This is a genomic window from Hyphomicrobiales bacterium (genome assembly GCA_016710435.1).
In the GTDB taxonomy this organism is placed as follows: domain Bacteria; phylum Pseudomonadota; class Alphaproteobacteria; order Rhizobiales; family Aestuariivirgaceae; genus Aestuariivirga.
In genome coordinates this window covers 2,432,635-2,878,452 of the sequence record JADJVV010000001.1, presented here as the reverse complement: position 1 = coordinate 2,878,452, position 445,818 = coordinate 2,432,635, and the positions used below count along the sequence as shown (strand labels likewise).

General features: G+C 62.9%; 455 protein-coding genes, 6 tRNA genes, 1 pseudogene and 2 riboswitches (2 of these 464 cut by a window edge). Of the genes and pseudogenes, 189 read left to right on the top strand and 273 right to left on the bottom strand.

Going from position 1 to position 445,818, the window contains the following annotated elements; all coding sequences use genetic code 11:
* The 11 genes from IPM06_14040 to IPM06_13990 all read right to left on the bottom strand — a co-directional run.
* A protein-coding gene (locus IPM06_14040) for an outer membrane protein transport protein (GenBank protein MBK8771544.1) crosses the window boundary here: on the bottom strand, positions 1-1,178 show its 5' portion. Its footprint begins 94 nt before the window's first position; the window shows 1,178 of its 1,272 coding nt (coding positions 1-1,178); it begins with the start codon at positions 1,176-1,178; its stop codon lies beyond the left edge, outside the window.
* A 167-nt stretch (positions 1,179-1,345) separates the two neighbouring features.
* Positions 1,346-2,878: an acyl-CoA carboxylase subunit beta gene (locus tag IPM06_14035; protein ID MBK8771543.1), complete on the bottom strand. Its 1,533-nt coding sequence runs from the start codon at positions 2,876-2,878 to the stop codon at positions 1,346-1,348.
* Positions 2,879-2,932: 54 nt separating this feature from the next.
* Complete coding sequence (locus IPM06_14030; GenBank protein MBK8771542.1) at positions 2,933-3,313, bottom strand: nitrile hydratase accessory protein; 381 nt, start codon at positions 3,311-3,313, stop codon at positions 2,933-2,935.
* Complete coding sequence (nthB, locus tag IPM06_14025) at positions 3,267-3,920, bottom strand: nitrile hydratase subunit beta (GenBank protein MBK8771541.1); 654 nt, start codon at positions 3,918-3,920, stop codon at positions 3,267-3,269. Before nthB ends, IPM06_14030 begins: the two co-directional genes overlap by 47 nt.
* Positions 3,917-4,537, bottom strand: coding sequence for a nitrile hydratase subunit alpha (nthA, locus tag IPM06_14020; GenBank protein ID MBK8771540.1), 621 nt, complete (start codon positions 4,535-4,537; stop codon positions 3,917-3,919). Before nthA ends, nthB begins: the two co-directional genes overlap by 4 nt.
* Positions 4,538-4,613: 76 nt before the next feature.
* Complete coding sequence (locus IPM06_14015; protein ID MBK8771539.1) at positions 4,614-4,934, bottom strand: hypothetical protein; 321 nt, start codon at positions 4,932-4,934, stop codon at positions 4,614-4,616.
* A 101-nt stretch (positions 4,935-5,035) separates the two neighbouring features.
* A complete protein-coding gene (locus tag IPM06_14010) occupies positions 5,036-5,791 on the bottom strand; it encodes an ATPase (protein ID MBK8771538.1) in 756 nt (251 codons plus the stop codon).
* The gene (locus IPM06_14005; protein MBK8771537.1) at positions 5,781-6,767 is read right to left on the bottom strand and encodes an RluA family pseudouridine synthase; all 987 of its coding nucleotides are present in this window, start codon (positions 6,765-6,767) and stop codon (positions 5,781-5,783) included. Before IPM06_14005 ends, IPM06_14010 begins: the two co-directional genes overlap by 11 nt.
* Positions 6,767-7,147: a fluoride efflux transporter CrcB gene (gene crcB / locus IPM06_14000; protein MBK8771536.1), complete on the bottom strand. Its 381-nt coding sequence runs from the start codon at positions 7,145-7,147 to the stop codon at positions 6,767-6,769. The genes IPM06_14005 and crcB overlap by 1 nt, the downstream gene beginning before the upstream one ends.
* On the bottom strand, positions 7,147-8,160 hold the full coding sequence (locus IPM06_13995) for a magnesium transporter CorA family protein (protein MBK8771535.1): 1,014 nt from the start codon (positions 8,158-8,160) through the stop codon (positions 7,147-7,149). The genes crcB and IPM06_13995 overlap by 1 nt, the downstream gene beginning before the upstream one ends.
* Positions 8,161-8,248: 88 nt before the next feature.
* Complete coding sequence (locus IPM06_13990; protein MBK8771534.1) at positions 8,249-9,475, bottom strand: hypothetical protein; 1,227 nt, start codon at positions 9,473-9,475, stop codon at positions 8,249-8,251.
* A 141-nt stretch (positions 9,476-9,616) separates the two neighbouring features.
* Between IPM06_13990 and trmFO the strand changes: the two genes are divergently transcribed.
* Together trmFO and IPM06_13980 are read left to right on the top strand one after the other, a co-directional pair.
* On the top strand, positions 9,617-11,002 hold the full coding sequence (gene trmFO, locus IPM06_13985) for a methylenetetrahydrofolate--tRNA-(uracil(54)-C(5))-methyltransferase (FADH(2)-oxidizing) TrmFO (protein ID MBK8771533.1): 1,386 nt from the start codon (positions 9,617-9,619) through the stop codon (positions 11,000-11,002).
* Complete coding sequence (locus tag IPM06_13980) at positions 10,999-11,418, top strand: HIT family protein (GenBank protein MBK8771532.1); 420 nt, start codon at positions 10,999-11,001, stop codon at positions 11,416-11,418. The genes trmFO and IPM06_13980 overlap by 4 nt, the downstream gene beginning before the upstream one ends.
* A gap of 9 nt (positions 11,419-11,427) precedes the next feature.
* Here IPM06_13980 and IPM06_13975 read toward each other — a convergent pair whose 3' ends face one another.
* The 3 genes from IPM06_13975 to IPM06_13965 are packed head-to-tail and all read right to left on the bottom strand — an operon-like array spanning position 11,428 to position 14,611.
* The gene (locus IPM06_13975) at positions 11,428-12,735 is read right to left on the bottom strand and encodes a replication-associated recombination protein A (protein MBK8771531.1); all 1,308 of its coding nucleotides are present in this window, start codon (positions 12,733-12,735) and stop codon (positions 11,428-11,430) included.
* Positions 12,735-14,132: a DegQ family serine endoprotease gene (locus tag IPM06_13970; protein ID MBK8771530.1), complete on the bottom strand. Its 1,398-nt coding sequence runs from the start codon at positions 14,130-14,132 to the stop codon at positions 12,735-12,737. The genes IPM06_13975 and IPM06_13970 overlap by 1 nt, the downstream gene beginning before the upstream one ends.
* Before the next feature lie 50 nt (positions 14,133-14,182).
* Complete coding sequence (locus tag IPM06_13965) at positions 14,183-14,611, bottom strand: Lrp/AsnC family transcriptional regulator (GenBank protein ID MBK8771529.1); 429 nt, start codon at positions 14,609-14,611, stop codon at positions 14,183-14,185.
* 119 nt (positions 14,612-14,730) lie between these two features.
* On the opposite strand from IPM06_13965, the gene IPM06_13960 reads away from it, so the two are divergent.
* Positions 14,731-15,921, top strand: coding sequence for a type III PLP-dependent enzyme (locus IPM06_13960; protein ID MBK8771528.1), 1,191 nt, complete (start codon positions 14,731-14,733; stop codon positions 15,919-15,921).
* A 127-nt stretch (positions 15,922-16,048) separates the two neighbouring features.
* Here IPM06_13960 and rplQ read toward each other — a convergent pair whose 3' ends face one another.
* From rplQ to rpsL, 31 genes are all read right to left on the bottom strand, one after another.
* Entirely contained in the window at positions 16,049-16,477 is a 429-nt protein-coding gene (gene rplQ, locus IPM06_13955) for a 50S ribosomal protein L17 (GenBank protein ID MBK8771527.1), read from the bottom strand.
* 52 nt (positions 16,478-16,529) lie between these two features.
* Complete coding sequence (locus IPM06_13950) at positions 16,530-17,558, bottom strand: DNA-directed RNA polymerase subunit alpha (protein ID MBK8771526.1); 1,029 nt, start codon at positions 17,556-17,558, stop codon at positions 16,530-16,532.
* Positions 17,559-17,653: 95 nt separating this feature from the next.
* Entirely contained in the window at positions 17,654-18,049 is a 396-nt protein-coding gene (rpsK, locus tag IPM06_13945) for a 30S ribosomal protein S11 (protein ID MBK8771525.1), read from the bottom strand.
* A 12-nt stretch (positions 18,050-18,061) separates the two neighbouring features.
* Complete coding sequence (gene rpsM / locus IPM06_13940) at positions 18,062-18,430, bottom strand: 30S ribosomal protein S13 (GenBank protein ID MBK8771524.1); 369 nt, start codon at positions 18,428-18,430, stop codon at positions 18,062-18,064.
* A 208-nt stretch (positions 18,431-18,638) separates the two neighbouring features.
* Positions 18,639-19,295 (bottom strand): adenylate kinase, encoded by a 657-nt coding sequence (locus IPM06_13935; protein ID MBK8771523.1) that lies wholly within the window; start codon positions 19,293-19,295, stop codon positions 18,639-18,641.
* On the bottom strand, positions 19,292-20,623 hold the full coding sequence (gene secY / locus IPM06_13930) for a preprotein translocase subunit SecY (GenBank protein MBK8771522.1): 1,332 nt from the start codon (positions 20,621-20,623) through the stop codon (positions 19,292-19,294). Before secY ends, IPM06_13935 begins: the two co-directional genes overlap by 4 nt.
* A 59-nt stretch (positions 20,624-20,682) precedes the next feature.
* Positions 20,683-21,168: a 50S ribosomal protein L15 gene (locus tag IPM06_13925; protein ID MBK8771521.1), complete on the bottom strand. Its 486-nt coding sequence runs from the start codon at positions 21,166-21,168 to the stop codon at positions 20,683-20,685.
* Between the two features lie 12 nt (positions 21,169-21,180).
* Complete coding sequence (rpmD, locus tag IPM06_13920) at positions 21,181-21,375, bottom strand: 50S ribosomal protein L30 (protein MBK8771520.1); 195 nt, start codon at positions 21,373-21,375, stop codon at positions 21,181-21,183.
* Between the two features lie 17 nt (positions 21,376-21,392).
* Positions 21,393-21,965, bottom strand: coding sequence for a 30S ribosomal protein S5 (rpsE, locus tag IPM06_13915; protein ID MBK8771519.1), 573 nt, complete (start codon positions 21,963-21,965; stop codon positions 21,393-21,395).
* 16 nt (positions 21,966-21,981) lie between these two features.
* Positions 21,982-22,341, bottom strand: a complete 360-nt coding sequence (gene rplR / locus IPM06_13910; protein MBK8771518.1) for a 50S ribosomal protein L18 — start codon at positions 22,339-22,341, stop codon at positions 21,982-21,984.
* A gap of 12 nt (positions 22,342-22,353) precedes the next feature.
* Positions 22,354-22,887 carry a 50S ribosomal protein L6 gene (gene rplF, locus IPM06_13905; protein ID MBK8771517.1) on the bottom strand — a complete coding sequence of 178 codons (534 nt, stop codon included), beginning with the start codon at positions 22,885-22,887 and terminating at the stop codon, positions 22,354-22,356.
* Between the two features lie 11 nt (positions 22,888-22,898).
* A complete protein-coding gene (rpsH, locus tag IPM06_13900) occupies positions 22,899-23,294 on the bottom strand; it encodes a 30S ribosomal protein S8 (GenBank protein ID MBK8771516.1) in 396 nt (131 codons plus the stop codon).
* Between the two features lie 21 nt (positions 23,295-23,315).
* Positions 23,316-23,621: a 30S ribosomal protein S14 gene (rpsN, locus tag IPM06_13895; GenBank protein MBK8771515.1), complete on the bottom strand. Its 306-nt coding sequence runs from the start codon at positions 23,619-23,621 to the stop codon at positions 23,316-23,318.
* Positions 23,622-23,637: 16 nt separating this feature from the next.
* Positions 23,638-24,195 carry a 50S ribosomal protein L5 gene (gene rplE, locus IPM06_13890; protein MBK8771514.1) on the bottom strand — a complete coding sequence of 186 codons (558 nt, stop codon included), beginning with the start codon at positions 24,193-24,195 and terminating at the stop codon, positions 23,638-23,640.
* A 127-nt stretch (positions 24,196-24,322) separates the two neighbouring features.
* Positions 24,323-24,634, bottom strand: coding sequence for a 50S ribosomal protein L24 (gene rplX, locus IPM06_13885; GenBank protein MBK8771513.1), 312 nt, complete (start codon positions 24,632-24,634; stop codon positions 24,323-24,325).
* A gap of 13 nt (positions 24,635-24,647) precedes the next feature.
* Entirely contained in the window at positions 24,648-25,016 is a 369-nt protein-coding gene (gene rplN / locus IPM06_13880) for a 50S ribosomal protein L14 (GenBank protein MBK8771512.1), read from the bottom strand.
* Positions 25,017-25,033: 17 nt separating this feature from the next.
* On the bottom strand, positions 25,034-25,282 hold the full coding sequence (rpsQ, locus tag IPM06_13875; protein MBK8771511.1) for a 30S ribosomal protein S17: 249 nt from the start codon (positions 25,280-25,282) through the stop codon (positions 25,034-25,036).
* Positions 25,283-25,297: 15 nt separating this feature from the next.
* A complete protein-coding gene (gene rpmC, locus IPM06_13870) occupies positions 25,298-25,492 on the bottom strand; it encodes a 50S ribosomal protein L29 (protein ID MBK8771510.1) in 195 nt (64 codons plus the stop codon).
* A gap of 14 nt (positions 25,493-25,506) precedes the next feature.
* The gene (gene rplP, locus IPM06_13865; protein MBK8771509.1) at positions 25,507-25,920 is read right to left on the bottom strand and encodes a 50S ribosomal protein L16; all 414 of its coding nucleotides are present in this window, start codon (positions 25,918-25,920) and stop codon (positions 25,507-25,509) included.
* A gap of 15 nt (positions 25,921-25,935) precedes the next feature.
* A complete protein-coding gene (gene rpsC / locus IPM06_13860) occupies positions 25,936-26,649 on the bottom strand; it encodes a 30S ribosomal protein S3 (GenBank protein MBK8771508.1) in 714 nt (237 codons plus the stop codon).
* Positions 26,649-27,041, bottom strand: a complete 393-nt coding sequence (rplV, locus tag IPM06_13855) for a 50S ribosomal protein L22 (GenBank protein MBK8771507.1) — start codon at positions 27,039-27,041, stop codon at positions 26,649-26,651. The genes rpsC and rplV overlap by 1 nt, the downstream gene beginning before the upstream one ends.
* Positions 27,042-27,047: 6 nt before the next feature.
* Positions 27,048-27,326 carry a 30S ribosomal protein S19 gene (gene rpsS, locus IPM06_13850; protein ID MBK8771506.1) on the bottom strand — a complete coding sequence of 93 codons (279 nt, stop codon included), beginning with the start codon at positions 27,324-27,326 and terminating at the stop codon, positions 27,048-27,050.
* A 13-nt stretch (positions 27,327-27,339) separates the two neighbouring features.
* The gene (rplB, locus tag IPM06_13845; protein ID MBK8771505.1) at positions 27,340-28,167 is read right to left on the bottom strand and encodes a 50S ribosomal protein L2; all 828 of its coding nucleotides are present in this window, start codon (positions 28,165-28,167) and stop codon (positions 27,340-27,342) included.
* A 12-nt stretch (positions 28,168-28,179) separates the two neighbouring features.
* Positions 28,180-28,473, bottom strand: a complete 294-nt coding sequence (locus tag IPM06_13840; protein MBK8771504.1) for a 50S ribosomal protein L23 — start codon at positions 28,471-28,473, stop codon at positions 28,180-28,182.
* Positions 28,470-29,090, bottom strand: a complete 621-nt coding sequence (gene rplD / locus IPM06_13835; protein ID MBK8771503.1) for a 50S ribosomal protein L4 — start codon at positions 29,088-29,090, stop codon at positions 28,470-28,472. The genes IPM06_13840 and rplD overlap by 4 nt, the downstream gene beginning before the upstream one ends.
* A gap of 16 nt (positions 29,091-29,106) precedes the next feature.
* Complete coding sequence (gene rplC / locus IPM06_13830) at positions 29,107-29,799, bottom strand: 50S ribosomal protein L3 (protein ID MBK8771502.1); 693 nt, start codon at positions 29,797-29,799, stop codon at positions 29,107-29,109.
* A gap of 26 nt (positions 29,800-29,825) precedes the next feature.
* The gene (rpsJ, locus tag IPM06_13825) at positions 29,826-30,134 is read right to left on the bottom strand and encodes a 30S ribosomal protein S10 (protein ID MBK8771501.1); all 309 of its coding nucleotides are present in this window, start codon (positions 30,132-30,134) and stop codon (positions 29,826-29,828) included.
* 14 nt (positions 30,135-30,148) lie between these two features.
* Positions 30,149-31,339 carry an elongation factor Tu gene (gene tuf, locus IPM06_13820; protein ID MBK8771500.1) on the bottom strand — a complete coding sequence of 397 codons (1,191 nt, stop codon included), beginning with the start codon at positions 31,337-31,339 and terminating at the stop codon, positions 30,149-30,151.
* A gap of 25 nt (positions 31,340-31,364) precedes the next feature.
* Positions 31,365-33,437, bottom strand: a complete 2,073-nt coding sequence (gene fusA, locus IPM06_13815) for an elongation factor G (GenBank protein ID MBK8771499.1) — start codon at positions 33,435-33,437, stop codon at positions 31,365-31,367.
* Positions 33,438-33,446: 9 nt separating this feature from the next.
* Positions 33,447-33,917, bottom strand: a complete 471-nt coding sequence (gene rpsG / locus IPM06_13810; GenBank protein ID MBK8771498.1) for a 30S ribosomal protein S7 — start codon at positions 33,915-33,917, stop codon at positions 33,447-33,449.
* A gap of 12 nt (positions 33,918-33,929) precedes the next feature.
* Entirely contained in the window at positions 33,930-34,301 is a 372-nt protein-coding gene (gene rpsL, locus IPM06_13805; GenBank protein ID MBK8771497.1) for a 30S ribosomal protein S12, read from the bottom strand.
* Positions 34,302-34,741: 440 nt separating this feature from the next.
* Between rpsL and IPM06_13800 the strand changes: the two genes are divergently transcribed.
* The gene (locus IPM06_13800; protein ID MBK8771496.1) at positions 34,742-35,746 is read left to right on the top strand and encodes a phosphatase PAP2 family protein; all 1,005 of its coding nucleotides are present in this window, start codon (positions 34,742-34,744) and stop codon (positions 35,744-35,746) included.
* Here the strand turns inward: IPM06_13800 and IPM06_13795 are convergent.
* Positions 35,743-36,357 (bottom strand): hypothetical protein, encoded by a 615-nt coding sequence (locus IPM06_13795; GenBank protein ID MBK8771495.1) that lies wholly within the window; start codon positions 36,355-36,357, stop codon positions 35,743-35,745. The two genes, IPM06_13800 and IPM06_13795, sit on opposite strands and share 4 nt — an antisense overlap.
* A 3-nt stretch (positions 36,358-36,360) precedes the next feature.
* Entirely contained in the window at positions 36,361-37,176 is an 816-nt protein-coding gene (locus tag IPM06_13790; GenBank protein ID MBK8771494.1) for a hypothetical protein, read from the bottom strand.
* A gap of 191 nt (positions 37,177-37,367) precedes the next feature.
* On the opposite strand from IPM06_13790, the gene IPM06_13785 reads away from it, so the two are divergent.
* Together IPM06_13785 and IPM06_13780 are read left to right on the top strand one after the other, a co-directional pair.
* Positions 37,368-37,769: a VOC family protein gene (locus IPM06_13785; protein ID MBK8771493.1), complete on the top strand. Its 402-nt coding sequence runs from the start codon at positions 37,368-37,370 to the stop codon at positions 37,767-37,769.
* A gap of 144 nt (positions 37,770-37,913) precedes the next feature.
* The gene (locus IPM06_13780; protein MBK8771492.1) at positions 37,914-38,660 is read left to right on the top strand and encodes a sulfite exporter TauE/SafE family protein; all 747 of its coding nucleotides are present in this window, start codon (positions 37,914-37,916) and stop codon (positions 38,658-38,660) included.
* Positions 38,661-38,714: 54 nt separating this feature from the next.
* Here the strand turns inward: IPM06_13780 and rpoC are convergent, their stop codons facing one another.
* From rpoC to IPM06_13735, 9 genes are all read right to left on the bottom strand, one after another.
* The gene (rpoC, locus tag IPM06_13775; protein MBK8771491.1) at positions 38,715-42,884 is read right to left on the bottom strand and encodes a DNA-directed RNA polymerase subunit beta'; all 4,170 of its coding nucleotides are present in this window, start codon (positions 42,882-42,884) and stop codon (positions 38,715-38,717) included.
* Between the two features lie 73 nt (positions 42,885-42,957).
* Entirely contained in the window at positions 42,958-47,085 is a 4,128-nt protein-coding gene (rpoB, locus tag IPM06_13770) for a DNA-directed RNA polymerase subunit beta (protein MBK8771490.1), read from the bottom strand.
* 155 nt (positions 47,086-47,240) lie between these two features.
* Complete coding sequence (gene rplL, locus IPM06_13765) at positions 47,241-47,615, bottom strand: 50S ribosomal protein L7/L12 (protein MBK8771489.1); 375 nt, start codon at positions 47,613-47,615, stop codon at positions 47,241-47,243.
* A gap of 53 nt (positions 47,616-47,668) precedes the next feature.
* The gene (gene rplJ, locus IPM06_13760; protein MBK8771488.1) at positions 47,669-48,178 is read right to left on the bottom strand and encodes a 50S ribosomal protein L10; all 510 of its coding nucleotides are present in this window, start codon (positions 48,176-48,178) and stop codon (positions 47,669-47,671) included.
* A 313-nt stretch (positions 48,179-48,491) separates the two neighbouring features.
* Positions 48,492-49,190 carry a 50S ribosomal protein L1 gene (gene rplA, locus IPM06_13755; GenBank protein ID MBK8771487.1) on the bottom strand — a complete coding sequence of 233 codons (699 nt, stop codon included), beginning with the start codon at positions 49,188-49,190 and terminating at the stop codon, positions 48,492-48,494.
* A 3-nt stretch (positions 49,191-49,193) separates the two neighbouring features.
* Positions 49,194-49,625 carry a 50S ribosomal protein L11 gene (gene rplK / locus IPM06_13750; GenBank protein ID MBK8771486.1) on the bottom strand — a complete coding sequence of 144 codons (432 nt, stop codon included), beginning with the start codon at positions 49,623-49,625 and terminating at the stop codon, positions 49,194-49,196.
* Positions 49,626-49,776: 151 nt separating this feature from the next.
* On the bottom strand, positions 49,777-50,310 hold the full coding sequence (gene nusG, locus IPM06_13745; protein ID MBK8771485.1) for a transcription termination/antitermination protein NusG: 534 nt from the start codon (positions 50,308-50,310) through the stop codon (positions 49,777-49,779).
* Positions 50,311-50,328: 18 nt separating this feature from the next.
* On the bottom strand, positions 50,329-50,529 hold the full coding sequence (secE, locus tag IPM06_13740; protein MBK8771484.1) for a preprotein translocase subunit SecE: 201 nt from the start codon (positions 50,527-50,529) through the stop codon (positions 50,329-50,331).
* 75 nt (positions 50,530-50,604) lie between these two features.
* Positions 50,605-50,680: transfer RNA gene (locus IPM06_13735), tRNA-Trp, on the bottom strand.
* A gap of 170 nt (positions 50,681-50,850) precedes the next feature.
* Here IPM06_13735 and IPM06_13730 point away from each other — a divergent pair.
* The gene (locus IPM06_13730; GenBank protein MBK8771483.1) at positions 50,851-51,054 is read left to right on the top strand and encodes a type II toxin-antitoxin system prevent-host-death family antitoxin; all 204 of its coding nucleotides are present in this window, start codon (positions 50,851-50,853) and stop codon (positions 51,052-51,054) included.
* 5 nt (positions 51,055-51,059) lie between these two features.
* Here IPM06_13730 and IPM06_13725 read toward each other — a convergent pair whose 3' ends face one another.
* The 6 genes from IPM06_13725 to IPM06_13700 all read right to left on the bottom strand — a co-directional run bounded on the left by IPM06_13725 (position 51,060) and on the right by IPM06_13700 (position 55,481).
* The gene (locus tag IPM06_13725) at positions 51,060-51,830 is read right to left on the bottom strand and encodes a glucose 1-dehydrogenase (GenBank protein ID MBK8771482.1); all 771 of its coding nucleotides are present in this window, start codon (positions 51,828-51,830) and stop codon (positions 51,060-51,062) included.
* A gap of 79 nt (positions 51,831-51,909) precedes the next feature.
* Complete coding sequence (locus tag IPM06_13720) at positions 51,910-52,545, bottom strand: FMN-binding negative transcriptional regulator (protein MBK8771481.1); 636 nt, start codon at positions 52,543-52,545, stop codon at positions 51,910-51,912.
* Positions 52,546-52,693: 148 nt separating this feature from the next.
* On the bottom strand, positions 52,694-53,884 hold the full coding sequence (gene tuf / locus IPM06_13715; protein ID MBK8771480.1) for an elongation factor Tu: 1,191 nt from the start codon (positions 53,882-53,884) through the stop codon (positions 52,694-52,696).
* A gap of 140 nt (positions 53,885-54,024) precedes the next feature.
* A tRNA-Gly gene (locus tag IPM06_13710) sits at positions 54,025-54,098 on the bottom strand.
* Between the two features lie 46 nt (positions 54,099-54,144).
* Positions 54,145-54,230: transfer RNA gene (locus IPM06_13705), tRNA-Tyr, on the bottom strand.
* Positions 54,231-54,350: 120 nt separating this feature from the next.
* Positions 54,351-55,481 carry a transporter substrate-binding domain-containing protein gene (locus tag IPM06_13700; GenBank protein ID MBK8771479.1) on the bottom strand — a complete coding sequence of 377 codons (1,131 nt, stop codon included), beginning with the start codon at positions 55,479-55,481 and terminating at the stop codon, positions 54,351-54,353.
* Positions 55,482-55,579: 98 nt separating this feature from the next.
* Here IPM06_13700 and rlmB point away from each other — a divergent pair, with 98 nt between their 5' ends.
* Positions 55,580-56,401: a 23S rRNA (guanosine(2251)-2'-O)-methyltransferase RlmB gene (gene rlmB / locus IPM06_13695; protein MBK8771478.1), complete on the top strand. Its 822-nt coding sequence runs from the start codon at positions 55,580-55,582 to the stop codon at positions 56,399-56,401.
* An 85-nt stretch (positions 56,402-56,486) separates the two neighbouring features.
* On the opposite strand, the gene IPM06_13690 is transcribed toward rlmB, so the two are convergent.
* Positions 56,487-57,917, bottom strand: a complete 1,431-nt coding sequence (locus IPM06_13690; GenBank protein MBK8771477.1) for a hypothetical protein — start codon at positions 57,915-57,917, stop codon at positions 56,487-56,489.
* 231 nt (positions 57,918-58,148) lie between these two features.
* Here IPM06_13690 and IPM06_13685 point away from each other — a divergent pair.
* A tRNA-Thr gene (locus IPM06_13685) sits at positions 58,149-58,224 on the top strand.
* A 9-nt stretch (positions 58,225-58,233) separates the two neighbouring features.
* Here IPM06_13685 and surE read toward each other — a convergent pair.
* The 8 genes from surE to IPM06_13645 form a co-directional block, all read right to left on the bottom strand.
* Positions 58,234-58,989, bottom strand: coding sequence for a 5'/3'-nucleotidase SurE (surE, locus tag IPM06_13680; protein ID MBK8771476.1), 756 nt, complete (start codon positions 58,987-58,989; stop codon positions 58,234-58,236).
* Positions 58,989-60,266: a serine--tRNA ligase gene (gene serS, locus IPM06_13675; GenBank protein MBK8771475.1), complete on the bottom strand. Its 1,278-nt coding sequence runs from the start codon at positions 60,264-60,266 to the stop codon at positions 58,989-58,991. Before serS ends, surE begins: the two co-directional genes overlap by 1 nt.
* Before the next feature lie 63 nt (positions 60,267-60,329).
* The gene (tatC, locus tag IPM06_13670) at positions 60,330-61,142 is read right to left on the bottom strand and encodes a twin-arginine translocase subunit TatC (protein MBK8771474.1); all 813 of its coding nucleotides are present in this window, start codon (positions 61,140-61,142) and stop codon (positions 60,330-60,332) included.
* The gene (tatB, locus tag IPM06_13665) at positions 61,139-61,522 is read right to left on the bottom strand and encodes a twin-arginine translocase subunit TatB (GenBank protein ID MBK8771473.1); all 384 of its coding nucleotides are present in this window, start codon (positions 61,520-61,522) and stop codon (positions 61,139-61,141) included. The genes tatC and tatB overlap by 4 nt, the downstream gene beginning before the upstream one ends.
* A 47-nt stretch (positions 61,523-61,569) precedes the next feature.
* Positions 61,570-61,797: a twin-arginine translocase TatA/TatE family subunit gene (locus tag IPM06_13660; protein MBK8771472.1), complete on the bottom strand. Its 228-nt coding sequence runs from the start codon at positions 61,795-61,797 to the stop codon at positions 61,570-61,572.
* Positions 61,798-61,904: 107 nt separating this feature from the next.
* Positions 61,905-63,020, bottom strand: a complete 1,116-nt coding sequence (locus IPM06_13655) for an ABC transporter ATP-binding protein (GenBank protein MBK8771471.1) — start codon at positions 63,018-63,020, stop codon at positions 61,905-61,907.
* 40 nt (positions 63,021-63,060) lie between these two features.
* A complete protein-coding gene (locus tag IPM06_13650) occupies positions 63,061-64,434 on the bottom strand; it encodes a PleD family two-component system response regulator (GenBank protein MBK8771470.1) in 1,374 nt (457 codons plus the stop codon).
* Positions 64,431-64,805, bottom strand: a complete 375-nt coding sequence (locus IPM06_13645; protein ID MBK8771469.1) for a response regulator — start codon at positions 64,803-64,805, stop codon at positions 64,431-64,433. The genes IPM06_13650 and IPM06_13645 overlap by 4 nt, the downstream gene beginning before the upstream one ends.
* 264 nt (positions 64,806-65,069) lie before the next feature.
* Here IPM06_13645 and IPM06_13640 point away from each other — a divergent pair, with 264 nt between their 5' ends.
* Genes IPM06_13640 through IPM06_13630 form a run of 3 tightly spaced genes read left to right on the top strand, consistent with a single transcriptional unit; the run spans position 65,070 to position 67,268 of the window.
* Positions 65,070-65,297, top strand: a complete 228-nt coding sequence (locus tag IPM06_13640) for a DUF3572 domain-containing protein (GenBank protein ID MBK8771468.1) — start codon at positions 65,070-65,072, stop codon at positions 65,295-65,297.
* On the top strand, positions 65,294-65,947 hold the full coding sequence (locus IPM06_13635; protein ID MBK8771467.1) for a hypothetical protein: 654 nt from the start codon (positions 65,294-65,296) through the stop codon (positions 65,945-65,947). The genes IPM06_13640 and IPM06_13635 overlap by 4 nt, the downstream gene beginning before the upstream one ends.
* 40 nt (positions 65,948-65,987) lie before the next feature.
* Positions 65,988-67,268, top strand: a complete 1,281-nt coding sequence (locus tag IPM06_13630) for a DNA polymerase IV (protein MBK8771466.1) — start codon at positions 65,988-65,990, stop codon at positions 67,266-67,268.
* On the opposite strand, the gene IPM06_13625 is transcribed toward IPM06_13630, so the two are convergent.
* Together IPM06_13625 and putA are read right to left on the bottom strand one after the other, a co-directional pair.
* On the bottom strand, positions 67,265-67,486 hold the full coding sequence (locus tag IPM06_13625; protein ID MBK8771465.1) for an alkylphosphonate utilization protein: 222 nt from the start codon (positions 67,484-67,486) through the stop codon (positions 67,265-67,267). The genes IPM06_13630 and IPM06_13625 overlap by 4 nt on opposite strands.
* Before the next feature lie 51 nt (positions 67,487-67,537).
* Complete coding sequence (putA, locus tag IPM06_13620; GenBank protein ID MBK8771464.1) at positions 67,538-70,666, bottom strand: bifunctional proline dehydrogenase/L-glutamate gamma-semialdehyde dehydrogenase PutA; 3,129 nt, start codon at positions 70,664-70,666, stop codon at positions 67,538-67,540.
* 132 nt (positions 70,667-70,798) lie between these two features.
* Here putA and IPM06_13615 point away from each other — a divergent pair, with 132 nt between their 5' ends.
* Entirely contained in the window at positions 70,799-71,281 is a 483-nt protein-coding gene (locus tag IPM06_13615) for an Lrp/AsnC ligand binding domain-containing protein (GenBank protein ID MBK8771463.1), read from the top strand.
* The gene (locus IPM06_13610) at positions 71,278-72,120 is read left to right on the top strand and encodes a pantoate--beta-alanine ligase (GenBank protein MBK8771462.1); all 843 of its coding nucleotides are present in this window, start codon (positions 71,278-71,280) and stop codon (positions 72,118-72,120) included. The genes IPM06_13615 and IPM06_13610 overlap by 4 nt, the downstream gene beginning before the upstream one ends.
* 17 nt (positions 72,121-72,137) lie before the next feature.
* Here IPM06_13610 and IPM06_13605 read toward each other — a convergent pair whose 3' ends face one another.
* On the bottom strand, positions 72,138-72,554 hold the full coding sequence (locus tag IPM06_13605) for a DUF1489 domain-containing protein (protein MBK8771461.1): 417 nt from the start codon (positions 72,552-72,554) through the stop codon (positions 72,138-72,140).
* A gap of 88 nt (positions 72,555-72,642) precedes the next feature.
* On the opposite strand from IPM06_13605, the gene IPM06_13600 reads away from it, so the two are divergent.
* On the top strand, positions 72,643-72,849 hold the full coding sequence (locus tag IPM06_13600; GenBank protein MBK8771460.1) for a dodecin domain-containing protein: 207 nt from the start codon (positions 72,643-72,645) through the stop codon (positions 72,847-72,849).
* 7 nt (positions 72,850-72,856) lie between these two features.
* Here the strand turns inward: IPM06_13600 and IPM06_13595 are convergent, their stop codons facing one another.
* From IPM06_13595 to IPM06_13580, 4 genes are all read right to left on the bottom strand, one after another.
* Positions 72,857-73,504, bottom strand: coding sequence for a restriction endonuclease (locus IPM06_13595; protein MBK8771459.1), 648 nt, complete (start codon positions 73,502-73,504; stop codon positions 72,857-72,859).
* Positions 73,505-73,655: 151 nt separating this feature from the next.
* A complete protein-coding gene (locus tag IPM06_13590) occupies positions 73,656-74,990 on the bottom strand; it encodes an SPOR domain-containing protein (protein MBK8771458.1) in 1,335 nt (444 codons plus the stop codon).
* A gap of 84 nt (positions 74,991-75,074) precedes the next feature.
* Positions 75,075-76,367, bottom strand: coding sequence for an HlyD family type I secretion periplasmic adaptor subunit (locus IPM06_13585; protein ID MBK8771457.1), 1,293 nt, complete (start codon positions 76,365-76,367; stop codon positions 75,075-75,077).
* Positions 76,368-76,372: 5 nt separating this feature from the next.
* Positions 76,373-78,136, bottom strand: coding sequence for a type I secretion system permease/ATPase (locus tag IPM06_13580; GenBank protein ID MBK8771456.1), 1,764 nt, complete (start codon positions 78,134-78,136; stop codon positions 76,373-76,375).
* A 131-nt stretch (positions 78,137-78,267) separates the two neighbouring features.
* Positions 78,268-78,485, top strand: a riboswitch (cobalamin riboswitch).
* A 35-nt stretch (positions 78,486-78,520) separates the two neighbouring features.
* On the opposite strand from IPM06_13580, the gene IPM06_13575 reads away from it, so the two are divergent.
* The 11 genes from IPM06_13575 (at position 78,521) to cobM (ending at position 91,083) form a co-directional block, all read left to right on the top strand.
* Positions 78,521-78,694 (top strand): CbtB-domain containing protein, encoded by a 174-nt coding sequence (locus IPM06_13575; GenBank protein MBK8771455.1) that lies wholly within the window; start codon positions 78,521-78,523, stop codon positions 78,692-78,694.
* An 18-nt stretch (positions 78,695-78,712) separates the two neighbouring features.
* Positions 78,713-79,507 carry a CbtA family protein gene (locus IPM06_13570; GenBank protein ID MBK8771454.1) on the top strand — a complete coding sequence of 265 codons (795 nt, stop codon included), beginning with the start codon at positions 78,713-78,715 and terminating at the stop codon, positions 79,505-79,507.
* Positions 79,504-80,538 (top strand): cobalamin biosynthesis protein CobW, encoded by a 1,035-nt coding sequence (gene cobW / locus IPM06_13565; GenBank protein MBK8771453.1) that lies wholly within the window; start codon positions 79,504-79,506, stop codon positions 80,536-80,538. The genes IPM06_13570 and cobW overlap by 4 nt, the downstream gene beginning before the upstream one ends.
* Before the next feature lie 9 nt (positions 80,539-80,547).
* The gene (gene cobN, locus IPM06_13560) at positions 80,548-84,210 is read left to right on the top strand and encodes a cobaltochelatase subunit CobN (GenBank protein MBK8771452.1); all 3,663 of its coding nucleotides are present in this window, start codon (positions 80,548-80,550) and stop codon (positions 84,208-84,210) included.
* The gene (cobO, locus tag IPM06_13555; GenBank protein ID MBK8771451.1) at positions 84,207-84,833 is read left to right on the top strand and encodes a cob(I)yrinic acid a,c-diamide adenosyltransferase; all 627 of its coding nucleotides are present in this window, start codon (positions 84,207-84,209) and stop codon (positions 84,831-84,833) included. Before cobN ends, cobO begins: the two co-directional genes overlap by 4 nt.
* Before the next feature lie 202 nt (positions 84,834-85,035).
* Complete coding sequence (locus IPM06_13550) at positions 85,036-86,100, top strand: sirohydrochlorin chelatase (GenBank protein MBK8771450.1); 1,065 nt, start codon at positions 85,036-85,038, stop codon at positions 86,098-86,100.
* Positions 86,097-86,723, top strand: coding sequence for a precorrin-8X methylmutase (locus tag IPM06_13545; GenBank protein MBK8771449.1), 627 nt, complete (start codon positions 86,097-86,099; stop codon positions 86,721-86,723). The genes IPM06_13550 and IPM06_13545 overlap by 4 nt, the downstream gene beginning before the upstream one ends.
* A complete protein-coding gene (gene cbiE, locus IPM06_13540) occupies positions 86,720-87,925 on the top strand; it encodes a precorrin-6y C5,15-methyltransferase (decarboxylating) subunit CbiE (GenBank protein ID MBK8771448.1) in 1,206 nt (401 codons plus the stop codon). Before IPM06_13545 ends, cbiE begins: the two co-directional genes overlap by 4 nt.
* Positions 87,922-88,608, top strand: coding sequence for a precorrin-2 C(20)-methyltransferase (gene cobI, locus IPM06_13535; protein ID MBK8771447.1), 687 nt, complete (start codon positions 87,922-87,924; stop codon positions 88,606-88,608). Before cbiE ends, cobI begins: the two co-directional genes overlap by 4 nt.
* A 1-nt stretch (position 88,609) precedes the next feature.
* Positions 88,610-90,316: a precorrin-3B C(17)-methyltransferase gene (gene cobJ / locus IPM06_13530; protein MBK8771446.1), complete on the top strand. Its 1,707-nt coding sequence runs from the start codon at positions 88,610-88,612 to the stop codon at positions 90,314-90,316.
* On the top strand, positions 90,313-91,083 hold the full coding sequence (gene cobM, locus IPM06_13525; GenBank protein ID MBK8771445.1) for a precorrin-4 C(11)-methyltransferase: 771 nt from the start codon (positions 90,313-90,315) through the stop codon (positions 91,081-91,083). Before cobJ ends, cobM begins: the two co-directional genes overlap by 4 nt.
* A 53-nt stretch (positions 91,084-91,136) precedes the next feature.
* On the opposite strand, the gene IPM06_13520 is transcribed toward cobM, so the two are convergent.
* The 4 genes from IPM06_13520 to IPM06_13505 form a co-directional block, all read right to left on the bottom strand.
* A complete protein-coding gene (locus IPM06_13520) occupies positions 91,137-91,475 on the bottom strand; it encodes a hypothetical protein (protein ID MBK8771444.1) in 339 nt (112 codons plus the stop codon).
* Between the two features lie 90 nt (positions 91,476-91,565).
* Positions 91,566-92,690, bottom strand: coding sequence for a TIGR03862 family flavoprotein (locus IPM06_13515; protein ID MBK8771443.1), 1,125 nt, complete (start codon positions 92,688-92,690; stop codon positions 91,566-91,568).
* Positions 92,691-92,729: 39 nt separating this feature from the next.
* Complete coding sequence (locus IPM06_13510; GenBank protein MBK8771442.1) at positions 92,730-93,362, bottom strand: BA14K family protein; 633 nt, start codon at positions 93,360-93,362, stop codon at positions 92,730-92,732.
* A gap of 50 nt (positions 93,363-93,412) precedes the next feature.
* A complete protein-coding gene (locus IPM06_13505; protein ID MBK8771441.1) occupies positions 93,413-94,030 on the bottom strand; it encodes a GNAT family N-acetyltransferase in 618 nt (205 codons plus the stop codon).
* A gap of 105 nt (positions 94,031-94,135) precedes the next feature.
* On the opposite strand from IPM06_13505, the gene IPM06_13500 reads away from it, so the two are divergent.
* Entirely contained in the window at positions 94,136-94,750 is a 615-nt protein-coding gene (locus tag IPM06_13500; protein ID MBK8771440.1) for a porin family protein, read from the top strand.
* Here the strand turns inward: IPM06_13500 and IPM06_13495 are convergent, their stop codons facing one another.
* On the bottom strand, positions 94,751-95,923 hold the full coding sequence (locus IPM06_13495) for a hypothetical protein (protein ID MBK8771439.1): 1,173 nt from the start codon (positions 95,921-95,923) through the stop codon (positions 94,751-94,753).
* Positions 95,924-96,398: 475 nt separating this feature from the next.
* On the opposite strand from IPM06_13495, the gene IPM06_13490 reads away from it, so the two are divergent.
* Both IPM06_13490 and IPM06_13485 read left to right on the top strand, forming a co-directional pair.
* Positions 96,399-97,886, top strand: a complete 1,488-nt coding sequence (locus IPM06_13490) for a DEAD/DEAH box helicase (protein MBK8771438.1) — start codon at positions 96,399-96,401, stop codon at positions 97,884-97,886.
* Between the two features lie 75 nt (positions 97,887-97,961).
* Positions 97,962-98,303 carry a PilZ domain-containing protein gene (locus IPM06_13485; protein MBK8771437.1) on the top strand — a complete coding sequence of 114 codons (342 nt, stop codon included), beginning with the start codon at positions 97,962-97,964 and terminating at the stop codon, positions 98,301-98,303.
* A gap of 6 nt (positions 98,304-98,309) precedes the next feature.
* On the opposite strand, the gene IPM06_13480 is transcribed toward IPM06_13485, so the two are convergent.
* From IPM06_13480 to IPM06_13440, 9 genes are read right to left on the bottom strand one after another with little or no spacing between them, the layout of a single operon-like run.
* On the bottom strand, positions 98,310-98,672 hold the full coding sequence (locus IPM06_13480) for an iron-sulfur cluster assembly accessory protein (GenBank protein MBK8771436.1): 363 nt from the start codon (positions 98,670-98,672) through the stop codon (positions 98,310-98,312).
* An 8-nt stretch (positions 98,673-98,680) separates the two neighbouring features.
* A complete protein-coding gene (locus tag IPM06_13475) occupies positions 98,681-99,073 on the bottom strand; it encodes an SUF system Fe-S cluster assembly protein (GenBank protein ID MBK8771435.1) in 393 nt (130 codons plus the stop codon).
* On the bottom strand, positions 99,070-100,287 hold the full coding sequence (locus IPM06_13470; protein MBK8771434.1) for a cysteine desulfurase: 1,218 nt from the start codon (positions 100,285-100,287) through the stop codon (positions 99,070-99,072). Before IPM06_13470 ends, IPM06_13475 begins: the two co-directional genes overlap by 4 nt.
* Positions 100,287-101,447, bottom strand: coding sequence for a Fe-S cluster assembly protein SufD (gene sufD / locus IPM06_13465; GenBank protein MBK8771433.1), 1,161 nt, complete (start codon positions 101,445-101,447; stop codon positions 100,287-100,289). Before sufD ends, IPM06_13470 begins: the two co-directional genes overlap by 1 nt.
* Complete coding sequence (gene sufC / locus IPM06_13460) at positions 101,444-102,199, bottom strand: Fe-S cluster assembly ATPase SufC (GenBank protein ID MBK8771432.1); 756 nt, start codon at positions 102,197-102,199, stop codon at positions 101,444-101,446. The genes sufD and sufC overlap by 4 nt, the downstream gene beginning before the upstream one ends.
* 14 nt (positions 102,200-102,213) lie before the next feature.
* Positions 102,214-102,402 (bottom strand): hypothetical protein, encoded by a 189-nt coding sequence (locus IPM06_13455; GenBank protein ID MBK8771431.1) that lies wholly within the window; start codon positions 102,400-102,402, stop codon positions 102,214-102,216.
* The gene (sufB, locus tag IPM06_13450; protein ID MBK8771430.1) at positions 102,399-103,916 is read right to left on the bottom strand and encodes a Fe-S cluster assembly protein SufB; all 1,518 of its coding nucleotides are present in this window, start codon (positions 103,914-103,916) and stop codon (positions 102,399-102,401) included. Before sufB ends, IPM06_13455 begins: the two co-directional genes overlap by 4 nt.
* Positions 103,917-103,925: 9 nt before the next feature.
* Positions 103,926-105,011, bottom strand: a complete 1,086-nt coding sequence (locus IPM06_13445; protein ID MBK8771429.1) for a cysteine desulfurase — start codon at positions 105,009-105,011, stop codon at positions 103,926-103,928.
* On the bottom strand, positions 105,008-105,493 hold the full coding sequence (locus IPM06_13440) for an Rrf2 family transcriptional regulator (GenBank protein ID MBK8771428.1): 486 nt from the start codon (positions 105,491-105,493) through the stop codon (positions 105,008-105,010). Before IPM06_13440 ends, IPM06_13445 begins: the two co-directional genes overlap by 4 nt.
* 160 nt (positions 105,494-105,653) lie before the next feature.
* Between IPM06_13440 and IPM06_13435 the strand changes: the two genes are divergently transcribed.
* Both IPM06_13435 and IPM06_13430 read left to right on the top strand, forming a co-directional pair.
* Positions 105,654-106,343, top strand: coding sequence for an alpha/beta hydrolase (locus IPM06_13435; protein MBK8771427.1), 690 nt, complete (start codon positions 105,654-105,656; stop codon positions 106,341-106,343).
* A gap of 87 nt (positions 106,344-106,430) precedes the next feature.
* Complete coding sequence (locus IPM06_13430; GenBank protein ID MBK8771426.1) at positions 106,431-107,354, top strand: DMT family transporter; 924 nt, start codon at positions 106,431-106,433, stop codon at positions 107,352-107,354.
* Here the strand turns inward: IPM06_13430 and IPM06_13425 are convergent.
* Positions 107,326-108,423 (bottom strand): anhydro-N-acetylmuramic acid kinase, encoded by a 1,098-nt coding sequence (locus IPM06_13425; GenBank protein ID MBK8771425.1) that lies wholly within the window; start codon positions 108,421-108,423, stop codon positions 107,326-107,328. The two genes, IPM06_13430 and IPM06_13425, sit on opposite strands and share 29 nt — an antisense overlap.
* A 48-nt stretch (positions 108,424-108,471) precedes the next feature.
* Here IPM06_13425 and IPM06_13420 point away from each other — a divergent pair, with 48 nt between their 5' ends.
* Positions 108,472-109,713: a tyrosine--tRNA ligase gene (locus IPM06_13420; protein MBK8771424.1), complete on the top strand. Its 1,242-nt coding sequence runs from the start codon at positions 108,472-108,474 to the stop codon at positions 109,711-109,713.
* A 6-nt stretch (positions 109,714-109,719) separates the two neighbouring features.
* On the opposite strand, the gene IPM06_13415 is transcribed toward IPM06_13420, so the two are convergent.
* A complete protein-coding gene (locus tag IPM06_13415; GenBank protein MBK8771423.1) occupies positions 109,720-113,178 on the bottom strand; it encodes a hypothetical protein in 3,459 nt (1,152 codons plus the stop codon).
* A 351-nt stretch (positions 113,179-113,529) separates the two neighbouring features.
* Here IPM06_13415 and IPM06_13410 point away from each other — a divergent pair, with 351 nt between their 5' ends.
* Positions 113,530-114,057, top strand: a complete 528-nt coding sequence (locus IPM06_13410) for a polymer-forming cytoskeletal protein (GenBank protein MBK8771422.1) — start codon at positions 113,530-113,532, stop codon at positions 114,055-114,057.
* A 52-nt stretch (positions 114,058-114,109) separates the two neighbouring features.
* On the opposite strand, the gene prfB is transcribed toward IPM06_13410, so the two are convergent.
* The 3 genes from prfB to IPM06_13395 form a co-directional block, all read right to left on the bottom strand.
* Positions 114,110-115,241, bottom strand: a protein-coding gene (gene prfB, locus IPM06_13405; protein ID MBK8771421.1) for a peptide chain release factor 2 whose coding sequence is annotated in 2 segments (ribosomal slippage) — positions 114,110-115,171 and positions 115,173-115,241 — 1,131 coding nt in all. Because the reading frame shifts where the segments join, the coding sequence is not laid out codon by codon here.
* A 41-nt stretch (positions 115,242-115,282) separates the two neighbouring features.
* Positions 115,283-117,829, bottom strand: a complete 2,547-nt coding sequence (locus IPM06_13400) for a penicillin-binding protein 1A (protein ID MBK8771420.1) — start codon at positions 117,827-117,829, stop codon at positions 115,283-115,285.
* A gap of 130 nt (positions 117,830-117,959) precedes the next feature.
* Positions 117,960-119,363 carry an N-acetylmuramoyl-L-alanine amidase gene (locus tag IPM06_13395; protein ID MBK8771419.1) on the bottom strand — a complete coding sequence of 468 codons (1,404 nt, stop codon included), beginning with the start codon at positions 119,361-119,363 and terminating at the stop codon, positions 117,960-117,962.
* A 516-nt stretch (positions 119,364-119,879) separates the two neighbouring features.
* Between IPM06_13395 and IPM06_13390 the strand changes: the two genes are divergently transcribed.
* The 6 genes from IPM06_13390 (at position 119,880) to IPM06_13365 (ending at position 127,698) form a co-directional block, all read left to right on the top strand.
* Complete coding sequence (locus IPM06_13390) at positions 119,880-122,735, top strand: ribonuclease E/G (GenBank protein MBK8771418.1); 2,856 nt, start codon at positions 119,880-119,882, stop codon at positions 122,733-122,735.
* Positions 122,736-122,836: 101 nt separating this feature from the next.
* Positions 122,837-124,216 (top strand): M48 family metalloprotease, encoded by a 1,380-nt coding sequence (locus IPM06_13385; GenBank protein ID MBK8771417.1) that lies wholly within the window; start codon positions 122,837-122,839, stop codon positions 124,214-124,216.
* A 71-nt stretch (positions 124,217-124,287) separates the two neighbouring features.
* Positions 124,288-125,046: a thioredoxin domain-containing protein gene (locus tag IPM06_13380; protein ID MBK8771416.1), complete on the top strand. Its 759-nt coding sequence runs from the start codon at positions 124,288-124,290 to the stop codon at positions 125,044-125,046.
* Between the two features lie 128 nt (positions 125,047-125,174).
* Positions 125,175-125,672 carry an acetyl-CoA carboxylase biotin carboxyl carrier protein gene (accB, locus tag IPM06_13375; GenBank protein ID MBK8771415.1) on the top strand — a complete coding sequence of 166 codons (498 nt, stop codon included), beginning with the start codon at positions 125,175-125,177 and terminating at the stop codon, positions 125,670-125,672.
* Positions 125,673-125,675: 3 nt separating this feature from the next.
* A complete protein-coding gene (accC, locus tag IPM06_13370; GenBank protein MBK8771414.1) occupies positions 125,676-127,022 on the top strand; it encodes an acetyl-CoA carboxylase biotin carboxylase subunit in 1,347 nt (448 codons plus the stop codon).
* A gap of 28 nt (positions 127,023-127,050) precedes the next feature.
* The gene (locus IPM06_13365; GenBank protein ID MBK8771413.1) at positions 127,051-127,698 is read left to right on the top strand and encodes a leucyl/phenylalanyl-tRNA--protein transferase; all 648 of its coding nucleotides are present in this window, start codon (positions 127,051-127,053) and stop codon (positions 127,696-127,698) included.
* Here IPM06_13365 and IPM06_13360 read toward each other — a convergent pair.
* From IPM06_13360 to IPM06_13345, 4 genes are all read right to left on the bottom strand, one after another.
* The gene (locus IPM06_13360; GenBank protein MBK8771412.1) at positions 127,695-128,156 is read right to left on the bottom strand and encodes a DUF2155 domain-containing protein; all 462 of its coding nucleotides are present in this window, start codon (positions 128,154-128,156) and stop codon (positions 127,695-127,697) included. The genes IPM06_13365 and IPM06_13360 overlap by 4 nt on opposite strands.
* 2 nt (positions 128,157-128,158) lie before the next feature.
* A complete protein-coding gene (gene mlaD / locus IPM06_13355; GenBank protein ID MBK8771411.1) occupies positions 128,159-128,689 on the bottom strand; it encodes an outer membrane lipid asymmetry maintenance protein MlaD in 531 nt (176 codons plus the stop codon).
* Between the two features lie 21 nt (positions 128,690-128,710).
* Complete coding sequence (locus tag IPM06_13350; GenBank protein ID MBK8771410.1) at positions 128,711-129,109, bottom strand: NADH:ubiquinone oxidoreductase subunit NDUFA12; 399 nt, start codon at positions 129,107-129,109, stop codon at positions 128,711-128,713.
* A gap of 122 nt (positions 129,110-129,231) precedes the next feature.
* The gene (locus IPM06_13345; protein MBK8771409.1) at positions 129,232-131,241 is read right to left on the bottom strand and encodes a phosphatase PAP2 family protein; all 2,010 of its coding nucleotides are present in this window, start codon (positions 131,239-131,241) and stop codon (positions 129,232-129,234) included.
* Positions 131,242-131,294: 53 nt separating this feature from the next.
* On the opposite strand from IPM06_13345, the gene IPM06_13340 reads away from it, so the two are divergent.
* Entirely contained in the window at positions 131,295-132,056 is a 762-nt protein-coding gene (locus tag IPM06_13340; protein ID MBK8771408.1) for a sulfite exporter TauE/SafE family protein, read from the top strand.
* 1 nt (position 132,057) lies between these two features.
* Here the strand turns inward: IPM06_13340 and IPM06_13335 are convergent, their stop codons facing one another.
* The 3 genes from IPM06_13335 to IPM06_13325 are packed head-to-tail and all read right to left on the bottom strand — an operon-like array spanning position 132,058 to position 136,959.
* Entirely contained in the window at positions 132,058-133,929 is a 1,872-nt protein-coding gene (locus IPM06_13335) for an alpha-amylase (GenBank protein ID MBK8771407.1), read from the bottom strand.
* Between the two features lie 44 nt (positions 133,930-133,973).
* Positions 133,974-136,646 carry a calcium-binding protein gene (locus IPM06_13330; GenBank protein MBK8771406.1) on the bottom strand — a complete coding sequence of 891 codons (2,673 nt, stop codon included), beginning with the start codon at positions 136,644-136,646 and terminating at the stop codon, positions 133,974-133,976.
* Between the two features lie 7 nt (positions 136,647-136,653).
* Complete coding sequence (locus tag IPM06_13325; protein MBK8771405.1) at positions 136,654-136,959, bottom strand: hypothetical protein; 306 nt, start codon at positions 136,957-136,959, stop codon at positions 136,654-136,656.
* Here IPM06_13325 and IPM06_13320 point away from each other — a divergent pair.
* The 3 genes and pseudogenes from IPM06_13320 to IPM06_13310 all read left to right on the top strand — a co-directional run bounded on the left by IPM06_13320 (position 136,896) and on the right by IPM06_13310 (position 144,384).
* A pseudogene (locus tag IPM06_13320) lies at positions 136,896-138,480 on the top strand (DHA2 family efflux MFS transporter permease subunit). The gene IPM06_13325 and the pseudogene IPM06_13320 overlap by 64 nt on opposite strands.
* 77 nt (positions 138,481-138,557) lie before the next feature.
* Positions 138,558-140,132 carry a trimethylamine methyltransferase family protein gene (locus tag IPM06_13315; GenBank protein MBK8771404.1) on the top strand — a complete coding sequence of 525 codons (1,575 nt, stop codon included), beginning with the start codon at positions 138,558-138,560 and terminating at the stop codon, positions 140,130-140,132.
* A gap of 574 nt (positions 140,133-140,706) precedes the next feature.
* On the top strand, positions 140,707-144,384 hold the full coding sequence (locus IPM06_13310) for a vitamin B12-dependent ribonucleotide reductase (protein MBK8771403.1): 3,678 nt from the start codon (positions 140,707-140,709) through the stop codon (positions 144,382-144,384).
* An 869-nt stretch (positions 144,385-145,253) separates the two neighbouring features.
* Here IPM06_13310 and IPM06_13305 read toward each other — a convergent pair.
* Positions 145,254-145,844 (bottom strand): L,D-transpeptidase, encoded by a 591-nt coding sequence (locus tag IPM06_13305; protein MBK8771402.1) that lies wholly within the window; start codon positions 145,842-145,844, stop codon positions 145,254-145,256.
* 381 nt (positions 145,845-146,225) lie between these two features.
* Positions 146,226-148,007 carry an aspartate--tRNA ligase gene (aspS, locus tag IPM06_13300; GenBank protein MBK8771401.1) on the bottom strand — a complete coding sequence of 594 codons (1,782 nt, stop codon included), beginning with the start codon at positions 148,005-148,007 and terminating at the stop codon, positions 146,226-146,228.
* 116 nt (positions 148,008-148,123) lie between these two features.
* Between aspS and IPM06_13295 the strand changes: the two genes are divergently transcribed.
* Positions 148,124-148,417 (top strand): DUF1330 domain-containing protein, encoded by a 294-nt coding sequence (locus IPM06_13295; protein MBK8771400.1) that lies wholly within the window; start codon positions 148,124-148,126, stop codon positions 148,415-148,417.
* A 10-nt stretch (positions 148,418-148,427) separates the two neighbouring features.
* Here the strand turns inward: IPM06_13295 and IPM06_13290 are convergent, their stop codons facing one another.
* Positions 148,428-149,042 carry a L,D-transpeptidase gene (locus IPM06_13290; GenBank protein ID MBK8771399.1) on the bottom strand — a complete coding sequence of 205 codons (615 nt, stop codon included), beginning with the start codon at positions 149,040-149,042 and terminating at the stop codon, positions 148,428-148,430.
* Positions 149,043-149,221: 179 nt separating this feature from the next.
* On the opposite strand from IPM06_13290, the gene IPM06_13285 reads away from it, so the two are divergent.
* Both IPM06_13285 and IPM06_13280 read left to right on the top strand, forming a co-directional pair.
* Positions 149,222-150,538: an FAD-binding oxidoreductase gene (locus tag IPM06_13285; GenBank protein ID MBK8771398.1), complete on the top strand. Its 1,317-nt coding sequence runs from the start codon at positions 149,222-149,224 to the stop codon at positions 150,536-150,538.
* A 66-nt stretch (positions 150,539-150,604) separates the two neighbouring features.
* On the top strand, positions 150,605-151,315 hold the full coding sequence (locus tag IPM06_13280) for a cyclic nucleotide-binding domain-containing protein (GenBank protein MBK8771397.1): 711 nt from the start codon (positions 150,605-150,607) through the stop codon (positions 151,313-151,315).
* Positions 151,316-151,318: 3 nt separating this feature from the next.
* Here IPM06_13280 and IPM06_13275 read toward each other — a convergent pair whose 3' ends face one another.
* From IPM06_13275 to IPM06_13245, 7 genes are all read right to left on the bottom strand, one after another.
* Positions 151,319-152,056, bottom strand: coding sequence for a glycosyl hydrolase (locus IPM06_13275; protein MBK8771396.1), 738 nt, complete (start codon positions 152,054-152,056; stop codon positions 151,319-151,321).
* Positions 152,057-152,109: 53 nt separating this feature from the next.
* Entirely contained in the window at positions 152,110-152,769 is a 660-nt protein-coding gene (locus IPM06_13270) for a 5'-nucleotidase C-terminal domain-containing protein (protein MBK8771395.1), read from the bottom strand.
* Between the two features lie 137 nt (positions 152,770-152,906).
* The gene (locus tag IPM06_13265; protein MBK8771394.1) at positions 152,907-153,398 is read right to left on the bottom strand and encodes a dehydratase; all 492 of its coding nucleotides are present in this window, start codon (positions 153,396-153,398) and stop codon (positions 152,907-152,909) included.
* On the bottom strand, positions 153,395-153,838 hold the full coding sequence (locus IPM06_13260; GenBank protein ID MBK8771393.1) for a MaoC family dehydratase: 444 nt from the start codon (positions 153,836-153,838) through the stop codon (positions 153,395-153,397). The genes IPM06_13265 and IPM06_13260 overlap by 4 nt, the downstream gene beginning before the upstream one ends.
* 5 nt (positions 153,839-153,843) lie before the next feature.
* On the bottom strand, positions 153,844-154,941 hold the full coding sequence (gene ychF, locus IPM06_13255) for a redox-regulated ATPase YchF (GenBank protein MBK8771392.1): 1,098 nt from the start codon (positions 154,939-154,941) through the stop codon (positions 153,844-153,846).
* A gap of 89 nt (positions 154,942-155,030) precedes the next feature.
* On the bottom strand, positions 155,031-155,630 hold the full coding sequence (locus IPM06_13250; GenBank protein ID MBK8771391.1) for an aminoacyl-tRNA hydrolase: 600 nt from the start codon (positions 155,628-155,630) through the stop codon (positions 155,031-155,033).
* Positions 155,631-155,657: 27 nt separating this feature from the next.
* A complete protein-coding gene (locus IPM06_13245) occupies positions 155,658-156,401 on the bottom strand; it encodes a 50S ribosomal protein L25/general stress protein Ctc (GenBank protein ID MBK8771390.1) in 744 nt (247 codons plus the stop codon).
* 323 nt (positions 156,402-156,724) lie between these two features.
* On the opposite strand from IPM06_13245, the gene IPM06_13240 reads away from it, so the two are divergent.
* A complete protein-coding gene (locus IPM06_13240) occupies positions 156,725-157,657 on the top strand; it encodes a DMT family transporter (GenBank protein ID MBK8771389.1) in 933 nt (310 codons plus the stop codon).
* Positions 157,658-157,673: 16 nt separating this feature from the next.
* On the opposite strand, the gene IPM06_13235 is transcribed toward IPM06_13240, so the two are convergent.
* From IPM06_13235 to IPM06_13215, 5 genes are all read right to left on the bottom strand, one after another.
* Complete coding sequence (locus tag IPM06_13235) at positions 157,674-159,488, bottom strand: ATP-binding cassette domain-containing protein (protein MBK8771388.1); 1,815 nt, start codon at positions 159,486-159,488, stop codon at positions 157,674-157,676.
* Positions 159,489-159,550: 62 nt separating this feature from the next.
* Positions 159,551-160,312, bottom strand: coding sequence for an ABC transporter permease (locus IPM06_13230; GenBank protein ID MBK8771387.1), 762 nt, complete (start codon positions 160,310-160,312; stop codon positions 159,551-159,553).
* Complete coding sequence (locus IPM06_13225) at positions 160,309-161,232, bottom strand: ABC transporter ATP-binding protein (protein MBK8771386.1); 924 nt, start codon at positions 161,230-161,232, stop codon at positions 160,309-160,311. Before IPM06_13225 ends, IPM06_13230 begins: the two co-directional genes overlap by 4 nt.
* Positions 161,233-161,259: 27 nt before the next feature.
* Positions 161,260-162,192: a ribose-phosphate pyrophosphokinase gene (locus IPM06_13220; protein MBK8771385.1), complete on the bottom strand. Its 933-nt coding sequence runs from the start codon at positions 162,190-162,192 to the stop codon at positions 161,260-161,262.
* Positions 162,193-162,384: 192 nt separating this feature from the next.
* The gene (locus IPM06_13215) at positions 162,385-162,825 is read right to left on the bottom strand and encodes a tail fiber domain-containing protein (GenBank protein MBK8771384.1); all 441 of its coding nucleotides are present in this window, start codon (positions 162,823-162,825) and stop codon (positions 162,385-162,387) included.
* A gap of 156 nt (positions 162,826-162,981) precedes the next feature.
* Between IPM06_13215 and IPM06_13210 the strand changes: the two genes are divergently transcribed.
* Both IPM06_13210 and IPM06_13205 read left to right on the top strand, forming a co-directional pair.
* Positions 162,982-163,245 carry a DUF3297 family protein gene (locus tag IPM06_13210; protein MBK8771383.1) on the top strand — a complete coding sequence of 88 codons (264 nt, stop codon included), beginning with the start codon at positions 162,982-162,984 and terminating at the stop codon, positions 163,243-163,245.
* A gap of 240 nt (positions 163,246-163,485) precedes the next feature.
* Entirely contained in the window at positions 163,486-164,601 is a 1,116-nt protein-coding gene (locus IPM06_13205; GenBank protein MBK8771382.1) for an ABC transporter substrate-binding protein, read from the top strand.
* Positions 164,602-164,887: 286 nt separating this feature from the next.
* On the opposite strand, the gene IPM06_13200 is transcribed toward IPM06_13205, so the two are convergent.
* The 6 genes from IPM06_13200 to IPM06_13175 form a co-directional block, all read right to left on the bottom strand.
* Positions 164,888-165,511 (bottom strand): urea carboxylase-associated family protein, encoded by a 624-nt coding sequence (locus IPM06_13200; GenBank protein ID MBK8771381.1) that lies wholly within the window; start codon positions 165,509-165,511, stop codon positions 164,888-164,890.
* Positions 165,512-165,589: 78 nt separating this feature from the next.
* Positions 165,590-166,663, bottom strand: a complete 1,074-nt coding sequence (locus tag IPM06_13195) for a hypothetical protein (protein MBK8771380.1) — start codon at positions 166,661-166,663, stop codon at positions 165,590-165,592.
* Positions 166,660-167,811, bottom strand: a complete 1,152-nt coding sequence (locus IPM06_13190) for an aminopeptidase P family protein (GenBank protein ID MBK8771379.1) — start codon at positions 167,809-167,811, stop codon at positions 166,660-166,662. Before IPM06_13190 ends, IPM06_13195 begins: the two co-directional genes overlap by 4 nt.
* A 3-nt stretch (positions 167,812-167,814) precedes the next feature.
* Positions 167,815-168,576 carry a peptidoglycan editing factor PgeF gene (gene pgeF / locus IPM06_13185; protein ID MBK8771378.1) on the bottom strand — a complete coding sequence of 254 codons (762 nt, stop codon included), beginning with the start codon at positions 168,574-168,576 and terminating at the stop codon, positions 167,815-167,817.
* The gene (locus IPM06_13180; GenBank protein ID MBK8771377.1) at positions 168,573-169,622 is read right to left on the bottom strand and encodes an SAM-dependent methyltransferase; all 1,050 of its coding nucleotides are present in this window, start codon (positions 169,620-169,622) and stop codon (positions 168,573-168,575) included. Before IPM06_13180 ends, pgeF begins: the two co-directional genes overlap by 4 nt.
* Positions 169,619-170,428, bottom strand: a complete 810-nt coding sequence (locus tag IPM06_13175; protein ID MBK8771376.1) for a prolipoprotein diacylglyceryl transferase — start codon at positions 170,426-170,428, stop codon at positions 169,619-169,621. The genes IPM06_13180 and IPM06_13175 overlap by 4 nt, the downstream gene beginning before the upstream one ends.
* A gap of 116 nt (positions 170,429-170,544) precedes the next feature.
* Here IPM06_13175 and IPM06_13170 point away from each other — a divergent pair, with 116 nt between their 5' ends.
* The 4 genes from IPM06_13170 to IPM06_13155 all read left to right on the top strand — a co-directional run bounded on the left by IPM06_13170 (position 170,545) and on the right by IPM06_13155 (position 172,580).
* On the top strand, positions 170,545-170,808 hold the full coding sequence (locus tag IPM06_13170; GenBank protein MBK8771375.1) for an accessory factor UbiK family protein: 264 nt from the start codon (positions 170,545-170,547) through the stop codon (positions 170,806-170,808).
* Positions 170,809-170,926: 118 nt separating this feature from the next.
* Positions 170,927-171,427: a YbjN domain-containing protein gene (locus tag IPM06_13165; protein ID MBK8771374.1), complete on the top strand. Its 501-nt coding sequence runs from the start codon at positions 170,927-170,929 to the stop codon at positions 171,425-171,427.
* A complete protein-coding gene (locus IPM06_13160) occupies positions 171,424-172,245 on the top strand; it encodes a pyrroline-5-carboxylate reductase (protein ID MBK8771373.1) in 822 nt (273 codons plus the stop codon). The genes IPM06_13165 and IPM06_13160 overlap by 4 nt, the downstream gene beginning before the upstream one ends.
* Complete coding sequence (locus IPM06_13155) at positions 172,245-172,580, top strand: tRNA-binding protein (protein ID MBK8771372.1); 336 nt, start codon at positions 172,245-172,247, stop codon at positions 172,578-172,580. Before IPM06_13160 ends, IPM06_13155 begins: the two co-directional genes overlap by 1 nt.
* Here the strand turns inward: IPM06_13155 and IPM06_13150 are convergent.
* From IPM06_13150 to IPM06_13140, 3 genes are read right to left on the bottom strand one after another with little or no spacing between them, the layout of a single operon-like run.
* Positions 172,577-173,914, bottom strand: coding sequence for a two-component sensor histidine kinase (locus IPM06_13150; GenBank protein ID MBK8771371.1), 1,338 nt, complete (start codon positions 173,912-173,914; stop codon positions 172,577-172,579). The two genes, IPM06_13155 and IPM06_13150, sit on opposite strands and share 4 nt — an antisense overlap.
* Positions 173,915-173,935: 21 nt before the next feature.
* Positions 173,936-174,673 carry a response regulator transcription factor gene (locus tag IPM06_13145; protein MBK8771370.1) on the bottom strand — a complete coding sequence of 246 codons (738 nt, stop codon included), beginning with the start codon at positions 174,671-174,673 and terminating at the stop codon, positions 173,936-173,938.
* Entirely contained in the window at positions 174,633-175,133 is a 501-nt protein-coding gene (locus tag IPM06_13140; protein ID MBK8771369.1) for a MarR family transcriptional regulator, read from the bottom strand. The genes IPM06_13145 and IPM06_13140 overlap by 41 nt, the downstream gene beginning before the upstream one ends.
* A 124-nt stretch (positions 175,134-175,257) precedes the next feature.
* Here IPM06_13140 and IPM06_13135 point away from each other — a divergent pair, with 124 nt between their 5' ends.
* From IPM06_13135 to IPM06_13125, 3 genes are read left to right on the top strand one after another with little or no spacing between them, the layout of a single operon-like run.
* On the top strand, positions 175,258-176,130 hold the full coding sequence (locus tag IPM06_13135; GenBank protein MBK8771368.1) for a branched-chain amino acid aminotransferase: 873 nt from the start codon (positions 175,258-175,260) through the stop codon (positions 176,128-176,130).
* A 56-nt stretch (positions 176,131-176,186) separates the two neighbouring features.
* Positions 176,187-176,783, top strand: a complete 597-nt coding sequence (locus IPM06_13130; protein ID MBK8771367.1) for a L,D-transpeptidase — start codon at positions 176,187-176,189, stop codon at positions 176,781-176,783.
* A gap of 35 nt (positions 176,784-176,818) precedes the next feature.
* Positions 176,819-177,472 carry a hypothetical protein gene (locus IPM06_13125; GenBank protein MBK8771366.1) on the top strand — a complete coding sequence of 218 codons (654 nt, stop codon included), beginning with the start codon at positions 176,819-176,821 and terminating at the stop codon, positions 177,470-177,472.
* Here the strand turns inward: IPM06_13125 and IPM06_13120 are convergent.
* The 5 genes from IPM06_13120 to uvrC form a co-directional block, all read right to left on the bottom strand.
* Positions 177,448-177,906 (bottom strand): HPP family protein, encoded by a 459-nt coding sequence (locus IPM06_13120; GenBank protein MBK8771365.1) that lies wholly within the window; start codon positions 177,904-177,906, stop codon positions 177,448-177,450. The two genes, IPM06_13125 and IPM06_13120, sit on opposite strands and share 25 nt — an antisense overlap.
* Positions 177,907-177,935: 29 nt before the next feature.
* On the bottom strand, positions 177,936-178,700 hold the full coding sequence (locus IPM06_13115) for an rRNA pseudouridine synthase (protein ID MBK8771364.1): 765 nt from the start codon (positions 178,698-178,700) through the stop codon (positions 177,936-177,938).
* Between the two features lie 157 nt (positions 178,701-178,857).
* Positions 178,858-179,109 (bottom strand): molybdopterin converting factor subunit 1, encoded by a 252-nt coding sequence (gene moaD / locus IPM06_13110; protein MBK8771363.1) that lies wholly within the window; start codon positions 179,107-179,109, stop codon positions 178,858-178,860.
* Positions 179,106-179,735 (bottom strand): CDP-diacylglycerol--glycerol-3-phosphate 3-phosphatidyltransferase, encoded by a 630-nt coding sequence (gene pgsA / locus IPM06_13105; GenBank protein MBK8771362.1) that lies wholly within the window; start codon positions 179,733-179,735, stop codon positions 179,106-179,108. Before pgsA ends, moaD begins: the two co-directional genes overlap by 4 nt.
* A gap of 26 nt (positions 179,736-179,761) precedes the next feature.
* Positions 179,762-181,645, bottom strand: a complete 1,884-nt coding sequence (gene uvrC / locus IPM06_13100) for an excinuclease ABC subunit UvrC (protein ID MBK8771361.1) — start codon at positions 181,643-181,645, stop codon at positions 179,762-179,764.
* A 154-nt stretch (positions 181,646-181,799) separates the two neighbouring features.
* Between uvrC and IPM06_13095 the strand changes: the two genes are divergently transcribed.
* The 4 genes from IPM06_13095 to IPM06_13080 all read left to right on the top strand — a co-directional run bounded on the left by IPM06_13095 (position 181,800) and on the right by IPM06_13080 (position 185,966).
* Positions 181,800-182,843, top strand: coding sequence for a spermidine/putrescine ABC transporter substrate-binding protein (locus tag IPM06_13095; GenBank protein ID MBK8771360.1), 1,044 nt, complete (start codon positions 181,800-181,802; stop codon positions 182,841-182,843).
* A 127-nt stretch (positions 182,844-182,970) separates the two neighbouring features.
* On the top strand, positions 182,971-183,786 hold the full coding sequence (locus IPM06_13090; protein MBK8771359.1) for an ABC transporter permease: 816 nt from the start codon (positions 182,971-182,973) through the stop codon (positions 183,784-183,786).
* Positions 183,783-184,556 (top strand): ABC transporter permease, encoded by a 774-nt coding sequence (locus tag IPM06_13085; GenBank protein MBK8771358.1) that lies wholly within the window; start codon positions 183,783-183,785, stop codon positions 184,554-184,556. The genes IPM06_13090 and IPM06_13085 overlap by 4 nt, the downstream gene beginning before the upstream one ends.
* A gap of 27 nt (positions 184,557-184,583) precedes the next feature.
* Positions 184,584-185,966, top strand: a complete 1,383-nt coding sequence (locus tag IPM06_13080; GenBank protein MBK8771357.1) for a glycosyltransferase — start codon at positions 184,584-184,586, stop codon at positions 185,964-185,966.
* 60 nt (positions 185,967-186,026) lie between these two features.
* Here IPM06_13080 and IPM06_13075 read toward each other — a convergent pair whose 3' ends face one another.
* From IPM06_13075 to IPM06_13065, 3 genes are all read right to left on the bottom strand, one after another.
* Positions 186,027-186,176, bottom strand: coding sequence for a TRASH domain-containing protein (locus IPM06_13075; GenBank protein MBK8771356.1), 150 nt, complete (start codon positions 186,174-186,176; stop codon positions 186,027-186,029).
* Between the two features lie 66 nt (positions 186,177-186,242).
* Complete coding sequence (locus tag IPM06_13070) at positions 186,243-187,076, bottom strand: helix-turn-helix transcriptional regulator (GenBank protein MBK8771355.1); 834 nt, start codon at positions 187,074-187,076, stop codon at positions 186,243-186,245.
* A gap of 6 nt (positions 187,077-187,082) precedes the next feature.
* Positions 187,083-187,280 carry a DUF1127 domain-containing protein gene (locus IPM06_13065; protein ID MBK8771354.1) on the bottom strand — a complete coding sequence of 66 codons (198 nt, stop codon included), beginning with the start codon at positions 187,278-187,280 and terminating at the stop codon, positions 187,083-187,085.
* A 138-nt stretch (positions 187,281-187,418) separates the two neighbouring features.
* Here IPM06_13065 and IPM06_13060 point away from each other — a divergent pair, with 138 nt between their 5' ends.
* Both IPM06_13060 and IPM06_13055 read left to right on the top strand, forming a co-directional pair.
* Positions 187,419-187,784: a cupin domain-containing protein gene (locus tag IPM06_13060; GenBank protein ID MBK8771353.1), complete on the top strand. Its 366-nt coding sequence runs from the start codon at positions 187,419-187,421 to the stop codon at positions 187,782-187,784.
* Between the two features lie 3 nt (positions 187,785-187,787).
* Positions 187,788-188,153 (top strand): cupin domain-containing protein, encoded by a 366-nt coding sequence (locus IPM06_13055; protein ID MBK8771352.1) that lies wholly within the window; start codon positions 187,788-187,790, stop codon positions 188,151-188,153.
* A gap of 1 nt (position 188,154) precedes the next feature.
* Here IPM06_13055 and folB read toward each other — a convergent pair whose 3' ends face one another.
* The 6 genes from folB to IPM06_13025 all read right to left on the bottom strand — a co-directional run bounded on the left by folB (position 188,155) and on the right by IPM06_13025 (position 192,168).
* Complete coding sequence (folB, locus tag IPM06_13050) at positions 188,155-188,550, bottom strand: dihydroneopterin aldolase (protein MBK8771351.1); 396 nt, start codon at positions 188,548-188,550, stop codon at positions 188,155-188,157.
* Between the two features lie 4 nt (positions 188,551-188,554).
* Positions 188,555-189,310, bottom strand: a complete 756-nt coding sequence (locus IPM06_13045) for an SDR family oxidoreductase (GenBank protein MBK8771350.1) — start codon at positions 189,308-189,310, stop codon at positions 188,555-188,557.
* Positions 189,311-189,386: 76 nt separating this feature from the next.
* Positions 189,387-189,761 carry a cupin domain-containing protein gene (locus tag IPM06_13040; GenBank protein MBK8771349.1) on the bottom strand — a complete coding sequence of 125 codons (375 nt, stop codon included), beginning with the start codon at positions 189,759-189,761 and terminating at the stop codon, positions 189,387-189,389.
* A gap of 13 nt (positions 189,762-189,774) precedes the next feature.
* Positions 189,775-190,977, bottom strand: a complete 1,203-nt coding sequence (locus IPM06_13035; protein ID MBK8771348.1) for a CCA tRNA nucleotidyltransferase — start codon at positions 190,975-190,977, stop codon at positions 189,775-189,777.
* The gene (locus IPM06_13030) at positions 190,952-191,593 is read right to left on the bottom strand and encodes a CoA pyrophosphatase (GenBank protein ID MBK8771347.1); all 642 of its coding nucleotides are present in this window, start codon (positions 191,591-191,593) and stop codon (positions 190,952-190,954) included. Before IPM06_13030 ends, IPM06_13035 begins: the two co-directional genes overlap by 26 nt.
* Complete coding sequence (locus IPM06_13025) at positions 191,590-192,168, bottom strand: DUF1285 domain-containing protein (GenBank protein MBK8771346.1); 579 nt, start codon at positions 192,166-192,168, stop codon at positions 191,590-191,592. Before IPM06_13025 ends, IPM06_13030 begins: the two co-directional genes overlap by 4 nt.
* A 132-nt stretch (positions 192,169-192,300) precedes the next feature.
* Here IPM06_13025 and IPM06_13020 point away from each other — a divergent pair, with 132 nt between their 5' ends.
* Genes IPM06_13020 through IPM06_13005 form a run of 4 tightly spaced genes read left to right on the top strand, consistent with a single transcriptional unit; the run spans position 192,301 to position 199,011 of the window.
* Positions 192,301-193,299: a MoxR family ATPase gene (locus tag IPM06_13020; protein MBK8771345.1), complete on the top strand. Its 999-nt coding sequence runs from the start codon at positions 192,301-192,303 to the stop codon at positions 193,297-193,299.
* Positions 193,299-194,204, top strand: coding sequence for a DUF58 domain-containing protein (locus tag IPM06_13015; protein ID MBK8771344.1), 906 nt, complete (start codon positions 193,299-193,301; stop codon positions 194,202-194,204). Before IPM06_13020 ends, IPM06_13015 begins: the two co-directional genes overlap by 1 nt.
* The gene (locus tag IPM06_13010) at positions 194,201-196,939 is read left to right on the top strand and encodes a DUF4159 domain-containing protein (GenBank protein ID MBK8771343.1); all 2,739 of its coding nucleotides are present in this window, start codon (positions 194,201-194,203) and stop codon (positions 196,937-196,939) included. Before IPM06_13015 ends, IPM06_13010 begins: the two co-directional genes overlap by 4 nt.
* Positions 196,936-199,011 (top strand): hypothetical protein, encoded by a 2,076-nt coding sequence (locus IPM06_13005; GenBank protein ID MBK8771342.1) that lies wholly within the window; start codon positions 196,936-196,938, stop codon positions 199,009-199,011. Before IPM06_13010 ends, IPM06_13005 begins: the two co-directional genes overlap by 4 nt.
* Here IPM06_13005 and IPM06_13000 read toward each other — a convergent pair.
* Positions 199,008-199,526: an N-acetyltransferase gene (locus IPM06_13000; GenBank protein ID MBK8771341.1), complete on the bottom strand. Its 519-nt coding sequence runs from the start codon at positions 199,524-199,526 to the stop codon at positions 199,008-199,010. The genes IPM06_13005 and IPM06_13000 overlap by 4 nt on opposite strands.
* 178 nt (positions 199,527-199,704) lie before the next feature.
* Positions 199,705-200,178 carry an NUDIX domain-containing protein gene (locus tag IPM06_12995; GenBank protein MBK8771340.1) on the bottom strand — a complete coding sequence of 158 codons (474 nt, stop codon included), beginning with the start codon at positions 200,176-200,178 and terminating at the stop codon, positions 199,705-199,707.
* A gap of 70 nt (positions 200,179-200,248) precedes the next feature.
* Between IPM06_12995 and IPM06_12990 the strand changes: the two genes are divergently transcribed.
* From IPM06_12990 to IPM06_12980, 3 genes are read left to right on the top strand one after another with little or no spacing between them, the layout of a single operon-like run.
* On the top strand, positions 200,249-202,000 hold the full coding sequence (locus IPM06_12990) for an ABC transporter ATP-binding protein (GenBank protein ID MBK8771339.1): 1,752 nt from the start codon (positions 200,249-200,251) through the stop codon (positions 201,998-202,000).
* Positions 201,997-203,133 carry a hypothetical protein gene (locus IPM06_12985; protein ID MBK8771338.1) on the top strand — a complete coding sequence of 379 codons (1,137 nt, stop codon included), beginning with the start codon at positions 201,997-201,999 and terminating at the stop codon, positions 203,131-203,133. Before IPM06_12990 ends, IPM06_12985 begins: the two co-directional genes overlap by 4 nt.
* Before the next feature lie 59 nt (positions 203,134-203,192).
* Positions 203,193-203,924: an NTP transferase domain-containing protein gene (locus IPM06_12980; protein ID MBK8771337.1), complete on the top strand. Its 732-nt coding sequence runs from the start codon at positions 203,193-203,195 to the stop codon at positions 203,922-203,924.
* Here the strand turns inward: IPM06_12980 and IPM06_12975 are convergent.
* Positions 203,915-204,652, bottom strand: a complete 738-nt coding sequence (locus IPM06_12975) for a phosphocholine cytidylyltransferase family protein (protein MBK8771336.1) — start codon at positions 204,650-204,652, stop codon at positions 203,915-203,917. The genes IPM06_12980 and IPM06_12975 overlap by 10 nt on opposite strands.
* An 89-nt stretch (positions 204,653-204,741) precedes the next feature.
* On the opposite strand from IPM06_12975, the gene IPM06_12970 reads away from it, so the two are divergent.
* The 7 genes from IPM06_12970 to IPM06_12940 are packed head-to-tail and all read left to right on the top strand — an operon-like array spanning position 204,742 to position 211,397.
* Positions 204,742-205,647, top strand: a complete 906-nt coding sequence (locus IPM06_12970) for a metallophosphoesterase (protein MBK8771335.1) — start codon at positions 204,742-204,744, stop codon at positions 205,645-205,647.
* A 2-nt stretch (positions 205,648-205,649) separates the two neighbouring features.
* A complete protein-coding gene (locus IPM06_12965) occupies positions 205,650-206,087 on the top strand; it encodes an HIT family protein (GenBank protein MBK8771334.1) in 438 nt (145 codons plus the stop codon).
* Positions 206,088-206,108: 21 nt separating this feature from the next.
* A complete protein-coding gene (locus tag IPM06_12960) occupies positions 206,109-207,329 on the top strand; it encodes an LptF/LptG family permease (protein MBK8771333.1) in 1,221 nt (406 codons plus the stop codon).
* Complete coding sequence (locus IPM06_12955; protein MBK8771332.1) at positions 207,326-208,402, top strand: LptF/LptG family permease; 1,077 nt, start codon at positions 207,326-207,328, stop codon at positions 208,400-208,402. Before IPM06_12960 ends, IPM06_12955 begins: the two co-directional genes overlap by 4 nt.
* A gap of 15 nt (positions 208,403-208,417) precedes the next feature.
* Entirely contained in the window at positions 208,418-209,596 is a 1,179-nt protein-coding gene (locus tag IPM06_12950; GenBank protein MBK8771331.1) for a CDP-alcohol phosphatidyltransferase family protein, read from the top strand.
* Positions 209,593-210,546, top strand: a complete 954-nt coding sequence (locus IPM06_12945; GenBank protein MBK8771330.1) for a hypothetical protein — start codon at positions 209,593-209,595, stop codon at positions 210,544-210,546. The genes IPM06_12950 and IPM06_12945 overlap by 4 nt, the downstream gene beginning before the upstream one ends.
* Complete coding sequence (locus tag IPM06_12940) at positions 210,546-211,397, top strand: hypothetical protein (protein ID MBK8771329.1); 852 nt, start codon at positions 210,546-210,548, stop codon at positions 211,395-211,397. The genes IPM06_12945 and IPM06_12940 overlap by 1 nt, the downstream gene beginning before the upstream one ends.
* 1 nt (position 211,398) lies before the next feature.
* On the opposite strand, the gene IPM06_12935 is transcribed toward IPM06_12940, so the two are convergent.
* Both IPM06_12935 and IPM06_12930 read right to left on the bottom strand, forming a co-directional pair.
* Positions 211,399-212,649 (bottom strand): class I SAM-dependent methyltransferase, encoded by a 1,251-nt coding sequence (locus IPM06_12935; protein MBK8771328.1) that lies wholly within the window; start codon positions 212,647-212,649, stop codon positions 211,399-211,401.
* A 132-nt stretch (positions 212,650-212,781) separates the two neighbouring features.
* Positions 212,782-213,153, bottom strand: a complete 372-nt coding sequence (locus IPM06_12930) for a hypothetical protein (GenBank protein ID MBK8771327.1) — start codon at positions 213,151-213,153, stop codon at positions 212,782-212,784.
* A 63-nt stretch (positions 213,154-213,216) separates the two neighbouring features.
* On the opposite strand from IPM06_12930, the gene IPM06_12925 reads away from it, so the two are divergent.
* Complete coding sequence (locus tag IPM06_12925; GenBank protein MBK8771326.1) at positions 213,217-214,440, top strand: pyridoxal phosphate-dependent aminotransferase; 1,224 nt, start codon at positions 213,217-213,219, stop codon at positions 214,438-214,440.
* Positions 214,441-214,463: 23 nt separating this feature from the next.
* Here IPM06_12925 and IPM06_12920 read toward each other — a convergent pair whose 3' ends face one another.
* Genes IPM06_12920 through IPM06_12910 form a run of 3 tightly spaced genes read right to left on the bottom strand, consistent with a single transcriptional unit; the run spans position 214,464 to position 219,428 of the window.
* The gene (locus IPM06_12920; GenBank protein ID MBK8771325.1) at positions 214,464-217,700 is read right to left on the bottom strand and encodes an efflux RND transporter permease subunit; all 3,237 of its coding nucleotides are present in this window, start codon (positions 217,698-217,700) and stop codon (positions 214,464-214,466) included.
* Positions 217,701-217,714: 14 nt separating this feature from the next.
* Positions 217,715-218,857: an efflux RND transporter periplasmic adaptor subunit gene (locus IPM06_12915; protein ID MBK8771324.1), complete on the bottom strand. Its 1,143-nt coding sequence runs from the start codon at positions 218,855-218,857 to the stop codon at positions 217,715-217,717.
* Positions 218,858-218,876: 19 nt separating this feature from the next.
* Positions 218,877-219,428 carry a PadR family transcriptional regulator gene (locus IPM06_12910; protein ID MBK8771323.1) on the bottom strand — a complete coding sequence of 184 codons (552 nt, stop codon included), beginning with the start codon at positions 219,426-219,428 and terminating at the stop codon, positions 218,877-218,879.
* Positions 219,429-219,734: 306 nt separating this feature from the next.
* Between IPM06_12910 and IPM06_12905 the strand changes: the two genes are divergently transcribed.
* The 9 genes from IPM06_12905 to IPM06_12865 all read left to right on the top strand — a co-directional run bounded on the left by IPM06_12905 (position 219,735) and on the right by IPM06_12865 (position 227,720).
* A complete protein-coding gene (locus IPM06_12905) occupies positions 219,735-220,640 on the top strand; it encodes a branched-chain amino acid ABC transporter permease LivH (GenBank protein ID MBK8771322.1) in 906 nt (301 codons plus the stop codon).
* Positions 220,641-220,647: 7 nt separating this feature from the next.
* Positions 220,648-222,027, top strand: coding sequence for a high-affinity branched-chain amino acid ABC transporter permease LivM (livM, locus tag IPM06_12900; GenBank protein ID MBK8771321.1), 1,380 nt, complete (start codon positions 220,648-220,650; stop codon positions 222,025-222,027).
* Position 222,028: 1 nt separating this feature from the next.
* Positions 222,029-223,159, top strand: coding sequence for an ABC transporter ATP-binding protein (locus tag IPM06_12895; GenBank protein ID MBK8771320.1), 1,131 nt, complete (start codon positions 222,029-222,031; stop codon positions 223,157-223,159).
* A complete protein-coding gene (locus tag IPM06_12890; protein MBK8771319.1) occupies positions 223,156-223,878 on the top strand; it encodes an ABC transporter ATP-binding protein in 723 nt (240 codons plus the stop codon). Before IPM06_12895 ends, IPM06_12890 begins: the two co-directional genes overlap by 4 nt.
* A gap of 62 nt (positions 223,879-223,940) precedes the next feature.
* Positions 223,941-224,237, top strand: a complete 297-nt coding sequence (locus tag IPM06_12885) for a hypothetical protein (GenBank protein ID MBK8771318.1) — start codon at positions 223,941-223,943, stop codon at positions 224,235-224,237.
* 157 nt (positions 224,238-224,394) lie between these two features.
* On the top strand, positions 224,395-225,516 hold the full coding sequence (locus tag IPM06_12880) for a branched-chain amino acid ABC transporter substrate-binding protein (GenBank protein ID MBK8771317.1): 1,122 nt from the start codon (positions 224,395-224,397) through the stop codon (positions 225,514-225,516).
* Positions 225,517-225,621: 105 nt separating this feature from the next.
* Entirely contained in the window at positions 225,622-226,719 is a 1,098-nt protein-coding gene (locus IPM06_12875; GenBank protein ID MBK8771316.1) for a branched-chain amino acid ABC transporter substrate-binding protein, read from the top strand.
* Positions 226,720-226,728: 9 nt separating this feature from the next.
* Entirely contained in the window at positions 226,729-226,965 is a 237-nt protein-coding gene (locus IPM06_12870; protein MBK8771315.1) for an Lrp/AsnC ligand binding domain-containing protein, read from the top strand.
* A complete protein-coding gene (locus IPM06_12865; GenBank protein MBK8771314.1) occupies positions 226,965-227,720 on the top strand; it encodes a DUF2259 domain-containing protein in 756 nt (251 codons plus the stop codon). Before IPM06_12870 ends, IPM06_12865 begins: the two co-directional genes overlap by 1 nt.
* Positions 227,721-227,787: 67 nt before the next feature.
* Here IPM06_12865 and IPM06_12860 read toward each other — a convergent pair whose 3' ends face one another.
* The 3 genes from IPM06_12860 to IPM06_12850 all read right to left on the bottom strand — a co-directional run bounded on the left by IPM06_12860 (position 227,788) and on the right by IPM06_12850 (position 230,053).
* Entirely contained in the window at positions 227,788-228,264 is a 477-nt protein-coding gene (locus IPM06_12860) for a DUF992 domain-containing protein (protein MBK8771313.1), read from the bottom strand.
* 74 nt (positions 228,265-228,338) lie between these two features.
* Positions 228,339-228,839 carry a DUF1993 domain-containing protein gene (locus tag IPM06_12855; GenBank protein ID MBK8771312.1) on the bottom strand — a complete coding sequence of 167 codons (501 nt, stop codon included), beginning with the start codon at positions 228,837-228,839 and terminating at the stop codon, positions 228,339-228,341.
* A gap of 11 nt (positions 228,840-228,850) precedes the next feature.
* Positions 228,851-230,053, bottom strand: a complete 1,203-nt coding sequence (locus tag IPM06_12850; GenBank protein MBK8771311.1) for a pyridoxal phosphate-dependent aminotransferase — start codon at positions 230,051-230,053, stop codon at positions 228,851-228,853.
* A 104-nt stretch (positions 230,054-230,157) separates the two neighbouring features.
* On the opposite strand from IPM06_12850, the gene IPM06_12845 reads away from it, so the two are divergent.
* Positions 230,158-231,279: an FAD-dependent monooxygenase gene (locus IPM06_12845; GenBank protein MBK8771310.1), complete on the top strand. Its 1,122-nt coding sequence runs from the start codon at positions 230,158-230,160 to the stop codon at positions 231,277-231,279.
* A gap of 46 nt (positions 231,280-231,325) precedes the next feature.
* On the opposite strand, the gene IPM06_12840 is transcribed toward IPM06_12845, so the two are convergent.
* A complete protein-coding gene (locus IPM06_12840) occupies positions 231,326-231,661 on the bottom strand; it encodes a hypothetical protein (GenBank protein MBK8771309.1) in 336 nt (111 codons plus the stop codon).
* Positions 231,662-231,899: 238 nt separating this feature from the next.
* Between IPM06_12840 and IPM06_12835 the strand changes: the two genes are divergently transcribed.
* Positions 231,900-232,478: a tetratricopeptide repeat protein gene (locus IPM06_12835; GenBank protein MBK8771308.1), complete on the top strand. Its 579-nt coding sequence runs from the start codon at positions 231,900-231,902 to the stop codon at positions 232,476-232,478.
* An 8-nt stretch (positions 232,479-232,486) separates the two neighbouring features.
* Here IPM06_12835 and IPM06_12830 read toward each other — a convergent pair whose 3' ends face one another.
* The gene (locus tag IPM06_12830; protein ID MBK8771307.1) at positions 232,487-233,338 is read right to left on the bottom strand and encodes a 23S rRNA (adenine(2030)-N(6))-methyltransferase RlmJ; all 852 of its coding nucleotides are present in this window, start codon (positions 233,336-233,338) and stop codon (positions 232,487-232,489) included.
* On the bottom strand, positions 233,335-233,688 hold the full coding sequence (locus IPM06_12825; GenBank protein MBK8771306.1) for a DMT family protein: 354 nt from the start codon (positions 233,686-233,688) through the stop codon (positions 233,335-233,337). Before IPM06_12825 ends, IPM06_12830 begins: the two co-directional genes overlap by 4 nt.
* Positions 233,689-233,816: 128 nt before the next feature.
* Here IPM06_12825 and IPM06_12820 point away from each other — a divergent pair, with 128 nt between their 5' ends.
* From IPM06_12820 to rnd, 6 genes are all read left to right on the top strand, one after another.
* The gene (locus IPM06_12820) at positions 233,817-234,068 is read left to right on the top strand and encodes a hypothetical protein (GenBank protein ID MBK8771305.1); all 252 of its coding nucleotides are present in this window, start codon (positions 233,817-233,819) and stop codon (positions 234,066-234,068) included.
* Positions 234,069-234,116: 48 nt separating this feature from the next.
* Positions 234,117-234,545, top strand: a complete 429-nt coding sequence (locus IPM06_12815; GenBank protein ID MBK8771304.1) for a DUF995 domain-containing protein — start codon at positions 234,117-234,119, stop codon at positions 234,543-234,545.
* Positions 234,546-234,646: 101 nt separating this feature from the next.
* The gene (locus tag IPM06_12810) at positions 234,647-235,327 is read left to right on the top strand and encodes a L,D-transpeptidase (protein ID MBK8771303.1); all 681 of its coding nucleotides are present in this window, start codon (positions 234,647-234,649) and stop codon (positions 235,325-235,327) included.
* Between the two features lie 126 nt (positions 235,328-235,453).
* Positions 235,454-235,819: a hypothetical protein gene (locus tag IPM06_12805; GenBank protein MBK8771302.1), complete on the top strand. Its 366-nt coding sequence runs from the start codon at positions 235,454-235,456 to the stop codon at positions 235,817-235,819.
* Positions 235,820-235,928: 109 nt separating this feature from the next.
* Positions 235,929-237,236, top strand: coding sequence for an adenylosuccinate lyase (locus IPM06_12800; protein ID MBK8771301.1), 1,308 nt, complete (start codon positions 235,929-235,931; stop codon positions 237,234-237,236).
* A gap of 19 nt (positions 237,237-237,255) precedes the next feature.
* A complete protein-coding gene (gene rnd / locus IPM06_12795; protein ID MBK8771300.1) occupies positions 237,256-238,407 on the top strand; it encodes a ribonuclease D in 1,152 nt (383 codons plus the stop codon).
* A gap of 97 nt (positions 238,408-238,504) precedes the next feature.
* On the opposite strand, the gene ppx is transcribed toward rnd, so the two are convergent.
* The 6 genes from ppx to IPM06_12765 form a co-directional block, all read right to left on the bottom strand.
* The gene (gene ppx / locus IPM06_12790) at positions 238,505-240,013 is read right to left on the bottom strand and encodes an exopolyphosphatase (protein MBK8771299.1); all 1,509 of its coding nucleotides are present in this window, start codon (positions 240,011-240,013) and stop codon (positions 238,505-238,507) included.
* Complete coding sequence (locus tag IPM06_12785) at positions 240,010-242,178, bottom strand: RNA degradosome polyphosphate kinase (GenBank protein MBK8771298.1); 2,169 nt, start codon at positions 242,176-242,178, stop codon at positions 240,010-240,012. The genes ppx and IPM06_12785 overlap by 4 nt, the downstream gene beginning before the upstream one ends.
* Before the next feature lie 69 nt (positions 242,179-242,247).
* Positions 242,248-242,946 carry a hypothetical protein gene (locus IPM06_12780; GenBank protein MBK8771297.1) on the bottom strand — a complete coding sequence of 233 codons (699 nt, stop codon included), beginning with the start codon at positions 242,944-242,946 and terminating at the stop codon, positions 242,248-242,250.
* An 8-nt stretch (positions 242,947-242,954) separates the two neighbouring features.
* Entirely contained in the window at positions 242,955-244,091 is a 1,137-nt protein-coding gene (locus tag IPM06_12775) for an AI-2E family transporter (protein MBK8771296.1), read from the bottom strand.
* Positions 244,088-244,645 carry a CDP-alcohol phosphatidyltransferase family protein gene (locus IPM06_12770; protein MBK8771295.1) on the bottom strand — a complete coding sequence of 186 codons (558 nt, stop codon included), beginning with the start codon at positions 244,643-244,645 and terminating at the stop codon, positions 244,088-244,090. The genes IPM06_12775 and IPM06_12770 overlap by 4 nt, the downstream gene beginning before the upstream one ends.
* A gap of 10 nt (positions 244,646-244,655) precedes the next feature.
* The gene (locus tag IPM06_12765) at positions 244,656-245,759 is read right to left on the bottom strand and encodes a DUF2066 domain-containing protein (GenBank protein MBK8771294.1); all 1,104 of its coding nucleotides are present in this window, start codon (positions 245,757-245,759) and stop codon (positions 244,656-244,658) included.
* Positions 245,760-245,861: 102 nt separating this feature from the next.
* On the opposite strand from IPM06_12765, the gene IPM06_12760 reads away from it, so the two are divergent.
* Together IPM06_12760 and IPM06_12755 are read left to right on the top strand one after the other, a co-directional pair.
* The gene (locus IPM06_12760; protein MBK8771293.1) at positions 245,862-246,953 is read left to right on the top strand and encodes a phosphoribosylformylglycinamidine cyclo-ligase; all 1,092 of its coding nucleotides are present in this window, start codon (positions 245,862-245,864) and stop codon (positions 246,951-246,953) included.
* Positions 246,950-247,528, top strand: coding sequence for a phosphoribosylglycinamide formyltransferase (locus tag IPM06_12755; protein ID MBK8771292.1), 579 nt, complete (start codon positions 246,950-246,952; stop codon positions 247,526-247,528). The genes IPM06_12760 and IPM06_12755 overlap by 4 nt, the downstream gene beginning before the upstream one ends.
* Here IPM06_12755 and IPM06_12750 read toward each other — a convergent pair.
* A complete protein-coding gene (locus tag IPM06_12750; GenBank protein ID MBK8771291.1) occupies positions 247,517-248,206 on the bottom strand; it encodes a YafY family transcriptional regulator in 690 nt (229 codons plus the stop codon). The genes IPM06_12755 and IPM06_12750 overlap by 12 nt on opposite strands.
* 129 nt (positions 248,207-248,335) lie before the next feature.
* Here IPM06_12750 and IPM06_12745 point away from each other — a divergent pair, with 129 nt between their 5' ends.
* The gene (locus IPM06_12745) at positions 248,336-249,277 is read left to right on the top strand and encodes a nucleoside hydrolase (protein MBK8771290.1); all 942 of its coding nucleotides are present in this window, start codon (positions 248,336-248,338) and stop codon (positions 249,275-249,277) included.
* On the opposite strand, the gene IPM06_12740 is transcribed toward IPM06_12745, so the two are convergent.
* On the bottom strand, positions 249,274-249,477 hold the full coding sequence (locus IPM06_12740; GenBank protein MBK8771289.1) for a hypothetical protein: 204 nt from the start codon (positions 249,475-249,477) through the stop codon (positions 249,274-249,276). The genes IPM06_12745 and IPM06_12740 overlap by 4 nt on opposite strands.
* 232 nt (positions 249,478-249,709) lie before the next feature.
* Positions 249,710-251,809 (bottom strand): molybdopterin-dependent oxidoreductase, encoded by a 2,100-nt coding sequence (locus IPM06_12735; GenBank protein ID MBK8771288.1) that lies wholly within the window; start codon positions 251,807-251,809, stop codon positions 249,710-249,712.
* A gap of 48 nt (positions 251,810-251,857) precedes the next feature.
* On the opposite strand from IPM06_12735, the gene IPM06_12730 reads away from it, so the two are divergent.
* The 3 genes from IPM06_12730 (at position 251,858) to IPM06_12720 (ending at position 256,026) form a co-directional block, all read left to right on the top strand.
* Complete coding sequence (locus tag IPM06_12730; GenBank protein MBK8771287.1) at positions 251,858-252,592, top strand: RNA methyltransferase; 735 nt, start codon at positions 251,858-251,860, stop codon at positions 252,590-252,592.
* A 94-nt stretch (positions 252,593-252,686) separates the two neighbouring features.
* Complete coding sequence (locus IPM06_12725; protein ID MBK8771286.1) at positions 252,687-255,110, top strand: GcvT family protein; 2,424 nt, start codon at positions 252,687-252,689, stop codon at positions 255,108-255,110.
* 10 nt (positions 255,111-255,120) lie between these two features.
* Positions 255,121-256,026, top strand: coding sequence for a DMT family transporter (locus IPM06_12720; protein ID MBK8771285.1), 906 nt, complete (start codon positions 255,121-255,123; stop codon positions 256,024-256,026).
* A 54-nt stretch (positions 256,027-256,080) separates the two neighbouring features.
* Here IPM06_12720 and IPM06_12715 read toward each other — a convergent pair whose 3' ends face one another.
* The 6 genes from IPM06_12715 to IPM06_12690 all read right to left on the bottom strand — a co-directional run bounded on the left by IPM06_12715 (position 256,081) and on the right by IPM06_12690 (position 262,074).
* Positions 256,081-256,617 (bottom strand): hypothetical protein, encoded by a 537-nt coding sequence (locus IPM06_12715; protein ID MBK8771284.1) that lies wholly within the window; start codon positions 256,615-256,617, stop codon positions 256,081-256,083.
* The gene (ndk, locus tag IPM06_12710; protein MBK8771283.1) at positions 256,617-257,039 is read right to left on the bottom strand and encodes a nucleoside-diphosphate kinase; all 423 of its coding nucleotides are present in this window, start codon (positions 257,037-257,039) and stop codon (positions 256,617-256,619) included. The genes IPM06_12715 and ndk overlap by 1 nt, the downstream gene beginning before the upstream one ends.
* A gap of 86 nt (positions 257,040-257,125) precedes the next feature.
* Positions 257,126-259,066 (bottom strand): OmpA family protein, encoded by a 1,941-nt coding sequence (locus IPM06_12705; GenBank protein MBK8771282.1) that lies wholly within the window; start codon positions 259,064-259,066, stop codon positions 257,126-257,128.
* A gap of 156 nt (positions 259,067-259,222) precedes the next feature.
* The gene (locus tag IPM06_12700) at positions 259,223-259,966 is read right to left on the bottom strand and encodes an amino acid ABC transporter ATP-binding protein (protein ID MBK8771281.1); all 744 of its coding nucleotides are present in this window, start codon (positions 259,964-259,966) and stop codon (positions 259,223-259,225) included.
* A gap of 1 nt (position 259,967) precedes the next feature.
* A complete protein-coding gene (locus IPM06_12695) occupies positions 259,968-260,879 on the bottom strand; it encodes an amino acid ABC transporter permease (GenBank protein MBK8771280.1) in 912 nt (303 codons plus the stop codon).
* Between the two features lie 352 nt (positions 260,880-261,231).
* Entirely contained in the window at positions 261,232-262,074 is an 843-nt protein-coding gene (locus IPM06_12690; GenBank protein MBK8771279.1) for an amino acid ABC transporter substrate-binding protein, read from the bottom strand.
* A 96-nt stretch (positions 262,075-262,170) separates the two neighbouring features.
* On the opposite strand from IPM06_12690, the gene IPM06_12685 reads away from it, so the two are divergent.
* Together IPM06_12685 and IPM06_12680 are read left to right on the top strand one after the other, a co-directional pair.
* Positions 262,171-263,085 carry a rhodanese-related sulfurtransferase gene (locus IPM06_12685; protein ID MBK8771278.1) on the top strand — a complete coding sequence of 305 codons (915 nt, stop codon included), beginning with the start codon at positions 262,171-262,173 and terminating at the stop codon, positions 263,083-263,085.
* Positions 263,086-263,087: 2 nt separating this feature from the next.
* Complete coding sequence (locus IPM06_12680; GenBank protein ID MBK8771277.1) at positions 263,088-263,483, top strand: VOC family protein; 396 nt, start codon at positions 263,088-263,090, stop codon at positions 263,481-263,483.
* Positions 263,484-263,510: 27 nt separating this feature from the next.
* Here the strand turns inward: IPM06_12680 and IPM06_12675 are convergent, their stop codons facing one another.
* The 3 genes from IPM06_12675 to IPM06_12665 all read right to left on the bottom strand — a co-directional run bounded on the left by IPM06_12675 (position 263,511) and on the right by IPM06_12665 (position 267,371).
* Positions 263,511-264,194: a hypothetical protein gene (locus tag IPM06_12675; GenBank protein MBK8771276.1), complete on the bottom strand. Its 684-nt coding sequence runs from the start codon at positions 264,192-264,194 to the stop codon at positions 263,511-263,513.
* A gap of 129 nt (positions 264,195-264,323) precedes the next feature.
* A complete protein-coding gene (locus IPM06_12670; protein MBK8771275.1) occupies positions 264,324-267,041 on the bottom strand; it encodes a phosphoenolpyruvate carboxylase in 2,718 nt (905 codons plus the stop codon).
* Positions 267,042-267,131: 90 nt separating this feature from the next.
* Positions 267,132-267,371, bottom strand: a complete 240-nt coding sequence (locus IPM06_12665; GenBank protein ID MBK8771274.1) for a hypothetical protein — start codon at positions 267,369-267,371, stop codon at positions 267,132-267,134.
* 115 nt (positions 267,372-267,486) lie between these two features.
* Between IPM06_12665 and IPM06_12660 the strand changes: the two genes are divergently transcribed.
* The 4 genes from IPM06_12660 to nhaA are packed head-to-tail and all read left to right on the top strand — an operon-like array spanning position 267,487 to position 273,389.
* A complete protein-coding gene (locus tag IPM06_12660) occupies positions 267,487-269,031 on the top strand; it encodes a winged helix-turn-helix domain-containing protein (protein MBK8771273.1) in 1,545 nt (514 codons plus the stop codon).
* A gap of 42 nt (positions 269,032-269,073) precedes the next feature.
* On the top strand, positions 269,074-270,924 hold the full coding sequence (locus IPM06_12655; protein MBK8771272.1) for an ABC-F family ATP-binding cassette domain-containing protein: 1,851 nt from the start codon (positions 269,074-269,076) through the stop codon (positions 270,922-270,924).
* The gene (nhaD, locus tag IPM06_12650; GenBank protein MBK8771271.1) at positions 270,917-272,233 is read left to right on the top strand and encodes a sodium:proton antiporter NhaD; all 1,317 of its coding nucleotides are present in this window, start codon (positions 270,917-270,919) and stop codon (positions 272,231-272,233) included. Before IPM06_12655 ends, nhaD begins: the two co-directional genes overlap by 8 nt.
* On the top strand, positions 272,217-273,389 hold the full coding sequence (gene nhaA, locus IPM06_12645) for a Na+/H+ antiporter NhaA (GenBank protein ID MBK8771270.1): 1,173 nt from the start codon (positions 272,217-272,219) through the stop codon (positions 273,387-273,389). Before nhaD ends, nhaA begins: the two co-directional genes overlap by 17 nt.
* A gap of 3 nt (positions 273,390-273,392) precedes the next feature.
* On the opposite strand, the gene IPM06_12640 is transcribed toward nhaA, so the two are convergent.
* On the bottom strand, positions 273,393-273,845 hold the full coding sequence (locus IPM06_12640) for a DNA polymerase III subunit chi (GenBank protein ID MBK8771269.1): 453 nt from the start codon (positions 273,843-273,845) through the stop codon (positions 273,393-273,395).
* Positions 273,845-275,338: a leucyl aminopeptidase gene (locus IPM06_12635; GenBank protein ID MBK8771268.1), complete on the bottom strand. Its 1,494-nt coding sequence runs from the start codon at positions 275,336-275,338 to the stop codon at positions 273,845-273,847. The genes IPM06_12640 and IPM06_12635 overlap by 1 nt, the downstream gene beginning before the upstream one ends.
* Positions 275,339-276,156: 818 nt before the next feature.
* Between IPM06_12635 and IPM06_12630 the strand changes: the two genes are divergently transcribed.
* The 4 genes from IPM06_12630 to rsmA are packed head-to-tail and all read left to right on the top strand — an operon-like array spanning position 276,157 to position 280,658.
* Positions 276,157-277,830, top strand: a complete 1,674-nt coding sequence (locus tag IPM06_12630) for an LPS-assembly protein LptD (GenBank protein ID MBK8771267.1) — start codon at positions 276,157-276,159, stop codon at positions 277,828-277,830.
* A gap of 20 nt (positions 277,831-277,850) precedes the next feature.
* Positions 277,851-278,828, top strand: a complete 978-nt coding sequence (locus tag IPM06_12625) for a hypothetical protein (GenBank protein ID MBK8771266.1) — start codon at positions 277,851-277,853, stop codon at positions 278,826-278,828.
* Positions 278,818-279,831, top strand: a complete 1,014-nt coding sequence (gene pdxA / locus IPM06_12620) for a 4-hydroxythreonine-4-phosphate dehydrogenase PdxA (GenBank protein ID MBK8771265.1) — start codon at positions 278,818-278,820, stop codon at positions 279,829-279,831. The genes IPM06_12625 and pdxA overlap by 11 nt, the downstream gene beginning before the upstream one ends.
* Positions 279,828-280,658, top strand: coding sequence for a 16S rRNA (adenine(1518)-N(6)/adenine(1519)-N(6))-dimethyltransferase RsmA (gene rsmA / locus IPM06_12615; GenBank protein MBK8771264.1), 831 nt, complete (start codon positions 279,828-279,830; stop codon positions 280,656-280,658). Before pdxA ends, rsmA begins: the two co-directional genes overlap by 4 nt.
* A 62-nt stretch (positions 280,659-280,720) precedes the next feature.
* Here rsmA and gmk read toward each other — a convergent pair whose 3' ends face one another.
* The 8 genes from gmk to IPM06_12575 all read right to left on the bottom strand — a co-directional run bounded on the left by gmk (position 280,721) and on the right by IPM06_12575 (position 289,677).
* Complete coding sequence (gene gmk, locus IPM06_12610) at positions 280,721-281,362, bottom strand: guanylate kinase (GenBank protein MBK8771263.1); 642 nt, start codon at positions 281,360-281,362, stop codon at positions 280,721-280,723.
* A gap of 4 nt (positions 281,363-281,366) precedes the next feature.
* Complete coding sequence (locus IPM06_12605; GenBank protein MBK8771262.1) at positions 281,367-282,254, bottom strand: YicC family protein; 888 nt, start codon at positions 282,252-282,254, stop codon at positions 281,367-281,369.
* Between the two features lie 99 nt (positions 282,255-282,353).
* Entirely contained in the window at positions 282,354-283,736 is a 1,383-nt protein-coding gene (gene mltG / locus IPM06_12600; GenBank protein ID MBK8771261.1) for an endolytic transglycosylase MltG, read from the bottom strand.
* A gap of 25 nt (positions 283,737-283,761) precedes the next feature.
* On the bottom strand, positions 283,762-285,027 hold the full coding sequence (gene fabF / locus IPM06_12595) for a beta-ketoacyl-ACP synthase II (protein MBK8771260.1): 1,266 nt from the start codon (positions 285,025-285,027) through the stop codon (positions 283,762-283,764).
* A gap of 133 nt (positions 285,028-285,160) precedes the next feature.
* Positions 285,161-285,397: an acyl carrier protein gene (locus IPM06_12590; protein ID MBK8771259.1), complete on the bottom strand. Its 237-nt coding sequence runs from the start codon at positions 285,395-285,397 to the stop codon at positions 285,161-285,163.
* Positions 285,398-285,569: 172 nt separating this feature from the next.
* Positions 285,570-286,775, bottom strand: a complete 1,206-nt coding sequence (locus IPM06_12585) for an MFS transporter (GenBank protein MBK8771258.1) — start codon at positions 286,773-286,775, stop codon at positions 285,570-285,572.
* A complete protein-coding gene (locus IPM06_12580) occupies positions 286,772-288,409 on the bottom strand; it encodes a CRTAC1 family protein (protein MBK8771257.1) in 1,638 nt (545 codons plus the stop codon). The genes IPM06_12585 and IPM06_12580 overlap by 4 nt, the downstream gene beginning before the upstream one ends.
* Positions 288,364-289,677: a vanadium-dependent haloperoxidase gene (locus IPM06_12575; GenBank protein MBK8771256.1), complete on the bottom strand. Its 1,314-nt coding sequence runs from the start codon at positions 289,675-289,677 to the stop codon at positions 288,364-288,366. The genes IPM06_12580 and IPM06_12575 overlap by 46 nt, the downstream gene beginning before the upstream one ends.
* 136 nt (positions 289,678-289,813) lie before the next feature.
* Between IPM06_12575 and recQ the strand changes: the two genes are divergently transcribed.
* Positions 289,814-291,658, top strand: coding sequence for a DNA helicase RecQ (recQ, locus tag IPM06_12570; protein ID MBK8771255.1), 1,845 nt, complete (start codon positions 289,814-289,816; stop codon positions 291,656-291,658).
* Here the strand turns inward: recQ and fabG are convergent.
* Together fabG and fabD are read right to left on the bottom strand one after the other, a co-directional pair.
* Positions 291,655-292,395, bottom strand: a complete 741-nt coding sequence (gene fabG / locus IPM06_12565; GenBank protein ID MBK8771254.1) for a 3-oxoacyl-[acyl-carrier-protein] reductase — start codon at positions 292,393-292,395, stop codon at positions 291,655-291,657. The genes recQ and fabG overlap by 4 nt on opposite strands.
* A gap of 6 nt (positions 292,396-292,401) precedes the next feature.
* Positions 292,402-293,349: an ACP S-malonyltransferase gene (gene fabD / locus IPM06_12560; GenBank protein ID MBK8771253.1), complete on the bottom strand. Its 948-nt coding sequence runs from the start codon at positions 293,347-293,349 to the stop codon at positions 292,402-292,404.
* A gap of 150 nt (positions 293,350-293,499) precedes the next feature.
* Between fabD and IPM06_12555 the strand changes: the two genes are divergently transcribed.
* The gene (locus tag IPM06_12555) at positions 293,500-295,467 is read left to right on the top strand and encodes a HAMP domain-containing histidine kinase (GenBank protein MBK8771252.1); all 1,968 of its coding nucleotides are present in this window, start codon (positions 293,500-293,502) and stop codon (positions 295,465-295,467) included.
* On the opposite strand, the gene IPM06_12550 is transcribed toward IPM06_12555, so the two are convergent.
* The 3 genes from IPM06_12550 to IPM06_12540 are packed head-to-tail and all read right to left on the bottom strand — an operon-like array spanning position 295,464 to position 297,858.
* On the bottom strand, positions 295,464-296,357 hold the full coding sequence (locus IPM06_12550) for an NAD(P)-dependent oxidoreductase (protein ID MBK8771251.1): 894 nt from the start codon (positions 296,355-296,357) through the stop codon (positions 295,464-295,466). The genes IPM06_12555 and IPM06_12550 overlap by 4 nt on opposite strands.
* Positions 296,354-296,830 (bottom strand): GNAT family N-acetyltransferase, encoded by a 477-nt coding sequence (locus tag IPM06_12545; protein MBK8771250.1) that lies wholly within the window; start codon positions 296,828-296,830, stop codon positions 296,354-296,356. Before IPM06_12545 ends, IPM06_12550 begins: the two co-directional genes overlap by 4 nt.
* A complete protein-coding gene (locus IPM06_12540; GenBank protein MBK8771249.1) occupies positions 296,827-297,858 on the bottom strand; it encodes a histone deacetylase family protein in 1,032 nt (343 codons plus the stop codon). Before IPM06_12540 ends, IPM06_12545 begins: the two co-directional genes overlap by 4 nt.
* Before the next feature lie 63 nt (positions 297,859-297,921).
* On the opposite strand from IPM06_12540, the gene IPM06_12535 reads away from it, so the two are divergent.
* Positions 297,922-299,268, top strand: coding sequence for an aspartate aminotransferase family protein (locus IPM06_12535; protein MBK8771248.1), 1,347 nt, complete (start codon positions 297,922-297,924; stop codon positions 299,266-299,268).
* Between the two features lie 124 nt (positions 299,269-299,392).
* Positions 299,393-300,310 carry a M48 family metallopeptidase gene (locus tag IPM06_12530; GenBank protein ID MBK8771247.1) on the top strand — a complete coding sequence of 306 codons (918 nt, stop codon included), beginning with the start codon at positions 299,393-299,395 and terminating at the stop codon, positions 300,308-300,310.
* Between the two features lies 1 nt (position 300,311).
* Here the strand turns inward: IPM06_12530 and genX are convergent, their stop codons facing one another.
* On the bottom strand, positions 300,312-301,364 hold the full coding sequence (gene genX, locus IPM06_12525) for an EF-P lysine aminoacylase GenX (protein MBK8771246.1): 1,053 nt from the start codon (positions 301,362-301,364) through the stop codon (positions 300,312-300,314).
* On the opposite strand from genX, the gene efp reads away from it, so the two are divergent.
* Positions 301,305-302,033: an elongation factor P gene (gene efp / locus IPM06_12520; GenBank protein ID MBK8771245.1), complete on the top strand. Its 729-nt coding sequence runs from the start codon at positions 301,305-301,307 to the stop codon at positions 302,031-302,033. The two genes, genX and efp, sit on opposite strands and share 60 nt — an antisense overlap.
* 6 nt (positions 302,034-302,039) lie before the next feature.
* Here efp and IPM06_12515 read toward each other — a convergent pair whose 3' ends face one another.
* Both IPM06_12515 and IPM06_12510 read right to left on the bottom strand, forming a co-directional pair.
* A complete protein-coding gene (locus IPM06_12515) occupies positions 302,040-303,245 on the bottom strand; it encodes a class I SAM-dependent RNA methyltransferase (protein MBK8771244.1) in 1,206 nt (401 codons plus the stop codon).
* Positions 303,242-303,871 carry a thiamine diphosphokinase gene (locus IPM06_12510; GenBank protein MBK8771243.1) on the bottom strand — a complete coding sequence of 210 codons (630 nt, stop codon included), beginning with the start codon at positions 303,869-303,871 and terminating at the stop codon, positions 303,242-303,244. Before IPM06_12510 ends, IPM06_12515 begins: the two co-directional genes overlap by 4 nt.
* Positions 303,872-303,948: 77 nt before the next feature.
* Positions 303,949-304,060: riboswitch (TPP riboswitch) on the top strand.
* Positions 304,061-304,106: 46 nt separating this feature from the next.
* Here IPM06_12510 and IPM06_12505 point away from each other — a divergent pair.
* From IPM06_12505 to IPM06_12495, 3 genes are read left to right on the top strand one after another with little or no spacing between them, the layout of a single operon-like run.
* Positions 304,107-305,102, top strand: a complete 996-nt coding sequence (locus IPM06_12505; protein MBK8771242.1) for a thiamine ABC transporter substrate binding subunit — start codon at positions 304,107-304,109, stop codon at positions 305,100-305,102.
* A gap of 1 nt (position 305,103) precedes the next feature.
* Entirely contained in the window at positions 305,104-306,609 is a 1,506-nt protein-coding gene (locus tag IPM06_12500; protein MBK8771241.1) for an ABC transporter permease subunit, read from the top strand.
* Positions 306,606-307,310, top strand: coding sequence for an ATP-binding cassette domain-containing protein (locus tag IPM06_12495; GenBank protein MBK8771240.1), 705 nt, complete (start codon positions 306,606-306,608; stop codon positions 307,308-307,310). Before IPM06_12500 ends, IPM06_12495 begins: the two co-directional genes overlap by 4 nt.
* Positions 307,311-307,312: 2 nt before the next feature.
* Here the strand turns inward: IPM06_12495 and IPM06_12490 are convergent, their stop codons facing one another.
* Positions 307,313-309,214 carry a DUF2207 domain-containing protein gene (locus IPM06_12490; protein MBK8771239.1) on the bottom strand — a complete coding sequence of 634 codons (1,902 nt, stop codon included), beginning with the start codon at positions 309,212-309,214 and terminating at the stop codon, positions 307,313-307,315.
* 5 nt (positions 309,215-309,219) lie between these two features.
* Positions 309,220-309,783: a LemA family protein gene (locus tag IPM06_12485; GenBank protein MBK8771238.1), complete on the bottom strand. Its 564-nt coding sequence runs from the start codon at positions 309,781-309,783 to the stop codon at positions 309,220-309,222.
* A 137-nt stretch (positions 309,784-309,920) separates the two neighbouring features.
* Between IPM06_12485 and IPM06_12480 the strand changes: the two genes are divergently transcribed.
* From IPM06_12480 to IPM06_12470, 3 genes are read left to right on the top strand one after another with little or no spacing between them, the layout of a single operon-like run.
* Positions 309,921-311,093: a 2-aminoethylphosphonate--pyruvate transaminase gene (locus IPM06_12480; protein ID MBK8771237.1), complete on the top strand. Its 1,173-nt coding sequence runs from the start codon at positions 309,921-309,923 to the stop codon at positions 311,091-311,093.
* 8 nt (positions 311,094-311,101) lie between these two features.
* Positions 311,102-311,566: a hypothetical protein gene (locus IPM06_12475; GenBank protein ID MBK8771236.1), complete on the top strand. Its 465-nt coding sequence runs from the start codon at positions 311,102-311,104 to the stop codon at positions 311,564-311,566.
* 18 nt (positions 311,567-311,584) lie between these two features.
* On the top strand, positions 311,585-312,808 hold the full coding sequence (locus IPM06_12470) for a CoA transferase (GenBank protein MBK8771235.1): 1,224 nt from the start codon (positions 311,585-311,587) through the stop codon (positions 312,806-312,808).
* A 3-nt stretch (positions 312,809-312,811) separates the two neighbouring features.
* Here IPM06_12470 and IPM06_12465 read toward each other — a convergent pair whose 3' ends face one another.
* Positions 312,812-313,477: an MBL fold metallo-hydrolase gene (locus IPM06_12465; GenBank protein ID MBK8771234.1), complete on the bottom strand. Its 666-nt coding sequence runs from the start codon at positions 313,475-313,477 to the stop codon at positions 312,812-312,814.
* Between the two features lie 87 nt (positions 313,478-313,564).
* Between IPM06_12465 and IPM06_12460 the strand changes: the two genes are divergently transcribed.
* From IPM06_12460 to prmB, 3 genes are all read left to right on the top strand, one after another.
* On the top strand, positions 313,565-314,611 hold the full coding sequence (locus tag IPM06_12460; GenBank protein MBK8771233.1) for an MFS transporter: 1,047 nt from the start codon (positions 313,565-313,567) through the stop codon (positions 314,609-314,611).
* A 111-nt stretch (positions 314,612-314,722) separates the two neighbouring features.
* Positions 314,723-315,868 (top strand): MFS transporter, encoded by a 1,146-nt coding sequence (locus IPM06_12455; GenBank protein ID MBK8771232.1) that lies wholly within the window; start codon positions 314,723-314,725, stop codon positions 315,866-315,868.
* An 8-nt stretch (positions 315,869-315,876) separates the two neighbouring features.
* Complete coding sequence (gene prmB / locus IPM06_12450) at positions 315,877-316,776, top strand: 50S ribosomal protein L3 N(5)-glutamine methyltransferase (protein MBK8771231.1); 900 nt, start codon at positions 315,877-315,879, stop codon at positions 316,774-316,776.
* 2 nt (positions 316,777-316,778) lie between these two features.
* On the opposite strand, the gene IPM06_12445 is transcribed toward prmB, so the two are convergent.
* From IPM06_12445 to IPM06_12435, 3 genes are read right to left on the bottom strand one after another with little or no spacing between them, the layout of a single operon-like run.
* Positions 316,779-317,504, bottom strand: a complete 726-nt coding sequence (locus tag IPM06_12445; GenBank protein ID MBK8771230.1) for a type 1 glutamine amidotransferase — start codon at positions 317,502-317,504, stop codon at positions 316,779-316,781.
* A gap of 6 nt (positions 317,505-317,510) precedes the next feature.
* The gene (locus tag IPM06_12440) at positions 317,511-318,161 is read right to left on the bottom strand and encodes a ribonuclease T2 (protein ID MBK8771229.1); all 651 of its coding nucleotides are present in this window, start codon (positions 318,159-318,161) and stop codon (positions 317,511-317,513) included.
* A gap of 2 nt (positions 318,162-318,163) precedes the next feature.
* Positions 318,164-318,376, bottom strand: coding sequence for a cold-shock protein (locus IPM06_12435; protein ID MBK8771228.1), 213 nt, complete (start codon positions 318,374-318,376; stop codon positions 318,164-318,166).
* 88 nt (positions 318,377-318,464) lie between these two features.
* Here IPM06_12435 and IPM06_12430 point away from each other — a divergent pair, with 88 nt between their 5' ends.
* Entirely contained in the window at positions 318,465-319,064 is a 600-nt protein-coding gene (locus IPM06_12430) for a DUF922 domain-containing protein (protein ID MBK8771227.1), read from the top strand.
* Here IPM06_12430 and IPM06_12425 read toward each other — a convergent pair.
* From IPM06_12425 to petA, 4 genes are all read right to left on the bottom strand, one after another.
* On the bottom strand, positions 319,061-319,939 hold the full coding sequence (locus tag IPM06_12425; GenBank protein ID MBK8771226.1) for an S-methyl-5'-thioadenosine phosphorylase: 879 nt from the start codon (positions 319,937-319,939) through the stop codon (positions 319,061-319,063). The genes IPM06_12430 and IPM06_12425 overlap by 4 nt on opposite strands.
* A 100-nt stretch (positions 319,940-320,039) precedes the next feature.
* Positions 320,040-320,849 (bottom strand): cytochrome c1, encoded by an 810-nt coding sequence (locus IPM06_12420; GenBank protein ID MBK8771225.1) that lies wholly within the window; start codon positions 320,847-320,849, stop codon positions 320,040-320,042.
* 14 nt (positions 320,850-320,863) lie between these two features.
* Complete coding sequence (locus tag IPM06_12415; protein MBK8771224.1) at positions 320,864-322,111, bottom strand: cytochrome b/b6; 1,248 nt, start codon at positions 322,109-322,111, stop codon at positions 320,864-320,866.
* 12 nt (positions 322,112-322,123) lie between these two features.
* Positions 322,124-322,795 carry a ubiquinol-cytochrome c reductase iron-sulfur subunit gene (gene petA / locus IPM06_12410; protein ID MBK8771223.1) on the bottom strand — a complete coding sequence of 224 codons (672 nt, stop codon included), beginning with the start codon at positions 322,793-322,795 and terminating at the stop codon, positions 322,124-322,126.
* Positions 322,796-322,880: 85 nt separating this feature from the next.
* Here petA and IPM06_12405 point away from each other — a divergent pair, with 85 nt between their 5' ends.
* Positions 322,881-323,354, top strand: coding sequence for a tRNA (cytidine(34)-2'-O)-methyltransferase (locus tag IPM06_12405; GenBank protein ID MBK8771222.1), 474 nt, complete (start codon positions 322,881-322,883; stop codon positions 323,352-323,354).
* On the opposite strand, the gene IPM06_12400 is transcribed toward IPM06_12405, so the two are convergent.
* On the bottom strand, positions 323,329-324,744 hold the full coding sequence (locus tag IPM06_12400) for a TadE/TadG family protein (GenBank protein ID MBK8771221.1): 1,416 nt from the start codon (positions 324,742-324,744) through the stop codon (positions 323,329-323,331). The genes IPM06_12405 and IPM06_12400 overlap by 26 nt on opposite strands.
* Positions 324,745-324,990: 246 nt before the next feature.
* On the opposite strand from IPM06_12400, the gene hemF reads away from it, so the two are divergent.
* A complete protein-coding gene (gene hemF / locus IPM06_12395; protein MBK8771220.1) occupies positions 324,991-325,824 on the top strand; it encodes an oxygen-dependent coproporphyrinogen oxidase in 834 nt (277 codons plus the stop codon).
* Between the two features lie 23 nt (positions 325,825-325,847).
* Positions 325,848-326,393, top strand: a complete 546-nt coding sequence (locus IPM06_12390; GenBank protein ID MBK8771219.1) for an adenine phosphoribosyltransferase — start codon at positions 325,848-325,850, stop codon at positions 326,391-326,393.
* On the opposite strand, the gene IPM06_12385 is transcribed toward IPM06_12390, so the two are convergent.
* From IPM06_12385 to mnmA, 15 genes are all read right to left on the bottom strand, one after another.
* Complete coding sequence (locus IPM06_12385) at positions 326,390-327,583, bottom strand: aminotransferase class I/II-fold pyridoxal phosphate-dependent enzyme (GenBank protein ID MBK8771218.1); 1,194 nt, start codon at positions 327,581-327,583, stop codon at positions 326,390-326,392. The two genes, IPM06_12390 and IPM06_12385, sit on opposite strands and share 4 nt — an antisense overlap.
* Positions 327,584-327,585: 2 nt before the next feature.
* The gene (locus tag IPM06_12380; GenBank protein ID MBK8771217.1) at positions 327,586-327,834 is read right to left on the bottom strand and encodes an acyl carrier protein; all 249 of its coding nucleotides are present in this window, start codon (positions 327,832-327,834) and stop codon (positions 327,586-327,588) included.
* Complete coding sequence (locus IPM06_12375; GenBank protein ID MBK8771216.1) at positions 327,831-328,775, bottom strand: NAD-dependent epimerase/dehydratase family protein; 945 nt, start codon at positions 328,773-328,775, stop codon at positions 327,831-327,833. Before IPM06_12375 ends, IPM06_12380 begins: the two co-directional genes overlap by 4 nt.
* Before the next feature lie 8 nt (positions 328,776-328,783).
* Positions 328,784-330,559, bottom strand: coding sequence for a fatty acyl-AMP ligase (locus tag IPM06_12370; GenBank protein MBK8771215.1), 1,776 nt, complete (start codon positions 330,557-330,559; stop codon positions 328,784-328,786).
* 109 nt (positions 330,560-330,668) lie between these two features.
* Complete coding sequence (locus IPM06_12365) at positions 330,669-331,190, bottom strand: hypothetical protein (GenBank protein MBK8771214.1); 522 nt, start codon at positions 331,188-331,190, stop codon at positions 330,669-330,671.
* Between the two features lie 80 nt (positions 331,191-331,270).
* Complete coding sequence (locus IPM06_12360; protein ID MBK8771213.1) at positions 331,271-331,960, bottom strand: hypothetical protein; 690 nt, start codon at positions 331,958-331,960, stop codon at positions 331,271-331,273.
* An 81-nt stretch (positions 331,961-332,041) separates the two neighbouring features.
* Positions 332,042-332,815: a sterol desaturase family protein gene (locus tag IPM06_12355; protein MBK8771212.1), complete on the bottom strand. Its 774-nt coding sequence runs from the start codon at positions 332,813-332,815 to the stop codon at positions 332,042-332,044.
* 43 nt (positions 332,816-332,858) lie between these two features.
* Positions 332,859-333,383 (bottom strand): GNAT family N-acetyltransferase, encoded by a 525-nt coding sequence (locus IPM06_12350; protein ID MBK8771211.1) that lies wholly within the window; start codon positions 333,381-333,383, stop codon positions 332,859-332,861.
* Positions 333,384-334,086: 703 nt separating this feature from the next.
* Positions 334,087-334,884 (bottom strand): HAD-IIB family hydrolase, encoded by a 798-nt coding sequence (locus IPM06_12345; GenBank protein MBK8771210.1) that lies wholly within the window; start codon positions 334,882-334,884, stop codon positions 334,087-334,089.
* Positions 334,881-335,960, bottom strand: coding sequence for an FAD-binding oxidoreductase (locus IPM06_12340; GenBank protein ID MBK8771209.1), 1,080 nt, complete (start codon positions 335,958-335,960; stop codon positions 334,881-334,883). The genes IPM06_12345 and IPM06_12340 overlap by 4 nt, the downstream gene beginning before the upstream one ends.
* Positions 335,961-336,045: 85 nt before the next feature.
* Complete coding sequence (locus tag IPM06_12335; GenBank protein MBK8771208.1) at positions 336,046-337,047, bottom strand: substrate-binding domain-containing protein; 1,002 nt, start codon at positions 337,045-337,047, stop codon at positions 336,046-336,048.
* 53 nt (positions 337,048-337,100) lie between these two features.
* A tRNA-Met gene (locus IPM06_12330) sits at positions 337,101-337,177 on the bottom strand.
* 37 nt (positions 337,178-337,214) lie between these two features.
* The gene (locus IPM06_12325) at positions 337,215-337,997 is read right to left on the bottom strand and encodes a CDP-alcohol phosphatidyltransferase family protein (protein MBK8771207.1); all 783 of its coding nucleotides are present in this window, start codon (positions 337,995-337,997) and stop codon (positions 337,215-337,217) included.
* A gap of 123 nt (positions 337,998-338,120) precedes the next feature.
* Positions 338,121-338,762 carry a methyltransferase domain-containing protein gene (locus tag IPM06_12320; protein MBK8771206.1) on the bottom strand — a complete coding sequence of 214 codons (642 nt, stop codon included), beginning with the start codon at positions 338,760-338,762 and terminating at the stop codon, positions 338,121-338,123.
* A 51-nt stretch (positions 338,763-338,813) separates the two neighbouring features.
* Positions 338,814-339,968 carry a tRNA 2-thiouridine(34) synthase MnmA gene (mnmA, locus tag IPM06_12315; protein MBK8771205.1) on the bottom strand — a complete coding sequence of 385 codons (1,155 nt, stop codon included), beginning with the start codon at positions 339,966-339,968 and terminating at the stop codon, positions 338,814-338,816.
* Between the two features lie 247 nt (positions 339,969-340,215).
* On the opposite strand from mnmA, the gene IPM06_12310 reads away from it, so the two are divergent.
* The 4 genes from IPM06_12310 (at position 340,216) to IPM06_12295 (ending at position 345,619) form a co-directional block, all read left to right on the top strand.
* Positions 340,216-340,491, top strand: a complete 276-nt coding sequence (locus tag IPM06_12310; protein MBK8771204.1) for a DUF1153 domain-containing protein — start codon at positions 340,216-340,218, stop codon at positions 340,489-340,491.
* 124 nt (positions 340,492-340,615) lie between these two features.
* Positions 340,616-343,141: a cation-translocating P-type ATPase gene (locus tag IPM06_12305; GenBank protein ID MBK8771203.1), complete on the top strand. Its 2,526-nt coding sequence runs from the start codon at positions 340,616-340,618 to the stop codon at positions 343,139-343,141.
* A 16-nt stretch (positions 343,142-343,157) separates the two neighbouring features.
* Positions 343,158-343,760: an NAD(P)H-dependent oxidoreductase gene (locus IPM06_12300; GenBank protein MBK8771202.1), complete on the top strand. Its 603-nt coding sequence runs from the start codon at positions 343,158-343,160 to the stop codon at positions 343,758-343,760.
* The gene (locus tag IPM06_12295; GenBank protein MBK8771201.1) at positions 343,757-345,619 is read left to right on the top strand and encodes a cation:proton antiporter; all 1,863 of its coding nucleotides are present in this window, start codon (positions 343,757-343,759) and stop codon (positions 345,617-345,619) included. The genes IPM06_12300 and IPM06_12295 overlap by 4 nt, the downstream gene beginning before the upstream one ends.
* Here the strand turns inward: IPM06_12295 and IPM06_12290 are convergent.
* Positions 345,616-346,512 carry a DMT family transporter gene (locus IPM06_12290; GenBank protein MBK8771200.1) on the bottom strand — a complete coding sequence of 299 codons (897 nt, stop codon included), beginning with the start codon at positions 346,510-346,512 and terminating at the stop codon, positions 345,616-345,618. The two genes, IPM06_12295 and IPM06_12290, sit on opposite strands and share 4 nt — an antisense overlap.
* Positions 346,513-346,905: 393 nt before the next feature.
* Here IPM06_12290 and IPM06_12285 point away from each other — a divergent pair, with 393 nt between their 5' ends.
* The 3 genes from IPM06_12285 to IPM06_12275 are packed head-to-tail and all read left to right on the top strand — an operon-like array spanning position 346,906 to position 349,180.
* Positions 346,906-347,856, top strand: a complete 951-nt coding sequence (locus IPM06_12285) for an aminotransferase class IV (protein ID MBK8771199.1) — start codon at positions 346,906-346,908, stop codon at positions 347,854-347,856.
* Complete coding sequence (locus IPM06_12280) at positions 347,856-348,461, top strand: LysE family translocator (protein ID MBK8771198.1); 606 nt, start codon at positions 347,856-347,858, stop codon at positions 348,459-348,461. The genes IPM06_12285 and IPM06_12280 overlap by 1 nt, the downstream gene beginning before the upstream one ends.
* 11 nt (positions 348,462-348,472) lie before the next feature.
* A complete protein-coding gene (locus IPM06_12275) occupies positions 348,473-349,180 on the top strand; it encodes an HAD family hydrolase (protein ID MBK8771197.1) in 708 nt (235 codons plus the stop codon).
* Between the two features lie 75 nt (positions 349,181-349,255).
* Here IPM06_12275 and IPM06_12270 read toward each other — a convergent pair whose 3' ends face one another.
* Positions 349,256-349,654 carry a flagellar export protein FliJ gene (locus IPM06_12270; protein MBK8771196.1) on the bottom strand — a complete coding sequence of 133 codons (399 nt, stop codon included), beginning with the start codon at positions 349,652-349,654 and terminating at the stop codon, positions 349,256-349,258.
* 417 nt (positions 349,655-350,071) lie between these two features.
* Between IPM06_12270 and IPM06_12265 the strand changes: the two genes are divergently transcribed.
* The 3 genes from IPM06_12265 to IPM06_12255 all read left to right on the top strand — a co-directional run bounded on the left by IPM06_12265 (position 350,072) and on the right by IPM06_12255 (position 351,637).
* A complete protein-coding gene (locus IPM06_12265; GenBank protein MBK8771195.1) occupies positions 350,072-350,788 on the top strand; it encodes a response regulator transcription factor in 717 nt (238 codons plus the stop codon).
* 115 nt (positions 350,789-350,903) lie between these two features.
* Entirely contained in the window at positions 350,904-351,371 is a 468-nt protein-coding gene (locus IPM06_12260; protein ID MBK8771194.1) for a DUF1772 domain-containing protein, read from the top strand.
* Between the two features lie 74 nt (positions 351,372-351,445).
* Positions 351,446-351,637, top strand: a complete 192-nt coding sequence (locus IPM06_12255; GenBank protein ID MBK8771193.1) for a hypothetical protein — start codon at positions 351,446-351,448, stop codon at positions 351,635-351,637.
* An 84-nt stretch (positions 351,638-351,721) separates the two neighbouring features.
* Here IPM06_12255 and IPM06_12250 read toward each other — a convergent pair whose 3' ends face one another.
* From IPM06_12250 to IPM06_12230, 5 genes are all read right to left on the bottom strand, one after another.
* Positions 351,722-353,521 carry a hypothetical protein gene (locus tag IPM06_12250; protein MBK8771192.1) on the bottom strand — a complete coding sequence of 600 codons (1,800 nt, stop codon included), beginning with the start codon at positions 353,519-353,521 and terminating at the stop codon, positions 351,722-351,724.
* Between the two features lie 267 nt (positions 353,522-353,788).
* On the bottom strand, positions 353,789-354,469 hold the full coding sequence (locus tag IPM06_12245; protein MBK8771191.1) for a GNAT family N-acetyltransferase: 681 nt from the start codon (positions 354,467-354,469) through the stop codon (positions 353,789-353,791).
* Positions 354,466-354,951: a MarR family transcriptional regulator gene (locus tag IPM06_12240; GenBank protein ID MBK8771190.1), complete on the bottom strand. Its 486-nt coding sequence runs from the start codon at positions 354,949-354,951 to the stop codon at positions 354,466-354,468. Before IPM06_12240 ends, IPM06_12245 begins: the two co-directional genes overlap by 4 nt.
* Before the next feature lie 140 nt (positions 354,952-355,091).
* On the bottom strand, positions 355,092-357,833 hold the full coding sequence (locus IPM06_12235) for a hypothetical protein (protein MBK8771189.1): 2,742 nt from the start codon (positions 357,831-357,833) through the stop codon (positions 355,092-355,094).
* 139 nt (positions 357,834-357,972) lie between these two features.
* Positions 357,973-358,608: a histidine phosphotransferase gene (locus tag IPM06_12230; protein ID MBK8771188.1), complete on the bottom strand. Its 636-nt coding sequence runs from the start codon at positions 358,606-358,608 to the stop codon at positions 357,973-357,975.
* Positions 358,609-358,740: 132 nt separating this feature from the next.
* On the opposite strand from IPM06_12230, the gene cysQ reads away from it, so the two are divergent.
* From cysQ to IPM06_12215, 3 genes are all read left to right on the top strand, one after another.
* A complete protein-coding gene (cysQ, locus tag IPM06_12225; GenBank protein MBK8771187.1) occupies positions 358,741-359,529 on the top strand; it encodes a 3'(2'),5'-bisphosphate nucleotidase CysQ in 789 nt (262 codons plus the stop codon).
* Positions 359,530-359,675: 146 nt separating this feature from the next.
* On the top strand, positions 359,676-360,275 hold the full coding sequence (locus tag IPM06_12220; GenBank protein MBK8771186.1) for a DUF1134 domain-containing protein: 600 nt from the start codon (positions 359,676-359,678) through the stop codon (positions 360,273-360,275).
* Positions 360,276-360,353: 78 nt separating this feature from the next.
* The gene (locus IPM06_12215; GenBank protein MBK8771185.1) at positions 360,354-361,217 is read left to right on the top strand and encodes a hypothetical protein; all 864 of its coding nucleotides are present in this window, start codon (positions 360,354-360,356) and stop codon (positions 361,215-361,217) included.
* A 16-nt stretch (positions 361,218-361,233) separates the two neighbouring features.
* Here IPM06_12215 and IPM06_12210 read toward each other — a convergent pair whose 3' ends face one another.
* Complete coding sequence (locus IPM06_12210; protein MBK8771184.1) at positions 361,234-362,019, bottom strand: GntR family transcriptional regulator; 786 nt, start codon at positions 362,017-362,019, stop codon at positions 361,234-361,236.
* 102 nt (positions 362,020-362,121) lie between these two features.
* Here IPM06_12210 and dapA point away from each other — a divergent pair, with 102 nt between their 5' ends.
* The 5 genes from dapA to IPM06_12185 are packed head-to-tail and all read left to right on the top strand — an operon-like array spanning position 362,122 to position 366,793.
* Positions 362,122-363,003: a 4-hydroxy-tetrahydrodipicolinate synthase gene (gene dapA / locus IPM06_12205; protein ID MBK8771183.1), complete on the top strand. Its 882-nt coding sequence runs from the start codon at positions 362,122-362,124 to the stop codon at positions 363,001-363,003.
* A 4-nt stretch (positions 363,004-363,007) separates the two neighbouring features.
* Positions 363,008-364,240 (top strand): FAD-binding oxidoreductase, encoded by a 1,233-nt coding sequence (locus tag IPM06_12200; GenBank protein MBK8771182.1) that lies wholly within the window; start codon positions 363,008-363,010, stop codon positions 364,238-364,240.
* A 9-nt stretch (positions 364,241-364,249) separates the two neighbouring features.
* On the top strand, positions 364,250-365,281 hold the full coding sequence (locus IPM06_12195) for a proline racemase family protein (protein ID MBK8771181.1): 1,032 nt from the start codon (positions 364,250-364,252) through the stop codon (positions 365,279-365,281).
* 1 nt (position 365,282) lies between these two features.
* The gene (locus IPM06_12190; GenBank protein ID MBK8771180.1) at positions 365,283-366,032 is read left to right on the top strand and encodes an SDR family oxidoreductase; all 750 of its coding nucleotides are present in this window, start codon (positions 365,283-365,285) and stop codon (positions 366,030-366,032) included.
* Positions 366,033-366,040: 8 nt separating this feature from the next.
* A complete protein-coding gene (locus IPM06_12185; protein ID MBK8771179.1) occupies positions 366,041-366,793 on the top strand; it encodes an SDR family oxidoreductase in 753 nt (250 codons plus the stop codon).
* Positions 366,794-366,799: 6 nt separating this feature from the next.
* Here IPM06_12185 and IPM06_12180 read toward each other — a convergent pair.
* The 3 genes from IPM06_12180 to IPM06_12170 all read right to left on the bottom strand — a co-directional run bounded on the left by IPM06_12180 (position 366,800) and on the right by IPM06_12170 (position 367,923).
* A tRNA-Glu gene (locus tag IPM06_12180) sits at positions 366,800-366,874 on the bottom strand.
* Positions 366,875-366,917: 43 nt separating this feature from the next.
* Positions 366,918-367,235, bottom strand: coding sequence for a hypothetical protein (locus tag IPM06_12175; protein ID MBK8771178.1), 318 nt, complete (start codon positions 367,233-367,235; stop codon positions 366,918-366,920).
* A 10-nt stretch (positions 367,236-367,245) separates the two neighbouring features.
* A complete protein-coding gene (locus IPM06_12170; protein MBK8771177.1) occupies positions 367,246-367,923 on the bottom strand; it encodes a DUF2306 domain-containing protein in 678 nt (225 codons plus the stop codon).
* On the opposite strand from IPM06_12170, the gene IPM06_12165 reads away from it, so the two are divergent.
* From IPM06_12165 to IPM06_12150, 4 genes are all read left to right on the top strand, one after another.
* Positions 367,906-368,376 (top strand): hypothetical protein, encoded by a 471-nt coding sequence (locus IPM06_12165; GenBank protein ID MBK8771176.1) that lies wholly within the window; start codon positions 367,906-367,908, stop codon positions 368,374-368,376. The genes IPM06_12170 and IPM06_12165 overlap by 18 nt on opposite strands.
* Positions 368,361-369,389, top strand: a complete 1,029-nt coding sequence (locus IPM06_12160) for an RluA family pseudouridine synthase (protein MBK8771175.1) — start codon at positions 368,361-368,363, stop codon at positions 369,387-369,389. Before IPM06_12165 ends, IPM06_12160 begins: the two co-directional genes overlap by 16 nt.
* Before the next feature lie 103 nt (positions 369,390-369,492).
* Positions 369,493-370,407 carry an RNA polymerase sigma factor RpoH gene (gene rpoH, locus IPM06_12155; protein ID MBK8771174.1) on the top strand — a complete coding sequence of 305 codons (915 nt, stop codon included), beginning with the start codon at positions 369,493-369,495 and terminating at the stop codon, positions 370,405-370,407.
* A 70-nt stretch (positions 370,408-370,477) separates the two neighbouring features.
* Positions 370,478-371,047 (top strand): HutD family protein, encoded by a 570-nt coding sequence (locus IPM06_12150; protein ID MBK8771173.1) that lies wholly within the window; start codon positions 370,478-370,480, stop codon positions 371,045-371,047.
* Between the two features lie 115 nt (positions 371,048-371,162).
* Here the strand turns inward: IPM06_12150 and rplI are convergent, their stop codons facing one another.
* From rplI to rpsF, 3 genes are read right to left on the bottom strand one after another with little or no spacing between them, the layout of a single operon-like run.
* Positions 371,163-371,744 (bottom strand): 50S ribosomal protein L9, encoded by a 582-nt coding sequence (gene rplI, locus IPM06_12145; GenBank protein ID MBK8771172.1) that lies wholly within the window; start codon positions 371,742-371,744, stop codon positions 371,163-371,165.
* A 12-nt stretch (positions 371,745-371,756) separates the two neighbouring features.
* Complete coding sequence (locus tag IPM06_12140) at positions 371,757-371,996, bottom strand: 30S ribosomal protein S18 (GenBank protein MBK8771171.1); 240 nt, start codon at positions 371,994-371,996, stop codon at positions 371,757-371,759.
* On the bottom strand, positions 371,996-372,364 hold the full coding sequence (gene rpsF / locus IPM06_12135; GenBank protein MBK8771170.1) for a 30S ribosomal protein S6: 369 nt from the start codon (positions 372,362-372,364) through the stop codon (positions 371,996-371,998). Before rpsF ends, IPM06_12140 begins: the two co-directional genes overlap by 1 nt.
* Before the next feature lie 288 nt (positions 372,365-372,652).
* Between rpsF and IPM06_12130 the strand changes: the two genes are divergently transcribed.
* The 4 genes from IPM06_12130 to IPM06_12115 all read left to right on the top strand — a co-directional run bounded on the left by IPM06_12130 (position 372,653) and on the right by IPM06_12115 (position 375,603).
* Complete coding sequence (locus tag IPM06_12130; protein MBK8771169.1) at positions 372,653-373,051, top strand: hypothetical protein; 399 nt, start codon at positions 372,653-372,655, stop codon at positions 373,049-373,051.
* An 82-nt stretch (positions 373,052-373,133) separates the two neighbouring features.
* Positions 373,134-374,513 carry a PepSY domain-containing protein gene (locus IPM06_12125; GenBank protein MBK8771168.1) on the top strand — a complete coding sequence of 460 codons (1,380 nt, stop codon included), beginning with the start codon at positions 373,134-373,136 and terminating at the stop codon, positions 374,511-374,513.
* Between the two features lie 26 nt (positions 374,514-374,539).
* Positions 374,540-375,016 carry a copper chaperone PCu(A)C gene (locus IPM06_12120; GenBank protein MBK8771167.1) on the top strand — a complete coding sequence of 159 codons (477 nt, stop codon included), beginning with the start codon at positions 374,540-374,542 and terminating at the stop codon, positions 375,014-375,016.
* Positions 375,013-375,603 carry an SCO family protein gene (locus IPM06_12115; protein MBK8771166.1) on the top strand — a complete coding sequence of 197 codons (591 nt, stop codon included), beginning with the start codon at positions 375,013-375,015 and terminating at the stop codon, positions 375,601-375,603. Before IPM06_12120 ends, IPM06_12115 begins: the two co-directional genes overlap by 4 nt.
* Before the next feature lie 9 nt (positions 375,604-375,612).
* Here IPM06_12115 and IPM06_12110 read toward each other — a convergent pair whose 3' ends face one another.
* Both IPM06_12110 and IPM06_12105 read right to left on the bottom strand, forming a co-directional pair.
* A complete protein-coding gene (locus tag IPM06_12110; protein MBK8771165.1) occupies positions 375,613-377,112 on the bottom strand; it encodes a replicative DNA helicase in 1,500 nt (499 codons plus the stop codon).
* 174 nt (positions 377,113-377,286) lie between these two features.
* Positions 377,287-377,973: a CAP domain-containing protein gene (locus tag IPM06_12105; GenBank protein ID MBK8771164.1), complete on the bottom strand. Its 687-nt coding sequence runs from the start codon at positions 377,971-377,973 to the stop codon at positions 377,287-377,289.
* Between the two features lie 89 nt (positions 377,974-378,062).
* Between IPM06_12105 and IPM06_12100 the strand changes: the two genes are divergently transcribed.
* Positions 378,063-379,487 (top strand): GGDEF domain-containing protein, encoded by a 1,425-nt coding sequence (locus IPM06_12100; protein ID MBK8771163.1) that lies wholly within the window; start codon positions 378,063-378,065, stop codon positions 379,485-379,487.
* A 10-nt stretch (positions 379,488-379,497) separates the two neighbouring features.
* Here the strand turns inward: IPM06_12100 and IPM06_12095 are convergent, their stop codons facing one another.
* Positions 379,498-380,790, bottom strand: coding sequence for an adenylosuccinate synthase (locus tag IPM06_12095; GenBank protein MBK8771162.1), 1,293 nt, complete (start codon positions 380,788-380,790; stop codon positions 379,498-379,500).
* Between the two features lie 314 nt (positions 380,791-381,104).
* Between IPM06_12095 and IPM06_12090 the strand changes: the two genes are divergently transcribed.
* Positions 381,105-381,986 (top strand): helix-turn-helix transcriptional regulator, encoded by an 882-nt coding sequence (locus IPM06_12090; protein MBK8771161.1) that lies wholly within the window; start codon positions 381,105-381,107, stop codon positions 381,984-381,986.
* A gap of 6 nt (positions 381,987-381,992) precedes the next feature.
* Here the strand turns inward: IPM06_12090 and IPM06_12085 are convergent, their stop codons facing one another.
* Positions 381,993-382,262: a hypothetical protein gene (locus IPM06_12085; GenBank protein ID MBK8771160.1), complete on the bottom strand. Its 270-nt coding sequence runs from the start codon at positions 382,260-382,262 to the stop codon at positions 381,993-381,995.
* Between the two features lie 302 nt (positions 382,263-382,564).
* Here IPM06_12085 and IPM06_12080 point away from each other — a divergent pair, with 302 nt between their 5' ends.
* Positions 382,565-383,581 carry a hypothetical protein gene (locus IPM06_12080; GenBank protein ID MBK8771159.1) on the top strand — a complete coding sequence of 339 codons (1,017 nt, stop codon included), beginning with the start codon at positions 382,565-382,567 and terminating at the stop codon, positions 383,579-383,581.
* A gap of 7 nt (positions 383,582-383,588) precedes the next feature.
* Positions 383,589-383,852 (top strand): GlsB/YeaQ/YmgE family stress response membrane protein, encoded by a 264-nt coding sequence (locus tag IPM06_12075; protein ID MBK8771158.1) that lies wholly within the window; start codon positions 383,589-383,591, stop codon positions 383,850-383,852.
* A gap of 48 nt (positions 383,853-383,900) precedes the next feature.
* On the opposite strand, the gene IPM06_12070 is transcribed toward IPM06_12075, so the two are convergent.
* A complete protein-coding gene (locus IPM06_12070; protein ID MBK8771157.1) occupies positions 383,901-384,281 on the bottom strand; it encodes a YidB family protein in 381 nt (126 codons plus the stop codon).
* A gap of 123 nt (positions 384,282-384,404) precedes the next feature.
* Here IPM06_12070 and IPM06_12065 point away from each other — a divergent pair, with 123 nt between their 5' ends.
* From IPM06_12065 to IPM06_12055, 3 genes are all read left to right on the top strand, one after another.
* Entirely contained in the window at positions 384,405-384,659 is a 255-nt protein-coding gene (locus IPM06_12065) for a GlsB/YeaQ/YmgE family stress response membrane protein (protein MBK8771156.1), read from the top strand.
* 125 nt (positions 384,660-384,784) lie between these two features.
* Positions 384,785-385,087 carry a virulence factor gene (locus IPM06_12060; protein ID MBK8771155.1) on the top strand — a complete coding sequence of 101 codons (303 nt, stop codon included), beginning with the start codon at positions 384,785-384,787 and terminating at the stop codon, positions 385,085-385,087.
* A complete protein-coding gene (locus IPM06_12055) occupies positions 385,084-386,043 on the top strand; it encodes a methyltetrahydrofolate cobalamin methyltransferase (GenBank protein MBK8771154.1) in 960 nt (319 codons plus the stop codon). The genes IPM06_12060 and IPM06_12055 overlap by 4 nt, the downstream gene beginning before the upstream one ends.
* Positions 386,044-386,276: 233 nt before the next feature.
* On the opposite strand, the gene IPM06_12050 is transcribed toward IPM06_12055, so the two are convergent.
* Positions 386,277-386,867: a hypothetical protein gene (locus IPM06_12050; protein MBK8771153.1), complete on the bottom strand. Its 591-nt coding sequence runs from the start codon at positions 386,865-386,867 to the stop codon at positions 386,277-386,279.
* A gap of 21 nt (positions 386,868-386,888) precedes the next feature.
* Entirely contained in the window at positions 386,889-387,548 is a 660-nt protein-coding gene (locus tag IPM06_12045; GenBank protein ID MBK8771152.1) for a hypothetical protein, read from the bottom strand.
* A 42-nt stretch (positions 387,549-387,590) separates the two neighbouring features.
* Between IPM06_12045 and IPM06_12040 the strand changes: the two genes are divergently transcribed.
* Entirely contained in the window at positions 387,591-389,630 is a 2,040-nt protein-coding gene (locus tag IPM06_12040; GenBank protein MBK8771151.1) for a DUF4445 domain-containing protein, read from the top strand.
* A 344-nt stretch (positions 389,631-389,974) separates the two neighbouring features.
* Here IPM06_12040 and IPM06_12035 read toward each other — a convergent pair whose 3' ends face one another.
* The 3 genes from IPM06_12035 to IPM06_12025 all read right to left on the bottom strand — a co-directional run bounded on the left by IPM06_12035 (position 389,975) and on the right by IPM06_12025 (position 391,496).
* Positions 389,975-390,355: a type II toxin-antitoxin system VapC family toxin gene (locus IPM06_12035; protein ID MBK8771150.1), complete on the bottom strand. Its 381-nt coding sequence runs from the start codon at positions 390,353-390,355 to the stop codon at positions 389,975-389,977.
* Entirely contained in the window at positions 390,355-390,774 is a 420-nt protein-coding gene (locus IPM06_12030) for a hypothetical protein (protein ID MBK8771149.1), read from the bottom strand. The genes IPM06_12035 and IPM06_12030 overlap by 1 nt, the downstream gene beginning before the upstream one ends.
* A gap of 182 nt (positions 390,775-390,956) precedes the next feature.
* Positions 390,957-391,496, bottom strand: a complete 540-nt coding sequence (locus tag IPM06_12025) for a hypothetical protein (GenBank protein MBK8771148.1) — start codon at positions 391,494-391,496, stop codon at positions 390,957-390,959.
* Positions 391,497-391,747: 251 nt separating this feature from the next.
* On the opposite strand from IPM06_12025, the gene IPM06_12020 reads away from it, so the two are divergent.
* Positions 391,748-392,086 carry a hypothetical protein gene (locus tag IPM06_12020; GenBank protein ID MBK8771147.1) on the top strand — a complete coding sequence of 113 codons (339 nt, stop codon included), beginning with the start codon at positions 391,748-391,750 and terminating at the stop codon, positions 392,084-392,086.
* A gap of 55 nt (positions 392,087-392,141) precedes the next feature.
* Here the strand turns inward: IPM06_12020 and IPM06_12015 are convergent, their stop codons facing one another.
* Complete coding sequence (locus tag IPM06_12015; GenBank protein ID MBK8771146.1) at positions 392,142-392,915, bottom strand: DUF2189 domain-containing protein; 774 nt, start codon at positions 392,913-392,915, stop codon at positions 392,142-392,144.
* A gap of 60 nt (positions 392,916-392,975) precedes the next feature.
* Entirely contained in the window at positions 392,976-393,902 is a 927-nt protein-coding gene (locus IPM06_12010) for an EamA family transporter (GenBank protein ID MBK8771145.1), read from the bottom strand.
* 123 nt (positions 393,903-394,025) lie between these two features.
* Here IPM06_12010 and IPM06_12005 point away from each other — a divergent pair, with 123 nt between their 5' ends.
* Positions 394,026-395,129 (top strand): aminopeptidase P family protein, encoded by a 1,104-nt coding sequence (locus IPM06_12005; GenBank protein ID MBK8771144.1) that lies wholly within the window; start codon positions 394,026-394,028, stop codon positions 395,127-395,129.
* On the opposite strand, the gene IPM06_12000 is transcribed toward IPM06_12005, so the two are convergent.
* From IPM06_12000 to gcvA, 4 genes are read right to left on the bottom strand one after another with little or no spacing between them, the layout of a single operon-like run.
* Positions 395,126-396,034, bottom strand: a complete 909-nt coding sequence (locus IPM06_12000) for a pseudouridine-5'-phosphate glycosidase (GenBank protein ID MBK8771143.1) — start codon at positions 396,032-396,034, stop codon at positions 395,126-395,128. The two genes, IPM06_12005 and IPM06_12000, sit on opposite strands and share 4 nt — an antisense overlap.
* Positions 396,035-396,038: 4 nt before the next feature.
* The gene (locus tag IPM06_11995) at positions 396,039-396,902 is read right to left on the bottom strand and encodes a carbohydrate kinase family protein (protein ID MBK8771142.1); all 864 of its coding nucleotides are present in this window, start codon (positions 396,900-396,902) and stop codon (positions 396,039-396,041) included.
* Between the two features lie 2 nt (positions 396,903-396,904).
* Positions 396,905-398,470 carry a trimethylamine methyltransferase family protein gene (locus tag IPM06_11990; GenBank protein ID MBK8771141.1) on the bottom strand — a complete coding sequence of 522 codons (1,566 nt, stop codon included), beginning with the start codon at positions 398,468-398,470 and terminating at the stop codon, positions 396,905-396,907.
* Positions 398,467-399,399 carry a transcriptional regulator GcvA gene (gcvA, locus tag IPM06_11985; protein ID MBK8771140.1) on the bottom strand — a complete coding sequence of 311 codons (933 nt, stop codon included), beginning with the start codon at positions 399,397-399,399 and terminating at the stop codon, positions 398,467-398,469. The genes IPM06_11990 and gcvA overlap by 4 nt, the downstream gene beginning before the upstream one ends.
* 182 nt (positions 399,400-399,581) lie before the next feature.
* Here gcvA and IPM06_11980 point away from each other — a divergent pair, with 182 nt between their 5' ends.
* The 4 genes from IPM06_11980 to IPM06_11965 are packed head-to-tail and all read left to right on the top strand — an operon-like array spanning position 399,582 to position 403,117.
* Positions 399,582-401,162, top strand: a complete 1,581-nt coding sequence (locus IPM06_11980; protein MBK8771139.1) for a trimethylamine methyltransferase family protein — start codon at positions 399,582-399,584, stop codon at positions 401,160-401,162.
* Between the two features lies 1 nt (position 401,163).
* Positions 401,164-401,826 (top strand): hypothetical protein, encoded by a 663-nt coding sequence (locus IPM06_11975; protein MBK8771138.1) that lies wholly within the window; start codon positions 401,164-401,166, stop codon positions 401,824-401,826.
* Positions 401,823-402,737: a homocysteine S-methyltransferase family protein gene (locus IPM06_11970; protein ID MBK8771137.1), complete on the top strand. Its 915-nt coding sequence runs from the start codon at positions 401,823-401,825 to the stop codon at positions 402,735-402,737. The genes IPM06_11975 and IPM06_11970 overlap by 4 nt, the downstream gene beginning before the upstream one ends.
* Complete coding sequence (locus IPM06_11965) at positions 402,734-403,117, top strand: GFA family protein (GenBank protein ID MBK8771136.1); 384 nt, start codon at positions 402,734-402,736, stop codon at positions 403,115-403,117. The genes IPM06_11970 and IPM06_11965 overlap by 4 nt, the downstream gene beginning before the upstream one ends.
* A gap of 12 nt (positions 403,118-403,129) precedes the next feature.
* On the opposite strand, the gene IPM06_11960 is transcribed toward IPM06_11965, so the two are convergent.
* Positions 403,130-403,732: a DUF1638 domain-containing protein gene (locus tag IPM06_11960; protein ID MBK8771135.1), complete on the bottom strand. Its 603-nt coding sequence runs from the start codon at positions 403,730-403,732 to the stop codon at positions 403,130-403,132.
* A gap of 283 nt (positions 403,733-404,015) precedes the next feature.
* Here IPM06_11960 and IPM06_11955 point away from each other — a divergent pair, with 283 nt between their 5' ends.
* The 3 genes from IPM06_11955 (at position 404,016) to IPM06_11945 (ending at position 405,091) form a co-directional block, all read left to right on the top strand.
* The gene (locus IPM06_11955) at positions 404,016-404,189 is read left to right on the top strand and encodes a Flp family type IVb pilin (protein MBK8771134.1); all 174 of its coding nucleotides are present in this window, start codon (positions 404,016-404,018) and stop codon (positions 404,187-404,189) included.
* Between the two features lie 272 nt (positions 404,190-404,461).
* Entirely contained in the window at positions 404,462-404,635 is a 174-nt protein-coding gene (locus tag IPM06_11950; GenBank protein MBK8771133.1) for a Flp family type IVb pilin, read from the top strand.
* A gap of 294 nt (positions 404,636-404,929) precedes the next feature.
* A complete protein-coding gene (locus IPM06_11945; protein MBK8771132.1) occupies positions 404,930-405,091 on the top strand; it encodes a Flp family type IVb pilin in 162 nt (53 codons plus the stop codon).
* Between the two features lie 97 nt (positions 405,092-405,188).
* Here the strand turns inward: IPM06_11945 and IPM06_11940 are convergent, their stop codons facing one another.
* Entirely contained in the window at positions 405,189-405,884 is a 696-nt protein-coding gene (locus tag IPM06_11940; GenBank protein MBK8771131.1) for a B12-binding domain-containing protein, read from the bottom strand.
* Between the two features lie 140 nt (positions 405,885-406,024).
* Here IPM06_11940 and IPM06_11935 point away from each other — a divergent pair, with 140 nt between their 5' ends.
* Both IPM06_11935 and IPM06_11930 read left to right on the top strand, forming a co-directional pair.
* Positions 406,025-407,260: a cysteine desulfurase-like protein gene (locus IPM06_11935; protein ID MBK8771130.1), complete on the top strand. Its 1,236-nt coding sequence runs from the start codon at positions 406,025-406,027 to the stop codon at positions 407,258-407,260.
* Between the two features lie 7 nt (positions 407,261-407,267).
* Positions 407,268-408,194, top strand: coding sequence for a Gfo/Idh/MocA family oxidoreductase (locus tag IPM06_11930; protein ID MBK8771129.1), 927 nt, complete (start codon positions 407,268-407,270; stop codon positions 408,192-408,194).
* Between the two features lie 36 nt (positions 408,195-408,230).
* On the opposite strand, the gene bmt is transcribed toward IPM06_11930, so the two are convergent.
* The 8 genes from bmt to IPM06_11890 form a co-directional block, all read right to left on the bottom strand.
* Positions 408,231-409,244: a betaine--homocysteine S-methyltransferase gene (gene bmt / locus IPM06_11925; GenBank protein MBK8771128.1), complete on the bottom strand. Its 1,014-nt coding sequence runs from the start codon at positions 409,242-409,244 to the stop codon at positions 408,231-408,233.
* A 33-nt stretch (positions 409,245-409,277) separates the two neighbouring features.
* Positions 409,278-410,117: an MBL fold metallo-hydrolase gene (locus tag IPM06_11920; protein ID MBK8771127.1), complete on the bottom strand. Its 840-nt coding sequence runs from the start codon at positions 410,115-410,117 to the stop codon at positions 409,278-409,280.
* Positions 410,118-410,174: 57 nt separating this feature from the next.
* Positions 410,175-410,432 (bottom strand): cell division topological specificity factor MinE, encoded by a 258-nt coding sequence (gene minE, locus IPM06_11915; protein MBK8771126.1) that lies wholly within the window; start codon positions 410,430-410,432, stop codon positions 410,175-410,177.
* Positions 410,429-411,244, bottom strand: a complete 816-nt coding sequence (minD, locus tag IPM06_11910) for a septum site-determining protein MinD (protein MBK8771125.1) — start codon at positions 411,242-411,244, stop codon at positions 410,429-410,431. Before minD ends, minE begins: the two co-directional genes overlap by 4 nt.
* Before the next feature lie 21 nt (positions 411,245-411,265).
* Entirely contained in the window at positions 411,266-411,976 is a 711-nt protein-coding gene (gene minC, locus IPM06_11905; protein ID MBK8771124.1) for a septum site-determining protein MinC, read from the bottom strand.
* Between the two features lie 130 nt (positions 411,977-412,106).
* Entirely contained in the window at positions 412,107-413,033 is a 927-nt protein-coding gene (locus IPM06_11900) for a dimethyl sulfoxide reductase anchor subunit (protein ID MBK8771123.1), read from the bottom strand.
* Positions 413,034-413,039: 6 nt separating this feature from the next.
* Positions 413,040-413,831, bottom strand: coding sequence for a 4Fe-4S dicluster domain-containing protein (locus IPM06_11895; GenBank protein ID MBK8771122.1), 792 nt, complete (start codon positions 413,829-413,831; stop codon positions 413,040-413,042).
* Complete coding sequence (locus IPM06_11890) at positions 413,828-416,635, bottom strand: molybdopterin oxidoreductase family protein (protein MBK8771121.1); 2,808 nt, start codon at positions 416,633-416,635, stop codon at positions 413,828-413,830. Before IPM06_11890 ends, IPM06_11895 begins: the two co-directional genes overlap by 4 nt.
* Before the next feature lie 132 nt (positions 416,636-416,767).
* Between IPM06_11890 and IPM06_11885 the strand changes: the two genes are divergently transcribed.
* The 3 genes from IPM06_11885 (at position 416,768) to IPM06_11875 (ending at position 420,681) form a co-directional block, all read left to right on the top strand.
* Complete coding sequence (locus IPM06_11885) at positions 416,768-418,240, top strand: PLP-dependent aminotransferase family protein (protein MBK8771120.1); 1,473 nt, start codon at positions 416,768-416,770, stop codon at positions 418,238-418,240.
* Between the two features lie 33 nt (positions 418,241-418,273).
* Positions 418,274-419,218 carry a DMT family transporter gene (locus tag IPM06_11880; protein MBK8771119.1) on the top strand — a complete coding sequence of 315 codons (945 nt, stop codon included), beginning with the start codon at positions 418,274-418,276 and terminating at the stop codon, positions 419,216-419,218.
* A 140-nt stretch (positions 419,219-419,358) separates the two neighbouring features.
* Positions 419,359-420,681, top strand: coding sequence for an outer membrane beta-barrel protein (locus IPM06_11875; GenBank protein ID MBK8771118.1), 1,323 nt, complete (start codon positions 419,359-419,361; stop codon positions 420,679-420,681).
* A gap of 43 nt (positions 420,682-420,724) precedes the next feature.
* Here IPM06_11875 and IPM06_11870 read toward each other — a convergent pair whose 3' ends face one another.
* Positions 420,725-421,195: an Lrp/AsnC family transcriptional regulator gene (locus IPM06_11870; GenBank protein ID MBK8771117.1), complete on the bottom strand. Its 471-nt coding sequence runs from the start codon at positions 421,193-421,195 to the stop codon at positions 420,725-420,727.
* A gap of 124 nt (positions 421,196-421,319) precedes the next feature.
* Between IPM06_11870 and ald the strand changes: the two genes are divergently transcribed.
* Positions 421,320-422,435, top strand: coding sequence for an alanine dehydrogenase (gene ald, locus IPM06_11865; GenBank protein MBK8771116.1), 1,116 nt, complete (start codon positions 421,320-421,322; stop codon positions 422,433-422,435).
* Between the two features lie 90 nt (positions 422,436-422,525).
* Here ald and IPM06_11860 read toward each other — a convergent pair whose 3' ends face one another.
* The 4 genes from IPM06_11860 to mtgA all read right to left on the bottom strand — a co-directional run bounded on the left by IPM06_11860 (position 422,526) and on the right by mtgA (position 425,723).
* Positions 422,526-423,455 carry a cupin-like domain-containing protein gene (locus tag IPM06_11860; protein MBK8771115.1) on the bottom strand — a complete coding sequence of 310 codons (930 nt, stop codon included), beginning with the start codon at positions 423,453-423,455 and terminating at the stop codon, positions 422,526-422,528.
* Positions 423,452-424,468 (bottom strand): GNAT family N-acetyltransferase, encoded by a 1,017-nt coding sequence (locus tag IPM06_11855; protein MBK8771114.1) that lies wholly within the window; start codon positions 424,466-424,468, stop codon positions 423,452-423,454. The genes IPM06_11860 and IPM06_11855 overlap by 4 nt, the downstream gene beginning before the upstream one ends.
* A gap of 132 nt (positions 424,469-424,600) precedes the next feature.
* On the bottom strand, positions 424,601-424,786 hold the full coding sequence (locus IPM06_11850) for a 50S ribosomal protein L32 (protein MBK8771113.1): 186 nt from the start codon (positions 424,784-424,786) through the stop codon (positions 424,601-424,603).
* A 67-nt stretch (positions 424,787-424,853) separates the two neighbouring features.
* Positions 424,854-425,723 (bottom strand): monofunctional biosynthetic peptidoglycan transglycosylase, encoded by an 870-nt coding sequence (mtgA, locus tag IPM06_11845; protein ID MBK8771112.1) that lies wholly within the window; start codon positions 425,721-425,723, stop codon positions 424,854-424,856.
* On the opposite strand from mtgA, the gene IPM06_11840 reads away from it, so the two are divergent.
* The gene (locus IPM06_11840) at positions 425,669-426,649 is read left to right on the top strand and encodes a polyprenyl synthetase family protein (protein ID MBK8771111.1); all 981 of its coding nucleotides are present in this window, start codon (positions 425,669-425,671) and stop codon (positions 426,647-426,649) included. The genes mtgA and IPM06_11840 overlap by 55 nt on opposite strands.
* Here IPM06_11840 and IPM06_11835 read toward each other — a convergent pair.
* Both IPM06_11835 and IPM06_11830 read right to left on the bottom strand, forming a co-directional pair.
* Entirely contained in the window at positions 426,630-427,625 is a 996-nt protein-coding gene (locus tag IPM06_11835) for a hypothetical protein (protein MBK8771110.1), read from the bottom strand. The genes IPM06_11840 and IPM06_11835 overlap by 20 nt on opposite strands.
* Positions 427,564-428,406, bottom strand: a complete 843-nt coding sequence (locus IPM06_11830; GenBank protein MBK8771109.1) for a winged helix-turn-helix domain-containing protein — start codon at positions 428,404-428,406, stop codon at positions 427,564-427,566. The genes IPM06_11835 and IPM06_11830 overlap by 62 nt, the downstream gene beginning before the upstream one ends.
* 128 nt (positions 428,407-428,534) lie before the next feature.
* Here IPM06_11830 and IPM06_11825 point away from each other — a divergent pair, with 128 nt between their 5' ends.
* Positions 428,535-428,831, top strand: a complete 297-nt coding sequence (locus tag IPM06_11825) for a DUF4242 domain-containing protein (GenBank protein MBK8771108.1) — start codon at positions 428,535-428,537, stop codon at positions 428,829-428,831.
* Between the two features lie 47 nt (positions 428,832-428,878).
* Here the strand turns inward: IPM06_11825 and IPM06_11820 are convergent, their stop codons facing one another.
* Genes IPM06_11820 through IPM06_11800 form a run of 5 tightly spaced genes read right to left on the bottom strand, consistent with a single transcriptional unit; the run spans position 428,879 to position 432,934 of the window.
* Complete coding sequence (locus IPM06_11820) at positions 428,879-429,625, bottom strand: hypothetical protein (protein MBK8771107.1); 747 nt, start codon at positions 429,623-429,625, stop codon at positions 428,879-428,881.
* The gene (gene ispG, locus IPM06_11815) at positions 429,618-430,868 is read right to left on the bottom strand and encodes a flavodoxin-dependent (E)-4-hydroxy-3-methylbut-2-enyl-diphosphate synthase (GenBank protein ID MBK8771106.1); all 1,251 of its coding nucleotides are present in this window, start codon (positions 430,866-430,868) and stop codon (positions 429,618-429,620) included. The genes IPM06_11820 and ispG overlap by 8 nt, the downstream gene beginning before the upstream one ends.
* Positions 430,869-430,887: 19 nt before the next feature.
* Entirely contained in the window at positions 430,888-431,688 is an 801-nt protein-coding gene (locus IPM06_11810) for a metal ABC transporter permease (protein MBK8771105.1), read from the bottom strand.
* Positions 431,688-432,461, bottom strand: coding sequence for an ATP-binding cassette domain-containing protein (locus IPM06_11805; protein MBK8771104.1), 774 nt, complete (start codon positions 432,459-432,461; stop codon positions 431,688-431,690). The genes IPM06_11810 and IPM06_11805 overlap by 1 nt, the downstream gene beginning before the upstream one ends.
* A complete protein-coding gene (locus IPM06_11800) occupies positions 432,461-432,934 on the bottom strand; it encodes a transcriptional repressor (protein ID MBK8771103.1) in 474 nt (157 codons plus the stop codon). Before IPM06_11800 ends, IPM06_11805 begins: the two co-directional genes overlap by 1 nt.
* Before the next feature lie 128 nt (positions 432,935-433,062).
* Here IPM06_11800 and IPM06_11795 point away from each other — a divergent pair, with 128 nt between their 5' ends.
* The gene (locus IPM06_11795) at positions 433,063-433,473 is read left to right on the top strand and encodes a hypothetical protein (protein ID MBK8771102.1); all 411 of its coding nucleotides are present in this window, start codon (positions 433,063-433,065) and stop codon (positions 433,471-433,473) included.
* Between the two features lie 43 nt (positions 433,474-433,516).
* Positions 433,517-434,623, top strand: coding sequence for an acetate kinase (locus tag IPM06_11790; protein MBK8771101.1), 1,107 nt, complete (start codon positions 433,517-433,519; stop codon positions 434,621-434,623).
* Here the strand turns inward: IPM06_11790 and IPM06_11785 are convergent, their stop codons facing one another.
* A complete protein-coding gene (locus tag IPM06_11785; GenBank protein MBK8771100.1) occupies positions 434,624-435,469 on the bottom strand; it encodes a phosphate acetyltransferase in 846 nt (281 codons plus the stop codon).
* An 80-nt stretch (positions 435,470-435,549) separates the two neighbouring features.
* Here IPM06_11785 and IPM06_11780 point away from each other — a divergent pair, with 80 nt between their 5' ends.
* The 6 genes from IPM06_11780 (at position 435,550) to IPM06_11755 (ending at position 443,032) form a co-directional block, all read left to right on the top strand.
* Positions 435,550-436,692 (top strand): citrate (Si)-synthase, encoded by a 1,143-nt coding sequence (locus tag IPM06_11780; GenBank protein ID MBK8771099.1) that lies wholly within the window; start codon positions 435,550-435,552, stop codon positions 436,690-436,692.
* Between the two features lie 110 nt (positions 436,693-436,802).
* Entirely contained in the window at positions 436,803-437,786 is a 984-nt protein-coding gene (locus tag IPM06_11775; protein ID MBK8771098.1) for a hypothetical protein, read from the top strand.
* Positions 437,783-439,234 carry a hypothetical protein gene (locus IPM06_11770; GenBank protein ID MBK8771097.1) on the top strand — a complete coding sequence of 484 codons (1,452 nt, stop codon included), beginning with the start codon at positions 437,783-437,785 and terminating at the stop codon, positions 439,232-439,234. The genes IPM06_11775 and IPM06_11770 overlap by 4 nt, the downstream gene beginning before the upstream one ends.
* A 71-nt stretch (positions 439,235-439,305) precedes the next feature.
* Complete coding sequence (locus IPM06_11765; GenBank protein MBK8771096.1) at positions 439,306-440,943, top strand: acetolactate synthase; 1,638 nt, start codon at positions 439,306-439,308, stop codon at positions 440,941-440,943.
* Positions 440,940-442,193, top strand: a complete 1,254-nt coding sequence (gene purD, locus IPM06_11760) for a phosphoribosylamine--glycine ligase (GenBank protein ID MBK8771095.1) — start codon at positions 440,940-440,942, stop codon at positions 442,191-442,193. Before IPM06_11765 ends, purD begins: the two co-directional genes overlap by 4 nt.
* Positions 442,190-443,032: a patatin-like phospholipase family protein gene (locus IPM06_11755; GenBank protein ID MBK8771094.1), complete on the top strand. Its 843-nt coding sequence runs from the start codon at positions 442,190-442,192 to the stop codon at positions 443,030-443,032. Before purD ends, IPM06_11755 begins: the two co-directional genes overlap by 4 nt.
* Here IPM06_11755 and IPM06_11750 read toward each other — a convergent pair.
* Positions 443,013-443,447 (bottom strand): nucleoside deaminase, encoded by a 435-nt coding sequence (locus IPM06_11750; protein MBK8771093.1) that lies wholly within the window; start codon positions 443,445-443,447, stop codon positions 443,013-443,015. The two genes, IPM06_11755 and IPM06_11750, sit on opposite strands and share 20 nt — an antisense overlap.
* Before the next feature lie 82 nt (positions 443,448-443,529).
* Between IPM06_11750 and rsmD the strand changes: the two genes are divergently transcribed.
* Together rsmD and IPM06_11740 are read left to right on the top strand one after the other, a co-directional pair.
* Positions 443,530-444,129, top strand: coding sequence for a 16S rRNA (guanine(966)-N(2))-methyltransferase RsmD (rsmD, locus tag IPM06_11745; protein ID MBK8771092.1), 600 nt, complete (start codon positions 443,530-443,532; stop codon positions 444,127-444,129).
* Positions 444,126-444,773, top strand: a complete 648-nt coding sequence (locus IPM06_11740) for a Pr6Pr family membrane protein (GenBank protein ID MBK8771091.1) — start codon at positions 444,126-444,128, stop codon at positions 444,771-444,773. Before rsmD ends, IPM06_11740 begins: the two co-directional genes overlap by 4 nt.
* Here IPM06_11740 and mutL read toward each other — a convergent pair.
* Positions 444,756-445,818 carry the 3' portion of a DNA mismatch repair endonuclease MutL gene (gene mutL, locus IPM06_11735; GenBank protein MBK8771090.1) on the bottom strand. The gene runs 689 nt beyond the window's last position, so the window shows 1,063 of its 1,752 coding nt (coding positions 690-1,752); its start codon lies beyond the right edge, outside the window — the gene reads right to left on this strand; its stop codon occupies positions 444,756-444,758. The genes IPM06_11740 and mutL overlap by 18 nt on opposite strands.

Genomic DNA, 445,818 nt, shown 5'->3' with positions numbered 1-445,818 from the left:
CCCTCCTTGAAGAAGATGTGAGTGTAGGCAAGGTTGGCCTTCATCTTCTCGGTGATCTGCAGGCTCGCACCGGCGCTCAGCCACAGGCGATCCGAGTCCGGTACGCGCAATGAGCGCTCGTCGGGGGCCTGGACAGGGGAAATTTCGTAAGCCAGGCCGCCCCGGATCGTGAGTGTGTCGGAGAGATCATGCTCCAGACCGGCGGAGAAGAAATATCCGTCATGCCAGCCGAATTCGAGAGACTTGAGGACCGCTCCCGGCGGACGCAACCCGCACAGCGCCAGATTGGTGCCGCCACCACTGCAGACGATATCCAACTGCTTCAACCTGCTCCAGTTGGTCCACTCCGCAGAGGCCAGGAGGCGCGTCTCATCCGAAATGTCCTGACGGATGCTGAGGGTCGCGCTTTCCGGCAGCGTGACATCGGCGGAGATGGGATCGAAGCCCGGAACGGCGGGGTTTGTGCCACGCAGGGAATCCTCGCCCTTGAGCGTGTGTTTCACGGCAGAGCGGAAACCAAAGCCAAGTTGTGTGCCGTCCATCGGGCGCCAAACAACACCACCACTGAAACCGAAGCCGATATCGTCACCCTGCACCACAACACTGGAACTGGTTGGCGCGACACCGCCCGCCGACCGCAGGTCCGCGGTCATGTATTCCATGATGACGCCGCCACCGATGGTGATGTCGGGCGAAACGTTGTAGGCCAGTGCCAATTGTCCGTTGTAGGTCTTGACCTGGGACTTGCGATTGAAGGTCTGGCCAACCCAGGCAAAGTCCGTCTTGTTGCCAAGGCCGAACGGCGAATTCAAGGAAAGGCCGGCGACCAGATCATCGGTCAGCTGGTAGCTCATGTAGCTTGCCGGCACGAGCGCGAGGTTGCCCATGTTGCCGCTGGATCCGGTGCCGAGCACGTCCGTTCCCGTGATCTTCGCATAGGGAGCGATCAGCGTGTAGTTCGAGTCGGTCTGGAAGCCTTCGAATTCGCCCAGCACGGCGGGGTTCCAGAACATGCCGGAGAGCCCGCCTCCGCCCGCCGCGTTGCCGGCGAAAGACATGCCCTGGTATTCGACCGATTGTTCACGGACGGCAAACCCACCGGCCAGTGCCGAGGTTGCCATGGCGACGGCGGCGATGCCGGAAGCCATAAATGCTTTGAAAGCGCGTGTGCGAGTCATTGGACAGTCCCCCCGTTGCCGCCCACACCGTCCGACTCTGGGCGAAAATCAGGCTCAGAGTCTAAGTTGGTTGCAATGCGCCGTCAAATGCCCGCAGCGCGTGATGACCCGCCCGATTGTGACAAAATCGTGGCTGTGTCATTTATGCAACAACGAGCGGATTTCGCTCACAGCGGAATGTTGTCGTGCTTCTTCCAGGGGTTGTCGAGTTTCTTGCCCTTCAGCATGTCCAATGCCCGGGCCACCCGCCGGCGGGTGGAATGGGGCATGATCACATCGTCGAGGAAGCCCCGCTCCGCCGCCACGAAGGGATTGGCGAACCGGTCTTCGTAGTCCTTGACGCGGGCGGCGATCTTTTCCTTGTCGCCCAGTTCAGCGCGGTAGATGATTTCCGCGGCGCCCTTGGAGCCCATGACGGCGATTTCGGCTGTGGGCCAGGCATAGTTGATGTCGCCACGCAGGTGCTTGGAGGCCATCACGACGTAGGCTCCCCCATAGGCCTTGCGGGTGATGACGGTGATCTTCGGCACAGTTGCTTCGGCGTAGGCGAAGAGCAGCTTGGCGCCGTGCTTGATCAGGCCGCCATATTCCTGTGCCGTGCCCGGCAGAAAACCCGGCACGTCCACGAAGCTGATGACCGGGATGTTGAAGCAATCGCAGAAGCGCACGAAGCGTGCGCTCTTACGGCCTGCATCCGAATCCAGCACGCCCGCCAGCACCATGGGCTGGTTCGCAACGATCCCCACTGTACGGCCCTTGATGCGCGCAAATCCGGTGATGATGTTGCGGGCATGGGCTTCCTGGATCTCGAAGAAGTCACCCTCGTCCACCGTCTTGAGGATCAGCTCCTTCATGTCATAGGGCTGGTTGGGATTGGCCGGAATGAGCGTGTCGAGGCTCGGCACCAATTCCTCTGCGCTGTCCAGCTGCGGCAATTCCGGCAAGTCTGCCGTGTTGGATGAGGGCAGGAAATCGATGAGGCGGCGCATCTGCAACAGCGCTTCCACGTCGTTGTCGAAGGCGCGGTCGGCAATCGATGACCTTGTGGTGTGGACCGAGGCGCCGCCCAGTTCTTCCGCCGTCACCGTTTCGTTGGTCACGGTCTTCACCACGTCGGGGCCGGTCACGAACATGTAGCTCGTATCGCGGACCATGAAGATGAAGTCGGTCATCGCGGGGGAATACACATCGCCGCCTGCGCACGGCCCCATGATGACGGAGATCTGCGGAATGACGCCGGAGGATAGCACGTTGCGCTGGAAAACCTCGCCATAACCTGCAAGCGCGTCCACCCCTTCCTGGATGCGCGCGCCACCGGCGTCGAACAGGCCGATGATGGGTGCTCGGTTGCGCAGTGCCATGTCCTGCAGTTTGGTAATCTTGCGGGCATGGGTTTCCGAGAGCGAGCCCCCGAAGACGGTGAAGTCCTTGGCGAATACGTAGACGACGCGACCGTTCACCGTGCCCCATCCCGTCACCACGCCGTCGCCCGGAATGCGTGTTTCCGCCATGCCGAATTCGGTGGCGCGATGTTCGACGTAGATGTCGAACTCCTCGAACGAGTTCTGGTCGAGGAGCAGTTCGATGCGCTCGCGGGCCGTCAGCTTGCCGCGGGCGTGCTGGGCGTCAGTCCGCTTCTGTCCGCCGCCGGCGCGGGCATTGGCACGGCGCGCCTCCAGCTTTTCAAGGATCTCATGCATTCATCCGCTCCACACAATCTCAGGCAATTGCTCTAGGCGGGAGGCTGGTCCCGGTCAAACTGGCGAAAAGTCAAAGGACGGGCCGTCCGCGCCTGCCCCGTTTTCCAGACGTATGGGCTGGCCGTGGGGCGTTGCCTTCGCGGCCCTGTCCCAAGCGGCAATGCGGGCCAGGCGTTCAGGTTCGCTCATCACTCCGTAGCCCTGGACGATCTTCTCCAGTGCGGCGAGCCATGACTCATAATACGGCCGCTCCGGCATGGCGTGGAGTTCGGCACCGAGCACATGCGTCCACTCGCTCCACGTGAAGACCCCGCGTTCGTGCAGCTTCACCGTCAAGGCAAAGACCTGCGCCTCCCACGGTGCGGCGAAGGGCGTCTCGGGCTGGCGCTCAGGCGCGGACAAGATAGGGCTCCCAAAGATCAAGACAGACGGAATCCGGCGATGGTTCTCCCCAGAGTTCCTGCGCCGTGAACTTCACGGTGTAGAGCCAGCGCGGGTCTTCGCCCTGCCCCATGCCGTTTGAATCCGGATAGACGTGGACGCCGCGCACGGCGACGACCACTCCGTTTCTTTCCATGGCATAGGCCGGAAGGCGCGTGTGTCCCGGCGTTTCGTTGCGGATGGTCCGGACGGCATCACCGGCGCCGAAGACGGCGGGCGCTTTCGCCTCGCGCATGTAGGGAAAGCCGCGGTTCAGCGTTGCTGCCACGGCATCGCCCTTCAGGACGCGTGGCGGCGGCTTGGGCGGATCGACCGCGTGGCCTGCGGCCAGGTCGCGCTCCGTCACCATGCCGCGCTCCGTCAGGTTCTGGGTGAGCGCCGTCAGCCAGATGTCGTAGTAGTTGGCGGACCAATAGAAGTCCTGCGGCAGCTGCTCGCGCTTGTGGCGGTTCTGGTCTCCTGTCCAGGCCCCGCCTGCCCCCATGGCGACGGTGAAGCCCAGCACACGGCGCTCCCAGGCCGCATGAAAGAGCGGCTCGTTCTTTTCCGGATTGATGGGGCCGAAGCCATCGCGGCCGCCGAGATCCTGGGCGCCGATCATGCGGACACCGTGACGATTGCAGTGCCGATCATCGAATCCCGCGAGACGATGGCGGCGAGTTGCTCCTCGCTCCAGCCTTCCGTGCCGGCGGGACGTTCGGGGATCACGAGGTAGCGCATCTCGGCGGTCGAATCCCACACGCGAACTTCCTTGCCGTCCGGCAAAGCCACACCGAATTCGGAAAGAACGGCGCGCGGTTCCTTCACGGCGCGGGCACGATAGGGCGGTGACTTGTACCAGACCGGCGGCAGGCCCAGCACCGGCCACGGGTAGCAGGAGCACAAGGTGCAGACGACCATGTTGTGCTGGTCAGGTGTGTTGAAGAGGGCCACCATGTGTTCGCCCTGCCGCCCGGTGTAGCCCAGCGATGCGATGGCGGCGCTGGCGTCGTCCTTCAGCCATGCGGCAAAGGCGGGATCGCTCCAGGCCTTCGCTACAACACGGGCGCCGCGGTGGGGACCGATCTCCGTTTCGTAAGTCTGGATGATGGCTTCAACTGCGGCGGGATCGACGTAACCTTTCTCGACCAGAATCGATTCCAGCGCGCGGACGCGCAACTCGATGGGCGAGAGTTCACTGTTGTGGGGATGGTCGTCGTCGTGGTGATCGTGTGCCATGCCGGGAGGCTAGCGTAATCCGGCACCGGTGGAAACTGCGGGATGGCGAATCAGACGTCGCCGCCACTCCCCGCGATCACTTGGCGGCGGCGATGGTCTTGTCGATCTCGCCTGCGGCGCTGCCGCAGAAGCCCGCTGCATCCGCATCATGGGCGGCTTGCGTGTCAGACCAGAGCGCATCGAGTTGATCCTGGGCCAGCCCGCTCTTCTGTTCGACGCGCTGCACGGCATCGCCCAAGGCGCTTTCCTTGGCGGCATCGAGCCCCAAATCGCATTTGGCCGCGGCGACCCCCGCCTTGTAGGCCGAGACAAGATCCGCTGGGGCGGACTGGGCCATGACAGCGCCTGCAGTGAGGAGCGTGGCGAGGGAAAGGGCGGCGATGAGCTTGAAGTTCATGATGGGGTCCCGTCTTGGTTGCAGGGCTTATCAAAGGCGATCGTGACGGAGATAAGGCGGTGGAAGGCCGGCGTACAAGTGCGGCGGCGTTTGGGCGCAGCTCAGTCCAGGCGGTTCAGGATGTCCATGAGGGCATCGAAATCGAGACGGCGGCCGGCGCGGCGGGCCATGGCCTCGTCGTCGGCGCCCCATTCCGAAATCTGGTAGTCCTCGTCCACATGGGCCGCGTTCCACCCCTTCTCGGCACTGGCACGCCCACCCACAAGCATCAGGGACAACAGTGCCGAACCCGTGAGCGTCGTGAGATTGTACAGCACCGTCAATCGGAACGGATCGAGTGCCGCCGCCGCTGACCGTGCTGCTGAAATTGAGGCCTCATCCTGCGCCACATGCACGATGCCCAGTACCGGCTTAAACGCCGCCCCCAGCGTTACCCGTGCATCTTCGAGCACGGGATTCCAATGCCGGGATTGCAGGTCCGCCAGTTCGCGTGGCTTTTCGGCGCGGTAGCAGACCAGGTCCGAGCCCGCGTAGCTTGCGAAATCATCCAGCACGGATTGACGTTCCGAGACGGCGCGGTCGATTGCCGTGTTGGCATATTTGGTCACGGGCATGACGCCGGGGTTGACGACCTTGTCCTGCGCCTCCCACTCAGCGGCGACAGCTTCCGCCAGCGCCCGGGTCGGCAAAACCAGCGGGGCCTTCATCGGCGTCTTCACGGCGCGACCATCGAGCAGGATTTCGTTGCGGGGGCCGATCGCCACCGTCTTGTAAAAGCGCCTGGGCAAGGGCCGTTCATAACGGTCCTTCATCAGGCGGCGCATGCGGGCGTCGTCGGATTCGTCGTCACTCGTCATCGCGGTCAAACCGTTTGGGATCGAAGCCGAAGAGCGTGAAGGTCTCCAGCATGTGTTGCGGCAATGGAGCCGTCACATCCACCGTTCCGCCGCGCGGATGGGGGAAGACGAGGCGGCGGGCGTGGAGATGAAGCCGGTTCTCAACACCGTCCGGCAAGTCGCTGTCTCCATTGTATTTATTGTCGCCGAGGATGGGCGTTCCAAGATGGTCCATATGGGCGCGAAGCTGGTGCTGGCGGCCGGTCTGCGGACGGAGCGACATCCACGCGGCGATCTTCGCGGCATGGTCCAGCACGGCGTATTGGGTGACGGCGTGTTGCTCGTCCTCCTCCTCGCCCTCGCGGGAGGCGCGCATGCGGTCGCCATCTTCGCTCCTGGCCTTCACCAGCGCCACGTCGATGCGGCCTTGCATGGGATGAGGCACACCCTTCACAACGGCCCAGTAGGTCTTCTTGACCGTGCGCGTGGCGAAGAGCTTGCCCAGCGCCGCCGCAATAGCGCGGCGCTTGGCGACGACAATCACACCTGAGGTATCACGGTCGAGGCGGTGCACCAGCAGCGGGCGCTCGCCCGTCTCCACGCCCAAGCCCATCAGCAGGCCGTCCAGATGATGATGGGTCTTGCTGCCACCCTGCACGGCAAAGCCCGAGGGCTTGTTGAGGACATAGATATCCCTGTCCTCGTGGATCACCATCGAGTCGAAGAAACGGCGCTCTTCCTTGGAAAGCGGCTTCACGTCGCCCTTGGGCGCGTCGGCTGGGCGCGTATCGAATGCAAGTGGCGGCACGCGGATTTCCTGACCCTGCACGAGACGGACATTGGTCTTGCAGCGCCCCGGCCCTATCCGCACCTGTCCGGTGCGCGTCAGCTTGTTGAGATAGGCAAATGTCACCTGCGGGAAATGCACCTTGAACCATCGGTCCAGACGCATGCCGTCCTCTTCCGCCGCGACGACGTGGCGCTTCACTTCAGCCATCAGGCGATGCTCCGCACCATCAGGGCGTAGCCTGCAAAGACGGCAATGAGCGAGAGGATGACCGAGCCCAACACATAGGTGATCGCGCTGCCGTTCTCACCGCGCTGCATGAGGTTGAACACATCGAGGGAGAAAGCCGAGAAAGTTGTGAAGCCGCCAAGGAAACCCGGCAGCAGGAAGACCCGCACAGCATCCGCGTCGGCGAATTTGCGGGCGATGAGTGCCGCCAGAAGCCCCATCAGGAAACTGCCAACCACGTTGACGGTCAGCGTGCCCCAGGGCTGGCCTTCGCCGAAGATGCCGGCAAGACCCCTGATGCTGGCGTAGCGCGTGACGGAGCCCAGTGCACCGCCCAGGGCGACCCAGGCGACGGAGCCCATCACAGCCAGCCCTTTCGCTTGAAATACCAGAACGGCAGAAGGGCTGAGAGGATCATGAGGAAGACTGCCCAGGGATAACCAAACTCCCAGTCCAGCTCGGGCATGTACTTGAAGTTCATGCCGTAGACGGACGCCACCAGCGTGGGCGGCAGGAACACGACCGCGGCCACCGAGAAGATCTTGATGATGCCGTTCTGCTCGATCGAGATCATGCCCAGCACGGCATCCAGCAGGAAGCTGATCTTGCCCGAGAGGAAGCTGGAGTGGTCGGCAAGAGAGAGAATATCGCGCTGCAGAATCTTGATGCGAGCGCGGTTCTCTTTCATGTCCTTGGACTGCTTCATCTGGTCGATGATGGCCTGCATGTAGGCCACCATTCGCCCAATGGAGACGAGGCTTTCGCGCATCTTGGAAGTGAAGTCGCCCTCCTCGCCCACCTTGCCCAGAAGTTCTTCGAGGTTCTTGGGCTTCTTGCGGCGGCGCTGGCCCTTGCGGGCGGGACGCTGGATGAAAGAGGTGTCGAACACCTGCTTGGATGTATCGTCAACGATGGCGCCCACGCGCTCCAGATGGTCGGCGGCGCGGTCAACCACGGCTTCCAGCAGGCTGATCAGGATGCCCCAGCCCGTCATGGCGGTGGCCTGCGGCTTCATGGCCTGCTTGATGTAGACCGGGAAAGCCTGCGGGTGATGATAGCGGATGGTGATAAGCTGGTTGCCCTTGATGATGAATGTCACCGGGCTTGATTCCGGGCGGTCGTCCTCGCCGCGCCGGATCAGGTTGGCGGTCATAAAGGCCGCGCCGTCTTCCTGATAGAGGCGGCTGGAGGCCTCGATTTCTTCGAGTTCACCGCGCGTCGGGATGTCGATGCCGAGGGCGGCTTCCACGTCCTTTTCCTCTTCGGCCGTCGGTTCCACCATGTCCAGCCAGACGGCAACGGACAGCAAGGCCGCATCCCCTGACCGGGAATGTTCGACCAGGCAGCCCTTGTCTGTGCCGTATACCGAAAGCATGTGCCCTGCCTACACTCTGGATTTAAAAAGGCAAGAGCACGCGGGGCGCCTGGCGGCCCTCCCCTGGGGGAAGGCCTGTCCGAGGGGTTTATTGTGTCAGGCGTACGTCGGAATTGAAGGCTTTCGCCAGCATGTCGGCGAAGGCCGCCTGCAACTGGGTCTTGTCCGTGGCGTTGTGGAAGAAGCCGTCGCTGGCGCAGCCCTGCATGTTGGGCAGGATCTTGTTCTCATAGCCCGTGAGCACGCCCTCGTAGCCGGCAGGCACGATGTAGTTGATGTAGAGAACGCCGACGATCACGCCCTTGTCCTTCATATCCTGGCAGAAGGACGGGTCCAGCGTGCCAAGCTGATGGTCAGCCCACCAGTAATAGTCGACGTTGGGTTCCGGCACGGTGGTGTCGTGGATGCCGTCGGTGACAATGAAGACAACCTTGCGAGGTTTAGATGCGGAACTGCCATCGCCCGCCGTTCCGATCTTGCTGGTCAGCTCTTCCATGGCAGCGCGGTAGTTCGTGTTGCCGAGTGAGGCATTCATGTAGGCCACCTGGATATCGTGGTTCTTCACGTCGTTGAGGTTGGCCGTCTCGTTCACGAGGTCGGTGATGCCGGTGGTGATTCCGTAAAGCGCGGCCTTGGGCGTGATCGAGGGCTTGCCCTTGATGATGTCGATGGTGTTGTCCACCGCCTCGTCGACCACGTCGAGGCGGAGTTTGTAGCCTGCGATGCGGGCCTGGTGCACGGTATCGGCATTGGTGGCGCTATTATGGCAGGCAAACATGCAGCCAATGTTCGGGTCCGCCACCATGGCGTCCATGTCGGCCTGGGTGGCGCCGATGCCCATGGATGATGATGTGTCGATGGCGAAATTGAACTGCCAGTGCGTCTGGTTCTGGCCCACCGCCGAGACGGCTTCCCCGCGTAGCGGCACGGACGTCACGCCCGTGACCGCGAGCAGCGACGTCGGCATCGTGCCGGCGTAGGAGACGCGGACGGTCCATTCCATGCCGGAGTGGACGATTTTCACATCGGGCGTTTTGAGCTGGTCATAGAGCGATGGCGTGAGATTTGCCTTCCAGCTTTTCAACGCCTCGGCCTTTGCATCCGTCTTGATCTTGCCGGCGGACCAATCCGTATGCTCACGGATCAAAGCGGCACCCGCAAGAGCCGCCGCATCGGCGGCCGCCGAATAGGCCGTATCCTCGTCGTTCTGCCGTACGAAATCCACCGCCACGCCGGCGGCGCCCAGCAGTGCCGTTGCGCAAAGAGCCGTGATCACGGCCATGTTGCCTGAAGTGTTCTTGAGAAACCCGCCCACGCCAATTCCCTCTTGGTCTTGCCTCTCGCTATCACGGTTTCGTAAATCCTTCGTCGCCGTCCGTGGTTAATGCGGAAGGACTGGAATTGAACGGGATTGAAGAGTAGTCGAAGCGCCTTGGTCAACGGGACAGCGAGTGTGATGCAGGACGTTTACGTCATCGGCGGCGGCATGGCAGGATCTGAGGCAGCCTGGGCATTGGCGCAGGCTGGCGTGCCTGTGGTGCTGCACGAGATGCGGCCTGTGGTTGCCACCGATGCCCACAAGACGGATGGCCTCGCCGAACTCGTCTGTTCGAATTCCTTCCGCAGCGACGACAAGGACCAGAATGCCGTGGGTCTGCTGCATGAGGAAATGCGCATGGCGGGTTCCTTGCTCATGCAGGTGGCGGCACTGCATCAGGTTCCCGCAGGTGGCGCGCTCGCCGTGGACCGCGACGGTTTTTCGGCTGAGGTGACGCGGCGCATCGAGGCGCATCCGCTGATCCGGATCGCGCGCGGCGAAGTGGCGGGTCTGCCGCCTTCCGAATGGGACAAGGTCATCATCGCCACGGGGCCCCTCACCTCTCCTGCCCTGGCCGAGGCCGTGCGCGGACTGACGGGCGAAGCCGACCTTGCCTTCTTCGATGCCATCGCTCCCATCATCCACCGCGAGTCGATCAACATGGATGTGGCCTGGTTCCAGTCCCGCTACGACAAGGTGGGGCCCGGCGGCACGGGCAAAGACTACATCAACTGCCCCATGGACAAGGCGCAGTACGAGGCCTTCATCACGGCCTTGAACGAGGGTGACAAGGGAGACTTCAAGGAATGGGAGAAGACCACGCCCTACTTCGACGGGTGCCTCCCGATCGAGGTCATGGCGGAGCGCGGACCTGAGACGCTGCGCTTCGGGCCGATGAAGCCCATGGGCCTCACCAATGCCCACAACCCCACGGTCAAGGCCTATGCGGTGGTGCAGCTCCGCCAGGACAATGCACTGGGCACTCTCTACAACATGGTGGGTTTCCAGACGAAACTGAAATACGCCGAACAGGTGCGCGTGTTCCGGACGATCCCTGGGCTGGAGAATGCGGAGTTTGCGCGTCTGGGCGGCCTGCACCGCAACACCTTCCTCAATTCGCCGAAGGTGCTGGATGGCTTCATGCGGCTCAAAGCTGATCCGCGCCTGCGTTTTGCCGGTCAGATCACGGGCGTCGAAGGCTATGTGGAAAGTGCGGCCATGGGCATCATGGCTGGCCGCATGGCGGCGGCCGAACGCCTGGGCAAGGCTTTCACGGTTCCGCCCGCCACCACGGCCCATGGTGCGCTCATCAACCACATCACAGGCGGCCACCTCGTCACGACGGATGGTGCGAAATCTTCGTTCCAACCGATGAACGTGAACTTCGGGCTGTTTCCTCCGCCTACGGATTATCTGGCGAAGGGCATGAAGCACACCGAGAAGGGCGTGGCGCGCAAGCGGGCCTATACGGCGCGCGCGCTCAGGGATTTTGCCGACTGGCTTGCACACGGGAGCACCGCATGACCGCCTATGATCCCAACAACATCTTTGCCAAGATCCTGAAGGGCGAGATTCCCTCCCACAAGATCCACGAAGACGACCACACCTATGCCTTCATGGATGTGATGCCGATGGTTGAAGGCCATTGCCTCGTCATTCCGAAGCAGGGTTCACGCAATTTGCTGGATGCCGATCCTGCGGTGTTGGGTCACGTCATGGCCACGGTTCAAAAGGTGGCGCGCGCCGCCATGAAGGCTTTCCGCGCTGATGGTTGCCAGGTGCGCCAGTACAATGAACAGGCAGCCGGGCAGACGGTGTTCCACCTGCATTTCCACGTGCTGCCGCTGAAGACGGGTGACACCGTGAAGCCGCATGTGGGCGGCATGGCGGATCAGGCTACGTTGGCAAAACAGGCGGAGATGATCCGCGCGGCAATGTGAGTTCTTCGGTCAGCCCCGCTCCTTGCGGAGCTTGGCCCAGTAGTCCAGCCGCTTCTTCAACTCACGCTCAAACCCGCGTTCCACCGGATCGTAGAAGCGCTGCCGGGGAATGGCGTCGGGGAAATAGTTCTGGCCGGAGAAGGCCTCGGGCTCGTCGTGGTCGTAGCGGTAGCCTGCGCCGTATTCCTGCTGCTTCATCATCTTCGTCGGCGCATTGAGAATCGTTTTCGGCGGCATCAGGGAGCCCGTCTCTCGGGCCTTCGCCATCGCCTGCTTGAAGGCCGTGTAGAGCGCGTTCGATTTCGGCGCGGCCGCGATGTAGACGCAGGCCTGCGCGAGGGCCAGTTCGCCTTCCGGCGAACCCAGGAACTCGTAGGTATCCTTGGCGGCAAGCGCCTGAGTCACGGCTTCGGGGTCCGCCAGCCCCACGTCTTCGTTCGCCATGCGCACCAGGCGGCGGGCGATGAACAGCGGGTCCTCGCCCGCTGTCAGCATGCGCGCAAGATAATAGAGTGCTGCATCAGGGTCCGAGCCACGCACCGACTTGTGCAGGGCGGAAATGAGATTGTAGTGGCCATCGGCCGCCTTGTCGTAGAGCGGCAGGCGCTTGGCGACGATCTTGCCCAGCTGTTCGGGCGCGAGTGCGGCCCCGCCTTCGGGCACGCCTGCAAACACCTCTTCCACCAGGTTCAGGAAATAGCGGCCGTCGCCATCGGCCATGGCGATGAGGGCCGAGCGCGATTCCGGCGTGAGCGGCAGGCTACGGCGCTCGAACACTTCGGCGCGGCGGACAAGGGCATCGAGGGCTTCGTCGTCGAGCCGGTTCAGCACCAGCACCTGGCAGCGGGACAGGAGCGCGCCGTTCAACTCGAACGACGGGTTCTCGGTGGTGGCGCCCACCAATGTGATGGTGCCATCCTCAACAAAGGGCAGGAAGGAATCCTGCTGTGATTTGTTGAAGCGGTGAATCTCATCCACGAACAGCAGCGTGGAGCGGCCCTGCTCCCGACGCATGCGGGCCTGCTCGAATGCCTTCTTCAGGTCTGCAACGCCGGAGAAGATGGCCGACATCTGCTCGAAGACCAGACCTGTTTCGCCCGCCAGCAAGCGGGCCATGGTGGTCTTGCCCGTACCGGGCGGACCCCAGAGGATGATCGAGGGAATACGGCCTGCCGCGAGCATGCGCGTGAGCGTGCCCTCCTCACCCACCAGATGATCCTGGCCCACCACATCCGAGAGGCGTTGGGGACGCAGGCGGTCGGCGAGCGGCCGGGGCCCCTCGCGCGTTACGCCGCCCGCGTCGAAGAGGTTGCTCATCAGCGGAAGCGGACAGCGATCTGCTTGCCACCGCGTTCGATGGCGATGGACCAGCGGCCCTGGTCGTCGGCCAGCGCGTCACGAAGGTCCTTCACCGTGTCGATTTCCTTGCGGTTCACGAGAAGCAGAAGATCACCCTTCTTGAAGAAGCGCTGGGCGGTGCCGGAATCGACCGCAGTCACCACCACGCCGGTGGCATCCGCCGCCATGCCGACATCCTCCGCCACCGATGGCGAAAGATTCGCCACCGTCATGCCCTGGAAGGGAGAGTCGCCCGTGATTTTCCATTCATCGCGGGGCGTTGATTCCGGGGCGGCCACCATGTGAAGGCGTGTTTCGAAATCCTCGTTGTTGCGGCGGTATTCGACGATGCGCGTTTCACCGATCTTTGCCGTGCCAACGCGGAAGCCAAATTCCTGCGCACTGTCGATGGCGCGGCCTTCAAAGCCGATGATGACATCGCCGCGCTTCAGCCCCGCCGCGGCGAGCGGGCTGTCGGGATGCAGCTTGGCGATCAACGCACCTTCCGGCCGTGCCAGACCCAGGCTGTCCGCCAGGTCAGGCGTCACGTCCTGCAACTGCACGCCAAGCCAGGGGCGACGGATCTTCGTATCGCCGGACTCGGCGCTGTCCACCACCGTCTGCACCATGTTGGAGGGAATGGAGAAGCCGATGCCGATGGAGCCACCCGACTTCGAGAAGATGGCCGTGTTGATGCCGACGAGTTCGCCCTTCATGTTGACGAGCGCGCCACCGGAGTTTCCGGGATTGATGGCCGCATCGGTCTGGATGAAGAACTGGTAGTCGGTGACGCCCACGCGGGTGCGCGCGAGTGCCGAAACGATTCCGCTGGTCACGGTCTGGCCCACGCCGAAGGGATTGCCGATGGCGAGAACGAGATCACCCACTTCGAGATCATCGGAATTGGACAGCGGCAGGGCTGGCAGTTCTTCATCCTTCAGATCGATCTTGAGGACGGCAAGGTCGGTGCGATCGTCCGTCAGCAGCACCTTGGCCTCGAACTCGCGCTTGTCGGCGAGGACCACACGCAGTTCCGTGGCGCCGGCCACCACATGATTGTTGGTGACGATGACGCCCGAACCATCGACCACCACGCCGGAGCCGAGGGAATTCTTCACCCGTTCGCGCGGCCGCCCGAAGGTTCCGTTCTCGCCGAAGAAGCGGCGGAAGAACGGGTCTGCCTGCAGGTCGGGCTGGCGCTCGGCCACCAGTGTCTTGGCGTAGACGTTCACCACTGCTGGTGCTGCACGCTTCACCACGGGGGCGAAGGAAAGCGAAACCTCCGCGCGGGTTTGCGGCACCTGTCTTGCGGTCTGGGCAAGCGCCCCCTGCCCCAGCACAATGCACAGGAGGAAAAGCGAGAGAACTCGAAGCATGGATGTCCGTCCTTGTTGCGCGCCGGCAAATCGCCCTTCGCGTCGTAGTGTTATCTGCGATCCAGTTTTGTTGACAAAATGACTGAGGTTTCCACGTCGATCACGCCCGGCAACTGCGTCATCTGGTCAATCAGGCGGTCGATCTCCTCCGCCGTGCCTGCCCGCACCAGCGCCACATAGTCGAATTTGCCACTCACCGCATAGAGCGTTTCCACCTGTGGAATGCGTGAGACGGCGCGGGAGACCTCGATCTGTTTCTTGGGCTCGGCCCCCAGCGAAATCATGGCGGCGAGGCCCGCGGCGCGGGTGTCCGCCCCCAACTTCACGGCATAACCGGCGATGACGCCGCTCTCTTCCAACCGGCGGAGGCGGTCCTGGACCGTGGTGCGGGACAGGCCGAGTTTGCGGGCGAGCGAGGCCACGGGTTCGCGCGCGTTGAGTCGCAACAGGCCGAGCAGTTCATCGTCCTTGGCCGTCATTATGCATCCTGACGTAAATACCGTCATTATGACGGTCTTTTCGGCGATTGGCAACAGAATGCCGTCTTTCAGCCGTCACGTGTCAGCGTCATGTTTCCCGCTCACCTTGGGAGGGAATCATGTCCGCAGCCACCGTCATCACGCCGCAGTTCGCTCCACGCAACATCTACGAAAATGCCGGCCAGGTGGCCGCCGCGCAGCAGCCGGATGAGCCGCTGTTCTGCTTTTCCGCCGCCGAACTCAAGTCACGGGCGCAGCAGTTCCTGTCGCTCTTTCCCGGCCTCGTCACCTATGCGGTGAAATGCAATCCCTCGCGGGACGTGCTGGCGACGCTGGCCGAAGCCGGTATCTCGTCCTGGGACGTGGCGAGCGTGCATGAAATGGCGGCGGTGCATGCCGTGCAGCCCAAGGCGCATTTCCATTACCACAACCCGGTGAAATCGCGCCGCGAGATCGAGTCCGCGTATCGGAGCTATCACTGCCGCCGCTTCGTGGTGGATTGCCGCGAGGAACTGCAGAAGATTCACGAAGTATTGGGTGCCGACGCGACGGTGGAGATTGCCGTCCGTCTGGTGCTGCCGCGCGACCGCGGTTCCTCGGCCCATGATTTCTCCACGAAGTTCGGCGCACCGGAACACACCTGCGTGGAATTGCTTCAGCAGGTGGTGGCGCTGGGTTATCAGCCCGTGCTCACCTTCCATCCGGGTTCGCAATCGAAGGAGCCGCAAGTCTACGTGCGCCACATCGAAGCTGCGGCGCGCATTGCCACGCAGGCCGGAGTGTCGGTCGGCGTTTTGAATGTGGGCGGCGGATTCCCGGCCAACTATGAACTGTCCACGGCGCCGGAACCTGAGGTGTTCTTCCGTGCCATCGAGAATGCCGTGGTGCGCACCTTTGGCGCACAGCACCCCAGGCTCGAATGCGAGCCCGGCCGCGGCATGGTGGCGACGTGCATGTCGCTGCTCACCAGGGTGAAGCTGGTGTGCTCGGATGGCGATGACATCTTCATCAATGACGGCGTCTATGGCGGGCTCATGGAATACATGCAGGCACCCGACCTGCGCCCGCCCTTCCGCGTGTGGCGGGACGGCAAGGAAATCGAAGGCCACGCCAAGTCGTGGAAGGTCTTCGGCCCCACCTGCGATCCGCTGGACGTGCTGCCGCACCGCCTCGACATCCTGGAAGGGTTGCGGGAGGGCGACTACATCGAATTCGGCACCCTCGGCGCCTACGGCCTCGCCACGGCCACGCGCTTCAACGGCTACGGCGAACACCAGATCGTCGCCGTCGATCATGTGCTGGAGATGTGAGGGACGGCCCTGCGGAGCGTTCCGCCTTTCAGCCGGCAGTCCACAGCGGACGATGCCACAATGGCGAGAGCTTCAACAAAAAGGGCCCCATGCGGGGCCCTTTTCAATTCGTTGCTGAAGCGTCGGCTTATGCCGCGGCTTCGGCGGGGGCTTCTTCCTTGACCTGCTTGGGGCCGGAGTCCTTGCCCTTTTCGTTGACGTCGCGGTCGACGAATTCAATGACGGCCACCGGGGCATTGTCGCCGTAGCGGAAGCCCGCCTTCATGATGCGGAGATAGCCGCCCTTGCGGTCCTTGTAGCGGGCTGCCAGCACGTCAAACAGCTTGCGGACCTGTGCTTCGTCCTTGATCTGGGAGATGGCCTGACGGCGTGCATGGAGCCCGCCCTTCTTGGCCAGCGTCACCAGCTTCTCGACGATGGGACGCAGGTCCTTCGCCTTGGGCAGCGTGGTCACGATCTGCTCGTGCTTGATGAGCGACGCCGACATGTTGGCGAACATGGCGTTGCGGTGCTCGGACGTACGGTTAAAGCGGCGGCCGCTAAATCCATGACGCATGTTACTTCTCCTTCAACTCAACGGCGGGGCGCAATGCGCGCTGCCTCAAAAATCAGTAATGGGTCTCAAGCTTCTTGGCGAGCTCTTCAATGTTCTCCGGCGGCCAGTTGGCCACTTCCATGCCAAGATGGAGGCCCATCTGGGCCAGGACTTCCTTGATCTCGTTCAGCGACTTGCGGCCGAAGTTCGGCGTGCGCAGCATCTCTGCCTCGGTCTTCTGGATGAGATCGCCGATGTAGACGATGTTGTCGTTCTTCAGGCAGTTGGCGGAACGGACGGAGAGCTCCAGCTCGTCCACCTTCTTCAGGAGTGCCGCGTTGAACGGCAGTTCCGAACGCTGCTCCTCGACCACGTGCTGCACGGGTTCCGAGAAGTTGATGAAGACCGAGATCTGGTCCTGCAGAATGCGGGCGGCGTAGGCCACGGCGTCTTCCGGCGAGACCGAGCCGTTGGTTTCAACGGTCATGATCAGCTTGTCGTAGTCCAGCACCTGGCCTTCGCGCGTGGCTTCCACGCGGTAGGACACCTTGCGGACCGGCGAGTAGATCGAATCCACCGGGATGAGGCCGATGGGGGCATCTTCGGGGCGGTTCTTTTCGGCGGGCACATAGCCCTTGCCGTTGTTGACCGTGAATTCCATGCGCAGTTCCGCGCCCTGGTCGAGGGTGCAGATCACGTGCTCGGGGTTCAGGATGGCGATGTCCGAGGTCTGCTGGATGTCGCCGGCGCGGACCACGCCCGGGCCTTCCTTGCGCAGCGAAATGCGCTTGGGGCCTTCGGCATGCATCGCAAAAGCGATTTCCTTGATGTTCAGGACGATGTCCGTCACGTCCTCACGGACGCCGGCGATCGAGGAGAACTCGTGCAGAACGCCGTCGATGTGCACGCTCGTCACGGCAGCGCCCTGCAGCGACGACAGGAGGATGCGGCGCAGGGCGTTGCCGAGCGTCGTTCCAAAACCCCGCTCCAGCGGCTCGGCAACGATGGTCGCCACGCGGCGCTTGTCCTTGCCGGACTGAATGTCGATCTTGCTGGGGCGGATGAGTTCCTGCCAGTTCTTCTGATTGACCTGCATGTTCATGTTCCCAAGAGCCTCCGGCAGGCGCGCATTCGCCTGCCACTTCAATTCCGTCGAAGGCCGGGGAAGACCCCGGCCAATGTCACTTCAGCAGGCCGTTAGACGCGGCGGCGCTTCGGCGGGCGGCAACCATTGTGCGGGATCGGCGTCACGTCGCGAATCGACGTCACCTGCAGGCCGGCGGCCTGAAGGGCGCGGAGAGCCGACTCACGGCCCGAACCCGGGCCGCAGACTTCCACTTCGACCGTGCGCATGCCGTGTTCCATGGCGGCGCGGGCCACCTGCTCGCCGGCAACCTGGGCTGCATACGGCGTGGACTTGCGCGAACCCTTGAAACCGAGCTTGCCAGCCGAGGCCCAGGCAATGGTGTTGCCCTGCACGTCGGTGATGGTGATCATGGTGTTGTTGAACGACGAGTTCACATGCACCACGCCGGAGGAGACGTTCTTGCGTTCCTTGCGCTTGCCGCCACGGGCTGCTGCTTCCTTAGCCATTGATCAGATGCCTCACTTCTTCTTGCCCTGGATGGGCTTGGCCGGACCCTTGCGGGTGCGGGCGTTTGTATGGGTGCGCTGGCCACGGACCGGCAGACCCTTGCGGTGGCGCATGCCACGATAGGTGCCGAGATCGGTGAGGCGCTTGATGTTGATCGACACTTCGCGGCGAAGATCGCCTTCCACCGTGTAGTCGCGATCGATGATTTCGCGGATCGCCAGCACTTCGGCGTCAGACAGTTCGTTGACGCGCTTGGAGGCCGGAATCTTGACCTCGGTGCAGATGATCTTGGCATTGACCGGGCCAATGCCGTGAATGTAACGCAGCGCGATTTCAACGCGCTTGTTGGTCGGAATATTGACGCCTGCAATACGGGCCACTGGTAGTCTCCCAATCAATTCAAGGGCTTAAAGGCCCAAACTGGTGTCATCGGGTTACCGTGCGGCGGGTTGTTTCCGCGCGATTTTCCCAAACGTGTGAGGCCGCGTCCGGAAGAAGAATCTCCCAAACGAGCCCCTATAAAGCTGGAATTGGGTGGTCCATAGGGGTGAATCGCCAAGGCGTCAACCCCAATAGACGGCCCTCTTTTCAGCCCCTTACCTTCTCCAGCACCGAGCCGATCGCCCCCGTTACACGGGTGATATCGGCCATGCCGTCGATCACATGCAGGTTGCCCTTGGCGGCGTAGTACGCCACCAGCGGAGCAGTCTGCTTGTTGTAAACCTGAAGACGGTCACGGACCGTCTTTTCGTTGTCGTCGGGACGGCGGGTGAACTCGGTTCCCCCACACACGTCGCAGACGCCCGGCGTCTTGGCCGGAGCAAATTTCTCGTGGTAGCCCTGCCCGCACTTGGCGCAGGTGTAACGGCCGGAGATGCGCTCCACCAGCGCCTCGTCGTCGACCTTCATCTCGATCACGGCGTCCAGCTTCTGTTTCCGGCCCGCCAGCATCTTGTCCAGGGCTTCTGCCTGGGCCGGGGTGCGGGGGAAACCGTCGAAGGTGACGCCTGCGGTGATGTCGGGCTTGTCCATGCGCTCGGAGACGATGCCGATGATGACGTCGTCGGAGACCAGATCGCCGCGGTCCATGATGGCCTTGGCCTTCTTGCCCACGTCCGTCCCGGCGGCAATCGCCGCGCGCAGCATGTCTCCGGTGGAGAGCTGCTTCAGGCCGTGCTTTTCTTCAAGGATCTTTGCCTGGGTGCCCTTCCCCGCTCCGGGCGGCCCCAACAAGATGATGTTCATTTCTTCTTGCTCCGAAGAGAAGCCTTCTCAAGGAGCTTGCCATACTGCTGCGCCAGCATGTGGCCCTGCAACTGGGCAACAGTATCCAGCGTGACACTGACAACGATCAGCAGCGAGGTGCCGCCGAAGTAGAAGGGAATGCCCGAATAGCCGACCAGGAATTCCGGAATGAGACAGATAAAGACGAGATATGCAGCACCGATGACGGTGAGGCGCGTGAGAATCCAGTCTAGATATTCCGCAGTCTTCTCGCCCGGACGGATGCCAAGGATAAAGCCGCCGGACTTCTTCAGGTTATCCGCCGTCTCCTTCGGGTTGAACATGATGGAGGTCTGGAAGAAGCTGAAGAAGACGATGAGTGCTGCGAACAGCAGGAGATAGAGCGGGCGGCCGTGGCCGAGCAAGGCGGTGACCTGGTTCAGCCATTCCGGACCCTTGCCGGCGGAGAAGTTGGCAACCGTGATGGGCAGCAGCAGCAACGACGAGGCGAAGATCGGCGGAATGACGCCGGCCGTGTTGATCTTGATGGGCAGGTGCGAGGATTCGGCCTGCGTCATCTTCATGCCAACCTGGCGCTTCGGATACTGGATCAAGAGGCGGCGCTGGGCGCGCTCCACCAGCACGATGAAGGCAATGACGGCGAAGGCCATCACAATGATCGCAAGGATCAGGAAGAACGACATCTGGCCTGTGCGGCCCAACTCCAGCAACGCCGCAACACCCGATGGCAGGTTGGCCACGATGCCAGAGAAGATGATCAGCGACACACCGTTGCCGATGCCGCGCGAGGTGATCTGTTCGCCGAGCCACATCAGGAAGAGCGTGCCACCGGTCAGCGTGATGACCGTGGAGGCGCGGAAGAAGATTCCGGGATCGGTGACGATACCGCTCTGCCCTTCGAGACCGACAGCGATTCCGTAAGCCTGCAATGCGGCGAGCAGCACGGTGAAATAGCGGGTGTACTGGTTGATCTTCTTGCGGCCCGACTCACCCTCTTTCTTGAGGGCTTCCAGCGTGGGCGACACGCTGGTCATGAGCTGCATGATGATCGATGCCGAGATGTACGGCATCACGTTGAGGGCGAAGATGGCCATGCGGCCGAGCGCGCCACCGGCGAGGCTGTTCATCCAGCCCAGGATGCCGGCGGAATTCTGCGTGGCAAACTGCTCGAGTGCGAGCGAATCGATACCCGGAATCGGAATGTAGGAGCCGAGGCGATAAACGATCAGTGCGCCCAGGGTGAACCAGATGCGATTCTTCAGCTCCTGCGAATTCGCAAGAGCGCTGAAGCTCATATTCGCAGCCAGCTGTTCTGCCATCGATGCCATGGGTCGTGCTCCAATATCCGCCGGGGAAACCCGTTATGTGGGTTTCCCGGCGGAGGCTATCAAGCCTGCTTGGCTTCCGGCGCGGGGCGCAGGATCTTCACGCTGCCGCCTGCCTTTTCAACGGCAGCGACGGCGCCCTTCGTGGCGTAGAACACTTCGAAAGCGAGCTTCGCGGTGAACTTCTCCTTGCCGATCAGGCGGACACCGCCCTTTTCCAGCTTGGAGATCACACCGGCAGCAAGGAGTGCCGCAGCGGTGATGGGAGACTTGCCGTCGAGCTTCTTCGAATCGATGGCGGTCTGCACACGGGCGAGGTTGACCTCGTTGTATTCAACCGGGTTCGGCTTGTTGAAGCCGCGCTTCGGCAGACGGCGGTAGATTGGCATCTGGCCGCCTTCAAAGCCGGCCTTGGCGCCGCCCTTGCGGGCCGTCTGGCCCTTGCCGCCGCGTCCTGCGGTCTTGCCGAGGCCGGAGCCGATGCCGCGGCCCACACGGGTGCGGGTCTTGCGGGCACCCTTGTTGTCGCTGATCTGGTTGAGCTTCATCGCAACTGTTCCTTATTCCACGACGCGCACGAGATGCGCGACCTTGGCGATCATGCCGCGCACCGCAGGCGTGTCCTGCAGGGTCGAGGTGCTGCGGATCTTGTTGAGGCCGAGGCCGATCAACGTCTGCTGCTGGATGCCGGGCTTGCGGTTCGCGCTCGCCATCTGCTGCACGGTGATCGTCTTGCCAGCGTCTTTCTTGGCCATGGTTTTCACGTCCTGTCTTATTCGGCCACGGCAGCGGCGTCACCGCCACGGCGCAGCACGTCAGAGACCTTCTTGCCACGGCGGTTGGCCACCATGCGCGGAGATGTCTGCTTCTTGAGCGCGTCGATCGTGGCGCGCACCATGTTGTAGGGGTTCGAGGAACCGGTGGACTTGGCGACAACGTCGGCCATGCCCAGGCTTTCGAAGACAGCGCGCATCGGGCCGCCGGCGATGATGCCGGTACCTGCCGGCGCCGTGCGCAGCGTGACCTTGCCCGCACCCCAGCGTCCGTTGACGTCATGATGCAGCGTGCGGCCTTCGCGCAGCGGCACCCGGATGAGCGCGCGCTTGGCACCTTCGGTGGCCTTGCGCACAGCTTCCGGCACTTCACGCGCCTTGCCGTGGCCGAAGCCGACGCGGCCCTTCTGGTCGCCGACGACGACGAGAGCAGCGAAACCAAAGCGCTTGCCGCCCTTCACCACCTTTGCGACGCGGTTGATGTGGACCAGCTTGTCAATGAACTCGCTGTCCTTCTCGTCGCGATCGCCGCGGTCTTTGCGCTCACCGCGTTCGGCACGTTCCTTAGCCATGTGTGCTCCGCTATCCTTAGAAATTCAGTCCGCCAGAACGGGCGGCGTCGGCGAGCGCCTTGATGCGCCCATGATAGATGTAACCGCCGCGGTCGAAGACGACGTCCTTGATTCCGGCCTTGATGGCGCGCTCGGCAACGAGCTTGCCGATGGCTTCGGCGGCCGCCTTGTCGGCGCCCGTCTTCTTGCCGGCCTTGAAATCCTTTTCCATGGTCGAGGCAAAGGCGACAGTCACGCCCTTCGCATCATCAATGACCTGGGCATAGATGTTCTTGGACGACCGGTGCACCGAAAGGCGCGGGCGGCCGTTGAGGCGCTCGGCAAGCGCCTTGCGGACGCGGGCCTTGCGCAAATTGAGGGGAGTGACTTTCGCCATGATGCGTGTCCCTTACTTCTTCTTCCCTTCCTTGCGGAAGATGTGTTCGCCGGCGTACTTGATGCCCTTGCCCTTGTAGGGTTCCGGGCCGCGCCATTCGCGGATTTCGGCGGCGACCTGGCCAACCTGCTGCTTGTCGATGCCGGAGATCACGATTTCCGTGGGCTTCGGCGTCTTGATCTCGATCCCTGCGGGGATCGGGTAGTTGACGTCGTGGCTGTAGCCGAGGTTGAGCTGAAGGCTCTTGCCGGCGACAGCGGCGCGGTAACCCACGCCGTTGATTTCCAGCGACTTGGTGTAGCCATCCGTCACACCCTTCACCATGTTGGCGACGAGCGTGCGCGACATGCCCCAGGCGGAGCGTGCCAGCTTGGATTCATTGATCGGGTCCACCTTGACGCCGCCCTGCTCCATCTTCACGAGAACCTGCTCGTTGAGGATTTCCTTGAGCTCGCCCTTCGGGCCCTTCACCGATACCGTCTGGCCCGACACGTTGACCGTGACGCCTGCCGGAACCGGGACTGCTTTCTTGCCGATACGTGACATCGTTCGCTTCCTTAGAAGACCGTGCAGAGCACTTCGCCGCCGACGTTCTGGGCGCGGGCATCGGCATCCGACATCACGCCCTTCGGCGTGGAGAGGATGGAGATGCCGAGACCATTGTAAACGGACGGCAGAGTGGACACAGAGGCGTAGACCCGGCGGCCGGGCTTCGACACACGGTGGATTTCCTTGATGACGGGAGCGCCATCAAAATACTTCAGTTCAACCTCGATCTCGGACTTGCCGTCCTTCTCGATGGTGGTGAAACCGCGGATATAGCCTTCCCGGTGCAGCACTTCGAGCACACGCTCGCGCAGGCGGGACGGCGGCACGGCCACCTTGTTCTTGCCACGCTCCTGAGCGTTGCGGATGCGCGCCAGCATATCACCGACGGGATCACTGATGTTCATGGACATATTCCTGATCCTCTCTTACCAGCTCGACTTGACCATGCCGGGGATGAGACCCTGGTTGGCCAGATCGCGCAGCGCGATACGCGACATCTTGAGTTTGCGGTAATAGGCGCGCGAACGGCCTGTCACTTCGCAGCGGTTGTGGATGCGCACCTTGGCGGAGTTGCGCGGCATTTCCGCCAGCCTCAGGACAGCGGCGAAACGCTCTTCCATCGGGGTGGTCTTGTTGCGGATCAGGGCCTTCAGCCGCTTGCGCTTGCCTTCGGCAGACTTCGCCATCTTGCGGCGCTTGTCGTTGCGGTTGATCGAGCTTGTCTTTGCCATGAAATAAACTCTCTCCTTAAGCCGCTTTGCGCTGGCTCTTGCGGAAGGGGAAGTTGAAGGCGGCGAGAAGCGCGCGGGCTTCCTCGTCGGTCTTCGCGGACGTGCAGACGATCACGTCCATGCCCCACACCCGGTCAATCTTGTCGTAGTCGATTTCCGGGAAAACGATGTGTTCCTTGATGCCCATGGCGTAGTTGCCACGGCCGTCGAAGGAACGGTCCGTCAGGCCGCGGAAGTCACGCACGCGCGGCAGGGCCACGGTGATGAGGCGGTCCATGAACTCGTACATGCGGGTCTTGCGCAACGTCACCTTGGTGCCGATCGCCAGGTTCTCGCGGATCTTGAACTGCGCGATCGCCTTGCGGGACTTGGTGATCACGGGCTTCTGGCCGGCGATCTTTTCCAGTTCCGAAGCGGCGACGTTCACCAACTTGGAGTCCTGCGTGGCTTCACCGACGCCCATGTTCAGGACGATTTTGGTGATCTTCGGCACTTCCATGACGTTCTTGTAGCCGAACTGCTTGATCATGTCGGGCTTCACGGTTTCGTCGTAGAACTTGCGAAGGCGCGGCACATAGTTTTCCGGCAGGCCGGCATTGGCATCAGCCACGCCAGACTTCTCGGCAGCCTTCTTGGCGCCCTTCTCAGCCTTGGCGGCGGGCTTGTCAGCCTTGGCGGCCGCCGGCTTGGCTTTCTTTTCCTCAGCCATTGATCGTCTCTCCTGAACGCTTGGCAACGCGGACTTTCTTGCCGTCGGCGAGGGTCTTGAAGCCCACGCGGGTCGGCTTGCCGTCCTTCGGGTCGCGCAGCGCGATGTTCGAAATGTGGATCGGCATGCTCTGCTGAACGATGCCGCCTTCCTGGGTCGGCGTCTGCTTGGTGTGACGCTTGGCAACGTTCACACCCGAGACGACGGCGCGGTTTTCCGTGGGGATGACACGCAGGACTTCGCCCTGCTTGCCCTTGTCCTTGCCGGCGATGACAACAACCTTGTCACCCTTCTTGATTTTCAGCTTCGCAGCCATGTTAGAGGACCTCCGGTGCGAGCGAGATGATCTTCATCTGGTTCTTGGAACGCAGTTCACGCGGAACCGGTCCGAAGATACGCGTGCCCACGGGCTCGCCCTGGGCATTGATGAGGACCGCGGCGTTGCGGTCGAAGCGGATCGCCGAACCATCCGCACGGCGGATGTCCTTGGCGGTGCGCACGACGATCGCCTTCATGACGGCGCCCTTCTTCACGCGACCGCGCGGAATGGCATCCTTCACCGACACGACGATGATGTCGCCCACGCCAGCGTAACGGCGCTTGGAGCCGCCGAGCACCTTGATGCACTGAACGCGGCGGGCACCGGAATTGTCGGCAACGTCGAGATTTGTCTCTTGTTGGATCATGGTTTCACCTGTTCAGTTCAAGCCTTGGCCGCGTCGACCTTCTCGACCAGTGTCCAGCGCTTCTGCTTGGACAGAGGCCGGGCCTCCTGGATGCGGACGATCTCGCCAACCTTGGCTTCATTCTTTTCGTCATGGGCGTGATACTTCTTCGACACACGCACGGTCTTCTTGAACACCGGATGGCGGAGGCGGCGTTCCACCTTCACCACGATGGTCTTGTCGTTCTTGTCGCTGACGACCACACCTTGCAGGATGCGCTTGGGCATGTTCTTGCGTCTCTCTTACTTGGCCTTGGCCGACACGGTCGCCTGCGTCTTGAGACGGGCGATGTCGCGGCGGATCTGGCGGATGCGGTTGGTCTTTTCCAGCTGGCCTGAGGCGCGCTGGAAACGCAGGTTCAGCTGCTCCTTGCGGAGCTTCAGGATTTCGTCCTTGATCTGGTCGCTGCTGAGGGCGCGAACGTCACTCATCTTCATGATGCTCTCTCCCCTTATTCACCGAGGCGCGCAACAAAGCGCGTCTTGATGGGCAACTTGGCGGCGGCAAGGCTGAGGGATTCCTCAGCGACATTGCGCGGAACGCCGTCGATTTCGAACAGCACGCGGCCCGGCTTCACGCGGGCGGCCCAGTATTCCGTGGAACCCTTGCCGGAGCCCATGCGGACTTCGGCTGGCTTCTTGGAGACCGGAACGTCCGGGAAGACACGGATCCAGATGCGGCCGGCGCGCTTCATGCCACGGGCAAGAGCGCGGCGGGCCGCTTCGATCTGGCGGGCCGTCAGGCGCTCCGGCTCAAGAGCCTTGAGACCGAAGTTGCCGAAGTCGAGCGTATTGCAGCTCGTGGCATTGCCATGGATGCGGCCCTTGTGGGCCTTGCGGTACTTTGTTTTCTTTGGTTGCAGCATGATCTACTCGCTGTCTCAATTCCGCTCTTCGCGGCGCGGCGGACGGCTTCCGCCGCCTTCCTGCTGTTCCGCAAAGCGCTTGTCGGTGGCCATCGGGTCGTGCTCGAGGATTTCACCCTTGAAGATCCAGACCTTCACGCCGTTGGTGCCGTAGGCCGTGTGGGCTGTGGCGACACCGTAATCGACGTCGGCGCGCAGCGTGTGCAGCGGCACGCGGCCTTCACGGTACCATTCGGTGCGGGCGATTTCGGCGCCGCCCAGACGGCCGGCGCAGGTGATCTTGATGCCGAGGGCGCCCATGCGCTGAGCCGACTGCACGGCACGCTTCATCGCACGGCGGAAGGCCACGCGGCGTTCGAGCTGCTGGGCAATGTTGTCGGCGACCAGGGTGGCGTCGATCTCGGGCTTGCGCACTTCAACGATGTTGAGGTGCACTTCCGAGCCCGTCATTTCGGCCACGCGCTTGCGCAGCTTTTCAATGTCGGCGCCCTTCTTGCCGATCACCACGCCCGGACGGGCCGAGTAGATCGTGACGCGGCACTTCTTGTGCGGACGCTCGATGATGACCTTCGAGACACCAGCCTGCTTCAGCTCGGCCTTGAGGTATTCGCGGATCGCCATGTCCTCGTGGAGGAGCTTGCCGTATTCGCGGCTGTTGGCGAACCAGCGGGAATCCCACGTGCGGATTACGCCCAGGCGCATGCCAATGGGATTGACTTTCTGACCCATTATGCGGCCTCCTTCGCTTCGGGAGTCACTTCCCGGACGACGATCGTCAGTTCAGAAAAGAATTTGTGGATGTGGCCGACCCGGCCGCGTGCATCCGGGAACCAGCGCTTCATCACCAGGTTCTTGCCGGTCCAGGCCTCGGCAACAATCAGGTTGTTGATGTCGAGGTCGTGGTTGTTCTCGGCGTTGGCGATGGCGCTTTCCAGCGTCTTCTTCACGTCCTTGGCGATGCGGCGCGGCGAGAACTGCAGGTGGGCGAGCGCCCTCTGCACCTTCATGCCGCGGATTTCCGCCGCCACATCATTCAGCTTGCGCGTGTTGATGCGGATCGAACGGGTGGTCGCCTTGGCCTCGGTGGCTGGCAGCGCGCGCTTTGTCTTGGGCTTGCTCATGGCTCGTTACTTTCCGGCCGCGGCCTTCTTGTCCGAACCGCCATGGGCCTTGAAGGTCCGGGTCGGTGCGAACTCGCCGAGCTTGTGACCGACCATTTCTTCGGTCACGTGCACGGGGATGAACTTGTTGCCATTGTGAACCTGAAAGGTCAGGCCCACAAAGTTCGGCAGGATCGTGGAGCGGCGGCTCCACGTCTTGATCGCCTGGCGCGAGCCGCGGGCGGCGTCGGCCTTTTTCAGCAGATACCCGTCAACGAACGGGCCTTTCCATACGGAGCGTGTCATGTCGCGCTACCCCTTAAGACTTCTTGCGGTCGTGGCGGCTGCGCACGATCATCTTGGTCGTACGCTTGTTGGTGCGTGTCTTCTTGCCCTTGGTCGGCTTGCCCCACGGCGTTGCCCAGTGCTTACCACCGTTGGTACGGCCACCGTTCGGATGGTCGACCGGGTTGCGGGCAATACCGCGCGAGATCGGGCGCCAGCCCTTCCAGCGGGTGCGGCCGGCCTTGCCGACCACTTCGTTGAGGTGGTCCGGGTTCGACACGGCGCCGATGGAGGCCATGCCGATGGCCGGCACCATGCGGGTTTCACCGGACTTGAGCTTGATGATGACGTTGGCGCCATCGCGGCCTGCGACCATCACGTAGGTGCCAGCGGCGCGGGCGAGCGAACCGCCGGAGCCGGGCTTCGTTTCCACGTTGTGCACGATCGTGCCCACGGGAACGGCGCCAATCGGCATCGCGTTGCCGGGCTTCACGTCGACGCTCGGACCCGAGATGACCTGATCGCCCACGGCCAGGCGCTGCGGCGCCAGGATGTAGGAGAGCGTGCCATCGGCGTACTTGATCAGCGCGATGAACGAGGTGCGGTTCGGATCGTATTCAAGACGCTCGACCGTGGCAGGCATGCCATGCTTCGTGCGCTTGAAGTCGATCAGGCGGTAAGCCTGCTTGTGGCCGCCGCCCTGGCCGCGGGTGGTGACGCGGCCGGTGTTGCCACGGCCGCCGTTGTTCTTCTGGCCCGTCACCAGGCTCTTCACGGGCTTGCCCTTGAAGAGGTCGGAACGATCCACCTGGATCAGGTGGCGGCGTCCGGCTGAGGTGGGGTTGAATGTCTTGAGTGCCATTGTTCTTGACCCTTACAGACCGGTCGTCACGTCGAGGCGTTCGCCCTCGGCGAGCGTGACGTAAGCCTTCTTCTTGTCGCCCAGCAGGGACTTGCGTCCGCGGAACGTCCGGAGCTTGCCCTTGCGGACGAGCGTGTTGACGGCCTTCACCTTCACACCGAAAAGACCTTCGATGGCCTTCTTGATCTCCGTCTTCGTGGCGTCGCGGGCGACGTTGAAGACGATCTGGTTGGAAGCCGAAACCATCGTGCCCTTTTCGGTGATCGATGGGGACAGGATGATGCTGTAGTAGTGTTCCTTGCTCATTTGAAGCGAGCCTCCAGAGCTTCGACAGCCGCCTTCGTCAGAACCAGGTTCTTGCGACGGAGAATGTCGTAGACGTTGATGCCCTGGATGGGCAGCACGTCAATGTTCGGAATGTTGCGGGCTGCCTTGGCGAAGCCCTCGTTCAGCACCGCGCCGTCGATGATCAGCGCGTTGACGAGGCCGAGCTTCTCGAAGACCGCCTTGACCGACTTGGTCTTGGCTTCCGCGAGTTCCGCCTTGTCCACGATGATCAGCTCGGAAGCCTTCACCTTGGTCGAGAGGGCGTGCTTGAGGCCAAGCGCGCGGACCTTCTTGTTCAGCGCCGTTTCATGGCTGCGGAAGCGCGGGCCAAAGGCCTTGCCGCCGCCCACGAACAGACCGGGCTTGCGCGAACCGTGACGGGCGCCACCGGTGCCCTTCTGGCGGTACATCTTTTTGGTGGTGCGATCCACCTCGGCGCGTGTCTTCGCCTGGTGGGTGCCCTGCTGACGCTTGTTCAGCTGCCACTGCACGACGCGATGAAGGATGTCGTGGCGCGGATCGAGACCAAAGATGGCCTCGGACAGCTCAACCGAACCGGCTGATGTTGCTTCGAGTGTCTTGACGTCGAGTTTCATGATTTCAGCGCCTCACTTAACCTTGCGCTTCCGAAGCAGCCTTGAAGGCACCCGGCTTCGGGGCACCTTCCGGCAGCTTGCGCTTGACCGCATCGCGGAGGCTGACCCAGCCGCCACGCGCGCCCGGAACCGAGCCCTTGAGCAGGATGAGACCGCGGTCGGCGTCGGTCTTGACGACTTCGACGTTCTGCGTGGTCACGGTTTCGACGCCGAGGTGACCCGGCATCTTCTTGTTCTTGAACACCTTGCCCGGATCCTGACGGTTACCCGTGGAACCGATGGAGCGGTGGCTGACGGACACGCCGTGCGTGGCACGCAGACCGCCGAAGTTCCAGCGCTTCATACCGCCGGCAAAACCCTTGCCCTTGGTGGTGCCGGTCACGTCGACGAACTGGCCGGCGACGAAATGGTCGGCGGTCACTTCGGCGCCGACTGGCATAGCCATGTCGGGGGCGACGCGGAATTCCTGCAGCTTGCGCTTCGGCTCCACCTTCGCCTTGGCGAAGTGGCCGCGCTCAGCCTTGGTCAGGCGCTTGATCTTGGGTGTACCTGAGCCGAGCTGAATGGCCGAATAGCCATCCTTCTCAGCAGTCCTGTGGGCGACCACGTGGACAGTGTCCACCTTCAACACGGTCACGGGCACTTGCGCGCCCTCTTCCGTGTAGATCCGGGTCATTCCCAGCTTTCTGGCGATAAGGCCTGAACGCATTTTTCTCTCCAGAGGCTCTTTGAAACTCAGAGCTTGATTTCAACGTCAACGCCAGCGGCGAGGTCGAGCTTCATCAGCGCGTCCACGGTCTGCGGCGTCGGATCCACGATATCAAGCAGGCGGCGATGCGTACGCATCTCGAACTGCTCGCGGCTTTTCTTGTCCACGTGGGGCGAACGGTTCACAGTGAACTTCTCGATGCGCGTGGGAAGCGGCACAGGTCCACGGACCTGTGCGCCGGTGCGCTTCGCGGTGTTCACGATCTCGCGGGTCGAGTTATCGAGAATGCGATAATCGAACGCTTTGAGACGGATCCGGATATTCTGGCGTTGCATGGTTTGCCCTGCCCTTAGTCAGTGATCTTGGCGACGACGCCGGCGCCGACGGTGCGGCCGCCTTCACGGATGGCGAAGCGGAGCTTCTCTTCCATGGCGATCGGCGTGATCAGTTCGACGTCGAACGAGATGTTGTCGCCAGGCATCACCATTTCCGTGCCTTCCGGCAGCGTCACGACACCCGTCACGTCCGTCGTGCGGAAGTAGAACTGCGGACGGTAGTTGGCAAAGAACGGCGTGTGACGGCCACCCTCTTCCTTCGTCAGGATGTAGGCTTCCGCCTTGAACTTCTTGTGCGGCTTCACGGAACCCGGCTTGCACAGAACCTGGCCGCGCTCAACGCCTTCACGGTCGATGCCGCGCAGCAGCGCGCCGATGTTGTCGCCAGCTTCACCCGAGTCGAGCAGCTTGCGGAACATTTCAACGCCCGTCACCGTCGACTTGATGGTGTCGCGGATGCCGACGATCTCGACTTCCTCGCCAACCTTCACGATGCCACGCTCGACGCGGCCGGTCACAACCGTGCCACGGCCCGAGATCGAGAACACGTCTTCGATCGGCATCAGGAACGGCTGGTCCTTCGGACGCTCAGGCTGCGGAATGTAGGTGTCAACCGCTTCCATCAGCTTCAGGATGGCGTCACGGCCGATCTCCGGCGTCTTGCCTTCCAGAGCCGCAAGCGCCGAACCCCGGATGATCGGGATCGTGTCGCCCGGGAACTGGTACGACGACAGAAGCTCGCGCACTTCCATCTCCACGAGATCCAGAAGTTCCGGATCGTCGACCATGTCGACCTTGTTCATGAACACAACCAGCGCCGGAACGCCAACCTGACGGGCGAGCAGGATGTGCTCGCGGGTCTGCGGCATCGGGCCGTCGGCAGCCGACACAACCAGGATGGCGCCATCCATCTGGGCCGCACCCGTGATCATGTTCTTCACATAGTCAGCGTGGCCGGGGCAATCGACGTGGGCATAGTGGCGGGCCTTCGTCTGATACTCGACGTGGGCCGTGTTGATCGTGATGCCGCGGGCGCGCTCTTCCGGCGCCTTGTCGATCTGGTCATAGGCCGTGAACGTGGCGCCGCCCGTTTCAGCAAGGATCTTCGTGATCGCTGCCGTCAAAGACGTCTTGCCATGGTCAACGTGACCAATCGTGCCGATGTTGCAATGCGGCTTGTCGCGGTTGAATTTCTCTTTGGCCATCGGAGGTCTCCGTTCTCAAAACTGATTAGGCGTATTTCTTTTTGACTTCTTCGGCCACGGCGCCCGGAACCTGGGCATAGTGGTCGAACTGCATCGTGTAGGACGCGCGGCCCTGGCTCATGGAGCGCAGGTTGTTGATGTAACCGAACATGTTGGCGAGCGGCACAAGCGCGTTGATGATGTTGGCGTTGCCGCGCATCGAGGTGCCGACAATCTGGCCGCGGCGGGAGTTCAGGTCACCGATCACGGAGCCAACGAACTCTTCCGGCGATGTCACTTCCACCTTCATCATCGGCTCGAGCAGCACTGCGCCAGCCGTGTCGAAAGCTTCGCGCATCGCGGCGCGGGTTGCGATTTCGAAGGCGATCGCGGATGAGTCGACTTCGTGGTAGGCACCGTCGATCAGCGTCACCTTCATGTCCACCACCGGGAAGCCGATGAGCGGACCAGACGACAGAACCGAGTTCAGGCCCTTTTCGACGCCGGGGATGTATTCCTTCGGCACCGTGCCGCCGACGATCTTGGATTCGAAGGCATTGCCTGCGCCCTTTTCGTTCGGCTCGATCTCGAGGATGACGCGGGCGAACTGGCCCGTACCACCGGTCTGCTTCTTGTGGGTGTAGTCCTTCGTCACCTTGCGGGTGATGGCTTCACGATAGGCGACCTGCGGGGCACCCACCTGCACTTCCACCTTGTGGGTGCGCTTGAGGATGTCGACCTTGATGTCGAGGTGAAGTTCGCCCATGCCCTTGATGATCGTTTCGCCGGACTCGGAGTCGGTCGAAACGCGGAAGGACGGATCTTCGGCAGCGAGCTTGTAAAGAGCAACCGCCATCTTTTCCTGGTCGGCCTTCGTCTTCGGCTCGACCTTCATTTCGATGACGGGATCCGGGAATTCCATCTTTTCGAGAATGACGGGCTTGGCGGGGTCGCACAGCGTGTCGCCGGTGCGGCTTTCCTTCAAGCCCACGAGGGCAACGATGTCGCCGGCATGTGCCTCGGCAATTTCCTCGCGGTTGTTGGCGTGCATGAGAACCATGCGGCCTACACGTTCGGTCTTGCCGCGGGTGGAATTCAGCAGCGAAGTACCCTTGGCGAGCACGCCCGAGTAGATGCGGCAGAAGGTCAGCACGCCGTACTGGTCGTCCATCAGCTTGAAGGCGAGGAGAGACAGCGGTTCGGTGTCGGACGACTTGCGCGTCGTTTCCGAGTCATCCTTGGGATCGATGCCCTTGATGGCCGGACGGTCGAGCGGCGACGGCAGGTAATCCACGACGGCGTCGAGGAGAGGCTGCACGCCCTTGTTCTTGAAGGCCGAGCCACAGAGAACCGGGAAGAAGGCGCCGGTGAGGACCGCCTTGCGGATCAGCCGCTTGATGGTCTCGTTCGTCAGTTCCTTGCCGTTGAGATAATCGTCCATCGCCTGGTCGTCGAGTTCGGCGCAGGCTTCGACCATTTCGGCACGGGCAGCAATCGCGGCGTCCTTCAGGTCGGCCGGAATTTCAATGTCGTGGAACTTGGCGCCGAGCGCTTCGTCTTCCCAGACAACGCCGACCATGCGGACGAGGTCGATGAGGCCCTTGAAGTCGGCTTCAGCGCCGATGGGCAGCTGGATCGGAACCGGCTTGGCGCCGAGACGTTCCTTGATGTCCTTGATGCACTGCTCGAAGGAAGCGCCCGTCTTGTCCATCTTGTTACAGAAGACAATGCGCGGAACGCTGTACTTGTCGCCCTGGCGCCACACGGTCTCCGTCTGGGGCTCAACGCCCTGGTTGGAGTCGAGAACGCAGACAGCGCCGTCGAGCACGCGGAGCGAACGTTCGACTTCAATCGTGAAGTCCACGTGTCCGGGCGTGTCGATGATGTTCATGCGCTTGCCAGCCCAGATGGCTGTCGTGGCAGCAGACGTGATGGTGATGCCGCGCTCCTGCTCCTGCTCCATGAAATCCATGGTGGCAGCGCCGTCGTGCACTTCGCCAATCTTGTGGCTCTTGCCCGTGTAATACAGGATGCGTTCGGTCGTCGTCGTCTTGCCGGCATCAATGTGGGCCATGATGCCGAAGTTGCGATAGTCTTCGAGAGCGTATTGGCGGGCCATGATCTTCTCTTACCAGCGGTAGTGGCTGAAGGCGCGGTTGGCTTCGGCCATCTTGTGGGTGTCTTCGCGCTTCTTCACAGCGGTGCCGCGGTTGTTGGCGGCATCCAGCAATTCGCCGGAGAGACGTTCAACCATGGTCTTTTCGTTGCGGTTGCGGGCAGCGGTGATGATCCAGCGGATAGCGAGGGCCTGGCGGCGCTCGGTGCGGACTTCGACCGGAACCTGATACGTGGCGCCACCGACGCGGCGCGAGCGCACTTCGATCGCAGGGGCCACGTTGTCGAGGGCCTGATGGAACATCTGGACCGGATCGGCCTTGGCCTTGTTCTGGATGGCTTCGAGAGCGCCGTAAACGATGGTTTCGGCGACCGACTTCTTGCCCTGCTCCATGAGGTTGTTCATGAACTTGGACACGATCAGATCACCGAACTTCGGATCCGGGTTGATCAGACGCTTTTCTGCGCGATGGCGACGGGACATTTCTGACCTCTCTTACTTCGGACGCTTGGCGCCGTATTTGGAACGGCGCTGGCGGCGCTTCGGCAGGCCCTGTGTATCGAGCACGCCGCGGATGATGTGATAACGAACGCCGGGAAGATCCTTCACACGGCCGCCGCGGATCATGACCACGGAGTGTTCCTGAAGGTTATGGCCTTCGCCCGGAATGTAGCTCACCACTTCAAAACCATTGGTGAGGCGAACCTTGGCCACCTTGCGGAGAGCAGAGTTCGGCTTCTTCGGGGTCGTGGTGTAAACACGGGTGCAAACACCGCGCTTCTGGGGGCAAGCCTGCATCGCCGGCACCTTGTTGCGATAGGTGGGCTTCGTGCGGGCTTTGCGCAGCAACTGGTTGATCGTCGGCATTGTGCCTTATCTCTACCTTGGCAAAATTCTGCGAACCGGGGTTCAAACACGACAAAAAGCACGTGGATGGTCCGGTCCGGAACCTTCCAGTGCTCAAAACCAGAGGCCCTGCAAACCGGCCAGGTCTGGAGGGCGTGTTCTTGAATGTCTTTTCTTTCCTTCCGTGTCAGCGTTTCGTGAGCGCAAAGCTCCGACGGCCTGCAGTCTCGGAAGTTGGGGCGCTTCTACTGTCTGGCCACGCCGCCGTCAACAGTTTTGATTGCGCACGGATTTCTGCCAAAAAGGCATGACTTTCAGCCACTTATTGGCTCGAATACGACATCGTGCGTCGTTTTTGCGCCGCGCCATGATTGCTGCACTGCAGAATCGGCATGGTTTACAAATTGCTTACGCCTCCCCGGCTAGAACCATGGCAGTGAGTGCCGGGAACTGAGTCACGGATGGAACAGGTCAAGCAATGGGTGGACATGCCGAGCATGTCGCAGAAGGTCGCGGCTTTCTGCCTGCTCTACAGTGCCATGGCCTTCATCCTGTTTCCCAACACCTTCCTGGAGGTGCTGGGTGCCTATCCGATCCTGCGCTTCTATTTCCTCCTGCCGGTGCTGCTGCTGCTGGGGCTCGTGGGGGCGGCCATGTACCACGCCCCTGCACATCCGCTCTCGTTCCTGCGCTGGAAGCTCCGCACACGCGGTACGGGTGCCTTGGCGATCATGGCCGTGCTGGTGATCTCCGCCAGCGCCTTTACCACCCTGAAGCACGAATACTCCTTCATCGTTCCTTTCCATGCCGACGAGGTGCTGGCCGACATGGATGCGGCAATCCATTTCACCGACCCGTGGCGAATCACCCGGGCAATTTTCCCGGAGTCGCTCGATTCCATTCTTTTCGCTCTCTATTCGCAGCTCTGGTTCGTGGAGATTGCCGGCGTTCTGGTCTATGCGGCCTTCATTTCCGACAAGGACAGCCGTGACCGCTATTTCGTCTCCTTCGCTCTCAGCGTCATCCTGCTCAGTTCGCTGGTGCGGATCGCGGGCTCCTCGGCCGGGCCGGTATTCTACGACCGAATGATGGGCGGCGACCGTTTCGCCGACCTGATCGCGGCCTTGAAGGCCAGTCCTGCCGGGCCCAAGACGTTGGGGCTCACGGACTATCTCTATTCCGCTTACACCTCGCAGCACACGGTGCTGGGCACCGGCATTTCAGCCATGCCAAGCCTGCACGTGGCGCTCGCCTTCCTCAACGCCCTGTTCCTCGCCAGCCGCCACCGCATCGCCGGGCGTATCGCCTGGGCTTATGCCGGCATCATCCTGTTCGGGTCCGTTTACTTCGGCTGGCACTATGCGCTGGATGGCTACATCTCGATCCTCAGTGTGCTGATGATCTGGACCATCGCCGAAAGCGATGCCGAGGATTCGGAAGAAGAAGAACAGCAGGCGCCGGTCTAGGCTGCGGGCTGCTTGCAGGCGGGCGTCACCTTCAGGTCATCGGTGAAGGCTTCCGTCACCCAATCCGGCGCGCGCCAGCCAAAATCGTTTGCTTCCACATAGCCCTTCGCCGCCAGCCTGCTCACCATGCGGGTGAGATCGGTATCGATAAGGGTGCGCATGTTGACGGCCTTGATAAATTTGTCATCGTTCTTCAGCTTCAGGGCCTGCTCACCTTGCACACGATTGAGCCTGGCGAGTGTGTCTTCGCGCCGGCCAGCGGAATCCGTCTTGCCGGGTTTTGCCATGCCGAACTGGACACCGATCAGATAGCCCCACAGCTTGGCATCGTACTGGCGGCGAGATTGTTCATAGCGCGAGATGAAATAGACAAGATGCGCCTTCTCGCCCTCCCGGCACAGCCGATCGGTCTGGGAGGCAAGATAACATTCGAGCGCCAGATCATTACGCGCCTCATCCAGCCAGAGGCGTTCGCATTTCGAGGCGAGGACGGATTGCGGTGCTTCCTGCCATGGGAACAGGGGTGACGGCCCGAGACCCGGCAAATAGAATGTTCCGAACAGCGCAAAGCTGAGTGTGCTGGCGAGAAGGCGGAACTGGCCGAAGGTCATGGATCAATCCCTGTTGGGACAGGCGATCGTCTTCACCTTGCCAGCGCGTTTCAGCGCCGACGTGAGGAACTCCGGCTTGCCGCGGCTCATGTCCTTGGCAGTGATGTAACCGGCCTTGACGAGAGAGAAAGCCGCCGTCTCCAACTGGTATTCCGGCACCTTGCCGGCGCGCTGGGCCAGCATGTCATCAGTTGGCTTCATGATGTTGCCTGCAACGCCGAGTACCTTGTTCATCTGTTCGACCTGTTTCTTGTCCGAACCTTTCATGTGGTCGAGCTTGGCCGCTTCCATGCCCAACTGCATGCCTTGCGTCTGCAACTTGCCGATGGTCTTGAACGTGGCCATCATGAACTTGCGGTGCCAGACCTTGTAGTCCTGGTCGTAGCGCTTCATCGTGGCAAGCAGCGCATCGAACTCGCCCTTGTCACAGAGCCGGTAGACCTGACGCGTCATGTAGCAATACATCTGGTCGGTGTTCGGAAGATCGGCCTTCCAGTCTTTCCCGCAAACGGGATCAAGCACGGACCCGGAGAGAGCGACGCCCTCCTCCGTCTTGGCACCCAAGCCCCAGTTGAAGCCGAGGTCCGGCGTTTCGCCACCGATGAAAAAGAACGTGCCCATGCCCACGGTGAGACTTGCCGCAACGATGGTGGCGATGAACCCGGCATTGAGCGTCGTGCCCTCTTCCGCAGCGGTTTCATCTTCATGCATGTGGGGAATGGCGTAGCCGTATTCATCGTACTGGGTCTGGCGCGACTTGTTCATCGGACCGAGACGCTGCTGGATCTGGTCCAGCCGAATTTCATTCCGCGACATCATTGACCCCGCACCGCGACACACACATCTGGCACCACCTTAGATGGAGACGGTTAACTTCCGCTTAACGGTTTGAATTGTGGCAATCCACCGGGCGCGCTTGCCACAATGCAGCCCTTCTCCCGCCCCACGGCGCAGACAGTTTTCCGCCACGGCGACATGAATCAGAGTTTCTGAGCGAGGGAGAACACAAGATGACCATGCCGCAACGCCACTGGTGGCACGAACTCAACACCTGGGAGCCGGAAGCCGCGCTGGCCTTCTATGGCCGCACCCTCGGTTGGGAGTTCGAGCCCACAAGCCTGCCCGATGGATCCGGCTATTGGATTGCCCGCAAGGACGGGAAGCCCGTAGGCGGCGTTTTCGAACTGACCGCGCCGGATTATGAAGGCATCCCCTCTCACTGGATGACCTATCTCTCCGTCGACGACATCAACAAGGCGGAGGAAGACACCTCAAACTCCGGCGGCGAAGTGATGCGCCCACCCGTGGCCGTGCCCGGTGTGGGCAAACTCGCGGTCGTGACCGATGCGACGGGCGCCATGATCGGCCTCATCGAGCCAGACAGCGCGCATGCGCTGAGCGTGGTGCACTAGTTCCACTTTGTTTGTTGCGGTGTTGCGTACTGGCCCGGAGTGATCCGGGCCTTTTTGCTGCTGGTGCCAGAGCTGAGTCGCCGCTGGTGCAGCGCCTTCGCTGAATTCAGGATAGCGTCGCGCCGAACAGGAACGGGGCCGCGCATGCAACTGGATCTCTGGCTGGCCGTTGCCCTCGCCATCATCTTCCTAGCCGCCGTGGTGCGGGGATTTTCAGGCTTCGGTTTTTCGCTGCTGGCGATTTCAGCGCTTTCCCTCATCTATCCGCCGGCGCAAATATTCCCGTCAATCTTCCTCATGGAGATTGCGGCGAGCCTGCACCTGCTGCCCTCGGTGTGGCGTGACATACACTGGCGGTCCATCGTGCCGCTGCTTGCGGGGGCCGTGATCGGAACGCCTGCGGGTGTTTATCTGCTCAGCTCTGTTCCTGCGGCGCCCATGCAGATTGCATTGGCAATCTTTGTACTGGCTTCCGTCGCCTTGATGGGACGGGGTTACAGTTTCCGGGGCATGCCGGGGCATGGCTTGTCGCTGGTGGCCGGCGCTGCATCGGGAATCGCCAACGGTGCCTTCGGCATCGGCGGCCCGCCGGTGATCCTGTTCTATTTCGCCACGCCCGCAGGTACAGCGGCGGGCCGCGCCTCGCTCATCCTCTTCTTCCTGGCGCTGGATATGATTGGCCTCGTCTTCATGCAGGGCATGGCGGACCTGGTGACAGGCGAGACGATCATCCGTGCCGTGCTTTTTCTCCCGGCCCTGCTCGCGGGCATCTGGCTCGGCGGTCATGCGTTCAGGAGCGTGGATGAGGCGAAATTCCGCCGCATCATCCTGATGCTGCTGGCGGTGCTGGCGTTGCTCATCTTCACCAAGGCCATGACCGAACTCCTCTGACAACAAAAAAGGCCCGGATTGCTCCGGGCCTTTGATTTGATCTGTGTACGGACCTTATTCCGCAGCGGCCGGCGGCAGCTGTGTCTTGGTCTGCTCTTCGAGGATGAGCTTGTCGCGCTTGTCCGCCACCTGGCGGAGGCGCGAGAGCATGCCACCGGTGCCCGCCGGAATGAGGCGGCCCACGATGACGTTTTCCTTGAGGCCGTCCAGGGTATCGATCTTGCCCTGCACCGCAGCATCGGTGAGAACACGGGTCGTTTCCTGGAACGAGGCAGCCGAGATGAAGGAGCGCGTCTGCAACGAGGCCTTGGTGATGCCGAGGAGAACCGGCTGGCCGCTTGCAGGGCGAAGGCCCTCGGCTTCCAGCTTGACGTTCTCGCGGTCCAGTTCCTCGCGGTCGACCTGCTCGCCGACCAGAAGGGTCGACTCGCCGGCGTCGGTGATCTCGACCTTCTGCAGCATCTGGCGAACGATCACCTCGATGTGCTTGTCGTTGATGCTCACGCCCTGCAGACGGTAGACTTCCTGGATTTCATTGACGAGGTAGGAGGCCAGCTCCTCGACGCCCTTGATGGCGAGGATGTCATGCGGCGCGGGATTGCCGTCCATGATGTACTCGCCCTTCTCGATGAAGTCGCCTTCCTGCACCGGCAGATGCTTGCCCTTCGGAATGAGGTACTCGACAGCGTCGCGTCCCTCCTCCTGCGGCACGATCTTGATGCGGCGCTTGTTCTTGTAGTCGCGGCCGAACTCGATCTTGCCCGAGATTTCGGCGATGACGGCGGCGTCCTTCGGACGGCGGGCTTCGAACAGTTCGGCCACGCGCGGCAGACCACCGGTGATGTCACGCGTCTTGGCGCTTTCCAGCGGGTTACGGGCCAGCACGTCGCCGGCACCCACCTTCGAGCCCGGATCAACCGAGAGAACGGCATCCACCGACAGCAGGTAACGGGCATCGCCACCACGTGACAGCTTCTTCACTTCGCCCTTCTCGTCCTTGATGACGATGGCAGGCTTCAGCGAGGAACCACGCTGGTTGGAGCGCCAGTCGATGATGACGCGGTTGGTGATGCCGGTGGCTTCGTCAACCACTTCGTTCACCGACACGCCGTCCACCACGTCCTCGAAGGCCACGATGCCGTCCACTTCCGTGAGCGCGGGGCGCGTGTAGGCGTCCCACTCGGCGATGCGCATGCCGCGCTTCACCGCGTCACCCTGGTCGACGAAGAGGCGCGAACCGTAGCCGACCTTGTGGGTGGCGCGTTCGTTGCCCTTGGCGTCCTTGATGACCAGAGCCACGTTGCGGCCCATGACGACGAGCTTGCCGCTCGTATCCTTGGCCACGGCGCGGTTCTTGATCTCGATCGTGCCGTCCACGTTGGCCTCGACGTAGGAATCGTCAAGCACCTGGGCTGCACCACCGATGTGGAAGGTACGCATGGTGAGCTGCGTGCCCGGCTCGCCGATGGACTGGGCGGCGATGACGCCCACGGCTTCGCCCATGTTCACGGGCGTGCCGCGCGCGAGATCGCGGCCATAGCACTTGGCGCAGACGCCGAACTTGGTTTCGCAGGTCAGCACCGAGCGGATGCGGACTTCCGGAATGCCGGCCTTCTCGATCTTCTCGACATCGGGTTCCATGATCTCGTTGCCGTTCTCGACGAGAACGTCACCAGTCGTCGGGTCGGTCACGTCCTGCGCCGCGGTGCGGCCCAGAATGCGGGTACCGAGCGAGACGATCACTTCACCGGCGTCGATGATCGGACGCGTGGTGATGTAATGCTGCGAGCCGCAATCCTCTTCCGAGATGATGGCATCCTGCGCCACGTCCACGAGACGGCGGGTGAGATAACCCGAGTTTGCCGTCTTGAGGGCGGTGTCGGCGAGACCCTTGCGGGCGCCGTGCGTCGAGTTGAAGTACTCGAGCACCGAGAGGCCTTCCTTGAAGTTGGAGATGATCGGCGTTTCGATGATCTCGCCCGACGGCTTGGCCATGAGGCCGCGCATGCCGGCAAGCTGCTTCATCTGGGCAGGCGAACCGCGCGCACCAGAGTGGCTCATCATGTAGATCGAGTTGATCTGCTTCTCGCGCTTGGTCACCTCGTCCACCTTGACCGAGGAAATCTCGGCCATCATGGCTTCGGCGACGCTGTCGGTGCACTTGGCCCAGGCGTCAACGACCTTGTTGTACTTTTCACCCTGGGTGATGAGGCCGTCGATGTACTGCTGCTCGAACTCCTTGGCGGCTTCACGCGTCTGCGCGACGAGCTGTTCCTTCTTCTTGGGGATGACCATGTCATCCTTGCCGAAGGAGATGCCCGCCTTGTAGGCGTTGAAGAAGCCGAGCGCCATGATGCGGTCGGCGAAGATCACCGCTTCCTTCTGGCCGCAATGACGGTAGACCGAGTCGATCATGCGCGAGATTTCGCGCTTGGTCATGAGCTTGTTGCAGAGATCATAGGTGATGTTCTGCGCCAGCGGCAGGAGTTCGCCAATGCGCAGACGGCCCGGCGTCGTTTCCACGATGCGGTTGCGCACCTTGCCGTCCGCCGCGGTGTCCTTCACGCGTGCCTTGATCTTGGCATGCAGTGTCACGACGCCATTGGCGAGAGCATGCTCGACTTCCGAGAGCGATGCGAAGGTCTTGCCCTCGCCCGGCTCGTTGTTGTGCATGATCGACAGATAGTAGAGGCCGAGCACGATGTCCTGCGACGGCACGATGATGGGCTGGCCGTTCGCCGGGTGGAGAACGTTGTTGGTCGCCATCATCAGCACGCGGGCTTCCAGCTGGGCTTCCAGCGACAGCGGCACGTGCACGGCCATCTGGTCGCCGTCGAAGTCGGCATTGAAGGCGGTGCAGACGAGCGGATGCAGCTGGATGGCCTTGCCTTCGATCAGCACGGGCTCGAAGGCCTGGATGCCGAGGCGGTGAAGCGTCGGCGCGCGGTTGAGGAGGATCGGATGTTCGCGGATGACCTCGTCGAGGATATCCCAGACTTCCGGCTTTTCCTTTTCCACGAGCTTCTTGGCCTGCTTCACCGTGGTGGAGAGACCCTTGGCTTCGAGGCGCGAATAGATGAACGGCTTGAACAGTTCGAGCGCCATCTTCTTCGGCAGGCCGCACTGGTGCAGCTTCATCTCGGGACCAACGACGATCACCGAGCGGCCGGAGTAGTCGACGCGCTTGCCGAGCAGGTTCTGGCGGAAACGGCCCTGCTTGCCCTTGAGCATGTCGGACAGCGACTTCAGCGGACGCTTGTTGGCGCCGGTGATGACGCGGCCACGGCGGCCGTTGTCGAAGAGTGCGTCAACAGCTTCCTGCAGCATGCGCTTTTCGTTGCGCACGATGATGTCAGGCGCCTTCAGCTCCATCAGGCGCTTCAGGCGGTTGTTGCGGTTGATGACGCGGCGATAGAGGTCGTTCAGGTCGGAGGTGGCGAAACGGCCACCATCGAGCGGCACGAGCGGACGCAGTTCCGGCGGGATCACCGGAACAACGGTGAGGATCATCCATTCCGGACGATTTCCCGATTCCATGAAGTGCTCGACGAGCTTCAGGCGCTTGGCGATCTTCTTGGGCTTCAGGTCGCCGGTGGCAACGCGCAGGTCTTCGCGCAGCTGTTCCTTCAGCTGTTCGAGGTTGATCGACATCAGCATGTCGCGCACGGCTTCGGCGCCGATGGCAGCGGTGAAGCTGTCCTCGCCGTAGTCTTCCTGGGCCTTGAGGTATTCGTTCTCGCTCAGCAGCATGTGCTGCTTGAGTGGCGTCAGGCCCGGCTCAACGACAATGTAGTTCTCGAAGTAGAGGATGCGTTCCACATCCTTCAGCGTCATGTCGAGCAGCGTCGCGATGCGGCTCGGCACGGACTTCAGGAACCAGATGTGGGCAACGGGGGCCGCAAGCTCGATGTGGCCCATGCGCTCGCGCCGGACCTTCGAAAGAGTGACTTCCACGCCGCACTTTTCGCAGATGATGCCCTTGTACTTCATGCGCTTGTACTTGCCGCACAGGCACTCGTAGTCCTTCACGGGGCCGAAGATGCGCGCGCAGAAAAGGCCATCCCGCTCCGGCTTGAAGGTGCGGTAGTTGATGGTCTCGGGCTTCTTGATCTCGCCGAAGGACCAGGAGAGGATCTTCTCCGGGCTGGCGATCGAAATGCGGATCTGGTCGAAGACCTGAACCGGGACTGCAGGGTTGAAGACGTTCATGACCTCTTGGTTCATGTGTCCTGTTCTCCTCTTTGGCGGCAGTGCCGCCCTTTAAACGTGTGGGCTCGAAACGCGTGGTGTGAAAGTCTTACTCGGCTGCTTGAGCGGGTGGTCCGCCTTGCGCACCCTGCCCGCTCTGCAGCTCGACGTTCAGGCCGAGTGAGCGCATTTCCTTCACAAGAACGTTGAAGCTCTCCGGAATGCCCGTTTCGAAGGCGTCGTCGCCACGTACGATGGCTTCATAGACCTTCGTGCGGCCGGCAACGTCGTCCGACTTGACGGTGAGCATTTCCTGCAGCGTGTAGGCCGCGCCGTAGGCTTCAAGCGCCCAGACTTCCATTTCGCCGAAGCGCTGGCCACCGAACTGCGCCTTGCCGCCCAGCGGCTGCTGGGTGACGAGCGAGTACGGGCCAATGGAGCGGGCGTGGATCTTGTCGTCCACGAGATGGTGCAGCTTCAGCATGTAGATGTAACCCACGGTGACCTTGCGGTCGAACTTCTCGCCGGTCTTGCCGTCGTAGAGTTCGATCTGACCCGAGGTCGAGAGGCCGGCATCGGTCAACATCTTGGCGATGTCTTCCTCGCGGGCGCCATCGAAGACCGGCGTGGCAATCGGCACGCCCTTCTTCACGTTCTGGGCGTATTCCACGATCTGCGAGTCATCCATCGCCTCGATCTCGGCATTCTTGCCGTAGATGTCGACGAGGCCGTCACGCAGCGGCTTCACCTTCTCCGTCTCGCGATAGACTTCCAGCATCTCGCCGACCTTGCGGCCCATGCCTGCGCAAGCCCAACCAAGGTGGGTCTCGAGAATCTGGCCGACGTTCATGCGCGAAGGCACGCCCAGCGGGTTCAGAACGATGTCCACCGGCGTACCGTCGGCAAGATAAGGCATGTCTTCCTGCGGAACGATGCGGGAGACGACACCCTTGTTGCCGTGACGGCCGGCCATCTTGTCGCCCGGCTGGATCTTGCGCTTCACGGCGACGAAGACCTTGACCATCTTCATCACGCCGGGCGGAAGTTCGTCACCGCGCTGCAGCTTTTCGACCTTGTCCATGAAGCGCGTTTCGAGCGCCTTCTTGGAGTCGTCGTACTGCACCTTCATGGCTTCGAGTTCGGCCATGGCCTTGTCGTTGCCAAGGGCGATGTTCCACCACTGCGAGCGCGGAATGTCGTCCAGCTGCGCGTTGCTGATCTTGCCGTCCAGCTTGTGGCCGCGCGGTCCTGACGTTGCGATCTTGCCGGACAGGAAGTCCTTGAGACGGCCGTAGGAGTTGCGGTCGAGGATGTTCATTTCGTCGTCGCGATCCTTGGCGAGACGCTCGATTTCCTCGCGCTCGATCGACAGCGCACGTTCGTCCTTGTCGACGCCATGGCGGTTGAAGACGCGCACTTCGACGATGGTGCCGGACACGCCGGGCGGCAGGCGCAGCGACGTGTCGCGCACGTCGGAGGCCTTTTCGCCGAAGATGGCGCGCAGCAGCTTCTCTTCCGGCGTCATCGGGCTCTCGCCCTTCGGCGTGATCTTGCCGACGAGGATGTCGCCCGGCTTCACTTCGGCGCCGATGTAGACGATGCCCGCTTCGTCGAGATTGCGGAGGGATTCTTCACCGACGTTCGGAATGTCGCGGGTGATTTCTTCCGGGCCAAGCTTCGTGTCGCGCGCCATCACATCGAATTCCTCGATGTGGATGGAGGTGAACACGTCGTCCTTCACGATGCGTTCCGAGAGGAGGATCGAATCTTCGAAATTGTAGCCATTCCAGGGCATGAACGCGACGAGCACGTTCTGGCCGAGGGCGAGATCGCCAAGCTCCGTGGACGGACCATCGGCGATGATGTCGGCAGCCCCGATCGCGTCACCCACGCGCACCAGCGGACGCTGGTTGATGCAGGTGGACTGGTTGGAGCGCTGGAACTTCGACAGCGTGTAGATGTCGACGCCGGGCTTGGACGGATCGGTCTCTTCCGTGGCACGGATGACGATGCGCTTGGCGTCCACCTGGTCCACCACACCGGCGCGGCGCGCCGTGATGGCGGCGCCCGAGTCGCGGGCGACCACGGCTTCCATGCCCGTGCCCACGAAGGGCGCGGAGGAACGCACGAGCGGCACGGCCTGGCGCTGCATGTTCGAACCCATGAGGGCGCGGTTGGCGTCGTCGTTCTCAAGGAACGGGATCAAGGCCGCGGCGACAGAGACAATCTGCTTCGGAGACACGTCGATGAAATCGACGCGGTCGGCCGGCATCGGCAGCACGTCGCCGTGATGGCGCACGATCACCAGTTCATCAGCGAACCTGTTGTCCTTGGTGAGGGCAACGTTGGCCTGTCCGATGTAGTACTTCGACTCTTCGATGGCCGAGAGGTACTTCACCTCGTTGGTCACCTTGCCACCCACCACCTTGCGGTAGGGCGTCTCGATGAAACCGTACTTGTTCACGCGGGCATAGGTGGCCAGCGAGTTGATGAGGCCGATGTTCGGGCCTTCCGGCGTTTCGATCGGGCAGATGCGGCCGTAGTGCGTGGTGTGCACGTCGCGGACTTCGAAGCCGGCACGCTCACGCGTCAGACCACCCGGGCCAAGGGCCGAGAGGCGGCGCTTGTGGGTGATTTCCGAGAGCGGGTTGGTCTGGTCCATGAACTGCGAAAGCTGCGAAGACCCGAAGAACTCGCGCACGGCGGCGGCCGCCGGCTTGGCGTTGATCAGGTCATGCGGCATCACGGTGTCGATATCGACGGACGACAGGCGTTCCTTGATGGCGCGCTCCATGCGGACGAGGCCCAGGCGGTACTGGTTCTCCATGAGTTCGCCCACCGAACGCACACGGCGGTTGCCGAGGTGATCGATGTCGTCCACGTCGCCCTTCGAGTCGCGCAGGTTGTGAAGAACCTTGATGACTTCGAGGATGTCGTCCTTGCGCAGCACGCGGATCGTGTCCGGCACGTCCACTTCGAGGCGCATGTTCATCTTCACGCGGCCCACGGCCGAGAGGTCGTAGCGCTCCTGGTCGAAGAACAGGCCGTTCCACAGGGCTTCCGCACCTTCGCGCGTCGGCGGTTCGCCGGGGCGCATGACGCGATAGACTTCCACGAGCGCCTGCTCGTAGGTTTCCACCTTGTCGGCCTTCAGCGTGTTGCGGATGTAGGCGCCGGTGTTGATGTGGTCGATGTCGAGCAGGTTCAGGGTCTTGAAGCCCCGGTCCTTGAGACCGTTCAGCGACTTTTCGGTCAGTTCGTCACCGGCTTCACCGTAGATTTCGCCCGTTTCCGGGTTCACCAGTTCGTCGGCGAGATAGTGGCCGTAGAGGTCTTCGTCGCGCAGCAACAATTCCTTGGTGCCGTCTTCCGCGATCTTGCGGGCGAGGCGCGGCGTGATCTTCTTGCCGGCCTCGACAACGACCTGGCCGGTCTTGGCGTCGATGAGGTCAACGGCGGGCTTGATGCCCTTGAAGCGGTCGGGATTGAAGGGCGTCTTCCAGCCTTCCTTGCCCATGGTGTAGGGCACGGACTTGTAGAAGGTGTGGAGAATTTCCTCGGCGTGCATGCCGAGCGCATAAAGCAGCGTCGTCACCGGCAGCTTGCGGCGGCGGTCGATGCGGGCGTGGATGATGTCCTTGGCGTCGAACTCGAAGTCCAGCCACGAGCCGCGATAGGGAATGACGCGGGCGGCGAACAGGATCTTGCCGGAGGAGTGGCTCTTGCCCTTGTCATTGTCGAAGAACACGCCGGGCGAACGGTGCATCTGGGAAACGATGACGCGCTCGGTGCCGTTGACGACGAAGGTGCCGTTCTTGGTCATGAGCGGAATGTCGCCCATGTAGACGTCCTGCTCCTTGATGTCTTTGACCGACTTGGCCTGGGTATCGGGATCGACTTCGAACACGATGAGGCGCAGCGTCACCTTGAGGGGTGCCGCGAAGGTCATGCCGCGCTGCTGGCATTCATCGACGTCGAACTTCGGCGCTTCGAATTCATAGCGCACGAACTCGAGCACCGCCTGGCCGGCGAAATCCGAAATCGGAAACACCGACTTGAACACCGACTGCAGGCCTTCGTTCAGGCGTCCGCCGGCCGGTTCCTTCACCTGAAGGAACTGGTCGTAGGATTCGCGCTGCACCTCGATGAGGTTCGGCATCTCGGCAACTTCGATGCCTTTGCCAAACACTTTGCGGATGCGCTTGCGGCTTGCTGCAGTCGTACGGGTATCGGCCATCTTGTCTTCCCTGTCACAACGATTTCAAATAAGCGCGCCTGAGACGCGCCAAACGGCTTGTTCGAAAACCCGGCGCCGGACCTTCAAACAAACCGTCGTCATTCACTGGCCGCCACCGGCATCCGGAATGATCCGGATGCCGGCAGCGAAAAGCGTTACTTCAGCTCGACCTTGGCGCCAGCCGCTTCGAGCTTCTTCTTCATGTCTTCGGCGTCCTTCTTGTTGACGCCTTCCTTCACGGGCTTCGGAGCGCCTTCGACGAGGTCCTTGGCTTCCTTGAGGCCGAGGCCGGTGATGGCACGGACTTCCTTGATCACTTCGATCTTCTTGTCGCCAGCGGCGGCGAGAACGACCGTGAATTCGGTCTTCTCTTCCACCGGAGCAGCGGCAGCACCGCCGCCAGCGGCAGCAACGGCCACCGGAGCAGCAGCGGAAACGCCCCACTTCTCTTCGAGCATCTTGGACAGCTCAGCAGCTTCCAGGACGGTCAGGGCGGACAGGTCTTCAACGATTTTGGCGAGATCAGCCATTTTGTATACTCTCTTGTTTCAGTCGGTTTCGGTTCAGTTCAACAAGCTGTGCATCAGCTCTTCGTGGCGTAGGCATTGAACACGCGGGCCAGTTGGCCAGCGGGCGCCTGCAGGACACCAGCGATCTTCGTCGCCGGGGCCTGGATGAGCCCGATGATCTTGCCGCGCAGTTGATCAAGCGACGGCAGTTCCGCGAGTGCCTTGACGCCGCTGGCATCGAGGGTGGTCTTGCCGAGGGCACCGCCGAGGACCACGAACTTCTCGTGGGCCTTGGCGAAGTCGGCAGCCACCTTCGGGGCCGAAACCGGGTCAGCGCCATAGGCCACCATGGTGGGGCCGATGAACAGCTTGGCGATTCCGGCAGCGTCGGTGCCTTCGAGAGCGCGCACAGCGAGGCGGTTCTTCACGACCTTTACGGTCGCGCCCGCCTTGGCCATCTTGTTCCGCAGGTCGAGGACCTGGTTCGCAGTCAAGCCTTTGTTGTGGGCCACGACGAGCACACCAGTGGACTTGGCCACGGTGTTGAACGTTGCGACGAGCTCTTTCTTTTCAGCTCTTTCCACTTGCTCTCTCCGTTGTGGCGGGATGTTTCCATCCCACCGGTTGGACCTGTTGCAGGGAAATCCCTGCAACGCTCTTGGCCTGTCCCCAATGCATTCCACCGGAGTGGCACGCACAGGTTCTGAGGTCGCAACCGACTGAACGATCCACCGGGGTGGACAATTCGAATTCCGTCTTGACCCATCTCATGCTGGCTTGTGGATTAAGCGGTGCTTTCACACCGCGCCGGCAATCTCGGACAGGAGTGCCTCGGGCCTTGAGGGCCTTTGGCGCCCATGCCGCGGAGTTTGATTTCCGCGGCACGGGTATTCTTGATTACGCCGTACCCGTGGAAGCGGCGTCGATCTTGACGCCGGGACCCATGGTGGACGAGATCGAAATCTTCTTCACGTAGGTGCCCTTGGCACCGGTGGGCTTCGCCTTGTTCACGGCGTCCACGAAGGCGCGCACGTTCTGGGCGATCTGTTCGGCGGAGAACGATGCCTTGCCGATACCGGCCTGCACGATGCCGGCCTTCTCCACGCGGAACTCGACAGCGCCACCCTTGGCGGCCTTGACCGCAGCGGTGACATCCATCGTCACGGTGCCGACCTTGGGGTTCGGCATCATGTTGCGCGGGCCCAGCACCTTGCCGAGACGGCCGACGAGGCCCATCATGTCCGGCGTGGCGATGCAGCGGTCGAAGTCGATCGTGCCCTTGTTGACGATCTCGAAGAGATCTTCGGCGCCAACAACGTCGGCACCGGCCTTCTTGGCTTCTTCAGCCTTCGGGCCCTTGGCGAACACGCCGACGCGGACCTTGCGGCCCGAACCGTTCGGCAGGTTGCACACGCCGCGGACCATCTGGTCAGCATGGCGCGGATCGACGCCGAGGTTCATCGACACTTCGATAGTCTCGTCGAACTTGGCGATGGCGCGTTCCTTGACGAGCTTCACGGCTTCATCGAGGCCGAAGGACTTGTTGGCGTCGATGCCAGCGTGGCTCTTCTGCATGCGCTTGGGGAGCTTTGCCATGTCTTATTCTCCCACCACTTCGAGGCCCATTGAACGGGCGGAACCGGCGATCTCGCGCGCGCCTGCTTCGAGGTCACGGGAGTTCATGCCGTTGAGCTTGGCTTCGGCGATTTCACGACACTGGGCCATGGTCACCTGGCCGACGAGATTCTTGCCCGGCTCCTTGGAACCGGCGTTGATCTTGGCAGCCTTCTTCAGGAAGAAGGACGCTGGCGGCGACTTCATCTCGAAGGTGAAGGACTTGTCCTGATAGGCGGTGATGACCACCGGGACCGGCGAACCCGGTTCCATCTTCTGCGTGGCGGCATTGAAGGCCTTGCAGAATTCCATGATGTTGAGGCCACGCTGACCGAGAGCCGGTCCGATCGGCGGTGACGGGTTGGCTTGTCCTGCAGGAACCTGCAGCTTGACATAGCCGACGACTTTCTTCGCCATTCTATGTATCCCTTTTCAAAGGTTAGTGGTGCGGCTTGTGAGGGCCTCCCACGGGGTTTCACGTCGATGAGGGGCATCTTCCGGGCCCTCACCTCCCACGCCGCTTGCGCGCCGCGGGTCCCTCCCCTCCCGCAAGCGGGAGAGGCGAAACTTACTTCATCTTCTCGACCTGGCCGTATTCCAGTTCGACGGGTGTCGGACGGCCGAAGATGGACACGGCCACCTTGAGGCGCGAACGTTCTTCGTCCACTTCCTCGACCTGGCCGTTGAACGAGGCAAACGGGCCATCGGCCACGCGCACCTGCTCGCCGATCTCGAAGTGGATCGTGGTCTTGGGCTTGTCGACGCCTTCGGCCACCTGGTTGAGAATGCGGGCGGCTTCCGCATCGCTGATCGGAACCGGCTTGAGGCCCGAGCCCAGGAAGCCCGTGACCTTCGGCGTGTTCTTGATCAGGTGGAAGGCTTCGTCGGTCAGGTCAACCTTCACCAGCACGTAGCCGGGGAAGAAGCGGCGCTCGGTCTTGAACTTGCGGCCACGGCGGATCTCGACCACCTCTTCGGTGGGAACGATCACCTGTTCGAAGAGTTCATCCAGCTTCTTCTGGATGACCTGCTTCTTGATGTCTTCCATCACCTTCTTTTCGAAGTTCGAATAGGTGTGAACGATGTACCAGCGTTTCGCCATGGTCCGGATAGGCCTCGTTTAACGTGAGAAACCGAAAAGCACGCTGTCCACGACCCATTTGAGAATCGCATCAACGCCGAGGAAGAACAGCGAGGCCGCCACCACCATGATAAGAACCATGACGGTGGAGATGCCGAGTTCACGGCGTGTGGGCCAGGTGATTTTCCTGCCCTCTTCGCGAACTTCCCGCAGGAATTCCACCGGATTGCTTTTGGCCATCGTTTTTCCTTTGCTTACAAGGCATTGAGTCGCGTCATATGGGGCCGCATCCCCGGCGTTTCAACGTCTTGCAAATGGCAGGGGCAGTAGGGCTTGAACCCACGACCTGCGGTTTTGGAGACCGCCGCTCTACCAACTGAGCTATACCCCTAGTACAAGGTCCAGCAGCGCCGGAGGGCGCGGGCTGGACCGTGCTTTATGTGTGAGATGGGCGGGCTTTAGAGGGTTCGGTATCATCCGTCAACAGACGAAATCTTAACCCTTGACATACAACAAATGCAGCACTTGCAGCATATACAGCAATGCTGTATTTCATCAGGTATGCGCTATTCCACCTCCGACCTTTCCCGCAAATCCGGGGACATCATTGCCCGGGCGTTGCAAGGCCCCGTCACCATCACCCAGCGGGGCAAGCCCCGGCTCATCCTGATGAGTGTCGAGGAGTATAACCGGCTCCGGCTCAAGGGTGAGCGGAAAGCCGACCGGCCGGGCGGTGCCCTGCCCCCGACAGAGGCTGAAGCCTGAAACGGCTATTGCGCCGTAAAACCTCCGTCGATGAGGATTGTCTGGCCATTGATCAGGTCAGATGCTGACGAGGCGAGGAAAAGCACGAGATCGGCAACTTCGGTCGTCCGGCCAAAGCGGGCAGCGGGAATCTTCGCTTTCATGGGGTCACCCTTGGCCGGGTCGCCCCAGACCATCTCGCCCATCGGCGTCAGGATGACCGTGGGACAAACGCTGTTGCACTGGATGTTGTGCTTGGCCCACTCCACGGTCATCACCTTGGTGAACATGTTGAGGCCGCCCTTGGACGCCCCGTAAGCGCCATGGTCGTCGAGCGCCACAACCCCGGACTGGGACGAGATGTTGATAACCTTGCCACGTTGCTGCCTGATCATGGCAGGCACCAGTTCCTGGGCGAGGAGATAGGGCGCACGCAGGTTGACGTTGTTCACCCATTCCCAATCCTCGACGGGGGTATCGATGATCGATTTGACGGTGGTGACGCCCGCATTGTTGACCAGAATGTCGATGGTGCCGAAAGCCTTGAGCGCCTCCCGTGCAGCGGATCGAGGTCCATCCACGGTGGCGAGATCGGATTCGATGGCGACGCACCTGCGGCCTTTCTTTTCCACCTCGGCCCTGACGCTGGCGAGGCCTTCCTTGTCACGGGCCACTGCGGCAATATCCGCGCCCGCATCCGCCAGCACCCGGCAAATCTCAAAGCCGATGCCCTTGCTCGCGCCCGTCACCAAGGCCGTGCGGCCCGCCAAGGTGAACCGGTCCTGCCACTCCGTCATGACCTGCTCCCGTGAATTCCAGTGACACTCCAGCAGAGCAGGCAGCCGCCGTCCACCGTTTCCGGCACACCAGACTCCGTCATCCAAGGTGACGACGCACAAGACCTGCCATGCGCGTGTTCTGTTCACCGCCGGACGCCTCAAGCCCGGCCGCCACACCGGCCCGGTCCGGCACTGGACGGTTCTGGCTGGTCTTCAGTTTGCCCGTCAATTGCGTGACGTCAATCTCGATGCCCACGATGCCCTTGATCTGGGACTGGATGAAATCGTCCGGTGCATCGCTGACCTTCCAAGACGCGCCCTGCCCCACGTTTGCCTCGTGGTGATCGGTCAGACGGTTCACCTGGGCCAGCAACCAGTCACGATCATCGATCAGGCGCGCGGTCCCGCGCACCTGAATGACCGCATAGTTCCACGTCGGCACGACCTTGCCATGCTCGCGCTTGCTTTCATACCACTGGGGCGTGACGTAGGTGTTTGCCCCCTGAAACACCACGAGCACGTTCTGCCCCGCGAGGTCCCGCCATTGCGGGTTCGACTTGGCGAGATGGGCTGTGAGGACGGTCTTTCCGTCTGCCTTCGTCACTTCAAAGGGAATTGGATTGGCGAGTACGCCCTCGCCATCACGGGAAATCATCAGGCCCAATGGATGCGCCTTCACGATACCCCACAACACATCTGGGTCTTTCTCTTCGAAGGCGGGCGGCATGTACATGGGATTGTCTCCTAAATATCCCAGATAGGTCAGCCCTCAATGGCGCAAAAGTCCAATCGGCCATGGGGACAGCGGTCCACTTCTTGCCGCAATGAAAAAGGCCGCCGGACTGCTCCGGCGGCCTGTCATTCGTCTGTGGACGGATGGATCAATCCGTGATCTTGGCGACGACGCCGGCGCCGACGGTGCGGCCGCCTTCACGGATGGCGAAGCGGAGCTTCTCTTCCATGGCGATCGGCGTGATCAGTTCGACGTCGAACGAGATGTTGTCGCCAGGCATCACCATTTCCGTGCCTTCCGGCAGCGTCACGACACCCGTCACGTCCGTCGTGCGGAAGTAGAACTGCGGACGGTAGTTGGCAAAGAACGGCGTGTGACGGCCACCCTCTTCCTTCGTCAGGATGTAGGCTTCCGCCTTGAACTTCTTGTGCGGCTTCACGGAACCCGGCTTGCACAGAACCTGGCCGCGCTCAACGCCTTCACGGTCGATGCCGCGCAGCAGCGCGCCGATGTTGTCGCCAGCTTCACCCGAGTCGAGCAGCTTGCGGAACATTTCAACGCCCGTCACCGTCGACTTGATGGTGTCGCGGATGCCGACGATCTCGACTTCCTCGCCAACCTTCACGATGCCACGCTCGACGCGGCCGGTCACAACCGTGCCACGGCCCGAGATCGAGAACACGTCTTCGATCGGCATCAGGAACGGCTGGTCCTTCGGACGCTCAGGCTGCGGAATGTAGGTGTCAACCGCTTCCATCAGCTTCAGGATGGCGTCACGGCCGATCTCCGGCGTCTTGCCTTCCAGAGCCGCAAGCGCCGAACCCCGGATGATCGGGATCGTGTCGCCCGGGAACTGGTACGACGACAGAAGCTCGCGCACTTCCATCTCCACGAGATCCAGAAGTTCCGGATCGTCGACCATGTCGACCTTGTTCATGAACACAACCAGCGCCGGAACGCCAACCTGACGGGCGAGCAGGATGTGCTCGCGGGTCTGCGGCATCGGGCCGTCGGCAGCCGACACAACCAGGATGGCGCCATCCATCTGGGCCGCACCCGTGATCATGTTCTTCACATAGTCAGCGTGGCCGGGGCAATCGACGTGGGCATAGTGGCGGGCCTTCGTCTGATACTCGACGTGGGCCGTGTTGATCGTGATGCCGCGGGCGCGCTCTTCCGGCGCCTTGTCGATCTGGTCATAGGCCGTGAACGTGGCGCCGCCCGTTTCAGCAAGGATCTTCGTGATCGCTGCCGTCAAAGACGTCTTGCCATGGTCAACGTGACCAATCGTGCCGATGTTGCAATGCGGCTTGTCGCGGTTGAATTTCTCTTTGGCCATGTGACCCTCCACTGTTCGAAAGTTGGCGGCTCAATAGAAAAAAACCTGCCGCGCTGCAAGAGGCGGCGCGACTGTGCGAAGGGAATGTGTTGTGCAGATGGCCAAGCCTCGCCCTGCGCGCCCCGGAGGCTACGCGGGGATGGAGCGGGTGAAGGGAATCGAACCCTCGTATTCAGCTTGGAAGGCTGCTGCTCTACCATTGAGCTACACCCGCATCCCGCAGCCACTGTAAACCAGCTTTCGATCCGCCACCAGAACGATGGTGGGAGAAGTAGGACTCGAACCTACGAAGCCGTAAAGCAGGGGATTTACAGTCCCCCCCCTTTGCCACTCGGGACATTCTCCCGAATCGAACATTGGTTACAGACAGCAATCAGGCCCGTGTCTTTTTCACGGGCCCGGTCGCGGCGCGGTGTATGCCGCCGCCGCGCAAAGGTGTCAAGCGGAAGCGCTGGCGCGTGACGCGCTAGCGTTGTTCCTCGAACCAGCGCTTGTAGAGACGGTCATAGGTGCCGTCCTCGCGCATCCTCAGCAACGCCTCGTTGACCTGCTTGCGGAGGTCGAGGCGCCGGGCACCGCCAGAGCGCGGCGGGAACACGATTCCGTAATTCTCCTTCTTGAAGATGGGGCCAACGACCCGCACCTTTCCGCGGCCTGCGCCAGCGCTGTAGTAGAGCAATACGGGCGCGTCATAGACCACGGCATCAAGCTGGTTCTTTTCCAGTGCTGTAAAGGCCTGCCCGATTTTTTCGAACTCCGTCACCTTGACGCCATGCTGGCCCGCCCACTGGCTGGAGGTCGATCCCGTCATGGTGCCCACGCGCTTGCCGGGCAGGTCGTCCGGCCCCTGGATGCCGCCCTGCAACTGCTGCACCGTGAAGGACGACGTGAGTTCAGCCTGCCAATAGGTGAGGAACAGTAGACTCACAAACACCGCCGCGATTGAGGTGATGCGGCCAAGGCGGGAACGCGGGCTGTCATTCTGCTGGCCTGCCGCCGCCGAAAGCGCCCAGCCCATGGCATGGAAGATACCGGGGAAATAGCGGCGGGCGAAGGGCGACATGTCATGTCCGCGCTCAGCGAACCAGACGATGTGACCGGGAATGAGCACCAGCAGGGCGAGGATGCCCATAAGATACGGCATCGCTCCGCTGGTGAAATAGCCCAGGATGGTTGCGAGCGAAAAGCCGCTCTCGGCCTCTTGCGGCACCATCACCTGCAATCCCGCTTCGAACATCGGCTGGGAGAAATCGAACTTCTGTTCACGCTCGGAGGTGATGGAGATCGCGGCAATGCCGACATCGGCAGATCCATCGCCCACCGCACCGAGGATCTCGCCCACATTCTTCTTCTCCAGCCAGGTGAAGCTGGTCTGCGTCCGCTGGGACAGTTCCTGCCAGAGTTCGGCGGAGAAGCCGGTATAGGCATCGCCCTCGTGGATGATGAAAGGTGGAATTTCTCGTGTTGCAACCACCACAGTGCGCAAGCCCGTAGTGGTTGGAGCTGGCGGCTCTGCCGGTTGCTCCTGGGCCTGCACCGCGCCTGCGGTGAAGAGAGCCAGTGCAACGGTGAGTGCACGCATGGAAGCCTTGGTCATTATGGGTTGTCCTCGCCACCGCCCCAAATCACACCTGCTCTCGCGCTTCAAGCGAAACATGACTTTCCAGCGCAACCGCTGCGGCCTATAGCAGCGCCATGCGTAAACCTTTCACGAACAAGCCCGGCCGGCCGCCGCAGCGTCCGCACCGTGCGGAGAAGCCCCTGGCCGCCACCCTCAAGACGGATCGTCCCAAGGCGCTCAGCCACACGCCCGATTCCGCCAATGACCTGATCTACGGCATTCACGCCTGCGCTGCGGCCATCAGCAATCCGCAACGCAAGATCAAGAAATTGTGGGCGACCGAAAACGGCCTGGCGCGGCTCAAGGAAGACGGTGCTGTTGCGTCCGTCACCCCCGAGATCGTGCACCCGCGCATTCTCGATCACCTGCTCACCGGGCAGGATGCGGTGCATCAGGGCGTGGTGCTGGAAGCCCTGCCCTTGAAGCAGCCGCGCCTTGACCAGGTGGCGCGCGATGGCTTGATCGTTTTGCTCGATCAGGTCACGGACCCGCACAATGTCGGTGCCATCCTGCGCTCCTGCGCGGCCTTCGGCGTCAAGGCGCTGGTGACGACGGCGCGTCATGCACCGCATGAAACGGGCGTATTTTTCAAGGCCGCATCCGGTGCCTACGAGCATGTGCCAGTCACGCGCGTCACCAATCTTTCCGCTGCCATGGAAGAGTTGCGCGGCTATGGCATCCGCCTCGTCGGCCTCGACAGTGAAGCCGCGTCTTCGCTGGGAGAGGTCGAGAAGACGCTTCCGCTTGCCCTTGTTCTGGGTGCGGAAGGAAAAGGCCTGCGGGAAAAGACTCGCGCGACCTGCGATGTGGTGGCGCGCCTCGACATGCCCGGCGCAATCAAGAGTCTCAACGTTTCGATTGCCACCGCGATCTCGCTCTACGCCCTCACCCACTGAGCCGAAACAGAAGAAGCCGGATGGCATTGCTGCCACCCGGCTCCTGTCGCCGTCCCGAGAATTCGATTCGCGGGATATCCTGCTTCTAGTAGCCTCCGCTGTAGGTCACAACGGGGCCGTAATGAATGACCACGCCGGGATCATAGTGTGGAAACTGAACTGGTCCAGCACCATATGCGCCGTAGCGCTTCTTCCGATTGTGTTTGCGCGGTTTCACAACCACATCGGTGCCGCAGGTGCAGCCGCCCGTTCCATAGCCGTAACCACCGGTCATGCCGTAGCCACCTCCGTAGCTGTAGCCGCCGGTCATGCCGAAGCCGTAGCCAAGGCCTGACGCAGCGCCGCTCGCGGCCGCCTTGCGCGCCCGGCGCTCCATCTGCATGGCAGCCGCGCGGCTTGTGGGAACATAGCGGATGATGCGCTGCTGGCCGTAGTGGCCGTATCCGCCATAGCCGGGCGCAAATCCTCCCGTTGCGCCGTAGCCGGAACCGGAACCGGAGCTGTAGGCAGCACCACGACGGGCTTCAACGCCCATGCCACCCCGGACATGGACGCCGCGATGCTTGTGCACTTTCCGCGCGCCATAGTTGGCATAGCCATAGCCGCCGCGCTTCAGCGAACCACCGAGATAATAGCACTCCTCCTTGCGTCCCACGGTGATCCAGGCCCTGCCGCGGTAGCAGCGGACCGCCAAGGACGGATCACCGCCACCGCCGTCCGAAAAGTGTCGAATCGTGCCGCCCGTGTCGCCGCCCGTGTCGCCGCCCGTGTCACCGCCTGTGTCACCGCCTGTGTCGCCACCCGTATCGCCGTCATCGGGGGGCGTTGTGCCTCCGCCGCCATGATGATGACCGTGATGCCCATGGCCGCCCGAATTTCCGCCGTTGCCCTCGTTGCCTTGGTTGCCGCTACCACCGCCCCAGCTTCCGCCGTTGCCTTCATTGTCGCCGTTGCCAGCGTGATGATGATGGCTGCCGCCGTTGTTCCCCTCACCGCCCTCGTTGCCACCCCAACTTCCACCGTGGCCGCCATTGCCGCCCCAGCTTCCGCCGTTGCCACCATTGCCGCTCTCGTTGTCGCCATTGCCGCCCCAGCTTCCACCGTTGCCACCATTGCCGCTCTCGTTGTCGCCATTGCCGCCCCAGTTTCCGCCGTTGCCACCATTGCCGCTCTCGTTGCCGCCATTGCCGCCCCAGCTTCCGCCGTTGCCAGCATTGCCGCTCTCGTTGCCGCCATTGCTGCCCCAGTTTCCGCCGTTACCGGCCTCGTTGCTGCCACTGCCGCAACAATTTCCATTGTCGCCGCTTGCGTTACCACCCCAAGCGCCACCGTTGCCGCCTTGATCGCCGCCAGGATGGGTGCCGCCAAAATCACCGCCGCCGCTTTCCGCGGAAGCGCTCTCGCCTTGCCCTCCGTGAACACCACCCTTGCGATGTGTGCCGGCTTCACTGGCTCCGGCAACGAACAGTCCCAGCGCCAGAACGGCAGGCAGGACAGCGACAGACTTGAACTTCATGGCTCACCCCTTTGTTAACGCCTCGCTGACGGACTGTGCCATTGCGGCACAGAAACGCCCGTGTTCGGCGGTCTGACGCTGGGGTTGCAGGAGACTTGCCAATTCCCGGGAAGGATGCGCCGTCTGGCAGTCACAATCGCGGGGGAGGCGCCCGGCCGCACCGTTTGCAAGCGCTGGCGCAGCAGGCTATGAGGCCCACCAGCGCGCGGCTGAATCAGCCGCGCGCCGCAAGCCGGCTTAGCTCAGTTGGTAGAGCACCTGATTTGTAATCAGGGGGTCAGGGGTTCGAGTCCTGTAGCCGGCACCATTTTTCCGTTCATGGGAAGACGCCGCGGAGTGCGTCCATGGCTTCGACCTGGGTCAGGTTCATGTGCAGTGGCGTGATCGAGATGCGCTTGCTGAAGACGGCGGCGATGTCGGTTCCGGCTGGCGGTGTTCCACGTTCCCTGGCCGAGCCAATCCAGTAGTAATGACGGCCGCGGGCGTCCACGCGCTCGTCCACGAACAGAAAGCTCTGGTCGCGCTTGCCCTGGCGGGTGATCTCGATTCCCTGCATTTCGTCCACGCGGCAGTCCGGGAAGTTCACGTTGATCAGCACGCCCGGGCCGAAGGACATGGCCGCCAGCTTCTTCACCACGGCCGCGCCGTGGGCCTTGGCCACGGCGAAACTTTCACCATTGTCGTAGATGCCCGTCACCTGTGACAGGGCGATCGACTTGAGTCCGAGAGCCGTGCCCTCCATGGCGGCGGCGATTGTGCCGGAATAGGTCACATCATCGGCGATGTTGGAGCCGCGGTTCACGCCGGAGAGCACGAGGTCTGGCAGCGCCGGCAAAATCTTGCGGGCGGCCATGATCACGCAGTCGGTCGGCGTTCCTGCTACCTCGAAGCGCTTGTCGCCGAGTTTGCGGAAGCGCAGCGGATCGGCAATCGTCAGCGAGTGCCCTGCCCCCGAGCGTTCAGCATCGGGTGCGACGACCCAGACGTCATCGGAGAGCGTGTGGGCGATGGCTTCCAGGACTTCCAGCCCTGGGCCGTGAATGCCATCATCATTGGTGACGAGAATGCGCATCAGGCCGTGATCCTTTCCTTGCCGCCCATGTAGGGCCGCAGTGCTTCGGGGATGGTGATGCTGCAATCGGGGTTCTGGTAGTTTTCCAGAACCGCAACGAGCGTGCGGCCAACCGCGAGGCCGGAGCCGTTCAGGGTGTGCACGAAGCGCGTGCCCTTGCCATCTGCGGGCTTGAAGCGGGCATCCATGCGGCGCGCCTGGAAATCACCGCAGACGGAGCAGGATGAAATCTCTCGGAAGGCATTTTGTCCCGGCAGCCACACTTCCAGATCGTAGGTCATGCGCGAGCCGAAGCCCATGTCGCCGGTGCACAGGCGCATCACCCGATAGTGCAGGCCGAGGGCCTGCAAGATCGACTCAGCGCAACCCGTCATGCGCTCCAGTTCGTCGCGCGATTGTTCCGGCGTGGTGATCGAGACAAGTTCCACCTTCGAAAACTGGTGCTGGCGGATCATGCCGCGGGTATCGCGGCCCGCCGCACCGGCCTCGGCGCGGAAGCACGGTGTGTAGGCGGTGAGCCGCATCGGCAGCGATGTTTCATCGAGGATGGTTTCGCGCACCGTGTTGGTGAGCGAGACTTCCGCCGTGGGAATGAGCCAGCGCCCATCGGTGGTGCGGAACAGGTCTTCGCCAAACTTCGGCAATTGGCCGGTGCCATACATGGCCGCATCATTCACCATGAAAGGCACGTAGTGTTCGGTGTAGCCGTTCTTGTCGGTTTGCAGGTCGAGCATGAACTGGGCAAGGGCGCGTTCCAGCCGGGCCAGTTGCTTCTTCATGACGACGAAGCGGGCGCCGGACATGCGGGCCGCCACTTCAAAATCCATCTGGGCGAGTTTCTCGCCCAGTTCGAAATGCTGCTTGGCCTCGTAGTTGAAGGACGGCTTCTGGCCCCAGCGCCGCACTTCCACATTGCCATGCTCGTCCGTGCCATCGGGCACATCGTCCAGCGGCAGGTTGGGAATGACGGCGAGTGCATCGTTCACCTTCTGCGTGAGGGTGCGGTCGGATTCCTCACCCTTCGTGATCGTGTCCTTGAGTGCCGCAACATCGGCCTTGATGGCTTCGGCCTTGGCTTTGTCGCCCGCCTTCATGGCCTCGCCGACCTGCTTCGACAGATCGTTGCGGCGGCTCTGGGCTTCCTGCAGCGATTGCAGCAGCGTGCGCCGCTCCTCGTCGATGGCGAGGATGGCGGTGGATTGGGGGGCGAGCCCGCGCCGCTTCAACCCCGCGTCGAAGGCAGCAGGGTTTTCGCGGATGGCCTTGATGTCATGCATCGGAATCAGAACCCGGAATAAGGGATGGGACGGGCCTCTCCATAGCGAGGCCGGGCCTTCACCTCAAACGGGTTTTATGTCGGTGCCGGAGGACTCTTTTGCCGCAGCGGAGGCGCGGCGCCTTTCCAGCATCGTGACGGCAAACACCGCCATTTCGTAGAGAAGGCCCAGGGGCACCGCCATGGAGAGCATGGAAATGGGATCGGGCGGCGTGATCACGGCGGCGACCGCGCAGACGCCGACAATGGCAAAGCGGCGGCCGCTCTTCAGCTGCTGTGCTGTCACCACACCCATCTGGCCCAGCAACGTCAACACAACGGGAAGCTGGAAAGCAAGACCGAAGGCGAGGATGAGCATCATGACAAAATCGAGATAGGCCTCGACGTCGGGCATGAGTTCCACAAGGTTCTTGGTGCCGCCCTCCACCGTGCCGACGCTTCCGGCGAGGGTGTAGAAGAAGTGGATCGCCACCGGCAGCAAGAAGAAATAGACGAGGCAGGCGCCAAGCATGAAGAAGATGGGCGTGGCAACGAGATAGGGCGCCAGCGCCTGGCGCTCATGCTTGTAGAGTCCCGGTGCCATGAAGCGGTAGACTTGCGTGGCGATCAGCGGGAAGGCGATGAACATGCCTGTGAACATCGCGATCTTCAGCTTCACCAGGAAGAAGCCGAGGAGCTTGGTGGAGATGAGGCCGACGTTGGCGCCTGTGCCCCATTCGAAGGGCTTCACCAGCCAATGAAAAATATCTGACGAAAAATAGAAGCCGAGGATGAACGCCACGGCAAAGCCCGCCACGGATTTCACCAGGCGGGAGCGCAGCTCCAGCAGGTGATCCATCAGCGGGGCTTCGGAGGCGTCGATGTCTTCCTGGCTCATGCGGAGGGAGCCCCCTCCTCGACGCGCTCACCGGCAACGCGGGTTTCGCCTGACTGCGGTGTGGCGCCGAAGTACGTCTCGAAGCTCTTGTCGGACGGATTGTAGTTTGGCGAGATCACCGGCGGGATGATGTTGGGTGTGTTCATCACCTTGCTCACCGCGCCCTTGGCCTGGTCGAATTCCTTGCGCAGGTCAGCGGCGCCCGTGTCTTTCATCGCGGCATCGACGTGGCCCTGGAATTCGCTGGCCAGGCGGCGGGCCTTGTTCATGAACTGGCCGAAGGTGCGCAGCACGCGCGGCAAATCCTTGGGGCCGATGACGATGACCGCCACCAGCGCCAAGACAAAAAGTTCGGAATAACCGACGCCGAAATCAAACATGCCCAGTTCCCTGCGCGCAGGTTCTCACCCGCGCGGCTCAGGCGAGATCAGCTCTTGAGCTTTTCTGCGGCCTTGGCACCTTCGCCAGCCTGTTCGCCGATCGACTTCGGATCTGCGGCGGCCGTATCGTTGGGCTCGTCGGCGAGACCCTTCTTGAAGCTCTTGATGCCCTTGGCGACGTCACCCATCAGGTCAGACACCTTGCCCTTGCCACCGAACAGCACGAGCACAACCACCAACACGATGACCCAGTGCCACCACGAAAAAGAACCCATAACGTCAACTCCTCAAATCCTGCAGGCGCGGTTGCCCGTCCTGATGTTCAGGCGCGCTTATCGCAATTCCGCCGCGCCGCTGCAAGGAAAACGGACATGGCCATGTTTCACGGCTTTTTGAAGATGTGGACGCCGCTCTGGTCCATCACGAATTTGTGGGCGCCGCCGGTGGCGACGAGGGCCGAACGGTCGAGCAGCGCCGTCACCGGGTCTTCCTGCCCGGCAAAGGTGAGTGTCACGCGCTGATAATCGCCAAGAAACCGCGATTCCCTCACATAGGCTTCAACGCCATCGTGCCCCGGCGCCAGCGCGATGGCGCGGGGCCGCACCAGCACGTCCACCTTCGTTCCCTCCGGCAAATGCGCGGCAGCCACTGCACCCAAGGGTGTTGCCACCTGCTCGTTCCGCACCGCGCCCGGGAAGACGTTGTAGGATGAGAAGAATTGCGCCGCCGCACTGTCCACGGGGGCCGCATGCAGTTCCTCCGGCGTGCCCTGCTGGACGATCCGGCCCTGCCGCATGAGATAGATGTGATCAGCGAATTCAATCGCCTCCATGGGATCATGGGTGACGAGCACGGCAGTGGAGCGGGTTTCGCGCACCACGGCGAGCGTATCGGCACGCACGCGGTCACGCAGGCGAAGGTCGAGCCCCGAGAAGGGTTCGTCCATCAGGATTACCTGCGGACGGGGCACGATGGCCCGGGCCAGCGCCACGCGCTGCTGTTCGCCGCCGGAAAGACGGTTGGGAAAACGGTCCGCCATGTCGCCGAGGCCGACGCGGTCGAGGGCCGTCAGGGCGGCCTTGCGCGCATCTTCGGCGCCCAGCGCATAGAGGCCGTAGGTCACGTTCTGCAACACGGTGAGATGGGGGAAGAGCGCGTAGTCCTGGAACATGAGGCCGACGTTGCGCTGTTCGGGGGGTACGAAAATGCCGGGACCTGCCACCGCCCTGCCCTCCAGCAGGATTTCGCCGGAACTCGGCCGTGCCACGCCGGCGGCGAGGCGGAGCACCGTGGTCTTGCCGCAGCCCGAGGGGCCAAGCAGGCAGGTGATGCGGCCAGCGGCGAAGGTGAGCGAGATGCCGTGCAGGATGTCGGCCCGCGGCGTGCGGAAAGAGACATTGCGGAATTCGATTTCGCCCGCGAAGGAGGCACCGGCGCGGCCATGGCTCCGGCCCGGTTCGGCGGTTCGGTCTTGGATCTGGTCGGCATCGGGAGGCATTTCGGGTTGCGCATACACCGCCCGCGCGGTGCCAGCAATGTCAGGCGACGAGGCTCTCTTTGACCACCCGGTTCCGTCCCTCGCGCTTGGCGCGGTAGAGGGCGCTGTCGGCGCGCTTCAGAAGTTTTTCGAGCGAGTCATCCATACCCGAGAGAGATGCAAGGCCGGCCGAGATCGTCACCGGCACAAGCGATGGCGCGCCCACCATGAAGGACTTGGATGCCACCGAGCGGCGCAGACGTTCGGCGATCTTCTCCGCCGTGAAAGCGTCCGTGTTTGGCAGCACGATGATGAATTCCTCGCCACCGATGCGGCAGCAGAGGTCGATGCTGCGGGTATGATCGCGCAGGCGTTGGGCCAGTTCCTGCAGGACCTTGTCGCCCGCATCATGACCGTGGGTGTCGTTGATGGCCTTGAAGAAGTCCACGTCCACCGCCAGCACCGAGAGAACCTTGCCGCGGTTCACATAGTGATCAATCATGTGGCTGAGATGGGTCTCGAGGTAGCGCCGGTTGTAGAGGCCCGTCAGCGCATCCGTGATGGCCATCTCGATCGAGGCCTTCACGCTGTTGCGCAGTTGTTCGGTGTAGCGCCAGCGGCGGACCTGGGTGGCGGCACGCGCCAGCACCTCCTGGCGGTCCACGGGGCGCATCAGATAGTCGTTCACGCCCATGTCGAGGGCGCGCAGGAGAAGCTGCTGTTCGTCAGGGTTGACGATGATCATCAGCGGCGTCTGGCGTGTGGCGTCGCCGGAGCGCAATTGCGAGCAGAGGCGCAATCCGTCAAACTGCGACTGATCGAAGCTGACGATCACGAGTTCGAAGGGCCTGTCCTGTTCGGCGATCCGCTCCATGGCCTCGGCCGGCGTGGCCGCGACGGTGACGCGGCACTTCTCGGCGAGCGAGGCAATCATGCGTTCGGACGACGCAGGCTGGCCATCGACCAGAAGCACGTGGCCGGGCTTCTGCAACAGCTTGTCCTCGGACGGCATGCCGCCCGCGCCATCGGCCGCAGGCGAGCGCACGCGCAGTTCGTCGGTGAGCATTTTCAGACGCACAAGGCTCTTGATGCGGCAGAAGAGTGAAATGTCGTTGACTGGCTTGGTCAGGAAATCGTCGGCCCCGGCCTCAAGGCCGCGCACGCGGTCTTCCGGCTGGTCGAGGGCCGTTACCATGACCACCGGAATATGCTGCGTCTCGGGATTGGACTTGATGCGCTTGCAGACCTCGATGCCGTCGATCCCCGGCATCATGATGTCGAGGAGGATGATGTCGGGCCGCGATTTCTGGACGGCATCGAGCGCGTCCAGTCCGTTCATCGCCGTGATGACCTCAAAATACTCCGCCGACAGCTTCGCTTCGAGAAGCCGTACGTTGGCAATGATGTCATCTACGACGAGGACGCGGGCGGTCATGAGCGCTTTTTAAGGAACCCATCGATTGTCTGGAGGAAGCTCACGACGGAGATGGGCTTCGAGATATAGGCCTCGCAGCCGCCTTCACGGATCTTCTGTTCGTCGCCCTTCATGGCGAAGGCCGTGACGGCGATCACCGGAATGGCGCGCAGTTCGTCATCTTCCTTCAGCCATTTGGTGACTTCGATGCCGGAGACTTCCGGCAACTGAATGTCCATCAGAATGAGGTCGGGCATGTGCTTGCGTGCCATGTCGAGCGCCGACAGGCCATCGCGTGTCTGTACCACCTTGTAGCCATGGGCTTCGAGCAGGTCGTTGAACAGCTTCATGTTGAGCTCATTGTCTTCAACGACAAGAACCGTCTTCTGCATTTGCGGCATCACTCCCACGGGCCTCTGCCCGGCTTGAGGTGTGCTCTGCTGGTGTTCCATATCTGCTCCTGCGTCCGCCTTGCGCTCGCCCCCGAGCGGTGACGGAATCTCCCCTTTGTTCAGCCCCCTGTTTTGGCCTAGGACCGTAACCAACTGCTTAACCGCTGCCGTCAGTCCCGGCAGGCTGGTTAACTAACGGAGAATGTATTGTTAAGAACATCACAACCAAAAGCTGAAGATGCGGGAGAAATTGCACTGAAACTGTTGAGCTTTCTCGCCGGTGACGCGGATCAGCTCGGGCGCTTCATGGCGCTCTCGGGGCTGTCGCCGCAGGATGTGCGGCAGAATCTCCAGGAGCCCCAATTCCAGGCGGGCCTGCTGGATTTTGCGCTTTCGGATGAGTCGCTGCTCCTTGCCTTCGCCGCCAATGAGGGGTTGGACCCCGCATCCGTGATGCGGGCCCGGAGCCGCCTGCCGGGATTTTCGGGATGATCTCAGAGTTCACCATCCGCCAGCTCGCCGACCTCAGCGTCGCTGCGCACCGTCCGCTCGTCATCTGTGACGTTGACGAAGTGGTCGTGCATTTCACCCGCGCTTTCGAAGATTACCTGGCGCGGCGCCACCTGCGCCTGGACACGACCAGCTTTGCGCTCAACGGCAACATCCGCAAACGGGACACCGATGAGCCCGTCGAGGCCGCACACGTCTCGGAGATGATCGACGACTTCTTTCACCAGCATACGGCCGAGCTGGATGCCATCGATGGCGCCATCGCGGCGCTGCATGACCTCGCCAACGACAGTTCGGTCGTCATGCTCACCAACCTGCCCCACCATGCCCGCGACAAGCGCATCGACAACCTGCGCAAGCATGGGCTGGATTTCCCCGTGGTGACGAACTCGGGACCGAAAGGCCCCGCCATCCGCCACCTCGCCGACCAGACGCGTGAAGCCGTGGTGTTCGTGGACGACAGCCCCGGCTTTATCGCCTCGGCGCGGCAGCATGCGCCGGCGGTTCATCTCATCCACTTCCTGCATGACGACCGGTTTGCGCGGCACATCGAACCATTCGACTACGTGTCGTTGCGCACCGCCAGCTGGGACGAGGCACTACCGCACATCAAGCGGCTGATCGGGTTGTAGCGCCCTCGCCAGCGGCGCAAATCCGTTCTATCTTGGTTCCATGGCGGACTCGTCTTCCCACTCCCCCGGATTTTGCCGCGACTGCCTCGCCGACACGGTGGCGGACGAGCGGCGGTGCCATGCCTGCCACTCGCCGCGCCTGGTGCGGCACAGCGAAATCAATGGACTTTCGGTCGCCCATATCGACTGCGACGCCTTCTATGCGGCCGTCGAGAAGCGTGATGACCCGACGCTTGCCGACAAACCGGTGATCGTGGGCGGTGGCACACGGGGCGTTGTTTCCACCTGCTGCTACATCGCGCGCATCCGGGGCGTACGGTCGGCCATGCCGATGTTCAAGGCCCTGAAGCTGGCGCCGGATGCGGTGGTCATCAGGCCCAGCATGGAGAAATATGCGGCAGTCGGCCATGAGGTACGCACGCTCATGCTTCAGGCCACGCCGCTCGTCGAACCGCTCTCCATTGACGAGGCCTTTCTCGATCTCACCGGCACCGCGCGCCTGCATGGCCGGACGCCGGCGAAGACGCTGGCCGTGCTGATCCGTGACATCGAGAACAAGATCGGCATCACCGCCTCGGTGGGGCTCGCGCCCAACAAGTATCTCGCAAAGGTGGCCTCGGACCTCGAGAAGCCGCGGGGCTATTCGGTGATCGGCAAGGCCGAGGCGCTGACATTCCTTGCAGGCAAGCCCGTCAGTCTCATCTGGGGCGTGGGCAAGGCCATGCAGGATACGCTTGCGCAGGATGGCATCCGGCTCATCGGGCAATTGCAGAAGATGGAGAAGAACGATCTCATGCGCCGCTACGGCAGCATGGGGGCGCGGCTCTATCACCTCTCACGTGGCGAGGACATGCGCGTTGTCTCAACCGACGACTCATCGAAGAGCATCGGTGCGGAAACCACATTGAATCACGACGTCGCGGACCGGGAGGAACTGGAGGCCCTGCTCTGGGCCATGGCGCAGAAGGTGTCGCGGCGTGCCAAGGAACAGGGCTACGGCGGTCACACCGTCACGCTGAAGCTCAAGACGTCCGATTTCAAACTGCGCACCCGCGCGGTCACGCTGGAAGACGCGACACAGCTTGCCCACCGCATGTATGATGCGGTGCGCCCCCTGCTGCACAGGGAAACGACCGGCACGAAGTTCAGGCTGATCGGCGTCGCTCTCTCGCATCTTGTCGAGATGGCCGGTGGCGAGGAAGCCACGCTTGATCCCCGGCTGGAAGCGAGCACGAGGGCCGAGAAAGCCATCGACCGGATCCGCGCCAAGTTCGGCAAGGATGCGGTGGACCGGGGCTTGTCGCTGAAGGCGAAAGACTAGGCCTTCTTCAGGAACTCGGTGCGCAGCACCAGGCCCTTCACCTTTTCGTGGCGGCAATCCACTTCCTCCGGGTTTCCGGTGAGGCGGATGCCCTTGATCATGGTGCCCCGCTTGAGGGTGACGTTGGCGCCCTTCACCTTGAGGTCCTTGATCAGGGTGACGTTGTCGCCGTCCTTCAGTTCATTGCCGTTGCTGTCGCGCACGATGTCCATGGGAATCTCCGTTGTGGGCGCGGGCTTTGCGCCACACACCGGCAAATTGCAACGCGGCTATTCGCCTGCGTTGCCTTCCATGCTCATGAGTGCCGCATTGCCACCAGATGCCGTCGTGTCCCAGCTCATCACGCGCTCCACGGCGAAGCGGTTGAGATAGTGCGGGCCGCCGGCCTTGGGACCGGTGCCGGACAGGCCTTCGCCGCCGAACGGCTGCGCCCCCACCACCGCGCCGATCTGGTTGCGGTTCACATAGAGATTGCCGACGCGGGCGGTGGCGCGCACCTGCTCGATCACATCCTCGATGCGGGTGTGCAGGCCGAGCGTCAGGCCGTAGCCGGTGTTGTTCACGGCATCGATCACCTTGTCGAGGCGCTTGCCATCATAGCGGACCACATGCAGCACGGGTCCGAACACTTCTTCAGTGAGGGGCGCAATGGAGGAGAGTTCATAGGCCGCTGGGGCCACGAACGTGCCGTTCTTCGTCGCCGCATCGAGCGGACACTCGAAGATACGCTTGCCTTCCCTTGCCATGCGGGCCTTGTGGGCTTCGAGTTTCTGGCGGGCTTCCTCGTCGATGACGGGGCCTACGTCAGTGACGTAGTCCAGCGGATCGCCGACGTTGAGTTCGGCCATGGCGCCCGCGAGCATGTTGATGACCTTGCCCGCCACATCATCCTGCACGAAGAGGATGCGCGCGGCGGAACAGCGTTGTCCGGCGCTGTCGAAGGCCGAGGCCACGACGTCGCGGACCGCCTGTTCGGGGAGCGCGGAGGAATCCATGATCATGGCGTTCATGCCGCCCGTTTCGGCGATGAGCGTGGCAATGGGGCCCGGCCGTGCCGCCAGCGCGCGGGCGATGATCCCCGCGGTCTCGTTGGATCCCGTGAAGGCAACGCCCGTGAGCTGCCGTTCCGCCAGCAGCACCTTGCCGATCGCCGCACCATCGCCGGGGAGGAAGTGCAGGATGTCGCCGGGAACACCCGCCGCATGCAGCAGCTTCACGGCCTCGAAAGCCACAAGCGGAGTCTGTTCGGCTGGCTTGGCAATGGCGGCATTGCCAGACGCCAGTGCCGCCGCCACTTGACCCGTGAAGATCGCCAACGGGAAGTTCCATGGCGCGATGCAGGCGAAGACGCCGCGGCCATGGAGCGAGAGTTCGTTTCTTTCGCCCGTGGGGCCAGGCATGGCCACGGGGCCATTGAAATCGGCGCGGGCCCGCTCGGCATAGTAGCGCAGGAAGTCCACTGCCTCGCGCAAATCGGCAAGGGCATTGTCGAGTGATTTGCCGGCCTCGCGGATCAGCAGTCCGAGCAGCCGCGCCCGGTTTTTTTCGTAAAGGTCTGCGGCCTTCTCCAGGATGCGGGCGCGCGAGGCACCTCCCGACTTGTCCCAGGCGTGCTGTGCGCGTGTGCTTGCGGTGAGCGCCGCCATCACATCGCGCGGATCGGTTTCAGTCACCTGCCCCACGCGGACGCTGCGGTCATGCGGCGACGTGATGGGGCGGACGGCTCCCGCAACGGTCTTGCCATTGATCACGGGCGCCGCCGCCGTCTCCTGCTTCAATGCTGATTTGATCTCGGCCAGCAACGGCTCGCGCAGCGGATTGTGCCAGGTGGGAAGACCGGCGGAATTCTCACGCGCGCCGAAGAGGCGGGCCGGCGGAGCAATGCGGGGGTGCGCGATGGCGGGGAGTTTCGCCACCTCTTCCACCGGATCGGCGATGATGTCGGCAATGGGAGCGTCGTCATCGGCCAGGCGGTTGACGAAGGATGTGTTGGCCCCATTCTCCAGCAGGCGGCGGACGAGGTAGGCCAGCAGGTCCTCATGGCTGCCCACGGGTGCATAGATGCGGCATGGCTGGTTGATGAGACCGCCCTTCACCACCTGATCATAAAGCGAGTGCCCCATGCCGTGCAGGCGCTGGAATTCGAAGCGCTTGTCGTCGCCAGCCATGACGGCGATCGAGGCCACGGTCTGCGCGTTGTGGGTTGCGAATTGCGGGAAGAACACGTCGCGGCGCGACAGCATGTAGCGGGCGCAGGCGAGATAGCTCACGTCGGTCGAAACCTTGCGCGTGAAGACGGGGAAGGATTCGAGTCCGAACTCCTGGGCGCGCTTGATCTCGGTGTCCCAATAGGCGCCCTTGACGAGGCGGACGGGCAGGATGCGGCCAGTCTTCTGTGCAAGAGCCGCCAACCATTCCAGTGCAGGTTTGGCGCGGCGCCCATAGGCCTGCACGGCAAGGCCGAGGCCGTTCCATCCCTGCAATTCCGGCGCAGCGGCGAGTTGCCCGAACAATTCCAGCGAAATGTCGAGGCGTGCTGCCTCCTCCGCATCAATGGTGAGGCCGATGTTGCGCTTCTTCGCAGCGACAGCGAGGTCGAGGATGCGCGCATAGAGAGTTGGCAGGCAGCGGGCCTTGGTCTTTTCCTCATAGCGCGGATGCAGCGCCGACAGCTTGACCGAAACAGAGGGGGCCGCGAAAACATCCGCGCCCTTTGAGGATGCGCCGACGGCTTCCACGGCCTTCATGTAGGACGTTTGGTAACGCTCGGCATCGGGCTCCGTCATGGCACTCTCGCCCAGCATGTCGAAGGAGAAGCGCCAGCCATCCTTGGCGAGTGGCTCTGCAGTTTCCAGCGCTTCCTTGATCGTCCGCCCAAGGACGAACTGCTTGCCCATGATGCGCATGGCCTGGCGCATGGCGGTGCGGATGATGGGTTCACCGGAGCGCGACACGAGCTTCTTCAGCGAGGCGAGTCCCCTGGCGCCGGGTGATTTGCCGAGCTCCACAAGGCGGCCGGTGAGCATGAGTCCCCAGGCAGAGGCGTTGACGAAGAGCGAGTCCGATTGTCCGAGATGGGCCTCCCAATCCTTCTCGCCGATCTTGTCCGCGATCAGCTTGTCGGCGGTGTCGGCATCGGGAATTCGCAGGAGGGATTCAGCCAAGCACATCAGCACCACGCCCTCCTCCGACGACAATGAGAACTGCTGCATGAAACTGTCGATCGAGCCTTGGGCGCGGCGGTTGGCGCGAACATTGGCCACCAGTGTCCGGGCGATACGCTCCACTTCGGCGCGCTGGGCGGGAGACAACTGCGCTTCACGGGCCAGCGTCTGGACAAGGGTGGTTTCGTCGGCAAAAAGTCGGTCGGCGACGGCGCTGCGGCTCTGTTGTTCCATGGTTTCCTCCTGGTCAGGACCATCCGTAGCAGAAAGCGGCAAGTGATTTCCGCCAAGTTTATGTCCCGCTCTGTTCAGTCATCCCGCGTCGTGGTATAGTTTTAGGGAAATTCCATAGGAATTGGACCGGACATGGCGGAACTCGATAGCATCGACTTGAACATCCTTTCGCAACTCCAGCAGGATGCGCGTCTCTCCATTACCGACATGTCGCGACGGGTGAATCTTTCCGCCACGCCCTGCACCCTTCGCATGCGGCGGCTGGAGCGGGAGCGCATCATTCTGGGATATCACGCGCGGCTCTCGCCAACAGCGTTGCAGACCGCCCTGCTGGTGTTTGTCACCGTCAAGCTGAAGGCCACCGACGAGGCGACGCTTGCGGCCTTCAACACGGCGGTGAGACCGGTGAAACAGATCATGGAATGCCACATGACGGGTGGCGGCTTTGACTACCTCCTGAAGATCCGTGTACGGGACATGGCCGAGTATCGCGAAATCCTCGGTGGCGTGATCGGCCAGCTGCCGATGGTAGAAGGTACGAACTCGTATTTCGTCATGGAAGAAGTGAAGGAGACGTCAATGCTGCCCATTCCCGTACGGGGGCGAGAGGCATGAGCATGATCGTGGCACGTTCGCTTGCCGATTTGCGGGACGTGGTGACGGCCTGGCGCCACGAGGGGCTGAGCATCGCCGTCGTGCCGACGATGGGGGCGCTGCATGAGGGACATCTCACGCTTGTGAAAAAGGCGCGCGCCAAGGCGGACCGGGTGATCACCTCGATCTTCGTCAACCCGAAGCAGTTTGCGGCGAATGAGGACCTGTCGCGTTATCCCCGCGATGAGGATGGCGACCTGGCTCTGCTGAGTGGCGCGGGCTGCCATCTCGTTTATCTGCCCGATCCGAATGAAATCTATCCGCCGGAATTCGTGACCACGATCACCCTTGCCGGCCCCGCGAAGGCCGGGCTTGAAGACAAGTTCCGCCCGCATTTCTTTGATGGCGTGGCCACAGTCGTCGCCAAGTTGTTCATCCACACGGCCGCCGATTGTGCCTTCTTCGGCGAGAAGGATTACCAGCAGCTTCTGGTGGTGACGCAGATGGCGCGCGATCTGGACCTGGGGACCGAAGTCGTTGGCGTACCCACCATCCGCGAGGACGACGGCCTCGCGAAATCTTCGCGCAACCGCTACCTCACCAAGCATGAACGGCACCAGGCCACATCGATCATCCGGGCGCTGGAACAGGCGGCGGAGAAGATTCGCGGCGGCGGCGATCCGCAGTCGGCCACCAAGGCTGCGGCGCGTTCGCTCACCACGCTGGGCTTCGAAGTGGATTATGTGACCGCCCGCAACGCCGAGACCCTGGGCGTGCCCGCAGGCAACGGCGAACCGCTGCGCCTCCTTGCGGCGGCCCGGCTGGGCAAGACGCGGCTCATCGACAACATTGCGGTGTAACAGGCAGCACCGGCCGGCTAGAGCAATCCCAGTTCGGACAATTCGCGGCGCATTTTTTCCGACAGGCCCTTTGCGCCGTCGCGCTTGGGCATGTCGGGGGGCGCGTCGGCCTCATCGAGATAGCGCCAGCCCTGGAAGGCGCGCTTGGGCGTGGGACGGACCAGCACGATACGCGGCTTGAAGACGATGCGGCAGCGGCCGATGCCGTCGGCACCCGTCACTTCCTCGAGATCGGCAATGGGCTGCCGGCAGAGCACCATGCCACGGATCACCCAATAAAGAGACCCGCCGGGCAGGATCTCCTCCTTGCGGCGCGGAAACATGCGGGTGGTGTGGTCAAGCGTGTCTTGCCCTGCCTTGCACGCGGCAATCCAGGTATCGAGGTCGTCGACGCTTTCGACGCCAACGCAAAGTTTGATCAGGTTCAGCGGCATGGCATAGTGTTTCCAGCCCGGGTTTAGCCTTGACCGCTCAGCCGGAAAAGCGCCCTGTCCGGGATGTGCATAACCAGGGAGACTTGCCATGAATGCCGTTGCGAAAGTGATCGAACTGACATCCTCTTCGCCCAAGTCCATCGAAGACGCCGTGGAACAGGGAATCGCGCGGGCGGATACCACACTCGACAACGTGGAAGGGGCCTGGGTTCAGGACATCAAATGCGTCGTCAAGAACGGCAAGGTTGCCGAGTGGCGCGTCAACATGAAGGTGACGTTCCTCCTCAAGGACTGACGCGCGCTCACAGGGGCGCTTGCCGGAAATAGCCCTGCTCCAGTTCTTTGAACTGGTAGGTTTCACGCACACTCACGCCGATGTTGTGGCGGATCATGATGTCGGCGAGATGCGTGCCGTTGACAAGCACGACACGCCGCGACACGGCGGCAACGAATTCATGCGCCGCCGGTGAAAAATGCCCGGTGGTGACAAAGATGCCCTTGGTTGCGCGCCGCGCCTCCAGGCTGCCGGCGAAATCGCGGACATGCGAAATGGGAACCGTGGTTCCAGGCCGCAGACGCTTGGCCTGCACAAGGATGACATCAAGTCCCAATTCATCGAGCACGATCATGCCGTCAATGCCGCCATCGCCAGTCCGGCCCATGTGACGCGTGAGATCGCGGCGGCGGCCCGCGTAGCCCATGCGCAACAACACATCGATGATGAGTTTCTCGAAAAAGGTGTGGGAGTTGACGTAAACGCGCGCGAGAATATCGGAGCGCAACTGGGTTGTTTCCAGCATGTGGGCGATCACCACGGCACTCACGGGCTGGCGTGCGCATTCCAACGGCTCACAGCAGGACTCCTGCGTGAATGTCTCGCTTTCGGAAACGGGCTGGGAGAACCGCTCATACGCCGGCTTCATCACATCCCACTCTCTATCGTTCTGCATTGCCTCATCCTTGAGGCAGTAATATTACCCTGTGCAATTTAAAGCTGCATGAGAAGTGGCAGCGGCATTTGAATGTGGTTGTTAGGCATTCGCTTACGCAATGAAAAAGGGCCCACGCGGGGCCCTTCATCACAATGGATGGGCTTGAAGGTCAGGTCTTCGAGACGAAGCAGCTGATACCCTTGGACTTCAGCTTGCTGCAGGCCGACTTGGCGCCGTTCTGGTCGTCGAAGCCGTGGAGGCGTACGCGGTAGAAGACGCCCTTGGTGCCGAGGTCGGCCTTGACGACGATGGGCTTCAGGTCCTGCAGCGCCTTGTTGCGCTTCTGCATCTTCTTCCAGGTGGACCAGGCCGCATCCTCGCTGGCGGCGGACGCAATCTGCACCATATAGCCAGACGGCTGCGCTTCGGCCGATGCCGTTTCATCGGCCGGATCGGCTGCGGGCTCGGCTGCTGCGGTACCCGCCGTGGCGGCGGGGTCTTCAGCAGCAGGAGCTTCAGCGGCAGCTTCGGCAGGTGCCGCGGCCTTCGGCGCGGGGATGGCCGGCACTTCCTCAAGGGTCACGCCCTTGGCAGTGTCCAGCTTGGCCACCGGTGTTTCGGCGGTGTAGCTTGCATTCTCCACCATTGGAACGCGATCGGTGATCTTCTTGGCCCTCTTCGGCGTTGCTGCTGCGGTGGATTGCATATCAGCCGGTACATCAACCGCCTTGGGAGCCATGGCTTTCTTGACCGAGGTTCCGCCCGCGATGGCGGCAATCGAGCCGGTCAGGATCGGATCGGCCTCCTGCTCTTCAATCTGGGCATTGTCGGAGGTGTTGAGCTTCGCCATCTCGGCGAGCGCGCCTTCATGGCCCGGATTTTCCGAGAGCACCGCAGCCAGGGCCTTGCGCGCGTCGGAAGGACGGCGGAGTGCGATGTAGGTGACGGCGAGGCCGTAGTTCACCTTCGCCGCGTCGGGGTGATGATGGCTCAGCGCACGCTCGTAGTCCGACAGTGCAAAAAGCAACTGGCCGCTTTCGCGCAGCGCAGTGGCACGGCCATAATAGGCGTGGGCGAACTCGGGATTGAGCAACAGGGCCGCGGTGAAGTCTTCCACGGCGGCGGGAAGATTATTCAGTCGCTGGCGCGAGAGTCCGCGATTGTACAAGGCCGTTGCGCGCAAGTTGGGCGACATCGAGTCGAGCGCGAGGGCCTGCGTATAGTCAGCGACAGCCTGCTCATCGGCGGACTTCTGCTGATAGGCCAGCGCGCGGTTGAGAAGCGCATTGGCAAGCACTTCCTTTTCGAGCTGGCGGGAGTTGATGGCCTGCGTATAGGAGGCAATCGCCGCATCGGCGTCGCCCGCCTGCAATGCCTGGTAGGCGTCACGCGTCAGGCTCACCTGTGCGGACGAGGAATTGGCGAGAGCAGGACTGCCATTCGTGGCAAACGCGGCAAGAAACGCAGCACTGACAAACGCAAACGATACGCGACGAACTTTCATGCCGCGATCATGGATTGTTAGGGTTAAAAGAGCGTTGCCCGATCTGCTGATTTTCGTGAAGAAAGACTTAAGCGTTGTGCCAAATCAGGTCTCGCGCCAAACATGCGCCACCTGGTCCCACAACGGCTTGACGAGATAGGTGAGCGGCGAGCGCGCTTCCGTCTGAATGAAGGCTTCCGCCGACATGCCGGGCTTCAGCTTCTGGTTGCCGAGACGCTCCAGCTCCTTCGCAGGAATGGTGAGGCGCACGGAATAGAACGGCGGCGAATTCGCGTCGATACGGGTGACGTCGGCTGCAACCTGGGTCACCTCTGCCCCGACTTCCGGGGTGAGGCGGGCATTGAAGCCCGGGAAACGCACCTGCGCCGGCTGCCCCGCCACGACCTGGTCGATGTCGTTGGGCGAGACTTTTGCCTCAAGCACGAGATCGTCCCCTTCCGGCACGATCAGCATGAGCGTGTCACCGCGCGCAATGACGCCGCCTTCGGTGTGTACGGCGAGTTGGTAGATGGTGCCGGTGATCGGCGCCTTGATGCTGGTACGCGAAAGTCGGGCTGAAGAGGCGACGCGCTTCTCCTGCAACTCGGCGATCTTGGCTTCGGTGTCGCGCAGATCTCCCAGCGATTGGGTGCGGCGGTCCTCGTCGATCTGGAGGATGCGCAATTTCACTTCGCCGATATGCGATTGCGATGACGCTCGGTTCGATACGAGTTCCGCCTTCACGCCCTTGAGGCGCGCGGCCTCGCGCTCGGTCGAGAGCACGCGGCTGTTGGGCACGAGGCCTTGCGCCTGCAACTGGCGGAGACCCGACAATTCCTCATCGATCAGCTTCGATTGCGTGGATTGCGAGGTGATCTGCGCGTTGATGCCGCCGATCTGTTCGGTCAGCTGCTGCACCTGCTGGTGCAACTGGTCCACCTTGGCCTTGTCGGACTCGGCCGACGAGGCGAGCAGCTTCTGCTGGCCTGCGAGGATGGACGCCAAGGCGGGTTCAGAGGCGCGCGGTACGAGAGATTCCGGCAACACGACGTCGGCTGACCCATCGCGCTGGGCTTCGAGCCGCGCCTTCTTGATCAGCATCTCATCGAGCATGCCCTGGATGATGTCGAGTTCGGCCTTGGTCTCCGTCGTGTCCAGCAGCAGAAGGTCCTGACCCGCGGTGACGCGGTCGCCATCCTTGACGAGGATGTTCTTGACGATGCCGCCTTCGTTATGTTGCACGCGCTTGGAATAGCTTTCGACCACCAGCGTTGCCGGGGCGATGACCGCGCCGTTGATGCGCGCCGTGTAGGCCCAGCCACCGAAGAGGCCGATCATCACGGCGATGGAGACATGACCTGCGATCAGGAGATTGCGGGTGGAGCGGTTCGTGTCCATGGCGATCAGTTCCGCGTTTCTGGCACGACGAGCATGGGCGTGGCCGAGACCCGTTGCGGGCCATCGGAACTCGCGACCGAGCGTTGGCGCGTCACCTGTTTCAGCACGTCCTCGCGGCGGCCATAGGCAGCCTGCTTGCCTTCGGAGAGCACCAGCACGTCACGCACCGCCTGCAAGGCGCTCGGACGATGGGCCACGATGACAATGGCCGCGCCACGCTGCAGGGACGAGCGGATGGCGGCGTCGAGGGCGGCTTCGCCTTCGGCATCGAGATTCGAATTGGGTTCGTCCATGACGATGAGCGCCGGATCCAGATACAACGCGCGGGCGAGCGCGAGGCGCTGGCGTTGCCCGGCGGAAAGGCGCGCACCCTGCTCACCCAGCGTGGTGTCATATCCCTGCGGCAATCGCATGATCATGTTGTGGACGTTGGCGAGCTGGGCGGCGGCAACGACCGCCTTGGCGTCTGGTTCCTTGGCGAAGCGCGAGATGTTCTGGGCGACGGTGCCATCGAAGAGTTGCACATCCTGCGGCAGGTAGCCGACATAGCGGCCACGGTCGTCTTCACTGCGCTGATCGAGGGTCGCTCCATCAAGGCGGACGCTGCCGCGCGCCGGTTCGACGACGCCGACCAGCACGCGCGACAGGGTGGATTTTCCGGCCCCCGTGGGACCGATCACGCCGAGGCCCGTTCCCGGCGGCACGGTGAAGTTCAGGCCTTGCAGCAGCGGCTTCTCGTTGCCTTGCACCATCACGGTGAGGTTTTCGACTTCAAGCAGGCTCTTGGGTGGCGGCAGCGCCATGGGCGTCTTGGCGGGCTGCACGTTGGCCAGTACGGCATCCAGCCTCGAGAGTGCCTTGCGGAACGACAGGAACTGCTGCCAGTTGCCGACAGCCTGCTCGATGGGGGCAAGACCGCGCGACATGATGATGGACGAGGCGATGATGGTGCCGGGGGTGATCTCGTGCTTGAGGGCGAGATAGGCGCCGAGCGCCAGCATGCCCGACTGCACGATAAGGCGGAAAACGCGCGAGGATGTTCCGAAGATGCCGCCGCGGTCTCCGGCCAGCGTGCTGGCATCGAGGGCGATCTGCTGTTTCGCGGCCCAGCGTTCGCGCAGCATGGTCTTCATGCCAAGGGCGTGCATGGCCTCGGTATTGCGGCGCGCCTCTTCGTTCATGGCCGCGGCGGCGATGGCGGCGGTGGTCGCTTCCACGACCGGGCGGCGGGTGGCGCGTTCGGTCAGGAGGGCCAGGGTGAAAATGGTGACGGCGGCAGCGATGCCCGCAACACCCAGCATCGGATGGAGGGCGAAGACGACGCCGAGGTATATGATGACCCAGGGCATGTCCAGGTAGGCTAGCGGCCCCTGCCCAGACAGGAACTGGCGGACGGTCGCCATGTCCTGCACCGGCTGGCCGCCGGTGGACGGGCTCTTGCGCAGCGCGAGGATCGAAACCACGTCGAAGATCCGGCCGCGCAGGTTTTCCTCGAAACTGCGGCCAATGCGCAGCAGGAGCCGGGTGCGGACGGCTTCAAGGAAGCCGTAATAGGCGTAGACCACCAGTACGATCGCCGAAAGGGCGATGAGGGTGGGCACGCTGCCGGAGGTCAGGACGCGGTCATAGACCTGCATCATGAAGATCGAGCCGGTGAGCATCAAGATATTGACGATGCAGGAGAAAGCGAAGATCGAAAGCCAGACGCGCTTGTGCGACCACAGTTGGCGCGTGACTTCATTTCCCGCTTTTGCGGCTTGCCCTGACATATTACCCACCGGTTCAAAACTGCGTTTCACCGCCTGTTTTGCCATGACGCGCGTATAGGTGGAGTTAATATTTGTGTGTCGCTTCCCGCTGACCGGTGTCGGGAAACGTGTTGACGGCTCCGGCCCACTCGGGCATTTCTCCGGTGTCTGGTGCTTCGCATGGTCCTCTAGGACCGAAGCAGAATAGGGAACACGGTGAGGATGACCCAATCGGGGCCGATGCCGTGACTGCCCCCGCAACTGTAAGCGGCGAGGATGTGGCACATGTCACTGGTGTTCAGGCACCGGGAAGACGCCAGATCCGCCCGAGCCGCGAGTCAGGAGACCTGCCGGACAACGAACCGGGCTTCGGCCCACCGAATATCTGGTCGCACGGAGGGTGACATGACCACCGCAGTTCAAAGCCGTACTCTTTCCATTTCGCAGCGCATTGCCATCGGCATGTCGGCGCTGTTCCTTGGCTCGTTCGTGGTTTTCGGCACAGGCCTTGCGCAAGATGCGCGCCTGCACAACGCCGCTCACGACACGCGCCACGCCACTGGCTTTCCCTGCCACTAAGCCACCGGCTTTCACAACATGATCGGGCGAGTTCTGCTCGCTGCAATCCTGGCAGGGATTGCGGCGGGCCTTGTCACGGGCGTGATCCAGCATGTGCGGGTCACTCCCCTCATTCTTGCCGCTGAGCAGTACGAAGGCATGCAGGCCGCGCCGCATGACCATGCGGATGCGCCGGCGACCGGAGACACTGCGTCAGTGGCCACGGACCCCGTTGCCGCAGCCCCTGCTGCGGCTGGGCATGACCATTCCAAGATGACGGGCGATGCAGCCGCTGCCGCCGGCCACGAACACGACGCCAATGCCTGGATGCCACAAGAAGGGTTCGAGCGAACCTTCTACAGTATCCTGACGCGTACCCTTTCGGCTGTGGGCTTTGCCCTCATGCTGGCGGGCTTGTCCTACCTGGCGAATATTCCGATCACGCGCGGCAACGGGCTGATCTGGGGCGTGTGCGGTTTCATTGCGGTGTCGCTGGCCCCGGCCATCGGTCTTCCGCCGGTGCTGCCGGGTGTACCTGAAGCCGATATCACGATGCGACAACTCTGGTGGGGCGGCACCATCCTGTGCACTGGCCTTGCCATCTGGCTGGTCGTAAGCCAGTCGCAGTGGCAGCGCTACCTCATCGCGGCAGCCTTCGCGATTGCGCCGCATGTGTTCGGTGCACCGCACATTCCGCCGGGCAATTCGCCGCTCCCTGCGGCCCTGGCGAGCGAGTTTGCCACCATCAGCCTCGGCCTCAGCCTTGTGATGTGGCTGCTGATCGGGCTGTTCCTCGCGTTCACCCTCAACGCTTCCAAGGAGAATGCCGCGTGAGCGAGAAAATTCCAGCGACGGTCATCACCGGCTTCCTCGGTGCGGGCAAGACGACGATGATCCGCCACATGCTGAGCAATGCCGGAGGCCGCCGCATTGCGCTCATCATCAACGAGTTCGGCGACGTGGGCGTGGATGGCGAAATCCTCAAGTCCTGCGGCAGCGATGCCTGTGGCGAGGACGACATCATCGAACTGGCCAACGGCTGTATCTGCTGCACCGTAGCCGATGACTTCGTGCCGACCATGACGAAGCTGCTCTCGCGGGGCGTGAAGCCCGATCACATCATCATCGAGACGTCGGGGCTTGCCCTGCCGCAGCCGCTGGTACGGGCCTTCAACTGGCCCGAGATCAAGGCACAGGTGACGGTCGATGGCGTGCTGACGGTCGTCGATGGCAAGGCGCTGGCCGAGGGCCGTTTCGCCGACAATGAAGAGGCACTCGCGGCGCAACGCAGCGCCGATCCGAACCTTGAACATGAAAACCCGATCGAGGAACTGTTCGAAGACCAGCTCAACGCCGCCGACATGGTGATCCTCAACAAGTCGGACCTGATGAGCGACGCCGAACGCAAGGCCACGGCGGATGAATTGAGAGGCAAGCTGCGCCCGGCCACGCGCCTGGTTCCGGCGCAAAACGGCGTTGTCGATCTCGCGGTCCTGCTGGGTGTGAAAGGCAAGGCGGAAGACGACATGCAGAACCGCCCGTCTCATCACGAGATGGAAGGCGAGGAACAGCACGACCACGACGACTTCGTGACCTTCATCGTGGAACTGCCCGCAGGCCAGGACCGCGCCCGCCTGTTGAAGACCATCGAGAAGACGATCTCCGCCCACGACATCCTGCGCATCAAGGGATTTGCCGATGTGGCGGGATCGGACTCGCGCTTCCTCGTGCAGGCCGTAGGCCCGCGGCTCAACGGTTATTTCGACCGGCCATGGCAGGCGCAGGACAGGCGCGGCACGCGGCTTGTGGTGATCGGCGAGAAGAACATGGACCGCCCGGCCATCGAGGCTTCGCTGAGAGGCTGACGCACAGCAATGCATCTCCTCGCCACCACATCGGGAGTGATCGACGGGGCGGCGGAGGCCATCGACCTCAAGCAATCGCCAGGCGACATCGCCATTCTCTCGGCGGCGGACAGCGAGTTGTCCAATCTCGCCCGCGCGCTGGATGCGACAGGCGATGATTTTCCAACGGTGCGCCTCGCCAACCTGCTTCTCCTGCAGCACAACTATTCCGTCGATCTCTACTGTGAGCAGACGCTGGCGCAGGCGAAGCTCGTGGTCGTGCGCCTGCTGGGCGGCGAGTCCTACTGGTCGTATGGTGTTGCGTCCTTGCGGGCGCTTGCGGAGGAGCGCGGCATCAAGCTCGCCATCATGCCGGGCGGCGGCGAACCTGATCCGGCCACGCTGGCGTTGTCCACCACTGCACCGGAAGATGCCGAAAGGCTGCGCCAGTATTTCGCCCACGGCGGGGCCGACAATGCAGTGGCCGCACTTCAATTCTGTGCAAGCCTCATCGGCCATGGCACCTCCGCGCCCCTGCCCGTTCCCTTCCCGGCCGCAGCGCCGTATCGTGTCGGCAACGGCAGTGCATCGGGACGTGCTGGCATCGTATTCTACCGCTCCCTGATCGAAGGCGGACAGACGGCGCCCATCGACGCGCTGTGCGAGGCGCTGTCATCGCAAGGCATCGCCGTCTCGGCGCTTTACGTGGCGAGCCTCAAGGACAAGACCAGCCGGGCGCTGATTGCCGAGGCGTGGCGGGATGAACCGCCTGACGCGATCATCAACGCCACCGCCTTTGCGGTGGGAGACGCGGCACAGGACCCGCTCGCAGCATTCGATTGCCCGGTGTTGCAGGTCACGCTTGCAGGTTCGGGCGAAGAGGATTGGCGGCAGTCGGCGCGGGGGCTGGGGGCCAAGGACCTAGCCATGTCGGTGGTGCTGCCGGAACTCGATGGCCGCATCGCCACGCGCGCTGTGTCGTTCAAGGCTGATCACCTGTGGCATGGACGCAGCGAGTGCCGCATCGTCACCTACAAGCCGGTGGCGGATCGCATCCATTACGTCGCAGCGCTCGCCGCCAACTGGGTACGCCTGCGCCACACGCCTGCGGCCGCGCGCAAGACCGCCATCCTGCTTGCGAATTATCCCAACAAGGACGGGCGCATTGCCAATGGCGTCGGTTACGATACGCCCGCCAGCACCATCGCCATCCTGCGGGCGATGGAACAGGCCGGACATACCCTTCGCAACATTCCCGAAACAGGGAATGCGCTGATCGAGGCGCTCCAGGCTGGCGTGACAAATGCGCGGAGTGACAAGACATCGGACATCACGCTTTCACTCGCGGATTACCTGAGTCACTTCAACAGCTTGCCGCTTGCGGTTCGCGCGGCACTGGAGGAACGCTGGGGACCGCCGGAGCGGGACCCGTTCATGCGCGGCGGCGCTTACCACCTGCCCTTGCTGCGCTTCGGCAACGCCGTCGTGGGGGTGCAGCCGGCACGGGGCTACAACATCGATCCCAAATCCACCTACCATGATCAGGCCTTGGTGCCGCCGCACGGATACCTCGCCACCTATGTTTGGCTGCGCCAGAACTTCGGCGTGCAGGCGATCATCCACAACGGAAAGCATGGCAACCTGGAATGGCTCCCGGGCAAGGCGACGGCCCTGTCGGAATCTTGTTGGCCGGAGATTGCGCTGGGGCCTGTACCGCAGCTTTATCCGTTCATCGTCAACGATCCGGGCGAAGGCACGCAGGCGAAGCGGCGCACGTCCGCCGTCATCATCGACCACCTCACGCCGCCTCTCACGCGCGCCGAGTCCTACGGTCCAATGAAAGACCTTGAGGCGCTGGTGGATGAGTACTACCTCGCCTCTGGACTGGATCAGCGGCGGCTCTCCGCTTTGCGCGAAAATATCCTCGACCTCACCCGCCAGCACCGCCTCGACAGGGACGCCGGATTCACCGGCGATGCCGATGGAGATTTGCAGCGGCTGGATGCCTATCTCTGCGACCTGAAGGAAGCGCAAATCCGTGATGGATTGCACATCCTCGGAGCAGCCCCCACGGGAGAACAGGAAACGTCTCTGCTCGTGGCACTGACCCGCGTGGCACGCGGTACGGGTGCGGGCGGTGATGCATCGCTGGTGCGGGCGCTGGCGGCCGACATGCATCTTGGCTTCGATCCCCTGGCCTGTGAATTCAGTGCGGCGTGGGCGGGACCTCGGCCCGACGTACTGCAAGCTCTCTCCGCCGCTCCCTGGCGCACGCAGGGCGACACGGTGGAGCGGTTGGAGTTGCTGGCGGAACGGTGTGTTGCCGGAGCAGCACGGCCGCCGGGAGACGCTTCGGCGCAGGTGATTGCCATGGTCAATGCCACGCTTCGCCCTGCCCTTGCGGCGTCGGCGACGAATGAGATTGACGGCGTGTTGCGCGGCCTTGCGGGAGCGCGCGTGGCGCCTGGCCCATCCGGTGCACCCACACGGGGACGCCTCGACGTGCTGCCCACGGGGCGCAATTTCTTCTCCATCGACAACCGCACGCTGCCCACTCCGGCGGCGTGGTCGCTGGGCAGAAGGTCGGCAGACGCGCTGCTCACGCGGCACTTCCAGGAGACAGGGCAACACCTTGTATCCGCTGCCCTTTCCGCCTGGGGTACATCCAACATGCGGACCGGCGGGGATGACATCGCACAGGCGCTTGCCCTCATCGGAGCGAAGCCACTGTGGGACCCGGCAAGCTGGCGCGTGACCGGATTCGAGACCATTCCGCTCGCCGTGCTGGGCCGGCCGCGGGTGGATGTGACGCTCCGCATTTCCGGATTCTTCCGCGACGCATTTCCGGCACAGATCGAATTGCTCGACAAGGCCATCATCAGCATCGGGGCGCTGGATGAGCCGGAGACCGACAACCCCATCGCGGCCCGCATGCGGCGAGAGGCGGCGACGCTCGTTCATTCCGGAGTCACTGCCGACGAGGCCCGGCGGCTTGCCGCACGACGCATCTTCGGCGCCAAACCGGGGGCCTATGGGGCAGGCCTGCAGGCCCTGATCGATGAAGGCATCTGGCAGACGCGCGCCGACCTTGCCGCCGCCTTCGTCACCTGGGGCGCCTTCGCCTATGGCGCAAAGGCGGACGGCGTACCCTCCGAGGATGCGTTCCGGCGGCGCCTTGCAGCCGTGGAGGCGGTGATCCACAACCAGGACAACCGTGAGCATGACCTTCTCGACTCCGACGATTACTACCAGTTCGAAGGCGGTCTCAGTGCGGCCGTGGAAACCGCTTCCGGCAAGAAGCCGGCGACCTACCACAACGACCACTCGCGCCCGGAGCGGCCCGTGGTGCGCACGCTGGACGAGGAAGTGGCCCGCGTGGTTCGTTCCCGTGTCGCCAATCCCAAATGGATCACGGGCGTGAAGCGGCACGGCTACAAGGGAGCCTTCGAGATCGCCGCGACCGTGGATTACATGTTTGCCTTTGCGGCCACGGCAGATGCCGTGAAATCGCATCACTTCGACCTTGCCTACGAGGCCTATCTCGTGGACGATGACACGCGGATGTTCCTGGCCGAGAACAATCCGCATGCGCTGAAGGACATCGCCGCGCGCCTTGCCGAAGCCATTTCCCGCGGTCTCTGGCAGCCGCGGCTCAATTCAACCTACAACCACCTGAAAGAGTTGCAGACATGAGCGACGAACCCGAGAACGGCGACGACCACGACCTTGCACGGCATCACGAAAAGATGGCGAAGAAGAAGGCGGCGCGCGCCAAGATCATGGCGGGCAAGACCATCGAACGCGGCCTCCTCATCGTTCACACCGGCAAGGGCAAGGGCAAATCCACCGCCGCCTTCGGCATGGTGTTCCGCTGCATCGGCCACGGCATGCGCTCCGGCGTCATCCAGTTCATCAAGGGCGCCTGGGATACGGGCGAGCGTACGGTGCTGGAAAATTATCCAGACCTCGTCACCATCAAGGCCGCAGGCGAAGGCTTCACCTGGGAAACGCAGGACCGCGCCCGCGACGTGGCCCATGCCCGCGACGGCTGGGAGCAGGCCAAGAAGATGATCGCCGACCCCTCCTACAAGATGGTGCTGTTGGACGAACTCAACATCGTGTTGCGCTACGACTACCTGCCCATGGAGGAGGTGCTGGAGGTTCTGCGCTCCCGCCCCGCCGACAAGCACATCGTCATCACCGGGCGCAATGCGCGCGACGAGTTGATCGAAATTGCCGACCTGGTGACGGAAATGGAACAGGTGAAGCATCCCTTCCGCTCCGGCGTGAAGGCGCAGGCGGGGGTGGAGTTCTAGCCGCGGCGGCTCCCGGAATGTCGCAATCCGCCTTGCCCGGCGGCAGCGCGGCGCTATAAGGGCGCCAGCAGTTCTCCCCCATACGGCTTTGCCCCGAGGGAGATGAAAGACATTCCGGTGCGGCGGACCCTGAGTGGCGCCAAGACGGAGCTGCCTTCCACCCGGCGAGCTGTGCCGGCTGCAAACTGATGGAAGGCAGGACATGAGCGAGAAACTGGGTGTGATGTTATGCGGCCATGGCAGCCGCGATGCCAATGCCGTGAAGGAATTCGCGGTGCTTGCGGAACATCTCAAGAAGCGCCTTCCGCAATATCCCGTGGAATTCGGCTATCTGGAATTTGCCACGCCCATCATCCGCGAGGGGCTGGACAAGCTGCGCGCCACAGGTGCCAACCGCATCCTCGCCGTGCCCGGCATGCTGTTCGCCGCGGGCCATGCCAAGAACGACATTCCCTCCGTGCTGAACACCTATGCGGCGCAGAATGGCGTCACCATCAACTACGGCAAGGAACTGGGCATCGACCCCAAGATGCTGCGGGCGGCGGGCGACCGTATCCAGCAGGCGCTGGACGCCGCCGGCGATCACATCTCCCGGCACGAAACCATGCTGGTGGTGGTGGGGCGCGGCGCATCTGATCCGGATGCCAACTCGAACGTCTCCAAGGTCATGCGCATGCTGTGGGAAGGCTTCGGTTTCGGCTGGGGCGAGGTTGCCTATTCGGGCGTCACCTTCCCGCTGGTGGAACCGGCGCTCGACCACTGCGTGCGGCTCGGCTTCAAGCGCATCATCGTCTTTCCCTATTTCCTCTTCACCGGCATTCTGGTGGACCGCATCTATGATGCGACGGATGTGGTTGCTGCGCGTCATCCCGGCATCGAATTCGTCAAGGCGCCCTACCTCAACGATCATCCCGCCGTGATCGACACCTTCGTGGAACGGCTGGAACAGATTCTCTCCGGCGACATTTCCATGAATTGCCAGCTGTGCAAGTACCGCACGCAGGTGCTGGGCTTCGAGGCGGACGTGGGCGCGGTGCAGGAAAGTCATCACCACCATGTGGAAGGCATCGGCACGGGAACCGCGCCGGAGGGGCCCTTCGCTCTGGCCTCGCGGCCGGAAGCGGCGCATGGTCACGGACATCACCATCACGGACACGATCATGGTCACGGGCATGACCACGATCATGACCATGGTCACACGCATGCACCCTACCCTCACGCGGACCATCCGCTGGGACCACGCACGCTGAAGCCCGGCAGGACATGAGCGAGTATTTGAAAGATCCCGAAGCCATCTACTCGCTGTCGTTCTCGACGATCGACGCGGAGGCCGACTTTTCGCTGTTGCCGTCCAACGCCCGTGCGGTGGCGCGGCGGATCATCCATGCCTGCGGCATGACCGACATTGCCAGGAACCTGGTGATCGACTCCAATTTCGTGCCGAACGCCCAATTGGCCTTGCTGGCCGGTGGAAAAGTCCTGGTGGATGCGGAGATGGTGCGCCATGGCATCATCACCACGCTGTTGCCGGAGCGGGAACGGATCATCTGTACGCTGAATGATCCACGCACCCGCGAGGTGGCGCAGGAAATCGGCAACACGCGGTCCGCTGCCTCCGTCGAACTCTGGCGGCCCCACCTTGCGGGGTCCATTGCCGTGATCGGCAATGCGCCCACGGCACTGTTCCACCTGCTCGACATGATCGATGCGGGCGCGCCACGGCCCGCGGCCATCGTGGGCCTGCCGGTCGGGTTTGTTGGTGCGGCCGAGAGCAAGGACCAACTGATCTCGAATCCGCGTGGCATTCCCTTCATCGCACTGCGCGGCCGTCAGGGCGGCTCTGCCATGGCGGCGGCGGTGATCAATGCGCTCCTGGGAGACTCGGCATGAGCATCTGGCTGACCATCATCGGCATCGGCGAAGACGGATATGCGGGGCTGGGCGCAAGAGCGCGCGAGGCCTTGCAGCAGGCTACGCATATCGTGGGGTCGGAACGCACGCTCGCCATGATGCCTGCGCTGCCCGGTGTTCACCACGTCTGGCCGCAACCATTCTCCGCCGTGGTGGAGCAGATCAACGCGTTGCGCGGGCAACCCACGGTGATCCTCGCCACGGGCGATCCCATGAACTTCGGCGTGGCCCGCAAGATCCTCACCTTCATTGCCAAGAGCGAGACCGAGATCATCCCGCATCTCTCGGCGTTTTCGCTGGCGGCGGCACGGCTGGGCTGGTCGCTGCCGGATTGTGATTGCTTTACGATCCATGGGCGGCCTGCGGCGAATGTCGAGGGCTTCATTCAGCCGGAGGCGCGGCTTCTCATCCTGACCGAGGATGGTTCCTCTGTCGCCGAGGTTTGCCGCCGCCTGACGGCGCGCGGTTTCGGCAAGAGCGGCGTGACGGTGCTTGAGAACATGGGCGGTGAACAAGAGCGTGTGTCACACTTCGCCGCCGATGCCGCACCTGCACAGGATTGGTCGCCACTCAACACGATGGCCGTGCACTGCGTGGCCGGTGAAGGTGCCAAGATCTGGCCGCGCATGGCGGGATTGCCGGACGAGGCGTTTCGCCATGACGGAAAGATCACCAAGCGCGAAGTGCGGGCGGCAACGCTGGCGGCCCTTGCCCCTGCGCCCGACCAGTTGCTCTGGGACGTGGGCGCGGGTTCTGGCTCCGTCGGCATCGAATGGATGCGGTCGGCGCGCGGGTGCGAGGCCATTGCCATCGAGCCCGATGCGGAGCGCCGCGCCATGATTGCGCAAAACGCTGACCAGTTGGGAACACCGCGCCTGCGGATCATTCCGCTGGCGGCACCACTTGCCTACGATGCACTGCCCGCGCCTCATGCCGTATTCATCGGCGGCGGCATTTCCGAACCAGGAACCTTCGAAGCCGCCTGGGAGCGATTGCGGCCCGGGGGGCGCATGGTGGCCAATGTGGTGACCCTGGAAGGTGAGATGCATCTCTACGATCTCCAGGAAAAGCACGGCGGTGAACTGGTGCGCATGGAAATTTCACACCTGACGCGGATCGGGCACTTGCGCGCCATGCGGCCGCGCATGGGCGTGACACAATGGCGGGCGACGAAGGCATGAGCGGAACTCTTTACGGCGTGGGCGTCGGTCCCGGCGATCCGGAACTGATGACGGTGAAGGCGTGGCGACTTATCTCCACGGCCAAGGTCGTGGCCTATCTCGCCGCCAATGGCAGCGACTCCACGGCGCGTGGCATCGCAGCCCCCTTCCTCTCCGACGAGGTCCAGGAAATTGCAATCGACATGCCGATGCGTACCGAGCGCGCGCCTGCGCAGGCCGCATACGACACAGGTGCGGCTGAGATCGCCACGCACCTCGCCCGCGGCGAAGACGTTGTGATGCTGTGTGAAGGCGACCCCTTCTTCTATGGCAGCTTCATGTATGTTCATGAGCGGCTGTCGGCACAGTTCTCCTGCGTCGTGGTGCCGGGTGTGACGTCACCCGTGGCCTGCGCCGCGGTGATGGGCCGGCCGCTGTGCAAGCGCGACGACGTGCTGAAGGTCCTGCCGGCCACGCTGGACGCGGACCGCCTGCGCGAGGAACTTCTCACCTGCCAGTCCGCGGCCATCATCAAGGTGGGGCGGCACTTCGCCAAGGTGAAGAACGTCCTCTCCGCCCTTGACCTGATCACGCGCGCTACCGCCGTGACCAAGGCAACGCAGGACGACGAGGTGATCCAGCCTGTTGACGAGATCGCGGATGATGCCCTGCCCTATTTCACAACCATCATCGTGAGGACCTGAGATGGCAAAACGCCAGATTGCCATTTTTGTGTTGGGGCCATCCGCCATGCCCACGGCCCGCAAGATCAAGGACAGCGTGGGTGGCCTCATTCACGGGCCGGAAGGGCTTGAAGGCGCGGATGTTCATTTCGCGAAGGCGACGCAGGCCATGGCGCGCGCCTTCATTTTCGCGAAGGCCGTGGTGGGCGTATGTGCCGCCGGAATCCTGATCCGCGCTGTTGCCCCGCGCCTCAAGGACAAGTCCCGCGAAGCTCCTGTCGTTGCGGTGGCGGAAGATGGCTCCAGCGTTGTTCCGCTCACCGGCGGTCATTCCGGTGCAAATGACCTGGCGCGCAGGATTGCAGCAGCAACCGGCGGCCATGCGGCTGTCACGACGGCCAGCGACGTGGTGTTCGGCGAGGCCCTTGATGCGCCCTCCGGTGCGGTGCTCGCCAACACGGATGACCACAAGGCCGCCGCCGCCGCGCGCCTGCGGGGAGAAGACATCCGGCAGGACGTCACCATTCACCGCACGGCGGGCGGGCCGCGGCACCTCGTTTATCATCCCTTTGTGCTGACGGTGGGGATCGGCTGCGAACGCGGCACGGACCCGGCGGAGGTCAAGAAACTTCTCGATGATACACTGGCGCAGCACAACATCGCGCCGCAGTCCATTCATCAATACGGCTCCATTGATCTCAAGGAAGACGAGCCTGCCATCAACCAGTTCGAGAATGTCTATTTCTTCACGGCAGAGCAGCTGAAAGCGGAAGCGCCACGCCTTGTCACGCCATCGGCTGTGGTGGAGCAGGAAGTGGGCGTGCCCGGTGTGGCTGAGGCCGCAGCACTCGCGCTTGCTGGTCCGAAGGGGAAGCTCATCGTCTCCAAGGTGAAGAGCAAGCGGGCCACCATCGCCATTGCGCAGGCAGCCTCGCACGACGATCTGACCGACCCGCAGGGGCGGCAACGCGGTTCCGTGGCGATTGTCGGCATCGGTCCCGGTGACAGCGCGCTGATGACGCCGCAGGTCGATCACGAATTGTGGTCGGCAACGGAATGGGTGGGCTATTCGCTCTACCTTGACCTTATCGAACATCTGCGCAACGGCCAGACGCGCCACGACTTTCCGCTTGGCGACGAAGAGAAGCGCTGCCGCCATGCCATCGACCTCGCCAGGCAGGGCAAGCGCGTGGCGCTGGTGTGCTCTGGGGATCCGGCCATTTTCGCCATGGCGGCACTCGTCTACGAGCTGATCGACCGCGAACCCTGCCGCATCGCCGTCGAGGTGCATCCCGGCGTCTCGGCCTTCCAGCTGGGCAGCGCCCGCGCAGGCGCGCTCATCGGCCATGACTTTTGCTGCATCTCGCTCTCGGACCTGCTGACGCCGTGGGAAACCATCGTGCAGCGCGTGACTTCGGCGGCGGAGGGCGACTTCGTGATTTCCTTCTACAATCCGCGCTCACTCAAGCGCACGGACCAGATCGTCAAGGCCTTCGACATGCTGCGCCCGCACCGTCGGCCAGACACGCCAGTGGTGCTGGCCTCCAACCTTGGCCGCCCCGAAGAAAAGGTGCGGATCATCCGCTTCGATCAATTCCGCGCCGAAGACGTCGACATGCTCACGCTGGTGATGGTCGGCTCCTCGCAATCGAAGGCCATCGTGCGGGGCGACGGCCAGACCTATGCCTACACGCCGCGTGGATACGCGAAGAAAATGGAACCGCTATGACCGTTCATTTCATCGGCGCCGGACCGGGCGCACCCGATCTCATCACGGTGCGGGGGCTGAAGCTGATCCAATCCTGCCCTGTCTGCCTCTATGCGGGTTCGCTTGTGCCGGAAGAGATCGTGAAGGCGGCGCCCGCCGGTGCCGTGGTGCGGGACACCGCGCCCATGCATCTCGACGAGATCATCGGCCACATCAAGGCTGCCCATGAAGCGGGCCAAGATGTCGCGCGGGTTCATTCCGGTGACCCCTCGCTTTATGGCGCAATTGCCGAACAGATGCGGCGGCTCGATGCGTTGGGCATCGACTACGACGTGACGCCGGGCGTGCCCGCCTTCGCGGCCGCCGCCGCGGCGCTCAAGACCGAGTTCACCTTGCCGGAGGTGGCGCAGACGGTGATTCTCACGCGCACGTCCATGCAATCCTCGGCGATGCCGCCGGGCGAGGAACTGGAAAAGCTGGGCGCCTCGAAGGCAACGCTTGCAATCCACCTCTCCGTGCGCAACCTGCCGCACATCCAGCGTTCGCTCATTCCGCACTATGGCGAGGAATGCCCGGTGGTGGTGGCCTTCCGCGTGGGCTGGCCGGACCAGCAGTTCATCCACGGCACACTGGGCGACATCGCGAAGAAGGTACGGGCGGAGAAGTTGACGCGCACGGCGCTCGTGCTGGTGGGCCACGTTCTGGGCCACCGGACCTTCAAGGACTCGGCGCTGTACGACGCGGAGCACGAACACATCCTGCGCAACCGCAAGACGGCCAAGGGCTGAAATACAAAAGGCCGGACGCATTGTCCGGCCTTCGGTGCAATCGCGGTGGATGTCTAGTCTTCCATGTCGTCCATGCAGGATTCGTAGGCGTTCTCGTAGTAGGCATCCCAGTTGCTGGCGCCGTCCATCATGCCGAGTGCCGCGCCGCCTGCGGCGAAGCCCACGGTCGTCTTCTTGCCGCCCAGCGCATTGCCCAACAGGCCACCCATCACGCCACCAGCGACCATGTGCGTGAAGACCTTCTTGTCGGTCTTCTTGTTGGCGTACTTGGTGGCAACCTTCTGGCAATACTTGTGGGCCGACATGGCGCTGGCTTCGGTGGTGAGAGTCCCGGGCAGGATCACGCTGATGGCGAGCGTGGCGGCGGCGAGTGACTTGACGATGGTCTTCATGGCGTTCTCCGTTTCCCCTTGGAGCCTCTTGCTCCGGTTGATGGAGACTGTTCTAGCGACCTGTGGCTGAACCCACGCCGAAGCCAACGTTCATCTGGCAGACAGGTTGAGATGGTTGAGGCAGTCCGCCGCCGCAAAGCGCGCGGTCGCAAGACACGCCTGCAACAGGTAGCCACCTGTGGGCGCATCCCAATCCAGCATTTCGCCAACCACCCAGGTGTTCGGCTTCTTCAGAAGCCGGAAATGACCGTCGATCTCGTCGCGCGCCACACCGCCAGCGGAAGAGATGGCGCGCCGGAGTTCGACGGGACCGTGCGTAGTGAGTGCAACTGCCTTGGGTGTGTCGCTTCCCGCCTCCCGCATCAGGGCAATGGCGGCAGGTGGAAGGTTCAGTGCCTTGCGCAGGAATGTGCTGCGCGAATCCTTGCCACGCGGGCGGGCCAGCCGTTCTGCCACCTGCTGCGCCGAGAGGTCGGGCTTCAGGTCGATGGTCAACGTCGCGCCGGCAATTCGCAGATGGGGCGACAGCGCGTAGATGGCGCCACCCTCGATCCCGTCCTTCATCAGCATGATCTCGCCCCGCACCGTGTGGCCGCCCGCCGTGACAGCGACGTTCTTCAGTGGCGTGCCGGCAAATCGCAGCATGTGATCGCTCCACGCGATCTTCTGCCTGCTGTTGGAGGCGACGAGTGGCGTGACGGCAATCCCCGCGTCCTGAAACTTCGAAACCCATGCGGCATTGGAACCGAGTTCCGGCCAACTGGCGCCGCCCATGGCGAGCACTGTGAGGACATCGTCAAAGCCCGCCCACGCAGAGGGTGAGGTGCGCTTCACGCCCAAGGACTGCAGGCGCCGCAACCAGGCGCGCAACATGGGCGAGGCCTTCAGCCCATCCGGGAAGACACGCCCCGATGAACCGACGAACGTCTCGATGCCAAGCTCGGCGCACCAGCGGCGCAGGGCGTCCGGCGGAAAGGCGCGAATGCAAGGCTCCAGCAGCGGCCGGGCTTCTCCGTAGCGTTGCAACAATTGTTCCAGTGGTTCGGCATGGGTGAGGTTGAGGCCCCCACGGCCCGCGAGGAGAAATTTGCGGGCCGGCATGCGGTGATGGTCAATGATCTCGACCCGCGCACCACCAGCGGCGAGAACCTCCGCCGCCATCAGCCCCGCCGGACCCGAACCGACCACGCGCACGTCTCTGCCATCTGCCGCCATGCGAGCCCGCATAGAGGTTTCAGTGTGCGGAAGCCAGTCTCAGTCGGTCACGAGGCATTTGCGCTCGATGCCCTTGTAGGATTTGTAGGTGCCAGTCTCGCGATTGAACGAGGCGTATTTCCGGTCGCAATAATCAAGCCAGGCAGAGGTGCCGGGCGCCGGCTTTCCGGCCTTGCCCACGGGTGCGGCGTCCGGAACATCGGGGTCCTTTTTCGAGAACAGCTTGGCGAGCAATGTCTTCGACCGCGCCACCTGTGCTGGCTGCTTTGCACCCTTGGAGGATGGCGGCGGTTCGATATCGGGGGCCACAATCACGGCGGGGTCGGGCAGCGGTTCGGCCATATCCTGCTCCGGCGCGGGTGCAACCTTCCGCTTCACCTTCTGCGGAGCCGGGGCCTTGGCCACCTTCTTCACAATTTTAGGCGGCGGCGGTGCCTGCTCGTCGGGCGCTGCATTGGCAGGCTGGAACTGCAACAGACAATCCGCCATGGCGTTGTCGCGGTGCACATTCCACAGTTTCTCGTCCTTCGGTCCGCGATCGGCAAAATCGCGGGCATAGGCTTCACAATAATCCTTGGGGGTGGCCCAGGCTGCGCCGCTTGCCACGAGTGACAACCCCAGAGCAGCAAACGCCAAACGCATGGCCATGACTGTCTCCGAACGTTTCGACATGCCCGTCTCTTCAACCGGGAATGCGGCGTTCCCTAGGCGTTCAGCGGGAATCAATAAGGCAGGTCGAAATAGGTATCGTTGCCGATGCGATAGATGGCGACACGTTCGAAACGGCCCTGCCCCACCGGATAATCGGCCTGCGTGCCCTGCTCACCCATGCCGATGCGGCGCGCAACCGTGAGCGATGCTCCATTCGGCACCATGATCTTGCACCAGACGGACTTGGCCTTGAGGTGCTCGAAGGCGATGGCAAGCAGCGCGCGGCCGATTTCCGTTCCCAGCCCCATGGACCACATGGCGGGGTGTACGCCCCAGCCCACTTCGTAATCGCCACCGCCGTGGGTGATGATGAAACCTTCGCCCACGACATCGCCGCTCAGTTTCTCCTCGGCGGCGAGGTGGAAGATCTGACGGCGGCGATCTCCCTGCACGGCCACCTGGCGGCGCACGAAATCGGCCACGGCAGCGTCATCCCGGAGGCGGTGGGCAATGTGGCGCTGGTAGCGCGGCTGCGTCATGAAAGCGGCCAGTTGGGCCACGTCACGCGTCCGGATTTCGCGCAACAGGAGCGTTGGCGTTTCCAGGACTGGCAGGGCGACAATGGCGGTCATGGCGAGACAATAGCCGGGGCCGTGGCGATTTGAAAAGCGCGCTGCGATGATTTTCACCCCACGTCATTAAGCAAACGGGAAGCCGGCCAACCCCCGCATTCACAGGTTGCAACAACCGATCTTTCACGGTACACGTGGGTGGGGCTCTAAGGATCCGATTCCATGACTCGCTTCGCTTTGCTGGCGACGGCTGCCACGTCAGCCCTGCTCGTCTTTGCCCCAATCTCGCAGGCGCAGGACGCCATGTGGGACCAATTCTACGCTGGTGTCTATGCTGACTACTCGGCTGTGGACTCCAAATGGACCCCAGGCAACAGCTATGTGTTCAATGTCGACGGTTTCTCCGGCGGCGTCATGCTGGGAGCGGACCGCCAGTTCAACACGCTCGTCGTTGGTCTTGAGCTGGACGCCGGTTTTGGCAGCCTCAATGACACGGCACAGCCCGACAACTGGAAAGTGGACATGGGTGGGGTCAATCTCGCTGCCCGGGCACGGGCAGGCCTCGCGCTCGACAATGTGCTGCTCTACGGCACGGCGGGTATCGCCATGGTGCCGATGCACGTGAAGTATGACTCGTCACCCAATGTGGTTGATGACAATGACGTCGGCTTCCAGGGCGGCATCGGCATCGAATATGCCGTGAGCGACGAGTGGCATGTGCGGGGCGAGTATCTGCACACAGAGTTGGGCAAGTCGGAGCCCTTCTCGGTTGCGCCGGCCATCAGTATGGACACCCGCTTCGATACGTTCAGGGTCGCCGTCAGCCACACGTTCTGATCAGGCCGTCCTCGACAGCGCGCAAACAGCTTCTGTGATCTGATCCAGCGGTCTGCTCCGCAGGATGTCCTGACACTGCCTCGCCAGTTCGAGAGCGGCTTTGCGATAGCGTGGCTGCTCCGCCACGTTTCGCAACGCGCTTGCAACATCGGCGGATTGGAGTTGCCGCGCGTAGAGAACAATCCCTGCGCCTGCCTCTGCAATACGCGCGCCCAACAAGCGCTTCTCATCGTCAGCGGCAATGATGACCTGGGGAATGCCCGCGGCGACGGCTGCGGCAAGCGTTTGCGCGCCGCCGTGACTCACCATGACGCGCGCGCGCGGCAGGGTTTCGACCAGATTCACGGGCACGCGGGAGAACGCGACGGGAGATCCCAGCAGCGCTCCCGCCGGCATGTGCCGCATCTTCGAAATGACAATCCTGCCCTTGAGGCCACTGGCCAGAAGTCCGTTGATGATCCTCGGGTTGTCTTCCGTGCAGGGCGGGAAATAGCCGAAGAGTGTTTCCCCTTGCGCCTCTGCGATTTCAGGCATGGGGCCAAGGGGGCCAATGGCCGGAATTTTCCGGCAGCTCGCATAGACGTCCAGCGCGGGAAAATTCGTGACAAAGGTAAGATCGGCAGACTGGACTTGCGGCAAGTATTTCAGGGCCGGCAATTCTCTCTGGTGCAAGACTGCATTGACCTTTGCCTGCACGGCGCGCTCGTCGTGCTCGGCGGCTTTCCGGAAGAAGGCGGGAAATTCAGGCAGGTCGGCGGGTGGAACATAATAGCTGTCGCCGATGTTGACGCTTGCCACGCGTCCGCGCGCTGCCAGCAAGGCACCCGGTGCATAGTCAGCCACCACGACGGAGGGTTTGACGGCTTTCAACACAACATCCCACGCGTTGATGTGAGAGGCGATCCCATCTGCATCCGTGAACACCAACTCAGCCAGAATGTCGCCAAAACTTGCGGCTGCGATTACCTTTGTGCGGTGAGAGGCAACGCGCGGCCATTGGGCGACACGGTGGATCGGCAGCGATTTCTCAATCTCTTCCGGGATGGGAAGGTCTTCGGAGATGGCCGCCTGGACATCGAGTCCCCGGGCCCGGAATTCACGGGCCAGCAGGCTGAGGCGGCGAATGTGGCCCTGCCCGCTGCCAAGTTCCCAACACAGTAGAACGCGCGTCATTGCGCTAGGTTGCGCGTCAAGGTCCCGAAATCAAGTTGTGAATGCCAAACATGATGAAGCCCCGGGGTGGCGTGCCGCGCGGGGCTTCTGGATGACCGTCTGGTCACATTGGGATGATCGAATGAAATCCAAACTGCGCGACACCGCAATTGCGGCATGGCGCTGTGTTGTTCTGATTCTAGCGTTCACTGACGTGTTCAGGGGGTGTCATTTTCTGAGACCTCTCTCGCTATGGTTTGAAAATAGCCTTCTCCGCCGGGATGGCAAATCAACTTTCATGGCAATTCTCCAGACCTATCGCCGCGCGAGGCCGCCCCGGGCCTCGGCCCAAGGCGGCCACCGAGGGGGTGTGACAGCAGGCTGTTTGACTTTTGCGCGCGAAATCCCTATTTGCGGCCCAAAGTCAGGCGCTTTGGTCCGGCGAGCCGCCCCGCCCTGTTTTATTCTTTCCCTCGCCCAGGTATTTTCACAGAACATGAGTTTTTCCACGCTCGGACTGAGCCCTAAAGTGATCGAAGCCGTTGCGGCGGCCGGTTATACGACGCCGACCGCCATTCAGGCGGAAGCCATTCCCCACGCCCTTGCCCGCCGCGACGTGTTGGGCCTCGCCCAGACGGGCTCCGGCAAGACGGCGGCCTTCGTGCTGCCCATGCTGACACTCCTCGAAAAGGGCCGCGCCCGCGCCCGCATGCCACGCACGCTCATCCTTGAGCCCACGCGCGAATTGGCGATGCAGGTTCAGGAAGCCTTCGAGTCGCTGGGACGGATGCACAGCCTTTCGGTCGCCACCTTGATTGGCGGCGTGGCCTTCGAACCGCAGGCTGCCAAGATCGACCGCGGTGCCGACGTGGTGATTGCCACCCCTGGCCGTTTGCTCGACCATTTCGAGCGCGGCAAGCTGCTGCTCACGGGCGTCGAACTGCTGGTGATCGACGAAGCTGACCGCATGCTCGACATGGGCTTCATTCCGGACATCGAGCGCATCTGCAAGCTCCTGCCCTTCACCCGCCAGACGCTGTTCTTCTCGGCCACCATGCCGCCGGAAATCCAACGTTTGACCGCGCAGTTCCTGCACAACCCGGTGCAAGTGGAAACGGCCGCCGTGTCGTCCACCGCCTCCACCATTTCGCAGTTTGCGGTGAAGTGCCCGTCCGATCCGAAGGACAAGCGCGATGCACTGCGCACGCTCATCCGCTCGCAGGGCGACATCAAGAACGCCATCGTCTTCGCCAACCGCAAGACCACCGTGGCGTTGCTGGAGAAGTCGCTGCGGCGGCATGGCTTCAACGCGTCGGCGCTTCATGGCGACATGGACCAGACGTCGCGCCTGCGCACGCTTGCCGCTTTCCGCGCCCAGGAAGTCACATTCCTCATTGCCTCCGACGTGGCGGCGCGCGGCCTCGACATTCCCGAAGTGAGCCACGTGTTCAACTTCGATGTGCCCATCCACTCGGAAGACTACGTGCACCGCATCGGCCGTACCGGCCGGGCTGGCCGCGAAGGCCACGCCTACATGCTGGTCACCAGCCATGACACCAAGCACTTCAAGGCCATCGAAGACCTGATCAAGAAGACCATCGAGTGGTTCGATATCGGCGTGTCCGCCGGAAGCAGCGACAGCGATGCAGCGCCCGAGGAAAACCGCTCGCGCGGGCGCGGTTCGCGTGGCCGGCGTGGCGAAGGCCATGACCGTAGCGAGCGCCGTCCGCGCCGCAGCGAAGCACCGGCGGAAGTCGCTGCCGAGAGCACAAATGCAAAACAGGATGAACAGCCCGTAAAGGCGGAACGTCCTGCGCGCGCACGCCAAGAGCCCCGTTCAACCCAGCATCCCCGTCCGCAGCAGGCTGAGCAGCCGCAGCAGCGCCGCGAAAATCGCCGTGAAAAGGGCGATGATGGCCCGGATTTCCGGGGTTTTGATCAAGGCAACATGCCGGCATTCCTGACCCGGACGACACGCGCCTGACCTTAATCTGTCCGGCAAAACGCCGGACGGATTGATTCCGCAGACCTTAACGATTGAGCGTTAAGGTTACGCGTCATGACTGAGGCGCACACCAGCATTCCGGCTGTCCCTCCACCCGCATCAAGCCATGATGAGCAGCGGGTGGCACGGCGGATGCGTGTGCTCAAGTCGGCGAAAATCGTATTCGACGACTGGCGTGCCATCGACTGCACCATCCGGGACCTTTCGGAAACGGGTGCCAAGATCCAGGTGGGCGGGGTCCACACCCTGCCACACAAATTCCGCCTGCTGATGATTTCGGACAATACAATCCGCCCGGTGCAGATCGCCTGGAAGCTCAACGACGTGGTTGGCGTGGCTTTCCGCGGGCCACCCGAAAAAGCGCCCGTCCGCAAGTTCTCGACGGGAATGAGCTGAGGGCGCTCACTCGGCGGCCTTGGCCGGCTGAAGCTGTACGCTCTCTCCGCAGCCACAAGCTGATGTCTGGTTGGGATTGTTGAACACAAAGCCCGACTTCAGCACGCCCGTCTGGTAGTCCATTTCGGTGCCGAGCAGGAACATGAGTGCCTTGCTGTCGATCAGCACGCGGGCACCGCGGTCTTCCACCACTTCATCGAAGGGCTTCGCATCGCGGGCCCATTCCATGGTGTATTCCATGCCGGCGCAGCCGCCGTTCTTCACGCCGATGCGCAGCCCCACGCCCTCGCCCTTCGCCATGAGATCGCGGATGCGCATTGCAGCGGCATCGGTCAGTTTCATCACCTGCGGTCTTGCAGCCTGTGCCATATCCAACCTCACCACATGTTCAGCGCCATGCGGGCTTCTTCGCTCATGCGCGAATGATCCCACGGCGGATCAAAGACAATCTTCGCCTTGACGGCCTGCACGCCGGCGACGGAGCCAACCGCATTCTCGACCCACCCCGGCATGTCACCCGCGACCGGGCAACCTGGCGCTGTCAGCGTCATGTCGATGGCGACGTTACGGTCATCATCGATGTCGACCTTGTAGATCAATCCCAGTTCATAAATATCAACCGGGATCTCCGGATCGTAGACGGTCTTCAGGGCCGTGACGATGTCGTCGGTCAGGCGCGCCAATTCATCCGGCGGAATGGCCGATGGGTTTGGCGCATTCGCAGGTGCCGGAGCGGAAACATCCGTTGATGTCGATGCAGAGTCCATCATCCAAATATCCTCTGGGCAGAGATAAGGGCGTCGGCGAGTTTATCAACCTCGTCGCGGGTGTTGTACATTGCAAAGGACGCACGGCAGGTGGCCGTCACACCAAAACGCTGCAACAGAGGTTGCGTGCAATGAGTGCCTGCACGCACCGCGACGCCTTGCCTGTCGATCACGGTTGCAACGTCATGGGCGTGGGCACCGTTCATGGTGAACGAGATGATCGGGCCTTTGTCGCGGGCGCGCCCATAGATGCGCAGGCTGTTGATGGCCGAGAGGCGCTCCATGGCATAGTCGTGCAGACTCTTTTCGTGGGCAGCGATGTGTTCGACGCCCACACTTGCCATGTAGTCGAGAGCGGCGCCGAGGCCGATCGCTTCCACGATCGCCGGCGTTCCGGCTTCGAAACGGTGAGGCGGATCGTTGTAGGTGATGCCGTCGGTTGTCACTTCCGAGATCATCTCGCCGCCCCCCTGATAGGGCGGCATTCTCTTCAAGAGATCGGCCTTGCCATAGAGTACGCCGATGCCGGTGGGCCCGTAGGTCTTGTGGCCGGTGAAGACAAGGAAGTCGGCATCAAGGGCCTGCACGTCGACATGCCCGTGAACGGCGCCCTGGCTCGCATCCACCAGCACGGGAATGCCCTTCGCGTGGGCGAGGCGAATGATTTCGTCAACCGGTGTCACCGTGCCGAGAGCGTTCGACATCATGGTGATGGCCACCATCCGGGTGCGGGGGCCGAGCAGCCTGGCATACTCCTCCAGCAGGAAATTGCCGTCATCATCGACTGGCGCCCACTTCAGCACGGCTCCCTTGCGCTCGCGGTGGAAATGCCAGGGAACGATGTTGGAGTGATGCTCGAGGATGGAGAGCACGATTTCATCGCCCTCCCCGATCACCAGGCCGCCGTAGCTTTGTGCCACAAGGTTGATGGCCTCCGTGGCGTTGCGGGTGAAGATGATCTGGTCCTTGGATGGCGCGTTCAAAAACCGCCGGACACTTTCCCGTGCATCTTCAAATGCTTGCGTCGCTGCGTTCGAGAGATAGTGGAGGCCGCGGTGGACGTTGGCATACTCCTCCATCATGCTCTTCGTCATGGCGGCGATAACGGCGCGCGGCTTCTGGGCGGAGGCAGCATTGTCGAGATAGACAAGCGGCTTGCCATAGACCTCGCGGGCGAGGATGGGGAAATCGGAGCGGATTTTCGAAACGTCAAACATCAGCGGCGTGCGAGCCAGCCCTCCGCATAGTGGGTGAGTGCCTCGCGCACGCCTTCATGTTCCACGGTCTCGAAGGCTTCGCCCACAAATGCGGCGATGAGCAGCGACTTCGCTTCCGCCTCGGGAATGCCGCGCGACTTGAGGTAAAAGAGATGATCGTGGTTGATGTCTCCGGCGGTGGCGCCATGGCCGCAGACAACGTCATCCGCATAGATTTCCAGTTCCGGCTTGGCATCGAATTCCGCCGTCTCCGAGAGGAGCAGCGCATGAGAGGACTGCTTGCCGTCGGTCTTCTGTGCGTCCGGGCGCACGATGACCTTGCCCTGGAAGATGCCGCGGGCCGTGTCGTCCATCACGCACTGGAACAATTCACGCGAGGTACAGTGCGGAACGGCATGGTCGACGACGAGACGCGAGTCCGCATGCTGGCTGCCGTTGAGCAGATAGGCCCCTGCGATGCGCGCGTCGGCATTCTCGCCGAGGAAGGTGTAGGTGCCGTTCTGCCGGTTCAAGGCGGCGCCGGAGGTGAGGGTGAAACCGCGCAACACGGCATCGGCCGCCAGTGTCACGATGGCGTGGGAGAGATGCGTGGACTTGCCTGACTCTCGTTCGATCTTGATGTGGTCCAGCCGTGCGCCCTTGCCAACCGCGATTTCGATGACGGCGTTGGAGAGATAGTCGCCCTCGCCCAGATAGGTCTCGATCAGCGTGGCGGTGGCACCGTCGGCCACGGTGATGCTGTGGCGGAGGCCGATGGCGCGCTGCGGGCCATCGGTTGCCACATGCAGGATCTCGATGGGCAGATCGGCATTGCCGTTCAGCGTGAGAGCAGCGCCCTGCGCCTGCAACCGAGATCCCATGGCGACGATCACGTCGTCGGGGAACGGAACAGGCGCGCTGACGCTGCCCTGCGGCAGTTGCGAGCGGGTGGCGTCAAAGGTGCCGTTGACGAACACGATGCGCTTCGCCTTCACGGCGGCCAGGGGCGCGGCGGCGACGAGACGGTCGATCTCAGCATCGCGGGCGGCGACGGCCTGCCTGCGATAGGGCGCGGAGATGAGGCGGCGCAAATCCGTCCACTTCCACTCTTCGCTGCGGCGGTTGGGCAGGCTCATGCCCAATGCGGTTTCCGCCGGTGTGCTGGGGACGATGGCGTTCATGCCGCCTTCCCCGTGAAGCCGGCATAGCCCTTCTCTTCCAGTTCCAGCGCCAGCTCCTTGCCGCCCGTCTTCACGATGCGGCCATCCGAAAGCACGTGCACCTTGTCGGGCACGATATAGTCCAGCAGGCGTTGGTAGTGGGTGATGACGATCATGGCGCGGTCCGGCGAACGCAAGGCATTCACGCCTTCTGCCACCACGCGAAGCGCATCGATGTCGAGGCCGGAGTCTGTTTCGTCCAGCACGCACAGAGACGGTTCCAGCACGGCCATCTGGAGGATTTCAGCGCGCTTCTTTTCGCCGCCGGAGAAACCGACGTTGACGGGCCGCCTGAGCATCTCCTGCGAGACGTTGAGCTTGGCGGCGCGGTCCTTGACCATGCGCATGAAATCAGGCGCGGACATTTCCTTCTGGCCGCGTGCCTTGCGCTGCGCGTTGAGCGCCACCTTCAGGAACTGCATGGTGGCGACGCCGGGAATTTCGATGGGGTACTGGAAGGCGAGGAACACGCCCTTGGCGGCGCGGTCATTCGGCTCCATGGCCAGCAGGTCCTCACCCTTGAAGGTCACGGACCCTTCCGTCACCTCGTAGCCTTCGCGACCCGAAAGAACGTAGGACAGGGTGGACTTGCCGGAGCCGTTCGGACCCATGATGGCATGCACTTCGCCTGGCTTCACCGACAGCGTCAGGCCCTTGAGGATTTCGCGCGGCTCGTCTTCGAGCTTGACGTGGAGATTGTTGATTTCGAGCATGATGGTGTCCGGTCTCAGGTGTGCGTGAAATATTTGTAGGCAAAGGTGATGACGGCGATGCCGGCCATGCCCTTCAGGGCATCCAGGGCGGCGCGGGGTGCGGCGTCCTCCAGCAATGCACGCCGGTAGGCAGCGAAGCGGAAGGCGCCAAACACGATGCCAAGGCCGATGGGCATGGCAATGTCGAGAGCGGTCAGCGTCATCCCACGCTCCCTTCCAGCGAGATGCCGATGAGCTTCTGGGTTTCCGCCATGAATTCCATGGGCAATTGCTGCAACACGTCGCGCACGAAGCCGTTGACGATGAGGGCCACGGCTTCCTCCTGCGAGAGGCCCCGCGACATGCAATAGAACATCTGGTCGTCACTGATCTTCGACGTCGTGGCCTCGTGCTCGAACTGCGCGGTGGAGGTCTTGCTCTCGATGTAGGGCACGGTATGGGCGCCGCATTTGTCACCGATCAGCAGCGAGTCACACTGGGTGAAGTTGCGAGCGTTGAGAGCCTTGCGATGGGCCGAAACGAGTCCGCGATAGGTGTTGTCGCTGCGGCCTGCGGCAATGCCCTTGGAGATGATGCGGCTCGATGTGTTCTTGCCGAGGTGGATCATCTTGGTGCCGGAGTCGACCTGCTGGCGGCCGTTCGAAATTGCAATCGAGTAGAACTCGCCGCGGGAATGATCGCCGCGCAGGATGCAGCTCGGATATTTCCAGGTGATGGCGGAGCCCGTTTCCACCTGCGTCCACGAAATCTTGGCATGGGTTCCACGGCAATCGCCGCGCTTGGTGACGAAGTTGTAGACGCCGCCCTTGCCCTCGGCGTCGCCCGGATACCAGTTCTGCACCGTCGAATATTTGATCTCGGCATCATCCAGCGCCACAAGTTCAACGACCGCGGCGTGAAGCTGGCTTTCATCGCGCGTGGGCGCGGTGCAGCCTTCGAGGTAGGACACGTAGGAGCCCTTGTCCGCGATGATGAGCGTGCGCTCGAACTGGCCGGTGTTCTTGGCGTTCATGCGGAAATAGGTGGAAAGCTCCATGGGGCAGCGCACGCCGGGCGGCACATAGACAAACGAGCCGTCCGAGAACACCGCCGCATTGAGCGCGGCATAATAGTTGTCGCCCTGCGGCACGACGGAGCCGAGATACTGTTTCACCAGATCGCCGTGCTCGCGCAGCGCTTCCGACATGGAACAGAAGATGACGCCGTGCTTGGCGAGTTCATCCTTGAAGGTGGTGACGACGGAAACGGAGTCGAATACCGCGTCCACGGCCACCTTGCCGCTGGCGTATTCACCGCCGGACTCACCATCGAGTTCGCTCTTCTCGCCCTGCTTGCGCACGCCCGCGAGGATTTCCTGCTCCTTCAGCGGAATGCCGAGCTTGGCATAGGTTTCAAGAAGTTTGGGATCGACCTCATCCAGCGACTTGGGCACGGGCGAGGTTTTCGGCGCGGCGTAGTAGTAGATGTCCTGGAAGTCGATCTTGGGATAGGACACCTTGGCCCAGGTGGGTTCTTCCATCTGCAGCCAGCGACGGTAGGCATCGAGGCGCCATTCCAGCATCCAGGCCGGCTCGTTCTTCTTGTTCGAAATGAAACGGACGGTATCTTCGCTCAGGCCCTTGGGCGCGAGTTCGGATTCGATGTCGGTCTCGAAGCCGTATTTGTACTTCTCGACGCCGATGTCCTTGACGAGTTCGATTGTTTCAAGATCTGCCATTGTATTTCCTCAAGCAGCCTGCCGCGCCTTGTGGCGCTGGGCGAGTTGCTTCCAAACCGTGATGAAGTGCTGCACGTCCGCAGCCGTGGAGTTCCACCCCAGGCTTACGCGAATGGCCGCGGATGAGATTTCACCTGGCACGCCCATGGCCTCCAGCACATGAGAGCGCCCGACCTTTCCGGATGAACACGCCGATCCCGACGACACGGCCACACCGGCCAAATCCAGGTTCATCAGAAGCGTTTCGGCGCGGGTGCCCCGCAGGGCGAGGCAGGTGGTGTTCGGCAGGCGGGTTGCGCCCTGTCCGAGCATCACCACATCTTCAAGTGATGATTCCAATAGATGCTGCAAGTCCTTGGTATCAATGCGATCTTCGCGCGCCACGGCAGCAAAACCAGCAATGGCGGCGAGGTTTTCAGTTCCGGCCCGGCGGCGCAGTTCCTGGCCGCCGCCCACCAGCAGAGGCTCGACCACCAACCCATCGCGCACCACCAAAGCACCAGCGCCCACAGGGCCACCGACCTTGTGCGCGGCGACCGTCATCAGGTCACAACCGAGGAGTCCGAAATTGACGGGCAGCTTTCCGAAGCCCTGCACGGCATCGACATGCACCAGCGCGCCTGCCTTGCGGGCGAGCGCCACGACGTCCGCGATGGGTTCGATCACGCCCGTCTCATTGTTGGCGAGCATCACGCTGACAAGCAGATTGGGCCCGTGCAGCATGGCCTCCAGCCTTGCGAGATCAACGCGGCCTTCGCCATCGACGGGGATCACATCAACGGCCTTACCGCTGGCGCGGGCGGCGGCAAGCACGCTGGGGTGTTCGATCGCGGACACGAGGATCCGCTCTGCCCCCACGCCGCGCAAGGCCATGTTGTTGGCTTCCGTGCCCGAGGCCGTAAAGACGATCATCTGGGGCAGGCAACCGAGGGCAAAGGCCAGGGTCTCGCGCGCATCATCCAGCAACTTGCGCGCCGCGCGGCCTTCGGCGTGGACGGATGAGGCGTTGCCGCCCCCATCCAGTGCCGCCAACATCGCGGCTCGCACCGAAGGGCGCAGTGGCGAGGTTGCGTTATGGTCGAGATAGGTTCTCACCGGATAGTGCCTACTGCGGGAGAGCGGTCCTTGGCCTGCTTGATGGAAGCGGCGAGTGCCAGGTTCCGCTTCTCGATCACATCCTCAAGGGTCACGCTTTCAAGAAAATACATCATCTGGCGGCCGAGCGACGACCACAGGTCGTGGGCGCAGCAGCGGTCCCCCTTCACGCAGCCTTCCACGGCATCGCCGTCGCAGCGGGTGACGCGAAGCGGCTCATCCACGGCCAAGATCACGTCTGCCATGGCGATGTCGCCGGGTCGCCTCGCCAGCGCATAGCCACCGGCGGCGCCGCGGGAACTCACGACCAGGCCTGCACGGCGCAATTTCCCGAAGAGCTGTTCCAGGTATTCCTGGCTGATGTCCTGACGTTCGGCGATTTCCGCCAGGGAAACGGGCCGTGTCTCGCCAGAATCGGCACCATGTTGGCCGATGTCGATCATGGCCATGACGGCGTAGCGGCCCTTTGTGCTCATTTTCATTCGGTTTTTCCTTCAGCCGTCACGAAAAACTTGCCTCTCGCCCCCGCCGCCGTGCTAAAGCGCGCACCGCGAACAGAGTCATGAGACGCGGTTTTCCGCCTTCCCTTGGAATTGTTCTAAGGCATTTAAATATTCCGACTACGGGAGTCAAGTTTCGGCGATGCCGGACGACGTCCTTTTGCCGGACCAGACAAGGTGTTCCATGCCGGAAGTGATTTTCAACGGCCCCGCAGGCCGAATCGAAGGCCGTTACCATCAGGCCAAGGCCACCGGCGCGCCGATTGCCATCCTGCTGCATCCGCATCCCACCTTTGGTGGCACGATGAACAACCCCATCGTCCACAGCCTCTACGGGCTGTTCCAGAGCCGCGGCTTTTCGGTGTTGCGCTTCAATTTCCGCGGAGTCGGCCGCAGCCAGGGGCTTTTCGACAACGGTGCTGGCGAACTCTCTGACGCGGCATCGGCGCTGGACTGGCTGCAATCGTTCAACCGTGAAGCGAAGATCTGCTGGATCGCCGGCATTTCCTTCGGCGCGTGGATTTCCATGCAGTTGCTGATGCGCCGGCCGGAAATTTCCGGCTTCATTTCCGTGGCCCCGCTGGCCAAGCACTATGACTTCTCGTTCCTTGCGCCCTGCCCGGCCTCCGGCCTGTTCGTGAATGGCGAGAAGGACACCGTGACGGCTCCGGAAGCCGTGCACAGCCTCGTCTCCAAGTTGAAGACGCAGAAGGGTATCGCCATCGAGCACAAGGTGATTCCCGGTGCCAACCACTTCTTTCAGGACAAGATCGAGGATCTCACCAAGATCTGTGCTGACTATCTGGACCGGCGCCTGACTCGCGAAGCATAACTGCCCTGCCGCAAGCGCGGGCGCTTTTCGGGTGGCGGCCTTGCCGTCTCCCGCCTATCCCTTGCGCCTTCATGCAGGGAGACCGCCATGGGCGAGACCAAGATCGACGCACAATCCTGGATTCTTCTTCTCGTCCTGTCGCTGATCTGGGGCGGTTCGTTCCTGTTCATCGCCATTGCCGTGAAGGAACTTCCGGCGTTGCTCATCGTGCTGGCGCGGGTTGGCATCGCTGCGGCGATCCTCATTCCGGTGCACCTGCTCGTGCTGGGCAAGCTGCCAACCGACCTGAAGACATGGATTGCCTGCGGTGGCATGTCGGTCATGAACAACGTCATTCCCTTCACCGCGATTTCCTGGGGGCAGCACCACATCACCGGCGGGCTTGCCTCCGTCATCAATGCAACGACGCCGATGTTCGCCGCCATCTTCATGGCGATGGCAGGGCTTGAAGGCATTACCGCTCGCAAGGCCATTGCCCTTGGACTGGGCCTTGCCGGTGTCCTCATTCTCAAGGGCGGCGGCTTTGGCGACCTCGGCGCGCAGACGCTCGGCATTCTCGCGGTGGTGCTGGCATCGGCCTGCTACGGCCTGTCGGCACCATGGTCGAAGACGCGGCTCACGGGCATTCCGCCGCTCACCACGGCGACGTGCCAGTTGACGCTCTCCACGCTGATGATGGCCGTGATCGTGGGGCTGTTCGGCGACGTGCAGGGCTATTGGGCGGCCTCAAGCGGAACGTGGGTGTCCCTCATCCTGTTGGCGGCGCTTTCCACCTCGGTAGCCTACCTCCTGTTCTTCCGCATCATCGCGCGCGCAGGGCCATCGTTCGTGTCGCTGGTGACGATGATCATTCCTGTCTCCGCCATCCTGCTGGGTTATGCGGTGATCGGCGAAAAGCTCACGCTGCACGAAGTCGTGGGCGCCCTGGTGATCGGGCTGGCGCTGGTGATCATCGATGGCCGGGCGTTGAAATTCGTGGGGCTTATCCCTGCACAATCACCCCGCCCGTGAGGGGGCGTGGGACGCCTGTTGTTCCGGGCCAGGTGAGGGCGAGACCGCGGCTGGCCCGCACGGCGAGATAGGCCCAGGCTTCGGCTTCCATGCTGTCACCGTTGAAGCCGCAGGCTTCCGCTGGCTTCACGTTGGGGAGGAGTGCCGCAAGCGCCTGCATGATGGCGCGGTTGTGCCGTCCGCCACCACAGATGATCCAGGTGCGGGGTGGCGATGGCATGTGGGCGCGCGCGGCGGCGATGGAGCGTGCCGTCACGGCCACCAATGTTGCCGCGCCATCGGCGGGGCTGAGGCCCTTGAGCGAGATTCCGGCGAAGCTGTTGCGGTCGAGTGATTTCGGGCCCGGCCTTTCAAAGAACGCATCACCGAGAAACTGTGCCGATGTGGCTTCATCCACCCGTCCGCTGCGGGCCAGGGCACCGCCTTCATCGCGGGACGCACCGGTGTGGGCTTTCATCCAGTCATCAATGAGGGCATTGCCGGGGCCGGTATCGAAGGCGACGAGGCTTTCATCCGCGCCGACCCAGGTGACGTTTGCCACCCCGCCAATATTCACAAAGGCCACGGGCCGTTCCGGCAACGCGGCTGCAAGCGCACCGTGATAGGCCGGCACCAACGGCGCGCCCTGCCCGCCGGCGGCCACGTCTGCCGCGCGCAAATCGAAAGCCACGGGCCGGCCCAACGTCCGGGCCAGCTTCGCGCCGTCGCCCAATTGCACGGTAAGGCGCCGCTCGGGCCGATGGATCACCGTCTGGCCGTGAAACCCGATGAGGCCGATCTCCTCAAGCGCCGTTCCTGTGTCCTCGCAGAAGTCCCGCACGGCACCGGCATGCCAGCCGGTGAGCGCTGCCTCTGCCTCGCCCAATATCCCGCTGCGGTCCATACGGTCCGTGAGGCTGGCGGCGGCGGCGAGCGCCCGCCGCAGCAAGTGGCGCTGCTCTTCCGTGTAGGCGTAGGTGCGCGATTGTCCGCGTTCCACACGGGCCTCGCCGTCGGTCTTGACGAGGGCGACGTCGATCCCGTCCAGCGATGTGCCGGACATCAGGCCCAGGGCGGTGACAAGGGCAATTTCAGGCGGTTTTGACACGTCCGCTTCCTATGTTATGAGCGCGCCACCATGAGCACCTACACATCCGATTTCCTCAACATCCTGTCGTCACGCGGCTTTATCCACCAATGTTCGGACGCGAAAGAACTGGATGCGCTTGCTGCCAAGGGCGAAGTGACAGCCTATATCGGATTCGATTGCACCGCACCCTCCCTTCATGTGGGTTCGCTGGTGCAGATCATGCTGCTGCACTGGCTGCAGCAGACCGGCAACAAGCCCATCGTGCTGATGGGTGGTGGCACGACGATGGTCGGCGATCCGTCCGGCCGTGACGAGAGCCGCAAGCTCCTGAGCCTCGCGGATATCGAGAACAACAAGGACGGCATCAAGCAGGTCTTCGCCAAGTTCCTCTCATTCGGCGGCGGCAAGACCGATGCCATGATGGTGGACAATGCGGAGTGGCTGACCAAGCTCAACTACATCGAGATGCTGCGCGATGTGGGCAAGCACTTCAGCGTCAACCGCATGCTGGCGATGGACTCGGTGAAGCTGCGGCTTGAGCGCGAGCACGAGTTGTCGTTCATCGAGTTCAACTACATGATCCTGCAGGCCTACGACTTCGCCGAACTGAGCAAGCGCTACGGCTGCAACCTGCAAATGGGTGGTTCGGACCAGTGGGGCAACATCGTCAACGGCATCGACCTTGGCCGGCGCATGGGCACGCAGCAACTGTTTGCGCTCACCTCGCCGCTGATCACGCTGTCGTCGGGCGCCAAGATGGGCAAGACTGCTTCGGGTGCGGTGTGGCTCAACGCCGACATGCGCAGCCCCTATGAATACTGGCAGTTCTGGCGCAACACGGAAGACGCCGATGTGGGCCGTTTCCTGAGGCTGTTCACGACGCTGCCGCTGGACGAAGTCAAGCGGCTGGAGTCGCTGCAGGGCTCGGACATCAACGAGGCCAAGAAGGTGCTCGCCAATGCCGCGACCACCCTGCTCCACGGTTCCGCTGCCGCGGACGATGCTGCCGAAACCGCGCGCAAGACCTTCGAGGAAGGTGCGAGCGCGGAGGGCCTGCCCACCGTCACGATCGATCTTTCCGCGGGCGTCGGCATTCTCGCGGCCTCAGTCGCTGCCGGACTGGCGGCCTCCAATGGTGAAGCGCGCCGCGCGATCCAGGGTGGCGGCATCCGCGTCAACGACGAGATCGTGAAAGACGACAAGCTGGTGCTGACCGCCGCCATGGCGAAGGACGGAGCCATCAAGCTCTCGCACGGCAAGAAGAAGCACGTGCTGCTCAAGCAGGGCTGACCGGCGTCAGTTGCTCGTGCTTTCCCTTGATGAGGGTTTGATGTTGCTGCGGCGCGGTGCACAGGTGCCCTTGTAGGCGAACATCTCGCGCATGATGCCGGGGGCAAAGACCGACAGCGGGTTCACCTGGGTGCGCGGCTTCGAGATTGTGCCGCCCATGGCAAAGGTGACGCCGAAGATGCCGCCGCCTTTCCCGCCCGTCAGGATCTGGCCAAACAGTGGAACATCATCGAGGAAGCCGTTGATGCCCTGCGCCGGAACCATCGTGCCCGTGATGTCGATTGCGCCATCCGCCTTGCGCACGAGGCCCTCTGCCACGCCGCCAAGATCGGCACCTTCGAGCGTCACATTGCACATGCGCACGAATTGCGCGTCCGTTGAGAACGGCAGGCTGAGCTTCTTGAAGGTCACGCCATCGGCACGCGGACCCGACTTCTTCGGCCTGCCACGGCGGTCAAGCTCGGCCAGTGCGGCTTCGTTGCGCACCTCGAATTTCTTCAGGATGAGCTGACCGTTGCGGATCGGTGAACCCGGCGCATTGGAAATCAGTGCATAGAAGCTCAACGCACCTCCGGCGATCTTGGAGTAGAAATTGGTGGCGCGGAGTGTCGATCCACCGTCATTGCTGGTGACGCGCAGTTCGCGCCCGCCATCGACGGGAACCACGCGCACGTTGAGCGGAAGTCCGTTGGCGAATGTGCCGTCCACGTTGGCGGAGGTGATGGTCCCGCGCTGGGTGACGAATGTCGCCTTCACGTCGCGGATGACTTCGCCCCTGTGCGCGGTGACATTGTCGAATTGCGCATCGACGATGAAGTTCTGGCCCTTGGGTGCTGCCGCCGCGGCGGATTCAGCCGTCTTTGCCGGAGAGATGAGATTCTTGATGTAGGGCCGCGCATCGAAGCTCGGTCCGGTGACGGAGAGGTTCATGGTTTCATCGCCGGGAACGAGTTTCACCGTGAAGACGTCATCCTCCTCAAGTCGGATTTCGGAGAGGCGGGCGGCACGGAGGCCGCCACCCTTGTTCACCTCAAGGTCGCCCCGCACATGGAGGCCAGGGCCGTCGAGCTTCAGGTTTTCCACCGTGCGCACCCCGTTTTCGCCATCGGCCAGAATAAAGGTGGCGTTGGTGCCCTTGGTCTTCGGCCTGCTCCAGCGCGCGGCGGCGATCTTCATGGAGACGTCGTCGAGATCGGCGGCCACCTCGATGGTGCGCCCGGTTTCCGGTGTTCCCTTCACCTTGATCTTCACTGGAATGCTGCCGGACAGGTAGTCCTCGACATGCATGCCCAGCTTTTCGCGCATCTTGGCATCCACAACCGTCTCGACGGCAATGACGGGCGAACCCTTGCCGCGCGGCTTCTGCCAATCCAGCTTGGAGGTGATGCCATTCAGCTTTGCCGGACCGGAAAGCTCGATCTGCTCCGGGTTCATGGCAATCTTGAATTCGCCACCGGTGATGTCGATGCCCGGCATGGCGTCCGTCATGCTGGCATCCGAGATGGACACCTCGGTCGTGACCTTCACGCGGTCTTTCGGCACGTTCTTGATCAGAGGCAGGGAGAGCCCGATCAATGCCCGGCCATCGCCCTTCATGCGCCTGGCTTCTTCCACATCCTTGGTGATGATGTTGAGGTCGGGATGCTTGGCGAAGGCCAGCATGTTTTCGAGCGGGCCGCGCACATCGAACTTGAACTCGCCCGGCACTTCCTTGGCGAGGAGATCATTGGCCTCGAAGCGCCCCTTCGCGAGCGACAGGGTTTCGCCCGTGTCGAGCGCCGCCTTGCCCGCGGTGATGTCGAGGACGAAGTTGCTGTCCTTCAGTTGCGCGCTGCCGGCCGCGCCCGTGATCACGGGGAGGTTCTTGAAGTAGTGTGTCGTCACGTCCTGCATCGTAAAGGACACATCAACAACGTTTGGCGGCAGAACCCTCTCCCGCAAAGCCTTGGCCAGCGAGTTCACGGGAAAGTTCACCTGGAAGGTGCCTTCGGTGATCTTTCCATTGACCACGTTCTCGTTGATCCAGGCGCGCGTGCGGGGCGTCATGACGGGCGGCCAGAGTTTCTTCAGCAATTCGGCAGACACATCGCGCAGGCGCCCTGCCACCTGGATGCCGGGCGAATCGTCACCGCCCATGATGATGCCGCGCAGGCGAACACCGGTGTTTCCCGCCATCACGACAAGATCGGTGATGTCGACGCGCTGGTCCTCCATGGAGGCCTCGCCCTTGAACTCGATCTTGTCCACCGCCACCGGGTCCTTGATCGTGCCCTGGGCATCGACGCTGACGTTCTGGGCCAGCAGGTTGATGCCGATCGCCGTCAGCTTGCCGCCCGTGCGGCGGGGAATGAGATCGCCAGACAATTCGGCGCGCGACCCGCCGACGAGAATGGACGAGTCGACAATGCGCACGACATCTTCATCGTATTTGTAGGACAGCCGAAGCGAGCCCTCATCCACGAGGATCGGCTTGGCGAAATAATCCGGCAGGTTGATTTCACCTGCTGCGGCGAAAAGTTCGCCGTCGGCGCGATTGAGCCTGCCGGACGAGGACATCTCTACTTCAAAATGCCCTGAGAACGGCATGCGCAGCTTGGCGAATTGCGAAAGGGCATAAACTTCATCGGCGACGTTGGCAGGCACGAGGTCCGCCACAGTTGCCGTGATGGCGAAGGTCTCGGTCTCGGCCTTGAAACTAGCCGAGAGTTCAGCGTGCCACGGCTGGCCGCCGCTGGCCACTTCCGCCTTGGATACAACGACGAAGCCGTAGGGCGTGCGGCGGAAGGTCATGTCGGTGCGGGGCGAGAACCACGTCGCGTCGTTGCCTTCGTCGTAAAAACTCACTTCGGCGCGGGTGATCTTGATATCTTCGAGATTGGCCAGCGCACCGCCGTTGCCGCGCGCGCCCAGCAAATCGAGGATATGCGCGCCACCCGTTGCGGGCTCAGGCTGTACTTCCACGGAGGACTTCGGCGCGGGGGCGTCGGTGCCATCCGTCTGGAAGTCGTTGCCGTTGACCACGGTCACTTCGTCGGCACCGGCGGCGGTGGCGACGATGCCGAGCCGCACGCTGCCATCAAGGTTGCGGCGGGCATTGACCCGGGGACCGATCAGTTCAAGTGACGTGACAGCGACCTTGCCCGTGAGAAGGCCCGTGCCGTCGAGCGTGACGCCGGCTTTCGGCGCGCTGGCCAGCACGGTGCCGTCAGTATCGGTGAGGACAAGGTTCCGGGCGCGGACCCGGGGCACCATGCTCTCCTGGTCCAGTTCCAGCACCGTATCCGCAAGCGAAATGGTGAGGCCCGAGAGCTGCTTGTTGATGCCGGTTTCAATGCGGTCCTGCAGGAATGCCAGCGACACGGGGCCCTGCGACAAACGCCAAAACACTCCCGCCCCGGCAATGACCAGCACCGCCAGAACAACGAGAGTGATGATCGTCAGCCTGCGGAGTGTTTTGCCGCGCAACGCTAGCCCTTTCCCGTCCTGCTCCCCACACCAGAATCCCAACCCCGGCGAGCAGGCCGGATGATAGTATGGGCCGCAGGGGAAATCAGCCGCAAACGTGGGTTTCTCACAAGCCAAGCATGTCAAAATCGTGGCCTCGCGAAACACCCTGCCCGGCCTGCCATTTCCACACCTTCGTCGCATGTTTACCGCGCCGCAATTCCGCCATGACAGGCAGACACGAACGGGCTATGGTCTTGGGTACTGCCGTCATCGCGGCAGGCATCGGAGGGGGCACTCCGGTTTCCGGGACTGTAACGGGACGAACAGCGTGGGCCATTCATGTGGCAAACGCACAAGCAGGGGTTAGCGATGTTCTTCAAGAAGGCCAAACCACGAGCACAGGCGCCAGGCATGCCGGTGCAACAGAGCGAGGCAAGCGAGCCGTCCTATATCGGGCGCGACACGGCGCTCGAAGGCCAGATCAATTGTGAAGGCGAATTGCACATCGACGGCACGTTCCGGGGAACGGTACGGGCGCGGGTCTGCGTCGTCGACCTGCATGGCGTCATCCATGGCGACCTCTCGGGCGAAGTGATCCACGTACGCGGACGCGTTATCGGCCCCATCCAGGGGTCCAAGGTCTACATCCACGCCGGAGCCCATGTGGAGGGCGACATTTTCCAGGACAGCGTCTCGATCGAGAACGGCGCCTATGTCTACGGCACCATCCGCCACAATGCGGGTTCGCCCACCGCTTCACAGACCTTCCCGCCGCATGGCGTTCCCATGCCGGCGCCCATGGCAGAACCCATGGGGGAAGCGGGCAAGTCCGAGTTGACGCTGGAGCCGATCAAGACCGACCTTCAGAACCTGCGCATGGTGCATTCGCGCGATTGATTCTTGAAGCAGCCGAATAAAGAAAGGCCCGCAACTGCGGGCCTTTTTGTTTTTACTCAATGTCCTCGACGGGCGCTGCATCCCCGCCGTAGACACGGTGGGCCAGCGACGCCTGGATGAAGTCATCCAGATCGCCATCCAGCACGGCCGAGGGATTGGTGCTGGTGTGCCCGGTGCGCAGATCCTTGATCAACTGGTAGGGTTGCAGCACGTAGGAGCGGATCTGGTGGCCCCAGCCGATCTCCGTCTTTTTGGCATTTGCCGCGTCGATCTTTTCCTGCTTCTTCTGCAGTTCCAGTTCATAGAGGCGCGCTTTCAGCATCTTCAATGCGGTGGCGCGGTTCTTGTGCTGCGACCGCTCGGCCTGGCAGGCGACGATGATGCCCGTGGGGACGTGGGTGATGCGAACTGCCGAATCGGTGGTGTTCACGTGCTGTCCACCGGCACCCGAGGCGCGGTAGGTATCGATCTTCAAATCGCTTTCCACGATCTCGATGTCGATGTTGTCGTCGATCACGGGATAGGCCCAGGCCGAACAGAAGGACGTGTGGCGGCGGGCGTTCGAGTCATAGGGTGAGATGCGCACGAGGCGGTGCACGCCGCTCTCCGTCTTCAGCTTGCCATAGGCATTGTGGCCCTTGATCTGGAGCGTGCAGGATTTGATGCCCGCTTCTTCGCCCGGATGCTCGTCCAGTACCTCGACCTTGTATTTGTTCTGGTTGGCCCAGCGCACATACATGCGCATGAGCATGGAGGCCCAGTCCTGACTTTCGGTACCACCGGCACCGGCGTTGATCTGGAGGTAGCTGTCGTTCGAGTCTGCTTCCCCGGAGAGAAGCGTATCCAGCTCCACCTTGGCAATGTCGGCCTTCAGCGCCGCAATGGCCTTTTCGGCATCCCGCACGATGCCGGCGTCGCCTTCGGCCTCGCCCATCTCGATCAGTTCGGAATTGTCGGAAATCGCCTGCTCGACCTTCAGGATGCCGTTGATGCGAGTCTCCAGGTCCTGGCGGCGGCGCATGACGTCTTGCGCCTTCTGGGGATCATCCCAGAGTTTCGGGTCTTCAGCCCTTGCATTCAGTTCGGCTAGATCTCGCTGGGACTTGTCCCAGTCAAAGATGCCTCCTCAGCAGTGCGAGCGACTGCTTGATTTCATCGATGAGCTTGGCGGTTTCGGCGCGCATGGCGGTGCTTGATTCCCGTGGTTTTCAATTGTGTTGCGGCGTCAATAGAGGCCGTCGCCGCCATCCGTCAACCCGCCACCCCCGGCGGCAGGCTGGCTGCCGCCCTGGTAGACGCCTGGATCGCCGCCCTGATCACCACCCTGGCCGGGCTGGGGCGGCACGAGCACAAGGCCCCCGCCCTCTTCCGCACTGGCGGTCTTCTTGGTGGTACCGATGACGCTCGTCGATTGTGGGGGCTCGTCGCCAGGCTTGAAAGCCTCGAGGATCGTACCGTCTTCGCCGAAGATCGAGCGGCGGCCGTTGGCGGCGTTGATCGGGATGAGTTCGATTGCGCGCGGCACACGGAAGGGTGCTGCGGGCTTGTTGCGCAGCGCCATCTTCATGAAGTCGAGCACGAAGGGCGCGGCCAATTCACCACCGGTGCGCTTCTTGCCCATGGGCTTGGGATTGTCGTAGCCGACATAGACACCGACCGCGAGGTCGGGTGTGTAGCCGATGAACCAGGCATCGCGTTCGTCGTTGGATGTGCCGGTCTTGCCGGCCACCGGCTTGCCCAGCGCCTGCATCTTGTGTCCGGTGCCGCGTTCCACCACGCCTTCCAGCATCGAGGTGATCTGGTAGGCGGTATAGGGGCTCATCACCTGCTCGCGCACATCCAGCAGTTCGGGTTCCGGCATGTCGGGCGAATATTCGGCCTGGACGCAGGCGGTGCAGTCGCGCTTGTCGTGGCGCCAGATGGTGCGGCCACGGCGGTCCTGGATGCGGTCGATGAGGGTTGCTTCCACCTTCTTGCCGCCATTGGCGAAGATGGAATACGCCGTGGTCATGCGCAGCAGCGTCGTTTCCGCCGAGCCGAGCGCGTTGGCCAGATGGCGGGGCATCTGGTCATAGATGCCGAGGCGTTGCGCGAGGTCGGCGATCTTGGTCATGCCGAGGTCGTCGGCGAGGCGCACCGTCATGGCGTTGCGCGATTGTTCGATGCCACGGCGCAGCGTGGACGGCCCGTAGAATTTGTCGGTGTAGTTCTTCGGCCGCCAGATCTTGCCGTTCGAAAGGTGGAATTCCACCGGCGCGTCCAGCACCACGGAGGCGGGCGTGTAGCCGTTGTCGAGGGCCGCCGCATAAACGATCGGCTTGAAGGATGAACCGGGCTGGCGCATGGCCTGCGTGGCGCGGTTGAACTGGCTGCTGGAATAGGAGAAACCGCCGACCATGGCGAGAACGCGGCCCGTATGCGGGTCCATGGCCACCATGGCGGCTTCGACATCCGGCGTCTGGACGAGGTGCCACTGCCCTTTTTCCCTTGCCGGAGCGACGTAGACGACATCACCGGGTGCGAGCACCTGCCCGGCCTTCTTGATCTCCTTGCCGAGCTTGCTGCCGTCCACATACTCGCGCGCCCACGTCATGAAATTGAGTGGGATGGTTCCGGTCTCGCGCACCTCGGTGATCTTGCCATCGGGTCCGCGCGGCGGCTGGAGGCCGATGGTTGCAGCGTCATCCGCCACTTCGAGGACGACGGAAATCTGCCACGGCGCCACATCTGCCGGCACCTTGAAATCGGCGAGGGTCTGGGCCCAGTCGCCGCCCGTCAGTTCCACCTTCTTCACCGGGCCGCGATAACCGCGCTTGCGGTCGAAGCCGATGAGGCCACGGGCCACGGCCTGACGTGCCATGATCTGCAGCTTCGGATCGATCGTGGTGCGTACCGAATAGCCGCCCTTGCTCACGCCCTCCTGGCCGTACATCACGGTGAGATCGCGGCGGACCTCTTCGGCAAAGCCTTCGGCAGCGAACAACTGGGCACCGAAGGGACGCGGATTGACGTTGAGGGGCCTGGCCTGGGCCGTCTTCAATTCGGCTTCGGTGATATAGCCGTTCTCGAACATCTGCAGCAGCACCCAATTGCGGCGCTCGACGGCGCGCTGGGCGTGGCGGAAAGGATGATAGTTGTTGGGGCCCTTCGGCAGTGCCGCGAGATAGGCCATCTCGTCGATCGACAATTCATCCAGCGACTTGCCGAAATAGTTGAGCGCCGCCGCGGCGATGCCGTAGGAGTTCATGCCGAGGAAGATTTCGTTGAGATAGAGTTCGAGAATCTGGTCCTTGCTGAAAGATGACTCGATGCGCTGCACGATCAGCGCTTCCTTGAGCTTGCGCGAAATCGTCTGCTCGCTGGAGAGCAGGAAGTTCTTGGCCACCTGCTGGGTGATGGTGGAGGCGCCGACGATCTGGCCACGGCCCGTCACCTTCACCTGCACATAGCGCACGGCGGCGGCGAAGATGCCGCGATAGTCGAGGCCGGAGTGGGTGTAGAACGTCTTGTCCTCGGCGGCGAGATAAGCCTGGATCAACTTCTTCGGCACGTTCTCGATGGGAACGAAGAGGCGGCGCTGTTCGGCGTATTCGGCGAGCAGAGAACCATCGGCGGCATGCATGCGCGTCATCACCGGCGGCTCATAGGCGGCCAGTTGCTTGTAGTCCGGCAGGTCTTTCGAGACGTCAATGATGATGTAGAGGGCGGCCGCGGCGACGCCGATCACGATCATGAAGCCCGCAGCAAAGAGCCAGCCCAGAAATTTCAACATTCAGTTCGCCACCCGCGTCAATTCTGCCGCTGCAAATAGCATAATTCGGCCCTCGCCAAAGCCCCAAATAAAGCATGGGCCTAGGCGTGGATTATGGCGGTGGGGTGGCGCCTCTGATCACATATGGCTGTCAGGGATTCTGGGCGACGGCAGGCGCGAAGTGGGTGTCGATGGCACTTGCCAGCGCCTTGGCCATGGTCTTGCGCCAAGCGGCCGACCGGAGGCGCTCTTCATCCTTGGGATTGGAGAGGAAGCCGAGTTCGATGAGCAGCGAGGGAATTTCCGGCGACTTGAGCACGGTGAAGCCGGCGGAGCGGATGGGCTTGCCGGTCATCTTCGTCACGGTCTTGAGTTGCGCCAGGGCCTGACGCGAGAACAGCGACGCCTTGTTGCGCGAGTCGCGCTGGGCGAGATCGATGAGGATGCCTGCCACTTCCTCGCTCTGTCCCGAGAGGTTCACACCGGAAATGGCATCGGCGCGGTTTTCGCGCTGGGCGAGTTCTTCCGATTCCGCGTCGGAGGCTTTTTCGGACAGTGTGTAAAGCGTGGTGCCCGTCACAGTCTGGCCGCGCAGCGTATCGGCGTGGATGGCGATGAAGAGGTCGGCACCATGCTTGCGGGCAAAGGCCACGCGGTCCTTCAATGAGATAAATCGGTCGTCTTCGCGGGTCAGTTCGACATGGTGGCGGCCATCGCTTTCGAGCAGCGCGCGGAGGTCCTTTGCAAAGGAAAGGACGACGTCCTTCTCCAGGGTCTTGCCGGGTGACAATGCGCCGGGATCGATTCCACCGTGGCCGGGATCAATGACGATGACCTTCTTGCCATCGGGACGTTCGGTGGAGACAGCCTGTGCTGCCTCAGGCTTCCCCGGTTTCAGCGTCGGCTTGATGACGGGGATATCGGCGACAATTTCTTCGGCTGGCGTGACGGAGCCCACGATGTCGCCCTGCTCCGTCGCGGCCGCTTCTTCGACGTCAGTCGCGGCCTGTTCGGTTGCGACGGCGGGCGTGCTCTCTGCGGTCTCGCTTTCCGGCGCGCTGCGGTCGATGGCGAAAGCTGCGTCAAACACGTCTTTCGAGATCGACGTGAGCTCGATCGTGATGCGTGCGGGCTTCTTGCCCGACTTGGGAACAAGGACGGACCTGGTGATCAGCACGGGCCCTGTCGTATCGATGACGATCCGCGATTTCCCCTCCTCGACCACGCCGTAGCGGATCGCCTTCACCAGTCCCCTGGGCTTGCGGCCTGCGCCGGGCGGGAGATCGAAGGCGACGTTGGCCATGTCGATCAGCACCCGGTACGGGTCGGGAAGGACTGAGGCCGTGTAGCCGCTGTCATCACTCAGCACGGCGGAGAATTGCGTTGTTGTTTCGTCGCCTGTGAGATCGAAACGGGAGGCAACGGTGTCGCCTGCCAGCGCGCACTGGCCTGCAAGCGAGAGGAAAAAGACCAATCCGGCCATGAGGGTGGCGAGACGCCGGGCCGAAGCGCGCAGCGGTTGCTCAAGCCTGCCCATGTAACCCGTTGAAACCACGTTAGAAACCCCTACTCGACCCGACCGGAACGCAGAGGTTAGGGTGGCTTGGTTAACTCCGCGTTGCCTTTGGGGTGCAAAGGCTGCTTGCACTTGCCGGTGATGATCCCTAGAAAGGTCCAGTCCTGTCAGCCGGACTCGCTTCTCATGAACGCAAAGGTTGTACGGGCAACAGTTTCGCAACGGGTGGGCGTCCGGTCCGCTTTGGCAAGCAGCCAGCCCAATGCGTTTGGCAGGGCCCGTGTTAGGCCCTCACACCACGGGGATGGACGGAACCATCCGGTGGGCCGAAAAGAGTTCAAACCGCCCACAGGCAGAGCTGGGGGTAACAGTCAACGAGGGTCATGTTCAACCTCCCGCACACAACAGCCGAAATGACAGCCCCGAGGGCTTCGGCAGCCGTGCAGTTGAATAGACCCCTATGCGCCAGCAAGTTCGCGGTGGCCCACTCCTTCTCTCGTCCGGACAGAGTCCTGGATACAGGCCGCAGCCTTGCCGCAGCAAGGAACACAGATCATGGGCAGCAAAATGCTCATCGACGCCAGCCATCCCGAGGAAACCCGGGTTGTGGTGGCGCGAGGAAACCGCATTGAAGAATTCGACTTCGAAAGTGCCTCCCGCAAGCCCCTCAAGGGCAACATCTATCTCGCCAAGGTAACACGGGTCGAACCGTCGCTGCAGGCAGCATTCGTGGAGTATGGCGGCAACCGCCATGGCTTCCTTGCCTTCGCGGAAATCCATCCCGACTATTATCAGATTCCCGTCGCGGACCGCCTCGCCCTGTTGAAAGAACAGGAAGAGGATGACGCCGAGGAATCGGACGATGATCTCGACAACGGCCACCACAATGGCAACGGCGAGGAAGCCGGTGCCGAGGACGACACGGCGATGGATGCCGGTGCCGACGACGATGGCGATGCCGAGGATGACCACGGTGCCGACGACCACGCCGGCGCAGACGACGAAAACCCCGAAGCTGCCGAACTGTTGGACGAAGCGGAAGTGCCGTCTGCCCTTCCCCTCGCTGCGGAAGCAAGCGACAGCATCTCTTCCGACATTGTCGAAACGTCAGAGGCTGCGGCTGAAGGCGACGTGAGCGAAACGGCTCCGGAAAAGCAATCGGCCAACGGCGATCTCGTGACCATCGAGGAGGACGCCGAAAGCCAGAAGGTGGAATCGATCGGCGCGGAAGACGCGCTGGAAGAGGTTCCGCAGCGCCGCGCCCGCCGCCAGCCGCGCCGCCGCCAGTACAAGATCCAGGAAGTCATCAAGCGCCGCCAGATCCTGCTGGTGCAGGTGGTGAAGGAAGAGCGCGGCAACAAGGGCGCCGCCCTCACGACCTACCTGTCCCTGGCCGGACGCTATTGCGTGCTCATGCCCAACACCGCGCGCGGTGGTGGCATCTCCCGCAAGATCACCGATGCCGGCGACCGCCGCCGCCTGAAGGAAGTGGCCCGTGATGTGGAGGTGCCGCAAGGCATGGGCCTCATCGTGCGCACTGCCGGTGCCCAGCGCACGCGGCCTGAAATCAAGCGCGATTTCGACTACCTCATCCGCCTGTGGGAAAGCGTGCGAGACCTGACGCTGCAATCGCAGGCTCCGAGCCTCGTCTATGAGGAAGGCAGCCTGATCAAGCGCTCCATCCGCGACCTCTACACGAAGGACGTGGATGAAGTGGTGGTGGAAGGCGACGATGCCTACCGCGAGGCCAAGGACTTCATGAAAATGCTCATGCCGTCCCACGCCAAGAACGTGAAGCAGTACCGCGACACGCGGCCGCTGTTTTCGCGCTACGGCGTCGAGACGCATCTGGATGGCCTGCTGTCACCGACCGTGACGCTGCCGTCGGGGGGCTATCTCGTCATCAACCAGGCGGAAGCGCTGGTTGCGATCGACATCAACTCTGGCAAGGCGACGCGCGAGCACTCGATCGAGGACACCGCCCTCAAGACAAACCTAGAAGCCTCCGACGAAATTGCCCGCCAACTGCGCCTGCGCGACTTGGCCGGCCTCATCGTCATCGACTTCATCGACATGGAGGAGAACCGCAACAACCGTGCGGTGGAGCGGCGCCTCAAGGAAGCCCTGAAGAACGACCGCGCCCGCATCCAGGTGGGCCGGATCAGCCATTTCGGCCTGCTCGAAATGTCGCGCCAGCGCCTGCGCCCCGGCATCATGGAAGGCACCTTCCGCCCCTGCCCGCATTGCGAAGGCAAAGGCATCGTGCGCTCCGTTTCCAGCTGTGGCCTCGGCGTGCTGCGTACGATCGAGGACTATCTGCTGAAGCGTCCCGAAAACCTGACGGTGCGCTGTTCGCGCGACGTGGCTTTCTACCTGCTCAACGAAAAGCGCGACAGCGTGCTGGCACTCGAGCAGGCGCATGGCATCACGGTCTTCGTGATCCCGGGCGGCGAAGAGTTGAAGGGGGCGCAAGCCATCATTGAAAAGGCCCATGACCGCGACATCGCTCCGCGCCGCCTGCCGGCGGCTGCACCGGTGCGCATGGATTCGGCCTACGAGGAAGAACCGGTGACGGAAGCGGTGGAAGCCGCTGACGAGGCCGAGGAACAGGAAGCCTCGGACGAAGCCGGTGAATCAGCGAGCTCCGGCGAAGAAGGCCGCGAGGACCGTTCGCGTGAGGGCGGCCGCCGCCGCCGCCGCCGTGGCCGCCGTGGTGGCCGCCGTGGCGACCAGGAATTGCCGGGCGAACGCAACGGTGAAACGAAAGCTTCCGACGAGTCGGGCGAACAGTCCGAATCCGCAGAGGAGGACGAAGCCGAGGACGATCGCGAGACCGCTCAGGTCTCTTCTTCCGCTGAGGCAAACGACGACGCTGCCGCTCCGTCTTCGGACGAGGACGGTGAAGAAGGCGTACCGGCTTCCGGCGGGCAAGAACGTAGCGAGCGTACCGGCAACGGAGACCGGGGCGAACGTGGCGGCCGCCGTGGACGCCGGGGTCGCTTTGGCCGTGGCCGTGATCGTGACCGCAGCGACAGCCCCCGCGCCAGCACCGAGCCCAGCGAGGGCGAGGGCGAACGCAGCGAAGGCGAGGAGCCTGTGGCGCAAGAAGCCGGTGGTGAAGACGCGCCCGCCCGTGAACGCAGCGACCGGGGCGGCAGGGGTGAGCGTGGAGACCGGGGCGAACGGCGTGAGCGCCGCGACCGCAACGAGTCCCGTGGCCGCCGCGATGAGCGTCCGCGCCGCGAATCGTCTGGTCCGGAACTGGTGGCTCCGCCCCCTGCTCCCAAGATCGAAATCCCCGAGTTCATTCCTGAACCGGAGCCGCGCAAGTGGCAGCCGCCGCAGTCCACGGTGAACACCGAAGCGGCGCCGCGCAAGAGCGGCTGGTGGAGCAAGCGGACGCCCGAGTAACGGGCCGGCTGCTCTGCGGCAAATCACACACGATCTGACACAGGGGCGGGCCTCAAACCCGCCCCATTTGCCAGCGAAATGCCGATCTCCGGAGTTTCCTGATGCGATTGTTCCAGCGCGCCGCAGCCCTTCTGGCCGCCGCCAGCCTTGTTCTCACCTCCCCCTCGGCATGGGCCGCGGGCAAGAATCCCAATGCCGGTCCGTCCATCATCCGCGACGCCGAGATCGAGGGCCTGCTGCGTAACATGTCGCGGCCCATCTTCAAGGCGGCGGGCATCAACGCAGGCGCGGTCAAGGTCTATGTGATCGCCGACGACAACATCAACGCCTTCGTGGCGGGCGGACAGCGCATCTTCATCCACACCGGACTTCTCACCAAGGCGCACACACCGGGCGAAGTGATCGGCGTGCTGGCGCATGAGTCCGGCCATATCGCTGGCGGCCATCTGGCGCGCCTCAACAACGAATTGGCGCAGGCCAGCACGGAACGCATCATCGGCATGCTGATCGGTGCCGCCGCCATGGTGGGTGGTGCGGCAGCGGGCGTGCAAGGGGCATCCAAGGCGGGCAGCGGCATCATGGCGGGTTCGCAGGGCATCGCCCAGCGTAACCTCCTCGCCTACCAGCGCTCCATGGAGGCCGCCGCCGACCAGGCCGCCCTCAAATATCTCGCGGCCACGAAAGAAAGCCCGGCGGGCATGCTCTCGCTGTTCGAGCAACTGGCTAACAACAGCCTCGCTTCACTCGACCGCGCCGACCCTTACCTGCAATCGCACCCGATGCCCTTCGACCGCATCCAGACGCTGCAGCAGGAGGCGAAGAAATCGCCCTATTATGAAAAAGCTGATGATCCGGGCCTCGTGCTGCGGCTCAGCCTGGCCAAGGCGAAACTGGCGGGTTTCATGGAGCCGCCGCAGAAGGTGTTCCAGCGCTATCCCTCTTCCGACAATTCCCTGCCGGCGCGCTATGCCCGTTCCATTGCCATGTTCCGGCGCGGCGACATCAAGAACGCCATGCCGATCATCGACAGCCTCACGCGGGACCTGCCGGAAAGTCCCTATTTCTGGGAATTGAAGGCGCAGGCCTACATGGAGAACGGCCAGGCGGCGAAGGGCATTCCGGCAATCCGCAAGGCGCGTCAACTGCTGCCGAACAATGGATTGCTGACGCACCTCCATGCCGCAATCCTGCTCGCGACAGAAGACCCGTCGCAGGCCGACGAGGCTCTCTCGCTTCTTCGCCTCGCCAAGAAGACGGAAGCCGACATGCCCGTGATCTACAAGGACATGGCGCGGGCCTATGGCATGAAGGGCGATGCGGCGCGGGCCGATCTTGCAGCGGCTGAGTTCGCCTGGGCCTCGGGCGACCGCGACCTTGCACTGAAAAAGGCCAAGCTGGCGCAGGACCGCTTCAAGCGCGGCACCCCGGAATGGCTGCGGGCCAACGATCTCGTCACTTTCGCGTCGTCTGCCAAAGGCTGACAACTTCACGGAAAAGTCGTTTGAAGATCGCGGCCAAATCGGCCAAAACCGGACCATCAACGAGGATATCCATGCGCAAAATCATTCCGCTTCTCGCCGCTGTTTCTGCCGCTGCCCTGCTGTTCTCCGCGCCCGCGCGCCCCGCTTCGCTGGATGACCAGCAGAAGAAGGAAATCGAGCAGCTGGTGCGCGACTACCTGTTGCAGAATCCGGAAATCCTGCGGGAGATGAGCGAGAACCTGCAGGCCAAGGAGCGCGTTGCCGAAGAACAGGCACGTGGCGCCACGCTGAAGGACAATGCCGAGGCGATCTTCAAGTCTGCCGCCGATCCTGTCGCGGGAAATCCGAAGGGCGACGTGACCGTGATCGAGTTCATGGACTACAATTGCGGCTGGTGCAAAAAGGCCGTGGGCGAAGTGGCGGGCATCGTCGAGAGCGACAAGAACGTGAAGGTGGTGTTCAAGGAATTCCCCATCTTCGGACCGGGGTCGGAGTTTGCCGCACGCGCCGCCATTGCCGCCAGCAAGCAGGGCAAATACTGGGACCTGCACCAGGCGCTGTTCAAGCATGATGGCCCCGTCAACGAAGAGGTGACGCGCCAATTGGCTCAGGATGTGGGCGTGGACATGGCCAAGCTGGAGACGGACATGCAGGACAAGTCCGTGGTGGAAACCATTGCCGCAAACCAGGCGCTGGCGCAGGCGATGGCCATCAACGGCACGCCGGCCTTCATCGTCGATGACAAGGTATTCCCGGGCTTCGTGCAATCAGAAGAACTGGTGAAGGCGATTGCCGACGTGCGCGCCAACGGCGGATGCAAATACTGCTGATCCCGGCCATCCGCTTTTCCACCGTGACCTGACCGACACCGTTTACAAAGGCGGCCGTTTCGTCCAATTGTGGAACCATGACCGGGGCGCAGACGCCCCCCTGCGCAAACCTGAACAAAGAGCTTACCATGCCCCCCAAGAAGCCGAGCAAAACCAGCGCATCTTCCGCTCCGCAGTCAGCTGAACTGTCCCTCATCTCCAGCCTTGCCGACATACTGAACAACACCGGCCTCACCGAGATCGAGCTTGAGCAGAAGGGTGTGCGCGTGCGTGTTTCCAAGGGCTTCGCCGGAGTGGCCCAGACTTATGCGCATGCAGCGCCGATGGCACATGCCACCGCGCCTGTTGCTGCGGTGGCCGCACCTGTGGCTGCTGCAGCCGCCGGTGATTCACCCGGTGCCGTAAAGTCGCCGATGGTTGGCACCACCTATCTCGCGGCCGCGCCGGGTTCCGCGCCCTTCGTCACTGTGGGTGCCCAGGTCAAGCAGGGCCAGACGGTGCTGATCATCGAAGCGATGAAGACGATGAACCAGATTCCAGCGCCGAAGTCCGGCACGGTCACGAGCATCCTCGTGGAGAACGGCCAGCCGGTGGAATTCGGTGAAGCGCTGATGGTGATCGAGTAATCCATGTTTGACAAGATCCTCATCGCCAACCGGGGTGAAATCGCGTTGCGGGTGCTGCGCGCCTGCCGTGAGCTTGGCATTCATACGGTGGCAGTGCATTCGACGGCGGATGCCGACGCCATGCATGTGAAGCTGGCCGATGAAAGCGTCTGCATCGGACCGCCGGCAGCGAAGGACAGCTATCTCAATATTCCCGCCATCGTCTCGGCCTGCGAGATCACAGGTGCGGAGGCGGTACACCCCGGCTACGGCTTCCTCTCCGAGAATGCCCGCTTTGCCGAAATCCTGACCGAGCACAACATCAAGTTCATTGGCCCGTCGGCGGAAAACATCCGCACCATGGGTGACAAGATCGAGGCCAAGCGCACGGCCAAATCTCTGGGCATTCCCGTTGTGCCGGGCTCGGAGGGTGGCGTGGCCACGTTCGAGGACGCCCGCAAGGTGGCGCGCGACATCGGCTACCCCGTCATCATCAAGGCGACTGCCGGTGGCGGCGGGCGCGGCATGAAGGTGGCGCGCGACGAGTCCGATCTCGAAGTCGCCGTTTCAACCGCGCAGACGGAAGCCAAGGCCGCTTTCGGCAATGGCGAAGTCTACATCGAGAAATACCTGGAGAAGCCGCGCCACATCGAGATCCAGGTTCTGGGCGACGGCAAGGGCAATGCGGTGCATCTGGGTGAGCGCGATTGCTCATTGCAGCGCCGCCATCAGAAGGTCTGGGAAGAGGCGCATTCCCCTGCCCTCAATGCGCGGCAGCGTGACGACATCGGCGGCCGCGTGGCCAAGGCCATGGCGAACCTCGGCTATGAAGGCGTGGGCACCATCGAGTTCCTCTATGAAAACGGCGAGTTCTATTTCATCGAGATGAACACGCGCCTGCAGGTGGAACATCCGGTGACGGAAATGATCACGGGCCTCGACCTGGTGCAGGAGCAGATTCGCGTGGCTTCGGGTGCAACCCTGTCGCTGACGCAGGACGACATACAGTTCGCGGGTCACGCCATCGAATGCCGCATCAATGCGGAAAACGCGCAGACCTTCACGCCGTCTCCGGGCCGGGTGGATGCCGTGCATTTCCCCGGCGGACTGGGCGTGCGCATCGACAGCGCGCTCTACTCCGGCTACCGCATCCCGCCTTATTACGACAGCCTCATCGGCAAGCTGATCGTGTTCGGCAAAACGCGCACGGAATGCATGATGCGCCTGAAGCGCGCGCTTTCGGAATTCGTGGTGGAAGGCGTGGAGACAACCATTCCGCTGTTCCAGCGCCTGCTGGCGGAAAACGACATCATCGACGGAAACTACGATATCCATTGGCTTGAGAAATTCCTGGCGCGCACCGCGTCTTGAGTTTCCGGCAAAAGGCGCTGGCCCGGCCGTGAGTCCGATCACTCCCCTCGTGTTGCTGAAAGCCTATGCGGCGGGTGTCTTTCCCATGGCGGAGAGCGCCGACGATCCGGCACTCTATTGGGTCGAACCGGATGAGCGTGGCCTCATTCCGCTGGACGGCCTCGTCATCTCACGCTCCCTGCGCAAGGCGGTGAAGCAGCGCCGCTTTGATATCCGTATAGATACAGCTTTCGAAGAGGTGATGCGCCGCTGCGCCGAGCGCACCACCGACCGCAAGGAAACGTGGATCAACCAGCGCATTCTCAAACTCTATGCGGATCTGTTCCGCATGGGTCACTGCCACTCGGTCGAAAGCTGGCAGGATGGAAAGCTGGTGGGCGGGCTTTATGGGGTGCGGCTTGGTGCCGTGTTTTTTGGTGAAAGCATGTTCAGCCGCGTCACCGACGCCAGCAAGGTCGCACTGGTGCATCTCGTCGCGCGGCTCAATGCGGGTGGATTCCGGCTTCTCGATGCGCAATTCATGAATCCGCACCTCGCCACCCTGGGCGCGATTTCCATGAACAAGGCGGACTATCTGGCGCTGCTCGGTCCTGCGGTGGCGGCGGATGCGGATTTCCAGCGCTTCAAGGGCGACAATGATCCGCAACTGGTGCTGGACTGGGCCTCGCCGCGTTAGTCTTCCGGCGCTGCCCCGTCGTCCTCGCCGTTCTGGTCTTCTTCCGGCGGCTTCGGTGGTTCTTCCACCGGCGGCGGCGGCGCATTGGGGTCGCGGCAACCGGTCAGCCACACGTCGAAAGTCGGATGTTCCACGGCGTTGAGGCCGGGGCTTTCGGCAAACATCCATCCAGAAAAGACACGCTTGCGCTTGCCCGATGGTTCCGTCTCATCCACCTCGACGAAACTGGTGGTTTTCGGCTCTTCCGTCACGGGCCGCGTGTAGCAGATGAACGGCTTCACGATCAGGCCGCCAAAGGCGTGCTCTTCGCCGATCTTCGCCTCGAAACTGGTGGTGACGCCGGTGATCTTGTCCAGCCCGCTGAACAGGGCAATCGGGTTGCTGATGCGGTCTGCGGCGGCAGGTGCTGCGGACAGCATGACTGCGATGCCGACGGCACCAACGCGAAACACTGTCATGCTCAGGGCTGCTCCGGCGCAGGGGCCGTTTCAGGTGTCGCGGGAGCGGGAGCGGGCGCGGGCGCCGGCTCCGGTGCAGACCTCGAACCGGACATGGCCTGACCGATCAGCGCCCACAGATCAACTGAGCCTTGGGTGTAACTGAACTGCCCGCCGGCGGCGAGCTTGGTATCCGAACCGCCCGGTTCCAGGGCGATGAACTTGCCGCCCAGCAGACCTTCGCTTGTCACCTTGGCGGCGGAGTCGTCGGCGAGCGAGACTGATTTGTCGACAGTCATCTCGATGCGCGCCTGATAGCTTTCAGTGTTGAGCGATTGCGCGGTGACGCTGCCAATCTTGATGCCTGCAAGACGCACATCCGTGCCGACATTGATGCCTTCGGCGTTGTCGAATTCCGCAATCAGCGTGTAGCCGCTGGCACCTGCGCCGCCGCCCACGCCCGCCGTCTTATAGGCATAGGCGAAGAAAGCCACAGCCAGCGCAACGACGGCTGCGCCGACGGCGGTTTCAAGCGTGGTGGATCCTGCGGACACGGCGTGCGCCCCCTCGTCTGCTTATTCCGGACGCCAGGCCTGGTAGTCAGGCGCCTGGGTGCGGGGCTTGCCGCCGACGGCGATGGAGCCGGGCGGATGATAGGCGTTCACGGAGCCGGTGTAATTTTCGTGATGCGGCTTTTCCCATTCGCGCGGCATGTAGTCGCCGTCCTGCGGGGGCGTGTCAGTGCGGTGATGCATCCAGCCGTGCCAGCCGGGCGGCACTTGCGAGGCTTCCGAATAATTGGCGTAGATCACCCAGCGGCGTTCGGGGATCGAGTCCGGGATGGCCGACTTGGCCCGGTAATAGCGGTTGCCGAGCTGATCGGTGCCCACGTGCTCACCCTTGCGCCAGGTGTAGAAGCGCGTGTTCCAGGTGGCACCATTCCACCAGGTGAAAAACTGTTTCACGATTCGCATTGCGGGTGTTTCCAATCGGTCTCGAAATCGCGGCGGAATATGGCGGAAGGCACTCGCAAAATCCAGTTGGAATTTGCCCTTTTCGAGGCCGTTCCCGGCGGTGCGGGGAGCGGCCAAACAGCTCAGGGCGCGGCGAGGATCACGGGTCCGGCATTGGTTCCGGTGGGCACCCCTGCGACGACGGTTCCGGGCAATCCCGCGAGAAGCCGGACTGTAGCCCCGTCCGGCGCAGGCCCCGAGCGTGGCAGCGTGAACAGCTTGAAGCGAGGTGCATTGACCTCCTCCAGAAGACTCAGTGCGAAGACCGGTTCTTCATGCCCCTGCAGGGTTACGGCGCTGCCGGTCTTGAAGACGCGCAGCACAAGACGACCATCGGGCAGTGCGGGATCTTTCTTCACCGCCGTCAATCTGGCCTGCAGGCCTTCATGCAAGAGGGGCCGTGGGGGCACGGCGTCGAACGGCGCATGGGGATCGGAGTAGGCCAGCGCGGCAGTCCACGTCCATGGCGGAAGGATCTCGAAGCCTTGCGTTGTCAGATTCTGTTCCAGCCTATCCAGCGGTCCAACCCACTGGGCGACGAAGGGATCGCCAGACTTGCCCGAGAGATCAACACGGCGGGTGGGCACATGCGTCCACGCCGCAGTTGTCCACTCGGTTACGTTATAGGTTTGTGTTGCCAGGGGCGGCGCATAGGAGGCTTCACGGGCGTTGCCATTCATCTCGATGTTCATGCCTGCCGCCAGGAGCCAGGCGAAGAGCGAAACACCGATCATGCCGAGGGGACGGATGCGGCGGGCGGGCCAGGCTTCGAGGGCAACGCCAAACACCGTGGTGATGACGCCTGCGAGGGCCACACCGGCCAGCACATCGCCCAGCCAGTGAACGCCGAGGTAGAGACGGGAAAAGGCGATGAGGAACACCACCATGCCGGCCAGCGAATATACCACCGCCTTGCTCCAGCGGCCCATGGCATGGCCCGCCACCACGGCCAGAAGTCCGAAGGACAGCATGGACAGCGCAGCGTGGCTGCTCGGAAAGCTGAGGGGCGATTCGATTGCTTCCGGCGGCAGCAGCATGGGACGCGGCCGGGCGAAATAGACCTTCATCGACAGGACGAGGGCCTGCTCCACAGCCACGGCCAGCACAATGCCAAGCGCGGTGCGCCAGGCGCGATGGGCGAACAACCACAGCGCCATGGCGGCGCAGAGCATCAAAAGCACCGGTGATTCACCCATCATCGAGATGCGCGTCATCAGCATGTCGCCGGGCGCGTTGCGAAGTTCCGCAAGGAGGCCATGGACCGACTGGTCGAGATTGGAGGCGGCGTCCAGCGTGCCGGCGCGGATGATGAGATAGAGCACGATCGCCGCTGCAACGAGCAAAGTCAGGCCCAACGCCACGATCCGCACCGCCTTGGGATGATCGGGCGAGAGCTTGCGGCCCAGCCTGTAGAAGGGCCGGGAATTCTGCGACTTGGCGCGGCGCGAGAGCCCCGACAGGGCGCGGCGTATCCATGGCGTGAACAATCCCGCGGAAAGAAGGCGGATCACCCAGCCCAGCACGCCGAGCGCCACGAGCAGCAGTACGAGAAGGAACGTGAGGCGTCCGCTGAATTCGCCCGCAAGCGCCAGCCCCTGCCCGATCAGTACGCCGGGAAAGACGTGGGCCGCGGCCCAGAACACGCCGCTCGTCACATTCACGAAAATGAAGAAGGGCTGGCTCATGCCCAACATGCCGACGATGCCCGGGACCACAGCCTTCACGCCGGGGACGAAACGGCCAATGGCAATCGACTTGCCGCCATGATTGCGGACAAAGTCTTCGCCTTTGGCGACCAGTGCCGGATAGCGGCTCAGAGGCCAGAAGGTCTTGAGGCGGTCGCCGTAGAGCCTGCCGGCCCAATAGGAGACCTGATCGCCGGCAATGGCGCCGAGAATCGTCGCCAGGAAAACCTGCCAGAAATCGAGATGGCCCGTACCCACCAGCGTGCCTGCGCCCACCAGCACAACGGTCGATGGCACGAACAGGCCGATGATCAGCAACGCCTCGCCGAATGCGATCAGGAAGATGATGACAATGGCCCAACCAGGGTTGGCAGAAAAATAGTCGAGGTAAGGCTGGATATGGTCCATGGTCAGGGGTTACATGACATGAATTGATTAAACAAATCAAAGACGGCTTTCGAATGACCTGGGACATCATGTTGTTGCTTTTCGCAGTGGGCGTGATGGGCGGCGCCATCAATGCCGTGGCGGGAGGCGCAACACTTTTCACCTTCCCGGCGATGATGGCGGCGGGCCTTTCTCCCGTGGTTGCCAATGCCTCCAGTTCCGTGGCGCTGACGCCCGGAAACCTCACCGGAGTGCTCTCTGAACGGAGTCAGCTTCCGGTCTTCGATGGGGCACTTTGGCTTCACATCGCGATTGCGGCGATTGGCGGTGCTGCCGGAGCGCTGCTGCTGCTGTGGACTCCGGACCGGGTGTTCACCGCACTCGTACCCCTGCTCATCGGCGTGGCGACGCTGATCTTCGCCTTCTCGAAACAAATCCAGGCGGCGGTGCGCCGCACCGATTCTGCGCACCACGACACGCCGCTGGCGCGGCAGGTGGCGTTGCTGCCCACCACGATCTACGGCGGCTATTTCGGTGCTGGCATGGGCGTGATGCTGATGGCGCTGTTCAGCATGACAAGTGCCTGGGCCGTGCGCACCGCAAACGCGGTGAAGAACATGCTGGGTGCGGCCGCAAACTGGGCGGCCATCGTGATCTTTGTCGCACAAGGTGTGATCGCCTGGCCGCAGACCCTGGTGATGCTGCTTGGCGCGCTCATCGGGGGGTTTCTCGGCGGCAAGCTGCTGGCGATCGTGCCAGTGATCTGGCTGCGTCGCTTCGTCATCGCCATGGGAACGCTGATGACGGCGGTTTATGTTTATCGCTACTGGCTTTGAGTCAGACCAGCCACAGGCGGCCGTAAGGGGCCACGGCAATCGCGTCGGCATGGAGCGGCACGTCACCTTCGCCCAGAACATCGCGGAAGGTTGTGATGCCGAGACTGCGCAACCGTTCGCCGGACAGACTCACCCAGTTTTCCGTGAAGTTGAAGACGCCGAGCAGCGTCCCCTCATCGGACAGGCGGAGGAAGCCGAAGAGTGCATCATTGCCGAGACTGACGATGCGGGTGGGTGCATCTGCGGCGAGGTGCGGCACGGCTTTGCGGCGGCGGATGATATGCTTCACGCCGGCGAAGAGGCGCGCCTCCGGGCCTGTGCCTGACCGCGCTGCCGCAACAGCGGCCCAGTCCATGCGCGGGCGATGGAGCCAGCGGTTGTCGTGGGCATGCTCGGGGACTTCCGCATAGCCCAAATCGTTCAGCAGGCCGACCTCGTCGCCCATGTAGAGCAAGGGCAATCCACCGAAGGAACAGATCAGGGCGTGGCCCATGAGCATGCGTTGCACGGCCATGTCCATCTCGTCCGCGTTGCCGGACTCGCGCGCTGCTTCCAACCCTGCGAGGCTGGCGAAGGTGCCGCTGTTCCGCCGGTCGCCCGTCGCCGCGTTTTCCTGGAAGATGGCGCCGCGTGCAAAGGTACCCGGAAATTTTCCGGCATAGAAGTCCGCGAGGAAGTTGCGGTGGCCGGGACCGGAAACACCGGGAATGGCGCCGCCATCCTCCTCGGTGATGGCCCAGCCGATGTCGTCGTGGCAGCGGATATAGGTGGCCCAGCAAGCGTGGCGGAAGCTCTCCGGAAAATGCGTGGCCAACACATGGGTCATCAGCGTGGTGTTGCGGCTGGCGAGAGACGACCAGAACTGCACCATGAGATTGTTGTGATAGGCGAGATTGGCCTCGCGGCCTGCGTGGCGGCCCTGGCCCAGATACGGCACCAGATCACGTGGCGCGACGATGGCCTCCGCCTTGTGGATCAGTGCTGGCGCTGCAATGCGGGTGGCGGCGCGGAGAGCCTGCAGAATGTCGTGCACCTCGGGCTGGTTCTGGCAATTGGTGCCGAGGCGCTTCCACATGAAGGCCACGGCATCGAGACGGAGCGCCTCCACGCCACGGTTCGCGAGCGTGAGCATCACATCCACAATCTCGACGAAGACATCCGGGTTGGACCAGTTCAGATCCCACTGATGCTCGTTAAACGTGGTCCAGACCCATTTGCCGACGTCGGGATAGAAGGTGAAATTGCCGGGCGCGTCGGCGGGAAAGATTTCGACGAGCGACTCCTCGTAGGCCGCAGGCTCGACCCCGGTGTCGAACATCCAGTAGTAGGCCTGGTATCTCGGATCGCCCTTGCGGGCCTTCTCGGCCCAGGCATGTTCCTTGGCGGTGTGATTGAGGACAAGGTCGATGCAGAGGCTCATGCCACGTGCCCGCATGGCCGTGGCCACGTCTTCGAGGTCCTGCATGGTGCCGAGACGCGGGTCGATGGCGCGGTAGTCCATCACCGAATAGCCACCGTCGTTGGGCGCGGGCCGGGGCTTGAGGCAGGGCATGAAATGGACGTAGGTCGCGCCCATTTCCTCAAGGTAATCAAGTTTTTGCGCGACGCCCTTCAAGGTTTCAGCGAAGCGGTCGACATACAAGACGTAGCCAATGTTCTTCGCGGAGAGAAACCAGTCCGGCGTGATGTCGCGGGCAAGGTCGAGGGCCTTCAGCGGCGCAGGCCGTTCTTGCCAGCGCTGGTGCAGCAAGTCTCTGAGGCGTTCCGCCAGGGCTGGGACATCATCATAGAGGCCGCTCAGGGCCGACAGGAGATCGCGTTCACTGCGCGCCCAGCGGAGGTCGAAGAGGGTCTGATCCTGGGAAGCGGGCATGGTCAGGGCTCAAAGCAAATTGCCGAGCGCGGTGCAAGCGGCTCTCACGGCAGTTCGATCGCGTCGTCGTTGATCGCGGCAGCCGTGATCGCCTGTAACACCAGCTTCCCGCCCGCCGGAAAAACAAGCACGGTATCAGGCCCCTTTTGCACCAGGGCAGCGCGGACTTCGACTCGCGACTTGAAACCAGTGGAGGGCATGATGCGGAGCTTGTCTCCCACGGTAAAATCAAGAATGACATCGTCACCCTCGCTGCCGTTGACGATGAAGACATCGTTGCCGCTGCCGCCTGAAAGAATGTCGTTGCCGGGACCGCCGTCCAGCGTATCGCGGCTGGGACCGCCGTTCAGCAAATCATCGCCGCCTTCGCCCCGCAAGCTGTTACGGTTGTTGTTGCCCGCGATTTCATTGGCGAGCACGTTGCCCGTGGCATCGAGCGGCTTCCAGCTGTCAAGCAGCACGTCCTCCACCTGGTCGGGCAGCCTCGCGATGCTCACGCGCGCGACGATGCGGTCGTGTCCGCCCTGCACGGTTTCGGTCACCGTGTCGTCCGGCGCATCCACCACATAAGTGTCGTTGCCATTGCCGCCCGTCATTCTGTCCGCGCCCCGGCCGCCGGAGATCAGGTCGTCGCCCGGTGTGCCCTTCAAATCATCGCCCGCCGACGTGCCCTCGATCGTGTGATCCGGGGTCAGGCCGAAGGCCACGGTGCGATCTGACTGGAGGATGTGGAAGTTGAGCGGCGTCAGCGCGGCGCGCTTCACGCCCCTGAGCAGGATGGTGGCGCCATTGTCGGCATAGGTGAGGCGCAAGCCTGCATCCGTGTCTACGGCAAGATGAGGGTAAAGCGCACTGCTGAAAAGGTCGGCCATGCGATAGCCACCCGTGATCAGCAACCGGTCCTCCCCCGGATTGAAATCGGTGATCGTGTCGTGTCCTGCGAAGCCGCTGCCTGATGTTCCGTATGCCGCGAAGACGAAGTGATCCGCCCCCTTTCCGCCCGTGAGCGTGTCATCGCCTGCATCGCCCTTCAGCTTGTCGGCGCCACTTCCGCCGGAGAGCGTGTCGTTGCCAGGGCCGCCGTAGAGGCGGTCGTATCCGTCGCCGCCTGCCAGATCATCATTGCCGGGGCCACCGAAGGCGATGTCGTCGCCGGCGCCGGCGTCGAAGTGGTCGGCGCCTTCGCGCAACAGCACGAGCTCGTTGGCCGCGGACTCACGTTTCGCCTCATCGAATGCCCCTTGCGGTCCTTGGGCAGCGATGTGGAGGTCAACGCCGCGGTTGCCTTCACCGCCCAAAATGTCAACGCGGTGAAACTCGCTGCCGGAGAGATAGGCCGCATAGGCGAGGCCAGCCGGCTTCCAGTCGGGTTGCCCCGTGGCCGTGAGCCCACGCGCCAATCCGAACTCGCCTTCGTATTCGCCTGCCTTCTGGTCAAACATTTCGTAGACGGTGGCGGTATCGACGGCATCCCAGCTTTCGAGCAGGCCCAGCATCTGCAAAACGGATTCGGCCTGGAGATTTTCCGCCACCGGTTGCGGCAGCACACTTCCTGCTGTGATGACCCCGTACTTGTACGGGTCCGCGAAGGCTGTATCCCACAGGGACTCCGCCCCTCCAGCGGCACTGCCGCGATAGGTGGGGTTGCCCCATTCGGTGAAATGGAAGCGCGCGGCCCCGTAGCCATTCTGCGCCAGTTGCGCCATCGTCTGATCAATGCCCTGCTCGCTGTTGCGGTCGAACCAGGCCTCGGCCGGGTTGGCGGCATCGGCAAAGAACGACAGACCCAGCGCCTTGCTTTGTGCAACATCGCGCGTGACCAGCGACTGCCACGTGAGGCGGTCGTCAGTGGGGCGCAGGAGGCGGTGATAGATGCCGTTGGACTTGGTGGCATCCCCCAATTCCTCGTCCGTGACGGGATCGAGCCATGGCTCCACACGCGCGCCATAGGGATGAAGGGCCACGGCCTCCATCGCCAGCCCTCCCTCCACATTCGCTGCGGCCTTGTCTGTCACCGGGTAGTCAAACATCGCATCGAAGAAGAGTGGATCGTGAGCGCCACCGAGCGACGGCATGATGACGGGTGGAGGTGCAGCAGCGGCAGCATTCTTCCAATCCACCGCGGCATAGGCATCATGCACCAGCGCCAGCGTGCGTTCGCCGATGCGAAAATAATCGTCGCGGGGCAGTTGTTCCGGCCGTTCACCGTAGACGCCGCCCACTTCGTTGAACATCTGCCAGCCCGCCACGTTGGCAATGGCCTTCAATCCGTCTGGCTGACGTGTGGCATAGACAATGAAGTCGTGGAGGAATTCGCCTGGGGATGCTGGATCAGCAATCGCACTCTCCCATTGGCGCTGGCCTGCCGGCGTTTGCGGAAAGTCCGCGCGGGGCCGCATCGCCCAATCGCGGATGATGCCGAAATTGAAGACGGGCCGAACTCCGTCCCGTTCCGCCGCGCGCAAGCCATCGAGCGGCGGACGCAGGTTTTCGCCCGCCGAGCCGTAGCCCCGCCGCATCAGATAGTCGCGGAAGCGCCCATCGGACAGGCCAACCGCGGCGCTGTTGAAGGATGCGGGCTGTGGCGGGGCCTGATAGTCGCTCCAGTTCGTGTCGAGGCGCGCCGCATTGCCACCCATCAGGTGCAGCCACATCAGCAGCGTGCTGACGCTAATGTCGCCAGGGGCGGAATGGAGGTGGAAGCCGAGAAGGGTCACGGTTGCGTCAGCTTCCGGTCTTCGGTGACGCCTTGCGGCAGTTCACGCCGGGCAAGGGAATCTGTTCGTAGCGGTTCTCCTCGTAGGCAGACTGGCGGGCGTCGCAGTCCGGCAGCGGCTTCACCTTGGGCGGCGGCACACCTTCAAAGAACTCATGAAAGGGTGCGTTGTCGAGAAACCAGTCGTCGTGCCCTTCCCAGTTCAGGGCTTGCGCCTTTTCAACAGCCAGCAAAAGCGCTGGCAGGATCAATGCGGCGCAGCCAATGTGCCGGCCATGCCGTCCGAATCTCTTGCTGTCAGCACGTATCACCATCTGCCTCACGTCCGCCGCTGGGTGGGATTCATTGCCTTGTGTGTTGGCATGTTCATGGCGATCCTGGACATTCAGGTGGTCGTCACCTCACTCAAGACCATCGAGGAAGCGCTGGATATTGGCGCCGACCGGATGAGCTGGGTGCAGACATCGTATCTCATCGCAGAGGTCATCGCCATCCCGATCATCGGTCTCCTCATGCGTGTGTTCGGCATGCAGCGGCTCTTCGTGGGGGCGCTTGGCGTGTTCACGCTTGCCTCCATCGGCTGTGCGGCAAGCCTCGGCTTCTGGGACCTCATGGGCTGGCGCGTCATTCAGGGTTTCGCGGGCGGCGTGCTGATCCCCATCGTGTTCTCCGCCATCTTCCTGCTGTTCCCGCGCAGCCTCGAACAGACATTGGCCACGACAGCAGCCGGTTTTCTCGCTGTGCTCGCGCCCACGCTCGGGCCGGTCACGGGTGGCTGGCTGACCGAACACTATTCGTGGCACTGGCTGTTCCTGATCAACGTGGTGCCGGGAGCACTTGCAGCCGCGGCGGGCTTCCTGGCGCTGCCGGGTCACACCACGCGGGGCCGCCTGCTGCGCGAGCTGGATTGGCTCTCCCTCATCGCCTTCGGCCTGGCACTGGGCTTCCTCATCGTCGGGCTGAAACAGGCACCGCGCGATGGCTGGCTCTCGCTGCTGGTGATCTCGCTCTTTGCCGCGTCGGCGATCATGCTGGTGCTGTCGGTGCGGCGTACTTCCCCCGCCATCATGTTTCACCTCTTGAGGGACCGCAGCCTCACCTTCGGCTGCATGCTGAGCTTCATCCTGGGCTTCATCCTGTTTGCCTCCGTCTATATTCTTCCTGTGTTCTTCGCCTTCGTCGGCGGCATGACGCCGCTCGCCATCGGCCTCATCACAATCACCATGGGCTTCACGCAGATCATTGCCGCGCCAGTGAGCGTGTGGTTGGACCGGCGGTTCGATGCGCGGCTTCTCACGGCGGCGGGCTTCATCCTGTTTGCGCTGGGCCTTGCACTCAATGCCCGGCTCACGGTGGCATCGGGCGAGGCGGACGTGTGGTGGGCACAGGTGGTGCGCGGAGCGGCGGTGGCGCTGTGCATCCTTCCACCGATCCGCATGGCGCTGGCACTGCAACCGATCGCGGTGGTCAGCGATGCCTCGGGGCTGTTCAATGTGGTGCGCAATATTGGCGGCGCCATCGGTATCGCCATCATGGACACGGTGATGTTCACGCGCGGTCCAAGTCACGCGGACGTACTGATGGCGGAGATGACATCGAACCCAGCCGCGGCGGCGCAGCACCTCGGCATCCCGCTGGAGACGCTGCCCTCGCCCGATGATGCAATGAGCATGATGGGTATCATGGACCTGATCCAGAACGCCAGTCTCACTGACGCAATCAACGATTGCTGGTGGCTGCTCACGGCGGCGTCGCTGCTGGCGCTGCCTGTTCTGTGGGCGCTGGGGCCGGTGGAGAGCGCACGGCCGGTAAAAGGAAGGCAACCTCCACACTGAGCCCTGCCATCTCCGCCCTTGCCGCTGGTCATTCCACCTGATACGCTGACTGAACAGTCAATCAAAGATATAAGACCATGGCAGATCAACACCTTGGGAATGTCCTTCGGGCTGGAGGCCGGGCGGCGCGCGTGGCGGCACGGCGGGCTACGGGGCGAGAGTCGCAGGCCGTGTGGCCCGGCCTGTCCGGAGGTCAATACAAGGCGCTTTCCGAACACGACATGGAGCGCATCCACACCACGGCGCTTGAGGTGCTGTCGCGGATCGGCATGGCAGACCCTATCCCCGCAACACGCGCCCGCGCGCTGGAGGCAGGATGCACGCTTTCTCCCGAGGGACGGCTGCGCATTCCATCTTCACTGGTGGAGGACGCAGTTGCCGCAGCACCCCGCCGCATTCCCCTCTTCGCCCGCGATCCACGCCACGACCGGGAGATCGGTGGCGATGCGGTACATTTCGCCACCGCCGGAGAAGCCGTGCGCGTCATCGACTTCGAGACGGGCGAGCACCGCCCGTCCACCATCACCGACCTCTACGACTTCTACCGCCTCGCCGACGCGTTGGAACACATTCACCACTGCGGTCAGACGGTCGTTGCCACCGACATCGATGACATCACTTCGCATGATCTCTCCATCGCCTATGCGGGATTGGCGGGCACCAGCAAGTCGTTCGGCTTCTCCATCGCGACGGCGCGGCATCTCGACAACCTCGTGCGGTTGTTCGATGCGGCCCTCGGTGGCGATGGCGCGTTTCTCAGGCGGCCCATCTGCACGATCGGCCACTGCCCTGTCGTCTCACCGCTCCGCTTTGGCCACGACACCAGCGAGGTGCAGGTGCGCTGTGCAGAATTGGGGCTCACCTCCGACATGTGTGTGGCTCCGCAAGCCGGGGCCACCGCACCTGCGGCACTGGCAGGCGCGCTGGTGCAATCGGTGGCGGAAACGCTGGCGGCGCTGGTGCAGGTTCATCTCACCCGCAAGGGTGCCCGCATGATGTTCGGGAACTGGGTGTTCGTGTCGGATCTTCGCACGGGCGCCTTCTCGGGTGGTTCCGGCGAGGAAGCTCTGCTCATGGCCGGTGCGGCACAGCTTGCCCGCTTCTACGACCTGCCGGGGTCCGTGGCGGCGGGCATGACCGACTCCAAAGCACTCGACTACCAGGCCGGCATGGAAAAGGGTCTGACGCTTGCGCTCGCCGGCCTTTCGGGAGGCAACATGATCTACGAGGCGGCGGGCATGATGTCGTCGCTGATGGCCACGAGCTTCGAGGCCATGGTGATGGACAACGAAATCCTCGGCGCCACGCAACGTACGCTGCGCGGCATTGAGGTCACGGACGAGACTTTGTCCTACGAGGTCATGGAAGACGTGTGCCTGCGTGGCCCCAATCACTACCTCGGCCACACGCAGACGCTGCAACGGATGGAAAGCGAGTTCCTCTATCCCCAGGTGGCAGATCGGCAATCGCTCAGCGACTGGCATGCGGCGGGAAAGCCCGGCATCCGCGATCACGCGCGGCGCAAGGTAACGGAGATCCTCCGCCAGCATTTTCCACAGGTGGAGCGGGAGACGTTGCTGCGCGAACGCTTCCCCCTCGCCCTCCCCGCCTCCGCGATGCGGGCTGAGACATGCCGGTGGGCTGCGCGGTGAGAATCAGTCCCTGCTTCACGCAGGATCAAGGCAGACAGGTTCGGATCGCGATTCCTTCCTGCGATTGCATTTGAACCGAATTGAGGTCCGTTTACGCGCGCGGGTTGAGATAGGCTGGAGGTGACCAGAACTGGCCGACGGTCAACAGCCCGACATTATTTTGACCTCCGCCCCTTGACGGCTGTCAAGGTTAACCCAGCGTTAATCCACTGCGCCATTCCGCCCTGTGGCTTATATCCTTATGGCGCTTGAGGTTCGGGGCAGAATCGGATGATCTTGCGGATGTCCACAGGGCGCTGGGGCCCGGGGACACAATATCTGGTATTAACCTTTCGTTAACACACTAGGTATTGACGGGTTTCTGCGGGCGGCATACTATCAGCATCCAAGATCACGAGGCCAAAAGGTGAGTTACCGAGTGGGTCTGCGGCGTTGTCCGTGGTGTCCTGCGTCGTGATGTTGGGGGCGTAACAATCGCCAAAACAGGTCAGGTGTTGAACGCGGGTTGGGACATATCCGTGGGCGCTTTTGCGTGTCCGCGGGTCAAAAGATTGCGAATTAGAGGGCGAAGAAGATGAAAATTGAGCGGCGCTTCACGACGGCTGGACGGGATGCTTATGACGGGATCGATTTCCGCAAGGCCGTGAGTGAAATCAAGAATCCGGATGGGAGCATCGTCTTCCGCCTGGAGGGCATCGAAGTGCCCGCCGCCTGGTCGCAGGTCGCGACCGACATTCTCGCCCAGAAGTATTTCCGCAAGGCGGGCGTTCCCAAGTCTCTCAAGCGCATCGAAGAAGAAACCGTGCCGTCATGGCTGTGGCGTTCGGCTGCCGACGAGACGGCGCTGGAAGGTGTGCCCGAGAAGGACCGCGTGACGGGCGAACGTTCGGCCAAGCAGGTGTTCAACCGCCTGGCCGGTACTTGGACCTATTGGGGCTGGAAGGGCGGCTATTTCGATTCGGAAGACGATGCACGCGCCTTCTACGACGAACATTGCGCCATGCTGGCCCGCCAGATCTGCGCGCCGAATTCGCCGCAGTGGTTCAACACCGGCCTGCATTGGGCCTATGGCATCGATGGTCCGTCGCAGGGTCATTATTATGTCGATCACGAAACGGGCAAGCTCACCCGCTCCAAGACGGCCTATGAGCATCCGCAGCCGCATGCCTGCTTCATCCAGTCGATCGCCGACGACCTCGTGAACGAGGGCGGCATCATGGACCTGTGGGTGCGCGAGGCGCGCCTGTTCAAGTATGGCTCCGGCACCGGCTCCAATTTCTCCTACCTCCGCGGCGAAGGCGAAAAGCTGGCCGGTGGCGGCAAGTCCTCCGGCCTCATGAGCTTCCTCAAGATCGGCGACCGTGCGGCGGGCGCCATCAAGTCGGGCGGCACGACGCGCCGCGCCGCCAAGATGGTGGTCGTTGACGTCGATCATCCGGATATTGAGCAGTACGTCGATTGGAAGGTGAAGGAGGAGGAGAAGGTTGCCTCCCTGGTCACCGGGTCCAAGATCGTCAAGAGGCACCTCGCGGCCATCATGAAGGCTTGCGTGAATTGCGACGGTCCGGGCGCCGACTGCTTCGAAATCGAGAAGAACCCGGCCCTCAAGCGCGCCGTCAGGGACGCGCGCCGCAACATGGTGCCGGACAACTACATCAAGCGCGTCATACAGTTTGCGCGCCAGGGCTACACCGAACTGCAGTTCGACACCTATGACACGGATTGGGACGGCGAGGCCTATCGCACCGTGTCCGGCCAGAACTCCAACAACTCGGTCCGCGTGACCGACGACTTCCTGCGCGCTGTCGAAACGGATGGTGACTGGGCGCTCAAGGCCCGCATTACCGGCAAGACGATGAAGACCATGAAGGCGCGCGCCCTTTGGGACAAGATCGGCTATGCCGCATGGGCCTCGGCCGATCCGGGCATCCAGTTCCACACCACCATCAACGACTGGCATACCTGCAAGGCGAGCGGCGACATCCGTGCCTCGAACCCCTGCTCGGAATACATGTTCCTGGACGACACGGCGTGCAACCTCGCCTCGCTGAACCTCATCCAGTTCAAGAAAGCCGATGGTTCCTTCGACATCGCGGCCTACGAACATGCCACGCGCCTGTGGACCGTTGTGCTGGAAATCTCGGTGTTGATGGCGCAGTTCCCCTCCAAGGAAATCGCCCGGCTCTCCTACGACTACCGCACCCTGGGCCTGGGCTTTGCCAACATCGGCGGCCTGCTGATGACGGCGGGCATCCCCTATGACAGCCACGAAGGCCGCGCCATCTGTGCCGCCATTTCGGCCATCATGACCGGTATTGCCTATGCGACTTCGGCCGAGATGGCCAAGGAGCGCGGCACGTTTGCGGGCTTCGCCAAGAACCGCGAGCACATGCTGCGGGTGATGCGCAACCACCGCCGCGCGGCTTACGGCGCAGCCGTGGGCTACGAGGGCGTGAATGTCGCTCCGGTGCCGTTGGACGAGAACGACCTTCCGGACAAGTCGCTGGCCGCAGCCGCGCGCCGCGCCTGGGATCTCGCCGTGGATCTGGGTGAGAAGCATGGCTACCGCAATGCGCAGGCCACCGTTGTTGCCCCCACGGGCACGATCGGCCTCGTCATGGACTGCGATACCACGGGCATCGAACCCGACTTCGCGCTGGTGAAATTCAAGAAGCTCGCCGGTGGCGGCTACTTCAAGATCATCAACCAGGCGGTGCCGGAAGCGCTCCGAACGCTCGGATATGCCCAGGAACAGATCGAAAGAATCATCGGCTATGCCGTGGGCCACGGCACGCTGGCGGACAGCCCTGCCCTGAACCACGCGCAGCTTCGCGCCAGGGGCTTCGGCGATGCGCAGATACAAAAGATCGAGGCGGGCCTCGCTTCGGCCTTCGACATCAAGTTCGTGTTCAACAAGTGGACGCTGGGCGAAGACTTCTGCAAGTCGGAACTGAAGCTCACGGATGCGCAGCTGAACGACTTTGCCTTCGACATGCTGGCCCACGTCGGCTTCTCCAAGTCCGACATCGACAAGGCCAACATCCATGTCTGTGGCGCCATGACGCTGGAAGGCGCACCTGGCCTCAAGGACGAGCACCTGCCGGTGTTCGATTGCGCCAATCCGTGCGGGCGCATCGGCAAGCGCTTCCTCTCGGTCGACAGCCATATCCGCATGATGGCAGCCTCGCAGCCCTTCATCTCGGGGGCCATCTCCAAGACGATCAACATGCCGAATGATGCGGCGGTTGAGGATTGCGCGGCAGCCTACATGCTGTCGTGGAAGCTCGGCATCAAGGCCAACGCACTCTACCGCGATGGTTCCAAGCTGTCGCAACCGCTCTCGGCCCAGCTGATCGCGGACGAGGACGACATGGCTGATGACGTGGCGGATGCCCTGGTGGCGAAGTCGCTGCCGGCGCGAGTCGAGACGGTTGTTGAGCGCATCGTCGAGCGGGTGATGATCCGCGAGCGCGAGAAGCTACCCTCCCGGCGCAAGGGCTATACCCAGAAGGCCGTCGTGGGTGGTCACAAGGTCTATCTCCGTACAGGTGAATATGATGACGGCCGCCTGGGCGAGCTGTTCATCGACATGCACAAGGAAGGTGCGGCCCTGCGCGCGATGATGAACAACTTCGCCATCGCCGTCTCGGTCGGCCTGCAGTACGGCGTACCGCTGGAAGAATACGTGGATGCCTTCACCTTCACGAAGTTCGAACCGGCCGGCATGGTGCAGGGCAATGACTCGATCAAGAACGCCACGTCGATCCTGGACTACGTGTTCCGCGAACTGGCCGTGTCCTACCTGGGCCGCAACGACCTCGCCCATGTGGAGCCTTCGGAATTCGGCTTCGACTCGCTGGGCAAGGGCGAGAACAGCGGCACGGACGTGCGCAGCCCCACCTCGGTTCCGGCGCAGCGCTTCCTTTCCACCGGCTTCGTGCGAAAGACCAACCTCTCCAACGTGGTGGTGATGCCACAGGGCATGCAGGTTGCAGCCCCGACATCGCCTGCCCATGCGCTGCAGATGCGCGCGGGCGAAACCGTGGGGGCGCTGGCTCTTGCCGCCGAGATCGTGGAAGCGAAGGTGACACTGTCCGAACCGGTGCAAGTCGCCGTCATGGACCGCCGCACCGAGGCCCGCCTCAAGGGTTACGAAGGCGACTGCTGTTCGGAATGCGGCAACTACACCATGGTCCGCAACGGCACTTGCATGAAGTGCGACACCTGCGGATCGACGAGCGGCTGCTCGTAATCAACCGTCACTCGTGACGCGAAGGGCCGGCGCGGCAAGCTCCGGCCCTTTTTTTGATGGAGACTCATCTCATTGAGCAGCTCGAAGCGCATCGCAGAGCCCCTTCAACACACGTCATCGATGCCGATCCGCGAATGCTCTGACAAAATATTTGTGGATAAGCGTTCGAACGCAACGGATGGACAAGAAATTCAGCAGCCTTTCTGGCGAAAATCCGGCCATTGATCCGCCTACGGAGCATCCCTACAAAACAACGGTTTTCCAGCCTGCACCGCCTCCATTTTATTTCCTCCGTACACGGAGAAAACATTGAAGCACCTGAATTTTTACCAGTTGTTAGGCACTTCCGTGAGACACACAAGATGTGGTCGGCATATTGCCGAATCACACAAACGGGTTCAGTAAGTGTTCAGTGACAAGCGCGTGAAAGGCATGAATGCCATGCAACAGCTTGGATCACTTACTGTAGAGCCTGCGTTGTGGGGCATTAACAACCAAATCTCTAGGAGATGACTATGGCTGCGAAGAAAGCAAAGAAGGCCGCTAAGAAGGCCGTGAAGAAGGCGCCCAAGAAGGCGAAGAAGGCCAAGAAGGCCGCCAAGAAGTAATTCTTCTTCGACAAGAGCTTTCTCTTCAATCGGCTCCGGTCGGCATTGCCACCGGAGCCGATTTGTTTTTGAAGTTGGCGTGTTGCGATGATCGCTTTCACAGCGATTGCTGAGTGAACAGTTAGATACCCGCCACATGGTTGCCAAACCAGCCGTTGGGAAAAGAACTGGCGCGGAACAGATTGGAAGGCGTGGTTCGCCCCGGCTCCAAACAAAAAGGCCACCCGGAGGTGGCCTTTTGCATTCGGGGAGTCTTGCCCCTTACTGATAGACGTAGATCTTCGAGCCGATCTTGACGCGTTCGTAAAGGTCGATCACGTCGGCGTTCATCATGCGAATGCAGCCGGACGAGACGGCACCGCCGATCGAGGCTTCGTTGTTGGTGCCGTGCACGCGGTACATGGAGCCACCGATATACATGGCGCGGGCACCGAGCGGATTGCCGGGGCCGCCTTCCATGAAGTCGGGAATGTAGTGGCCCTTGGCCGCTTCACGCTCGATCATCACCTGGGGCGGCGTCCACGACGGCCACTCCTGCTTGCGCACGATGGTGGAGTTACCGCTCCACTGCATGCCTTCCTTGCCCACGCCGACGGAATAGCGGATCGCTTCACCATCGCCGAGAACGTAGTAGAGGGCGCGTTCCGGCGTCTTCACCACGAGAGACCCGGCCGGATACTTGCTCTCGGTCCAGTTCACGGTTTCATGGGTGGTCTTGTTGGAAAGGCCGGCATTGGCGGCGAAGGACGCCGTCTGCAGTCTGGGATTGCGGGTGACGCGCACGTTGCGCTTGCCGAACAGGCAATCCATGAAGCCGGTGCAATCGCGCTTGCCGGTGACGCGGCGATCCATCGCCGGTTCAATGCGCAGTGTCTTGCGCTTGGCCTTGCTCTTGAGATCGGCCTGCTTCTCAGCGACCACAGGCTTCCTGCGCGCGAAGATGCTGGGCTGCTTGGCCTTGGCCTTCTTCAGCTGCGCTGCTTCGGCATCGGCTTCCTTGAGCGCCTTTTCAGCGGCCAGCTTGGCGGCCAATGCCTTCTTCTTCTTGAGAAGAATGGCCTGCTCCTGGCTGGTTGCCGGGGCAGACAGGGCCGGTGCCGCCACCGGCAGGGTAACGGCAAGGCTCAGGGCCGCCGCGAACAGAATCCGCTTCATTCAAGACCTCTTTGTGAAAGCCCCCGCTTCCTATCCCAACACGGCAGATTCAGACAAGCGGGTTAACGCACCGTTACCTCACGCTTCCGGCAAATTCAGGCGGATGTGGAGTTCGCGCAACTGTTTGGGCGTGGCATCCGAAGGCGCCCCCATCAGCAGGTCCTGGGCCTGCTGGTTCATGGGGAACAGCGTGATCTCGCGGAGGTTGGTGGCCCCCACCAGCAGCATCACGATCCGGTCCACGCCGAAGGCCATGCCGCCGTGGGGCGGTGCGCCATACTGGAAGGCGCGGTACATGCCACCGAACTTCTCCTCCACCACGGCCTTGTTCATGCCCGCGATCTCGAAGGCCTTGACCATGGTTTCGGGGGAATGGTTGCGGATCGATCCGCTCGCGATCTCGAAGCCGTTGCACACCATATCGTACTGGAAGGCCTTGATGGTGAGCGGGTCCTGCGTCTGCAACGCCTCCATCCCGCCTTGCGGCATGGAGAAGGGATTGTGGCAGAAGGCCACCTGCTTTTCCTCTTCGTCGTACTCATAGAATGGGAAATCGACGATCCAGGCGAGGGCAAATTCGTTCTCGTTGGTGAGCGCCAGCTCCTTGCCCACGCGGGTGCGGGCGTCGCCGGCGAACTTCACGAACTTCTCGGGCCGCCCCGCCACGAAGAAAACGGCATCACCCACGCCGAGGCCAAGTTGCGTGCGGATCGCGTCCGTGCGTTCCGGCCCGATGTTCTTGGCGATGGGGCCGGCACCGCCCTCCTCGCCTTCGCGCCAGAAGACATAGCCAAGACCCGGCTGTCCTTCGCCTTGCGCCCAGGAGTTCATGCGGTCACAGAAGGCGCGGCTGCCGCCCTTTGGTGCTGGAACGGCCCAGACTTCCACCTTCGGGTCGTTGGCGATCATGCCCGCGAAGACCTTGAAGCCTGAACCTGCAAAGTGCTGCGTCACCGCCTGCATCTCGACGGGGTTGCGGAGGTCCGGCTTGTCAGTGCCGTACTTGCGCATGGAGACGTCGTAGGGAATGCGCGGCACGTCCTTGCGCACGGTCTTGCCGTTGGCGAAGGCAGCGAAGGTATCGAGTATCACCGGCTCCATGGTGGCGAAGAGGTCGTCCTGGGTGACGAAGCTCATTTCCAGGTCGAGCTGGTAGAATTCGCCCGGCAGGCGGTCGGCCCGCGGGTCTTCATCGCGGAAGCACGGCGCAATCTGGAAGTAGCGGTCGAAGCCAGCCACCATCAGGAGCTGCTTGTACTGCTGCGGCGCCTGCGGCAGCGCGAAGAACTTGCCGGGGTGAATGCGGCTCGGCACGAGGAAGTCGCGCGCGCCCTCGGGCGACGAGGCGGTGAGGATCGGCGTCGAGAATTCGTTGAAGCCGATCTCGTTCATGCGGTTGCGCAGGCCGGCCACGACGCGGGTGCGCGTCATGATGTTCCTGTGCAGCGTCTCGCGGCGGAGATCGAGGAAGCGGTACTTGAGGCGCGTGTCCTCGGGATAGTCGGGTTCGCCGAAGACGGGCAGCGGCAATTCCGCGGCCTGGCTCAGCACTTCGATTTCGGTGGCGTAGACTTCGACGAGGCCCGTGGGCATGTCCTTGTTTTCGGTGCCCGCGGGGCGCGGACGGACCTTGCCATCGACGCGGATCACCCATTCCGAACGCACCCGCTCGGCCGTCTTGAAGGCCGGTGAATCCGGGTCTGCCACCACCTGCGTCATGCCGTAATGGTCGCGCAGGTCGATGAAGAGCACGCCGCCATGATCGCGCACGCGGTGCACCCAGCCAGACAGGCGGGTTTCGCCACCAGCGTGTTCGGCGCGCAGTGCGCCGCAGGTGTGGCTGCGGTAACGGTGAGTCATTGAAAACCTCGGGAAAACCTTAAAATTCACGCGCTAAAGCGCATGGAGGCCCCGATTTGTCAAGTTTGCGGCGGCGTGGCTATTGTGGCCGCCGACGCCGACGCATGGAGACAGCAATGAGCAAGGCCTATTGGGTTGCGACCTATCGCGAAATCAGGAATCCGGAGAAAATGGCCGCCTATGCTGCGGTTGCAGCACCCGCGATCAAGGCAGCGGGCGGGCGCGTCCTCGCCCGCGGCCTTCCGGCCCACGCCTATGAGAACGGCATCTTGCAGCGGGTGGTGTTGATTGAGTTCGACAGCGTTGCGGCAGCAGTCGCGGCCCATGACAGCCCGGCCTATCAGGAGGCACTCGTTGCCCTGGGCGATGCCGCGGATCGCGACATCCGAATCGTCGAAGCCGTGGCCTGACCGGAAGGCGTCAGCCTTCCGTCGAACCAAACAGTGTGAAGGGCTTCTTGCAGGTCTTCTTGCCGTCCTTCACGGTGCACTTCAAGGCGACCTTCTTGGGCTTCTTCTTGGTGTCCTTGCCCTTGATGGTCTTTTCCATGTCGTTGCCGATCTGGGAGAAGCTGCGCTGGGGCTTGTTGCCCGAGAGCCACCAGGCCTTGCGCGGCGTGGTGGAGGCCGTGCGGGTGCCGAAATCGAACAGGCCGCCACGCAGCACCACGGAGGTGTTGGACATGCCGTTCTTCTTCACGAGGTCAAACAGGATCGCCGCGTTGTCGGGGTGAAGCCGCACGCAACCATGCGAGGCACGGCGGCCGAGGCTCTTCACATGGAAGCTGCCATGGATGGCGTGGCCCTGACCGGTGAAGAAGATCGAGTGCGGCATGGGTGCATCGTCCCATTCCTTGGAGAAGTGCTCGGCCTCCATGCGGAAGGGCTTGTAGGTGCCGCCGGGCGTTTCATAGCCGGGAGCGCCAGTGGAGACGGGCCAGACATATTCGGTGTCACCATCCACCTTCACGGTCATCTTCTGCGAGACCTTGTTGATGATGATTTCGACTTTGGCGGCAAGGGCGAGGTCCGCCATTGCGGACAGGCCGATGAAGCTGACGAAAAGGGCGATGAGGAGCTGGCGAAGCCGCATGATGATGTTCCCGACGGACTGGAAGGGTTGCAAGATAGGCGAAGCGGGGTTGCCCGTCGAGGGGGTTCCGCTCACTTGCGCGTGTAAGTCTCCTCCCCCTATCCTGATTTCATTCCGGAGTGTTGTTCATGTCACAGGCCCTGTTCCATCCCAGCTTCAAGGCAAAACCCTATTGGTGGGAGGCACATGAGCCGAAGGCACTGCCCGAGGTGGACCTGCCGCGGAACGTGGCCGTGGCCATCGTCGGGGGCGGCTATGCCGGCATGAGTGCGGCGCTGGAACTGGCGCGGAACGGCATCGAATCAATCGTGCTGGATGCCGCCGAACCAGGCTTCGGCGGGTCCACGCGGAGCGGTGGTCTGGTCTCGGCCGGCGTGAATGTCGGCAAGCGCATGGTCAACAAGGCCATGACACCGGAGGAAGCGAAGCCATTCCTCAACGATGCCGTTGACGCTTTCACCAACATCGAGGACCTGATCCGCGACAACGCCATCGATTGCGGCTGGACCAAGACGGGCTATTTCCTCGGGGCGTGGTGCCAGTCGCATTATGACGCGATGAAGAAGAAAGTGGACCTGCTCAACGCCGAGGCGCAGTCCGATGCGGTGCTGGTGCCGCGCGAACGGCAGCGCGAGGAAATCGGGTCGGACTATTATTTCGGCGGCATGCTGGTGGGACGGGCGGCGCACCTGCACCCTGCCCTCTATTACAAGGGCCTGCTCGATCTGGTGCAGAAGGCAGGCGTGCCAATCGCCTCGCGCACGCCGGTGAATGGACTGACGCAAGAAGCGGGCGGCACCTGGGCGGTGAAGACGCCACGCGGCACGATTCGCGCCGGTCATGTGATCATCGCCACCAATGGCTACACCGGCGATGTGACGCCCCAGTTCAAGCGCCGGGTGGTGCCGGTCGGCTCCTACATCATCGCGACGGAAGAACTTTCGCCGGAGCTTGCAGCCTCGCTCAGTCCGAAGAACCGCAGCTTCGCCGATACGCGGCGCGTGCTGACCTATTACCGCCTCTCCCCCGACGGCAAGCGGATGATCTTCGGCGGGCGCGCCAAGTTCGGCTTCACGGATCCTGTGGAGACGGCACCACTTCTGCACCGCTTCATGCTGGACCGCTTCCCGCAGCTGAAGGGAACGAAGATCACCCATGCCTGGACGGGAAATGTTGCCTTCACCATGGATGAACTGCCCCACATGGGCAAATTCGACGGCCTGCATTTCGCCCTGGGCTGCAACGGTTCGGGCGTGGCGATGATGAGCTTCCTCGGGCGCGAGACGGCGCGGAAGATCGTGGGCAAGTCCAACCGCACCATCGCCTTCGACCAACCGGAATTTCTGACGAGCCCCCTCTATCACGGCAACCCGTGGTTCCTGCCGCTGGTCGGCGCCTGGTTCCGCACGGCCGACTGGATGGACCGCCGGTTCCATTGAGCGGTCGCCATTGACAGGGCGACCGTCCCTCGCAATTGTCTTTGCGGGGGTTTGTGAGAGACTGTTTTGGACCTGAGCATTCCCATTTTCGGCAGCATCTTCGTGCTGCTCTTCCACTTTTCCAACCTGATGGCGTTTCTCGCCTTCCTGTTGCGTGATCAATTGCAGCTGCGCCTGCTCATGGGTGTGAGCCTGTTCCTGCAAGGCCTCTACTATTATTCCGTGCCGGGTGGGCCCCTGTTCGATCCGCTGTTCTGGAAGGTGGTGTCGTTCCTCGCCAACATCGTCATGATCGCGCTCGTCTTCGGCGGGCGGCTGGATTTCGGCATCGCGGAAGACCTGCGCCCGCTGTTTGACCGCATTGCCGTGCTCACGCCCGGCCAATTCCGCAAACTCACGGCGCGCACGGTGCGTGTTCCCGGCGGTGGTGCAGCCATTCTCACCGAAGGCATGAAGCCGGACCGGCTCTACTACCTGCTCAAGGGTGAGGCGCAGATCATCAAGAACCGGCAGACGACAACCCTGCAATCGGGCGCGTTCCTTGGCGAGATCGCTTTCCTCAGCGACCTGCCGGCCTCCGCCACCGTGGTGCTGAAAGAGGGAGCAGAGTGCATTGCCTGGAACCGCGCGGCGCTGTTGCAGATGATGAAGAAGGACGCGGCCATCGACATTGCCATGCGCGGCTTCTTCAATCACGATCTTGCCTACAAGGTAGCGCGTAGCGTTCCCATCGCCGCACCGCCGGAAATGCCCAAGCGCATGTCCGTGGGGCAGTGATCGTCAGCGCTTGCGCAGGGCGTTGAAGGCCTGTCCGTCTCCGCAATAGGCGTTGAGATCAACAGGGCCGGTGATGCCGTCAATGAGGCCCTGCCCCGCATATTGCCAGAATGTCCAACCGTTGCAGCCGTCGTGGGCGGGTTCACCGTAGATGTTACGCAGCCACAGGAGGTGCGCGGGATAGGCGCCTTCCTGTCCCGCCAAGTAGGCGCTGAAGAATTCCGGCGTGACATAGAAGACGGGCGCGCGGTCGTCACGGTCGCGCAGGAGAGAGACGAAATCTTCCAGTTCGGTGGCGAGCTCCTCCACCGTCGGTCGCCGGTTGCAGTTGCCGCCAAATTCCAGGTCGATGGCCACCGGCAGCGTGCCCGGCTCCAGCGGCATGACGCTGAGCAGGTTTTCGGCCTGCTCGCGGCCGGGACGGCAGAAGGTGAAAAAGTGATAGGCGCCGCGGGCAATCCGTGTCGTCTTCAGCGCTGCCCAGTTCTGGGCGAATTGCCTGTCCCTGTGGTCGCCGCCCTCGGTGGCCTTGAGGTAGGCGAAGGAGATGCGGGGGTCGACCTCCACTCTCTGCCAGTCGATGAGCCCCTGATGGTGGCTCACGTCCACGCCCTGTACGGGGAAACGTTCAAGCGACGGGTTGTTCATGCGCCACCAGCCCCACAAATAAGTTTCATATGCTCCGAATGCAGCCAAGCCTGCGACGGCAAGCGCGGCGACCGCAGCGGCGATCCATTTCATGCAGGTGTTCTCCCGGTCCGTCAGACCGGGTTGAGCCAATCAATGTGGCGGGATTAGCGTGTGAACTTGATGCGGCCCAGAACCTTGATATCGCGAACGCCCACCGCCTGAAGGTGCGTGGCGACACCGGCGCCGAGAGCCGAGGGCTGTCCTTCCACCTTCTTCGCTCCGGCGAGGGATGCGAAGGCCTTGGCGGCATCTTCGGTGATCGCCACGCGGTAGGTTCGGGTGAAGTCGAGTGCCGCGCCATTGGAAGTGAGTTTCACGATGCGCTGGCCTGCGGGCTTTGTGAGATTCACTTCCATGCGAATGCCGGCGACTTGCAGGAAGGTGTTTGAAGAGGCGGGCGCGGAGGAAAGCGCCTGCTCCAGCGTCTCCAGCAACTGCTGTCCGCTGACCTCGATCTGCACCACCTGTGCCGCCGGCGCGATTTCGGCGGAGGCTGCGGTGGCATCGAAACTTTCGCCCTTGGCATGGCTGCGATTGCCGCTGATGGCCGTGCAGGGAATGAGCGCCACGTCCGAGGCGTGGATCTTGCGGGCGGCATCGGCCACCAGGTTGCCAAAGGCCGTCTCGCCCGTGCAGTTGGACTCGCTCCGCGTGTCGAGGTCGCGGCGCAGGGTGAAATCCGCAACAGCCCAGGCGGGCGCGGAAAGGACCGAGAGCACGCCAGCGCATGCGAAGGCCCGGAAGAGCTTGGAGGAAACCGTCATGATGTGTCCCGTCTCGTGCCGTCAGTCTGCCGGCATGCCACGAGACCCCCGCAACCAAAGATTGTTGCCGTCGCATGCCCAGTTTCAGCGCCATACCAGCATGTCCCCGGACAATAAAGGGCAGAAGAGACGCAGGCTTAAGCCGGTGTTGCGCCCCTGGCCTGCACCAGAACCCGGCCTTCGAAGCTCATCACCAACGCGCCCGCCGGATTGTGGCCCTCGGCGCGGAATGTCACCATGCCCCATCCGGGCCTCGATGTGAGCGCGCGCGTGGCGATGATGGTGGAGCGGTACACAATCCCGTCGCCAGCATGCACCGGGCGCGGCCAGCGGATATTGGATATGCCCGGTGACGGACCGATGTCGGGGAGCGCCATGCCTGCTGCCTGAGCGGCATCGCGTGCTTTTGCGTTCGTTGCGACGAAGCGCGCCATCCAGGCCGAACAGGTATGGAAGCCCGCTGCCGCCGTCTTGCCGAACAGACCTTGCGCCGCTTCGCCTGCATTCATGTGGAAGCCCACCGGCGCGAAGGCCGTGGAGTAGGCGCGGATGTTTTCGTCCGTGAAAGCGTAGGTGCCCTGCGCAATGACGGTGCCGATCTTCATGTCTTCCAGGAAAAGCCCGATCATGCGGCCCTCCTCCGCACGAAGAACATGCCGGTCATCTCGACCTTCGCCATGCCGTCGCTTCCGGCGAGGCGCGAGGTGAAGTTCACGATGCCAATGCCGGGGCGCGAGGCCGAGGTGCGGGTGGCCGTGATCTCGAACGTGCCGGAGAGGACATCTCCCGCCAGCACGGGTGCAAGCCACTTCACCTCGTCCATGCCGCTGGAACCGAGGATGGACGAACGCGAGAGGCAGGCATCGCACATCAGGCGCATGAGCATGGCAGTGGAATGCCAGCCGCTGGCCGCGAGGCCGCCGAGGAGTGAATGCCGGGCTGCCTCCGCATCGAGATGAAACGGCTGCGGATCGAATTCACGCGCAAAGGAGATGATCGCCTCCTCGGTAATCCGGTGCGGTCCTAGCGGAAATGTCTGCCCCTCGCGAAAATCCTCGAAGTGCAGCATGGCGCTCACGTATTGAAGCGGAAGTGCATCACGTCGCCGTCGGCCACCACGTATTCCTTGCCTTCGAGGCGGAACTTGCCCGCTGTCTTGGCGCCGGATTCGCCGTTGTTGGCGATGTAGTCGTCGTAGGCGATGGTTTCAGAGCGGATAAAGCCCTTTTCGAAATCGGTGTGAATGACGCCAGCCGCCGCGGGGGCCTTGGTGCCCTTGGTGATCGTCCAGGCGCGCGCTTCCTTGGGGCCAACGGTGAAATAGGTGAGGAGGCCAAGCAGTGCATAGCCTTCGCGGATCACGCGGTTGAGGCCCGGTTCATGCAGGCCCACGGCGTCGAGGTAGTCCTTCTGGTCCGCCAGCGGCAGGATGGCGATCTCGCTTTCGATCTTGGCGGAAACGACGACCGACTTGTTGCCTTCCTTTTCGGCGAAGGCCTTCACCTTGTCGGAGAAGTCATTGCCCTTGTCTGCGCTGCCCTCTTCCACGTTGCAGACATAGAGCACGGGCTTCGACGACAGGAGGCCGAGGCCGCGGAACATCACCTCTTCCTCGTGCGAGCGTTCGACGAGGCGGGCGGGCTTGCCCTCGCGCAGCAGTACGAGGGCGCGGTGCATCAGGTCCGCGAGTTCCTTCGCTTCCTTGTCGCCCTGCTTGGCCTTCTTCTCGGTGTTGACGTAACGCTTCTCAAGCGAGTCCAGGTCCGCCAGCATCAGTTCCGTCTCGATGACCTCGATGTCGGACACCGGATCGATGCGGCCCGAGACGTGGGTGATGTCGCCGTCCTCGAAGCAGCGTACCACATGGGCGATGGCATCGGTCTCGCGGATGTTGGCAAGGAACTGGTTGCCGAGGCCTTCGCCCTTGGAGGCGCCCTTCACGAGGCCTGCGATATCGACGAAGGTGAGGCGGGTGGGGATGATCTGGCCCGAGCCGGCGATGGCCGCGAGTTTCTCCAGACGTTCATCGGGAACGCCGACGTCGCCGACGTTCGGCTCAATGGTGCAGAACGGATAGTTGGCGGCCTGCGCGGCGGAGGTCTGCGTCAGCGCATTGAACAGCGTGGACTTGCCCACATTCGGCAGGCCCACAATGCCACATTTGAAACCCATGGTTCTCGAAATCCTTGATTCAATCGGTCAGTCAGTTGCCGGGGTTCCTGCTACGGCAGGGCGGCAGAAGCAAGGGAGAAATGGCCGCCCTATTCCGGCTTGCGCGGAGCATTGGGCCGGGGCGGATAAACCGCGAGGTGGACCTTGCTCTGGTATTTCTCGTCCTGCCCTTCGGCCAGCATGCCTGCATTGTCGGCAACCGACTCAAGCAGCAGCTTCAGCCACTCACGGTCCTGCTTGGCGAAATCGCCGAGCACGTGGGGCTGTACCAGTTCCTTGACGCCGGGATGGCCGATGCCGAGACGGACGCGCTTGTAGTCCGGGCCGATGTGGGCGGAGATCGAGCGGATGCCGTTGTGGCCCGCAGCACCGCCGCCTGTTTTCACGCGCAGCTTGCCTGGATCGAGGTCAAGCTCGTCGTAGAAGACGTAGACCTGCGACAGGGGAATATTGTGGAAACGCACAGCTTCGCCCACGGCGCGGCCGGACTCGTTCATGTAGGTCTGCGGCTTCAGCACCAGCACCTTTTCACCGGCAAGCGTTCCTTCCGACATCTCGGACTGGAATTTCTTGCGCCAGGGCGAAAAGGAATGGCGGCGGACAATCTCGTCCACCGCCATGAAACCAATGTTGTGCCGGTTGTGGGCGTATTTCGCACCGGGATTGCCAAGACCTGCGAACAGGAACATCGGGGCCTCCCGGCGCGTTCGCCGGCGTTACTTCTTCTTCGGCGCGGCGGCGGCAGCGGCCGGGGCAGCGCCCTTGGCCGGAGCAGCACCCTTAGCCGGAGCGGCACCCTTGGCAGGCGCAGCGGCAGCACCAGGCGCTGCAACCGGAGCCTTCTGGGCCGACGCCGGAACTTCGGCCGAAATGGCTTCCACCGGAGCTTCCTCTTCCTTGGCCTTGGACGACAGCGTGACGAGGGTCACGTTCTCGCGCACGGCGGAGGTCACGCGGTCGGGCAGCTTGATGTCCGAAAGGTGGATGTTCTGGCCGATCTGCATGCCGGTCAGGTCGACCATGATGTCATCGGGAATGAAGTCGGCCGGGCAATAGAGGTTGACCGAGTGCGACACGATGTTGAGCGTGCCACCGGCCTTGAGGCCCGGGGCTGCTTCCTGGTTCCTGAAGTGAACCGGAATTTCAACGACGATGCGGGCGTCCTTGCCGAGACGCAGGAAGTCCACATGGATGATGCGGTCCTTGACCGGCTCGAACTGCACGTCGCGCGGAATGGCGCGGATGGTCTTGCCATCGATGTCCAGGTCAACGAGGGTGGACAGGAAACGGCCGGTTTCGACGTGCGGGTGCACGGCCTTGTAGGTCAGCGAAATCAGCTGCGGGTCCTGCTTGTCACCATACACCACGCCCGGAATGTCTCCGGTACGGCGGACGGAACGAGAGGCCCCCTTACCTGCCTTGCTGCGCGCGGCAGCTTTGATCGTCACGATTTTCGACATAAGTCTTCTCCAAACAACAAAAGGCCCGGCCTTCCTCCAGGGGTGAACGACGCCGGGCGAACGGGCGGGGCTATAAGCGAATTGCTGGGAGAGCGCAAGTTTCGGCGGTTTCAGGCGGGTCGCACGCGAAAAAGGGATATTTTCCCTTATTGGCGAATTGCTCAATTCAGAGGCAAATTCTGCGTGCTCCCTTGACATATCCTTTAAATAAGGTTGTCTAGAGGAGAGGCGACTCTACTTAAAATAGTTGCTCGTCTGCCTGCCCCTACAAACGGGAGAGTGCCAGCATTCTCCCAAACCGAAAGCTTGGTGACACGTCGATCATGACCTTACCCGCTTCACGGTCTCTCCTGAAATTTGGATTTCTGATCACCACCATCGGCGGATTGCTGTTCACCCTGGACCTGCCGCTGTTGCGGCTGGCAGGAGCGGAGAAGTGGGCGATGGTCGCGGGGCGTGGGCTTCTGCTGTTCTTTTCCATCACGGTCAGCTGGCTCATCGTCCGCATCATTCGCGGCCCCAATGGCCCCTTCATTGCCGGACGCGCGGGGCTTGCCGTCATCCTCACCAACACCATCGCCAACATCGCCTTCATTGGCGCGTCGGTGGAAACGGATATCGCCAACGTGGTGTTCATCCTGGCGCTGGTGCCCATTCTGACGGCCATCTTCTCGCGCATCTTCCTCGGTGAGGCGGTGCATGCCTTCACCTGGGTGTCGTCGCTACTCGCGTTCCTGGGTGTCTTCATCATCATCCGCGACGGTCTTCACAGCAGCAAGTTGGTGGGCGACCTGATGGCCCTCACCTGCGCCTGCTGCACGGCGGCTGCCTTCACCATCATTCGCGGCAGCGGCAAGAATGTCGCCACCAGCCTCGGTCTGGGGAGTCTCGCCTCTGCTTTCGTGGCCCTGGTTTTCTTTCATGCCGACCTGTCGACACTCTTCCATCCCGCAGGTTTTGGCGCACCGGCCTGGCTGTGGCTCGTCCTGAACGGCCTGTTCATCATCCCGCTGTCGTCCACGCTGATCGCCAACGGGCCGCGTTATCTGCCATCGGTCGACGTGAGCATGTTCTTTCTTCTGGAAACCGTGCTCACGCCCATCTGGATCTGGATGCTGTTCGGCGAAGTGCCAAGCCCCGCCGTGCTCTGGGGCGGCCTGATCATTGTCACTACCCTGTTGGCGCACAGCGCCTGGCGCCTGCGCTCGGGCATGGTCAAGACGCCCTATATCGAAAAGGTCTACGCCGACAGGTGAGCCGCGTCCGGGCGCCTCAGGCGCCTTCCAGTTCTTCCCGCAACAGTTCCAGTTCAAGCCACTGTTCCTCGGAAGCGGCCTTCTCGGCCGCCGCATCTGCATGGCGGGAGGTTGCCGCCGCGAAAGCCTTGGGATCACGGGTGAACAGCGAGGCGTCCGCCAATTTCTGTTCCAGCTTCACAAGTTCATCCGCAAGCGATGCGATGCGCGCGGGAAGGGTTTCCAGCGCGTGCTTCTCCTTGAAGCTGAGCTTGCGCTTGGCCGTGGGAGCAGAAGCCGGCTGCACCTCGCGCGTGGGTGCGGACGGCTTTGCTGCCTCGCGTGTCTTGCGGGCAGTGACGCCTTCGCCTCGCTGGGCAACCATGTCAGCATAGCCGCCAGCATACTCCACCCACTTGCCTTCGCCCTCATGCATCAGCACCGAGGTTGCGATGCGATCGACAAAGTCGCGGTCGTGGCTGACCAGCAGCAATGTGCCGGTGTAGTCCGCCAGCAATTCCTGCAACAGGTCCAGGGTTTCCAGGTCGAGGTCGTTTGTCGGCTCGTCGAGGATGAGGAAATTGGAGGGCCGGGCCAATTCGCGCGCGAGGATCAGCCGCGCCCGCTCGCCGCCGGATAGCACCGACACCGGCGTGCGGGCCTGTTCGGGGCGGAAAAGGAAGTCCTGCATGTAAGTCATCACATGCTTGGTTTCGCCATTGATGGTGACGGACGATCCCCTGCCCCCGGTGATCACGTCGGCAAGGGTGTCAGTGGGGTTGAGGCTCTGGCGGCTCTGGTCCAACGCCACGATCTGCAGGTTGGTGCCGCGCTTGATGGTCCCCGAATCCGGTTCGAGCGCCCCTGTGATCAACTTGATCAAGGTGGTCTTGCCCGCGCCGTTGGGTCCGACAATCGCCAGACGGTCGCCGCGCAACATCAGGAGGTCCAGGTTCTGGACAATCTTGCGCTCGCCGAATGACTTCGAAATCTTGACGGCTTCCACCACCAACTTGCCCGACATGTCGCCCGAGGAGGCCTGCAGCGTAACGGTGCCGAGGCGGCCCACGTGCTCCTTCCTCTCCTTGCGCAGGTTCGCCAGCAGCGCCACGCGGCGCATGTTGCGCTTGCGGCGCGCGGTGACGCCGTAGCGCATCCAATGCTCTTCTGTGGCAATGCGCTGGGCCAGGCGCGCCTGCTCCTTTTCCTCGGCGTCGATCACCTCGTCGCGCCATTGTTCGAAATGGGCAAAGCCGCGATCCATCCGGCGAGAGACACCCCGGTCCAGCCAGATCACGCTATTGGAGAGGTTTTCGAGAAAGCGGCGATCATGGCTGATGAGGATCATCGCGGCGCGTGCGTTGCGGAGCGTGTCTTCCAGCCATTCGATGGCGGGGAGATCGAGATGGTTGGTGGGCTCATCGAGCAACAACACATCGGGATCGGGTGCCAGCGTGCGGGCGAGTGCAGCGCGGCGGGCTTCGCCGCCCGACAAGCGCTGCGGGTCTTCATGGCCCTCAAGGCCGAGATCGTTCAACACCTGGCGGGCGCGGTAGGGGTTGTCGGTGGGACCGAGACCCGCTTCCACATAGTCGAGCACCGTGGCGTGGCCACTGAAATCCGGTTCCTGCGGGAGATAGCGCACCGTCGTGCCGGGCTGGAAGAAGCGGCTTCCGCCATCCTGTTCGATCTGTCCGGCGGCGATCTTGAGCAGCGTGGATTTGCCGGTGCCGTTCCGTCCCACGAGGGCGATGCGCTCGCCCTCCGCCAGCATGAGGTCCACCCCATCCAGCACGGGCTTGCCGCCGAAGGTGAGGTGAATGTCCTGCAAGTTGATGAGAAGTCGCGCCATGGTGGCGCGGGGTCTAGCCCATCAGGCGCGGCATGGAAACCGCCGTGATGCGTCAATCCCGGTCAGTTCTTCAGCCGGTAGCCCGTGCGGAAGATCCATGCGACCGCGCCCAGACAGACAGACATGAAGACCAGCGTCATGGCGAGACTCACCCAGACTGAAACGTCCGACACCTCGTTGAAGCTCCAGCGGAAGCCACTGACGAGATAAACCACCGGATTGAACAGCGATACGGCATGCCAGAACGGCGGCAGGATGCTGATGGGATAGAAGCTGCCCCCCAGGAAGGTGAGCGGCGTGATGACGAGCAGCGGAATGATCTGGAGCTTTTCAAAGCCATCCGCCCAGAGGCCGATCAGGAATCCGAACAGGCTGAAAGTGAGCGCCGTGAGCAGCAGGAAGACCACCATCCAAAGCGGATGGGCAATATGCAGCGGCACGAAGAAGGCCGAGGTCACAAGGATGATGAGGCCGATCAGCAGCGACTTGGCCGCCGCCGCGCCGACAAAGCCGAGCACCATCTCCATGGTAGAAATGGGCGCGGACAGATACTCATAAATCGTTCCGGTAAAACGCGGGAAATAGATGCCAAAGGAGGCGTTGCTCACCGATTGCGTGAGCAGCGACAACATGACGAGCCCCGGCACGATGAACGCACCGTAGCTCACGCCATCCACATTCTGGATGCGCGAACCGATCGCTGCACCGAAGACCACGAAATACAGGACTGTGGAGATTACGGGCGAGATCAGGCTCTGCCCCAGCGTGCGGAAGAAGCGCGCCATCTCATATTGAAAGATCGCCCAGACACCGCGCCAGTTCATCGTTGCACCAGCCCCATGAAGATGTCCTCGAGCGAACTTTGTTCCGTATGCAGGTCGCCGAACCGGAGCTTGGCGGCCGTCACCGCCGCCAGCACCTCGGCGATGGAATGTTTCGGACTGCGCATATCGTATTTGTAAAGCAACTCATGGCCATCTCGGCGCAGTTCCAGGCCAAGGTCCGCGAGCTTCTTGGGCAGCTTCGTGAGCGGAGTGGACAAGTCCAGCATCAGCTGCTTCTGCCCCATCTTCTTCATGAGCACCTTCTTCTCCTCCACGAGGATCAGTTCACCCTTGGAGATGACGCCAACGCGGTCCGCGAGGTCTTCCGCCTCCTCGATGTAGTGCGTTGTGAGAATGATGGTGACACCGGTGTCGCGCAATTCGCGCACGACTTGCCACATGTCCTGCCGCAACTCCACATCAACGCCGGCCGTGGGTTCATCGAGGAAGAGGATGCGCGGTTCGTTGGCGAGGGCTTTGGCGATCAGCACGCGGCGCTTCATGCCGCCGGAGAGCGCCATGATCTTGGAGTCGCGCTTGTCCCACAGGGAAAGCTGGCGCAAAACCTTTTCGAGATAGGCATCGTTGCGCGGCTTGCCGAAGAGCGTGCGGGAAAAGCTGATGGTGTTCCACACCGTTTCGAAAATGCTGAGATGCAGTTCCTGCGGCACAAGGCCGATGAGGCTGCGGGCGGCGCGATAATCGGTGATGTTGTCGTGACCATTCACCAGCACGGTGCCGCCGGATTTCATCACGATGCCGCAGATGATGTTGATGAGCGTCGTCTTGCCCGCGCCATTGGGGCCAAGCAGCGCGAAAATCTCGCCGGGCTCGATGTCGAGGTTGACCGCCTTGAGAGCCGTGAGGCCCGTGGCATATGTCTTGGAAACGCCGCGGACGGCGATGGCGGGTTGCTGCATCGCGCCTATGTAGGGCGATTTGCCCGCTTATTCAAACAGGCTGGAGACGCTTTCTTCGCGGCTGGTGCGGCCGATGGCTTCACCAATCAGCGAGGCGATGGAGATCACGCGGATGTTGCGGGCCACCCGCACTGCTTCCGTGGGTTGAATCGAGTCGGTGATGACGAGATTCTTCAGCTTCGAAGAAGTGATGCGCGCTACGGCACCGCCCGACAGCACGCCGTGGGTGATGTAGGCAGAGACATCCTTGGCGCCCTGCTCCAGCAAGGCTTCGGCGGCGTTGCACAGCGTGCCGCCCGAGTCGACGATGTCATCGATCAGGATGCAGGACTTGCCCTTCACCTCGCCGATGATGTTCATCACTTCGGATTCACCGGCGCGCTCGCGGCGCTTGTCGACGATGGCCAGCGGGCAATCAAGGCGCTTGGCCAGCGCCCGGGCACGCACCACGCCGCCCACGTCCGGCGAGACGACGACGGTGTTGGCCACATCATTGTGCTGCTTGATGTCGCGCACGAAGACGGGGCCGGCAAACAGGTTGTCCGTGGGAATGTCGAAGAAGCCCTGGATCTGGCCTGCGTGCAAATCCATCGTCAGCACGCGGTCAGCGCCCGCATGGGTGATGAGGTTGGCAACCAGTTTTGCCGAGATCGGCGTGCGGGGCCCGGGTTTGCGGTCCTGCCGGGCGTAGCCGAAATAGGGGATCACGGCGGTGATGCGCTTGGCCGAGGCGCGGCGCAGCGCGTCGGTGATGATCAGCAGTTCCATCAGGTGATCGTTGGCGGGGAAACTTGTGGACTGCACCACGAACATGTCCTGGCCGCGGACGTTCTCCTGGATCTCAACGAAGACTTCCATGTCGTTGAAGCGGCGGACAACCGCCTTGGTGATGGGCATGTGGAGGTAGGAACAGATCGCCTCGGCGAGCGGCTTGTTGCTGTTGCCGGTAATGATCTTCATCATGCCTGGAGGTTCCCGTCTCGCGCCCTGTGTGACGGTCCTATAACCGCGCAACAGCCGGGAAAAAAGGGCCTCCGTGCCGCAGTGCACAAGTTTGGTGACCACCGCCTCAACGGGCTGCGACGGGTGTCCGTTGCCGGAAATCCGTGCGCCGGTTGGGCCACCGCTTCAGCTTGAGGACCAGGGCCTTGGCTAATCCAGCCGGATCATCCTGATGCCGAGCAGCCCGTAGTTTACGCGGTAATATCCATCCGACCCCACCGACACCGCCTCCGGCTTCACTTTCAGGACATCCTGCGCCAGCACACCTTCAAAGGTTCCGGGCCGGAAAGTATACTGAAAGGTGTAGAGGGGAAGGCCATAAACCGTCGTGCCGGCACGATGGAGATGGATCTTCAGGCGCATGTCAGATGTCGCCATCCCGCCGCCGCGGCCTCCGCCACCTTCGCCACTGCTCTCATGGACCTGGACAGGCGGCTTCTTCAGGGCCTTCAGGCATGCGGTCTTCTTGGCGGGAGAAAGGTTGAGGCACTTGCGGGACGTTGCGGCACCAGCCGGGTCCGCAATGGGCAGAAACAGCAGGCCACTCACCGCAGCGGCTGCGGCAATCAACAAAGCACGATGGGGATTCATGACTCACTCCAGAATGAACTGAGCCCCTCGCCGTCAGGATATTCCGATACCGCAAACCGTCAAGCCGCTTCTGCCTTCGCGGGATGTTGAAAGAGAGGGTTCTTTGCGTCATCGCGCCTTTCGCCTACAAGGCGGGAAATCGAGAAGGATTCCCGCGTGTCTGATACCTCCCCAACCCCCAAACCTGCCCTGCCCGACCATCTGAGCACCGACCCGCGCAGCCCGCATTTCAACAAGGCGGTGCTGGAGCATGCCATCGGCATCCGCTTCAACGGGGCGGTGAAGACCAATGTCGAGGAATATTGCGTGTCCGAGGGCTGGGTGCGCATTCCCACGGGCGGCAAGACCAAGGATCGCTACGGCAACCCCATGACGGTGCGGGTTTCGGGCAAGGTGGAACCCTTCTACGTCGAGGATTAACGCAAGCCCCGCCGTGCTACATCATGTCGCCGCATGGCACAGGCCCGATTGATTGCGGGCCGCACGTGCCTGTGATTGGATACGATCCGCAGATTCCCTCGCGTTTCTCCGCCGGCGTTTGACCGGGCCCGGCAGATCACGCTTCCCAGCCTCCCGACGGACAGGTGAAACGGACGGAAGACTGGCGTTCCCCCTGGAGCGCCTGCCGCAGCATTGCGGCATTTGACATGGAGCAGAAAGATGAAACGCAGTTTACTCCTCGGTGTGGCCATGGGCCTCCTGATGGCAACGGCCGCACGGGCCGAAGACATTACCTTTGCGGTGGCGGGTCCGCTCACCGGGCCGCTGGCCTCGATCGGTGACCAGTTCAAGCAGGGCGCGCAGGCCGCCGCCGATGCCATCAACGCCAAGGGTGGCGTGCTCGGCCGTCAGGTCAAGCTGCAGTTCGAGGACGACCAGTGCGATCCCAAGCAGGCCGTGTCGGTTGCCAACCGCATCATTGCCTCGGGCGTCCGTTTCGTGGATGGCCACGCCTGTTCCGGTTCTTCCATTCCCGCTTCGGAAGTCTATGCCGACAACGGCGTGATGATGATGAGCCCCGCGTCCTCCAACCCGGTGATGACCGATGCGGCGGCGGAAAAGGGCTGGAGCACCATCATGCGCCTCTACACCCGTGACGACGCACAGGGCGCCTTCATCGGTCCGTGGATCGCCAAGACCTATGCCGGCAAGAACGTGGCGCTGCTGAACGACAAGACCGCCTACGGCAAGGGCGTTGCCGACGCGGTGAAGGCATCGATGAACGCCAACGGCATGACCGAAGTTTTCAACGAGGCGATCAACGCTGGTGAGAAGGACTACAACGCCGTTGTCACCAAGCTGAAGGAAGCCAAGGCCGATGTTCTGTATTTCGGCGGCTATCATCCGGAAGCCGGCCTCCTCCTGCGCCAGGCGGCGGAACAGGGCGTGAAGCTGCAACTGATCATGCCGGACTCCATTGCAACGAACGAGTTCTGGCAGGTTGCCGGCCCTGCGGCCGAGGGCACGCTGTTTGCCTTCCCGTCCGACCCGCAGGCCCGCCCCGAGGCGAAGGACGCCGTGGCCAAGATCGTGGCCGGCGGCTTCAAGCCGGATGGCTTCACGCTGTTCTCCTATGCCGTGATCCAGGCCTTCGCGCAGGGCATCGAAAAGGCAGGCTCGGATGATCCGGCCAAGGTCGCCGAAGTGCTGAAGGATGGCACGGCCATCAGCACGGTCGTCGGCCCCGTCACCTTCGACGCCAAGGGTGACCTGAAGGATGCCAAGTACGACATCAACCGCTGGAGCAACGGCGCCTACGCCGCCATTCCGCAGTAAGCCGGACACGACTCACTGAACCCACGGGGCGGCCGCAGACATGCGCCGCCCCGTCTTGATTGGAACACCGGAGACGCCGCGCCTTGTTGTGACGATTTTGCCAATGAGGTGCGCGCCAAACTGACGACGGCGCCGGAAAACTACGTGCGCTACAGCCGGGACTACCTGGGCTGGGGCGTGTTCGCGCTGATGGAGAGGTGAGAAGTGCGTCACCCTCGTTGCGATGACGTGCCGCTGCACGGGACCTACTTGATCTTCTCCATTTCGATGCCGAGCATCTGGTAAATCAGCCGGTTGCAGCCATGGCTGCAACCTGGACCACGAAATCCTGGGGGCTGCCGTCGCCACCGTTGGTGGGATAGCAATCATCCGGACACGCGGACACGACAATAGTGGCATCGACACGCATCTTCAGTACCACCCGGCCATCCGGTTTGAACGGCGGGCGCGCGTAGATGATGGTACCGTCAGGACTCACTGCTGCACGCATGAACAGATTCCACGGAGACGGCACAAAGGGAAAGACTATCCCTGCTTCGGCTATGGCGGCCCAGAAATTGCCGGTGCAGCTCGGACTGCTCTCGGGGCGGCCGAACCGGCGATACATTTCCGGGTTACAGGGGGCAATCAGCGTATCGTGCAAGCCGCCAGCCGTATCTTCGACGTAATCAAAGACCGCCTCGTAGCGATCTGAAACCAGTACGTCGCCGGGTGCAAAGTAGATTTTGCCCAGCACCTCTCTGCAATGCTCAAGAGACAGGTATTGCTGCGGTGATGATTTGGGAAAGCACCAGAAATCGACGACCTGCGTGCCGCTCACATTGATGATAGTAACCATATCACCGGCATGAACAGGAATCTGCGCTCCCCTTCCCGCCTTTACGGTGACCTTTTCCTGATTCACCTTCATCCCCTCCGCTGCCAAGTCCCATCCCTTGTTACACCGACACTGCCAAATCGCTGTGACACGGCTTCCATGGATCAGGCCTCACCGATACTTCTGGATCAGCTTGAATATCCCCTCCGCCGCGGCATCGGCTGCGTACTGCGCGTTCTCGCCCCAGCTTTGATCGAGTGAGCCGGCGGGGATGGCGTTGTCTTGTTTCAGGTTGCCGAGGCTCTTGCCATCGGGGGTGAGCACGTCCCAGACGATCTTCACGCTTTGCGTGGCGCCGTGGGGCGTTCCGAGGGTGACGCGGCCTTGAACGGTCAGCGCATCCTTGCGGGCGCCCTCCAGCACGGGCCAGCCTGCTTGCGTGAGGGCGTTGCGCATGGCGCGCGTCAGTTCGCCGTTGCCCTTGCCCTTGGCCCCCTTCACCACAGGCACGGCCACGGCATTGATGGCGACGCCGGAGGTCTCGGGTTGGGTGGTCTTCTCCGGCTTGGCGGGTGTGGGTGCGGCCTCCTCTGGCACAGGCTCGTCCGGCGGTGGTTCGGCCAGCTGTTCTCCGGCCTGCTGGGCGGCCAGTTGCCGTTCCGCGATGGTCTGCTGCGCCGCCTTCTCCGCCTGCTCGGCATCCTCCTTTGCCTGCATGTCCGCCGGGATGTGGCCGGGGCCATAAAGCGTCTCGAGGTCGAGTTCCCTGTGGGCGTTGGGGCCTGCCTCCATGAACACTTCCCAGGGCGGGCGGGCCAGCGGGTTCTCAACCACGATGGGATCCTGAATCTGGTCGTAGGCGCCGGGCGGTTCCACTGGCGCTGCCTGTTTCTTCACGCCCAGGGCATCGAACAGCGTCGGCTTCTTGCGCGCCGTTTCAGCGACGGCGATCCCTTGCGCCGGTGCGGACTGTGCCTGCGGCGGTGATGGCGGTGGTGCGTCGGTGACGGCCGCCGGGTTCGCCATGTCAGGTGGAGGTGCGGGTTCTGGTGTTGGTGTTGGTGTTGGTGCGGGGTCGACGGCCGCTGTCGTGGCGGGTGGCGTTTCCGGCGTGCCCGTTCGGGGCTTGCCCAATTGGTTCGGCAAGTCGGCCATGCGCTTGAAGTCCTGCTGCAGCAACAGCTGGTCAGAGGCGGTGCAACCCGCCAGCAGCAGCGCAAGCGCTATGGCCGCGCGGCCTTTCACCTCTCGATCATCCCCAACGGAAATGTCGATACCGGTTCAGGCTTGCCTTTGGTGAGTATGTAGGTGCGGCCGAGGCAATAGGCGTTGGCCGATTTCGAATCCATCAGGATCATGTGGGCGAAGAAGACCATGCCTGCTCCCAGTTCGGCATCATTGCCAGTGTAGAACATGGGGCTATCCATCCAGCTTGGCGTGAATTTGGCGCCGAGCGAATAGCCGCAGGCATTGAGGCGGTGATCCTTCATGCCGTGCTCGTCCATGACGCGGGCATGGGCGGCGAAGACATCGCCCGCCGTGTTGCCGGGGCGCAATTTCTCTTCCACTGCCGCAAGCGCGGCCTGGCAGGCGGTGTCCATGGCCTCGTGATGCTTCGTGGCCTTGCCGATGATGAGCGTGCGCATGAAGGCGGCGTGATAGTGGCGGTAGACCCCTGCCCACTCCAGCGTGAGCTGATCGCGCTTGCCCAGTTTGCGGCGGCCCGCCTTGTAGCGGCAGAGAAGCGCGTCGCGTCCCGAGCCGATGATGAATTCGTTGGCGGGATAGTCACCGCCGCCTGCGAAGATGGCAGCCTGCTGTGCGGCGAGGATATCGCCTTCATCCGCGCCGGCCTTGGTCTTGCGGATGGCGGCCTTGAGTGCTGCGTCGCCCAGTTCGCCGGCCTTGCGCACGTATTTCAGTTCGGCAGGCGACTTCACGAGGCGCAGGCGGTCGAAGAGGTCGGTTGCTTCCTTGAGAATGCAGAAGCCGTCAAGCGCTGTATCCACCGCCTTGCCGTTGAAGTGGGTGAGGCCATAGGACTTGGTTTCGATGCCAAGCGTGTGGCCGCGGCAGCCGAGGCTTTCCAGCATGTCCTTCAGTTGCCCGGCGGGCTGTGCGCCCGCGGCATCGGTCCAAATGCGGATGTCGTCGATGATGGAGGTGTGCTGGGCCTGCCGCAGATCGGCGGAGCGGGTGAGCAAAGCCATCTTTCCATCAGCACCCACATAGAGGCACTGGAAGAAGCAGAAGCCGAAGGTGTCGTAGCCGGTCAGCCAGTACATGCTCTCCTGCTGGAAGAGCAGCATGCCATCGAGGCCGCGCGCCGCCATGGCGGCGGTTGCCTTTTCCATGCGGGCCTTGAATTCGTCACGGGTAAAATGGATCGCCATCGGTCACACCACTGCAATGACCGAAATCAGGCGGCCATAGTCCTGTTCGCCGCGGTGCGTGGCGCGGCGGTAACTGTAGAAACGGGCTTCGTCGGAATAGGTATCGAGGCCGAGGCTGGACACGGTGCCGACCCCTTCCCGCTTCAGGCGATCCACCAAATAGCGTGGCAGATCAAACATGTGGTGGCCGTCCTTCAGGCTTGGCCTGAAGTATCGGGCGTGCTCTTTATCCTGCTCCAGGAAGGGCTTGGGAAAGTCGGGCCCCACTTCGTAGGCCTCGCCGCCGATCGTCGGTCCCAGCACGGCGGAGGTGCGGGCGCGGACGGCGCCGAGTTTTTCCATGGCAACGAGGGTTGCTTCCGTCACGCCCGTCAGCGCGCCTTTCCAGCCGGCGTGGCAGGCGCCGACGACCCCCGCCTCCGCGTCGGCGAACAGCACCGGACCGCAATCCGCCGTGAGGACGCCGAGGCCGATGCCTTTCGTCTTGCTCACGAGTCCATCGACTTTGGGCCGGTCTTCCACGGTCCAGGGCGACACAACCTCAATCGCGTCCGCGCTGTGCACCTGATGGGCGGTGACGACGTTGGAGGCAAAGAGGCCGAGCGTGCGGGCCACGGTCTCGCGGTTCTTGCGCACGAGATCGGGATCGTCACCCGAGCCCCAGCCCGAATTGAGGGACGCAAATATACCGGTGGAGTGGCCGCCGCCACGGGTGAAGAACCCATGCACGATGCCGGGTTTGCGGAGGGCCTCGCTTTCAATCATTGCTCACCAAATGGATAAGGCGGGGGCACCCCCGCGGATGTGACCGCCATCACCTTGAAAAGGTGGCCCATCTGGCCGGGATGTGCAAGCCGTTCCGATGCCGCGATGAGTTGCGCACGCGTGTCGCCCTCAACCGTGCGGGAGAGAACGTCGGTACGGGCCTCCAGTCCCATTGCATTGAGGAAGTCGCCCTGTGGCATGAGGCCCGTGACCCGCAGGCCCGCAGCGGCGCAGGCGCGGCCGAGGGATTCGAAATCGACATGCGAAGTGATGTCGGCCTCTCCGGGGCTTTCGGTGATCGGCACGGACTTGTGCTTGCGCAGCGCCTGCAAGGTGTCCCCCAAGAATGTGCGGATGTGTCCGTAGTCGATCACGAGGGCTGCACCTGTGACCGACGCGAGATGGTCCGCCATCTGGGTGGCGAGGGCATCACGGAGGGATGAGTCCTCGATCACCCCTTCGCCCCGCATCCGCACCGGCACCGGCGAGGGCACGAGACCCATGCTGAGGGCGTTGCCCTCCAATCCGATCACGCGCTCGAAGACCTGACCGTTGCGGCGCTCGAACTGGCGGATGGGCAGCGCATCGAAGAACTCGTTGGCGATGATGATGGTGGGCCGCGAGGGCAAGGAGGAGATCGTGTGATGCCATGTCGCCTGCGGCACGCGGGCCGCCTGTGCCGCGCGCAAGGCCGGGCTCGTTTCAACGAAATGGATCTCGACCGCTTTTGCGGCATGTTCCACCTTGGCCAGCACGCGCAGCATGTCGGCCATCAGGGTGCCGCGGCCCGGGCCCAACTCCACCAGCGCCCAATGGCGGGGACTGCCCATCGCCTGCCAGGCCTGCGCCACCCAGACGCCGACCAGCTCGCCAAAGACCTGCGAGATTTCAGGCGCGGTGGTGAAGTCTCCCGCGTTGCCGAAGGGATCGCGGGTGATGTAGTAGCCGTGTTCGGGATGGCCGAGGCACAGCGCCATGTAACGGTCCAGGGTCATGGGACCATCATCACGGATCATGCCGCGGATAATCTCGGCCAGCGCGGTCATCCCGTGTGCCGCGAGCGGATGAGGAGCCAGACGCCGACGGCGGCGAGCGGCAGCGAAAGGATCATTCCCATGGTGAAGATGCCGCCGATGTAGCCGATGTGGGCATCGGGTTCGCGGAAGAATTCAACGATGATGCGCGACAGGGCATAGCCCAGCGCAAAGATTCCGGAGGCGCAGCCCGGATGCTTGAGTGCGCCGTAGTGGTGCGTGGCGATGCGCACTGCGAGGAACAGCAAGACACCTTCCAGAAGGGCTTCATAAAGTTGGCTGGGATGGCGGGCGAAGGTCTCGCCGGGGAAGATGACGGCCCAGGGCATGTCGCTGGGGCGGCCCCAGAGTTCGGCATTGATGAAGTTGGCGAGCCGTCCGAGGCCCAGGCCCACGGGAACCGATGCCGCCCCCAGGTCCAGCATGCGGTCCAGCGTCTTGCCGGTCATGCGGCCATAGATCAGGCAGGCGATCACAACGCCTAGGAAGCCGCCATGGAAGGACATGCCGCCATCCCAAGTCTTGAAGATGTCGAGCGGGTGCTGGAGATAGAAGAGCGGCTTGTAGAACAGTACATAGCCCAACCGGCCACCGAGGACGACGCCGAGCAGCGCGAAGATGAAGAAGTCGTCCGCCTCCTGTGCCGTCAGCGTGGGCGGGTTCGCACCCCACAGGCGGGGCTGGCGTGACAGGTATTTCATGTACCAGACGGCGAACAGGAGACCTGCCACATAGGCCAGCGCATACCAGTGGATGGCGAGCGGGCCGAGGTGGAGGGCCACGGGGTCAATTCCGGGATGGGTGATGACGGCAAGCATGCCCTGCTCTTATGCGCGAATCCCCGCTTCGCCAAGCCTGTGGGGTGCGGCCTGCACGCACTTGAATCACATGGGTAGAATGCCTAGGTGTTGCGCCAACACAGGAGCTTCCGCCCATGGTCACGACCAATTCCAAGTTCTTCGATGAACTCGCCAAGCTGATGGGCAATGCGGCCTCCGCCGCCCAGGGCGTGCGCAAGGAGGTGGATACACTTGTGCAGAGCCAGGTGGAGCGGGTGCTCAACAACCTCAACGTGGTGAAGCGCGAGGAATTCGAGGTCGTCAAGGAAATGGCCGAGAAGGCGCGCACCGAGAACGACTCGCTGGCCCAGCGAATCGCCGCGCTCGAGTCGAGGCTCGGCAAGACGGAATCCAACTGATCAATCATCGTCAGAAATAGATGTGGAGGAATCGGCGGCGTTCTTGTCGCGACTCATCCATCACATCATGTTGCCTCCAGCCAACGGCTTCTGATTCTTCCGTTGGCGGAGGATTTTGATGGGCCTTGCGGCAACACTCGACCCGATACATTCAAACCCGCTCGACCGGGTGGAGCGGCTTGCCGAGCGCCGCGACTGGACGCTTGACCGCCCGAGCAATGATGAACTGCTCATGGCCGTGGAGGGCGGATGGTGCGCGCTGTCGCTGTCGCTGTCATGGCGTGACGATCTTGAGTCCCTGCTGGTGGCTTGCGTCTTCGAACTGAAGGTGCCGGAGAAGCGCCGTGAGGAAATGGCGCGCCTCGTCGCCTCCATGAACACGCAACTCGTGCATGGTCACTTCGAGTTCTGGGAGAAGGACGCTTCGGTCGTCTTCCGCAATAGCCTGTTGTTGGCGGGCGGTGCCGAGGCGAACGACGCGCAGTGCGAAGAGCTGATCCGCCTCGCCGTCGATTGCTGCCAGCGCTATTATCCCGCCGTGCAGTTCGTGATCTGGGCCGGGCATACAGCCGCGCAGGCGCTTGACAGCGCACTTCTCGAAACGCACGGTGAGGCATGACCATATCACTCAAGGGAACGCTGGTGCTGATTGGCGCCGGCAAAATGGGCGGTGCCATGCTGGAAGGCTGGCTGAAGGCGGGCGTCGATCCGAAGCAGGTCGTGGCGCTGGACCCTTCGCCCCCGGCTGAAGTGGCGAACCTGTTGCAGGCGCGCGGCATCCGTCACAATCCGCCCATTTCCAGCATCAGCAATGCCGAAGTGTTGCTCGCCGCGGTCAAGCCGCAGGTGATGGACGAGGTGTTGACGCCGCTGCACGGGCTGGGTGCCGCGAAGCCCCTCATCCTTTCAATTGCAGCAGGCAAGACGATCGCCTCTTTCGAACGGCACTTCGGGGCTGACGCCGCGGTGATCCGCACCATACCCAACACGCCTGCTGCCGTGGGCCGCGGCATCACGGCCATGGCGTCCAACCGCAATGTGACCGCGCAACAGATGGACCTGGCGGAACAGCTGCTGTCGTCCATCGGCGAAGTTGTGCGCGTGGAGGACGAGGCCCTGATCGATGCGGCCACGGCCGTGTCGGGCTCCGGGCCTGCTTACGTGTTCTATCTGACGGAGTGCCTTGCCGCCGCCGCCGAAGCCGCCGGCCTGCCGCCTGATGTGGCGGTGAAGCTGGCGCGCGCCACGGTGTCGGGTTCGGGCGAACTGATGCGCTCGTCCGGCATCGATGCAGCGACGCTGCGGCAAAACGTGACCTCGCCCAAGGGCACGACCTACGAGGCCCTGCACGTGCTGATGGCCGACAACGGAATGAAGCCGCTGATGATCGAGGCCGTGAAGGCTGCGGCGCGGCGATCACGCGAGTTGGCAAGCTGATGACCATTGCATTTTCTGATTTCGAGAAGATCGACATCCGTGTCGGCACGATCATCGGTGTCGAGGCTTTTCCGGAGGCGCGGAAACCGGCGTTCAAGTTGCGGATCGACTTCGGGCCGGAGATTGGCGTGAAGCGCTCCTCGGCGCAGATCACCAAGCATTACGTGATCGAGACGCTGCTTGGCCGTCAGGTGGCCGCCGTTGTGAATTTCCCACCGCGGCAGATCGGCCCGTTCATCTCTGAAGTGCTGACACTCGGTTTCCCGGACCCCGACGGTGGCGTGGTGCTGGTGGGCCCGGACCAGGACGTGCCGAACGGCGGCAAGCTGTTCTAAACGGGCAGCCGCACCACGGCACGAAGGCCGCCCAGCGGGCCATCCTCCAAGATGATCTCTCCGCCGTGAGCGTGGGCGATGTCCTGCGCGATGGCAAGGCCAAGGCCTGTTCCGGTTTCATCGAGATTGCGCGCATTGTCGAGGCGGACGAAGGGCCGGAAGGCTTCTTCGCGCTGGCTCACGGGAATGCCGGGGCCGTTGTCATCGACATAGATCCACAGCCGGTGATCCTTCACTTCGCCTGAAATCTGCACTTGATGGCCGTAACGCACGGCGTTGCTGAGGAGATTGGCGATGAGCCGGCGGAAGGCATTGGCCTTCAGGCGCACCGTCGCTTCCGGGAGCGACTTCACCAGCACTGTTGAATCCGAATCCGGGCGGTCGCGCTCCACGTTCTCGACGCTGAGGCGAATTGCATCGGGCACGTTGACGTCACTCGCCTGCTCGCCGCCATCGCCTTTCACGAAGGCCATGTAGTCTTCCAGCATGTGCTGCATTTCATCCACGTCCTCCTTCAGTGGGTGGACCTTGGGGTTGTCGCCCAGCACGGCGAGTTCCAGCTTGAAGCGGGTGAGGATTGTGCGGAGGTCGTGGGAGACACCTGCCAGCATGTCGGTGCGCTGCTCGACGTGACGGGCGATGCGGCGGCGCATGTCGAGGAAGGCGTTGCCCGCCTCACGGATTTCGTCGGCACCACGGGGATGATAGGCCGGCGTCGCACGCCCCATGCCGAAATTCTTGGCGGCATCGGCCAGTTCGAGGATCGGCATCACCTGCTTGCGCAGGAACACCATGGCAATGCCGAGGAGCACGCCTGACGATGCCAGCATGAGGGCCAGCAATGCGCCGGTTCCGCTGGCCTGGGCCCGTTCCGTTTCGGTGCGGATGCGGAAGATCGTGCCCTTGTCCACTTCCACCTGCACTTCCACCTGGCCGCCCTGACTGTTCACCCAGAAGGCGCGGCCTGTGTCGCGGGTCAGGTATTTCTGCATCTTGCGTTCGAACAGCGCATAGAACGGCGGTTCCACCGGCGGCGGCAGATCGGCATTGTGTATGACATCCATGTCGAGGCGCAGGCGCTCGCGGGCCCGTTCCTCGATTGCGGCAATTGCTTCCGCGGATTTGCCGGAGCGCTGGAAATCATCGACCAGCATGCCGATCTCCATGGAGAGCGAGCGGCCCAAGGCTTTCGTCACATTGTCCCAGTGACGGTCGAGGATGATCACCGCCATGAGGGTCTGCAGCAGCACCACAGGTGCAATGAGAATGATCAGGGCGCGCTGGTACAGGCCGCCCGGCAGATGGCGTTCGAGGAAGCGATTGAAGCTGTTCATTGGTCCTGGCGTATGGGGCATTTATTCCACGCTTTCCACATAGAGCACGTATCCTTCGCCGCGCACGGTTTGCAGCAGCGCCGGATTGGCTGGGTCTTTTTCAATCTTCTGGCGCAGCCGGTTGATCTGCACATCGACGGCGCGGGCGGCATCGTCCTGCCCTTCTGCCCTGAGCGACATGCGGGAGACGGGTCTGCCGCCGCCTTGCACGAGATGGCGCAGCAAGTCCTTCTCGCGCCCCGTGAGGTGCACAACCTCCCCTGTCCGCCACAACTCGCCCTTCACCATGTCGAAGATGCAATCGCCGAATTGCGCCTCCCTGATGGCGGGCGCGGCGGTGCCAGAGCGGCGCAGGAGGCCGCGCACGCGCAGCAGCAGTTCCTCCGGTTCGAACGGCTTCGTCAGATAGTCGTCGCTGCCGGCAGCGAGGCCCCTGATACGATCAGCGCTGTCGGCGCGGGCGGAGAGCATGAGGATCGGGAGGTGCTGCCGCCCCGCGCGCAGGCTTTCAGCGAAGCTCACGCCGGTTTCGCCCGGCATCATCACATCAAGAATGATGAGATCGAAGATCATGCCCCGCATGCGCTCGCGCGCTTCGGCGGCATTGGCCGCGGCAGTGACGCGAAAGCCGTTTGTCGCCAGATAAGTCTCCAGCAGCGCGCGGATGCGGCGGTCGTCATCGACGACGAGTATGTGGGCAGCGTCCGTCACGGGAGGCCTATTGCGACTTGGAGCGCGGCCTGCTGATCCAGGCTTCAGCGGCCTCGCGGTTCTCGGGATTGATCAGTTGCAGCAGCAGGGCGCGATAATGTTCGGGGCCGCTCTCCTCCAGTCCGGTGAGTGCACGGCGGAAGCGGCGCATCTGCGGTGCCGCGAGTTCGCGCCACAGGGCCTCGCCCTTTTCCGTGAGATACAGAAGGCGCTGGCGGCGGTCTTCCTCACCGGCCTTCTGATAGACATATCCCTTCTCGATCAGGTCCTTCAGGACGCGGCTGAGCGATTGCTTGGTGATGCGCAGGATGTCGAGCAATTGCGCCACGGTCATGCCCGGATCGCGGCCTACAAAATGCAGCACGCGATGGTGTGCCCGGCCAAATCCCAACCCGTCCAGGATCGAGTCCGGGTCGGCGACGAAATCGCGGTAGGCGAAAAACAGGAGTTCCACCAGGGCAACCGCATCCTCCTCCGGCAGGGGTGCGTCTGATATTATGTCAGCCATATTGACATATTTTCCATATCTGATAACGTCTGCCCGAAATCCGAGCAACACGGCCCGAATGCGAGTCATTTCCCGCACTATGGCATGTGCTTGCTGCAACGCAAAATCTTTGGAGACCAAGGCCATGGCACTTATCCCATTCGACGACCGCGACGGCGTGATCTGGTTCAATGGCAAGATCATCCCCTGGCGCGAGGCGAAGGTTCACGTGCTGACCCATGGCCTGCACTACGGTTCTTCCGTGTTCGAGGGCGAGCGCGCCTACAACGGCAAGATCTTCAAGTCGAAGGAGCACACAGAGCGCTTCCGCAAATCGGCGAACATCCTCGATTTCGACCTGCCCTTCAGCAACGACGAGATCAACAAGGCCAAGGATGAAGTGGTGGCCAAGAGCGGTGGCGGCGACCAATACGTGCGGCCTGTTGCCTTCCGCGGTTCCGAGATGATGGCGGTGTCGGCCCAGAACAACAAGATCCACGTGGCCATCGCGACGTGGGCGTGGCCCTCCATGTTCGATCCCGAGACCAAGATGAAGGGCATCCGCCTCGACATCGCCGACTATGCGCGCCCCGATCCCAAGTGTGCGCCCGTGCATGCGAAGGCGGCCGGTCTTTACATGATCTGCACCATCTCCAAGCACAAGGCGGAGAAGAAAGGTTATGCCGACGCCATGATGCTGGACTGGCAGGGCCGCGTGGCGGAATGCACCGGCGCCAACATCTTCTTCACCCGCGATGGCGCGCTGCACACGCCCATCGCCGATTGCTTCCTCAACGGCATCACGCGCCAGTCGGTGATTGCGCTGGCGAAGGACCAGGGCATCGAGGTGATCGAGCGCCGCATCATGCCGGAGGAGCTGAAAACCTTCAACGAGTGCTTCATCGTGGGTTCCGCAGCGGAAGTCACTCCGGTTGCCGAGATCGGTCCCTACACGTTCAAGCCGGGCAATATCAGCCGGACGATGATGGACGTCTATAGCAACAGCGTTCGCGGCTGACGCCTTTCAACCTTGTGAATTGATTGCAACGGCGGGGATGGATAATCTCCGCCGTCATGCATTTGAACCGACGCTCCCTCCTGTTGTCCGCCATCTCCGGCCTTGTGACCGCGCCCACGCGCGCGGCCGAGCCGTTCCACATTCCGGTGTATGAAGAGCAAAAGGTGGAATTCAAATTCCGCCAGCAGGACGTGAAGTTCAAGACTGACGAGCCACCGGGCACAATCGTGGTGGACATGCGCAAGCGCTTCCTGTTCTACGTGCTACCCGGCGGAAAGGCGATCCGCTACGGTATCGGCGTGGGCAGCAGCGCCACGCGCTGGAGCGGCAACGCTACCGTCGCGCGCATGGCCAAGTGGCCGAAATGGACGCCCACCGAAGAGATGATGTCCAAGCACGAGCACTACGACCAATGGAAGGACGGCATGCCGGGCGGTCTCGACAATCCGCTGGGGGCGCGCGCGCTCTATCTCCTGAATGAGGGCGGCGTGGACAAGCAATACCGCATCCACGGCACGCCCGCCCCCTACACCATCGGACAGGCCACCACGTCCGGCTGTTTCCGCATGCTGAACACCTCGGTCATCGACCTCTACAATCGCGTCAAAGTCGGCACCCGCGTCGTGGTGCTGCCCTACAAGCGGGGACTGTGAGGAAGCCCTCACGCGAATCGCCTAACATAGCCGGCATGGCCGAGACTGATCTTTATCTTCCCGTGAAGCGTCACCTGGAGGCGCAGGGTTATGTGGTGAAGGCGGAGGTGCGGGGCTGCGATGTGATGGCGGTGCGCGGTGATGAGGGACCTGTCATCGTGGAACTGAAGGCGGCGCTGACCCTGAAGCTTCTGTACCAGGCGATGGAGCGCCTCACGGTTTCTGATCATGTCTACATTGCCGTGGCGCGGCCGAAGCGGGGCATCGGTGTTTCAGCGCTGAAGTTGTGCCGGCGGCTGGGCGTGGGACTCATCGTGGTCACATCAGCGGGATCGCTGGAGGTCCTGGCTGATCCGGTTCCCTACGCGCCGCGCGCCAACAGCAAGAAGCGGGGCCTGTTGCTCAAGGAGTTTAACGCTCGCAGTGGCGATCCCAATACAGGCGGCAGCACGCGGAAGCCGCTGATGACGGCATACCGTCAGGACGCCTTGCGCTGCGCAGGCCATCTCGCGGTGCAGGGACCGGCGCGCATCCGCGACGTAAAGGCGGCGACAGCGGTTGATCGCGCTGCCGGCATCTTTCGCGACAATGTCTATGGCTGGTTTGAAAAGGTGGAGCGGGGAACTTATGGGCTGTCGCCGGCCGGGCGGGCCGCCGTCACGCACTATGGCGGCGCGGCAAGCGGATAGTTTCCGCCGACCATGCGGTGCCAGGCCCAGGCGATGGCCACGATCAGCACGCTTCCGGCAAGCACCGGCACGAAGAAGAACGTCCACGGCGCATGGGTGAGATAAGCCACCAGAGCCGTGGCACCGGCGGGCGGATGGACGATGCGGAACAGCACCATGGCGGAGATCGTCAGACCCGCTGCGGCTGCGGCCAGCCACATGTGACCGGGCGCGAGGGCGACGAGCACCAATGAAATCAAGGCTGCCACCACATGTCCGCCGACAACGTTCGCAGGCTGCGACAGCACGGCGGTGGGGGCTGCAAACAGGAGAACAGAGGACGCGCCGAACGGGGCCATCAGCCACAGGCCGCCGGTCCACAGGCCAAGCGCGCCCAAGGCCAGAAGCGCAACGGATGCACCTGCCCCCGCCAGCAGCGCGGACTGCACATGCATCGGCGGCTGGTGGCGGAAGAAGAAGTCCTTCACGCCTTGATCCTCACCGGGGCTGCGGCCAGTTCCTTCATGAAGCGCTTCACTTCCGTACCCGGCACTTCGGTGATTTGCCCGCGCTCCAGCTTGCCCAGATGGAAGGGGCCGTACTGCACGCGGATGAGGCGGTTCACCACGCAATTGAAATGCTCGAAGAGGCGGCGGATTTCGCGGTTCTTGCCTTCGGTCAGGACCACCCGGTACCAGGTGTTGGTGCGGCCGGTGTGGCCGGTTTCCTCGGTGACATCGACGCTGCGGTAGCGTTCGCCTTCCACGGTGACGCCGCGGCGGAACAATTCCACCTGCCGCTCGGTGAGCCGGCCGTGGACGCGCACACGGTAGACACGCGGCAAGGCGGTGGCAGGCGACATCATGGTCTGCGCCAGCGGTCCATCGGAGGAAAGCACCAGAAGGCCCTCGGAGTTCACGTCGAGGCGGCCCACGTAGATGACCCGGGGCTTGGACTTGTCCCAGGACGGCGGCTTGAGGGCAGGAAGATCGTAGATTGTCGGGCGACCTTCCTTGTCGAAGGCGGTCACAAGCACGTCCAGCGGCTTGTAGAGCAGGAACAGACGCGGCAGTCCACGGGTGGCGGGCGACAGCACCTTGCCGTCCAGTTCCACGCGGTCACCCTCTTCCACTGGAACTGTGGGGACTGCGACCTTGCCGTTCACCTTCACGCGGCCCTGCTCGACCATGCGTTCGGCTTCCCGGCGCGAACCCACGCCCGCCTGCTGGAGATAGACGTTCAGGCGCATGGGAAAACCTGGTTTGCGCAATCGCCAGGAACAGGCGTCATGCCGACGACAGGACGCATCCAGCCCTTCAACGCGTTCGGCAGCGGAAAATCTGAACCCCTCCTGACGCCGGGGTGACGCAAGGATATTGCAGCATCGAAACCGACTGCCATGCGCATCAGCCCCCCGTCACCGGCGGGAAGAAGGCCACTTCATGGGCTCCTGCGATGGGGTGGTCCATTTTCACATGCGACTGGTCCACGGCGGCGCGGACGATCTTCTCATCGGTGAAGGCGGCGGCACAGCCGTTGTCGGTGCGGACCAGATAGGCCAGCAGGTCGCCCACCGTCTTTACGTCCGCGGGCGGAGAAACGTCGTCAGATCCGCGCCCCACGAGTTGCCGGAAACGGGCAAAATAGAGAACCTTCATTCGTTGTCCACGACGTGCCGCAGACCGGCACGGAAATAGTCATAACCGGTGTAAAGCGTGAGGGCCGCCGCGATCCACAGGCCGGCAATGCCGACCACCGTGACGCCGGGGATGATTTCATCTCCGGCGGGACCGGCGATCAGGAAGCCGATGGCGACCAGCTGCACCGTGGTTTTCCACTTGGCAATCTGGGTGACGGGGACGGATACCGAAAGCTGCCCCAGATATTCCCGCAGGCCCGAAACGAGCACTTCGCGGGCCAGGATAATGATCGCGGCCCAGACATGGCCGCCACGGAGAATCTGGTCGCCGCAGAGGACGAGCAGGATGACGGCTACCAGAACCTTGTCGGCGATGGGATCGAGCATGCGGCCCAGCGAGGATTGTTGCTGCCAGCGGCGCGCCAGATAGCCGTCGAAGAAATCGGTGATGGCGGCGACGACGTAAATGCCAAGGGCAATCCAGCGGGCGCTCATGACGCCAAGTCCGGTGATCGCCTCCGCCCTGTCGTTCCACAGAAGCAGGGCTGCCACCAGGGGCACGGCCACGATGCGGCCATAGGTCAGGACATTGGGAACATTCCAGACCTTTGACACCGCGGGACCCTGATTTGCCTTCACGTTCATTGCTGCTCCGCTCATGGGCTGCCTCCCTATTTGGAGTCCGGATGGAAGTGGTCGAAGATTGCCTGGGCCAGCTGCCTGCTCACCCCGTCCACTGCCGCCAAATCAGCCACATTTGCCTTACCAACTGCTTTCGCCGATCCAAAGCCTTGGAGCAAGGCCTTCTTGCGCGTGGGACCAATGCCCGGAATTTCATCCAGCGGATTGATGCCGATGGCGCGGGAGCGCCTGGCGCGGTGCGTTCCGATGGCAAAACGGTGGGCTTCGTCGCGCAGACGTTGCACGTAGTAGAGCACCGGGTCGCGGGCCTCGAGCATAAAGCTTGCTTTACCCTCCTGGTAGAAATGTTCCCGGCCGGCATCCCGGTCCGGCCCCTTGGCGATGCCGGCGAGCGGCACGTTGTGGATGCCAAGCTCCTCCAGCACGGCGCGGGCTGCGGAAAGCTGACCCTGGCCGCCGTCGATCAGCACCAGATCGGGCCAGAGCGGCGTCTCGCTTTCGGGCGCCTCCACACCCTCGCCCGTCTCGCGCAGCAGGCGGGAGAAGCGGCGCGTCAGGACCTCGCGCATCATGCCGAAATCGTCTCCGGCCACCTCCGGCTGCTTGATGTTGAACTTGCGGTATTGCGATTTCATGAAGCCATCCGTGCCGGCAACGATCATGCCGCCCACGGCTTCCGCACCCTGGATGTGGGAGTTGTCGTAGACCTCGATGCGGCGTGGCGGCGCTTCCAGCCCGAAGGCGGCGGCCACGCCCGCCAGCAGCTTTGCCTGCGAGGATGTCTCCGCCAACTTCCGGCCATTGGCCTCGCGGGCATTGGTGACGGCGTGATCCACCAACATTTTCTTCTCGCCGCGCTGGGGCACGAGAATTTCCACCTTGTGTCCGGCGTGGGTGCAGAAGGCCTCTTCCAGCAGTTCGCGCTCCTCAACGTCGTGGGACAGCAGAATGAGCGGCGGCAGCGGCTTGTCGTCGTAAAACTGGCCGAGGAAGGCGGCGAGAATCTCGCTCTCACTGGCATATCTGTCGGTGCGCGGAAAATAGGCCCGGTTGCCCCAGTTCTGGCCGGAGCGGAAGAAGAACACCTGCACACACGTCTGCCCGCCTTCCTGGGCGAGGGCGAAGACGTCTGCCTCGTCAACCCCTTGCGGATTGATGCCCTGGCTCTGGGTGACGAAGCTCATGGCCTGGATGCGGTCGCGGTAGCGCGCGGCAGTTTCGAAATCGAGGAGGCTGGAGGCCTCTTCCATCTTCTGCGCAAGTTCCGCCTTCACCGGCCCGCCGCCCCTGGAGAGAAACGTCTCAGCCTGCGCAACAAGTCCGGCGTAATCCTCCGGCGTGACGAAGTTCACGCATGGCGCGGAGCAGCGCTTGATCTGGTAGAGCAGGCAGGGCCGCGTGCGGTTCTCGTAGGTCGCATCCGAACAGGTACGGATGAGGAAGGCCTTTTGCAGGGTGTTGATCGCCTGGTTCACCGCATTGGCCGAGGCGAAGGGGCCGAAATAGCTGCCCTTGCGGTTGCGCGCACCCCGGTGCTTCGCCAGTTGCGGCACGGGATGGTCCTTGGCGATGAGGATGTAGGGGAAGCTCTTGTCGTCGCGCAGGATGACGTTGAAGCGCGGCTTCAGCTTCTTGATCAGGTTTGACTCGAGCAGCAGCGCCTCGGCCTCGCTCGCCGTGGTCACGAACTCCATGTGCGCCGTGAGCGAGATCATCAGGGCGATGCGGTTGTTGTGACCGACGCCACGGGCATAGTTCGACACACGGTTTTTCAGGTTCCGCGCCTTGCCGACGTAGAGCACGTTCCCCTTGGCGTCATACATCCGGTAGACGCCGGGCTTGCCCGGCAGGCGGGTGCAGAAATCCCGGATCAGTTCCGCGCCTTCCAATTGTGGGGATTCAGATTCGGTCATGGTGCAAATCTAGGGCTTTTGCGGTGCGGGACAATGGCAGGAACGTCATTGGGAACACCAGCCGGATCGCCGGCTGCAGCCCCCTTCCCGCCTCCCCCCAAAGCCTGTTAGGCTTCGCCCAACCAAGAAAACCACAGGGAGAGACGACATGACCATGTCCAAGATCGTGAAAGCCGTTGCTGCTGCTGCATTGCTCGCCGTATCGGCGACGGCCGCCTGGGCTGACAAGATCGTGGTGTCCAACTGGGACGGCTACATGCCCAAGGATATCGCGGAAAAGTTCAAGGCGGCGACCGGCATCGACCTTGAGGTGTCGGTGCATGCCACCAACGAGGAAATCATGGGCAAGGTCACAGCCTCCGGCGGCCAGGGCTATGATGTGCTGTTCGTCTCATCACCCTTCGCCGAGGCGCTGAACAAGATGGGGCTGCTGGCGCCCATCGACCCGGCCAAGATTCCCAACCTCAAGAACCTCTACCCGGAAGCGACACAGTTGAAGCATGACCCGGGCAACACGTTCTCGGTGCCCTACACCTGGGGCACGACCGGCCTGTGCTACCGCTCCGACGTGGTGAAGGAAGCTCCTGACAGCTGGGCAGACCTATTGACGCCCGCCGATGACGTGAAGGGCAAGACCACTATGCTGGCGACCGACCGTTGGCTGATGGCGCCCGCCTTCCTGCTGGCGGGGAAATCCGTGAACAGCACCGATCAGGCGAGCCTTGATGCCGCGCGCGACCAATTGGTCGCCACGAAGAAGACGCTGCTGGCCTACGACGACACCACTTTCTACTCGAAGCTCGTCTCCGGCGAGGCCTCTCTCGTCGAGGCCTGGGATGGCTGGTGCAACTATGGCATCGCCGAAAAGCCGGAGATCAAGTACGTGGTGCCGAAGGAAGGCTCTGACCTGTGGGTGGACACCATGGTGATCACCAAGTCCGCGCAGAACCCGGAAGGTGCGGCGAAGTTCATCGACTTCATCATGTCGGCGGACAACGGCAAGTGGATGGTCGAGAACATCATGTACAAATCGCCCAACAAGGCTGCCATGGATGCGATCGACCCCGCCATGCTGAAGCAATATCCCAACATGGCCATCGCGCCTGCAGATTTGCTGAAGTATGAGCAATTGCGCGACCTGGGAGAAGGCATGAAGGCCTTCTCCAAGACGGTGTCTGAAATCATGGCGGCGAAATAAACGGCTTACCCCTCACGCTGAGGTGCGAGCAAAGCGAGCCTCGAAGCTCTCCTTCGAGGCCTTGCTGCGCACGACACCTCAGGGTGAGGGATTTGCGATGTCCCCCTCCCGCGCCAACCGCTTGCTGATGCTGCCCGGCCTAGTGTGGCTGGTGGCGTTGATGGTTGTGCCGTGCCTGCTGATCTTCGCGCTGATGTTCTTCGAGCGCGGCATCTATGGCGGCATCGACTGGTCGGCGGTGACAGCGGAGAACATCACGCGCGCCTTCGATCCGCTCTATGCGACGATCCTGTGGGATTCGTTCCGCATCGCGGGGACGGCGACGGCGTTTGCGCTGTTGATCGGATACCCCGCGGCCTATGCGATTTCCAAGTCACCGGAGAGGGCGCAGACGGCGCTCCTCTTCCTCGCCATTCTGCCGTTCTGGACCAACTACCTCATCCGCACCTATGCGTGGATCGTGCTGCTCAATCCGGCGGGGCTGGTGAACGCGGGGCTGGCGGCCGTCGGCCTCGGGCCTTGGCCGTTGCTGTACAACGAATTCGCCGTGGTGCTGGGGCTTACCTACAACTACACGCCATTCGTGATCCTCGCGATCTTCGCGGCGCTGCAACGGCTCGATCCATCCTATGCGGAGGCCTCGCGCGATCTCGGTGCCACGGCCGCCACCACCTTCTGGCGGGTCACGCTGCCGCTGACGGCCCCCGGCGTGGCGGCAGGGGCGGTATTCGTCTTCGTGCTCTCCATCGGCAACTTCATCACGCCCGACCTGCTGGGCGGTGGCAAGATGCAGATGGCGGGCAACCTGATCTACGACCAGTTCCTGACGGCGCGGGACTGGCCCTTCGGCGCCACGCTTTCGGCCATCCTCATCGGCATCATGCTCGTCCTCCTGTTCGCCCAGGCGCTGATCTCGCGCCGGGTGCTGGGGGAAAGATCATGAGCCGCTGGCACCGGGTCCATCTCGGCGTGACCTACGCCTTCCTCTACCTGCCGATCCTGGTGCTGATGGTGCTGTCCTTCAACAAGGCAGGACTGCCGACAGCATGGAGCGGCTTTTCGGTGGAGTGGTACGGCAAGCTCTTTGCGAATCCCAAAATCCAGCAGGCGGCGTTCAACTCGCTGGTGGTGGCGCTGGTTTCCACCCTCATTTCCACGGCCCTTGGCACGGCCCTGGCGTTGGGCGTGGAACGGTCCCGGCCTTCGGCCGTGCGGGAGGCGCTGATGTTTGCCCCGATGATCATCCCGGACATCGTGCTCGCAATCGCGCTCCTCTCCTTTTACACGCTGCTGAGGTTTTCGCTTGGCCTGCACTCGATCATCATGGCCCATGTGGTGTTCAACATCGCCTTCGTGACCGCCGTTGTGCGGGCGCGCCTCAAGGGCTTCGACTGGTCGCTCACTGAAGTTTCACGCGATCTGGGCGCAGGTGCCTTCGCCACCTTCCGCCACATCACCTTCCCGCTCATCCTGCCATCAGTGATTGCCGCAGCACTTCTCGCCTTCACCCTTTCGGTTGATGAGTTCATCATCGCCTATTTCACCGCAGGCGCCGGGCCGTCCTCCACCACGCTGCCCATGCAGATCTACGCGATGATCCGCTTTGGGGTGACGCCGGAAATCAATGCCATGGCGACGATCGTCATGGCCGTCGCCTTCATCGCCCTGTTCACGGCGCAACGCTTGAACAAGGGCCATGTTCCGGGCATGTAAATCCACAAGGATCACGAGGAGGCAATGATGGCGAAGGCTGCTGCGAAGACGAAGACGGCGAAGAAAGCCGCTGCGAAAGAAGCCGTGAGGAAGAAACCGGCGGCAAAGAAGCAGAAGAAGGTCGTGGCGCTGTTTCCCGAAGCGGCGTTCGGGCCGGCACTCAATTCGGTCGGCATTGGCCAGGCGCTGGAGAGGTTGGGCCACAAGGTGGTGTTCCTGTCCGACCCCGGCTTCCTCGATGTGTACAAAGGCTACGGTTTCGAGGCGCATGCCGTCAACCTGTCCGAGCCCCTGCCGCCAGAAGAGATGGCGAAGTTCTGGGTGGACTTCATCAACGGCCACATCCCCAACTTCCGCAAGAGCCCCTATGATCAGGTGGACAACTACGTGAAGGGTTGCTGGGAGATGATCGTGGAGACGGCAAAGTGGGCGGAAAAAGACCTGCCCGGCGTGCTGGCTGCGGTGAAGCCCGATGTCGTCTGCGTCGACAACGTGATCCTCTTTCCCGCCATCAAGCGCTACGCCAAGCAGAACAGGAAGCCATGGGTGCGGGTGATCTCGTGCTCAGAAAACGAGATCGAGGATCCCGACATTCCCCCTCACCTTTCCGGCTGCGGCGAGAAGGACAAGAAGTGTCATGCGGCCTATCGCAAGCACTTCAACGCGGTGATCAAGCCGATCCACGACAATTTCAACGCCTTCCTGACCTCCGTGGGCGAGAAGCGCTATCCCATCGGGCAGTTCTTCGAGGCGAGCCCGCACATGAACATCCTGCTCTATCCGAGTGCCGTGAAGTTCAAGCGCAAGCACAAGCTTTCGCCAAAGCAGTTCCAGTATCTCGAAGGATGCGTGCGCAAGGATGCGCCTTACACGGTGCCAACCTTCAAGGCCAACGACGACAAGCCCCTGCTCTACGTGAGCTTCGGTTCGCTGGGCTCGGGTGATACAGACCTCCTGAAGCGCCTCATTGCCGCCATCGGCAATATGCCCGTGCGGGCACTGGTGAACGTCGGTGACTATATCGATCAGTACACGGATATTCCTGACAATGTGATCATCGACAAGTGGTTCCCGCAGCCGTCGGTCATTCCGAAAGTTGATGCGGTGATCCATCACGGCGGCAACAACAGCTTCACGGAATGCCTCTACTTCGGCAAGCCCGCGATCATCATGCCCTATGTCTGGGACGGGCACGACAATGCCACGCGCGTGCAGGAGACGGGCCACGGCTTCAAGATGGACCGTTACGCGTGGAGCGATGCCGAGATGCAGGACAAGATCATGGCCATGCTGACCGACAAGAAGATGAAGGCGAAGCTGAAGAAGACCTCGAAATCCATGCGCGCCAAGCACGGCCCCACGAAGGCGGCGAAGGTGATCGACGGCCTGCTGAAACGCAAGATCGCCTGATCAATCCCGTGCAGGCGGTGCGCCAAGGGGGCTTGCACACTGCCTGCACGGGCCGTGGTCTCACCGGGCTGCGGACTTCGATTTCTCGGCCTCGCGCAGCGCCTGGGCACAGGCTTCGCAGCAGACTTCAACCGTCTTCTGGCCGATCGTCACCATGATGGGCTTGTCGCCCACATCGTCGTCGCAGGCTGCACAGGTCTTCGTGGTCATGTCATCCTCCATTGCCCTGCATGGGCGAGGTCACATCACCATTGCTGTTGAGCCGGCGCTGTCAGATTATTTCGTGAGATGGACGCTGCGGCGGAATTCGGCCGGAGACATGCCGTAAGCCTTGCGGAAAGCAAAGGTGAAGTGGCTGTGGCTTGAGAAGCCAAGATCAAGCGCCAGAAATGTCAGATCCTCGTAGCGCGGAAGGATGTCGAGGGCGCGGGCCAGGCGCAGGTTCATCTGGTAGCGGTAGAGCGGCATGCCTTCGACCTGGCGGAAGACCTGCGTAAGATACACGGGGGAAACCCCGACCTCCTTTGCCACCTCAGCCAGTGTCCAGCGGCGCGCCAGATCGGACGACAGCGCAAGCTTGGCGCGGTCTGCCAGTTTCTGCAGGCCCCAGCTTCCGCGCGAAGCATGCGAGGTACGTTCCCCGAGCGCGCGGCGTACCAGCGTGAGTGCCAGCGTCTCGCCCTCCAGTGCATCGGCAACGCCTTCGCGCAGTCCGTGCCGCAGCATGGCGACGAGCGCCTGTGTGCGCGGATCTATGCGGCGGCGCTGCTTCTGAAAGCCCAGTTGCCCTTCCCTCTTCATCTCCGAGGGCCGGGCCAGTTCCGCGAGAACATCTTCTGCCACGTGCAGAGACAGGCTTGAATCACCGCCGTCGACCGGGTGGCTCACCTGGTATTCCTCACCGCCGTTGAAGAAGAGCACCTGATTTGCCTCCGCCACTGACTCGGTCTTACCCACATGGCGAACGTAGAGGCCGCTGTAGGGGAAGACGAGATGGGTGCGCGTGCCGCATTCCGTGGCGCTGCGGTGACGCGCACCACAGGTGCAAACGACATCGTCCAGACTCACCATGTCTGTTGAGAGAAGCTGCCGCTGGTGGAATTGCTCCATGTTCCTCTATTTCCAGCGGTCACGACGGACCGCCCGATCAATGTCGGACCGCGCAAGGCCGATGTCCTTGAGCTGGGAATCGCTCATGCGCTCCAGCATGTGAATCTCCTGGCGTTCCCGCAGCCAGCGCGTGACGCGGGCAATGTAGAAGCCAGCGCCGGGGCGCTGCCGGGGCGCGGACAGGCTCTTTGAAGCATGTGCCATGGTATCATCCTCCTCATGGAATGAGGCAGAGATAAGCATGGGCCCATGTCCACTGCTGTCAGCATCTTTAGGATAGCGAAGCCTTGCGCCCCATTCTATACAGGCGCGGTCATTTCAACTTGTGCTCGCAGCCAGCCCATGCCCACCAAATTCGATTCCTCCGCGCCGCATCTGGAAGGCCCGGCCACCTATGCCGGTCCGCTCAAGGACTGGGGCCACCAGCCCAATCCGATTGCGGGCAACTCCAAGTCGGATGGCGTGCTGCTGTACAAGGGGCCTGACAACCAGCCGGAATGCGGCTTGTGGCAGGTGACGCCTGGCACATGGCCGCTGCACATTCCACGCGATGAGCTGTGCCACTTCGTTTCCGGCCGCGCCACCTACACGCACGAAAGTGGTGAGGTGATCGAAATCATTCCCGGCACGGTGGTGTTGTTCAAGGCCGGATGGAAAGGCACCTGCACGGTGCACGACACATTGCGCAACGTTTACATGCTGAGCTGACCCATGACCCTGAAACTCGAATCCTCCGCGCCCCATCTCGTTCATCCGGAAAGCTACGCTGGTCCGTTCAAGGACTGGGGCGTCATTCCCACCATGATCGAGGGCGAGAGCCACACGTCCGGGCTCGTGCTGCACAAGGGGCCGAACGGCGAAAGCGAAACGGGCATCTGGATCTGCACGCCCGGATATTGGAACTGCCACGTCACCCGCGACGAGTTCTGCCATTTCCTGCTGGGCCGCTGCACCTATACCCATGAGAGCGGCGAAGTGATCGAGATCGTGCCCGGCACGGCGGCCTTCTTCCCGCAGGACTGGAAAGGCACCTGCCGCGTGCACGAGACGATCCGCAAGGTCTACATGATCCGCTGACTCAGCGGACGCGCTCGATCTCCACGCCCACGCTGCGGGCGTTGGGAATGATGTCGGGTTTTTCCACGCGCACACGGGCAGCCATGACGCGGGCGTCCTTCAGGCAGCTTTCGGCGATTTTCTCGCACAGTGTTTCCACGAGGTTGGTGTGACCGGCGGCGACGATCGCCTCCACCTTCTTCACCACCACCTCGTAGGACACGACGTGGCTGATGTCGTCATCGCCCGAGCCTTCCTTGACGGAGAGGTCGATGTTGACGATGACCTTCTGCGACTTCACCTTTTCCTGTTCGTAGATGCCGATGTAGGCGTTGATTTCGAGGTCGCGCACGAAGACATGGCGCAGGCGCTGGGCGGCGCTGGCCACGTGGTGCGAGATCATGGGCTTCCTGGCCATGGTGCTATTCCTGAACATCTACCACATCGGGGGTTTGCCAGACGAGGTGCTGGCCGCCGTCCAGCGCAATCATCTGCCCGGTGAGGGCCGGCTGTGACAGTATGAATTTCGCCGCCTCGGAGATTTCCCGGGGCGACGTGCCACGCCCCAGAAGCGTCAGGCGGGCCTGTTTGTCGAACTCCGCCTGGTCCATGCGGGCGCTGGGCAAGGCCGGTCCCGGACCGATGGCATTCACGCGGATGCGCGGTGCCAGCGCCTGGGCCAGCGTGCGCGTTGCCGTCCACAGGCCGGTCTTCGACATGGTGTAGGAGAAGAAGCGCGGATTGAGCTTCCACACGCGCTGGTCGATGATGTTGATGATGTTGCCGTTGCGGCCGCGGGGCAATTGCCGGGCGAAGGCCTGTGCAAGCATCACGGGCGCACGCAGGTTGGTGTCGAGATGTTCGGTCCAGCTATCGACGGTGATTTCACCGACGTTGTCCGGCTCGAAGACCGAGGCATTGTTGATGAGGACGGTAAGAGAGCCCAGTCCCCGAGCGGCCTCGGCGATGAGCCGTTCCGGCACGTCGGGCTGGGCGAGGTCGCCTTGCACGATGACCGCCTTGCGGCCCATGGCGTTAATGCCGTCAGCCACTTCGGCGGCGGCGTCGCGCGAGGTGTTGCAATGGATGGCGATGTCGTGGCCCGCCGCTGCAAGATCGAGCGCAAGCTGGCGGCCGATGCGTTTCGCGGCGCCGGTGATGAGGATCGATTCCGTCATGGCCCCCACCCAGCGTTCCGCCCCACTTTGCTGGGGGAGATGGCCAAAGACCGGAGGGAATTTCGCCGGCGGTTGATCATTCCTTCCCCTTCGGCATCAGGATCACATAGTGTTTCCTGACCTTCTTCACGGTCTCCCAGGTGCCCTTGAAGCCCGGCGGGATGATGAAGCCATCGCCTTTCTTGAAGCGGTGGCCCTTGCGCTTGCCCTCTTCCGTGAGGATCACTTCGCCGGAGATGATGTGGCAGAATTCCCATTCGCTGTATTCGCACGTCACCTTGCCGGGCGAAGACTCCCAGATGCCGCAATAGAGGCGGTCATCCTCGCCGGTCCAATGGTTCCACGTCTGGGTGAGGTACTTGCCCGTGATGAGCTTGGCCGGATCGGGCTTGCCCTTCTCCACCTTGGGGGCGCCCCTGCCCTTGGTTGTCATCAGGAATGGTGCAGGCATGAAAGTCTCCGTCTCACTGTTTGGCGCGCGCCAGCAATTCCTCGCGCGTCGGTTTGAAGTCGCTGGCGATCCACCAGTCCTCGAGCGAGCGCAATGTCTGGCCCATGGCGGGACCGGGCGCAAGGCCGGCGGCCTGAAGGTCGCGGCCAGACACGGGGAATGTGGGCATGGGCCAGCGGTCCGGTACCATGAGCAACTCCCGCCAGGCCGGATGATCCAGTGGCGCGCGCGACTGGGCGAGGCTCATGTGCACGGCATCCCGCCAGGCCTCTGCGCCGAGGGCGTAGAGGATGCGGTGACGTTCATGTGCGTGCAGCTCAGGCGTGAGCGTCGGTGCTTCGGCGATTTGCTGGAGCCTTCGTGCTTCCTCGTTCGAGAGGCGGAGGCGGTCGCGGAGTCCCGCACTGTGTCGGGCGAGTGCACTGAGGCGCAACACGGAATCAGCGGGAAGGCGCGCAATCATCCTCCACGCTGGGACATGGTCCAGGACTCTTTCGAGAATGTGGGACGCTGCCATCACTTTCAGCGTCTCGACGGCGCGCGGCGCCACGAGAATTTTCAAGAGCTCCTGGCGGATGCGCTCGGCAGAGAGGTTTTCGATGCCCTTGCGCAGGCGGGTACAGGCGGCGAGACCCGCTGCATCCGGCGCGCCCTTGCCGTAGGTGGCGTGAAAGCGGAAGAAACGCAGAATGCGCAGGTAGTCCTCGCGGATACGCCGCGATGGGGTGCCGACGAACTTTACCTTCCGGTGCAGGACATCCTTGTAACCATCGGAATAATCATAAACATTTCCGGCTGCGTCGCAGTACATCGCGTTCATGGTGAAATCGCGGCGGCCAGCGTCTTCGGCCCAGTCGCCGGTGAAGGCTACGGTGGCGCGGCGGCCATCGGTGGAGACGTCGCGGCGAAGCGTTGTCACCTCGAAGGGCATGTGCTGGACCACCACCGTCACCGTGCCATGTTCGATCCCGGTGGGATGCACCGCGAACTGCCGCGACTGGCAGCGGCGCTTCACCTCCTGCGGCGACAGCGTCGTGGCGATGTCGATGTCGGCGACGGGAACGCCCAGCAAGGCGTTCCGCACGGCACCACCGGCGACGCGGGCCTCCCCGCCTTCCGCATTCAGCAGCGCCAGGATCGCCTGCACGCGGGTGTCGGCCAGCCATGGGGCTCCGGCCAACGAAGGCTGCTCACGTGTTTGCCGGCGCGTCGCCATAAAGCCTGTCCCCGAGGTTCTTGATCATGCCTGCCGTAGCGCCCCAGATATAGCGCTCGCCGTAGGGGTAGGCATAGTAGCGGCGCGTCAGGCCCTGCCATTCGCGGCTGTGCGTCTCGCGGTTGGCAGCCGTCAACAGGAAGCGCAGCGGCACATCGAAAATGTCGGCGACCTCGTGGTCATGCGGGGCCAGCGTGTAACCGTCGCTCAACAGGGCCACGACGGGATTGACGAGATAGCCCGTCACCGTGAGATAGCCATCGAGATAGCCGAGGGGCTTGATGAAACGGCCGGCGATGCCCGTCTCCTCGAAGGTCTCACGCAAGGCGGCCTGCAGCGGTGTCTCGCCCTCGTCCAGCCGCCCTCCGGGAAAAGCGATCTGGCCCGCATGTTGCGACAGATGCGCGGTGCGTTGGGTGAGCAGCACATGGAGGTCGTCACCCCGGCAGATCAGTGGCACGAGCACGGCGGCGTGTTTCGGGGCAATGCCATCGGGGATCATGCGGGCCTTGACGTTCATGTCGTCGTCACTCGCATCCCACGACGGAGGCGGCTCGCGCAGCAGGCGGGTTGAGGCGCGCTCCAGCACGTCGCTCATGCAGAAGGGCGAGGTCATGGCACGAACCCGATCTCGCTGGCGCGCTGCATGGGGAAGAAGCTGCCGCCGGACCAGACGCCGAACCACTCTCCTTCCTGGGTGCCCCTCGCCACCAGATCATAAAAAAGCGCGCGCACCACGAGGGCGTCCAGATTGGCCCGCACCAGCACATATGGCTTCAGGCCGCCGGTGCCGGCTTCCGTGGCAAAGCGCAGGGGGTGGGCGGCGTCCACCGTCACCTCGTCATCGCAATTGGTCTCGAAGACAATTGTTTGTGAACGCCCCTCGCCCATGACCGCCATGCGGATGGCGGTGAAGGGAGCGTCGTCGACGGTGATGCCGCATTTTTCCACTGGCGTGACGAGGAAATAGTCGTCGCCGTCCTTGCGCAGCACGCGGGAAAACAGGGTGTAGAGCGGCTTCCGGCCGATGGGCGAATTGAGGTAATACCACGTGCCGTCAGCCGCGATGCGCATGCCGATATCGCCGCAAAATGGCGGATTCCACAGATGCACCGGCGGCAGCTTGGTACCGGCCGCCTGAACATCTTTTAACCCTGCCAAGGGATTGCTTGCATCACGGCTTGCGGCCATCATTCACCCGGATCATCAGAATCGCTTTTCGTCGGTTCCAGACTGCCTCTTTTGCGCCATCCTGTGACAGGAAAGACAAATCCAAGGCAGGCGGACCGCCGAAAAAAGCTCACACCAGAGATAGTGGAAGACATGGCCAGCATCAACGACGCCGGAAGGCAGGCAATCCAGAACCTTGAAGGGGCCAGCGCCCAACTGGGCAAGGCGCGCGCAGCGCTGAAGCAGGTCATCTTCGGTCAGGACGAGGTGATCGACCTGTGCCTGACGACCATCATCGCGGGCGGACACGGCTTGATCGTGGGCGCGCCGGGTCTTGCCAAGACGAAACTCGCATCGGCGCTGGGCCGCGTGCTGGGGCTTGATGAAAAGCGCGTGCAGTTCACGCCCGACCTGATGCCCGCCGACATCCTGGGCTCCGAGGTGTTGGAGGAAAACGAGCGCGGCCAGAAGTCGTTCCGCTTCGTTCCCGGCCCGGTATTCTGTCAACTGCTGATGGCGGACGAAATCAACCGCGCCTCGCCCCGCACCCAGTCGGCGCTGTTGCAGGCGATGCAGGAGCATCACGTCACGGTCGCGGGCGTGCGCCACGACCTGCCGCAACCGTTCCATGTGCTCGCCACGCAAAACCCCATTGAACAGGAAGGCACCTATCCGCTGCCAGAAGCGCAGCTCGACCGCTTCATCATGCAGATCGACATCTCCTATCCGCCGCTGGAGGCGGAGCGGCGCATGCTGTTCTCGACGACCGGCATCGAAGAGGCAGCACCCGTCAATGCCATGTCCGCGAACGAACTCATGCAGGCGCAGCGTGTTGCACGCACCATCCCCGTTGGCGAACAGGTGGCTGATGCCATCCTCCGCGTGGTGCGGGGCGCCCGGCCCGGCCCGGATGCAAGCCAGATGGTGAATGAGTCCGTGGCCTGGGGGCCATCGCCCCGCGCCAGTCAGGCGCTCATGCTTGGGGCGCGTGCCAAGGCGCTCATCGATGGCCGCCTGTCACCCTCCATCGAAGATGTGGCGGAGCTGCTGGAACCCGTGTTCAAGCACCGCATGGCGCTCAACTTCAGTGCCCGCGCCGATGGCAAGACCGTTGGTGACGTGATCGCGCACCTGAAGGGGCTCCTCGCCTGATGGCGCAAGCCTCGCCCGCGACGCACCGGCTGGCCCAGGCAGGGGAAGGCGCAAGTCTCGCCCTTCCGCCCATGCTGGTGCGCGCCGAAAAGATTGCCGCCACCGTGATCCTCGGGGTACATGGCCGCCGCGCGGCTGGGCCCGGCGAAACCTTCTGGCAGTACCGGCCCTATGGCTTTGGCGACTCGACGCAGCGCATCGACTGGCACAAGTCGGCACAGGCCGACCGGGTATTCATCCGCGAGAACGAATGGGAAAGTGCCAACACGCTCTGGGTCTGGTGCAACACAGGACCGCGCATGGCCTTCCGCTCGCACCTCGCGCCCGAGGCGAAACTCGACAGGGCGCGATTGCTGGCGTTGGCGCTGGCCAGCCTTGCCGCACGGGCGCACGAGCGTATCGGCGCCCTGGGTTCGCCGCGTCCACCGGGTTATGGCCGTCTGGCCCTTCTGCGCGTCGGAGAATGGCTGGGGCAGCGCCACGACGAAGGTCTTCCCGCCGCAGGGGCGCAACAGCGCCGCGCCGCCGCCGTGCTGATTTCAGATTTTCTGGAACCTCTGGATGAGGTGCGGGCGCGGCTCAGCGCCATTGCCGCCGCCGGTGTCTCCGGACACATCGTTCAGATCGCCGATCCGGCCGAAGAGACCCTGCCCTATGACGGGCGTGTGGAATTCCTGGGATTAGGCAGTCCGCTCAAATACTTGGCGAAGAAATCTGAAGCACTTCGAGAGGATTACATCAAGGCCTACGGGGCCCATCGGGAGGGTCTGAAGCAGCTTGCACGCGGGCTGGGCTGGACCTTCACACTGCACCGCACCGACGAAGCGCCAGCCACGGCCCTTCTGCCGCTTCACATGCGCGTGAGCGGCGCCGACCAGCGCCATGGTGTCCGGGGCGTTTCATGAACAACTTTCTGCAGGCCTTGGGATTTGGCACGCCACTGGCAATTTATGGATTGCTGGCGCTGCCGGTGATCTGGTGGCTGCTGCGCTTCACGCCGCCACGGCCGCGTCCGCAGGCCTTCCCGCCGGTCCGCATCCTGCTCGACCTGCCACGGCAGGATGAGACGCCGGACAAGACGCCGTGGTGGCTCCTGCTGTTGCGCCTGCTGCTGGCCGCACTGGTGATCTTCGTGGTGGCGCAACCGTTCCTGCAGCCGCCCGGCCCCGGCGGATTGCCACGCGGGCAACGGCTGATCATCGTCGACGATGGCTGGGCGGGTGCACAGAACTGGACCGAGACGCGCCGCGTGCTGGGCGAAGTGCTTGATGATGCGCAGGCCAATGGTGAAAGCGTAGTGCTCACGGGAACAGCGCCGCGTGCCGAGGCCGCTGATTTGACGCCCCAGGCGGCGCGGGCCGTTCAGGACCGTGTGCGTGTCATGGCACCCTCGCCTCTTTCCACCGACCGCATGGCCCTGCTGGAAAAACTGCGCGGCGCGCAGTTGCGGGAAACGAAAAGTGTGCTGTGGCTTTCGGATGGGCTGGATGCGAGCAGCGGCGAGGCATTCGCGGCGGGCCTGCAACAACTTCTTCCCGGCGCCGCCCTCAAGGTCATTGCGCCGGGGGCCAAGACGCTGCCGCTTGCGCTCGGCCCGGCACGGCTGGAGAAGAGCGAGATCAGCATCGCCGCCCTGTCGGCGGCGGGAACCGTTGCCGCGCCCGTTTCGCTTTCCATCAAGGCCAACAACGGCCGGGTGCTGTTGGATGTGCCGGTGACGCTGGTTCCGGGTGGTGCGGCCACGGCGCGCTTCAGCCTGCCCACGGCGCTTCGCAACGACATTCAATCCATCACCATCGCAGGCCAGGCCCACGCCGGCGCCCGGCAATTGCTGGATGACCGCTGGCGGCGGCGCACCATCGCCCTCGTCGCATCCGAATCCCGTGAGCAGGCACAGCCTTTGCTGTCGCCGCTGCATTATGTCTCGCGCGGGCTTGAGCCCTATGCGGAGTTGTTCACGCCGGAAACACCAGGCGATATTGCCGACCTGATTGATGCGGGCCTCTCCATGCTGGTGCTGGCGGACGTTGGCACGATACCGAATGAAATCCAGGGCAAGGTTTCGGACTGGATCGAGAAGGGCGGCATCCTCATGCGCTTCGCAGGTCCGCGCCTTGCGGCCGGGCATGATTCACTCGTGCCGGTGCGCCTGCGCGAAGGCGACCGCACGCTGGGCAGCGCGCTCTCCTGGGAGACGCCACAGACCCTGCAGGACTTTCCGCGCAATTCGCCCTTCGCGGGCCTTGTCATTGATCCGAAGATCACAGTCACCCGTCAGGTGCTGGCGGAGCCCGACAGTGAACTCGCTGGCAAGACCTGGGCGAGCCTTGCCGATGGCACGCCGCTGGTGACAGCGGAAAACAGGGGCAAGGGCATGGTCGTGCTCTTCCACGTCACCGCCAATGCCAACTGGTCGAACCTGCCGCTCTCCGGACTTTTCGTGGAGATGATGAGCCGCGTCGCCGGGCTTGATCCCGCACAGGCGGCCTCGTCCACGGCGGCAGATGCGCCCGCAACTTTCGCCCCGCGCCTGGTGATGACGGGCGAAGGCGACCTCGTTTCGCCGGACGGCACGGCCCAGGCCATTGCGCTGGCCGATTTCGAAACGGCGAAGGTGTCGGCCATCCACCCGCCCGGGCTTTACGTTCGCGGTGGCCGGGAGCAGGCGCTGAACCATGTGCTGGCCGCTGCCGATCTCAAGGCGCTGGGTCCCTCGCTGGCCGGAGTTGCGGTGTCTGGCTATGAGCCGCAGGTCCGCACCTCGCTGGTGCCGCCCCTTGCCCTCGGCGCGCTGCTGCTGTTCCTCCTCGATTGCCTCGCCACCATCTGGATCGGCGGGGGCCTGTCGCGTTTCAAGGCAGCACCCGTTGTGATGGCATTGGCATTGCTCGCCACGCCTCACGGCGATGCGCGGGCGCAGGAAGATGCCATCAAGGCGGCGCTGGACCCACGCCTCGCCTATGTGAAGACCGGTGACAGCGAGGTTGACCGCATCAGCAACGAGGGCCTGAAGGGCCTGACGCTCATCCTGTCTGACCGCACCTCTGCACAATTGGCAGAGCCGCAGGCTGTTGACGTGGGTGCGGATGAACTCAGCGTCTATCCCCTGCTTTATTGGCCGGTGCTCGACTCTGCGCAGGAACTGCCCGATGCAGCGCGCGACAAGGTTGCTTCCTACATGAAGAACGGCGGCACCATCTTCTTCGACCTGCGCGATGGCGGCCTTGATACGGGCACGAGCAGCGCGGCACTCCGCCGCCTGCTCAGCAACCTCGATGTGCCACCGCTTGAACCCGTTCCGGAAAAGCATGTGCTGACCCGCAGCTTCTATCTGCTCAGCACCTTCCCGGGCCGCTATGAGGGCGGGCCTCTGTGGGTGGAATCGGCGCTGGGCGAGGCCTCCACTGATCCCGGCACGGCGGACGGTGTTTCGGCCGTCATCATCGGCTCGAACGACTATGCGGCCGCATGGGCACTGGATGACAACGGCGACCCGCTCTACGCGGTCGTGCCCGGTTCAGACCGCCAGCGCGAATTCGCCTTCCGCACCGGCATCAACATCGTGATGTATGCTCTTACCGGCAACTACAAGGCCGATCAGGTGCACGTGCCCGCGTTGCTCGAAAGGCTCGGTCAATGAGCCTGCAACTGGGAAGCTGGACGCTTACCTTCCTGCCCCACGTGGCGTGGCCCGTGTTCCTCGTGCTGTGCGCGGTGGGCGTCGTTGCTGTTGCGGCAATGCTGGTTGCGCGCATGCGGGGCGCGCTGATGCGGGCCGCGGGGCTGCTGCTGCTGCTTGCCGCCATCGCCAACCCGCAACTCGCCCAGGATGAGCGCGAACAGCTCAGCGACATCGTTGCCGTCGTGGTTGACGAGAGCGACAGCCAGTCTTTCGGCCAACGCCAGGCGCAGACGGACCAAGCTCTCGCCCAAGTGCGCAAGCAGGTCGCGGCGTTGGGGAACACCGAAATTCGCCTCGGTCGCACCGTGACGGGCACCACCCCCGACACTGACGGCACGCGTGTCTTCGCGGCGCTCTCCCGCATCACGGCTGACATTCCGCCCGACCGTTACGCGGGCGCCATCATCATCAGCGACGGACAGGTGCATGACGTGCCGCCCGCTGCCGACATGGGCAAGCTGAAGGGGCCGGTGCACACGCTTCTCTCGGGCAGCAGAAAAGAAATCGACCGCCGCGTTGTGATCGAACAGGCACCGCGCTTCGCCATTGCCGGGCAGTCCCACGAAATCCGCTATCATGTGAGTGAAACACCCGCCGGCACGGAGCCTGTCGCGGTGACCATCCGCCTGCCCAATGGCGAGACGCAGAGTGTGACGCTTGCTCCCAACACCACGGGTCAGATCGTCGTGCCCATCGATCGCGCGGGGCAGAACGTGGTGGAGATCGCGGCAGCCGAGCGGCCCGGTGAAATCACGCTCGTCAACAATCGCGCGCTGGCGGTGATCGATGGCATTCGCGACCGGCTGCGCGTGTTGCTGATTTCCGGCGAACCGCATCCAGGAGAGCGCACCTGGCGCAACATGCTGAAGGCCGATGCCTCCGTTGACCTCGTGCACTTCACCATTCTCCGCCCGCCGGAGAAGCAGGACGGCACGCCGACGCGCGAACTCTCGCTCATTGCCTTTCCCACCCGCGAACTGTTCCTGGAGAAGCTGGACCAGTTCGACCTCGTGATCTTCGACCGCTATCAGCGCCAGTCCATCCTGCCGGATGCCTATCTGGCCAACGTCGCCGACTACGTGCGGAACGGTGGTGCGGTGCTCGTGTCTTCCGGGCCTGATTTTGCCAGCGCGGATGGCCTGTCATCAACGCCGCTGGCCGACATTCTCGCTGCCCTTCCCACGGGCGAGGTGACACAGGAAGGCTTCAAGCCGCGCGTGACCGTGACCGGGCAGCGCCATCCGGTGAGCCGTGGCCTGCCCGGCGACTCGCCGACGGAGCCAAGCTGGGGCCGCTGGTTCCGGCTGATCGACACATCGCCGCAGAACGAGGCGCAGGACCTGATGTCAGGTCCCGGCGGCAAGCCGCTGCTCGCGCTGGCCCACATCGAGAAGGGCCGCGTGGCGCAGTTCCTGTCGGATCAGGGCTGGCTGTGGGCGCGAGGCTTCGAGGGCGGCGGCCCACAGGTGGAACTGCTGCGCCGCATCTCCCACTGGCTGATGAAGGAGCCGGACCTTGAGGAGGAAGCCCTGCGGGCGCGGCAGGAGGGCCGCAACCTCATCGTGGAACGGCAGACGCTGGCCGACACGGCTCGCGACATTGAACTGACAGCGCCCTCCGGCAAGACATCGAAAGTGCCGCTGCAACGCGGGCGGCCCGGCGTGTTCACCGGCAGCGTGCTCTTGGCCGAGACCGGCCTCTATGCGCTCCGCGACGGCGATCTCACGGCCTTTGCCATCACCGGCAATGCCGACCAGAAGGAGTTCGCCGACGTGCGCGCCACGGGCGACGTGATGGCGCCCGTTGCTGCTGCAAGCGGCGGTGGCGTGTACTGGATCGAGGACGGCCTGCCGCGCTTCAGCAAGGCAAGCCCAAGCGGTTTGAAATCCGGTTCCGGCTGGCTCGCCCTCACCGACAACGAACAATTCCGGGTGCTGGCCGTGCGCGAGACGCCACTCTTCGCCACGCTGGCCAGCCTTGCCGTGTTGCTGATCGTGCTTTCGATGATGTGGTATCGCGAAGGACGCTAGGCCTCGAAGCGGTTTTCCGGCAATACCAGTCCATGTGCCGCCGAGAGTGCGCCAGCGCGGAGTTCCAGGAAGAGCAGCCGTTGCGGATCGACCGGGCCGGGCAGCAGGAGCTGGCCATCGGGCACCTTCATGAAACCGACGCGCGCATAATAGGGGGCGTCCCCGACGAGGATGACCAGCGCATGGCCCTGTTCAGCCGCCTTGGCGAGGCTCACGCGCATCAGGGCCAGACCGATGCCGCGATTTTGCCGCTGCGGATGAATGGCGATCGGCCCCAGCAGCAGCGCCTTCGTACCGGAAGTTCCGATGCGGAGGGGCCAATAGCTGATGGTGCCGACGATCCCGAGCCCCGCCTCGCGCACCACAAGCGACAGGCCTTCCGTAGCGGTGTTGCCTTCACGCAGGCGGTAGCTTGTCTTGGTCCGCCGCGAGAGGCCGAAGGCCTCGTCCAGCAAGGTTTCAATGGCGGGTTCGTCGGCGGGCGTTGCCGCTTCGGGAAGGTAGGGAGAGGTCATGGCAGATACCGGGAGCAAGGGGACAGGGACAGGAAAGCCCGCCCCGGCAGTACGGCGGCAGGCGTCAGCGGACGGCGCGGAGGATCAGTGATCCTCGTCGCAGGCTTCGTTCCATGGTCCGGCGCAGTGTCATGGTTGGCGCGCATAGCGGCGCAGGCGGGTCGCGTCAAGCGATCCGCTACCACTCCAGCGACATGGGGGACTTGCCGAGTATCTCGTCGATGCGGCGGCGCGTGGACTGCATCGTGTCGGCGGGAAGCTGTTCGGGCGCGAAGAACTCCGCCGAGACGATCTCACTGGTCGGCGTGAAGCCGTTCCAGGAGAATTCGCGCAGGGTGTAGACCACCAGATGATCGCCGGGGAATTTGGAATGATTGGAGAATACCCCGTGAAGCTGGAGCGGCCCGGTGGGCTGCACTTCCGCCTCCTCGTGCAGCTCGCGCAAGGCCGCCTCCTCGCAGGTTTCTCCGAACTCAACGCCGCCACCCGGAAACAGCCAGCCCGGTGCATAGCTTTGCTTGACCAACAGAAAACGGCCATCGCCATCAATCACGGCGACGCGCGCGCCAAGCGTCAGGCTGCGTTTCCAGCGCAGAATCTTCTGCCCAAGACTGCGTTGAAAAATCCCGAAAATGACGTGCCGTGCATTCATGTTGAGTCTCGCTTGCTCCGGCCTTATGGGAGAGCCCACACGAAACGTCCAGACCGGAACCCACCGCCTCATGCGGCAAGTCTTTCAGATTTTCTTCCGCGCCGAAGACACCCGACCGATTCTCGTGCTGCTCTGCCTGCTCATCGGCGGAACCATGGAGGCCGTCGGCGTGGGCACACTCCTGCCCGCCATCGGCACGCTGCTCAAGGCGCCGGGCGATAACCCGACGGCGTTCGAGGCCTATCTGCGGAGCGTCATGGCATGGTTTGGACTCACTGTTGATTTCACGACACTGCTCGTGATTGCCGTCGGGCTGCTGGTGCTGCGGGCTGTGCTGCTGTTCCTTGCATCCACCTATGCCGGCATCATGGGCGCCCGGGTGGCCAACAACTTGCGCCGCCGCCTGATCAAGGCCGTGTTCGACGCGCGCTGGAGCTATTACGCCGACCAGAGCAGCGGGCGCATCGCCAGCGTGATCAGCAACGATGCGACGCGGGCCGGGGATGCTTACAATCTCGCCGCCATCGCCGCCACCAACAGCGTGCAGATCGTGGCCTACACGCTGATCGCGCTGCTCATCAACTGGCGTGTTGCGGTGGTCGCCATACTTGGCGGGCTGGTCATTGCCGCTGCCTCGCACAAGCTCATCATGATTTCGCGGCGCTCCAGCTACAAGCAATCAGACCGCACTGCGACGCTCACGTCCGACATGGTGGACCTGGTGCAGAACATGAAATCGCTGAAGGCGATGCACCGCTATGACCCGATGATCGAGGGATTGTCGGCGCTGGTGAAGCGGCTGCGGCGCACATTGTATGTGCAGAACATCGCGCGCTTCGGCCTGGTCTACGGCAACGACCTGATGATGGTCACGATCCTCGCCGCCGCCTCCTGGGCCGCCGTCACCTGGGCGGGCGTTCCCGTGGAGCAGTTGCTGGTCATCGGCATCCTGTTCTTCCAGGTCATGTCCTACATGTCGAAGTTCCTCAAGCAGGTGCAGAGCGCCAGCCAGGTGGAGGCCTCCTACATGCGCACGCAGGAGATGATTGCCGAGGCGGAGGCGCAGAAGGAAATCCGGCGGGGAACGCTGCCGCCGCCGGAGAAGCAGGATTTCACCTTCGACAAGGTGAGCTTCGCCCACGGCAACACACCTGTGCTCATGGATGTGTCCGTCACCATTCCGGCCAACAGGATCACGGTGCTGCAGGGGCCATCGGGCGCGGGCAAGACAACGCTCATCGATCTGCTCATCGGCCTGCACCAGCCGCAATCCGGCAGCGTGAGGATCGGCAGTCAGGCGCTGTCCGAGACGGACATCACCGCCTTCCGCCGCAAGATCGGCTACGTGCCGCAGGAACTGGCGCTGTTCCATGACACGATCCGCGAGAACATCTCGCTCTCGGAATCCGGCATCAGCGATGATGACATTCTCGAAGCCTTGCGGCTGGCGGGCGCGAACGGGTTCATCTCTTCCCTGCCGCTTGGCCTCGATACGGATGTGGGCGAGTTCGGCGGCAAGCTCTCAGGCGGCCAACGCCAGCGCATCTCGCTGGCCCGCGCGCTGGTGCGCAAACCTGAAGTTCTGATCCTCGATGAAGTGACGAGTGCGCTCGACCCGGAGACGGAAATGGCGATCGTGGACAACATTGCAGGTCTGCGCGGCCGTTACACCATCATCGCCATCACACACCGCCCGGCGTGGACGCGCATCGCCGACGTGCAATACACATTCCTCGGCGGGCGCGTGACGCCTGCCTCACGGCTTGCGGCCAAGGACCTTCCGAAACCGAAACCGGCTCTGAAAAGGGGTGCCCGCACATGAGTGAACTGACCGTCAGGCCCGTCAGCGACAAGGCAGGGATCCGCGCATTTCTCGACGTGCCCTTTCCCCTCTACAGGAATGACCCGAACTGGGTTGCGCCCCTTTATCTGGAGCGGCTTGATCACCTGAACCCCAAGAAGAACCCCTATTTCCAGCACGCGGATGTGCAGCTTTTCGTGGCCTATCGTGATGGCAAGCCGGTGGGCCGCATCTCGGCGCAGCACGACCGCCTGCGGCTTGAACACCACAAGGACAACACCGGACAATTTGGTTTCTTCGAAAGCGTCGACGACGTGAACGTCGCCCGGGCGCTACTCGATACGGCCGGCGGCTGGCTAAAGGCGCGGGGCCTCTCGCGCGTGCAGGGGCCGTTCAACTTCTCCATCAATGATGAACTTGGCCTGCTGGTGCGCGGCTTCGAGCACAAGCCCAACATGATGATGGGACATGCCCTACCCTATTACCAGGGACTGATGGAAGCCAACGGTCTGCGCAAGGCCAAGGACCTGATTGCCTACTACGTTGATGACCTTGGACCGTTGCCGCCACTGTTGATGCGCGTGACGAAACGGGCGCTGGCGACGGGTGACATCGTCATTCGTCCGCTCGACAAGAAACAGATCAAGCGCGACATCGGCATCGTGATGGACATCTTCAACGATGCCTGGTCGCACAACTGGGGTTTCGTGCCGTTCACGTCAGCGGAACTGGAGAAACTCGCCAACGACATGAAGATGCTGGTGCATGGCGAATACGTGACGATTGTCACCTACAAGGGCGAGTACGCCGCCATGTCCGTGACGCTGCCCAACCTCAACGACTGGATCGATGGTTTTGGCGGCAAGTTGCTGCCCTTCAATTGGCTGAAGCTCGCGAAGTCCGTCATGGCCAAGCGGCCCCCCTCCATTCGCATGCCGCTCCTCGGTGTGCGCAAGAAGTTCCAGGACGGCGTCCTCGGTTCCGCCCTGGCGGTCGCGGCCATCGATCACGTGCGCAACTATCACATCTCGCGCGGCACAAAATCGTGTGAAATGTCGTGGATCCTCGAAGACAACATGCGTATCCGCCACATCATCGAAGAACTGGGAAGCGTCGCCTACAAGACGTACCGCATCTACGAGAAGGACCTGTGATCCTGGGGCCGAAATGGTCTGCCGTGGTGCTCGCCGCGGGGCGCGGACCGGATGACCCCATGGCGAAGGCGTTTGGTGTTGCCCACAAATGCGGGATCGCTGTTGCGGGTGTCCCCATGCTGCAGCGGGTGCTCGGCGCGCTGACCGGTGCCGAGGTGGGCTTGCCCATCCTGGTCTCAATCGACAATGCGGATGCAGGTGTGCACGCCGCGGGCGCGTTGTCCGCGCAGGCGAGAATGCTGGCAGCGGCCAATTCGGCGCCCTCCTCCGCCAAGGCTGCCGTTCTCGCGGCCGGCACGTTTCCGGTGCTCGTCACCACCGGTGATCATGCGTTGCTCACTGCGGAAATGGTGACGGATTTCTGCGCCCGTGCGCTCAGCAGCAAGGCGGACTTCTGCGTCGGCCTTGCCACGGCGGAGACAATCCTTGCCGCCTATCCCGAAACGAAGCGCACATTCTTCCGCCTGGGACGCGACCGGGTGTCGGGCTGCAATCTCTTTGCCGTCACTTCACCCGCAGGACTCAGGCTGTTCGATGTCTGGCATGACATGGAGCGCAACCGCAAGAAGCCGTGGAAGCTGGTGGCCGCCTTCGGATTGCGCCCGCTGCTCGCCTTCGCATTGGGAAAGCTGACGTTGCAAAAGGCCTTCGACGAGATGTCGCGCCGTCTCGGGTTTCGCATTGCGCCGGTGTTGCTGCCCTTCGCGGAGGCCGCCATTGACGTGGACAAGCCCAGCGACCATGCGCTGGCAGAGCAGATCATCCGTCAACGGATGAAATCTCAGGGCTGATCCCAACCGGCCACCAGTTGGCGTGCGTGGGTGAGATCGGCGGGGAAATCCACCTCCGCCCAGCGCAGGCCGGTGATCTCGATCGTCGAGACGGGTACCTTCTTGGCGAGTGAGCCGACGGCGGACGGGAACCAGCGCTTCAGGCCTTGCGGGTCGCGCATCGCCAGGTCCAGTTCATCGCGGTAGGCCTTCACGCCCGTTCCCCGGAAGACATAGAAGCCGATGGCCTCGGCATTCACGGTGTCGACGGGCAGCGTCTTGCCCACTTCGGTGAGGCGGCCGCGGTCCATCATCACCTTCATGTCATCGGCATCGTAGCCCGACTTCACGTTGATGGCGACGCTGACGGGGTCTTTCGGCGCGGCGAGGAGACGCTCCACGAGGTCGCTGCGGAAAACGTTGTCGCCGTTCACCTGGATGAAGTCGCCGGTCATTTCGCTGCGGGCCAGCCAGCAGCTGGCCAAGTTGTCGGCCACCGCATAGAACGGGTTGTAGACGCACGTCACCTTCGCGCCGTAGCGCGCGGCGATGGCCTGCAGGGCCTCTTCCATGCGTCCGCAGGCGTAACCCGTGACGACCACCACGTCCTTCACGTTGCAGGCAGCGAAGGCTTCAATCTGACGCTCGATCAACGGCTTGCCGCCAATGTCGAGAAGCGCCTTCGGAACTTCCGCCGTCAGCGGCAGCAGCCGCTTGCCCTGCCCTGCGGCCAGAATGATCACTCGCACGAGACTTGAACCCTTTGGTTTGAAAGGAATAAGGAGGAGGCTCAATCGCACCCGATTCAGGGGAAGTCAACGGACGCCATTCCAAGCCCATGAACTTCACGCTTGCCCATTTTTCCGACGTGCACCTGGGTCCGGTGGGCATGGGGGATGTGTTCAATGACTTCCGGCTGAAGCGGATCATCGGCGGCCTGTCTTGGCGGTTCCGGCGCCGGGGCCTGCACATCAACAGCCACGCGGACGACCTGCGCGCCGATATCCTCGCGCAGAAGCCGGATCATATCTGCTTCACGGGCGATCTCGTGAACATTGCCTCGAAGGCGGAGTTCCGGCGGGGCCTGACCTGGCTCAACAGTTTCGGTGCGCCAGCGAATGTCACCATGGTGCCGGGCAACCACGACGCCTATGTGAAGGCTGCGCATGAAACGGGACTCGGACTGTTCAATGCCTTCATGCAGGGCGACGGATCGGCGAGCGACCACGCCTTTCCTTTCGTGCGCCTGCGCCGCAACGTGGCGATCATCGGACTCAACAGTGCTGTTCCGCAATCGCTCCGCAAGGCAGGCGGCACGTTGGGGCCGCAGCAACGGGTGGCGCTGGAGCAGCGGCTCAAGGACCTGGGAACCCGCGGATTCTACCGGGTCGTCATGATCCACCATCCGCCGCTCCCCGGTCTCGCCCGGCCGCGCAAGGCACTCACCGACGCGCCAGAACTCGCTGACATTCTCAAATCCGGCGGGGCGGAACTGGTGATCCACGGCCACAACCACAAGACCATGGTGCACCCGCTGGAAACAGCCTCCGGCACCGCCTTCGTGGTGGGCGTTCCCTCCGCCAGCATGGTGGACCGCGACGGCCACGAAAGCGCCCAATGGAACGAATACAGCGTGAGCCGCGCGCGCGGACAATGGTTCACGCGCCTCACCATCCGCCGGCTCGACGGCGGGACCGGGCGTTTCACGGATGGCCGTTCCGGCGTCCTGGGCGAGGATTTCTGAGAATGCATGCAACGCTGCTGAAGTTCGGCTATCCCGGCACGGTGGTGCACGAGAGTGCTTTCTGGTGCGTGCTGCGGCGCCCCCAACAGGTGACACTGGGTGCGCTGGTACTGTGCGCCAAGAGCGAGGCACCAACATTCTCGCAACTGCCGGCGGCGGCCTTTGCCGAACTCGCCGATCTCACCCACCGGATCGAGCGGGCGCTGAAGCATTTCCGCGACTACGACAAGATCAATTACCTGGCGCTGATGATGGTGGACCCGCACGTGCATTTTCATGTGCTGCCCCGTTATGCCGTCTCCCAGGACTTTGAGGGCGTGGCCTTCCCTGATCCGGGCTGGCCCGGCGTTCCCGACCTGAAATCCGCTCCTGTTCTGACGGAATTCCAGAAATCCAGCCTTCATGGCGCGCTGCTGGACGCCTTCCGGTTGTCCGGCTAAACCCCCCGGCCAGGACACATCGTGCTCACCATTATCGACAGATACGTTTTGCGGCAGGTCTTGGCGCCGCTGGGTGCCAGCCTCGCCATCGGGCTGCTCATGCTTCTGGCTGAGCGGCTGGTGCGGCTGCTCGACACCACGCTGGGCAAGAACAACTCCTTCGGCGCCGTGTTTGAACTGCTGGCCTATCTCGTGCCGCACTACCTTGGCACGGCCGTGCCGGCGGCCCTGTTCATCGGGCTGCTGTTCGGGTTCAGCAAGCTCTCCAAGAGCAACGAACTGGATGCCATGCTGGCGGCTGGCGTGGGACTGCACCGCCTCGCCTGGCCGGTCTTCCTGCTGGCAATTGTCTTCATGGCGGCGTCGGTGGTGATCTTCGGCTGGCTGCAGCCGACGACACGGTACGCCTATCGCTCGGTGATCTTCGACATCACCAATGTCGATGCCTTCTACCTGGCGGAGGAAGGCGTGTTCATGCAGTCGGGCTCGCGCACCTTCATCCTTGACCAGCTGGACCGCAGCAACAGCACCTTCAAGCGCATCTTCCTCTTCGACTACAACGGGCCGAACGGAGCAGAGACATTGACGGCCTCCAACGGCGTGCTCATCCCTGTGCCGGGACAGACGCGGCCTGTGTTGCGCCTGAACAATGGGCACCGCCTGCAGGTGGAGCGTTGGCCGACGCTCTCCAAGGGCGTGGAGCCCATTCCCGCCGGTGTCGCCGAGTTCGCCACAACGGATACGCCACTGGGCAAGGTCTCCAAGGACATCTTCCGTCCGCGCGGCGAAGACGAGCAGGAACTGTTCTTCAATGAACTGGTGAAGGGAGACACCAAGACCTTCAACAAGGTGAGCGCGGATGCGTTCCGTTCCGAGCTGCATCGCCGCATCGTGAGCGTGCTGTCCATCCTGCTGTTGCCGTTCCTGGCGCTGCCCTTCGCCATCGGCCGGGCGCGCAGCCCGCGGGCCTATCGGATCGTCGTGGCGTTGGGCCTGCTGGTGGCCTACTACGAGATCATCCAGCAGGGCGCACTTGCGTCGCGCTCCAGCGGTATTTCTCCGTGGCTCACGCAGTGGCTGCCGCTGGCGCTGCTCGCTGCCTTCGCCTTCTGGCGCTTCTATGCCGCGAGCTTCCGCCTGGGCGGCGACGGATTGGACCGCGTGCTGATGCCGCTGCAGGATTTCACCTCGCGCGTGACGGCCCGCGTGTTGTGGCTGTTCGGCATCCGGAGGGATGCATGAGAATCATCGCGCTCATGATCAGCCGCATGGTGCTGATGCGCTTCGTTGCCATCCTCGTCGGGCTCACGCTTTTTGTGCTGACACTCGAAGTGGTGGCCTACTCGAAGGACATCCTCGCCCTCCACGAAAGCAGCGCGCTGGCATCGGCGGCGACCTATGTGCTTCACCGCATGCCCCTGACCATGGCCACGTTCCTGCCCATGAGCCTGCTGATGGCGCTGCTGCTCACGCTCACCGAACTCAGCTACCGAAACGAACTCGTGGCCGTGTGGGCGGCAGGTATATCACCGGCGCGGCTGGTGATGATGCTGGCGCCACTGGCGCTGCTGGTGGGGACGCTGCATTTCGTCCTGCTCGACCGGGCCGTACCAGCGGCAGCGCCGGCGCTCCGCGACTGGGGCATCGGCGACTACGGCAAGGAGCGGCTGAAGATCGGCGAGAAGGATCCTATCTGGCTGCGCTCCGGCAATGACATTCTCCGCGCCGCCAGTGCCAGCCGCGATTCACGCAAGCTGGAAGACGTCGTGATCTTCAAGCGCGATGCCGATGGCTTGCTGCTGGAACAGATTTTCGCCGAGCATGCCGAGCGGAAGGGCGAGGTGTGGGACCTCACCAACGCAACGACCTATTTCCGTGGCAACAAGCCCCCGGAGAAATCCGCCCGCATGCAGTATTCCGGGCAGATGCGCCCTGCCGCAGCGGGGTCACGCTCGGGCGATCCCGAGGAAATGACCTTCTCCGACCTCAATTATTTCATTGCGAACGATGGCTTCGGAATCCGGCCCGCTTATGTCTACCAGACCTGGCGTCACAAGCGGCTGACGCCGTTCCTCATCGCGGTGGTTATGGTGGCGCTGTGTGTGCCACTGGCGGCCCGCTTCCGGCGCGGTGGCGGCCTTGGTATCCTGTTTGCGCTGGGCGTGGGGCTGGGCTTTGCCTTCTTCGTGCTCGACGGCATTTCGCTGTCGGTGGGTGAACTGGGCTTCGTCTCGCCCTGGCTTGGAGCGTGGATGCCTGTGCTGGTGTTTGCGGCCATCGCCGCCTATTTGACCTTGCAGACGGAACAAGTCTGACGGCGGCTGATGCACATGAACCCATCGAATACCTCCCCTTCCGGCACGGCGTACGACGCGTCGCTGGCGCTCTGCATCCTGGGCGACAGCGACTTGCGCCTGTTCGGCAAACGCTTGCCGGAGCGGATCGCGGTGCAGTTCGCGCGTGCCGGACTTGCACAGCGGATCAGTGCCGATGAGGCGCGCAATCACACCGGACCCGTCATTGCCGTGCGCGCCGATGCGGTGCTGGACCAGCCGCTTGTCACCGGCCTGATGCAGACGCCGAACCTGTTGCTGCTGGCGAGCGAGGGCGATGTGCCGGTGGCCGCCCACGTGACGGCGGATCAGCTTCCGGCCGTGCAGGCCTCAATGCTGGGCGGAAACCTTCCCAACCTTCCAGGCGTGATGGCGCGCAAACCTTCTCAGCTCGACGTGTCGTTCTGGAAGGCGCTGCGCAAGCGCGAGACGCCCTATGCGCTTGTGGTGACACCTGCTACCGCCGAGGCAATTGCCTGGCGTGTGTTCATGGGCACCTACAAGGGCGCTACCGATCTTGTGACCAAGCACGTGTGGCCGCGTCCCGCTTTCGTGGTGACTCAGTTCCTCGCGGCGCGAGCGATTACGCCCAACATGGTGACGAGCGTCGCCGCCGTCGCCACGGTCGCTGCCTTCTTCCTGTTCCTGCAAGGCCAGTTCGGCTGGGGTCTTCTTGCGGCGTGGCTGATGACCTTCCTCGACACGGTGGATGGCAAACTTGCGCGAACCACGCTCACCTCAAGCAAATGGGGCGATGTCTTCGACCACGGCATCGATCTTGTGCATCCGCCGTTCTGGTACATCGCCTGGGCGGTCGGCCTCTCGGCCTGGGGCCTCGGGCTTGATGCCTCGCTCTTCTGGTGGCTGACGGGCATCATCCTCGGCGGCTACGTGCTGCAGCGTGTGATGGAAGGCATCAGCATCAAGTGGTTGGGACTCGAAATTCACATCTGGCGGCGCATCGACACGTTCTTCCGTCAAATCACGGCGCGGCGAAACCCGAACCTCATTCTCCTCTCCATCGGCTGGCTCGTGGGCCGGCCGGATTGGGGACTGGTGGCCGTGGCTGCCTGGACCGCCATTTGCCTCGTGCTGCACGGCCTGCAACTGGCGCAAGGCCTTGCCGCCAAGCGCAAGGCCGGGGGCAAGCTGTCCTCGTGGATGGCGCAGGCATGACGGCCGGCGTCCTGATCAATCCCAAGGCGGGGCGCGGCAATGGCCGGGGCACCGCACTCGCCACCGCGCTGGAGAAGACACCGCATGTGCAGGTTCATCTGCTGACGCAATTCGGCGCGCTGGAACAGGCGCTCCGGGATTTCGCCAAGGCCGGCGTAACGGACCTGTTCATCTCGTCGGGCGATGGCACGGTGCAGGCGATCCAGACTCTGCTGGTGGAGAAGAACATCTTTCCCGCCCTGCCCCGCCTCTGCCTGCTGCCGCACGGCACAACAAACATGACGGCGGCCGACATCGGTTATCGCACGAAAAGTATCGCGGCGCAGGCGGCCTTCATTGCGGCGCCCAAACCGCAGGAAACGCGCGGACGCCCGACGCTCCGCGCCGTCAATCCGCGCGATGGCGTGCCGCGGCACGGCATGTTCCTCGGCACGGGTGCGGTAAGTGCGGCGACGCGCTACACGCAGGTCTCGCTGAACGACAAGGGCGTCAAAGGCAATCTCGCCACCTTTACGGCGCTGGCTGGAGCTGTGGGCAAGAGCGTGTTCAGCGCTCCCAACCCGCATGATGAAAGCCGGTTCGACCGTCCCTTCCCGCTGACGGTGAAGGCTGGCGACGTGACGCTTGCAACCGGCACGCATCTGCTGGTTCTGGCGACGACGCTCGACAAACTCATCCTTGGCACGCGGCCGTTCTGGGGTGGCAAGACAGGACCGATCCGCCTGACGGTGTTCCCCTATCCGGTGCCAAGCATTCCCCGCTGGTTTCTCTCAGCCATCATGGGGGGCGAGAACCGCCGGCCGCTGCCAGGCGCCGTGAGCCGCGCTGTTCACGCCTGCAGCATCGACACGCCGGCGGAGTATGTGATCGATGGGGAGTTTTTCTTCGGACCATCGCATGAGCCGTTGCGCATTGAGAGCGGTCCTGAATTCACCTACATCATCCGCTGATGGACGACCTCTCGGACTATCTTGGCACGATCACGCAGCGCCCGGTTCACGGGCAGATCACGGCATTTGCGACCGCACTTGCGCAATCCCATCCGGGTACGGTGGCGGTGCTGGCCTATGGATCGGCACTTCGGGATTCCTCGCCTGCCGAAACGCTGATTGATTTCTATGTTCTGGTGGATGAGCCTGCGCATCTCTCGGGCAACGCGCTGATCCGTTTTCTGGGTGATCGCATTCCTCCCAATGTCCATTACGCCGAGCGCGATTTTGACGGTGTCACGTTGCGCAGCAAATATGCCGTCATCACGGCAGCACGCTTTGCGAGGCTCGCGTCGGCGGACACGCGAAATCCTTACATCTGGGCGCGCTTTGCGCAACCGAGCCGCATCGTCTGGACGACATCCGAGTTGGCGCGGGGCGATGTGTTGGAGTCACTCGCAACAGCGGTGCGTACCGCTTACCGGCACGGCCTCTATCTGTCGCCGCAGCAGCCCTGGCAAGGATTGTTTGAAAATACCTACCGCACAGAGTTGCGCCCCGAAGGCCGATCACGGGCGGCGCTGATCGTGGCCGCCGATGCGGACTACTATGCCGACCTCGGCCGCCTGCTTGCGGCCAGCGCGCCGCTGGTCTCGTCGTGGCGCGCCAAGCGGGTCCTCGGCAAGCTGTGGTCGTTGGCACGGCTTGCAAAAGCGGCGTTCACGTTTCAGGGCGGCGCTGATTATGCAGCCTGGAAAATCGAGCGCCACGCGGGCGTGAAGATCACTGTCACGCCATGGCAACGCCGCCATCCCTTCCTGGCCGGGGTGCTGCTGCTGCCGAAATTGCTCAGCCGCAAGGGGCTGAAGTAACTCAACCCACCTTGCGCAGGCGCGGCGTCTTGCGCTCGATCTTGCGCAGGCGGTCTTCCTCGCCCTGGATGTAATCCCGCGTCATGGGAAGGATGTGCTGGTTCAAACCGAACTGGATCTGGAAGTTGTTCATGCCGCCGAAGCGGAAGGCGCATTCGGAACCGGCGAGATAGAACTCCCACATACGGCAGAAGCGTTCATCGTACAGAGCCTTGGCGCGCTCGCGGTTGCCGGCAAAGCGGCGGGCCCAGTGGCGTAGTGTTTCCGCATAGTGCAGGCGCAGGATTTCGATGTCGGTGACGTAGAGCCCCTGCTGTTCCAGATGAGGAATCACTTCCGAAAGAGCCGGAATATACCCGCCGGGAAAGATGTAGCGGTTGATCCAGGCGCTGGTGACGCCGGGGCCATCTGAACGGTTGATGGAATGGAGCACCGCCACGCCATCGGGTTTGAGCAGCGTCGCAGCCTTGGCGAAGAATTCCGGATAGTGCCCGATGCCGACATGCTCGAACATGCCGACTGAGACAATGCGGTCATATTTCTCTTCAAGGTGGCGGTAGTCTTTCAGCAGGAATTGCACGCGGTCCGAAATGCCCCGCTGGCTGGCGCGTTCGGAGGAGAGCTTGTGCTGTTCTTCCGACAGGGTGACGCCAGTCACCTCCGCCCCGCAGACTTCCGCCAGGTAGAGCCCGAGGCCACCCCATCCGGAACCGATATCCAGCACCCTCATGCCAGGCTTGATGTTGAGCTTGGCGGCAAGATGGCGCTTCTTGGCAAGCTGCGCATCCTCCAAAGTCGCGTTGGAACTTTCGAAATAGGCGCAGGAATATTGCCGGTCGACATCGAGGAAGAGGTCGTAGAGTGCGCCAGAGAGGTCATAGTGGCGGGCCACGTTCTCCTTCGCCTTGCCGACGGGATTGTGCTGGGCAATGCGGCGCGTGGCGAGGCGGCCCTTCAACACCACATTGTGAATCCAGTGGGCACGGCCCTGTCGCTCCATATTCCGCATCGACAGCGCCAGAAAATCATAGATCGTGCCCGAGATCAGCGTCAGGCCACCGTTCATGTAGGATTCGCCGAGATTGAGATCCGGATCGAGCGCGATCTTGCGCGCTGCTGCGGCGGAGGTAATCCTCACGTGGACATGCGGTGGAGACTCGTCGCCGTAGCGCGTTTCCGCTCCGGTCCAGTCGGTCAGGCGCAGGTCGCCCTTCCGGATCAGCCGTTTGAGAACTGTATCCAACAGCAACATCGAACACTCCCGCCACTCGCTCACGCAAGGGGACGGCAGCCAGAAGCCAGAGGACCACAGGCTGCGGACCCTTCAACTCAATGCAAAACTAAGCAGATTGGTTCCTGTCTCGCAAGACAGGCCCGGTTGCGATCAGCCGCAGCGGGCCTGCAACTTCCACGCGCCGCCATCATACGCGGGCTTGTTGGTGAGCTTGCCCGTCTTGCCTTCGGGACAGGCGAAGTAGCGGAGCGACGAGGTGGCTACCGCCACGGCATCCTTCTCCTGCTTGGCATTCATGCCGCCCACGGCCATGTCGAAAGCACCACCTGTACCGGGAGCGAAATCGAGATGATAGGTCTTGCCGTTGTAGAAGATGGGCTCGGACCGCGGCTTCAGGACGACTGCCGCCGGGGCAACCTTCTTCTTTTCCGTGCTGATGCGCACGCCATTGGCTTCGTTGTTGCAGGCGGTGAGCGGCAGCGCGAGGGCCAGGATGGCGAGGGAGGCAAGGATTGATTTCATGGGCCGCATGTAGCCGCCCGCCCTCGACGGAGCAAGGAGAAGCTGGCATAGCACGCCCCCATCATGACCAGCGCAAACCCGGCCTTCGACCCCGCCCTGCAACTTTCCTCCCGCGCCAATGCCGCCGATGAAGGTGCCATCATCCGAATGGCGCAGAAATCGCGGGAACTGCGCGCCAAGGGCCGCGACGTGGTGGCATTGACGGTGGGGGAACCCGACTTCGACACGCCGCTCAACATCCGTGATGCGGCCAAGGCGGCGCTGGACCAGGGTTTCACCCATTATGCGCCGGTGGCGGGCATTCCCGAACTGCGGGAAGCCATCGCCACTAAATTGAAGACGGAAAACAACCTGCCCTACCCCGCGTCGGGAATCGTTCTTGCCAACGGCACGAAGCAGGCCATTGCCAATGCCGTGCTTTCGGTGATCGGTCCCGGCGACGAGGTAATCATCCTTGCGCCCTATTGGGTGTCCTATGAGGCCACGGTGCGTCTCGCGGGTGGAACGCCCGTGGTGCTCTCTTCCAGCGTGGACGAGAATTACAAGGTGCCGGCCCAGCGCATCGCCGCGGCGGTGACGGCGAAGACGAAGCTCATCATTCTCAACTCGCCTTGCAACCCCACCGGCGCGGTGTGGACCCGGGCCGAGCTTGAAGCGATTGCGGCGATTGTCGACGCGCACCCCAACCTGATGGTGCTGTCCGACGAGATCTACGAATACATCATGTTCGACGGCGAGATGGTGTCGTTCGGCTCCCTGCCGGGCATGCTGGCGCGCACGATCACGCTCAACGGCTTCGCCAAGGGCTTTGCCATGACCGGCTGGCGGCTTGGCTATGCGGCGGCGGCCGAGCCAATCGCCAAGGCCATGGGCCGCATGCAGAGCATCGTCTCGGCCGGTGCCAACTCATTCGTACAGCGCGCCGCCATCGCGGCGTTGACAGGCCCCCGCGACGAAGTCGCTGCCATGCGCGAGGCGTACCGCCAGCGCCGCGACCTTGTGATCGCGGGGCTGCGCGCCATTCCGGGCCTGCGCATCGGTGATATTCCCGGCACCTTCTATGCCTTCCCGGATGTGTCTGCGGTTTTGGGAAAGGCCGCGGGCAATACACGCATCACCACGCCGGACGAGTTGTGCGACTGGCTGCTGGAAGAGCATGGCGTTGCCACGGTGCCCGGCACGGCCTTCGGTGCGCCCACGTCCATTCGGCTGTCCTTTGCCGCCAGCGAAGACGACATCAAAAAAGCCCTGACGCGCATTGCATCAGGGCTCTCTCAACTCAGCTGAGTGATGTTTTGAAGGCGGCGGATTTACTCCGCCGCTTCCGCGAGGTCGGAACGCTTCTTCCGTCCCTTCTTGTCCTGGTCATTGGCGGGTGCGGACACGACCTTCGGGGCGTGGCCTGTCTCGCCATGGATCACGTTGTCGGCGGCCATTTCATCCTCGTGCTGGTGGGCATCCGCGATGAAGCGGCGGCGGTCACGGGCGACGTAGGAGTACACGGCAGGCGTGATGAAGAGCGTGAACATGGTGCCGATTGCCATGCCAGCGGCGATGATCACGCCGATGTCGAAGCGGCTCTTGGCACCCGCGCCGTTGGCGATGAGCAGCGGAACAACGCCGATCACCATGGCGGCGGTGGTCATCAGGATCGGACGCAGGCGGATGGCCGCGGCTTCCTTGATGGCGGTGTGCTTGTCCAATCCTTCTGTTTCCTGGAGCTTGTTGGCAAACTCCACCATCAGGATGCCGTGCTTGGCAATGAGGCCGATCAGCGTCACCAGACCGATCTGGGTGTAGATGTTGATCGTGCCTGAACCCAGGTTGATGGGCGGGTTGTTCTGCATCATGCCATTGACCTCGCCCAGGATGAACAGCACGAAGAGTGCGCCGAACACCGTGGCCGGCAGGCCGATGAGGATGACGAAGGGATCGCGGAAGCTTTCGAACTGTGCGGCAAGCACAAGGTAGATGAGCAGCAAGGCGACCGCGAAGGTGATCGCCAGCGTGTTTCCTTCGTTCACGAACTGGCGGCTTTCACCCTTGAAGTCGTAGGCCATGCCGCGCGGGAACAGCTCGTCCGCTTTGCTCTTGAGGAAGGCAATGCCTTCACCAATTGTACGGCCCGGGAAGGGCACGCCGGAGAGCGTGGCCGAGTTCAACTGCTGGAACGTCTGCAGTCCGTTGGGTTGCACCGACTTGCTCAGCGTCACAAAGGAGGAAAGCGGCACCATGCTGCCGTCCGTGGCGCGCACGCGGTACTTCAGGATGTTCTCAGCCGTCTCACGCTCGGCGCGGGGCACCTGCGGGATCACCTGGTAGGAACGGCCCTGCACTGTGAAGCGGTTGACGTTGTTGCCGCCCAGCAGTGTGGCCAGGGTGGCACCGACGTCGCGCATGGTCACGCCAAGCTTGTTGGCACGGTCCTTGTCGACGACCAGTTCCAACTGCGGGGTTGAGAAGCGGAGGTCGGCGTTGGTGAAGATGAAGAGGCCGCTTTTCATGGCTTCCGCGTTCAGCTTCTCCAGCACGTCGGCAAGCTCGGTGTATTCGCCTGGATAGGTGATCACGAACTCGATGGGCAATTCACCGGCGCCCACGGGAATGGCCGATGGCGCGGTGGCGAAAATCTGCACGCCCGCCACGTTGCCGAACTTGGGCTGCAATTCTCCCATGACCGAAAGGTCGGACCGCTCACGCTCACCCCACGGCTTCAGGATGAGGCCGAGGAAGGCGGACTGGGCGCTGGGGAAGCCGGTGATGGAGAACAGGTTCTGCCGTTCCGGCAACTTGAGCAGCTCTTCCGACAGAGGGTCGGTGTAGCTGGTGAGATAGTCGAGGTTGGTGTGGTCCGGCGCGTTGACGAAGGCGAAGAGCACGCCCTGGTCTTCCGCCGGCGCAAGCTGGCGGTTGATGGCGTTATAGAGAACGCCGGACAGGACAATCGTCAACACGGCAATCCAGGCGAAGACCGCGCGCTGCCGGATGGTGCCGTCGAGGCGGCGGCGGTAGAAGCGCTGCAAGGCACCGAAGACGCGCTCCACCAGACGGCTGAACCAGCTCTGGTGGGCATGCGACTTCAGGAGTTTCGACGTCATCATGGGTGACAGCGTCAAGGCGATGACTCCGGACACGATCACGGCGCCCGCCAGCGTGAAGGCAAATTCGCGGAACAAGGCACCAGTCAGCCCGGAGGTGAACCCGATCGGCGCATAAACAGCGGCGAGCGTGATGGTCATGGCGATGACGGGCCCGGTGATTTCGCGCGCACCCTTGAGGGCGGCGACGAAGGGCGTCATCCCCTCCTCGATGTGGCGATGGATATTTTCAACGACGACGATGGCGTCGTCCACCACAAGGCCGATGGCGAGCACGAGCGCCAGCAAGGTCAGCAGGTTGATGGAGTAGCCGAGCGCAATGAGCACGACCGCAACACCAATCAGCGACAGCGGAATGGTAACGACAGGAATGAGCGTCGAGCGCAGGTTGCCGAGGAAGAGGAAGATCACGAGGATCACGATGATCGAGGCTTCGGCGAGCGTCTTGCCCACTTCCCAGATGGACTCGTTGATGAACTCGGTCGCGTCGTAGGCGATCTTCACCTCAAGGCCGGTTGGCAACTGCTTGGCGATTTCCGGAATGGCATCGCGCACATTTGCAATGACGGTGAGCGGGTTCGAATCCGGCGTGGTTTCGATGCCCATGAACACGGCCTTCACGCCATCGAAGGTCGAGGCGCTGCCGAAGCTCTGGGGACCGAGGTTGACCTGGGCGATCTGGCCGAGGCGGATGATGGTGCCGCCACGGTTGGCCACGACGAGTTGGCCGAACTGCTCCGGCGTCTCCAGCGAGGTTTGGGCGTTGATGTTCTGTTGCGTGAACAGGCCCTTCACTTCGCCGGCGGCGGTGGTGAAGTTGTTGGACTGCAGGGCTTGCGACACATCAAGCGGTGTAATGCCGAAGGAGGCCATCTTGTCCGGGTCGAGCCAGACGCGCATGGCGAAGGTCGAGCCGCCGAGAATTTCAGCCGCGGCAACGCCGTTGATCGCCTGCAGTTTCGGCTTCACAACGCGGTCGAGGTAGTCGCTCACCTGCGGCGGCGTCATCTCGGTGCTCTTGAAGCTGATATACATGAGCGCGAAGCCAGCACCCGTGGTGCGCTTCACCACCGGATCGTTGGCTTGCTCCGGCAGAACGCCCTTCACTTCGTTCACCTTGGACAGCACGTCGGCCAGCGCGCGGTCAGCGTCGGCATCAAGGCGCAGCTTCAGCGTGATGGTGGAGACATTCTGGGCCGAACGCGAGGTCAAGGTTTCCACGCCTTCCGTGGAGGCCACGGCCTGCTGCAAGGGCGTGGTGATGAAGCCCTTGATCTGGTCGGCGTTGGCACCGGGATAGGCCGTCGTGATTTCGATCTTGGTATCGGAAACTTCGGGGAACTGCCGGATAGGCAGCTTGAGCACGGCCTGCGCGCCAGCGAGCAGGATAAGCAGGCTCACCACCGTGGCAAGGACGGGGCGCTTGACGAAGATGTCGGTGAAATGCATGGGGTTGATGTCCTTTATTGCACCGTCGTCGGGTCAAATTCCTTGAGCGCGATGTCGTTGTTCACGACCACCTTCGCGCCCTGCTCCACCTTGTTCTGCCCAGCTGTCACAACCTTGTCGCCGACAGTCACGCCCTTGATGATGGCGATGCGTCCGTTGCGGACACCTTCCGTCTTCACGAAGCGGCGTTCGGCGGCGAGTTCGCCATCCTTGGCCTTGGGGTCGAGCTGCTTGGCGGGCACAACGGCGTACACCGTGTCACCGTAGAGCGAGAACGTCACGGCCGTCTGCGGAATGGTCACGACCTCCATCGGTTCGCCTGCTTCCACTTCCACATTGGCGTACATGCCGGGCAGCAACTTGCCATCCGCGTTGGCGATCTTGGCGCGCACCGTGATGGTGCGGCTTTCGTCGGACACGCGGGCGTCTGCCGTCACCACTTCGCCGTCATAAACCTGGTCAGGCCAGCTGGCGAAACGGGCGTGGACCTTCTGTCCCACCTTGATCCTGCCAAAATCGGTTTCCGTCACCGCGAAGTCAGCGAAGATATCGTCGGTCTTCTGCAGCCAGGTGATCTTCTGCCCCGGTGCCACGAAGCTGCCGACCGAAATCGAACGGAGGCCGACGCGGCCGTCCCACGGTGCCACGACCGTCTTCAACTTCATCTGCGCTTCCACGCGTTCCTTGTTGGCGGCAAGCTGGTCGCGGAGGGCCTGGGCCGCATCAAGCGAGGCGCGGGCGGCGTAGCCCTTTTCGAACACCTTGCTCTTGCGGGCGAGGTCCGCCTCGGCGTTGACAAGCTGGGCTTCCAGGCTGCGCAGATCGGCTTCGTCGGTCGCCGTATCGAGCTGCACGAGGATGTCACCCTTCTTCACCAGCACGCCAGAATCGAAATTGATCTTCTGCACCGTGCCGCTCACCTGCGGGGTGATGTCGATGCCCTCGGTTGCCTGCAAGGTGCCGATGCCGGCGATAAGAGGCTGCCACGTTTCCGTCTTGGCATCCTCGGCGGCGATGGTCACGGGTGGCCGTGGCGCGCTGGTGATGATCTGGGCGATCATCTTGGGTTTGAAGTCAAAGGCGTAGAAGGCAATGAGGCCGGCAAGGCCGCCAAAGACAATCGTTGCCAAAAGCAAATAGATGATACGGCGGATCATTCGCACGTCTCCAAAAAAATTATTCTGCGGCCACGGACGGTGCTTGCGGCACGCCCAACTCGACCAGTTTTGCCTCAAGATACCTGACAGCCGCTGTCAGTACTGCTTCGCCATAACCCAGAACGAAGTCTGGCCCCCCGGCGATCACTGCGGGATCTACACATTTTTCCCGGCAGTGCCTGATATTTTTCAAGTCCGTCCGCAGATGCGCGAGCTGCGTTTCGGCAGCCGTGACGACATGCTGCGGCGTTAGATAGTGCTGCAGGAACATTTCGAACAGGAACTCAGACTTGTATTTGTCCCGGGCCGGAACAACCGCAAGCCACTTCGACAGCACGCTTCTGCCCGATTCCGTGATGGCGTACACCTTTTTGTCGGGTTTGCCCGCCTGTTCCTCTTCCCGGACCGTGACGAGACCCTGCGCGGCAAGCTGGTTCAGGGCCGGATAGATCGACCCATAGCTCGCCTCGATGAAATGGCTGAAGAAACCCTCCTCGAATTCCTTCTTGATCTCGTATCCCGTGGCTTCCTTCGTGGTCAGGAAACCCAGGCACAGTGTCTTCACGTTCAATGCATCACTCCGATATATGCCGAACAGATATATATCGGGAATTGCCCGAGTTCGCCCGGGGGGTCAACATCCGGCTGGGAACGTCGTGAATCCCGGTGAGGCATTACAATTTGGAATGGAACCGGGGTTTTCCACTACCCTAACACCCTCCAAATCCGATTTCCTCCAAACCGCCCGATTTCCACAGTGAAACCTGCTGATTGCTACACTTGTATTTATGGATTCGCTCACTTAAAACCGCCAGCAACCGGGGTCGCACATGAGCCTTGGGCATACGAGACACGCGTCAATTACATAGGGGGGCACATGGAGTATTTTCTCCAGCAGCTCATTAACGGACTTACACTCGGGTCCATCTACGGCCTGATCGCCATCGGATACACGATGGTGTACGGCATCATCGGCATGATCAACTTCGCTCACGGTGACATCTTCACCGTCGGCGCCTTCATGGCCCTCATCGTTTACCTGCTCGTCACCTCGATGTTTGCAGGCATTCCCTCAGCCATCGCACTTCTCGTCATGATGGTGGTGGCGCTGGTGCTCACCAGCTTGTGGAACTGGACCATCGAGCGCGTAGCCTACAAGCCGCTGCGCGGGTCTTTCCGCCTTGCGCCGCTGATCACCGCCATCGGCATGTCGATCGTGCTGTCGAACTTCTTGCAGGTCTCGCAAGGGCCGCGCAACAAGCCCATCCCCGCTCTCGTTTCCGGCGGCTTCCGCCTGACTGAAAACGTCACCGTGTCGTGGAAGCAGGTACTGATCGTCGTCGTCACGGTGGCCCTGCTCACGGCCTTCTGGTACATCGTGCACCGCACGCCGCTCGGCCGCGCCCAGCGCGCCTGCGAGCAGGACCGCAAGATGGCCGCCCTCCTCGGCATCGACGTAGACAAGACCATCTCGATCACCTTCATCATGGGTGCCGCCCTCGCAGCCGTCGCGGGCACGCTCTACCTCACTTATTATGGCGTCATCGTTTTCTCCGACGGCTTCGTGCCTGGTGTGAAGGCCTTCACCGCCGCGGTGCTGGGTGGCATCGGCTCACTGCCGGGTGCCGTGCTCGGTGGCCTGCTGATCGGCCTGATTGAAGCGCTGTGGTCGGCCTACTTCTCCATCGACTACAAGGACGTGGCCGCCTTCAGCATCCTTGCCATCGTGCTCATCTTCATGCCTTCCGGCATTCTCGGCCGGCCCGAAGTGGAAAAGGTCTAAGCACATCATGACTGCTCAACCGAAAGCGCAGGGAAACCTGTTCCAGAACGCACTTCGCGATGCCGCCTACGCCGGCATCGTGGTCTTCGGCCTCTTCATCCTGCTGATCGGCTTCCGCACCGACCAGAACATCAAGAACGAGTTGATCCTCAACCAGCGCTGGGGCCTGCTGTTCAGCATGGTCGGCGCCGCGATGGTCGTCCGCTTCGTGATGACAGCGTTTATCCAGCCGGCGCGGGAAGCACGCCGTGCCGCCAAGGCCGCTGCCACGCCGGTTGAAAAACATGGCTGGCTGCGCGACCACCGGTTCAAGATCGCCCTGGTCTTCCTGTTGATCTACCCGATGCTGATGCTGGCGCTGTTCGGTGTGAGCGGCTCGCTCAAGTGGGTGGACAATTTCGGCATTCAGATCCTGATCTACGTGATGCTGGCCTGGGGGCTCAACATCGTGGTGGGCCTCGCGGGGTTGCTCGATCTCGGTTACGTGGCCTTCTATGCGGTGGGTGCCTACACCTACGCGCTTGTCTCGATGCATTTCCCCGGCGCTTCCTTCTGGGTCCTGCTGCCGCTCGCCGGCATACTCGCGGCGTTCTGGGGCATGATCCTGGGCTTCCCGGTGTTGCGCCTGCGCGGCGACTATCTCGCCATCGTGACGCTGGCCTTCGGTGAAATCATCCGTCTCGTCCTGATCAACTGGACAGCCGTGACCAAGGGCACGTTCGGCGTCTCGGGCGTCGCCAAGGCCACGCTGTTCGGCCTCTACGAATTCAACGCCAAGCCCGACGGCTTTGCCGCGAGCTTCGGCCTGCCCATGTCGTCGGTCTGGTACAAGATATTCCTGTACTATCTCATCCTCGGCCTGTGCATGCTCACGGCTCTCGTGACGATCCGCCTGCGCCGCCTGCCCATCGGGCGCGCGTGGGAAGCGTTGCGCGAAGATGAAATCGCCTGCCGTTCGCTCGGCATCAACACCACGACGACGAAACTCACCGCCTTCTCCATGGGCGCGATGTTCGGCGGTTTCGCCGGTGCCTTCTTCGCCGTGCGCCAGGGCTTCGTCTCGCCGGAGAGTTTCGTGTTCCTCGAGTCCGCCGTGATCCTCGCCATCGTCGTGCTCGGCGGCATGGGTTCGCTGGGCGGCATCGCCGTTGCGGCCATCGCCATGATCGGCGGCACGGAACTGCTGCGCCAGATGGATTTCCTGAAGATCATCTTCGGTCCGGACTTCACGCCGGAACTCTACCGCATGCTGATCTTCGGTCTCGCGATGGTGCTGGTGATGCTCTACAAGCCGCGCGGCTTCGTGGGCACACGCGAGCCATCCGACTACCTGCATGCCGAACGCAAGGCCATCTCTGGCGAATTCACCAAGGAAGGCCACGGCTGACATGACCAGCAAAGACACGATCCTTTCCGTCGAACACCTGTCGATGATCTTCGGCGGACTCGTTGCCGTGAACGACCTGTCGTTCGAGGCGCGGCGCGGCGAGATCACCGCGCTCATCGGCCCGAACGGTGCAGGCAAGACGACGGTGTTCAACTGCATCACCGGCTTCTACAAGCCGACGCAGGGCATGATGAAGCTCACGCGCCGGGGCGGCGAGGAATACCTTCTCGAGCGCCTGCCGGACTTCCGGGTGAACCGCGAAGCAAAGGTGGCCCGCACTTTCCAGAACCTCCGCCTGTTCTCAGGTCTGACACTCCTGGAGAATCTCCTGGTGGCGCAGCACAACACGCTGAACCGTGCCTCCTATTACACGTTCGGCGGCATCCTCGGCCTGTCGCACTACAAGACCTCCGCCGCAGAGGCGAAGGACCGGGCGCGCTACTGGCTGGACCGCATCGGCCTCACGGCGCGCGCCGATGATCCTGCTGGCGACCTGCCCTATGGTGCACAACGGCGGCTTGAGATCGCACGCGCCATGTGCACCAATCCGGAACTGCTCTGCCTCGACGAACCGGCCGCCGGTCTCAACCCGCGCGAGTCGGAGGAACTCAACAGGCTGCTCCGCTCGATCCGCGACGAGCACAACATGGCGATCCTCCTCATTGAGCACGACATGAGCGTGGTCATGGGTATTTCTGATCATGTGGTGGTGCTCGACTACGGCAAGAAGATCTCCGATGGCACCCCCGACACGGTGCGCAACGATCCGGCGGTGATCCGCGCCTATCTCGGTGTGGAAGACGTGGAAGAGGAACTGAACGCGCTTGCCGCCGCACCTGCCGCCACGGCAGCGCCGGCGCCCGCCGCGCAAAAGCCGCTTCCCAAGATCGCCTCGGAATTCAAGACCGAGCGTGTGGGTGTTCCGCCGCCGCCAGTGCTGGTCCTGCCTGAAGGCGTGGCCCCCGCCCGCGCGAAGTCTGCGCCGGTTGCCGCAGCGCCGCGCGCCGCCAAGGCTCCGGCCAAGAAGGCTGCGAAGAAGGCCGCAAAGCCCGCCGCGCCCGTGAAGGCGGCGGCCAAGTCATCCGTCAAAGCGGCGAAGAAGACCGCGAAGAAGAAGGGAGGCCGGTCATGAGCGAGGCTCTACTCACCGGCAAGGGCGTTGAAACCTTCTACGGCAACATCCAGGCGCTCAAGGGCATCGATTTCGAAGTGCGCAAGGGCGAGATCGCCACGCTGATCGGTTCCAACGGTGCCGGCAAGTCGACGCTGATGATGACCATCTTCGGCACGCCAAGGGCGCGCAGCGGCACCATCACCTTCGATGGCCAGGACATCACCAACCTTCCCACCCACGAGATCGCCCGGCTCGGCATTGCGCAATCGCCAGAAGGCCGACGCATCTTCCCGCGCATGTCGGTGCTCGAAAACCTCCAGATGGGTGCCAACCTCAACGGGTTGAAGCATTTCGACGAAGACTCGCAGGACGTGTTCAAGCTCTTCCCGCGCCTCAAGGAACGCATCTCGCAGCGTGCCGGTACATTGTCGGGTGGCGAACAGCAGATGCTGGCCATCGGCCGCGCGCTGATGGCACGTCCCAAGCTCTTGCTGCTGGACGAGCCGTCACTTGGCCTTGCGCCGATCATCGTGCAGCAGATTTTTGATGCGATCCGCATGCTCAACCGCGAGAAGGGCCTCACCGTCTTCCTCGTCGAGCAGAACGCCTTCGGCGCCCTCAAGCTCGCCAACCGGGCCTATGTCATGGTGAATGGACACATCACCATGTCGGGAACGGGCCGCGAATTGCTGGCGAACCCGGAAGTGCGCGCCGCCTATCTCGAAACCGGACACTGAGGAGAACTGCTGTGCTTCTGGATATCTTCGCGGGCGAAGCCTTTTTTGGCGAAGGGGTCTTCATGCTCCTCTGCGTGGGAGCGGCCTGGATGACGGGACGCTCCGTTGCCAGCGACTGGCGCCCGGGGTGGCACGTCGCCGTCCTCTCGCTGCTCCTCGGACTGGGAGCGCGCTTCCTGCACTTCGCGCTCTATCAGGCCACCTTCGTCAGCCCCAGCCGCTACCTGGTGGATACGGCGGTTCTCATGGCAGTGGCCTATCTGGGCTGGCGCTACACCCGCACCAGCCAGATGACACGTCAGTATCACTGGCTTTATGAAAAATCGTCGCCCTTCGGCTGGCGCAACAAAACCAATTAACGACTTTGCCTGAACAGCCGGAAGGCACTGTTTTTCCGGTTTGAATCAGCGTGACATTTGTCCGGAAATGGGCAAATCTTGGCTCCAAGCGGTGCCTTCGGGACACTGCGAAAGGGACAAGAACCAAGACCCAAAATCACACACAGGGAGTTGTGAAATGAAGAAAATCCTTATGTCTGGCTTCGCGCTTGCAGCGATGGTCGCTGTGTCCAGCGCGGCATGGGCAGACATCCTGGTCGGCGTTGCCGGCCCGCTGACGGGCCCGAACGCGGCCTTCGGCGCACAGCTTCAGAAGGGCGCTCAAGCCGCCGCTGAAGCCATCAATGCCGCTGGCGGCATCAACGGCGAGCAGATCAAGCTCTCCTTCGGCGACGACGTTTCGGACCCCAAGCAGGGCGTCTCGGTTGCGCAGAAGTTCGTTGCTGACGGCGTCAAGTACGTCATCGGCCACTTCAACTCGGGCGTCACCATTCCGGCGTCGGACGTGTATGCCGAAAACGGCGTGCTCGTGATCTCGCCCTCGGCCACCAACCCGCAGGTTACCGAGCGCGGTCTGTGGAACACGTTCCGCACCTGCGGCCGTGACGACCAGCAGGGTGCCGTTGCCGGTGCCTACATCGTGAAGAACTTCAAGGACGGCAAGATCGCCGTGCTGCACGACAAGACGCCGTACGGCCAGGGCCTTGCTGACGAAACCAAGAAGGCGATGAATGGCGGCGGCGTGACCGAAGCCATGTATGAAGGCCTCAACATCGGCGACAAGGACTTCTCGTCCCTCATCACCAAGATGAAGGAAGCGGGCGTCAACTTCGTCTACTGGGGCGGCCTCCACACGGAGTTCGGCCTGTTGAAGCGCCAGGCTGCTGACGCTGGCCTCAATGCCACGTTCATGTCTGGCGACGGCATCGTGTCGAACGAACTCGCTTCCATCGCCGGCCCTGCCGTCGAAGGTACGCTGATGACGTTCGCTCCGGATCCGCGCAAGCGTCCGGAAGCCAAGGACATCGTCGAGAAGTTCCGCGCTGCCGGCTTCGAACCCGAAGCCTACACGCTGTACTCCTACGCTGCCATGCAGGTGATCGCCGGTGCCGCCACCAAGGTTGGCAAGAACGACGACGCGCAGGCTGTTGCCGACTCGATCAAGAAGAACGGCCCGTGGGCGACTGCCATCGGTGAACTGAGCTACGATGCCAAGGGCGACATCACGCGTCCTGACTACGTGCTCTACACCTGGAAGAAGCAGGATGACGGTTCGTTCACCTACGTCGAAAACGAATAAGCATCTCTTCAGCTTCGGCTGAGGAAACCGCCCGGGCGAACCCCGGGCGGTTTTTCTTTGGCGCTTGCGGTCCAGCCTTGCGCGCAATAGCCTTGATGCAATCCCATGGCGGAGTCGCGCACCTTGCGTTTCAGTCTTTCGATGCTTGTCTTGGCCGCGCTCGGCTCCCCTGCCCTTGCAGATATTCTGGTGGGCGTGGCGGGGCCCATGAGCGGGCCCAACGGCGTGTTCGGCAAGCAGATGCAGGCGGGCGTGGAGGCGGCCATCACGGCGGTGAATGCGGGCGGCGGCATCAATGGCGAGCCCCTGCGCAGCGTTGTTGCCGATGACGCCTGCGATACCCGCCGCGCCTTCGACGCGGCACAGGACCTTGCGCGCCAGGACGTGCGCGTGGTCGTGGGACATTTCTGTTCGGGCGCCATGATCGCGGCGGGAAAAGTCTATCTCGACGCTGGCATCGTCGCCATTACGCCTGCCGCCACGCTCCCCGCCGTGACCGAGCAGCCGGGCTGGAACATCCTGCGGCTGGCATCGCGTGATGATGCACAGGCGGATGCCGCGGCAACGCGCATTCTTGGTGATGATGCGAATGCCAAGGTCGCCATCATCAGTGACGGACAGCCGGTGATGCGCAGCCTCGTCGAACGGCTCAAGGGCAAGATTTCAAGCGGCACGGAACATGTGGTGAAGCCCGGCACCTCGAACCTCACGGACCTGGTGACAGCGGTGCAGGCGGCAACACCCACCGTCGTCTATCTCGCCCTCTCGGCCTCTGATGCCGGCAATGTTGCAAAGGCGTTGAAGGAAGCAAACATCGCGGCGCGGCTCTATGGGCCGGACCTGCTGCTGAACGAAGTCTTTTGGGAACGCGCAGGCGACGCCGGAGAAGGCACGCGCGTGACCTTTGCCGTCGATCCCCTGACGCTGGCCAACCGCTTCCGGGTGGAGCAGGCCTTGCCCGGCGAAGGCGGCAGTGAAGGTGCAACGCTCCCCTCCTATGCCGCCGTGGAAGTGTTTGCCGCCGCGGCAAAGGCGGCTGGCGTCAACAATGGCCGCGCCATGGCCGACTGGCTGAAGGGCGGCAGCACCGTATCCACCATTCTCGGCAACGTGCAGTTTGACGCGCGTGGCGATCTCGTGACCCAGCGCTTCACATGGTACCGCTGGAGCGGGGGCCAGTTCGCCGAGGACCCGCAACAGTAAGGACCTCTCATGCGTGCCTATTTCGTGCAGATCAAATGTGACCTCGGAAAATCCTACGAGGTGGCGTCGTCCATCGCGGATTCGGAAGTCGCGTCGGAGATCTATTCCACCGCTGGAGGTTTCGACCTTTTGGTGAAACTGTATCTCGAAGAAGATCAGGATGTGGGCCGGTTCATTGCCGACAAGATCCAGTCCGTACCGGGCGTGCGGGACACATATACGCTCGTCACCTTCAAGGCCTTCTGATGCGTTGGCTACTGGCGCTGCCCCTGCTCGGCGTGCTGGATGGTCCGGGGCTTGCGGCAGACGGAGCGCAATCACGCGCCATCGGTTTCTCGCCTGATGGCAAATATTTCGCCTTCGAGCAGTACGGCATGCAGGATGGTTCCGGGTTTGAATACGCCGACATCTTCGTCATCGATCTTGCGGCCGACACCTGGGTGAAGGGCACGCCTGTGAAGGTGATGGACAAGGACGAAGGTGACGACGAAGTGCAGCTCGACGCCACGCGGGCAAAGGCGCTGGCGCAGGCACAGCCGGTACTGGACAAGCTGAACATCACGGGCAGCGTCGAAACGCTGGTGCACATGCCTTTTACGCAGCTGGATATCGCGGACCGCCGCACGGCGCGGTTCGGACGCTACTATGCTTCCTCGGCCAATCCCGCTGACTACGAGGCGCTGGGCGCCTACGACATCACCGTCAGGGACGTGAAGCTGCCGGCGCCGGGCAATTGTTTCGATCTCGATATTGCGACACCCGTCGGCATGGAAGTGACCGTCAGGAACCTCAAGTCGGGCAAAGCCGCGACGGCTGCCAAGGACACGGCGATTCCCACGTCACGTTCTTGCCCGCATGCCTATGACATCGAAGCGGTGTTCGCCTCCATGCGCTACACGCAGGGGCCGGACCCACTGGTGGCGCTGATCGGCGTTTATTCGCGGGGCTTCGAAGGCTCGGACCGCCGCTTTGTCGCGGTACCGTTTACCCTGCCGGAATAGCAGCAGACCAAAATAGAAAGAGGCGCCCCGCCGTGCGGAACGCCCTCAATGTGCTGTGGTATGGAATTCAGCGCAGGTGCAGGCTGGCGATGCCGGCGGCCACGTTGAGGCCTTCCTGGGCCTGCAGGCTGATGGGCTGCAAGTTGATGCCCTTCTTGAAGCCACCAATGAGTACGTTGGCGCCGAGGCCGATACCGATCGTCGCTTCAGCATTGGCGCCGGTGTAGCTGCCCTTCAGGGCGCCACGGCCGACCTTGCCGGGTGCAAACACGATCCAGCCCAGCTCCGTGCGGGTGGTGACGCCCACGTCAACGCCGAGCTTGCCGATGGAGCCGTGGTAGTGTTCGCGGCCACCGCCCGAACGCTTGAACACGCAATCGACATCCTTGGACGAACCGATGATGAAGCCGACGCCGCCATCAATGTGGCAGCGCAAGACGCCCACCTTCACGCCGTGGCCATTTCCGGCTGAGGCAGGCATGGCGGAAACGGAGGTGAAAGCCGTTGCAGCGGCAAAGGCAAGGGCGGCAAACTTCAAGTTCATTATCTTCTCCTTCAAATCTATGCAGAGGCAATCGGCGTCAATCCTGTCAGGATTGAGGCAATTCGTGGCGACGTTCAGAGGTTGCGGCCGAGAAAATCGCCCTTGCCCAATTCCACGCCATTGTGACGGAGAATGTTGTAAGCCGTTGTCATGTGGAAATAAAAGTTCGGAAGTGCGTAACGGTTAAAATACTCGGCACCCGGCATGTCCTTTTCAACATCGCGCGACAACCGCACCTTCACCAAGTGGGTGGCTGCGCCGTCGAAAGACTTCTGGTCCAGCGTTTCGAGGAAGGCAATGGTCTTGGCGATGCGCGCCTGCAATTCCGTGAAAGTCTTTTCCTCGTCAGCATAGCTGGGATTGGCCGTGGCGGACAGGCGGGCGCCGACACCCTTGGCAAAGTCGGAGGCCAGTTGCACCTGCGACGACAGGGGCAGCATGTCCGGGAATAACCGGAAACCGACCAGCACTTCCGGCTTGATCTTGCGCGCTTCACAATGCGCTTCAGCTTTCTTCAAGACGGCAGCGAGCGACTTCAAGCCGTGGATGATGGGCGGGATGGCAAAATCATACATGTGATGTCCTTTCAACGCAGTGAGGCACAGAAGCGCTGGACGCGCTGGCAAGCATCTTCCAAGGTTTTGGTCGCGGTGGCGTAGGAGATGCGGAAGAACGGTGACGTGCCAAAGGCAGCGCCGTGCACGGCCGCCACGCCTTCCGATGCCAGCAGTTCAGTCACGAACACTTCATCGTTGCTGATGACATTGCCGGAGGGAGCCGTCTTGCCGATCACGCCAGCGCAGGAGGGATAGACATAGAAGGCCCCTTCCGGCGTGGCGCAGCGCAGGCCCTTGGCCTGGTTCAGCATCGAGACCACAAGGTCGCGGCGTTCCTTGAACACCATGTTGTTGCGGGCGATGAAATCCTGCGGGCCATTCAGAGCCTCGACGGCGGCCCACTGGGCAATGGAGGACGGGTTGGAAGTGGACTGCGATTGCAGCTTGGCCATGGCCTTGATCAACACTTCCGGGCCCGCGCCATAACCGATGCGCCAGCCGGTCATGCAGTAGGACTTGGAGACGCCGTTCATGGTGAGTGTGCGATCGTAGAGCTTCGGCTCGACCTGCGCGATGGTGGTGAAGGCGAACGCGTCATAGACCAGATGTTCGTACATGTCGTCGGTCAGCACCCAGACCTGCGCGTGCTGCAGCAACACATCCGCCAGCGCCCTCAACTCGTCGCGGGTATAGGCAGCGCCCGATGGGTTGGATGGCGAATTGAGGATCAGCCACTTGGTCTTGGGCGTGATGGCCTTGGCGAGATCGGCGGCTTGCAGCTTGAAGCCCTTTTCCGCGGGGCCCTGGACGATGACCGGCGTCCCCCCGGCCAGCATCACGATGTCGGGATAGCTGACCCAGTAAGGTGCCGGCACGATGACTTCATCTCCCGGATTCACGGTTGCCATCAAAGCATTGAAAAGAACCTGCTTTCCGCCGGTGCCGACGGAGACTTGCGAGGTCTTGTAGTCCAGCCCGTTCTCGCGCTTGAACTTGGCGACGACGGCCTTCTTCAATTCAGCGATGCCGTCCACGGCGGTGTATTTGGTCTTGCCGGCCTTGATCGCCGCGATCGCGGCGTCCTTGATGTTGTCGGGCGTATCGAAATCCGGTTCACCCGCCGCAAGGCCGATCACGTCCTTGCCTTCGGCCTGCATGGCCTGCGCCTTGTTGGAAATGGCAATGGTGGCGGAAGGCTGGATGCGGTTCAATGCGTCGGAAATAAAGCCCATGGCGGTCCTCTTGCTTTCGGCTGCGGCATAGGACCTCTGCGGACCCCCCGCAAGCATCAATCCGCCGCATGAAATTCCATCCGCGCCGTGGCAGAATGGTTGTCATGAGCCAGCCTCCCCTTCTCATCGCCGGCGGCGGAATCGCCGGCATTGCCGCCGCCCTCGCCGCCGCCTCGGCGGGGCGCGATGCCGCCGTGTTCGAACGCGCCGCCGCCTTCGAGGAGGTGGGAGCAGGATTGCAATTGGGGCCCAATGCGGTGAAGGCCCTGCAACGCATCGGCGCCTGGGACGACGTCTCGGAGATCGCCACTTCGCCACCCGCCATTGTCATGCGCGATGCCATGTCGGGCGCGGTGGTGCGGCGCGTTCCATTGGCAGGACATTTCGAGCGGATGTTCGGCGCGCCGTATCGCGTGGCGCACCGGGCCGACCTGCACGGCGCGTTGCTGGCAGCGGCGGCACGGCAGTCCCGAATCAGCGTCAGCGGCGGCCATGCGGTGACAGAGGTTGCCCCTTCCGCGCAGGAGGTGCTCATCACGCTGCAAACCGGTGAAACCCGGAGGGGTGACGCTCTCGTGGTGGCCGATGGCATGCGCTCCGGCTTGCGGCAGAAGATGTGGCCGGGCAGCGCCTCGGTGTTTGCGGGGCAGATCATTCACCGCGCCCTCATTCCAATGCCTGCGGCCCTGCCAGATGGAGACTGCGTGAACCTGTGGATGGGGCACGGCTTCCATGCCGTGCATTATCCGGTGGGGCACCAGGGTCGTTTCAACATCGTGCTTGTCGCCCACGAGGGGCAGTCGCCGGAGGACATCGCGTATTGCTGTTGTCTCCCCCTGCAGGACGTGATTGCGCAGGTGCCGTCATGGTTGCCGTGGGAGGCGCGACATGTTCCGGTGCTCGATACCTGGGTGAAGGGCCGCGTGCTGCTGCTGGGCGATGCGGCGCACGGCACCGTTCCCTATTTCGCGCAAGGCTCCGCGATGGCGCTGGAAGATGCGGCACTGCTCGCCGATATCCTGCAGGACGCCGGCGGACAGGTTCCGAATTTCGCGCGCTTCAACGAACGCATGGCGCGTGTTCTTGCGGTGCATCAGGCCAGTGTGCGGCAGGGCCGCATCTACAGTGCCTCGGGCGTGATGGCGGTGGGCCGGAACGCGGCGCTGCGGTTGATGCCGGAACAGCGCTTTCTCGCGCAACTGGGCTGGATATACAAACACGGCTGAGGCCGGCGCACCGCGCCAGCCTCCTGATCACGTGTGCAGGCAAGTATCAGTTGATCGAGCGGCCCTTCTCAGGCTTCGGCTCGTCGTTCTTCTCGATGCGGATGACTTCAATCTTGACGTAGCACTGGTTCTTGCCGCCGACATAGGCCTTGCAGGTGGTGGCGCGGTTGCAGTTGCCGTATTCCGTCATCCAGTCGGGCATGCCGTGCTGGCGCACCAGCTGATCGCAACAGCGCACGACCTTGGCCTTGTTGCTGCCCGTGCAGTTGCCGAAGGACAGGCGTTCCGTCGATGCGTTGGCGTTGCCGGACAGCGCGAGGGCGAGAAGCGTGGCGGAACCGGCAGCGGCGAGAAGCGAGCGAGAGTTGATGAGGGCGTTCATGTTCGTCTCCGTTTGTTTGACGATCCATTGCGATCGTTGGAGCCATATGAGCGCAGCACGCCTGAGCCTTCACTGAACGGCAGGTTCATTCCGCATTCATGCACGCGGAGGGGTTTTTCCCCCGCGATTCAGGAACGGAAAGCCGCACACGGAAACGTGACGGCTGCTCACGCGCTCGGCAATGGCCGGGGACTGGCGAGGGTGTATCTTGCGCAGCCTCACAGCGGAGTACCACCCCATGCGTCCCATCAATCTCGTTTCAGGCACGATCCTTCTGGCGGCGAGCCTTGCACTTCTTCCCGCCACTTCCATTGCTGCTTCCAGCGGCGGCGGTGGCGGATCCTCCAACTCCATGCCCACCCCATCTCCGAAGAAGATGAAGTGCAAGAAGGGCGAGGTCGTGCGCACCGTCACCATGAACGGCATGAAGAAGAAGAAATGCGTGAAGGCCACTGCGGGAATCATCCCGGCTGACGAAATGTACGAACAGGGCAATGCACTGGCGCTGGGCGGCGACTATGACTGGGCGCTCGAAGTGCTTGCATTCGCAGACCAGAATGATCCGCGCGTGCTCAACATGCAGGGCTACAGCCACCGCAAGTCGGGCCGGCTCGATGTGGCCGTGAGCTACTACAAGCAGGCGCTTGCGATGAATCCTGATTTCGTGCGGGCCCGCGAATATCTTGGCGAAGGCTATGCCCAGGCCGGCCAGCTTGACCTTGCCAAGGCACAGCTTGCCGAAATCGGCAAACGCTGCGGCATGACCTGCGAGGAATACACGGACCTCTCGAAGGCCATCTCGGCCGCCAGCAATTGACGTGATGGTCAGCGGGGCGGCGTGAGTTCGCGCACGCTGCCCTGCCCCCAGGTCCCGACGCCCATGCGCTGTGCCAGCACCGGCAGCAGCGTCTCCATTTCCGCCTTCAGGGTGTGGGGCGGATTGAGAACGAGAACGCCGGATCCAGCCAGTCCCCCTGCATCGAAGGCTTCCCGTACGCGCAATTCGATCGCCAGCGTGCCCGCGCAGGGCAATGCAGCGGCGGCGGACAGGAGTGGCGCCTCTGCATCCGGCGTCTTCAGCGGATACCAGACCAGCACTGTTGCATTCTGCATGCGGGCGATGATGTGGCCAAGCATGCGGGCGGCCTTCTCGATTTCCCCCTGCTCTTCGAAGGCCGGATCGATCAGCACAAGGCCGCGCCGTTCCGTGAAGGGAAGTGCCGCCTTGACTGCCACGCCCGCATCCTGCCGCGTCACGCGGATACGCTTGTCGGCGGCGTAGCGGGCGGACAGGGTGTCGGCATCCTGCGGGTGCAGTTCATTGAGGATGATGCGATCGGTGCGCCTCGCAAGCCGCGCGATAATCTCGGGCGAGCCTGGATAGTGCCGGATCGTGCCGTCCGGATTGAGATCGCGGATCATGTTGAGGTAGGTCGCGAGCAGCATGCGCTCGCCTTCCGCCAGAGGCTCCGCGAGAAAACGGCCGATGCCGTCTTTCCACTCTCCGGTCTTGTAGGCTTCCGCGCCCTTCAGGTCGTAGCGGCCGATGCCGGCATGGGCATCGAGCACAGCCAAAGGCTTGTCCTTGCGCAACATGTAATCCAGCACGCGTACCAGCACGATGTGCTTGAGCACGTCGGCGTGGTTTCCCGCATGAAAGGCGTGGCGATAGTTCATGCCCGGAACACGATGGCAGCACCCGCAATGATGACGGCAAAGCCGATGAGATGTTGCAGCGTGATCGCTTCCCCCAACCAGAAGACAGAGAAGACGATGAAGACCACGAAGGTGATGACCTCCTGGATCGTCTTCAGTTCCGCGGCACTGTAGACGTTGTGACCGATGCGGTTGGCGGGAACGGCGAGCCAGTATTCGAAGAACGCGATGGCCCAACTTGCAAGGACCACAATCCACAGGGCCTTCTGCTTGAAGGCGAGGTGCCCGTACCAGGCGAAAGTCATGAACACGTTGGAAGCAATCAGCATCAGGACCGGCAGCACATGCGCATTGGTGATCGAGTTCATGATGAGTCCACTTGTTCCAGTCTGCCTTTGCGGGGCGAATCGCGCTCCGGTCAAGGCGCATTAAGAGTCCGGTAACCATAAAGGGGCGACAATGCCGGGCATATGTGTGCGCAGCGTCGCGGAGAAGTCTGATGCGTTATGTGTTTCTGATGTTGGCCGTTCTTGTTTCCCCCGCAGCAGCGGAAGATGTTTCCCCGTGGTTTGGTTCCACGGATCAGGTTCCCTTCCAGTTGACGGCAGATGGCCGCCGCGTTGAAGCAGATATGACATCCGATAATCTCACGACCGCTTCCGTCACGCCCGCAGCCCCGTGCTCAATCACGGGTTGTTCGGTGGCGGAAGGTTCTGCTAAAGTTCTGGGCGCTGGCCATGTTTCACCCTAATCCTGACACAGGTTCTGGGTACCCGGCTGGTGTTTTGGGGGTTTTGAAATGAAGAAGTCGCTTATTGTCCTGGCAACGGTCAGCCTCGTGGGTCTCACGGGATGCACCAACATGAACATTTTCAAGGACAATCCAAGTCCGGCGCCAGCCGAGCCGCAGGTTGACCTTGCGCCGGAACCGATGTCGCCCACGGGCATGAGTGCGGGTGAAATCAAGCGCGTGCTTTCGGGCAAGAGCTGGAAATGGGCGAGCCCCAAGAACAGCGGCGTGACGCTCTATGCCGACGATGGCAGCTCTCTGGTGGAAGTGACCGGCAAGGGAACAACCACCGGAAAATGGACCGTGAAGGACGGTCAGCTGTGCGAGAGCTTCTCGCCCGCGCCGTTCCTGCCCAAGGGTGTTCCGATGACCTGCCAGCCGTTCAGCGGCTCTGGCAGCACCTACAAGGTGGGTCAGGCCACGTTCACTCTCGCCTGAGGCGAACGTTTCACAAACTTGCCGTATTGCCACCATGGCAACGCCGTGGCGCGTACCTACATACAGGGAATCGATCCCCTGCAACTGGATCACGGCAACACATGAAGACTTACTCACGGCGTTCTTTCACGACTGGCATGCTGGCGTTCGGCGCACTCGCGGCGTCGCGCTGGCCTGCTATTGCACAGCAACACCCGCTCTATGGCGGCGAAGAAGGCGAAATGCTGGGACGCGACCCCTCGCTGTTTCCGCCGCCTGAATCGCCCACCGATTTTCCCATTGATCCGGCCGACCTCAGCAAGATCCCTGAAAAGTTCCACCGTCAGGTGGTGAGCTACGATGGCATGGAAACACCGGGCACGATCATCATCGATCCGGCCCAGCGCTTTCTCTTTCTCGTCCTCGAAAACGGCTCGGCCTTGCGCTACGGCGTCGGCGTGGGGCGTCAGGGTTTTGCCTGGTCGGGCGAGGCCGTGGTGCAGATGAAGCGCCGCTGGCCGCGCTGGATTCCGCCGGAGGAAATGACCTACCGCGATGCCAAGGCGGCGGAATGGAGCAATGGCATGCCGGGTGGCCCGTCCAATCCGCTGGGGGCGCGCGCGCTCTACCTGTTCTCGAATGGCGTTGACACGCTCTACCGCATCCACGGCACCAACGAGCCGCACTCCATCGGCAAGGCCATGTCGTCCGGCTGCATCCGCATGTTGAATGAAGATGTGGCTGATCTGTTCGACCGCGTACCGAAGGGCGCAAAGGTGATCGTGCTCGGGGCGGAAATCTAGCCCATGCAACGGGGCGGCGCGGGACTTGCGGTCCACGCGCCATTCTGGCACATGGCGCGTCAGGGGTGATTGGTGGAACGGATCGGGATGCGTTGTTCGTCTGCAATTCTGTATGCACTGGCCGCCATGCTTCTTGCAGCATGCGCAACTGGCCCCAAGGGTGTTCGTGTCGTCAACGAAGGTTCGTCAGCCGTGCCGCAAAAGGAAGGCGCGACCATCCGCAATTTTTCCGACAGTGAAATCCGCGGTGCCATCGTGGGCAAGACGTTCCAATACACGCGGCCCGACGGCAACGGCATGATCTCCTACAGCGGCGATGGATCGTTTGAATTCCAGGACGACTCGAAGGGCGCTGGATCGGGGCGCTGGACGGCCTCGGGCGAACAGTTCTGCGAAAGCTATGGCAACAAGCCCATGGAATGCGGCGTGTTCAAATATACCGGCGACGCCTATTTCGCGGCCAATTCCCGCCTCGTGGAAATGAAGATCTGAGCCGGGTTTGGCCCGTTCCAGCGTTTTTCCACCGTCCTTCCCCACCTGAGTTCCGGCTGGCACCCGCCCCTCACATTTGTTAAGGGCGGACGAAAGCACAAGGACTCCAATGATCCCCCGTTATTCCCGCAAGGACATGGCCCAGATCTGGGCACCTGAGACCCGCTACAGGATCTGGTTTGAAATCGAGGCCCATGCGGCGGATCGCATGGCGGAACTGGGAATCGTTCCCAAGGAGGCCGCTGCGGCCATCTGGGCCAAGGGCAAGGACGCCATCTTCAACGCCGACCGTATCGACGAAATCGAGTCCGTCACCAAGCATGACGTGATTGCCTTTCTCACCCACCTCTCGGAGATCGTCGGGCCGGAGGCGCGCTTCGTGCACCAGGGCATGACGTCTTCCGACGTGCTGGATACCTGCTTCAACATCCAGCTCAGCCGTGCCGCCGACCTGCTGCTCAAAGACATCGACGAGGTGCTGGCCGCACTGGAGCGCCGCGCCTTCGAGCACAAGATGACGCCGTGTATCGGCCGCAGCCATGGCATCCATGCCGAACCGATCACTTTCGGGTTGAAACTTGCCTTCGCCCATGCCGAATTCCAGCGCGCCCGCGTGCGCCTGGAGTTTGCGCGCAAGGACATCGCCACCTGTGCCATCTCGGGCGCGGTCGGCACCTTCGCCAACATCGATCCGTCGGTTGAGGAACACGTGGCCCGCAAGCTGGGCCTTGCAGTGGAACCTGTCTCCACACAGGTGATCCCCCGCGACCGCCATGCCATGTTCTTCTCGGTGCTGGGCGTCATCGCCAGTTCCATCGAAAGGCTGGCGACGGAGATCCGCCACCTGCAACGGACGGAAGTGCTGGAGGCGGAAGAGTTCTTCTCGCCCGGCCAGAAGGGGTCTTCCGCCATGCCGCACAAGCGCAATCCGGTGCTCACCGAAAACCTGACCGGGCTGGCGCGGCTTGTGCGCTCGGCCGTGACGCCTGCCCTTGAAAACGTGGCGCTGTGGCACGAGCGTGACATTTCGCACTCTTCGGTGGAACGCGGCATCGGCCCCGATGCGACGGTGCATCTCGACTTCGCGCTGAAGCGGCTTGCCGGCGTGATCGACAAGCTGCTGGTTTATCCTGAGAACATGCAGCGCAACCTCGATCGGCTGGGCGGGCTGGTGCATTCGCAGCGCGTGTTGCTGGCCCTGACGCAGAAGGGCATGAGCCGCGAGGCGTCCTATGCCGCCGTGCAGCGCAACGCCATGCCCGTGTGGCGGGGTGAGGGACAGTTTCTCGACCTGCTGAAAGCGGATGCGGAAATTGCAGCGCATCTTTCGCCGCAGGACCTCGAGAGCCTGTTCGATCTTGGCTACCATACCAAGCATGTGGATACGATCTTCGCACGGGTGTTCGGACATGCCTGACCGCGCGCCCCAGAAAGACATTCCCGCCATCACCACCACGGCCGAACTCGCCGCCTTCTGCGAGAGCCTGCGTGATGAGAGTTACATCACCGTGGACACCGAGTTCCTGCGGGAGACCACCTATTATCCCAAGCTGTGCCTGATCCAGATCGCGGGCAGCAAGGCGGCGGCACTGATTGATCCCTTGTCCAAGGAGATCGACCTTGCGCCCTTCTTCGCGCTGATGGCCGATACGCGCGTTCTGAAGGTGTTCCATGCCGCGCGGCAGGACGTTGAGATCATGATCAACCTCGCCGATGCGGTGCCGACGCCTATTTTCGACACGCAGATTGCCGCCATGGTCTGCGGCTTCGGCGACCAGGTTGGTTACGAAGCGATCGTGCGCAAACTTGCCGGTGCGCAGATCGACAAGTCGTCCCAGTTTACGGATTGGTCACGCCGGCCGCTCACCCAGAAACAGATGGCCTATGCCCTCTCGGACGTGACGCATCTCCGCACCGTCTACGAAAAACTGACCGCACAGATCGCGCGCGAGAGCCGCAACGACTGGCTGGAGGGTGAGTTGGGCGATCTCGCCAATCCCGCCTCCTACCGCGTAGACCCCGAGCAGTCATGGCGGCGCATCAAGGCCCGCATCCAGAACAAGAAGCAGCAGGCCGCACTCATGGCCGTGGCCGCGTGGCGCGAACGGCAGGCGCAGGAAAAGGACGTGCCGCGTGGCCGCATCCTCAAGGATGAAGCCGTCGCGGAAATCGCCATTCAGCTTCCGCAATCCCGTGATGCGCTGTTGCAGCTTCGCCTGCTGCCGCGCGGATCGGCGGATTCGGTGATCGGCAAAGGCATTCTGGAAGCGGTCGGGCAAGCGCTCTCCCGCGATCCTGCCAGCATTCCCGCCCCCAAGGGCCGGGGTGACGAGATGTCGTCGTCGCAGGAAGCGGCTGCGGAAATCCTGAAGCTGGCATTGAAGATCGTCAGCGAGAACGAGGGCATCGCGCCCAAGCTCATCGCCTCCAGCGCCGACATCGATGCCATCGCCATGGACGACAATGCCGCCGTCCCCGCGCTCGAAGGCTGGCGCCGCGACATTTTCGGCAGCGTGGCGCTCGACCTGAAACACGGCCGCGCCGCCATCACAATGGAAAAGGGCCGCGTGGAGATCGTCAGGCGGTAAGAGCGGCGGGCGGCAAGGCATTCACGCCGCACTTTGAAACATCGTCATGCCACGACGGGGGATGGCGGATGCAAAGGCAAATGGAATTGCTTGTCCCCTACCCGATCACGACCTTCGGCGTGCGGCCGATTTCGAAGGCGAGGCTGGCGAGGCGTTTTTCGACGCGTTCGCCCATGAGGTCTCCAAGCTTCTTCGGCAGGGTGAGCACCAGGTCCTTGCTGCCTGACAACTTGAGGCCGATGCGCGGCAACATGCCGGGCATGGCGGCCGAGAGAATGTAGGCCAGGCGGAAGATGGAACTGAGAAGGTGGGCGCGCTCCATCTGCCGTTCATCCAGCAGGCGCGTCAGGTCATCTTTCATCACTTCGCCCTCGTAGCGGTAGAACACCGTGAGGGCGAGGAAGACGCGGCCGGGATGATCCACGCCGACGAAAGCCGCTTGCGAAATCATGCCCAACGAACGGTCTGCCCGATAGTCCGGGTGGGCGCGCCAGCCAATATCCGCGAGCAGGCAGGCGGCATAACGCAGGCGCTGTTCTTCCTCTGATTCCGTGAAGCCCTTTGCGCCGAACACCTGGTCCGTCCAGTCGCACAATTCCAGTTCATGTTCCGGCGAGCGGGCATAGCGCCGGGCGAAATCCCAGCATGACGAGAGCAGCGCATCCGAGCGCATCTTCTTGCGCGGCAGGCGGGCATAGAGAAAGCCCTCGCGCACACCATAGACCGAGCAGACGACAGTCCGCGCCTGCGAGTGGTGCAGAAGACGTTCCAGCACCATGGCGCCGTAGGGCAGTGTTTCCGAGCGCGACTTGGAAACGTCCTTCACGTCCTTCAGAGCCGTCACGGAAAGACCAGCCACGAGTTCAGAAATGGCGGCAGCCTGCGAGCGCGTCATGTTGTATTGATGCAGCACATGCAGCGGATAATGCGCGTGGGCCATATGCATGCGGGCGAGGTTTCGCCACGCGCCACCCACGGCATAGAAGCTGCGACCCTTCAGCTTGTCGAGGATGGTGGTCTTGCCGAGATAATCGTCGACGATGCCCCGGGCGCGGTCCATGTCGTCCCCGGACATGTCCATGAGGCGCAAGGGTCCGAGCGGAAGTGTCACGCCATCGTTGAGACGGCCATCCTTGATGTCGATGAGTTCCAGCGATCCGCCGCCCAGGTCGCCCGCGATTCCGTCCGCATCAGGAATGCCGGCGATGACGCCAAGAGCGGCAAAACGCGCCTCCTCCTTGCCGGAGAGGACAAGGATGCCGGCGCCCAGGGCCTTTTCGGCCTTATCCACGAATTGCTCGCCGTTGGTGGCTTCGCGCGCCGCAGCGGTGGCGACGGCGAAGACTTCCTTGCAGCCGATCTGCTTGGCCAGTGCCCGGAAGCGCCGGAGGGCCGAGAGGGCGCGCACGATGGCCGCCTCGTTCAGCTTGCCGGTGATGGCGACGCCCTTGCCGAGGCCGCAGAGAATCTTCTCGTTGAAGACCGGTGTGGGCGAGCGGCGCAGTCCGTCATAGACAACAAGACGCACCGAGTTCGAGCCGATGTCCACCACCGCCACAGGGCGGTAGGTCGGTGGTTCCGTCCGAAATCCGGTGTGCCAGGTCACTTGTGCTTCGCCGCTTTCTTTTTGCGTGGAATGGGTGCGGGGACACTTGCGGCAAGAGAGCGCCCGCGTCCAGAGAGCGATGGATTGTTCATGAAATAATTGTGGGCATTGAAGGCTTCCTCCGGGGTCGGCGGCGAGAGGCGTCGCGAGGTTCCATCCGGCTGAAGATCCCAGCTCTGTTCGTTGTCCTGCATGTTGGCCACCATGATCTGATCGAGGATCTGATCGTGCACGGTGGGGTTCTCGATGGGGATGAGGGTTTCCACGCGGCGGTGCAGGTTGCGCGGCATCCAGTCGGCGCTGCCGATGTAGACCTTGGCCTTTTCGTGCGGCAGAGCCTGGCCCGCGCCGAAGCAGACGATACGCGAATGTTCGAGGAAACGGCCGATGATGCTCTTGACGCGGATATTGTCGGACAAGCCGGGAACGCCCGGACGCAGGCAGGAGATGCCGCGCACCACAAGGTCGATCTGCACGCCTGCCTGACTGGCGCGGTAGAGGGCGTCGATGATGCCGGGATCGACCAGCGAATTCATCTTTGCCCAGATTTGCGCCGGGCGGCCCGCCTTGGCGTGCGCGATCTCTTCGTCGATGTGCTGCAGCAGGCGCGGCTTCAGGTTGATGGGCGAAAGCGAGATGCGTTCCAGGTCTTCCGGCTGGGCGTAGCCGGAGATGAAATTGAACAGCCGTGCTGCATCACGCGCCAGCGCGGGGTCGCAGGTGAAGAAGGACAGGTCGGTGTAAATCTTGGCGGTGATGGGATGATAGTTGCCCGTGCCGAAATGCACGTAGGTGCGCATGCCCCCCTGCTCACGGCGCACCACCATGGAGACCTTGGCGTGGGTTTTCAATTCGATGAAGCCGAAGACAACCTGCACGCCGGCGCGCTCAAGGTCGCGGGCCCACTGGATGTTGGCTTCTTCATCGAAACGAGCCTTGAGTTCGACGAGCGCCATCACCGTCTTGCCGGCCTCCGCCGCCTTGGCGAGTGCGGCAACAACGGGCGAGTTCCGCGAGGTGCGGTAAAGCGTCTGCTTGATCGCCACCACGTCCGGGTCGGCGGCGGCCTGGCGGATGAACTGCACCACCACATCGAAGGACTCGTAAGGGTGATGAACGACGAAATCCTTCTGGCGGATAGCCGCGAAGATGTCGCCGCCATGGTCGCGCACACGCTCGGGAAAACGGGCCACATAGGGCTTGAACTTGAGGTCGGGCCGTTCATCCAGAATGAGCTGGGAGGTATCACTGTAGCCCACAAGGCCATCGCTCAGCACCACGGCATCATCGGGAACTTCGAGTTCGGCGGCGATGAAGGCGGTGAGGTTGCGCGGGCTGGTGCTGTCCACCTCCATGCGGATCACCGAGCCACGGCGGCGGCGCTTCAGCGCGGTTTCAAACACGCGCACCAGGTCTTCCGCCTCTTCCTCGATTTCGATGTCGCTGTCGCGGATGATGCGGAACAGGCCCCGGCCTGTGACTTCGTAGCCGGGGAAGAGACGCGGCAGGAACAGGCCGAGCATCGTCTCGATCGATATGAAGCGCACAGCCTCGCCTGGCAGGCGGATGAAACGTTCCAGCTGCGGCGGAATGGGCAGGAGTGCGCGCATGATATTGCTGTCGCTCTTGCGCCGCAGCTCCACGGCGATGACGAAGCCGCGGTTGAGGATGAACGGAAACGGGTGGGCGGGATCAATGGCGATGGGCGTCACCACGGGCAGGATCTGCTCAAGGAAGCGCTGGTTGAGGAAGTCCATGTCGGTGGCGGCGATTTCGCCTTCGTCGACGATGGCAATGCCGTTTTCGTGCAATTCCTGACGGAGCTGCCGCCAGCGCAGGTCCTGCTCGAACATCAGGGCCTGGGCCTGCTCGCGAATGAGCACCAGTTGCTCTTGCGGGGTCAGGCCGTCCTGGCTGATTTCCAACACCTGTTCGCGCACTTGCCCCACAAGGCCGGCCACACGCACCATGAAGAATTCATCAAGGTTGTTGCCGGAAATGGAGAGAAAGCGCAGCCGTTCCAGCAGGGGATGGTTGGGGTTGCGCGCTTCTTCCAAAACCCGCGAATTGAAGCCCAGCCACGACAGTTCGCGATTGAAGAAGCGCTTGGGATCGTCGAGCGTGACGGCGTCAACGGGAGCGGGCGCGAGGTGCGGTGCATTCATGGCGGTGGCCCTTGGACGGGGTTACTTCGTGGGCGCGATTATTGCAGATATGTGACGGTTGCGTGAAGCCTATGACTCGTCTTGGTGAAAGAGGCCCGGTGCGGCATATTCGGTCAGAACGCGGGCAACGAAGGGCCGGGTGATCTCGGCCTTTTCCGCCAAGGCGCGGGCGTCGATCTGGCCGACAATATCGCGCAGGGCTTCCATGGAGCGGGGCATGCGCAGGAGGATGTAGCCCACGATGGCCTCCGAGACGGCGATCTGGCGGTCGGCGAAATGTTTCACCAGGACGCCGCGCAACAGGGCGTCGTCAGGTGGCAGGATGGCTGCTTCCGGCAGGGCACGGAGGCGCGAGACGAGGTCTGGCAGGCGGAGCGGCCAGGCTGCCACGGGTCTCACAGCCGTAAGCAGCAGGAAGCCTCCCTGCTGGCGCGCCAGATTCAGCGCATGAAACAAGGCCCGCTCGTCCAACCCTTCCGAGCCTCCATCCTCCACCACGAGGCAGTCCTGCGCCATGTGGTCGGCAACGTTTTCCGGCGTGAGTGCTGACGCAGCACAAAGGCTTGCGCCGGTCCGCTTCTGCCACACCGAGGCGAGGTGGCTCTTGCCGCTGCCGGGCGGGCCCACGATCACCGCGCCGTGGGTCGGCCAGTTGGGCCATTGGTCCACCAATGCAAAAGCGGCGGCATTGGAGGGCGAGACCAGGAAATCCTCCCGGCCCAGGGCGGGACTGTGGGCAAGGTCGAGCGTCAGTTGCTGGACGGCCATGGCGGTCATCAGGCCTTGCGCTTGGCCAGGGGCCGCGCGGGCCGAGCCGCAGCCTTTTCCACGGGAAGCGGCACTGGTGTTGGCGCGGGACTGCCGGTGTAGAGGCGCGACCTCAGGTATCGTGACAGGCCGTAGCGCACCAGCACGCCGGCGCCCGCCGCCATGGGCACCGCCAGCAGCAGGCCGACAAAGCCGAAGACATAGCTGAATGCAAAGAGCGCAAACATCAGCCAGACCGGATGCAGCCCGATTGATCCGCCAACCAGCTTGGGCGAAAGGAAATTGCCCTCAATGAATTGGCCCGCCGCGAAAATCGCAATGATGATCAGCACGCTGCTCCAGTCCGGCCAGAACTGCACCAGTCCCACGCCGATGGCCATCACGCCGCCCGTCAGGGCACCGATATAGGGAATGAAGCTGAGAAGCCCTGCCCCCAGCCCGATGGCGAGGCCGAACTTGAGCCCCGCGAGGGTCAGTCCCACGGCGTAGAATACGCCGAGTAGCAGGCACACCGTGCCCTGGCCACGGATAAATCCTGCCAACGCCGTATCGATGTCGCGGGCGATGGCGCGCACTTCGTCCACATGGTCACGCGGCAGCCAGCCGTCCACCTTGGCGACGATGTTGTCCCAATCGGCCAGCAGGTAGAACGCCACGATCGGCGTGACGATCAGCAGCGAGAAGATATTCACCAGCGCCATGCCGCCAGACCAGATCGATGAGATCACCGCCGCGATCCACACGGCGGCGCGGCTGGCGATGTCACCCACCGACCCCTGGATATCCGTGCCGCTGCGGGCGATCATGTCTTTGATCGTCTGTGGCGCCCAGGCATCGAACTTCGCCAGCAGTGCTTTGAGGAGGGACGGCAGGTCCTGCGCAAGCTTGAGTGCCTGGTCGCCCAGGATCGGCACAACGAGGAGGACGATGAACACCACCACCAGCACTGCCGCCACCAGGATCAACATCGTGGCAAGTACCCGATTGAGGCCCCTCCGCTCCAGCCAATCCGCCACGGGATCGAGGAAGTAGGCGAGCACAAACCCGGCGATGAAGGGCAGGAGAATATCCTGGAAGGCCCAGAGGAACAGCACGAACACAGCGAGCGCCGCCAGCCAGAACTTGAGTTGCTTCTGAAATGTCATGGCTGCTCCTTGCTCCGGGGCGCGCTCATGTGGCGCACCCAGTTGCGCATGTAGAAAGCGCCCGAGGCAAGAGTCAGCGCCGCCACCAGGAATGCGCCCGCCATCAAGAGCGAATCCAGATGCAAGTCGAATGAGAGGGCGAGCAGTACGGCACCCGCGAAGACGATCTGCGCCACGGTGTTGAGCTTGCTGATCTGAAGCGGCTTCATCTCCAGCGGACGGCCCATGAGCAATGCGAGCAACACGGCACCGACGATCAGCACGTCGCGCGTCACCACGATGATGGCGAGCCAGGTGGGCAGCACTTCAAGAATGGCGAGCGAGACGTAGATCGAAACCAGCAGCGCCTTGTCCGCAATCGGATCGAGATATCCACCGAGTTCGGAGATGAGGTTGAAGCGGCGGGCGATGAAGCCATCGATCGCATCACTGATTCCGGCCGCGAGAAAGGCCAGCAGCGCCAGCAGGTATTGATGGTTGATGATGAGCCACACCGTCACCGGCACCAACAGGATGCGGGCGATGGTGATGAGGTTGGGGAGGCTTACGGGCATGGCCGTGGCCTCACAGCGGCTGGATGACCCATGACTCCCCACTCCGGAAGAGTTGCAGGCCACTGGTGCGGAAACGGCCTTCAATCGAGTCCATGTCGCCCATCACGGTCAACTTGACGACAGCACCATCGCCACCGAGCGATGCCACGTCCAAACCGACGACACCAGGTGTGGACAGGATCTGCGAGCGCAGGCGATTCCACTCCGAAGGGCCGCCGAAGGGCACGGCCACCTGCAACGACTGGCGGCGGGCAGCAACGCCGTCCCCCGATGCCTGACGGCTGGAATCCGAGCGGAATTTCTCGATCATCACCTGATGGAAGCGCTTCGTGGCAAGCTCCGCGGATTCGCGCAGGTCGCCGCTGTCGGCGCGATAGACCTTGTCGAAGGTGATCTTGCCGAGGGGCGTGTTGCCGTTCATCGTGGCCTTGATGCCACCGTCGTCGGTGGGCTCGGCGAAGGCAATCAGCACGGCCTTCACGTCATAGCGGCGGCGCATGGCTTCAAGCTTCACCTCGTCGCCGGAAAGCACATCCTGCGCCGACATGATCTCGCTGTCATCCAGATCGCCCAGAGGCACAATGATCGGAACCTGGGATTGTTCGGCGCGCAGGTTGATCCACGCCTGACGCCAGGGATTGTCCTCCCACAGTTGCGGGCCGTTGGCGGATTTCCACATGGGCAGCACAAGGAAGGCCGGTCCCTGCTGCGACGACACGCGGATGCCGTGGTTCGAATAGAAGGCCTTGATCTTCTCCGGCAGGAAACGGACCGTCAGCTTGCCCTGGTAGCGGCCGGGGCTGATGCTTTCCTCCTCGATCGACAAGGAGCGCAGGTATGGGAGGATGGATTTCGTCTCCATGCCTTCGACCTCGGCCACGATTTCAGCATTGCCCAGGCGTTCGGCCAGGGTGCGGAATGCCTTCACCTGCACCTCCACGAGCGCCTTGTTCTTGGCGGTGGCGGCATCGGTGTCGGTCACGTCGACGGCAACGCCCTGCACGGCAAAAATGCTGGTCTCCACAGGCCCCGCGGCCTGGGCAGGCAGTTGAGCGAGAAGCCAGAGCAGCCCTGCGAGGAGCAGCAGAACCGGTCGTTTGAGAGTTGTCCCCATATCGTCCATTCGGGCTTTATTCGCCCGGTCATTTCGGGCTATTTGGCCCCGTCAATTTCCTTGGCAAATCACCAAGCACAAGAATTGGGGCAAACTAGCGGCATGAGCGGCAGCAAACAAGCGTTTCCAAAGGCAAAAACCAATGGTTTGACCTATGCCGATGCGGGTGTGGATATCACCGCCGGCAACGACCTGGTGAGTGCCATCAAGCCACTCGCGAAGTCCACGCGGCGCAAGGGTGCCAACGCGGCACTGGGCGGCTTCGGCGGATTGTTCGACCTCAAGGCCTGCGGCTACCGCGACCCCGTGCTGGTAGCAGCCAATGACGGCGTGGGCACCAAGCTGAAACTTGCGATCGATTCCGGCATTCACCGCGGCGTGGGCATCGACCTCGTCGCCATGTCGGTGAACGACCTCGTGGTGCAGGGCGCGGAGCCGCTGTTCTTTCTCGACTACTATGCCACGGGCAAGCTCGACGTGGCGGCGGCGCGCGAGGTGATCGCGGGGATTGCCGACGGTTGCAGGCAAGCGGGCTGCGCGTTGATCGGCGGAGAAACCGCCGAGATGCCCGGCATGTATCACGGCGGCGACTATGACCTCGCTGGCTTTGCCGTGGGTGCGGTGGAACGCAAGAAAATCCTTCCCGCCGCAACCGTGAAGGCGGGCGACGTTATCCTCGGCCTTGCATCCAGCGGGCCGCACTCCAATGGCTATTCCCTCATCCGCCGCATCGTGGAGCAGAGCGGGCTTGCGCTGACGAGCAAGGCTCCCTTCGCCAATGCCACGCTGGCCGGGGCGTTGCTCACGCCCACGCGCATCTATGTGAAGGCGCTCCTCAAGGTGTTGAAGAAGGGCACGGCGATCAAGGCGCTGGCCCACATCACCGGCGGTGGCTTCACCGAGAACATTCCCCGCGTGCTGCCGAAGAACACGGTGGCGGCCATTGATCTCTCGGCGGTGCCCTATCCTTCCGTCTTCCGCTGGCTGGCGGAAACGGGCGGCGTGGCGGAGCGCGAGATGCTGCGCACCTTCAATTGCGGCGTCGGCATGATTGTCGTCGTTGCGGCGAAAGACGCAAAGGCTGTAACAACGCAATTGAAGCGGGCTGGCGAAACGGTGGTGCCACTCGGCACCATCCGCAGCCGCAAGGGCAAGGAAGAGCAAGTCTCCTATTCCGGTACCCTCGGCGCATGAGACGCAAGCGCACCGGCGTCCTCATCTCCGGGCGCGGGTCCAACATGAAGGCGCTGGTGGAAGCGGCGCGCGCGCCGGATTATCCGGCGGAGATCGTTCATGTGGTTTCCAATATCGCCGATGCACCGGGCCTCGGCTTCGCGCAATCACAGGGCATTTCCACCCACGTCGTGAACCACCGGGACTACCCCAGCCGCGAGGCCTATGACGCGGCGCTGAGTGCCCATCTCACGTCGCAGGACCTGGACATCATCTGCTGTGCCGGTTTCATGCGCATTCTCACGCCCGCTTTCATCCATGATTGGGAGGGGCGCATTCTCAACATCCATCCCTCGCTGCTTCCCGCATACAAGGGCCTGCACACCCATGAGCGCGCCCTTGCCGACGGCGCGACGGAGCACGGTGCCACCGTTCATCTTGTCACGGCGGAACTTGATGGCGGCCCCATCGTGGCACAGGCGAAGGTGCCCGTGCTTCCCGGCGACACGGCGGACTCTCTCGCTGCGCGCGTACTTGCCGTGGAGCATCCGCTCTACGTGAAGGCGCTGGCGCAATTGGCGCGCTCACTCGGCTGAGACGCCCTGCTCTTCCGACCAGCGCTTCAGCAGCACGGCGCGCCGCTCGCGGTATTTGTCGGCGAGGACTTCAGCTTCCACCATGCGATCGGTGCGGAAAGTGCGGAAGGCGCCGCGCAATTCGCACCAGCTCACAATCAGGCGCTGTGCATCGAAATAGGAGATGGCGAAGGGCCAGATCACCCGTTCGCTGGCGATGCCGGACTCGTTGCTGTAACTGATCCGCACCTTGCGCTGCTCGCGAATGGCGCGGCGCAACGGGGCCACGTCGACCGTGTCCTCGATCATGCGCCACGAGGGTGGCACGATGAGAGAGGCATCGGAAAAGACCGGACGCAATTCCTCCGGCAGGACCGTGGCAACCTTGGCGACGGCGTCCTGCGCGGCGCGCACCAGGTCAGGGTCGCCGCGCCGCATCACCCAGCGCAGGCCCAGCATTACCGCTTCCACCTCGTCGGTGGTGAACATGAGCGGCGGCAGGTCGTAACCCTGGCCCAGCACATAGCCGATGCCGGCCTCGCCACGGATGGGAACGCCATCCGCCACCAGGTCGGCAATGTCGCGATAAAGGGTACGGAGCGAGACCTCCAGTTCCTCGGACATGCTTTGCCCCCGCACCGGGCGGCGGTGCCGGCGGAGAATCTGGATGATGCGGAGCAATCGGTCAGCGCGTCTCATGGCTGGCCCATAGCCTAGCGCTGCTGACAGCATGTTGTCAGCAGCTGTCAGCAAAGGCGGATTTCCATCTGGCCCTATGCCGCGGCTTGCCCGGCGGCTACAAGGCTGCAAACACAGATCGAGGACAGCATGCCGAAACTTCCCATCATCATCGACACGGACCCCGGCCAGGACGATGCACTTGCCATCATGCTGGCGCTGGCCTCGCCGGAACTCGATGTCATCGGCATCACCGCCGTCGCCGGAAACGTGCCGCTGGCACTCACCGAAAAGAACGCCCGCAAGATTTGTGAGCTCTCAGGCAAGCCCGGGACCAAGGTGTTCGCTGGCGCCATCCGGCCCATGGTGCAGAGCCTCGTCACCGCCGAACATGTGCATGGCCGCACGGGGCTGGATGGCCCGGTCCTGCCCGAGCCCGCCATGCCGCTGCAACCGCAACATGGTGTGGACTTCATCATCGAAACGCTGATGACGCGCCCTGCCGGCACGGTGACACTGTGCACGCTCGGGCCGCTGACCAACGTGGCGCTGGCGCTGGTGAAGGAGCCACGCATCGCCTCCCGCATCAAGCGCATCGTCGCCATGGGCGGCGGCTTCTTCGAAGGCGGCAACGTGACGCCAGCGGCAGAGTTCAACATCTACGTGGACCCACATGCGGCGCGCATCTGCCTCTCGTCCGACATTCCCTTTACGCTCATTCCGCTGGATTGCACCCATCAGGCGCTCACCACGGCCAAGCGCGTGGCGCGGTTCCGCGCCATGAAGAACAAGTCGGGGCCCGCTTGCGCTGATCTGCTGGAGTTCTTCGAGCGCTTCGACGAACAGAAATACGGCACCGATGGTGGCCCGCTGCATGACCCTTGCGTGATCGCATGGCTGTTGCAGCCCGGCCTTTTCACCTCGCGGGATGTGAATGTCGTGGTGGAATGCGAGAGCAGTCTCACCATGGGTATGACGGTGATCGACTGGTGGCGGGTGACGGACCGGAAGGCCAATGCCACGGTCTGCCGCGGCATCAATGCCGACGGGTTCTTCAACCTGTTGTCGGAGCGGATCGAGACGCTGGCTTAGCCAGCGAGAACGGCCACGGGGGCAAGGGTGGCTGCGGCAATCGCCAGTGCCATGAGCAGCAGAAGCAGCCGGGCACGGCGGCGGCCACGTTCCTTGTGATCGAGCTCTTCCGTGAAGCTGTTCGACATGCGGCGAGGTGTGAACCGATTCTGGTTCACCGGAAAATGATTCTTTTCAAGGAGTTGTGCGCCGCCGTACATCTTAACAATCCGTAAACGCGGCCGAAGTCCCGCCGCCTGATTCCACCGTATACGGAGCATTTCGGCCAGCCAAATGGCCGGAATGCGCCAAAATCATGAACTTGGGGATGTTTTATCAGGGTACGGATGAGTGCGGGCTGAAGCCCGCGTTCAGATTCGATTCATCGGGCATTCGCCGCAAAGACTCCTGGTGACGCGCCAGAAGCGCATCATGAGGGCCCGTATGACCCCGCTATCTCCGCTTCACCCACACGGCGATGTCGTGGAAGGCGCCGCCGCCGGCGGGCGCGGGCTGGTCGGCACCCGTGAGGCTGTTGATGCCGCAGCCCGACTCGTGATCCTCGTTCTTCCAGATGCCTTCCGCGATCAGCACGCCGCGTTGCTGGCCAGTGCTGGCGCGCGCCTGCAATATGACCTCGCCACGCGCGTTGCCCACGCGCAGCATGTCGCCATCCCCTGCCCCAGTGCTCGCGAGGTCGTCCGGATGAATCTGCAACGAGGGTCCGCCCTCGCGCTTGCGGGAGCCTGGCGTTTCGTTGAACGAGGAATTGAGGAAGGTGCGGGCCGGGCTGGTGGTCATGCGGAACGGTGTCTCCGGGGACACAGGATCCGTCACCGCCCAATGGTCCGGGAAAACCGGCATGTCGTGCCACGGCCCGAGCGCGCCCATGGTTGAGACGATGCTTGCGGCCTTCTTCCAGTCGGCGCGGAAGTGATACTTGCCGTCGGCGTGGGCAAAGCCCTTGAGGAAGTGCGACGTCTCGAAATCGGTCTGCACATCGAACCAGTTCTCGGCGTCGAGATCGTCAAAGCCGCGCCGGCCCGAATCCTTCAAGGTCCGGTCGATCAATTCGCGCGGCGTCATGGCGAAGCCGTCGTGGCGGGCGCCGACGCGCCGGGCAAGATCGCCCAGCACCTCGTGATTGCTGCGGCATTCGCCCGGTGCGTTCACCAGCTTGCGGCCGAACATGATGTGGCTGTGGCCGCCGCCCTGGTAGATGTCATCGTGTTCCAGGAACATCGTGGCGGGCAGCACGATGTCGGCGTAGCGGGCGGTTTCCGTGAGGAACTGCTCGTGCACCACCGTGAACAGGTCGTCGCGCGCGAAGCCCTGCTTCACCCGCGTCTGGTCTGGCGCCACGGAGACCGGGTTGGTGTTCTGGATGAAGATCGCCTTCACCGGCGGTCCGCCTTGCAGGTCCTGCGGATTGCCGCACAGCACCTCGCCCACGCGGCACTGGTCCATGGTGCGGATGCCGGGCCTGGCCTCCGCCTTGGCGGTGAGGAACGATTTGTTCCACTTGTACATGCCGCTGTTGGAATGGAGTGCGCCGCCGCCCTCATGCTGCCATGCGCCGGTGACGGCTGGAATGGAGGTGACGGCGTGCATGTTGGCCGAGCCGTTGCGCGAGCGGGAGAAGCCGTAGCCGATGCGGAAGAAGCTGCGCTTGGTCGTGCCGATGAGGTGCGCCAGCTCCTCGATCTTCTCCACGCTCAGACCCGTGATGCCGGCGGCCCATGCGGGCGTTCGGGTGTGCAGGTGCGCCTGCAGGCCTTCGGGATCGTCGGTGTAACGGCGGAGATAGTCCCAGTCCGCATGGCCGTCGCGGAACAGCACATGCATCACGGCGCAGGCCAGCGCGCCATCGGTGCCGGGGCGGAGGATGTAGCCGTAGTCGGCCTGCTTCATGGTGCCGGTTTCGTAAACGTCGATCACCGCCAGCCTGGCGCCGCGCTGCTTGCGGGCGATGCCGACGTGGGTCATCACGTTCACCTGCGTGTTCACTGGGTTTCCGCCCCACACGACAATGAGATCGGACTTCTGCATCTCGCGTGCATCAACGCCGCGGATGGCGCCCACGCCTGCGGCAAAGCCCGGCCAGCTGAGCGCGATGCAGAAGGTGCCATACATGCGGGAATAGTTCTTCACGTGCGTCAGGCGTTCGATGCCGTCGCGCATGACGAAGCCCATGGTTCCCGCATACCAATAGGGCCAGATCGCCTCGCTGCCGTGATCGGATTCGATTGCCAGGAAGCGGCGGGCGATTTCGTCCATCGCCTCGTCCCAGGTGATGCGGGCGAAACTACCCGATCCCTTGGGGCCGACGCGCTTCAAGGGATGCAGCAGTCGTTCGGGATGGTGGATGCGTTCGGAATAGCGCGCCACCTTCTCGCAGACGACGCCGAGGGTGTAGCTGTTCTCCTTGGCGCCCCGCACACGGCCGATGGTGTTCTCGTCCAGCACTTCCACCTCCAGCGCGCAGGCGCTCGGGCAATCATGCGGACAAACGGAAATTCCGGTCTTGATGTTCGGCTTGGCGTGGATGTTCATCTGCGGTTGCTCATGGCGGCTTGTTTCCTGCCCTGCTAATAGCACGCCATGCAGCCGATTTCCTCCCTCCAGAATCCAACCATCAAGCTGGTCCGTTCCCTCTCCGACAAGAAGGGGCGGCGCGAGTCCGGCCTGTTCATGGCGGAAGGCCGCGCCATGCTGGAACGGGCCATGGACCAGGGTTGGGTGCCCGAGCATGTGATCGCCACCAAGCCGCCCCACCTGTGGGACGAGGTGCGGCCGCTCATCGTCACCGACAAACTGATGGGCGAACTTTCCGGCCAGAACAACCCGCATGACGTGCTGGCCGCGTTCAGGACCAAGGTGCAGCCGCACCCCGCCAAGAACGGGCGCTGGCTGGCGCTGGAGGAAATCCGCGACCCCGGCAATCTCGGCACCATCATCCGCACGGCGGATGCGGCGGGCGCGTCGGGCATCATCCTCATCGGCGATTGCTGCGATCCCTTTGCGCCGGAATGCGTGCGCGCCACCACGGGTTCAATCTTCGCGGTGCCTCTGGTGAAGATGAAGGTGGACGGCTTTGCCGACTTCGCCAGGGCCTTCACGGGCGATGTAGTTGGCACGGCGATGACCGCAAAGACTGATTTCCGACGTCCCTACAGTGGCGACTGCCTGGTGGTTTTGGGCTCCGAATCGCGCGGTCTTTCACAGCCGATATCAAAGGCTTGCAAGACCCTGGTGAGAATTCCCATGAAGGCCGGCGTGGAGAGCCTCAACGTCGCCACGGCGGCGGCGCTGATGGTCTATCAGGCGATGGGTTGAGAGCCGCCAGTCTGGCTCACCTACGGCGTGCCTTTTGAGCCTTGCCGCCCTGCCACGCGGCGCTCAAACTGCCCGCAAGGAACGGGAGTCTTTCATGAAATCGCATGCGCGGGTGGTCATTGTCGGGGGCGGCATCATGGGCGTGGGGTTGCTGTATCACCTCGCGCTGGAGGGCTGGACTGACATCGTGCTGATCGAGAAGGGCGAGCTGACGTCGGGTTCCACCTGGCACGCGGCGGGGCAATGTCCGCACTTCAACGGTTCGCTGAACATGACGAAGGTGCATCTCTATGGCACGCAGCTCTACCCGCAGTTGGAGAAGCTCACCGGGCAGGCTGTGTCCTGGCATGGCTGCGGCGGCCTGAGGCTGGCCACCACGGACGAAGAGCTGAACTGGCTGAAATACGTCTATGGCATCTCGAAGCTCGCCGGATACGAAGGCGAGATCATCGGACCCTCGGAGATCAAGCAGTATCACCCCTATCTCGAAACCTTCGGGGTCAAGGCCGCCTTCCGCACGGTGACCGACGGCCACGTGGCGCCCGCCGATGTCACCAATGCCATGGCGACGGGCGCGCGCAACCTCGGCGCCACCATCTACCGGCGCACGCAGGTGACCGACATCAAGCACCTGCCCAATGGCGAATGGCGCGTATTCACCGACCAGGGCACCATCGATTGCGAGCATGTCGTGAACAGCGCCGGTTCCTATTGCGACGTGGTGGCCTCGTGGACAGGCCATCTCGCCCCCATCGCCAACATGCTGCACCAGTACATCCTCACCGAGCCCTTGCAGGAACTCGTGGACCTGAAGATGGAATTGCCGGTGGTGCGCGACCCCTACTCCCACGCCTATCTGCGCGAGGAAACCAACGGCGTTCTGGTCGGCCCTTATGAAACGGCGACGGCCCACACCTGTTGGGACGGCCGGCCGCCGCGCTGGGATTATGAAAGCGAGCTCGAACCCAATGAGCTCGACCGCATCATGCCGTGGCTGGAGAAGGCGACGGAACGCCTGCCGCTGTTCGGCAAGTCCGGCATCAAGTCCATCATCTCCGGCGCCATCACGCACACGCCGGACGGTGTCTACCTCTCCGGCCCCGCCCATGGAGCGAAGAACTACTGGATGCACTGCGGCGCATCGATCGGCATCTGCCAGGGAGGCGGTGCGGGCAAGTATCTGGCGCAGTGGATGGTGCACGGCCAGGCCGAGATCAACATGCGCGAATTCGATCCGCGCCGCTTCGGGCCGTGGGCGACGAAGGACTACACGGCGGAGGTTTCCGTCACCGACTATCATCACATGTATTACTGCTACAAGCCGGCGGAGCAGCATGCGGTGGGCCGCAACCTCCGCACCTCGGCCTTGCACGACACGCTGGCCCGGCATGGCGCGCAGTTCGCGCAGATCTTCGGCTGGGAACGGGCCCGCTGGTATGACCGCTCCGGTGAGGGCGAACGCTATTCCTTCCGCCGCTCCAACTGGTGGAACGCCGTGAAGGACGAGGCCATGGCGGTGCGCGAGCGTGTGGGCCTCATGGACCTCTCGACCTTCGCCAAGTTCGAGGTGAAGGGCCGCGATGCCTTCGCCTTCCTCAACCGCATCTGCGCCAACAAGGTGCCCGAAAAGGATGGCGGCATCATCCTTACGCATCTCCTCAACGCGAATGGATTCATCGAGAGCGAACTTACCATCACGCGATTGGCGGCGGACCATTTCTATGTTCTGTCGGCGGCCGCGGCGCAATTGTACGACATGGACCAGTTGACCTGGCGCATGTCGGACGCGGACGATGTCAGCATTACGGACGTGACGGATGACTACGGCGTTCTGATCCTCGCGGGTCCGAAATCGCGTGATGTGCTCAAGACCGTCACCGACACTGATCTTTCCTCGCCGTCCTTCCGCTGGCTCACCGCCAAGACGCGGACCGTGGCGGGTGTGGATGGCGTTCGTCTGCTGCGCATGACCTATGTGGGCGAACTGGGCTGGGAACTGCACGTGCCCCGCGCCGGCATGCAGGCGGTGTTCGATGCCCTCATGAAGGCGGGTGCGCCGCACGGCCTCAGCCTGTTTGGCACTTATGCGATGAACTCGCTCCGCATGGAGAAGGGTTATCGCGGCTGGGGCTCGGAACTCACGGCCGAGATCGACATGTTCGAAGCGTCGATGGAGCGCTTCATTCGTCTCGACAAACCGGACTTCACCGGCAAGACGGCCAGCCTGTCGCGCCGGCAGAAGGGCCCGCGCATGAAGCTCGTCTACATGAGCGTGGACAACACCGATTCAGACTGCGTGGGCAACGAGCCCGTCTACCGGGATGGCAAGGTGGTGGGCGTCACAACCTCCGGCGCCTTCGGCCACGCGACGGGAAAGTCGCTCGCCTTCGCCTATGTGCCGCCCGACGCCACGGCGGAAGGAACCGCGTTCGATATCATGATGTTTGGAGAGATGCGGAAGGCACGCATCATCTCCGAAAGCATCTGGGATCCGGACAACGCCCGCATCCGGGTCTGAAAGGCATGGTTTGAAACCGCAACACAATACGCTCAAGGCCATTGCGCTGATCCTGACGGCCATGGCCGTGCTGCCGTTCATTGACGTCTGCGCGAAATACCTTGGCCAGCTCGGCATTCCGGTGGCACAGATGGTGTGGGCGCGGTTCTTCTTCGGCTCACTGTTCACGCTGCCGCTGGTTTTGCGTGCCGCGGGCACTGATGCGTTGAAGCCCGTGAACCCGTTGTTCAACAGCCTGCGCGCCCTCTTCCTCATCTTGGGCACGGCCTTCTTCTTCACGGCTCTGAAGTTCCTGCCCATTGCCGATACGGTGGCGATTTATTTCGTGCAGCCGTTGCTGATTACCGCGCTTTCTCCACTGGTGCTGAAAGAGAAGGTGGGTGTGCGGCGCTGGAGCATGGTGATGGTTGGTTTCCTGGGCGTGATGATCATCATCCGCCCCGGGCTGCAGGCCTTCAACTGGGGCGTGGTGTTTGCCCTGCTCTCCGGCCTGTGTTCAGCCTGCTACTATCTCATGACGCGCTTCCTGGCCGGGCGGGCGCCTGCCATTGTCACCACTTTCCAGACGAGCGTGATCGGCGCCATTCCGCTAAGCCTCATGATGCTGTGGCAGTGGGAGCCCTCGAACGCCCATGTGTGGATGCTGATGCTCGTGCTTGCGGCGGCGGCCATCACCGGCCACGCCTTGATCACCCGGGCCTATGATTTCGCCGAGGCGTCGCTGCTCTCGCCGTTCAACTACACCGAGATGATCATGGCGGTAATCGTGGGCTGGTATTTCTTCAACGATTTCCCGGACGTGTGGACATTCGTGGGAGTTGCCATCCTGATCAGCTGCGCGTTCTACATCTCACTCCGGGAACGCGCCAAGGGCGTCGCTGCAAGGACTGCCGAAGGTCAGGCTGTTATCGGATGACGCGGGCGCGCGCGTTCGCCACGGCCCTCCTCACGGGGGCCGTGCCGAACCTGTTCACGCCGCCACGGAACGTTCGGTGTTTCCCACGCGAAGGCGCAGGAGGTACCAGACGATGGCGACGCCCACAGCTTTGCTGGCCACTTCGGTCACGAAGGCCGCAGGCGTGAGGTATCCGGCGAGGTGCTGGAAGGCCAGTGTGTCGACCGGCACGGAGAGGATGCTCGACAGCAGGATGCGGTCCTGCAGTGGGCGTTTGGTGAAGGAGTAGACGCCCCAGTCGGTCATCTCCGAGAGCGCGAAGGCCGTGAGGCTGGCGATGGCGAGGCCGGGGCCTGCAAACCACCACACGGGCAGGCCAGCAAGTGCTGTTGCCAGCAAGACCTTGTGGCCGATTTCGCGCTGCGCGTAGTCGCGCAGCACGAAGACGAAGCCCACGATCACGTTGGCCAGATAGAGCGTGCCCATCCAGCTGTTGGTGGACCACTGCGTCACGCCCTCGATCAGGTTCTCGGGAATGAACAGCCAGTTCACCACCACGATGAAGGCCACGTAGGCCCCCACCGCGAGTGTGATGCGTGCGGCGCGGCTCATCAGCCGACGATTTCGAAACCGGCGAAGTTTTGGCCGATTTCAATCTTGGCGTTGTCGACGCTGTCCGAGCCGTGAACCGAATTGGCTTCGATGGATTCGGCGAATTCCTTGCGGATGGTGCCGGCGGCGGCATTGGCCGGGTTGGTGGCGCCCATCACTTCGCGATACCTGGCGACGGCGTTTTCACCTTCCAGAACCTGCACCACGATCGGGCCCGAGGTCATGAACGACACGAGGTCCTTGAAGAAGGGGCGTTCCTTGTGCACGCCGTAGAAGGCTTCCGCCTGGGCGTTGCCCCACTGCACGCGCTTCTGCGCCACGACGCGCAGACCGGCCTTTTCGATGACGGCGTTGATGGCGCCCGTCAGGTTGCGGCGGGTGGCGTCGGGCTTGATGATGGAAAACGTCCGTTCGATAGCCATGATGGTCCTCAGTTGAAATGGATCGGGGCGCCGTCTAGCAGCGCCCCGCCCTGCCCGCAAGTGCGGGCATTTTCCGGTCGTGAACCTCAGTCCGTCAATTCGCCCACCAGGGGGGTGGCACGGCTGATGGAAACGCGGCGGTTTTCCTGCTCGGCCTCAGCCGTCGGGATCTTCAGGTAGCGTTCACCAAGGCCGACCGTCTGGAGATTTCGGGGCGAAATCACGTAGTAGGTCGAAAGCGCCTTCTTTACGGCTTCGGCGCGGGCGCGCGAAAGCTTGAGGTTATAAGCGTCCGAACCAACGGCATCGGTGTGGCCCTCGATCAGGAACACCTCGCGGGGGTTCTTGCGCAGCACGCGCTCGATGATGGCTGCGATGCGGTCGAGGTTACCCACTTCCTCCTCGCGGACGAAGGCTTCGTTGAAGCCGAAGCGGATGGTGTCGATCTCGATCCGCGGCATGGCATCGCGCAGGTCCTCGCGGTCGGCGATGTCTTCCACGGTGTAGCGCTGGCGCACCTTCTTTTTGGGCGGAGCCACGAGCACGTCCTCAAGCTCCTGGTCGTCGGCTTCCGCTTCAAACACGTTGCGCGGCGGCCGGCGGCCCGGATCGTAGGTGTCCTCCACATCCAGTTCCTCGTCATCGCCGCCCATGGCGAGTTCTTCTTCACGGACGCGGCGTTCGTCGGCCATGCGGCGGCGCAGCACTTCACGGTCGCGGCGCATGGATTCCCGCCAGAACATCCGATCCTGCTCGTCGAAATCCTGCCAGTCGTCGCGGGCCTGGGCATCGCGGAACACCCGCACACGGCGGCGCAGTTCGCTGTCAGCCAGATCTTCCGAACGGCGGCGATCACGCAGCACGTCCTGCACCGGCGTGTTGATGGTGATCTGCGGCACAATGACGATGCGCGGACGCTTGTCCCTCTTGGGCGCTGTGCCCTGCGCGGCAGCCTGTTCGTCGGCCTTCTTCTGGTCAGCGGCGGCCTTTTCAGCCTCCTTCTTCAGCCTTTCCTGCTCGGTAGCCGCTTCCTTGGCGGCGATGCGGGCGCGCAGGATGTCGCGTTCGGCCTGCAACTTCTTGCGCAGCGCACGCTCGCTCTTCTGCGACAAATCATTGTCGGCCATCAGGTCGCGCATGCCGTCAAGGCGGGCCTTGAGGTCTTCATCGGAGAGGCTGTCGGCGGGCGTCGTGTCTTCGAGATAGGCGCGGGCTTTCTTCTCGGCTTCGGGATTGCCGGCATTGGCATCCAGTTCCTGCACTTCCTTCTTGTCCACGGCAGGGGCCTGCACGGGTGCGGCCTGTTCCTGGCCCGCGGCCGGCGGCTGCTCAATGGGGGCGGCCTGTTCCTGACCTGCTGCGGGCGGCTGCTCAACGGGAGCGGCCTGCTCGACGGGCTGCTGGACCGGCTGGTCCACGGTGGCCTGTTCCGGGGTTGCCTGCTCTTCAGGCTGTTGAACCGGGGCCTGGTCGGTGGTCTTCTTGCGCTTCTTTTTCACCACCGGCTGGGTTTCACCGGCCGGTGCCTGCTCGCCAACGGCGGGCTGGTCGGTCGGTTGCTCGGTCACAACAGGCGCCTGTTCGACGGGGGCCTGATCAGCCGCAGCGGGGGGTGCATCCGCCGGTGCCGGCGGCTGTTCGGTCGAGGCGGCAGGTGGCGTCTCCTGCTGCTGCTGGGCAGCGGCACGGGTATCCAGTTCAGCGCGAGCTTCCTGGGCGATCTGCTGCAGGCGGCCACGCACGTCATCCGGTAGGCCCTGCTGCTTGCTGAAATTGCGGGCCGCGCGGGCGCGGTTGCGCAACTCGTTGATTTCCATCTCCGCCACCGGACGTGTGTCGTCCAGAAGCGCCTGCACTTCGGCCGGAATGGCAACAACGGCAGGCGATTCCGCCGCCGGGGCCTCGGTGGCCGGTTGCTCCACGGGTGCCGCCGTTTCGCCTGGGGCGGGTTCGCCCTCTTGTGCATAGGCTGCACCTGCATAAAGGCTCAAGGCCAAGAGGCTTGCCGCCCCCATTCTGATCAACATGCCATCCTCCGGCTCAGTGTGACGATGCCCTCATGGCACCCCCAACGTTGGGCGCACCTATGACGGCGAGATTGGGCAGATTTAAGAAGGGATTGTGGGTACGCCCGCCACAAGCCTGAACCGGAGATGAACGATTCAGCGCGGCAAAAGTTCCACCTAAAGCCGCCCCGCGTCGATGATGCGCTTGAGGAAGGCGCGGGTGCGCTCTTCCTGCGGATTGCCGAAAATCTGCTCGGGCGGGCCTTCCTCGTGCACCACGCCCTGATGCAGGAAGCAGACCTTGGAGGCGACTTCCCGGGCAAAGCCCATCTCGTGGGTCGCCAGCAGCATGGTCATGCCCTGGTTGGCGAGATCGCGCACGATATTGAGCACCTCGGACACGAGCTCAGGGTCGAGTGCGGACGTGATCTCGTCGAGCAGCATCAGCCGCGGCTCCATGGCCAGCGCGCGCACGATGGCGACGCGCTGCTGCTGGCCGCCCGAGAGCCGGTCCGGATATTCCCGCGCCTTGTGATCCATGCCGATGCGGGTGAGCAGTGCCATGGCCTTTTCTTCGGCCTCGGCACGGTCCTGCCTCAGCACCTTGGTGGGTGCGAGGGTCACGTTCTCCAGCACAGACATGTGCGGGAACAGATTGAAGCTCTGGAAGACGATGCCAACCTTCTGGCGCAACAGATTGACGTCAACGCCGGGACCAGACACGCGGTCGCCCTCCAGGCGTATTTCTCCGCCCTGGATCGGCTCCAGCTGATTGATGCAGCGGAGCAGCGTGGACTTGCCGCAACCGGAAGGTCCGATCAGGCAGACCACCTGGTGATATTGCACATCGAGGTTGATACCGCGCAGCACCTGAACGGGGCCGAAATTCTTCTCGACGTTCTTCATTTCGAGGAACGCCATCTCAACCTCCCGCCTTCATGCGCTGGTTGTCGCGTTCGACCAGATGATCGACGACGCGCGCTTGCGGGATTGTCACGAGGACGAAGAGTATGGCCACGATGGTCACTGCCGAGAGGTTGAAGGCATTGGCGGCAATGCCGCGCGAATTGTTGAAGGCATCGACGAGCCCCAAAATCTGAACGAGGGCCGTATCCTTCTGCAGGCCGATGAAGTCGTTCAGCAGCGGCGCCACCACGCGGCGCACCGCCTGCGGCACCACCACGTAACGCATGGTCTGAAGATAGCTGAGGCCGAGGGAACGGGCGGCGGAGACCTGGCTCCAGTGGATGCTCTCGATGCCGGCACGATAGACTTCCGCCACATAGGCGCCGTAGGTCAGGGTCAGCGCGAGGATGCACCACCACACGACGTCGATGCGCGAGAGATCACGAAGCTGTTGGACACTCATGCCGCTCGTATCGGCGAAGAGGCCGTAGACCCAAGGGATGATGATCTCGGGCAGGCCGCTGGTGGGGATGCCGAAGCCGATAAGATAAAGCGTGACGATTGCGGGAAGTCCGCGGAAAATGTCGCAGTAGAGCGTGGCAAGGGCGCGGATGGGGCGTCCCGCCGGGCCTGGCATCATGCGGGCCAGCGCCACGACAAGGCCCCAAACCAGCACCAGGATTTCCGCCACCACGAAGACGAAGATGTTGACGAAGACGAAGCGCTGCAACACTTGCAGGAACTTGTCGTGGATGAGCGGCAGCAGGAAGAAGGTGCGGCCCACGGCGCTGTCGTTCATGAAGATGAAGGCGATGAAGCCCATGACCAGCAGGGCAAAGGCGCCCCAGCCGAAGGTCAGTGAAAGGGACTCGCGCGCCGCGGCGGTGTCGATCCGCATGGCGACGATGTCGCTTGATTTCTTCGCCATGGCCGCCTTCAGCGCCAGGCGGACACCGTTGAGGGCGGGCCAGAAGAGCAGCGCCGTCATGGCCACGGCTCCCCAGAAGAAGTATTCGTGCGTCGGGCGCGCGGCGCCGAGATCGGCAACGGAAGCGCGGACAAGCCGGACCGTCATGATTGCAGCCATCACGCAGAGGGCAGCGAAGAGCATTGCCGCAATGGCGAGGCCAGTTGCGGGCTTGGGAAGGTGAGTTTCAGCGGATTTCATTCGAGGTGCCACTCCGGTGCACGGTTTTGTCCGTACACTGAACTTATAGACAGTTTCATGCGGACAGATGCAGGCAGGGGACCGCGCGCGATCGCGGCCCCTGCCCTGTCACTCAGGGGTTGAAGTACGGGATCGTGGCCGGATCCTTGCCCCAGCCGGCGGCCAGGTACTTCGCACCCAGCTTGGCCAGCGTGCCGTCATCGATCATCGACTGGATGATTTTGCTGACGGTTTCGTTGTTGGGATTGCCCTTCTGCATGATGCCACCATAGACCTCACCGGTCTTGTACTGGCCCATGACCTTGGATTTGCCTTCGGTCGCCTTTTCCTCGGCGAGGGTGATCGACGTGTCGGTGATCGCCGCATCAACCTGTCCGGCGCGCAGGGCGGCAAACATTTCCGGCTGGTCCGCGAAAATCTGCGGGTCCTTGATGCCGAGCGTTTCCTGGGCGAACTTCGCGCCCGTGGTGCCCTGCTGGATGCCGACCTTCACGGTCTTGATGGACTTTTCGTCCACCGGCGCATCAGCCTTGGCGATCACGCCCATGTCGGAGTTGAAGTATGGCGTGGTGAAATCGAAGACCTTCTTGCGCTCTTCCGTGATGGACGTTTGGGCAAAGCCCACGTCGTAACCCTGGGCCTGGTTGCCGATGAAGGCTTCCCACGAGGTGTTGACCACTTCCATCTTGTCGTAGCCTGCACGCCAGGCGATCTCGGCGGCCATGCAATATTCCATGCCATCCTTGGTGTTTTCAACTGCATCGCCATTCCACCAGATCGGTGCGGGAAGCGAGGTGAGGACCGTGAACTGGCCGGCCTTCGCGGGGTTGGCAAGGGGAATCGAACCCTTTTCGCCCGTCACTTCGCAGTTGCCGATCATGTTGGCAGCCATTGCGGGGGCCGTCAGCGCCAGAGCGGCCACTGCGGCAAGAAGCAGCCTTTTTGTCAATGCCATGATGAAGTTTTCTCCCGGAGTTATTTTGTTGGCCCCCTACTAGAGCCAATTTGCGGAGCCGTTGCAAGAGAGGGGTGGCGGGACTATCACCCGCCCATGTCCTACACTGCTGCAGCATTCTACCGTTTCCACCCCCTGCCCACGTACCGCTCCCTCCAGGCACCACTCTTGCAGGCGCTGAAGGACTTGGGTGCAAGGGGCTCCGTTCTGCTGGCGGAAGAAGGTGTGAATGGTACCATTGCGGCTGAGGACAGCCTGATCAAAGACGCCGTGGCAGCCATTGCGCGGCTCACGGGTGTTCCAGAACTCCCGGTCAAGTATTCGCCTGCGCGCGACATGCCGTTCAAGCGCATGAAAGTGCGGCTGAAGAAGGAAATCGTCACCATCGGCGATGTTCCGGCAAATCCCAATGAGCTGGTGGGCGAATATGTCGCGCCCGCAGACTGGAATGCGCTCATCGCCGATCCGGACGTGGTCGTGCTCGATACGCGCAACGACTACGAATTCCGTGTCGGCACGTTCCGGCGGGCCATCGACCCCGGCATCGCCAGCTTCAGCGCCTTTCCAAAATGGGTGGAGGCGCACCTGCACAACATGAAGGGCAAGAAGATCGCCACCTTCTGCACCGGCGGCATCCGCTGTGAGAAAGCCACGAGCTTCATGCGCCATGCGGGCTTCGAGCATGTCTATCATCTCAAGGGCGGCATCCTGAAATATCTTGAGGAGATTGCGCCGGCTGAAAGTCTGTGGGATGGCGCGTGCTATGTGTTCGATGAACGCGTGGCCGTGGGGCATGGCCTGGTGCAGGCGGACTTCACCACCTGCCATGGTTGCCTCATGCCCGTTTCGATCGAAGAGCGACTTTCGCCCCAATATGAGGAAGGTGTTTGCTGTCCTCAGTGTGCGGATCAATTGTCCGAGGTGCAGAAGGCCTCCAACCGCGAGCGGCAGCGCCAGTTCATGCTGGCACAGCAGCGCGGCACACGGCACCTCGGGCCGGTGGAGGGGTGAGCGTGTTTCTTTACATCACGCTTGGCACGAACGATGTGGCCAAGGCCAGGCTCTTCTACGATCCGGTGCTGGCCACGCTCGGCATGGTGTGCTCGGCGGCGGATGAAAACGAGATCGGATATGGCCCCGCTTCTCCCAAGGACGGCGAGCGGGCCCGCAGCTTCTATCTCACCAAGCCATTCCTGAAATATCCGGCAACCTGGGGCAATGGCACGCTCGTTGCCTTCAAGGCGGCGTCGCGCCGGCAAGTGGATGCATTCCACTCCGCTGCCCTCGCCCACGGCGGTCAGGATGATGGCGCGCCGGGCCTGCGGCCCTACCACGCCCATTTCTATTCCTGTTACGTGCGCGATCCCGACGGCAACAAACTGAGTGCCGTTTGCGAAGAAGCTGGCTGAGACGCCCGCTCCATCCTTGTTCAAATCCTATTGGGCCGTGCTGTCGGAGACCACAATCTTGCCGTCCAGCATCTTGTTCAGGGCGTCACGCACATCCTGAGTCACGGGCTTGTTCGCAGCCTTTTCCAGCAGACTGTCCGCCGTGGCATCAAGGGCTGCGGCTTCTTTCCGCGCGGCTGTAAGATCGAGATTGGCCTGATCAAGCTGGGCCTGGAGTTCTTCCGTCGACGTTCCGGCGGCGGTGGCGTCGGCAATCGCCGTCTCGAGCGCCTTCACCTTATCCTCGAGGGCCGTGACCTTTGAGTCGGCCGCGTTGGCCGCCTGTTCAGCCACGTAGAACGCCTTGATCTTGCCGATGCGCGAATTTGCGCTGGCATTGGCGAAAGCCTGTGCCGAGGCGTTGGCCGCGTTCAAGGCGCCCAGTTTCGCGTGAAGGGATTGTTTGGCTGCACCTTGCGACTTGGTGCTGGTTGAGGATTTCGCGCCGGAATTCCCGCCAGCATTCCCGCCGGCGTTTCCGCCAGCATTGCCACCGCCATTGCCACCGCCATTGCCACCGCCGTTACCGCCGCCATTGCCGCCGCCGTTGCCGCCACCCTTTCCGGCAGCCTCGGCGACCGCTGCGGTGAACACCGATGCAGCTTCCAGCACGGGCACCGCAACCAATAGTGTCGAAAGCGTCAGAGCAAAATATTTCCCGCCACGCGTCATGTTTCTCGATCCCTGAATAAATGCCGTCCTGCCGTCCACCATGCGACTCGCATCGCAAATCACTGGTTAGGATTTCAGGGCAAATACGGTTTAATTTTGCAGGGTGCGGGCGCCTTCCCGCGCCGACGCCTATCCCGTCCAGCCCAGGCCTGCGGCCACGCAATTCATGGTCATGAGCAGCGGCATGTTGAGGGCATCCTTGCCCTTTTCCTCGCGGGTCTGACGCAGCAATTGTACCTGCCAAAGGTTCGCCTGGTCGACCATGGGCCGGATGCGTTCGAAGCGGCGGCGGAAATTCTGGAAGCGTTCGCAGAGCATTTTGCCGCCAGTCAGTTCCAGTACCACCTTCGAGGTGCGCCGGTGTTCGTGGCGGATGAGAGCGAAGAGCCGTTCCGCGTCGTTGCGCGTCGGCACCAGTCCGGCATAGCGCTCGGCCACGCCCATGTCGGCGAGGAAGAGGGACTTCTCCACCTCCTCCACCGCGAGGCGGAAGCCGGTCGATTTGGCGAACATCTGGCGCAGCAGCTTCAGCCCGGCATCACCCCGCGCCGAGAGGAAATCATCGAGCGCGTAGCCCAGTCCATACCAACCCGTGAGCAGGTGGCGATTCTGGCTCCAGGCGAAGACCCAGGGAATGGCGCGGAGATCGGAGATGCCACGGGCGCCAAAGCGGCGCGACGGACGCGAACCGATCTTGAGAAGCGCCAGTTCTTCCACGGGGCTCGCCGACTGGAAATAGGTAATAAGAGCCGGGTCTTCCGCGAGCTTGCGGTAAGCCTTGAACGAGAGCCGCGCGATCTCCTCCACCGCCGCCTGCTGCTCCGGGATCACGCGGAATTCGGGCGCATCCGCGGACTTCAGCGTATGCAACAGGACGCTGGAGGTGAGGACTTCGAGGTTGTTGAGCGCCGTGCCGCGATTGGCGAACTTGGAGGACACGACTTCGCCCTGCTCGGTCACGCGCATGTGCCCGCCGATCGAGCCTGCGGGCTGCGCGGCGATGGCGCGACCCGTGGGGGCGCCGCCGCGCGACACCGATCCGCCGCGGCCATGGAAGAAGCTGAGGGGAATGCCCTGCTCGCGGCCGATGGCGATGAGGCTGCGCTGAGCCTCAAACAGTTCGAAACTCGCGGCAAAGAAGCCGCCGTCCTTGTTCGAGTCGGAATAGCCCAGCATGATTTCCTGCGTGCCGCCGTTTGCGGCAACGGAGGAGCGCACCAGGGGCTGCGAGAGGAGTTCGCGCATGATTGCCGGTGCGGCGCGGAGGTCTTCGATGGTTTCAAACAGCGGTACCACGCGGATGCGGCAAATCTCGCGCGCCGTGGGATCAGAAAACAGGCCGCAATATTTCGCGAGCAGATAGAGTCCGAGGACGTCGTCCGCGGTCTGCGTCATGGACAGGATGAACGTACCGATGGAGGCGGGATCAGGACCATCGAGCGTTTCGCGAACCAGTGTCAGAAGCACCAGCAGTTCGGTCGCTTCTTCCGAGGTGTTCATGAATTGCGGGAGGAAACCCAGCGGTTTCTCCAGTTCGCTGGCAATCCATGCACTCCACGCGCGCGTTCCGGGCGTTGGCGCTTCCTTGGCCAGCGGGTTGAGCTTCAGCCAGATCTCACCCAGCACGCGATTGATCACGGTGGTGTTCTGGCGGAGGTCGAGGCTTGCCGTGCGGAAGCCAAAAATCTCCGCTTCCCAGCGCAGTGGCCGCAACAGGCCGGTGGCAAGGCCCGGCGCTTTCATGGCGATCAGTGCTTCATCGCAGGCGGCAAGCAGGGCGCGGAATTCCGCCACGTCGGCGAAGGGCGTGGCCGTCCCTCCTCCATTGACGGTGGCAGCGAGGCGCAGGCGCATTGCGCTGAAGAACTGCCGGAAGGGTTCGGTCGGGTTACGGCCCACAATGGCGGATTTTTCGCCGGAGGCTTCCAGCTGCGTATCGATGATGGACTGAAAGCCGGAGGGCAAGGCGATCTCATAAGCACTGATGGAAATCAGGCGCGCCAGTTCCTGAAGCCGCGCATCGAGTCGATGGACTGCGGCGAGCCGGTTCTCGCGGAGCGCCGCGCGCGTTGTGGAGACGGTGACAAACGGGTTGCCATCGCGGTCTCCGCCGATCCACGAGGAGTAGCGGAGCGGTGCCTTCACGCCATCGCGGGGCAACTCCGGATAGTGGCGATTGATCGCATTCTGCAAGAGTTCGCAAATCACCGGCGTGCGGTCGAACAGCGCTTCACGGAAGAAGTGCAAGCCCCACGAGACCTCGCTCTCGACTGTCGGCTTCTCGATGCGGATTTCGCCGGTGAGCCACAGCAGGTCGATTTCGTTCTTGAGGGCGGCGAGAAGGTTGTCGCGCTCGCGCGGAGTCCAGCGCGGACTCTCCAGTTCGTAGAGCTTGAGATAAATGCGGCGATGGATTTCGAGAACGGTGACGCGCTTGGCCTCTGTCGGGTGCGCGGTGATGGTGGGGCCGACCGTGAGATTGGAAAGAACCCGCGCCACGGTTTCGGGAGCCACGCCTGCCGCCGCCACCTGGGCCACAGCATGAGAAAATGAGCCGATCACCTCATCCGGCCCGCCCTGCTTTTCGATGTCGCGGCGGTTGCGGATGCTGGCGTTTTCTTCGGCGATGTTCATCAGTTGCAGCCAGATGCCGATGGCCTGCAGGGCGTGCTCCACCAGCCGGTCAGGAATGGCGGCGGCTGCGTCCGGATTGTCGAGGATCGGCAACACCTCCGGTTCGCGCGTTTTGATCACTTGACGGAGAAGGTCACGGAGAGTCGCCGTGATTTCGATAATGTATGTGGCGTCCTCTGCGGCGGCGGCAGGGGGCGGGGAGCGGCGGTCTATCACGTGCGGATTCCTGATGGGCGTACCTCAGGCTTGTGCAACGCAACATGAATTGAGTCAATGCACGTTCCGCGCCTCCTGTGCTGCCATTCAGATGCGGCGGAGGAGTTGCCGCTCGAAGGCCTGTTGTTCTGGTGAGCGACGCGCGGAGTCGCCACGCAACGGGGATTCGTCACGCAGGCCGGCATCATGTTGCAAGTGGGCATTGAGGTGGTGCGCCCCGGTGCTCCGGAAATTTTCGAAGGTGCGCAGCACGTCGGTGCCAACCTTCCGCGTTGCAACCAGCAGGGACAGAGGGGCGTGGCGGGCCTGTGAAAGATTGATGAACACGGGCGTTCTCCTGTGAAGCTGTTGCGATGCCTGGAGATTGACGCGGTGAGCCCGGCAAGTATCGAGGCCCGCCCGAAGAGTTCCGAAAACTTCCGAAATCCGTTATGGACCTCTGATGGCAGACCAGGACCTCCGCTTCGGACGTTTCGCCGTGGATGCAGAGCGCAAGCTGTTGCTGGAGAACGGCAAGCCCGTGGCAGTGGGGGCAAGAGGCGTGGCCTTGCTGGAAGGCCTGCTCCGCGCCGAGGGCAAGCCGGTCAGCAAATCCGAACTCATGGACATCGCCTGGCCCGGACAGACGGTAGAGGAAAGCAATCTCTCCGTGCAGATTGCAGGCCTGCGAAAGGTGCTCGGAGTCAATCCCGGCGGAGAGGACTGGATCGCCACCATCGCGCGCGTTGGCTATCGCTTTCAGGCAGACGCCGGAGCGAGCAAGAGTGATGCGGAGTCGGGGAGGCCGGCAACCAGCGACATGACGAAGCCGTCGCTCGCCGTCATGGCTTTCACCAATCTTTCGTCGGACCCCGAACAGGCCTTCTTCGCAGATGGCATGACCGAGGACATCATCGGAGCACTGTCCCGTATCGGGGAGTTGTTCGTTGTCTCGCGCAGTTCCAGCTTTGCCCTGAAAGGCCAGGCCATGCCGCCCCGGGAAGCAGCCGCTCAACTCGGCGTCCGCTATGTGCTGGAAGGGAGTGTGCGCCCCTCTACCAAGCGCGTGCGGGTGACGGCGCAACTCACCGATTGCCGCTCCGGTGCCACCATCTGGGCAGACCGCTACGAGAGTGCTGCCGAAGACATCTTCGACATGCAGGACACGATCACCCATGATATCGCACAGGCGCTGCATGTGACGCTCTCCATGGGGGAAGCGGGCCGCTTGTGGGAAGGGCAGACGAAGAGCTTGCGGGCCTGGGAGAAAGCCATTCTCGGCAGCCAGGCCTTTCACCGCTACTCCAAGGCCGATGCCGATGATGCACGCCGCCTGCTGGAGGAAGCCGTCGCTATCGATCCCACGTTCTACGGAGCGATCGGCTTTCTTGGCATCGTGCACTATTGGGAAGCGCGCTACATCATGTCGATCGAACGAGCCTACGCGATTGCCCACGCGCAAGCCTGTGCCGACAAAATGGAAGCGGCCGATCCGTCGCTCAGCCAGTTGTTCACGCTCAAGTCCTGCATCGCCTTCCTGCACGGGCAGCATGACGAGGCGATCCGCCTGGGCGCCATGTCAGTGAGCCGGTCTCCGAGTGACTCGCGGGCCAATGGTTTTCTCGGCATGTTCCAGATGTATGCAGGCGACTTGCTCGCCGCGCAGGTCTCCATGCAACTGGCGTCACGTCATTCGCCGATCCGGCCGACCTATCTCTATTACTATCCCGCGCTCATTCACATGTGGCTGGGGCATCACGACAAGGCGCTGGAACTGGCTCTCGAAAACAGCAGGCTTCAGTTGAGTGAGGCCTATACGCAAGCCTGCCTCGCGGCAGTGCACATGTTCCGGGGCGAGACCGGCGATGCAAAGCGCGCTGTTGCAAGCCTCCTCGATACAACGCCGGCCTTCAGCTGCGCCAATATCCGCTATTCGGAACTCTACCGCGACCCGTCGCAGTTGGACCGGCTTGTCGCGGCGCTCAGGGCCGCCGGATTGCCGGATTAGAACCATTTGCCGTTGCCCCTTCTCCTCGCGTAAAGGGGCGCCATGTTGAATGTTCAGGGCATCACCTATCGCATCGCCGGGCGCTTGCTCCTGGACGATGCGGGCGTCGCCATTCCCACAGGGCACCGGGTCGGGCTTGTGGGCCGCAACGGCACAGGCAAGTCCACGCTGTTCCGCATCATCCTGGGCGAACTGTCTCCGGAAACAGGGCATGTCAGCACGCTCCGCAATGCCCGCATCGGGACCGTGGCACAGGAAGCGCCGGGCGGAGAGGAGTCACTGATCGACGTGGTGCTGGCTGGCGACAGCGAACGCGCCGAGTTGCTGGCCCGGGCCGATCACGAAACGGATCCCCACACCATCGCCGAGATCCAGGCGCGGCTCATGGACATCGGTGCCCATTCCGCTCCGGCGCGTGCAGCTGCCATTCTCTCGGGCCTCGGCTTTTCGGACGATGCGATGCAGGGCCCCTGCTCCGCGCTCTCCGGCGGCTGGCGCATGCGCGTGGCGCTGGCTGCCGCGCTCTTTGGCCAGCCAGACGTGCTGCTGCTCGACGAGCCCACCAACTATCTCGATTTCGAAGGCACGGTGTGGCTCACCACCTTCCTCAAGTCCTATCCCTCCACGGTGCTGATGATCAGCCACGACCGCGATGTGCTGAACCAGGTCGTCGATGGCATCGTGCATCTCGATCAGGGCAAGCTCACGCTTTACCAGGGCAGTTATGACAGCTTCGACCGGCAGCGGCGCGAGCAGCAGGCTCTGAGCCAGAAGTTGCGCAAGAAGCAGGAAGCCCATCGCGCCCACATGCAGGCCTACGTGGACCGCTTCCGCTACAAGGCATCCAAGGCGCGGCAGGCGCAGAGCCGTTTGAAGGCGCTGGCGAAGCTCGAACCGATTGCGGAAGTGATCGAAAATCGCGTGGCGGAGTTCCACTTTCCAAATCCGGAAAAGGAGTTGGCCCCGCCGCTCGTGGCCATGGACAAGGCGGCCGTGGGTTATGAACCGGGCAAGGCCATCCTGCGCAATCTCACGCTGCGCATTGATCCGGATGACCGCATCGCGCTTTTGGGATCAAACGGCAACGGCAAGTCCACTTTCGCCAAGCTGCTCACCGGAAAGCTGAAGGCGAGCCAGGGCAGCATCGTGACGGCGCCCCGCATGAGCGTCGGCTACTTCGCGCAACACCAGATGGACGAGTTGGCGGATGGCCGCACGCCCTACGACTACATCACCGACCTGATGCCCGAGGCCTCCGTCGCCGACCGGCGCGCGCGGCTGGGTGCGGCGGGGTTCGGCGCGGCGCTGGCACAGAGCAAGTGCTTAACGCTTTCGGGCGGCGAGAAGGCACGGCTGCTGTTTCTGCTCGCCACATTCCATGCGCCGCACGTGCTGATCCTGGACGAACCGACGAACCATCTGGACATGGACAGCCGCGAAAGCCTGATCCTCGCGATCAACGATTATGCTGGCGCGGTGATCCTGATCGCGCATGACCGTCATATCGTGGAAACATGCGCCGATACGTTGTGGCTGGTGGAAAAGGGCTCTGTGAGGGTGTTCGATGGCGATCTCCAGCAATATGCCGATCAGGTGCTGAGTCAGCGCAAGGTTCTGACGCGGAGCGCGCCGCCGCCGCCCCCTGCCGCCGCGAAGCCCGCAGCGCGGCCGCAGAAATCGTTGCAGAAGCAATTGCGCGATGTTGAAGAGCGCATGGAAGCGTTGCGCGGCAAGATCACCGTGCTGGATCACGCGCTGGCGGACCACACCATCTATAAGGATGAGCCCAGGAAGGCGGCGGATTTCGCGCGGTTGCGGACCAAGCTCGCCACCGATCTCGACACGCTTGAAACGGAATGGCTGGCGCTTCACGACGAGACCGCCGATGCCTGACGCCGCGCCGGCCCTGGACCTGACACAGACGTGGGTTGGCGTGACGGCACTGGCGATCTTCGGAGTCGCCTATCTGCTGGTGATCCTTGAAGAAGCCACGCAGTTGCGCAAATCCAAGCCCGTGCTTGTGGCCGCGGGCCTCATCTGGGCGCTGATCGGCATGGCCTACACGGCCGCGGGCCAACCGGATGCCGCGCGCGCGCAAGCCGAACATACCATCTTCGAATACGGTGAACTCTTTCTCTTCTTGCTGGTCGCCATCACCTACGTGAACACGCTGGAAGAGCGGCGGGTGTTCGAGGTGGTGCGGGCGCGCCTCACCGCACGGAGCCTCAGCTACCGGCAATTGTTCTGGATCACGGGGGCGTTGGCGTTCGCGCTGTCCGGTGTGCTGGACAACCTCACGACCGCGCTGGTGATGGGATCCGTCGTGCTGGCAGTCGGCACGGCATCGCCCCGTTTCGTCACGCTGGCCTGCATCAGCGTCGTCGTCGCGGCCAATGCGGGCGGCGCCTTCACGCCTTTCGGCGACATCACCACGCTCATGGTGTGGCAGAAGGGCAAGGTCTCATTCTTCGAATTCTTCGCGCTGTTCGGTCCCGCCCTCGTGAACTGGCTGGTGCCGGCTGTCGCCCTCCATTTCGCCCTGCCCGCCGACAAGCCGCCGCCCGCGCGCGAGCTTGTGGCGATGAAACCCGGTGCCCGTGGCGTGATCGTGCTCTTCGCACTCACCATCGCCACGGCCGTGGCCTTCCGCAACTTCCTCGGGCTGCAACCGGCGCTGGGCATGATGCTGGGGCTCGGCTACCTGCAAATCTGGTCCTACATCCTGCAACAGCGCGGCAAGCGGTCCGAGAATACCGACATGGTGTTGAACTCCTTCCGCCAGATCGAGCGCATCGAATGGGACACGCTGCTCTTCTTCTTCGGCATCATCTTTGCCGTAGGTGGCCTTGGCGTGATGGGCTATCTCGCGCTCATCAACGAGCATCTTTACGGCGCATGGGGCAACACGGCGGCCAATGTGACCGTGGGGCTGCTGTCATCGGTGCTCGACAACATTCCGATCATGTTCGCGGTGCTCACCATGGACCCGCAGATGAGTCACGGTCAGTGGCTTCTGGTGACGCTGACCGCAGGTGTGGGGGGAAGCCTCCTGTCCATCGGTTCGGCCGCAGGCGTGGCCCTGATGGGGTTGGCGCAGGGGAACTACACCTTCTCCCACCACCTCCGGTGGACTTGGGCGATTGCGCTTGGCTATGCTGCCAGCATTGTTGCCCATTTGGTGATCAATGCCGCGAAGTTCTGAAAACGTCTCCCGTATCCGCCAGTTCATCGAACACGAGGCGACAGGAGGCATCATCCTGGCCTGTGCCGCACTGGTGGCGATCCTGCTCGTCAATTTCGGACTGAATGACGCCTACCATCACCTGCTGGAAGAGCGCGTGCGAATCGGCATCGGCAGCCTGACGCTCGACAAGTCGCTGCACCATTTCATCAACGACGGCCTGATGGCGGTGTTCTTTTTCCTCGTGGGACTGGAGATCAAGCGTGAAGTGCTTGAGGGCAACCTCTCATCGCCCTCGCAGATTGTCCTTCCTGCCGTGGCCGCACTCGGCGGCATTGCTGTTCCATCCGGACTTTATGCCTTCATCAACTGGGGCAACGCCGCCACCATTGGTGGCTGGGCCATTCCAGCAGCGACCGACATTGCCTTCGCCCTTGGCGCGCTGGCCCTGCTTGGCGTGCGTGCGCCACTCTCGCTCAAGATATTCCTGCTCACGCTGGCAACCTTCGACGACCTGGCAGCCATCATCATCATCGCCCTGTTTTACACGAGCCAACTCTCCATCGTCGCACTTGCCGGCGCGCTGGCCGTTCTGGCGGCGCTCTTCGCCTACAACCGGATGGGTGGCGGACGCACCGGCATCTTCATCCTGGGCGGCATCCTCATGTGGCTGTTCGTGCTGAAATCGGGCGTGCATGCCACGCTTGCAGGGGTGGCGCTGGGGCTGCTCATTCCACTGAAGCGCGGGGATGGCACGTCGCCGTTGCACGAGCTTGAACACGGCCTACACCCATATGTGAAATTCGCCATCCTGCCGCTGTTTGCCTTTGCCAATGCGGGACTTCCGCTCGATGGATTCTCGCTCGCAAACCTGGCGCAGCCGCTGCCGTTCGGCATCATTGCCGGGCTGACGCTCGGCAAGCCGGTGGGCATCATGCTGGCGGTGCTGCTCCTCGTCGGCACGAAACTTGCGAAGCTGCCGGAGGGCGTAAACTGGCGCTACATGCTGGGCGTCTCGTGCCTTGCCGGAATCGGTTTCACCATGAGCCTGTTCATCGGCTCCCTCGCCTTCGCCGATGCCGGCCTCAACGCTGAAGTGCGCGTCGGAGTCGTCGCCGCCTCCCTCCTCTCCATGGCCTTGGGCCTCGGCATCATGTGGCCGGGGAAGGTGCGCTGAGGTTTAGCCCGCCTGGTTCTGCCAGCGGCCGGTGTCGTCCTGCTTCCAGTAGCTGATGGTGTGGCCGTCAGCTTTCAGGCGGCGCCACAGGGTGCGGGCCCGATCGATTGAACCTGCGTCGTTGCCATCGAAGAGGATGCTGGCACGGGCGAGGCCGTCCATGTTTTCGGGTTCGCTGCCGCCGATGAAGAAGCGATAGCCCGCGTTGCCGGGATTTTCCGGGCCGGTCGCGAGATAGATTGGCTGGTGCTGCGGCATGGGTGTGTTGCTGTCGCCATGGGCGAGAAAGGTCACATCCTCGAAGGCCCAGAGTTTTTCGGAGATCAGCTTGAGCATCCCGGCATCGCCTGATTGCACCGCGAGGCGAAGCCCGCGCTGCAGGCCGCGCGCCAGCAGGCCCGGCAGCACGTTCTCCACCGGCTCACGTTCGAGATGATAGAACCAGACCTCCGCCATCAGCCTTCGTAGTGCCGTGCGACGAGATCGTTCAACAAACGGACGCCCCAGCCCGACGACCAGCCCTGGCTCAGCGGCGTCTTGGTGGAATCCATGGCCGTGCCTGCCACATCCAAATGCGCCCACGGCACATTGTTCACGAAGCGCTGGAGGAATTGCGCCGCCGTGATGGCGCCGCCAAAACGCCCGCCGATATTCTTCATGTCGGCCACATCGTGCTCGATCAGCTTGTCGTATTCCGGGGCGAGCGGCATGCGCCACACCTTTTCGCCCGTCGCCGCGCCGCTGGCGAAGAGGCGCGCCGCCAGTTCGTCATTGTTGCAGAACATGCCGGCAAATTCCTTGCCCAGCGCCACCATCATGGCGCCGGTGAGCGTTGCAAGGTTCACCATAAACTTCGGCTTGAAGCGGTCCTGGATGTACCAGAGCACATCAGCGAGGACGAGGCGTCCTTCGGCATCGGTGTTGAGCACGGCGATGGTCTGGCCCGACATGGACTTGACGATGTCGCCCGGACGCTGCGCCTTGCCGTCGATGGCGTTCTCCACCAGGCCGATGGCGCCCACAACGTTGCACTTCGCCTTGCGCCGCGCCAGCGCGAGCATGAGGCCCGTGACGGCGGCGGCACCCGCCATGTCACCCTTCATGTCTTCCATGCCGGCCGCAGGCTTGATGGAGACGCCGCCCGTATCAAAGGTTACGCCCTTGCCGATGAAGGCGAGTGGCGCGTCTGTCTTCTTGCCGCCGTTCCAGCGCATGACGACGAGCCGCGCCTCATGGTCGGATCCTTGCGCCACGCCGAGAAGGGCATGCATGCCGAGCTTCTTCATCTGGGCGGGCGTTAGCACCTCGACCTCAAGTCCCGCTTTTGCGAGAGCCTTGGCACGCGCGGCGAACTCCACCGGGAAAAGCACGTTGGCGGGTTCGTTGACGAGGTCGCGGGCGAGATGATTGCCCTCGCGGATCGCCGCGAAAGGGGCAAATGCCTTGCGGGCCGCCGCCGCATCCGGGCACATCACCGAGAGTGCACTGAGTGTCGTGGACTTGCCATTGCCCTTCGTCTTGTACGCGGTGAAGCCATAGCAGCGGAGCGCCGCACCCGAAGCCAGATGAGCCGCCGATGCCGCTGAGGTGACCGCCGTCACATCATGCAGAGGGGCGACGGTGGCCGACTTTGCCTTGATGGCCTGCAGGGTGCCGGCGATTGCGCCGCCCAGGAGTTCCAGTTCCCGCGCCGTCAGCGCTTCGGGTTTGCCCAGTCCCATGAGAATCAGCCGGTCAATACCTGCCCCCGGCGCCACCAGGTCGAGCACCTGTTCCTTCTTGCCCTCGAAGCCCGCCGCCTTCATGGCGCGGGTGACGTGGCCGTGGGCTGCCTTGTCCAGCTGCGCGGCCATGGGGCCAAGGGCAGCGCCTTCGCCCGCAAATGCCACAAGGATGCCCGCCTTGGGCAGGGCTGGACGGTCGAAGGAAAGTTTCAGAGTTGAATTCATGGGGGATTTTCCAGTGTCGGAGGATTCTGTTGTCCCCTCCGGCTTAGCGGGGCCGGGGGCGAACGGCAACCGAGCCGGCTTGCAGGGGTGGGTGGCAAAGGGTTAACCACGTTTGCGCGCTGCCCCAATCGGGCCATGACGCCGCCCCATGCCCACGTTATCCCACCACAATTCCGCGCTTCCCCACGGGGGGGAAATCCGTTAATACTTTGTAACTGTTCGTGAATGGCTGGGAACTCGGTGTTGCGCAAATCTTTGGCCCCTCAGGTTGACCTGACGGACCTCCGGGCTCTTCTGCTCCGGGGCGCGGCCAGCGCATGTGTGGTTCTTGCAACCACGTTTCTCACGACCCCTGCGCAGGCCATCGAAGAGTTGCCTTTCATCAAGCCGGTGACGCAGGAACCGGCCGCTGGCACACCCGCGGACTTCTCTGCCTCCCGCGTGACCTACGATCCCCGCACCAAGATTGCGACGGCGGAAGGCAGTGTACGGATCATTTACGGACCCTACGTCCTCAACGCCAGCAAGGTGATCTTCAACGAGAAAACCGGGGCCTTCAAGGCAAACGGGTCCGTGGAATTGCGCGAGCCGAACGGCAACGTGATGACGGCGGCCACCCTTGAGTTGCGTAACCGATTCAAGGAAGCCTTCGCCGCACATGTGAAGGCGCTCCTCACCAACAACGTCACCATCACCGCGCGCTATGCGCGCCGCAGGCTGACGGCATCTCGATCTTCGAGGATGCGAGCTACACCGCCTGTTACGATTGCCACACGAAGAACGGTGAACCGCTGTGGGAACTGCGCTCGGATGAAACGGTGCATGACAGCAAGGAACACATGCTGCATCACACGAACCCGCGCCTGCGCATTGCTGGCCACACGGTTGTGCAGGTGCCGCACTGGTCGCACCCGGATCCTTCCGTCAAGCGCAAGACGGGCTTCCTTGCACCGAAATTCGTGCATGGCCATGCCTACGGCCTTGGCGTGGAGACGCCCTATTTCATCGTGACGGCGCCCAACAGCGATATCACGCTGCGTCCCCGTCTCACCACCAAGCAGGGTCCGGTGGCCGATGTGGAGTGGCGGCACCGTCTCGCTTCCGGTCAATACAATATTCGCGGTTATGGCGTTTATCAGTTGAGCCCCGGCGAGACCTCCGACAAGTCCGATTGGCGTGGCGCAGTGCGTTCGCGCGGCGAGTTTGCGCTGAACGACCGCTGGTCCTGGGGCTGGGATGGCACGGCCACCAGCGACAAGGAATTCCTCGACGAATATGATTTCGACGACCGTGACATTGCCCAGAGCGATGTGCATGTGCGCGGACTGTGGGACCGCACCTACGTCAACGCGCAGGTCATGAACTTCCAGTCGTTGTCCGACGAGATCAGCCAGGATACGCTCCCCTCGCTGCCTTATGTTTCAGGCGAAACATTCTTCGGCGACCAGATCCTGGGAGGCGAGTTGAGCTTCAAGTGGAGCAGCTACGCACTCTGGCGCAATGATGCGAACACGCCCTTCACCGATGTGGACCACGGTACGCAGCAAACCCGCGCAGTGGGCGAAATGCGCTGGCAGCGCCAGATGATCAGCGATGCGGGTCTGGTGATGACGCCCTTCGGGCGTGTCCGCAGCGACGTGACCTTCAACGAGAATGTGCCCGGTGCCGATGACAGCGACGAGACTGTGGCCCGGGTGCTGCCTTCGGCTGGTTTCGACATGCGCTATCCGTTCATGGCGAATTATGCCTACGGCCAGAGCATCTTCTCGCCTGTCTTCCAGATCGTTGCGGCGACGGATGAAACGGACACGGCGAGCATCGGCAACGAAGATGCCATCACGCTGAACTTCGATCATACCAGCCTGTTCCTGGAAGACCGCTTCACCGGGCTTGACCGCTATGAGGGCGGCACGCGGGCCAATGCGGGCATCACCTATTCGTTCCTCGGGGCCAATGGCGGCTTCGTGCGGGCCAGCGCCGGCGAATCTTTCCACATCGCGGGAGAAAACAGCTTCGTCACGGGCTCGGGCCTCGAAGGTAGCCAATCCGATCTCGTGGGCGCCCTCACCTTCCAACCCTGGGATGAACTCAACCTGAGCTATGAAATCCGGGCCGAGGAAGATCTTTCGCGCATCAACCGCCAGGAGGCACTGGCCAGCCTCACTTTGGACGATTTTTCAGCCGACATCGCCTATGCCTTCATCAACCAGGAACCGGCCTATGGCCGTTTGCTGGATGAACAGTGGGTTCAGGCCAACGCCCGTATCGGCCTGAAAGACGGCTGGTATCTCTTCGGCGGCGCGCGCTACGACATCGAAACGTCGGATGTGGACTGGCGCACGATTGGCCTGGAGTTCGATTGCCAGTGCATGAACTTCAAGGTTGCCTACACGGGCAAGGATGATGACACGACCAATCAAACGGATCACCGCATCATGATGTCGATTGATCTCGCCACACTTGGCGGCACCAGTGTGTCGGCAGGTTTCTGAACTCCCTTCCGGACCCGCTGATGAGCCGCACCCTTCGCATGCTTCTGATGACCTTTGCCCTGTGCCTGACGGCGGCAGCCGCCGTTGCGCAGGACCAGAAGGTTCTCGTCACCGTCAACGACCAGCCGATCACCAGCTTCGACGTGGATGCGCGCATCAACATGTGGAAGCTGATGGCGGGCGGCGCGAAGCTGTCGCGCAAGCAGGCACTCAACGCCATCATCAACGACATCGCCAAGATCGAAGAAGCGAAGAAGTACAAGGCCGACGCAAGCGACAAGGATGTCGACGAGCGGTTGGACAAGGTGGCACAGGGTCTGAAGACCGACGCGGCCGGCCTCAAGGGCAAACTCAAGGCGCAAGGCGTCTCCATGAGCGTGCTGCGCCAATATCTCTCGGCTCAGATTGCCTTCGGCCGCCTGCTCAACGGCAAGTACAAGGAACGTGTGCAGGTCAGCGAAGAAGACGTGGATGCCAAGATGGCGACCATCAAGTCGGACGTGAACAGGCAACTGGCAAAGATCAAGGCTGATCCGCGCATGCAGCCCGTGACCGTGATGGAAATTCTCGAAATCAATTTCCCTGTGGACAGCCCCGACCTGTTGCAGGCGCGCGCGGCAGACGTTGCGCTCTATGCCTCGCGCTTCAAGGGCTGCGCCTCGGCGCGCTCTGCTGCCTCCGGAATCTTCAACGTGAAGGTGGGCAAGAAAATCGAGGCGGATGGCCGTCGCGTGCCGCCGCAGTTGAAGAAGGAATTCGCCAAGGCTGGTCCGGGCAAGGCCATCGGCCCCTTCCGCTCGCCCAAGGGCCTGCAGCTCTGGGGCTATTGTGGCTCGCGCAAGATCACGCCGCCCATGCCCAAGGCGCAGATGCCGACACGCGACCAGATCAAGGCCGCGCTGGTGAACGAGAAATATGATGGCATCGAAGCCAAATACAGCGCGCTGATGCGCAAGGGTCTGCTGATCGAATACCGCGATCCGTCGTATGCCGAATAAGCCGCTTGTCCTGACCCCGGGTGAGCCCGGCGGTGTTGGGCCTGAAATCACCGCGAAGGCCTGGGCGGCTCTCCGCCACGATGCCACCCTTGCCTTCTGCCTGATTGGCGATGCGGACCTGCTGCAAGAGCGTTGTGTGGCAGCCCATCTTCCTGTTGCCCTGCGCACAATTTCGTCGTTGGCGGAAGCACCCTCCTGCTTTTCTGACGCTCTTCCCATCCTGCACCGGCCACTGACGGCACAACCGGTGTGCGGCGCATTTCGCCCGGAGACGGCGCCGTGGGTGATCGCGGCCATCGATGAAGCGGTGGAGGCCTGCATGTCCGGCGCTGCGTCAGGCATGGTCACGTGCCCGATCCAGAAGGAAGCGCTATACGCTGCCGGCTTCACGCACCAGGGCCACACGGACTATCTCGCCCATCTGGCTCAGCAACGCGGGCATGTGGTGCATGAAGTAATGATGCTGGTGGGCGGCGGACTGCGCGCCGTCCCGGTGACGGTGCACATCGCGCTCAAGGATGTGCCACTGCACCTCAGCGGTGATGCCATCATGGCGCAGGCGCGCGTCGTACATGACGCATTGAAGACGCAGTTCGGCATCGCCGCGCCGCGGATCGCCGTCACGGGCCTCAATCCCCATGCGGGCGAGAACGGCGCCATGGGGCGAGAGGAGATCGACACCATCATTCCCGCCATCGCGCGTCTGAAGCAGGACGGACTGGACGTGCGGGGACCGCTCCCCGCCGACACCGCCTTTTTCCCCCAGGAGAGGGCGCGCTATGACGCCATTCTCTGCATGTATCACGACCAGGCGTTGATCCCCGTGAAGACACTGGATTTCCACGGCGGCGTGAACGTGACGCTGGGCCTGCCCTTCATCCGTACCTCGCCGGACCACGGAACGGCGCTGGGGCTTGCGGGCACAGGCACCGCCCATGCCGAAAGCCTGATCGCCGCCCTTACGCTGGCTCGCGACATGGCGCGGCACAGCCAGCAGCCATGACGACCGACGACGGCCTGCCGCCGCTCCGCGAGGTGATCGAGGCCCATGGACTCGCCGCCAAGAAATCACTCGGCCAGAATTTCCTGTTCGACCTGAACCTCACGCGCCGCATTGCGCGGACGGCGGCACCCTTCGAGGGTTTCACGATCGTCGAAATCGGGCCGGGGCCTGGTGGCCTTACACGTGCGCTCCTGATGGAGGGCGCGAAGCAGGTGATCGCGGTGGAGCGGGACCAGCGTGCCCTCGCCGCGCTTGCGGAGATCGAGGCGGCCTATCCAGGGCGCCTCACGGTGATCGCGGGTGATGCGCTGGCAGTGAACTGGGCGTCCACCGTGCATGGTCCTGCCAAGATCGTCGCCAATTTGCCCTACAATATCGGGACGCCGCTGTTGACCGGGTGGCTGACGGAAGGACCGTGGCCGCCGTGGTTCTCCTCCCTGACGCTGATGTTCCAGAAGGAAGTGGCGGACCGCATTGCCGCGGCGCCGGGTTCCGAGCATTATGGGAGGTTGACCGTGCTGTGCCAGTGGCGTTGCACGGTGCACAAGATGTTCGACGTGCACCGCAGCGCCTTCACGCCGCCGCCCAAGGTGACCTCATCGATCGTGCAACTCCTGCCCATTGTCCCGGCCATTGCCTGCAACGTGAAAACATTGGAACGGGTGACGGCGGCGGCTTTCGGCCAACGGCGGAAGATGCTGCGGCAAAGTCTGAAATCTGTGTTCGACGTTCCCGAAGCCGTGCTGGAGCCGCTGGGCATAGCACCGACGGCGCGGGCGGAAGAATTGACCGTGGCCGATTTTGCACGGCTTGCCCTGCAGGTCTGACAGGCAGGGAGCGCTCCACCTTGCCAAGCGTCATGGCCCGCCTCAGGTGGGCAACCCAAGCGTCAAAGTTTTTTCGTCAGTCCACGGACGAATTCGCTCAATCCCAGTTGGCGGTGGCGGCGGAGGCGTTCGGCGGTCAGGATGGCCACCACCATGCGGTGGCTCTCTTCCACCTCGTCGTTGACGATGATGTAGTCGTATTCGGGCCAGTGACTGATCTCATGGCTTGCCTCGGCCATGCGCTTGGCGATGACGGTGGATGAATCCTGCGCCCGCTTGATCAGGCGCTCGCGCAGTGTATCCGCCGTGGGCGGCAGGATGAACAAGCGGACAAGGTCGTCCTTCATGTTCTCGGCGAGTTGCTGGGTGCCCTGCCAGTCGATGTCGAACAGCACATCACGTCCAGCCCTCAGCGCCTCTTCCACCGGCGCGCGGGGCGTGCCGTAGGAATTGCCGAAGACGTTGGCCCACTCCAGCAGTTCCTTCTTCTCCACCATGCCGGTGAAGCGCTCCTGCGAGATGAAGCTGTAATCCTTGCCTTCCACTTCACCGGGACGGGGTTTGCGGGTTGTCACCGAGACCGACATGGTGATGTTGCTGTCGGCTGCCAGCAGCTTGCGCGACAGCGTGGTCTTGCCCGCGCCGGAGGGCGACGACATCACGAGAAGTAGACCGCGGCGGGGAATTTGCGTCAGGGTTGCCATGCCGTCACTCAATGTTCTGAACCTGTTCGCGCATCTGGTCGATCACGGTCTTGAGGTCAAGGCCAATCGCGGTCAGGCTCTTGTCGATCGCCTTGGAACACAGCGTGTTGGCCTCGCGGTTGAATTCCTGCGCGAGGAAATCAAACTTGCGGCCCACCGGTTCACCCGCCGCCAATAGCACGCCCGCTGCTTCCACATGGGAAAACAGCCGGTCCAGTTCCTCCTGGATGTCGCTGCGGGTCGCCACCATCATGGCTTCCTGGTGCAGACGCTGCTCATCGAAGCTGGCGCCCGTCTCCATCAGGCGTGCCACCTGATCGCGCAGACGCCTGCGGATGGCATCGGGTGCGCGGGCGGGATTGTCACGCGCCGCCACGGCGAGCGCTGCGACCTTCTGCAATTGTTCCTTCAACACGGCGAGAAGCCGCTTGCCTTCCTCGGCACGTGCCGCCTGCAAGGCGATGAGGGCACGTTCAAAACTTTCCATCAGCGCCCTGTCACGCGCCGCTGCTTCCTCCTCCGAGACTTCGCTGCGCACCGGTTCCAGCACGCCACGCAAAGCCAGCAGGGATTCAGCCTGCAGGGGTGGGGCATTTATTTCGGCACGCAAGCGCCCGGCGATGGCCGTGAGTTCTGCCAGCAAGGGCTGGTTCACCGTCACCGTTTCGCGCGTGTTGCTGTTGCTCAGATTGAGGCCAACCTGAAGGTTGCCGCGCTTCATGACTTTCTGGATGCGCTGGCGCACCTCGGCATCCAGGTGTTCGAGGCCTGGCGGCAGGCGCAGGCGCACGTCCAGTGCCTTGCCGTTCACGCTCTTCAATTCCCACTGCCACGACCAATCGCCAAGGCTGCCGGAGTCACGGGCAAAGCCAGTCATGGAGGTAATCGTCATGTGGGTGTGCCCTGAATCGTTGCTCCCCCAGACTGGTAGCGCATCAGGACGTGCAAGGGAAACGCGGCACAACGCGCCCACGGCGGAGCCTGGGCGGCGTCAGGGCTTCTTCTTCTTGAGGGCGGGAATGGGCACCAGCGTATCGCCCACCTTCACAAGCGTTCCGGGTTTCAGTGCGGGCTTGGCGTCCGCAGCCGCCGCGGCGGGGTCCGGTGTTGCGGCAACGGCGGGAGCGGCCGCAGCGGTTTCACCCGCGGGAGCCGGGACAGGATCGACCGTCTTCTGGTTGGCGACGGCAGTGGCCGCTTCTTCCTCGCCCACATTCGGCAGGGCCGCCTGCTGGGCGTCCGGCTGAGCGGGTGCAGGATCGACTGCCGCGTCCGTCTCGGGTGCGGCGGGCGCAGGTGCCGGCGCGGGCGTTTGAGGCGTTCCGGCGGCGGGCTGACTTGCTTCGATGGCGCGCCATTTCTTCACGTTGGCATTGTGCTCTTCCAAGGTCGCCGCGAAGACATGCCCACCCGTGCCATCTGCCACGAAATAGAGGTCGTTGACCGGAGCGGGATTGATGACAGCTTCCATCGCATCCTTGCCGGGCGATGCAATAGGCCCGGGCGGCAGTCCGTTGATGCGGTAAGTGTTGTAGGGCGTCTCGGCCTCGATGTCGGCCTGGGTGATTGGCCGGTCCAGCCTGCCCTTGCCGGCGGCGATGCCATAGATGATGGTCGGATCGGATTGCAGGCGCATGCCCGACTTCAGGCGGTTGATGAACACCGCTGCCACGCGCGGACGTTCCTCGGGCTTGGCCGTTTCCTTTTCGACGATGGAGGCAAGCGTCACCATCTCTTCCTTCGACTTGAGAATCGAATCGGCGGGCTTGCGGGCCCACACTTCGTCGATGAGCTTGCGTTGCGCTGCGATCATCTCGTCCAGCAGTTCCTGCCGGGATTTGCCACGCGCATAAAGATAGGTGTTGGCGATGACGGCACCTTCCGGCGGAACGGCGGTCACATCGCCCGTCATCGGCTCCTGTTCGCGCAGGCGGGAGATGGCCATTTCGCTGGTCCAGCCTTCCGGCACTGTCATCTTGTAGGTGACGACCCGGCCCGAGGCCATGATGTTGAACACGTCAGCCATGGAGGCTCCGGCGGGGAACTCATATTCGCCCGCCTTCATCGAGGCACCACGATAGCCCTGCACAATCGAGGCCAGTCCCATGGTCATGGCATCGGAGACGACGCCTTTCTCCTTGAGCAGATGCGCCACCTTCATGCGGTCAAGCTGCTTGGGAACATCGACGATGGCTGATTGCGTGAGCGGACCGGGGGCGGTGTAGTTGGCGTAGAGCCAGGAACCGGCGGCCCCTGCTGCAACAGCCGTGAAGACGCCGAGCAGGATCAGCCAGCCCAGCACACGTGCGACTGCCGAGCGGCGGCGCTTTCGCTTGTCTGTATCCGGCAGTCTGATCGGTTGATCACTGGTCAATCGCGGGGCCCTCTCGACCCCATTCTTACGCCGTGGCGCGGCGGAAAATCAATGAGGCGTTCGTGCCACCAAAACCAAAGGAATTGGACAGAACTGTGTTGATTTCCTTCTTCTTGGCCGTGTGCGGCACAAGATCCATCGCCGTTTCCACCGACGGATTGTCGAGGTTCAACGTGGGCGGGCAAATGTTGTCGCGCATGGCCAGAAGCGAAAACACAGCTTCCACGGCACCCGCAGCACCGAGCAGATGGCCGACGGCGGACTTGGTTGACGACATGGCGACGCGCGCGGCGTTGTTGCCGATGAGGCGTTCGACGGCGCGCAATTCGATCTCGTCGCCGAGCGGCGTCGAGGTGCCGTGAGCGTTGATGTAGTCAATTTCGCCAGCAGGAATGCCGGCGCGCTTCAGGGCCGCCTGCATGCAGCGGAAGGCGCCATCACCATCTTCCGATGGTGCGGTGATGTGGTAGGCGTCGCCCGACATGCCGTAGCCGATCAGTTCGCCGTAGATCTTCGCGCCACGCGCCTTGGCATGTTCGTATTCCTCAAGAACCAGAATGCCTGCGCCTTCACCCATGACGAAGCCGTCCCGGTCCTTGTCGTAAGGACGCGAGCCCTTTTCCGGCGCGTCGTTGAAGGCGGAGGACAGCGCCTTGCAGGCAATGAAGCCCGCGATGCCGATACGGCAGATCGCTGATTCGGCGCCGCCAGCGACCATCACGTCGGCATCGCCCACGGCGATGATGCGCGCAGCATCGCCAATCGCATGGGTGCCCGTGGCGCAGGCCGTGACAACGGCGTGGTTCGGTCCCTTGAGGCCGAAGTTGATGGAGATGAGGCCGCCGGCAAGATTGATGAGCGAGCCCGGAATGAAGAAGGGCGAGACGCGGCGCGGGCCCTTCTCGGCCATGAGGAGCGTCGTGTCCTGGATGTTGGTGAGGCCGCCGATGCCGGAGCCCACGAGAACGCCGGCGCGGTAGCGCTCGTCCTCGGTCTTCAGTTCAAGGCCCGAATCCGCCATGGCCTGCTTGGCCGCGATGAGGGCGAACTGGATGAAGTCGTCGTAGCGACGCTGATCCTTGGAATCGACCCAGTCGTCGCGATTGAGGGTGCCGTTGCTGCCGTCGCCTTCCTTCACTTCAAAGGCGATGCGGCTTGGCAGATCAGAGGCATCAAACCGCGTGATGGGGCCTGCGCCAGACTTGCCCGCCAGCATGTTAGACCACGTGGCTTCAACGCCCGTGCCCAGTGGCGAAACGATTCCCATACCAGTGACGACCACACGCCGCATGTCATTCCCTCTTCATGGAAGTGCAACAAAACCATAAATTCACAGGAAAACGCGGGGCCACAGGATTTTCAAGCCCTGCCCCCGCGTTTCCGCGAATTCAAATCAGCCCGGCATTCTCTGCCAGGCGCACCGCTCAGGCCTGGGCCTTTTCGATGAACTTCACGGCGTCGCCGACCGTCTGGATGGTTTCAGCGGCGTCGTCCGGGATTTCGATGCCGAACTCTTCCTCGAAGGCCATCACGAGTTCAACGGTGTCCAAGCTGTCGGCACCGAGATCGTCGATGAAGCTGGCTTCAGCCTTCACCTTGTCGCCGTCCACGCTCAGGTGCTCGACAACGATCTTCTTAACCCGTTCAGCGATATCGCTCATGTGCAATTGTCCTAATTACTTTTCTCACGCCCTGGCGGTCCGGACACCTTGCATGGGGTCCCCCTCAAGCCGCGGGGCGTAAGTAGCACAGTTCTGGCAGGCGTCAAAAGGGGTAAAAATGCGGTTGCATTCCAGCATCTTGCAACGTGATCGCGGGGTCTGCGGGGGGGCCTCATGGAGCATGCGGCTGGAGATAACGGCTCACCTGCCACAGGGCTCCGACCCCAAGGAGCCCCATGGCGGCGAATCCGACCGCGGCAATGGGCGCCGATGTCATTCCGCTCACCAGTGAAAAAGCAAAGGGCGCAATGGCGCCGGACGCGTAGCGGAAACCGGCCATCACACCGAGGCGCGAACCATAGCCCTTTGGGCCAAACAGGATGAGGGGCACTGTTCCCTGCACGATGCTCTTCAGGCCCGAGCTGAGGCCGACCAGCACGACGAACACGACTGCGGCGGCAAATGCTGGTGCGCCCAAGGCAGCGATCACCAATCCAAGCGGCAAGAGGGCCAGCGCGAAAATACCGACGATGATGGGGTGGCGTTGTCCCGGAAAAATCAGGTTGCCAAAACGCACGGCCACTTGCGCAGGGCCGAACAGGGTCGATACGGCGAGCGATCCGCTGCCAAATCCCAGCGCCTGCAAGAGCGGAACCATCTGGGAGAGCACGGCGGAAAGGGCAAGGCTCGACAGCGCGAAGCCGGCCGTCACCAGCCACATGGCAGCGGCGAGGTGTTGCTCCGGCACCTTGGCATAGACCTGCACCGGTTCTGGCGCTGCGGCCGGCGGCGGCGCACTGACCATGGCGCGGGTCCAGCGCGCCACAGCGAGATGGGCCGGAAAACAGATGGCAAGATTGGCCATGGCATAGACGGCAAGCGTCAACCGCCAGCCGAGGAAGTGATCGATCCAGCTCGTCAGCGGCCAGAACAGCGACGAGGCAAACCCTGCGATGAGCGTGAGCTGGATGATGCGTCGGCGGCCATTGCCCGGCGTCATCTGCACGAGAGCCGGAAAGGCCGCGTCATAGAGCACGAAGCAGGACACAACCTGCATCAGCATGAGGGCAAACGTGAAGGTGACGGGGCCGGGCGCGAGCGCCGTCGCCGACAGCATGAATGAACTCAGGATCGTGCCGAAGCTCATCATCCGGGCAGCGCCGAACCGGTCGAGGGCGCGGCCCACGAAGGGCGCCACCACGGCACCCGACAGCAAGGCCAGCGAAAAGACGCCGAAGAAGCCGGCCTTGGTCCAGTTGAAGGAGGCGGCAATATCGTCAGCGAGGATCGAGAAGCTGTAATACAGCGACCCGTATCCGAAGATCTGCGTGAATCCGAGAAGCCAGGTGGCGAGGACAGGGCGCGAGAATTCTCTCAAGGTGCTTTCGCAGGACTCCAGTGAAGGGCGGGCTTGCCCCGCTCCAGCACATAGAAGGCATCCGTGTCCAGCGTGGCCCAGGGGCCCTCTTCGCCGTCGGGCCAGATCACGCGCACCTCCGCGCGGGCGAGATCGCCCACGCCGAACTGCCACCAGTCGAGCGCGCCGGAGACATGGCCGCCGCCAGAATACAATTCGCGGCGCATCACCTTGCCGTCGCCGCGCTTCACTTCAATCCAGGCGTTGACGGCGTCGCGGTTTGGCCCGTCCTGGCGCAAGCGGAAGCTCAGGAAGTGGCCGAGGCCGGTGGAGGTGTTCTTCCAGATTTCCGCGTTCACCCAACGGTTTACGACCACGATATCAAGCTTGCCATCAAGATTGAAATCGGCCACGAGGGCCCCGCGCGCCGTGTTGGTGGAGGCCACGCCTGCCTTGTCGGCCATCTCGATGAACTTGCCATCGGACTGCTGGATCAGGAGGTTGTTCGGATCCTTCTGGGCGAAGTCCGGCATCTCCGCCACGTTGCCCTTGGCGATGAAGAGATCGACGCGGCCATCATTGTTGACGTCTTCGAATTGCGAATGCCAGGCCGTCGATGGACGCACGTCTCCGCCCGTGAACGGCTGGTGCGCGGTGAGGCCAAGCGAGAAGGCGATTTCCTTGTAGGAGGGTTTGGGCTTCCCCTGCTCGGGGATGGCCGCCAGCGACTGCAGGCGATTGTCGGCCATGCTGGTGAGGAAATACTCCGGGTACTGATCAAAATTCAGATCGTAGCTCGTCATGCCCATGCCCCAGATGCGCACGTACTTCCAACCTTCCTTGTCGGAATAGAGTTGCGGCGGCTGCCCCGCCGCCATACGCCACATCTGCTCCTGCCCGCCTTCATAATATTGCCGGTCATTGGAGACGCGAAGGTCCGGCGTGCCGCGGCGCGACCAGTCCGTGAACATGATCGACAGAGGGCAAAAACTTGGCTTGAGCGGCAGAGGTGCCGCGAAGTGCCGGGCGGTTCCGTCGGGGCGGTGCAGCCAGTTGTCGGTGCAGGACCCCCAGGGCGAGATTTCCTCAAAGCGGTCGACGTAGTTGCCGATGGCGATGGTGGGCCAGTTGGCACCGTTCTCCCATGTTGCCGCAAAGGCAGTGGACCAGGCATTTCCGCCCGCGAAGCCCCACTCCTCGTTGGCGCGGGTGAACTGGCAATTGCCGAGGCCCTTCATCACCACGTTTTCGCCGGAGCGCAGGATCACCACATCCATGTTGCCGTCGGCATTGATGTCGATGGGATAGCCGCCGAGGACGCGCGTCAATTCCAGCCCGGATTCGATGGCGGCGAAGCGGAGGTCTCCGCCCTGCGTGCTGTTGTTCTGGAACAGCGTGGCGCGGTTCTCGCCGCCCGCCAGCAACAGTTCGGAGAAGCCGTCACCATTGCAGTCAAAACTGGTCGCGCCGCCACCCACGGTGAAGTCGTAGTCGCCAGCATAAACGGAGACGAGTCCGGAGGATTTGGTCTGGTCCTCGAAGGTCAGGACGGATTCCGCCGCCTGTGCCGGACCCGCCAGCACCAGCAATGCAAACGCGGCCGCACGCCTCACGCTTTTCTTGTCTTCAACATATTGACGAAATTGCCGACGCATTTGCCCTGCTCCAACCCCTGGTCAATGGCCGCACGGTAGTGAATGCCTCCGTAGAGGCGCGAAATCGCTGCTTCTTCTGCCGCTGCCCAGAAGGTCTTGAAATTACGCGGTGCCAGTCCATCGCGCGCGTGTGTTGCATCGGTGAAGGCGAAGTTGTCGCCGAAGTCCTTGGCCAGAACCACGGCTGCAGCACCGGACTGGGTGGAGTGTCCGCTCGGATATTCCGGGAAGGGCGGCGTGATCAGCAGCGGCTCCCACGTCTTGTCAATGATGCGCTTGATATATGTGACCGGGCGCACCAGGTCGTATTCGAACTTGCTCTTCCAGCAGGCGATGAAACCATCGCTGATGGCGATGCCGACGCGGGCCAGCACTTCCACCGATTTTTCGAGATCGGTGTTTTCTTTCTCGAAAATCTGCAAGGCGATCCACATCCAGTGCCCGGGCGGCGTGGGCGAGAGCATGGGATCATCCGACCAGAAGCGCGCAATGGCCTTCTGCTCCAGCGTCAGGGTCTTGCCGGTCTCGCAAACCTCAACGGCCTGCTTGTAGAATTCGGAATTGGCATCCTCGCTGTAGGCGGGCGGCGGCGGCAGGGGGCACGCGCCGTTCTCCGGCATGGCAATGGGCAGGCACTCGCCCCAGTGCGGCAGCAGCGGCTTCTGTTGCAGGGCAAGCGTGTTGGTCGGCACCCAATGGGCGGGGCCTTTCGTCAGGGTCCATTCCCCGGGGAAGCCGAGGTTTTCCACCACCGCGCCGCCATCGCCCATGGACCAGGCGTGAATGTGTTCAGCGACCTGTTTGCCGTAAGCGGCACTTTCTTCCCAGACGCTGTTGTCGAGGCCTTGCGCGGCTTCCTTGTGCAGCCTCTTTTCAAGCGCCTTCATGGCCCTCAAACCCGAAGGACCGGTGTTGCCGAAATAGGTTTGCGCGGCATAGGCCATGGCCGCATGCACGATCACCGCATTGTCGTACGTGGCACCCGCCTTGCGTTGCGGCACATCGGCCAGCTTGCGCGCCTGCCCGGCCAGTGACTGCAGCACTGTCGAACCGCTGGCCACGGCTTCAAACGTGGTGATACCGAGATAGGCGAAGGCGCGCGCGGCCACGGGCGGAGAATATGTGGGGGTCTGGCGCACCAGTTCCAGGATCAGCGAATACCACGAACGCAGGACGTGGCCCGGTTCAGCGGCGCGGGCGGGCGCAACAGACATGGCGACAGCCGTGGCGGCAAGACCCGCACCGAAGGCGCGGCGAGACAGGCGCATGGACGTTCTCCCTGGGGTGTGGCCGATTTATTTCAGCTCTCGAATAATGAGGTTTAAGCATGACATTGCCACGCGGTGCAAGCCGCACGGCCGCCACTGTTTCCTCGCGCACTGGTCGTGGCTTGGATAGACAGGCCTGCACAGAAATCGCGATTCGCCCTTGTCCGGTCCTCATCACATTCTCCGCAGCGTCTTTGGCTACGACAGTTTCCGCCCCGGTCAGGAAGAGATCGTGGCGCAGCTTGCGTCGGGCAATCATGCGCTGGCGGTGATGCCGACGGGCGCGGGAAAATCCCTGTGCTACCAGGTGCCGGCCCTGGTGCGGACCGGCCTTGGCATCGTGGTCTCGCCGCTTGTGGCGCTGATGCAGGACCAGGTCGCCGCCCTCAAACTTGCCGGTGTCGCCGCCGAGACAATCAACTCCTCCGCAGGCCGCGACGACAACGTGGCGGTCTGGAAGCGGGTGGCGTCGGGCGAGGTGCGCCTGCTCTATCTCTCGCCCGAGCGATTGATGACCGAGCGCATGATTGCGGCCCTGCGCCGGTTGGAGATCGGCCTCATCGCCGTCGATGAGGTGCATTGCATGTCGCAGTGGGGTGCCTCCTTCCGCCCGGAATACGATGCGCTGAAAACCTTGCGCGGTGCATTTCCGGGCGTCCCCATCGGTGCCTTCACCGCCACGGCGGATGAAGTGACGCGGCGTGACATCGTGGCGAAGCTGTTCGGCGGCAGCGTGAAGGAGTTCGTGTCCGGCTTCGACCGTCCCAACATCCGGCTCACAGTCCGCCCCAAGAACAGCACGCGGCAGCAACTGCTCTCCTTCCTCGAAGAACGCCGCGGCGAGAGCGGCATTGTCTATGCCCTGTCGCGCCGCAGCGTGGAGGAATGGGCGCAGGTGCTTGCCGCCAGCGGGCACCGGGCCGTGGCCTATCACGCGGGGCTTTCGGCGGATGAACGGGCCAACGCGCAGAACCTGTTCATGACCGAGAAAGGCATCATCGTGTGTGCCACGATTGCCTTCGGCATGGGCATCGACAAGCCAGATGTACGCTTCGTCTTCCATGCCGACCTGCCGCAGAATCTCGATTCCTATTATCAGGAAATCGGGCGCGCGGGCCGCGACGGTACGCCGGCGGATGCGCACATGGTCTTCGGGCTTCAGGACATCCAGATGCGGCGGCGTTTCATTGATGATGAAGGGGCTGGTGCCGAGCGGGCGCGACGCGAACACAAGCGGCTCGATGCACTGGTCGCCTATTGCGAAGCACCGGATTGCCGCCGGCAGTCCCTGCTCGGCTACTTCGGGGAATATTCAGAGCCTTGCGGAAACTGCGACGTCTGTCTCGACCCCGTGGAGCGTGTGGATGGCACGGTGGAAGCGCGGCTTGTGTGTTCCGCCATGCAGGCGAGCGGTGAACGCTATGGCGCCGCGCACATCGCCGACATCCTGCTCGGCAAGTCGAGCGACAAGGTGATGAATGCCGGACATGCGGCGCTTCCCATGTTCGGTGCCGGAAAGGCCCACAGCCGCAGCCACTGGCAATCCTTCATCCGGCAACTTGTGGGCGGCGGCATGCTGACGCTCGACGTGGCAGGCTTCGGCGGGTTGTCGCTGTCAGCCAAGGGGCGGCGCCTGCTCGATGGCGAACTGCCGTTCCAGTATCGCCCCGACATGGTGCGCCAGACCCGCAAGGACAAGCGGGTGGACTCAGGTTCCGCTGGCGCGCCACTCGACTCGCAGGCGGATGAATTGCTGGCGCGGCTCAAGGCGCTTCGCCTCAAGCTCGCCAAGCAGCGCGGCGTTGCCGCCTACATCATCTTCTCCGACCGCAGCCTGATCGACATGGCGCAGAAGAAACCCCTGACGAAATGGGATTTCGCCGAGGTGAATGGCGTGGGCGCCAGCAAACTGGAACAGCTGGGCGAGATCTTCCTGCAGGAGATCCGCGACTTCGCCGCCGAAACGGCGAAGCCCCGCTAGATCATCGCCATGCCGCCGTTGACGTGCAGCGTCTGGCCCGTGACGTAACCCGCCTCTTCCGAAGCGAGATAGAGCACGGCGGCAGCAATATCATCCGATGAGCCCATGCGGCCCGCCGGGATGCGGCCCAGGATCGCTTCCTTCTGCTTGTCGTTCAGCGCTTCCGTCATGGCGGTGGCGATGAAGCCGGGCGCGACGCAGTTCACGGTGACGTTGCGGCTGGCCAGTTCCTGCGCCAGCGACTTCGACAGGCCGATGAGGCCCGCCTTGCTGGCAACGTAGTTCGCCTGCCCCGGATTGCCGGTGACGCCCACCACGGAGGTCACCGAAACGATGCGGCCCCAGCGCTTCTTCATCATCAGCTTCATGGCAGCACGGGCAAGGCGGAACGAGGACGTGAGGTTTACGTCCAGCACCGCCTGCCAGTCGTCATCCTTCATGCGCATGGCAAGGCCATCGCGGGTGATGCCGGCATTGTTGACGAGAATATCGAGGCCACCCATCGCCGCCTCGGCAGATGGCACGAGCTTTTCCACATCTTCCGCACTGGAAAGATTGCACGGCACCACATGCACGCGCTCGCCGCCCAGCGCGGCCTTCAACTCTTCCAGCACATTGGCGCGCGTGCCCGAGATGGTGATGGTGGCGCCTGCCGCGTGCAGCGCCTTGGCCACGGCCGCACCAATCCCGCCCGATGCGCCGGTAATGAGAGCTGTCTTGCCTGCGAGAGAAAACATCTTGGTTCAACCTTTCAAGAGGGGAAGAGCAGTGTTGAAATCATCCGCCGTGCCGATCGCGATCGCCTGGGCGGCGGGGGCATTCTTTTTCGCAAGCCCGGTGAGCACCTTGCCCGAGCCCAGTTCCACGAAGAGGGTAACACCCTGCGCGGCCATGTGCGCCACGCATTCGCGCCAGCGCACCGTGCCGGTGACCTGGGCCACAAGCGAGTCGCGGATGGCCGCCGGATCGGTGAGCGGACCCGCCTTCACGTTGGCAATGACCGGCACCACGGGCGCATTCATCTTCACCTTCGAAAGCGCCTCGGCCATGGCATCCGCAGCGGGTTGCATGAGGGCGCAATGGAAAGGTGCGGAGACGGGCAGCATCACGGCGCGCTTGGCACCTTTCGCCTTGGCGATTTCAGCAGCGCGTTCCACCGCCGCCTTGTGGCCGGAGATCACCACCTGCCCATCGCTGTTGTCGTTGGCGGCCTGGCACACCTCACCCTGTGCGCCTTCCGCTGCTGCTGCCGCGGCGGTGGCGAAATCGAGGCCGAGCAGAGCGGCCATCGCTCCCGTACCGACCGGCGTCGCGGCCTGCATGGCCTTGCCGCGGATTTTGAGGAGGCGCGCTGTATCGGCGACCGAGAATGTGCCTGCTGCAGCGAGGGCCGAATATTCGCCAAGCGAGTGACCAGCAACGCAAGCCGCGGTGTTCGCCACCGTGATCCCCTGCTCTGCCTCCAACACGCGCACCACGGCCATGCTGACGGCCATCAGGGCCGGCTGGGCGTTTTCCGTGAGGGTCAGCTCGGCTTCGGGGCCGTCCCACATGAGGTGCGAGAGGTTCTGCGACAGTGCCTCATCCACTTCGGCGAAGACCGCACGGGCGGCGGCAAAGTTGTCGGACAGTGCCTTGCCCATGCCAACAGCCTGGCTGCCCTGCCCTGGAAATACGAATGCAATGGTCATCTGATCCCCTGATTCAACAGTGTTTGCTCCTCGAAACACGCCCGGTGAACGGTGTCAACAGCAGGACGGGCGTGCCGTCCCGGGGCAATCCGGTAAAAACCTGTTAACCAAGTTTGGCCAGAACACCAAAGTGGGGGGAAATGGGCCGACATGTTGAAACTGCGCATCGCGGGCCTCGCGGGCATTGTGGGATTGACGGCGTTGATTGCCGTCGGCATTCACCTGCAATGGCAGTCGGCCCGCAGCCTGGCGCAAGAAGGCTTTGTGCGCGATGCCCGCTCGGAAACCCGCACGGCAGCAGTCGTGCTGGAGCGGCCATTCCGCTCCATCTATGAGAACCTGAGAACGCTGTCATCGCTGCCAGGCGTGCGGGCGCTCAATCGCCATGGCGAGAACCTCACGCCGGAGACCCGCGTCACCATCCAGCAGATGTACAACAACCTCGCCGCCAGCGTGTCTGTGTCCGAGGTCTATTTCACCCCCATCGCATTCGATGCGGGCCGCTTTGATCCCATCACGGGCCGAAACGAAGAGCCCATCATCATGTTCGATGAGCTCATCTTCAATGCCGGCCTGAACATGTCTTCCGCCGAACGCTTCAATGCGCCCGAGAAGGTGAAGTCGGCGGAAAGCACCGGGCCGGAAGAGATCGAGAAATTCGAATACGCGCAGTTGATGGATCATGCCGCGTGGTTCAAGGCGCACCGGCCGGCGCTGGGCAGCGGGGGCACGCTCGATGTCCCGATCATCGCGGGACCGGAGGTCGTCACCTGCGACAACACCCTGTTCATTTCCTCGCGCGCAGATGCCGACCGTTCCGGCGTCATCTTTTCAGTTCCCTTCTACGGAGTCGATGGAAAGATCCGGGGCCTTGTCTCAGCCATCATCCTGACGCGCGCCATCCAGGGGCTGATCCATGACAGCAAGTATGCCCTGGTGAACACCGGCAATGGCTATGTGGTCGCGGCGGCGGCGAGTACAATTCCGCAACAGTCCCTGCAACACGTGGCGGAAGGAAAGCCGGACCCCACGCTGATCTATTCCGAGGCGCTCACCTTCGGTGTGAAGGATGCGCGCAGTCCGTGGATGCTGTGGGCCGGCGTTCCCAACAGCAGTTTCAAATCCAGCAAGAATGTGGAATTGGCAGACAAGACACGTCGCACCAACTACCTTCTCCTCGGCCTTCTCTCCGCTGCGGCGGTGGCGGGCCTGCTCCTGTCCGACCGTCTGATCCGCCAGAGCCGCGCCCTGGCTGACGCGGCGCGCATCCGGGAAAGCGAAGCGCAGGACACCGCCAGCCACCTGCAGGGATTGAACGACGACATCTCGCGCCTCAACATGGAGCTGTCCGACAAGATCAGGCAACTGGGCACGGCGCAGACGGAGATCATCAACAAGGGCCGGATGGCGCAGCTCGGCCAGGTCGTCGCCACGGTCGCGCACGAAATCCGCAATCCGCTGGGCGGCGTCCGCACCTCAACCTTTCTTCTCCGCCGCAAGCTGCAGCCCCAGCAGTTCGAGTTCGACACGATCCTCGACCGCATCGACGCCGGCATCAGGCGTTGCGACAGCATCATCACGCAGCTTCTCGACTTCTCCCGTACCAGCAAGCCCGTGGTTGAACAGATCGACCTTGATGATTGGCTGGCCAACGCCATGAACGAGGAAGCGACAGCGCTGCCCGATACCGTCACGATCACCTGCAATCTGGGGCTGGGCGGGCAGAAGATCGCTTTTGATCCCGACCGCCTGCGCCGCGCCGTTGCAAATCTGGTCTCCAATGCCTGCGAGGCCATGATGGATTCCAACAGGGTGCTGGTGAAGTTTGCCGGCAGCGTGCCTCACATCACGCTCACGACGCGGCTCACTCAGCGTGGTGCGGAGATCGATGTGGAGGACAACGGCCCGGGCATTCCCTCCGACGTGATGGCGCATATTCGCGAGCCGCTGTTCACGACGAAATCCTTCGGCACGGGCCTCGGCGTTCCCGCGGTTGAAAAGATCGCGGAACTGCATGGCGGCGGGCTGGAGATTGTTTCCCAGCCTGGCCGCGGCTCGCGCTTTACCCTGTGGTTGCCGCTGACCCAGAAGGCAGGTCCGGACGCCTCCGCCGCTTAAGCCTTGCCGCCACTGTTCTTCACCATCATGTCGATGAGGCGCGGCACGAAGCGTTCGCCATAGCCCAGCGTGTCGGCCAGAACGAAGGTCTGGTGGATTGCCTCGGCGATGGGCGAAGCGACCGGCATGTTCTCCGTCATGTTGGTATAGTAGCGCAGGTCCTTGCGGGCGTTGCGGATGGCGAACTTCGCGTGGCTGTCGTCGTCGCTGAGCGGCACATTGATAAGCCGTCCGAACATCACCGAAGCAGCGCCGCCGCCCATGACGATGTCGCGCAGCGAAGTCATGTCAACGCCCGCCTTGGCCGCGACACTGATGGCCTCCGCGGCAATGGCGGCATGGCCGAGCGACAGGAAGTTGTTGATGAGCTTCACCTGATGCGCCGTTCCCACCTCGCCCGTGTGGATGATGAGATCGGAAAAGGTTTCGAGAACGGGCCGGATCTTCTCCAGCACGGCCTTGTCGCCGCCCACCATCAGACCCAGTTTTCCGGCCTCGGCTTCGCGGGGCGTGCGGGTCATGGGCGTGTCGATGAAGGTCATGCCCTTGGCGGCACAATCGGCGGCGATCTTCTTGGTCGATTCCGGAATCGCGGTGGAGCAATCGGCAATGATCAGCCCCTTCTTGCCGGAGGCGAGAATGCCGTTCGGGCCATAGACCGTGTCTTCCACCTGTGGCGTGTCCGTCACCACAGTGATGACGAGGTCGCTGGCCGCGGCGATTTCGGCGGGAGTCTTGAGCTCCCTGGCGCCGCGCTTGATGAGGTCCTCCACCGGCGCGCGGTTGCGGCGCGCCATGGTGACGAGCGCGAAGCCCTTCTCCACGATGTTCTTGCCAATGCCATGGCCCATGAGGCCTGCGCCGATCAGTCCGACGGTCTTGATGGTCATGTCCATTTCCTTTCGATGAAAGACTTGAAGGAGTCCGGTTCGAGTATGAAGAGTTCGTCCTCACGGTGCTTGCCGAAGCCGACGCGGCTGTAGAAGCGCTGTCCACCCGTGTTCGTTTCATCCACTTCGAGCTTGATGAAGTCCGCGCCCGCCGCGGCTGCTTCGCGGCCTGCGGATTGGAGGAGCCGTTCCCCCACCTTCTTGCCGCGGGCGTGTTCCATGACGAAGAGGTCGACGACATACATGCCTTTGCAGCCCCGCCAGGTGGAGAAGGTGAAGAGCCACAGGCAGGCGCCCAGCAGCAGGCCGGAGTCTTCCGCTACCGTGACATGCACGAGGCCCTTCGCCTTGCGCAACGCTTCACCGGTGAGCTTCGGCGCGACGGGCAAGCCCAGGTCCTTCGGCAATTGCCGCACCATGGCCGCCACGCCATCCTCCTGCCCGTCACGCATGGGACGGAAGCCGACGCTCATGCACCAAGACCCTTGAGCAGTGACGCCAGGTTGTCGCCCAGGCTTTCGGATGGATAGCCACCCTCCTGCACCACCAGCGTGGGCAGCCGCATCTCGGCGATGCGGGCGCCGATCTGCGCGAAGTCCTCGGTGCGGATGGAGAAAGCCTTGAAGGGATCGTCAATGGCAATGTCGAGACCCGAGGCCAACACGAGGCGTGTCGGCGCGAAATCGGAGATGCGCTGCAAGGCCAGCTCCAGTGCCGCGAGATAGACCGTGATGTCCGCGCCACGTTCCAGCGGCAGGTTGAGGTTGAAGCCCTCGCCCGCGCCCCGGCCCTGCTCGCCGGCATAACCCCAGAAGAAGGGGTAGAATCGCCGGGGATGGCAATGGATCGAGACGGTGAGCACATCGGCGCGGTCATAGAAAATCGCTTCCGTGCCATTGCCGTGGTGCACGTCGATGTCGAGGATGGCGGTGCGGTGCCCGGCCCGCGTCAGCACTTCCGCCGCCAGCGCGGAATTGTTGAAGAAGCAGAAGCCTCCCGCGAGGTCCGATGCCGCGTGATGTCCCGGCGGGCGGCACAGGGCATAGACAAGGCGCTCGCCTGTGCCGATGCGGCGTGCTCCTTCCACGGCACAGGCCGCACTGGCCTTGGCGGCGGCAAGCGTGTCTGCTGTCACCGGGCATGCGCCATCGCCCAGGTGATAGCCGGCCTGCCCCACCACCGCTTCCGGATAGCCGATGGGCGGCAGGGTGCTGCGCTGGATCGCGTAGACATTCGGCAATGGAATATCGCTCGACTCCGGCACGTGACCCCAGCGCTCACGCAGGGTTTCGAGGAAGCTGAGATAGCGCTGGTCGTGCACCATCGCGAGGATGTCGTTGCCGATGGGAGGTGGCACCTCCACCTGGCTTCCGACAAAGCGCACGCCCCGCATGAGCATGTCGATGCGGACCGGCTTTTCAGGAATGGGTTGCGGGCGTCCCGCCACAAGGAAGGTTTCGGGCGCGTGGCTGCGTTGAATGTCGTCGTAAAGTGTGATCATGGATTTTCTGCTTTTGCCATGCCAGTCTAGCAGCAGATTCACACGAAGGAACAGCCTGCCATCATGAATTCACCGCCCAATCTTCCGCCCAGCCTCCTGCCCACGGGCCAATTGCCGAAAGTCGTTTGGGCCAAGGGCTGTTACCTGCATGATGTGGACGGCAAGGTTTACATCGACGGGTCCGGCGGACCGGCGGTTTATTGCATCGGGCATGCCAATACGGAAGTGAACGAAGCCATCCGCGTGCAGCTGGACCGCATTGCCCACGGTTACCGCTACAACTTCACCACCGATGCGCTGGACGAGTTGACGGAAATCATCCGCCAGCGCTGCGGCGGCACGCTCAACCACATGGTCTTTGTCACGGGCGGATCGGAGGCGGTGGAGAGCGCGCTGAAGATTGCCTTGCAGTATCAAACAGCGATCGGACAGAAATCGCGGCGCAAGTTCATTGCGCGGGAACGCAGTTGGCACGGCAACACGCTGGGTGCGCTCGGCGTGTCCGGGTTCAAGGAACGTCGCACCGTGTTCGAAGGCGGGTTCATTGATGCCGTGCGGATTTCGCCCGCCAATGTCTATCGCCCCATCACGGGCGCAACGGCCGAAAGCGCCGGCGAAGCCTGCGCGCGCGAGTTGGAAGAGGCCATCCTGCGCGAGGGCCCGGAGACGATTGCGGCCTTCATCTTCGAGCCAGTGGTCGGCGCTGCCGGCGGTTGTGTGCCTCCGCCCGCTGGCTACGCCAGGCGCGTGCGCGAGATCTGCGACCGGCATGGCGTGCTGATGATTGCCGATGAGGTGATGTGCGGCGCGGGGCGGACGGGCACATGGCGGGCGCTGGAGCAGGATGGCACCGAGCCCGACATCATGCCCATGGCCAAGGGCCTTGCCGCAGGCTACCTGCCCCTGGGTGCAACGGTGTATACCGACAAGGTCTCGGATGCGCTGATGGCAGCGCATGGCACAGTGATGACGGGCCACACCTTCACCGGTCACACCGCCTGCTGTGCGGCGGGCGTGGCCGTGCAGAAAATCGTGGCGCGCGAGAAGCTGGTGGAGCGCGTTGCCGCCAATGAAGCGAAGCTGAAGGGCATGATCGCCGATGCGCTGTCCGGTGTTGAGGCCGTGGGCGACATCCGTGGCCGCGGCTATTTCATCGCAACGGAACTTGTGGCCGACCGGACGGCGAAGACGCCCTTCGATGCCGCGCACAAGCTCAACGTCAAGATCCGGCAACAGGCCCTGGCCAACGGACTCATCTGTTATCCTGTCGGCGGCAATGTCGATGGAGTGAACGGCGACGTCGTGATTCTGGCACCGCCCTACAACGCCAGCGACAGTGAGTTGGCCGAAATTGTGGACAAGATGGCGATGAGCATCCGGCAGGTGCTCAAGCGCGAGGGATTTGCCTAATGAAACTGGTCACTTGCGAATACGGCAACTGATTGCTTGCAGGCGTGGGCAAATCACGGCAAATTCCGGGCGGCGGCGACGATAACTTCCGATGCATGGGGCGAAAATGCAGAGGCGATGGCGCTTGATTTCAGGACCCGTAGTTTCTCTCACCATGGCACTCGTGGCCGTGGGGCTGAGCGGCTGCACCTCCGGTAACTCGGTCAGCTACCTTCTGCAACAGGAGAAGGCGCACTTCCGCAATTCCATGGCCAAGCAGATCGGGGCCTCGCCGCAGGAAATGCAGCGCGCCTTCGACACCACGCCGGATGCAGAACGGCGCCACGCCGAAGAACTGACAAACATGTGGGTGAAGAAGCTGGGCCGCTCCAGCGATACGGCCATGCAGAAGCACCTTCAAGGGGTCGTGGACCGTCTGGTGGCACCGCTCAACACCCAAGGCACGGACTACAAGGTAGTACTGGTGAAGGACCAGCAGATCAACGCCTTCACGCCGGGCGGCGGCATCATCGTGGTGCAGGAAGGCCTGCTCATGTATTGCGATACGGAAGCGCAGACCGCAGCGGTCCTGGCCCATGAAATCGCCCATGTGTTGCGCCACCATCCGATCCGCCAGCGGCAGATTGGCATTGTCCGCAAGGCAGGCCGCAGCCTCACCAAGGCAATCACGCCCGAGTCCATGGAACAAAGCCTCGGCAACCTGCTGCGCATCAGCGGCGGCGCCACCGTGAATGCCGCCATCCGCGCGCAGGAACGCGAGGCCGACAGCATCGCCATCGATATCCTTGTCGCTGCCGGATATGATCCGCAGGAAATGGTGGCCGTGCAACGCATCTTCCGGCAGTACGCGCCGCAGGGTTCGCGGCTGGCCAACATGATCTATGGCAGTCATCCCCTCTCCAAGGATCGCGAGGAAGCGGCGATCAAGAAGATCGAGGCCAGTTATCCTGGCATCGGCGGCGACGTGACGACGGCGAAGTTCGAGAAGCTGATCGCCGCCTATCACGAACGGCGCATGAAGAAGCTCACCTCAAAGATGTAGTTCAGGGGACGGGTGCCCACTGCACCTGGTCAATCCTTGTGGCACCCGCTGCCAGCATGATCACGCGGTCCATCCCCAGGGCCACACCTGCGGCAGGCGGCATCAGTGCGAGTGCCGCCAGCAACTCCTCATCAATCGGATAGCGCTCGCCATAGATGCGCTCCTTGATGTCCATCTCTTCCACGAAGCGGCGGCGCTGTTCCACGGGGTCGGTGAGTTCGCCGAAGCCGTTCGCCAGTTCAACGCCGCAGGCATAGATTTCAAATCGTTCCGCCACCCGCGCATCATGGCCGCAGGTGCGGGCCAGTGCGGCCTCGCAAGCGGGATATTCGTAGAGCACGGTCACATGATGGTTGCCGAGGTGCGGCTCCACCTTCTCCACCAGGATGCGGCTGAAAATGTCGGACCAGCTCTCTCCCTCGGCGAAGGCCACGGGTGAGACACGCGCCAGCGCATCCCTGTCCGGTCTGCCATCGGCATCAAGGGTCGCCAGCAGATCCACGCCGGCATGGTGCAGGAAGGCGTCGTTCACCGTCAGCCATTCTGCTTCCGTGTGGACTTCACATGCCCGGTCCCGCCAGTGCCAGAGGCTGTGGCCTGAGGTTTCCGCGGCAAGGCGCAGCAGCGCCAGCGTGTCGCCGATGACGGCGCGATACTCGGCGTTGGCGCGATACCATTCCAGCATGGTGAATTCAGGCGCATGGGTGGCGGTGCGCTCACGGTTGCGATAGACATGGCCCATCGAAAAGATGCGCGTCTCGCCAGCCGCCAGCAGCTTCTTGCAGGCAAATTCCGGCGAGGTGTGGAGATAACGGCGGTGGTGGCTGCCATCGTTGGCGATCAGGTCTGTGGCGAAGGCATGGAGGTGGGCCTCATTGCCGGGGGACACAGCCAGCGCGGGCACATCCACCTCAAGGAATCGGCGGCGGGCGAACCAGGTCCGGGTGGCGGCGAGGATGCGGTTCCGCGCCAGCAGGAAGGGCCGCCGGTCCTGATGGCGGTCCGGCGTGAACCAGGGCGATGCTGCGGGCTGATCCTGTGGCAAAATGGTAATATCCTTGTCCTGAGGCCCGGGGGTTGGCTTTCAGCATGCCCCCTGCTAAGAGCCGCCCAACTTTCATACACAATCGCAAATCAAGAGAGAATAACCGTGGTCAAAGTCATCGCCAGCGGCGTGCGCAAAGGTAACGTGATCGAGCACGAGGACGGCAAGCTCTATGTCGTTCTCAAGGCCGAAAGCATGCACCCGGGCAAGGGCACGCCCACCACCACCATCGACATGCGCCGCATCTCGGACGGCGTGAAGACCGTGGTGCGCTACAAGACCACGGACCCGCTGGAACGCGCCTTCGTCGAAACCATCACCCACACCTATCTCTACCAGGATGGCGACAACTACGTGTTCATGAACCCGTCCAACTATGAGCAGATCAACGTGCCGGCGGACATGCTGGGCGACTCCGCGCCCTTCCTGCAGGAAGGCATGGAATGCCAGGTGGCGCTGTTCAACGATGCGCCCATCTCCATCGAAATCCAGCAGCGCGTGACGCTGGAGATCACCGACACGGAACCGGCAATCAAGAACCAGACGGCCTCCTCGTCGTTCAAGCCGGCCGTTCTCTCCAATGGCGTGCGCACCATGGTGCCGCCGCACATCACGTCGGGCACGCGCATCGTCGTGGATACGTCGGACGGCTCATACGTGGAACGCGCCAAGGACTGAGGCAGGTCACTTCCTGCTGAAGACGCCCACCAGTTCGACGTGGGCCGTCCATTTGAACTGATCGACAGCCGTCACGGAACGCAGGGAGAAACCTCCCTGCGTTAATGTTTTGGCGTCACGCGCAAAGGTCTGGGCATCGCACGAGACATAGGTGACGTGGCCGACGGACGACGCCGCGAGGGTGCGGCACTGGGCTTCTGCGCCTGCCCGCGGCGGGTCGAGCACAGCCCAGGGGTACTCGCGCAATTCCACAGTGGTGAGCGGCGCGTTGAAGAGATTGCGCGTGCCGGCGGTGACTGGCTTCAGTCCCTTCGTCATGCGTGTGGCCTTCACCAGTGCATCGATGGCGGCACGGTCGGAGTCGAAGGCGGCCACGGGCATGGACTCGGCAAGGCGCAATGCGAATGTGCCCATGCCGGCGAAAAGATCGACCACGTTCCGCGCCCGCTTGGGCCGCGAGTCCAGGACAAGCCGCGCCAGTTCCGCCTCGCCCTTCTCCGTCGCCTGCAGGAAGGGCTGCACAGGCAGCGGCACCATGGCATTGCCGACGGCGACCACGGGTGGTGCGGCCATGGCAAAGACCTCGCCATTGACCGAGAGACGCAAAAGGTTGCGCGCATTGAACAGCGCGGAGAGTGCGGCACTGCGTTTGTCGGTGGCCTTGCGCTCGGCCTTCACGGCCACGTCGATGCCGTTGGCGGCGGCGGTCAGCGCCACATCGCAAGGGCCCAGCAGCTTGCCGAATTCCGCCGCGAGGGCGGGACTGTCGCGCAATGCCGGCACCAGCACCGGGCATTGGTTCAGGGGCGCGAGGTCGTGGGACTTCTGCTCCATGAAACCCGCGCACCACACGCCATCGATTTCGCGCACGTGCAGGCTGATGCGGCGACGGCCTTGGCCATGGGCATCGAGCAGAGGTGGCAGATCCACCGCGAGGTTCTGGCTTGCGAATTGCTGGCGCACCATTTCCAGCTTCCAGGCGCGGTAGGCATCCTCCTGCCAGTGCTGGAACTTGCAGCCGCCGCAGGTTGCGTAGTGCGGGCAGAACGGTTCGACGCGGTCTGGTGACGGGGTGATCACGCGCAGAAGACGTGAGCCCGCCAGGTCAACCGTTTCGCCCGCCAGCACTTTCGGCACGTGGCGCACGCCATCGGCCGTTTCCACAATGCCGTCGCCACGCTGGCCGAGACGGCTCACCACATGCTGCGTCATGACGGATACAACACCACCAGCGCCTCGCCTTCGGCGAGGCCGATTGCGGCCCGCCCGCCAAGGCATTCGTTGGAGAGGGTGAGGGTGGAACCGCGCGGCACGGCGCGCTCCTTCAGCGGCCAGCGCACGCCGGTCATGGTGAGGCCCTTGATCTCGGTGAGGGGAATCACCGACAGGCGCGTGCCTGCCGCGAGATCGACAAAGAGCAGCAGTTGCAGAAGCGCGTGTGCCTCTTCGTTGCCGCTGGTCAGCACGGCCTGGATGCCGCGCCTGGCCAACGCCATCAGCAACATGGCATGAGCGAGAACGTGATCGAACTGGCCGCCAAATCCGCCCACGAGAACGAGGTCGGTTGCTCCCTGCTTCAACGCCTCGCTGATGGCGATTTCACCGTCGGTTGAATCCTTGGCGGCGGGGAAGACGTGGCGCGGCACATGGGCGAACATGCGTTCGAGATCGCTGCCGGCGGAGTCGAAATCACCGACCCACAGTTCCGGCGAAAGGCCAAGTGCCGGGGCGTGGGCGATGCCGCTGTCGGCGGCAATCACGCGACTGCCCGCCACCTGCTTGCGCAGGCGGTCGGTCGGCGTCACATCGCCGCCCAGGAGAATTGTAAACTTGCTCATGTCTTCATGCGTTCCTTGCAGGCGTGCCTCTATCAGGTCCGGCTTGCCAGCGCGAGGGCTGTGCCCTAAACCTCGTCCCGCTCTCAACGGGGTGCTTGGTCCGCAAGGCCAGGCTGAGAGGCGGCCCGCCGCCAACCCGCTGAACCTGATCTGGATCATGCCAGCGTAGGGATTGCGAGCGGGTTGGCATCATGCCCCCTCCTCCAAGTCTCGATCTCTGGCGAATGGAGGACACATGAAGAAGATCATCCTTTCACTCGCCGCGTCGCTTCTCCTTGCAGCACCTGCATGGGCAAAGGACACGCTCACCATCTACACCTACGAGAGCTTCGTCTCCGAATGGGGACCGGGCACGGCCATCAAGGCCAACTTCGAAAAGACCTGCGACTGCTCGGTGGAATGGGTAGCGCTGGCCGATGGCGTGGCCATGCTCAACCGCCTGAAGCTGGAGGGCAAGGACACCAGGGCCGATGTGGTGCTGGGCCTCGATACAAACCTCACCGACGAGGCGCGGGGCCTGGGGCTGTTCGCTCCCCATGGCGTTGCCAATGTGCAGACCAATGTTCCGGGCGGCTGGACGGATGCAGATTTTCTGCCGTTCGACTACGGGCACTTCGCCATCGTCTACGACAGCGAAAAGATGAAATTGCCGCCCACCTCGCTTGACGAACTCGTCAACGGCGATCCGGCGCAGAAGATCGTGCTGGAAGACCCGCGGTCGTCCACGCCCGGCCTCGGCTTTCTGTTGTGGATGAAGTCGGTCTACGGCGACAAGGCGGCGGAGGCTTGGAAGAAGCTGAAGCCCCGTATCCTCACCACCACGCCCGGCTGGTCGGAGGCTTACGGGCTTTTCACCAAGGGCGAGGCGCCGATGGTGTTCTCCTACGTGACGTCGCCTGCCTATCATATCGAAGTTGAAAAGACGGAACGCTACAAGGCGGCGGCCTTCAAGGAGGGCCACTACCTGCAGGTGGAGGTGGCGGGGGCCATTGCATCCTCGCCGGAACTGCCGCTGGCGCGGAGGTTCCTCGCCTTCATGCTGACGCCTGCCTTCCAGAACGAAATTCCCGCCACCAACTGGATGCTGCCCGCAGGCACTACCGACAAGCCGCTCCCTGCGGCCTTCGGCAAGATCATCGCGCCGGAGAAGACGCTGCAATTCACACCCGCCGAGGTGAACGCCAACCGCCGCACGTGGATCGACGAGTGGCTGAACGCGATCAGCGGATAGCATGACGCCATCGCCCCGCCTTGCATGGTTCGCTCCTGCCGTGGTGATCGCCGCGGCAGCGGCGGGTTTTGTGCCGCTGCTTTCATTCGCGCTGATGCAGGGCGGGCAGTTCGCGCTCGACGCCTATGTCTGGCGCATTCTCGGATTCACCTTGCTGCAGGCGGGTCTGTCAACGCTGCTCTCGCTGTTGTTGGCGCTGCCGGCGGCGCGCGCGCTGGCTTTCCGGAATTTTCCGGGGCGTATCCTGATCCTCGCACTCCTTGCCGTGCCGCAGGCACTGCCGTCGATCGTCGTGGTGCTGGCGCTGGTGGAACTCTACGGCACCTCCGGCCGGCTGGGCGGCTGGTTCAACCTCTATGGACTCGGCGGCATTCTGCTGGCGCATGTGTTCTTCAACCTGCCGCTGGCCCTGCGCTTCTGCCTTGAGGCGCTGGAGGGCGTGACGCCGGAGAACCTGCGGCTGGCGGACCAGTTGGGATTCACCTCAGCCGCGCGCTGGCGTCATGTGGAGTGGCCGGCGCTGCGGCCCCTGTTGCCCCGCCTCGCGGCGCTGATCTTTCTGCTCTGCGCGGCGAGCTTCGTCGTGGTGCTGACCTTCGGCGGTCCGGCGGCCACAACCCTGGAAGTCGCCATCTACCAATCGCTGCGCATGGATTTCGATGTGTCACGGGCCGTGACGCTTGCGCTCGTGCAAGTCGTGCTCTGCCTGGTGCTTGTGCTGCTGGCAGGGCAACTTGCGTCACCTGTTCCCGCCGAGGCGCGGCTGCGCACCGTTGCGCCGCCGCGCGCGCGCATGGGTGTGGTGGGCATGGCGAGCGTCGTGCTGGCCGTGCTGCTGGTGCTGCCGCCGCTCGCCGCACTGACGGAGTCGGGCATCACCGCCTTCCACCTGCGGGCCACGCTGGTGCAGGCCTTTGGCACCAGTGTTCTGGTGGCCACGCTCAGTGCTGCGCTCAGTCTCGCACTGGCGTGGGCGATTGCCTTGTTGCAGGTGCGCCGGGCCGCGTGGCGCGGGTTCCTCAGTGCCGTGAGCCTGATCGGCCTTATCCTGCCGCCTGCGGTGCTGGCGACGGGATGGTTCCTGCTGCTGCGCGGACTCATCACTGGTCCTGCTTCAAGCATCATCTTGATATCGTGCCTCAACGCCTTGATGGCATTACCTTTTTGTGTGACGCTGCTGACAGGCGCCATCTCCGCGCAGATGTTGCCATTGGACCGGCTTTGCGCGCAGGTCGGCCTCTCCGGCTGGCAACGCTTCCGCCTGATTGACGGGCCAGACCTGATGCGGCCCCTGGCACAGGCCTTCCTCATGGCCTTCGTGCTGTCCTTCGGCGACCTCACGGCCATTCTGCTTCTGGGATCGCAGGGCGTGATCACGCTGCCCTCGCTCATTGCCTCCGAGATGGGGCAGTATCGGGCCGCGTCGGCACAAGGCACGGCTTTGCTGCTGGCGGCACTCTGCATGGCGGGCGCCCTGGTTGCCAACCGGTTGGGACGAAGGACATGATGATCCGCATCGACAAGAGCCTCTACCGCCACGGCAGCTTTGCGCTGGCGATCGACCTGCGCATCCCGCGCGGTGCTCTCGCGGCGGTCCTGGGGCCGAGCGGGTCGGGCAAGTCCACGCTGCTGAATGTGATCGCAGGATTCGAGCCGTTGGCCACGGGCAGCGTGTTCCTTGACGGCAGGGACATGACGCTCTCCCCTCCGGCGGAGCGGCCTGTCACCGCCGTGTTCCAGGATCACAACACCTTCGCGCATCTGGACGCGTGGCAGAACGTGGCGCTTGGACTCTCGCCCGTGCTGTCGCTGGACAGCGGGCAGCGCGCCGCCGTGGACCGGGCGCTTGATCTCGTTGGCCTTGCCAGCATGGCGAAGCGCCTGCCGGGCGACATGTCGGGAGGTGAACGCCAGCGCATCGCCATTGCCCGCGTGCTGGTGCGCAAGCGCCCGATCCTGCTGCTGGACGAGGCGTTTGCGGCGCTTGGCCCCGGCCTTCGCCGCGAAATGCTGCGGCTTGTGAAGGCCCTGCACCGGAGCGAGGGGCTGACCACGCTCATGGTGACGCATCAGCCTGAAGACGCGCGGCACATGGCGGACAGCGTCGTCTTCGTGGATGCGGGCGTGGCCCGTGCGCCGGTCGACACGGCGAAATTCTTTGCCTCGCACGATGCTCAGGTGAAAACCTATCTCGGTGCGTGGACGTGACGTTACCAGCCTGAGCCGCCGCCACCGCCGCCGCCACCACCGGAGAATCCTCCGCCGCTTGATCCCGAAGAGGACCCCGGCGCCACGGACGCCGACGAGATCGAAGAGGCCAGGCCGGAACTCAAATCACGGCTGAAGCCGCCGCTGCTCCAGTTGCTGCCGTGATACCAGGAGGGGCTGGCGCCCACCGCAGCGCCTGCCGCCGCGGCCGCCGCCAGAACCGCCGCGAACTTGGCGTTCCATTCGTTCTCGCAATCCAGTGCCATGGCGTAGGGCAAGTAGCGCTCGAACAATTCCGGCGTCTTTTCGGGCGGGTTGAGAATCTTCAGGCGTTCCTCCTCCGCTGTCGTCATGTACATGCGGAAGCCTTCGATCTGATCGAGCACGGCGCGGCCCCTGGGCGTGGGGGCTTTCAGCAGCCAGTAGAAAATCAGGTTGAACAGCGCGAGGCAGACCGCGCCGATGATGAAGAAGATTACGGGCCAGGACGTGCCCATGCCTGCGAAGGCGGCCGTCGGCACGGCCACGCCGCCCACCACGAAGGGCAGCAGGAAGATTGCGCCCATCACGGCCTTCAGCTTGGAGAAGAATCCCTTGCCGCCGAACCCGGACAGCATGGACCACCCCACAGTGATCACCACACCCCACCAGATCGCTGAGAAGATGGCCGCAAAGGCCACAACAGCGCCTTCGCCGGACGGCATCATGAAACCGGAAATCATCAAGCCGACGCCAGAAAGCACAGCGCCGATCATGAACCAGCGGAAATTCCGGAGGAACATGGTGCCGTCATACTCGTCGTTGAGGGCACCCTGGATGGCGCTGCGGGCGGTATTGACGGCGATGTGATTGCCGCGCTTGAGGTTGAGCGTGCCCGAAGGCAGCGCCTGCAACAGGTGCTTCTCCGTCACGGTCAAGGGCTCATTGCCACCACCGCCGCGGGTGATGCTGTAGTCGCCGTCGTCGTCGGTGATGACGAGGCGCTTCTTCACGGCCAGGCCGACGAGTGCCGACGCAAAGCCCTCGTTGTCGAAGCGCTGTTTCCAGATGTAGCGGGTGCCGGCGGGTCCGAGGCCTTGCGGAGGAAAGAAGAGCGGAACGATGGTTCCACCCGGCGGATCGCGCCCGACCTTGTTCCAGGCATAGAAGTAATAGGCACCGACGCCGAGGACGGTCAGACCCAGCAGGAAGTAGCCGAGATTGTCCATGATCCACCACCAGCGCTTCTGCGACGCGGTGGGGGGGGCAACGATGCCTTTCTGCCAGGACACAGCGGCGGTGAAGCCTTCCTTCGGCTCAAGACGCCGGGTGGTTTCCGCCACGAAGACATTGCCGCCGGAATTGGTGACGCGCGCATCCTTGCCGTTGTCGCCATAGCCGCCGGTATAGAGCGCATACTGCCCCGTTTGCGCGCCCGCGGGAAGGCGGATCAGGACCTGCGCGTGTTCGATGGGAAACGTCCAGCCGTTGCCGGTGACGTTCCAGTAAAGTTCGTCAAACTTGTCGAAGAAACCGATCTGCCGCGTGGTGTGATAGGTGATCTTGTAGGTGTGCTGGCCGTCGTCGAGGAAGACGTCCTTGTTGCCGATCTTGATGGAAACCCCGTTCGAGACATAACTCGTGCTCCACGTCTCGCCATTGCCATCGCGGGAGATGCCGGTAACAGAGAAGCCCACTTCGACGCGCTGTCCGTAGCGGTCGGTGTAGGTCGTGGGGAAATCGCGGATGATGCCGTGGCGGATCTGGTTGCCTTCCACCTGCACGGCAATTGTTTCCCGCACATCGAGAGAGCCGTCGGCATTCACCGTCACATCGGAGACGAAATTCCGGATCGCTTCCTCGGCCGTGGCGGAAGACGCCAGGCCGAGGACGGCAATCAGCAGCGCTCCGAGCCACCTCAGCATGGCGGTCAGCGCGTCTTGAAATCGACCTTCGGCGTCTCGCGCTGGGCCGGATCGCCGATCTCGAAGAACTCCGCCTTGGCGAAGTGGAAGACGTTGGCAATGATGTTGGACGGGAATGACTCGATCATGGTGTTGAGGTTCCGCACCGCGCCATTGTAGTAGCGGCGCGACATCTGAATTTCATCCTCGACGCCCGACAGCTTGTCCTGCAAGTCGCGGAAATTCGCGTCCGCTTTCAGTTCCGGATAGGCCTCGGCAATGGCGAAGAGGCGGCCCAGGGCGGCCGACATGGCCTGCCCCACCGCCGACTGGTCGGCCACGCTGCCGCCTGCGATCGACTTGGCGCGCAGTTCGGCGAGATCGCGGAAGATCTTGTCCTCATGGCTGGCGTAACCTTTCACCGTTTCCACGAGGTTGGGGATGAGATCGGCGCGGCGCTTCAACTGCACATCGATGCCGCTCCAGCCTTCGGCTACGAGGTTCTTGTTCGAGACGAGCGCGTTGTATCCGTAGACAAGATAACCGGCGGCAACCACAAGCAGCGCCAGAACAATGTAACCAAACGTCATGAAAGAGCCTCCCGCAAAGCAGGTGGTATTATGGGCTTGTCCAGCTTGCAGGCAAGAGGCGCATTTGAGGCTTTCATTTGCCGCTTGACTTGAGCAAAAGGGAGGTCTTCCGGCACAGCCGGAAGCGGGAGTGATTCATGAACCACGTCTATTTTGTGCCGCCCCGTTTCAAGGGGCCGCCGGGGCAGGAAGACATGCCGTACCTGCTCACCGCAGGTCCGGTCACGACTTCGCGCGCGGCCAAGATCGCGATGCTCGCAGACCATGGCCCGGACGACGGCGAATTCCGCGGCCTCATCTCTGACATCCGGCGCGACCTGAAGCGGCTCTCGGGCGCAGGTTCTTCGCATGAAGTCCTGCTCGTGCCTGGCCCCGGCCTCCTCGCGGTGGAGGCGGCGCTCACCTCCCTTGCACCGGCCAAGCGCAAAAAGACCCTCGTCATCTCCAATGGCCGCGATGCGGATGCGGCGACCGCCATTCTGGTCAAGATGGATCGGCCGGTGGTGAAGCTGGACAAGGCTGAAAATGCCACGCCAACGGTTGCGGAGGTTGCGGCACTTCTCGATGCGGATCACGACATCAGCCATGTCTGGATGAGCCATTGCGACAGCACGTCGGGACTGGTCAATCCGGTGGGTGATATCGGCAAGCTCGTGAAGGAGCGCAACAAGACCTTCATGGTGGATGCATCGCTGAGCTTCGGCGCCATGCCGCTCGATGTGATCGGCGACCAGCTGGACGTGATGGTGGCCGTTCCCGAAACGTGTCTCGAAAGCGTGCCGGGGTTCGCCATTGTCGCGGTGCGGCGCGATCTGCTCCTCTCCGCCGCCGGCAAGTGTCCCTCGCAGGCGATGGACCTGCACGCGCTGTGGGAGACGCAGGAAGGTGCAGGGCATTTCCGCATGACGCCCCCGACACAGGCCTTCGCCGCATTCCGGCAGGCCTTGCGGGAATTGGAAACGGAGGGCGGCATCGGCATGCGGCGCGCGCGTTACCAGCGCAATGCCCAGGAACTGATCACGCGCATGCGGGCCATGGGTTTCACCCCGCTCCTGGCGGAAGGCGATGCAGGTCCGCTGGTGCAATGCTTCCTCGCACCCCGCGACAAGAAATTCGACTTCGCGCTGTTCCAGGAGGGCCTGCGCCAACGCGGCTACCTGATCGCGCCGGGACAGCTCGGCAAGCGCGCCAGTTTCCGCGTGGGCGGCATGGGACAGGTGGACCACAAGGTCATCAAGGGATTTGCCGGCGCCGTGGAAGCCGTACTGAAGGACCTCGACGTGCAGGAATTCACGCCGCAGGACGCTTGACCCCGCCCATGAACCGCAGCCTCAGTGAGATCGAAGCCCATGCCCGCGCCGCCCTTGCGCGCCACGGCCATGGCGACGTTGCAGACTTCGCAGGCCCCGCCTGCGCCTTTCTGGAAGGCGTTGGCTATGCCGGCCTGAAACTGCTGGCTGAAGCGCTGAATGACAGCGTGACAACGGCCACGCTGGAAAAGGACCTGATGGGCCTCGACCTGCATTCCGTGTCCTGCGTCTTCAGTGGCGCTGATGTGGAACGTCTGCAGCGGGAACATGGCCGTCTGTTCCTCCGCAACGTGCGCCACGGGCTCTATCTTCTGCCCGGCAGCGTGCAGGGCAATTATGCCATCGGCTGCCCGGTTGATCCCGGCTTTGCGCTGGGAGGCGAGCGCACGAAAAATCCGTACACGGAGAAACTCGGCCTCGCGGCGCAGAACGGCGTCGCGGTGGATGATTCACTCTGGCAATCCCTCGCTTGACGATACGCAGGACACATCATGGCAGGCCCCCTTTCCGGCATTCGCGTTCTTGACCTCACCCGGGTGCTGGCCGGGCCATGGGCCACGCAGATGCTCGCCGATTTCGGTGCCGAGGTGGTGAAGATCGAGAAGCCCGGCGAGGGCGATGACACGCGGGGTTGGGGCCCGCCCTTTCTCACCAATCCGGATGGATCTCGCGGGGATGCCGCCTATTTCCAGTCCGCCAACCGCGGCAAGTGGTCAGTCTGCATCGACATGGCACAGGCCGAGGGCCAGAAGCTCATTCGCGCGCTGGCGGCGCAGGCGGACGTGGTGATCGAAAACTTCAAGGTGGGCGGGCTCAAGAAATACGGGCTCGACTACGAGAGCCTGAAGGCGGTCAATCCGCGCCTCATCTATTGTTCGATCACGGGTTTTGGCCAGAACGGGCCCTATGCGCAGCGTGCAGGCTATGACTTCATGATCCAGGGCATCGGCGGCATCATGTCGGTGACGGGCCAGCCGGATGGCGCCTCCGGTGCCGAACCCATGAAAGTGGGCGTGGCCTTCGCGGATATCTTCACCGGCCTTCATGCCGTCATCGGTATCGAGGCCGCCCTGTTCCACCGCGAACGCAGCGGCGAAGGGCAGTATCTCGATCTTGCGCTGCTCGACTCGCAGGTGGCGGTGCTGGCAAACCAGGCTCTGAATTATCTGGTGGGCGGCAAGGCCCCCACGCGGCTGGGCAATGCCCACCCCAACATCGTGCCCTACCAGACCTTCGAGACGGCCAACGGCTACATCATCATGGCGGTTGGCACGGATCGTCAGTATGCGGAATACTGCACCATCATCGGTGCGCCGCATCTCGCGGAGGACGAGCGCTTCAAGACCAACCGTGGCCGGGTCGAACACCGCGCCGCGCTCATCCCCCTGCTTCGCCCCTTCATGCTGGCGCGCACGACGGGAGAATGGGTGGAAGCCTTCGAAGCCGCCGCCGTGCCCTGCGGCCCCATCAACAGCATCGATCAGGTCTTCGCCAATCCGCAGGTGATCGCCCGCGGATTGCAAGTGGGCCTCACGCGCGACGACGGCGTGCAGGTGCCGGGTGTGGCCAACCCCATCGTATTTTCAGAAACACCCGTCTCCTACGACAAACCTCCGCCACGGCTGGGTGACGGCACGGAAAAGGTGCTGCGCGAACGGCTCGGCCTCGATGCCGCAGCCATCACCGAACTGCGCGGCAAGGGCGTCGTCGGGTGAGCGCTAAGCCTGTCCCGTGAGGAACGGGTTGCTGGTGCGTTCGTCGCCGATGCGGCTGGCGGGGCCGTGACCGGGTAGGAAGACCACGTCGTCGCCCAGCGGCAGCACCTTCTCGCGGATGGACGACAGCAGCGTCTCGTGGCTGCCGCCCGGCAGGTCGGTGCGGCCGATGGAGCCCTGGAACAGCACGTCACCCATGAGAGCGAAATGGTTGGCGGCGTTGAAGAACACCACCGACCCCGGCGAGTGGCCCGGCGCATGCACAATTGCGAAGGAGAAGCCCGCTGCTTCCACCGTGTCGCCATCCTTCAGCCAGCGGTCCGGCGTCACCTCGCGGGCGTTCGCCATGCCATAGCGCGCGCCCGATTGGGGCAGATTGTCGAGCAGGAACTTGTCGCCCTCATGGGGGCCTTCGATCCTGACCTTGAGCTTCTCGCGCAATTCCGCCGCACCACCGGCGTGATCGATGTGGCCATGGGTGAGCAGGATCTTCTCGATGGTGAGGCCCATCTTGGCGATGGCCTCCATGATCATGTCGACATCGCCGCCGGGATCGACGACCGCGCCCCGCTTTGAATCGTTGTCATAGATGATGGAACAGTTCTGCTGGAAGCCCGTGACCGGCACGACGGCGACGCGGAAGGGTGTTGGTGTGTTCTGCTGTGACATGGCAAAGGCGCATAGCCGCCCTCCCCTGCAAGCGCAACTGGAGCGGTCGCCCTTGCCACCCGCAACGGCCACAGCTACCACCCATGGATGATTTTCACCGATACGCGCATCGTTACAGGAACACTGGTCGCCGCCCTTGCGACGGTGGGCGTGTGCGATGTGGCCTTCGGCCTGACACTGCAATTGCAGCCGCTGATCATGGATGCGCGCGGCATTCCCGCCTGGCTGATCGGCGTCAACACCGCGGCCGGCGCCATCGGCGTGCTGACGGCAGGCCCGGTTCTTCCGCGCCTTATTGCGGCATGGGGGGCGCGGCGCGTGGCCTTCATCTCCATCCTGGTGATTGTCGGGTGTCTCGCGGCCATGGCGCTGCTGCCGCCACCCTGGTGGTGGTTCGGCTTCCGCTTCTTCCTCGGTGCCTCCATCGGGTCGCTGTTCACCGTGAGCGAGACCTGGGTGCTGACAGTGGCGACCGACGCCAACCGGGGGCGGCTGATGGGCATTTATACCTCCATGCTTTCGGTCACGTTCGCGGTAGGTCCAACGATCCTGCCCTTCACCGGAATCGAAGGCCTGCTGCCGTGGCTGATCTGTATCACCTTCGTGGCGGCCGGGCTTGTGCCGCTGGCGCTTGTTTCGATTCAGGATGCGAGTGGCGAGGGTGAACATGGCAGCATCATGAATGTGCTGCGGCGCGCTCCCGTGCTGTTTGCCTGCATTGCCGCCGCCACGATTTTCGACAGCGTCATCATCTCGTTCTTCTCCATCTTTGCGCAACGGAACGGCATCCCCCTCGCCTCGGCCAGCAGCATGCTGGCGGCGGGCATTGTTTCAGGCGTGGTGTTCTTCTACCCGCTCGGCATGTGGGCCGACCGCTGGAGCAAGAACGGCGTGGTGCTGCTCTGCGCGCTGACAACCGTGCTGTCCTGCCTGCTGCTGCCCGTCGCCATCACCTCGCCGTTCATCTGGCCGCTGGTGGTGGTGATCTTCAACGGAGCCTTCGGTGTCTATGTCGTGGCGCTCGCCATCATCGGCGATGTGTTCAAGGGCAAGGACATGGTGGCGGCCTCGGCCACCGTCGCGGCCATGTGGGGCTGGGCGGCATCATCGGCCCTCCCATCGCTGGCACCGTGATCGACAATTTCAGCATCAATGCCTTCCCGCTTGTGCTCGCTGGATTCTACGCCTTGCTGCTGCTGGGCCTTCTGGCGCAGGGCGGCCGCGTGGCAAGAACGGCCTGACACCATGAACGGCCAGCGCCTCATCAATCTCATTGCCGCGATTTCGGCAGTCACGGTCTTCGGCTTCACGCTGGGGCTGATGTTCCCGCTGCTGGCGCTCATCATGGAATCGCGCGGACTCAGCCCGGACGTGATCGGCTACAATGCCGCCATGCAGCCGCTCGGTATTACGCTTTCGCTGTTCTTCATCCCGGTGGCGGTGCATTACTTCGGAACGAAACGTACCGTCATCGGCGCGGCGGTCATGACGGCCGTCGTGATCTGCATGTATCCCTTCGCGCCGATCTTCTGGGCCTGGTTCGGCCTGCGCATCCTGCACGGATTCTTCGTGTCCACATTGTTCGCCATCAGCGAGGCGTGGATCGTGAAGTTTGCGGAAGGGCCGTGGCGGTCGCGCATCGTGGCGCTCTACACCAGCGTCATGGCGCTCAGCTTCGGCGGCGGACCGTCGCTCATCTCCATCACCGGCATCGAGGGGGCGCTGCCGTTCCTCATCGGCGCCCTTGTGCTGGTTTCCGCCACCATTCCCATCCTGTTCGTGAAGGACGAAGAGGTGGACGAGGAGGACGAGCGGGCGCTCAGTGTCATCGGCTTCGTGCGCAAGGCACCGATCCTTATTCTTGCCGTCGGCGCCTTTGCGGTGGCGGATGCGGCGTTCCTCAGCTTCCTGCCCGTGTTCGGGGTGAAGAAGGGCATGACGCAGGAAACCGCGGCGCTGGCACTCACCTTCTTCATCCTCGGCAATACCGTGTTGCAGTTCCCCATCGGCTGGCTTGCGGACCACATGAACAAGCGTGTGGTGATCGCCGTCTGCGCCGCCGTAACGGCGCTTTGCACCGCCCTCTTTCCTGCCACCTTCGGCACTGTGCCATTCTGGATTTTGCTGCTGGTGGGCGGCGCAGCTTCGGCCGGCATGTACACGGTGGCACTCGCTGAACTGGGAGACCGGTTCTCCGGTCACGAACTCACCACCGGAACCGCCTGTTTCTCAACCATGTGGGGCGTAGGAGCACTTCTCGGGGCGCTCGGAACGGGTGTGGTGTTCAACCGCTTCGGGCCGGACGGCATGCCCTATGGCCTCGCGTTGGTGCTGGCCGCGTTCTTTTGCATCATGCTTCTGAACTTGCGGAGCCCGCCCAAGGCCGCGTAAGTGGGCCCATGAGCGCCACCGAACTTGTCACCATCCGCGATTTTCTCCGCCATGCCGTCAGCAGTTTCCGGGCGGCCGGCCTGGTGCATGGCCACGGCACCAGCAGCGTCATCGACGAAGCGGCTTTCATCATCCTGGAAACGCTGCACCTGCCGGTGGACAACATCAATCCCTGGCTCGATGCGCGTCTGACCAAGGCGGAACGCACAGCCCTCGCCCGCATCATCGCCACGCGCGTGAAGACGCGGAAGCCCGCCGCCTATCTGCTCAAGAAGACCTACATGCACGGCGTTCCCTTCTTCGTGGACGAGCGGGTGATCGTGCCGCGCTCCTACATCGGCGAACTGCTGATGAACGGGACGCTGGGGCCGGACGGCATCGGCCTCTACGAGACGCCGGCAGCGATCGGCAGCGTGCTCGACCTCTGCACGGGTTCGGGTTGCCTCGCGGTACTGGCGGCGATGACCTTCGAGGATGCCACCATCGATGCCGTTGACCTGTCGAAGGATGCGCTGGCGGTGGCCAAGGTGAATGTGAAGGACCACGATCTCGTGGACCGCATCAGCCTGCACCGGGGCGACCTGTTCGCGCCGCTGAATGACCGCCGCTATGACCTCATCATCACCAACCCGCCCTACGTGGCGCGGGCCGAGGTGAAGGCCTTTCCGGCGGAATACAAGCACGAGCCGGTGATGGCCCATCTTGGCGGCGATGACGGCTTCGACCTTGTGCGCCGCATTCTGGCCGATGCGCCGAAGCATCTCACGGCAGATGGTGTGCTGGTGTGCGAGATCGGCACGGGCCGCGACCTTCTCGAAGCAGACTTCCCGCAATTGCCCTTCATCTGGGTAGACAGCGAGGAGAGCGAGGGCGAAGTCTTCGCGCTGCGGGCGCGTGACCTCGCCTGAACCTACTTCACAAGGCCTGAAACGCTCTTGAAATTGTCCCACATGCGCCGCGTGGCCTTCTGCATGCCGGGCATCAGCGGATAACTTTCGTGCAGCAGGCGCTGATAGGCGCCGGGGCCGTTGAGCTTCTCCAGCATTTCGATATAGCCGGGCAGCGATGACCATCCCGCCACGGTCTGCGGGCTGAACTCGCAATGGAACTGGGTGGAGAGGGCGTGATCGCCGATGGCCAGCGCCTGCACGCCGGTGCGGGCGGATTGCGCCAGCACGCGGCCGCTCTGGGGCACACGCTTCACTTCGGCATGGTGCCACTGCATCACCTTCTGGGTCTCGGGCATGCCGGACATGAGAGGTGATGACTTGCCGTCCTCCGTCAACGCCACGTCGAAAACGCCGACTTCGCCTTCATCCGCCGGGGCCACTTCGCCGCCCAACCCGGTGGCCAGCAACTGGTGGCCGAGGCATACGCCGAAATACGGCTTGGCGCGGTCCCACACCCATTCGCGGATCGCTTCCTTCTCGGCCTTGAGGTAGGGGTAGTCCTCCTCCTGCCAGGTGTCCTGCGCGCCCCCCAGCACGAACATGAAATCAAATCCGGCAAGCGGCGGGATCTCCTGTCCTTCAAACATGCGGACAGGAACGGGTACGAGGCCGTCCTCGGCGAACCAGTCGAGGAAGCGGCCGGGGTGGTCGTGATTCATGTGTTGCAGGATGAGGGCTTTTTTCATGGTCTCTCAGCGGACATGGGGCATGACAAGTGTTCTGGCACGGCAGGCGCGCTGTTCGTTGGTGCCACAGGCGGCAAAATTGCCACGCCTGTCCAGGCACACGCGAAGTTCCGACAGGCGCGCCTCGTCACGGGCGTTGCCGCATTGCACCGACAGCATGGATGCCGTCAGGTCGCGGTTGGTCTTGACGAAATCGGTGACGAGTTGGTCCGGCGTGGTGGTCACATCTGCGGTGGGTGAAAGATAGCGCGCCGGAATGCGGATCTTCTCGAACAGCAGGCGCACGGCGCGGAAGTAATCCGCTTGGCTCACACCCGCACAGGTGCCGTGCTTCTTCCATTCGTGGATGATCAGCTTTCGCGACGGCATGATCTTCATCATGCTGTCGATGGTGCCCTCCTCCACCCAGCCTTCGCGAGTCTCGCAGTTTTCGGGCCAGCCCTTGGTGTATTGCGGCCACAGGCCGTGGACCACGAAGGCGAAGCGGCGGCCTGGCGCACACTGGCTGTTGTCGTTCTCGCCGGCGGGGCTGGCGCAATAGGTGGGCGACCACGACAGCGAGAGCACGAAATAATCAAAGACGCCGCTCTGGGGCCCGCGCGCTCCGGCGGGACAGGCGAACATCAGGAGCATCAGGAGAGCGGTGAAGAAACGCATGTCTATTCCAGTTGCAGGTTCACGGCCTGGGGGCCACGGCCCTTGGCATCGTCCTGGGTGATGAAGGTGAGGCGCATGCCGTCTTCCAGCCAGGGTACGCCGGCACGCTGCACGGTGGAAACATGGACGAAAATGTCACGGCCGCCATCATCCGGCGAAATGAAGCCGAATCCCTTTTCCCGGTTGAAGAATTTCACAATGCCAGCGCGGCGCATGCAGCGGCTCCCCAAACCCTTATGGGGAAAGGCGCTTTGCCGTGCAAGGCGGTTGACAATCGGGGCTCTCGCCCGCCAATCGGAGGATATGAAAACGTTCGTATCAGCCCTGCTCCTCATCGCGCTCGGCACTCCCGCCCTTGGCGCTTCCGGCGAAAGTTCCGCCGTGGTGCCCTATCCGGTGAAGGGCCGCACGGCGCGGGAAATCTATGACGACATCAAGCTCAATGCGCCGCGCATCGCCCCAAATGCCACCTTTGCCTTCACCGCCATGGCCACCAAGACTGTGAAGGCCCACAAGGTGGATGGCGCGGGCTGTCACTACAAGGGCTTCACCACCTCGGTCATCTACAACTTCTTCATTCCGCAATTGGCCGGGGGCAGCACTCTGAAGGCGGGCGTGGCAAAGAAGTGGACCGACTTCACAGCCTATCTGCAAACCCACGAGGAAGGCCACCGGGACATCTGGCGGGCGTGCTTCAAGCAGTATGATGCCCAGGCCGTGAAACTCACCGGGTCCGACTGCAAGGACCTCGACGTGCAACGCGAGGCCCTGTTCACCGGCATCAAGCAAGCCTGCGTGCAGAAGGATGAAGATTACGACGTCATCTTCCGCAAGGCCGTGGTGAACCACCCCTTCATGCGCGAGGCGCTGAAGCCTGGCGGTGACAACGGGCGGAAGGACTAGGCACGCGCGCCCAGCACACGGCCCGCCACGGCATCCAGTTTCTTCACGAGGTTCGCATCGCGCTTTTCCGGCGCGGTCATGATGGCGAAATCGAGGGCGCGGTCGGAGCCGAGGGGGCACGGCGGATGTTCACGCGGGAAGTCCGCCGCAAGACGCAACACGAAGCGCTTCGCCAGCGCGCTGTTGCCCTTCATCGTCTGCACCACCTGCGCCACGTCGACGGCATCGTGGGTGGGGTGCCAGGCATCGAAATCCGTCACCATGGCGATCGTGGCGTAGCAAAGCTCGGCTTCGCGGGCGAGCTTGGCTTCGGGCATGTTGGTCATGCCGATCACGGAAGCACCCCAGGCGCGGTGCAGGTTCGATTCCGCCAGCGTGGAAAACTGCGGTCCTTCCATGACCACATAGGTGCCGTTGGTGGCATGTGGAATATTTTCTGATTTCAATGACTTGATCGCCAATGCTGCCAAACCGGGCGAAACCGGATGGGCGAAGGGCACATGCGCGACACAGCCCGTTCCGAAGAAGGAACTGGCGCGCAGATGGGTGCGGTCGATGAACTGGTCGACGACGACAAAGGTGCCGGGCGTGAGTTCTTCCTTCAGTGACCCCACGGCGGAGAGCGAGATCACATCCGTCACACCGGCGCGCTTCAGCACGTCGATGTTGGCGCGGTAGTTGATGCTGGAGGGGGAGTAGACATGGCCCCGTCCGTGACGCGGCAGGAAAACCACCGGGAGGCCGCTGATTTCGCCGCAGCGCAATTGGTCTGACGGTTCGCCCCACGGGCTCGTCACCGTCTCCCAGCGGGCATTGTCCATGGGCACGTCATAGACGCCAGAGCCACCAATGATGCCGAGGACGGATTGAGACATGGGGGGCTCCGGGTTTGTGGGTGGCGGACGCTAGATGAAAATGAAAAGGGGCTGCCGAAGCAACCCCTATTCTCTATTTGCGATTTGCTGCCCGCCCTGCTCAGTGCGCGTCGGCCCAGATCTTCTTCTTGACCAGATAGAGCATGGCCGTGAGGGCGGCGAGATAGAGGAGGACCATGAAGCCGGTTTGCTTGCGGTCTTCCATCTTGGGTTCGGCGGTCCACGTCAAGAACGCCGAGACGTCCCTGGCCATGGCGTCGACCGTGTTGGGGGCGCCGTCATCGAACGTCACCTGGCCGTCTGCCAGCGGAGGCGGCATGCCGATCCAGTGGCCCGCGCCGAAGTACGGGTTGTAGTATTTGCCTTCCGGCTGCTCGGCGGCGAGTTCACCTTCCGGTGTCTCGTAGCCCGTGAGCACGGAGTAGACATACTGCGGACCACCGATGCCGTTCCACAGCTGGTTGAACGTGCCAAACCAGCCGGGACGCGACTTGGTGAGGAGCGACAGGTCGGGCGGAGCCGCGCCACCGTTGGCCGACTTCGCCGCTTCCGCATTGGGGAACGGCGATGGGAAGGCATCGGACGGCAGGCCGGGGCGGTCGAACATTTCGCCGCTGGCGTCAGGGCCATCCTTCACGGTGTACGTCGCCGCGAGCGCCTTCACCTGCTCTTCGTTGAAGATGCCGCCTTCAGAGAGATTGCGGAACTTCACGAAGCGCGCGGAATGGCAGTTGGCGCAGACTTCCTTGTAGACCTTGTAGCCGCGCTGCAGCTGCTGGCGGTCAAAGGTGCCGAAGGGACCTTCGAAGGAGAAGCTGATCCCCTTCGCCGTCTTCTGGCCTTCAGCGGCGATGGCGGAGCCGCTGGCGAGCAGCAATCCGGCAAGGGCGAGTGATGCAAGTTTCTTCATGTCTCTTCTCCGGATCACTCAGCAGGCGCCAGCTTGGACTTCGACTTCGACAGCACATCATCGGAGATGGAAGCCGGCAGCGGCTTGGGGCTTTCAAGAAGTCCGAGCAGCGGCAGGATGATGATGAAGTGGGCGAAGTAGTAGGCCGTCAGGATGCGGGCCCACATCACGTAGATGCCGTCGGCGGGCTTCGAGCCGAGATAACCCAGCGCGACGCAGACGATGGCGAAGATCCAGAAGAAGCCCTTGAAGATCGGGCGGTACGAGCCCGAGCGCACGCGCGAGGTGTCGAGCCACGGCAGCAGGAACAGGATCAGGATCGAGCCGAACATGGCGATGACACCGCCAAGTTTGGACGGGATGGCGCGCAGGATCGCGTAGAACGGCAGGTAATACCATTCCGGCACGATATGCGCGGGCGTCACCAGCGGATTGGCGGGCTCGTAGTTGATGGCGTGGCCGAGGTAGTTCGGGCCGTAGAAAAGCCAGGCCGCGAAGAACATCAGGAACACGGCAATCGCGAAGGCATCCTTCATCGTGTAGTAGGGATGGAAGGGCAGCGTGTCCTGTCCGCTCTTCACTTCAACGCCGGTGGGGTTGGCATTGCCCGGCACGTGCAGCGCCCAGATATGCAGGCCGACAACGGCAGCGAGCACGAAGGGCAGCAGGTAGTGCAGTGAGAAGAAGCGGTTCAGCGTCGGGTTATCAATTGAATATCCGCCCCACAGCCAGGTCGTGATCGAGTCGCCGAACAGCGGAATGGCCGAGAACAAGTTGGTGATGACCTTGGCACCCCAGAAGCTCATCTGGCCCCAGGGCAGCACGTAGCCCATGAAGGCTGTTGCCATCATGATCAGGTAGATGACAACGCCGATCATCCAGAGCACTTCACGCGGCGCCTTGTAGGAGCCGTAGTACATGCCGCGGAACATGTGGATGTAGACGGCAATGAAGAACATGGAAGCGCCGTTGGCGTGCATGTAGCGCAAGAGCCAGCCGTAGTTCACGTCGCGCATGATGTGCTCGACGGAGTCGAAGGCCATGGAGGTGTGCGGCGTGTAGTGCATCACCAGCACGATGCCGCTGATGATCTGCACGACCAGCATGACGGCAAGGATGCCGCCGAAGGTCCACCAGTAATTCAGGTTCTTGGGCGTCGGGAAGTCCAGTGCCTGGGCCTTCACGAGCGCGTAGATCGGCAAGCGATCGTTCATCCACTTTCCGAAAGCGGTGGTGGGGGTATAGGTTGAATGTCCGGCCATTGTTGTGGTTCCTCAGCCGATCTTGATCTTGGTGTCGGATACGTATGAATAGACCGGCACGTGGAGGTTCTCCGGTGCGGGGCCTTTGCGGATGCGGCCGGCAGTGTCGTAGTGCGAGCCGTGGCAGGGGCAGAACCAGCCGCCCAGCTTCTGCGAACCTTCGACGACGGCGAATTCCTTGGCGGGGTTGTCACCCTGCGGCACGCAGCCGAGGTGGGTGCAAACGCCCATCATGACGAGGAACTGCTCGTGGCCCTTGAGCACACGGTTCTCGTCGGTGGCGGGATCGCCGTCCTTGCCGTTGTCGTTGCGGGCGACCGGGTCCTTCAGGTCTTCCATCTTCACGGCCTTGGCCGCTTCGATTTCCTTGGGGCCGCGGTGGCGGACGATGACGGGGTTGCCGCGCCACTTGATGGTCACTTCCTGGCCTTCCGCCAGCGGTGCCAGGTCGAACTCGATGGAGGCAAGGGCCTTCACCGAAGCGTCCGGGTTCATCTGGTGGATGAAGGGCCAGGCGACCAGCGCCGTGCCGACTGCGCCCAGGGCGCCCGTTGCAATATAAAGAAAGTCACGCCGTGTGACGTCCGCATGTTCTGCTGTGGCCACGTCCCTGTTCCCTCGTGTTACAAGACAAGCCGCGCGGGAGGCCCCCCGAACGGTTTCAAATCGGGGGCGTTTTGACATTGGTCATGCGGGAAGTCCAGCCAAAGGTTGTCGCAGTGAACAGGCTGCTCCCCTGCTCTGCCGGAATGGTCTAAGCTCGTGGAACATGATCGAAATCGCGCTTTTCCAGCCGGATATCGCCGGCAATGCGGGCACCATCGCCCGGTTGGCCGCATGCTTCGGGCTGTCTGTCACCATCATTGAACCTGCAGGCTTCGCCTGGAGCGATTCTGCCCTGCGGCGGGCGGGGATGGACTATCTCGACACCGTAGCCCTGCGCCGGGCGGCATCCTGGCAGGATTTCCGGGAGGGGCTGGCGGGCAAGCGCCTCGTGCTGCTCACCACCCGTTCATCCCTTGGTTACCTGGATTTCCGCTTTGCGGCAGGCGACGTGCTGCTGCTGGGTCGGGAAAGCGCCGGCGTTCCGGACGAGGTTCACGCCGCGGCGGATGCGCGCATCACAATCCCCATGAAGGCGGGCCTGCGCTCACTCAACGTGGCGCTGGCCTGCGCCATGGTCACGGGCGAGGCCTTGCGGCAGCTTCAGCCCGGCCTCACTTCGACAGCCGTGTCGCCATGAGGGCATTGGCAATGTCGCGGAAGGCCGTGTTGAGAGCGGTCGCGTCATTCGCGGTGAAGGCCTTGGAGGGATCACTCGCGCAATTCGCCAGAAGTGTTTTCGCGCTGGCGTCCGTCACCATGAAGGACACGGTATAGACCGTGATCCCGTCCTTCTTCGCATTTTCGCAGACGTCGGCGGTGTTCTTGTTGGCGAGGGTGACATCCGAGCCATCATGCCGGATATAGTCGACATTGAGCGGCGACAGGGTGTTGGCACCGTCGGTCATCAGGACGAGCGCCTTCGTACCCCCGTTGTCCTTCATCCAGGACTTGGTCTTGGCGCCGACGATGGGCTCCGATGAATCGAGCATATTCCATCCCCACAGCACTCCCGGCTCGACATAGGTGTTGCCGACGCCCACCATTGCATCAATGGCGGTGTTGAGGTCCGTCTTGTTGTCGGTAAGGGGCGTCAGTTCGCTGGCGCAGGATACGTTGTAGCCCCAATAGTCCTTGATGATTCCGGTGTACTTGTTGGCGAGGCCGTTGATCTTGATGTCGTTCGGCGCTGTGCGCGACCCGACGCAACCTTTCCAGTTGTAGTTGATCGTGTAGGTACCGTTGCAAGTCGTGACCGGAGTTCCATAGTTCCAGTCACAGACCTCCGTTGTGTAAGTGTTGGGAACGCCATCGTTGTAACCCGTGTAGGTCTCCATGTGGCAGTTCGTCTTGGTGGCATCCGGATAGCTGCTGCTGCAATTGGGTGCCGTTGCCGAAGTATCGGCGGGCACGTCGATCCAGCTCTTGCTGCGGTTGGCGAGGCCGACGTTGACGTAGTTGGAGAACGGAACAATGCCGATCTTCACATAGGCTCCGGAGGTCGAGCCTGCGTCCAGAACAGAATCGACAAGGGATTTTGCAGCGGTCTTGAGGGCCGGCAGACGCCCCTGGTAATTCATGGACTCGGTGTTGTCCAAGGCCAGCACCACCTCAAGGCCGTTGCCGCCTGTCTTCACTTCGGCCGTTGCGCTGATGTCGAGTTCCGTGATGCCGGCAAGGAACATGAAGTTGGTCTTCAATTTACCGTCGATGGTCACGGTGAAGGTGCGCTTGGACTTGTCCAGCTTCTGTTTCATCGACTTCACCGATGAGAGCGCATTTTCCGCGTCGTTTGCGTCGAGAAAATCGCGCACCAGGGTGTTCAGCTCCGCATCACTGGTCTTTTTCGAAGACGCACCGGCGATTGCCGCAGCATCGGCGGCGGCTTGCAGCACCGTACGCGTCTGGTTCACGCGCACCATGTCAACAGCGGCACCTGCTCCCAGCAGCAGCGGCACGGCTGCCAGCGAGAACATGATGGCCGTGTTGCCGGTCCGATCACGGAAGAAGCGCCCCAGAACGCTTTTCATGTTGATACTACTCCTCAACGATTTCGCCGTCAGGTTGCGCACTAACCTATAAGGTTGGGTTGTTTGCCGTGGTTGACGAGATCGTAACGGCGCAACCACCGTTTTGGCCTGACACGTTGTTCGGTCCATGCAAGCACATGTATTCGCGCGGTTTTGCCGCGCCCTGCAGGCGACCGTGGCAAAGCGCGCAAGAATGCCTTAACCACGGCCCCGAAAACAAATCTGAACATTTCAGAAAGGCCGGGCATGAAAGAGGTGGCGCAAGCGTGGTTCGAGGGATTGCAGGACCGCATCACTGCCGACCTTGAGCGGCTGGAGGACGAGGCCGAAGGCCCTGCTCCCGGCGGGCGTTTCGTGCGTACGTCATGGCTGCGGGGCGAGAACCAGGGCGGCGGCACCATGGCGCTGTTGCACGGGCGGCTTTTCGAGAAGGCCGGGGTGCATGTCTCCACCGTCCACGGCGAATTCTCACCCGAGTTCCGCAAGCAGATCCCCGGTGCGGATGTGGATCCTCGTTTCTGGGCGTCAGGCATTTCCCTCATTATTCATCCGCGCAATCCGAATATTCCCGCCGTTCACATGAACACCCGCCACGTGGTGACGACGAAGGCGTGGTTTGGCGGCGGTGCCGATCTCACGCCTGTATTGATGCGCAGGCGAACGCAGGACGATCCGGATTCAGTCGCTTTCCATGCAGCCATGAAAGCCCCCTGCACGGCCCATGCCATCGCCGACTATGAGCGCTACAAGGCGTGGTGCGACGAGTATTTTTACCTGCCTCACCGCAAGGAACCGCGCGGCATCGGCGGCATATTTTTCGACTACCTTGATGCGGGCGATGCTGCCTTCGCCTTCGTGAAGGACGTGGGCGAGGCCTTCCGCTCGGTCTACCCCGCGCTCGTGCGCCGAAACATGCAGACGCCGTGGACGGCGGAAGACCGTGAAGAACAGTTGATCCGCCGCGGGCGCTACGTGGAGTTCAACCTGCTCTACGACCGTGGCACGATTTTCGGCCTCAAGACCGGCGGCAATGTTGACAGCATCCTCTCGTCAATGCCACCTGAAGTGAAATGGCCCTGACACGGAAACTGGGGGAAACGGACATGGACCTACGCAACGGCTTCGACATCAAGCGCTACATCCGCACCATTCCCGATTATCCCAAGCCGGGGATCATGTTCCGCGACATCACCACGCTGCTCTCAAACCTGCATGGGTTCCGGGCAGCGGTGGATGAACTGGCATGGCCGTTTCTGAAGGCGGAGATCGACTACGTCGCGGGGATCGAGGCGCGGGGCTTCATTCTCGGCGGCGCGGTGGCGCACACGCTGGGGCGCGGCTTCATTCCCATCCGCAAGAAGGGCAAGCTCCCCTCCAAAGTGATCGGGCAGGAATACGCGCTGGAATATGGCGTGGATACGATCGAGATGCACGCCGACGCGATTGCCGAAGGCGACCGCGTGCTGCTGGTGGATGATCTCATCGCCACGGGTGGAACGGCGGGTGCTGCCATCGACCTCATCCGCAAATCAGGCGGACAGGTGGTCTCCGCCGCCTTCGTGATCGATCTGCCCGAGCTGGGAGGCGCCACGAAACTGCGGGACAAGGGCGTGAAAGTGCACACGCTGGTCGGGTTCGAAGGGCACTAAGCCTGGTTCCCCGCGACCACCGTCCCAAATGCCGCGATCACCTGGTCGATTTCCGCATCCGTGTGTGCGGCCGAGACGGAGCAGCGCAACAGGCAGATGCGGTTGGGCGTGCCGGGCGGGAGCGCGATGTTGACGTAGACGCCCGCATTGAGCAGCGCATTCCACATCATGATGGTGGAGGGCTCGTCCTTGCACTTCACTGCGATCACCGGGCTCACCTCTTCGCAGCCCATTTCAAGGCCGAGCGAACGGAAACCGTTGAACAGGCGCTCCGAGTTGCGGCGCAACGCATCGCGGCGTTCGGGTTCGCGGGCGAGTGTCTTCACCGCGGCAATCGAGGTGGCAATGGTGGCGGGCGATGAGGACGCCGTGAACATGTAGGGCCGCATGGCATAGCGCAGCGTTTCGAACAGCGGATGATCGCCCGCGCCAAAGCCGCCGATGGAGCCGATGCTCTTGGAGAAGGTACCCACAACGAAATCCGCTTCCGCCTCGAGGCCTGCTTCATCGGCAAGGCCACGTCCGTGGGGCCCGAGCACGCCGAAGGAATGGGCCTCGTCCACAAGAAGCTGGAAATTGTGTTTCTTCTTCAGTTCCACGAAATCCTTCAAGGGCGCGCGGTCGCCCAGCATCGAGTAGATGCCTTCCAGAACAACCAGCTTGCCGCCCTCTTCGCCTTCCGAACGGGAGAGACGCTTGTCGAGGTCGGCGGCATCGTTGTGGCGGAAGCGCACGAGCTTGGCACCGGAGAGCGTGCAGCCGTCATAGATGGAGGAGTGCGAGTCGGCGTCGAGGTAGACCGTGTCGCGGGCGCCAGCGAGTCCGGAAATCATGCCGAGGTTCGCCTGGTAGCCCGTGGTGAAGACGATGCAGTGCTTGCGGTTCAGGAACTTCGCCAGTTCCCGCTCCAGTTCCTTGTGCATGGCGTAGGAGCCGTTGGCGATGCGCGAGCCTGTGGTGCCCGTGCCGAAATCGTCCAATGCCTTCTTGCCCGCGGCGATGGCCGAGGGTTCGAAGGTGATGCCCATGTAGTTGTTGGTGCCCGCGAGGATCGTCTCGCGGCCCTGGATCAGGGCGCACGTGGGCGAGAGCAGCTTGTCGTTGGTGATGCCCACGGCATTCACGCCCAGTTCCATCATGCGCTGGAAGCGCTCGGCGATGGGCCGGTGCTTGTCGAACAGATCAGTCATGCTCAGCCTTTCCTGATGCGTGCTTCGACGACTTTCACGAGGTCGCCGATGGTATGCGTCTCGGCGACAACGTTCATGGGGATCTCGATGTCGAAGGTGTCTTCCACCTCCATGATGAAATCGAGAACGCCGACGGAGTCGATGTTCAGTTCGCGCGGAATGTCGGTTGCCGCGGAAAGTGCGATGCCCTTGGGATTGTGCGGGGCCAGCAGGCGGCAGATTTCATCGATGATGGGCTTGTCGGTGGTCATGATGTGGCGCTTCTATCGGTGAGCGGGAGTTGCGGCAACAGGCGTTGCGCCATGGCCCAGGCGAGCGTGCGGCGCATGCCCTGTTCGAGCGGGACGGGATTTTCGCGCGGCCATCCCGGGGGGCGGGAGACCCAGTCGCCATGGTAGAGTTCGCGCATCTTGCCTGCCGAGATCATGCCCGGTGTTCTGGTGAGAACGGACAATCCGTCGGCGGCGTGACCTACAGTCATCGCAAGGAGGCGTGGGAGGAAGATCACCTGCCCCGGCCTGCCGCTCACAGCTCGCAATGTCTGGGCGACCTCGGGCCAAGTGTAGGCCCCGTGACCATCGTCGACTTCGCGCACGTCTTCCACCGGACTTGCAAGGGCGGCGACGCAGATGCGCGCCAGGTCTTCGGCATGGATGAGCGAGAAGCGCGCCGCGGCTGATCCGGGCAGCATGGCCGTGCGGGAGGTGAGCGCCTTGAGCAAGGGAATGGTCGCCGTGTCACCTTCGCCGTAGACGGCGGGCGGGCGGATGATGAGTGTCGATATTCCGCGTGCCGCTGCCTTCACCGCCGACTCGCCTTCGGCCTTGCTGCGGCCATAGGGCGAAATCCCCGGCTCGCGCGCGGCGAGGGACGAGAGATGCACGACGCGCATCACCCCTGCCTTGTCGGCGGCGCGGAGCAGCGCCCTGGTGCCCTCGGCGTTGACGCGCATCATCTGCGCCGGCGTGCCGCTGATGGCGCCTGCAATGTGCAGCACGCGGTCCACGCCTTCGCACAGGCGGGCCAGCGCATCAGGATCGGCAAGATCACCCGCAACGGATGTGATGCTGGCGTGTTGCGGCAGGTTTGCGGGTGTGCGGGCCAGGGCGCGAACCGGGTGGCCGGAAACTGCAAGCTGGTTCAGCACATGGCGGCCAACAAATCCTGTTCCACCCGTGACGGCAATGACCATGCTTGTGATCAGGCCCGGCCTTGGTCGGGCGCAATCTCGGCAATTTCCCCGGCGAGATAACGGTCGCGGGCACCGGCGCGGGAGAGCTTGCCCGAGGAGGTAAAGGGCAGGCTGCGCGGCGGCGCGAGGATGATCGTACAATCCACGCCCGCGGCCTGCATCACCTTCATGTGCACGGACTTGCGCAGCTCTTCCTGTTGCAGGGGATCGGAGAGCTTGCATTCCACCAGCACGACCACTTCGTCGTCACCGTCAGAACCTTCGATGGCAAAGGCCGCCACATCGCCAGACTTGAGCGGTGCAATCGTTTCCGCCGCCCACTCGATGTCCTGCGGCCAGATGTTGCGGCCATTGTGCAGGATGAGGTCCTTGGCGCGGCCGGTGATGACGATCTCGCCATTCAGCAGGTAGCCCATGTCGCCGGTGTCGAGGAAGCCATCGCTGCCCAACGCCTGCGCCGTTGCTTCCTCGGCCTTGTAGTAGCCCGCCATGATGGACGGGCCCTTGACGTAGATGCGGCCCACGTCGCGTTCGTCCAGCACGCCGCCATTGTCGCCGCGCACTTCGATCACATGTTCCGGCAGTGCTGCGCCGCAGATCACGAAGCTGCGGGTGCGCTCCGTGCCTGCCTTGGCGGGAATGGCGCGCTTTCTCGTCTTGAGGGCGCCGATGTCGATGGTGTCGATCTTGATCGGCGCATCGACGTCGCTGAAGGAAATGGCGAGGGTCGATTCCGCCATGCCGTAGCTCGGCACGAAGGCGCGCGGATTGAAGCCCGCAAGCGAGAGAGTCTTGGCGAAGTCCTGCAGCACTTCGGCGCGGACCATGTCGCCGCCGATACCCGCTGCGCGCCACTGCGACAGGTCCAGCGTAATGGCCTCGCCGTTGACGCGGCGGCAGGCGAGTTCGTATCCGAACGTGGGTGAATAAGAGACGGTCGAACGGTTCTCCGACATCAGCTTGAGCCACAGCGAAGGGCGGCGTGCGAAGGCTGTGGTGGGGAGATAATCCACTGTCACCTGTCCCAGCATCGGCGCCAGGCAGAAGCCGACCAGGCCCATGTCGTGATAGAGCGGCAGCCAGGAGAAGGCGCGGTCGCCTTCCCGCACCTTCAGGCCGTTGCGCAGGATGCCATCTGCATTCGCCATGATGGAGCGCTGCATGATGAGCACGCCTTTGGGCGACGAGGTGGAGCCCGACGAATACTGGATATAGGCCACGTCGTCCGGGCCAAAGCCTTCCAGACGCGTGAGCGACTCCGGGCAGGCATTCAGTTCGGCATGGGAGAAGACGACGCTCACGTTGGCGAGCGCGGCCCCTTCGCGGATGTGTTCCTTCACATCTTCCGAGGTGATGACGGCGGAGACATCCGCCGCGCGGAACATGCCGGCCACGCGTTCGATGTAGGCGTCTCGTCCGCCGATATACATGCTGTAGGGCACCGGGCACGGCACGAGGCCCGCATACTGGCAGCCGAAGAACACGGCCATGAACTCGCCACCCGTTTCCGCAACGACAGCCACGCGGTCGCCGCGCTTCAGGCCGAGCGACAGGAGTTTGCGGGCGGTGGAGAGCGCGCGGCGGCGCAGGTCGGCAAAGGGCAGCACCTCGGCGAGGGCTCCGCGGCCGCCATAGAAATTGAATCCGGTGACACCCTTCGCGGCGTAATCGAGCCCATCGGCAATCGTCTGGAATCCTCCCAGACGCTGGGGAAGCGCATCGCTGCGGCGCGGCGTCCGGTTCAAGACGGCCGGCTGCTCCTGTCTTTGCGTGTCAAAACTCATCGCGCTTGAATTCACCCACTCGTTGACGCGTTCCCTCCGCGCTACCTAACGCGAGCTGGTGGCGGGCGGAAATCAAAACAGGTTTCAGTTTGTAACAGTGGGAAACAGTTCAAATATGAAGGAATCCCAACAGGATAGCGGCGACCAACATGGCCAGCACGCCAAGTGCGGCGCCGGTGAACCAGACGTAGACCATCTCGCCGAGGTTGTATCCGGCGTCTGAGTCGCCTGATGGTATGGCCTGGGTGGCGGAGGCCTTCTCGCGGGCGATCACCCGGTGGGCGATATAGCGCAACACGGCCTGGGACATGTCGTTGAGGTCGTCGGTTTCATGCAGTACGTCGCGGCGGCCATCGCGTTCCTGCTGGAGGCGGTAGTGGCGCGTGTCGGGTTCGACCACGACAGAGGAAATGAGGTCGATCCACAGGCGCGGCGTGTCTCCGGGTTGCAGCATCAACTCATTGAAGCCTTCCGCCAGCGGATGGCCCTTGAGATGGGGCAGCAGGCTTTCGCGCAAGGCGGCAAGGCGCAGGCCACGGGCATCGCCCACGTTCTGGAGCGCGTCCAGCCGTGCGGCTTCGGCAAGGCGGGCCTTGCGCAATGCGTCCGTGAATGTGTCGTGTGTGGCCACGCGACCTTCCTTGTTCCGAAATGACACGCTCCCGCCGTTGCGGGCCGCATCAGGCGTTTCAGTGCAGGATCGGTGCCACGTTACCCGCAGCTTGCTGGAAGCGAGGCACTGCCGAACCAGAGTTCAAAACTGTTGGGCCGGCTTTTGGAGGTTGCGCCGGGGACGGCCGAGAAATCCTTCATCTGCACGGGAAGCCCGACACTGGTGAAGAGATTGGCGATCTCCGTGCCGCGCGCCAGGTCGGTCGCATGGAAGATGCGCAGTTCGTGGTTGCTGCCCGCCCAGGTGGCGCGGCCATAACCCGGAATGACGATGCCGGAACTGTCCGTATCCTTCATCTTGGAGACGAGCATGCGCACGCAACTGCGCTGCTTTTCGTCCGAGGTATGGACGAAGATGCGGCTCGGCATGCGCTCCAGCGCCTCGCGGAAGGTTACTTCCACCTTGGTGTTCTCGGCAGAGGCCTTGATCAGCGCCTGCTCCATCAGCGGCAGCAATTCCTTGTCGGCGGAGGAGTTGGCATAGGCCAGTTGCGCGGCTACGAATTCCACCGGCACCTTGTCGTTCTTCAGCAGGTATTCGAACATGGCCACGCCGTACTTGCGCTTCTCGGCATTGGGATCGCTCACGAGATCGATCATCGTCTTCAGGTCGTTCAGGTTCTGCTGCCAGCGGGTGTAGTAAAGCCCGGTGCCTGCCACGCTGAGCGGGATCATCACCGTGGCCATGAGCTGGACAAGGGTTTCGCGGAACGGTTTCGAGACGGACATGATGATCCTTGGAGCAAAGCCGCTCACAACACGCTGAACATGGCGGCTTTGCGGCGCTTTAGCCGGATCGGCGATTCGGTTCTATGGCCGGCGGCGCGGCGCAAACGGCCGCGCCACCAGCGCCGCACCCGGCTTGTCGCGGAGACCTTCAACGCCAATCGGCATGGCGGGGGTGCGCGCCGTGGCGCTGCTGCTGCCGAAGAGCCGGTCCCACACCGACAGCAGCGCGGCATAATTCGAATCCGTGTCACGCCGCACCGCATGATGGTGGACCCAGTGGATCGACGGCGTGACGATGATCCGTGACAGCGGATATTCAAGCCAGAACGGGAGCTTCAGGTTGGAGTGGTGGAAGATCGCGTTCAGCGCCACCAGCAATTCAAACCACACCACGCTTGTGAACGGGATGTCGAGCACGACGATCACGCCTGCGCGCACAAGTGACGACAGCACCACTTCACCGAAGTGAAAGCGCAGCGCCGAACTTGCATCCAGAGTCTCATCGAGATGATGCACCTCGTGGAAACGCCAGAGCAGCGGCAGTTGATGGTTGAGCCGGTGCCACCAATAGATCCAGCAATCAAGCAGCAGCAAATCGGCAAGGATGAGCCATCCCCCGCTCCACCCTTCCGGCCGCCAGTGCAGCGCATGACCAGCGGCAAACTGCGTGAGCGGCAGGACGATGAGCGGCGAGAGCAGCGCGTTCACTCCGGCCAGACCGAGATTCTTCACCACCCGCCAAACGCCACCCACCCAGCGCGCCACGGGGAAGAGCCGTTCCAGGATGAGGAAGACGGCGAGTGCAGCAAGAATGATTCCGCCCTTGCTGGTGACGATGGCGATGATCTGGTCCATTGCTCCAGACTAATCCATGGCGTTCGAAGCGTATAACCAAAATCTAGTGCGGCTCGCGCAGCATCGGGAACAGGGGCGGTGAATCGCCCGAGCGGATTTCGCCCAGCGTCCGGAATCCGAAACGCTCATAAAGCGTGCGGTTCAGGGGGCTGGTGAATTCAAGATATACACACTGGTGGCTGCGGTCACAGACAGCCAGGCCTTGCTGCATCAGCAGCGTCCCGTATCCCCGGCCGCGAAAAAGTGGATCAACGCCGATCAGCGGAAGATACCAATGCGGCTCCGACGGGTGAAAGGCGGCCATTTGTTCAAACAGTGACAGCACTTCGCCGAGGCGCGGCTCGGACATGTGCCTCGCGAACAATTCACCGATCGCTTCGTCATCGGGATGTACGCCCGGCGGCAGCCACTGCGCGACACCATGGAAATCGCCAATGACGTGAGCGCAATCATGATCAAACGACTTTCCGCCGAAGAGGTTCACGAGTGGAAGGAAGACGGTCAGAAACTGAAGCTGATCGGACCACGCCCACCTGGCTGCCGGGTCTGAAATGAAGGCCATCATCATGGCCAATTCAAACCGCTCCCGCTCCTGGCGGGTCGCCGAGCGTATGCCGGGTACGGCTTGGGTTGTGGCCGAGGAACCACTGGCATCAGCGCGGTGCGGTGGGCTCGTTGCAGAGGTGTCGGTCATGGCGCCCTCTTGTGACTGACTCAACAGCATGGAATCCATATCAACTCGCAAACTGGCCTACCAGTGATGAATCACAGGAACGGCCCGGCACGGCACAAGTTGGTTGCAGAAGGGCTTAAATCGCTGATGTTGCACGGATTTGATGGCGTAGGCCTGAACGCCATCGTGCACGCGGCGGGTGTGCCGAAGGAGATCGTTCTACTGCTATTTCAAGAGCAAGGAAAAGTTCGCCAGCGCGGTTCCCGACGCCTGCGAACGCCGTTAGCAACATGGCGCCATTCTCAAAGACAGTTCACGCAGTCCCATGCAGCGCCTTCGAGATTTTCTTGATGTCACTGGACGCAGATGTTCACCACCTGGGAAGCGGAAATCGCGGCATTGCTTGATGAAGCAAAAGCGGCGGGCGAAGTGGCCTAGGACCGCGACACGAAGGACGCGGCGGCGTTTCTCACCGACTGCTTCGAAGGCATGTTGGTGCGGTTGAAAGTGCACCACAATCACAACGCGCTGCGCCGGTTCAACGCATTCGCTCTCGAACCACTCACGATCAGGCAGAGTGTGACCGAATTCGCCTGACCTAAGCCTTCGCTTTCAACACGCGGGCGGCGAATTCGGCGAAGCCGGTGCCGCCTTCGCCGTCGGTCACGTAGGCCGGGAGATGCTTCATCAGGTGGGCGAGCGGGCGAATGTTCGCGACGCCCACGCCGAAGGGGAATCCGGCATACATCGGTGCGTCGTTGGGGCTGTCACCACAATAGGCCACAGCGGCCTTCGCCTGCTCATGCGAAAGGTTGAACTTGTCGGCCAAGAGCCTGAGGGACATTGATAATTTGTCGTGAGCGCCGAACCATGCGTTGACATGGATGGAACTGACCTTGGCCTCTGCCCCGGCGGCGTGAAAGCGTTCGGCAATGGCCTGCGCCGTCGCCAGCGGCAGGGCCGGCACGTCCTCGCAGAAGTCGATGGCCACATCGATTTCGCGATAGGCCTGGTCCGAGGCGATGGCCGTGCCGGGGAATTCCTTCAGCACCGCATGGGCAATGTCCCAGAGCTTCGCGGTGTTGGCACTGCGCACATCGGGTGTCTGGGCATAGACGCGCTCCATGCGCCGGGCCTTGTCGTCGTAGGCGAAATAGAAGGCGCCGTTTTCGCCCACCACGGCATCGACCGGCCACATGCGGGCGATGTGATCGCACCAGCCTGCGGGGCGGCCGGTGATGGGGATGACCTTCAACCCGGCGCGCCGCAGGTCTTCCAGCGCGGCATAGGCTGGCGCCGGCAGGCGGCCATGCAGGGTCAATGTGTCATCGATATCCGTGAGCACGGCTTTGAGACCGCGCAGGCTGGCGGCCGGAATGTCTGAGAGCGGTTTCATGTGTGTGTGAGCAATCGTCCAGGAGAGAATGGTGCAAGGAGCGGGTGGCGGCCCTGCCCCATGATCTCCGCCGCGCCGAATGAGCCAAGGGCTGGCGCCAGCGTGATGCCGGAATGGGTGAGGCAGAGGTAGAGACCTTCGATCGCCGGAATGGCGCCGATGGCGGAGACACCGTCGCGCGGCGTTGGACGGTAGCCAACGGTGAACTGTTCCAGTTGCAGCGTGTCGCCGTGCTGCAAAAAGGCTTTCAGCTTGGTGAAGAGTTCATCTGCGGCGGCCTGCGGATTGTCACCGGGATCAGTACCGCCAAAGTCCGTGCCCGCCACAAGCCGGCCATCGGCAGTCTGGCGGACGTGAAGCTCCGGCGCCATGACGAGGCCACGCAGGAGTTCGGGCGCTGGTGCCGAGTGCACGAGCAGGCCCGGCGGTTCATCCATCGCAAGGTCCTGTCCCACATGCTTCAACAATTTGCGGCAGGAGGCACCGGCGGCGAGCACGACGATGTCGGCGTCGAGGTCGCCCTCCTCCGTCATCACACCCACGATGCGGCCCTTCCTTTCGATGAGCCAGCGCGCGGTGGTGCCCTGAAGAACCTTTGCACCCTTGGCCTGCGCGGCGGCCAGCAACCGTTCCACGGCATGGACCGGTTCGACGACGCCTTCGCCCGCGACATGAACGGCAAGGTCGGGCGGCGATGCCAGCGCTGGTTCGATGCGGCGGACTTCGGCGCCATCAATGACGCGCACGCCGTAGCCTTGCGCGTTGCGCTCGGCGGCGTAGGCGAGAAGGTCCTTTTCCGGCAAGTCCCACAGCAAGCCGCCGCACCAGTTCAACACCAGACCGGGCACGCGGGCATCGAGGTTGTGCCACTGCTTCATGGATTCGTGGCGGAGGCGGAAGTAGTCGGGCGCATTGCCCCAACTGGCGTTGATCCAGGCCCAGGAATTGGGTGTGGCGACACCACCCACTGTGCGATCGGACTCGAGAAGGCGCACATCGGCGCCTGCTTCCGCCAGGTGAAAGGCCAGCGATGCCCCTAGGATTCCGCCGCCGACAATGAGAACGCTTTGAACCATGGGCGCCTTCATAGCGGGCGCGGCGCTGAATTGCCATGGCGCTGCGGTGCAAGGCTCCGATGCGCGGCGGCGCGAGCCTTCGGCGTCAGAAGAGATCGTCGTACTTGTCGATCGAGGCGGCATCGACGGTGATGAGTTCAGCCACCTTGGCCACGCCACCCTTGTCCACCACCAGTTCACCCAGCCTGCCTGCGCGAAGCGGTGCATCGGCGAGGATCGCTTCCTCGTTGCGGAGGATCGAGAGCGCGATGCGCGCCGCGGCATAACCCACGTCCACCGGACTCCAGGTGATGAAGGTGGGCACCTCGCCATTGCGCACGAGGCCCGCAAGCCGCGACGGCAGGCCGACACCTGTCAGCTTGATGCTTTGCGTCCGGCCCAGATCCTGCACCGCGCGGGCCGCACCCATCAGTGCCGGGGCATCGGGCGCAATGATGCCACGCAGGTTGGGATAGGCCTGCACAATGGCGAGCGCCTCCGCGTAGGCCACATGCACGTTGCTCTGGCCGAAGACGGTGGTGATAAGGATCAGGTTCTCGTAGTCGGGCTTCAGCCATTCATGTTGCAAGGCCTTGAGGAAGGCCTGATGGTCGGCGCGCTGCGGGGCGGTGGAGAGAAGAGCCACTTCGCCCTTTTTTCCAAGGGCCGTGTTCATGGCTTGCAGCAAAGCCGGTGCTGCATCCGCCACGTCAGGCGTGCGGAGATGAAGGTGGCGGGCCCCCGGCGGCAGCGGCGTATCGAACGAGATCACGCGCAGGCCGGCGGCGATGGCCTTCTCGCAGGCGGCAATCACCACGTCTGAGGGAATGGGCGAAATGAGGATCGCATCATAGCGTTGTGCAACAATGTCATCGACAAGGGCGGCTTGCCGTGTGGCATCCTCTTCCGGTGGTGCCATGAAGCTGAGTTGGGCGCCCGCCACCTCGGCAGCGGCCTGCAATGCCCCTTCACGACAGCCGACAAAATAGTCATCGCCAGCGCGGGGCGCGATCAGGGCAAGGCGGAGAGGCACCACGGCATCCTGCGCCAAAGCACGGGATGCGAGACCAAGAGCAGCGGTGGACAGGAGAAACCGTCGGGTGAGCATGTGAACCATTCTAGCCGCGCACCCCTGCCGATGAAAATCCTCTTGTGGGAGGATGGTAGCGGGAGAGGGAGTTGAACCCCCGACCCCAGGATTATGATTCCCGTGCTCTAACCAACTGAGCTACCCCGCCATCGGTGAGGCGATATAGGGGGGCGCACCCGCCCCCGTCAAGCAGGTGATTGCGGCTGCGGCTTTGTTTCCTCGCCGTCGTCTTCGTCCTCGCCCTTGTCGCCCAGAATGAAGGTGCGCCACAGCGAAATCGCCGCGAAATACAAGGATGCAAGACCGAAAAGCCAGACCTCGATGGTCTCGACGATGCCGTCGTTTTCCGGGAACTTCTTGGAGATGATGAGGCTCAGCGTCATGGCCGCCCAGAGCACGGTCATGGGGATGGTCCATGAGCGCCAGTGGCTCACCCGCAGGGGGTGCACGAACTTGACGGGAATGAAGGTGAGCACGGCGAGGACCACCACCGTGATGAGGTTTGTGACCGCTCCCGTGCCCAGCAGATAGAAGTAGAGCACCACCACGTTCCAGATCGCCGGGAAGCCGACGAAATAGTAGTCGGATGATTTCATCCCGACATTGGCGAAGGTGTAGCACGACACCGCCATGATGATGACGGCGGCGATGAGGCTCCAGGTGCTGCCGGAAAAGATGAATTCCAGCGGCACCATGTTGAACCAGTAGATCATCAGGGCAGGCACGGCGACATAAGTGAAGTAGTCGATCACCAGGTCGAGGGAGGCACCGTCGAAATTGGGTGTGTATTCCGTGACGCGGGCCTTGCGCGCGAGTGAGCCATCCACGCCATCCACGAACAGCGCCACGCCAAGCCAGATGAAGGCGGTGAAGGCGTCGTTCTTCAGGACGGCGACGAGGGCGAGAAAGCCGGCGACGATGCCAAAGGTCGTAAAGGCGTGGACCGACCAGGCGATGCCCTTCTTGATGTCTTTCTCGAGCTGCGCATTGCGGTGGAGTTTGGCCACGGTGGTGTGGTTCCTTTTTCCGCGACTATAGGGAAGCCCGCCCTGCCCCGCAACGCTCCTTGGGTTTTCAGTTAAGGGCCGAAATCAGCTCTGACGGCGGAATTCAAGCAGCGTGAAGAAACCCAGCGGCTTGATCGGCTGGAGGCTCACGAGGCGCAGCTTGTCGCTGACGAGAACGGTATCGATGGGAAACTCGGGCCGCCAGCCCAACCGCGGTGCCTGCTTGGCGAGGCCGCGCTCGATCACGCCGGTGATGCCTTGCGTGGAGAAGTGGCTTGCCACAAGCACCGTGCCGCCGGGCTTCACCACGCGGGCCATCTCGTGCATCACGCGCGCGGGATCGGGCACCACGGTGATCACATACATGGCGGCCGCCACATCGAAGCTCGCATCCTCCAGGGTAAGCGCGGTGGCATCCATTTCGAGAAGGGATTCGATGTTGGAGAGACTTTCCTCGCCCACGCGCTGCCGCGCCTTGGCCAGCATGTCGGCCGAAACATCAATGCCCGTGACCGAAAGATGTGGCGCGTAATGTGGCAGCGCGAGGCCCGTGCCCACGCCCACTTCGAGCAGGCGGCCCTTGAACTGGTTGGCGCGGGCCACCGTTTGCTGCACCCCCGCCTCAACGAGCTTGCCGAAGGTCTGGTCGTAAAATGGGGCCCAGCGGCGGTAGGCCTTCTGCACGTCGGTGGCGTTGAGGGCTTCGATCTTCGGTGATTGGCGCATGGGATTCCCTCTGGCGTTCGTGATGACCGCGGAAGGTGCAGGGCACTTGTGTCAATTCGGTGAAATGAATCCACCGCCCAGCAGACGCGCGCTGGAACCAAGTCCATCGTAGAGCACACAAGCCTGCCCGGGAGACACGCCGTACTCCCCTGCGAGGATCGAGACGCTGGCGCCTGTGCCGACGCGGCGCACGGTGGCCTCCACCGGCGGACGGCTGGAGCGGATTTTGGCAAAGACAGGTAGCGGATCATCCGCCAGCGGCGCATCGCCCAGCCAATTGACGTCGGCGAGCGCGATGTCGTGGCGCTTCAGCGCCTCGCGCGGACCAACAATCACCTGCTTCTTCCCGGCATCGAGCCTGACCACGAAGAGCGGCTCGCCGCTGGCAATGCCAAGGCCGCGGCGCTGGCCGATGGTGAAATGGATGATGCCGGCATGACGGCCGAGCACATGTCCATCCACATGCACGATGTCGCCCGCTTCCGCAGCATCCGGCCGCAGCTTGAGGATGAGGTCGGCATAGTTGCCGTCCGGCACGAAGCAGATGTCCTGGCTGTCGGGTTTTTCGGCGACCACCAGTCCCAGCTCCGCCGCAAGCGCGCGCGTCTCGCTCTTGGGCAAGCGGCCGAGCGGAAAGCGCAGGAAGTCGGCCTGGGCCTGCGTTGTTGCGAAGAGGAAGTAGCTCTGGTCGCGCGCCATGTCCTGCGGCGTCACCAGATCGCGGCGGCCATCGGCGCGGGTGCGGCTCTCGATATAATGGCCTGTGGCCAACGCACTTGCATCGAGATCGCGGGCGTAGCCCAGAAGATCGGCGAACTTGACGGTCTGGTTGCAGCGGACACAGGGAATGGGTGTCGCGCCCTGTACATAAGACGAGACGAAATCGTCGATCACGGATTCGCGGAAGCGCGATTCGAAATCGAGCACGTAGTGGGGAATGCCGAGGGCGGCCGCGACGCGGCGTGCATCGTGAATGTCCTGCCCGGCGCAGCAGGCGCCCTTCCGCCGGATCGCCTCGCCATGGTCGTAAAGCTGCAGGGTGATGCCCACGACGTCATATCCCGCCGCCTTCAACAGGGCTGCTGCCACGGACGAATCGACGCCGCCCGACATGGCGCACACCACCCGGTGCCGCGCCGGGTCGCCAGGCAGCGCCATGGCCCCGTGGACGAGGGCCAGAACCTCAGGTGAAAGCGACAGCGTCATGGCGCCTACATGGCGGCGGCGTGCGACAAAGGCAACAGGGGCGTTCAGGCGCAATTCGCCTCCATTTCAACTCCAGGAGGCAGAAATGATGTCCGTCTGTTCCAAAATGCTCCATTCCATCCACCTGAATTTGGACTTTCTTCATAAGCGTTTAGGCCAAAATTAAGTTGCCCCACGTAGGGTGACTGTCAGTTGGGCCAGTGAAGCGCCAGTTGCGCAGGCCCGGTGTGTGTGAGTGAGTTTGCGTATGAACGGTCAGTTGCGTCCCCGCGTCAATTACGTCATCGGCCCCGATGGGAGCCCGCTGACAATCGCCGACCTGCCCCCGCCTGGCAGCCATCGCTGGGTGATCCGGCGAAAAGCTGAAGTCGTGGCAGCGGTGCGCGGCGGTCTCCTCTCTCTCGAGGAAGCCTGCGAGCGCTACACGCTGACAACGGAAGAATATCTTTCGTGGCAACGCGCCCTCGACAAGAACGGCCTTGCAGGCCTGCGCACCACGCGCATCCAGCAATACCGCTCCTGAGTCCGGCCTCCGGCAGAAATCAGAAACCGCCCCTGCGCAAGCCGGGGCGGTTTTTCGTTGGCCCTGCGGGCGGCCTTGACGCCTGTCATGGACGCACCGCGCCGGGCCGACTACATTTCACCGGATGCAAGTGCAGGATGAGCGAGCGCAAACATTTCAAGCCGAAGGCCTGACCTCGGCTGACGCCGCTCGCCGCCTGCAGGCCGAAGGGCCAAATGAACTGCCACGTCCCGAAAGGCGCACGGCGTTCCGCGTGATCGTGGACGTGCTCCGGGAACCCATGCTGGCGCTGCTGCTTGCAGGTGGTGTCATCTATCTTCTCATTGGTGACCTAGCCGAAGCCCTGATCCTTCTGGCCTTCGCCAGCCTGTCCATCTTCATCACGGTCATTCAGGAAACGCGCACGGAACGGGTGCTGGAGGCATTGCGCGACCTCACGAGTCCGCGCGCGCTGGTGGTCCGCGATGGAACCATGGTGCGTATCGCCGGGCGTGATGTGGTACGTGGCGATCTGCTGCTTGTCGGCGAAGGCGACCGCATTGCCGCTGACGCAACACTTGTGACCGCCAGCGAGCTGCATGTGGATGAGAGCCTGCTCACAGGTGAATCCATCCCCGTGCAAAAGCAGACAGCGGCGGCCGGTGGCCGTGACGGTCTGATTTTTGCGGGCGCCCTTGTGGTACGCGGCAGCGGACGCGCCATCGTTGCGGCGACAGGCGCGAACAGCGAGATCGGCAAGATTGGCCAAGCCTTGCGCAGCATCGACATGGAGCCGCCCCATCTGCAGATGCAGACGCGGCGCATGGTGAAATTATTCGCCGTCGCGGGAATATCAGTCAGCATTCTGCTCGTGCTGCTGCATGGCGTGTTGCGGGGAAATTGGCTGGACGCGGCGCTTTCAGGGATCGCCGTGGGCATGTCCATGCTGCCGGAAGAGTTTCCCGTGGTGCTCACTGTATTCATGGCCATGGGGGCGTGGCGCCTGTCGCGCTCGCAGGTGCTGACGCGCCGCGCCGCCGCCATTGAAACGCTGGGCTCTGCCACGGTGCTGTGCACCGACAAGACGGGCACGCTGACCGAGAACCGCATGCAGGTCACGCAGGTGTGGCAGGTGCGCGGCGGGATGACCGAAGTGGACGCCGCTCCCCCTCCACACGCCATGCCCTTGCTTGGAGCGGGTGCGCTCGCGTCCGCGCCAGAAGCCTTCGATCCCATGGATCATGCCTTTGCAATGCGCGCGCCCTTTGCGCGGGATGGATTGTCACTGAAGCGCAACTACGGACTGAAACCGGAGTTGCTCGCCGTCACGCAAGTTTGGAACGATTCCGCAGGGCACCTTGTCGTGGCGGCGAAGGGCGCACCGGAAGCCATTGCGCGATTGTGCAAACTCGGTCCCCGGCAACGCGAGGCCATGGCGCGCGCCGCTGATGCCATGGCAGGTCAAGGCCTGCGCGTTCTGGGCGTGGCTCGCGCCCATCACCGCGGTTCCCTGCCCGCCACGCCGCGGGGTTTTCGCTTTGACTTTGAAGGTTTGGCGGGGCTCTCCGATCCGCTCCGCGCCAGCGTGCCGGATGCCATGCGGCAATGCCGCTCTGCGGGCATCCGCGTCATCATGATCACGGGCGACTATCCCGTCACTGCACGGGCCATCGCGGACAAGGCGGGATTTCCAGCTGGAACTGTGGCCACTGGCGCGGACGTGGAAACCTGTTCCGATGAGGACATGCGGGCCCTCGTCTCATCCACGTCCATTTTCGCGCGCGTGTTGCCGCATCAGAAATTGCGCATTGTCCGCACGCTGAAATCGCTGGGCGACATTGTGGCCATGACGGGCGACGGCGTGAATGACGCGCCTTCCCTTAAAGCGGCTCACATCGGCATCGCCATGGGCGGACGCGGCACGGACGTGGCGCGGGAGGCCTCTGCCATCGTGTTGCTGGACGATGACTTCGGCTCCATCGTGAAGGCTGTCTCGCTCGGCCGGCGCATCTATGACAATCTGCGCAAGGCCATGGGCTTCATTCTTTCCGTGCATATTCCCATCGCGGGACTGGCGCTTACACCCCTGCTCTTCGGCCTGCCGGTGCTGTTCACGCCCATCCACATCGCCTTCCTCGAAATGGTGATCGACCCCGTCTGTTCGCTCGCCTTCGAAGCGGAAGGCGAGGAGCGCGACACCATGAACCGGCCGCCCCGAACGCTCTCAGAACCGCTGTTTGATGCGGCGCTCCTGGCGTGGAGCGCCGTTCAGGGTGGACTGACGCTGGCCTTGGTGGCAGCCGTCTATGCCTATGCCCATTGGGCTGGGATGACAGCAGACGCGGTGCGCACCCTGACCTTCATGACGCTGGTCTTCTCCGTCATTGCACTCATCTTCGTCGACCGCAATTTTTCCGCCTCGCTGCTGGACACGTTCACTCGGGGCAACCGGGCGCTCACCGCCGTGCTAATGCTGGTGTTCACGGTGATGGCGGCCAGCCTGTTCTGGGCACCGGCGGCAACACTGTTCCGCTTCAGTCCCCTCACCTGGATGCACATGGGGCTTTCCGTGGCAGCCGCGGCGGGACTGCTGGTTGTGCTCGAAGGATTGAAGGCGCTCTGGTCGCCCTTCCGGCATGCGCGGCGCACTTCACAAGCGGCAGAAAGCTGACCATAGTACAGGCGGCATGCGCATCCTCGTCCTCATTGCCCACCCCCGTTCCTCACAGTCCATTGCCCAGCACGCGCTGAACGCGGCGGCGCAGGACATCGCTGGCGTGACGGTGCGCGACCTCTATGCCATCTATCCCGATTTCAACATCGACGTGGTGGCGGAACAGGCGGTGCTGCTGGCCCACGACCTCGTCGTGCTGCAACATCCGTTCTACTGGTATTCCGCGCCCGCCATCATCAAGGAATGGCTGGACATCGTGCTCGAGTCCGGTTGGGCCTATGGCACGGGCGGCGACAAGTTGTCGGGCAAATACATGATGACCGCCATCAGCACCGGCGGCCTTGAGACCTACTATCACCCGCAGGGCCGCAACCGCTTCACCATCGAGGAACTGCTCACGCCTTTCAACCAGACAGCATATCTCTGCGGCATGGCCTATCTCGCCCCCTTCGTCATTTATGGTGCGCGCAAGCAAAGCGCCGACACTCTGGCCCAAGCCGCTCAACGCTACCGCGCGACACTCGAAGGTCTGGCGCGGGGCGAAATTGATCCGGTGGAGCGTCTCGCGGCAGACTACGTGCTGCCACAGGGTTTCAAGCGGAGGCACGCGCTATGAGCCTCAACGATTTTCTTCTGGGTGCACTGATCTATCTCGCCGCGGCGGTGATCTCGGCTCCCATTGCCAAGCGGCTGGGCCTCGGCTCGGTGCTGGGCTTCCTCGCCGCCGGAGCCATCATCGGGCCTTCGGTGATCGGCCTCATCGGGCGCGAGGGCGAGTCCGTGAAGCACTTCGCGGAATTCGGCGTGATCGTCATGCTCTTCCTCGTGGGGCTGGAACTGGAACCGTCGCGGCTGTGGCAGTTGCGCAAGCAGATTTTCGGCCTGGGCCTTCTGCAAGTGATCGGCGTTGCCCTGGTGATCGGCGCGGCCTCGCTGTGGATCAGTGCAGGGTGGCGCGAGAGCGTCGCCATCGGCCTCATCCTGGCGCTGTCATCCACGGCGATCGTGCTGCAAACGATGGAGGAAAACGGGACATTGAAGACTCCGTGCGGGCAATCGGTGTTTTCGGTGCTGCTGTTCCAGGACATTTCGGTCATCCCCATGCTGGCACTTCTGCCGCTCATCGCTGTTGCCGCCGTGCACACGGATGGGGGTCACGGCGGCTCGTTGCTGGATGCCTATCCTGTCTGGGTCCAGGCGCTGCTCACTATCGGTGCGGTGGCGCTGGTGCTGGTGGCAGGGCGGTATCTCATGCGCCCCCTATTCCGCATCGTCGCCGACACGGGCACCCGCGAGATCTTCGTCGCCTTCGCCCTGCTGATTGTCGTGGGCATCACGCTGCTCATGGGACTTGTCGGGTTGTCGCCCGCGCTCGGCACGTTCCTCGCCGGCGTTGTGCTGGCCGACAGCGAATACCGCCACGAGCTTGAGATGGACCTGCAACCCTTCAAGGGATTGCTGCTGGCGATCTTCTTCATCGCTGTCGGGGCGGGCATTGATTTCTCGCTGATCGCATCGGCACCGATGTTGCTGGCCTGCAGCCTTGCGGCCTTCATCGCCCTGAAACTTGCCGCGCATTTCGGGCTGGCCCGCGGCTTCGGCATGAACGGCGCAGACAGTTCGCGCTTTTCCTTCGCCCTGGCGCAGGGCTCGGAATTCGGCTTCGTGCTGATTACCTTCTGTGTGGGCCTTGGCCTCGTCACGGCCACTTCGGCTGGCTTGCTCACGGCGGTGATCGCCTTGTCCATGGCCGCTTCACCGTTGCTGATGATGGTAGACAGCAAGGTGTTGCAGCCGCGGTTCGCGGATGGCGATTTCCTGCGCGATCCCGACACGATCAGTCATTCCGGCGTCGACGTGATCATCGCCGGTCACGGCCGCTTCGGCATGACCATCGGTCGCGTGCTCAATGCCCAAGGCAAGCGTACGGTGGTGCTGGACCTTGATTCCTCGCAGGTGGATGCCTTGCGCAAGTTCGGCTTCAAGGTGTTCTATGGCGATGCCCTGCGGCTGGACCTCCTGGAGTCGGCAGGTGCACGCGAAGCAAAGATGCTCGTCGTTGCCATCGACGACCGCGAGAAGGCGACGGAACTTGTCAAGCTGGCGCAGCAGAACTTTCCCCACCTCAAGCTGCTGGTGCGTGTGTTCGACCGCGCCCACGCCTATGAAGTGATGCGCACCGGTGTCGATACCGTCTATCGCGAAGTATTCGGTTCATCCATGGACCTTGCGCGAGACGCGCTCACGCACCTTGGCATGCACCCCAACGAGGCGCACCGCGCGATTACCCGGTTCCGGGCGCATGACGAGCGCTTCCTGCGGAAATCCGCTGCCCATGCGGACGATGAAAGCAAACTCATCGACATCGCCCGGCAGTCACGCGCCGAGATCACCCGCGTCTTCGCCGCCGACCGCGGCAATGACCCGACGCCGCCAGACCAATCCTGGCACGACGACGACGGCGTGCAACACTAGGCAGGTGGCGGCGTGGCACGGGCGACGATGATGATGCCGATCAGCGACACGGCGAGGCCTGCCGCCATGGCCCAGGACAAGGGTTCGCTGAACACGAGCCAGGCCCAGATCATCGTTACGGGCGGGCTGAGGTAGAGCACGGAAGAGACACGCGCCGGGGAGGATTTGCGGAGCGCCATGTAATAGAGACCCCACGACACGAAGGTCGCCACAAAGACCAGCCACAGAATGCCGCCCATGAAGTGCACGTCCATCACCGGGGCCACGCCGCCATCGCGCCAGGCGAAGACCGCGAAGACGGCAGCAGCAGAGAGGCACTGGATGCAGAGGCTCTGATAGACCGGCATGGTGTTGGTGGGGCCGCGCTTCTGCAGGAGCACGGCGAGCGCCAGCGCCAGCGTGCCGAGCGCCGGCAACGTGTAGGCCCAGAGCGGCACATCGCCGAGCCGGAGTGACCACCCCGAGGCCAGCAACACGCCTGCGAGGCCCACGAAGGTGCCGAACCATTGTCTTGCATTGAGGGCCTGCCCCAGCACGGGCCAGGAGAGGATGGCCACGGCCAGCGGCAGCATGTCGGTGATCAGGGCCACCAATCCGGTCGGCACGCCGAAGCCGATGGCGGCGGCGAAGCACCCGAGGTATCCCGCCATGGCCACTGCGCCGAAGACAATCTGCACCAGCACTTCGTTTCGCTTCAGCGGCGGGCCCATGGTGAGCGCCAGCGGCAGCAGTACGAGGCCGGAGACGAGGCTCCGCCACAGCAGGATGAGCGAGATCGGCGCATAGTCGCTGGCAAAGCGGATGCCGATGAAGCCCGCGCTCCACGAGCCGATGAGGGCCGCGTCAAGTGCAACAAGTCCTAGAATGGATTGTATCGTCCTTTGCCTGTTCATTACCGTCTCTTGCCGCTCCTTTTGGTCACACTTACTTGCGCGGTCGCGGCCTGCTGCGGCCATTTGCGTCGCCTTGAACGCCGCAAGCGCACCGCCACACCATGCCCTCATCGACGTGGCAGCACGTCCCACCCAGACCCGCAAGCCAATCCGCGTACTCGACTGTTCGGCCGGCGATCTCTCCGGAGACGGTGCAAGCACCCCCCCCGGGGGGCGCGGGGGGCCTTGTCCCCCCGCGGGCCCCCGTTTGGGGCCCCTTGCCCCCTGTTCCGGCGGCGGCCCGGGAAGACGGTGGCGCGAAAGATGGCAACAGCGGCTCGGCCACGCAGGGCGACGGCAACGGCTGCAGCGGCGGTGTTTGCTGACAACGGCAAATCCCGCTAACTGGTGGGTATGACAACGCCCCAATCCAACATCCATGATGCCCACATCGATCCGCGCAATCTCGACATTCTCATCTCGGTGAATGGCACGCTGTTCCCCAGGGCGCAGGCCATGGTGTCGGTTTTTGATTCCGGTTTCATCCTGGGCGACGGTGTGTGGGAAGGCTTGCGGCTGGTGAAGGGCGGGGTGCCGTTCCTGCGCGCCCACATCGAGCGACTGTACGAGGGCGCCAAATCGATCTTCATGGAGATTGGCGTGGCGCCTGAGGAATTGGTGAAGCGACTCTTCGCTTGCATCGATGCCAACAAGATGATGGACGGCGTGCACATCCGCCTCATGGTCACGCGCGGCGTGAAGGCCACGCCCTATCAGGACCCGCGGGTGACGATCTCGCCCGCTACCATCGTCATCATCCCCGAATACAAGGAACCGAACCCGAAGAAATTCGCGGAGGGCCTGGCGCTGCACACTGTCAACGTGCGGCGTGGCGCGCCGGACGTGCAGGACCAGAAGCTCAACTCGCATTCGAAGCTCAACTGCATCACGGCCTGTGTGCAGGCGGCGAATGCGGGTGCGGATGAAGCCCTGATGCTGGACCCGCTGGGCTTCGTCGCCACCTGCAACTCCACGCACTTCTTCATCGTGCGGCGCGGCGAGTTGTGGACCTCGACCGGGCAGTACTGCATTCCCGGCATCACGCGCGGCAACATGTTGCGCGTGGCAACGTCGCTCGGCATTCCGGCCCATGAAAAGCAGTTCTCGCTCTATGATGTCTATGGTGCCGACGAGGCCTTCGTCACGGGCACCTTCGCGGGGCTCATTCCCGTACGCGTGATTGATGGCCGCCCGGTGCGGCACCCGCTGTCGCCGGAACCCTGGAGCGGGGCCGGGCCGATTTCGCGCAGGCTGTCGGAAGGCTACAAGGCACTGTGCGTGGCGGAGAGCAGCCGGACGCTCTGATGCTCCTCTCCTTCATCATCGCCGCAACCCTCATCGAACTGACGCCCGGGCCCAACATGACGTGGCTTGCAGTGTTGGGTGCCAGCCGGGGGCGGACGACGGCGCTCGCCGCCGTTGCGGGCGTGTGCCTTGGCCTTGCCATTGCAGCCATAGTCGCAGGCTCGGGCCTCACCGCCATCCTCACGGAATTTCCGGTGCTGTTCCAGGTGCTGCGCTGGGGCGGCACGCTCTACCTCTTCTATCTCGCGTGGGATGCCTGGTGGGAGGGCGATGGTGAACTCAAACACACGAATGCCACGCGCGGCATTGCCTTCCGGCAGGGGCTCATCAGCAACATCCTCAATCCGAAGGCCTATCTCTTCTATGCGGCCATGCTGCCGCAGTTCATCTCCGGCCGCATGAGCATCGCGGCAGAGGTTGCGCTCCTGTCCGCCATCTATGTGACCGTTGCCACGGTCATTCATTCCGGCATCGCCGTGATGGCGGGGTCGGCGGCGACATTTCTTGAAACCTCTCCGCATGCCGTCACCATCCGGCGCGGCCTCGCCATTCTCATCGCCCTGGCGGCGGTGTGGTTCTTCATTTCCACGCAGGTGAAACGATGACGATCCTTGCCATGTGGTCCGGCCCCCGCAACATCTCCACAGCCATGATGTATTCCTTCGGAAACCGGGCGGACTGCGAAGCCTGGGACGAACCCTTCTACGGCTTCTCGCTCAGCACGCGGGGGAATGATCATCCCATGCGCGACGAGATCATCGCCTCCATGGAGACGGATTGGGACAGGCTTGTCGCGCGGTGTGTGACACCGCCGCGAAAGCCGCTCTTCTACCAGAAGCACATGACACATCACATGCTGCCGGGCTACGACCGCAGTTTCATCCTGAAGCTCACCAATGCTTTTCTCATCCGCGATCCGTCGCGGGTGCTGGCGAGCTATGCCAAGAAATGGGCCGAAGTGGACTTGCATTCCATTGGCTTCGTGGCGCAGGCGGAGATCTTCGACATGGTGGCGCAGAAACTGGGCCACGCGCCGCCGGTCGTGGATGCGGAAGACGTGCTTTCCCATCCGCGCGCCACGCTGACGAAACTGTGCGCGGCCTGCGGGATCCCGTTCGATGAAGCCATGCTGAAATGGCCGAAGGGACCCAAGCCCTTCGACGGTGTCTGGGCGCAACACTGGTACAATGCAGTGTGGCAATCGCAAGGCTTCGGCAAGTCCGAGGAAGAAAACATGCCCGCGCTCCCCGCCTCTCTCGCGCGCATCGCCGATGAGGCGCGGCCCTACTACGACTTGCTCCGCAGGCATGCCATCCGCTCGTAGCGAGCGACGGCCTCCGCTAAAACAAGATGGCCGGGTTTCCCCGGCCATTCCGTTTTCCCGCCGTACCTCGATTGGTCAGCGGGCGATGGCGTGGCCGATCATGGCGCCGGGCGGCGGGGCGAGGGGTGCGGGCTTCAGCGAGCCGCCTTCCTTCTCCACCAGCAGTTCGACCTTGCGCAGTTCGGACTCTTCGTCCTTCAGCTTGTCCTTCATGGCATCATGCTGGTCGCGGAGTTCCGCAACCGTGCGCAGGATGTTGTCGCGGCGTGACCGCACCGACTTCGCGGCCATGGAATAGTTGACGTTGTTGGGGTCCGAGATGCCCGTGCGCCCCTCTTCCGCTTTGACATGGGCATCGAGTTCATCATGCTTCCTCATGAGGTCCTGGATCATCAGATCCATGTCGGCCACCTGGCGGCGGACATCCTCGGTGCGGAAGCGGTGAAGCCTCAATAGGCTATCGCGTGAACGCATGTTTTCCTCACTCTACACAACACACTGACTGCCGCCCCGATGCGAATTCCCGCTCTTGACTCCCGTTGACTCTATTCAGGAGTCAGCGAATCAACTAGCTCTGTCCGGGTCAGTCCAATCGCGTTCATCATGAACAATCAGGTTTAAGACGGGGTAAACCGGAAAGCCATGTACGGGCACAGCGAACGATTTTTCGCGTTCTGCTTGCAGCATCCACATTTTGTGGGTGCGGGCCGTGGCACACAATCCCTTGTGTGGGGATTGCCTCAATCCGGCCACAGGGGCTTAGGTTTTGTTAACCTTTCTCAGCCTATCTTAACGTTCACAGTTAATGTTTCGTAGCGCGCCCAGCCGGGCTGCGCCGAGTTTGAATAGGGTTCCGTGGGAGAGCGGCGCCCGGAATCGAAGGGGATTCGCATGAGAGTGTTGCTGATCGAGGATGATACCGCGACGGCCCAGAGCATCGAGTTGATGCTCAAGTCCGAAGGTTTCAATGTTTACACCACCGACCTGGGTGAAGAAGGCGTCGATCTCGGCAAGCTCTACGACTACGACATCATCCTTCTCGACATCAACCTGCCGGACATGTCCGGCTATGAAGTGCTGAAGGCGCTGCGTGTTTCCAAGGTGGGAACGCCGATCCTCATCCTCTCCGGCCTCGCCGCCATCGAAGACAAGGTCAAGGGCCTGGGCTTCGGTGCTGACGACTACATGACCAAGCCGTTCCACAAGGACGAACTGGTGGCCCGTATCCACGCCGTTGTGCGCCGCTCCAAGGGCCATGCCCAGTCGGTCATCCACACGGGCGAACTCGTCGTCAACCTCGACACCAAGACGGTGGAAGTGGGCGGCCAGCGCGTGCACCTCACGGGCAAGGAATACCAGATGCTGGAGCTGCTCTCGCTCCGCAAGGGCACCACGCTCACCAAGGAAATGTTCCTCAACCACCTCTACGGCGGCATGGACGAGCCGGAACTGAAGATCATCGACGTGTTCATCTGCAAGCTGCGCAAGAAGCTGGCGGTCGCCGCACAGGGCAAGAACTTCATCGAGACCGTCTGGGGCCGCGGCTACGTGTTGCGCGACGGCGCGCCGCCCATGGGCGACGACATGGACCTGCGCGAAAGCGCGTAGGACTTCCCGGCCAGAACCAAAATGCCAAAGGCGCCTCGCGGGGCGCCTTTTGTCTTCTGTGGTGCAAGACGGCAAGCCGAACGGAACCATCGCGCCTGCCATCCGTTAGCGTCGCATGCGCATATTCACGCTGCAGTTTCTCGCCCTTGTCTTTTGCGCACTGTCGCTCATTCCTTCGGGGGCGCATCTGGCGGCAATGCCGAACAAGATGCGGCTCGATCAGGCCGGCTATTTCGTGGCGCAGGGCATCTATGCGGGCTGGTCCATCCTTGGGCTGTTGTGGTTCGCGGCGATGATCGTCCTGGCGCTGCTGGCCTTCCTGTCCCGTACCCAGCGCCGCCCCATGGCCTTTTCCCTCGCCGCGCTGGCGTGCTTTGCCTTCACCTTGATCGTATTCTTCACCTGGACTTTCCCCGCCAACCAGGCCACCGCCAACTGGACCATCGCGCCCGAGACCTGGGAGGCGCTGCGGCGGAGATGGGAGTACTCGCACGCCGCCAACGCTGTCATCGTGTTCCTGGCCTTTGTCTTGACGGCACTGGCAGTGCTCACGTGGCAGCGGCCCGCACCGCGCGGCCTGTGATCACCTGCCGCTTGCACCGCGCGGCGCTGCGCCGCAGAATGGCCCGATCCGATGAATGGAAGGACTAACGCATCATGGCGCTGGAAGCACTTGAGGCCCAGATCAACCTGCTGCTCACCGCGGTGGAGGAAAATCCCGAAGACATGCATGAACTGCATGAACTGATCCGCCAGAAACTCTCGCAGATCCGCGCCCTCGGACTGCCGCTGCCCAATGACCTGGTGGAACTGGAACGCAGGCTCGGCCAGGACGAGGCGGCGGGCTGAGGGAGCCCATCTCTCGGGCGGCCCTGCCCCAAAAGAAAGGCACCCTGCAAAGGGTGCCTTCTGTAATGTTGAGGGTGGGCCCAATCAGACGAACACGAAGTCGGCCTGGATCGCATCCCACGTCACGCCGCGCACGATGATGCTGGCGCCCGCGCTGCCCCAGTCGATCACGGCGTTGCCGTAGGCGTTGGTGATGCCGGTCACGTCGCCCGCGGTGAGGCCGGCGAATTGCATCACGTCCACGCCCGTCTGGAAATCATAGATGTAGTCGGCGCCCGTTTCACCCGCCGTGAACTGGAAGGTGTCGCCGCCCGCCTCGCCGTACATCACGTCGTTGCCATTGCCGCCAGAGATCACGTCGTCGCCCGCACCGGCGCGGATGGTGTCGTTGCCGTCGCCGCCGGTGATGAGATCGGCATCGCCTTCGCCGTAAATCTTGTCGTTGCCGGCGTCGCCATGGATGGTGTCGATGCCGGTGCCGCCGTGAAGAATGTCCTCACCATCGCCGCCGTTCAGCTCATCGACGCCGTCATCGCCATAGAGGGTGTCGTTGCCGATGCCACCGTTCAGGATGTCGTCATTGGCGCCGCCGCGGAGGTAGTCCATGCCGCCGTTGCCGTTCAGCGTGTCGGCTCCTGCGTCACCATAGACGGTGTCGCGGCCGCTGCCGCCGGTCAACGTGTCATCGCCATTTCCCGCGCGTAAGTTGGTGGTGCCGGCGCTGCCCGTTACGCTGTCGTTGCCATCGCCGCCCCAGAACTGGTTGATGGTGCCTGCGCCGCCGGAGGTGAAGGTGTCATTGCCGTTCATGCCCGAAGCCCAGTTGGTGGTTCCAACCGTATTGGCACCGATGAACGTATCGTTGTGGGCCGAAAGGCGGAATTTCTCGATGGACGTGTAGGTATCGTTCAGCGCCCAGCCGGTGTTGGATGCGCCCGAGGCCACTGTCCGGTTGATGGTGACGGCAGCGGTTGCATCCTCGTAGCTCACTTCGTCAGATCCCGCGCCGCCGCTGTAGCTGTCAGCGCCGCCGGCATCGAGCACGATGTCATTGCCGGCGGAACCGATGAACGTGTCATTGAAGGCCGTCAGCTTGAAGCGCTCCACGTTGGCAAACGTGTCGTGATAGGCAGCCTGGGTGTTCGACAGGCCTGTCGCGTCCGACAGGTTCAGGGTGAGTGCGTTGATGGAGGTCGAGTAGTCAACCGTGTCGATTCCGCCGCCGCCATCATAGGCGTTCACGTCCGCCACGCGGCCGCCCGCGCCGCTCGTGGAGAGGGTGTCGGCGCCTGCTCCGCCCGTGACGGCAGCAGCGCTGACAGCCATGTTGGCGGTGGCCTGGGTGTAGGGGGCGGCGTTGCCGCCCCAGTTGGCGACGGCGTTGATCGCAGCCTTCATGGCGGTGATGGTGCCGGAGGTCGTGGCGCCCGTGTAGGCAACGTTGTTGAAGGCACCGACCGACATGGCCGTCACGTCATTCACCAGCGGCGACGGCAGGACGGACTGCTGGGCGTTGACCGCGCTCGCACCCCAGTTCGCGCCATTCGTATGCACGGCATAGAGGAAATTCGGGGTCGCTTCGGCGCCGGTATAGGCGATGATCTGGTCTCCGGCGGTGGCCAGGCTGAAGCTGCCGGTCATGACAAACTGGGCCGGGCTGGCGGCATAATTGATCACCGTGCCGGGCGCGATGTCGGCGGGCGCCGTCCAGGTGAGGATGCCCTCGCCGGCGGCGAGGAACGCCGTTCCGTTCCAGCCGTTGTCGGTGAACTTGATCTGCGTGCCGGCCTGGATCCACACCATCGAGACGAAGGCAAAGTTGTCCGGATCCGATGAGTTGTAGCCGAGGATGGAGATGTCGCCAGCTTGCAGGTTTGTAGCCATTTTGTACCCTTCAGGAGCAACAGCCCCTTGTTAACAGTTCGTTAACAAATACAACTACAGAAGGTACTTCAATGTCAACTTACACTTGTTTTTGCCATTCATATAAATTGCTTCGGTAGTGTTCAGGTTTTTTGCCGGTTGAAATGGAACGGGATTTTCCAATCATCGGCCAGCCTCAGGGTAGAAAATAATTCTCGTAAAAGTTGTTTCTCCGGATTTCCGCGCGGAGTGCAACTCTGGAGGATGAGCCGACGAATCAGTTCCTTTTCAGGTCTTTTTCAGGATCGTCACACTGACGATGCTCCGCGTCCGAAAGCCGAGCGACTCGTAAAGCGCGATCGCCGTCGTGTTGTTGGCGAAGGCGTGCAGGAAGGGCGTTTCACCCCGCGCCAGAATTTGCCTCGCGACGATGTGCGAGAGCATGCGGGCGTAGCCTTTGCCGCGATGATCGGGGTGGGTGCAGACGCCGCTCACTTCGCTGTAGCCGTCGAGGCGGATGCGCTCACCCGCCATCGCCACCAGCCTGCCCTGCTCCCGCACGCCGTAAAAGGTCCCCAGCACATGAGTGCGCGGCAGGAAGGGCCCTGGTTTCGTGAGCTGCGCCAAGTCCAGCATCTCGGCTGCGTCGGCATCGCCCAGTTCAACTGCACCGGAAATGATCGGCGCCGGGACGTGTTTCTCCAGCACCATCTGCACCCCTTCCGTAAGGAGCACGGCTCCCGTTCCCTCCGGCACCACATGCGGGCCTGGCTGCAGGAGCACGATCTGACCACCGGGAAGAATGAGTGAAACGAGATCGCGGCGGGCCTCGGGTATATCCTCCTCCATGGCGGCGAACAGACCGACGTCGTCGGCATACCGCATCGCCTTTCCGTGCCTTCGGGCGAGAGAGGCCTGACGGCCGATGAGCGCGTGCCAGACCGCGCGGTCGAGGCGATCATGGGTCATGTCTTCCTCCCAGCTGTAAAACGCTGTGCGAGTGTTTGCTGATCGAGTGCTGTCTCGAAGGCGGCGAGTTGCTGCAGCAGGTTGCCGTTTGCCTGGTGGGCCATCGCCTGCAGGCTGCGGCCGATGACGGGCGCCACATCTGCCATCACCCTCCCGATCTTCTGGCGGCCCCTGGCGGTGAGCACCACGCTGCGGCCGCGCTGGTCGCCCTCCGTCACAGTCACCCTGGCCAGCCCTGCCCTTGCGAGAAGGCCTACCATGCGGGTGGCGGCGGGTTGCGAAACGCCCAGGCCCCCCGCGAGGGCGGAGATGCCCACCGGGCTACGGGCGTGCAGCATGGCCAGCATCGGCAGTTGCGAGGCAGGAATGTTCACGTCCAGCGCCGTCAGGATGTCCTGCACATCTGCCTGCAGGCGCTCGCCCAAGCGGCGCAGGCGCGTACCCAGCGCCACGAAACCCAGTTCGGAGACAAAGTCGTGCATCGGCATATTCCTTCGCATAACGCGTTATATAACATGATATGTTTACGGGCAAGCCGGAACCGTGTTGCCCTTGGCGCAATAAAAAAGGCACTCCCGGAGGAGTGCCTTTGAGTTACGCTCGCTTGCTCTGTTTCCGGGCGTTACCCGAAGATGAAGTCGTCCGCGCTGAGCTGGTTGACGTGCACGCCTGCGAGCGTGAGCGTGCCGTGGCCCGCCACGGTGATCACCACGCCTGCGGCGCTGTCGGCGATGCTCCAGTCGGTGTCGGCCAGGCTGCTTACGTCCATGTCCTTGAGCCAGATGCGATCGGTGCGGCCGGTGCCGGCCCAGAAGTCGGTGATGACATCGTTGCCGGTGTTGCCTTCGAACACGAACACGTCGGCTTCGGTGCCGCCTGTCATGGTGTCGTTGCCTTCGCCGCCATAGAGATAGTCAATGCCCGCCATGCCGTTCAGCATGTCGTCGCCCGCACCGCCTGTCAGGCGGTTGGCGCCGGCGTCGCCGGTGATCGAGTCGTTGAACTCGGAGCCGACGATGTTCTCGACATTGACGAGCACGTCGCGCGACGCCTCGCCATATTGGTTCTTGCCCGTGGTGAGGTTGATGACAACGCGGTCCCACGAGTCTTCGTAGGTCACGGTGTCAATGCCGTCGCCGCCATCAACATAATCGTAACCGCCACCGGTGGCGATGTAATCGTTGCCGCCCATGCCGTAGATCTTGTCTTCACCGGACATGCCGGTGATGCGGTTTGCGCCGTTGTCGCCCGTCAGCACGTCATCGAAGGCTGAGCCCGAGAGGTTTTCGATGCCGGAGAGCGTATCGCCCTGGGCATCACCATTCAGGCCCGTGTTGGTGAGCAGGCTCACCGTCACGCCCACGTCCGACTTGCGGTAGTCGGCGGTATCAACGCCGTCGCCGCCAATGATCACATCCGCACCGGCACCGCCGGTGATGCGGTCGTTGCCCGTGCCGCCATCGACGGTATCGTTGCCTTCGCCACCGATCAGCACGTCGTTGTCGGCGCCGCCATAGAGCTTGTCGTTGCCGATGCCGCCGTCGAGCGTATCCGCGCCCGCGCCACCATTCAGGGTGTCGTCGCCGGCATCGCCCGTCAGCTTGTCCACGCCGTCATCGCCGTTCAGCACGTCGTTGCCGTCAGAACCGGCGAGCACGTCGTCACCTGCGCCGCCCCAGAGCGTGTCGTTGCCGGCACCGCCGTTCAGGCTGTCGAGGCCGTCACCGCCGAGGAGAGTGTCGTTGCCGTTGCCGGCCTGCAGCGTGTCGTTGCCTGCGCCACCGTCGAGCAGATCATCGCCATCGCCGGTGTCGAGCTTGTCGTCGCCTGCGCCGCCGAAGAGTGAGTCAAGGCCGATGCCGCCGGAGAGGATGTCGTCGCCGTCGCCGCCGTTCAGCACGTCGTTGCCGTCGCCGCCCTTGAGCGTATCATTGCCGAGGCCACCGTCGAGCGTGTCGTTGCCCGCGCTGCCGTCCAGCATGTCGTCACCAATGCCGCCGTCGAGCGTGTCGTCGCCAGCATTGCCGTTCAGCGTATCGTTTCCGGCGTCGCCCTTGAGCGAGTCATTGCCGTCACCGCCGTTGAGCGTGTCGCTGTCATCGCCACCCGACAGTGCGTCGGCACCGATGCCGCCGTTGAGAATGTCGGCGCCAGCGCCGCCCTTCAGTGTGTCATCGCCTGCATCGCCGTTCAGCGTGTCGTTTCCGGCGTCGCCATTCAGCGTGTCATTTCCGTCACCGCCCGAAAGCGTATCCGTTCCGTCACCGCCTGAGAGCGTGTCGGTTCCCGCGCCGCCGTCGAGCAGATCGTTGCCTGCACCACCGATGAGCGTGTCATCGCCGTTTTCGCCGTAGAGCTTGTCGTCGCCACCGCGGCCATCGAGCAGGTCGTTGCCATCGCGGCCCCAGAAGCTGTTGGCGCCATCGGTGCCCCAGAACTTGTCGTTGTTGGTTCCGCCGATGAGATTCTCGATGGAGACGAACTTGTCGTTCCAGTTGTTGGTGCCGGTGGCCAGGTCGATTTCCTGGGCATAACCCTGCACTTCCGTGCCGTCGGCCTTGAAGGTGTCGATGCCGTCGCCGCCATCATATTCGTCGTGATTTGTCGACCATTCGGCGAGGAACGTATCATCGCCCGCATCGCCAAAAAGCTTGTCGTCGCCGAGGCCGCCCGTCAGGACGTCGTTGCCGGCGCCGCCGAAGATCGTGTCGGTGTTGTCGCCGCCGTCAATGGTGTCGTTGCCCGTGCCGCCGTCGATGGTGTCGTTGCCGCCATCGCCGAAGAGCGAGTCGTTGCCGCCGTTGCCGTTGATCTTGTCGTTGCCGCCGCCACCATAGACAGTGTCGTTGCCTTCCGACTGGTTGGCCACCGCATCGCCCACGTTGAACAGCGAGTTGCCGCTGCTCTTGGTATCGACCAGGGTGCCGTTCACCGTCAGCTTGTGGGTGCTGAGGTTGGAACTGAGGGCGTAATAATCGGAATGGGCCGGAACCACGATCGTCATCGAAACCGCGGTGGGGCCGTTGGTTGCCGTTTGCAGGACGACCGTGACAGCCGAATCCGTGCTGTTGCGGATGCGCCAGGCGGAACTGAGGCCTGAGATTCCCATGGAAGCGAGTTGCAAGCCTGTGGGGCTGGAGACAGTGCCCGTGTAGGCTGCGATCGCCTTGCCTTCGTTGGCAATCGCATCGTTCACCGTGTAGACGCCGTCGCCGTTGAGGTTGTCGTCGCCTGCACCGCCGTTCAACACGTCGTTGCCGCCGAAACCCCAGAGCGTATCTTGGAATGCACTGCCTGTAATTGTATCGCCGGATGCCGTGCCGCGCACTGTGCCGCCGAGAATGGGTGCCGTTAACGTTGCCATAGAGACCTCACCTAAGTTGAGGTCTGTGTACATGAGGGCACTTCATCCCGGCCTTAATCGGCTCGGTAAAGTTTTCTGTAATCAGAAGTTGGTGGAGTCGTGGTAAACGGCGGATTCACTCAACCTGTAAAGGTACCGGTCACCCGGCGCTTACAACCACAGTGTCTTCACCCTGCAAGACCATGTCGATGGCGAGGTTGGCCGATTGGGCGATCACGCGGGTGTAATAGGGCTGAACCAGGCGGGCATCGATGGCTTCGAGCGGCGTCACGCCCAGAAGAACGTCGGCCATGGCCTGCGGAACCTTGGCGCGTTCGCCCTTGGCGGAGACCTTGAAGCGGCGGCCATCGACAGAGACAGTCACCAATCCGCCGCGCGGAATGCCCGCCATGCCGAGCAGCAGCATGTTGAGCAACAGCTTCACTTCGGCCTTCGGGCGGTTTTCGCGCGGGGCCTGCCAATCCAGCTTGATCTTCTCGTCGCCGACGAAGGCGCGGGCGGTTTCACCGGCCTCGCCCAGGTCGATGTGGGCACCGGCAGAGCCTGAGGCGCCGAAGGCGATGCGGCAGAACTTCAGCTTCGCCGTCGCCGTCTTGGCGGAAGAGCGCACCATGTCGAGGGCCGTTGCCTTCATGGCCGCATCGGTGTCGGGGTCGTCCATCAGTTCGAGGCCGTTGGCGATGGCGCCCACCGGAGAGATGATGTCGTGGCACACGCGCGAGCACAGCAGCGAGGCCAGATCGATGTCGGAAAGGCGGGAAATATCGGCGGTCATGGAGGCCCCTGGGATGTCGTTGCCGGACTGATTCGGCTCCAACCTATAACAAATCCGGCAAAGGTTTGCCGCATTGACGCGCGCCCGTGTGAAGCCCATAGAGCGGTCCACAAAACCGATTGCCCCTTGCCCATGCCCTCCCTTCTTCCTTCTCTCGACATGCTGGTGCTTCTGCGGCTGGCCCGTGACGCCGCGCGTGAAATCATGTCGATCTATGCCAGCGATTTCGCGGTGCGGGACAAGGCCGACCTGTCGCCCGTCACCGAGGCCGATGAAAAGGCAGAGCGGGTGATTCTCGCGGGGTTGCACGAAACCTTTCCCGATGTGCCCGTGGTGGCGGAAGAACAGGCTGCCGCCGGCGTGGTGCCGGTGACGGCGGAAGACTTCTTCCTCGTTGATCCACTGGACGGCACCAAGGAATTCCTCTCGCGCAACGGCGAATTCACCGTGAACATCGCGCGCATCCGTGACGGACGGCCCGCCATGGGCGTGGTTTTTGCGCCCGCCACGCGCGCCCTCTATTGGGGCGAGAATGGTGTTGCGGCCCATGCGGAGTTTGACCTCGACAGCGCGCTGGAAGAGACCGAGTGGAAAGCCTGCCGCGTGCGACCTGCCCCTGCCGCGGGGTTGGTGGTGATCGCCAGCCGCTCGCACCGTGATGCCGAGACGGATGCATTCCTCTCGAAGATCAAGGTGGCGAAGCTGATATCAGCCGGTTCGTCGCTCAAGTTCTGCAAGGTCGCCTGTGGCTCGGCCGATCTTTACCCGCGCTTTGGCCGCACAATGGAATGGGATACCGCCGCCGGACAGGCCGTGCTGGAAGCGGCGGGCGGCAAGGTGGTGGATACGTCGGGGGCGCCGCTCCTTTATGGCAAACGCCAGCGCGGCTTCGACAATCCCGGCTTCATCGCCTCCGCCTGACGCCCAATTTTCCGCAATCCGTCATTTCAGCTTTGTTAACCAAGCGGAAACGGCCTTGCCGTTAAGACTCCAAAAGGACCGAATTCGGCCTCACCTCCGCCAAGGCAGGGGTGTTGAAGGCCAGCCAGAACTTTTGGGGAATTGTCATGAACCTCACCCGCCGCCGCTTTGCCGCCCTCGCCGCCGCCACGTTGGTCACACCCGTCGTGGCCCCGGCCGTCCAGGCCCAGACCACCAACATTGTGTCGCGGCCCCGCCAGCACGAGACCTACACGACGGAAGAGCTTGTCACCCGTGGCCATCAGTTCTTTGGCAAGACAAGCCGTGGCGTGGGCCAGGCCATCGAGTTCGTGTTCCAGAACCAGGGTGAGCCGTCGGCCTATATTGTCGGTGAAGAAGCGGCTGGCGCCTTTGTCGGCGGCCTGCGCTATGGCGAAGGCACCATCTATTACAAGAACGGCACCGAGCAGAAAATCTTCTGGCAGGGTCCGTCGCTGGGCTTTGATTTCGGCGGCAACGGCTCGCGCACCATGACGCTGGTCTACAACTCGTCCTCGCCGGACGACCTTTACGAGCGCTTCGGCGGCGTGGAAGGTGCGGCCTACCTGATCGGCGGGCTGGGTGTGAACTTCCAGCAGAAGGACAACATCATCCTGGCGCCGATCCGCACGGGCGTGGGGGCGCGGCTGGGCGCCAATGTGGGCTATCTCAAGTATTCGCCCAAGCCCCGCTGGAACCCCTTCTGAGGGCGTATATCCCTGTCGCCAAGGCGGCCAAGACCGGGTAAACACCGCACTCGTCTCGTCTGAGTAGCGGATCGCCGTATGTCGCAAACTGAATCGCTGTTGCTGGTCGCCCTTGGCTTTGCCATTGCCTTGGTGCTGGCGATGATCTTCGGCTTCGGCATCTGGTCCGCTGCCAACCGCTGGGCCCATTACAAGCGCAAGCGCGAAGTGCCCACCACCATTCTCGACATGCAGGCCGAGCGCGAGGGATTGCGCGCCCAGAACGCCATGACGGCGCGCCGCCTGGAATTCCTGATGGAGGAAGCGCGTGCGCAGGCGTCGGAAAAGACCGCGCAGGTGAACCGCCAGCGCAACCGTGCCATCGTGATGTCGAAGGATCTCATCGCCAAGGATGCAGAGATTGCTTCCCTGCGCGCCCTTGCATCGGAACTGACGGCGGAGACCAACAAGCGCGCGCGCATCATCGCCAAGCTCACGGGCCACGAGGCCGTCAAATTGCGCAGCTTCGACATGCCGGTGCCGGCAGGGGCGAAGCCCGCGTCATTGCCGCGTTCGGAAACGCCGGTGCCCGTCGCCACGGAACTGCCCGCGGATGCCGCACCGCTCGACCGCATCAAGGCCAAGATCGCCGAACTCAACGCGCTCTCCGCCCAGATCGCGGATCAGCAGAGCGCGGAAGGACGCGCCGTTGAAGAAACACTGGCGGCGCGCGAACGGGGACCGGAGCCCGAGCCGTTGGCGCTGGCCGCCATGCGCGAAGACGCAGCCGAAGCCATCGCCGAAATCACGCCGCCGCCGGAAGAACTTTCCGCTGTCGCAGTTGCTGAAGGTGACGTCACTGCGGCGAAGGGGAGCGAGACACCCGCTCCGCCGCCAGCGCCGGAACGGCGCATGACGCTCGCCGAGAAATTCCGCGCGTTGAAGGACGGCGTGCGGGGTTAGCCATTCACTCCGGGGTTCACGGCCTTTCGGCGCCGAAGTCGATAGGCGCGCTGTAATTGGCCTTGAGAAACTCCAGGAAGTTGTCGCGGAACTGGCGGGAGTGTGCGTGGGCCAGGCGGTCCGCAAGGCTCACGTCACGGGCGCGGATGGCCTCGATCATCTCTTCATGTTCGTCGGTCAGCAGCCTGCCGTCGCGGGTGCGCTCGATGTAGTCGAAGTGCAGGTGCAGCAGGCGGCGCCCTTCATCGAGCAGGCGTTCGTAGAACGCCGCCATGTAGGCGTTCTTCCCCGCCCGGGCGATGGCCATGTGGAAATTCTTGTTGGTCTCCGACATGGCGAGGTGATCCTTGCTGGCCACGGCGGCAATGAACGCCTTCTGCTCGGTTTCAATGGCGCGGAGGTCGGCGTCGGTGCGCAGTTCCGCCGCGAGCCTGGTGTTGACGCGCTGGGCGACGTCGAGGGCGTCCACGTAACTGGGAAAGCGCGCAATATCGACGGGTGCGACGATGGTGGTGCGGTTCTGCAGCGTGACGACAAGGCCATCTCCTGCCAGCCGGATCAGCGCCTCGCGGATGGGCGAGCGCGAGAAGCCGAAGCGGCGTGACAGGCTCATCTCGTCGAGCAGTTCCCCCGGCGCCAGGGCCAACGAAAGAATGTCACGGCGCAGCACGTCGTAAACGCCGGTCCAACCTGCGGTTCGCCCCGCCCGGGCAACCGTCCGGGCGGCCTGGGCCGGTGCCACCGTTGCGCGCTGCCGGACCGGCTTTCGTCCTGCTTTTGCCACGCCTGTTCCTGTTGCCATCGCCCGGCCCTGCCATTGTTCGAAAGCCATGCTACCACAACTCCCTTGACTCTGTCGACTATTTGTCGACATATTGTCGACAAATAGGAGTTCATCATGAAGCTGCAACTGTCCGGGGTCCTGCCCGCCCTCATCACGCCTTTCACCAGCGGAGGCGGCATTGATTTCAAGGCGTTTGAGAAACACATGGAGCACCTGCGCGCCGCTGGTGTGAGCGGCTGGGTTCCGAACGGTTCGACGGGCGAATATTTCTCGCAGTCCACGGAAGAGCGCCGTGACGTTCTGCAATTCGTGAAGGACCAGGCCAAGCCCGGTGAACTGCTGATCGCCGGCAGCAATGCACCGGCCACCCGCGAAGTCATCCAGCAGACGGAAATGGCGAAGAAGATCGGCTACGACACCGTGCTCCTCGCGCCTCCCTTCTACACAAGGCCCACCCAGCAGGAACTGATCAGGCACTATGAGGCCGTGCTGAAGGCGGTCGACGTCAACATCATCCTCTACAGCTATCCTGCGAAGGATGGTTCCGACATCAGCTTCGACCTGATGGACCATTTTGCCGACAATCCGCGGGTCATCGGCATCAAGGAAAGCTCGGGCTCGCTGCAGCGGGCGATCGACATTGCCAGCCGGTACGAGGGCAAGATCCAGCTTGTCTCGGGCTCGGACGACATTGCGCTCGACTTCATGTTCTGGGGCGCGGACAGCTGGATCTGCGGACCATCGAACTGCATGGCCAAGGCCTGCTGCGACCTCGACCGCACGTTCCGGTCCGGCGACCTGGCGAAGGCCAAGTCCCTGATGAAGACACTCTATCGCGCCATGAACATTCTCGAATCCGGGAAGTTCGTGCAGAAGATCAAATACGGCTGCGAATTGCAGGGCCTGCCCGTCGGAGAATGCCGCGCCCCGCTCGGCCCCCTCACCGATGACGAGAAGTCCGAATTCCGCGCCGCCATGGAACCCATTCTGAACTGGGAATGATATGATGGACACGGTTGTCATCGGCGGCGGCATCATCGGCACCACGTTGGCCTACACGTTGCAGAAACGCGGGCGAAAGGTGGTGTTGCTGGAGCGGGATACGCCCGGCATGGGCGCGTCCTTCGGCAACATGGCGTCTATCGCCGTGACCGAATTCATGCCCGCCTCGCGACCTTCCGTGTGGAAGCAGATTCCCGGCTGGATGCTCGACCCCGAAGGCCCCGTGACGGTGCGCCCCGCTTACATGCCGAAACTGCTGCCGTGGTTCCTCCGCTTCATCGCCGCGTCGCGTCCGGGCAAACTGCGTGACCTTGAGGCGCAAGGTGCCGCCCTTTGCGCCCGCGTCTACGACGATTTGCTGCCGCTGCTGCGCGAGACGGGCCTTGAGGGCGAACTCACCGACGAGGGTTGCCTCTCGCTCTACACCGACGAAGACGAATTTCGCGCCGACAAGGATCACATCGATATCCTTGAGCGCTTCCACTTCCCTCACGAGGTGCTGGGGCGGCAGGCGATCAAGGCACTGGAGCCGGAACTCTCGGACAAGATCGGCATGGCCGTGCTGTTCCCGCAGAACCGCTCCATGCGCGATCCGTATCGCCTTGTGCTCCGTCTCGCTGATGCCTTCACCGGACTGGGTGGCAAGATCATGCAGGGCGAAACGGTTGGCTTCACACGGGGCGAGGCCATCTCCGAGGTCTGCCTCAAAGATGGCCGCCGCCTGGCCTGCGATACGGCCGTGGTGTGCGCCGGAGCCTACACGGCGGCGTTGGCGAAAATTCTCGGCGAACCCATCCCGCTGGAAACCGAGCGCGGCTACCACACGCAGATCATGTCGCCCGGCATCACGATGAAGCACTCGATCATCTGGCCTGCGCGCGCCTTCATGGTGACACCCACGGCAGGCGGCATTCGCGTGGGCGGCACGGTGGAAATGGCGGGGCTACATGCTGCGCCCGACTACCGGCGCTCGAAGATCACCGTGAAGCGCGCCCGCGAGGCGCTGCCCAATCTCCGCTGCGAGAACTTCACGGAATGGATGGGGCACCGGCCAGCGTTTCCCGACACGATCCCGGTCATGTCGGCCTCGGCGAAGACACGCGGCGTGTTCTATGCCACCGGTCACGGCCATCTCGGCCTCACCTATGCGGCCACCACAGCGCGGCTGATGGCGGACCTGATCACCGGCGCGAAGCCACCCATCGACATGACGCCCTATCGCGTCAACCGCTTCTGAGGTTCATCCATGTGGAAGCACAGCCTCGATATCCTTCAGGTCCATTGCCAGGGCGAGATCGGCAAGGTGATCGTGGGTGGCGCGCCGCCTATTCCAGGGGCCACGCTGCTGGAGCAGATGAACCACATCAACACCGTGGATGACAGCCTGCGCCGCTTCGTCACCTTTGAGCCGCGCGCCCATGTGGCCATGTCGATGAACCTGCTGGTGCCGCCGTTACATCCGGACGCCGATGCAGGTTTCATCGTGCTGCAGGCGGACCGCGCGCACCCCATGTCGGGCAGCAACTGCATCTGCGTGGTGACAGCGCTTCTGGAGACGGGGCGCGTGAAGATGCGCGAACCCGAAACAGTGGTGCGCATCGACACGCCCGCCGGATTGATCACGGCACGCGCCCGCTGCAAGGACGGCCGCTGCCTTTCCGTCAGCCTCGACAATGTGCCGTGCTTCGTGGAAGCGCAGGACCAGATGATCCGCACGCCGCGCTGGGGCACCATCATTGCCGACATTGCCTTTGGCGGCGTGTTCTATGCCCTCGTGGATGCCAAGCAGGTGGGCCTCGAAATCACGCCCGCCAACGCGCGCGATCTTGCCGAGGCGGGAATCGAACTGAAGGCGCACATCGCAAAACAGGTCAGCGTCGCACACCCCGCCATCCCCGCACTCAACGACGTGGCCTATGTGATGTTTCGACAGGGGGAGGCGGATGGAGCGCTCCGCACCTGCACCACGCTGAAGCCGGGCCGGGTGGATCGCAGCCCCTGCGGCACCGGCAGTTCCGCCAACCTCGCGGTGGCCCATGCCCGCGGCGAAATCAGGATCGGCGACAAGCGCACCTCGCGCTCCATCATCGGCGGCGAATTCGTGGCCGAGGCGATCGGCGAGACCACAGTGGGAAACCGCAAGGCGGTGTTGCCACGCATCACGGGGCAAGCCTGGATCTATGGCCGCGAAGAATTGCGCATGGATGCCGGAGACCCCTTCCCGCGCGGCTTCGCACTCTCCGACAGTTGGGGGTCGCAAGTGGGAGAACTGGGCTGAGATGACTCTCGCCGGGCAGAACATTCTGGTGACGGGTGGCTCGCGCGGCATCGGTGCGGCGATTGTGGAGGCGGTTGCCCGCGAGGGCGCCAGCCCCATCATTCACTACGGCCGTGACCTCGATGCCGCAGAGGCTCTGCTGAAGCGCGTCGGCCAAGGCTGGTGCATCGGCGCGGATTTCACTTCGCCTGCCGCACCGGGACGCTTGTTTGAAGACGCCGTTCAGCGCGCGGGCCGAATCCACGGTGTCGTCAACAATGCGGGCATCCGCAGCGTGGTCGAGATCACCGCAAGCGATGCAGAGTGGCACGCGGGCTGGGCGCGGGATGTGCAGGTGAACCTGCTGGCCGCCGCCGATATCGCGCGCGCCGCCGTGCTGCATTTCCGTCAGCATGGCGGCGGCCGCATCATCCACATGGCGAGCCGCGCCGGGCAGCGGGGCTATTCGGCGGAGTGCATTCCGTATGGCGCCACCAAGGCTGCCCTTCTCAATCTTTCGAAATCGCTGGCGCGCAGCTTCGGGCGGGAAGGTGTTGTCTCGATCGCCATCGCGCCGGGCTGGGTGCGCACCGACATGGCCGAGGACTTCGTGGCGGCACACGGGCTTGCGGCAGCGGTGGCAGACATTCCGACGGGCAAGATGGCCGAGCCTGCCGAGGTGGCAGACCTGGTCGCCTTCGCCTTGCGCGCTTCGCAATCATCACTCAACGGTGCCACACTCGACTTGAATGGCGGCAGCTACATCAGATGAGGGACAACATGCGGTTTGAACAGAAGGTTGCCATCGTCACAGGCGGTGGCGGCGGCATCGGCAGCGCCATTGCCAAACGGCTGGCAGCGGAAGGGGCCATCGTCATCGTGACGGACTCCAACCTGGACGGTGCATCAGAGGTGGCACGTGCCATCGCCGCATCCGGTGGCAAGGCGGAGAGCCTGCAGGCCGACATTGCACAGGCGGAGGCGTGCCGCCGCCTCGCCGCTGAGGTGGTCAAGCGCCATGGCCGCGTCGACATTCTCATCAACAATGCAGGCGTCATGCGCCGTGGCAACATCATGGATATTTCGGAGGATGACTGGAACATCACCTTCGCGGTGAACATCGACGCCATGTTCCATCTCTGCCGTGCGGTCATTCCCGGCATGATCGCCCAAGGCGGTGGCGCCATCGTCAACACCGCTTCGCAGTGGGGCCTTCACCCTGCCCCCAACCACATTGCCTACAACGTGAGCAAGGCCGCAGTAGCATCGTTCACACAGAACCTCGGACGCGATTGTGCGCCTCACAAGATCCGCGTGAATGCCGTCTGCCCCGGAGAAATCCACACACCCATGCTGGAATCCGGCGTGAAGCGTTCGGGCCGCACCATGGCCGACCTCGACAAGCTCGTGCCATTCGGCCGGGTGGGAAAACCGGAAGAAGTCGCCGCCCTCGTCGCCTTCCTCGCCAGCGAAGAAGCGCCGTTCATGTGCGGATCACTGGTGGAAATCACAGGTGCACAAGCGGTGGCGTGATGTGAGTGGCGCTCCCTACGGGAATCGAACCCGTCTTTGCAACGTGAGAGGCTGCCGTCCTAACCGATAGACGAAGGGAGCTCTCAGGCCCTGCTCTTAGGCAAGGGTTTCCGGGAATGCAAGCTCAGGGTGACAGCGGTTCACGCAGCAGCAGCTTGCGCCTTGCCGCGTCGATGACGATCAGTTCGCTTGAGGTGGTGATGGCCAGCGTTCCGCCGTCCACGTCCACGGCCTTGATGTCACCCGCCTTGAGGCCGAGGCCCATGGAAAGGGTTTCCGGCGCAGGCACGGGTTTCGGCTGTGTGGCTTTCCAGATGATGCCGCCGATCAAGGCGATGAAGAGCAGCGCGAGCGCGATCCCCATGGCGTAGACCACGCGCAGCAGGCGCTTCTGCCCGGCCGTGGGCTCGAAGGTTTCGGTTGCCGTGTTGTCGTTGGTCATGTCGTCGTCCTCATTGCGCGCGCGCCGTGCTTATTGCCGGAGAGCGCCTGCCTGTCGAGGGGCGCGTCAGCCAGAGCATCACCAGAAGCGGCAGGCCCCATGCCACCCAGGCGTCGCAGGCGTAGAAGGTCTTGAAGCCGGCTCGCCACCCGAAAATCGCCCAGAGGGCGAGGCAGATGCGGAAGAACATGGCGCCGGAGGTGACGGCGGCCATCAGCAGCATGGCGCGGCGGTGGGCATCGGTGTTGCCGCGGCGGATCTGCCAGATGCCGGCGGCACAGAGCGCCATCCACACCAGGCCTTGCGTGGCGAAGCCCGCGGCGGAGACGGGCGTCACCGGTGCTTCCAGCGCCACGGGGATTGCCGTCACGCCCGCGACGACAACATCGAGGGCCGTGAGCCGCCCCATCCAGCTGTGCCAGCGCGTGCCGCGCAGCAGCAGGGTGGCAGGTACCAGCAACAGGGCAAGTCCGCCCGTGACCATGTGCACGGGAAAGACAAGCGGCAGCAGCTCCAGCTTCACCGCCAGCGCATCGGGAAAGGCGTCGTTGTTCCAGCTTTCCGAAATGGCCCGGAGTGCCGTATAGATGGCGAAGACCGCCAGGGGCATGGCAGCGGCACCCGCCGCCCAGCGCCATCCCTGTTTCGCCGCGGCGTCACGGAGGATTTCATGTTTCTCGACCGTCATCACGCTTTGTCTATCCTGATTGCGGGACTTGGCCTAGCGGCGTCGGCGTGTGCTGCCGCCGCCGTGGAGGTCTCGCCTTATTTCGGGCACTGGACGGTGAGCGAGGAAGCCCCGAAATTCAGCAAGAAGGGCATCCTCTACAAGTCGATCGACGTTGCTCCCTGCGGCAAGGATTTCTGCGGCGTGAGTGTGGCCGATGATGGCGCGTGTGGGCCGACGCTGTTCCGCTTCCTCACCGTTCATGCCGGAAACGAGGAACTCACTGGCCATGGCAAATGGGGCGAGGTGAAGAAGAAGCTGGTGATCGACTATGTGAAACCGAGCGACGGCGTTCCCTACGTGATGCTGGGACTGGGCGAGGATGATTTCGATTTCACCGGCCGCGAAGGCAGCATGCCCACCTTCTCCACCGAGTACCACGTCTCGGGCGCGGCACATTGCACGGCGAAGTGACGGAATTGTCTCCGGGCGGATCGGCAGACGTGCTCACGGCCACCGTGGAGCAGCCGGACCGGCTTGACCGCGTACTTGCCGGCGTCTTCCCCGGCCACAGCCGTGCGCGGTTCCAGAAGCTCATCGCGGAGGGTGCCGTCACTGTCGATGGAGCTGTAATTTCGGATGCGGCTCTGAAGTTGCGCGTGGGCCAGGTGGTGCAGGTGAAGGTTCCGCCGCCCGTTGCGGCCGAGCCTGCGGCCGAAGACATCGCCCTTGATGTGGCGTTCGAGGACAAGCACGTCATCGTCATCAACAAGCCGGTGGGGCTGGTGGTGCACCCTGCCCCCGGCCACGACGGCGGCACGCTGGTCAACGCGCTGCTGGCTCACTGCGGCAGCACGCTCTCCGGTATTGGCGGGGTGAAGCGACCGGGCATCGTGCACCGTCTGGACAAGGATACCTCTGGCCTCCTCATCGTCGCGAAGTCGGATGCCGCGCATCACTCCCTCTCGGAACAGTTCGCCGCCCATGGCCGGGACGGGCGATTGCAGCGGGAATATCTGGCCTTCGTCTGGGGCGTGCCGGAGCGGCCGGCGGGCACCATCGTCACCGGCATTGGCCGCCACCCGACGAACCGGCAGAAGCAGGCGGTCAGCAAGCGGCCGGATGCCCGGGAGGCGATCACCCACTACGAGGTGCTGGAACGCTATGGCACGGCCGCCAGCCTCCTCCGTTGCCGGCTGGAAACGGGGCGGACCCACCAGATCCGTGTGCACATGGCGCATATCGGCCATCCGTTGCTGGGGGATGGGGTCTATGGCGGGAGCCACAAGACGGCCCGGGCGAGACTTACGCCCGCTGCGCAGGAAGCCCTCAACGCCTTGATCGGACAGGCTTTACATGCCGCAGTGCTGGGTTTCGAGCACCCGGTTTCGGGCAAGCCGCTACGCTTCGAGGCGCCCCTCCCTACGGCCCTGTCACATTTACAACAGGAACTGCGGCTGCAATCCGGCGTTAGAAACGGTACGTAGAAACATTACAAATTGTTACTGATCCGGCGTCTTTTAAAACCGTGACGGCTTCCTATATGGGGGATTACGTCAGGTGTGTTGACACACCGGGGAAAGGGAACCAATGGCCAAATCCGCATCACTTCCCGTGATTGCCTCCGGCGAGGGCAGCCTCAGCCGCTACCTTCAGGAGATCCGCCAGTTTCCAATGCTGGCGCCTGAAGAAGAATACATGCTGGGCAAGCGCTACAAGGAACACGGCGACCGCGACGCCGCGCACAAACTCATCACCAGCCATCTCCGCCTCGTCGCCAAGATCGCGATGGGCTACCGGGGTTATGGCCTGCCCATCGGCGAAGTGATCTCCGAAGGCAACATCGGCCTCATGCAGGCGGTGAAGAAGTTTGAACCCGACAAGGGCTTCAAGCTCGCCACCTATGCGATGTGGTGGATCAAGGCCTCGATCCAGGAGTTCATCCTGCGCTCGTGGTCGCTGGTGAAGATGGGCACCACCGCCAACCAGAAAAAGCTGTTCTTCAACCTGCGCAAGATCAAGGGCCAGATCCAGGCACTCGAGGAAGGCGATCTCAAGCCTGAGCAGGTGAAATACATCGCGCATCGCCTTGGCGTGAATGAATCGGATGTCGTCTCCATGAACCGCCGCCTGTCGGGGGATACGTCGCTCAATGCGCCGTTGCGTTCCGATGGCGAAGGGGATGGAGAATGGCAGGACTGGCTGGTCGATGACTCGGAAAGCCAGGAAACCGTGCTCGTGCGCAACGAAGAGAGCGGCATGCGCAATGCCTATCTCAAGGAAGCGCTGTCGAAGCTCACCGACCGTGAACGCCGCGTCATCGAGGCGCGCAAGCTGCAGGACGATCCGGCAACGCTGGACGACCTCAGCCAGGAGTTCGGTGTGTCGCGCGAACGCATCCGCCAGATCGAAGTCCGGGCGTTTGAAAAGCTGCAGAAGGCCGTGAAGAACGCGGCCCAGAAGGCCCTGGCCCCGAAGGCTGCGGCTCTCGCAGCGCCCCTGTAACGCCGCGCGCCGGCGTCACACAATCAACCAATGGCCCGCCCCGCGCGGGCCATTTTGCTTTTTGGGAGGCGTGAATGGTATCCTCCCCGGCATGCATATCATCCGCCGCGCCGCCTTCACGACTGTCCCCTGGAAGAATGGCGGTGGGATCACGCATGAGGTGGCCAAGGTAGAGGGCAATGGGCGTCTGCTGTGGCGGCTCAGCCTTGCCGAGGTGGCAAGCGATGGGCCGTTTTCGCTGTTCGCTGGCCTTGCGCGCATTCTCACGGTGATCGACGGGCCGGGCATGGACCTGTTGTCAGCCGGAGGTGAGGTGGCCCATGCCGTGCCGCCGTTGCGGCCCGTTGCCTTTTCCGGTGATGAGCCCCTGTTCGGAAAACTGCGTGACGGTCCGTGCCTCGACTTCAACCTGATCTACGACCCGCAGCAGTGCCGCGCGGTTGTGGAGGTGATGTCCGCCGGCACGTTGATGGCGCCCAGCACCGATGCGGTGCGCAAAGGCCTGCTCTGTCTCGCGGGGAGCGTGCGGTGCGGGGAGCACACGATGGGCCGCCATGATTTTGCATTTGTGGGTGCGGGGGATGCGGTCGAAGTGCTGCCAAGTTCGCAGGCACTTGTCGTCACGCTTATGCCGGTGTGAGACCAACCGCCTTCTGTCACCCACAGAAGGAAAACGGCCCCAATCACGCTCTTGCCCAACAAAAAACCCCGCCATCGCTGGCGGGGTTTTGTTTTCTTTGGGTGTGAAACCGAAATCAGCCCTTGGCTTCTTCGGCGACGCGTTCGGCTTCCGCTTCCTCGAAGAGGGCGGCGGCGGCGGCGCGGACTTCATCGCGGTCGGCGGCGTTGCCGGTGAGCACTTCACCGCGCGCCTGGGCGGCGGCTTCGTCTTCCGAGCGGGCGACGTTGACGGTCACCTTCACGGTCACTTCCGGATGCAGCGACACCTCAACCGTGTGCAGGCCGATCGTCTTGATCGGGTGCACCAGTTCGACGTGGTTGCGGTGCACGGCAATGCCGGTCGCCGCAGCGGCGGCATCAGCGATGTCGCGCGGGGAGACGGAGCCATAGAGGTGGCCCGACTCGCCAGCCTGGCGGATGATCACGAAGGCCTTGCCGTCGAGCTTCTTGGCGTCGACTTCCGACTTGCCACGGGCTTCCACGTTGCGGGCTTCGAGTTCCGCACGGCGGGATTCGAACTTGGCCTTGTTGGCGTCGTTGGCGCGGAGCGCCTTGCCGCGGGGCAGCAGGAAGTTACGGGCGTAACCTTCCTTCACCTTCACGACTTCGCCCATGTGGCCAAGCTTGGAAACGCGTTCGAGGAGAATGACTTCCATGTTCTGCTCTCCTTAGCCGATCACATACGGCAAGAGGCCGAGGAAGCGGGCGCGCTTGATGGCGCGGGCCAGCTCACGCTGCTTCTTGGTGGATACGGCCGAGATACGGGCCGGTACGATCTTGCCGCGCTCGGAAATGTAGCGCTGCAGGAGACGCACGTCCTTGTAGTCGATCTTGGGCGCGTTGACGCCAGTGAAGGGGCACGACTTCCGGCGGCGGAAGAACGGGCGGCGGGCTTGCGGCTCGGCCATCAGTTGAACTCCTCTGTCTCTTCGCCATCTTCACGGCGGCGGTCTTCGCGGCGGCGCATCTGGGCGGACGGACCCGCTTCCAGTTCTTCCACAGCCACGGTCATGAAGCGGATCACGTCTTCGGAGATGGACATCTGGCGTTCCATTTCCTTCACGGCCGGAGCCGGAGAAGCGATGTTCATCAGCGTGAAGTGGGCCTTGCGGTTTTTCTTGATGCGGTAGGTGAGGGACTTCACGCCCCAGCTTTCCACCTTCTCGACCTTGCCACCACCGGCATTGATGATGCCCTTATACTGCTCCACCAGCGCTTCGACCTGCGCAGGTGTCGCGTCCTGGCGAACCAGGAACACATGTTCGTAGAGACCCATGGGTACCCTTTCGTATGTCATGTCCTCAAAAGCACCGGCGCAAAGCCTCCTTCAAACCTGGGAAAGGGTTGAAGACCGTTCTGAAGAGAGCGGAGACACGGGAAACCGGGGTCTTGCGAGCCCCTAACCTGCTGATTTCTCAGAAAGTCTTTCCGTTCAGCCACCAGCCTTGTGCTTCGGACACCCGGCTTATGGCGGATTGGGCGGGGGAAAGCAAGCGTGGCCCCACATGCTACACTTTGGCGTTTGACGCGCCCCGCCCCCGGCTCCTAACCCTAGCGCATGGGCATGACTCGCTTGTCAGGCATGGGCACGTTCCGCCGTTTGGCGCGCATTGTCACGGTTCTCGTGACCGTGGCCTATCTCTTGCCGGTGCTGCTGACCTTCATGCCCTCGCCCGCCTCGGCTGAAGAACAGGCGCTCTACGCCGACCTGATGCAGAGCCGCTGCGTGGACATGACGGGCGATGGAATTCCGGATACCGGCCTGCCGTCCCACAGTTCCCATGACTGCTGCATCGTCTGCGCCGCCCCGCAGCCACCGCTGCCGCGCCTCGCAGATACAGAGCCCCTGCGGTTTGAACCGGTGCGCAACCTGGCTGCTGCGCCAGAACCGGTTCTCCATTACGCGGCACCTCCATCCGATGAGGTGTTCCGGCCCCTTTCGCAACGCGGACCACCTGCCTGATCCTTTGAACTGAAAAGCCGTCGCCCGCTGATGCCGTTGCGCATGCGGGCGTCAATCGCATATCTTTTCCAGGATCATTTCCATGACTTCCATTTCTGTCGCGGCAGAGGGCGCCCATGCGTCCAGCCGTCTCTACCGTGCCGTCTGGCGATGGCATTTCTATGCCGGGCTTTTCGTCGTGCCGATCCTGCTCATGCTGGCGCTCACGGGCGCCTACATGATGCTCTACGCCAGGCTCAGCAATGAGATGGGCTGGGTGCCAAGCGTGCCGCCGAAGGCCATTTCGATGTCCGTCTCGGCCCAAGGCAAGTCCGCGCTGGCGGCGCTGCCCGGCGGCAAGATCAGCACCTACATCGCGCCCGAGTCGGCAAACCGTCCGGCGTTCTTCGAGGTCTCCAGGGACGGCACATATTATTCCGCGTCTGTCGATCCCTACACCGGCACGGTGCTGGACACGCATGCTTCGGCTGACACGAGCCGGGCACTGGCCGAAAAAATCCACGGCACCTTCCTGCTCGGCACCTTTGGTGACCGGCTGATCGAAGTCGCGGCCTCGCTCACCATCATCATGACGGTGACGGGTATCTTCCTGTGGTGGCCGCAGGGCGAAGGCTTCTTCGGTGCATTGCTCCCGCGCCTCGGTGCCTCCGGTCGCGGGCTGTGGCGCGAATTGCACAAGGCGGGCGGAATCTGGATCGCGCTGTTCCTGATCCTCTTCATCCTGTCCGGTCTGTCATGGACCGGCATCTGGGGCGACAGCTTCGTCAAGCCGTGGTCATCGTTTCCGGCCAGCAAGTGGGACGCCGTTCCCCTTTCGGATGCGAGCCATGCCAGCCTCAACCACGACATCATGCATGAAGTGCCGTGGACACTGGAGGCGACACCACTCCCCGCCTCGGGATCCAATGCGGGAACGCCTGCCGTCGCCGAACCTGTCGTCCTCGACACGGTGGTCCAGTGGGCGCTGGTGAACGGCTTCCGTGACCAGTTCAAGGTGGCCATTCCCGCCGATGAAAAAGGTGTCTTCACGGTCTCCTATGATGGCCGCAACGAAGACAGCGTGACACCTGCCAGCGACCGCTATGTGCACATCGACCAGTACTCCGGCAACATTCTCGCGGATGTGCGGCTGAAGGATTATCCCTTCGTCGGCAAGCTCATGGCCTGGGGCATTGCGCTCCACAAGGGCACGGCCGGCGTGTGGAACCTGGTGTTCAACCTTGCGTATCTTGCCCTTGTCATCTTCGTCTGCGTATCAGGCGTGGTGATGTGGTGGAAGCGCCGGCCCGTTGGCCAGCTTGGGTCGCCCAAGTATCCGCGCGGCTACAAGGTTCCTGCCGCCGTGCTCGGCCTCGGTGCGCTTCTTTCTGTCCTGTTCCCGCTTGGCGGCATCGCCATCGCGGCCTTCGCCATCATCGACTTCCTTCTGCCCCAGCGGCTGAAGCAGGCCGGTGCCAACTGATCCACATCCAACAAGGAGAAATGAAAATGAAACTCTTGAAAGAACTCACACTCGCCGGCGCACTCACTCTTGCGTCCTTCATCACGATGCCGGGCGCCTTTGCCCATGAGATCAAACTCGGCGATCTCGAAATCATCCACCCCTGGGCGCGGCAGTCGCCGATGGCGGCAGATGTGACGGCAGGCTTCATGGTGATCCGCAACACAGGCAAGACCGATGACAAGCTGATCGGCGTCACCGCGGAAATCGCCGACGTCGTCCAGATCCACGACATGAAGATGGAAAACGATGTGATGAAGATGTTTGAAATCCCGGGCGGCGTGGTCATTCCCGCCGGTCAATCAGTGGAGTTCAAGCCCAAGTCGAAGCACATCATGTTCATGAAGGTGAAGACGCAGCCCATGGCGGATTCGCAGTTCAAGGGCACGCTCGTCTTCGAGAAGGCGGGCAGCGTCGAGATTGAATATGAAGTGACCGATCCCAACGCAGGAATGAGCCAGTGAGGCGCGCACGCCTTGCCATCTGGGGAGTGGCGGCGATGTTCGCCGCCCTCCTCGGGTATCTCGTGTGGCAGCAGCAATCCGGGCCGACTGGCGTGGTGCCCGCGCTGCAGATCGGCGGGCCGTTCACTCTGGCCAGCAGCAAGGGTGGCACCGTCTCGTCGGAAAGCCTGAAGGGTGCGCCCTACGGCATGTTCTTCGGCTTCACCCATTGCCCCATGGTGTGCCCGACGACGCTCACCGAAATGCAGGCGGCCATGGCGGCGCTGGGCGATGACGCCAAGGACTTCCGGCTGTTCTTCGTCACCGTCGATCCGGAGCGCGACACGCGCGAATTTGTGGCGGACTATCTCTCCAACTTCGATCCGCGCATGGAGGGCCTCATCCCCACGGTTGCTGAACTGCCCGCGCTGGCGAAAGCCTTCCGCGTGTTTTATCAGAAGGTGCCTACGAGCGACGGCAGCTACACCATGGATCACACGGCCACGGTGTTCCTCTTCAACCGCGACGGAAACTTCGCCGGCACGCTGGCCTTCGACGAAGACCCGAAGACGCGCGCGACAAAGCTGCAGAGGCTGGTGAAGAAGTAGCGCCCTGCCCTACTCAAACCGTTCCGGCGCGTAGCCTTCGCGGACGAGGTTCTGGAACTTGGTGAGGGCGGCGTTGAATTGCAGTTCGACGACGCCCGTGGGGCCGTGGCGCTGCTTGCCGATGATGACTTCGGCGATGCCTTCACACTTGGCCATTTCGTCCTGCCAGGTGATGTGCTCGGGCGTGCCGGGGCGCGGCTCCTTGCGCAGCATGTAATATTCCTCGCGGTAGATGAACATGACGACGTCGGCGTCCTGTTCGATCGAGCCGGATTCACGCAAGTCGGCGAGTTGCGGGCGCTTGTCATCGCGGTTTTCCACCTGGCGCGAAAGCTGCGAGAGGGCGATCACCGGCACCGCCAGTTCCTTCGCCAGCGCCTTGAGGCCCACGGTGATTTCCGTCACTTCCTGCACGCGCCCTTCCGAGGCCTTCTTGGCGGAACCGGCGAGCAGCTGGAGATAGTCCACCACGATGAGGCCCAGTCCGCGCTGGCGCTTGAGGCGGCGGGCGCGGGCTGCAACCTGTGCAATGGTGAGGCCGCCGGTCGCGTCGATGTAGAGCGGCAGCTTCTGCAGTTCCTGGCTCACCTCCACGAGGCGGGCGAACTCGTCTTCGGTGATCTTGCCACGCCGGATCTTTTCGGAGCCGATGCCCGACTGCTCGGCGATGATGCGGGTCGCCAGCTGTTCCGCCGACATTTCCAGCGAGAAGAAGGCGACGACGCCCCCATCCAGCACCTTGTTGGTGCCGTCCGACTGATACTCGGCGCGGTAGTTCTTGGCGACGTTGTAGGCGAGGTTGGTACAGAGCGCCGTCTTGCCCATGGAGGGGCGGCCGGCGAGGATGATGAGGTCGGAGTTCTGCAGGCCACCCAGCTTTTCGTCGAGATCCTTGAGGCCCGTGGAAAGGCCGGAGAGATGCCCGTCGCGCTGGAAGGCGGCGTTGGCCATGTCGATGGCGTCGGTCAGGGCGCGGCCAAAGGGCATGAAGCCCTTGCCGTACTTGTCCACTTCCGCCAGCGCGTAGAGCGAAGACTCGGCGCGCTCGATCAGGGCGCGGGCGGAGTCTTCCACTGTCGCGTCGAAGGACTCGTTGACGATGTCGGTGCCGACCAAGATCAGCTTCCGGCGCTGTGCCAGCTCATGAATGGTGCGGCCATATTCTTCCGCGTTGATGATGGTTGTGGCAGAGGCAGCCAGGCGCGCCAGATAGGCAGGGCCGCCCACCTCCTTCATGGTGACGTCGTTCTCGAAGAAGGAGCGCAGCGTCACCGGGCTCGCCAGCTTGCCCACGCGAATGAGGCTCGCGGCAGCATCGAAGATGCGCGCATGCAGGGCCTCGAAAAAATGGTCCGGCTGCAAGAATTGCGTGACGCGGTCGCAGGCTTCATTGTTGATCAGGATCGCCCCCAGCAAGGCCATCTCGGCCTCCAGGTTGTGCGGGGGCTGGCGATATGAATCGGATGCAGGTGCAGCATCGGCGGGGCGGAGCGGCGTGACGGTGTTCATGGCTGTGTCTGGTGTAGCAAGGCCGCCCGATGCGGCGAGGGATTCGATTCAATTTTACGCGCTATCCACAGCCCGGGAAACAGAGGATTTTTCCTGATCAATAACAGTGTGTTGGCGAGGTTTGACAATGGAGAACCTGAGGCGCAACTCCAAATCGCCGGTGGAGGTGTGGGGTCAATACAATCCGCCGCCGCCGTCTGCTGGTTTGGGCACGGGGTCGCTGGTCTCGGTCCTGGGAGTTGGCGTGCCAACGGTACCGAACATGTTGGTGTTGAGGGCCGGGCCTTCGAAGATCTGCACGGCGAAGAGCTTGCCGTCCTTCTCCACCACACCCGTGGCAAGGCTCACGTAATCGCGGCTGCGCAGTGTGCGGGCGTGCGGGCCGCTGTTGACCCATTGCTGGAACAGCTTGCGGGCCTTGGCTTCGTCAGGCTCGCCCTTGCTGCGTTCGCGGGCGGCATTCTCGGCCATGCGCGGCAGCATCATCACGCCAGGATGCAGGGCGCGCATGCGCGATTCAAAACCAGCACCCGAGGACGACGTGTGGCCGACGAAATCATTCTGCATCATGTCGGCAGCATGGGCGCGCGCCGCGGCCACCAGCGTGCCTTCGGCCGCGCGGAGCGGCTTCAATCCCTTGCTTCTGCGGTAGGCATTGGCGGCCGAGAGCAGCACCTGCTCGAGATCGTCGCGATAGGTTGCGCCGCCGGGCAAGCCGGAATTGATGCGCGCCACATAGGCCGCATAGGTCTCGCGCGGTGCCGCCGGGGACACTGAAAATACAGCGGCCGCGGTCAAGGCCAGAGCCAATACGGCGCAGCGCCACAACTTCCTGCATCCATCTTCCCGTCTTGCGGTCATGCGAACAATCAAAAATGACAAGGATTTACTCACTTAAATCGGATAATCATAAGAGTCGAATCAGTCGCCCAAGGGGCAGGGCAACAGGAATGGCGGAAGTATCCGAGAAGGACTTGGCGGAATTGCGCCGCAAGATCAGTGTGCTGGAACAAGACGTACAGCATCTGGTCAGCCATGACCAATTGACCGGCCTTCTCATCCGCTCCGCCTTCCTCAAGCGCGTCGAACACTTTCTTGCAGAGGCGAAGTCTGCGCCGCTCCCCCAGCAGTGTGCCGTGATCGAAATCGGGGTCAGGGGCATTCCGCGCATCACCGGTGCCTTGGGACGGCATGTGGGCGATTATGTGATCTCGGCGCTGGCCGCGCGGCTTTCCAACGCCATTCCAAGCGACTGTCTGATCTGCCGCCTCGACTACTGGAGCTTCGCCATCTTCCTGCCGCGCATCACCGAGGCGCTGGAGGCTCTGGTCACGGCGAAGCGTCTCATCGAACTGCTGGATGAGCCCATCGACTGGGTGGAGCGCACGCTGACGATCGAGGCCGCAGCAGGCGTGGCGCTGGCGGGAAAGCTGGACGCGGATTCCATCATGCTGCTTCACCGGGCGGGCGTTGCCTACAAGGCGGCCACGGAGAGCGGCGGTCCCGGTTACGCCTTCTTCAATCCGGCGCTGGAACAGGCGGTGAAGCGCAGGCAGGATGTGCAGATGGCGCTGAACGAGGCGCTGGAAAACGGATACTTCTCGCTTGCCTTCCAACCTTATTTCCAGACCTCCGGCGGCGAACTGGCGGGCATGGAAGCGCTGATCCGGCTGAACCACCCGACGCTTGGTTTCGTCTCGCCGGCGGAGTTCATCCCCGTGGCCGAAGAGACGGGCATGATCCAGAAAATCGGCGCCTGGGTGCTGGTGGAGGCCTGCCGCGTTGCCTCCCACTGGCCACCGCATCTTCTTGTCTCGATCAATTTCTCGCCCGAACAGTTTCTCAGCGGGCATCTCCTCAGCGACGTGCACAACGCGCTCGAACTGTCATCCTTCCCTGCCTACCGCATGGAGGTGGAGATCACCGAGTCCACCATGCTGAGCGACACTGAGATCGTGATGTCGCAACTTTCGGCGCTCCGTGAAATGGGCTGCCACATCGTGATGGATGATTTCGGCACCGGCTATTCCAGCCTCAGCTACCTGTGGAAGTTCCCGTTCTCGAAGCTGAAGATCGACCGTTCCTTCATCCAGGCCATGGAAACGCGGCCACAGGTGAGAGGTCTTTTGCGCACCATCCTCGACCTCTCCCGCAATCTCGGCCTCAAGGTCACGGCGGAAGGAATCGAGACGGTGGAACAGGCGGAACTGCTGCGCAGCCAGCGCTGCGATTTCATCCAGGGCTATCTCTGCGGCAAACCTGTTCCCGAATCCGAAGTCGCCGCCGTGATCATGACGCGCTTCGCCGCCTCGCTCAAAAACATGAAGTCTCCCGAAGAAGACATACCGCCCGCCCCGATGCGGTTCGAGTTCTGACGCGCTTCCCTCAATCCTGGAAGGGGTCGCGCATCAGGATGGTATCGTCGCGTTCGGGTGAGGTGGACAGCAGCGCCACCGGGCATTCGATCAGTTCTTCGAGATAGCGCACATACTTCACGGCCTGCGCCGGGAGTTCGCTCCACGAGCGCGCACCGGCGGACGTTCCGCTCCAGCCTTCGAAACTTTCGTAGACGGGCTCCACGCGCTTCTGCGCTTCCTCGGCGGCGGGGAACATGTCGATCCGCTTGCCATCCAGCATGTAGCCCACGCCAACCTTGATCTCCTTGAGGCCATCGAGGATGTCGAGCTTGGTCAGCGCAATCCCCTGGATGCCGGAGGTCTTGATGGCCTGGCGCACCAGCACGGCGTCAAACCAGCCGCAGCGGCGCTTGCGCCCGGTCACGGTGCCGAACTCGTGGCCACGCTGGCCGATCAGTTCGCCGATCTCGTTGTCCTGCTCGGTGGGGAACGGACCGGAGCCGACGCGCGTGGTGTAGGCCTTGGCGATGCCGAGCGTATAGCTCACCGACGACGGGCCCATGCCCGTGCCACTCGCTGCCTGGGCCGCGACGGTGTTGGACGAGGTGACGAAGGGATAGGTACCGTGATCGATGTCGAGGAGGATGCCTTGCGCACCTTCGAAGAGGATGCGCTTCCCGGCGCGCTTGTGTTCGTCCAGCAAGGCCCACACGGCATCGGCGAAGGGCAGGATCTTCGGGGCTATTTCCTGGAGATCTTTCAACACATCGGCGGCCTGCAATTCGGGCTGGCCCATGCCGCGCCGCAATGCGTTGTGATGCGCCAGCAGGCGTTCGATCTTCATGCCGACGGTCGAGAGGTCGGCCAGGTCATTCACGCGGATGGCGCGGCGCCCCACCTTGTCTTCATAGGCGGGGCCGATGCCGCGGCCCGTGGTGCCGATCTTGCCGGCGCCCGCAGCGGCTTCGCGAAGCTGGTCCAGTTCCCGGTGCAGCGGCAGGATGAGGGTGGCGTTGCTGGCAATGCGCAGGTTCTCGCGGCTGATGGCAACGCCCTGCCCCTGCAGCTTGGCGATTTCCGCCACCAGTGCCCAGGGGTCGATCACCACGCCGTTGCCGATCACGGAGAGTTTGCCGGGGCGGAGAATGCCCGAAGGCAGCAGCGACAGCTTGTAGGTGACACCGTTGATGACCAGCGTATGGCCAGCATTGTGGCCACCCTGGAAGCGGGCCACCACGTCGGCCCTCTCGGAGAGCCAATCGACGATCTTGCCCTTGCCTTCATCGCCCCACTGGGCCCCGACCACGGCAACGTTTGCCATCACATTCTTCCTTCAAGACGCGAAAACGGCCCCGCAGACTCATCTGGTCCGGGGGGCCGTTGATGGCTCATACAGGATTTGCCGCCGCGTGCAACAGGGCCGGACACCCTGGAACACAGGGAAACCGTTTCCGGAGAACCTCCGGGACAGGGAAATATTGCCCAGCATTTTTGGCACTTAAGTTCACAAAAATCAGCCTTGTGAACGAGAGGTTGTGGCGAAGCAAAAACAAACGTGAGACAGTTTGTATTATGAAGCCGCTGGCCTCTCGTCCGGTGGTTTCCAGCCGGTCATCTGGCCGGTGAGGGGGAAGAATGACCGGGAAGTCCGAGGGGCACGCTGTATTTGCGTCCAATCTCCGTACGCTTTGTGCTGCGGAATCATCGATTGCCGACATTTGCCGCGATACGGGCATCAACCGGCAGCAGTTCAACAAATACCTCGCGGGCCGCGCCATTCCGAGCGCCACGGTGCTGCGCCGGATCTGCCAGCGCCTCGGTGTGTCGGAAGATGCCCTTCTGGCAGCCTCTTTCGCACCGGGATCAGCGCAGCCGGACGGCGATGGCACAACGGTGAATGCCCGGCTTGGCCATCTGGGCCGAGACCTCGAACGCATCTTCAACGTCTACATGCCGGACATCAAATCGGTCACGCGGCTGGAGAACACGGCCTTTACTGCGGGCCGCTATCACATCTACTTCCCGCTGTCGGACTTCGCCGGCTATCTGGTGCGGGCCTACATGGAGGTGTGGTGGCACAAGCACACGCTGATGTTCACGCGCCTCACGCGGCTGAAGCAGATCGGCAAGTCGGAAGTTTCGGTCCGCGGCCGCCATCTCGGTGTCGCCCTTGCATCCAAGGGCGAGATTTCGCTGATGGGGCGAAACCGCAGCGCACCCTTTCAGGTATCGGTGATCAATTTCAGTTCAGATGTTCTTTCCAAACGGTTTTTCGTCGGCCTCTCCATGACTCATGCAGCTGGAAGGCCGTTGGCCTGCCGTTGCGTGCTGGAACGCCTCCCGGAGGGTACATCCCGGCGTGAGAACCTGCACTCCTGCGGCGTGCTGCAAGTCAGGGACGAAGCTGTGCCGCAGTTCGTGCAACAGGTGATGCGGCCGGACTCACTCCGCGGGCCCACGCTTCAACTGCCCGACATTGATCACATCATCAATTCGGCGATGCTCGAACTGAAGTGAGGCAGGTCAGGAGCAGTCGCCTGATGCCACGTCTCCGAAGGCATTCACATAGAGGAGGTCGGTGATGATCTTCACCGTCGACAAGCCGGCCGCATGGGCAATGGCGCTCAATAGCGTTGCCTGATCGGCAATGAACGCCGCAGCGGCCTCTCGATCAAGTTGAAGGTCTTCAAAGCGGGCGGGATCGGCTTCGGGCTGGAAGGCCTCGCGCAACAGCGTCTGCGTATGATCATAGGATAGATTGCCGCCAGCTGTGCTGTCGTTCAAATTCGTCATCTGGTTCATCTTGGTTCCCCCTGTTGAACCAAGCTACTTCGTTGACCCCACGGCACAATTGCGATGTGTGGCGCACATGAAACCAGGACTCTTTCGCTTTCTGGCTTTACACGCTTTTGTTGTGCCGGACGAGGCGTCCAGACAGGTGGGGCGCGCGCCCGGCGGTGGGACACACGCCTGACTCGCAAGAAACAGGGCATGTGGTCTCCTGCCGCGACAATCGCCCGCAGCCGTTCAGCCTCCATTCATGGGCGAGAAGACAGGTTCGACGCACCTTGGAACACTCATACGGGAGGAAAAGCATGAATATTCATCGTCTGGTTCGCGCCGCAGTTGCGTCCGCAGCCCTCTTTGCCACGGCAGGCGTCGTGCAGGCGGCTGATACTGTCTCCTTCAGCATGAAGGCGTCGATGCCTTCGCTGCGCGATCCGGCCAACAAGGACAGCTTCACCGTCGGCCTTGCGGACCGTCAGGTGGAGACGAGCCTGAAGATCACCTGCCAGGCGGCGCAGGCGGGCATCATTTCGGGACAGGCGGAATCCTGTGCCGTCACCGGCAACGGAGCGCTCCTCAATCCGGCCAATGGCCAGAAGCTGCAGCGCACGCAATATTCCGGCGGCTGGGTGGTGAAGTCGGATGGCTTCACGGATGGCGCCAACCTCGCCACCAACTATCTCGCCGTCGGCAAGGTCGCCGCCTCCAACGGCCGCTTCGCCGGCTCCATGATGCTGAAGCCCGAAGTGGCGAGCACGGGTGCGAGCCTTCTTCGCGACACCATCCTCAAGCGCATGAAGACGACCGAGTCCGGCCTCATCGACGAGCGCGTCGATACGGTGCAGCTCAACAATTTCACCGTCCCCTCTGCGGGGCTTCCCTCCGACAAGGGCTGCGTGTGGAACGGCGACATGATCTACGCCTACCAGACCGAGTCATGGTTCATCGACGTCAAGGCGAAATGCGGCGGCAAGGAATATGCGCTGAAAGGCAACATGCCTTTCACCGCGACACCCAACGTGGGCAATCAGCATCAGTATGACCTGACGCTGACCCTGCCCAGCGTGGATGCCAGCAGCGACGATGCACTGTTCGCCGCGCCCGAGGGCGACGCGGATCTCTTCGCCACCGCCGACGGCATCTCAGGCCAGATCATCATGAAGGAAAGCGCCTTCGTTGACGTGGACGTCGATGGCGCAACGGACAAGGTGGCGAGCGAGATTGACGCCACGGGCACATTCTCCGGGCAGAACGTGCCGCTGGACGCCGTGCGCTCCTTCTCCACCATCGTCGCCGTGATGGCGCGCACCTTCTTCGGGGCGTGACCGCGGCATGACGGATGTGTTGTGGACCATCGGCATCGGCTTCGTGGCGGGTCTCATCGCCAAGTTCCTGATGCCGGGAAAGAATGAGCCGAAGGGTTTCGTGCTGACGGCGCTGCTCGGGATCGCGGGTGCGTTTGTCGGCACATTCTTGGGGCAGTTCGTGGGCTATCTCAGGCCCGGTGAACAGGGCAACTTCGTTGTCTCCATCATCGGTGCCATCGCCATCCTGTTCTTCTGGGGCTGGCTGGCGCAGCGGCAGCAAGCTTCATAAAAAATGCCCCGGCAAGCCGGGGCATCTTTGTCTTCGTGAGAGGCGGTATCAGCTCGGCATCTTGCCGGCGGGCGTCATCTTGTCGATCATGCCGGGAAGCACTTCGGCGAGCCGCTTCAGCAGTTCATCGCGCGTGAGGCCTGTCTGCTTGGCGAGGTCGTCGATCGTATCGCCGCCGACGCCCTTTTCGATCTCCGGTTCAGACACCGGTTCATTCTGGCCCGAGGAGACCCAGCTGTCGGCCTTTTGGCCGAGGCCCGCCTTCTTGAAGTTGTCGATGAGGCCGCCGAGGCCGCCCGCCGGGTGGTCGCCGCTGCCCTGGCCGCCCAGGTTCTTGACGAAATCGCCGATCTTGTCGCGGTTCTGCCAGCCTGCAACGACGGCAAGGCCGAGAAGCGCTTTCAGCATGGTGTTGGACTGGGCCATCATGATCTCCTTTGAAATGGTGGCAATTATATTGGAGAGCTTCTTGACGATTGCAAGGCATTGCGGCGACGCACGGCGGCGTATAGATTTCCCCCCGACCCCGCGGTGGGGATCGAGGAGGACGCAATGAGCATCATCTGGACTATCATCATCGGCGCAGTGGTTGGCGCCATTGCCAAGTTCATCATGCCCGGAAGCAATGAGCCCAAAGGCTTCATCCTGACGGCCATCCTCGGCATCGTCGGCGCCCTCGTCGCCACCTACGGCGGCCAGGCACTCGGCCTCTACGGTGAAAATCAGAGCGCCGGCTTCATCGGCTCGCTGATCGGCGCCATCATCGTGCTGGTCGTCTACGGCATGGTCTTCAAACCGAAGGCCTGAGTCCCGGCCCGGATCGGCCTGCGACAACAGATAATCTCCCGGCCCGGGACAACCCGGGCCGTTTTTTGTGACTCATGTCGTTTTTCTACTATCGGTCGTTTTTGACGGAAGGCATAAGGACGCCCATGGCCAACCTCATCATCACCTATTGGCGCGACATTCCCTCTGCCGTTTCGGTCAAGCTGGGCCGGAAGGAAGAGAAGCGCATGCTGGACAACCGCTTCATGGAAGCGATCGACATGGCGGCGATGCGCGATGGCGCCACCGCCACGGACGACTATCTCGCCCACTGGCGCCGCGGCGAGCCCATTGCCGTTTCCGATGACCTCGCGGCGGAGGCGGACAATGCCAAGGCCGATCTCGAATCCACCTACACCCAGGACCGTATCAAGCAACTCATCGGCAATGGAGGCCGAAACGCATCATGACCCACACCATCGTCGCATCGGCCACGCGCACGCACATCATCGGCTTCGACAAGCCTTTCACCATCATCGGTGAGCGCATCAATCCGACGGGCCGCAAGAAGCTCGCTGCCGAGATGCAGGCCGGCAACTTCGACACGGTGATGGCCGATGCGCTGGCCCAGATGGCGGCGGGTGCACACATCCTCGACATCAATGCGGGCGTCACCGCCGTGAACCCCAACGAGACCGAGCCGCCGCTGATGAAGCAGACGCTGGAAATCGTGATGTCCGTCACCGACCTGCCGCTCTGCATCGACTCGTCCGTCACCTCCGCCCTGAAGATGGGCCTTGAAACGGCGAAGGGACGTCCGCTGGTCAACTCCGTCACGGGTGAAGAAGAAAAGCTCGAAGCCATCCTGCCACTGGTCGCCAAGTACAATGTGCCGGTCGTCGCCATCTCCAATGACGAGACGGGCATTTCCGAAGATCCGGATGTGCGCTTTGAAGTGGCGAAGAAGATCGTGCAGCGCGCCGCCGATTTCGGCATCAAGCCGGAAGACATCGTCGTTGATCCGCTCGTCATGCCGATCGGTGCCATGGGCACGGCGGGCCAGCAGGTGTTCCGCCTGGTGCGGCGCCTGCGCGAAGAGCTGAAGGTGAACACCACGTGCGGCGCCTCCAACATTTCCTTCGGCATGCCGCACCGCCGCGCGCTGACGGGCTACTTCCTCGCCATGGCGGCAAGCCACGGCATGACCAGCGCCATCATGAACCCGATGCATGACGAAGACATGCATGCGATCTTCGGCGCCAATGTGCTGAACGGCACCGATGCACACTGCAAGTTCTGGAACAACAAGTTCCGTGATCTTGCCCCACCCCGCCCTGCCGCTGCCGCAGCACCCGGTGAGGTGGCGCAATCCGCCGACGACATCGCCGCCCGCCGCGCCGCCCGCGAAGCCCGCCGCCGGAGGTAGTGCCATGGGACAATGCCTGCCTGAATTTCACTGAGCATGATCGCGCAGTGACCACAATGTCACGGTGGCAGGTGCGTCAACCCATCTACAAGACGGCGATGAAACGCTGGAAGATCTATGAAAAACACATCGGCCCACTGATCAGCGCCTTGGGCCCTCTTGCGGACGTCTGACGGCCCGCTTGGCATATCCAAAGCGGCGGACCTGCTTGGTCTGCCGGATTTGTTCTGCTCTTATTTGGCCGCGAAGGCCTGCTTGATCAGGCGCTTCACCGTAGCATCCATGGCCTTGCTCTGGATGGCATCAACCACAAAGCCATTCACGTAGTCCTGGTCGGCCAGTTCGGCCATGAGGCTCTTGTCCTCGGGCGACACCTTGCTCATGTCGGGCGCGGCCGCGTTGATGGCGAGATTGGCGATTTGCGCCTGATAGGCCGGCACCTCGCTCAGGCGTTCGATGTTGGCCAATTGATCCAAGGAGTATTTCGGCGCCACCGTCGCCGCCACCTTGTCGATCAATCCCGGCACGGCCTTTGTAAAAGACGTGTTGACCGACTTCTTGACCTTTGCGGCGCGCGCGGCGCTGATCTCTCCGCTTTCTGCGGCGGCGTCGATGCCCTTGTCATTCATGTATTTCCAGATACGCTCTATATGGATGTTGACCAGCGCAAGCTTGGCCAGCGCAATATTCTTGGGCGCCGGGCCGGCCTCTGCTGACGGCGCCGCCATCAGCAGGCATGCACCCAAAATAATCTTGAAAGCGAGTCTCATGTCTACATTCCCCTTGAGGTTGCAGATAGTGACTGCTTCGCTTGTGATCCGCAAGCCATCCGGCTGTCGTGACGTTCACTTTTCCGGCTGGTCGCACACCGCAGGGCGGGTTGCGGGAGACCAGGTTTCCGCCCTCACCCCGCCTGCCCTTGTCTTCACCGGATGAGTGGGGCCGCCGACTTCCCCTTCCATCATCACGCCCACCCCGGGGAGCAGGTTCAGGTCGCAGTTGCCGATGCCGCCCGGGTTTTCCCAGGCGGTGGTGAGCCCGGCCACGGCAAAGGCGCCATGGCGATGGATCAGCGTCAGCGTTTCCTCCAGACTGTGCGAGGAGCCCGGCAATTCCGCGGCAGACAGTTTCAGGCTGCCAGGCCGCCCTTCTTCCAGCGGATAGAGAAAGCTCGTCCGCTCCGGGTCTACGAGTGTAGTGGCACGCAGGTCCGGCGGGCGCGACGGGTTGAACGGACCGCCGCCGCCGCCCAGATAAACAAGCAAGACCGCCGTCTCGCCCTCCTCCATCCGGTAGAACTCTCCCGGCGCATCACCTTCCCGGCTGCCTGACCTTTCCACTGCCAGCACGGCGCGGTCGCCCACGCCATCGCGGTTCATGTCGAGGACAAGCTGATACAGTGCCACGGTTTCCGCTGCCCGCGCTTCGCAGCCCGCCGCAATCAGCAGGGCCATGGCAAAGACCTGCGCCAGGGGCTTCGGTATCATGCCAAAAGAATGTCGCATTTGGCTCGCCCCGACAATGGCGAATTGCGTATAAATCCCGCCATGACCGAGCAGAATCCCCTCATTGTCTTCACGCCTTCGGGCAAGCGCGGCCGCTTTGCCAAGGGCACGCCGGTGCTGCAAGCCGCCCGCGCGCTGGGCGTCGATATCGATTCCGTTTGCGGCGGGCGCGCCATCTGCGGGCGCTGCCAGATCACCGTGGGTGAAGGCGAGTTCGCCAAGCACGGCATTTCGTCGGCGACCGACCACGTCAGCGGCGTCACACAGGTGGAACAGCGCTACGACCGCATCCGCGGACTTCCCGCCGGCCGCCGCCTGTCCTGCCAGACGCAGATTCTCGGCGACCTTGTCATCGACGTTCCGCCGGAAAGCCAGGTGCACAAGCAGGTGGTGCGCAAGGAAGCCGACACGCGTGTCATTGAACTCGATCCGGCCACGCACCTCTACTACATCGAAGTGGAAGAGCCGGACATGCACAACCCCTCCTCCGATCTCGAGCGCGTCTACATGGCGCTCAAGAGCCAGTGGGGCGTGGACAACGTGACCTGCGATCTCTCCATCATCACCGACTTGCAGAAAACCTTGCGCAAGGGCGAATGGAAGATCACCTGCGCCATCTATTCGCGCGCACCCGGTGGCGGCAACCGCCTCTCCGCCATCTGGCCCGGCTTCCATGATTCGCTCTTCGGCCTCGCCATCGACGTGGGTTCCACCACGATCGCGGCGCATCTCACCAATCTCTCCACGGGTGAAGTGGTGGCTTCGGCGGGATTGATGAACCCGCAGATCCGTTTCGGCGAAGATCTGATGAGCCGCGTCTCCTACGTGATGATGAATCCCGGCGGCGAAAGGGAGATGACCACGGCCATCCGCACGGCGTTGCAGCAGCTCGCCGAGGAAGTGGCCACCCGCGCCAATCTTCCGCTCACGGACATTCTGGAAGTGGTGCTGGTCGGCAATCCGGTCATGCATCACCTGTTCCTCGGTGTGGACCCCACGGAACTGGGCGGGGCGCCCTTCGCGCTGGCCACTGGCCTTCCCCTCACCTTCCCGGCGCGCGAGATGGATTTCAAGTTGAACGCCGGCGCCTGGGCCTATGTGCTGCCCTGCATCGCGGGCCATGTGGGCGCGGATGCCGCGGGCGTCGTGCTGTCGGAAGCACCGCACACGCAGGATGAATACATGCTGTGCGTCGATGTCGGCACCAATGCGGAAATCGTGCTGGGCTCCAAGCGCCGCCTGCTCGCCTGCTCGTCGCCCACCGGACCCGCCTTCGAGGGCGCGCAGATTTCATCGGGTCAGCGCGCGGCACCGGGCGCCATCGAGCGCATCCGCATCAACCCGGAAACACTGGAGCCGCGCTTCAAGGTGATCGGCTCCGACCTGTGGTCGGATGAACCGGGCTTCGAGGAGGCGATTGCCTCCACCGGCGTCACCGGCATTTGCGGCTCCGGCATCATCGAGGCGATTGCGGAGATGTATCTCGCAGGCATCATCAGCCAGGATGGCCTGATCGACGGCGCACTCGCCGCGCAGAGCCCGCGCATCGAACCCTACAAGCGCACTTTCAACTATGTGATCCGCACGCCCAAGGAAGACGGCAACGAGCCACTGATCCGCGTCACCCAGAACGACGTTCGCGCCATCCAGATGGCAAAGGCGGCGCTCTATGCGGGCGTGCGCCTGCTGATGGACAAGCTCAACATCGACCACGTGGACAAGATCAGGCTGGCGGGCGCCTTCGGCTCCCACATCGACATGAAATACGCGATGGTGCTGGGCCTCATCCCGGATTGCGATCTGGCGCGCGTGCAAAGTGCGGGCAATGCGGCGGGTACGGGGGCGCGCATCGCGCTCCTCAACAAGAAGGGTCGCGATGAAATCGAAAGCGTCGTCCGCCGCATCGAAAAAATCGAAACGGCGGTCGAGCCCAAGTTCCAGCAGCACTTCGTGGAAGCCATGGCGCTGCCGCACAAGACGGCGGACTTCGTGAACCTGAAAAAAGTGGTGACACTGCCGCCGCTCAAGACGGTGGTGGTGAGCGATGAGGATGGTGGCGGGCGGAGGAGAAGGAGGGGGTGAATTAGGCTATTTTACTTCCTGAGAAAACGGTCATCAAAAGTGGACCGGTACTCCTCCAGGACTTCTTCAAACCGCGTAAAGCCTTCCGAACGCATTTCTTCGGCAAAACGGATACTTCTATCGGTACCCTGAATTGCCGACCAAAAATATGCGACCATTCCCCTTGCATCTCGTTGGGACATTCGAGGGATCGTAAGGCGTATGCCGGCCTTCAACCGTTGAGACGCGTTGGGTGATTCCAGGATCGGGTCAAACACCTGGTGATGCAAGAAATCCATGATCTGAGATTCTTTGTGTCCCAATCCAATCCTCACACACCACGACATGTGGCGTCACAATTGTCTTCACCTCACCAATTTCACCTCAACGCCGGCATCGAATTTCGACCAGCTCTTGTCGGCGGTGCAGGCGGGCAGTGAGAGGCGTGCGGCCAGGGCGAGGCAGGCGCGGTCGCCGATCGAGAGGCCCAGGTGTCTGCTCCTGACGCGAAGCGCGCCAGCCGCAACAGCCAGTTCGCGATCAAAGGGGATCACGTCAATGGGCAAGTCGGACAGCATCGGCACGGCGGCGTCAATATCAATGCCGCGGTCCTGCAGTTTGGAGACGACTTCCGCCCAGTTCACCGCGCTCATGACCGCCTTGTCCAACGCCTCCGACACGGCGTCTGCACCCGGTTCCTGCCAGATCAGCGCCAGCAAGGCGGATGCATCCAGCACCACAGCCATCAGCGGTTCGCCTCGGAGCGGCGCTGCGCGATCAACTCGTCCACCACCGACCCCCTGCCCTTGTCCTGTTCTTTCACAAGATCCTGCAGCCGGGAGAAGGCAAATTTCTGTGGCGTGATGCGCAACTCGCCATTTTCGACGCGGGCTGTGAGCTTTGTCGCTTCATCCAGTCCCAGCGCCTCGCGCACTGCAAGCGGCAAGACAAGCCTGCCGTCGCGCGCCATCTGCAGGACGACGGAGTCAAGCCGCTCCCCACCCGAGGCTTCGGCACGGTGCTTGCGCCATTCATAATACTGGGTGGCCGCCGTATTGACGTTGCCTCCTTCGGCAACAAAGGCGTCGATCACTTCCTTGCGGGTGGCGCGGTGACCTGACCGGCTTGAGATGGCGTCGGCGATTTCCCAAACCCGTCCGATCACGGTTCCGTAACCGGGTCGCTTATGTTGCGCTGAATGCACTGCGAAACTCCTGACAAATGTCAAAATGCATATACTATGCAAATATATATATTGTCAATTCATATATCGCGCCATTGGCATTGGGAAGCCGTGGGTCCGGCGGCCGACATTTTGCAATGCATACCCAGCAATCCGCCGCCTTCTCATGTCTCCGGCACGAGGCGCATTTTCCAGTCTTTCATTTCACCTGCCAGCGAGGCGAAGAACGAGCGGGCGGGTTTGCCTTTGAGGGTGCAGTCGTAGTTTTCGAAGACCACGTCTGCTTTCACGTTTGGCAGGGTCTTGAGCGTGTCGCAGTCAGGGATGGCGAGATAGATGCCGTCGCCGCGCACATCGGCGAAGAAATAGATGTAGGGGTCCTTGCTCTGCTTGTGATCCTGCGTCTGCACCACGTAGCGCGCCTTGCCCAGGTCGACGAACAGCATTTCCATCACGTCCTTATCCTTGCTGTTGGACATGACGTAATGATTGCCTTCGCCGGTGAAGATCGCGGAGCCGTCCTGCCGTTTCCAGGCATCGTTCTCATAGACTTCGGCGCGGTAGGATTTGGCGAGCGGTGCGAGCGCGGGCGCGCCGTCCCCTTCCGCAAACAACGGCTCCGGCGATTGCAGCACACAGCCCGCCAGCAGCAGCGCAGTGGCAATCACTGCAGCACAGCGTTTCAGAACATTTCCATTCAGCATGATGCGACGACTCCAGCCCATACCCCGCGCGTGAAGGTTAACAGAAAAGCTGATGATGATGCAGGGGGCCCGCGCGTGGCGATGATTGCACGCCTGATCATGCACATTTTGCCGCACCCCCCTCGCTTTGCGGCAGCACTGTGGCGGCGCAGCATTTCCGTCAGACAGTTGTCAGCGTGTGCAGGGCATCTCTCCACCCGCGATGCAAGCAGATGCTGCACCGGCCCTGACAAACACAAGGAAGTTTTTCCATGATCCGTACGCTTATTGCCCTTCCCTTCGCTGCCCTTCTCGCCACGCAGGCCTTTGCCGCGGACGCCACGAAGATCACCAACAACAGCGGCCTGCCGATCGACGAGCTGTTCTCGGCCGCACCCGGCACGAAGGATTGGGGCAAGAACATTCTCGACGGCGTTGCCGAAGGCGCGCTCGACTCTGGCAAGTCTGTTGAAATCGCCGGCCTCGCCGATGGCACCTATGACCTCCGCGTCTCGGCTCCGGATGAGGGCGTGCTGTGCTACATGAGCAGCATCACCGTGAAGGACCACCAGGTTGAGCTGACCGCCGACGACGGCAAGGCCTGCAAGTAATCTCGCCGCCAATGGGGAATCAATCCGCTCCGGCCATCGCGCCGGGGCGGATTTTTTATGCGGGCCGGTCCTCGATGTGGCGCGAGGCCACGTAGAGATGCCAGGTCGCATGGCCGAGCACCGGGAGCACCACGAGAAGCCCGAGGAACATCGGGAGCAGCGCCAGGAAGGTCAGCACCGCAACGATGAGTCCGAACAGGATCATCGGGGCGAAATTCTCGAACACGCTGCGCCAGCTGGTGATGAGCGCTGTGATGAAATCGACGTCCCGGTGCAGCAACATCGGCATGGAGATGACGGTGGAGCAGAACAGCACAAAGGACAGGCCAGCGCCGATCACGGTGCCGAGGGCGAGGAAGGTGAAGCCGCTCTGCCCTGTCAGCGCAACGATGAATCCGTCAAGGCTGGCGAAACCCTTGTAGCCCATGAAGAAAGCGACGAGCAGGCGTACCTGATACATCCAGACCCACAGGATGAAGAGCACAACAAAGGCCATCCAGCCGAACTCGCGGCGGCTCTGGCGGATGGTGACGGTGAGGATTTCGCCCCACCACAATTGCTCGTGGCGGGCGAGCCTGCGGCTGATTTCGTAAAGCCCCGCCGCCACAAATGGGCCGATCAGCGGGAAGCCGATCGCCAGCGGCAGGATCAGCCAGACGCTGCGGTAGTAGGAGAGCAGCAGGTACAGCAGGATGCCGGCACCGGCGTAAATCGCGCCGAAGAACAGGCCAAAAAGCGCAGCGCTGAGAAAATCCCGCCAGCCCTTGTGAAGGGCCGCGAAAACATCTGCGAAGCTGACGGGATGGGAGATTCGGGCGGGTTTCGGCATTGTGCGGCGAGGTTGATGCAACCTGGGATACAAATCAAGACGCAGCGCAACAGCAGACACTCAGTTCTGTTTCGCGCCTGCACGCAAGGCCAGCAGGCCGGCAATGGCAATGAGCCCCATGCCGATGAAAGTGGTGATGCGGGGCACTTCGCCGAAGAACAGGAATCCCCACAGGCTGCCCCAGACCATGCCGAGATATTCAAATGGCGCGACGACGTTGGCGGCGGCCTTGCGATACCCCTGTGCCAGGAAGTTCGACCCGAAGACGGCGATGACGCCGCACAGCGCCATCCAGCCCATGTCGCCGGGTGTCGGCACGGACCAGGCCCGCACGAGGAAATCCAGGCTCGGATGGCCAGGCGGCTTCACCTGGAAGGCCATCATCACGGTGGCGATGATGATCGCACCGAGAAGATAGGCGAAGTTCAGGTAAAACGTCATCACGGTGGTGGGCACGGTGCGGCCATGCTTGCGGGCCAGGATCATGGCGTAGGCGTAGCTCCCGGCACTGATGAACGACAGCAGCGCTGCCGGCTCGAAGATGCCCATGCCGGGCCGGAGGATCACCACCACGCCCACAAGCCCCAGCGCCACCGCACCCCAGGCCGAGGGCGACACGCGTTCGCCCAGCAGCGGGCCGGACATCATGGTCACCAGCAGCGGCACCATGAAATACAGCGCAATCGCCTCCGCCAGCGGCAAGGCCGGGAAGGCCATGAAATAGGAGGTGTAGGAAGTGAGCAGGATGAAGCCGCGGCCAAGGAGGACCGGCCACTGTTTCGTCTCCAGCTGTTGCAGCCCGCCTGCCATGATCACCATGGCCACGATGATCGGGAACGCCACGACGGCGCGAATGGCAATCGCCAGCGTCACGGCATAATCGCCACTGATCGACTTGATCACGGTGTCCTGCAGCGAGAACACGAAGCTGCCAGCCGAAAGCGAGGCGATGCCGACGAGATTGTTGCGAAAGTGGGAGGAGGTCATGGGAAGGTGGCACGGCATATCCTGCGGCGTTGCTTTCGACAATGCCTCCTGAACTCACCTGCCCTGCCGCAATGTCACCGCTCCCATCTCGACGGGCGGGAGGCGCAAGGCTAGAAGGCAGGCATGATTTCGCTCGCTCCCCTGCATGACGTCATGGCCCGCACCGGGCTCGATGCCGTCGCCCTCGTCCCCGGCGCCAACTTCCTGCGCATTTTCGGCAAGGACTTCCATCAAATGGAGCGGCCCCTGGTGGTCGTCGTGCCACGCACGGGCGCTCCCGTCGCCATCGTCCCCAATCTGGAAATGGGATCATTCACGCCGCTGGGCTTTCCCGGCGAGGTGTTCGACTGGCGCGATGAGGAAGGCTACATGGAGGCCTTCCGCAAGGCGGGCACTGCCTTGACCCAGTTGGGCAAGGGTAGCCGCGTCGGCGTCGAGGGACAGCGCATGCGGGTGTTCGATTTCCAGGCGCTGCAGAGCGTGCTGCCACAGGCGCAACTGGTGGACGCCCATGCCGGCATTTCCGCCGTGCGCCTGCACAAGACGCCCGGCGAGATCGATGCGTTGCGCACGGCCATCCGCATGTCCGAAGCTGCACTGGAGGCAACCGTGCTGCAGGTGAAGGTGGGCATGACGGAAAAGCAGGTGGAAGCGATCCTGCTCAGCGAATTGTTCAAGGCGGGATGCGACGGCTTGTCCTTCGATCCGATCGTGGCGGCGGGCGACAACGCCGCACGGCCCCATGCCTCGGCGCGGGCCGACTATGCGATCAAGCCGGGCGATGCCCTGCTGTTTGATTTCGGCGGCCGCTACCATCATTTCAGCGCCGACATCACGCGCACGTTCTTCGTGGGCCACGTCACGGACCATGACCGTGCCTTCTACGACACGGTGCTTGCCGCCAATGCCAAGGGCCGGGACATTTCAAAACCGGGCATGACTGCCTCCGACGTGGATGATGCGGTGTGCACGGTGCTGGAGCGGTCGCAGTTTGCCGCCTTTAAGCGCCACAAGACGGGGCATGGGCTGGGCCTTGATGTCCACGAGGCGCCGCAGATCATGCGCGGCAACGGGCAGAAGCTGGAGCCGGGCATGGTGTTCACCATCGAGCCGGGCCTCTATCGCGACGGCGAGGCGGGTGTGCGCATTGAAGACGATGTGGTCGTGACCGAAGCGGGCATCGAAAGCCTCACCACCTACCCGCGCGACCTGCGCGTGATCGGTTAGGTCCTGGCGTAAGCCACGGCAATTTCCGCTGCCACGCGCGCGTTGTTCATGACGAGCGCGATGTTGGCGCGGAGCGAGCGGCCTTCAGTGATTTCCGTGATGCGCTTCAGCAGGAAGGGCGTCACATGCTTGCCGGCCACGCCTTGCGCCTGCGCCTCCGCCAGCGCGCGGGCGATGTGCGGCATGATTTCCGATGCCGGGATTTCATCAGCGGATGGAATGGGGTTGGCGATGACGATGCCGCCCTTCAAACCGAGACGCCATTTCGCCTGCATCATCGCGGCAACGTCTGCCGGGGTGTCGAGCCGCATGGGAACGCCGAGGCCACTCGCGCGCGAATAGAAGGCGGGGAATTCGTCGGTGCCGAAGCCCACCACCGGCACGCCGTTGGTTTCAAGAATTTCGAGCGTCAGGGGCAAGTCAAGGATCGCCTTCGCACCTGCCGTCACCACGGCCACATCGCTGAGGGCGAATTCGTGGAGGTCGTTTGAGATGTCAAAGGTCGCGTTGGCTTCACGGTGCGCGCCGCCGATGCCGCCCGTGGCAAACACCGCAATGCCGGCCATGGCCGCGAGGCGCATGGTGGATGCAACGGTCGTGGCACCCGTCGCCTTCCGCGCCATCACATAGGGAATGTCGCGGGTGGAAACCTTGGGAATGGACGGGCCAGTGCGCGCGAAGTGCGCCAGTTCATCGCGGGAGAGACCGGCGCGCAGTTCGCCATCGACAATCGCTATTGTTGCCGGAATGGCGCCTGCCTTGCGCACCACGTTTTCGACGCGCTCGGCCATGTCCAGGTTCTGCGGATAGGGCATGCCATGGGCGATGATGGTGGATTCAAGTGCAACCACGGGCGCGCGTTTCACCACGGCCTCACGCACCTCATCGGTCATCCTGACTTTCATTCACCTACTCCAGCGTGGAGGCCGCACCGGCGATCACCTGCCCGGCCAGTCTTTGCCCGCGCGCGGCTGCGGCGGCAAGGGGTTCGCCTCTGAGCAAGCCAAACACCAGTCCGGCCACGGCCGCATCACCCGCGCCGGTCACATCGACAATCTGCTCAGGCGGAACGGCGGCGACATGATCGATCTCGCTGCCATCGGACACGAAGGCGCCCTCTGGACCGGCGTGAATGACGACATTGCGCAGCCCCTTGGCGTGCATGAAAGCGAAAGCCCCCTCAATGTCGCGTGTTCCCGCAACCTGCTCGATCTGGTCGAAATTGGGGGACGCGAGGAAGACAGGGCCTCGTTTCAGAACCTCCATCAGCTTTCTGGATTTCGGAACTGAGACAGGCTCGATGACCAGACGCTCGCCCACAAGCGCCGCGACGGCATTCAGCGTCTCCTGCGGCAGGTTGCAGTCGGCGACGACAAGCGATGCGGATTTGATCACGCCCGCGTGCGCTGCCACGATGGCGGGGACGAATTCCTCCATGGCGCGCATGTCGTTCAGCGCCGTGATCAGCTCACCATCGTGGTCGAGCAGTGCCACATATGATCCGGTGCTGGTGGCGCTGCGCACCACGCGGGACACATCGACGCCTGCCCGCCTCGTCTCTGCCAGCACGGCATCGCCATGGACGTCATTGCCGACAACGGAGATGAGCGCCACGTCTGCGCCCAGCCGCGCCAGGTTGTGGGCTATGTTGCGGCCCACGCCGCCCGCGGAGGTGGAGACGATGCCGGGATTGGAGGTTCCCAGCCGGTTGGGTGCCGTGACCTTGGCCTTGATGTCGATGTTTGCGCCGCCGAGGACGACGATGTCGGGCATACTCAGAAGTCCGTCTTGACGCCGCCCTCCTTCACGCGGCGGTCGACGAACGCGTCGAGTTCGGCGCGAACGGCGGCAGGCATGTCGGGCTGCACGTAATTTTGCAATGCCTGCTTATAAACCTGATTCGCGCGCTTGTAGGCATCGGGGCTGCCAGCGGCGGTCCACTGCTGATAGTTGCGCCAATCAGAAATGATGGGCTGGTAGAAAGCCTCGGAATAGCGGGCCAGCGTGTGCTGCGCGCCGAAGAAGTGCCCGCCCGGGCCCACTTCACGGATCGCATCCAGCGCCAGCGCATCGGGGCTGGTGTCGAGCGGCTTGAGGAAGCTCTTGACCATCTGGATCAGATCACAATCGAGCACGAATTTTTCGAATGAGGCGACGAGTCCGCCTTCCATCCAGCCGGCGCCGTGCATGATGTAGTTGCCACCGCCCATGGTGACGCCCCAGAGGGAGAAGACACTTTCATAGGCGGCCTGTGCGTCCACGGTGTTGGCGGCGCAGGTGTTGGACGTGCGGTAGGGAACGCCGTAGCGGCGGGCCATCTGGCCGCCGAGAATGGTGGACTTCATGTATTCGGGCGTGCCGAAAGCGGGAGCGCCGGATTTCATGTCGACGTTCGACGTGAAGCCGCCGTACACGACCGGTGCGCCCTTCTTCACGAGCTGGCAGAAGGCGAGGCCGGCGAGGGCCTCGGCGTTCTGTTGCGTGACCGCGCCCGCGATGGTGACGGGGGCCATGGCGCCAGCCAGCGTGAAAGGTGTCACGCACACGATCTGGCCGCGCGACGACAGTTCCATCATGCCCATCAGCATGTTGTTGTCGAGTTTCAGCGGCGAGTTTGTATTGACGATCGTCATGAGGCAGGGGCGCTTCTCGAACTCCTCCTCCGTGACGTTGTTGACGATGCGGGCAATCTCGATTGCGTCCAGCACGTTCTGGCGGCCGAGCGAATAGCACTTCAGCGGCTTGTCGATCAGGATGGCCTTGTCACGCAGCGCTTCCAGGTGACGGATCGAGGGGTGCAGGTCGATCGGTTCCACGCTGTAGCCGCTGGAGGCATCGATGCAGTCGAAATACTGCGTGAGCTTCAGGAACTTCTGGAAATCGGCGCGGGTGCCGGGTCGGCGTCCGCCTTCCATGTCATGGCAGTTGGGTGGGCTGCCCACGGCCACGAATGCCATGTAGTCGCCCCCGATGGGAAAGCTCTTGGCCGGGTTGCGGGCGTTGAAGGTGAACTGCGATGGCGCGTGGCTCACCATCTCCTCGACGAAGGCGGGATCGAAGCGCACGCGGTCGCCGGTGATGGTGACGCCACCCGACGCCCTCAGCAGGTCAATCGCCTCAGGGAGCAGAAAGTCCATGCCGATTTCCGAAAGGATCTGCAGCGAGGCGCGGTGGATCGCTTCAACCTGGTCGTCGGATACGATCTTGGTCGGCGGGAAAGGGCGCTTGGCCACGCCCGGCGGCAATTGGGGAATCGTCGTGCCCGCAGGCGCGCGGCGCGCTGTATCGCGGCGGGTGCGGCGGCCGGACTCGATGGGGGCGTCGGAATGAATGTCGGTCATGCGGCTTTGCCTGTGTCCTTGATGGGTTCGAGAGCGGGATCGGCGGCCACCTGTTTCACGAGCCAATCCTCAAACCGCTTGATCTTGGGCTTGTTGCGATGCTCGCTGTGACAGGCGAAGTACCATTGGTTGCGATTGGGCGCGCGCATGGGAAATGGCTGCACGAGACGGCCCAGCTTGATCTCCTCCGAGGCGAAGGGGCCGATGGTCATGGCGACGCCGCGTCCTTCAATCGCAGCTTCCTGCGCGAGGATGTAGCTGTCCACGGAGAGCCGGTTGGCGGGCTTGATACCCTTCACGCCGGCCGCATCCAGCCAAAGCTGCCAATCCTCCTCCGCCGTATAGACATCGATCAGCTTGTGCTTTTTCAGGTCTTCCGGCTTCTTCAGCGGCGTATCGCCCTTCAGCAGCGACGGGGCGCAGACGGGCACGAGATAAGACTTGAACAGCGGCCTGTAGAAATGTCCCGGCGACTTGTTGCGGGCAAGGATGATGCCGAGGTCGACATTGCGGTCATCAAAGTCCCAGTCGAAATAGGAGGTGGAGAGACGCACCTTCATGTCCGGATAGCGGCGCTCGAAATCATGCAGGCGTGGGATGAGCCATTTGAGCGCAACCGTGACATAGACCTGCACGGTCAATTCATTGTCGGTGACGGAGGGGCGGATGGCGCGTGTCTGCGCCTCGATCTGGTCGAAGGCATCGCGGATAGCCGGAAAATAGGCCTGTCCCGCCTGGGTGAGTTCGGCGCGCCGTGCATCGCGGCGGAAAAGCTGGGTGCCGAGACGGTCCTCCAGCAACTTGACCTGATGGCTGACGGCGCTGCGGGTGATGCCCAGTTCATTGGCCGCCATGCGGAAAGACCCAAGCCGGGCAGCGGCCTCGAATGCAGTCAGGGCACGAAGTGGCGGAAGGTCACGTCTGGGCAAGATGGCTCACCATGGTCTGGAAGTTGCACACACTAGCAGCCTGTTTTCACAGGCGTTAGGGGACAGATGCCTCCGAATGCCCGATCCAGCGTGAATTATCCTCACCAGCCCCTGCGCCAAAAGCGGCCTTCCGGCAAACCGGGATTGCGGGCATCTTCCGGCCATCACAGAGAGAGACGACCATGAGCACAGTCGAAGACCTGAGCCGCCGCCGTGGAGGCCGTGACGCCCGCCGCGCGCTCCGTTCCCGCGCCATTCCGATGGATGAGGCGGCCGTTCGCCCCGGCATGACGGGTGGGCAATACAAGCCGCTGAAGGACAGCGACCTGCCCCGCATTCATGAAGCGGCCCTGACGCTTCTCGAAACCGTGGGCCTTGGCAGCGCCATTCCCTCTTGCGTGGAGGCCATGTCGGCTTACGGCTGCTGGGTGAACGACAAGGGGCGGTTGTGCATTCCGCGCGCACTTGTGGACGACACCATCGCCAAGGCGGCGCGCAATTTCATCTTGCCGGCGCGCAATCCGCTGCACGACATGGAACCCTCAGGCAAGCGGGTGTACTTCGGCACTGCGGGTGCAGCCGTCCACATCGTTGAGCCTTCCACCAAGGAATACCGTGAGTCGCTGCTGGTCGATCTCTATGACGCGGCTCGCATCGTGGATACCTGCGAACACATCCATTTCTTCCAGCGCCCGCTGACGGCACGTGACATGATCACGGGCCACGACCTCGACATCAACACCATGTATGCCTGCCTTGCGGGCACGCAGAAGCATGTGGGCACCTCGATGGTCGATCCGGATCATGTGACGGAATGCCTGGAGATCCTCCATGTGCTTGCAGGTGGCGAGGACAAGTGGCGGGCGCGGCCCTTCGTGTCGCAATCCAACTGCTTCGTGGTGCCGCCCCTGAAATTCGCGGAAGATGCCTGCCGCTGCCTGGAGACGGCGGCGCGGGGCGGCATGCCGGTGTTGCTGCTGTCGGCGGCACAGGCGGGTGCAACGTCGCCCGCTGCCCTGGCCGGGACAGTGGTACAGGCCGTGGCGGAGTGCCTTGCCGGTCTCGTCTACATCAACTGCATCGTGCCGGGTGCGCTGGCGATCTGGGGCCCCTGGCCATTCGTGTCGGACCTCCGTACCGGTGCCATGTCGGGCGGCTCGGGCGAGCAGGCGCTCATCACCTCGGGCTGCGCGCAGATGGGCCATTACTATGATCTCACCGTCGGCTCGGCCGCAGGCATGTGCGATTCCAAGATGCCGGACATGCAGGCAGGCTATGAAAAGGGCGTGACCGCCGGCATCTCGGCCATGACGGGTATCAACATGCTCTACGAGTCCGCCGGCATGCATGCCTCGCTGCTCGGCTTCTGTCTCGAAAGCCTGCTGATCGACAACGACATGCTCGGCTCGATCAACCGCAATGTGCGAGGCATCGAGGTGACGGACGAGTCGCTTTCGATCGACGTGATCGCGGATACCTGCCTCAACGGGCCGGGGCATTACCTCGGAAGCGAGCAGACGCTGACGCTCATGCAGAAGGATTATGTCTATCCCGCCATCGGTAACCGCATGAGCCCCAAGGAATGGGCCGAGGCGGGCAAGCCGGATATCGTCGAGCGGGCAGCGGCGCGGAAGCGCGAAATCCTCTCGACCTATTATCCGGACTACATCCCCTCTGACATCGACCAGATCATCCGCGCAAAGCATGATATCAAGCTGCCGCGCCAGGTGATGGAACCGGGCGATCCACGCTGGGCAAGATGACATGGACCATCCGATCCTGACTCGCATCCGGCGCGAGGGCTTTGCCGTCCTCGGCTGGTTTGCACCGCGAGCGGATGACACGGTGCCCGAGGGCACGGCCTTCATGGTGCTGATTGGCAATGCCGGGCCGGACATGTTCCGCCGCTTTGCCCGCGAGCGCGATCCACACCGCGACCTGATGGACGACTGGACGCGGGACACCGTGGATGTGCTGGCGCGCGATCTGCACGCGCGAGCGCTCTACCCTTTCGACACACCTCCCCTGCCGTTCCTCACCTGGGCGCGGCGGGCGGGCGCGGGGCATGTGTCGCCCCTCGGCCTCAACATCCATGCCGACTATGGGCTGTGGCATGCCTATCGGGCCGCCTTGCTGTTTCCGGTGGCGTTTGACCTTCCCGCTCACCGGAGCGGCCCTCACCCGTGCGAGACATGCATGGACAAGCCCTGTCTCGGTGCCTGCCCCGTGCAGGCGTTCGATGGCAGATCCTATGACGTGGCGGCGTGCGGGCGGCATGTCCTTTCACCCGCCGGAGAGGATTGCCTGACGATGGGCTGCCATGCACGCCGGGCCTGCCCCATCGGCACCGCCTTCGCCTATGCTCCGGCCCAGATGCAATTCCACATGCGGGCCTTTGCCGAGGCGCGCAAGAAAGACAGGCAATGAGCTACGACATCATCCGGCAGAAGCTGGCACGGGGTGAAACCATCATTCTCGACGGTGGCACGGGCACGGATATCCAGCGGAGGGGTGCCGCCATGAGCGGCGACACCTGGTGCGCCGATGCCAACCTCACCAGCCCCGGAATCGTGCGCGAGGTCCACCGGGACTATGTGGCGTGCGGAGCCGACATCATCACGGCCAACACCTTCGCGACAAGCCCCCTGCTCTTCAGCCATATCGGCCGTGCGGCCGATGTGAACCGGATCGATGCCGTCGCCGTGGAGCTGGCACGAGAGGCTGCGGCGGGCACGCGCGTATGCGTGGCTGGCTCCATGTCGACAATGCGCCCCATGCAAACGGGATCAGACCGCAACAATCTCGCGCATGAGTGGCCGGAAGCCGAGGCGCGGCGCCTATTTCAGATGAAGGCCGATGGATTGAAGCGCGCCGGTGTCGATCTCATCATGATGGAGATGATGCGGGACACCGACTACGCCGTATGGGCGAGCGAGGCCGCCATGGCCACAGGTCTGCCCGTATGGATTGGCATGTCGGCTGAAAAGGCGGAGGGCGGCGGCCTGCAGGGCTGGGGCCGCGCCGACAGCACATTCGACGACATCACCGCGCGCCTGGCAGCGCTCAAGCCTGACGTCATGAGCATCATGCACACCTCGCCGAACGACACGGGCGAAGCCATTCGCATCCTGCGAAAATATTGGACGGGACCGATCGCCACCTATCCTGAATGCGGCTATTTCAAATCGCCCGATTGGGAATTTGTCGACGTGATCGCGCCCGCCGACCTCGTGACGGCCTCGCGCGGCTGGCAAGCCGATGGTGCAACGATCTTCGGTGGCTGCTGCGGTATCGGGCCGGAACACATCTCGCACCTCAACAAGGAATTGCGCACATGATCACAGGATCCTGCCTTTGCGGCGGCGTGGCCTTCGAGATTGCGGGGCCTCTGCGTCCCGTCATCGCCTGCCACTGTTCCCAGTGCCGCAAGCAATCTGGCCATTACGCCGCCTTCACCTCGTGCAAGGAAGCGGAACTGCATTTCAGCAAGCGGGATACGCTGGCGTGGTACAGGGCCAGCGACAAGGCCGGGCGCGGCTTCTGCAAGACCTGCGGATCGCTGCTGTTCTGGAAGGGCGATGCCAGTCCCACCATCTCCGTGGCTGCGGGTTCGCTCAACGGCAAGACCGGCCTCAAGACCGAGGGACACATCTATTGCGCCGACAAGGGCGACTACTATGCCATCTGTGACGGCGAGTATCAGACGGCCCAGTGGTGAGCGGTGGCAGGATCAGGCTCGCTTCGCCATCTCTGATTCAAGTTCACCGTAGCCGGTGAAGCGGTACTCATAGCCCAGTCCCAAGCGGACTGCGGCCGCCTTGGCTTTTTCCTCCAGCGCGGCGTCCTTCGTCTGGGCGAGATACACGATCTTGGTGTAGTTCCCGAAGTAGAGCGGCAAGAGATCCGGGTGACGGTCCATGCCCAGGCCCTGCCACACCAGCTTCTCGAAATGCCGGGCCAGGTAGTCGGTCAGGAAAAAAGCGCTGATGTCATCGTCGGCCGTCTGGGCGAAACGGTCGTTGCCGCTGAAGAAGGCGTAGCAATGGGGACCGCCGATGCGCTCCACCTTCTCCTCCGCCAGCATGGCGTCGAGCAGGCCGCCGGTGCCGCAGTCTCCATAGAGTACGTAAAGCTGCTCATATTGCGGCCGGTTCGCCCTGATCTTTTCCCGCAGGGCCGGCACGATGAGTTCGGGCGTGTTGTGCCACTTGGCGGGCAGGCACTGGATGTCGAAGGCCTGCCAGTTGTTGGCCTCCACCAGATCGACGATCTCGCGGCCCAACGCCCCGCACGCCAGCAGCAGGACGCGGGCGCGCCCCGTGGTGCGCTGCATTTCATCCGATGGCGCAAGGTCAACGGGAGTCCGGACCGTCATTCGATTTTCCTTCTGCCCCTCTTCAGTGGAGCGCAGCAGCACCGTGAACGCTTTGCCAGGTGCGCCGCATTAGGCCCACTTTAACCACAACATCCAACCTGTCCAAAATTTCATGTTGTGCCTGCAATGCTGCAGATTTGATTCAGTTCTCATTAAAGCGGGACTTATAGGTTGTGCCCATGTTCACGCGGCAATCGGCAAGATGCCTGGAGCTGGTCGTGAATGGTGCAGTAAGTACATGTTGGAGTTTCAAATGAAGAAGTTTTTCCAGAACGAATCCGGTGCCACCGCCATCGAATACGGCCTGATCGCCGCTGCCATGGGCCTCGCCCTCGTCACCGTCATGCCGACGCTGGCTTCCGCGATCACGGGTTCGTTCTCGTCGCTCGCCGGCCACATCTCGTCTGGCACGTAATATCTCCGGTGCGGGGCGGCTTTGGCCGTCTGCACCGCCCGAACGGAAAGCGCCGCTTCATGCGGCGCTTTTTTTATGGGCGGAGCACAGACGGGATTAACCCCGCATTCACCACGTTCTCGCTCCTGTCCGTAATTTCATGAACTGGTTTTAATGTTGGGTACGGAATTCAGGTCTCGTTAAAAGCTCAGGCATATCTTGTGCCCATATTCACGAGGCAAGACGCAAGTCGCAGACTGCAGATCGTGGATAGGTGCAGTCAGTAAAATCAGTTGGAGTTTCACATGAAGAAGTTTTTCCAGAACGAATCCGGCGCAACCGCCATCGAATACGGCCTGATCGCCGCTGCCATGGGCCTCGCCCTCGTCACCGTCATGCCGACGCTGGCCTCCGCGATCACGGGTTCGTTCTCGTCGCTCGCCGGCCACATCTCGTCTGGTACGTAATACAGGTCCGGAACATCAGGCTCCGGCCTGATGGTCCCTCCAACAGAAAAGCGCCCCGCCAGGGGCGCTTTTTTGCGTTTGGGACAGGCTGCGCTGCCTGACGATTTTTAACCTGCAATTCACCACAACCCGATGTGACCGGCGATTTTCATGAACTCCATTTAATGTTCGGGTTTGTCTTCAGTCCTCGTTAAATGCTCAACTGTAGTTTCACTCCATATTCACGAGGCAACCAGCATCAGCTGAACGGCGATCGTGGATAGGTGCAGTCAGTTAGTGAGTTGGAGTTTTCACATGAAGAAGTTTTTCCAGAACGAATCCGGCGCGACCGCCATCGAATACGGCCTGATCGCTGCCGCCATGGGCCTCGCCCTCGTCACCGTCATGCCGACCCTGGCTTCCGCGATCACGAGCTCGTTCTCGTCCATCGCCGGCCACATCTCGTCTGGCACGTAATATCTCCGGTGCGGGCGGCTTTGGCCGCCCCCACCTCCCAAACGAAAAGCGCCGCTTCATGCGGCGCTTTTTTTGTTCCGGAAATTGAAGCCTGGGCTCAGGCGAGCTGGTTGTGCTTGCGGGCCATGAAGCTCTTGGCGGTTTCCACAGCCACGGCCGCATCGCGGCAGTAGGCATCGGCGCCAATGGCCTTGGCGAAATCCTCGTTCAGCGGCGCGCCACCGACGAGCACGGTGTATTCGTCGCGGATGCCCTTTTCCTTCATGGTATCGATAACGACCTTCATGTAGGGCATCGTGGTCGTGAGAAGCGCCGACATGCCGAGAATGTCCGGCTTGTGCTCTTCCATGGCGGCCAGGTACTTCTCGACCGGGTTGTTGATGCCGAGGTCGATGACTTCGAAGCCCGCACCCTCCATCATCATGCCGACGAGGTTCTTGCCGATGTCGTGGATGTCGCCCTTCACGGTGCCGATGACCATCTTGCCAAGGCGCGGGGCGCCCGTGGCAATGAGGAGCGGACGGAGGATGAACATGCCAGCCTTCATGGAATTGGCGGCGAGGAGCACTTCCGGCACGAAGAGGATGCCATCACGGAAATCGACACCGACGATGCGCATGCCTTCCACGAGGGCCTCGGTCAGCACCTTGTAGGGCACCCAGCCGCGACCGAGCAGGATGTTGACGCCCGCCACGACCTCTTCCTTCAGGCCATCGTACAGATCATCATGGATCTGCTGGACGAGCTCTTCATCATTGAGGGTGTTCAGGTCAAGATCACCAGCGTCGCTCATCGGGGTCTCCACATCAGACGGTTGTCCTCCAGACTAACGGCTTGGCCATGCGGCGCGCCGTCCCGGGACGACCTCCACTTGCCGGAAAGCGACGGAGGTGGCAAGGGCAGTTCATCTCACCGGCAACGCAAACGAGTCACATGACCAGCATCTTTCCGATCGATTCCGTCCGCCAGCAATTCCCTGCCCTCGCCCTAGGCGATCACGGAAAAGCCCGGTGTTATTTCGATAATCCCGCAGGCACGCAGGTGCCGCAGCGGGTGATCGACCGCACCGTGGAAGCGTTGCTTGAGAAAAACGCCAATCTCGGTGGATTTTTTTGCACGACCCGGGCGGCAGGCGAACTGGTGGATTCCGCCCACGCCGCGGTCGCCGCACTCTACGGGGCATCGGCCGACGAAATCGTGTTCGGGCAGAACATGACCACGCTGACCCTGCACATGTCGCGCTGCCTGGGGCGTTCGTTCAAGGCGGGCGACGAGATCGTGCTGTCGCGGATGGACCACGACGCCAACGTGGCGCCCTGGCTGCTGCTGGCCGAAGACAAGGGCCTGGTGGTCCGCTGGATGGATTTCGATCCGGACACCTTCGAGTTCCCCGATGATGCGTTGAGCAAGGTCCTCTCGCCCCGCACCCGCCTGGTGGCATTGGGCTATGCCTCAAACTGCACCGGCACCATCAACGACGTGAAGCGGTTCTGCGCCGAGGCGCGCGCGGCTGGCGCGCTCTCGTATGTGGATGCCGTGCAGTTCGCACCCCATGGCCTCATCGACGTCATGGACCTGGGTTGCGATTTCCTCGTTTCCTCCGCCTACAAGTGGTTCGGTCCGCACATGGGCATCCTGTGGGGCCTCCGCGAGCGCCTGCAGCAGACGTTCGGCTACAAGGTGCGGCCCGCCGGCGAAGACCTTCCGCACAAGTTCGAAACGGGCACGCTCTCCCACGAGGGCATGGCAGGTTGTCTCGGGGCGGTGGAATATCTGGCCTCGCTCGGCACCGGCGCCTCGCAACGTGAACGACTGGTTTCCGCCTGGCGTACCATGGAGGCTTACGAGCAATCCCTCACGCAGCGGCTGATCGATGGCATCGTTCCGCTCCGTGGCCTCAAGGTGCGGGGCATCACCTCCGCCAATGCCGTGCACCGCCGTGTGCCCACGGTGTCATTCACAGTTGACGGGATGGACCCCGCAAAGCTCGCAAAGCATTTCGCCGACTTGAACACCTTCGTGTGGTCTGGTCACAACTACGCCATCGAGCCCTGCGCCCGCATGGGCCTGATGGACAAGGGCGGCGTGCTCCGCGCCGGCCTTGCGCACTACAACACGGCCGCGGAAGTGGACCACTTCATCGCCAACCTTTCGACCGCACTGAGCTGAGGACATCATGGCCTACAAGATCGCCGTCGCCGGCATCGGCAAGATCGCCCGCGACCAGCACATTCCCTGCATCGGCAAGAACCGGAATTTCAAGCTGGTGGCGGGCGTCAGCCGCCATGGCAAGATTGATGGCGTGCCTTGTTTTGAAAGCATCGCCGATCTCCGCAAGAGCGGAGTCGCGGTGGATTGCATCGCGCTCTGCACGCCGCCTTCGGTGCGGCTTGCCATGGCGCGCGAGGCGCTGGATGCAGGCTGGCATGTGCTCATCGAAAAGCCGCCGACGCCGACCGTAGGTGAACTGCTGGCCATGGAAGCCTATGCGAAGAAGAAGCGGCGGGTGCTCTATGCGACCTGGCATTCGCGTTACAACGCGTCCGTCGATGAGGCGAAGAAGCGCCTCAAGGGCAAGCAGGTCACGCATCTCCGCGTCACATGGAAAGAGGACGTGAACAAGTGGCATCCAGGACAGGCGTGGATCTGGCAGCCCGGCGGTTTCGGCGTGCTGGATCCGGGCATCAATGCGCTGTCGATCGTCACCAAGATCATGCCGGAACCCATCTTCGTCGAGAGCGCCACGATCGAGGTGCCTGCGAATGCGGCGACACCCATTGCGGCCGACATCCGATTCAAGCGCGGTGACGGCACGCCCGCCGACATGACAGCGGCAATGGACTGGCGGCAGACGACGGGCGAGACATGGGAAATCGAAGTCGGCACGGCCGATGGCGTGCGGCTGCACCTCAAGAAGGGTGGTTCTGTTCTGGACGTGAACGGCAAGACCGTTCGCGAGGCGGAACTCCACGAATACGAGGACATCTACGCCAAGTTCGCGCGCCTGCTCAAAGCAAAGAAAAGCGACGTTGACGCCTCGCCCCTGCAACTGATTTCCGATTGCTTCATGCTGGGCAAGCCGGTGGTGGTTGCGGCGGTCTAGGCGGCAGCTTCAACCACTCGCAGCAATCGCCTGGGATCAGCTCCTGCGGCGCTCGCGGCGGGCGGCGCCATCGGCGGCCTTGTCGACGCCCTTGGCGAGTTCCGAGACGGGGCCGAGTTTCGTTTCGATCAGTTCCAGCGTTGGCCGGACACCCTTGTGGTGTCCTTCGAGGGCCTTGCGCATGGAGGCGAGATGCTCGGGGGAGGTGCCGCAGCAGCCGCCGATGATCCGGGCTCCTGCATCCAGCGCGATGCGGGCGTAGTCGGCCATCAGCTCCGGCGTGCCGGTATAGTGGATGGCGCCGTTCACATACTGCGGGATGCCGCAGTTGCCCTTGGCGACCACGGCGGCATCGGGCCGCGCTTCAGTGATGCCCATGACAGTGGCTACCAGTTCTGATGCTCCAACGCCGCAGTTGGCGCCGATGGCGCAGGGTTGGTGCGGCAGGGCCGCTGTAAGCGCACCGAAGGCCTTGGGCGTGATCCCCATCATGGTGCGGCCGTTGGTGTCGAAGCTCATGGTGGTGACGATGGGCAGGCCTGCCTCGGCCGCGCCATCCACCGCCGCGCGGAGTTCTTCCTCCGACGACATGGTCTCGATCCACAGCACATCAACGCCGCCGTCCTTCAGCGCCATTGCCTGTTCGGCGAAGGCTGCAACGCCCTCTTCATAGGGCAGCATGCCCACCGGCATGAAGATTTCGCCCGTGGGACCGATGGAACCGGCGACATAGACATCGCGGTCCACGGCGTCGGCCTCGGCGCGTGCGTTCCGGGCGGCGGCGACATTCACCTCATGCACCTTGTCCTGCGCATTGTGCAGCTTGAGGCGATGACGGTTGCCGCCGAACGTGTTGGTGAGGATGATGTCCGCACCCGCTTCGATAAAGCGGCGGTGCAGGTCGCGGACTTTTTCCGGATGCTCGAAGTTCCACATCTCGGGCGCATCGCCGGAGACGAGGCCCATCTGGAAATAGTTCGTGCCGGTCGCACCGTCGGCCAGCAACCAGGGACGGGTGGCCAGTGCTTCGGTGAATGACTGTTTCGGCATGGGCGACCTCGCGAAAATCATATAAAGAATTCTTTATATAGATTTGCGACCCTTCTGCCAAGCCTCATATGCATGCGGGCCGATCAGAAGATACATGCGCTCATTGACTTCGGCACGGCTGGGCATCTCGCCCGATTTCTTGAGTCTATTCAGTACATTTAGCAGGGCTTCTGCATCCGATCTGTCAAGCTCCGGAGCGGTGTGCTTGCCAGCTGCATCCGGCTGGCCATGAGCACCGAAGATACGCGCACCGTCCCGGAGTTTCGGAAGGAGGGCCTCGCAGGACCGGGCGTAGTCGGCGAGGTTGGAGCCCGGCACCTGCGCATAGAGCGCGCCGAGATAGAGCAAGTCGGCAGCGAGGAGGATGCCGTGCCCTTCATCCCACAGCGCCACATGGTCCGGCGAGTGGCCCGGCGTGGCGATGATTTCCAGACTCCGCCCGCCGAGCTCAATGCGATGGCCGGGCTTCCACCACTTGCTCACGCGTACCGGCGTCCATTTCATTCCCTCGTAGTGGCCGAGGTAGAGGTTGCCGGGTTCCTGCAGCATCCCATTCTTCTCGAAGGCGCGCAGCAAAGGAAGGTCTGCAATGGCGATGTCTTCGAAGCGATCGAGGTTGCCGGTGTGATCGAAGTGCATGTGCGAAGGCATGGCCGTCACGGGCAATGTTGTGAGCCCCCGCACCACGACGGAAATATCCCGCACACCCGGCCCCGTATCGAAAAGCAGCGCCTGCGTCGTTCCCGTGATCAGATAGTTCCAGTTGATCTGGTGGAAGCGCGGTTCGCCGATAGCATGCACGCCGGGTGCCACTTCGCACACGGCAAACCAGTCGTCGAACCAGCTTACGCCATCAGCCAGCATGTTGGGCATCGTTGCACTCCCGATTGTGCCGCACAGTATCAGCGCGGCAGAAGGGCGCAAGCAGCGCTATTTCGGAAGGTCGAGCGAGATGCGCATGGTGGACACGGCCTTGCGGCGCTCCACCTTCACATGCACGGCTTCCTCCGGCACGGCGATGTGACGCTTGATGGCGGCCAGCACGTCCTCCTTGATGAGGCTCAGCAGGTTGGACTGTCCCGTCTTGCCACGTTCATGCGAGAGCAGGACCTGCAGGCGCTCGCGGGCCACGGGCGCGGTCGACGGTTCCGGCTCCCTTGGCTTCCACCAGCGGGTGATGAAATTCATGCAGCCCTCCCGCCGAAAATGCGCGAGATGAGATTGTAGCGTTCGTGGGGAACGTTCATCGCAATGGTTTCGCCGAGAAGGCGCCGTGCCGCATCCGAATAGGCCCGCGCTGGCGCGGACATGGGATTGGCAAGGGTGACGGGCTGGCCGATGTTGGAGGCGCGCAGCACCTGCTCGCTTTCCGGAATCACGCCGAGAAGCGGCACCAGCAGGATTTCCAGAACGTCATCAATCTTGAGCATGTCGCCCCGCCCTGCCCGCGCCTGGTCGTAGCGCGTGATGAGCAGGTGCTTCTCCACCTTGGCGCCCTTCTCCGCACGCTCCGTCTTGGAATCGAGAAGGCCGATGATGCGGTCGGAATCGCGCACCGATGAGACTTCCGGATTGGTGACGATCACGGCTTCATCCGCATGGCGCATGGCAAGCACCGCGCCCCGCTCGATGCCCGCGGGACTGTCGCAGATGATGTAGTCGAACTGGGCGCGCAATTCCTTCATCAGTCGGGCAAGGCCCTTTTCGTTCAGCGCATCCTTGTCGCGGGTTTGCGAAGCCGGCAGCAGCCAGAGGTTTTCCACGCGCTTGTCGCGGATGAGTGCCTGGTGAAGTTTGGCCTGGTTCTGCGTGACGTTGATTAGATCATAAACGACGCGGCGCTCCGCCCCCATGATGAGATCAAGGTTGCGCAGGCCGACATCGAAATCGACCACCACGACAGATTTGCCGCTGAGCGCCAGCGCGGAGCCCAGCGCTGCTGTTGACGTTGTTTTTCCGACGCCGCCCTTGCCGGACGTGACGACGATGACTTTGGACATGTTTCCCACTCCTGGAGTTGATCAGTGAAAGGCTTCGACGCTCAGCACGTCGCGGTCGAGGCGCGCCTGCACCTGCTCTCCGCGCAAGGCCGGGTCGAAGTCGTCTGCCGTCTTGTAGAGGCCGTCGATCACCAGCAATTCGGCATCGAACCTGTTGCAGAAGATGCGCGCACGGGCGTTGCCGCTCGTCCCCGCGAAGGCGCGCCCGCGAAGAGCGCCGTAGATGTGGATCGAACCACCCGCCGCGATCTCCGCGCCCGAGGCCACGGAGCCGATCACCGTGACGTCCCCTTGCGGAAAGATCAGCGACTGGCCGGAACGCAACGGCTCCTCCACCAGCAGGCTGGCAGGCTCACGCGGATCGGGCCGCGCGGACACCGAATAGCGCTGCTGCCGGGGTGGAGGTGCTGGAGCATCGTGGTCTTTCGGATTGAACATGCCGAAGGGCATGGGCGTCCCCGGCAAGGGCGCCAGACGCGGGCTCACCCAATCGGCGTTGACACCTTCAACGGCGACAAGCCTCAGGCCCCTGCTCTCCACCACGGCGATGACCTTCGCCGTCTCCGCCAATGTCGGCGAGAGCGGCGCAAGGTCGAGGATGACCGGGCGGTTGGAGAAGAATGAGGACTGGTGGAGGAGCCGCTGATCCAGTTCGGCGAGCCACTCGTCGAGTGGCGGTTCGGGCGCTAGCACGAAGGCCAGATAGGAACGGCCCAGCAAACGCAGCGACATACGTGACGAAGCAATGACTGACACGAGACACAACCCTTCTACGCAACGCACCCCAGCGAGCGGGATTAGGGCCGAACATGGTTAACAAGGCGTTAACGAGCTGTCACGAATTGAGGCAGAAAGGTGGCGGTCAGGCCTTGTCGAGTCCGTAGTAGAGATTCACGACGTGGGTTGCTTCCGCGAAGAACAACCAGCGCTCGACGGTGGCCGCAGCGAGTGCAGCTACGGCAAGCACCAACGACAGCCAGGGCGTGATGAGCCAGCTCAGCAGCGCTGCGATGGCTGCAATCACCATGGCAATCTTGACGAGACTGCGCAGCGTTTCCGCATGCTTGCGCGCCACCACATAGCCCATCTCCTTCTGGATGAAGTTGATGTTGGTGTGGGGCAGTTCCCATTGCTTCACGGTGCCGCCAAGGCCGGTTGCATCCGCGATGGTATGACGGGCAATCGCCGTGTCGATCGAGCGCCAATACAGGCTCTTCAAAACACCCGTGATGGCCAGGAACACGATCGCGAGCAACACCTGAAACACTTGAAAGCGGCCGAACGGCGTGGCCACCGCCGCCAGCACCGCGCATCCGGTCATTGCGGCAAAAGCAAAATAGACCGGCACCGTGAGAGGGTGATGCCATTGCGGAATGGTCTTGAGCGTGGCGTAGATTTTTCCCGTGCAAAGAACGGTCACGGCACTCATCACCATGCTGGCGAGGGCGAGCGGCGTGATCCACTGCGGAGCCACGACGATGCCGCTCCACACAAGTCCGAATGCCAGCGCCACCGGATAGGTCAGCACGGCCGCGACACCTTCACGCGACAGCCACGACGAGCGCCACTGCGAGAGCGCACGCCAGGCCCGTTCAGGATGGCCAAGGTGCAGCGTGGACGAGAGCAACCCCACGGTGATCAGCGCCAGTGAAACAAACATGGCCGTGATGCCGAAGGCCAGCGACGAGGCCTGACCGTGATTGATGCCCACAAGCCCCAGCAGCGCGAGAAGGCCATAGCCCGCACCGGAAGCCGTGGTGAAGAGAATGACGGAATAGGCGGGATTCATGGGGTGTCAGCCTTCCAGCCTGTCGGACAGGTCTGTTTCGTTCACGCCCGCCGTCGCCTTGGCGCTGGTCATCAGCTTGTCCGCCCAGGCGAACAGGCGCTCCATGGCAGAGCCATCGGGTTTCGGCAGCGGATCGACCACGGCCTGATCGCGGCGCGCCCGCGGTGGCAGGTACTTGTTGGTAGGCTTGTATCCCATGTCCGGCATGAGATCGTAGCCGCCGCGTTGCTTCACCAGTTGCGAGACGGCGGAATTTGCATCGCCCAGATCGCCGAAGCTGCGCGCGCCCGTGGGGCAGGCCTTGACGCAGGCGGGCACCCGGTCTTCCTCCACGAAATTCTGATTGTAGATGCGGTCGACGCAAAGCGTGCACTTCTTCATCACGCCGGTGGGGTAATCATATTCTCGCGCGCCATAGGGACAGGCCCAGGAGCAGAGCTTGCAGCCGATGCAAGTCTCCGGATTGACGAGAACGATGCCATCCTCGGCGCGCTTGTAGGAGGCTCCTGTCGGGCACACGGTCACGCAGGCCGGTGTCTCGCAATGGAGGCAGGAACGCGGGAAGTGCACGATGCGGGTATCGTCGCGGCCGGGCTCCTGCACCTCGTAGCCGTGAATGCGGTTGAGCCACGTGCCCATCGGCTCATCGCTGCGCGGCTTCGCGTCGGAGAGCGGCGCGGACACACCTTGCGTGTTCCACTCCTTGCACGACGTGGCACAGGCCTGACACCCGACGCAGATGTCGAGGTCAATGACGAGGCCGAGTTTCTTCTGCGTCGCGGCGGGAAGCGAGGTCATGCCTTCACCCCCACATCCTTCAGCACAGCAAACTGCGGTGCGCTTTCGGCGCTCTGGTCCATTGCCTTTTCCACGCGCACCTTCAGGTCATACCAGGCCGCCTGCCCGGTCACGGGGTCGCTGTTGGAATAGCGGTAGCCGCCTTCGCGTTCCGGGAGAAGATCGCTGATCAAGTGGTTGAGCAGGAATCCTTTTTTTGCTTCTGGCGCGTTGGCATCGAGGCCCCAGGTGCCGCTGCGTTTGCCGATGGCATTCCACGTCCACACCGTGTCCTCGTTCTGGCCGTCCATCAACTTCGCCTGGCACTTGATCTGGCCGTGATGCGACGTCACCGTGACCCAATCGCCATCGCTGATGCCGAGTTTCGCGGCGCGCTTGCGGTGCATGTAGAGCCAGTTGCGGCCGAGGATCTGGCGGAGCCAGGTGTTCTGCGATCCCCAGGCGTGATACATGGCCATGGGCCGCTGCGTGATGGCGTGCATGGGAAATTCATCGCCGCTCACCTGCTCGCCTTCGAACGGCGCATACCAGAAGGGGATGGGATCGAAATAGGTTTCGATCCGGCTGCGGTGCTCCGCTGGCGGCGTCACTGCGCCGAAGCCACGTGCGGCAAGGCGGAACTTCTGCAGGGGTTCCGAATAGAGCTGGTGGATGATGGGTTCGGGCCGCGCCAGGAAGCCCATGAAGGTCGCCCAGTCGAGATAGTCCCAGTTCACGTGCTTGTAATATTTGGCGCGGTCCGGAATTTCCTGGAACCAGTGGCAGCCGTTGGCGATGTATTTCTCCAGCTGCCCCGGATTGACGGGGCCCCTGCCCGACATGCGGCCTTCGGGTCCGCGGAAGCCGGCAAGCGGGCCAAGGCCTGGCGCGCGTTCGTGGTTCACGAGATAGTCGGAATAGCCGCCGGGATAGCGCGCGTTGCCATCCGCCGTCACCATGGCGGGAAGGCCAAGGCGCGCGCCGAGGTCGAGCAGCACATCCTGGAAGGGGCGCACATCGCGGTCCGGCGCGACAACGGGCTGGCGGATTGAATCGGCAGGCCCGTCGGGCTCGGAGACAGGACGGTCCAGCAGCGAAATGCAGTCCCAGCGTTCCAGATAGGTCGTGTCCGGCAGGATGAGGTCAGCGTAGTGCACCATCTCGGAAGCGTAGGCATCCGAATAGATGATGCGGGGAATGACGTACTCGCCGTCATCGCGCTTGGCGGTGAGTGCGGCCATGGTGTCCGGCACGTTCATGGCCGAATTCCAGCTCATGTTGGCCATGTACATGAACAGCACGTCCACCGGATAGGGATCGCCCTTGGCGGCGTTGTTGATGACCATGTGCATCATGCCGTGGGCGGCGATGGGGGCATCCCAGGAATAGGCCTTGTCGATGCGCTGGGGCTTGCCGAATTCATCGACGAGCAGGTCGTCCGGCGATGTCACGAACCCAAGCGGCGGGCCGGGCAGCGGGGTGAGCGGCTTCACCTGCCCCGGCTTTCCCGCAGGTTTCACGCCCGGCGGAATGGGCTTGGGGAACGGCGGCTTGTAGCGTGTGCCGCCGGGGCAATCGATAGTGCCCAGCATGATCTGCAAGAGGTGAATGGTGCGGCAGGTGTGGAAGCCGTTGGAATGGGCGGAGATGCCCCGCATGGCGTGAAAGGCGACGGGGCGGCCCCGCGTCTTCTCATATTGCCGGCCCAGATAATCCGTCCACGGAATATCAAGCTCGATGGCCTCCTCGAAGGCTGTATGGGCCAACTCGGCGGCAATGCGCCGGATGGTGGCTGCCGGCACGCCGCAGGCTGAATCCACCTTCTCCGGCGCATAGTCCGGCGAAAGGAAGCGTTCGGCAATCAGCGTGAAGGATGTCACCACCTTGCGGCCATCGGCCAGGGTAAAGCGGCCCATCAGCGGCGGATTGATGCCGTAGGTTCCGGCAACCTTGGTCGATTGCGTCTGCGGGTCGAAGACCAGCGCGGTTCCGGCGGCGTTGCGCAGCAGAAGTCCGTCATCCGCGCCGCCCGGATTCTCAATCACCAGCCAGGGCGCATTGGTGAAGCGCAGGAGATATTCGCCGTCGATCCGCTGCGCCTCCAGCAGTACGTGGATGAGCGCGCCGGCAAAGAGTCCATCCGTGCCGGGCTTGATGCCGATCCATTCATCGGCGATGGCCGAGTATCCGGTCTTCACGGGATTGATGGCGACGATCTTGGCGCCTCGCTTCTTCAGCTTGCCGAGGCCTGCCTTGATGGGATTTGACGCATGGTCTTCCGCCACGCCAAACAGCATGAAGTACTTGGAATGGTTCCAGTCGGGTTCGCCGAACTCCCAGAAGCTGCCGCCATAGGTGTAAAGCCCGGCGGCGGCCATGTTGACGGAGCAAAATCCTCCGTGTGCGGCATAATTTGGCGTGCCGAACTGCGAAGCCCACCAGCCGGTGAGGGCCTGAGACTGGTCGCGCCCGGTGAAGAAGGCCAGTTTCTTCGGATCGGTGTTGCGCACCTCCGAGAGCCACAGCGTGGCCGTGCGCAAGGCCTCTTCCCATTCAATTTCGCGGAACTCGCCGGAGCCGCGCGGACCCACGCGGATCAGTGGCTTCGAGAGGCGCGAAGGCGAGGTGTGCTGCATGATGCCAGCCGCACCCTTGCCGCAGATCACGCCCTTGTTGACGGGATGATCGCGATTGCCCTCGATGTAGGTGACGCTGCCATCTTTCAGGTACACCTTGATGCCGCAGCGGCAGGCGCACATGTAGCAAGTCGTCGTCTTGATCTCGTCCCACGTCTTGATCTGGGTGTTGATCTTTGGCTGGCTCATGATTTTCCTGTTCGATGTCAGCTTACATGCCAGAAGAAATCACGCATGGGCCAGAAATCCTCATGACTGGATTTATGGTGCAAATTGGCCCTATGATAGGGCCAGACAGCACCAACAACGGAACCAATCATCTTGCGCGACTGGCTTATCCATCTGAAGCGAACCGAATTTTCCAGTCTTCAGTCGCAGATCCGCGAAGCTCTGGTGTCGGCCATCCTGGACCGCAAGCTGGACCAGTCCGAACCCATTCCCTCCACCCGCAAGATGGCGAAGTCGCTTGGCGTATCGCGGAACACTGTGGTTCTGGCCTACCAGGGCCTGCTCGACGACGGCTACCTCGTGGCGCGGGAACGCTCGGGTTACTATGTCGCCGACAAGGCGCTGGAGGACACGGCAACATCAGTGCGGCCAGTGATCACGCGGGCCCGCAGCGGTGCCGGGGCCGATGTCACGCGCCAGTTCAAGACGCGGCCCTCGACGCAGGAAAACCAGACGAAGCCGCTGAACTGGCAGGACTACACCTACCCCTTCATCTATGGCCAGGTTGATCACACGCTGTTTCCGCTGGCGGAATGGCGGGAGTGCACACGCCAGGCGCTGGGCAAGAAATGGCTGGGCGCGTGGACCAACGACTCGTGGGAACATGATGATCCGCTTCTGGTGGAACAGATCCGCCGGCGCATCCTTCCGCGCCGGGGCATCATGGCGAGTGACGATGAAATCCTCATCACGCTCGGGGCGCAAAACGCGCTCTACCTTCTGTCCAGCCTGCTGGTGGACCGGGCCAGCAAGGTGGGCATGGAAGACCCTGGCTATACCGACGCGCGCAACATGTTCCGGCTGCGCTCAGACAACGTGAAGCTGCTGCCCGTCGATGAACAGGGGCTTGTCATCAATCAGGCGCTGGATGGGCTTGACCTCGTCTTTACCACGCCAAGCCACCAGTTCCCCACGACCGTCACCATGCCGCTGGAGCGGCGGCTGGCTCTTCTGAAGAAAGCCCAGGAGCAGGATTTCCTGATCATCGAGGACGACTACGAGTTCGAGACCAATTATGTGAACGAGCCCTGTCCCGCGCTGAAGTCGCTCGATGACGATGGCCGTGTGATCTACGTGGGCTCGCTGTCCAAGACGTTGTTCCCCGGCCTGCGGCTCGGTTTCATGGTGGGGCCGCGCGAACTGATTTCGGAAGCGCGGGCGCTGCGCCGGCTCATGGTGCGCCATGCGCCAAACAACAACCAGCGGGCCGCGGCGCTGTTCCTTTCCCTCGGCCATCACGACACGCTGATCCGCCGCCTGCACAAATCCTACCGCGCGCGCTGGGAGATCATGGGCAAGGCGCTCGCCGACCATCTGCCCAATGCGTCGCGCAATCCGTCCTTCGGCGGCACGGCCTACTGGGTGAAGGGGCCTGCGAAGCTCGACAGCGGCGAACTCTACAAGGCGGCGCTGGCAAAGAGCATCTTCATCGAGCCGGGGCGCATCACTTTTGGCGGCCCGAAACCGCCGCTCAACTATTTCCGGCTCGCATTCTCCTCGATCGACGAGAAGAAGATCGAGCCCGGAATCAAGCTGCTCGCCGACACCATCCGCGCGATCGGCTGAACCATGGCTGTCGCGTCCGTTGTGCAAAACCGCTTGAAAGCCGCCCTCTTCGCCGTGGGCTCGGTGGGGCTTGCTTCGGCACAGGATGCCATCGTCAAGGGCGTAAGCCACGACCTGCCGGCCTATGAAGCCGTGATCTTCAGGACGGTTGCGTCACTGCCGCTGCTGTTCGGCTGGCTGTTGTGGTCGGGTGCGGCCTCAAACCTGTTTCCGGCGCGCATGCTGCCGCTCTTGTTCCTGCGCTCGATTATTCTGTGTACGGCCTATTTCGGCTTCGTGCTGTCGATAGCAGCACTGCCGATCGCCACGTCCGTCTCGATCTATTTCACCATGCCGTTTGTGGTGGCCGCTCTCGCGGGATGGACACTGGGGGAAAAGGTTCTACCCTACCGCTGGTTTGCCATCACCATCGGGTTTGCGGGCGTTCTCATCATGGTGCGGCCGGGATCGGATGCCTTCCAGCCCGCCGCAATATACGCCCTCTGGTCGGCAGTCGGTTATGCGATCGGCCAGATGATCGGACGTCATCTGTCGTTGCGCGTTGAATCCGCCGTCATCGCCAATTGGCAGAACGTCACCTATTTTGCCGTCGCCTGCCTGATCGGCCTCATCGCGCCGGCTTTTTCAGGCATGGCGATTGAAGACAAGTCACTGGCCTTCCTGCTGCGGCCCTGGGTATGGCCGGATGCGCAACAGTTTGTGCTGCTCATCATCATGGGTGTGCTGAGTGCGCTCGCTTCGGCGGGTTTCATTCTTGCCTACCGCAATGCCGAGGCGAATTTTGTCGCGCCGTTCGAGTACACCGCGCTGCTGTGGGCGGTCACCAACGGCGTGCTGTTCTTTGGCGACTTCCCTGATTCCTACACATGGCTGGGCGCCGCCATCGTCGTGAGCGCCGGAATCTGGATGCTGTGGCGCGACCGGCAAGGCCAGCCACCTCTGAGAGAGTCGATCAAGAAAATGCAACTCAAAGCATGATTTCAGCACTGTGGTGCGTGGCTTTGCGGCAACAATCGGGCGCAATCGAGTCACCTTTATGCTGATTCAACCGGAAACCCATTGGATTCATTTTTCAGTAAGCAATAATGGCCGCGTCGGGGGCGACAGGAGCATTCATCATGACGACCGCCCGCCGTATTGCAACCATTGCGCTCTTCAGCAGCGCTCTTGCCACCTCTGCAATCGCTGCGGACATTCAGCAGCCAGTATCAGACTGGACCGGTTGGCATGTGGGTGCGGGCGTTGGCTACGGCATGGTCAACCACGAAATCGATATCGACGCTCAGGGGCTGGGCACACTGGATTTCAGCGGCTTTGGTGGCGAAGGTGGCCTCGCAACACTGGAAGCCGGCTATGACCTGAACGTGGGCTCCAACTTCGTCCTCGGTGCGCAGGTGGATTACACCTACAGCGGCATCAGCACGGACATCAACGGCTTCATCGGCGGTCTTGGTTCTGCCGACTATGAACTCGAAGCCACCCATGCGATCAGCGCCATCATCCGTGGCGGCCATCTCATCAACGACAATACCTTGATGTACAGCCTTATCGGCTGGACGCACACGTGGTGGAACGGCGATCTCGGCGTTGCCGACAACAATGGCGCGCCTGTGTTCGGCGCCTCCTATGACTATGACACGGATGGCCTCACCCTGGGTGGCGGCATCGAAAGCGCCATCGCCAACAACACCACACTCAAGCTCGAATATCGTTACACGATGAACGAAGATGCGAACATCTTCACCATCCCGGGTTTCCTGTCGATCGACGAGAATGCCAATGTGCATACGGCGCGGGCCGTGTTGTCGTACCGCCCGGGCGTGATGGGCGCTGACTTCGACGGCAGCGAAGAGCGCTGGAACGGCCTGCGCGTCGGCATCGGTGGCGGCTACAGCATGATCAACCACGTGCTCGAGGCGAGCGCGGGCCCGGGCTTCGGCGCGGAGCTTTCCGGCATCGGTGGGGAAGGTTTCTTCGGCACCGCGGAAGTCGGTTACGACATTCTCGTGGGTGACCGCTTCGTGGCAGGTATCCAGGGCGATTACTCGCTCTCGACCGCCAGCACGGATTTGGACGCCGCTGCCTTCGGCGGCTCCCTGTCTTATGAACTGGAAGCGACGCACAGTGCCAGCGCGCTGCTGCGGGCCGGCGTGCTCTCCAGCCCGGATGTGCTGTGGTACGGCATCGCGGGCTACACGCACACCTGGTTCAACGGCGACCTCGATATCCCGGGCATCTTCAGCGCCTCGTATGATTTCGATGAAGGCGGTCTGACGGCAGGCGCCGGTGTCGAAGTGATGCTCACCGACAACGTCTCGTGGAAGTCGGAATACCGCTACACCAACCTCGGCGACGTCAACATCTTCTCGGGTGGCGGCTTCACGCTGGATTCGGCGACCAACATCCAGCAGGTCCGTTCGGTTCTCACCTACCGCTTCTGATCCTCTTCCTTCTGGCGCGTCCAGGACGGCGTGCGGCCCCGGTTCACTCCACCGGCAAGCCGCCGCCGGCCTTGACCGTTCGCAAGGCCAGTGACGACTGGATGCGCTGCAGGCCGGGCAATCGCGCCAGCCGCGTGCGATGGACCCGTTCGTAATCCTCGGCATCGCGGGCAATGACACGCAGCAGATAGTCGAACTGTCCGCTCATCAGGTGGCATTCCAGGATTTCAGGAACGCGTGCTACTGCCTTCTCGAACTTCTCGAAGGCTTCTTCCGTTTGCGCGGCGAGCGACACTTCCACGAAAAATTCGTTGGCGTAGCCGAGGTGCTTGCGGTTGAGCTGCGCGCTGTAACCGAGGATCAGCCCCGCCTCTTCCATCGCCTTGATGCGGCGATGGCAGGTCGAGGGTGACAAGCCAGCCTTGGCTGCCATCTCCGACAGGGGAACCTGCGCCTGCGACTGCAGCACTTTCAGGATGATTTTGTCTGATTTGTCCAAATCATGGAATTTCATTCCGTTTATCTAACATGCGACGGAATAATTTGCCAGCGTGTGCGCACCCGGCTCCGCGCTTCGGGAAAACATTGCGGCGGTTCTCGCCTAATCTCCGCAGCTTCTAGGACGGAGGAAACCAAGAATGCTGATCGGCGTACCAAAGGAAATCAAGAATCACGAATACCGCGTGGGCATGACGCCCATCTCGGTGCGTGAGGCCGTGCGCAGCGGCCACAGCGTGTGGGTGCAGAGCCATGCCGGCGAAGGCATTGGCGCAAGCGATGCCGACTACGAAAAGGCAGGTGCCAAGATCATTCCGTCGGCGGACGAAATCTTCGGCAAGGCCGACATGATCGTGAAGGTGAAGGAACCGCAGGCCGGTGAGCGCAAGATGCTGCGCGAAGGCCAGATCCTCTACACCTACCTCCATCTCGCCCCCGATCCGGAGCAGACCAAGGACCTCGTCAATTCGGGTGCCATCTGCATCGCCTACGAGACCGTGACCAGCGCACGCGGCGGCCTGCCCTTGCTCGCGCCCATGAGCCAGGTGGCAGGACGCATGTCGGTGCAGTCAGGTGCCCATTGCCTGGAGAAGGCGCAGGGCGGACGTGGCGTGCTGCTGGGCGGCGTTCCCGGCGTTGCCCCTGCCAAGGTGGTGATCCTCGGCGGTGGCGTCGTCGGCACCAACGCGGCCGCCATGGCCCTCGGGCTCGGCGCGGATGTCACCATCCTGGAGAAATCCACTGACCGCATGGAAGAACTGGTGGCGCGCTTCGGCACGCAGTTGAAGACGCTCTATTCCACGCAGGGCGCTGTGGAGGACGAATGCGCTGATGCCGATCTCGTCATCGGTGGCGTGCTCATTCCCGGTGCTGCGGCACCCAAGCTCGTCACAAAGAAGATGCTGCCGGGCTGGAAGAAGGGTTCCGTCCTCGTGGACGTTGCCATCGACCAAGGCGGCTGTGCCGAAACCTCCAAGGCCACGACCCACGCCAATCCGACCTACGAGGTCGATGGCGTGATCCACTATTGTGTAGCGAACATGCCGGGTGGCGTTGCGCGCACCTCGACCTATGCCCTCAACAACGTGACGCTGCCCTTCGGCCTCGCCATTGCCAACAAGGGCTGGAAGAAGGCGCTGTCGGACGATGCCCATCTCCGCAACGGCCTGAACGTGGCCGGCGGCAAGGTGACATACAAGGCCGTGGCCGATGACCTCGGCTATGCCTACGTTCCGGCGGAGAAGGTTCTCGGCTGATTGCCCACGGCGCGCCGGTGGCACGTTACAAGTTTTCGCCCCGTCCGGTTCGCCCGGGCGGGGTTTTGCGTTTCAGGCGGCTGCGGGAATTCAGGCGCCGTGCCCGGTCTTGCCGCGCAGGAAGTAGTTTGCCTGCCTGCCGTAGACTGCGCCGCGCAGAAGGTTGCGCATCGTCTCCGACTTGCGGAGGGGTTCAACAACGCCGCGCATGGCATCGTGCATCGCCACCTTGGCGGCGTCGAAGGCCGGCGACGCGCCGGGCGGACGCTGGGCAAGGCCGAAGCGGCGCAACGTGCCATTCATGGTGCGGATCTTGTTGAGACGCACGACTTCCGGCGTCTTCCACGTCATCGCCATGGAGATCGAATAGCTCGATCCCGTCGAGACCCAGTGCGGGACCATGTAGGGCATGTGCAGCGCATCGCCGGGTTTCAGGCTGTGCAGCGTGGCGCGTGACTCGAACCAGTCTTCGTAACCGAGGTAGCGGTGCTTGCTGGGCGAAAGTTCCATTTCCTCTTCCGCCACCAGGGCGCGGTCGCCATTGTCGAAGGTGCGCACGAACTTGTCGCCGTGAAGCTGGATCAGGATGTTCTCTTCCGCATCAATGTGGAACGGCGTCGTGGCGTTGGCGGACGAGATGAAAATGAAGCCCTGGACATCCTCGAACTCGCCGGCGTCGCGGCCAGCGGCGAGATTTGCCTCGCGCACGAAGGTTTCGAGAATCGAGCGGTAGGCCGGATGGGACTCAACCCGCTTCAACACCATCCAGGCGTTGTCCACCTCGATCGAACGGATCACCTCTTCCGGCGTCTTGTCGATGCGCGGCACGTCTTCCAGCTTCACGGCCACAGCCAGCTTGCCTGAATTGTATTCGATGCGGTCGCCAGGCATGGACTTCGCCAGTTCCACAAGCCGTGGCAAGGTGAAGAGCGGATGGCCCACGAGGGAATGCTTAAGTGTGAAGGCTTCCTTCAGGAACCTGGCCTTGGCCAGGGCGCTGTCGATGGTCACAAGGGTCATGACGCTCTCCGTCCGCTTACGCTGAGGTAAATTCGTTTAGCTGCCATGCGCATTGCATCTTTCGTGCCATGGTAACGTGACACCAGTGCAAAGGCCGTGGCGCTCACCGATGAGCCCGCGATGACCATGTCGGCACAAGGGATGCGGTCCCGCCAAATGCGGTCGATCATGGGGTGTCCGGGAATGGCATTGGAATCCGCAAGCCGCAGGCCGGGTTCGGCAAAGAGTGCGCGTGTGGCTTCGATGATCACCAGCACGCCGGGCGAGAATTTCGCGAAGGCCTGATCGTAGCCGATCTTGCCCAGTACGGCCTCGCCGTTGTTGACGAGAGCAAAGAGCGAGGCCACCGGCTTTCGATCGAGATACATTGTCCAGAAGCGCACTTTGCCCTGCACGAACATCGCCGCGAGACCGGCAGCAAGCCCCTGCGCCGTGGTGGCGCTGTTGAGTATCGCGGTGCCGCGCCGGCCTTTCCAGCCGGAGGCTTCAACCTCCAGGAAGGCCTTGATGTGGGAGGCAAGATCGCCGCCCGGCGTCAGTTCCTCCAGCGTCAGCGTTCCCTGCTCCGCAAGGCGCGCTTTCAGCCGCTTCAGTTCCTTGCGGCGCTTGTGATCGAAGTTCTGGTTGAGCCAGGTGTCGAAGTCGCCGTTCAGATCAAGTGCGGCGCGGTGCCAGGACTTGAGCACACGGACATGCGACGCTCCCTTGATGAGCGCGGCCGTCACCGGATTGTCCAGCGTCACGCCGCGCAGCACCAGCGGCATGTCGAGACGATTGAGAAAGGCTGCGGCTTCCGTTTCGCCGGGCGTGCCTGCCACAGAGGGCAAGGGCGACGGCGTCAACGCGGCAGTGAGCGATTGCAGATGAGGAACTGGCACACGCGATCGCCGTGCCGCCAACAGATGAAACCGGGCCTCGGGCTCGTTCACCACCACGGCAGCGCGCGGGACATGTGCCAGAACGGCACGCATCCATGCGGCATCCGAGAAGGCTGAGGCTGATGGCGTCAACATGACCATGAACCTGCAATATGCCCGCCAACACGACAGGATTGGTTAATGGCTCAGGGGAGCCAGAGGGAGGCTCCGACAAAAGCAAAAGGCCGGGCGAAGCGCCCGGCCTTTGCAAAGGAATGTCCTGATCGATCAGGTGTCAGACTTGGCGGCCAACACCTGGCGGCCGTTGTAGGTGCCCGACTTGAGATCGATGTGGTGCGGACGGCGCAGTTCGCCCGAGGTCTTGTCCTCGATCACCGTCACCGTCGGCATCTTGTGGCCCGAGCGGCGCATGCCGATACGGCTCTTGGTCATCTTTTTGCGTGGAACAGCCATGATCTAAACCTCTGAAATCTCTTCTGAAAATGGAATCGCCCCAGTTGGGGCGCGAAATCTGGGGGGTCTATAGCCATTTCTTGCGCTGGAGGCAAGTGAGGTATGGCCCCATGATGCGGGCCCGCCTTTCGATGACGCTGGCGATGACCTTCACGCGCCGCGACGGTTTTCCGGCCTTGCGCTTGATCGGATTGGGCAGGACGGCCGCCAGTAACGCGGCCTCGCGCCGGGTGAGTTTGCTCACGGACTTCTTGAAGTGATGCTGACTCGCGGCTTCGGCACCATAGACGCCCGGTGCCCACTCCACGATGTTGAGATAGACCTCGATCATCCGGCGCTTGGTCCACACCGCATCCATCCACAGGGCGACAGGCATTTCCAGCCCCTTGCGGATCGCCCCCAGCGGTCCACGCCCGTCCCACAGGAACAGGTTCTTGGCCGTCTGCATGGAAATGGTGGAAGCGCCACGGATGGGGCCTTCGTCGTCGTCAAAGGCATCCTCGACCACGCCCTGAAACTCGATCCAGTCCACGCCGTGATGCGAGCAGAAGCGCGCATCCTCCGAGGTGATGACGGAGGCCGCGAGGGCGGGCGCCATGTCGTCGAGGCTCACCCAGTCCTTGGTGATTCCATTGCCGCTGAACAGGCGCAGCACCATGAGGTTCGAGATGGGTGGCGGCACCACGCCGTAGACCAGCGTCATCACGAAGGGCCAGGCGACCATCACGCCCAGCACCGTGAGCACCCGGCGTTGCCAGAGTGTGCGCGCGGCCCAGAAGTCACGCAGACGCTGGAATCGTCCCGCGGGCGAAGCGTCGGCCCGCGCCGGAGCGGCAGATTCGCCCTCGGGCAGCGCCCCCGCCCGCCGCTTGCGCGGTGCCCATGGCAGCGTTTCCTGCGGTTTGCCCACGGCCTTCTGTTGAGATTTCGGTGCCATCTGCGTATGGGAACTCATATTGCGGAATTGCACACGTGGCACAAGAGCAGCACCCGACCTTTGAAACCGCGCTGGCGGAAACGGCACAGGCCATTGAAACCGAACTCGAGCGGCTGCTGCCGCCCCGTTCCGGAGACCGGCTGCGGGCGGCCATGCGCTATGCGAGCCTTGGCCAGGGCAAGCGGCTGAGGCCGTTCCTGGTCATGCAATCCGCCGGGCTGTTCGACCAGCGGCCTGCGCAAGCGCTGCGCGTCGCTGCCGCCCTGGAATGCGTGCACTGCTACTCCCTCGTGCATGACGATCTTCCGGCCATGGACGATGACGACCTTCGGCGGGGACAGCCGACGACGCACCGCAAGTTCGATGAGGCCACCGCGATCCTGGCGGGCGACGGACTGCTGACCTTTGCCTTCGAAATTCTGGCGGAGGGCGCGACCCATGGCGACGCTGCGATCCGCAGCAACCTCGTCCTCGAACTGGCGCGTGCTTCCGGCGAGGCTGGCATGGTGGGCGGGCAGATGAACGATATCGCGGCTGAAGCGGGTGGCTTTGAATCCTATTCGGCCATTGCCGCCATGCAGGGCATGAAGACAGGGGCCCTGTTCCGCTTTGCCTGCGAGTCGGGCGCCATCATGGCGGGCGCGGAACGTGGCCCGCTTCGTCAGTACGCGGATCATATCGGGCTGGCTTTCCAGGTGGCCGACGACATTCTGGATGTGGAGTCGGATACGGCCACGCTGGGCAAGGCCACGGGCAAGGACAAGGGCCGTGGCAAGGCGACCTTTGTCGATTTCCTCGGCCTCGGCGGCGCAAAGGCAGAGGCGGCACGGCTTGCCGATGCCGCCGTTGCCGTGCTCGCGCCCTACGGCGACAAGGCCCGGCTGCTGCGCGACACGGCGCGTTTCGTCATTTCGCGAAAGAAATAGCGGCCGCTTCCCGCTCTCCGCCGAGCGGCACAACAAGTCCGGCTGCCTCATCCAGAAGCCTTGCGGCGCCAATCTTTCCCGCTGCCGTCTCCGCACAGCGGGCTTCCACCTGGGCTCCGGCGGAATCGCCCTGTTGCTGCATCATGCGAGAGAGCAGAATCCGCACACGCGCCGCCTGATATTCCGCTTCCGCACTCGTCCACAATTGCCGCGCCAGATGGAGCAGCTGGATCGCCTTGGCCATGCCGTCTTCGCCCTGTGCCAGAAGGAGTGCTTCCGCCTCGAGCACAAGCGCATGCACCGCCTTGCTGGGCCATGTCTCATACTGCGCGCGCATTTCATCAATGACGGCCCGCGCCTCCTGCCCGCGGCCTGCGGCGGCACAGATGCGGGCCTTGTAGCCGAGCAGGATGGCGCGGCGTTGCAGGGCGTACCAATCGGTGTTCACCAGCACGCGGTCAAGGGCCGAGATGGCGCCATCGGTATCGCCTGCGTCCGCCAGAAGGATGGCGTGTCCCGGTTCCGCATCTCCGCCCATTTCATAGGCGGTCTGATAGTCGCGGCGTGCTGCGGTCTCGTCGCCCAAGGCGGCATGGATGTCACCGCGCACGCGATACCCGTCGTGGCGCGCCCAGGGTTCGCTCCCGGACATCTCGATCAGCTTCTGAATTTTCGTCAGCGCGTCCGGGAGAGTGCCCTGCACACCGTCAATTTCGGCACGGTGCAACTGACACGCCGCACTGACAGAGGCAAAGTTGCCTTCGCACCAGGTTTCGTAACCGCCGATCCATTGCAGGGCGCGTGCCCAATCACCCGACGAGCGGCACGACCACAGCACGCTGCAATAGACCAGACCGCCCGACACAGGGTCCACCGCCGTCGACATGGCGAGTGCCGCTGCGTGATCCTGTTGCTCAAGGCCCTGACGAATATGGCCGAGCGAGATATTGAAGAAACCGAGGTAGGCCAAGGTCACGGCCCGCAATGCCTTGTGCCCGCTTGCCTCTGCTGCCCGATGGGCGGTCTCGCGCCTCCTGCGGCGAACCGTCGGAGGCGCTGAGCCGCGACTGCATCCACAGGAAGGAGGCCTTTACGGATGGCATCTTGTCGAGTTCACCCGCAGGCACCTGTGCAAGCCATCCTCGCGAGACAGCACGCGCGCCGCGCTCAAAATGAATGCGCGAGAGAGAAACCGCCGTGCGGGACAGTGTTTCCACATCGCCGGCCGCCTCTGAAATTTCGATCAGGCGGCGCAGGAAAGGTTCACCCGCAACGGCGCGCCCAAGGCATTCTTCCGCATAGGCGTAGAGTTCAAGTTCCTCCGCCGACAGACTGTCCATGGCCCTCTTGCCGAGGAGACTGACGATCTCGGACCACTTCCGTGCATTGGCGAGGCTCTGGAGATTTTCAGTGGAGCTGCCCGCCTCCACGGGCTTGGGCCAGAACTCATCCAGTTCCGGCTGGTCGATGGCGAGGCGGTAGCCCCGTCCCGAGTAGTTCTTGAGAGCGCGGTCAAGCCCGCCCTTTTTCAGTTCCGTCCGCAGAAGGCTGACGGCGCGTTGGAGCGAGGCTTCCGACACAAAGACGCCGGGCCACACTTTCTCCAGCAGTTCAGCCTTTGGGATGACGCGGCCCGCGTTCACCAAAAGCATCACCAGCAAATCAAAAATCTTCGGCTGAACTGCGAGGGCTTCATTGCCCAAGCGCAATTCGCGGCGGTCCTCGTCCACCGTAAAGTCGCCAAAACGATGCAACATCGTTGGTCTCCGGAAGCTCGCCCCGCGGGGGAATATAGGGAAAAGATAAGTCGGCGGTAAGGACTTTGATGGGGTGAAAACCTAGGTGATGGTCACGGCAATCACGCCGCAATCAAAGGTTTCACATCATGCAGCTCTACGTCATTCGCCGGCCCAGCGCCTGGAAGAACATCCCAGAATTGGAAATTGCCGGCGCGAAATCCGCCCGCATCGGCAACGAAGACATGCCGGACAAGGTCCGCTGGATTCGCAGTTATGTCGTGCAGGAACCCGATGGCCGCATCGGCACGTTCTGCATCTATGAAGCCGTCGATGGTGAAGCGATCCGTGACCATGCGCGCCGCGTCGGCATGCCGGGCGAAGAATTCTATCCCGTCGCCACCACGGTCATCGTGCGTGCCGATCCGATGATGGCCGCCGCCTGACGCCTGCACCGGGGTTCGCGAGGCCACGAACCCCGGGCTGTTCTTGCCTATTGCGATATCCGCGTCAGCGCTTCGTCGTAGTTCTTCACCGGATAGACATAGCCCCGGCGGATGGCGAAGCGCCATGTGAGACGGGGCGAGCGGGCCACGTCTTCCGGGGTCACGGCGAGGATGCCATCGCGGTCATCCGGTGACAGTCCGTCCTTCAGCATCACGTTCGCGGTGATGCCCTGCATCTCGGCTGCCTTGGCGAGGCCGTACTGGATGAAGCCCGAGCAGATGAACTGGGGCGGCACCCATTTGTGCAGGCGGCGGCGCGTCATCGTCACCGCATGTTCCATGGATTTCTGCTGGCCCTTGCTGATGGTGAACCAGCCGAGCCGCAAGCTGAAGAGCGCGGAGAGGCCCATGCGCATCACGCGGCCGAAGTCATAGCCTGACTTCACGTGGTCCAGCATCAGGCCACGCACCTTCTTGAAGTAGCTCTCGGTAAACTGCTCACCCTCCAGCCGCAGCACGACGATTTCGGCGTGCGGATGGCGGCCTGCGATGTAGTCACGGATGTTGGCGAGCCCTACGCCTTCGCGCACGCTCTCCACCAGGAAGCTGCTTGAGAAACCTTCATCGGGATGCGCCACGAGGAACACCAAAGCGGCGTGACTGAAGGCGCTGCCCGTGGCCCAGCGAATGGCCCAGCTCAGAAACGTCGGACTGCGCGAGAGGATGATGTCGCCGATGCGCAGGTTCTGATCGGACTCGGCGAGGAACTTCTTGACGCTGACGGCTTCAGCCATGGTGCGCCGAACGCCCGCCCCTGCCCCAGCGCTCGCGCACATAGGTCTCGACGATGTCCTTGAACTGCGTCGCGATGTTTTCACCGCGCAGCGTCTTCACCTTCTGGCCATCGACGTAGACGGGTGCCGCCGGCAATTCACCCGTGCCGGGAAGCGAGATGCCGATGTCGGCGTGTTTCGATTCACCGGGGCCGTTGACGATGCAACCCATCACGGCAAGTTGAAGCGTTTCAAAGCCCGGATACTGCGCCCGCCATTCCGGCATGCGGCTGCGCACATGATTCTGAATGTCCTGCGCCAGTTCCTGGAACACGGTCGACGTGGTACGGCCACATCCCGGACAGGCGATCACCATGGGTGCGAAGGCGCGCAGGCCCATGGTCTGCAGGATTTCCTGCGCCACGATCACTTCACGCGTGCGGTCGCCGCCGGGTTCGGGTGTGAGGGAAATGCGGATCGTATCGCCGATCCCCTCCTGCAACAGCACCGCGAGGGCCGCGGTCGATGCGACAATGCCTTTCGACCCCATGCCCGCCTCGGTCAGTCCGAGATGGAGGGCGTGGTCGCTGCGCGCGGCCAACAGGCGATAGACGGCGATCAAGTCCTGCACCTCCGAACACTTGGCGGAAATGATGATCCTGTTGCGGGCGAGGCCCAGATCCTCGGCGCGGGCGGCGGAGAGAAGACCAGATTGCACCACGGCCTCGTGCATCACGCTGCGCGCTTCCACCGGCCGCGGCGAGGCATGGTTCTCGTCCATCAGCTTCGTCAGCAGCGACTGGTCGAGCGAGCCCCAGTTGACGCCGATCCGTACGGGCTTGCCGTGGCGGATGGCGATCTCGATCATCTGCGCAAAGTTGCGGTCCTGCTTCTCCTTGAAGCCGACGTTGCCGGGATTGATGCGGTACTTGTCGAGGGCTTCCGCGCAGGCGGGGAACTGCGACAACAGGAGGTGGCCGTTGTAGTGGAAATCGCCGACCAGCGGCACGCTCATGCCCATTTGTACAAGACGGTCGCGGATGCGGGGCACGGCGGCGGCCGACTCTTCGCGGTCCACCGTGATGCGCACGAGTTCGGACCCTGCGCGGGCAAGTTCCGCCACCTGCCGGGCCGTGCCCTCGGCATCGGCGGTGTCCGTGTTGGTCATGGATTGCACGACGACGGGATGGCCGCCGCCCACCGTGACATTTCCAACCATGACGCCCACCGAGGCCCGGCGCGGATGCGTTGCTGAGAAGTTCATTGCGCTCCCTTTTCCGCCGCTAACTGCGTTGTCCGAGCGGCAAGGTCAAGACAAAGAGAAGTCCGGCGGACAGGACAATCGACGGACCTGCGACAGTGCCCCAGGCGGCGGACATGAACAGTCCCGCCAGCACGGCGGCTGCGGCGAGGACGACGCTCAACACCGCCATGCTCTCTGGCGTTGCCGACAGGCGCCGCGCTGCCGCTGCAGGAATGACGGTGAGCGCCGTGATCAGCAACAGCCCCACGATCTTCATGGAGATGGCGACGACGAAGGCGATGAGCAGCGTGAACAGCAGCTCCACCAGCTGCACGTTGATGCCTTCCGCGCGGGCGAGGTCTTCATGCACAGAGATGGCGATCATCCGGCGCCACAGGGTCGCCAGCAGGAGGAGCGCGGCAGCGGCGACGATCCAGACTGTCCAGACGTCGCGGCTGGAGACGGTGAGCACGTCACCGAACAGGATGTCGAGATGCCCCGTGACAGCGCCCGTCACCAGCCCGATTACCACCACACCCAGCGCCAAGGCTGTGTGCGAGAGAATGCCGAGGATCGTGTCGACGGCGAGTTGCTGTTGCCGCCGCAGCGCGATGAGGATGAGGGCGAGGATCATGGCAACGACGACCGCCGTGATTGCGATGTTGACATTAAAGAGTAGTCCAAGCCCCGCCCCCAGCAGTCCGGCGTGGGCCAGAGTCTCGCCGAAATAGGCCATGCGCCGCCAGACGATGAAGCAGCCGATGGGGCCTGCAACCAGCGCCACGGCGAGACCTGCGAGAAGTGCGCGGCGGAAAAACGGTTCAAAAAGAATATCGAGCATCAGTGCTTGTGCCCATGGTGGTGATGGTCATGGCCATGTCCGCCATGGCTTTCGTGATCATGGTCGTGATCGTGGGTGTAGGCAGCGATCATGCGCGCTGCGGCGGGGCCGAAAAGTTTGGCGAATTCCGGGTCCTTCTGCACGGCCGTGGGGCCGCCCTCGCAGCAGACGTGGGCATTGAGGCAGATCACGTGGTCGCTCTCCGCCATCACCATGTGCAGATCGTGACTTACCATGAGGATGCCGCAGCCATGGGATTTGCGGATGGCGGAGATCAGTTCATACAGTTTGACTTCGCCGTGGAAATCCACCGCCTGCACCGGTTCGTCCAGCACCAGCAGCTGTGGCCTGCGCAAGAGGGCACGGGCCAGCAGCACGCGCTGCAATTCACCGCCCGACAGATCCGTGACACGCGCGTCGATCAAATGGGCAACGCCGGTTTCGCCCAGTGCCGCGCCGATTTCGAGTTCGGGGGCGGAGAGCGTCAAGGTCATGAGCCGGCGAACCGAGAGGGGCACGTTCATCGCCAGCGGAAATCGCTGCGGCACGTAACCGATCCGGAGGCCCGGTACCATCTCCACCCGGCCCGCGGTCGCTGCGGTGAGGCCGAGCAGCACCTTCACCAGCGTGGATTTGCCAGCCCCGTTGGGGCCAATGATTGTGACGATTTCGCCCGGCCGCACGGCGAGATTCACATGGTCGAGAATGACACGCCCGCCGGCCTTCAGCGTCACGTCATGGGCAGCAACCAGCGCGTTGTTCACCTTCAGCATCACGCCACCACGCCGCAATGGGCACAGAGGCCCGACAGTTCGACAACGGAATGCTTCACGGTGAAGCCCTGGCTGTGGGCGGCCGCGATGAGACCCGACGCGGCATCGCGGTCGAGCACCTCGGAGACATTTCCGCAGCCTTCGCAGATGAGCAAGGCTGCGGGCGAACCGTCGTGGCGTTCGGCGCAGGCCACGAAGGCGTTGCGGCTTTCAATCTTGTGCACGAGGTTCTGGCCCTGCAGGAATTCCAGCGCCCGGTAGACCGTGATCGGGGCAGGCCGCGGCCCGTGGACGGCCATGCGCTCGATGATGTCATAGGCCCCCACGGCCTGATGGCTTTCTGCTACACAGACCAGCACATCGCGGCGCTGTTCCGTCAGGCGGGCACCGGTTTCGGCGCACACCTGTTCAGCATGGGCCACGATACTGCGCGTGCAGGAGCGGTGATCGTGCTTGGGGCTGGGGAAAGTCATGCCTGTTATATTATAACATTCGGCGTCGATTACAATCCGCCCCCAACGGGCAGGACGGCTCAGCGGTCTATCCGTTCAAGTTGCATTCAGGCGGCGCCTGCTCAAGTGCAGCCCAGAAGGAGACGCCCATGTTCAAGTCACTGTCGCTCACCCCTCTTCTGGCCGCCCTGCTCACGGTTCCGGCCTTCGCCATCGATTTCACGCCGTCGGACAGCGGCACGCTGGAATTCGACATGCCTTCCGGAAACATCTGCTGCTCCTACATCGGTGATGCGGCGGATGGCCCGTTGCTCTCGTGCTCGCGCGTGAAGCCGAAATACTGGACCGTGACCCTCACCCCCGACGGCGAAATGCACGTCTACAAGAACCCGGGCGAAGTGCCGGGTTGCGGTTACGGCGAGCCCTTGGGCAACGTGTTCGACTATGGCACCAAATGGAAGAAGGCGGGCTTCGTCTGCACCTCCTCCACGTCGGGGTTGAAGTGCATGGCCAACGGCACCGGCTTCAAGCTGTCCAAATCAGGACTGGTGAAATACTGAGACAGGCCCTTGCATGGCCGCCGTGCTGCCCTGAAGAAGGGGCATGGCCATCCTTGTTCTCAATGCCGGATCCTCATCCCTCAAGTTTGCCGTCTATGACGAGAAGGGCCTCAGCGAGCGCCTGCGCGGACAGGTGAGCGGCATCGGCACGGCGCCGCAGCTCGTCTGCGGCGAGATCAGCAGGTTGCTGCCAGCGGCCACCACCTATCGGGATGGACTTGCCATCCTGCTCGCTTTCCTGCGGGATGAGGGTGTGTCGCAGACAGTGTTGCGCGGCATTGGCCACCGCGTCGTCCATGGCGGCGCCGCCTTCGTGTCGCCCACCCTCATTGATGACACGGTGCTGACGACGCTGGACAGCCTGCGCAGCCTGGCACCGCTGCACCTGCCCTTCGGCATCGGCGTGTTGCGCGACATGCGTGCCCTGCTGCCGGAGGTGCCGCAGGTGGCGTGCTTCGACACCGCCTTTCATGCAACGCAGCCGGAACTCGCCACGCGCCTGCCGCTGCCGCGCGTCTATCGCGACAAGGGCTACCGGCGTTACGGCTTCCATGGGCTGAACTACGAGCACATTGTCTCGGCCCTGCCTGCACAAACGAGGGGAACGCTGCCGCGCCGCATCCTTGCTGCCCATCTCGGCTCCGGATCATCCATGTGCGCCATCCAGGACGGGAAGAGCGTGGGCACCACCATGGGCTTCTCGACCGCAGACGGTCTGGTGATGGGCACGCGCACGGGCTCAATCGACCCCGGTGTGCTGGTGGCGCTGATGCGGGACGAGAAGCTGACACTCGATCAACTGGAAGACCTGCTCTACCGCAAAAGCGGACTCCTCGGCCTCTCCGGCATCTCCGGCGACATGCGGGAGTTGCTGGCGAGCGAGCGCCCGGAAGCGGCGGAAGCTGTCGAGTACTACTGTTATTCGGCGGCGCGCCATGCGGCCTCGCTGGTGCCGGCGCTGGGTGGCGTCGATGCCATCGTCTTCACCGGTGGTGTGGGCGAGAATGCCGGGCCTGTGCGCTCCCGCATCATGGCCCATCTCGCCTGGCTCGCCGTTGCGCCATCTGACGTGCATGTCATTCCCGCCAACGAGGAACTGACGATGGCGCGGCATGTGGCTTCGGTGCTGGCACTCACGCCGGAGGCGTGATCAGGCCATCGACAGCAGCAGGGCTGCGGTATCCACGATGTCGTCCACCGTGGCGCCGCGTGACAGGTCGGAGACCGGACGTGCGAAGCCTTGCAGGATCGGACCGATTGCCTGCGCGCCCGCGAGATATTGCGTGAGCTTGTAGGCGATGTTGCCGGCGTCGAGGTCCGGGAAGACGAGGACGTTGGCACGGCCCGCAACGGCGCTCTCCTCCTTCACCTTGCGCGCGGCGACGGCTTGCGACAGTGCCGCATCTCCCTGCAACTCTCCATCGATGAGCAGAGATGGCGCGCGGGCGCGGGCGAGCAAAAGAGCCTCACGCACCTTCTCCGCATCGGGGTGATCGCCCGATCCCTTGGTGGAAAAGGAGAGCAGCGCCACGCGGGGCGCGTCCGCCAGCACGGCGCGCGCGCTGGCGGCGGATGCAATCGCGATGTCGGCGAGTTCGGTGGCGGTGGGCTGAACGTTCACCGCACAATCGGCAAAGACGAGACGGCGCTCGGGCCATTGCATGAGGAAGAAGCTGGAAGGCGTTGCAATGGAGGGTGCAAGGCCGATCGTCATCAACGCCGCTTCGATCACACGGGCCGTGGCGTTGGCCGCCCCCGCCAGCATGCCATCGGCGCGGCCCGTGGCGACCAGGGCACCACCCGCGAACAGAGGCTTTTGCAGAAATTTCGTGGCAAGCGAGTCCGACAATTTCGGGCGGACCTCCCGCAACCGGGCGATGGCTTCCGGCGATGGCGCGGGTACATCATGCGCGCCGAACAGGATGACATCGGACAACCCGTTGTCTTGCAGGCGGCGGGCGGCCTCGGCGATCCGGGGGTCGCCGGATTCTGGCATCACAAGTTTCAGGCCCCTGCCCTTGATTTTGGCCTTGGCCTCTTCGATCACTGTCACGTTGCAACCTCCGGAACCCCAGCATGTCCAGCGAAGACAAGATCGAAATCCATCGCGGCCTCAAGGGCGTCTATTTTGAGCGCTCGGCCACGACATTCATTGACGGCAAGGCAGGTGAGCTTCGCTACCGGGGATACTCCATCCACGATCTTGCACAACAGTCCACTTTCGAGGAAACGGCACACCTGCTGCTGCACGGCGAATTGCCCACTCGGGCTGAACTCGAAACCACGCGGGCCACGTTGGGGGCGGCACGCCAATTGCCGGACGGCGTCACCCACATCATCCACACCCTGGCGCACGCCCACCCGATGGATGTGTTGCGTACGGCGGTCTCGGCGCTCGCCGCCTTTGATCCGCAGGCCGATGACAATTCCCTTGAGGCAACCCGCGCCAAGGGCCTTCGCCTCACCGCGCAGATTCCCGTCATCATCGGTGTCCATGCGGCGGTGCGGACGGGGCGGGCCGTGCCGCAACCCGGTGCAGGCCTCTCCCACGCCGCGCACTTCCTCTGGATGCTCACAGGCCGTGAACCTTCGCAGGCGGCTGCAAAGCTCATGGACCGCGACCTCATTCTCCATGCCGAGCACGGCAGCAACGCCTCCTCCTTCGCCGGTCGTGTGGTTATCGGCACGGAAGCAAACCTTCATGCCGCCATGACTGCGGCCATCGCGGCCCTCTCCGGCCCCGCCCACGGTGGAGCGGCCGAGGACGTGATGAAGATGGCCCAGGAGATCGGCACGCCGGAGAATGCAGCGGCCTACGTGAAGACCAAGCGCGCGGCCGGCGATGCCGTCACCGGCTTCGGCCACCGGGTCTACCGGACGGAAGACCCGCGCGCGCGTCACATGCGCGATGGCGTGGAACAGCTCTCGCGGGAGATGGGAGAACCCAAGTGGTTCGCCATCCTGCAGGCTGTGGTGGAAGCGATGCGGCCCTATGCGCGCTTCGGGGTGAACGTGAACGTCGATTTCTACTCCGGGGTCATTTACTATCTGAATGGCATCGCGCCGGACCTGTTTGTGCCCATCTTTGCGGCGGGCCGGGTTCCGGGGTGGACCGTGCAGTGCCTGGAACAACTGCAAAACAACATTCTGATCAGGCCCTTGACGCTCTATGACGGTCCGGAAGCTCGGGATTATCTGCCCTTGGACCGCCGGAGCTGATACGCCACAATTCCCCATTTCCGCCCCGCCAGCGCCACAAAATCTGATGAAGAGTTAACCTCGAGGGGGCGTGGTGCCCCACCCTGGGACGGCAATCGCGGGGTAGGTGGATGGGCCAATTGAAGCCCTTCATGGCGGCGGTTGTCGCGGTTGGCCTGTTGTTTGCGTCAGCACACACGGCCACGGCGGATTCACGCGCCGACAAATTGAACCAGAACACGCTGGGGCTGATGGCGGCCGATCCGCAGTGGCTGGGTCTTGCCAATAGTATTGCCGCGACCGTGCAGCATGAACAGGGCCTCCGCGTCCTGCCCATCGTCGGTGCCGGGACCCTGCAAGCCGTTTCCGATCTGGCCTATCTCGACCGCGTGGATGCAGCCTTGTTGCCGCTCGACACGCTCACTTATGCGCAGGCGCAGGGCTTGCTGCAGGGACTGGACGGCAAGGTCACGTATCTCGTTCGCCTGCAATCCATCAAATGGGCATTGGTTGTGGGCAAGGGCATCGACAGCCTCGCTGATCTCGCTGGAAAACGTGTGGCGACAGGACCGACGGGCAGCATGGGCTTCGTCGCGGGCGAGTTGCTGTTCAATGCGTCCGATGTTTCCTTCGCGCGCGTGCCACGGCAGAACGCGGAAGCGCTCACCGTGTTGTCGCAAGGCTCTGCGGATGCGGCACTGGTGGATGCCAGCGCGCTGAAGTCGGCGCGGCTGGATGGGAAGCGCTTCAAAATCCTGCCACTGGCGCTACCGAAGCAGCTCGACTCTACCTATTCCCCGATCATGCTTTCGCCCACCGATGCACCATCGCTCATCAGTGAAGGCGGTGATGTCGAGACGGTGGCGGCGCCGCTTGCGGTGATGGTGTTCAGCAAGGGCGCCGACAAGGCCACGGACGCGCGTCTCAAGGCTTTCACCTCCGCCCTGCTCCGCAATGCCGGGCAATTGAAGATCAACGCAAACCTGACAGCGGAAATTCCGGGTTGGACCCGGCACAAGGCGGCACAGGCTGCCTTGCAGGACACCGCTGCCGAATCTGCATCCACCAGCACCACCGGTGCTGAAACCGAACTGCAACAAGGAGACGGGCAATGAGCAAATCAAAGCGTGCCACACCAGCCGGGGAAAAGAAATCGTCCGTTGTCGAGCCTGATGAAAACGACCGCATGGAAGCCGCGGAGTATGATGGCGAAGACCTTGAACCTACGTTTGACGACGAAGAACCATTGGAAGCCCGAGGCGAAGAGACAGCTGAGGACGAGGTGACACCGAGCTGGTTCGGCAAGGCCATGAGCGACGACGACAGTCAGGAACTTGCCAACCGCTATCGCTCTGCCCGGGCGCATGCGCCGATGTTTGAACAGCCGACGCCGGAAGCCTATGAAAGCTATCGCCGCCGGCTGGAGGAACGCTTCCAGTCGGCCAAGCGCCTGGCCGCATCGCCGGCGGTTGCGCCCTTCTCCACCATGGAGCGCGAGGCAGAGCCTGTGCGTCCGCGCGCCGCCAATGACGATGGCAATCTCCGCTTCCGGGAATGGCAGCGCAAGATGGATGCGCGACAAGCCACCCCTGAACAGCAGCGCCAGCGCAGCGCGCTGACGCCGCTTCGCATCGCCGGGCTGTTTGCCGTGGCCTGCGCCATCGGTGGCGTTGCCGGGCTGGCCAGCGCCAACATGGGGCTGGTTCACCAGGGTTATGCCGCCGCCATGAGTGGCGCGTCCACCAGTGCATCGGCCATCATGGCGCTGCTGCAAAAACCTGTTGCCGAAGAACCCGCGGCCGGGGGCCAGGTCGCTGCCAACGTCAAGAACGGCGGCAGCACCGTGCTCACCAAGAAGCCGGTGCGCATGGCGCGGGTCGATGTGGCGGACGCGAGCGGCGTGCTCAACAATCCCATTCCGCTGGCGCTGACCGCCGTGCCTGCCGATCCCGACATGCCGCTGGCCCTCAAGATCACCGGGCTGCCGGGCGATGCCTATCTCACCCAGGGCACGGAAGTGGCCGACGGCGAGTGGCTGCTGAAGCCCACCGAAATCGAGGGTGTGAAGCTGGTCGTTCCGCAGGCGCAGTCGCCGCAGCTTGATCTCGCCGTCGCAGGTGTTGAGGAAAAGACAGGGGTTGCCGCAACGCCACCCCGCGAGATGACGGTGGAGCTTGACCTCAACAAAGTCACGGTCCAGCCCGCAAGTGCACCGCCGGAAAGTCAGTCCATGGCCAGCCAGCCGCTGCCGCAGGCCATTCCCCTGCCGCAGGAGGCGGAAAACACCGAGGCCAAGACGCTGCTCGGAAAGGGCGAAGCCCTGCTCAAGACGGGCGACCTTGACTCGGCCCGGCAGTTCTTCATCAAGGCACACGGAATGGGTGCGGCGGAAGGCGCCTTTGGCGCTGGCCAGACCTATGACCCGGTAGTCTATGCCGCCATGAACGTGCGCGGCCTGGAGCCTGATCCGCAGAAGGCGCGGGAGTGGTATGACAAGGCCGTGGCCGCGGGCAACGAAGATGCCGCGAAGGCGCTCGCAAAACTCAACGCCGCAGCGCCCTGACGGCTATCGACAGGGCCATGCTTTTTCGGGCATGAGGGGGCCTTCACAACCCCACCATGTCCGGAATTGCCATGCGCGCAGCAGATACCATTGTCCAATCCCTGAAGGCCCACGGCATCAAGCGCGTCTATTGCGTGCCGGGTGAAAGCTATCTCACCCTGCTCGATGCCCTGCACGAGAGCGGCATCGACGTGGTGGTGTGCCGCCATGAAGGGGGCGCCGGTTTCATGGCTTGCGCCGAAGCGAAGCTGACGGGCGAGCCTGCCGTGTTCATGGTGAGCCGCGGGCCTGGTGCCACGAACGCCTCCATCGCCGTTCACATGGCCGATCAGGATGGGCTGCCGGTCATCCTGCTGGTGGGCCAGGTGGCGCGCGCCGAACGCACGCGTGGCGTTTTCCAGGAAGTGGATTACGAGCGCTTCCTCGGTTCCATGGCGAAGGGCGTGTTCGAGATCACCGACGGCCGCAAGCTCCATGAAATCCTGCCGCGCAGTTTCCGCCTTGCGCAGCAGGGCATTCCCGGACCCGTGGTGCTGTCCCTGCCGGAAGACATGCTCGACGACCCGGTGGACGAGAAAGAGCCGGTGGTGTTTCCGCTGGCGACGGTCGGCGTCTCGGCCTCCGATCTGGCGCGCATCCAGCAGGTCATTGATGCGAGCGAGCGCCCGGTGCTTGTGGTGGGCGGAGCCTTGCGCAGTGCCGCGGGCAAGGCCGCGATCAAGCGCTTTGCCGAGGCGCAGCGCCTTCCCGTTGCCGTGACGTGGAAGAACCAGGAAATCTTCGACAACGCCTCGCCTCTCTATGCCGGACACCTGGGCTTTGGCGCACTCGCCGCCCATCGCAAGGCCCTGCAGGAGGCAGACCTCATCCTCGCCATCGGCACGCGCCTCGGTGACGTGGCGAGCCTTGGCTACACTTTCCCCGAATGCCCCGCACCGAAGCAGACGCTGGTGCATGTCTATCCTGACGGCAAGCCCATCGGCCACGTGTTCCGCACTGATCTTGGACTGATTGCCGATCCGGTGGCGGTGCTGGCGGGGCTGGCGCAGTCGCCGCGCGTGGTTTCGGCCGGGCGCGAAGCCTGGATCAGCAGCCTCAATGGCGTGGTGAGGGACTTGCAGGTCTACAAGCCGGTCGATGCGCCGGATGGCATGGATTTTGGCGTCGTTGTGGATTCCCTCTCCCGCCTTGCGCCCAGGGACGCCATCGTGGTGACGGACGCGGGCAATATCTCCACCTGGGTTCACCGCCACTGGAAGATGACGCCCGACAACACGCTGATCGGCGGCATTGTCGGCGCCATGGGCCTTGGCGTGCCGGGGGCCGTTGCGGCTTCGATCAGCGATCCGAAGCGCACCGCCATCTGCTTTGTCGGCGACGGCGGCGTGCTGATGACCGGGCAGGAAATCGCAACCGCCATGGCGAGCGGTGCCGCGCCCAAGATCGTCATCTCCAACAACGGCATCTACGGCACGATCCGCACCCACCAGGAGCGCGAATTCCCGGGACGCATCTCGGGCACGGATTTGAAGAACCCGGATTTCGATGATTGGGCAAAGTCCTTCGGCGCGGCCTCGTTCTCCATCGCGCGTGGCGACAATGACGTGGACGGGACCGTCTCCGCCTTCCTCGCCGCACCCGGCCCCGCAGTCCTGCATGTGCGCTCCAGCCGCATCGCGCTGTCGTCCAACGTCCAATTGAAGCCATGAACGTGCTGCTCATCGGGTCGGGCGGGCGTGAACACGCGCTGGCCTGGGCCATTGCCGCCAGCCCGCTGCTCGACACGCTCTACTGCGCTCCGGGCAATCCCGGCATGGCACAGCTTGGCCGCAACGTAGATCTTGATGTGACCGATCATGCTGCGGTGATCCGCTTTTGCCAGGACAACACCATCGGCCTCGTGATGGTTGGCCCGGAAGCGCCATTGGTTGCGGGTCTTGTCGATGACCTCACGGCGGCGCGCATCAAGGCCTTTGGCCCCACGCGCTATGCCGCCCAACTGGAAGGCTCGAAGGGTTTCACCAAGGACATCTGCCGCGCCGCCGGCATTCCCACCGCCGCCTATGAGCGGTTCACCGCGCATGATGCAGCGCTCGCCTATGTGCGCCAGCAGGGTGCGCCCATCGTCATCAAGGCGGATGGTCTTGCGGCGGGCAAGGGTGTCACGGTCGCCCTGACGCTGGCGGAGGCGGAGGCCGCGTTGCGCGACATCTGGGACGGCCGCTTCGGCGAGGCTTCCTGCGTGGTCGAAGAATTCCTGGAAGGCGAAGAGGCGAGCTACTTCGTGCTCAGCGATGGCGTGAACGTGCTGCCGCTCACCACGGCGCAGGACCACAAGCGCCTTGGCGATGGCGACACCGGACCCAACACGGGCGGCATGGGTGCCTATTCGCCCGCACCCTGCATGACGCCTCAGCTCATTGTCGAGTCGCTCGAAAAGATCGTCAAGCCCACCGTGAAGGCGCTCGCCGAGTCGGGGCATCCCTACAAGGGTGTGCTCTATGCCGGACTGATGCTAACCACGAGTGGCCCGCAGCTCATCGAATACAACGCGCGCTTCGGCGATCCCGAAACGCAGGTGCTCATGCCGCGCCTGAAGTCTGACCTGCTGACGCTGCTGCTCGCCACTGTCGATGGCACGCTCGACAAGATGAGCGTGCGCTGGAAGGACCAAACTGCGCTGACCGTTTGCCTATGCGCCAAAGGCTATCCCGGCACCGTGCAAAAAGGGAATCCGATCAAGGGCCTGGAGAATGATTCTCCCCAAGGCGTTGAAGTGTTCCATGCGGGCACGGCGCTGCGGAATGGGCAACTCGTGTCCAACGGCGGTCGCGTCCTCAATGTCACCGCACTTGGCTCCACGGTGAAGGAGGCGCAGCAGCGCGCCTATGCGGCTGTGGCCACCATCGACTTCGCGGGCGGCTTCTGCCGCCACGATATCGGCTGGCGGGCGCTGTGACGGACCGGCGCCGCATCGGCCTTGCCCTCGGCGGCGGCGGTGCGCGCGGCCTCGCCCACATCGCGCTGCTGGAAGCCTTCGACGAGATGGGCATTGTGCCTGCGGTCATTGCGGGCAGCAGCATGGGCGCGCTGGTGGGGGCCTGCTATGCCGGCGGCATGAGCGGCAAGGACATCCGCACCCACGCGGAAAAGCTTCTCGCCAACCGGGTGGATTTCGCCCGCTATGTGTTCGGGGCGCGCAAGACGCGGCCTTTGGAGTTGCTCTCGCTCAAGGGCTTTGCCTCCCTCCATTTCGATGGCGAGCGTCTGGCCAATCTCGCCTTGCCAGATTTCCTGCCGCGCAACATTGAAGAGACGCGCATTCCGCTCAAGATCATCGCCACGGACTACGAGCGCATGGAAGAAGCGGTACTCACCTCGGGGCCGCTGGCGCAGGCCGTGGGTGCGTCCATCGCCATTCCCGGAGTCATTTCTGCACCGACGATCGACGGGCGCATTCACGTGGACGGCGGGGTGGTCAATCCCGTTCCGTTCGACCGGGTGCGCGACGGCACGGACCTTGTGGTGGCCGTGGACGTCACGGGCCGCCCACGCCCCACCAGCGGCAAGATCGGCAACATGGAAATTGCGGTGGGCTCGCTGCTCATCATGTTCAATCGCATGGCCGACCTGAAGCGTGCCCTCACGCCACCCGACATCTACATCACCCCGAAGATCGATCAGTTCGGATCGGCGGACTTCTTCCGCGTGCGGGAGATCATCGCGTCTGCGGAACCCGCCAAGGACGACTTGAAGCGCAAACTGGAGCGCATGCTGCTCACATCCGACGCGACCTGAAAAAGCTTCGCAGCAGCGCTGCGGATTCGCCTTCGCCGATGCCGCCATAGACTTCCGGCGCATGATGGCATGTGGGCTGGCGGAAAAAGCGGGGACCGTGTTCGACCGCGCCCATCTTTTCGTCTTCCGCACCGAAATAGACCCGCCTGATGCGCGCGAAGGAAATGGCGGCGGCGCACATGGCGCAAGGTTCCAGCGTCACATGCAGGTCGCAGTCGATGAGGCGCTCGCTGCCCAGCTTGCGCGCCGCCTCGCGGATCACCAGCAGTTCGGCATGGGCCGTGGGGTCTCTCAGTTCGAGCGTGCGGTTCCCCGCCACGGCCAGCACCTCGCCATCGGAGGCGACGACGGCGGCGCCCACCGGCACCTCGCCGCGCTCGGCCGCGGCATGGGCCTCGGCGATGGCAAGACGCATGGGGTCTGGCAGTTTCTGCTTCATCGTGCCAGATGACCACGGGAAACAGTGCCGATTCAAGACGGAAACTCGGGGCAGCGCCATGCGGATCGTCGGTGGAAAATTCAAGGGACATGCGATCGTGGGGCCAGCCTCCACGTCGACGCGGCCCACGTCGGACCGGGTGCGGGAATCGCTTTTCAACATCCTCGCCCACGGCATCGACGGCCTTGACCTCGACGGCGCGCGGGTGATGGACCTGTTCGCAGGAACGGGTGCGCTGGGCCTGGAGGCGCTGTCGCGCGGGGCGAAGTTCTGCCAGTTCGTCGAGGAAGGCACCGAGGCGCGTGGCGTCATCCGCCGCAACGCCGATGCGCTGGGTGCCATCGGCCTGTGCAAGATCTGGCGGCGGGACGCCACGAAACTTGGCCCTTGCGCGCCGCAATCACCCTTCGATCTCGTCTTCGCCGATCCGCCCTACAACAAGGGGCTGGGCGAACAGGCGCTGCGATCACTGGTGGAAGGCGGCTGGCTCGCGGCAAACGCGGTGGTGGTTCTGGAAGAATCCGAGCGCGCCGTGCTGGGCGATGTCGAGGGCCTGACGCGCATCGACCAGCGCACCTATGGGGACACGGTGGTCACATTCTTCCGCGCCGCCGGCCCTTTGCAAGGGGGTCCGGCTGGCGCATCCTCGCGGGAATGACAACGTCTCTTCCGCCCGGCCATTTGTCTCGTCTCTGCGCGGCGCTCACGGCCGTCGTGGCCTGCCTCGCGCTCGGCCTGCAGTTCCGGCTGCTCCATGCCACGCTGGCGGGCGGCCAGGCCAGTCTGGCCGAGGTCATCTGGCGTTTCCTCGGCTTCTTCACACTGCTCACCAACATGCTGGTCGCATGGGCGGCCATCCGCATTGCCGCCGCCCTGCCCGTGAGTGCGCGGTCTCGCTTCATCGTGGTGTGCGGCATCGTCTTCGTGGGTGTGGTCTATAGTGTTGCACTGCGCAGCACGTGGCAGCCGCAAGGGTGGCAGGCGGTGGCAGATCATGGCCTCCATGATGCAACGCCCCTGCTCTTCGCGCTGACCTGGCTCGCCCTTCCGCACGGCACCCTGGGATGGCGCGATGTGGCCTCTGCGGCATGCTGGCCGCTGGGCTACTGCTTCTACGCCTTGCTGCGGGGCGGGTGGGACGGCTGGTACGCCTACTGGTTCCTCGATCCCGGCCGCATGGGGGCGAGCGCCCTCGCTGTCTCGATTGTCTTGCTCGTCGCCGGTTTCCTGATGCTCGGCGGTGTGCTTCTGTGGATCGACCGCCGTCTCGCCCCGGCGTCCCGTTCAGCTACGGCCGAATAGGCGTTCGAGGTCGCCCATCTTCAGTTCAATGAAGGTGGGGCGGCCGTGGTTGCATTGGCCGGCGTTGGGCGTCACTTCCATCTGGCGCAGCAGGGCGTTCATTTCATCGACGCGAAGCGTGCGCCCGGAGCGCACGGAGTGATGACAGGCGACGGTCGCCAGCACATGGTTCATCTTGCCCGCCACCGAGTGCAGCGTGCCCAGTTCAGACACTTCATCCGCCACCGCGCCAAGCACGTCCTTCCAGTCGGCGGACGAGAGGGCTGCGGGCACTTCGCGCACGACAAGGGAGGTGTCTCCGAAGCCATCCACCACCAGGCCTGCCTGCGCCAGCAACTCCTGCACGGAGAGGATGGCGGCGAAGGTGGCGCTGTCCACCTCGATCACCTGCGGCACCAGCAGCGGTTGGGTCATCACGCCCCGGCCCTCGCGCTCGGCCTTCAGGCGTTCGTAGACGATGCGCTCATGGGCGGCGTGCTGGTCCACCAGAATGAGGCCGCCTGCTGTTTGCGACACAATGTAGTTGCCGTGAATCTGCGCCCGTGCCTGCCCCAGCGGATAGTCGGCGAAGGCCTCTGCGGCCGGCGCTTCCGCCTCGCGCGCAGAGGGTGGCATCTGCATGGCAAGACCATCCTGCACGGCCTCGGCGAAGTGGGCGGACTGAGGCGTTGCGGCGCTCCACCCGGTTGCGGCGCGCTGCTGGCGAAAGGCTTCCAGGGTCTGTGCGGCGATGCCCGTATCGGCCACGGGGCGGGATTGCCCCAAGGCACGGCGGATTCCAGAAACGATCAGTGAACGGACGAAATTGGGATCACGGAAACGCACCTCTGTCTTGGCGGGATGGACGTTCACATCCACGCGCTCGGCTGCACAGGTGATGAACAATGCCACGGCGGGGTGGCGGCCCGGCGGCAGCACGTCGGCATAGGCACCACGAATGGCGCCCGCGATCAGCTTGTCGCGGACCGGCCTGCCATTCACCACGGCGAACTGCTGGCTGGCCTGGGCCCGCGCGGCGGTGGGCAATCCGGCCAATCCTTCAATC

Excerpts from the sequence above, each read along its gene's own strand:
- cobO (MBK8771451.1), top strand. The coding sequence starts at position 84,207 with ATGAGCGACGAACCCGAGAACGGCGACGACCACGACCTTGCACGGCAT.
- IPM06_11825 (MBK8771108.1), top strand. The coding sequence starts at position 428,535 with ATGCAGCTCTACGTCATTCGCCGGCCCAGCGCCTGGAAGAACATCCCA.
- IPM06_13970 (MBK8771530.1), bottom strand. The coding sequence starts at position 14,132 with ATGCTTCGAGTTCTCTCGCTTTTCCTCCTGTGCATTGTGCTGGGGCAG.
- IPM06_13170 (MBK8771375.1), top strand. The coding sequence starts at position 170,545 with ATGGTCACGACCAATTCCAAGTTCTTCGATGAACTCGCCAAGCTGATG.
- IPM06_13435 (MBK8771427.1), top strand. The coding sequence starts at position 105,654 with ATGCCGGACGACGTCCTTTTGCCGGACCAGACAAGGTGTTCCATGCCG.
- rpsQ (MBK8771511.1), bottom strand. The coding sequence starts at position 25,282 with ATGCCCAAGCGCATCCTGCAAGGTGTGGTCGTCAGCGACAAGAACGAC.
- rplQ (MBK8771527.1), bottom strand. The coding sequence starts at position 16,477 with ATGCGTCATGGATTTAGCGGCCGCCGCTTTAACCGTACGTCCGAGCAC.
- rplN (MBK8771512.1), bottom strand. The coding sequence starts at position 25,016 with ATGATCCAACAAGAGACAAATCTCGACGTTGCCGACAATTCCGGTGCC.
- IPM06_13000 (MBK8771341.1), bottom strand. The coding sequence starts at position 199,526 with ATGACCTCTCCCTACCTTCCCGAAGCGGCAACGCCCGCCGACGAACCC.
- IPM06_11945 (MBK8771132.1), top strand. The coding sequence starts at position 404,930 with ATGAAGAAGTTTTTCCAGAACGAATCCGGCGCGACCGCCATCGAATAC.
- IPM06_13600 (MBK8771460.1), top strand. The coding sequence starts at position 72,643 with ATGAATGCCGTTGCGAAAGTGATCGAACTGACATCCTCTTCGCCCAAG.
- IPM06_13080 (MBK8771357.1), top strand. The coding sequence starts at position 184,584 with ATGGCGAAGGCTGCTGCGAAGACGAAGACGGCGAAGAAAGCCGCTGCG.
- IPM06_11740 (MBK8771091.1), top strand. The coding sequence starts at position 444,126 with ATGACAACGTCTCTTCCGCCCGGCCATTTGTCTCGTCTCTGCGCGGCG.
- IPM06_12355 (MBK8771212.1), bottom strand. The coding sequence starts at position 332,815 with ATGGACCAGATCATCGCCATCGTCACCAGCAAGGGCGGAATCATTCTT.
- IPM06_12095 (MBK8771162.1), bottom strand. The coding sequence starts at position 380,790 with ATGGCAAACGTTGCCGTGGTCGGGGCCCAGTGGGGCGATGAAGGCAAG.
- IPM06_12855 (MBK8771312.1), bottom strand. The coding sequence starts at position 228,839 with ATGTATGATTTTGCCATCCCGCCCATCATCCACGGCTTGAAGTCGCTC.
- IPM06_13980 (MBK8771532.1), top strand. The coding sequence starts at position 10,999 with ATGACCGCCTATGATCCCAACAACATCTTTGCCAAGATCCTGAAGGGC.
- IPM06_12980 (MBK8771337.1), top strand. The coding sequence starts at position 203,193 with ATGGCGAAGGCGTTTGGTGTTGCCCACAAATGCGGGATCGCTGTTGCG.
- rpsJ (MBK8771501.1), bottom strand. The coding sequence starts at position 30,134 with ATGCAACGCCAGAATATCCGGATCCGTCTCAAAGCGTTCGATTATCGC.
- rplP (MBK8771509.1), bottom strand. The coding sequence starts at position 25,920 with ATGCTGCAACCAAAGAAAACAAAGTACCGCAAGGCCCACAAGGGCCGC.
- IPM06_12740 (MBK8771289.1), bottom strand. The coding sequence starts at position 249,477 with ATGTACGGCGGCGCACAACTCCTTGAAAAGAATCATTTTCCGGTGAAC.
- IPM06_13175 (MBK8771376.1), bottom strand. The coding sequence starts at position 170,428 with ATGCTTGCCGTCATCACCCATCCCGGAATTGACCCCGTGGCCCTCCAC.
- IPM06_12230 (MBK8771188.1), bottom strand. The coding sequence starts at position 358,608 with ATGACCGCCGATATTTCCCGCCTTTCCGACATCGATCTGGCCTCGCTG.
- IPM06_12685 (MBK8771278.1), top strand. The coding sequence starts at position 262,171 with ATGTCCTACACTGCTGCAGCATTCTACCGTTTCCACCCCCTGCCCACG.
- purD (MBK8771095.1), top strand. The coding sequence starts at position 440,940 with ATGAACGTGCTGCTCATCGGGTCGGGCGGGCGTGAACACGCGCTGGCC.
- IPM06_12765 (MBK8771294.1), bottom strand. The coding sequence starts at position 245,759 with ATGGGGACAACTCTCAAACGACCGGTTCTGCTGCTCCTCGCAGGGCTG.
- IPM06_12535 (MBK8771248.1), top strand. The coding sequence starts at position 297,922 with ATGAATTCACCGCCCAATCTTCCGCCCAGCCTCCTGCCCACGGGCCAA.
- IPM06_13360 (MBK8771412.1), bottom strand. The coding sequence starts at position 128,156 with ATGACAGTGTTTCGCGTTGGTGCCGTCGGCATCGCAGTCATGCTGTCC.
- cobM (MBK8771445.1), top strand. The coding sequence starts at position 90,313 with ATGACCGTTCATTTCATCGGCGCCGGACCGGGCGCACCCGATCTCATC.
- minE (MBK8771126.1), bottom strand. The coding sequence starts at position 410,432 with ATGAATTTCATCACCCGCTGGTGGAAGCCAAGGGAGCCGGAACCGTCG.
- IPM06_13960 (MBK8771528.1), top strand. The coding sequence starts at position 14,731 with ATGTCCGCAGCCACCGTCATCACGCCGCAGTTCGCTCCACGCAACATC.
- IPM06_13060 (MBK8771353.1), top strand. The coding sequence starts at position 187,419 with ATGCCCACCAAATTCGATTCCTCCGCGCCGCATCTGGAAGGCCCGGCC.
- IPM06_11810 (MBK8771105.1), bottom strand. The coding sequence starts at position 431,688 with ATGCTCGATATTCTTTTTGAACCGTTTTTCCGCCGCGCACTTCTCGCA.
- IPM06_13165 (MBK8771374.1), top strand. The coding sequence starts at position 170,927 with ATGGGCCTTGCGGCAACACTCGACCCGATACATTCAAACCCGCTCGAC.
- rplK (MBK8771486.1), bottom strand. The coding sequence starts at position 49,625 with ATGGCGAAGAAAGTCGTCGGCTATGTCAAGCTGCAGGTTCCTGCAGGA.
- IPM06_13520 (MBK8771444.1), bottom strand. The coding sequence starts at position 91,475 with ATGAAGACCATCGTCAAGTCACTCGCCGCCGCCACGCTCGCCATCAGC.
- IPM06_12185 (MBK8771179.1), top strand. The coding sequence starts at position 366,041 with ATGCGGTTTGAACAGAAGGTTGCCATCGTCACAGGCGGTGGCGGCGGC.
- IPM06_12240 (MBK8771190.1), bottom strand. The coding sequence starts at position 354,951 with ATGCACGACTTTGTCTCCGAACTGGGTTTCGTGGCGCTGGGTACGCGC.
- mtgA (MBK8771112.1), bottom strand. The coding sequence starts at position 425,723 with ATGGCACCGAAATCTCAACAGAAGGCCGTGGGCAAACCGCAGGAAACG.
- IPM06_12235 (MBK8771189.1), bottom strand. The coding sequence starts at position 357,833 with ATGGCAACGTTAACGGCACCCATTCTCGGCGGCACAGTGCGCGGCACG.
- IPM06_13005 (MBK8771342.1), top strand. The coding sequence starts at position 196,936 with ATGAGCCTGCAACTGGGAAGCTGGACGCTTACCTTCCTGCCCCACGTG.
- IPM06_13155 (MBK8771372.1), top strand. The coding sequence starts at position 172,245 with ATGACCATTGCATTTTCTGATTTCGAGAAGATCGACATCCGTGTCGGC.
- rplF (MBK8771517.1), bottom strand. The coding sequence starts at position 22,887 with ATGTCACGTATCGGCAAGAAAGCAGTCCCGGTTCCGGCAGGCGTCACG.
- IPM06_13925 (MBK8771521.1), bottom strand. The coding sequence starts at position 21,168 with ATGAAGCTCAACCAGATCAGCGACAACAAGGGTGCCCGCAAGACCCGC.
- prmB (MBK8771231.1), top strand. The coding sequence starts at position 315,877 with ATGAGCGCCACCGAACTTGTCACCATCCGCGATTTTCTCCGCCATGCC.
- IPM06_12770 (MBK8771295.1), bottom strand. The coding sequence starts at position 244,645 with ATGCCCGTAAGCCTCCCCAACCTCATCACCATCGCCCGCATCCTGTTG.
- IPM06_13270 (MBK8771395.1), bottom strand. The coding sequence starts at position 152,769 with ATGACGGTTTCCTCCAAGCTCTTCCGGGCCTTCGCATGCGCTGGCGTG.
- IPM06_13605 (MBK8771461.1), bottom strand. The coding sequence starts at position 72,554 with ATGCCGCTGAACCTGATCAAACTTTGCGTTGGCGTCGAAAGCGTCGAC.
- IPM06_12335 (MBK8771208.1), bottom strand. The coding sequence starts at position 337,047 with ATGCTCACCCGACGGTTTCTCCTGTCCACCGCTGCTCTTGGTCTCGCA.
- IPM06_12435 (MBK8771228.1), bottom strand. The coding sequence starts at position 318,376 with ATGCGCCGCGCTGGCATTGTGAAATTCTTCAACCGGGAAAAGGGATTC.
- IPM06_12700 (MBK8771281.1), bottom strand. The coding sequence starts at position 259,966 with ATGGCGTTCCTCGAAATGAAGAACGTCGAGAAGAATTTCGGCCCCGTT.
- IPM06_13010 (MBK8771343.1), top strand. The coding sequence starts at position 194,201 with ATGAACAACTTTCTGCAGGCCTTGGGATTTGGCACGCCACTGGCAATT.
- IPM06_11965 (MBK8771136.1), top strand. The coding sequence starts at position 402,734 with ATGATCACAGGATCCTGCCTTTGCGGCGGCGTGGCCTTCGAGATTGCG.
- IPM06_13570 (MBK8771454.1), top strand. The coding sequence starts at position 78,713 with ATGATCGGGCGAGTTCTGCTCGCTGCAATCCTGGCAGGGATTGCGGCG.
- IPM06_13150 (MBK8771371.1), bottom strand. The coding sequence starts at position 173,914 with ATGAACAGCTTCAATCGCTTCCTCGAACGCCATCTGCCGGGCGGCCTG.
- gmk (MBK8771263.1), bottom strand. The coding sequence starts at position 281,362 with ATGGCAACCCTGACGCAAATTCCCCGCCGCGGTCTACTTCTCGTGATG.
- IPM06_13350 (MBK8771410.1), bottom strand. The coding sequence starts at position 129,109 with ATGCGAATCGTGAAACAGTTTTTCACCTGGTGGAATGGTGCCACCTGG.
- petA (MBK8771223.1), bottom strand. The coding sequence starts at position 322,795 with ATGTCAAAACGCCCCCGATTTGAAACCGTTCGGGGGGCCTCCCGCGCG.
- IPM06_12455 (MBK8771232.1), top strand. The coding sequence starts at position 314,723 with ATGAACGGCCAGCGCCTCATCAATCTCATTGCCGCGATTTCGGCAGTC.
- IPM06_13545 (MBK8771449.1), top strand. The coding sequence starts at position 86,097 with ATGAGCGAGTATTTGAAAGATCCCGAAGCCATCTACTCGCTGTCGTTC.
- IPM06_13190 (MBK8771379.1), bottom strand. The coding sequence starts at position 167,811 with ATGGCGATCCATTTTACCCGTGACGAATTCAAGGCCCGCATGGAAAAG.
- IPM06_11855 (MBK8771114.1), bottom strand. The coding sequence starts at position 424,468 with ATGTTGACGCCATCAGCCTCAGCCTTCTCGGATGCCGCATGGATGCGT.
- livM (MBK8771321.1), top strand. The coding sequence starts at position 220,648 with ATGACTGCTCAACCGAAAGCGCAGGGAAACCTGTTCCAGAACGCACTT.
- IPM06_12430 (MBK8771227.1), top strand. The coding sequence starts at position 318,465 with ATGAAAACGTTCGTATCAGCCCTGCTCCTCATCGCGCTCGGCACTCCC.
- IPM06_13610 (MBK8771462.1), top strand. The coding sequence starts at position 71,278 with ATGAGCATGATCGTGGCACGTTCGCTTGCCGATTTGCGGGACGTGGTG.
- IPM06_12260 (MBK8771194.1), top strand. The coding sequence starts at position 350,904 with ATGCGCATATTCACGCTGCAGTTTCTCGCCCTTGTCTTTTGCGCACTG.
- IPM06_12510 (MBK8771243.1), bottom strand. The coding sequence starts at position 303,871 with ATGAGCAAGTTTACAATTCTCCTGGGCGGCGATGTGACGCCGACCGAC.
- IPM06_13690 (MBK8771477.1), bottom strand. The coding sequence starts at position 57,917 with ATGAAGTTCAAGTCTGTCGCTGTCCTGCCTGCCGTTCTGGCGCTGGGA.
- IPM06_13090 (MBK8771359.1), top strand. The coding sequence starts at position 182,971 with ATGCTGCCCGGCCTAGTGTGGCTGGTGGCGTTGATGGTTGTGCCGTGC.
- IPM06_13035 (MBK8771348.1), bottom strand. The coding sequence starts at position 190,977 with ATGGCGACGCGCCGGCAAACACGTGAGCAGCCTTCGTTGGCCGGAGCC.
- IPM06_13275 (MBK8771396.1), bottom strand. The coding sequence starts at position 152,056 with ATGAAATGGATCGCCGCTGCGGTCGCCGCGCTTGCCGTCGCAGGCTTG.
- IPM06_12725 (MBK8771286.1), top strand. The coding sequence starts at position 252,687 with ATGAAATCGCATGCGCGGGTGGTCATTGTCGGGGGCGGCATCATGGGC.
- IPM06_12935 (MBK8771328.1), bottom strand. The coding sequence starts at position 212,649 with ATGTTGCTGTTGGATACAGTTCTCAAACGGCTGATCCGGAAGGGCGAC.
- IPM06_12495 (MBK8771240.1), top strand. The coding sequence starts at position 306,606 with ATGATGATCCGCATCGACAAGAGCCTCTACCGCCACGGCAGCTTTGCG.
- IPM06_12575 (MBK8771256.1), bottom strand. The coding sequence starts at position 289,677 with ATGCGCCTGTCTCGCCGCGCCTTCGGTGCGGGTCTTGCCGCCACGGCT.
- IPM06_12950 (MBK8771331.1), top strand. The coding sequence starts at position 208,418 with ATGAACCCATCGAATACCTCCCCTTCCGGCACGGCGTACGACGCGTCG.
- IPM06_12350 (MBK8771211.1), bottom strand. The coding sequence starts at position 333,383 with ATGATGATGGCCTTCATTTCAGACCCGGCAGCCAGGTGGGCGTGGTCC.
- IPM06_12020 (MBK8771147.1), top strand. The coding sequence starts at position 391,748 with ATGATCCGTACGCTTATTGCCCTTCCCTTCGCTGCCCTTCTCGCCACG.
- pgeF (MBK8771378.1), bottom strand. The coding sequence starts at position 168,576 with ATGATTGAAAGCGAGGCCCTCCGCAAACCCGGCATCGTGCATGGGTTC.
- rpoC (MBK8771491.1), bottom strand. The coding sequence starts at position 42,884 with ATGAACCAAGAGGTCATGAACGTCTTCAACCCTGCAGTCCCGGTTCAG.
- secE (MBK8771484.1), bottom strand. The coding sequence starts at position 50,529 with ATGGCCAAAAGCAATCCGGTGGAATTCCTGCGGGAAGTTCGCGAAGAG.
- IPM06_13575 (MBK8771455.1), top strand. The coding sequence starts at position 78,521 with ATGACCACCGCAGTTCAAAGCCGTACTCTTTCCATTTCGCAGCGCATT.
- IPM06_12895 (MBK8771320.1), top strand. The coding sequence starts at position 222,029 with ATGACCAGCAAAGACACGATCCTTTCCGTCGAACACCTGTCGATGATC.
- IPM06_13055 (MBK8771352.1), top strand. The coding sequence starts at position 187,788 with ATGACCCTGAAACTCGAATCCTCCGCGCCCCATCTCGTTCATCCGGAA.
- IPM06_13220 (MBK8771385.1), bottom strand. The coding sequence starts at position 162,192 with ATGAAGATCATTACCGGCAACAGCAACAAGCCGCTCGCCGAGGCGATC.
- IPM06_13180 (MBK8771377.1), bottom strand. The coding sequence starts at position 169,622 with ATGACCGCGCTGGCCGAGATTATCCGCGGCATGATCCGTGATGATGGT.
- rpsG (MBK8771498.1), bottom strand. The coding sequence starts at position 33,917 with ATGTCCCGTCGCCATCGCGCAGAAAAGCGTCTGATCAACCCGGATCCG.
- IPM06_11800 (MBK8771103.1), bottom strand. The coding sequence starts at position 432,934 with ATGACTTTCCCCAGCCCCAAGCACGATCACCGCTCCTGCACGCGCAGT.
- IPM06_13325 (MBK8771405.1), bottom strand. The coding sequence starts at position 136,959 with ATGGTGATACGTGCTGACAGCAAGAGATTCGGACGGCATGGCCGGCAC.
- IPM06_12255 (MBK8771193.1), top strand. The coding sequence starts at position 351,446 with ATGGCGCTGGAAGCACTTGAGGCCCAGATCAACCTGCTGCTCACCGCG.
- IPM06_12380 (MBK8771217.1), bottom strand. The coding sequence starts at position 327,834 with ATGACCACCGACAAGCCCATCATCGATGAAATCTGCCGCCTGCTGGCC.
- IPM06_12915 (MBK8771324.1), bottom strand. The coding sequence starts at position 218,857 with ATGATCCGCCGTATCATCTATTTGCTTTTGGCAACGATTGTCTTTGGC.
- IPM06_12080 (MBK8771159.1), top strand. The coding sequence starts at position 382,565 with ATGAATATTCATCGTCTGGTTCGCGCCGCAGTTGCGTCCGCAGCCCTC.
- sufD (MBK8771433.1), bottom strand. The coding sequence starts at position 101,447 with ATGAACGCCATCGTCCCCAGCACACCGGCGGAAACCGCATTGGGCATG.
- minD (MBK8771125.1), bottom strand. The coding sequence starts at position 411,244 with ATGTCCAAAGTCATCGTCGTCACGTCCGGCAAGGGCGGCGTCGGAAAA.
- rplL (MBK8771489.1), bottom strand. The coding sequence starts at position 47,615 with ATGGCTGATCTCGCCAAAATCGTTGAAGACCTGTCCGCCCTGACCGTC.
- IPM06_12505 (MBK8771242.1), top strand. The coding sequence starts at position 304,107 with ATGAAGAAGATCATCCTTTCACTCGCCGCGTCGCTTCTCCTTGCAGCA.
- IPM06_12540 (MBK8771249.1), bottom strand. The coding sequence starts at position 297,858 with ATGATCACACTTTACGACGACATTCAACGCAGCCACGCGCCCGAAACC.
- IPM06_12805 (MBK8771302.1), top strand. The coding sequence starts at position 235,454 with ATGCTTCTTGCAGCATGCGCAACTGGCCCCAAGGGTGTTCGTGTCGTC.
- IPM06_11830 (MBK8771109.1), bottom strand. The coding sequence starts at position 428,406 with ATGTTGCATCGTTTTGGCGACTTTACGGTGGACGAGGACCGCCGCGAA.
- IPM06_12635 (MBK8771268.1), bottom strand. The coding sequence starts at position 275,338 with ATGAATTCAACTCTGAAACTTTCCTTCGACCGTCCAGCCCTGCCCAAG.
- IPM06_12405 (MBK8771222.1), top strand. The coding sequence starts at position 322,881 with ATGATCGAAATCGCGCTTTTCCAGCCGGATATCGCCGGCAATGCGGGC.
- IPM06_12995 (MBK8771340.1), bottom strand. The coding sequence starts at position 200,178 with ATGAATGCACGGCACGTCATTTTCGGGATTTTTCAACGCAGTCTTGGG.
- ald (MBK8771116.1), top strand. The coding sequence starts at position 421,320 with ATGCTGATCGGCGTACCAAAGGAAATCAAGAATCACGAATACCGCGTG.
- mnmA (MBK8771205.1), bottom strand. The coding sequence starts at position 339,968 with ATGACGCTGTCGCTTTCACCTGAGGTTCTGGCCCTCGTCCACGGGGCC.
- IPM06_11820 (MBK8771107.1), bottom strand. The coding sequence starts at position 429,625 with ATGGCTGAAGCCGTCAGCGTCAAGAAGTTCCTCGCCGAGTCCGATCAG.
- IPM06_12490 (MBK8771239.1), bottom strand. The coding sequence starts at position 309,214 with ATGCTGAGGTGGCTCGGAGCGCTGCTGATTGCCGTCCTCGGCCTGGCG.
- IPM06_12055 (MBK8771154.1), top strand. The coding sequence starts at position 385,084 with ATGACCCACACCATCGTCGCATCGGCCACGCGCACGCACATCATCGGC.
- IPM06_12125 (MBK8771168.1), top strand. The coding sequence starts at position 373,134 with ATGACTTCCATTTCTGTCGCGGCAGAGGGCGCCCATGCGTCCAGCCGT.
- IPM06_13420 (MBK8771424.1), top strand. The coding sequence starts at position 108,472 with ATGAGCACCTACACATCCGATTTCCTCAACATCCTGTCGTCACGCGGC.
- tuf (MBK8771500.1), bottom strand. The coding sequence starts at position 31,339 with ATGGCCAAAGAGAAATTCAACCGCGACAAGCCGCATTGCAACATCGGC.
- tatB (MBK8771473.1), bottom strand. The coding sequence starts at position 61,522 with ATGTTTGATTTCGGCGTCGGTTATTCCGAACTTTTTGTCTTGGCGCTG.
- IPM06_14010 (MBK8771538.1), bottom strand. The coding sequence starts at position 5,791 with ATGACGAGTGACGACGAATCCGACGACGCCCGCATGCGCCGCCTGATG.
- IPM06_11775 (MBK8771098.1), top strand. The coding sequence starts at position 436,803 with ATGGGCCAATTGAAGCCCTTCATGGCGGCGGTTGTCGCGGTTGGCCTG.
- IPM06_12785 (MBK8771298.1), bottom strand. The coding sequence starts at position 242,178 with ATGAATGCACCGCACCTCGCGCCCGCTCCCGTTGACGCCGTCACGCTC.
- IPM06_12485 (MBK8771238.1), bottom strand. The coding sequence starts at position 309,783 with ATGACGTTTGGTTACATTGTTCTGGCGCTGCTTGTGGTTGCCGCCGGT.
- IPM06_12100 (MBK8771163.1), top strand. The coding sequence starts at position 378,063 with ATGGCGGAAGTATCCGAGAAGGACTTGGCGGAATTGCGCCGCAAGATC.
- IPM06_13125 (MBK8771366.1), top strand. The coding sequence starts at position 176,819 with ATGGCCGAGACTGATCTTTATCTTCCCGTGAAGCGTCACCTGGAGGCG.
- IPM06_12320 (MBK8771206.1), bottom strand. The coding sequence starts at position 338,762 with ATGCGCCAATCACCGAAGATCGAAGCCCTCAACGCCACCGACGTGCAG.
- tatC (MBK8771474.1), bottom strand. The coding sequence starts at position 61,142 with ATGAGCCAGGAAGACATCGACGCCTCCGAAGCCCCGCTGATGGATCAC.
- IPM06_12360 (MBK8771213.1), bottom strand. The coding sequence starts at position 331,960 with ATGTCCGTCTCGAAACCGTTCCGCGAAACCCTTGTCCAGCTCATGGCC.
- surE (MBK8771476.1), bottom strand. The coding sequence starts at position 58,989 with ATGCGCATTCTCGTCACCAATGATGATGGCATTCACGGCCCAGGGCTG.
- IPM06_13230 (MBK8771387.1), bottom strand. The coding sequence starts at position 160,312 with ATGAACTGGCGCGGTGTCTGGGCGATCTTTCAATATGAGATGGCGCGC.
- IPM06_13495 (MBK8771439.1), bottom strand. The coding sequence starts at position 95,923 with ATGACGCGCGTTCTACTGTGTTGGGAACTTGGCAGCGGGCAGGGCCAC.
- IPM06_12090 (MBK8771161.1), top strand. The coding sequence starts at position 381,105 with ATGACCGGGAAGTCCGAGGGGCACGCTGTATTTGCGTCCAATCTCCGT.
- IPM06_12415 (MBK8771224.1), bottom strand. The coding sequence starts at position 322,111 with ATGGCCGGACATTCAACCTATACCCCCACCACCGCTTTCGGAAAGTGG.
- IPM06_12275 (MBK8771197.1), top strand. The coding sequence starts at position 348,473 with ATGTGGTCCGGCCCCCGCAACATCTCCACAGCCATGATGTATTCCTTC.
- IPM06_13440 (MBK8771428.1), bottom strand. The coding sequence starts at position 105,493 with ATGAAAATGAGCACAAAGGGCCGCTACGCCGTCATGGCCATGATCGAC.
- IPM06_12105 (MBK8771164.1), bottom strand. The coding sequence starts at position 377,973 with ATGACCGCAAGACGGGAAGATGGATGCAGGAAGTTGTGGCGCTGCGCC.
- IPM06_13500 (MBK8771440.1), top strand. The coding sequence starts at position 94,136 with ATGACTCGCTTCGCTTTGCTGGCGACGGCTGCCACGTCAGCCCTGCTC.
- rplC (MBK8771502.1), bottom strand. The coding sequence starts at position 29,799 with ATGCGTTCAGGCCTTATCGCCAGAAAGCTGGGAATGACCCGGATCTAC.
- cysQ (MBK8771187.1), top strand. The coding sequence starts at position 358,741 with ATGCCCTCCCTTCTTCCTTCTCTCGACATGCTGGTGCTTCTGCGGCTG.
- rplB (MBK8771505.1), bottom strand. The coding sequence starts at position 28,167 with ATGGCACTCAAGACATTCAACCCCACCTCAGCCGGACGCCGCCACCTG.
- IPM06_12300 (MBK8771202.1), top strand. The coding sequence starts at position 343,158 with ATGCGCATCCTCGTCCTCATTGCCCACCCCCGTTCCTCACAGTCCATT.
- IPM06_12745 (MBK8771290.1), top strand. The coding sequence starts at position 248,336 with ATGCCGAAACTTCCCATCATCATCGACACGGACCCCGGCCAGGACGAT.
- putA (MBK8771464.1), bottom strand. The coding sequence starts at position 70,666 with ATGGAACAACAGAGCCGCAGCGCCGTCGCCGACCGACTTTTTGCCGAC.
- IPM06_12005 (MBK8771144.1), top strand. The coding sequence starts at position 394,026 with ATGATTTCGCTCGCTCCCCTGCATGACGTCATGGCCCGCACCGGGCTC.
- IPM06_12820 (MBK8771305.1), top strand. The coding sequence starts at position 233,817 with ATGCGTTATGTGTTTCTGATGTTGGCCGTTCTTGTTTCCCCCGCAGCA.
- IPM06_13045 (MBK8771350.1), bottom strand. The coding sequence starts at position 189,310 with ATGACGGAATCGATCCTCATCACCGGCGCCGCGAAACGCATCGGCCGC.
- nthB (MBK8771541.1), bottom strand. The coding sequence starts at position 3,920 with ATGATCGGCGCCCAGGATCTCGGCGGCCGCGATGGCTTCGGCCCCATC.
- IPM06_12190 (MBK8771180.1), top strand. The coding sequence starts at position 365,283 with ATGACTCTCGCCGGGCAGAACATTCTGGTGACGGGTGGCTCGCGCGGC.
- IPM06_13995 (MBK8771535.1), bottom strand. The coding sequence starts at position 8,160 with ATGCTTTCGGTATACGGCACAGACAAGGGCTGCCTGGTCGAACATTCC.
- IPM06_13595 (MBK8771459.1), bottom strand. The coding sequence starts at position 73,504 with ATGCAGAACGATAGAGAGTGGGATGTGATGAAGCCGGCGTATGAGCGG.
- IPM06_13030 (MBK8771347.1), bottom strand. The coding sequence starts at position 191,593 with ATGACCTCGCCCTTCTGCATGAGCGACGTGCTGGAGCGCGCCTCAACC.
- IPM06_12375 (MBK8771216.1), bottom strand. The coding sequence starts at position 328,775 with ATGGTCATTGCCGTCACGGGTGGAACAGGATTTGTTGGCCGCCATGTG.
- IPM06_12555 (MBK8771252.1), top strand. The coding sequence starts at position 293,500 with ATGTTGAAACTGCGCATCGCGGGCCTCGCGGGCATTGTGGGATTGACG.
- IPM06_12140 (MBK8771171.1), bottom strand. The coding sequence starts at position 371,996 with ATGGCCGAGCCGCAAGCCCGCCGCCCGTTCTTCCGCCGCCGGAAGTCG.
- IPM06_12445 (MBK8771230.1), bottom strand. The coding sequence starts at position 317,504 with ATGAAAAAAGCCCTCATCCTGCAACACATGAATCACGACCACCCCGGC.
- IPM06_13950 (MBK8771526.1), bottom strand. The coding sequence starts at position 17,558 with ATGAACATGCAGGTCAATCAGAAGAACTGGCAGGAACTCATCCGCCCC.
- IPM06_13800 (MBK8771496.1), top strand. The coding sequence starts at position 34,742 with ATGGAACAGGTCAAGCAATGGGTGGACATGCCGAGCATGTCGCAGAAG.
- IPM06_12345 (MBK8771210.1), bottom strand. The coding sequence starts at position 334,884 with ATGAAACCGCTCTCAGACATTCCGGCCGCCAGCCTGCGCGGTCTCAAA.
- rpoB (MBK8771490.1), bottom strand. The coding sequence starts at position 47,085 with ATGGCCGATACCCGTACGACTGCAGCAAGCCGCAAGCGCATCCGCAAA.
- rpmC (MBK8771510.1), bottom strand. The coding sequence starts at position 25,492 with ATGAAGATGAGTGACGTTCGCGCCCTCAGCAGCGACCAGATCAAGGAC.
- IPM06_13025 (MBK8771346.1), bottom strand. The coding sequence starts at position 192,168 with ATGGCCGCAAGCCGTGATGCAAGCAATCCCTTGGCAGGGTTAAAAGAT.
- IPM06_11780 (MBK8771099.1), top strand. The coding sequence starts at position 435,550 with ATGTCCAGCGAAGACAAGATCGAAATCCATCGCGGCCTCAAGGGCGTC.
- trmFO (MBK8771533.1), top strand. The coding sequence starts at position 9,617 with ATGCAGGACGTTTACGTCATCGGCGGCGGCATGGCAGGATCTGAGGCA.
- IPM06_13245 (MBK8771390.1), bottom strand. The coding sequence starts at position 156,401 with ATGTCGAAAATCGTGACGATCAAAGCTGCCGCGCGCAGCAAGGCAGGT.
- IPM06_13135 (MBK8771368.1), top strand. The coding sequence starts at position 175,258 with ATGGCACTTATCCCATTCGACGACCGCGACGGCGTGATCTGGTTCAAT.
- IPM06_12930 (MBK8771327.1), bottom strand. The coding sequence starts at position 213,153 with ATGAAATCAATCCTTGCCTCCCTCGCCATCCTGGCCCTCGCGCTGCCG.
- IPM06_12625 (MBK8771266.1), top strand. The coding sequence starts at position 277,851 with ATGAGCCGCACCCTTCGCATGCTTCTGATGACCTTTGCCCTGTGCCTG.
- serS (MBK8771475.1), bottom strand. The coding sequence starts at position 60,266 with ATGCATGACATCAAGGCCATCCGCGAAAACCCTGCTGCCTTCGACGCG.
- nusG (MBK8771485.1), bottom strand. The coding sequence starts at position 50,310 with ATGGCGAAACGCTGGTACATCGTTCACACCTATTCGAACTTCGAAAAG.
- rpsE (MBK8771519.1), bottom strand. The coding sequence starts at position 21,965 with ATGGCTAAGGAACGTGCCGAACGCGGTGAGCGCAAAGACCGCGGCGAT.
- IPM06_13240 (MBK8771389.1), top strand. The coding sequence starts at position 156,725 with ATGACCTTACCCGCTTCACGGTCTCTCCTGAAATTTGGATTTCTGATC.
- IPM06_13215 (MBK8771384.1), bottom strand. The coding sequence starts at position 162,825 with ATGAATCCCCATCGTGCTTTGTTGATTGCCGCAGCCGCTGCGGTGAGT.
- IPM06_13400 (MBK8771420.1), bottom strand. The coding sequence starts at position 117,829 with ATGTTGAAATTTCTGGGCTGGCTCTTTGCTGCGGGCTTCATGATCGTG.
- IPM06_12730 (MBK8771287.1), top strand. The coding sequence starts at position 251,858 with ATGCAGCCGATTTCCTCCCTCCAGAATCCAACCATCAAGCTGGTCCGT.
- IPM06_12250 (MBK8771192.1), bottom strand. The coding sequence starts at position 353,521 with ATGGCTACAAACCTGCAAGCTGGCGACATCTCCATCCTCGGCTACAAC.
- IPM06_13015 (MBK8771344.1), top strand. The coding sequence starts at position 193,299 with ATGGCGCAAGCCTCGCCCGCGACGCACCGGCTGGCCCAGGCAGGGGAA.
- IPM06_12310 (MBK8771204.1), top strand. The coding sequence starts at position 340,216 with ATGAACGGTCAGTTGCGTCCCCGCGTCAATTACGTCATCGGCCCCGAT.
- IPM06_12695 (MBK8771280.1), bottom strand. The coding sequence starts at position 260,879 with ATGGCGAAGAAATCAAGCGACATCGTCGCCATGCGGATCGACACCGCC.
- IPM06_13730 (MBK8771483.1), top strand. The coding sequence starts at position 50,851 with ATGCGCTATTCCACCTCCGACCTTTCCCGCAAATCCGGGGACATCATT.
- IPM06_12580 (MBK8771257.1), bottom strand. The coding sequence starts at position 288,409 with ATGCGTCGGCAATTTCGTCAATATGTTGAAGACAAGAAAAGCGTGAGG.
- accC (MBK8771414.1), top strand. The coding sequence starts at position 125,676 with ATGTTTGACAAGATCCTCATCGCCAACCGGGGTGAAATCGCGTTGCGG.
- IPM06_12420 (MBK8771225.1), bottom strand. The coding sequence starts at position 320,849 with ATGAAGAAACTTGCATCACTCGCCCTTGCCGGATTGCTGCTCGCCAGC.
- IPM06_14005 (MBK8771537.1), bottom strand. The coding sequence starts at position 6,767 with ATGGCTGAAGTGAAGCGCCACGTCGTCGCGGCGGAAGAGGACGGCATG.
- IPM06_12390 (MBK8771219.1), top strand. The coding sequence starts at position 325,848 with ATGGACCTACGCAACGGCTTCGACATCAAGCGCTACATCCGCACCATT.
- ispG (MBK8771106.1), bottom strand. The coding sequence starts at position 430,868 with ATGAACTTCTCAGCAACGCATCCGCGCCGGGCCTCGGTGGGCGTCATG.
- IPM06_13430 (MBK8771426.1), top strand. The coding sequence starts at position 106,431 with ATGGGCGAGACCAAGATCGACGCACAATCCTGGATTCTTCTTCTCGTC.
- IPM06_11750 (MBK8771093.1), bottom strand. The coding sequence starts at position 443,447 with ATGCGTCTTGCCATCGCCGAGGCCCATGCCGCGGCCGAGCGCGGCGAG.
- IPM06_13790 (MBK8771494.1), bottom strand. The coding sequence starts at position 37,176 with ATGATGTCGCGGAATGAAATTCGGCTGGACCAGATCCAGCAGCGTCTC.
- rpsN (MBK8771515.1), bottom strand. The coding sequence starts at position 23,621 with ATGGCAAAGACAAGCTCGATCAACCGCAACGACAAGCGCCGCAAGATG.
- IPM06_12985 (MBK8771338.1), top strand. The coding sequence starts at position 201,997 with ATGAGTGAACTGACCGTCAGGCCCGTCAGCGACAAGGCAGGGATCCGC.
- IPM06_12990 (MBK8771339.1), top strand. The coding sequence starts at position 200,249 with ATGCGGCAAGTCTTTCAGATTTTCTTCCGCGCCGAAGACACCCGACCG.
- IPM06_12780 (MBK8771297.1), bottom strand. The coding sequence starts at position 242,946 with ATGGCCGTCCAGCAACTGACGCTCGACCTTGCCCACAGTCCCGCCCTG.
- IPM06_13380 (MBK8771416.1), top strand. The coding sequence starts at position 124,288 with ATGCGCAAAATCATTCCGCTTCTCGCCGCTGTTTCTGCCGCTGCCCTG.
- IPM06_12500 (MBK8771241.1), top strand. The coding sequence starts at position 305,104 with ATGACGCCATCGCCCCGCCTTGCATGGTTCGCTCCTGCCGTGGTGATC.
- IPM06_11850 (MBK8771113.1), bottom strand. The coding sequence starts at position 424,786 with ATGGCTGTTCCACGCAAAAAGATGACCAAGAGCCGTATCGGCATGCGC.
- IPM06_11975 (MBK8771138.1), top strand. The coding sequence starts at position 401,164 with ATGGACCATCCGATCCTGACTCGCATCCGGCGCGAGGGCTTTGCCGTC.
- IPM06_13580 (MBK8771456.1), bottom strand. The coding sequence starts at position 78,136 with ATGTCAGGGCAAGCCGCAAAAGCGGGAAATGAAGTCACGCGCCAACTG.
- IPM06_13250 (MBK8771391.1), bottom strand. The coding sequence starts at position 155,630 with ATGTTCCTGTTCGCAGGTCTTGGCAATCCCGGTGCGAAATACGCCCAC.
- IPM06_13020 (MBK8771345.1), top strand. The coding sequence starts at position 192,301 with ATGGCCAGCATCAACGACGCCGGAAGGCAGGCAATCCAGAACCTTGAA.
- IPM06_12970 (MBK8771335.1), top strand. The coding sequence starts at position 204,742 with ATGAACTTCACGCTTGCCCATTTTTCCGACGTGCACCTGGGTCCGGTG.
- IPM06_13780 (MBK8771492.1), top strand. The coding sequence starts at position 37,914 with ATGCAACTGGATCTCTGGCTGGCCGTTGCCCTCGCCATCATCTTCCTA.
- IPM06_12025 (MBK8771148.1), bottom strand. The coding sequence starts at position 391,496 with ATGCTGAATGGAAATGTTCTGAAACGCTGTGCTGCAGTGATTGCCACT.
- rpsC (MBK8771508.1), bottom strand. The coding sequence starts at position 26,649 with ATGGGTCAGAAAGTCAATCCCATTGGCATGCGCCTGGGCGTAATCCGC.
- IPM06_13840 (MBK8771504.1), bottom strand. The coding sequence starts at position 28,473 with ATGAGCAAGGAACACTACTACAGCATCATCCTGTCCCCATCGATCACC.
- IPM06_13140 (MBK8771369.1), bottom strand. The coding sequence starts at position 175,133 with ATGGCTGACATAATATCAGACGCACCCCTGCCGGAGGAGGATGCGGTT.
- IPM06_12285 (MBK8771199.1), top strand. The coding sequence starts at position 346,906 with ATGACAACGCCCCAATCCAACATCCATGATGCCCACATCGATCCGCGC.
- nhaA (MBK8771270.1), top strand. The coding sequence starts at position 272,217 with ATGCCGCGAAGTTCTGAAAACGTCTCCCGTATCCGCCAGTTCATCGAA.
- IPM06_12085 (MBK8771160.1), bottom strand. The coding sequence starts at position 382,262 with ATGACGAATTTGAACGACAGCACAGCTGGCGGCAATCTATCCTATGAT.
- IPM06_12215 (MBK8771185.1), top strand. The coding sequence starts at position 360,354 with ATGTCGCAAACTGAATCGCTGTTGCTGGTCGCCCTTGGCTTTGCCATT.
- IPM06_11935 (MBK8771130.1), top strand. The coding sequence starts at position 406,025 with ATGACCAGCATCTTTCCGATCGATTCCGTCCGCCAGCAATTCCCTGCC.
- IPM06_12965 (MBK8771334.1), top strand. The coding sequence starts at position 205,650 with ATGCATGCAACGCTGCTGAAGTTCGGCTATCCCGGCACGGTGGTGCAC.
- ychF (MBK8771392.1), bottom strand. The coding sequence starts at position 154,941 with ATGGGTTTCAAATGTGGCATTGTGGGCCTGCCGAATGTGGGCAAGTCC.
- ndk (MBK8771283.1), bottom strand. The coding sequence starts at position 257,039 with ATGGCTATCGAACGGACGTTTTCCATCATCAAGCCCGACGCCACCCGC.
- IPM06_12925 (MBK8771326.1), top strand. The coding sequence starts at position 213,217 with ATGACCAGCGCAAACCCGGCCTTCGACCCCGCCCTGCAACTTTCCTCC.
- IPM06_13720 (MBK8771481.1), bottom strand. The coding sequence starts at position 52,545 with ATGTACATGCCGCCCGCCTTCGAAGAGAAAGACCCAGATGTGTTGTGG.
- IPM06_12295 (MBK8771201.1), top strand. The coding sequence starts at position 343,757 with ATGAGCCTCAACGATTTTCTTCTGGGTGCACTGATCTATCTCGCCGCG.
- IPM06_13455 (MBK8771431.1), bottom strand. The coding sequence starts at position 102,402 with ATGACGCTGACCGCTCTCGACATTGCCATGCCCATCGGCCTTGGCATC.
- IPM06_12840 (MBK8771309.1), bottom strand. The coding sequence starts at position 231,661 with ATGAACGCCCTCATCAACTCTCGCTCGCTTCTCGCCGCTGCCGGTTCC.
- IPM06_12860 (MBK8771313.1), bottom strand. The coding sequence starts at position 228,264 with ATGAACTTGAAGTTTGCCGCCCTTGCCTTTGCCGCTGCAACGGCTTTC.
- rpsL (MBK8771497.1), bottom strand. The coding sequence starts at position 34,301 with ATGCCGACGATCAACCAGTTGCTGCGCAAAGCCCGCACGAAGCCCACC.
- IPM06_14015 (MBK8771539.1), bottom strand. The coding sequence starts at position 4,934 with ATGAACTTCAAGCTCATCGCCGCCCTTTCCCTCGCCACGCTCCTCACT.
- IPM06_12750 (MBK8771291.1), bottom strand. The coding sequence starts at position 248,206 with ATGAGACGCGCTGACCGATTGCTCCGCATCATCCAGATTCTCCGCCGG.
- rpsS (MBK8771506.1), bottom strand. The coding sequence starts at position 27,326 with ATGACACGCTCCGTATGGAAAGGCCCGTTCGTTGACGGGTATCTGCTG.
- IPM06_12465 (MBK8771234.1), bottom strand. The coding sequence starts at position 313,477 with ATGTCACAGCAGAACACACCAACACCCTTCCGCGTCGCCGTCGTGCCG.
- IPM06_13305 (MBK8771402.1), bottom strand. The coding sequence starts at position 145,844 with ATGGATCGCCGCGTCACCGGCAAGCGCGATTGCACCGGCTTCATGGAT.
- IPM06_11840 (MBK8771111.1), top strand. The coding sequence starts at position 425,669 with ATGGCAGCGTTTCCTGCGGTTTGCCCACGGCCTTCTGTTGAGATTTCG.
- IPM06_12715 (MBK8771284.1), bottom strand. The coding sequence starts at position 256,617 with ATGAGCCGCGCCGCACGCATCACACTCGCGGTGGGGGCCTACGTGGCC.
- IPM06_13480 (MBK8771436.1), bottom strand. The coding sequence starts at position 98,672 with ATGGCACAGGCTGCAAGACCGCAGGTGATGAAACTGACCGATGCCGCT.
- moaD (MBK8771363.1), bottom strand. The coding sequence starts at position 179,109 with ATGAAGGTTCTCTATTTTGCCCGTTTCCGGCAACTCGTGGGGCGCGGA.
- IPM06_12870 (MBK8771315.1), top strand. The coding sequence starts at position 226,729 with ATGCGTGCCTATTTCGTGCAGATCAAATGTGACCTCGGAAAATCCTAC.
- IPM06_12835 (MBK8771308.1), top strand. The coding sequence starts at position 231,900 with ATGCGTCCCATCAATCTCGTTTCAGGCACGATCCTTCTGGCGGCGAGC.
- fabD (MBK8771253.1), bottom strand. The coding sequence starts at position 293,349 with ATGACCATTGCATTCGTATTTCCAGGGCAGGGCAGCCAGGCTGTTGGC.
- IPM06_12905 (MBK8771322.1), top strand. The coding sequence starts at position 219,735 with ATGGAGTATTTTCTCCAGCAGCTCATTAACGGACTTACACTCGGGTCC.
- cbiE (MBK8771448.1), top strand. The coding sequence starts at position 86,720 with ATGAGCATCTGGCTGACCATCATCGGCATCGGCGAAGACGGATATGCG.
- IPM06_13490 (MBK8771438.1), top strand. The coding sequence starts at position 96,399 with ATGAGTTTTTCCACGCTCGGACTGAGCCCTAAAGTGATCGAAGCCGTT.
- IPM06_12070 (MBK8771157.1), bottom strand. The coding sequence starts at position 384,281 with ATGATGGCCCAGTCCAACACCATGCTGAAAGCGCTTCTCGGCCTTGCC.
- IPM06_11770 (MBK8771097.1), top strand. The coding sequence starts at position 437,783 with ATGAGCAAATCAAAGCGTGCCACACCAGCCGGGGAAAAGAAATCGTCC.
- IPM06_12195 (MBK8771181.1), top strand. The coding sequence starts at position 364,250 with ATGTGGAAGCACAGCCTCGATATCCTTCAGGTCCATTGCCAGGGCGAG.
- IPM06_12890 (MBK8771319.1), top strand. The coding sequence starts at position 223,156 with ATGAGCGAGGCTCTACTCACCGGCAAGGGCGTTGAAACCTTCTACGGC.
- crcB (MBK8771536.1), bottom strand. The coding sequence starts at position 7,147 with ATGGGCTCCGTCGCCTGGGTCGCCCTGGGCGGTGCACTGGGCTCCGTC.
- IPM06_13785 (MBK8771493.1), top strand. The coding sequence starts at position 37,368 with ATGACCATGCCGCAACGCCACTGGTGGCACGAACTCAACACCTGGGAG.
- IPM06_13040 (MBK8771349.1), bottom strand. The coding sequence starts at position 189,761 with ATGCCTGCACCATTCCTGATGACAACCAAGGGCAGGGGCGCCCCCAAG.
- cobI (MBK8771447.1), top strand. The coding sequence starts at position 87,922 with ATGAGCGGAACTCTTTACGGCGTGGGCGTCGGTCCCGGCGATCCGGAA.
- rpsK (MBK8771525.1), bottom strand. The coding sequence starts at position 18,049 with ATGGCTAAGGAAGCAGCAGCCCGTGGCGGCAAGCGCAAGGAACGCAAG.
- IPM06_12220 (MBK8771186.1), top strand. The coding sequence starts at position 359,676 with ATGAACCTCACCCGCCGCCGCTTTGCCGCCCTCGCCGCCGCCACGTTG.
- IPM06_13260 (MBK8771393.1), bottom strand. The coding sequence starts at position 153,838 with ATGCTGCACTTCGAGGATTTTCGCGAGGGGCAGACATTTCCGCTAGGA.
- IPM06_12245 (MBK8771191.1), bottom strand. The coding sequence starts at position 354,469 with ATGACCCATGATCGCCTCGACCGCGCGGTCTGGCACGCGCTCATCGGC.
- IPM06_13235 (MBK8771388.1), bottom strand. The coding sequence starts at position 159,488 with ATGGCGCGACTTCTCATCAACTTGCAGGACATTCACCTCACCTTCGGC.
- IPM06_12545 (MBK8771250.1), bottom strand. The coding sequence starts at position 296,830 with ATGAGCGTCGGCTTCCGTCCCATGCGTGACGGGCAGGAGGATGGCGTG.
- IPM06_11920 (MBK8771127.1), bottom strand. The coding sequence starts at position 410,117 with ATGCCCAACATGCTGGCTGATGGCGTAAGCTGGTTCGACGACTGGTTT.
- IPM06_12850 (MBK8771311.1), bottom strand. The coding sequence starts at position 230,053 with ATGGGCTTTATTTCCGACGCATTGAACCGCATCCAGCCTTCCGCCACC.
- IPM06_12040 (MBK8771151.1), top strand. The coding sequence starts at position 387,591 with ATGACCGAGCAGAATCCCCTCATTGTCTTCACGCCTTCGGGCAAGCGC.
- IPM06_12660 (MBK8771273.1), top strand. The coding sequence starts at position 267,487 with ATGGCAGACCAGGACCTCCGCTTCGGACGTTTCGCCGTGGATGCAGAG.
- tuf (MBK8771480.1), bottom strand. The coding sequence starts at position 53,884 with ATGGCCAAAGAGAAATTCAACCGCGACAAGCCGCATTGCAACATCGGC.
- IPM06_11990 (MBK8771141.1), bottom strand. The coding sequence starts at position 398,470 with ATGACCGACATTCATTCCGACGCCCCCATCGAGTCCGGCCGCCGCACC.
- IPM06_12340 (MBK8771209.1), bottom strand. The coding sequence starts at position 335,960 with ATGGTTCAAAGCGTTCTCATTGTCGGCGGCGGAATCCTAGGGGCATCG.
- fabG (MBK8771254.1), bottom strand. The coding sequence starts at position 292,395 with ATGTTTTCTCTCGCAGGCAAGACAGCTCTCATTACCGGCGCATCGGGC.
- IPM06_13085 (MBK8771358.1), top strand. The coding sequence starts at position 183,783 with ATGAGCCGCTGGCACCGGGTCCATCTCGGCGTGACCTACGCCTTCCTC.
- IPM06_12480 (MBK8771237.1), top strand. The coding sequence starts at position 309,921 with ATGAACCACGTCTATTTTGTGCCGCCCCGTTTCAAGGGGCCGCCGGGG.
- sufB (MBK8771430.1), bottom strand. The coding sequence starts at position 103,916 with ATGGCAGATCTTGAAACAATCGAACTCGTCAAGGACATCGGCGTCGAG.
- IPM06_13485 (MBK8771437.1), top strand. The coding sequence starts at position 97,962 with ATGACTGAGGCGCACACCAGCATTCCGGCTGTCCCTCCACCCGCATCA.
- IPM06_13340 (MBK8771408.1), top strand. The coding sequence starts at position 131,295 with ATGACCTGGGACATCATGTTGTTGCTTTTCGCAGTGGGCGTGATGGGC.
- IPM06_11940 (MBK8771131.1), bottom strand. The coding sequence starts at position 405,884 with ATGAGCGACGCTGGTGATCTTGACCTGAACACCCTCAATGATGAAGAG.
- IPM06_12955 (MBK8771332.1), top strand. The coding sequence starts at position 207,326 with ATGAGAATCATCGCGCTCATGATCAGCCGCATGGTGCTGATGCGCTTC.
- IPM06_12875 (MBK8771316.1), top strand. The coding sequence starts at position 225,622 with ATGGCGGAGTCGCGCACCTTGCGTTTCAGTCTTTCGATGCTTGTCTTG.
- fabF (MBK8771260.1), bottom strand. The coding sequence starts at position 285,027 with ATGCGGCGTGTGGTCGTCACTGGTATGGGAATCGTTTCGCCACTGGGC.
- IPM06_11890 (MBK8771121.1), bottom strand. The coding sequence starts at position 416,635 with ATGAGCCAGCCAAAGATCAACACCCAGATCAAGACGTGGGACGAGATC.
- rplD (MBK8771503.1), bottom strand. The coding sequence starts at position 29,090 with ATGAAACTCGACGTCAAGACACTCGAAGCAACATCAGCCGGTTCGGTT.
- IPM06_13510 (MBK8771442.1), bottom strand. The coding sequence starts at position 93,362 with ATGTCGAAACGTTCGGAGACAGTCATGGCCATGCGTTTGGCGTTTGCT.
- IPM06_12800 (MBK8771301.1), top strand. The coding sequence starts at position 235,929 with ATGATCCCCCGTTATTCCCGCAAGGACATGGCCCAGATCTGGGCACCT.
- IPM06_13965 (MBK8771529.1), bottom strand. The coding sequence starts at position 14,611 with ATGACGGCCAAGGACGATGAACTGCTCGGCCTGTTGCGACTCAACGCG.
- IPM06_12370 (MBK8771215.1), bottom strand. The coding sequence starts at position 330,559 with ATGAGTTTTGACACGCAAAGACAGGAGCAGCCGGCCGTCTTGAACCGG.
- fusA (MBK8771499.1), bottom strand. The coding sequence starts at position 33,437 with ATGGCCCGCCAATACGCTCTCGAAGACTATCGCAACTTCGGCATCATG.
- IPM06_13615 (MBK8771463.1), top strand. The coding sequence starts at position 70,799 with ATGGCGGAACTCGATAGCATCGACTTGAACATCCTTTCGCAACTCCAG.
- folB (MBK8771351.1), bottom strand. The coding sequence starts at position 188,550 with ATGGCCAGGAAGCCCATGATCTCGCACCACGTGGCCAGCGCCGCCCAG.
- IPM06_12550 (MBK8771251.1), bottom strand. The coding sequence starts at position 296,357 with ATGACCATCAAGACCGTCGGACTGATCGGCGCAGGCCTCATGGGCCAT.
- IPM06_12290 (MBK8771200.1), bottom strand. The coding sequence starts at position 346,512 with ATGAACAGGCAAAGGACGATACAATCCATTCTAGGACTTGTTGCACTT.
- IPM06_13650 (MBK8771470.1), bottom strand. The coding sequence starts at position 64,434 with ATGACCGCCCGCGTCCTCGTCGTAGATGACATCATTGCCAACGTACGG.
- IPM06_13660 (MBK8771472.1), bottom strand. The coding sequence starts at position 61,797 with ATGGGTTCTTTTTCGTGGTGGCACTGGGTCATCGTGTTGGTGGTTGTG.
- IPM06_12305 (MBK8771203.1), top strand. The coding sequence starts at position 340,616 with ATGCAAGTGCAGGATGAGCGAGCGCAAACATTTCAAGCCGAAGGCCTG.
- IPM06_13590 (MBK8771458.1), bottom strand. The coding sequence starts at position 74,990 with ATGAAAGTTCGTCGCGTATCGTTTGCGTTTGTCAGTGCTGCGTTTCTT.
- IPM06_11960 (MBK8771135.1), bottom strand. The coding sequence starts at position 403,732 with ATGCAGCGCACCACGGGGCGCGCCCGCGTCCTGCTGCTGGCGTGCGGG.
- IPM06_11795 (MBK8771102.1), top strand. The coding sequence starts at position 433,063 with ATGTTCAAGTCACTGTCGCTCACCCCTCTTCTGGCCGCCCTGCTCACG.
- IPM06_12705 (MBK8771282.1), bottom strand. The coding sequence starts at position 259,066 with ATGTTGATCAGAATGGGGGCGGCAAGCCTCTTGGCCTTGAGCCTTTAT.
- IPM06_11980 (MBK8771139.1), top strand. The coding sequence starts at position 399,582 with ATGAGCACAGTCGAAGACCTGAGCCGCCGCCGTGGAGGCCGTGACGCC.
- IPM06_12110 (MBK8771165.1), bottom strand. The coding sequence starts at position 377,112 with ATGAACACCGTCACGCCGCTCCGCCCCGCCGATGCTGCACCTGCATCC.
- IPM06_12920 (MBK8771325.1), bottom strand. The coding sequence starts at position 217,700 with ATGCATTTCACCGACATCTTCGTCAAGCGCCCCGTCCTTGCCACGGTG.
- efp (MBK8771245.1), top strand. The coding sequence starts at position 301,305 with ATGGCGGTCCGGCGTGAACCAGGGCGATGCTGCGGGCTGATCCTGTGG.
- IPM06_12640 (MBK8771269.1), bottom strand. The coding sequence starts at position 273,845 with ATGGCGGAGGTCTGGTTCTATCATCTCGAACGTGAGCCGGTGGAGAAC.
- IPM06_12690 (MBK8771279.1), bottom strand. The coding sequence starts at position 262,074 with ATGGCATTGACAAAAAGGCTGCTTCTTGCCGCAGTGGCCGCTCTGGCG.
- IPM06_12470 (MBK8771235.1), top strand. The coding sequence starts at position 311,585 with ATGGCAGGCCCCCTTTCCGGCATTCGCGTTCTTGACCTCACCCGGGTG.
- IPM06_12830 (MBK8771307.1), bottom strand. The coding sequence starts at position 233,338 with ATGAACTATCGCCACGCCTTTCATGCGGGAAACCACGCCGACGTGCTC.
- IPM06_11785 (MBK8771100.1), bottom strand. The coding sequence starts at position 435,469 with ATGCCAGAATCCGGCGACCCCCGGATCGCCGAGGCCGCCCGCCGCCTG.
- IPM06_12385 (MBK8771218.1), bottom strand. The coding sequence starts at position 327,583 with ATGACTGATCTGTTCGACAAGCACCGGCCCATCGCCGAGCGCTTCCAG.
- IPM06_13585 (MBK8771457.1), bottom strand. The coding sequence starts at position 76,367 with ATGGACACGAACCGCTCCACCCGCAATCTCCTGATCGCAGGTCATGTC.
- IPM06_12810 (MBK8771303.1), top strand. The coding sequence starts at position 234,647 with ATGAAGACTTACTCACGGCGTTCTTTCACGACTGGCATGCTGGCGTTC.
- IPM06_13635 (MBK8771467.1), top strand. The coding sequence starts at position 65,294 with ATGATCTCAGAGTTCACCATCCGCCAGCTCGCCGACCTCAGCGTCGCT.
- IPM06_11970 (MBK8771137.1), top strand. The coding sequence starts at position 401,823 with ATGAGCTACGACATCATCCGGCAGAAGCTGGCACGGGGTGAAACCATC.
- IPM06_13075 (MBK8771356.1), bottom strand. The coding sequence starts at position 186,176 with ATGACCACGAAGACCTGTGCAGCCTGCGACGACGATGTGGGCGACAAG.
- IPM06_12760 (MBK8771293.1), top strand. The coding sequence starts at position 245,862 with ATGAGCGGCAGCAAACAAGCGTTTCCAAAGGCAAAAACCAATGGTTTG.
- IPM06_14035 (MBK8771543.1), bottom strand. The coding sequence starts at position 2,878 with ATGCATGAGATCCTTGAAAAGCTGGAGGCGCGCCGTGCCAATGCCCGC.
- IPM06_13335 (MBK8771407.1), bottom strand. The coding sequence starts at position 133,929 with ATGCCCGCTTCCCAGGATCAGACCCTCTTCGACCTCCGCTGGGCGCGC.
- IPM06_13550 (MBK8771450.1), top strand. The coding sequence starts at position 85,036 with ATGAGCGAGAAACTGGGTGTGATGTTATGCGGCCATGGCAGCCGCGAT.
- IPM06_12165 (MBK8771176.1), top strand. The coding sequence starts at position 367,906 with ATGTTTCTCGACCGTCATCACGCTTTGTCTATCCTGATTGCGGGACTT.
- IPM06_12945 (MBK8771330.1), top strand. The coding sequence starts at position 209,593 with ATGACGGCCGGCGTCCTGATCAATCCCAAGGCGGGGCGCGGCAATGGC.
- IPM06_12270 (MBK8771196.1), bottom strand. The coding sequence starts at position 349,654 with ATGCGTTCACGCGATAGCCTATTGAGGCTTCACCGCTTCCGCACCGAG.
- IPM06_13310 (MBK8771403.1), top strand. The coding sequence starts at position 140,707 with ATGAAAATTGAGCGGCGCTTCACGACGGCTGGACGGGATGCTTATGAC.
- IPM06_11895 (MBK8771122.1), bottom strand. The coding sequence starts at position 413,831 with ATGACCTCGCTTCCCGCCGCGACGCAGAAGAAACTCGGCCTCGTCATT.
- rpoH (MBK8771174.1), top strand. The coding sequence starts at position 369,493 with ATGGCCAAATCCGCATCACTTCCCGTGATTGCCTCCGGCGAGGGCAGC.
- IPM06_12400 (MBK8771221.1), bottom strand. The coding sequence starts at position 324,744 with ATGAAAAGCGTTCTGGGGCGCTTCTTCCGTGATCGGACCGGCAACACG.
- IPM06_13645 (MBK8771469.1), bottom strand. The coding sequence starts at position 64,805 with ATGCAGAAGACGGTTCTTGTCGTTGAAGACAATGAGCTCAACATGAAG.
- IPM06_13120 (MBK8771365.1), bottom strand. The coding sequence starts at position 177,906 with ATGCATGTGCAGTCCGCGCTGCTGGCGGGGGCAGGTGCATCCGTTGCG.
- IPM06_13265 (MBK8771394.1), bottom strand. The coding sequence starts at position 153,398 with ATGATCGGGCTTTTCCTGGAAGACATGAAGATCGGCACCGTCATTGCG.
- IPM06_12655 (MBK8771272.1), top strand. The coding sequence starts at position 269,074 with ATGTTGAATGTTCAGGGCATCACCTATCGCATCGCCGGGCGCTTGCTC.
- minC (MBK8771124.1), bottom strand. The coding sequence starts at position 411,976 with ATGTCGCTGCGTTTGCTGGGCCGTTCCTATCTGGCCTTCGTGCTAGCG.
- IPM06_13130 (MBK8771367.1), top strand. The coding sequence starts at position 176,187 with ATGCATTTGAACCGACGCTCCCTCCTGTTGTCCGCCATCTCCGGCCTT.
- IPM06_12425 (MBK8771226.1), bottom strand. The coding sequence starts at position 319,939 with ATGTCTCAATCCGTCCTCGGCATCATTGGTGGCTCTGGCGTCTATGAC.
- bmt (MBK8771128.1), bottom strand. The coding sequence starts at position 409,244 with ATGCCGAAACAGTCATTCACCGAAGCACTGGCCACCCGTCCCTGGTTG.
- rlmB (MBK8771478.1), top strand. The coding sequence starts at position 55,580 with ATGCGTAAACCTTTCACGAACAAGCCCGGCCGGCCGCCGCAGCGTCCG.
- rpsH (MBK8771516.1), bottom strand. The coding sequence starts at position 23,294 with ATGAACATCAGTGATCCCGTCGGTGATATGCTGGCGCGCATCCGCAAC.
- IPM06_12120 (MBK8771167.1), top strand. The coding sequence starts at position 374,540 with ATGAAACTCTTGAAAGAACTCACACTCGCCGGCGCACTCACTCTTGCG.
- IPM06_12590 (MBK8771259.1), bottom strand. The coding sequence starts at position 285,397 with ATGAGCGATATCGCTGAACGGGTTAAGAAGATCGTTGTCGAGCACCTG.
- IPM06_12815 (MBK8771304.1), top strand. The coding sequence starts at position 234,117 with ATGAAGAAGTCGCTTATTGTCCTGGCAACGGTCAGCCTCGTGGGTCTC.
- IPM06_12440 (MBK8771229.1), bottom strand. The coding sequence starts at position 318,161 with ATGCGTTTCTTCACCGCTCTCCTGATGCTCCTGATGTTCGCCTGTCCC.
- IPM06_13630 (MBK8771466.1), top strand. The coding sequence starts at position 65,988 with ATGGCGGACTCGTCTTCCCACTCCCCCGGATTTTGCCGCGACTGCCTC.
- cobJ (MBK8771446.1), top strand. The coding sequence starts at position 88,610 with ATGGCAAAACGCCAGATTGCCATTTTTGTGTTGGGGCCATCCGCCATG.
- IPM06_12010 (MBK8771145.1), bottom strand. The coding sequence starts at position 393,902 with ATGACCTCCTCCCACTTTCGCAACAATCTCGTCGGCATCGCCTCGCTT.
- rplV (MBK8771507.1), bottom strand. The coding sequence starts at position 27,041 with ATGAGCAAGCCCAAGACAAAGCGCGCGCTGCCAGCCACCGAGGCCAAG.
- IPM06_12940 (MBK8771329.1), top strand. The coding sequence starts at position 210,546 with ATGGACGACCTCTCGGACTATCTTGGCACGATCACGCAGCGCCCGGTT.
- IPM06_11805 (MBK8771104.1), bottom strand. The coding sequence starts at position 432,461 with ATGCTGAAGGTGAACAACGCGCTGGTTGCTGCCCATGACGTGACGCTG.
- IPM06_13095 (MBK8771360.1), top strand. The coding sequence starts at position 181,800 with ATGTCCAAGATCGTGAAAGCCGTTGCTGCTGCTGCATTGCTCGCCGTA.
- cobN (MBK8771452.1), top strand. The coding sequence starts at position 80,548 with ATGCATCTCCTCGCCACCACATCGGGAGTGATCGACGGGGCGGCGGAG.
- IPM06_13200 (MBK8771381.1), bottom strand. The coding sequence starts at position 165,511 with ATGAAGGTGAATCAGGAAAAGGTCACCGTAAAGGCGGGAAGGGGAGCG.
- IPM06_12605 (MBK8771262.1), bottom strand. The coding sequence starts at position 282,254 with ATGACGATTACCTCCATGACTGGCTTTGCCCGTGACTCCGGCAGCCTT.
- IPM06_13410 (MBK8771422.1), top strand. The coding sequence starts at position 113,530 with ATGTTCTTCAAGAAGGCCAAACCACGAGCACAGGCGCCAGGCATGCCG.
- IPM06_12675 (MBK8771276.1), bottom strand. The coding sequence starts at position 264,194 with ATGACGCGTGGCGGGAAATATTTTGCTCTGACGCTTTCGACACTATTG.
- IPM06_11995 (MBK8771142.1), bottom strand. The coding sequence starts at position 396,902 with ATGCCCGACATCGTCGTCCTCGGCGGCGCAAACATCGACATCAAGGCC.
- IPM06_12200 (MBK8771182.1), top strand. The coding sequence starts at position 363,008 with ATGGACACGGTTGTCATCGGCGGCGGCATCATCGGCACCACGTTGGCC.
- IPM06_13205 (MBK8771382.1), top strand. The coding sequence starts at position 163,486 with ATGAAACGCAGTTTACTCCTCGGTGTGGCCATGGGCCTCCTGATGGCA.
- IPM06_12755 (MBK8771292.1), top strand. The coding sequence starts at position 246,950 with ATGAGACGCAAGCGCACCGGCGTCCTCATCTCCGGGCGCGGGTCCAAC.
- IPM06_12130 (MBK8771169.1), top strand. The coding sequence starts at position 372,653 with ATGACTCGCTTGTCAGGCATGGGCACGTTCCGCCGTTTGGCGCGCATT.
- sufC (MBK8771432.1), bottom strand. The coding sequence starts at position 102,199 with ATGCTCGAAATCAACAATCTCCACGTCAAGCTCGAAGACGAGCCGCGC.
- IPM06_13725 (MBK8771482.1), bottom strand. The coding sequence starts at position 51,830 with ATGACGGAGTGGCAGGACCGGTTCACCTTGGCGGGCCGCACGGCCTTG.
- IPM06_12865 (MBK8771314.1), top strand. The coding sequence starts at position 226,965 with ATGCGTTGGCTACTGGCGCTGCCCCTGCTCGGCGTGCTGGATGGTCCG.
- nthA (MBK8771540.1), bottom strand. The coding sequence starts at position 4,537 with ATGGCACACGATCACCACGACGACGACCATCCCCACAACAGTGAACTC.
- IPM06_11790 (MBK8771101.1), top strand. The coding sequence starts at position 433,517 with ATGGCCATCCTTGTTCTCAATGCCGGATCCTCATCCCTCAAGTTTGCC.
- IPM06_13390 (MBK8771418.1), top strand. The coding sequence starts at position 119,880 with ATGGGCAGCAAAATGCTCATCGACGCCAGCCATCCCGAGGAAACCCGG.
- IPM06_13225 (MBK8771386.1), bottom strand. The coding sequence starts at position 161,232 with ATGCAGCAACCCGCCATCGCCGTCCGCGGCGTTTCCAAGACATATGCC.
- IPM06_13290 (MBK8771399.1), bottom strand. The coding sequence starts at position 149,042 with ATGGCGGACCTCGCCCTTGCCGCCAAAGTCGAAATCATCATCAACAAG.
- IPM06_13345 (MBK8771409.1), bottom strand. The coding sequence starts at position 131,241 with ATGGACCATATCCAGCCTTACCTCGACTATTTTTCTGCCAACCCTGGT.
- IPM06_12880 (MBK8771317.1), top strand. The coding sequence starts at position 224,395 with ATGAAGAAAATCCTTATGTCTGGCTTCGCGCTTGCAGCGATGGTCGCT.
- IPM06_11875 (MBK8771118.1), top strand. The coding sequence starts at position 419,359 with ATGACGACCGCCCGCCGTATTGCAACCATTGCGCTCTTCAGCAGCGCT.
- IPM06_12015 (MBK8771146.1), bottom strand. The coding sequence starts at position 392,915 with ATGCCGAAACCCGCCCGAATCTCCCATCCCGTCAGCTTCGCAGATGTT.
- uvrC (MBK8771361.1), bottom strand. The coding sequence starts at position 181,645 with ATGACCGAATCTGAATCCCCACAATTGGAAGGCGCGGAACTGATCCGG.
- hemF (MBK8771220.1), top strand. The coding sequence starts at position 324,991 with ATGAAAGAGGTGGCGCAAGCGTGGTTCGAGGGATTGCAGGACCGCATC.
- IPM06_12460 (MBK8771233.1), top strand. The coding sequence starts at position 313,565 with ATGATTTTCACCGATACGCGCATCGTTACAGGAACACTGGTCGCCGCC.
- IPM06_12045 (MBK8771152.1), bottom strand. The coding sequence starts at position 387,548 with ATGCGACATTCTTTTGGCATGATACCGAAGCCCCTGGCGCAGGTCTTT.
- IPM06_13655 (MBK8771471.1), bottom strand. The coding sequence starts at position 63,020 with ATGCCTCCCGATGCCGACCAGATCCAAGACCGAACCGCCGAACCGGGC.
- IPM06_12000 (MBK8771143.1), bottom strand. The coding sequence starts at position 396,034 with ATGAAAGTCAGGATGACCGATGAGGTGCGTGAGGCCGTGGTGAAACGC.
- IPM06_13475 (MBK8771435.1), bottom strand. The coding sequence starts at position 99,073 with ATGATGGACTCTGCATCGACATCAACGGATGTTTCCGCTCCGGCACCT.
- IPM06_13700 (MBK8771479.1), bottom strand. The coding sequence starts at position 55,481 with ATGACCAAGGCTTCCATGCGTGCACTCACCGTTGCACTGGCTCTCTTC.
- IPM06_12210 (MBK8771184.1), bottom strand. The coding sequence starts at position 362,019 with ATGGCAACAGGAACAGGCGTGGCAAAAGCAGGACGAAAGCCGGTCCGG.
- IPM06_12265 (MBK8771195.1), top strand. The coding sequence starts at position 350,072 with ATGAGAGTGTTGCTGATCGAGGATGATACCGCGACGGCCCAGAGCATC.
- IPM06_12885 (MBK8771318.1), top strand. The coding sequence starts at position 223,941 with ATGCTCCTCTGCGTGGGAGCGGCCTGGATGACGGGACGCTCCGTTGCC.
- pdxA (MBK8771265.1), top strand. The coding sequence starts at position 278,818 with ATGCCGAATAAGCCGCTTGTCCTGACCCCGGGTGAGCCCGGCGGTGTT.
- IPM06_13470 (MBK8771434.1), bottom strand. The coding sequence starts at position 100,287 with ATGTTTGACGTTTCGAAAATCCGCTCCGATTTCCCCATCCTCGCCCGC.
- IPM06_12170 (MBK8771177.1), bottom strand. The coding sequence starts at position 367,923 with ATGACGGTCGAGAAACATGAAATCCTCCGTGACGCCGCGGCGAAACAG.
- rpmD (MBK8771520.1), bottom strand. The coding sequence starts at position 21,375 with ATGGCCAAGAAAGACGCTGGCAAGACGATCACCGTGCAGCAGATGGCG.
- IPM06_12845 (MBK8771310.1), top strand. The coding sequence starts at position 230,158 with ATGAGCCAGCCTCCCCTTCTCATCGCCGGCGGCGGAATCGCCGGCATT.
- IPM06_11860 (MBK8771115.1), bottom strand. The coding sequence starts at position 423,455 with ATGACCCTTGTGACCATCGACAGCGCCCTGGCCAAGGCCAGGTTCCTG.
- accB (MBK8771415.1), top strand. The coding sequence starts at position 125,175 with ATGCCCCCCAAGAAGCCGAGCAAAACCAGCGCATCTTCCGCTCCGCAG.
- IPM06_13065 (MBK8771354.1), bottom strand. The coding sequence starts at position 187,280 with ATGGCACATGCTTCAAAGAGCCTGTCCGCGCCCCGGCAGCGCCCCGGC.
- IPM06_11900 (MBK8771123.1), bottom strand. The coding sequence starts at position 413,033 with ATGAATCCCGCCTATTCCGTCATTCTCTTCACCACGGCTTCCGGTGCG.
- rpsF (MBK8771170.1), bottom strand. The coding sequence starts at position 372,364 with ATGGGTCTCTACGAACATGTGTTCCTGGTTCGCCAGGACGCGACACCT.
- rplR (MBK8771518.1), bottom strand. The coding sequence starts at position 22,341 with ATGGCGAAAGTCACTCCCCTCAATTTGCGCAAGGCCCGCGTCCGCAAG.
- IPM06_13975 (MBK8771531.1), bottom strand. The coding sequence starts at position 12,735 with ATGAGCAACCTCTTCGACGCGGGCGGCGTAACGCGCGAGGGGCCCCGG.
- IPM06_13070 (MBK8771355.1), bottom strand. The coding sequence starts at position 187,076 with ATGGAGCAATTCCACCAGCGGCAGCTTCTCTCAACAGACATGGTGAGT.
- IPM06_13115 (MBK8771364.1), bottom strand. The coding sequence starts at position 178,700 with ATGCGCCTGAACGTCTATCTCCAGCAGGCGGGCGTGGGTTCGCGCCGG.
- IPM06_11870 (MBK8771117.1), bottom strand. The coding sequence starts at position 421,195 with ATGAAATTCCATGATTTGGACAAATCAGACAAAATCATCCTGAAAGTG.
- rsmD (MBK8771092.1), top strand. The coding sequence starts at position 443,530 with ATGCGGATCGTCGGTGGAAAATTCAAGGGACATGCGATCGTGGGGCCA.
- rsmA (MBK8771264.1), top strand. The coding sequence starts at position 279,828 with ATGACGACCGACGACGGCCTGCCGCCGCTCCGCGAGGTGATCGAGGCC.
- secY (MBK8771522.1), bottom strand. The coding sequence starts at position 20,623 with ATGGCATCGATGGCAGAACAGCTGGCTGCGAATATGAGCTTCAGCGCT.
- IPM06_13385 (MBK8771417.1), top strand. The coding sequence starts at position 122,837 with ATGCGATTGTTCCAGCGCGCCGCAGCCCTTCTGGCCGCCGCCAGCCTT.
- IPM06_12280 (MBK8771198.1), top strand. The coding sequence starts at position 347,856 with ATGCTCCTCTCCTTCATCATCGCCGCAACCCTCATCGAACTGACGCCC.
- IPM06_12175 (MBK8771178.1), bottom strand. The coding sequence starts at position 367,235 with ATGACCAACGACAACACGGCAACCGAAACCTTCGAGCCCACGGCCGGG.
- IPM06_13515 (MBK8771443.1), bottom strand. The coding sequence starts at position 92,690 with ATGGCGGCAGATGGCAGAGACGTGCGCGTGGTCGGTTCGGGTCCGGCG.
- rplI (MBK8771172.1), bottom strand. The coding sequence starts at position 371,744 with ATGGAAGTCATTCTCCTCGAACGCGTTTCCAAGCTTGGCCACATGGGC.
- nhaD (MBK8771271.1), top strand. The coding sequence starts at position 270,917 with ATGCCTGACGCCGCGCCGGCCCTGGACCTGACACAGACGTGGGTTGGC.
- IPM06_12060 (MBK8771155.1), top strand. The coding sequence starts at position 384,785 with ATGGCCAACCTCATCATCACCTATTGGCGCGACATTCCCTCTGCCGTT.
- IPM06_12475 (MBK8771236.1), top strand. The coding sequence starts at position 311,102 with ATGAACCGCAGCCTCAGTGAGATCGAAGCCCATGCCCGCGCCGCCCTT.
- IPM06_11930 (MBK8771129.1), top strand. The coding sequence starts at position 407,268 with ATGGCCTACAAGATCGCCGTCGCCGGCATCGGCAAGATCGCCCGCGAC.
- IPM06_12035 (MBK8771150.1), bottom strand. The coding sequence starts at position 390,355 with ATGGCTGTGGTGCTGGATGCATCCGCCTTGCTGGCGCTGATCTGGCAG.
- IPM06_12735 (MBK8771288.1), bottom strand. The coding sequence starts at position 251,809 with ATGAACATCCACGCCAAGCCGAACATCAAGACCGGAATTTCCGTTTGT.
- IPM06_12065 (MBK8771156.1), top strand. The coding sequence starts at position 384,405 with ATGAGCATCATCTGGACTATCATCATCGGCGCAGTGGTTGGCGCCATT.
- IPM06_12075 (MBK8771158.1), top strand. The coding sequence starts at position 383,589 with ATGACGGATGTGTTGTGGACCATCGGCATCGGCTTCGTGGCGGGTCTC.
- IPM06_12515 (MBK8771244.1), bottom strand. The coding sequence starts at position 303,245 with ATGACGCAGCATGTGGTGAGCCGTCTCGGCCAGCGTGGCGACGGCATT.
- IPM06_13935 (MBK8771523.1), bottom strand. The coding sequence starts at position 19,295 with ATGAACATCATCTTGTTGGGGCCGCCCGGAGCGGGGAAGGGCACCCAG.
- pgsA (MBK8771362.1), bottom strand. The coding sequence starts at position 179,735 with ATGAACGTGAAGGCAAATCAGGGTCCCGCGGTGTCAAAGGTCTGGAAT.
- IPM06_13295 (MBK8771400.1), top strand. The coding sequence starts at position 148,124 with ATGAGCAAGGCCTATTGGGTTGCGACCTATCGCGAAATCAGGAATCCG.
- rplA (MBK8771487.1), bottom strand. The coding sequence starts at position 49,190 with ATGGCAAAGCTCCCCAAGCGCATGCAGAAGAGCCACGCTGGCATCGAC.
- IPM06_12775 (MBK8771296.1), bottom strand. The coding sequence starts at position 244,091 with ATGACATTTCAGAAGCAACTCAAGTTCTGGCTGGCGGCGCTCGCTGTG.
- IPM06_11765 (MBK8771096.1), top strand. The coding sequence starts at position 439,306 with ATGCGCGCAGCAGATACCATTGTCCAATCCCTGAAGGCCCACGGCATC.
- aspS (MBK8771401.1), bottom strand. The coding sequence starts at position 148,007 with ATGACTCACCGTTACCGCAGCCACACCTGCGGCGCACTGCGCGCCGAA.
- IPM06_13160 (MBK8771373.1), top strand. The coding sequence starts at position 171,424 with ATGACCATATCACTCAAGGGAACGCTGGTGCTGATTGGCGCCGGCAAA.
- IPM06_13315 (MBK8771404.1), top strand. The coding sequence starts at position 138,558 with ATGGCAGATCAACACCTTGGGAATGTCCTTCGGGCTGGAGGCCGGGCG.
- IPM06_13795 (MBK8771495.1), bottom strand. The coding sequence starts at position 36,357 with ATGACCTTCGGCCAGTTCCGCCTTCTCGCCAGCACACTCAGCTTTGCG.